Source organism: Bacillus sp. AFS029533, assembly GCF_002585125.1.
In the GTDB taxonomy this organism is placed as follows: Bacteria; Bacillota; Bacilli; order Bacillales; family Bacillaceae_G; genus Gottfriedia; species Gottfriedia luciferensis_B.
In genome coordinates, this window is the sequence record NZ_NUQC01000021.1 from 57,672 (window position 1) to 479,032 (window position 421,361).

Sequence of the window (421,361 nt, forward strand, 5' to 3'; positions counted from 1 at the left end):
ATCGATTAACTTAATTAGTTCTCTAATTTCATGAATTTTCATTCTGTTCACCCCTTAAGACATATAGTCTAATCTTATAACCTAATACTAAACTTTTCAACAAATTATTGTAATTCCTAATTATTTTTAGCTATTTTACAACGAATATTTATATATTATTCCTTACCAAAAATAATTCAATATAAACTATTATAACAGGGAAAACCAAAGACGTAAAAGTGTAGAGGAATTAGGAATAATCCTAAAATTCATATTAATTATTTATATGCTTATTAAAAAAATGAAGAGCCAGTAGTTAATCCCACTGGCAACAGAAGATCTAAACAATGGAAAGCTTTTTATTTTGACTTTTCCATACATAAGGTACTTAGTCGATTTCCATTCCAAGTTGAAAATCACCTCTACCATGCTTCATATATTGTAGAAAATTGGTCAAACTGACAATTGCCTTTTATACAAAATGATAGCCAGTAGAATGACTTCTACTGGCTTTGTCCAAAAAATTATTTAACTTGGAATTTTACAACTACTAATTTTTCACCTAAGACGCTTCTAGTCATTTGAATGATGTCATTTGCTGCTTTTCTGCTTGGTTTTGCAGATGTTACATCGACTTTTACTTCATCATTATCAGAACGAACTAGTGCATCTTTATAGCCAGCTTCTTTAATCATAGTTTCTACATCTGATTCTAATGCAGTTAATTTTTGAAGTTCATTCATATTAGTGAATGCATCACTCTTCTCTTTTGCTGAAGCAGTTGCTGAGTCAACAGTAGCTTTATATTCATCAATTAATTGACTTCTTTGATCTTCTTGTTCCATACGCTGTTTTAAGAATACTTCACTAGTAGAATTTTCTTGAGAAGCAGTTTCTTTACCATTTTGTTTAGAAGTATTTGTTTTAGAATCTGTATTAGAATCTGTCTTCTTAGTATCTTTAGGAGTTGAGTCTAATGAATCTGTATTTGTATTGTTATTCATGTTCATAAAACTTGTTGTTTTTAAATTATCAGGTGTTGTAACATAATAAACTGATAATACAACTACTAAACTTAACATTGTTAATAACCAAATTGTTTGTTTTTTCATTTAACTTTTACCTTCTTCCTCTTATTTTTTTGGTTGTACAGAGACACGATAGCTTGGTACATCAAGTAATCGTGTAACAGCTTCTCGAATCATTTGCTTTACTTCAAGGTTTTCTGCGCCTTTAGCAATAACGAGTACACCTCTAATTCTTGGCATTTCAGTTTCGGCTATAACAGGTTCTTGTTTATCACCGTTATCAATAATGACGACTTGCTCTTCTTGTGATTGATCATCAATATTTCGTTTCCCACCTTGTTTATCTGTTTCCTCAGTTTCTTGAGAACGATTCGTTTTATTTGTTTGATAAACGTTCTTTCCACTACCTTCAAGATTTACTACTACTTTTACATTACTTACACCAGCCATATTATTTAATGTCTCTGTTAGCTGCTGCTCGTATTTTGTTTCATATTCTTCCATTTTGTTTGATGATGATTTTCCACCATCACTTCCAAGAGTCTCAACAGATTTTTCATTATTTTTTGGTGTTCCACTCGTTTGTGTGGAAATAGGTGAAAGCATTGAATTCGTTTTTTGATTTGTATTAGCAAATAGACTGCTTGCAATCATCCAACAAATCCCGAGTCCCAGTAGAGCTAGTACATATTTTCTCGTCAGTTTAAATGGACTTTTTTCTTTGTCAGAAGAGGTTTTGTCATCGCCATTTCCTTTTAGAAAGTCTGCTAATTTTATTGGTGGAATCTTTTTCTTCATTTGTCATTACTCCCCTCCTTCCATCTTGACTTCGATTTGCTTGTCCTCAAGCTCCCATTTATTTGCTAAAAAAGTTTGTAACTCTTGTTGTTTAATTTTTTCATCGTCTGTCTGAACTGGCTGATCGGTATTAATTGATACTTCTTGAACAGGTTCTACATTGCTTGTCTCATCTTTTTTAGGGCCAACGTAAACGATTACTTTGGAAAGGTCCTGGGCTGTTTTGACTGTATTAACTCCATCTTTTACTTGTAAATCCACATTTGTAATGACCTGTTCAAACTCTTTTGTAAAGCTTTTTTCAACGTCCTTTTTCATTTGGACAGCCATTTGTTTTAATATATATGCACGTTCTGCTTCTTGTATTTCATTTTTCTTATTATTTATTTCATTTTTTATTTCGCCATTTGCTTCATACGTTTTTGACTGGTATCCAGCTAGCACTTCTTTTATATTTACTCTGAATAATTGAAAAATTGGTTGGAGCATCATGACAATTAATAATAGACTGGCGACAAATCGGACATATTTTGCTAAGCCGGTATTTGGAATTAACATCATAATGACGGTTGCAACTAATATATAAACGATAATATTTGAAACCCAGTGTATAAAGAATTCCATTTTTTCACCTACCTAAACATGACGACAATGTTTCCTGCCGCTATTATTAAAGTCATACTTAAGAAAAACATTAATGAAACAATTGATAAACAAACAAATAAATAAGTTACACTTTTTCCGATCGTATCAATTGTGCTAATGATATTTTTACTTCCAACTGGTTGTAAAATCGCCGCTGAGAATTTATAAATTAAAGCTAAAACTAATATTTTAATAGCTGGGAATACAACGATTGCTAGTAAAGTAACTAAACCTACTATCCCAACAGTATTTTTTAATAATAAAGACGCACTAATAACTGTATCTGTAACGTCTGCAAAAACTTTACCAACAACCGGAACAAAATTACTTGTTACAAATTTTGCTGTTTTTACTGCTACCCCATCCGAAACTGCAGTCGTCAAACCTTGTACACTTAATACACCTAAAAAAATAGTTAAAAAGATTCCTAGGACACCTACAGCAACATTTCTTATTAAAGAAGCTAGTTTCGTCACCTTTAACTCATCATTTATAATGCTTACAATACTTAAAATTGTAGATACAAGAATTAAAGGTAGTACAAAATACGTCACTAGTAATCCACTTGTATGCATTAAAAAAATTAAAATTGGATGGAAAACGCCAACAGAAATAACACCACCTGATGTTGCAATCAAAGCTAGTAAAATAGGAATTAGTGCTCGTAAAAAATCAATCATAACTGTAATTGCATCTTGGGTGGCCTGCGTTGCAACATAGAAACTATTTAATGCAAACACTACAAGTACTAGAAAAACCACATTATCAGCAATCTTACTGACCGTACTCTTCTCAAATGCATTTTGTAATGATTGGAGTAAAGAGCTAAAAATAACTAACATAATTAAGATCCCTAATATTTTCCCATTACTTAATAACTCAAAAAATATATATTTAGCAAATGCAATAAACCACTCTTGTAATGAAAATTTCTTTTCTCCCTTTATAAATTGGATAAAGTCTCCTTTTTGACTTTCTGGTAAAAAACCACCATATTGATGAACAACTTCATCCCAATATTGTTGAACGTCATCAATTCCTAACTTTTGTATTTGTTCATTTACTATTTCAGCAGGTGGAGGAGCAGCTTGTACAATTCTTGGTACTAAAAAAAAGAGAGTAAAGAAAAGAAGAAAAACTTTCATCCTTTTTGACATAATGTCCTCCTCCCCTTACACTTAAGAAATTTTTGGTAAAAAACTTAAAATTGTTTCAATTAAGGCTGTTAAAATCGGTACTGCAAGAACCAAAATGAGTACTTTGCCCCCTAATTCAATCTTGGAAGCAATTGCCCCTTGGCCTGCATCTTTCGTAATTTGAACTCCAAATTCAGCTATGTATGCGATCCCAATTATTTTTAATAAAGTTTCAACATACACATTTTTAATACTAGCTTGATTTGCTAGTTTTTGAATTTGATCTAATAAGAACTGCACCTTATCTAATAAAAATAAAAACAAAACACAGCTTATAAAAACAGTTATTGCTAAAGTAAAATTATTCATTTTAAATTGATTTAATAGAAGAATGACAAATGTAGCAGCTAAACCAATACCAACAATTTGGATGATTTCCAAAGACTCTCACCCCTAATCTAATGAAATAGAAATACATCCCTAACTTTATTAAATAGATCTCCAGCTTTAGTGATAACTTGAAGAAATACGATAATGAATGCAGTAATAATCGTCCAAGTAGCAAACTCTTCCTGTCCGGCTTTTTTTAAGACCGCATGAATAATTGCAGCAATTACTCCAATCCCAGCAATTTGAAACATCAGCGCATAATTTGTAATCAATTTAAATTCCTCCTACAAGAGTAATATAACGATTAAGATTCCACTCAAAACACCTAGCATTTTAGACATTCGTTCATAACTACCCTGTGAATCGATTGCTTCTTGCTCTTCCCTTTCCAAATGCTTTAATGCTAAAATGATTTGTTTTTGTTGTGAATATTTATCATGCATACCAATTGTCTCACCAAATTGTAATAACACTTGTATGTCAGACTCTTTAATCGAGACAGTTTTTGCATATTTCATTAATGAATTTTCCCAGGCTTCTTTCGCTGAAAATGCACTCGTTTCAAGTTGAATTGCAAAATCCTTTAAACAACTATTAATTGGTCCTTTCAATTGACTCGAAATTCTTCTAAACGCTTCTTGCAGTGGCAATTGACTGTACATTACCTCTGCCTCAAGAGATTGAAGCGCCAATTTCCAGCCCCTTAATTCTTTTGTTCGTTCTGATAATCTACCTGCAAAATAAAATCCAAGCCAGCTTGTTGAAAAAATGATAATAAGTGCTCCAATCCATCTCATCTAAAGCACCGCCCTTGGATGAAATAAACTTGTAAAATCCTTATTTTTAATATCCGTTACAGTACCTGGTGAAGGAAAATTTGAAATTTCAATAAATCGTTCAAATGTCCCATTTTGGAACAAAGGCAAAAGAGAAGGACGTTTTCTAATTTCCTCAAGAGAATAGCCATGGACGGTCACTATTAATTGAACACCGGCAAAAATCGCTTCTAAAATTGCATCGACATCTTCCTTTTTTCCAATTTCGTCTACAAGAATGACATGAGGACTCATCGACCTTACAAGCATCATCATTCCTTCAGCCTTAGGACATGCATCTAATACATCGATTCTTTCACCAAATGTATATTGAGGAACCCCTTTAACTGAACCCGCTATCTCAGATCGTTCGTCAACAATGCCAACCTTCCCAGGTCTTATTCCTCTTATGGCATCGCCTTGACTCACCACTCTAGCAAAATCCCTCAGTAATGTGGTTTTCCCTGCTTGAGGTGGGCCAATCAGCATAGTGTTTTTCCATCTTCCTTCATAAACATACTTTACAAATGGACTAGCTATTCCTACTTTTTCTTTTGCAATACGAAAATTATATGAACTAATATCTCGAATCATTTTAACCATTCCGTTTTCGGTAACAACGCGACCAGCTAACCCGACTCGATGCCCACCTTTAATTGTGATATAGCCTTTTTTCAATTCTTCCTCAATTGTATAAATTGAAAATTGACTTAACTTCCCAAGAATCTGAGCGCCTTCTTCTTCTGTTAGGATATAAGGAATAAAATTTGACTGATTATTAGAAATCACTTCAACCGGACGCCCAATTCTTAACCTTAACTCCTCAACTTGATGTAAGTCTCCATATGAACGCTGTAACTTTTCTTTAATTAATGAAGGCAATACGTTGAAAACCTCTTTCATAAAAGGTCACATCCTATCATTTAAAAACTGCCAACAATATTAAAAACACACCACAAACAACTAAAACTAATCGAATAGGGTCTAATTTAGATGCAACACCTATAATTCCAATAGCCATTGTTGAAATGAGGATAATCGGTCCGACAGTTGCCAAAACACTATTTACTGCTAATGCTTTCTTAATGTCGTTTAAATACAAAATTGTAAAAGCAGCAATCAATTCAACACTTCCACCAAAAACTCTGAGCATTCCCATACTTAGAACTGCTCGATCCATTGAATCAATCCAATCCTTCATAGCTACACACCTTTTTTCATTCGTTTTTATTACTAATATGCTGAACATGTCCATTTCAGAAGACAAACATTAATTCGAAGGCACAAAAAAAGAGAGAAGTCATATAACTTCTCTCTCTCGTTGTTGAAAAACAACCTCTTCAATTAAATTATCATATTTTCGCAAAAGGAGTAGAGTGATGCTGATTTCCACTACAGGATGCTCGCTTTCCATGGGNNAATCCCATAGGAGTCGAGCAGCCCTCCGTTCCAATCAACTTATTCATCGAAAAAAGTCTGCAATAAATTCTAATCAAAAAGCCTTTACTTAGAGTAACCTACTATTGTTTAGGTCAATAAATATCGAACATTAATTAGAACTTATTCTTGAATTTGTTATTCTAAAAATTAGTCCATAGTAATTTTAACTTCTGAAATTCACTACTAGTGATTTTTGAAATTATGAAATAGCTCAAAATATTAACATTTAAAACCATTAATAAATGATCCAAAAAATGATAATTTCATTATAAATAAGTTGAATTTAATGTCCGTTTTCCATATTGACCATTTTATTTTTTAACATTCTGAGAGAGAAGTCGTATAACTTCTCTCTCTCACGCTGTTGAAAGACAAACTTGTCAATTAAATTAAAAATTTCTTTCTTCGTTGTTTAAATAAAAGATTCTAATACTAATTAAAATATAATATAAACAAAAAAGATTATTACCATAATAACTTGCAATACCGCTTTTGCTAATGAGCTACTAATAAAAGAGACAACTGTCGCCCATGCAGATTTTATTGACTCTTTCGTATTCTTCCCTTGTAATTTCTCAGCAATAAAAACAGAAATGAATGGGACGATAATTAAGCCAAAGGGAGGAAAAACAAACGATCCTACGATTACAGCTAAACAACCTACTCTTTCACCAGTTTTTGTACTGCCATATTTTTTTAGAAAGTATTTATTAGCTAGAATATCCGCTAGAAAAATAACAGCTGTAAAAATTAGCATAATAATCCAAAACGACATATTTAAATTACTTTTATTAATACCAAAGTAATAAATTAAAAAGCCCACCCATAATACTGGTACACCTGGAATTATTGGTTTGATTAGCGCAATAAACGCCAATGCAAAACAAATGATAATCAATGTCCAAAGAACAATTGATGTAACCATTTAATCACCCTTACTTATTTAAATTGGTTAATAGAAAAAAAGAGACACTATTTAAATTAGTGCCCCCATTTTTACATTAAATTAAGATTTTGCACGTGAAACGTAGCTAGCTTCAGTTGTGTTAATGATTAATACTTCGCCTTCATTAATGAAGATTGGTACTTGTACTACTAAACCAGTTTCCATTGTAGCTGGTTTTGTAACGTTAGAAGCAGTATCACCTTTAATACCTGGCTCAGTTTCAACTACTTTTAGGTCAACTGTGTTTGGTAATTCAACACCTAAAATTTCACTTTCAAACGTCATGATATAAACTTCCATATTTTCTTTAAGGAATTTTAATTCACGCTCAATATTTGCTTCTGGTAATTCAATTTGCTCATATGACTCATTGTCCATGAATACATGTTGGTTACCATTAGCATATAAATATTGCATTTTACGGTTTTGAATATGAGCTTTCGCTACTTTCTCACCAGCACGGAATGTTTTTTCTTGTACAGCACCTGTACGTAGGTTACGAAGTTTTGAACGTACGAATGCAGCACCTTTACCCGGTTTAACGTGTTGGAAATCCATTACTTGCCAAAGTCCACCGTCAGTTTCAATTGTTAAACCTGTACGAAAATCGTTTACTGAAATCATTAAATATCCTCCTAAAAAATGAAATGGTTCTATAAGTATGTATTGTGTAAAAAAAGAACCATTTCTCTTACCATGAATTTCTTTTACAACTTTATATCATAAAGTAAAATACGCTTTTTGTGTAGTTCTAATTTCTAATCTAATGAAAACTTATAAAATGATTAGATTTTTTGGTGAAGACATTAAGTTTTCGTTACCACCAGTTTTAACGATTAAATCGTCTTCTATACGAACTCCACCTAGATTTGGAATATAAATACCTGGTTCACAAGTTACGATCATATTTGGCTCTAATACTGTATCAGAACGGAATGATACGCCAGGTCCCTCATGTACTTCTAGACCAATACCATGGCCAGTTCCATGTCCATAATATTCTCCATAACCTTTTTCAGTAATATAATCACGTGTTAAAGCATCAGCTTCTTTACCTGTAATACCTGCTTTAATCCCGTTAACACCACGTAATTGAGCTTCAAGAACGATATCATAAATTTTCTTCAAATCAGAATGAGGCTCACCTACAGAAACTGTTCTAGTCATATCTGATACATAACCTTTATAGTATGCTCCAAAATCTAACGTTACAAAATCACCTGTTTCAATTACTTTTTCTGATGCTACACCGTGAGGAAGAGCAGAACGAGTACCAGAAGCAACGATTGTATCAAATGATGATGAAGTAGCACCTAATTTACGCATAAAAAATTCTAACTCATTCGATACTTCTAATTCAGTAACACCTGGACGGATAAATCCTAAAATATGATCAAAAGCAGATTCTGCAATTTTAGCAGCTTCCTTAATGATTGAAATCTCTGCATCCGTTTTAATTAAGCGTAATTTTTCAATTAATCCGCTTACAGGAACTAATTCTGCTTTTACCACTTTGCGGTAAGAACCAAATTCTGTAAACGTAACATGATCTTGCTCAAATCCAAGTTTTGCTACGCCAAATTTCTCTGTTAAAGCTGCAACTTCAGCTGGAATTGAACCTTCATGTTTAACAATCTCATAACCTTCACATTGGCTAGTAGCTTGTTCAATGTAGCGGAAATCAGTAATGAATAAAGCTTTGTCCTGTGTAATTAAAGCAACACCAGCAGAACCTGTAAAGTTCGTCATGTAACGTCTGTTGTATGTACTAGTAACTAATAATGCATCTATTCCTTTTTCTACTAAAGCTTCACGTAACTTTTTAATTTTTTCCATTGTTTTTCTCTCCCCTACTAATCTTTTTTAACGCACTTAAACCTAAATCATATCCATACACACCTAAACCAACGATTTGCCCTACAGTTACTGCAGCTAAAACTGAAGTATGTCTGAACTCTTCTCTTTTATGTATATTTGAAATGTGTACTTCAATAGTTGGTACGGTAATACTTGCAATTGCATCACGAATTGCATAACTATAATGAGTAAATGCGCCAGGATTAAATAGAATCCCATCATAGACATTATTTGCCGCATGCAGCTGATCAATTAGTTCACCTTCATGATTCGATTGAAAGCAATCAATCGTATCCCCATCTTCATGTGCAAGCGATGATAAATGATCCTCAATATCCTTTAATGTAGTTGAACCATAGATAGAAACTTCTCTCTGACCGAGCATATTTAGATTAGGTCCATTCAATAATAAAAACTTAGCCATTTTAAAAGTCTCCACCCATCATTTCGGCATATTTATCCCAAATACACATATCTTGGAATACCCAAGGTTTATTTTATCATAGGCCAGACTATTTTGAATAGCCACGCAAATATGCCTTTTGCTCTTGAAATGCAAAAGAAACAGAATATGCAATAAAAGTTCCGTATAAAATGAATAAACAGATTGTAGTAACTGTCGTATCAGATGAGTAATCCTTAATTGCTTTTAAATCGAATGCTATTTTACCTAGAAGAATAAAAACAATAACCCAAAGGAGCAATCCAAAAAATATACCTGGCAGAACTCCGTTAAATTTTCTACCGATAAAATAAAATACAAATGCAATAATGATTGAAATAATGCCTATTCCAACTATAGAAATTAAGTTTTCAACATAACCATTTGCCCATTTTCCAAGTTTGATTCTTTCTAAAACAAAATTTGGACCAATTTGAGTAAAGTCAAAATAACTAAGAACTAACAAAACTGAAGACCAAAATATGCCACCAAAAAACCCAATACTTACAATCTTATTAAAGTTCTTATTCCCTTTTGAATCACCATCGCCACCTTGGACTAGGTATTCATTTTGGCTTTTACTCTGATTTTGATCTTGGTTTTGATTGTTTTCTTGATCCTGTATACCTTTTTCTTGTTCTTGAACCTGATCTTGATTTTTTTCTTGTTCTTTATCTTTTTCCTGCATTTAACATTTCCCTTTCCATACATTGCTAAATATCTCTGAGTATTATGTCCAACTAAGAAATTTTTAATGTGATTCTGAATTTTTATTAGAAAATTAAAAATATTATGATTATTATTTAGATTTTCCTACTTCTTACTTGCACCATTATTATGCTTACATTTACAATAGATAGTAATAGATAAAAAACAAGTTTAGGTTGGTGCAACATGAGAGAGAAAAATAAAGCAGTTTATGGGGGTCAAGCAATCGTAGAGGGCGTAATGTTTGGTGGCAAAACACATACAGTCTCTGCTATCCGCAGGACAAATGAAGAAATTCAATATTATGAAGAACCGATACATATAAATCGGACAATGCAAAAATTAAAGAAAATTCCTTTTGTCCGTGGTGTAGTCGCGATTATACAAGCAAGTATTAATGGATCTAAGCATTTAAATTACTCAACTGAAAGATATGGAATTGATCCAAAAGATGATGAGAAAATTGCAATTGAGCGTGAAAAACAAAAAGGTACACTTGCAACTTATCTCGGACTTTCATTACTAGCCGTTTTATCATTTATAGTTGGAAAAGTTATTTTTACACTTGTACCGGTACTACTAGCAGCAACATTGAAACCAATATTTGAAACCGATTTTCAACAAGTCGTAATAGAAAGTATCTTAAAACTAGGTTTTTTATTAATTTATATTTACTTAGTTTCATTGACTCCATTTATAAAAAGAGTGTTTATGTATCACGGTGCCGAGCATAAAGTGATTAATGCATATGAAAATAATATTCCTTTAACGATTGAAGGAGTCCAATCACAATCTAGACTACATTATCGTTGTGGAAGTAGCTTTATCCTATTTACTGTAATAGTTGGTATGTTCATATACTTCTTAGTTCCAACTAGCCCACTATGGCTAAGAATTGTCGATCGACTTTTATTAATTCCAGTCGTTATAGGTGTTTCGTTCGAAGTTCTCCAATTAACAAATAAAGTTCGAAATGTTCCTATATTAAGATGGGTAGGTTACCCTGGATTATGGCTTCAATTATTAACAACGAAAGAACCAACTGATGATCAAGTTGAAGTCTCAATCGCTTCATTTAACCGACTTTTAGAAGTGGAAAAAAATAACAAGAATTAATTGACAGAATTTTATAAAAAATATCAACTTATTGGATAAAATGTAATAAACTATAAGAAACAATGTTTTTCTAATACATTATTTACTCTTCACCATAGGAGGTGCTTAAAGTGAATCAAAAAGTGTACACATCAATATTTTATGGAATTATAGCATTAGCACTTTTTGGCTTAATTGCTCAGTTGATAAACGATCCAGCAAAATTATTACAACGATTTTTGTTTATTGGATTAATCCTTTTAATTATTTATTTTATTTATAGAGTTTTTACATCTTCAAACAGTCAAAGAGGCCAACAAGACTCCTATCGTAAGGCTGCAAAACAAACTATAAAAAAATATAACACTCAAAAATCTAGCTCGTTTAAAAAATCGATTAACAAATCAAAGCCCACTTCAAGAAAAAGTACCTCCACTCCTTTGTTAAAAAAACGATCAAAGGATGCAAGTCACTTAACTGTGATTGAGGGTGAAAAGGGCAAAAAGAAAGACCGTGCTTCCTACTAAGCACGGTCTTTTTAATTATTTGAATTCGATTGGGCTTCATTAGACTTTTGAATATCTTTTAATGCTTCGATTCGATTTTTATCTTCTTCAAAGAACTGAACTAGTTCTCCAATTCGATCAATCGCTTCCCAACTCATATGATGTTCCATTCCTTCAACATCTTGATAAATTAAGTTTTCATCTACACCAATAATTCTTAAGAATTGCTCAAGTAATACATGGCGATAGACAAGTCTTTTTCCCATTTTTTTACCTTTTTGTGTTAGGATTAATCCTCTATATTTTTCATAAATTAAGTAATCGTCTTTATCTAGTTTTTGCACCATTTTGGTTACTGACGATGGGTGTACAGATAATGCTTCAGCAATATCAGATACACGAGCATACCCTTTATCTTCAATTAAAAGGTAAATTTGTTCAATATAATCTTCCATACTAGGTGTGGGCATGTTCTTCCTCCAATACACTCATTCAAACTTTATTCCGTCACAATAAGCATCAATAAAATGATACACCACATAAACCAAAAGTGCAATTAACATGAACTCATTTAAATGATAAGAGAACGTCATTCTGTATAAGAGTATGATGAAAATAATAAGAGTGTACCTAAAAAATAGATACACTTCATTATGTAAAATATTGAATTTCTCCATTAGGAAAATACTTTTTTATATAACCCGAAATGGTCTCTTCAATTGAAGCAGCCTCTTCTTTTTGATAAACATATTTTCCAATTCCATATTTGCCCCATTTATATTTCCTTTTCTCTTCATCCATTTCAAGTTTAGTATTAGGATATCTCTGTAAAATCACTTTTTTGGCAGGCTTAGTAAAACGATGCTGTATAAGCTCGAACGTCATATTTTCATTTGCCAATTCACCTAAAGCATCCTTTAATCGAATAAAAAGCTCCTCATAGCCCTCTTCCCAATCTTCATGCATATAAATAGGTGCAACAATAAAACCAAATGGATATCCTGCATATGCTACTTTTTTTGCGGCTTCTATTCTTTCATCAAATGAACCAGTTCCAGGTTCGAAGTTTTTGATAACATACCTAGAATTAATACTGAATCTAAATGTTGTTTTTCCATTATGCTTTGCATCAAGTAAATGGTCTACATGTGGAAATTTCGTTACAAATCGTAAACGACCGTATTCTGTTTCACCAATAAATTCAATCGTTTTCTTAAGAGAATGTGTTAAATAATCTATTCCAACTATATCAGAAGTACACGCAGCCTCAAACCGTGTAATCTCCGGCTCGCGTTCCTTTATATATTTCTGTGCTTGCTCAAAAATATCTTCTAAATTTACATATACCCGTATATAGGGCTTGGAACCAAGTGTTGTTTGTAAGTAACAATAATGACAATGCCCCATACAGCCTGTAGCAAGAGGAATCGCATATTCCGCTGAAGGTTTAGATGTTTCAAACTTTAATGTCTTACGCAACCCAACTACTAAAGTTGACTTAGCGATTCGATATTTTTCCACATCATTTTCACCAGGTAAATTTCGAATTTGATTATGGGATGTTGTTTCTCTTATTTCTAGACCCATCTGCTCAAATTTCTCCTTTAACTCCTTTCCTAACGGATACTCTAAAGCTTGGGGCTCGAAATAAACAAGCTTTGGTATAAAAGGCTTCATATAATCTACTCCTTCTCCACTTTTTTGTTTAGTATTAACTCCAATCATAATTAAATCAGTGGAAAAGGTAGGAAGTTCTCTTGTAGTGCTCGTTTATTTTTACTTGATGCCTAAATTGAACGGTATGAGGGTATTTTATTGCTTGATCTGCAAAAAAAGATGGATTTATTTATAAGGGATTAACTTTTTATTGAATTACGCTACATATCGGCGGTTTCATTAAAATTTTGCGTTCAATATGACTTATATTATAATTAAACCCCGCTAGGATACCCATAGCTGTATTGGTATATTTTTGATTTATTTGCGGTTTTCGTATTTTTATTTGCGGTTTTCGTATTTTTATTTGCGGTTTTCGAATTTTAATTGCACTTTTGCCTTTTTTAATTGCGTTTTTCGAATTTTAATTGCACTTTCGCCTCTTTTAAATTGCACTTCTACATTTCCTCTTTTATTTACACTTCTAATTTATAACCATCTCTCCCCACAAACTCAATACAAAAAAAAGAAAGCCAAAAAGGCTTTCAATAAAAAACTACTTACGTAAGTTCCATTCCTCAGTACCATATTTAGTAGCAGCTAATTCCTGTACTTCCTTCTCCTGAGCCTCTGTTAATTCATAAGGCACCAACTCGATATCTAAGCCAATTTCGAAGCCTTTTTCAAATGCTTCATAAAGGTCAGCCATTGTTTTAGGAGTAGTACTTTCTGCATTGATCCATGTTGCACGATCTAAGAATCGTTTTTTCATTCTTTCTCTTACTGCGTCTGAAGAGAAGATATATAAGTCATATAACATGTCAACATCGATATTTAAAGGAATTGAACCGTGCTGAAGAATTGAGCCCTTTTGTCTCGTTTGAGCACTTCCAGCAATTTTTTTATCATTAACAACTACTTCATACCATGATGGCGCATCAAAACATACAGCACTTGCTGGGTTTTTTAGTTCATTTTTTTCTTCTGCAGTTTTTGGTACAGAAAAAGATGCATCTAAACCAAGTAGCTTGTACCCTTCTAAAATTCCCATTGAAATCACTCGATATGCTTCTGTAACAGATACAGGCATATTAGGGTAGCTTTCTGGAACAATTACGCTATAAGTTAATTCATCATGATGAAGTACGCTTCTTCCACCAGTTTGGCGTCTTACGAAATCACCATTGTATTTTTTTAACGCTTCTAAACTTATTTCTTGGTTTTTTTGGAAATATCCGATTGTTACAGTAGGATTTTCCCATTCATAGAAACGCAGTGTTGGAAGAAAACCTTCTTCACTTTGCCACTTGATTAAGCATTCATCAAGAGCCATATTATAGCTACCTGATTTTACTCCGCTATTAATAAAATTCCACTTTGTCTTTGTCATGTTGAAAATCTCCTCATTTTTCGATAAATTTTTACTTTTTTAATGAAAGTTTCTTGCACAATCCTACTAGAGAATTATAATAAGATAAGTAGGTAATTGAAAGGTGTTGAAAAATTTGAGTCAGTTTTTACCAATAATTTTTGTCGTACTAGGTATCATTGTATACTCAACAGTTATGTATTTCTACCAAAAACGTTTAATTAAAACGTTAACTGAGGAAGAATTTCGTGCTGGCTACCGTAAAGCTCAGCTAATTGACTTACGTGATCAAGAAGATTTTAAGAACGGCCATATATTAGGTGCTCGTAATATTCCGTTCGCACAATTAAAAACGCGTTCAAAAGAAATTCGTAAAGATCAAGCAGTATATTTATATGATCAAATGGGCGTTCGTCCAGGACAAGCTGCACGTATTTTACGTAAACAAGGTGTTACAGAACTTTACCAACTTAAAGGCGGCTACAAACTTTGGTCTGGTAAAATAAAAAAAGGTTTATAATCCACATTTAATTGAAAAAACTACTTCATTTTTGTGAAGTAGTTTTTTGTGTTTTATTCTTTATGAGTTTTTGGTTTAGCGTATTTCTCGCCTTTTGTATCGACCTTTATGGACTCGATGATTACTGGAGTAACTGGTTTTTCCATTGAATCTACTTCAACTGCGTCAATTTTCTTAACAATATCGATTCCTTCTGTCACTTTACCAAATGAAGCATATTGCCCATCTAGATCAGGTGTATCGTTTGCCATTATGAAAAATTGACTTCCTGCACTATTTGGATCACCAGTTCGTGCCATAGATAGAACACCTGTTGTATGTTTTAAGTTGTTTTTAAAGCCGTTTGATGTAAATTCTCCATTAATTGCATATCCTGGACCACCGCCACCAGTTCCCTCAGGGTCGCCACCTTGAATTACGAAGTCTCTAACAACTCGATGGAATGTTAATCCATTATAAAATCCTTTGTTTGCAAGTGTTATAAAATTATCTACTGTATTCGGTGCAATATTAGGATATAATTCAGCTTTAATAACACCGTAATCCTTAACTTTTATTGTTGCTATTGGTAATTTCACATGTTTTTTACCATTTGCAGATTTTTCATTATTGTTACCACATGCTGCTAATAAGCTGATTGTTAATACAAGACAGCTTATTAAAATTGCCCTAATCGATCTTTTTAACATTTTTCCTTCTCCCCCTCTTTCATTTTTTAGTTTACCAAATTTGACCATGTATTTTCTATAGTTTCGAAAAATTGGGAATTTTTACACAGAGCCAGTTAATTCACATAAACAGACAAAAACTGCTATTCAAATATAAAATGAATAACAGTTTCTTTTCATTCATTTATCCAACTCGTTTAGATGGTTCCTCAATTTTATTTTTTGCAAATGGAAACCACCAATTCCATTTTCCAAATAACTGCATTAAGCTAGGAACTAAAACTAAGCGAACGATTGTAGCATCCAAGAAAATGGCTATAGCAATCCCGATTCCCATCTGTTTAACAGGTACCATATCCGTAAAAGCAAATGCTCCTGTAATAACAATCATTATAGATGCCGCTGATGTAATAATACGGCTCGTCGATACTAAGCCTTCTCTTGTTGAATAAGTATTATCTCCCGATTCATAGTATAGCTCTTGCATTCTCGACATTAAAAATACTTCATAGTCCATACTTAAACCAAACACTAATCCAAAGACAAACACTGGCAAAATCAACATAATATCAGATTGAGGCAAGCCAAAATTACCACCTTGGAATAACCAAGTAATGATTCCAAACGTTGCACTTAAAGATAATACATTCATTAAGATCGCTTTGATTGGAATGATAATCGACCTAAATGCAATCATTAATATAACAAAAGTACTAACCATAATCACAAGTAAACCGTATACAATATTATCTGTAATCTCATCAAATAATTCTTGTTCAAATTTCACTTGACCACCGACAGTATAATCAAGCCCTTCAATTTTCCCATTGTATTTATCTTCAAAATCTCTTACCCATTGTTTCCCTTTTTCTGATTTAGGATCAGAATTCAAGAATACTTGAATATAAGTTTTATTCTTTTTAATATAGGCATCAATCGCAGGCTGAATTTTTGATGCGTTTGGAGATTTTAAAGCAGGTAATAATTGTTGAGCATTTAAATTAACAGCATTCAATACACTTTTAACTTCATAAACATTTTTGTCATCTTCAAGCTTTTTTTGTATCCTATCTAATGCGTTTACATTATTTTGTTTTAAAAAATCAGTATTGGATTCTAGTACAATTGAGATCGTTCCATGTGTTTGAGCTTCTGGAAGAAAAGCTTTTTGATATTTTTCATAATTAATTCTCGACGTTGCATCCTTTGGTAATGCATCAATTGTAGGTATATTTAGGTGCACATCCCTAATTGGAATGACGAAAAGACCTAAAATGATTAATGATGTTAGTGCCATGATGATTGGTCTTTTCATAACGAAATTTGCAAATTTTCTCCAAACGGCTTGTTGTTGGTCTTGGCTTCGATTCGCTATTGATTTTAACGTACCTTTATTAATATTTTTACCAAGAGCTGAAAGTACTGCTGGTAATAGAGTTAATGATAAAAATAAACTAACTAAGACCACAACTGCACCACTTATTGCGACACTTCTAAATAGATCAATATTTATGAAGTACAGAGCTGATAATCCAATAAATACACAAATACCAGAAAAAATAATCGCTCTACCTGCAGTTGCAAACGTTATACTAATTGCTTCTTTTACTGATGAATGATTCTGTAATTCAGTCTTATAACGGCTTACGAATAATAAGGCAAAATCAATTGATAACGCTAATCCAATCATCGGTGCTACATTTAAGACAAAGATTGATAAATCAACATGTTTACCTATAAAGAATAAAATTCCAAATGTACTTAAAATACTAATCATACCGATTATAATTGGAATCGCAGATGCTACTAAGCTTCCAAATGCAAAAAATAGAACGATAAACGCAATCGGTACACCAATCATTTCTGCTTTCTTTAAGTCTTCTTGACTAGTTTTATTCATTACATCACTAATGATTGTAAACCCTGTTGTTCCTACCTTTACCGTATCATTTGAAAAAGACTCTACTTTTTTTGCAAATTTATTGTTTAGATCAACAAGTTTATCGTGATCCTTCTCATTGAATAAAAGAGATAAGTAGGCAATATTATCCTTTTTCATCCCCGGATTCAGTAGAGGGTGATGAAATTGTTTTATATTCTTTTCCTTTTGAACTTCCTTCACAATCCGTTCAATATCAGATTGGAATTCGGCGTTAGAGGCACCTTTTTTCCGCTCAAGTATAATGATGAGTGAATCTGGCGATTGTTCAAATTCTTTTTCTAGCACATTCTTAGCTTTTTCATACTCTCCAGGTGTCCTAAAACCATCTCCATCTAAAATGCCAGGTAAATGCTTCGAATAAATACCTAGAATGATTGAAAAGATTGCTAAAATTGCAATAACAATATATCGTAATTGATAAATCGATCTACCCACCTTTTTCCAAGCACTATTTTCACTTACTGTACTTTTCATTCTTCCACTCCTTATTTACATATCCTACCAATATCTTATCAAACTGATGTAAATTCGCCTATTGATTTATATTATTAGTCAGAAAATAGAGAAAGAAAACTCTCTGAGTACAAGTCTTAAGGCTAAGACACAAGGGGTAGTTGCCATCCCGTTGAAATGACTAGCTCAATGACAATTGATTTTTTCTCAATGTGTAAAAAAACGCCCATAATATAAATCAATTGATTTATATTAGAGCGTTAAAATTTTGAAACTATGATTGCAATGATGATGCCAATTAATGCTCCAACAACAACTTCATATGAAGTATGACCTACTAGTTCATTTAATGCTTTATAATTTTTAATTCTTCCATGAAAAAAATCATTTAATAACTTTGCATGTTTACTAACCGCCAATCTTACACCTGAAGCATCATACATAATAATCGTAGCAAAAATTGCTGAGATTGCGAAAGTAACATTTCCAAAACCTTCTGTTAATCCAACACTTAATGCTAATCCAGTAACTGTTGAGGAATGTGAACTTGGCATACCTCCAGAAGCAAAAAACTTAGATATATCAAATTCTTTTTCTTTAAATAAATGGATAATGACCTTTAAAAACTGCGCAATAAACCACGCTATAACAGCTGAAATTAATGGTTCGTTATGAAGTATCGTCAAAAGGACCTCCTTTTAGGTGTAACTAATTGTTATTCCATTATTATCTATCTTAAATAATTGTATATTCATTAATAGCTTATAAGAACAAAATAATTTTTGTTAAATATTAAATTGTAAAACAGAGTTTTACTTTTGTATCAATATTATTAGTTCACTGATTTATTTTATCATAATGGTTTTTACTAATAATTTCCATATATTTGACATATATTGGAGAGCTCCTATCACATAATACAAAATTAAGAAATATATAAATTTTTAATAAATTATCATTTTTGAAATTGACAATCCATATAATTCTGATAGACTTAGTTGTAATTAAATTCTAGGAGGAAGCTCATGAGCCAAACCAACGACTTAAAACCCATCATTGAGGTCGTGGAATCGTTACTTAATGGTTTAAGATTTGGAACAATCACATTAGTCGTTCAAGATGGGAGAATTATTCAAGTAGAAAAGCAAGAAAAAATACGATTAAAGTAAATATGTTCCTGCTGACTAGAAAAACTAGAGGCAGCTCAAGTCTACGTATGAAAAATGTAGATTTGAGCTGCCTTTTCTTTTTAGGATAACTTGGCTTCTTTAGTCAATTGGAGGAAATGAAAATGAGATTTGAAAATTGGAACGAGAAAAATATTCCTGACTTTTCGATTGATAATGAAACAAAAGGTGCACTTGAAGTACTAGAGTGGGCTTACAAAACCTATGGTGATGGCCTAATTTATGCTTGTAGCTTTGGGGTTGAGGGAATCTTATTAATTGATTTAATTTCAAAAGTAAAACCTGATGCAAAGGTTGTTTTCTTAGAGACTGGCCTACATTTCAAGGAAACTTATGAATTAATAGACCGCGTACAAGCTAAATATCCAAGCTTACAAATAGAAAAGAAAACACCTAGTCTGACTTTAGAAGAGCAAGCAAGTATTCATGGAGATGAGTTATGGAAGCGTGAACCAAATAAGTGCTGTAATATTCGCAAAATCTTACCACTTCAAGAAGCTCTAAAAGGGGCTCCAGCCTGGGTGTCAGGCTTAAGAAGGGAACAATCTCCTTCAAGACAAAAAACTGAATTTCTTAATCTAGATAATAAGTTCAGCTCAATTAAAGTTTGTCCCTTAATCCATTGGACTTGGAAGGAAGTTTGGCGATATGTATATTACAAAAATCTCCCATACAATCCATTACACGATATAGGGTACCCAAGTATTGGTTGTGAGGTATGTACATTACCTGCTTCAAATTCTTCGGATAGTCGCTCTGGTCGTTGGTCTGGTTCACAAAAAACTGAATGCGGATTACATGATTAGTTGTCTATATTAGATGCTAAAAAATGAAATTTTATTCTCACTAACTATTAATATAGGAAAATTTAAGGAGTGTTTAGAAATGAGTTTACCCCCTCATGGCGGAGTCTTAATTAATCGATTTAATCCAGAAGTTACGATTAAAGATGGTTTGAAGGAAATTCCATTAGATTTAATTGCGTTAAGTGATCTAGAGTTAATTGGAAATGGAGCTTATAGTCCCCTAACTGGTTATTTAGGCAAGGATGATTATGAGCAAGTCGTTAGCACAATGAGATTAAAAGATGGGACTGTATGGAGTATTCCAATTTCCCTTCCTGTTAGTGGTCAAATAGCTAGCAATCTAAAACTGGGTGAACTAGTTAAACTAACTTGGGAAAATAATGTTTATGGCTTGTTAAAGATTGACGATATTTATACACCTAACAAATTACTTGAGGCACAGTTTGTTTATGGTACTACTGACACAAACCACCCTGGAGTAGCAAAAATGTATTCCCGTGGTGATGTTTATTTAGGTGGAGAAGTAACTGTTATTAGACAAATTAATCGTACTCAATTCACTGAACATTATTTAAGTCCAAAAGAAACGAGAGAAAAATTTGCATCATTAAATTGGAAGAAAATAGTTGGGTTTCAAACACGTAATCCAGTTCATCGTGCCCATGAATATATTCAGAAAACCGCACTTGAAATTGTGGATGGTTTGTTCTTAAACCCATTAGTTGGAGAGACAAAATCGGACGATATTCCTGCAGAAGTCCGAATGAAAAGCTATAAAGTATTACTCCAAAACTATTATCCTACAGATCGTGTATTTTTAGCCGTATTCCCTGCCGCTATGCGATATGCAGGACCAAGAGAAGCTGTGTTCCATTCGATTGTTAGAAAAAATTACGGCTGCACACATTTTATAGTAGGGCGTGATCATGCTGGAGTTGGTAATTATTACGGAACTTATGATGCTCAAAAAATCTTTCAAAAGTTTTCACAAGATGAATTAGGAATCTCTCTCCTATTCTTTGAAAATAGTTTCTATTGCTCAAAATGCGAGAATATGGCATCTACAAAAACATGCCCGCATGGTAGTGAGCATCACGTAACATTATCAGGTACGAAGGTTCGTGAAATGCTAAAAAATGGCGAAGTTCCTCCTTCTGCTTTTAGTAGAAAAGAAGTTGTTGAAGTATTAATAGAAGGTTTAAAAGAACCTGAATCAATTTCTGTAGAATAGGAGAAAAGTTAAATGTCTAAAAATATCGTTTGGCATCAGGCTAGTATTTCAAAAGAAGACCGTCGTCAAAAAAACAATCACCACAGCTGTATTTTATGGTTTACTGGTTTATCTGCTTCAGGTAAATCGACAATTGCTAACGAGATTGCAAAAGCTTTATACCATCTTAATGTTCAACAATACGTATTAGATGGTGATAATATTCGTCACGGCTTAAATAAAGATCTAGGATTCACTGATTTTGACAGAACTGAAAACATAAGACGAATTGGTGAAGTAGCGAAACTCTTTGTTGATAACGGGCAAATTGTCTTAACGGCTTTTATCTCCCCATTTATTGCTGATCGAAATATCGTTCGGTCATTAGTCGAACAAAACGAGTTTATTGAAGTTTACGTAGAATGCTCCGTTGAAACTTGTGAGAGTAGAGATCCGAAAGGACTTTATAAAAAAGCAAAAAATGGTGAAATTCAAAACTTTACGGGCATCAGCTCTCCGTATGAGGCACCAATTAATCCTGAAATTACATTGAATACTGATAAGCAATCTGTACAAGAATGTGTTGAAACAATACTGGAATTTTTAAAGAGTAAAAATTATATTGGGTAAGGTGATGTTCGATGGCATTTGAAAAAATTTGGAAAGACAATCTTAAGTTAAATGAAACTGAAAAAAAGAAACTCGTTAAGGATGGACTTAAAATTTATGATGACATCCCCTACTATGCTGAAAATGGATTTGAATCAATTCCAAAAGATCAATGGGATTTATTCAAGTGGGCTGGATGCTATTTACAAAAACCAAAAGAAGCCGGATATTTTATGATGCGAGTTAATGTTCCGTCTGGCATATTAACACATGAACAGCTTATAACATTAGCAGAAATCGCTCGTGATTATGGTCGAGATGTATATGATATTACAACTCGACAAGCGATCCAATTTCATTGGTTAACAATTGATCAAATACCAGATATTTTCACTCGTTTAGAAAAGGTTGGTCTATCTAGTGCTGGTGCGTGTGGTGATATTACACGTAATATCGTTGGAAATCCACTCGCAGGGATCGATCCAAATGAATTATTTGATACTACACCTATTGTAAAAGAAGTTTATGAATTCTTTCAGTTTAATGAAGAATTCTCTAATCTACCTAGAAAATATAAAATGTCGATTAGTACAAATAAAAATAATGCGTCAAATGCAGAAATTAACTGCATTTCATTTATTCCGGCTATTAAAGAAATTAACGGCAAAGAAACGTCTGGTTTCCATATAAAAGTTGGTGGTGGGCTATCTTCAGCTCCACACTTAGCTCAAGAACTGGATGTATTCTTGTTGCCACATCAAGTGAAAGAAGTTGCAATCGCCGTTACAACAATCTTTAGAGATTATGGCTACCGTGAAAAACGCCATCACTCCCGTTTAAAGTTTTTAGTCGCTGATTGGGGCGTTGAAAAGTTTAAAGAAGTTTTAGAGGGATATACAGGTAAGCTATTAACAAAAGGATCTGGCTTTGAAGAGTCATGGAATGCAGGCTATTTTTATGGGGTTCAACCACAAAAGCAAGAAGGATTAAATTATGTTGGATTAAGTATACCTGTTGGTAGATTGCATTCTAAGGAAGTTTTTGAGTTAGCTAGAATTGTTAAAAAATACGGTAATGGTGAAATACGTAATTGTAATTCACAAAATTTAATTTTGCCAAATATTCCAACTGAAAATATTGATGAATTATTGAAAGAACCAATACTTGAAAAATTCACACCAATACCGCCAAAATTTATTGGTTATTCTGTTGCTTGTACTGGAAGTGAATACTGCAATTTAGCTTTAGTCGAAACGAAGGCTCGTATGAAGGATACAGCTTCTTATTTAGATGAAAAAATCACTTTAGATGTACCTGTTAGAATTCATATGGTTGGCTGCCCTAACTCTTGTGGTCAAAGAGCAATCGCTGATATAGGACTTCAAGGAATTAAGGCACGTAATGAGAAAAAAGAATTAGTAGAGGCTTTTGAAATATATGTAGGTGGTACATTAGCCAACGGTGGTAAATTAAATGAAAAATTAAAAGGGAAGGTTGAGTCCCCTGCCCTACACCTAGTATTAGAAAAATTCTTGCAGCACTTTAGCGAAAATAAACTACCTTCAGAAACATTTTTAGATTATGTATCAAGAGTTGGAATTGAACAATTACAAACCTATTTAACTTCCATTCTTGAAACGGTCAATGCATCTTAAAGAAAGTCGGTGACATATGTTTTTATATCGATTTGAAGCAACAATCGAAAGCCGTATCGTTCCAATTGTAATATTAGCAAATGATGATGAAAAAGCATTTAAACTAGTTGATACAGAACTTGAAAAGTTTTATGTTAAAAAACCGAACGTTAAAGAACTACTGATGTATGAAAAAAAGAAAGTTAGTCAAAGTGGTGGATTTGTTTTAGATTTAGAAGTTTTAAGTAAACGATGATGATGAGGTGTGTGGAATGATTGGAAAAGTTTATTTAGTTGGTGCTGGACCAGGGGATGTTGATCTAATTACAGTTAAAGGACTAAAGTGCATTCAAAATGCAGATGTCATTATATATGACCGACTAGTTAATAAGGAACTATTAGAGTATGCAAAAGAATCCGTCGAGTTAATATACGCTGGTAAACTCCCAAACTACCATGCATTAAAACAAGAAACAATAAATGCTTTCTTAGTAAAGTATGCAAAAAAAGGAAAAAATGTAGTTCGATTAAAAGGTGGAGATCCTTTCATTTTTGGTCGTGGTGGCGAAGAAGCAACTTATCTTGTTGAGCGTGGTGTCTCCTTTGAAATCATTCCTGGCATTACATCAGGTATAGCAGCTCCAGCTTATGCTGGTATCCCTGTCACCCATCGTGATTATAGTAGTTCCTTTGCTTTTGTAACAGGTCATTGCAAAGAAGAGGATACGGTTAAATGGGCCTCTTTAGCAAAAGGCATTGACACACTAGCAATTTATATGGGAGTTAATAACTTACCGTATATTCGTCATCAACTAATTTCAAATGGAAAACATCAAGACACCCCCGTTGCCCTAATTCATTATGGTACGACTGAACAACAGCGAACAATCATTAGTACATTAAAAAATGTAATATCAGATGTTGAAAAAGAAAAAATAACTAATCCTAGCATGATCATCGTAGGAGAAGTAGTTAAATTACACCATCAATTACAATGGTTTGAGACTAACTATAACTCGATCACAGAACATAAAAACATTAATTATTCAAGTCTATAAATTCTCTCTTAAAATGGAATGAGGTGCTTTAGAATGGATGCAATCTTATATGTTTGTCATGGAAGCCGTGTAAAATCGGCTGTCCATTCAGCCATACAATTTGTTAAAAAAGTACAAAAACAAATCGATTGCCCTATTCAAGAAATTAGTTTTATTGAACTCGCAGAACCATCAATTTCAGTAGGATTAGAGAATTGTTTACGTAAAGGAGCAAAATCGGTAACAGTATTGCCGGTTTTACTTCTTTCTGCAAATCATGCCAAAGTGGATATTCCTCTTGAAATCGATAAATTTCAAAAGGAATATCCACATATAAAAATAAAAATTGCCGCTCCTATCGGTATTCACAAAAACATGATTGAATTAATCCAAAAGCGAATTAATGAAAAGGTAAAGCATTTAATCAAGCCAACTAAAATACTACTAGTTGGACGAGGAAGTAGTGATCCATTAACGATAGATGATTTCAATTCAATCGTTAAACATCTTGAAGCAAATTTACAGCATCCTGTTCTCCCCGCTTTTATGGCAGTTTCAAAGCCGTCGATTCACGAAGCTTGGAATCAACTATTGACTGAAAAAAATCATCAAGTAATAATCATTCCGTATTTATTTTTTTCAGGAACTCTTATGAATGAATTAAAAGATAGAATAAAATCGTTACCTCTAGAAATGCAAAGTAACTGGATATTATGTGAAACATTAGGGTATGATGACTTAATTGCATCAATTTTTACTGAAAGAATATTTGAAGCTCAAACAAAGGAATTAGTTACTGCAATAAAATAAAAGCTCTTGTTTCCTCAAATGGAAAACAAGAGCTTTATTTTTCGTTTATTTACTTTCAACTTTAATAAAATTTGTTGGTTCGTAAGTTGGAAGAGTCTGTAAGAATCGATTAATCCTTTTGCTAGCTTCAATTAAATGATTTAATGAAGTTGCATAAGAACATCGAATATACCCTTCACCACAATCTCCAAAAACATTTCCCGGGACGACCGCTACTCTCTCTTTTAATAATAATTGTTCAGCGAACTCCTCTGATGTTAAGCCAGTATTCTGTATTGATGGGAATACATAAAAAGCTCCACCTGGAAGATGACATGATAATCCAATTTCCTGAAGAGATTGCACAAGGAAATTACGACGTTGCATATAACTGCGTCGCATTGCTTCTACATCATGATCTCCATTTCGAAGTGCTTCAACTGCAGCATGCTGTGACATTGTTGGTGCACACATAATTGCATATTGATGAACTTTAAGCATATGGGAAATAATGTCCGAAGGTGCTGCAACAATTCCAAGTCTCCAGCCCGTCATTGCAAATGTTTTAGAAAATCCAGAAATTAAAATTGTATGATCTCGCATTCCTTCGATGTTAGCAAAGCTTGTATATTCACCATCATAAACAAGCTCAGCATAAATTTCATCAGAAATGACAATTAAATTATGTTTTTTAACAAATACGGCTAAATCCTCTAATAATTCTTTTTCTAGTAGAGTACCAGTTGGATTATTAGGATTACAAAGTAAGATCGCCTTTGTTTTCGGTGTAAGTTTCTTTTTCAACGCTTGAAGATTGATTTTAAACTCTTCTTCTCCTGTCGTTGATAAATGAACTGGAACACCACCTGCTAGTGAAACTAAAGGAGCATATGAAACAAAGCATGGATCGATAACGATTACTTCGTCCCCTGGATTTAAAATTGTTCTTAAAGCAATATCAATCCCTTGACTTGCCCCTACAGTTATAATTAATTCGTCTTCTGGACTATAATGCACATCAAATTTCTTAGCAAAATAACGACTTACTTCTTGACGTAATTCTAGCAGTCCAGCATTTGAAGTATATGCTGTATGTCCTGTTTCTAAAGAATAGATACTTGCTTCTCTCACGTTCCAAGGCGTGACAAAATCAGGTTCACCTACCCCAAGTGAAATGACATTATCCATACTAGCTGCTAAATCAAAAAACTTTCGAATCCCTGATGGTTGTAATGTAGTTACTGTATTTGATAAGTTAAATTTACTCATGGCGTGATCACCATACGCTTATCACTTTGTTTTTGACCATATACAATACTATCATGTTTATAACGTTTTAAAATAAAATGGGTAGTCGTTGATAAAATAGATTCTAAAGTCGATAGTTTTTGGGATACAAATGAAGCAATTGATGTCATTGTTTTTCCTTCAACTACAACTGATAAGTCATATGTTCCTGACATTAAATAAACTGATTTAACTTCTGGGTATAAATAGATTTTTTCAGCAATCTCATCAAAGCCTACCCCACGTTTTGGAGCTACTTTTACATCAATCATAGCCGTTATACTTTCTTGAACTGGGACTTTCCCCCAATCAATAAGCGTAATGTATTGAAGAATAATACGATCGTTTTCAAATTTTGTTAAAATATCAGCTACCTCTTCTTCTGTAGCTCCAATCATTTTTGCTATTACGTCATTACTTAAGCGTCCGTTTTGTTCAATACACTGAAGTAATTGTATTTCTTTTTCTGTCATATTCATATACTCCTTATGTATTCCATTTTCTGGAATTACGTTAGATGTTCAATCTTTTCATCTATATTTTAGTAATTTACTTAGATGACACTTTTTGAGAAGAATTCTTCATAAATAACTTGCACTGCTTTTTTCTCATCGAATGATTTTACTCCAAACATCATACTTACTTCTGAAGAACCTTGGTTTATCATTTCAATATTTATTCCCGCATTTGCTAATGCTTTACTCGCTCTTGCAGTAGTACCAACATTATGACGCATCCCCTCGCCTACTAACATGATCAAGGCAAGATCTCTTTCAACGACCACATGGTCTGCATCTAATTCATCATGAATCCGATTAATAATTTGGCATTCTAATTCAACTGGTAATTGATTTTGGCGAATAATAATTGAGATATCGTCGATTCCACTTGGCTGATGCTCATATGAAATCTGATTCTCCTCAAGTATTTGCAATAATTTACGCCCAAATCCTATTTCTCGGTTCATTAAATACTTGCTTATATAAATACTACAAAATCCATTATCACTCGCAATCCCAATTAAAGGACCGTTTGATAACGTACGTTCCTTAACAATTCGTGAACCAGGAGCAGTTGGATTATTCGTATTTTTAATGTTTACTGGAATTCCAGCTTGAAAGGCAGGGATCAATGCTTCGTCATGAAATACGTTAAAGCCTGCATAAGATAACTCCCTCATTTCTCGATAAGTTAATTCTTTTATTTCCTTTGGATTATGAATAATCGCAGGATTTACAGAAAAAACTGCATCAACATCAGTAAAGTTTTCATATAAAGTAGCTTTTACTCCGTTGGCAACAACAGAACCAGTAATATCTGAGCCACTGCGAGAAAATGTAACGATATGTCCTTCTTCTGAATAGCCAAAAAATCCTGGGAAAATAAGAATCCCAGATTTTTTTCTCAATTCAAATAACTTCTCATAGCTTTTCGCTAAAACTTGAGCATGTCCTGGTTCATTTGTAACAAACAAACCTGCTTCTTTTGGATTAATATAACTTGCCTCAAGTTCTTTTAACTGAAAATATGACGCTACTAATCTGGCACAATTATCTTCCCCACATGCCATAACAGCATCCATATATCTTGCAGGGTGATCCTTTTTACTACTTAAAGAAAGTTCGATACCTAGTGAAATTTCATTCGTAATATCCTCAGATAAACCTAATCCATTGGCAATTTCAGAATACCTTTGAATAATTTGATTGAATTCCTTCGAATAATCCTTTCCCTGTAGAGAAAGTTGTGCGCAACTAATTAGTAAATCGGTAACTTTGATATCATCTGGAAATCTTTTACCTGGTGCAGATACAACGATAATTTTACGTTCAACATCTGATGTAACAATCTGAAATACTTTTTCAATTTGTTCCGAAGTGGCTAATGAAGACCCACCAAATTTTACGATTTTCATTTTTATTACCCCTAATTTAGTTAATTTTCAGTTAAAAATAATGTTACAATTATCCTCCTTATGTGAGAAAAAATCAACACCATTTATTAAGTTTTTTGGGGAATTTTAGTATGTTACAAAACGAATTTGATAAAGTTGTGGGTATTTATTCATTCCACTGAAAAGAATGGCCGTAGATTATTTAAGGAGTTTAGGCTTATAAAAGTAAGGAATTAAATGCAGGTAATAAGGAAAGCAAGGGTAAAGGTATATTAAAGACATTATTACCCTTTTGTCCATCCTGTTCTACTTTTGTATTACTGTTGATCAATTTTAATTATTGTATAAAAATGCAATTAAAAATAATATTAAAAATATTTAATAATTAATAAAAAAGAATACGAACAAAAAATAGCGATAATCATAAGAAATCTCCCTATTTTAGTAAATAAGGAGCTTTTTATGATAAATCTAGTAATACAATGAAATTTGTATACTCGTTTTCTATACTTGATACTGATATCGTCCCACCTAAACGATTTGTTATTGACTGAGCGATTGATAAACCAAGTCCATAGCCTTCCGTTTTTTTTGCTCTTGATGGATCAGAACGGTAGAATCGATCAAATACTTTTGGCAAATCTTTGGCAGGAATACCATTGCCACTATTTTTAATAGCAAACTTCACTTGCCGTTTTAATTTAGTAAGTGTTACTTCAATCTGTCCATGTTCATTCGTATATTTAATTGCATTATCAAATAATATAATCATTAACTGCTTAATTTTGTCTGGATCACTTTCTATCATAAGATTCGTTTCAATGGAATGCTTTAATATAATTTTCTTTTCCTTCAATACCGTTTCCATTGATATCATTACTTCATGTAGTTCCTTACTGAGATCAAAATGCTTTAGATTAATTTCATCAATTGCTTCTTCCATTTTAGTTAAAGTTAATAGGCTATTTATTAGTTTTGTCATACGATCGGAGCCAACTTTTATATGATTGAACCATTTTTGCTGATTTTCAATTGTTTCTTCCTTATGTGCCATAAGCACATCATAATTCGCATTAATAATAGCTAAAGGTGTCTTTAATTCATGTGATGCATCTGTTACAAACTGATTTTGCTTTTTCCAAGCTTCAGCAATAGGTTCAATTGCTCGATTTGCAAAATAACGACTAATAAAATAAATAACAAAAAGCGTGATTAGCCCAACACTTATTAATGTTGTTAGAAGTTTAAATAATGCTTTATGAGACTCGGTAACATCTAGAAAATTTATTAAAGTCACTTTATTAATAATTTGTGGTTGTTCATTCATTTGATTAACAATCATTTCTGCTGGTTTGATTACATACTGCCACTTTTTCCCATCCAAAGTGAAAGTTGAAAAGTTTTTTTTATTTTCCAAAGCAATTTCTGTAGCTTTTTTAAATGTCTCCGTAGGCATTGAAATAAATGAGTGACCTTCAATAACATTTCCAGTTGAATCGACTTCTACACTAAAAGACACTGAATCTCCAAGAGAAATTTTTTGTGTTACAATTCCACCTTTACCAATTATATTCGTTATTTCTTTCTTTGTTTCGACCTTACCTTTTATATCATTATTATTTTTCAACTCAGAACCTATTTCTTTATTTTTTATCTCTCTTTGAATCGTAATTAGTTTTTCAGTCTGTGCATCTAGCTTTTTTTTATTTTCATTTTGAATATTGTTGTAAGTCATTATATAGATGATTGTAAAAGCCACAACCATTACTAATGAAATAACCGACATATTAATAAGGAGAAATTTATTTCGAAGTTTCTTAAACATATTTTTCCCCAGCTTTACCAGCTTTACCAGTTTTCAAAAAATAACCTGCACCTCGAACCGTTCCAATGGAAACACTTGATTCAACTTGTCTTAGTTTTTTTCGTAAAAGTGATACTTGTACCTCAACATGACGGTCATCTGTGTCTGTGTCGTAACCCCATAGCTTCTCGATAATTGTTTCTTTTGAACTAATTGCATCTTTTCGGTTAATAAGCATTTCCAATAGTTGAAATTCTTTTAAAGTCAACTTAACTTCATAATCTCCACAGCATAAAACTAACATCTTTTGATTAAGCGAAATATCTTCATATGTAAGAATACCATCTCTTATTAATTCTGTTTTTCGTCGCCCTAATGCTCTTAGTCGAGCTAATAGTTCATCCGTATGGAATGGTTTAGCTAAATAATCATCTGCACCGCTGTCTAAACCTCGTATTTTATCAGTAATATCCCCCTTAGCTGTCAACAAAATGACAGGAGTCTTGATGCCATTATTTCGTAATTCAATTAAAACTTCGATGCCATCTATTTTTGGTAGCATGATATCAAGAATAATAATGTCATATATATTTGAAAGTCCACAATCTAGTCCAAACTCACCATCACTGGCTAAATCAACACTATAGTGATTCTTCCTTAATACTTGTGCTATCGCTTCAGCAATATAAATTTCATCTTCAACCATTAATATTCTCATAATAAACAAACCTCTTTACTTTGGATTCATTTTATCCGAAGCATCTCCAACAAGTGAGCTGTACACTTCTCATTCGTTAGAGATGCTCTAAGTATTTTCTGCTGTGACTAAAATCGTTTATGTCTCAGTTAGATGTCGCTATTCATTAATCAATTTTTTTTTTGACAATAATCGAACCATCTTCATTTTTTTTAATTGTTACTCCATCAGGGGCTTTCTCAGTCCAAGTTTTACCTCCATCTATAGAAAACTTCACTTTTCCATTTTCTTTTTTCGTCATAAACGGTTTTTTCAATTCTGGCTCACCATTAATCCATGTTTTGCCACCGTCTTTTGAGAATTTAGCTATACCATTTTCTTTTTTAACAATCAACTTTTCTTTCATCATAACTGATTTATCGTCTTTTTCTACTATTTTAAAATTATCTGGAGTTTTTTCAATCCATGTCTTTCCACCGTCTTTTGAGAACTTAAGCTTTCCATCTTCTTTCTTTACCATCACACCTCCAGAAGGTGTCGCTTTTGAATCACGAAAAATAAATGATTTTTTTCCATCAACATCTTGAATTACTTTTCCTTTTTCAGGAGCACCTGGAATCCAAGTCTTTCCATCATCCATTGAGTGACTAATTACACCATTTTCATTTTTAACTAACATTTTAGTTCTAATTTTCTCACTTAGTTGAGTAACAGAAACTTGATTATGTTTTGTTTGGGATCCATCATTATTTGCAGCATATGCAGCGCCTGATCCAATACATAGAACTAACGCGCCACAAACCGATGCTGCAACTGCCTTCTTTTTTGTTGTATTTAACAGCTTATAAATTTTTTCTTGCATTTTTATTTCCTCCTAAATTCAAATTTATGTAAGCAGCTGACTTACAATAATAATAGTAGTAAACAGACCTTTAACGAACCTTTAACGGTTATATATTTCTTAAATTTGCTTTTATATTTTGCTAGCTATTGTCTATAGCTTGCTTTTAATACACTGCTCAATACTTTTATTTTCCTTGGGAGTGGATTGATCATCTGTTTTTAAATTTAACTGAAAATTCACACTGAAGTAAAGAAGCTTTAACAATCCTTCCCTATGCTTAGTAAGTAACCTACTAGCAAATTAGGAGGGCGAATATATTGAATTGGAACGCATTGAAAAAAGCAGTTCTTGCTTTTGTTCTTACGACTACATTATCTGCAGGAGTATTTATGGCTTCAAGTAAACCGGCTGCTAGAAACATTCCTCTTAACACCAAGAAAGATAAGAACCGTTTCATTCAAGTACAATTACTTGGCATTAATGATTTTCATGGACAATTAGATACGACTCGAAAATTTAACGGCAGGAATGTTGGCGGGGCAGAATATCTTTCTGCATATTTAAATCAAAAGAAAAAGGAAAACAAAAATACTATTTTAGTTCATGCAGGTGACATGGTTGGTGGAAGTCCTCCGATTTCTTCATTTCTTAAGGATGAACCTACAATTGAAGTATTAAACAAGATGGGTTTTGACTATGGGACTCTAGGAAACCATGAATTCGATCGTGGTGTGGATGAAATGATGAGATTGATTCAAGGAGGTAATGACTCAAAAAATGGTTATTTTACTGGGGCAAATTTCCCGTATTTATGCGCCAACGTAATCGACAATCATACAGGTAAGACCATTCTGCCTCCATACAGTATAAAAAATATTAATGGCGTACCGATTGGATTTATCGGCGTCGTTATAAAAGATACGCCAAAGATTGCACCACCAAATAAAACAGATGGCGTAAAGTTTATTGATGAAGTAAAAGCAATCAATAATTCAGTAAAAACACTTAAAAAACAAGGGGTAAAAACAATCGTAGTGCTGGCACATAATGGTGGAAATCAGTCCAAAGCAAATGAAAATGCGACAGGTGAAATCGTTAGAATGGCAAAAAAAATGGATGATGAAGTTGACGTAATAATCTCTGGACATACCCATACTTACCTTAACAAAGAAGTAGACGGAAAGCTGATTGTTCAATCCTACTCTTATGGAATATCTTTCTCCGACATTCAGTTAACAATTGATCCTAATACGAAAGATATTGTAGACAAAAAGGCAAGTATAAAGATGGTCTATCAAGATGAAATTAAACCAGATCCTGAAATAAAGAAAATGATACAAACTTATGAATCTAAAATTGCCCCAATCGTAAATAAAGTTGTTGGAAAAGCTGCAAATGACATTTTAAGCAAGAAGAATCATAATGGAGAATCTAGTTTAGGAAATATGATTGCAGATTCACAACGACTTGCAATGAACTCTGATTTCGCATTTATGAACTTTAGTGGGATACGTGCTGATCTTCCAAAAGGGGATGTTACTTTGGACGAATTGTTCACGATTCAACCATTTAAAATTAAACTCGTTAAAATGACACTAACTGGTGAACAAATCCGGGAACTTCTCAATCAGCAATGGCAGGAACATGATAGTGTTCGGATACTACAAATATCAGGTTTAAAATATACTTGGGATAACACGAAAGATTCTGGTCAAAAAGTGATTAAGATCATGCGAACAGATGGTACCCCGATTAACCCACAAACTAGTTATACGGTCACTACTAATAGCTATCTTGCAAATGGCGGTGACAATTTCTCTATATTTCTATCAGGTATAAATAAAGTAGAAGGTCCAACAGACTTTGATGCATTTGAAGATTATGTGAAGGAACAAAAGCAACCATTGGTCCAGGCATTTGATGGTCGGATTAATCGGATTAAATAGATTTTTAGAAGGTCCAAAAACTCGGTTTCATTTTGTTAAGATTCTATATAACTATTCGGAAATACGCCATAAAAAAAGTTCCCTTCGATGAGGGAACTTTTTTGATTTATGCTTTAATATAACGTAATACAGGTTTACGAGCTGCTAAAGTTTCGTCAAGACGACTTACAACAGTTGTATGTGGAGCCTCTTGTACGATTTCTGGATTTTCTTCAGCTTCTTTAGCAATTGTAATCATTGCATCGATGAACGCATCTAAAGTTTCTTTCGATTCTGTTTCAGTTGGTTCAATCATGATACACTCTTCCACGTTTAATGGGAAGTAGATTGTTGGTGGGTGGTAGCCAAAGTCTAATAGGCGTTTAGCAATATCTAAAGTACGAACACCTAATTTCTTTTGACGTTTTCCACTTAAAACGAACTCATGCTTACAATGACGATCGAATGGTAGATCGAAATGAGGCTCTAAACGACGCATCATGTAGTTAGCGTTTAATACCGCATCTTCAGTTACTTGTTTTAATCCTTCAGGACCCATTGAACGAATATAAGTATATGCTCTTACATTAATTCCAAAGTTTCCGAAGAAAGGTTTAACACGACCAATTGTTTCTGGACGGTCTGAATTTAATACGTACTTATCTCCAACCTTCTCAACGATTGGTGCTGGTAAGTAAGGAATTAAATCTGCTTTAACTCCAACAGGACCAGAACCAGGACCACCTCCACCGTGAGGACCAGTGAATGTTTTATGAAGATTTAAGTGAACTACGTCAAATCCCATGTCTCCTGGGCGTGCTTTACTTAATACAGCATTTAAGTTTGCTCCATCATAGTAAACTTTACCACCAGCAGCGTGGATGATCTCAGAGATTTCATAAATATCTTCTTCGAAAAGACCTAATGTATTAGGGTTTGTAAGCATTAATGCTGCAACATTTTCATCAACAACACGACGTAAATCATCTAAGTCAACTAAGCCTTTTTCATTTGATTTAACCGTGATTGTTTCGAAACCTGCAACAGTTGCTGATGCTGGGTTTGTACCATGAGCAGAGTCAGGTACGATTACTTTAGTACGGTTGAAGTCACCACGGCTTTCGTGATAAGCACGGATAATCATTAATCCAGTCCACTCACCATGTGCACCTGCAGCTGGTTGTAAAGTCACTTCATCCATTCCAGTAATTTCTTTTAATTCTTGTTGAAGCTCATGCATTAATTCTAATGCACCTTGAACAGTATACTCATCTTGAAGTGGATGAATATGCGCAAAACCTGGAATACGAGCTACAGCTTCGTTAATTTTTGGATTGTATTTCATCGTACATGATCCAAGTGGATAAAACCCTGAATCTAAACCATGATTACGTTTAGATAACGCAGTATAATGGCGCATTAAATCTAATTCAGAAACCTCTGGTAATTCCGCTTTTTCTTTACGGATATAAGCACTTGGGATAACTTCATTAATATCAATTTCTTCTACATCCATTGTAGGAAGACTATATGCAATACGACCTTCTTTACTTATCTCAAAAACTAACGGTTGATCCTTCAGCATGTTGAATCCCCTTTCCGTCTACTAATAATGCTAATTCTTCTACAAATGTATCAATATGTTGTTTAGAACGTAATTCAGTTACTGCGATTAACATATGATTTTCCATAGTAGGTTCAACTTTTGCTAAGTCATAACCACCGATAATTTTCTTAGTAAATAATTGTTTATTGATTTCAAAGACATTTTGTTTTACATCAATTACAAGTTCGTTGAATGCAGCACCTTCAAATACAACCGAGATACCGTTTTCAATTAATTTTTTCTTCATATATTGAGTACGAGAAATGTTCTGCATTGCCATCTCTACAGCACCATTTTTACCAAGAGCTGTCATTGCAACAGAAGCTGCTAATGCATTAAGCGCTTGGTTAGAACAAATATTTGAAGTCGCTTTATCACGACGGATATGTTGCTCGCGAGCTTGAAGTGTTAATACAAATCCACGACGACCTTCTCCATCAACAGTTTGCCCTACTAAACGACCTGGCATTTTACGCATTAATTTAGATGTTGTAGCGAAGTATCCACAGTGAGGTCCACCAAATTGAGTTGGAATACCAAATGTTTGAGCATCACCTGCAACGATATCCGCTCCGAATTCACCTGGAGGAGTTAAAGCTGCTAATGCTAATGGGTTACTTGAAACAACGAATAAACTTTTACCAGTATGTGCAATTGGTTCGATTTCAGCTAATTCTTCTACTTGTCCATAGAAGTTAGGATATTGAACAACAACACATGCTACATTGTCATTCATTTCATTTTTTAATTCTTCGATATCAGTTCTTCCATCTTTAATGCCAATTTCAACTACCTCTAAATGTTGACCTTTTGCATAAGATAAGATAACTTCACGTGATTGTGGATGAACACCTTTTGAAACTAAAATACGTTTTTTACCATTGTGACCTGCTGCTAAAGTAGTTGCCTCTGCTAAAGAAGTACCACCGTCATACATTGACGAGTTTGCCACATCCATACCAGTTAATTCACAAATCATTGTTTGGAATTCAAAGATTGCTTGAAGCTCACCTTGAGAAATCTCAGGTTGATATGGTGTATAAGCAGTATAAAACTCTGAACGGGAAATAACATGATCTACAACTGTTGGTAAATAATGATCATAAACACCAGCACCTAAGAAAGAAACATACTCTCTTAAGTTAGCGTTTTTCTTTGCTAATTCGCTTAACTCCTGAATTAAATCGGTTTCAGATTTTGCCTTTTTAATGTTTAATAAGCCATTAAAACGAACTTTTTCAGGAATATCACTAAATAATTCATCAACTGATGAAACACCTACTACTTTTAACATCTCTTGACGATCTTGCTCTGTCATTGGTAAATAACGATGCATTAAGGTAATCCCCTTTCTCCCCCTAGTTACTTCTTCTCTCTTTTGTAAAATGGTTTTGAAACTACTACTGCTTTTAATTTTTTATTTCGAATTTCAACTTCAAGTTCAGTACCTAAAGCAGAAAATTCAGATTTGATTAATGCAAGTCCAATATTTTTCTTTAATGTTGGAGATTGAGTACCACTTGTTACTTCACCAATTACTTCCCCGTTTACATATACAGGATAGTGAGTTCTCGGAATACCTTTGTCAATCATTTCAATTCCAACAAGTTTACGAGGTACACCTTGCTCTTTTTGATTTTTCAGAACTTCTTTACCGAAGAAATCTTCTTCTTTATTTAATTTCACAGCAAAGCCTATACCAGCTTCTAATGGAGTAATGTCTTTAGTTAGTTCTTGACCATATAATGCTAGAGCTGCTTCGAAACGAAGTGTATCACGAGCACCTAATCCACATGGTTTTAAACCGTCTTCCTTACCTGCTTCTAAAAGTAAAGTCCAAAGCTTAGACGCATCTTCTGCAGCTAAATATAACTCGTATCCATCTTCACCTGTGTAACCTGTGCGTGAAACTAAAACGTTTAGATCACCAATTAATACATTATCTTTGAATGTAAAGTACTTAATATCAGCAACGTTCTCATTCGTTAAACGTTGTAAAATTGCAACAGATTTTGGCCCTTGAAGAGCTAATTGTGCAACTTCATTACTTTTATTAACTACTTTTACATCACCTTCTACATGTGAAATTAACCATGCGAAATCTTTTTCAATATTAGACGCATTTACAACTAATAAATAGTGTTCATCGTTATACTTATAAACTAGTAAGTCGTCTACCGTTCCAGCATTTTCATAGCACATTGCTGTATATAATGCGCCTTCTTCATTTAATTTTGAAATATCATTTGTCATCATTTTTTGTAAATATTTAAGACTATCTTTACCAGTTACTTCAATTTCTCCCATATGAGAAACATCAAATAAACCAGCTGCTGTACGAACAGCTTCGTGTTCTTCTTTAATGCTCGAAAATTGCACAGGTAGCTCCCAGCCACCAAAATCAATTGTTTTACCACCTAATACTTTGTAATCTTCAAACAATGGTGTGCGTAATAAAGTCGTCATGTAGCCATTTCCCCCTTATCTACATGCTAGCATGATGGAAAACTAAATTAATAGTTCGTCCAGCTAACCATTAAATAATTTACATATTTTGTATATTTTCGGAAAAACTAGTAGAAAACAAGAAAATAATATCAAACTATATTAGTTAACTGTTTTTTCTTAACAATAAGAGTTTTTTGTTTAATAAAAGAATAATAAATTTTTACTTTTTTTCTACACTATTATCCTAACATTAAACGACAAGTTTCATCAATATCCAAGTGAAATTTTTTAAAAATAAAATAACGAACGTTATACCAGTTATTTTACTATAACGTTCATGATTATCCAATATAAAAATGAAATAGGTGAGGATTACATGTCAATTGAGATTAAATTCCATACAGAATGGCAGGAAGAGTTCTTAGAGAAGCTTGAAAATGATGGACCATGGTCAAATTGGGAGAATTATAAGCTTGCCTATCATACTTCTACAAAATTAGCAATTCCATCTTTTACAGGTATGATTGCTCCTACTCATTTGCCAAACTTAACTCCATTGCCTCATCAATTAGATGTGGCTACGACTGTAATTGAAAAAATGAATGGAAAAGCAATTTTAGCTGACGAAGTAGGATTAGGTAAGACAGTTGAGGCAGGTTTAATTTTAAAAGAATACATGATTCGTGGTTTAGTTAATAAGGTGCTTATACTAGTTCCAGCATCACTTGTATCACAGTGGACCTTTGAATTAAATACAAAATTCCATATTCCAGCAATCGCACAACAAAAAAAGAATTATGTATGGGATAGTTGTGATGTTGTTGTATCATCAATCGATACTGCAAAAAGAGATCCTCATCGAGAAAAAATATTAAGTATCAACTATGATCTCGTCATTATCGATGAAGCTCACAAACTTAAAAATAATAAAACAAAAAACTATGAGTTTGTACAACATCTTAAAAAGAAATATTGTTTACTGCTTACTGCTACACCAGTTCAAAATAACATAGAAGAAATTTTCCATTTAGTCTCTTTATTAAAACCTGGCCATTTAGGTAATAAATCTAGTTTTGAAGAATATTTTTCTGCTAAGAACCGCTCATTAGAGCATGAAGACTTATTACGAGAACTAATTGGAAAAGTAATGGTCCGAAATCGTAGACAAGATACAGGCATCGAGTGGACAAAGCGAAAGGTAGAAACAGTATTAATTAATTTTAATGAAGAAGAACAAAAGCTTTATGACTTAATCGATGAATGGCAGAAATCACAATATACTGGGGTAACCTCAGCATTCTCCTTTTTAACATTTAAGCGTGAAGCTTGTAGTAGTCGTGAAGCTGTTTATGTATCAATGAAAAAAATGCTTCAAAGATTTGAAAAAGAAAATATTGATATTAACGATCCTTATATCGAGAAAATTTTTCATCAAATTAATCAAATTACATCTAATTCAAAAGCGAATAAAGTAGTTGAACTAATTAAAAAAATAAATGATAAAGTAATTATTTTTACTGAATATCGCGCAACACAGTTGTATTTACAATGGTTATTAAAGCAAAACGGTATTACATCTGTACCATTTCGGGGTGGTTTCAAACGTGGTAAGAAAGATTGGATGAAAGAATTATTTAAAAATCGTGTACAGGTGCTAATAGCAACAGAAGCTGGTGGTGAAGGTATTAACTTACAATTTTGTTCAAATATGATTAATTATGACCTTCCTTGGAATCCGATGAGGCTAGAACAAAGAATAGGACGTATACATCGACTTGGACAAACAGAGGATGTAAGTATCTATAACTTTGCAACTGTTGGCTCAATTGAAGAACACATACTAAGATTACTTTATGAAAAAATCAATTTATTTGAGCGTGTAATTGGTGAACTCGATGATATTCTGACTAGAATTCCTTATAAAGATTTTGAAGCTCATATGAATGAAATATTTATTCATTCTAAAACTGAAGGCGAAATGAAAATTAAAATGGAAAATTTAACGTCCATCATTCAATTACAGCAACATAAACAAGCAGGTGATAGTTATGCAGCAACATGAAATCCATGATTATATCGAATATTTTTTCAGACATAATGATTGTGAAATTCTACAGAAAACACCAACATATTTAGAAATACAATTAACAATTGAGATGGATAAAAAATTAATGAATCGTCCTTTCTATTGGCATTATTTAGAAAAAACAGGCGGTATCCCAAATCCAATGAAGTTAACACTGATTACAGATAGTGATAATGCACCTGAAGATCTTAAAGGTGAACAAATTCATTTTGGGTCGCCCCGCCTTCACCAAATTTTCTCAATCGTTAATGAACTAGGACAGTCAATTAGACTTTATGAAGACACAAAAGCACCTATGGGCCAACAAATTGCATTACACCCTTGGTTAGGTGTTAATTATCAGGTTTCATTTACTTGTGATCATAAAAAAGATTATTTATATTCTTTTGGCATCCATTTAATTTCTGGAAGAATTATTGAAGATTTTCATCCAAAACTTGAAAAAATTCAATTCAACTCTAAAATACCTGATTTTTGCTATTCCATGTCACCTTTGATTAAACCAATAAGTGGTTTAAATCGAATGGAACAATTGCTTCGAAACATAATTGAAAAAGAAGATACGGTATGGGCTGAAGAAGCAAGGAATAGATGGCAACATGATTTAGATTTATTAAATCAATTTTATGAAGCTGATGAAGAAAAACCTGAAAATTATCATGTAGAATTCAATGCGCTTAAAGAACTTTACGAACCAATTATTCATGTTGATGCTATTAATGGTGGGCTTTTTTATCTATCACCTAACACAATGAATAAGTTAAGTTAATGGCATTTAAGTGAAGATTAGGTATTGAGGGAAATCTAAATAAGATTGTTCCTCATTCCTTTTCTTCCTGTTGCAAAAAAATAAAGACTGACTTCTTTAATTGAAATCAGTCTTATTAACTAGATACTTTTCTTTTCTTTGTCTTTTCGATTTTGAACTTTTTTCATTAATAAAGCTAAACTTAATGGTAACATTCCAAACATGTTAGTAGAAAATGGGGCCTTCAACTCTTCTTTTTCTTGTTTTATTGAATCACGTTTCTCTTTTGGTTGATCGATATAATTAATAAATTGTTCTGTCATATATTTTACATAATCATTTGTTTTCAATAGAAATCACCTTACTTTCTTATCACTTATTTCTACTATCTCCTCCTTTTGAATAATTTAAACAGTCAATGATTTCCATGGCAATTTCAATTGGTGTTAAATTATTCGTAGAAATTTCATAATCTGCTTTTTTATATTGTGATTCTCTCTTTTGAAACAGCTCCGTTAGTTCTTCAATCGTCCGATTTACAGCATTTGGTCGGTTAGAATCCAAATGAATTCTTTCGTATATTATTTCAATTGGAGTTTCAAGATAAATTATTTTGCCAGTTTCTTTCATATATCCAATGTTTTCATCACGAAGAATGACTCCACCACCTGTTGAAGTGATCATTTTTTTTGATGGTAAATTTTTTAATACTTGTGTTTCTATATCGCGAAAACCGCTTTCACCAAACTCATTAAACAATTCTGGTATGCTTTTGCCTGTTTGAGAAACTATTTCCTCGTCTAAATCAATAAATTTTTTGTTTACTCTTTTAGCTAATTCCTTTCCCACAGTCGTCTTACCACACCCCATAAATCCTACTAAATAAATTGATTCCATTTCATCCTCCAACTTAATCGATCCAATCCGATACGTGATTTGTACTTTTTTTATATTTAAATTGAACTACATATTTTTTTATTTTTGAATTACTACTAGTTAAAGTTACATGATATACATCATTTGTAACTAAATAAGTATTCAATATAATTTTTGTATTATTATAATACTTTACTGTATTTCCTTGAAGTGGTAAATTACCATGCTTTAAATCGTAAATTGCTTGTGAATGTACACGGTCTAGTTTGTTTTGATATCTCGTATACGAATAAAAGGTATTGAACGAATGAAATATATCTATTTGTATTAGAAAAAAAATTAGTAAAATATTTATCATAAAGATCGTGTAAGGTAAATATACTCCATTTTCACCAAGCATTTTAAATTTAATTAATAAACAATCGAATCGTTTTTTCATAAGTTCCACCATTTAAATCGATTATCTTTACTAGGATTTGCCTTTCGCTTATTTGTTCAAACTTTATATCCCTTATATTCTGAAGTACAATTTCATGACCTAATCCAAGCCTTTGTCGTCGAATAATCGTTGCATATTTTCGATAACTAGTCGAAACTTGATTAAACTCTTCAAAGAGTAGAAGTTCGGAATGAACTGTAAAACTTATACTTTTGTTTGCCTCTTTTTGGACTTCTTTTATAAAATTATCTAATTCTAACCTATTTACGGATTCATAGCTGTAATTTCGTTTAACAAAGCTTTTTATACTTGAAGTAGAGATAGAAATAATCATTAAAAATAAAACAAGTGAAAAAAGTGTTTCTAGTAAAGTAAAGCCTTTTTCATTCTGTAATTTCTTCACATATTTCACTTTCCTTTTTTCGATCAGTCCAAGTAACACAAATCGAATTAAAATTATTTCTAGCGTTTATTTTTATTAAAAATTCTCTACCATTCTTTGTATAGAAACCCTCTTTAAAATCTTCTCTGTTCATAAAATAAAGATGAACCATATCTGTTAATAAGTCATCTGCCATATTGCTAATCGTTATCTTATCTTTTGTTTGTAAAAATAATGACATTGAAGGAACAATCATAATACAAAAAATAATTAGTAAGTTTAAAGAAATAACTGCCTCAATAAATGTAAATCCTTTTTCATTTCCGATCATATTTAAATCGACCACTTCCTAAGTAAAAAGTAACGATATATTCAGCTTTTTTATATTTAATTGAAATCGTTCCTGAGCTAGAGATATTACCGTCGGAGTTAAATCTTAACGGAGGTTTTAAAGTAAGGTTAGTTATACTAATTGATTTGTCAAAATTTCGAACGACTACAGGGGGATTTAGTAAATTATCTTCTATTTCATATTTATTTTGATAAAAGATGATCCTAGTAGGAATTTGTTTTATTATTGCGTTCCTTTGCGCAAGAAAAATATCATTTTGAAGCATTTGAATAAATAATGTTACCTTTTGTTCATCTTCAATCTTCCTAACTTGATTGATCGGTAAAATCAATAACATTATCATTATTGAAAGGACTAATAACATCTCTACAAATGTAAAACCATACGAATTATCCAACCTTTTTTTAAGGTATAGATACTGATCCAGTTGCTTTGTCATACGATAATTCAACTTTATTATTGCATTTATATGATGTTATATAGCCCTGTTCTTTTAAGACTGATAAACTCTCAGGTAATTGTTCATTTTCTAATCGATATGATTCAACACTTGACTGTACCATTTTTTGAAGTGCAGAACATCCTTTCGTTTGAATGGTCTGTTGCTGTTTTCCTAAATTTGGTATCACTAGTAATAAAAGAAGTGAAATGATAAATAAAACAATTAACATTTCAATTAAAGTAAAACCTTTTTCATTCAAAATTAACTCCTCCTAGATATTGTTCATCAATTGAAACATCGGAAACAGGATGGCTATATACAGTGATAGAATGCTTGATGAAATTAGGATTAATATAATCGGTTGAATGATCCTCATCGATCGGTGAAAGTAAGTTTCAATACTCTCCTTTAAATAATCAGCATAATCAGCAAGTTCTTTACTTAGCGTACTATTGTTCATGCCATGTTCAATCACAAATATAATATCTCTATGGAATGCACGTTCATTTTTAAATCCTTCTTGCATTGAAATTCCGTTTAAAATTTGATTGTAGAAAACTACTGCTTTTTCTTTTATAAATGTCCTACTATCATTATTCTGCATTGTTTTTAGTGCATCAACTATAGGAAAACCAGCATGTAATAATATACTTAACTGCATTGAAAATTCATAAGTATTCATTGTAATTAAATAGTTCCTAACTAACGGGATTTGAATTAATTTATTCATCCGCTCGATTGAATTTAATTTATTAATTGCAAATAAGTATCCGTAGGCGGTCAATCCAATTAAGAAAAGAGAAGAGAACATAATTGAAGGTAATCTTTTTATAACTTGTAGATAGATGAAAATAAAAGAGTTCTGATTAGAATTGAATGTTGAAAAAAGCATTTCATATTGAGGAATGATTATATTTCTAAACAAAAACAAAATTAGCAATAATATTGTGATTAAAAAAATAGGATATCCCATGATTTTTCTTATGTAAGCTCTATGTTGAATCTTTTTTGTAAGCATATAACTGCCTTCACCTAGCGCTAAGGACAAATCACCATGCTTTTCTGCATAATATAAGTATACGAGTACATCTTGATGAAGACCAAGTATATTAGCAAAATCGATGAATGATCCTCCTTCCACCAATGCTATTTTAGCTTTATAAATCACTTCTTTTAGGTCATCTGGGAATTGAATCGTTAAGAATTCAATTGCTTGAATTAGAGGATAACCTTTTTGTAAAAGTTCTCCTAAAATTTTTAATAGCTTAGCCTGTTCAATATAAGTTAATTTTCTTTTATTAAAAAATTTACCCATAGATTATACTTCGGCCCAAATGTTTGTTATCAATAAAACCTAATGCATATCCTTTAATGAGCTGACTATTTAAAGTTGATAATTGAACTTCTTCTTGTATCCCTCTAAATTCATTAATAACCGAATTTAGAGCATTACCATAAAGCAATTCATATACCCCTAATCTTCTGTGATTCCGATTTACAAAACAATTTGGTTCACATTCCCCTTCACAAAAACGGCATTTTATTGGAACTAATCTTTGAGAAACAATAGCAACCATTGCCTGAAATAATTCCTCCTTTGGAATTCCAAGTTCTAACATTCGATATAATGCACCTTTTGTGTTATTAGAATGAATTGTCGTTAATACTAAATGACCCGTCAATGCTGCCCGAACGGCAATTTTCGCAGTCTCTTCATCCCTAATCTCTCCTACCATTACGATATCTGGATCAGATCGAAGAATCGCTTTTAATCCAGTTGCATAGGTTAAGCCTGCTTTTTCATTAACTTGGACTTGAAAATATTCATCTGATTTCCTTTCTATCGGATCCTCTAACGTGATGATATTTCTTGCTATGTCTTTTTTAGCTGATTGTAATAAGGAATAAAGCGTTGTTGTTTTCCCGCAGCCTGTTGGACCTGTAAACATCATTAACCCATGTGAATGATGTAATAAAGACAAAAGCTTACGAGTTGTAGATGGGAATAAGGAAAGACTTTCTATTGGAGCGATTTTTTGTTGGGGATGAATACGAATAACCATAGACTCATCAATAATGGTTGGTAAAGTGGCTAAGCGAAGTGATAATAAAATTTCATTAATGTTAACAACCAAAATACCAGTCTGTGGCCGTCTAATTTCTCCTATATCCATACTTCCTAAAAACTTCAAATGCATGATGATCCTCTTGGACTTCTCTTTATTTATTCGTTGAATAAGTTTCAATTCACCATCAACACGAAAAAAAATTTGTACCTCATCCTCTTTTGGTAATAAATGAATATCCGATGCCCCAAAATGGCAAGCTTTTTTTAGAAGTTCTTCGACCATTTTTTCTACTGATACCATTTTTAGTCCCCCTTTCTATACGAGCAATTATATTTTTGTTTTCCTCAGCTGCCAAATCATGAAAATGATGAAATTAATCAAAAATATTAAATTTAGCTAAAATTTATATACAAACTAAAGTTAATTTACCAAAATAACGTACAAGAAAATCAATTATATAAAATAAAATAAAAAGTATGTTTTCAAATCAATGTATAGAAAATCATTAAATAAGAAAAATAATATCAGATAGGGTTAATTTCATTATCTCTAGAATCAATTTAGAATTGTATTAATACATTGTTTACAATTGTAACTTTCTTATTTTATAATAATGAATGGGTAGAAATTTTTTATGGGGGGATTTAGGATGGATCGAATGTTCCGCGTTCTAGGATTCTGGACAGCTATATTTACGGTAATGTTCTTTGTTGGACATATGTCAGCAGCTGCACTTATTTTCGCATGTCAAACAGCATTTTTCGTAGTATTAGGCTATCTAAAGCTTTCTGAGCGTATGTACATCTATATCTTTGGCGCATACTTAACTGTGTTCTTTATTGGATTTACATATTATAGTACTTTCTTATTAGTACCAGGCTTTAGTGAATAATAGAAAAACCAGTCATTTGACTGGTTTTTTTATTTGTATTCATTTAATGAAATCAATTCATTCAACTTAGTAAGGTCGTTTGTTGACATACCTTTTGTTTGTAATAGCCATTGGAAGGAATCGCTTATTCCACCAGGCATAATTAAAGATTGTACGGCTCTATTTTGTTTATATTCACTTGAAAATGGATTTGACTGAGCATGCGGAATAAGCCAATTTAATATACCAAAATCTAAGATTGCATCTCTTTGGTTAGAAAAGTATAGATTTTCGATATGATTCAGTAATCCGAACTTTTTTAATTCATCCCAGTGAATATGAGTTGTAATGTCCATATGGCCTAAATTCTCTAGTATATTTGATTTCATTTCATGCTTATAATAACCGCGCAAACTTCCCTTCATTCGATGGGGTGCATCCCATTCTTCCCTCGTAAAACCATAATCAACAGTTAAAATAATTCCTTTACTAATTTTCGATTGTAAAAGGTTATAAACTTTTTCCATACCAACAGGGATTTCAACTCTTTGACCATTTTTTCCAACAAAATTGTATCTTCTTAGAAAATCACTGATTTCCCGATCTTGTATTTCAACGAGATTTTCTTTCAGATTATTTAGTTCATCAATTATAATTACTACCTCTTGCCATTCGTTTTGATTATATTCAACCACTCGAACAGGTAAAGCATCAAACAATTCATTTGAAAAAACCATTCCATTATTGATTTGCTCGATTTCTACTATATTTGAGAAGTATTTACAATTTAAATGGTTCGTCAATAATTCTTTTTGTAATTTACGATGATATTGGCTTGCATCAATTAGATAGTAATTTAAATTTTGATAAATTTCAGGCTCTTTTTTTTCACAGTACGAAAGAAAGGATGATGCGAATCTGCCATTTCCACCACCAACTTCGATAAAAAAAGGTTCGATTAGGTTATTCTTAACAAACCGACAAAATGATGCTGCAATTACTTCTCCATATACCGAACCTACTGAGCTTGTAGTATAGAAATCACCTTTTCGTCCAATTTTTTCATTTGCCATTTGATAATAACCATTTTCATGATCATAAAGAACTAACAAAATAAATTGTTCGTATGTAATAAAACCTTTTTTGCTGTTATTTATCGCATTCATTATTATGTTTTTCATCATATTACCTTATTATAAAAATGGATTATATCTTTTCTCATCACCAATCGTTGTAGTCTCTCCATGACCACTACATACAACGACATCATCAGGTAAAGAAAGTAACTTACCTTTTATACTTCTAATCAACTGCTCGTGATCCCCACCAGGTAAATCAGTTCGTCCGATGCTTCCTTCAAATAATGCATCACCAGAAAATACTGTCTTTATTTCTTTACAATAAAATGAAACACTTCCTGGAGAATGGCCTGGAGTTTCAAAAATTGAAAATAAGAAAGGACCAATTTCCATTTTACCTTCTTTTTCAATCAAGTGATCTGCTTCCCTTGCAAAAATTGATTGATTTCTCATAAATAATTCAGAACCATTTTTTTGTCCATCTGTTAACCAATCCGCTTCATATTTATGAATATAAACGGGTATATTATATTCATCACGCACATCATCAACAGCCCCAATATGATCAAAATGGGCGTGGGTTAAAAGGATTGCTAATGGCTTTAATTTATTTTCTTCAATAACATTAAAGATTACATGTGCTTCTTCGCCCGGATCAAAAATAACTGCTTCATTCATATCATTACTTAAGATATAACAATTAGTTTGTAATGGACCTAGTGGTAATTGTAAAACATTCATATTCATACCCTGCTTTCTTTTTTAATCTATATAATACTATATCATAATTTTGTTTTAGCACTTAATTTCAAATAGACAATTGTTCATAAAAGTTTTACAATAATAATGATGTGATAGCAAACAGGGGTTGCTTGAAGAAATTTATAGGGGGTTTACAATGGGTACAGTTATTATTTTTATACTAGTAGCTATTCTAAGTGTTCCTGCTTTATTAGGATCATTAAAGAAGAAGAACTTTTTAGCCGTTTTTTGGTCTGCCGCTACATTAGTTTTATTTGGTTGGTTTGCCATTATGACAATTTTACATAACGGTTATCCACCAGCGCACTTATAATATTTATTTATTGTGTAACGGACTATTTTCTACATATAGAAAACATGTTACTAAAATAAAAAAGCTGACAAAATTGTCAGCTTTTTTATTTTGAGACTGATTGGTTTTCTAAATTAAATAAAGACGCTAACAGTATTGGGAAAGTCTCTGAAAAAATGGATTCAAACATAGAGAGTGGCAATGGATTGATTCCTTTACCTAATTCAAGTGTAAATCCTGGTTTCCGAAAATCTTGTATATACCAATCCTTAAAACCTGCATGGCTATCAATTGTTTTTACTGCTTTATAGGGACTAATACTAGAAAAATAATTTGCATAGACTTCCGAGATAGGCGGTTCAAGATTGTCATAGCCCCAATAAAATTCTTTACCTTGAGTATGCAAAGCCAAAATAAGATCAAACTTCCTTTCAATTGCTAAATTACTCATTGCGATTGTTTCTGGTTCAGTTAATGGAGCATCTCCTGGGTAGTCTCTAGGAGAGAATGTTTTTTGTTTCTTTCTTTCTTTTTCAACCTCCCACTGTGCAGGAAATTGATTGTTTAAATCAACCCCTCTTATATTTGCTTTCCATCCAGTAAAACCATCATTTCCTTCGTTAATTTTATGAACAAATTCCATATAATCACTTTGTTCAACAGTTCCATTTATAACTAAATTTACCCCATCGGGATTAACCATAGGGACAATCGACAAAGTATTTTCATTTAATAAAGCTACTAATTCTTTATGAAATGGAGACTCTTCAGTTGTTAAAGTGTTACATATCCAAAAAAGCATTTTCATGATTACACATGTTGTAATCCATTCATTTGCATGAAACGAACCATTCCAATGTACCTTTCTATGTCCATTTCCAATTTGAATCTCATATATAGGCTGATATAAAACGCTGTGTCCAATCGTATTTAAACGAAGAAAAGGAAATTCTTGTACTAGTAAACTAATATCATTTGAAAGTTCATTAAAATCGTATCTTCTTGGATGAAAGGATAAAGGCCGATTGTTTTTATACAAAATTTTCACCTCATCAATTATTTTCTAGTTAATTGTATGTAATTAAAATATAGAAAAGCACTTTCGATTAGGAAGTGCTTTATTTAACGATTTAACAAGTCATATTAAATTATTAAAGCTTCGTGGGTTTCAGGCTCTTGTGGGATTAAGAGCTTGGCTAATAGATGGGAATAAAAGACTTGCAGGACAAATGTGGTAAGGTAGCTACAAAATCTTCGCTACACTTAAAGGTGAGCATCAAGTAGTCGAAAGTAACAAGATCAAGATATTACTTTCTTATATGATAAATTACTTTTTCTGTAAAAAGAAAAAGCACTCCCATTAAGGAAGTGCTTTTCATGTTTATTCAAACTTCGTATCAGCTTTTTTGTATTTAACTTCATAGAAACGAAGTAAATCTTTATAAATAATTGAGTTTGAATACTCAAGTGATTTATTTGCTTTTGCTAAGTCTTCTTTAGGTGGTTTTTGTCCTTTTAATTCTTCACCAGTATTTGGATCATACATCTTCTCACCAGTGTAAATATATTTATCAGTAACAATTGTACCATCACGGAAAACTACAAAGTTTTTGTGTTTAGGAGAGAATATATCATTACCAAAGTTGATAGATGTTTTATTTGGATCTTCACCTAATAAGTTTAAAATTGTCGGTTTAACATCAATTTGACCTGCAACTTTATGAATTGTTTCACCCTTAGTTTGTCCAGGTACGTGGATAAAGAAAGGTACTTTTTGTAATTTAACATGTTCTGCAGGTGTAATATCTTGTCCTAATACTTCACTCATTGCACGGTTATGGTTTTCAGAAATACCATAGTGGTCACCATACATTACAATGATTGTATTATTATATAAACCTTTTGCTTTCATTTCTTCAATGAAATGTTTAATTGATTCATCTAAATAGCGTACTGTTGTTACATAATTATCAACAGTCTGGTCTCCAGTTTTTAAACGTGGAATCATTAAATCCTCATCATTTAATTCGAATGGATAATGGTTAGTTAGTGTAATCATACGGTTGTAGAACGGTTTAGGCTCTGCTACCATTTTATCTACTGCTTGTTCAACGAAATATTTATCTTTTAGTCCCCAGCCAATTGAAGTAGCTGCAGATACTTTAAAGTCAACTTCATTATAATAACGATCGTAACCTAGACTAGGATACATCATGTCACGGTTCCAAAACGATTTATTATTTGAATGCATTACTGAAGTGTAATAATTTTGATCCTGTTTAAGGATTGCTGGTGTTGCAGTAAACGTATTACCACTGTTTGTAAAGTAAACAGCACCACGATCTAATGGGAATAAACTATTATCAATTAAGAATTCAGCATCAGATGTTTTACCTTGTCCAGTTTGGTGGTAAAAATTATCAAAATAATAACTTTCTTTTGTAAATTTATTTAAGAAAGGAGTAATTTCTTGTCCATTAATTTTTCGTCCAATTACGAAATTTTGTAATGATTCTAATGAAACTACTACTACGTTTTTACCTTTATATTTACCATGTAATTGTGCATTCACACCTGTATCGTTAGCACGAATAAAGTTTTCGATTCCTGCTAATTCACTATCATCAGCCATCGCTTTTTGAGCAGATGTTTTTGATTGAATAACCATATCATATAAATGATAATTGTATAATCCTAAGAATTTAACAATGTATTCTCTATCAAAAGAACGTGTTAATAATTGTGGGCGTTCAGTTTCTGCTAATCCAAGGTTAACTAAGAAAATAGCAACCGCTACTAAGAAATAAGCTGTTCTAGCTTTCCCTTTAATGTTCCCAGTAGTAAAGAATTTTTTACCCCAGAAATAATTAACCGCAATTAAGATAAAAATATCAGAAAAAGCTAAGATTGTTTTATAGCTGATCATTGCTTTAACACTTGAACCTAAATCCCCAAAGTTTCGAGTCATAAATAAAACTGGAATCGTTACGAAATCGTCAAAGAATGAATAATAAGCTGTATCAGCTACTAAAATAAAGGACATGATTATAGTAATCCAAATAACCGCTCTATTTCGTTTTGGTCCTTTTGCAAAAAGAGCTATACCTATGAATATTAATAATGAAGATATAGGAGCAATTATTAAGATAAATTCTTGCATTGAATTTTCAATTTCTAAATCAAAATAAAATTGGCTTAGAATAGTTGCTTTAATCCATAAAAGGAATACAGCAAGTAACGGGAATCCAAAGTTTTTAATAAACTTTTTCCACATATTCTGTTCCTCCTCTTTTTTAGACTATTAATCTATTTTATCTATTATAAAACAATGTTTGGCATTTCACATATCTATTTTATTGGCATTTAAATACCAAGAATTTTTAAAATAATTCATACAATTATTAGCTACTAAATGTATGAATCTAAAATTTTATTTGACGTTACCTTAGTTTTTTTTCTAACGTCATTCAATTTATCATAAACTAGTTCCGCCGTCAAATAACTAATTTTTTTTTCAATTCAATACTATAAACATAATAAGGTACTTCAATTAGAAGTACCTTAAATTTAAGTTAAATTTCATTAGTAATAAATTTTTTTACTAAATATGCTGCTCCAATTGCTCCTGCATCGTTCCCTAACTTGGCAATTGAAAGTTTTGTCGAATCTCGTACTGTTGTGAAAGCAAATTCGTCAAAATATTTCTTTAGAGGTTTTAATAACAGTTCACCTGCATTTGATACTCCGCCGCCAATAATGATGTTTTCAGGATTTAACGTATTTCCAACTCCAGCTAATACTAAAGCAAGATATCTCATTACATGATTAACGATTTCTTCTGCAACTTCATCACCATTTGAATAAGCTTCAAAAACATCCTTTGCTGTAATTGGTGAATCATTCGACATTTCTTTTAAAACTGTCTCTTTTGTCGTATTTTGTAATTTCTCGTTTGCTATTCTTGCAATTCCTGTAGCTGAAGAAATTGTTTCTAAGCATCCCGTTTTTCCACAGTTACATAATACTCCATTTTCAAGTTGTACTGTTATATGGCCAATTTCACCCGCAGATCCACTAATGCCATGTGCAACGTCCCCGTTTACAATTACGCCTCCACCGACTCCTGTTCCAAGCGTAACCATTACTACATCTTTTGCTCCATTCCCAGCACCTTTCCACATTTCTCCAACAGCTGCGATATTTGCATCATTATCGACAATTACTGGAATACCTGATTCCTTTTCTAGAATGTCCTTTAAAGGAAAATTAACCCATCCTAAATTTACGGCTGCAAATATAAGTCCATCTTCTAATCGAACCGAACCTGGAGCTCCAATACCAATTCCAGCGATATCTTCCTTTGTTTTATCCATCTGTTTAAGCTTGTCTTCAATTGCAATTGTAATTGTTTTAGGAATATGCTTACCACTATCAGATTTATCTGTTGGTACTTCCCATTTATCGATGAATTCCCCGTTATTTGTTAATAATGCCAATTTAATGCTTGTACCACCTAAATCTACACCAACAATCATTTTAGCCATAATGCCTTCTCCCTCCGCAGTGAAATCGTTTGCAATAAATTCTAAAAAAAACGATTTCTTCAAACCGTTTTATTTTTTATTTCATCCATCTCTTTTTTTAAGATCATGGTAGCAATTTGTAAATCTTTACTTTCAAGTATATTCGCTAAAAATAATTCTTTTAGCTCATCTTGCATTAACATCAAGTCAGCTAATCGATCACCTGTATAAATAAAGGTGCCATAACTCTTTAGAAATTGTTGAATATCATATACGGATTTCATACTTAACTCCTATTATTTTATCTTTCTAAACATGTAATAAGTATAAGTTGGAAACGATTACTCGTCAATGTGAAATACCAAACAAACCATTTATTTTGTAGGCATTTATAATTATTTTTTAGGCTTCATTACTTCTTCTAAAGCTAAATCGTTCTTATATAAATATGTAGCGTATTTTATCCCGAGATATCTTATATGCCATGGTTCATAATTGTATTCAGTAATATCTACTTTGTCCTCTGGATAACGAATGATAAATCCAAATTCATGTGCATGGTCTGCAAGCCAAGTACCTTCTTTCGTTTCTCCAAATCCTTGTTCAAGCTTGTTACCGAAGTTTGGAGATGATACATCTATTGATAAACCAGTTTGATGTTCGCTTGTACCAGGAACTGCACTAAAAGATTGAGTCCAATCTTCACCATGAATTTGTACATAATAATTATATAAGCTTTTTTGTCGATCAAAAGAGCGATATGCGGAAACTGGAGTAAGCTTTATGCCATCTGCTTCAGCTCTTTCAAATAATTTTTCTAAAGCATGAGCTGCCTCTTTCCTCATTAATGTCTTATCTTTATTTACTCCATGTAAAGGAACGACCGGGTAAACTAGATCAGGGGGTTCATACCCATCTGGTAGCTTTCTTTCTTTATTAACTAATACTAAATTAGATGTAGGATTCGTTACAGCTAATAATCCATTCTCGGCTTCGATCGCTGTATCATCGTAATTAGGAAATTTTATCGAAGTTTCTTTAGGCTTTCTTAGATGATTAATAAAAAATTCTTGGTTTCCAAAAAATAGAGCTAGTCCAATAATGAATATTACGATTAATACCCATGCGTACTTACTATTTATTTTTTTCAAAATTACCTCCTTAATTCTTTTTGTTACTTTTACAATATAAAAAGTTGGCATATTTTTCAAATAATCTATACAATAAGACCTCTTTCAAATAGAAAGAGGTCTTGTTGTCTAATTTATAAAACAGGTGCCATTGTTTTTCTTAATGTTTCTACAGAGTTTTTAAACTGACGTTGCTCTAATTCATTTAAATCTAGTTCAACAACTTCTCGAATTCCACCACGATTAATTACTGCTGGAACGCCAATGTATATATCGTGTTCTCCATATTGTCCATCTAAATATGCAGAAACCGTAATAATACTATTTTCATTTTTTAGAATCGCTTTCGTTAATCTAACTAAGCCCATTCCAATTCCATAGTATGTTGCACCTTTTTTCTTTATAATGTGATATGCTGCGTCACGTGTATTTAAAAAGATTTCATCAAGCTCTCTTTGGCTGTATTTTGGATTTTTCTTTAATACATGGTGTACTGGTGAAGTACCAACATTTGTTTTAGACCAAACTGGTAGTTCGCTATCACCATGTTCACCGATAATATAACCATGGATATTTCTTGCGTCAACATTAAAATAATCACCAAGCATATATCTAAAACGTGCAGTATCTAAACTAGTACCAGATCCGATTACTCTTTCTTTTGGCAACCCTGAAAATTTCCAAGTCGCATAAGTTAAAATATCTACTGGATTTGTAGCAATTAAAAAGATACCGTCAAATCCTGAAGCCATAATGTCTCCAACGATTCCTTTAAAGATAGCACAATTTTTTGCAACTAAATCTAAGCGAGTTTCTCCAGGCTTTTGAGCTGCTCCAGCTGTAATGACGACTAGACTTGCATCCTTACAATCACTGTAATCTCCAGCCCAAATTTTTGTTCGAGAATCTACAAAAGGCAGGCAATGACTTAAATCCATTGCGTCCCCTTCCGCTTTATCTTTATTTAAATCAATCATAACTAGTTCTTCGGCAACACCTTTATTTAACATACCAAAAGCATAACTAGCTCCAACTGCTCCTGTTCCGATAAGTGCGACACGATTTATTTCTTTGTGTAACATAATATCCACCTCATTTGTGTAATTAAAGTGTAAGTAACTGGGACTTCTATATTATATATGTATTTTCACTCAAAGTTTGTGAAACTTTTTACAAATTTGTTACAATATTAGTCCAATACAAATTTAAATTTTTTACAACAAGAATCTAATTCTGTCTTTACCTATTTTCAAACAAATCGTGTCGCATTATTCACTTATTAAATCGCTTCTATTATTCTTGATTCCGTTAAAACCAACGGCATCTTAATGTCATGTTTTTCTGTTGGTAAATCATCAATAATTTGAATGTCATAAGCTAAGGCTAAGAGTTGTTTATTATAATCTTCTAAGTAGCGATCATAATAACCACCACCATATCCTAGTCGTTCACCATTTTTTGTATATGCTACTCCAGGAACAATTATTAGATCAATACGTTCTTTTCTTATTTCCTCGCATTTTTCTTCGATCGGCTCTTGTATTCCAAAATAACCTTTCTTTAAATCATCAAATGAATTGATTTTGTAAAAATGCATTTTTCTAGTCTCATGGTTGCATTTAGGGACAACAACTGATTTATTCATTTTCCAACAAGCAGTGATTAAGTACTTAGTATTTATTTCATGCTCCATCGGCATCGTTGTTGCTATTATGTCTGCACTCTTCATTTGTTCAGTATTTAATAATTTATCTATAATTTGTTTCGACTTTTCGTCTCTTTCCGAAACTGAAATATTTTTCAAGTTTTTCATCATAGAATTTCTAATTTCTTTTTTTTCCATAATATTGGCCTCCTTAGGTCAGAATCGAGTTTTCTAAAGTAAGTTTTACTGATATGTATTCTAATTAAAATTATAAGTATTTAAATATAAAAAAAACAGTAGGAAAATTCCTACTGTTTACTTTGTTTCGCGATGAACTGTAACTTTTTTAAGTCTTGGGCAATATTTTTTAAGCTCAAGACGGTCTGGGTTATTACGTTTATTTTTAGTAGTGATGTAGTTACGATCTCCGCATTCTGTACATGCTAATGTAATATTTACGCGCATTTTATTTTCCCTCCTGACATAGTGACATAATCAGACTTGTATATAATAACATTCTTTCGCGATAATTTCCATAGTTTTTATTGATTCAATGTATTTCTTTTGATATTTTTTTTATTGAATTATGTACAAACTTATTCTCATAATTCAGAGTATATTTTTGAAAGACAGCTTGATGATGTAATACACTGCCTGAATCGATTCGAATATTAGAACTAATCGACACATATGGGCCAATTACACAGTTCTCTTCAATCGTAACATCATTTCCAATAATAACGGGAGAAACAATCTTAACATTATTATTTATCGTTACATGCTCACCTAAATAGATTCTCGGTAATATTTGAACAGCAGGAATAGGTAAGTTTAATTTCTCTTCAATCCAATCTACGTTTAGCTTCGCAAATCTTCTAGGTGTTCCATAATCAATCCAGTAACCTTTTAAATGAAAAGCATTTAAATAGATATTATTTTTCAACATTAATGGAATCAGATCATTACTAATGTCAAAATAACGATTTTCTGGAATCAGATATAATAATTCAGGATTTATAATATAAATTCCAGTATTAACTAATTTACTAATTTCACTACCTTCATTCGGCTTTTCTATAAAATCGATTATTTGTCCATTTTTTACTTTTACATTTCCGTATGAACCACACTTTTCAACTTGTTTTACAAACATAGAAAATTTACTTTTACTTTCTAAATGAGTTTTTAATGCATCTCTAATATCACCGTCAAATAAAATATCACCATTCACTAATAGAAAAGGTTCATGAAGAAAATGCTTAGATAGTCTTAAACAACCAGCAGACCCTAAACTTTTTTCTTCTATAATATAATCAATTGAAACATTTTTTAATTTCATTGCATTGATCGTCTCGATTATTGCTTGGGACATATAATGAAGCTGAATAATAAATTCATTAAACCCAAGTCTAGTTAAATGTAATATTAAATGCTCAATTGCCGCTCTATTTGCGATTGGTAATAGTGGCTTAGGAATGTTGTTAGTAATTGGTAAAAGCCTTTGACCGTATCCTCCAGCTAAAATAACAACCTTCATTTATTACCACCTCAATATCTTATACTAGTTAAAGAAGTATGCTTAATATTACATAAATATGACAAAAGGGCATTCAGGTAAATTTTGTCTGAACACCCTTTTATCTTATTTGACTGTTTTATTGATTTAATAAATAATGTTTCCCTTTAACTAAATAATAAATATTCTCTGCAATATTAGTTGCATAATCTGCAATTCTTTCAAGATATCTACAAATAAATGCCATTTGCATGATATTAGATACATGCTCAGGAGAATCTGCAATGCTTGACATCAGTGTTCTAACAGTTGTTCCATATAATTCATCAACAATATCGTCTATTTCACCAATCTCTTTAGCTGCTTGTAAATCCTCTGTACGATATGCTTCTGAAGCTTTTGTTAACATATCTAAGCCAAGTTCATGCATTTTTTCTATATTCTCTAATGGTAAGTTTTCTTGACGACTACGAATACGAATTGTCGATTTTGCAATATTTACTGCGTAATCTGCAACTCGTTCAAGATCATGAGCAATCTTGATAGCAGTTAAATTTCTTCTTAAGTCGACAGCAACTGGTTGTTGTCTTGTAATAATGACTAAAATTAATTCATTTACTTCTTTTTCTAATTTATTGATGCGATCATCTTCGTCAATTACTTCTAAAGCTAGTTCAATATTTTCAGTACGAAATGCCTCCATACTTTTAATGACTGCTTTTTTTGTTTTCTCAGCTAATTCGATAATCATTTCTTGTAATGATTTTAAGTCTGCTTCAAATTGATTTCTCATCTCTTTTCACCTGTTCCCTTCTATTATCCGAATCGTCCCGTAATGTAGTCTTCAGTACGTTTATCTTTAGGTGTTGAGAACAGTTTATTTGTATCTGAGAACTCAACTACTTCACCGCTTAAAAAGAAAGCAGTTTTATCAGAAACACGAGCTGCTTGTTGCATATTATGCGTAACAATAATAATACTAAAATCTTTCTTTAAATCATGAATTAACTCTTCAACTTTTAAAGTTGAAATAGGATCTAGCGCTGATGTTGGCTCATCCATCAAAATAACATCTGGCTCGATTGCTAAACAGCGTGCGATACATAAACGTTGTTGTTGCCCTCCTGATAGACCAAAAGCATTCTCATGTAAACGATCTTTAACCTCATCCCAAATTGCTGCGCCTTTTAAACTTTTTTCAACAATCTGATTTAATGTGGCTTTATCTTTAATACCATGTATTTTTGGTCCATATGCAACGTTTTCCCAAATTGATTTAGGGAATACATTTGGTTTTTGGAATACCATTCCTACGCGTGTTCTTAATTCTTCAACAGGATAGTTTTTATCGAAGATATCTTGTTCGCGGTAAAGAATCTTCCCTTCTGTTCGAACTGAAGGAACTAACTCAACCATACGATTTAACGTTTTTAAGTAAGTCGATTTACCACATCCACTAGGTCCAATAATCGCAGTAACTTCATTCTCATAAATACTTAAATTTATATTTTTTAATGCTTTATCTTGTCCATACCATAAATTTAAATCTTGAGTATCATATACAATTGATTTTTTCACGTTTGTATTTGTCTCTTCAAGGTCATCATTTTTAATAATATTCTCTCTATTTAATGTCATTGTCATAACTTTCGATCCCCTCTCATCCTAAAGGAAGCTTTCTATTTTTGATATATAAAATATTAACTAAACAATAGATAAACTTTATAATCGTTAAAATTCATTAGTACTTACATGAATAATCATATTCTCAAACTATTAAACCTGTTTTAACCGAATGTAAAGATTATGTAAATAAGTTCAGAATGTGAAGGAAGGGTGTAGAAAAGGAGATTTCCAAATAAAAAAGAGAAGGGTTTAATCCCTTCTCTTCTTATTGATTTTTATTTTGAGTGTCTTGGTTATCTTGACTATTTTGATTGTCTTGATTATCTAAAACGTCTTTTGGTTCGTCATTATAAATTGATTGTCTATCTTTTTTCAATTTAAAGTATTCATCCATAATATCTCGACCAATGTATTTATTTACTGGCGCTTGGTCAGTTTGTAACCAAGGAACTACTACTACAAAGGCAATTTCTGGATCGTCATATGGAGCATAACCCATTAATGTTTCATTATAAGTTTTTTGTGGCCCATTGTATTTTTTACGATCTGGACCGTCGTATACAGATTGGGCTGTACCTGTTTTACCGGCTATTTTATAGTCTACCCCTATGAAGTATTTGCGAGCAGTACCACCAGTCTCATTATATACTTTGATCAAACCTTGTTTAACATGATCGATATATGATTGTTTCATATCTATTCGATTTAATACTTTAGGTTTTACTTCTGTTCTAATAACACCATTATCTTCACCTATAGAAGGCTGTCTTATTTCTTTTGCAACATGCGGTTGAATTCTATAACCGCCATTAGCGATTGTAGATACATATTGGGCTAATTGAAGTGGCGTATAAGTATCATACTGCCCAATCGCCATATCTAGAAGGAAACCTGGGCTTTTGTCTACACCTTTAAATCCAATTGCTTCATTTGGTAAATCAATTCCCGTTTTAACACCAAGTCCGAATTGACTGAAACTATTTCGGAATGTATCAAACGCTTTTACATCGATATCTAAAGGCCTATTCTCTACGTAATGTGCATGTCCAATAGCCATTGCCGTTCTGAACATATAAACGTTTGATGAATACTTTAGAGCATCTAAATCATTAATCCATCCGAAGTTTTTATATGACGCTTTTACTGGTGTACCAGCAATTTTAATCGGTGTATCGAATTGCCTTTGACCTGGAGTAATTGCCCCCGTTTGATAACCAGTTAAAAGAGTTGCACCTTTAACTGTTGAACCCATCTCATAAGATGAAGTAAGATTTCCAGTTGCGTAATCGACTACTTTATTTTTTCCTGTCTTTTTATCTTTAACAATTTGCTTTCCTGACATAGCTAAAATTTCACCCGTTTTCGGGTTAATCATCGTAACAAATGCTCTGTCCAAATATCGACCATTTGACGTGGCTTTAGCTTGTAAAAGCCTATCTTTAATTATTTCATCAACCTTACCTTGAAGTTCCATATCAATTGATAGTACTAAATCACTTCCGGGTTCCCCTTCTGTAATCACTTTCGTATCAACAACATTTCCATTTGAATCAATAACATTTTGTGCCTTACCTTTTGTACCACGTAAAACATCTTCATATTGCTTTTCAATATAACTTTTTCCTACACGATCATTACGGTCATAACCACGTGCTAAATAATAATCGACATTCTGAGCAGGTAATCCTTCTTTTTCAGAAGTAATATTACCTAAAATTGTTCGGAACGTATCACCATAAACGTATTTTCTTTCCCAATTAGTCGTTACATCTACACCTGGAAGTTGGTCCAAATGTTCACTAACTGTTGCATATTCTTTTTCAGTAACTCCCTCACTTTTAATTGTTTGTGGAGTTAGTGCATAACCAGCACTCATTTGCTTGTAAATTGCAAGGATCTGTAAGTCATTTGCACTAAGTGAATTGATATCATCTGCTGTAATTTTATCAAGCTGTAAGTTATAGTAAGCTTTATTGTAAGCAGCGTCATCATCTTTATTTTGAGCTTTTAGTGTTTTATCCTCTTCTTTTGATACTAATTTTTTTGCATCTTTAGGATTTGTTAATAACCAATAATCTTTTTTATCTCGTTCAGTTATTTTATTAGTTGGCATTTTTAGATAAGTTTTTAACTTTGTAGCCATTGTTAATAACTCACCTGAAGTTGTCCCTTTTTTTCGTGTATACGTAATTGTACGTAAAGGCGTATTATCTACGACAACCTTTCCGTTACGATCTAAAATTTTCCCCCTTGGTACAGCTTGATCGACGGTCATATTTTCTGTACGCTCTAATTCTAATTTATAGTCTTCACCTTTAACTATTTGTACGACACCTAATCTTAGAATTAAAAATGAAAATAAGACAAACACAAGAAAAAATAGTGTATTCAGTCGGGTTGGTAATGTGATTTTATATTTCTTAGGCTTATTCATTTTTTCTCCTCTTTTTTCTACAATTACTAATTCTACATATTAATATTTTAATGAGTCGGAAAAGGAATCACTGCTAAGTTTTTGACAATTTAGTGACAATACTTAAGCGTGCTTATATTCTAATTTCCTCATCACGAAATAGACCAAAAAGTGTCCTGCACCAAATAAACACATTAATAATGGAATAACTTGTTCTGGTTCGAATAGTGATGTACATACAATGAAAACTGCAATCGAAAACATTCTACCGCTATTTAAATACACTTCACGTATTACGATATATTCCACTCTATATTCCCTGGCCTTATACGATTTTCCTATTATATCATATGTTAAAGATAAGTAAGGTACTAAAATGATTGGATATGCCAAAGAAATTATTGCACCGTAAATGATTAATAAAGGAAACGAAACTTTAAAAGCGATTACAAAAACGGCGCAAAATAGTAAAAAGCCACCAATAAATATAGCTTTCATTCTAAAATTTTCTTTTATAATTCTTGTAACAATATAATAGGTAATAAAGCTAATTAACGATGTAATTAATCCGTATTTCCCTAAAGCAAATTCACTTCCAGTTGATAAGAAAATATAAATTGAAATAACAAACATAAAAATCCCTTCACGAATCCCCTGAAAGAAATTAGCATAAGTTACTTTCCGCCAATTTTCATTTAATTTTCTTTCCTGAATGACACGCTTAATATTGAACTCACTATCAAGTTCCCGTCTAACTAAGAAGCAACTTAAGACCACTGCACATATAAATAAAATAACAGCAGCAAGAAACACAAAATGATAACCTTTATTTCCAATCATTGAAGAAATAATTGCTCCGGCTATAAATGGGCCAAGCATTCCCGTGAACGAATTAATTAGCCCTAAAAAACCATTAAAAAATTGTCTAGTTTCGGGTTCAGTAACTTCAAACGTTAATAAGTTAAACGCCAAATAGTAACATCCATTTCCAATTCCTAAAATCGCTCCAATCAAAATTGTTGCTAATAATGTCTTCGTTTCGAAAAGTAAAACGACTATGTAGAATATTGCCAAAAAAGAAATACCCACCCTTAAAATGACTACTCGATCAATTGTTTTAGCTAATCTGCCTGCTATAACGAATGTAAGGGCTTGAAAAAATGCGATCGAAAATTGGTACGAAGCAATTGGTAAATAATTATTTGATTGCTTCCACAAATAAACATTTACAAATGTGCTAGATAAAGCGGTCGCTAGAGTAAACAATCCACCGACACTTAGTAAAAGAATTAAATCTTTATTTAAATCTACGTCACCTAATAAAAATTTCCACTTACTCATAATAAACTCTCCTTTGTCTCATGAACTAGTTTTCCGAGTAAATGAAAATTTATCCTTTTTTAAACATAAAAAAAAACACTACTTAAATAAATTAAGTAGTGTTCATTTTTTATAAATTATTTAGCAGCTTGGTATAATTCTTCTACTTTTTCCCAGTTAACTACATTCCAGAATGCACCAACGTAGTCAGGGCGTTTGTTTTGGTAGTTTAAGTAGTAAGCATGCTCCCAAACATCTAAACCTAAGATTGGAGTTTTACCTTCCATTAATGGTGAATCTTGGTTAGCTGTGCTAGTCACTTCTAACTCACCATTGTTTACTACTAACCATGCCCAACCAGAACCGAAACGAGTTAATGCAGCTTGAGTGAAAGCAGATTTTAACTCATCTAAGCTACCGAATTTAGCGTTAATTGCTTCAGCAACTTCTCCAACTGGAGTGCCAGTGCCTTCTGGAGTTAATAAAGTCCAGAATAAGCTATGGTTAGCATGTCCACCACCATTGTTACGTACAGCTGTACGGATACCTTCTGGAAGTGCATCTAAGTTTGAAATTAATTCTTCAATTGAAGAAGCAGCTACTTCTTTACCTTCTAAAGCAGCGTTTAAGTTTGTTACATATGTATTGTGGTGACGAGTGTGGTGAATATTCATTGTTTCTTTATCAAAGTGTGGCTCTAATGCATCATAAGCATAAGGTAATTGTGGTAATTCAAATTTTGACATTTTTTATTTCCTCCCAAAGATAATAGTGAATTTCAATTTAAAGTTATCAAATATACTGAAAGATTTCAATAGTAATGCTCAGAAAAGGGAAAGAAAGTAAAAAAGATTAATTTTTGGAAGAAAAATAAATCTGGACCGTAAGCATTAAAATCATCCTTAATTAATTTAAAAACTAAAACGAAAAAAGTCTTCAACATGATAGTTGAAGACTTTTTCACTAATTAAGGAGTAAGAGGGATTCGAACCCCCGCGGGCTGTTACACCCCTGTCGGTTTTCAAGACCGATCCCTTCAGCCGGACTTGGGTATTACTCCATAATAAAATATTGGTAGCGGCGGAGGGAGTCGAACCCACGACCTCACGGGTATGAACCGTACGCTCTAGCCAGCTGAGCTACACCGCCAAAATATATAAATGGCTCCGCAGGTAGGGTTCGAACCTACGACCACTCGGTTAACAGCCGAGTGCTCTACCACTGAGCTACTGCGGAATAATTCTTGTTGTCCTTAAGACAATATTTAATTTACCATGTTTCAAACTAGACGTCAACACTTTTTATTATTTTTTTATTATTAATTTATAATAACTATTTTTTAGTGAAAATAAATTGGTTTAAAGGGGTTTAAAGCCAAGCTTAAATACAATTCTTAAAACCATTGTCTTACTCTTCTTATTTACTCTTATCATTTTAATTAAAGTTTAATATTCAATTACCAAAAAAAGATTATAATATACAAAATAGCCCGAAAGTTACATAATAAATTTCGGGAAGTGAAATAACATTAAATAAGAAAGGATGAGTTTATGAATATATTTAAACAATTTTGGTTTAGTTTATACTCTCCAAAAACAATATCAAGATATAGACTCCAAAAAATCGGTAAAACAATCTTTTTTCTTTTCCTACTTGCAATTTTATATACTCTTCCGGGTTTCTTTTCATTTGAAAAAAACGTGAAGCTTCAGGTGAACAATGTTTCTCATTTGCTTAAAGATAATATCCACTCAATTTCTTTAAACAAAGGAGCTATATCAATTAACGATAATACGCCGTTCGAACGAAATATCGGCGATTATAAATATGCTTTTTATCCAAATGAAACAGTTATTCCTTCAAAATTAAAAAATGAACAATTTACTGTTGTTGTTTTAAAAAATAGAGTAATTATCAAAAATGATAAAGGCGAGCAAGATTTCCCTTACCCTTCATTAAAATCTAAAAAAATAAACAAAGCAGACGTTTCAAATTTTATTAAAAATATAAAAGAAGCTCTTCCAGTATTTTTAATCGCATTATTTTTCTTATTTTATTTAGGATCTTGTATCTTCATATTTATAGTTGCTACATTATTAGCGTTTTTAACAGCTTTATTTAAGTCGACTAAGCACTTACCCTTTAGACAACGCTTTGCAATGGTTTCATATAGCTTAACACTACCGACTGTTATCTATTTATTGCTAGGATTATTGAAAATCAATATACCATTCCAAACATTAATTTTTATTTTAATAACAGTTGTTATGTACACTTTAACAATTAAAAATTTACCAACTAAAAAATAATGTTTACTGAAGTGTGTTTCACACTTCTTTTTTTTTGCTAAAATATTTATTAGTCCAAGCTCCTAATAGGAATATTCGTTGTGGACAAGCATATAGTCTACAAAAGGAGTGATTATTAATGAAAAAAATAGCTTTTTTACTTGGTTCTTTATTGCTTGCATATATAATATTCTTTGATTTACAAGTAGGGACGATCCCAACTAAACATATTGCTACAGTGGCAAAAGCAACAAAATCTGAAACAAAATCTGAAACAAAATCAATCTCACTTCCAAAATATGAAAAAATTCAAGTTAAAAACGGTGACACTGTTTTAGGAATTATCGAAGACCTTAACCCCGATTTTAACCAGCCAATTAGCCAAATTACAAAAGATTTTAGTGCATTAAACAATGGTCTTTCACCTACTAAAATTCAAAGTGGAAAATCATATAAATTCCCAATTTACTCTCCACAAAAATAAAATTTGTGATATATTTCTTTAGAACCAGTTGATAAAATGAGTAATCATGAAGAAAATATGATAATGTAGATTTATACAAAATAGAAATAAAGTTATTTTTGAAGGAGCGAGTTACTCGTGAACGAAATTACACATAGAAGTAAAACACGTGCAGTTAAAGTAGGTAATGTGGTTGTTGGTGGAGCAAATGAAATTTCGATCCAAAGTATGACTACAACAAAAACACACGATGTTGAAGCAACAGTTGCAGAAATTAAACGACTTGAAGAAGCTGGATGTCAGATTGTTCGAGTGGCAGTACCAGACGAAAGAGCTGCAAATGCAATCGCTGATATTAAAAAACAAATTAACATACCACTTGTTGCAGATATACACTTTGATTATAAATTAGCCTTAAAAGCAATTGAAGGCGGAGTAGATAAAATAAGAATTAATCCAGGTAATATCGGTCGTAAAGAAAAGGTTGAAGCAGTAGTAAATGCTGCTAAAGCTAAAGGAATTCCGATTCGTATCGGTGTTAATGCTGGTTCATTAGAAAAACGAATCTTAGAGAAATATGGTTACCCAACTGCTGATGGAATGGTTGAAAGTGCATTACATCATATTAAAATCCTTGAAGATTTAGATTTCCATGACATCATCGTTTCGATGAAAGCATCAGATGTAAACCTAGCAATTGAAGCTTATGAAAAAGCTTCAAAAGCATTCGATTATCCTTTACATTTAGGTATTACTGAATCAGGTACTTTGTTTGCTGGTACTGTTAAGAGTGCCGCTGGTTTAGGTGCGATCATTAGTAAAGGGATCGGAAATACAATGCGTATCTCATTAAGCGCAGATCCAGTTGAAGAAGTAAAAGTTGCAAGAGAATTACTTAAATCTTTCGGTTTATCATCAAATGCTGCGACATTAATTTCATGTCCTACATGTGGTCGAATTGAAATTGACTTAATTAGTATTGCGAATGATGTTGAAGAATACATTTCAACATTAAAAGTACCAATTAAAGTTGCCGTTCTTGGATGTGCAGTAAACGGTCCTGGTGAAGCACGTGAAGCAGATATCGGTATTGCTGGAGCTCGTGGTGAAGGATTACTATTCCGTCACGGGGAAATCGTACGTAAAGTACCAGAAGCAACAATGGTTGAAGAACTAAAACGCGAAATCGACATCATTGCCAAAGAAAAACTAGCTGAACTAGAAGCAGCAAAAGGTTAATAATAACAAAAAGGTTAAGGACATTGCTCCTTAACCTTTTTTATACTTTTCTAATCTTGTCAGATCGAATAATCTTGAGGAATAAATACCTTCAATTCATTTGGACGGACAAATACCCTTTCTCCAAGTTGAATATTTAGCTCGTAAAATAATTCGTTCATGAGTTCAATTTCAACATAATCATTTGTATCCTCTCGTAGAACCTCCACATATACGATTGGTCCTACAGCATGAATATGGGTTACGATTGCACTGATCGACGTTTGATTTGTTTCAAACTTTTCGATTGTAATTTGATGAGGACGAACATAACCGGTAACCTCATTATGTTCTTTATGTTCATGTTCAACTAATTCTGGTAACGGAATTTCTAATCCTCCACTTATTAAGCTTCCTTTATTTATCCTTCCATGAAATAAATTTACTTTGCCAAGAAAATCATAAACAAACGGACTTGCTGGTGTATGGTAAACTTCCTCAGGTGTTCCGATTTGTTCAATCGTCCCGCCATTCATAATGACAACTCGATCTGCAACTTCAAGTGCTTCCTCTTGATCATGCGTTACAAATATACTCGTAATATGAATTTCATCATGGAGTTTACGTAACCACCTTCTTAAATCCTTTCTCACTTTTGCATCCAATGCCCCAAATGGTTCATCTAATAATAATACACTTGGTTCTACAGCCAATGCTCTTGCTAATGCAACACGTTGTCTTTGGCCACCAGATAATTGAGAAGGAAATCGATTTGCAAAGCTTTCTAATTTTACTAAAGATAGTAATTCCATCACTTTCTCATTAATTTTTCTTTTTAAAGGACGTGTAGCTCTTGGTCTAACCTTCAAACCAAAAGCAATATTTTCAAAAACAGTCATGTGCTGAAATAAAGCATAATGCTGGAATACAAACCCTACATTTCTTTCTTTCACTTGCACATTTGCTACATCCTGATCTTCAAAAAATATTTCACCCAAATCTGGATTTTCTAAACCGGCAATGATTCGCAACAATGTTGTTTTACCAGACCCAGATGGACCTAATAAAGCAACTAATTCCCCTTTTTTAATATTTAAATCAATTCCTTTTAAGGCATTTTCATTTTCATAACTTTTCATTACATTTGAAACTTTAATTGACATACAATCCTCTCCTATTGTTTCTCTTCCTTTAGAACTTTCCATTCAATAATATTTTTAATAACTAATGTCAGAATCGCAAAAATGGACATGAGTGACGCAACTGTATATGCTTGTGGAAATTGGTACTCATTATATAAATTTTCAATTTGAAGTGGCATTGTAATTGTTTCGCCGCGAATATGTCCAGATACAACAGATACAGCACCAAATTCTCCAACCGCTCTTGCATTGCATAATATAACGCCATACAAAAGTCCCCATTTAATTTTCGGAAGTGTCACCTTCCAAAAAATATGCCATCCGTTCGCACCCAAAGTTAGCGCAGCCTCTTCTTCAGCACTGCCTGTTGCCTGCATAACCGCAATTAATTCTTTCGCAACAAAAGGCAAAGTGACAAAAATTGTTGCTAAAACAATTCCAGGTGTTGAAAAAATGATTTTCAAATTATGTTCCTTTAACCAACCACCAAAAATCCCATTATTCGGACTAAATAATAGAACAAATAAAAATCCTGCTACAACTGGCGACACTGCAAAAGGTAGTTCAATTAAAGTTACTAATATATTTTTTCCTTTAAAATTAAATTTCGTTGTAGCCCACGCAATCGAAACACCAAAAATTGCATTAAGCGGTAACGTAATAATCGTTACCAAAAACGTCAATTTAATTGCTGCTAACGTCTCATCATTTACAATCGCTTCTTTATAAACTCCAAAACCATCTTGTAAAGCCTTTATAAAAATTGAAACTAATGGAAGAAATAAAAATAACGCTAAAAAAAGTATGACAATACTAATTAACATGATCTGAATCGTATTGCCGTTCAATTTTGCTCTTTTATCAGTATTAGCATTCACTTCTAGTTCTCTCACAATCTTAAATTCTCTTTCCATTCTTAACCCTTACCCCCTTGAACAAAAGCACGATTTGCGTATCTTTGAAAAATACTAATGATCAATAAGAGTAAAAAAGAAGTTACTAATAACACAACAGCAAGTGCGGTTGCACCCGAGTAATCATATTGCTCTAATTTTGTCATAATTAACAAGGGTGTAATTTCAGTCTTCATTGGCATATTTCCCGAAATAAACACGACAGACCCATACTCACCTAAGGATCTTGCGAATGCTAAAGAAAATCCAGTCAATAATGCTGGTAAAATCCCCGGAAAAATTACTTTCCAAAAAATTTGAAAACGGTTTGCACCTAGACTTGCTGCTGCTTCCTCAACATCTTTTTGAAAATTTTCAAGAACAGGTTGAACCATCCTAACTACAAATGGTAACCCGATAAATGTAAGAGCTATAATAATCCCAAGTGGTGTATAAGCTATTTTGAAAGAGAAAAATTTACCAACCCAACCATCAGGAGAATACAATGTAGTTAAAGTAATACCAGCAACTGCAGTCGGTAATGCAAAAGGTAAATCAATGAATGCATCTACAATTCGTTTACCAGGAAAACGATAACGTACAAGCACCCAAGCTACTAATAAACCAAAAACAGCGTTAATAATCGCAGCAATAAAGGCAGTTCCAAAACTTACTTTATAAGACATTAGTACTCTATGTTCACTAACAATTTTTATAAATTTTGACCAACCTATATCGAAAGAATGCAAAAACAGCACCGATACCGGAAGAAAAATAAAAAAACTTATATATAATATTGAAAATCCAAATGTTAATCCAAATCCAGGTAGGATTCTTTTCTGCTTCTTAAACAAATTTTGTCAATCCTCCTTAAAATAAAAATCAAATAAAGAAGACTTGGCTTAAGCTCTAGTAAAACGCCCAATAAAGTCCAATGTCCTCTTTATTTTCCACTTACGTGATTATTGATAAATTTGGTCAAATACTCCACCATCATCAAAATGCTTCGATTGAGCTTTACCCCATCCTCCGAAATCTTTATCAATTGTTAACAGTGGCAGGCTAGGATATTGTTCACTATATTTAGCTAGTATCTCTTTATCTCTTGGACGATAATAATTTTCGGCGATGATCTTTTGACCTTCTTTGCTATAAAGATAAGATAAGTACGCCTTTGCTACTTCTTCGGTTTTCTTTTCCTTCACATTTTTATCTACAACCGCAACAGGTGGCTCAGCTAGAATACTAATCGAAGGATATACAATTTTATATTTCCCCTCACCTAATTCCTTCTCTGAAAGTAATGCTTCATTTTCCCATGCAATTAACACATCTCCAATTCCTTTTTCAACAAATGTAGTTGTTGAACCACGTGCGCCAGTATCTAATACTGGAACGTTTTTATATAATTTCTTCATAAACGCTTTTACTTTTTTCTCATCGCCATTATATTTTTTGTCTGCATAGCCCCAAGCAGCTAAATAATTCCACCTTGCACCACCCGAAGTTTTTGGATTTGGAGTAATGACTTGAACTCCTTTTTTCGTTAAATCATCCCAATCCTTAATATTCTTCGGATTTCCTTTCCTTACTAAAAAAACAATTGTTGATGTATAAGGAGTTGAATTGTATTTAAATTCTTTTTGCCAATTAGGGGATATTAGTTTTGCCTTTTCATTGATCGAATCAATATCATATCCAAGAGCTAGTGTAACTACATCAGCATCTAAACCGTCGATTACTGCTCTAGCTTGCTTTCCAGAACCACCATGAGACTGCTTAATTGTTACAGTTTGGTGATGTTCTTTTTCCCAATATTTACTAAAAGCTTTATTATAATTTTCATATAATTCACGAGTTGGATCATAAGAAACATTTAACAATTCCACTTTTTTATTTGCCGCTTCAGTATTAGTAGCCTCAGATTTATCATCCTTCAAGGTCGCATACAATACTCCCGAAACTGCTAATACAACAACTACCGAACTAATAACCCATTTCTTTGCCCCCACAATAATCTGCCCCTCTCAATTTCAATTTTCCGATTTTTATTTGTACCCACCTCTACACTTCAACACATTAAAATCTCCCCTTTAAGGCACAAATGTAAAGAAAACTCGTCGATTGCCTAGCCTTTTAGGCGAAGGCAGAGACGTAGTTGCACTTATACTTTATTCCTATAATTGGCCACTACGCCGAGTACTCCTCATCGCTGCCAATTTATCCTTTTTAAAGTGCAAAAAGACCCTTAACTAATGAAAATAGTTAAGGGCCTTTGGTCTTCCAATCAGCCATATTGATTTTTTATATAAGCTTAATAATAAACACACTATTCCTATGTGTCAACTATGATTTTAGAAAATTTTAAATTATTTCTCTTATTTTTCACTTTTTATACAATCCTCATTGTATACTCATTATATTTACTATTTACATTAAATTTTATGGAGGATTTCATGCTAATTGAGTCATATTTTAAACACATCCGTTTAAATAAACCCCAAACAATTTCATATTCCTCATTAAAACAAATTCATAAACACCACTTACTTTCAATACCATTTGAAAATATCGATATTATTTCTCAAATACCGCTCTCAATGAATCCTTCTGAAATTATGAAAAAAATAGCAAATGGTAAGCGTGGTGGGATTTGTTTTGAAACGAATTCATTACTTTTTTCAGTTCTACAGGAATTAGGTTTCAATGTATCATTTATTTCAACTAAATTTTGGAATGAAGAAAAACAGTGTTGGAATCCCGAATTTTCACATTTATCAATATTAGTCAAAATTGACGATCAAAACTATCTCGCAGACGTAGGAATTGGTGGCGGTTTTTTAGAACCACTCTTGTTTCGTGACCATTATGAATACTCAGATTCAAATGGATCCTATCGAATGATTAAACAAGACGATTCGAATTTCATACTTCAAAAATTCAGTGAAATTTGGAAGGATTTACTTTTCATTTCAACTATCCCAAAACAACTCCAACAATTCGAAGAACAATTTCTATACTTCCAAACTAGTAATGAAACAATTTTCACCCAATATAAAATCGTCAACTTATTAACGAAAGAAGGAAGAATTTCATTATCAGATCACCAATTAAAAGTAACGAAAAATCATAGAATCTGTCTAACTGAAATAAAAAGTCAAATTGAGTGGCAATCCATTTTTAATAATCTATTTAATCAAAAAGCAGAAATAAAAGGTTAAACGATTTTGCCATACCTGAATATTTACCTTTTACTCCCTTTACTCCTAAAACTTCTAATAAATTAGTTAATTTTGCACAAATTAACTGTAATCGAAGTGAAGGGAGCAAATAAATTGAAAAATCGCGAAAAGCAAAACAGCAATATAAGAGAAAGAAGAGAAGATGAAATAAATAATATAAATCAGAGCCAAAAAAATAACCAACCACTTCCTCAGGCAAAGGATATTGAAGAAATAGAATATTAAATAAAAATAAACCTTCTTTTTTAGAAGGTTTTATTATGTAGACAAAATACTAAAATTTGATTTTCAGACTGATTGCAAGCGCTTGTCTTTCGAGGCGCGAAGCCTGGTGAGGAGCGGAGTTACCTTAAACGGTAATGAGCACCGCAGACAGGCGAAGCAACGAAGAAAGCGAGCGTTTGTCAACAGTCTGAAACCTTCTAATTTAGAAGGTTTACTTTTTGTCATCTCATTTTACTAATCATATGAATCACTTCTTCTACTATATAAGGCACTTCTTCAAAAGCATTTCTAATATGTAATCTCTCCGTTAACTTATGGGCATCTTTTCCGAACGGTCCGATATTTAATACAGGCGCATTTAATTTTTCCATTAAACTAAAAGGTAAATTATAACTATCTCCCCATACAGGTGTGTTCAACTCGAATGCCGTCCATCCGCCAGTCGAATCGCTGTAATTAACATAACTTAAGTCGCTTATTCCATTAAAATAGTGAATACGTTTTACAGGTAAATTAAACTGGTTATTAGCAAGCTCAGAAGAAAATTTAATACACTGCTCTACCAACTCATCTTCAGTAGAATTTATTGCTGGATAGTAAGGTGGCGCAAATAATATGATAATAGCAGGTGCAAGCTCCTGACATTCAATCATTAAATTGTCTGCAATTCTAAAGGACTTCTCACGATCATCCCACTCACTGTGCGAATGAATTTCTTTTTTTAGGTTCAACACATATTCTTCGCCGAGCTTTTTTATTGCATATTGCTGCAAGTCTGTATATTGGATAACTTTTACTTTTCCAATTGGATTTACGTTATGTCTTTTACAAATATTTTCATATTCAAAATTACATTCTTCAGCAGCTTCATGTGCTATTTTTTCGAATAAATTAAAAACCTCAGAAGCATTTCTTTTCATTAAAAACACATTGTATAGCGCACATGAACGAAAAGGTGTTTGAGTCGAATACTCTAACCTCAAGTCCTTCTGCTGTAGTGTAACTGGTAACGGAGTCTTCTCACCAAAATCAGTCTCTTGAAATTCCTCATTCCACTCCATTTTTCTAGTTAAAAAAGATGCAATATATGGAGATGTTATCCCACTTAATGGTTCCCCAGCATGAGTTTCTTTTCCATAAAATAATGCTGCTGGCATTATTTTACCAATTGTACCAGAGTAAATATAATACTTTGGATCTCCTGGTTCTTGTGAGAATACGGGCTCACCATTTAAAAATAACTTAATATTCAAATCATATTCTTCCTGTAGATTGACAAGTGTTGAGACTGCGTCACGCATTCCAGCCGAATTTACCTCTTCATCAGGAACAGTTAATAATAAAAGATTAATTGGCCATTCCTCAATACTAGCTTTCTCAATAAGACTCATATGCATCGCAAGTCCCATTTTCATATCCATCGAACCACGACCAAATATATATTCACCAGAATTCAAATCATTTTGAACTTCTTTCGAAAATTCATTTAGCCGTTCATGAAAAGCATTTGTTAAATCCTCAATTTTTGTAGACAGATGTTCAAGCTCACCATATTCTTCTGTATTTACCGTATCAAAATGACTGATCAGACAAATGGTATCTTTTATATCTGGCCTTTTATACAATGCAGTTAAAAATTTCCGACCTTTATCTGAATCATGTAACTTCAGTTGATGTGGTAGGTCTTTAAAATATTGCAAACCAGATAGCTTGTTAAATAAATTAATTGGAAATTGCCGTTCCCCATCTGTTAACGTTATACTTTTCCAACTAACTAGCTCTGTAAGTAATGTTTTCAAGTTTTCAGGTGAATTCCATAGCATCTTATTCATATCTGTCCCCCATAATCATTCTGTAGTTTAAGTTTCAATATCTCTAAGATTGTTAATAGGTAATTCGATCAATATCTCACCTATTCTAGAAATGTAACTTAATACCTTTTTTTAATAGTAGAAACGATAAAAAATAAAAAACCATCTATTACTAGATGGAAAAAATTAAAAGCAGTATATTGTCAGAGTAGTCCTTAAAACTTAATCTAATTACGAGCGCTTGGCAGGCTGTCTGACGCTTAATATTGAGCACCATTTATATTCCATACAATAAAAGTACACACAAAAATTAGTCCAAATAAGAACATCAATATAAATCCCGATAATTTTGCTAACCCTTTTTCTTCTTTTATAATTGCTATTACACCTGTAATTAAGCTTGCAAAAAGACAAATATAATAAATATAAAATGATAAAACTTTTATTGTATTTAAAGTTTCGATTGTAAATGCAAAAATTGCACTTATTAAACTCCCCAAAACAAAAAAGTATGCTAACTTACCAATTTTTTGGCTAAACTTTATTACGCCATTTGTAATAATTCCAAAACAACTAATTAAGGAAAGCCAAAAAATTCCTTCTAAGATTCTTCTACTAACAATTGGCAATGGCTTAGCAAAATGTCCTATTAATGAAATAAATATGACAAACAATAATATGAAGACATTTCTTCTATATTTTTTGAGCTCCTGCAAACCACTCAGCCTCCTAGGCTATAAGTTTATTAAACATCTTGCCCCAATGCATACTATTCAACAATAGAGACAATTCCCCTCTATTTAACAGATAAATTAATAAAAAAAAAAGAACAAAAGTTCCCGTTTCATGTCGAAAAACTTTTATAAAGCCCACATTGCAAACGTATGTTCTTTATTTTATAATTTAGATATGGATAGAATAGAATATGGTACTGGATAGACAGGCGTTCAGAATATTTGAGTCATATTTCTTTCAAATTAAGGAGTGAAGTGGACATGTCATTAGAATTAATCCCTTATTTAATCATGGATGGAAATGCTCAAGAAGCAATCAATTTTTATGAAAAAGCACTTGATGCAAAGGTATTATTTAGTCAAACTTATGGAGAAGTTGGAGACGATTCAGAAGGAAAAATACCGTCTGATGCTAAGAATTTAATTATGCACGCAACGATCCAAATCGGAAAATCCGTATTAATGCTTTCAGATACTTATCCTGGTTACCCGTTCCAAAGTGGAAACCAAGTAACAATTTGTATTTCCACAAATGAAATTGAAATTTCAAAACGATTTTTTGAAGGCCTTTCAGAAGGTGGCGAAGTAGAATTACCTTTACAAGATACTGGATTTAGCCCATGTTACGGTAAAGTAGTAGACAAATTTGGCGTACTATTCCAAGTATTTACACACCCTGCTGGACAGCAATAATCTTATTATTAATTCCTCACCTATTCTTGAATACATTGCTTGTTTAATTTTACATATTTCTAAACTTCCAGGTACCAAAAAATTAAAATTTTTAGTTAGAAATTTATACATAATTTACAACAAAAAAACGACTCGGCAAAATATGTCTGAGTCGTTTTGATAAATTATATTCTTCTTTGGATATACCTTACAACGTTCGTAACTAATTTTCTTGGCATAAATCGAACAGAATTTGCTAGTATTTTATTCGTCATTCCTGGAATCACAATTGTTTTTCCACCTCTAAATCCCTTATATGCTACTTTAGCAACATCTTTTACATTCCCAACGCCACTTTGGAATAAATTTGATTCATGCATATTAGCACGTTTTCCAAAATTAGTTTCTGTTGCACCAGGACAAACAGCCGTTACATTAACATTTGTTCCTTTCAGTTCATTGGAAAGTGCTTCAGTAAAAGAAAGAACATAAGACTTTGTAGCATAATAAACAGCCATTAATGGTCCGGGTTGAAATGCTGCAGTGGATGCAATATTCATTACTCCACCTTTATTTCTTTCAATCATCCCTTTTAAAAACAGTTTTGTAAGATGTGTAACTGTACGTATATTTAAATCAATCATGTTTAACTCTTCGTCTAAACTTGTAGTTGCAAACTCCCCAAATAATCCAAACCCAGCATTATTCACTAAATAATCAATTTGTATATTTTTAGCATTTAGTTCCTTTTGTAAAGAAACTATTTCCTCTTCCTTAGATAAATCCTTTGAAAATAGTTGAATCTTTACTTTCGACATTGATTCAATTTCACTTTTTACTTTCATTAAATTATCAATCGATCTTGCTACTAAAACTAAATCGAATCCATCTTTTGCAAATAAAATAGCTAATTCTTTACCAATTCCTCCAGATGCCCCTGTAATTAATACGGTCTCGTTTGTCTTCATCATTTTTTCTCCTTACTGTTCACACTTATATTATTTATCGATTAATCCTAATTGAGATTATATGTTTAAACATTTAAACATATTGGATGAAACTTACTATACCTTATAAAAGATAAAAAGACAATCATATATTGCCCTGAGAATGTTAAAATAAGCAAGCATGCTTAACTTATTTCACAAGTTTCTTTTCAATCTGCTCTGTTAAAGCAGATTCTTGATTTTCTTTTGAAACTAAATGGCAGTAGATAACACAATAACTGATTATTTATATTATCTTAAATTAGGAGTGAACTATAATCAATACGATTATAAGAATAACAGGAATTGCTTTATTTATTATAAGTATACAAGTTTTAATTAGGGGTATTGTTCCTAGGTTCAATAGCGATCAGTTTAAATTCAAATTTATTTTATCACTAGTTCCAGATCAGTATGCTTTATTAGCTTATATCATTATCCTCATTATTGGCCTTTTCCTTATAACTATTACAAAAAAATTTGATAATGAGTAAAAGGATTATCAAAGCAAGGTAAAGTTATTGAACTAACTCATTGATTTAGTTATATAAGATATTAGGAGTGAGTTGGAAGAAATGGATATGATAATTAAGGAAATAAATGAACTTTTTCTGACCTTAAATTTTAATAAAATAGTGATTAATGATATAGAAAACTTTGAATTCAATGGCGAGTATTATATGCTAACAAATTCTGGAAGTAACTACTATCTAGAATGTGTGTGCATTATCATTAGAAGAAGCTATGAGGATTTGGAGGCATATTCTTCAAAACTATATTCATTTGATGAATTAAAAGTAAATATTAAGAATGATATTACGAAACTCTTATTCAAATAATGCAATGCATTGGTTAAAGATCACGAGTTGTTCACAGCTCGTTTTTTTATTCAACAAAATGGCAGATTAGTACAATAAGGAATTTGCAAACTTATAGTTAAAAATGGAAAAATATATTAATGTTAGTAGTATCATCTTAGGAAAATCTTCTTAGTGAATATAATAAATTGAGTAACTAAAGGAGAATAAAAATGAAAAAAATTCTTTTGTTTTCAGTAAGTTTTATCATATTATTTGTTGCTTTAAATGTATTCTCAGGTATGCTTTTAACGGTATTTTATCAGCCTGATATAGCTAATCAATGGAGTAATATTTCAAAATTGCCAAATGAGGTTGTTTTTGTGGAAAATTCATCTGTATCTCCATTCATTATTACAATGTTATCGGTTATTATCGCATTTGTTATACAAAACCGTTTTGCTAATGCTAATTAAAATATAATTGAGTTAACTAACTAATGCGATTCTTCAATAACGAAGGAACGTTTAATGAACTACTTCATATGTCCATAAATCATCTTTCATAGTTCTTAATGAAGTAATGAAACTACCTTTTTTCTTTATTTCAGTAGGAGAGATCACGAGTTGCTAACAGCTCGTTTTTTTTATGCAACAAAATGGCAGATTAGTTAAATAAGGATTTCGCTAAAAATAGTAGTTCTTTTTCTTCATGTAATAGGAAAATATCTTCCAATTGATTCATCTTTAGGTTCGTAGAAGGATGTTGTATTGCTTGAGTGGAATGTAACTTTAGAAAATAATTAAAAAAAGGAGATTTATATGAGGAAAATTTTAATGATGTTTTGTTGTACACTACTTTTATTTGGTTGTTCGATGAACTCGAAAACAGAAAGTAAAGCTAGTCAAACTGTTGCAATTGTTGCCGTTACGTCAGTTAACACAATTGTTTATACCTCAAAAGAAAACAGTGACCAATTAAAAGAAATTGAAAAAGGGTTTGACGCAAAAAAGGTGCAATCTGGACAAAACGAAACCCCAACGACTGATTTAACTCTCTCGTTTATCAATGATTCGGGTAAAAAAGTGGAATACAATGTGAACTACAAACAAAATTTAGTAACTGCTTTAGGTGGAAAAGTATACAAACTTGATTCTAAGACAATCCAATCTCTTCAAGAACAGTTTATGAATTAATTATGTTCAACTAACGCAGTGCATTATTTGATAAACGTGATCGACGATTTTGTCGGTCCTTTTTTATTGAACAAAATGGCAGATTAGTTCAATAAGAAAAAGAAAATTTTCACTATGGTATATCATTTCAGGACTAATTAATTGGTATAATCATATAGAATTAATTTTAATTAAAATACAATTTAATAAAGGGGTTCAATATGACTAAAATGAATTTACCGTATGGAGTAACAGGGGGATATTACATGCCTGGAGAGGATCCTGAGCCACCCTCAATAAATAAGTTCGATTTTTATGAAAGATGTAAAAAAATAGCATTAAAAAAACATATACAATATGAGATATTAAGATATTTAGAAGAAGATTGTAATAATTTCTATGCAGTAAAGTTTTTCTTTCTACCCCAACCTATATATGCAGTTGTAAATGCGGCACATCCATTTATAGCATTTTGTCTTGATGATGAATACAGTAAATTTGGAAACTCATTCCCATTGTATTTTATCGACTATGAAGAGTTGGCAGAAGAGTTTTCGGGGTATACAGTTATGAAAGTAATTGAATTGAACAAGCAATTTAATATTGAAGAACATGAGGAGTTAAGAAATATTCGTACTATTAAAGAACAAGTCAAATATTGGAACCCTATAACAATTGGTGATGTAATGTTTAATTATTGGGATTAATCTTGGTATCGCCTTTAAATTTCGTATAAATCAATTTAAATAAAGCTTTTTCTTGTTCAACTAAAGCATGCGTTAGCTTAACAAGCCACAGTAAAAAGTCGGTTCCTTAGCGCACAGGAATTCGACTTTTTTTAGATTGGAATTTACTTAGCGTCTGTTTCCCGTGTTTTGTTGGTAGGACCCGGGTACAGACAACAAGTCGGAAAAATAGTACGTTAAGGCTACAAGCTTTAATATGAAAGGAAAGTACCGTTAACGAGTGTTTTGGAACTAAAAACTAGTTAGTTTAAAATGTACCCAAAATCGCTAGTTTTTAGTTCCTAAACCTATTCCCCAAAAACAAAGTTCCATCAAAACAAATCAAAAACCTTTTTGAAAGTCTTTAGAGAACTCAAAAACAGTCCATTTCCTTCTTAAAATTTGCATAGGATACAAAAATTCCAAAATGATGGCGGCACCACTTCAAGATTTGGAACAACAATACCTGATCCTTGAAATACTATATTATTCTTTTGAGATTTCTGTATCTTTTTTTGAGTATTCATTAAAATTTACATGTTCCATCTGAACAATAATCATCGTGCGACGACTTTAATTTATACTTTTCAACCTTAGCATTCGCGTACTCTTCTTTCCAAACCCGTTGTAATATTTCTAAAAATACTTGGCTAGGTTGTGCTCCAGAGATGGCATATTTATCATTCACTACGAAAAAGGGCAAGCCCTGAATCCCAATTTTTGATCCCTCGGCTCTATCAGCTGCAATATTCTTGCTATATTTATTATTTGCTAAAACATTCAAAGCTTCGTTGGCATCAAGACCTATCTCACTTGTAAGTCGAGCAAGTGTTGCATGGTCACCGATATCTAGTGAATCCGTGAAGTGAGCTTTCATAATACGCTCCATAAACTCCTGCATCTTCCCATTCTTTTTTGCATAATAAGAAAGGAGAAGCGCATCATATGAATTCGTAGGAATCATTGTATCAAATTGATAATCTAACCCAACCTCTTTCGCTTTCTGTATAAATTGATTGTTCAATGCTTTTGCTTTTTCATATGGGATACCATGCTTGGATGATAATACTTGATGGATATCCATTCCTGTATTTTTTTTCGCATATGGATCTAATTGAAAACTACGCAATACGACTTCTACCTCTTCTTTGTGTTTAAACTGTTCTAACCCTATTTCAAATTGACGTTTGCCAATATAATAAAATGGGCAAACATAGTCCGACCATATCTCAATTTTCATTTTGAATGCTCCCTTTTAAGCTGATTTAATTATTATAGACAATGGGCATTCTTCTGATCAATTGGCTTTGTCGAGCAGCAGTATACATGAATTTCGCCACATTTTCCCTAGAGACGGACATTTTACCTGGCTGATCGCCGAATGAATAATCATAAGATTGCCCTTTGTATTTGACATTAGGATTAATAATTCGAACGACTGTCCAATCCAGGTTCGAATGTTTAATAATTCCTTCCAGCTTTTTCATTTCGACATAACCGTTTGGCAAAAAGATCTTGGCCAATATTCCCGGCACCACCGTCGATAAGTTTTTCTTATCGTCTTCAGATTGCAAGGCCGGTGTCGCGAGCGTAATCAACCTTTTTTTATTGAACTTCTTCATCGCTTTGACAATCAGGTCATGTCCATCGGCGACCGGCGTTCCTTTAAGCTTTCGCGACATATCAGACGGAGGTCCTAAGGCGCTGATCACGACATCCGCTTCCTCAACTGCCGTTTCAATGGCTGAAGCGTTCGAGAGTTCCCCCGTTACAAGCCTCAAATTGGAATGATTTAGCTTTATTTTCTCAGGGTTTCTAACATATGCCGTAACGAAATCTCCGTTGTCTAATGCAAATCGCGTTAAAAGTTGACCGATTGCACCGCTTGCACCAAAAATAGTGATGTTCATGGTCTTCTGCCTCCTTGTGTTATGGTGTCTTGAATAAAATCCTTCCATTTCTGTGCCTCGATTAGCGTAGCCGTTTCTCACATCAAAAACGGCTACCTTTTTGGTGATTGATGACGGATTTATACCCGAGATGATTGATTTTTAATCTACCCGATTCATACTTTATCTTCCGTAATAAATTCTTCGACTCGATCTCTTTTGGTGTACATGTCGTACCAAATTTCGGCGATTTTGTCTTGAACTCCCGAATTCGGCTGCATCCAGATTCCGATCGAAATGTGCCCTGCATAAATACCTTTGTCGTTTAATTCACTGTTCAAATTGAAGATATAATTACGAAGACCCGAAACTGCAATTCCGACATTGCCCATCATTGGTACTGGATTGATTGCGGCTCCACCTGTCGTAAATAACAGAGCTCCACTTTGTTTATCCAACATATCCGGAAGCACTTCTCGAATACTCGATATCGCACCTAAAACGTTGAATTGAAATTGGTATAGCGCATTTTCTTCTGTTACATCTAATGCGGTTGTTACTGTATCGATACTTGGAGTTGGACTGTATTCAACCACATCAATAAATCCGTATTTCTCTTTGATCGTTGCGAAAGCTAAACTAATTTGGGCTTTATTTAATATATCAGCTTGAAATGATGCTGCTTCAATGCCTAATTGTTCTAGTTCAATAACCAGTTGGTTCAACTTTTCTTCATTCCGGGCTATAAGCGCTACACGAAATCCGTTTTTTCCGAACTTCTTCGCAATAGACATTCCTAATCCTGGTCCTGCCCCAACAATTACAATATTTTTCATAATATAATTCCCTCCATAACTTCTTAGCTAATTATTTTTTCTAAGAGAGTTCATTTGATACAATAGGTACTACTTTATTTATTAAGAACCAATCGCATTTTCAATCTTTTGGGTATGATTCTGAATGATCACAACAATTTTCTTGATCAAAACCATTCCACAAAAACATGTGTTATTTAAGCAACGCGCGTTGTATAGTTGATGATAAGATGAAAAAGAACTATTAACAACCACCAAAATGGCTAATATGTTGTTTACACAACACTTCTATTGTATTGTCGTTTTTAAACACCATTGTGTAGCCTAAAAAGGAGAAGAAAAAATTGATTATGCCAAAAAAAGATCCGAGAATACTTCGTACTAGACAATTGATTGTAGACTCTTTTATTTCGTTAGCTAGTGAAAAAGATTTCAACAATATAACGGTACGTGATATCACTGAAAAGGCTGCTATTAACCGCGCTACATTTTATGCGCACTTTGACGATAAATTTGATTTATTACATTCCACCATCACCAATACTTTTACAGACAAATTGAAAAAAGGACTAAATGGTCACGAGGGATTCAATGAAGAAGTCATTACAAATATTTTTCTAGCCATGTGTGATCACCATAAAGAGTTAAGCGACTTATGTCCTAAAGGTTATAATTCTTTAGGAACTATTATAGAAAGTAAAATAAAAGAAGAGTTACAAAAGCTAATAGCTGATTTTGTGCTAAAAGGCACTAAAAATACCATTGTATTAGAGGATAAACATTTGGTAACGACCCTATCTACTATACTGAGTTGGAGTATATACGGAGCTACATACTCATGGAATAAGGATGGAAGACCTATTTCACCAGAAGAGCTAGTGACTAAGACCCTACCTATATTTAAAAATGGCATGAGTAAGTATTTCTTTTAATAAAACTTATGTTAAATATCAATTCTTTTTGGGGTTCAGCCGCATGTCCATCAAGGTAACGATAGAGAAAAGATATCCCAAATAAGATCGGGCTGTTTTCCATGAGCTTCAAATAACCAACCAGAATTTTAGGCATACTTAAATAAGCCTTCAGACATTACATTTTTTTCTATGCAATAGTTTGAAGTCTTTGTTTATGCCCATATACTACACCCAGGATGTCAAACACCGTTTTCTTCTCATACCGATGGAACTTGCGCCCATTCTTTTCGATCATTTGAAAATGTCGATGAAAAACTTGTCCGACATCCTGTGTTAAGGGGTGCAGTCTACAGGAAGATTCTTTTTTTGATGCTTCTTAACTAACAAATGCGAAATTAGGTTTTTTCATTAATTCAAAAATACTTATAAGTATTTATCAACAATCACTTTCATATGGTGTAACTCGTGCCCGGCAATGCCATAAGCAATGGTACTTAACGAAACAGGCTTGTTCATTACAGTTCCATTACGATTCCACGCTGCATCATCAATTGTGGAAATAAGGTTTAACGTGTTGGAGCGTACCGTATCTAAACCTGCTAGTAGTTTCTCCCAGGATAATTTGTTGAAGTTTGCCGCAGAAACGTATTGATCTTGATCCATTGCTGGGAGTGGTTCACTTTCATTTCGTGCAATGGCAAGCATTCGATACGACATAACACGTTCCGAGTCTGTCATATGCCCAATCACTTCTTTTAAAGTCCATTTTCCTGGTGCATATGCCTTCCTTGCTGACTCCTCTGATACGCTGCTTAAGAGGGTAATGGTCTTAGTTCGTTGCTTACTAAGTATTTCTATAATATCTCCCTCTGGTACAAGACTAACATACCTATCATTCTCTGGATTTTCAATAGATAATGGTCGTGGACGCACAAGAATCCTCCTTATCGGAATAATTAATTATGGTTCTAGGCAAATTATATTCGTCTGACAAGAAGATATTTCCATTATTTTTGATAACTACTAATACTATCATTTTATTGCTTCTTTATGCTCATATTTGAATAACTTTGTTTTTGTTAGACCTTTAGGAAGGTTAGCCATGTTCATTCGGGATGGTTCAACGGCTAATTATAATGTGTCTAGACTACGGATGGTTCCATCTTGATCCACAGGAAGTATTGTAATTTTTAATGCATAACTAAGTTTTTCTTCTAGACCTTTTAAGCAGACAGTCCTATTAGTCGTCACGATTTTAGAAATAACATTCCTCTTTTTATGAAAGGGACTAAAAGGAGAATTCATGAAATCAGGTACATTTTTCTTAATAATGAAAAATGTACCTGTTTTTTACTTTCTATTTTTTGACTTGAAACAGTCCTGAAGGAAGTTGTGCATCCCAATTTTCTGGGATATCTAAACGTAGAGCATGAGCAACGACGGCAGCAGTATCTATATTTTCTACATCCGACAATACGGTGCCAGGCTTTAGAGACTTTCCTTTAGCAGTCCAGAAAATGGTCTGTTCTTCTGGGGAGGAACCACCATGACCATAACCTTTCCCTCCATGATCCGCTGTGATGATAATTAGAGTATCTTCTATCAGTCCTTCTTCTTCTAAAGTTTGGACAATTTGCCCAACATGCTGATCCGCTTTTTGTAATGCCTCATACCATCTCTGGCTGCCATAGCCATAGTTGTGACCTGCTCCATCCACTTCATCCAAATGAACAAATATATTACGACTGTTTTTACCTTCTGCTTTGATGTAGTCCACTGTTTTTTGTGTCGTATTATTATCGTTCCCACCATTTACTTTATAAGCACCTGCAGAATCTTCAATAATTCCTTTGTTGATTGGAGACCACGTAGTAAAGGAAGCTTGATTAAGCATAGGACGCTCCTGTTTTAGTAGTTTCATATAAGATGGATAAGGATTTTTTTCAGGGTAAGGATTACCTAGATTGTCGTTGTTCAGACCATGTTTTGAAGGTACAACTCCATGGAGCATGGATCCCCAGTTATGCCCGCTAATCGTCGGCATCATTGCTTTTGCTTCATATGTTCCAGCGCCTTCACTCATTAGCGTCTTTATATTTATTGCATTTGCTTGTGGGTCTTTTACCCCGTTTCCTGCTCCATCGATTCCTATGAATACTACTCGCTTGTAAAGAAAATCATTCTTGTAAGGAGCCAGCTTATCTTTTATCATTTGCACATCTAATTTATCCACTTTTTTATCATTGTTAATATCCGCTATTTGTGCATGCTTCCAACGTTTGTCACCTTCACGACTATTTTGGTTTTTCAGAATGAGTTTTAGATCATTATCAGTTAACAACCCATCTCCCGACACGTCAATGGAGTTGGATACATGTACGTTAGCTGTAGCTGTTTTACCACCATCGACCGTTTTGGCTGTAATCGTTGCTTCGCCCGCCTTCACTGCAATAATCGTAGGACGGTTGTTAAGCATTTCGATTTTTGCGACTGATCCATTACTAGAGGTCCATTCCACATCTTTTACCGTCGCATCTGATGGAGAAACCGTTGCTGTCAGTGGCATAGGTGCTCCTGCCTTCAGATTGAGTTCAGTCTGATCCAAAGAAATTGATTCTACTGATGTCGGTTGAAGTGGAGGTGCATTATCATACATGGCGCGGACTTCCGATTCACTCAAAACATTTCGATAGATTTTAAGATTATCCACTGCTGCATTAAGAGTAGAACCATAATTTCCTGTACCATCTTGTCCGATTTTCGTCGTAAATGAGGTATCAAGAGTTCCTTTCATTCCAGAAATATCTATAGAATGAACTAAGCTACCATCTTTATAAAAGCGTGCACTCCCATCACGATCATGCGTTACAACAATGAAATGCCATTGATTATCAGCTACATTTTCCATAATATAATCTTTCCGATCGCTTCCGGATGTCTTGAAGTTCCAATCAAGTTGTTTTGAACTGTTCAACGCTAAATTCCAACCTGTATTGCTTCCAGAATTCCAATTCTTATTTGAAATGATAGCAGGATCTCCTTGAATATTGTCTGCTTTAACCCAGAAGGCAACAGAAAAATCTGTGGTCTCTCCGAAACGTAAATCGTCACGATTGCCCAGGTCCACATATTGTCCTTTTGATGTAAATTTAATTGCTTGATTAATTCGTCCTTGAACATATCCTGGATTGCCTTTGATTTGAGGAGTTATAGTACTTGAAGAGCTATCCTCAACATTGTTGTCAAAATTAATGTCAAGAACTGTTCCCTCACTAGCAAACGCAACGGACGACATACTACTGTTGGATAAAACATTAAATGGGAGATATGTACTTTTTACAGAAAGTGATATCGCCAAAGTTAATGAAGTTCCCACTACTACTTTTTTAAACATGTTAGATTTCATTATTTTTTCCTCCAATTTAAAATAATCTGACATGTCAATTGTAGAGAGGGGATGTAAATATATGAGTAGATTTTTGTAAATCTTTTTAAAATATAGGCAAAAAATCGGCAATACTTTTGTAAATTCTATTAAAATGTAGGCAAAAAAATGGCAATAAAAGCCTGATCTACATATAATTCCTTTGTTATATAGCTATTAATCTACGTCGAAAAAATCAACATGAACGATAAGATAAGAATTGTTACTCTAGAAAAAGTTAAAAAACATACCGAATGAATAGATATTAATTTATATCAATCATTCGGTACGTTTTATAATATTCACTTTTTTCTACCCTGTTCAATTGTTTCCCAAATACATTTTCTAAATCCTAATTACGAGTTCTGTAGGATATTCAAATAGTGGTTTAAATACTGGTAAGACTTATTACTATAAAATTAGATAAGGCCAACTAATCTTTTTTTAAGTTTTCGTTTATTTTATCAAGCTTTGTTTCAACCCTTTGCATTTGAAGCCTATTTTTTCTAATAGAACGAAAAATAAATATAACAAAACTAATAATAGCAACTGGTATTAAAAATACAATCAACTGAAAGATTAAATCTCCTATAGCCATATTTTTATACTCCTTTGTTTTTTAGTGTATTAAATTGTTCTAATTTAAAGTATAAACAAAATTGGAAAATTATGTAATACACTATTTGTTTCTCGAACAAAAAAAAATAGAGAGTACTATTTGTACTCTCTAAAAGTGGATCGAATTCAACTACATTCCGGACAAAGTCCGTATATTTCAAATTTATGACTTTGTACTGTATAACCAGGTAAATCAACAGATAAATTGTCCATAGGGCATCGATAAATACTTTTTGTATTACCACAATCTAAACAAATAAAATGATGATGATGTTCTGAAGACGAACACTTCGATCGGAAACGTTTTTCACCATCTAGTTCTGTAACTTCTACTACATCAACCTCAATAAATGTGGATAAATTACGATAGATTGTATCGAAGCTAAGTCCTTTGTATTTATCTTTTAATGCTTGTTGAATATCTCTTGCAGTTACATATTTATTTTGCCTAAAAATATATTCAAGCATATCATATCGTTTAGGCGTATTTTTGAAGCCTCTTTCTTTTAATAATTTTGATGCATCTGCTAATTTCATTTAATCACTACCTTTGACTCGTTCTTAATTTCTTCAAACCTAAAGTAAAAATAAGAATAAGGATTTGCAGGATCACAATCGTACCACCAGGCGCGAGATTTAAATTATAAGAAAGCAAAATACCTGCAACAACTGAAAACTCTCCGAAAATAATTGAAAAAATAATTGTTTGCTTAAAACCTTTTGAAATTCGTATACTCGCTGCTACTGGCAATGTCATTAGAGAAGATACTAATAAAACACCTACAACTCTCATAGAAATGGACACTACTAAAGCAACTAATAAGATAAACAAATAATGAATCCATTTTGCATTAATTCCTGAAGCAACTGCATATTCTTCATCAAATGATAATAGGAACAATTCTTTATAAAGTACTATGATAGATATTACTACAAAAACAGCTATAATTATGACAGTAATTAAATCTTCTTGTGACACAGCACTAACACTACCGAATAAATAACTAAATAGATCTGTATTAAATCCATTAGCTAATGAAATTAAAATGACACCTAATCCCATTCCTCCTGAAAGAATGATAGGAATTGCTAACTCTTGATAATGTTTATAAACACTTCTTAATTTTTCAATTAAAAATGCTCCTGCAACTGAAAATGTCATACCCATAAATAATGGGCTAATAAAGCCAGATGTAAAGAAATATTTTTCAAGTAAAAGACTTGCTGCAACTCCTGATAAAGTCACGTGACTCAATGCATCAGAAATAAGTGATAATCTTCTAAATACAACAAATACACCTAATAATGGAGCCATAACTCCAATAATCATACCAGTGATTAATGTATTTCTTAGAAAATCATAGTGAAAAAAATCCATCATATTCTATCTCCTCCATCCTCGTGATTGTGAGATAGTACATGCACAGAATGGCCATATAGAAGAGACAAATCCTTCTCAGTAGCATCTTTAAACTTATCTCGACTACCATGGAAGTGTAATCTTTTATTTAAACATGCAACATGTGATACTTTATCAGTAATAATGCCTATGTCATGAGAAACTAATAATAAAGTAATACCAAGCTTATTATTTAAATCGCTAAGTAATTGATAAAAGCTTTCTACATTTTCAGCATCTACCCCAACGGTTGGTTCATCGAGTATTAATAGTTCGGGATTACTTACAAGTGCGCGCGCAATAAAGACACGCTGTTGTTGTCCACCTGAAAGTTCGCCGATATTACGATTTGCAAATTCATACATTCCAACTGATTTTAACGCTTCAGCGACTTTTTGTTTATCCGAATTTTTAAAACCGTTAAACAATCCAATTTTAGAAACAAGACCTAATGATACTACTTCAAAAACCGATGCTGGAAATCCAGAGTTAAAACTATTCGCTTTTTGAGATACATAACCAATCTTATCCCAGTTTTTCATTTTTCGAATATCTGTACCAAATATCTCTATTTTTCCTTCATCTGGTTGCTGGATACCTAATATACATTTTAGTAAAGTTGATTTGCCACTACCATTTGGGCCAACTAGACCTAAAAAGTCTCCTTTTTTTACTAGAAGATTAATGTCTGTTAATACCTTTTGACGGTCATAGCTATAAGACAAATCTTCAATTTTTATGATATCTTGACTCATTTATTAAAACACCTTCATCTATTTAGGAATAATTACGTTTTACTTCAAGTTCTTAGTATAAGAGAATACTTCTTATTTGTAAACAAAGAAAACTCGGCAAAATATATATTCGATTTTCAATTAATTTCATCCTCATCAAAACTTTAAATCCCTTAATTTTCCGATAAATTTTTTAATGTATTTTTAATAAATAAGCCTTATCACTTTGTGATGAAAAATACAATATGTTACAATTAACATATAAATATAGATAAAGAGGTGGTTTTTTGAACGCTATTACACATCGTAAGCTTTCAAACTTTAAGATTATTAGACGGGGGTTTTTTATTACATTAGGTGCTGCTTTGATGGCAGCTTGCTTAAAAGCATTCTTTATTCCAACTGATATCATTGATGGTGGAATCGTAGGTATCTCTTTGATCCTCTCCCATATTACTTCGATTAATCTCGGTATTTTTCTATTCTTGTTAAACTTACCTTTTGTAATAGTAGGTTATAAGCAAATCGGTAAAACATTCGCTATCTCAACTTTATTTGGTATCACTGTCCTTTCAGTATTTACCTCTCTTTTTAAAGACATTCCTCATTTAACTAATGACCCTTTACTAGCTGCATTATTTGGTGGATTAGGTTTAGGAATTGGCGTAGGTTTAGTAATTCGTAATGGTGGCTCACTTGATGGGACTGAAATTATAGGAATACTTTTAACAAAATCATCACCTTTTTCAATTGGTGAGGTTGTTATGGCATTTAATGTATTTATTCTCGGAAGTGCAGGATTTGTATTTGGATGGGATAATGCTATGTATTCATTAATTGCCTATTATGTAGCATTTAAAACAATCGATTTAACAATTGAAGGATTCCAGGATACTAAATCTGTTTGGATCATTAGTGATAATGATAAAGAAATCGGTGATGCATTAAATGCCCGATTAGGTCGAGGAGTTACATATTTTCATGGCGAAGGTGGCTTTATGGGTGAAGATAAAAAAATCATCTTTACAGTCATTTCAAGACTTGAAGAAGCAAAATTAAAATCAATTGTTGAAGACTATGATGAAAATGCCTTTGTAGCAATCGGAAATATAGCTGACGTTAAAGGTGGAAAGTTTAAGAAGAAAGCAATCCACTAATAGTAAACAATTAAGCTTGAATTCTATCGTGAATTCAAGCTTTTCTATTTTAATAGTTTAATTGAGTTGTTCATTTAATTCGCTTTTACAATGCTTTTGTTTTCCAGTAAGAAGATTTACTGCGAATAAGAGCTTATTTTGGTTGCTTCTGAATCTCCATGTGAAATCATAGAAAAGTCAAAGTTTTTTGCACTTCCTCCCACTGCAATACTTATTATTTTTGAAAAATCAATTGAGATTTGTGTCCTGTGCTCATTATTTAGAATAACCTCTCATAAAATTTATTGATGAAATATTTCACCTAAGAGGAGGTTCAGAATGAATATTATCCAAACTCTCATAAATAAAAAGGTAAATAGTATAACACCAAAGGATTTATTAAAATTAAGCCAACAATATCAAGTGTATATTACGCCAGATCAAGCCAATAAAGTGGCTGCAATATTAAACGGGAAAAATTATAATATCTATGACGCTGAACATAAAAAACAAATTCTTTCCCAAATTGCAAATGTTACCTCTAAAGCCACTGCACAACAAATTGATATTATTTTTCAAAAGCTAACTTAAGCTTGGTTAAAATGTTCATTAAAAAGCTTTAATTTATAACTCTACTCATTTCACAAATCATATAATGCTCATACAAAGAATCACCTAACTATTTTAAAACGAAATGAGAGGGATTAATATGGATTTGCATGAGCTACATTATGAAATAATTTATTTAGACAAAGAAACAGATGACGAAGTGAAATTCAAACACATGTTTCATATGGATGATTTAAGCCATAACTTAGCTCTTAATATCGCTAGTAGTTTAATCGAACGTGACAAGGCACATGTGGTCTATATTAAATTATTGCACTTAGACGAACATGATCACGAATTAGTTAGTAATGTTGTCACTGTGAAAAGAATTAAAGAAGGAAAAATAATCGCTTCATATTTGGATAGTAAGTTAAAGAAAGTAGTAGAAATAGAATTATAAAATAAATCGAATGGGCTATCTCTTATGTTGGATTAACTGACATATGGGTGCCCTTTTTTTATTACTGGGGGAGTATCTATACAGCGATTTTTATTTGTAGCTGATAAAACCGCTCTATTTAAAATATAATTAGCAGTTTTTTATTCAATTTAGTAAGAATAAGAGCAAATTTACTAGTTTTTCATTTAAAATTATCTTCTTATATCTGATTTTCATGTCGTAATACCTTAAGGGGTATGGGTAATTTTGGCTTTTATTTGCGATTCTTTGGAATTTAATTGCAGTTTTGCTAAATTTATTTGCGGTTTTCTAAATTTAATTGCAGTTTTACCAATTTTAATTGCGATTATCAGAATTTATTTGCAGTCTACATGCACTATGTCTTAATACGCTCAAAGACACCGTCTTTTTTTAATTAAGGATTTAATAGCCACTCATTATTTAGAATTCAAATCTGTTAAATTGAGCAACGATGAAGTTCGAACGATTAAACTAAGAAAATAAAAAACCAGCCCATTATTTAAAATGAGCTGGTTTCTTTGAATTAAGCTTTCAATAATTCTTGAATTAAGTTTTCATTGAACTCTTGATTGCGTAACATTTCGATTTCTAATTTATATGGTGGTACCTTGTTGTTTTTATCTTCACCAACATATGGAGTTTCTAAAATTTTAGGGATGTCCATTAGTTGTGGATGATGAACAATATAGTTTAATGCTTTAAATCCAATCGATCCAAAGCCAATGTTCTCATGTCGGTCTTTTCGACTTCCCATTGGATTTTTACTATCGTTAATATGAAGTACTTTTATTTTACCGATCCCGATTAATTGATCGAATTGCTGTAAGACACCATCAAAGTCATTAACGATATCATATCCAGCGTCATTAATATGGCATGTATCAAAACAAACTGATAATTTATCGTTGTAGTGTACACCTTCCATAATTCTCGCTATTTCTTCGAATGATTTACCACATTCTGATCCTTTTCCAGCCATTGTTTCAAGCGCAATTTGTACTGGAGTTTCAGCTGTTAATACTTCATTTAAGCCTTGAATAATTCTGTCGATTCCAGCATCTTCACCAGCGCCTACATGAGCACCTGGATGTAATACGATTTGTTTTGCTCCTAATGCTGCGGTACGGTCTATTTCTTTTTGTAAAAATTCAACACCTAATTCATAAGTAGCTGGATTTGTAGTATTTCCAATATTGATAATATATGGTGCATGGACTACTATATCAGCAATTCCATTTTCAGCCATATGTTTTAAACCTGCTTCAATATTTAAATCTTCAATTGCTTTACGACGTGTATTTTGAGGCGCACCTGTATACACCATAAATGTATTAGCACCATAGCTTGCAGCTTCTTCACTAGCGGCTAAAAACATCTTCTTACCGCTCATTGAAACATGAGATCCTATTCGTAACATTCTTTCAGCTCCTACCTTAATTAATCATACTTACCATTTTAACATGAAAATCAATCATGGTTAAATGGTTCGCCTGCTTATAAAATAAAAAGAAAGGAATATTCTTCCTTTCTTTTTTGCAAGCTATCTATCTACTCGTTTTTCTTTTCACTTTATTTTTAAATGATTCTCTTTGTTCATTCAGTTTACGTTTATAGCCAGGTTTAACTTTAGATGGCTTTTTAATCGCCTTACCAGCAACTGCATCAAGATTTCGATCAGTTCTTTTACGTAGCTTACGTTTTGAGCGAGGTCCTAAATCAACCCATTCACCTTTTTTTAGTTCACGATGCTCAAATGTAATTCCACGATCTTGAAGTTTGTCTAATGCTTGTTCGTCTTCTTGATCATAAATTGTAATAGCAGTTCCAGAGAAGTTTGCACGCCCTGTACGACCTACACGGTGGACATAAAAATCTAAATCTGCTGGTAGTTCAATATTTATTACATGACTTACCCCTTCAATATCGATTCCACGGGAAGCTAAGTCAGTGGCAACAATATATTGGAACTCTAAATCTTGAATTTGCTTCATCATTTTTTTACGTTCACGAGGACTTAAATCTCCGTGAATTTGACCAACTTTTAAGCCATATGATGATAATTGAGTAGCAACTTCTTCAGCTTTTTTCTTCGTATTTGTAAAGACAATTGCTAAATATGGCTGAAAACTTAATAAAATATCTTTAGCCATTTTAACTTTGTCTTTATGGCGACTTGGAACAATAATATGTTCAATTTTCTGAGCTGAAAGTTGTTGCGGATTAATATGAATATGTTCAGGATTTTCCATATACTTTTTCAAAAACGGTTTAAGCTTTTCAGGAATTGTCGCTGAAAAAACAAGCATTTGAAGTTTCTTTGGCATTTTTGATGCAACTTGGTCCACATCATGGATAAATCCCATATCTAACATTAAATCCGCTTCATCCACTACTAAATACTTCGTAGTATGAACTAATAATACATTATCATTTACTAAATCTTTAATACGTCCAGTAGTCCCAATTACGATATGTGGCTGTTTTTTTAGTTTTTCAACAGTACGTTTGTAGTCGGTTCCTCCAACGAAGTTTTTTGCAGTTAATTGCTCATCTTCTGGACAACATTCAATGATCGCTTGAACATCATTATAAATTTGAGTCGCTAATTCTCGAGTTGGAGCAGTTATTACTAATTGCACTTGATCTAAAGATGGATCTAATGTATTAATTGTCGGAATTAGATATGCATGAGTCTTTCCTGACCCTGTTTGCGATTGACCGATTACACTACGTCCAGTTTTAACTTGAGGAATGATCTTTTGTTGAATTTCTGTTGGTTCTGTAAAGTGTTTCTTCTCTATCGCTTCCAAAATAAATGGTTTTAATTGAAAATTTTTAAATGAAATTGCCATATAACTCACCTTCTTAATTTAAACTTTCTATGTAATGAGGAATCTATTTCCTCGTACAAAATAGCTACAATTATCTATTATACAATAGATTTGCCCAATAAAGCTAATTCTAATTTTTCTTTCTTCTTTAGTAGCATTTTTATTTTTATTCTGTCCTATACTAACCATTTCAAATTATGTGCATAGCCTAAGTAATAAAGAGTATTTTCGAAAGGAGGTATTAGATTGGGATTACTTGATAAATTTAAGAAAAAAAATAAACAGCCTTTTCCAATGAACGGTCCAAATTTTTATAATAGTTATCAACAGCCTTATCAAAATTTACAAAATCCATACAGTGCAGGACCAAATTTTGATCAGCGATATCCATATCCCCAATCACCGCAACAACCATATATGCAACATCAACAACAGTTTTATCCACCTGTCCAACAAATTGTTGGGCAACAAGGTCATTATCAGCAACCAATTTCATATCAACCGCAGTTAAACGCGCATCAACAATATATAAGCCAAAATAAAATTTTACAACCTGTTCCGTTTCAAAACCAGCCAGTAATGCAGCCACAAGGCGGTAGTAATTATCAGCAACAAGGATCACAGAATCAATACCCAATGACTGGGCAACCACCCGAAAAAGAAGATGATGGCAGTCCAGGCTTTTTCTCGCGATTAATGGGAGGAGACACTTCTATTACAGGTGTCATCGGTGGTATGCAAAAAGCTGTTCAAGCAGCTCAACAAGTCACGCCAATGATTCAACAATACGCTCCTGCTATTAAAAATTTCCCTTCAATCTACAAAATATTTAAAGCAGTAAATACCGACGACCCGGTTGATACAAAAAAAAGTAAAAAAAATGATTCAAATGGAATAATAGATGTTGTGCAAACAGAAGAAACAAAACCAAAAAAACGAAAAAAAGCTCCAATTAAGTCAGAAGTAGTAGAACCATCTAATATTATTGAAGAAACTACATCAAACATAAATCCAAAACCAAAATTGTTTATGTAAATTTTCTTTTTCTTTGTATAGTAGTATCTCCCTCCTTTATAATAAAAAATGAAAACAATATTATAAAGGAGGGGCTACTCCATGAAAGTTATTAAAGTTACCCCACGAGGCTATTGCTACGGAGTTGTAGATGCAATGGTCATTGCTAGAAATGCAGCTAAAGATCCATCACTACCAAGGCCAATTTACATACTTGGTATGATTGTTCATAATAAACATGTTACAGACGCATTTGAAGAAGAAGGCATCATTACTTTAGATGGTCCAAGCAGATTAGATATCTTAGATAAAATTGAAAAAGGGACTGTTATTTTTACGGCTCACGGAGTTTCTCCAGAAGTAAAATCAAAAGCAATTAAAAAAGGGCTAACGACGATCGATGCGACTTGTCCAGATGTAACGAAAACACATGATCTAATTAAAGAACGAATGGCTGAAGGCTATCACTTTATTTATATTGGGAAAAAAGGACATCCGGAACCAGAGGGCGCAGTTGGAATCGCACCTTCTATTGTTCACTTAATTCAAAATAAATCTGATATCGATGCTTTAGATATCCCAACTGATAAAATTATCATTACAAACCAAACAACTATGAGCCAATGGGACGTAGTAGATTTAATTCAATACGCAATTAAAAAGTATCCGACTGCTCATGTTCATAAAGAAATTTGTATGGCAACTCAAGTTCGTCAAGAAGCAATTGCTGATCAAGCAGGCCAAGCAGATCTAACAATTGTTGTAGGTGACCCAATGAGTAATAACTCAAATAGACTTGCACAAGTTTCGCATGAAATTGCAGGAACAAAGGCATTTCGTATTTCAGATATTACTGAACTTCAGTTAAAATGGTTAGAGGGCGTTGAGACTGTAGCAGTTACGTCTGGGGCTTCTACTCCAACACCGATCACTCGTGAAGTTATCGCATTTTTAGAGAAGTATGATCCAAACGATGAAAGCACTTGGAATACAAAATCAGGAGTAGAATTAAGTAAAATATTACCTAAAGTTAGAATTAAAGACTAAAAAATAGGACTTCTGGATTTTTAACCCGGAAGTCCTATTTTTTAATTCGCAAAAAACGTTTAAATAAAAGTAAATGGATCAGTATGGATCGTTGAAGCGATAATTTCGCAAGCCAGGTTTTTTTCTTTTAATTTATGATCTAAAAGACGTTTAACACCTGATTTCATTACTTTTTCGATATTATGACCTGCATCAACTATATTTAAATTTAGCATTTTCCAATCCTGTGCTACGTGGTAATAGATATCACCACTTAAATAAACATCTGCGCCATTTCTTTTTGCATGATAGGCAAACTTATTTCCGTCTCCACCTACAATTGCAACCTTTTTTACTCGATCGCTTAAGTTCCCAACCACTCTTACACCTTGTAAATCTAATTTTTCTTTCACATAATGCGCAAATTCTTCTAATGAAATTTCTTCTTTAAGGCTTCCAATTCTCCCAATCCCGAATGTTTTGCCTTCATTTTCTAATGTGTATGTATCATATGCTACTTCTTCATAAGGATGAGCCTTTTGCATCACTTTAAGAACTTGTTTTAATTTTAATTGTGGAACAACTGTTTCGAGCTTTACCTCATCAACTTCTTCTAATTGACCCTGTTGCCCGATAAATGGTGTTGTTCCCTCTAACGGCATAAATGTCCCTGTTCCATTCGAACTAAAGGTACAATGGCTGTATTGACCAATATGACCCGCTCCAGCATCACAAATTGCATTTAAAACAATTTTAGCATGTGTTTTCGGTACATATACAACTAACTTTATTAATTTTTCTACATATGTAGGAGCGAGAACATTCGTATTTTCTAATTGTAAAGCTTCAGCTAAAAAATCACTCACACCGTTTTCTGCAATATCAACATTTGTATGTGCTGCAAAAACAGCTATATCATGTTTAATACAAAGCTCCACAATTTTACCCGGTTCACTGTCTGTATCAATCTTTTTTAAAGGACGATAAATAATAGGGTGGTGAGCAATAATTAGGTTTGCACCAACTGAAATTGCCTCTTCTACCACCTCTTTTGTGACATCTAATGCAATTAATACCTTTGTCACTTGTTTTGATAATGTACCTATTTGAAGGCCATTTGGATCACCTTCCTCAGCTAAATGCTTAGGGAATAGTTCTTCGAATTGCTGTACTACTTGAAAACCATTTATCGATTTCATGAAAGCACCTCTTTTATCCACTCAAGTTTCTGATCAACTTCTTTCATTTTCTGAACCGATTCCTCTGTTTGTTTTGCTGACTCAAGTTGAGTTAAGATTCTTTCAAAATTATTTTTTTCATGCTCCCATTTCTTCTTAAATGCATCATTTTTGTTTTTTAATAAGTAAGGACCTATAAATAGCTCCATCTCTTTCTTTTCACTGTATGCACTATTCGGATTTGATTTAGAAGCTACTAGTATTTCATAGATTTTTCCATCCTCTTCTAATATATCTTCTTCCACAAGAGAATATCCTTCATAATCAAGCCAATTTCTAATATGATGTGCACCAATATTTGGTTGCAATACTAACGTTTCAACACCTTGAAGTTTTTCTTTGCCTTTTTCTAATATGCTAGAAATTAAAGAACCACCCATTCCAGCTATTGTTATGACATCCACTTCGTTTGGCACTAAAACCTCTAGCCCGTCTCCCATTCTCGCTTCTACGATTCCTTCTAAACCACTTTGACGGATCGTAGAACGTGCTGAATTATATGGACCCTCTGTAATTTCCCCTACAATTGCTGAGGTACATCTTTTATTTAAAACTGCATAACAAGGTAAATAAGCATGATCTGACCCAATATCAGCTAATTTCGTGCCCTCTGGTATGTAATCAAATACTCTTTTTAAACGCTTTGATAAATTTACTTCATTCATAACAAAATCACCATTTCAATTTATTTTTCATAACATCATTTTACACTATAGTAGTCAAGAAACCAAAATGACCTCTTCTTAACGAAGAGGTCATTTTATATGCTTGCTTATTTTTTCTCAGATAACCATTTAGCAACAGCATCCAATTGTGGTCCTTGAAGTAAACCAGCTGGCATTCCGCCTTCTTTACCGTTTTTAAGAATGTCTTTGATTTGATCTTCTGAGTATCTAGAACCTACTTTAGTTAAGTTTGGTCCTACTACCCCTTGTAATTGATCACCATGACAGCTAACACATGTTTGAGCATATATTTCATCTGGCTTAGTTGATGCTGTTTGCGCCGGTTTTTTATCACCGTTAGCAATCTCATCAGCCTGTTTTGCTCCTTTTAATGAAATAATTAGCATGACTGCGATTCCTAGTGCTGCAATTAGAGCAAAAGGAATTAATGGATTTCGTTTCATTATGATCCCCCTTATGTAACCCCTTAAAAAAATAAAATTAATTACTATAACATTATTATTGTATACGATTAAAAACAATAAAAAAAGTATTATATTGGATAAATTTAAAAATTGTTAAACGATTTCAAAATTATATAAACCTTCCTACTATAAAGAATTAAATTCTGTATAGCATATTTGCAAATTATATTTGTATAAACTCACCTCTTGATAAATGAAATAAGTAAGTTTTTTTAAGAAACCATTTAAAACCATCGTCACCCATTAAACTTTTACTTTGATCTTAATTATTTACACAATAATGCTTAAGCAAAAAATTTAACTTATTCTATTAAAAACGCTAATAAATAATTGCTATTACGATATAGGTAATATGTCTTCAAACCATTTATTTTATATTTAGTAGTATTGAACTAATTATAAAAATTATTAAAAAAGTAAAGAAAATGAGTATTTGCAAATTTAAAGACAATTCTGTAAAATAAAGTAAATAGGTATCCAATTGTTTAAAATGATGGAATTCCGACTAGCGTCTCCATAATAATTTATAATAACCATTTTTACTTAAATTATCCTTTGATTCATCTTTAGAATAAATTATTAAAAGATCACCCGTTTTCGTAATACTTAGTATGTAGCATAGCACTACATTTATCTATTTAGTACGGACATTCGATATATTTTGACAAAATTTTTATCATGACATATTTACTAATTAAAACGTTTTCATTTTTAATTTTTTAAATGAAAATAAAAAAGTTTACCCAATAAAGGATAAACTTTTTTAAAACATCCTATTCTAAGAAATCTTTCAGACGTTTGCTGCGGCTTGGATGACGTAATTTACGAAGAGCTTTTGCTTCAATTTGGCGAATACGCTCACGTGTAACTCCAAATACTTTACCAACTTCTTCTAAAGTACGAGTGCGTCCATCATCTAAACCAAAACGCAGGCGTAAAACATTTTCTTCACGATCTGTTAATGTATCAAGAACATCTTCTAATTGCTCTTTTAGCATTTCATAAGCTGCATGCTCAGCTGGTGAAGTTGCTTCAGAATCTTCAATGAAATCACCTAAGTGTGAATCATCTTCTTCACCAATTGGTGTTTCTAATGAAACTGGTTCTTGAGCAATTTTAAGGATTTCTCTAACTTTTTCTGGTGGTAAATCCATTTCTTCTCCAATTTCTTCAGGAGATGGCTCGCGACCTAAATCTTGAAGCAATTGACGTTGAACACGAATTAATTTGTTAATTGTTTCCACCATATGAACTGGAATACGGATCGTTCTTGCTTGGTCAGCAATTGCACGAGTAATCGCTTGACGAATCCACCAAGTAGCATATGTACTAAATTTATAACCTTTACGATAGTCAAACTTTTCAACGGCTTTAATTAATCCCATATTACCTTCTTGAATAAGGTCTAGGAACAGCATACCGCGTCCTACATAACGTTTTGCAATACTTACTACTAATCGTAAGTTCGCTTCCGCTAGGCGTCGTTTCGCTTCTTCATCGCCTTCTTCAATACGTTTCGCTAAATTGATTTCATCTTGTCCAGAAAGTAAATCAACTCGGCCAATTTCTTTAAGGTACATACGTACTGGGTCATTAATTTTTACTCCAGGAGGAACACTTAAATCATTTAAGTCAAATTCTTCTTCCTTCTCTAATTGAGTTCCTCTAGGTTCATCATCAGCGTCACCAACAATATCAATACCTTGTTCACCTAGTTGCTCATAAAATTCTTCAAGTTGATCTGAATCAATTTCAAATCCATTTAAACGATCTGCAATTTCTTCATATGTAATTACACCACGTTTTTTACCATTTTCAATTAATAATGCTTTTACTTGATCAAGTGTTACTTCTGTTTCCGTATCTTTAGAACGAGCCGATTTATCAGCCATCTGTTCCCCTCCTTCGAAAAGTTCGCGAATCATTTAACATATTTCATACTAGATCTTAGCTGTGTGATTTGTTGGAGAATCGTTGCAGCTTTTACAAAATCTCCTTCACGTTCGGCTTTTTTCAGATCTATTTCTTTTTCACGTATACGTTGTTGTTTATCATAGTTGTTTAATGCATCTAAATAATCCTTTAACTCTCGCTCTGTTAGTTCAGGTGCTATCTGTAAATTGACAATTTTTGAAACTACTTCAAGTAACCTTTTTGAAGGAAGGTAATTCATAAATTTACTTATATTAGACTCATTGCCCTCTTCATAATAAGCATAAAGATGGATTATAATCTCGGAATAATCATTATTGTAGAATAGACCCTGATATTGCTGTCTTACTTTTTCAGCCACGTCGCTGCTATTTAACATATGAGCTAAAAGTAATTGTTCCGCTCGAACATGTGCAGGAAGAAGTGTCTTAGTAGTAATATCGCGTTTGATATCAGTTTTTACTTCTGTTACATTAGATATACGATTTGCCTGATTACTATATTGTCCAAATTCCTTCTTAAGTACTTCAATCGAGATAGAAAACTCTTTAGAGAGTTGGTTTAAGTAATAATCTTGTTCGATCAGTTGACTTAGTTTAGCAATTTCTTGTAGCATTTCTTTTATATACTGAAATTTAACAGTTTCATCTAAAAGATTTTTTCCTTTTCGATGATATTGCATTTTAAAACTCATTAATGATACACTAGCTTCAATAATAGAGGTATTAAATTTTTCTGGACCAAATTTTCTTATATATTCATCAGGATCTAAGCCATCAGGCATTTGTGCAACTTTAATTGTAAATCCTTCTTTTTGAAGAACTTTAGCTGCTTTATCAGTTGCGTTAATACCAGCTTGATCTGAATCATAGCAAATAATAATTTGATCAACAGATGTTTTCAAGACTTTCGCTTGATCCTCTGTTAATGAAGTTCCCATGGTTGCAACTGCATCATGGACACCAGCTCTAAACGCAGAAATGACATCTGCAAAACCTTCCATCAAGATTGCCCGATTTTGCTTTCGCATGACATTCTTTGCTTGGTAAAATTGATATAATAATTTTCCTTTATGGAAAATTGAAGATTCAGGACTATTTAAATATTTTGGTGACCCTTCACCCATTATTCTTCCACTGAATGCAACAATTTTTCCTTGATGATTATGAATTGGAAAAATTAATCGATTTCGAAATCGATCATAGTAATTACCATCCCGTTCACTTCGAACAACTAGACCAGCTTTCTCCATGATCGGCATTGGATAGCCACGTTTTTCTAACACCTTAGTAACAGCATCCCAAGAATCTAAAGCAACTCCAAGCTCAAAATGCTTTATTTCCTCTTTAGAAATTCCTCTGTTAAGTAGGTATTCTAATGCCTGTTTACCTTCTGTTGTGTTAACTAATAGATGATGATAGTACTTTTTGACAAACTCATGAGCTTCAAGCATAATGCCTTGTTCAGTAGCTTGTGGATTCTTGACTGTGTCAACTGTATCTGAAGGTAAAGTGATATTTGTCTTTATTGCAAGCTGATGGACAGACTCTTGAAAGTTAAGTCCTTCAAGCTGCATAATGAAAGAAATCGCATTTCCTCCAGCACCGCATCCAAAACAATGAAAAATTTGTTTTTCAGGAGACACAGAAAAAGATGGTGTGCTTTCTCCATGAAAAGGACAAAGTCCAAAATAATTTCTTCCTTGTTTTTTCAGAGGAACATACTCACTTACTACATCAACTATGTCAACTGACTGACGAACCTGTTCGACAAGTTCATCGGGAATTCTGTTTCCCATACTGACAGCTCCATATACTATTTTATTCGATAAAACTCACTGTATTCCTTCATGATTCGACAAAAATATTTCCATATATTTTAACTTAAGTTAATTCACTTTATAAAGTCATATATGAATTAATAATTATCTAAAATGAAGTGCTAAACAGTAGTTCATAAGCATTGCATTCAACTGCTGGTTCTGGTTTTCTTAAAACCCATTTATTTATCGCTTATGATTAATTTCTACACGTCTTTTGTAATTCCTTCAAAACATGTATCGATTTATGTAGTTTTATTTCCATCTTTCAATAAACTAGGAAGCACATATTCATAGTTTATTCGTAAGTATAAAAAGTTAAACCTATTATTAGTTCATTTCATACAATTTTTTATTATAATCTATTTTAATTAAGAAATCTAGCAATAAGTACTAAAGAAATTTATCTTTTACAAACGCTCCTAATTTAGCTAAATTCCTATTTAAAAAAGATGAAAACACATTAGATTACTCTAATGTGTCAGTCTAAATAGATCGATCATCATTTTTAATTTTAAAAAATTATCTAATCTGCTTATTTTGGTAATAGTAATTTAATATTACATTAGCGGATTCTTCAACTGCCTTACTTGAAACATCTACAACTTTACAGCCAATTTGTTTAACAACATTATTGAAGTGTTTTAGTTCTTCTTCAATTCTTGAAATATTAGCATAACTAGCTCCGTCGTGAAGTCCTAATGAAATTAATCTTTCTTTTCGAATATGATTTAACTTTTCTGGAGAAATCATTAGTCCAATACACTTTTCTTTTGGAACTTTAAGTAGTTGTTCTGGTGGATCAACTTCTGGAACTAAAGGCACATTGGCAACTTTAAATCCTTTATGAGCAAGATATTGTGATAAAGGAGTCTTTGATGTTCTTGATACACCGATTAAGACTATATCAGCTTTTTCAATACCTCTTGGGTCTCTTCCATCATCATATTTAACCGCAAATTCAATTGCTTCTATACGTTGGAAATAATCTTCATCTAGTTTGCGAACAACACCAGGTTCATTTCTAGGTTCAAGTTTATGAATCGTTGAAATTTTGTCGATTAATGGACCGATTAAGTCATAAACGATTACACCAGCACTTTGCGATTCTTCTAATAATTTCTTTCTCATATCAGGTTTTACTAATGTAAATACAATAATACCATTATTTTCTTTTGCTACTTGAACTATTTCAATTAATGTTGCATTATCTTCAACGTATGGTACACGTCTAATCTCGAATTTTTCATGAAATTGACTAATAGCCGCCTTTACGACATGCTCTGCTGTTTCACCAACAGAATCTGATACAACATAAACGATTGAATTGCCCATATGTTCACCTCTTAACTTTACTAAAACATATCATTGTTCATTAAGTCTACAATCGCACGAGTAAAATTTGTTTTTGTAAATCGACCAATTACCTCAAGTCCATGCTCACTTTCACGAACAACAGGGACAGCATCAATTTGTTTTTCAATTAAACTCTTAGCTACATTATAAATTGTATCATCTTTATAGCAAATTGTAATGTTTGGCATCCTTGTCATGATAATATCTACGGGTAATGTATGCAAATCTTTATTTCCTATGCTTGCACGGAGTAAATCTTTTCTCGAAAGTACTCCTGTTAAAATCGAATTTTGATCAACAACAAATAACGTTCCTACATCTTCAAGAAACATTGTAACAATTGCATCATACACTGATGAACTTCGATCTACTACAACAGGAATCGCCTGAAATTCCTTTACAGTCAATTTTTTTATTCTGTCAATGACTTGTGCACCGCTTGTTCTTCCTGTGTAATAATATCCTACTCGTGGTCTTGCCTCTAAAAAACCAGTCATTGTAAGAATAGCTAAATCCGGGCGAAGCGTAGCTCTTGTAAGTGCTAGCTTATCAGCTATATGTTCACCTGTAATTGGTCCATTATTTTTTACAATTTCAAGTATTTGAGTTTGTCGCTTTGTCAGTTCGATTTCCCTCACCCCTAACTATCCAATATGTTATACTCTCTAATAAATATTATATACTATTTTTACAATTTAAAAAAGAAAGAAGGAAATAGGTAGCCTATTTCCTTCCTTAGGTTTCTGAATTTTTATTAGTTTTCAGAAAATTATCCATATTTTTTAATTGCTCTAAAAATTTGCGGGACTTTAAATAGATTCCACTATATTCATCATAATAAGAAAATAAAATTTGTTGTAAGTTCTTCTTTGTCGCTTCACTAACCTCAATTTTCCCAAGTCGATTTACATCAAAATGATAAAATAACCTCATTAACTTAACCGATTTTTCAGTAACAGAAAAAGCATATGGATCAGTGTGTTTACAACGCTGACATAAAAACCCACCTTCTTTAACTGAAAAGGCTACAAATATATTTTCATTTGCACTGCATCTACAATTCACACATTGATCAAAAAATGGATGATATCCTAATACAGGTATCATTTTCGTCATAAATAAATAAGTCAAAACTTCAGCGTCTGCACCTTCATTCATGTGCTGAAGTAATTGAAGGACTAATTCAAATAAATACGGATTATTTTTTTTCTCTTCAACCGCTTTATCAGTAAGCTCTACAACAATCGAAGCATACGCAGTTGCAACTAAGTCACTTCTTAATTCACGAAATGAATCAATCAGTTCTCCTTGACTTAAAGTACCTAAGCCAGATCCTTTTTGAATTAAAAACGACCCATATGTAAAGAGTTGTGTAACAGAAGCAAGTCGACTATTTGTCTTCTTTGCTCCTCTTGCCACAACTCCTATCTTACCTAATTCTCTTGTTAAGAGAGTAATAATAACATTTGATTCTCCATAAGCGTTTGCCCGTAATACAATTCCTTCTACACGCTGTAACAATTAACTCACCATCCAATTGGATGAAGGTTAAGTATGTAGGGAATCAATATCAGCTATTTCTTCATCAATGTAACTTTTCTGATCCACATGTTCCTGTTCAAGCTGCTTAAACAATAAATATGTCTCAACATTTCCAGTTTTAGAAAAGACATCCCAGGTAAAATTCAACATTGAGAAACCACCTTTCAAGAATAGCTACAACTCATTGCTCATTACCTATAGCCAATTACTTTCCCTGCTTACTTATAATGTGACCTTCTCTCCCGATTTTCATGTGTATAAAATTTATTAAAATAACAAATAAAAAGCTTGCAAAACCAAGAAAAATATGTTGGGCCTTTTTGAACAAGTGGTAATTTTACTGGACCCCTGATACTAAGCTCAAATTCCTTGATTTTTGCCTATTAATACTCATCCTCACGGAATCCTAAATCTCTTAATTGAGACATACGGTTACGCCAATCTTTTTGAACCTTAACCCATAACTCTAAAAATACTTTTGTATCAAGCAAGTTTTCTATATCTAAACGAGCACGCTTGCCAACCTCTTTTAACATGCTACCTTGCTTACCGATAATGATTCCTTTTTGAGAAGACCTTTCAACGACAATTGTTGCATTCACGTAGATCGCATTTCCTTCTGGTCTTCTTTCAATTTGCTCAATAATAACAGCAATTGAATGTGGAACCTCTTCTCTAGTCAAATGCAATACTTTTTCTCTTATTAATTCTGAAATGATAAATCTTTCAGGATGATCTGTTACTTGATTTGCAGGATAATATTGCGGACCCTCTGGTAAATAAGTTTTAATAACTTTTAATAAACGATCGACATTATTCCCTTGTAATGCTGAGATCGGAACAATTTCAGCAAATTGGTATAAATCTTTGTATTTATTGATTAAATCAAATAACTGATCAGGATGAATTGTATCAATTTTATTAATAACTAAAATAACTGGACTACGACTTCCTTGCAGCTTCTCAATAATGAATTCATCTCCACGACCAAATCCTTCATTGGCATTTACCATAAATAACGTAGCGTCAACATCCTTAATTGAGTCTTGAGCTACCTTTACCATAAAATCACCAAGTTTGTGTTTTGGTTTATGGATTCCTGGCGTATCGATAAAGACAATTTGTGCATCATCTTCTGTAAAAACGCCTTGAATTTTATTACGAGTAGTTTGAGGCTTATCACTCATTATAGCTATTTTTTGACCTATTACTCGATTTAGGAATGTACTTTTCCCTACATTTGGTCTACCTATAATTGAGACAAAACCTGATTTATAACTTTCTTTATTCATTCAAATCCTCCGATGTAAATGCTCCTGGCAATAATTCTTTTACTGATGTTTCTTGGATTGCTCCATTTAAGTTTGCTAAATATACGATTGTATCTGGACCACTAAGTTCAAATAAAACTTGACGGCATGCCCCACAAGGAGCAACAGGTCCCTCGGTATCAGCGACTACTGCTACTGCTGTAAACTCCGTAATGCCTTCTGAATAAGCTTTGAATAATGCAGTACGTTCTGCACAATTCGTTAGACCATATGATGCATTTTCTATATTACAACCACGAATAACTTGACCATCCTTCGTAAGTAATGCTGCACCAACTTGAAATTTCGAGTATGGTACATATGCGTTTACTCTGGCTTTTATCGCTTCATTTATAAGTTGTTGTTTATCCATTTATGTAGCCTCCTATTATAAGCCCGAACACGAAAGTGGGGTCTTATTAACGTAGTATAGTAAAATACGGAAAAAATAGCAAAGCACCTATAATGATTGAAACGATTGCAGCGACTAACACCGCCCCAGCTGCTACATCCTTCGCTTTTTTTGCTAAAGGATGTTTATTAGGTGATGCTAAATCTACAACTGCTTCAATTGAAGAATTAACTAGCTCTAGCGAAATGACAATTGTAATAATAAGCAGAAGGATTAACCAATCTATTCGACTAATATGTAAATAAAACGCAAGGCCGATTGAAATAAGCGCTGCAAATAAGTGGATTTTTATATTTCTTTCATCTTTAATGACTTTAAAAATACCACTAAATGCAAAACCAAAAGAATTAAATAATGGCGCCCTTTTTTTAGAGTCTTTCAAGGCCATATTTTTCTAATATTTCCTTTTGTTTTGTAAACATCACTTTTTCATCAGCTTCATTCATATGATCATAACCAAGTAAATGTAAACATCCGTGAACTGCTAAAAAACCTAATTCACGGCGGAACGAATGACCATACTCTTCAGCCTGTCTTTTAGTAGTAGGAATCGAAATGACAATATCACCTAAAGTACGTGGTAAGTCCACTCCAATGATTTCAATTTCTCCTTCTCCTAATTCTTCCATTGGAAATGAAATAACATCAGTAGCACGGTCTTTCTCTCGATACTCCTTATTAATTTCATGAATTCTTTCATCATCTACAAATGAAACTGCTATTTCAACCTCACCCGTTACACCCTCATATTCAAGTGCGCACTCTAGTAAACCCTTTATATCAGATTGTTGATCATTAGTCACTTCATTTGTTTCATCTATAAAATCAATTTCTAGTTGAACCATTTTCTCACCTTATCTTTCATCTGGATACTGTATTCTTGAATGGAAAGTTCCTTTTAAAGTCTCACACAATGATTTCTCAACAATGTGTAATTCTTTTAAATTTAATTCACACATTGCAAACTGACCATCATTCAAACGATCATGCATAATGGAAGAAACTAATACCTCGATTTTTTCCATATCAGGGTCCTTTAACGAACGAACTGCTGCTTCAACACTATCAGCAATTCCTACAACTGCCGATTCCTTTGAATGAGCTTTTGGACCTGGATATCTAAAATCACTTTCTTTAACATCAGGATTCGTCTCTTTTTCCTTATAATAAAAATACTTTAATAAAGTTGTACCATGATGCTCCGCTGCAATATCAATTATATCTTTTGGCAAATTATATTTTTTTAGTATTTTTACACCATCACTTACATGCCTTAAAATGATATCTTTACTTTGAATCGGTTTAATACGATCATGAGGATTATGACCACCCATTTGATTTTCAATAAAGAATCCTGGATTATTCGTTTTACCAATATCATGATAATATGCTCCTACCCTAGCTAACAAACCATTTGCACCAATCGCTTCACAAGCACCTTCAGCTAAATTTGCAACCATTATACTATGATGGTATGTACCAGGAGCCTCTAATAATATTTTTCTTAATAAAGGATGATTTGGACTACCTAACTCAACAAGTTTAAATGAGGATACCATTCCAAACGAATCTTCTACAAAAGGTAAAATCCCCATCGTAATGACACTTGATAAAACTCCGGAAGTAAGTCCCATTAATAAATAAATCCCAATTTCCACTGATGAATATTGTCCATTTCGTATTAAAATCAAAGAAAACAGAGTAGCAATATTAACAAGCGAAATTAAAAATCCTGCATGGAGAATCATTGAACGCTTATTCTTGACCTCATTTAAAAATAAAACGGCGATTGAACTAAATAAAATATAAATTCCAGTCGAGTAATTAATTGCGCCATTTACATCTTCGTTAAACATTAAACTACCGCAAATAGAGAAAATAATAGAAGAAACCATTAAATATCGATTACCTAATAAAAACTTTATCAATAAAGTTCCAATCGCAACTGGAGCTACATATACAAGGCCAGAAAACTCAACTTTTTGAAACAAGCTTACAATTTTCAAAATTAAGATTGTAAAAATTACAATGCTATAGTATGTAACGATGTATATATTCCCTTTTTCTTTCAATGAAGCCGTTTGCTTCAATACGAAGTACGCCAATACTCCAATTAATAGAATTAATCCAATATACGGTTGAATCGACTGTTTGTTTTTTATTAAGCCAACTAATTTTAATTGATCATATTTTTCCTTTGTAATTGTCTCTCCAGCTTTTACTAAGACTTGTCCTTGTAAAATATAAACACTATCTACACTTTCACTTTCTAGACGTTTTCTCTCTTTTGTCTCCTCTGCATCAAAAAAGTAGTTTGGCACAATCGCAAATTCACCAATTGAGATCATCGCATCCTTTAGTGAAGGATTAACGCTTACATATGATAATTCGTTTCGTAGCTTCCCACGAGATTCTTCGATTTGGTTCGTCGTGATTTCCTCAGACATTACATTGTTAATCGCCGTATTTAACGAAGCTTTCGTAATATTTAACTGTTCTTCTGACGATCTAACTAAAGTGCTAAATACACTATCTTCTAAGTTTTTACGAATATCGTCAGGCAGTTTTTTCTTAACATCACTTGTTTCTTTATCAATTAATGCTTGTCCTGTCGGATTATCACTTTTTGCATTTTCATTTTTCACTTCTGTAACAATATCAAAAATTGAATTTACTATGTCGATCCGTTTTTGTGTATAACTTTCCTCATATTTATATACATCCTCAACTCTTGCTGCAGCCTCAAGTCGCTTTTTAGCCGTAGCTCCTTTGTCCTCAATCGTGATAGGTGAATAAATATTATCATCAGCAATTGATAATAGCTGAATGTCGTATTTTACCGGTCTAACATGACTAACTAAAAGAAGAAAACTTAATAAGCTGAATGCAACAGTACATAGTAATATGACAAGAGTTTGATTCTTAAAACGCTGAATTAAAGCTTGCAAACTATTCATTGTTTCCCCTTTCTAGAAATGCACCTCATCATAAAAATACGAAATGACCCTATCAATGTAGGGTCACTACGAATCATTCTTTTGCTAAATCATAAGCTTGAATAATCTTTTGTACTAGTGGGTGACGAACTACGTCAGTTTGTTCCAAGATTGTCATACCAATACCCTCAACACCTTTAAGTGTATTTTGAGCTGATATTAAACCAGACTTTACTCCTTTAGGTAAATCAACCTGTGAAGGGTCTCCTGTTATAACCATTTTAGAGCCAAATCCTAAACGGGTCAAAAACATCTTCATTTGAGCCATTGTCGTATTTTGAGCTTCATCCAAAATGACAAAGGCATCTTCTAACGTACGTCCCCTCATGTAAGCCAAAGGAGCAATTTCGATTGTTCCTCTTTCAATTAAACGTACAGTATGCTCTTGTCCTAAAACATCGTGCAAGGCATCGTACAATGGTCTTAAATATGGGTCAACCTTTTCCTTTAAATCTCCTGGTAAAAATCCTAAACTTTCTCCAGCTTCCACAGCAGGTCTTGTTAAAATAATTTTACTTACTTTATTATTTTTTAATGCTTGAACAGCCATGACAACTGCAAGATATGTTTTACCTGTACCAGCAGGTCCAATTCCAAATACTAAATCATTTGATTTAATTGCACGAAGATAATGTCTTTGTCCAAAAGTTTTAACTCGAATTGGTTTACCTTTTGAATTCTTAATAATTTCTTCGTCATACAACCTAGCAAATGATGACAGCCTTCCTTCTTTAGCCATCTGAATTGAGTATGTAACATCCCTCGATGTAATACTCACTCCATTTCGAATAACCTCTAAAAGAGCTTGAATGATTTGCTCAACAGTTTTCACATCTTCATTCGTACCTGAAACTTGTACAGATTGACCACGTGACACAATCTTAACATCAAGCAAATTTTCAATTATTTCTAGATGCTTATCGTTTGTACCAAATAAGGCAATTGCTTCGTTTGGATCCTCTAGTTGTTGATTAATCGTTAGTAGTTGTTCTGGCATTACTCAGTCCCCTTGAACAATAGTTTTCGTTTTTGTGATATCTTCTAAAACTTTATAATACATTCTTAAATTAACTTTACCATTGTCTATTGACTCGTGCAAAACTTTTTCTTGTAAAATTTTGGCATCCGGACTTAACTTTTTCATTAATTCCTTCTTACCAATTTGTTTTCCAAGTTGAGCAGCCTGCACTTTAGAGTATGTTCTTACATATTTTTCACTTTCCAGAGTAGTCTTTTTACTGAAAAAAATCGGCAATTTCCATTTTAAAAATTTAAATTGATACGAACTATTTTCATCTTCAAAAGACTTATATTTATTCTTATCAAAACCCCAAAATTTTATTTTATTTTCCTTAGTTCCAATATAATAACTAGTTTTTCTCTCTCCTGTAAGCACCGTAAACGGAGTATCTAAAGGAACACTAATAATTTCCTCTCTCCAAACTTCCCCCATGATTTTGCCCACTGCGGGAACTAAAATAGGATGTTCTTCTGTTCCGATTATTCCAGATACTAATATTTGACCTTTTTTCACAAAGTCATTCTTTACGACAAGAGGTTTCCCTTTTTCAACAAACATACTTGAAATGACAGCTTCTTCACTTGCAATAATATGACGTGGACTTAACGCCTTCTCAGGCTTAGGTATATGCTTTTCAACTACCTCAAAATGAAAGGTAGTCCCATTTAATTGTACACCAATCCAGGTTAATGTCGGATTATCATCTTGGAGCTTTTTCTGGATTGTTTGCATTCTAGGTAAAGTAAATTGAGAAGCTCCAGTCTTAACACCCATCGCAGTTAAATCTTTCCGGAGTTTATATTCCACTTCAGGTGAAGCACCCTTTATATCTATTCGCCAAACCATATTTGAAAGTAAAAATAATACAACTAAAAAGCCAACAACCCCTACAACAAATCCAAAATACTTCCATGCTCGTTTAACTTCAAAAGGCAGCCCTTTCCTGCCAATAAAATAAACCTTATATTCTTTTTTGCGAGGAATATTCTTGATCCGTTTATAATCTTTCAACTCAATTGTAAACGTGATTGAATTTGTTCCACTTTTCTTCACATCACGAAGTGGAATCCCCTTTCGCATACATTCATTTAAAAAACGTTCTGGTCCAAGCCCAATCACTTTTACTTGAACCATCCCCGTAAGTTTTGAAGTCCATTGGTTTTTCATCCTAATCCCCCATGTTCATTAGACTGATCATGGTGTAAGTTCTAGATGCTATTCATTAATAAAATACACATGCTCAATTTCGCCTTCCAACAAAATCTCCTCAGGTAACATCGTCTTCAAAATAAAATCTTTCCCCTTAATCAACAACTGCCCTTGCTTCATTAACAAACGCAATTCATTGTCCGAATACACAAGTAAGCCTCTATGGTTTTCAATATAAATATGTAGTTGACCTAACATCGTAATACGTGGTAATTCCAATAGTACATCTGGTGGTAAGTCCATCTTACTTGACATCCATGTTTTTAAATTATGCGCTAATCTTTTCAAGATAGACTCCTCCCCCTTTCATATCATATTTATGATGAATTTTGAGAAGGTATGATATAAAAAGTAAAAGGTAAAGGAAATTTAAGATGTATAGTTGGATTTTATAAAGGTATGGGTTATTGATTTTTAAATGATGAAGAGGAAGCTGGGTTTTATGGGTACTGACGTCTGTGTTGTACGGAAGATCAATCAATGAATTTAGGGTTCGAATGTCTCTATAATGAGCCCACTTATAATTAATTTTCAGTTATGGCACATAGTAAAAAACCGAGAACAAATAACTATTCTCGGTTTAAATTTATTTGCGTTTTTACATTCTTCTTTGGATTGTAACATCTTGATAAACATCTTGTTTTCCTTGTGAAGTAGCAACCCACCAAAGTACCCCTTGTGTGAGAAAGAAAAGACTCCACATTACTACAAGACCAATTGAAGTTAGATCACTTTTCCCATCACCGTATATCCCTTTGACTGTAACATAAGTGATGAGTACACTTACGATCAAAACTACCAACTTAATAAATATCGGCCTTTTAGCCATAGTTGTTTCCATTTGTGGTGAATGATTTGTTTCTGTTTTGACTAGTTTTTTATTTGATCTAGCATAGTCATGAACCCCTTGCTTGATCTCTTCTTCTAGTCTTTCTTCGTCACCAATTGCCATCTCTCTTGTAATATAGATTAATGTAAATGCAAATGGTACGACAATTATTAACCAACCTAAAGCAAATGCTATTCCACCAAGATCATTGTGTAAATCCCCGAACGGTGTCATTATTCATCTCTCCCTTACCAGTAGATGTTAAACAAATGCATTGTTTATCTGAATTCATCATACCGAATAACTTTAATTTTATATGTGATATAAATCACAAACTTAGTTAAATATTGACTAAAATATTAATAATTTTTTCATTGACTCTTTAGATGGGATTTTTCTGTAAATTGGAATTATACAGATTTTAAAAAGAAGGAAGAAATTTACAACCAAACTGGATATGGAGCTTAATTAAAAGATAAAGTTTACACCTTGACTAAAGAAGGTGAAGCTGTGGGATTGTGGATAAAGAACTAATTAGCGGTTTTATAAGAAATTAGGTTATTTTTTAGTGAACCGTATTGTTTTCGTGAAAATTTAAGCAGATTTATGTGATTTAATGGACTGAAGCATCATTTTGAAGAAGTTAATTGCAGTTTTTGAATTTTTATTTGCACTTTCGATGATTTTAATTGCTGTTTCGGAAATTTTATTTGCACTTTCGAAGATTTTAATTGCAGCTGGTGAAATTTATTTGCACTTTTGAACATTTTAATTGTACTTCCGAAGTACTGCAGTACTCAAAAAAAATAAACGTCTATAAATAGACGTTTATTTTAACAGACTTGCTACAGCTTTATTCACAGAAGAGCCATCAGCTTGTCCTTTTACTTTAGGCATAACTGCACTCATTACTTTCCCCATGTCAGCTTTTGATGTAGCACCGACTTCTGAAATTGTAACACGTACAATTTCAAGAAGTTCCTCTTCAGATAATTGTTGAGGCAAGTATTCTTTTAGAATCAGTAACTCTTGCTTTAATTTATCCACAAGGTCTTGACGACCAGCTTTTTCGAATTCCAGGAGGGAGTCTTTACGTTGTTTCACTTCACGAGTTAAAATTGTTAACTCTTGATCAGCTGACAATGTCACATTATTCCCTAAGCTAATTACTTCATTTTGTAATGACGCTTTCACCATTCGAATAACTGCTAACTTGTCTTTGTTTTTTTCCTTCATCGCTTGTTTCATATCTGAATTCAAACGTTCGAGAAGACTCATAGTAACACCCTCTCTTAGAATTTACGTTTTCTCGCTGCCTCTGATTTTTTCTTACGTTTTACACTTGGCTTTTCATAAAATTCGCGTTTTCTTGCTTCTTGTAGCGTACCAGTTTTAGAAACTGAACGTTTAAAACGACGAAGAGCATCTTCTAAAGATTCGTTTTTACGAACGACTGTTTTAGACATCTTACTTTTCCCTCCCTCCAAGCTACCACTTACAATCAATAAAACACTGTAAAAAAGAAACACTTTTCCACATGTCTTTTACGATTATAATACATAAACTATTGATAGGTCAACAGGTAAATGTCAAGTTTGAAACTTAACACCCTTTGCCATTAAAAGGAATCAATAGCCTTCTGTTGCTACGTTTCCTTGGACAATTGTGATTCCATTACTTGTGCCTATTCGAGTTGCTCCGGCTTTAACCATTTCATTTACACTTGCTAGATCACGTACGCCGCCAGATGCTTTAACTCCAATATCAGGTCCAACTGTTTTTCTCATTAATGCTACATCCTCTACAGTTGCACCACCAGTTGAAAATCCTGTAGATGTTTTAACGAAATCTGCTCCAGCTTTTACAGAAAGCTTAGAAGCCATTTCTTTTTCTTCATTCGTTAAAAGACTTGTTTCAATAATTACTTTTACTAATGCTTTACCTTTTGCTGCATTAACAACTGCTGCTATATCTTGTTCAACAGTGTCATAATCCTGATCTTTTAAAGCTCCGATATTAATCACCATATCGACTTCTCCGGCTCCATTTTCAATTGCATTCTTCGTTTCAAACGCTTTTGTTTCTTTTGTATTGGCACCTAAAGGAAACCCAATTACAGTACAAACTAAAACTTCAGAGCCCTTTAACAAATTTGCACAATGACTGACCCAAGTTGGATTCACACAAACCGAAGCAAAATTATGTTCTTTTGCTTCTTGACATAATTTTTCAATTTGAGATTTAGTTGTTTCAGGTTTTAAAACTGTATGATCAATCAATTTATTGATATTAGTTGTCATTTTGTAGTGCTCCTAACTAATGTTTTTTTCAAAAATACTCTTTTAAAGACACTGAAATATCAGCATTGATTATTATTTGTTTTTTCATTTTAATTATGTGAAACCTGAGCTTAAAATTTAAAAAACTCAGCCAAAAAAATTCAAAGCATCAAATTTATATAGATGCATTTGAATTTTTTTCAACTGTTTTATGAATATCTTTTACTTTAAGCATCATAAAGAATGAAATTGTAATAAAGAAACAACCATACAAGAACATGAACTTGTATCCAATAAAATCCATAATTGCACCTAATAATGGTGGTGATATAATATTAGCAATTGATGAAAACAAATAATATAAACCTGTATATGTTCCAATAAATCCAATCGGTGCCATCTCGGCTAAGAAAGGATAAGAATTAATATTTACTAATGCCCATAAACATCCCATAATCAAAAAGACTATTCGGATGAATAATAAATCCTTTAAGAAAAATAAAACAACAAAACCAATGATAATTCCAAATATACCAATTAATATGCTTCGTTTCTTACCAATTTTTGTTCCTATAAACCCGGCAGGAATGGCAAAGATTAAAAATGCTAATGATATGAAAGCAAATGAAAACGCCGCTGCACTAACTTTTACTCCTAAATAAACTTCCCCATAACGTGTAAAAAAAGTTTCAATTCCATTAAATCCCGTGAACCAACTCAGAATTGCTAATAATAGAAATAATGCACTTTTATTTTGAATTGCTGAACGAAAACCTTCTCTTAATTTTACCTTTTCTTCAGCCTGTTCATAATATAGGACATCTCTTTTTTCTCTAATAAAGAAAAAAAGAATTAGAAAGCTAAATAACATTAAAAATCCTGCCAAGTAAAAAGGAAATCCTTTATTTAGATCCCACAAAATTGAACCTACAAAGAACGCAATTAAAGCACCAATTCCACCCATAAAATTAATGACACTATTCGCCTTGCTTCTTTGTTCAACTCTTGTTAAATCAGGCATAAGTGCTATTACCGGAGAACGAAAAATACTCATACTTAAATTCATAAACACAATAAAAAAGATCAACATAAAAAGTGTTTTATGCACTGGAATTAAAAAGGTAAATAGTGCTGCAAGTGGCATACCGACCATTAAAAATGGCATTCTTCTACCAAATCGTGTATCTAAACGATCACTATACATTCCTACGGCAGGTTGTAAAAATAGTGCAAAATAATTATCAAACGTCATAATAAATCCGATTAAAGCAGATGACTTTAAATAATCGCTTAAAAGTTTTGGCATAAAAGCATTATAGACCGACCAAGTAAGACTGATTGCAAAAAATCCAAATCCTAAAAGCATAATTTTTTTGTAATTTAGTTTAGGCATTCGAATTTCTCTCTTCTGATCTGTCTATAAACATTTTCTAAATGAGTTTGATCTAATGACACAATCATCCCCCCCTTATTCTCAGTATAGTAAGCACACCAATCAAATATTTACCCTTTTTTCAATTTTTATAAAATATTAATTTATTAGGAAAAGTTCATAAAATAGAGGTTGTTTCATAATAAAAGAAGCTTTAAACCGACAAAAAAACCTAGTGTAAACACTAGGCATTTTCTTTCATTATTTTAATAATATAAAACGTACAACCGGCAATAATGCAGCAACAACTACCATTTAAAAATGATAAAAAGTAAATCATTTTTCCTCCAAGATACCTTTTTCCCTTGCAGTTTACATTCTTTCTTCTAAGGCTTTCGCGGTATTACTTGTTACTACTTCCTTCTCATCCTTTAATGTACCAAAAATCCCATCAAAAATAGGTGTCGATACACCATACCAAAAGTTTTCATTTTTGAAATGATGCAGGATATGTAGCTTTTTAATCTGTCGTCCTACTTTCGTTATAGGTTTAATTGGCCTGTGAGCTACATAATGTTTCCATTCGTACACGAGTAACATAAAAACTAAACCTGAACCAAATGCGATTGTTTGAATTAGATCTTTCGATATCAAAAAATAAATTATACAAAGTGATCCTAAATTCGGAATGCTATACCATATCGGTAAAAATAACAATTTCAAATCATCTGGATACGTATGATGATCGTAATGAATTCTTTTCATAAATTTAAGTAATAGTTTATTTTTTGGTGCCTTTATGTGAAAAATGAAACGATGTGTTACGTACTCACTAAACATAAAAAAGATTAATCCTATCATAAAAATTAAGACAGTAAGCCACGAAAAATGAAATCCTATACTATAAATAATTCCAACTAAAAAAAGTACCCCCATTACAATAATATCGAAATGAAGAAAAAAGTCTCGATATAGTCCCTTCATAAAATCCCCCCTCATCTATACCTAAATTATCTTAATACCAAATTTATATTTCAATATTATTTATGTAATTCCTTTTTAAGTTCTAATTGAACTGATTATTAATTTTGAATAAAGCACTGGTCGGTGAGGATAATAAAAACGATAACCAAAAATACGTAAAAGGGAGATTTATATGGAAAAAAGGAGATATTATGTGTCCGTTCAAGCAAAAACAATTGTTCCAAATCAGGGGGACGCACCTTATGAGTTGGAAATCGATGCTACAATCGATGAAAAACATAGACTCGAAAGAATTTTCCATCAGATTGACAGTTATGATGAAGCAGCAGGTATTCAAACTGCTTTCATCATTCCTATCACAAATTGGAGCCAAGAAAACAATGATGGATATGACTATTTTTTAAAACAAGCCTATGCAATGATTTATGAATTAGGTACTGAAGAAACTCGTGCTCATATAAGCCAAATGAAAATATTAAAATAAAAAGAAAGCTCACTGAGCTTTCTTTTTACATGTTGTTGAAAAACAACCTTGNNTAGGAGTCGAGCACCCTTTCGTTCCAATCAACTTATTCATCAAAAAAAGTCTGCCATAAATCCTAATCAAATAGCCTTTACTTAGAGTAATCTAACAGTTGTTTATAGATAGTTTGTAGGTCAATTGAATTCAACATTAATTAAACTAAATTAATCAATTGAATTTGTAAAATTAGCTCATAATTTTTTATCTTCTGAAAAAAACTAGTTCTAGTGTTATTGGCATAATAAATTGTTTAAACATATTAATATATAAAACCATAAAAGATTATCCAAAGAATGATAATTTCATCATTATAAATGTTCATTTTATATCCGTTTTCCCTATTGACCATTTTATATTTCAACATCCTGTAAAGAGATAACATAATGAGCTTTCTTTTTATTTTAAACATCAATTACTTTTGTTTTTGCAATTAAATCATGTAATGTTCTTCGATCAGAAGAAAAAATGAAAAACGGATCAATAAATGCAACACAACCTATAACTAATGAAAAGTATGGTATTTTTATGTATCCTAAAAGGAAAAAAATTTCTCTAATAATCATCGTCTTTAAATTTACTTCTTGACCATCAATCTTAACGATTGCAATATTTAACCAACGCTTTCCGATTGTTTGTCCTTTCCAAACAAATGTAGGGATCAGAATAAAAACTATAATGATACTAATAATGGATAGTAGGGAAGATCCAATATCAAATTTGTCTACTTTATTAGGATTAAAAAATGCTGAAAACTTTGTCATTCCAGTAATTATCGAAATGACGAAAATAAAAAGAAAACTTATAAATCCATCAACCAATATTGCTAATAACCTACTTGATCTACTTGCTAATTTAGAATACGATTCCAATTAAATCTCCACCTTTAGTTTCTAAGATGTTCTTAACGACAGTTTAAATTATACAGAATTTTTAATCGAAAAAATATAAAAGCCTAATAGAAAGTACCTATCAGGCTAATAAATATCGATTAAGCTTTTATATGTAGATTCAATTATACACCTGGTGCATCGACTAGTGTCCAAGTAACAACAGCTTCATGATTTCCTATTGTTGCAGAACCACCAGGAATTTGTAATGTTACATTATTATTTACTGCACCATCATTAACATCAGGATTTGGGCCTAACCATCTTGTTAACCAAGTACCAAGTCCCGTACCAGGTTCAGCTGTAACAACTGAAGATTCAGTTAATCCATCTGTAATTAGTGTAATCGTTTGAGCAGGCGTTGGGGGTGTTCCACTACCTGGTGTTACAACTGAACCATTTTTAAAAGTAAGAACCGCTCCAGGAAGTGTTTCAGTTGTACCGTTTGTAAACTTACTAGCTTTTGCTGTCACTTTCCACCCTGCACCAGTACCTCTTCGATCAGAAACTTGAATAAAAGGCTTTTTAGATGTAGAAGAATAAACCTGTTCACTAGTTGAAACTTCTTTCGAACCAAATTGAACTGAAGAAACAAAATCCAAAGTTAGCGGACCTGTTTCACCTGTAGGTGGATCTGTTGGATCAGTAGGACCAATTGGCTCTAATGGAGTTGATGGGTCGGTTGGATCTACTGGTGTTACTGGACCAGACCCTTCTGTAAAATTAATAGCTGCTTTTGAATTTGCTTGAGACGTAACAGCTGCAAAAGATGTATTTGCCGCTCCTACAAGTGTTGAAAAACTTACTACGCCAATTGCTACAATTTTTGAAACTTTCATTTAATCAAAACCCCTTACAAAAATTTTTCATATAAAGATGCTTTCAAAAAAGGACTTAACATCTCTATAAGTTACACCCAATTATAGTAAACGAAAATACAATTGTCTGTGAATAATTTGTGAAAACATTCACTAAAATTTTACTATTAATTTTACAAATCCCCTAGATATTAGAAATTTAATAGATTAAAAAATATATATTTCGTGAACTTTTTCACGTAATTGTATAAATTTTAATTCAAAATCTCCTATTCCCCGATTTAAATTCACTGCAAAAAAAAGAAGCTTACTTAAATACAAGTAAACTTCCAAGTTAAAATTCCAATGAAAAATTACTAAAATTTTGAATCAGGAAAAATAAAACTATTTCTCCTAACCCGAAAGTACTTGTACGATCTTTCTCTACTTACTTTTAAGTGTTATTTCCCATTCTATACCTGTATCAATTCCGTACTCATCAGTAAATGAGCCTTGATTTACAGCGACTGCCATTTGATCTAGACTGTTTGCATATAAGATTGGTTCTCCAATTGCTACATCGGCAAATGATTTTCCATATTTTACTGCTTCTTTGTATACTTTTCTTCCTTGGTGTGTAATTAATACTTCGACAAAGTCTCCATGAGAAACACCTTGTTTGAGAAATTCTGATCGATCAATATTCGTCCAAATACTACCATAACGAACATCAAGTATATCAATTGTTCCTGTTATCGAATTGTTTTCACTATGACATTCTTTAATTGGTAATTTTATGTAAGAATTTGAATCAACTTCTGGACCAATATTTTCAAAGTCGATTATTCCAGAAGCTAATCTTGCACCTGTAAAAGCAAATATATCTCTCCCATGGAAAGTATAGGATTCACTTGAATTTGGTAGTCTATTAATTTCTTCGTCAATAACTCTTAATTGGTCGATTCCATATATTTTGCCTACATGTGTTAACGTTCCGTTATCAGGTGTTATAATGAAGTGATTCGTATTTGTGCGAGCCACTATACTTCTACGATCTGAACCTACCCCTGGGTCTACAACTGAAACAAATACTGTTCCAACTGGCCAGTAATTCATTGTTTGTACAAGTCGGTAAGAAGCTTCCCAAATATTGTATTGAGGTATATCATGGGTCAAGTCGTAAATCTTAATATCTTGATTTACACTACAAGAAACACCATACATAGCGCTAACTGCTCCATCTAGTAATCCAAAATCTGACTGAAACACTAATGCATTTCCCATCTAAGCACCCCTAATTGTTCGAATATTTAAAATTAAATATAAATTCAATCTATTATTTAGTCAATGATATTATTCGTATTTTATTGAATGAATTTAATTATAGCTTTGCTTTTCTCAATTATTACGTTGGAATTGTATAGTTTTGGTAAATTCTAATTCTTTTAACCTTAATGTCGGTTTCGACGTTGTCCTTAAACTTCAAATAAAAAAGATATAGTTGTTAGATACTATATCTATTAATAACATTAGCATTTAAAAGTATATAGTTATGAAATGTTGGCACGTAAATATATATTATTTCCTTTAGTGTCCCCTAGGTTTATGTAATAATGTATCCTAAATTAAAAAACTTAGATACAATTCGGGGAACTTTTTCGTTTAAGTGGACAGGTGTTAATTTAAAATTTAACTAAACCCTAGACACTTCTATATTAATAGAAATCTTCCTATTAAATGTTTGAGTGGACGAACTTAAAGAAAAGATCATAAGTAGTTCTAAAGGAGTTATTTTTTTATGAACATTTTACGTATACCCCACTCCATCTTTAATTACAAGCCAATAACAACTAAAGTACTTAAAAAAAATAGTTACACATAGGAAAATAGCACCCACTATTTTATCCGATGGAATTTACCTATACTTTAGTAACGCTCCAATTAACTTTAAAAAGGGAATTTAGTCCTCTATCACGAATAGTTATTAGGTGGCGAAATATAGGGAGGCTAACGATTGTACACCTTTATTGAATTACTATGTCTTATAGGAATCCTATTTTTTATTATTAAGGGGATTAACTCTTTCTTTAAAATGAACGGAAAGTCTATAAAGAATTTTATTATTACTGGGGCCCTATTTGTTTTATTTATTTTTACCTCTTTTACAGATCCTTCAAATGAAGCAGAACAAATAGAAGCAACAGAAAAAGACACAACTACTAAGCCATCCAAAATAATTTATAAAATTGAAGACTCTAAGCTAGAAACTGGTCAAAAAGAAAAAACAAAATTATCTAAACCTAAAAACAGCGATAACTTAATTAAATCCTGTAAGAATAGAGTAGGATGTAAATCCAAATCTGATAAAGTACCTATCCAAGAACCAAAAAAAGTGAAAATAGAAAAAGGAACATATAGGATTGTTTTTATGGTATACGGGTTAATGTGATAGATTTTTTCCGTTTTCCTTTTTTTAGTAGTAGTTGTCTTATTTTGAGGTTGTATCCGTGATTTAATATGTAAATGGGGGCTATATGGGAGGTTGTTTTACCTCTCATATAGCCCCCAACTTTATATCGATTCATTTAAAAAAGTGAATTATTTTGGAGTGAAAAGTTGAATTAATTCTGCGCAACTAATTTTCCTTAGTAGATCGAAACTTGCCCAACTACAAACACGATCCTCCCAAGCTACTAAGCAATGATTATCTTTAGTTTCCATAACCGTTCCCACAGCACCATCTAAGCTAAACATAACATAGTTGCCTATCGAGAACATTTTCGATCACCCCAATCTAAATATAATTCCGTGCCCACCTTTCGGATATTCCCATTTAATATTTTGATGAGGACAGCCTATTCTACAACTTCCACATTCATGACATCCCTCATATCCAACATGCATTCGAATATTTTCCCATTTATAAACTTCTGCTGGACAAAAGATCGTACAGATTTTATCGGGACATTTTGTCATACAAATATCGGAATCTAGTACAGTTAAGTGCGATTTTGTATCAGCATTAAAACGAACGAGATACTGCTTTTCTTCGATTGTACTTTCTTTTTTTGTCTCACTCATTTATTTCATCACCTTCCATGCTTTGTATACATCTTTCGCAAGCTTAAGTTTAGCTTTTGCTCCTCCTATATTACTCATGATATTCTTTTGTTTTTCCCATTTAGATTTACCATCTACTGTAAACATTTGGCTGGCAGATTTATTTAATAGCGGAATATATTGCTCGAAATATTGAGGGAATTTTTCAAAATGATGTGTTGCATCTTTATATTTTTTCAAATCCTGTCCTACGAAGCTATTTAGTAATTTATCAGCGTACGGTTTTAAAGCAACATCAGAGTAGTTATCAATCGCTTTTGCTTCGATAATGGTTTCTGCTGCTAATCTTCCAGATGTCATTGCCATATTTGAACCTTCACGATGAATTGCGTTTACTAATTGTGCTGCATCACCAATTACTAATACTCCGTTTCCTACCAATTTAGGAATCGATTTGTACCCACCTTCAGGAATTAAATGAGCAAGGTATTCTTGTGGTTCGCTTCCTTGAATATACGGTCTAATCATCGGATGATTCTTAACGTATTCAAGTAAATCATAAGGTTTCAATTTGTTTTCAATCATTCCTGATAATAATGTACCGACCCCAATACTAAGAGAATCTTTATTGGTATATAAAAATCCTGTGCCAACTATGCCTTTTGTCGCATCTCCAAATAGCTCGATTGCTACCCCTTGGTTACCTTCAAGACCAAATCGATCTTGAATTATTTTACTATCTAGCTTTAATATTTCCATTGTAGCTAAAGCGACTTCATCTGGTCTCCATTCTTTATGGAAACCTAAAGATTTTCCTAAAAGTGAATTTACGCCATCAGCAAGTACTACCACATCGGCATATAAATCACCATCAGGTCGATCTGTTCTTACCCCTACAACCATATCGTTTTCAACAATACACTCCAGAACAACCGTTTCATTGATTAATAATGCACCTTGTTCTACTGCTTTTTGAGCAAACCATTGATCAAACTTTGAGCGAAGAACCGTAAAATTATTATAAGGTTCTTCAGCAAATTCAAGACCTTTATAGCCAAAGGTTGTAGCGGATTGTTTATCAAGCATCATAACTCGCTGCTCTACAATCACACGCTCAATTGGTGCATCCTTCCAAAATTCAGGAATAACGTCCTCCATCATTTTTCGATACAATACACCACCCATAACATTTTTCGAACCTGGATACTCTCCTCTTTCAATAAGGACAACATTAACACCATTTTTTGCGAGCTCGTATGCACATGAAATTCCTGCTGGGCCTGCTCCAACGACAATTACATCAAATTTTTCCGGCATGATCGTGATTTTCCTCCTTTAAAGAAAAACTTTCTTGAAATTGGTTAATCAGCATTGGAACAATTTCAAATGCGTCTCCTACGATGCCATAATGACAAGATTGAAAAATTGCCGCATTCGGGTCTTTATTTATCGCAATAATGAGACCTGAATTTTGCATCCCAACAATATGTTGTATTGCGCCAGATATCCCAATTGCAAAATAAATTTTTGGTGTAACCGTCACGCCAGTCTGACCTACTTGATGATGATGTTCAACCCAACCAGCTTCAACTACATCACGACTTGCTCCAACAGCCGCTCCAATCGATTCAGCAAACAGATGAATCAACTGAAATCCGTCTTTACTACCTAATCCTTTGCCACCAGCTACGATAATATCGGCTTCATCAATGCGAACCTTCTTAGTTGTTGCACGTACAATCTCTAATACTTTTGTACGAATATCTTCTTCTTTTAAATCAATTTCTTCTTCGATCACAACTCCTTCAGCACCAGGAACCGGAGCGAGCGCTTTCATTACTTTTGGACGAACGGTAGCCATTTGAGGTCTATATTTCTTACAAAGAATAGTTGCCATTATATTTCCACCAAATGCAGGACGACTAGCTAATAATAGTCCTGTATCTTCTTCAACATCTAATACTGTTGTATCAGCTGTTAAACCCGTAGGTAAGTCTGTTGCAACTGCACTTGCTAAATCCTTCCCTTTAGAAGTTGCGCCATATAGTAAGATTTCGGGCTTATATTTGTTACAGCATTCAAGTACTGCTTTCATGTAAGATTCAGTACGATAATCCTTAAAAATTGGGTCATCATATACATAAACGATGTCAGCACCGTATTCAAATAACGTAGAGGCTAATGATTTCACATTTTCACCAATTAATAATCCTGCTAGTTCGCAACCACGTTTTTCAGCTAATTCTTTACCAGCTCCAAGCAATTCAAGTGACACGGGTGCAATGACTTTATCGTTTTCTTCAATAAACACCCAAATACCTTTGTACTCTGAGAAATCCATTTATACCCCTCCTTTCACTTCAAATAACTCTTTCTTCTCATTTAAAATCTTCATCAGTTCATTTACTTTTTCTAATGAAGTTCCTTCAAAAACCGTTCCACCTTTAGCCTTTGGTGGAGCCCATACTTTTGATACAATTGTTGGTGAACCTTTTAAACCTAATTGTTTAATATCAATATCTTCTAAATCCTTCACGGCCCAAATGGTCGGGTTATACCTTGCAGCTTTTATCATATTTGTAAGTGATGAATAAGGAACTTCATTGATTTCCTTCTCAACTGCAAATAAACAAGGTAAACTCGTTTTAATTACTTCATGTCCATCTTCTATTTTCCGATGAACAATTGCATACCCTTCATCTTTATTAATTTCTTGAACCTTCTTAACTGATGTTAACGGCGGTATATCTAAACGACGTGCAATACCTGGTCCAACTTGTCCAGTATCACCGTCAATTGTCATCTTTCCACAAATGATTAAATCAATCGCTTGAATTTGTCCTATTTTCTCAATCGCTTTTGTCAAAGCATAACTTGTCGCTAAAGTATCTGCCCCAGCAAATGCACGGTCCGAAATCATATACCCTTCATCTGCACCGATTTCAATACATTTTCTTATAGCTTTAACAGCCGGTGGTGGCCCCATCGTAATAACCGAAACTGTTCCACCGTATTTATTCTTAATTCGAACAGCTTCCTCTACAGCATGAGCATCATACGGATTTAATATTGCTGGAGCACTCGCACGGTCCATCGTATTCGTTTTAGGATTCATCTTAATGATCTTTGTATCAGGCACCTGTTTTATACAAACCACAATATGTAACACTTTTTCACTCTCCCTTTTTCTTCCCGTCTCCCATAGTTAGTAAATGTACATGTTGTTCAAATATATTATTTTTATTGAAAAAATATGATAGAAAGCAACGAAAAAATGAGAAACGAAAAAAAGAGACATTTACAACATAGTAGTTGAAAATCTCTCTTCAGTCTGGTACTCAAATATTTTGTATTTTTATTTTTCATTACCAACTAAAAGTTGGATTGTTATGCCTGATGGGTCCTTTGTAAATGTTACGCCATTATCTACAAAAACAGAAGCGCCCATATTCTTTAAACGATTGACTACCACCGATTTTTCTTCTTCACTTGGATATAACAACGTAAAATTCTTTAATCCTGCACTGCTATCAGAAGATGCAACTCCTCCTGCGCTATGCCAAGTATTTAAACCGATGTGATGATGATAACGTCCAGTTGAAATAAATAAAGCCTGGCTTCCATATTTCGTTACAACATCAAATCCAAGTCCTTCACAATAAAACTTCTCTGTGCTATTTAAATCAGAAACTTGTAAATGGATATGCCCCATAATTGTGCCTTTTGGTAGTCCAGTAAAAGCTTCATTCTCAGCAAGTGCTAAAAGACCCTCTACATCTAATCGTTTACTATCCATAACAACATACTCATTATGCCATTGCCAATTCTCCGATGGACGATCTGCATAAATTTCAATTCCATTCATATCTGGATCCGCTAAATAAATTGCTTCACTCACTAAATGATCCGAACCACCTTGAAGTGGATTTCTAGTTTCAATCATATGCTTAAGCACGATACCTAAATCTTTTCGAGTAGGTACTAATAACGCAAAATGATATAATCCTGTATTTTGCTCATTTTTAGGTGTAACATTGTCTGGCTGCTCTAATCTTATTAAAACATTTACCCCATCCGCAGTTAAGCTAGCATTTGTAGTTGAATGTTCCAAAACTTTTAAACCAATAACCTCTTGATAAAATGCTAATGAACGCTCTAAATTCGCAACTTTTAATTCGACTGTTGGAGCATAAACTTTAGGCTTTTGATGAAAATTCATTTTAATTTACCTCCTCTAGAAAATAGTACAATTAATGTTAACACTAACAGAATGAATGGAGCCATTGCAACACTCAGGCCTTGACCCGCATGTAAATGAGTAAATACAGCACCTACCATAATAATTGCCAATCCGACTGAAGCAAGCTTACCTAATATAATCTTCCAATAACCAACTAATAAACCAATTGCCCCTAACACCTCAAATGAACCAATCGTATACATCATACTTTTTGAATAACCATAAACCTCTTTAAAATCATGTAACATCTGAGTATTGCCACTTAATTTCACAAATCCAGACAGTAGAAATGCAATAATTAATATCCCTTGGATAATTCGGGTAAACCATTTCATTTAAAAATCTCTCCCTTTTTAGTTTTATACTGAACTTAATTTAAGCGCAGTTATTTTTAGAGTTTTATACTATATTTGATTTTATTTCGTTTACTGTTCTTTATTCGAAGACAGTAAAGTATAAAAAAATAGTGTGATTGATATTAAGTGGTTACTTTTTGTAAGTTAGTGATTTAAATACAGTATATGCGATAACTGTTCTCATTTCAAGTGCATTTTATTATTTTGATTAACCAATTTTTCAAAATTAGAATTTTACGCTTGTTGAAATCCTTTGAGAGAAAGAATTTTGTTAAAAAAAATGTATTATCAGTTCACTTTAATTCATTAAAAGAGTCCAATCGATCGTGTATCTGAACAAAAATCACTTCAATTGATACAAAAATTTGATATTTTCTAACGTAAACGATTCTCTTTTATATTTTAATAGCGATTTTGTTATTTTTAATTGCGATTTCCGAAAATTATTTACGATAGCACTATTTTAATTGCGATTGTTGATATTTATTTGCGATGGCTCTATTTTATTTGCGATTCCTGATATTTATTTGCGATGGCTCTATTTTCTTTGCGATTTTTGACATTTAATTGCGTTGGCACAATTTAATTGCGATTCCTGACATTTATTTGCGATAGCACTATTTTCTTTGCGATTCCTGACATTTTATTTGCGATGGCTCTATTTTCTTTGCGATTCCTGATATTTATTTGCGATTCCTGATATTTATTTGCGATTCCTGATATTTATTTGCGATTGCTCTATTTTCTTTGCGATTTCTGAAATTTATTTGCGTTGGCACAATTTAAATGCGATTTCTGAAATTTATTTGCGTTGGCACAATTTAATTGCGATTCCTGATATTTATTTGCGATGGCACTATTTAATTTGCGATGGCTCTATTTAAATACCATTCCAACAAAATAAAAATATCGTACATCCAAATGTACGATATTTTCAAAGTGATTCGATTGTTTTATGACTGGCACGTCTTACAAAATCAGCCAAAGTATAGTTACATAAAAAGCCAAGTAAGTGCTCTTCTGCTTCAATTGCAAAGTCTGAAAATACGTTGTTCATTACACGTCCACTAGTACAGTCAGATGTGGATTCAATTAGTGCGGTTGATAGAGGTTCTGTCATTTGTAGGGCAATGTAGACTTGTTTTAAGGTAATTTCCTCTGGTGACTTAGCTAATAAATAGCCGCCATCTCGTCCCTCTCTTGCTTCTACTATTTTTTCTTTTACGAGGGGAGCCATGATTCTTCTCATAAATGAAACACCTGATCTAATATGTTTTGCGATTGCTTTACTTGGTGTAACCCCTTCTGTTGTTGCTAGTAAAACTAATGCCTGAATAGCAAATCCGAACCACTTAGGTGTAACGGAATTTTTACAACTTGACATCATTTATCACCATCCAGTGATATTATTATCACCCGTTTTTGTTTCCCTTGCAAGTATATAGTAGTTTTTTAGTCTTGTTTAAATTAGTAGATAACGATTTATTGGATGGATCTAGTTGTTTTTAGACAATAAAAAAAGGATAGAAAGTTTGCTTTCCATCCTCATTTTTTATTTAACGAGCATATCCGCCTAGGCTTTGTTCTGCCATTTGAACTAGACGCTTCGTAATTTCTCCACCAACTGAACCGTTAGCGCGTGAAGTTGTGTCTGGTCCTAAGTGCACTCCAAATTCAGAAGCTATTTCGAACTTCATTTGCTCAATTGCTGAACTTGCATTTGGTGAAGCATATTGATTTGAAGATCTTCTGTTTGCCATGTTGTCGACTCCTTTGTCTTTTGGATGCTCTGATGTTGTTTATCAGATTAAAGATAGTATGATTCTAAAAATTTATTCTATACATTTATTTACAAATTTTTTTCTTTTTACCAAAAGTACTTCTTGTTACCATCTGAAGTTTTCGTGTATAAATATTTCCAAGTTCAAAAGCTTGTATTATCTCTTTAGATTTTCTATAATCTTAGCATACTGTATATAATTAAAACACAGTTTATCAAATGAAAACGTCTCGTTATTTCCATATATTGAAAAATGTTTTTTAGGAGGAAAATTTTATGATGAATAATCGTTTCCAAGATAAAGTTGCTAAGAATTTAAGTGAAATACCTTTATCTGTATTAGACTTAGCACCAGTTGTTGAAGGAAGCACTCCTGCTGATGCGTTTAAAAATAGTCTTGATTTAGCACAGCATGCAGAAAAATGGGGATATCACCGTTACTGGTTTGCCGAACATCATAATATGCCAGCAGTTGCAAGTTCAGCTACTTCCGTTGTAATTGGACATATTGCAAGTGGAACATCAACGATTCGTGTTGGTTCAGGAGGCATCATGTTACCAAATCATGCTCCATTAGTCATAGCAGAACAATTTGGTACACTAGAATCACTACACCCAGGTCGTGTTGATCTCGGATTAGGTCGTGCCCCTGGTAGTGATATGTCTACAACTAGAGCATTACGTAGAGATTTACGCAGCCACGAAGACTTCCCTGCTCAATTAGAAGAATTGCGTAATTACTTTAATCCGCCAGGTGGAATAGGCAGTTTAACGGTTCAAGCTGTACCTGGTGAAGGTTTAAATATACCAATTTGGTTATTAGGATCAAGTGGCTTTAGTGCTCAGTTAGCTGCTGAATTAGGTTTACCATTTGCATTTGCAGCGCACTTTGCACCAGACTATACAGTACAAGCAATGCAGCTATATCATAATAACTTTAAACCTTCTGAAGTATTAGATGAACCATATGCAATGATTGGTTTAAATGTTGTCGTTGCTGACACAGATCAAGAAGCAAAAAGACTTTTCACTACACAGCAACAATCATTTTTAAACTTAGTTCGTGGTGGCAAACCAGCTCTTTTAAAACCACCAGTTGATGATATGGATGAAATTTGGAATCCATTTGAAAAAGAAACACTTGAAAATCAAATGAAACTATCTGCTATTGGTACAATCGAAACCGTTACTGAAAAACTACAAACAGTTTTAAATATAACAAAAGCGGATGAGATTATGGTAAATGGTTCTGTTTTCGATCATGCAGCACGATTATATTCATATGAATTATTAAGTAAAGTATCAAAATAATAAAAAAGGAGAGCATTTGATGTTCTCCTTTTTGTTGTTTAGAAGCTTAATCCTGTTCCTTTAAAGCTTCTTGTTCGACTCTTTGTAAAAAATCATGTACTGCTTTTAAATTATTCCCCTTTGGATTAGCTAGTTTTAACATTGCTCGTCCGATAAAATTTACTCCAGCATTCGTGCCTTCATAAATAAATTTTGTATGTGTTTCGTCGATTTTTTCTACTATAAATGTTAGATTCGTTTCAAATGCATTTGCTAAAACAAAATGGATTTGCTTTTTTTTATATGATTCAGTATCTTCGTATGCTAAAGTTTCAACAATATAAGATTCTACACGTTTTCCTTCTCTATAACTTTGCTGATGCTTTGCACCTACTTCGTTTTCGTTTTTTTCGATTAAATTATGCTCTTCAACTTTTGGCATTATTTTCTTAATATTTTTATCTAAAAATAGACTCCATACTTTTGCGATATTTGTATTAATCACAATATCTTCGTTCCATTTAATCATTATTTGTAATCTTCCTTCCTGAAGCAATCATTTTATCTATTTCATTTATTTTTAAAGTTACCCCTTATTTTTCGTTTAACTTTCCTTAAAATCCTTGGAGAACACCACAATTTCAAATATTAGTTCTATTATACCGAATTATGTTTTCATATCATAAAAAAAGCCCTCTCATTTAATGAGAAGGCTCTGATTTTTATTATTTTTCACCTGGAAATACGATTGCTACAATAACTATATCGTTATTGACCCTTTCAAAATAAATTCGAAATTTTTTAATTACGACTCTTGATATTCCTTTATAATTTCCAAATTCTTCAGTATATGCTTTTCCAATGACTTAATTTTTTAATAAATCTTCTGTTTCTAAGACTATTTGTGAAATAAAATCAAATGTTTCTTCTGGAGTAAATCTTATACTTCTAAATTGGGTAAGTTTATTTCGTACATTAGGTAGCCATATAACATTTCTAAAAATCATTAAATGAAATCCTTAGGGGAAATTGATTTTAAAAACTCAGATGTTGACCCCCCTAATCCTTTTTTGTACTCTTCCTGACTTTTCCTAATCATAATCTCTATTTCAGGATTTGCTTCGATGTCTGCTTTAATAGAATTTTCTTCTTCTTGAAGAACAAGTGTGAATCGTCCTTTGCCTGGAACAGAAAACTGAACAACAGAATTCTCACGATTCATATTTGAAATATATCTCATAAGTTCTTCTGAGAATTGAGCTTTTTCCATCCAAATCACCACCAATAAAAGACTTATTATTATATCATAGCATATATCATACAAATAATTGGAATAAACCAATTAATTATATGTTACGAGTTTCAATTATTCTTCCATATTTTCAAAATCAACTTCTATTTATGATCAGAATATTGGATTTCATATCATAAAAAAAGCCCTCTCATTTAATGAGAAGACTCTGATTTTTATTTAATTTACCTTAAGCTTTTTCGGTATTTATATTGGTTCCATTGAAAATGAATATAGCATCCAATACAAAATCCATTGATTGCGATAAACGATGCTAATGCGACCATAATTGAAAACACATAAAATAATACGTTCCAACCAACTAATGCACCAATAAATGCTAGAGATAAGCAGGTTACTGCAATTGTTTGATTAAAATTTTGTTGGCCTTTATCTTCTTGCGGATAGCTCGATGGTTTCTTTTTTAAAAAAAGTTTAGCAAATTTTATGATTGGATGGAAATCAAAAAGTAATCCACTAAGACCACTAATTAAAGGAATAAGTAGTAGCCAGTACTGACCAGTGACCCAAGTCAAAATAACAGAAATAAAGATCGTCCATTGATTTGTACGAACTAAAGGTAATGGAATTGTATTTATTTTTGAATTAGACACACATAAAACCAACCTTCCGTATCGGAATAATTAAGTATAATCATAATATTATTTCAAAAACAATACAATCCATAAATCTGAAAAAAGTAAAATAATAATAAACAAAAGTCTCAGTAAAATATAAATGTTGATATTTGAATTATAAAAGGTTGTCTAAATTGACAACCTTTAGGAACTCTTATTCAACTAAAGCATTGCGTTAATTGCTTAAACCCTTTTCTTTTTCATGACGGAACCCGTCGATTATATATTTTCAAGAAGATCTCTATAATATTGTCGTAAAGTTTCCTTTAAATTAGTAGGCTCTATGATTTTTACTGTTTGTCCTAATCTGGCAAGATATTTAATGATAAAGCCAAGTTCATTTGGCTCATATGTACCAATAATATATGCATTTTCCAACTCGTAGTTTAATTTCATGGATGGATAATGTTCCTGTTCAAATAGTTCTATTCCTGCTTGATTAATCAACCATTTAAATTGTATTGCATTGTCTGACGGCTTCCAAAGCGAATGCGAATTTTGCTTAGTAATTTCTTTTAATTCCTCCAAAGGTTGAATGGTTGTTATTTCAGCCGAAGTGATACGATCACAGCGAAAAACACGGTAAGCGGTTTTATCCATATCATATGCTTGACAATACCAATATCCCTTCATTACGTATATAGCAATCGGATGAATAGTACGAACACTGTTTTGATAGGTTATTTTTAGTACAATATTTTGAACCGCTGCCATTAATAATATTTCTAAATGCATGCTTTCTTTAATTTGTTCAGTATGTTGAAAGGATACGCGATTTTGCATCCTCTCTATATCTTGTTTTTGACATTCCGACAGTACATCTATGAATTTTTCATGAATTGTACGATAGGATACTTGAAAAGGTAAATTTGAAAAACTTTGAAGTGACTGCATTGCAAAGTAAAGCGCCAGGATTTCTTGATTATTAAAATAAATAGGTGGAAGTTTCATTTGATTAAGTAAACGATATCCTCCATAACGACCATATTCTGCATAGATTGGAGCTCCAATTTCTTCTAGTGAAGCTACATCTCTAAGTGCTGTCCTTTTTGAAATCTGAAATTCCTGCATTAAATCTTGAAGTGTAAATTGCTGTTTTTGATTGATGAACCGAAGTATTTGATTTATTCGTTCTGATTTTTTCATAAAAACACCTCTTAATGGTGCCTAGATTTGTCACCTTTAGGCACTACACTAGTAAGTGTAATCAATATTGATGTAGGAAACAATACAGTCCCATTTTTATTGGATTATTAACTTGACCAAAGCTTTAAACAAACATATTACACTAAAATCTAAAGGAGTTGTTTAGTTTGACAGTACAATTGAATTCATTTTTGATGATGGATGGAAATGCAAAAGAAGCTATTGATTTTTACAAGGAATCACTCGATGCAAATCTTTTATTTTGCCAAACATTCGGGGATGCACCAGAAGATCCTAAATCCCCTCTACCAGAAAATTCAAAGGATTTAGTAGCACATGCAATCTTAAAAATCGGCGATACCAATATCATGATTGCTGATATGTTTCCAGGTTTACAATATCGAAACGGGAACAATGTTAATATCTGCATTACTACAAATGAAATAGAGAAAACAAATAAGTTTTACGAATTGTTGAAACAAGAAGGTCAAGTGGTGATGCCACTGAAACAAGTACATTTTAGTCCTGCCTACGCTATAGTAACCGACAAATTTGGTATTACCTTTCAAATTTTCACAGCATTATCAGAAGAGGCTGTAAAAAGAGGTCATCAAAAAGAAAATTGACCGTTTTGAAATTCTGATGAATACCGAGTCCCCTTGATCAATGAAAACAAAAGAACCTTCCATGATAGAAGGTTCTTTTACTATTCCCCAGTTTCAGCAAATTGTTTAATACGAAGTCCAATTTGATCACGAACTCTTTGGAATACTCTCCATTCTTGACCTGCTGGATCATCAAAACCCCAATGAACACGTTTCACATGTGGTGGTGTTACTGGACATACATCATTCGCATGACCACATAAAGTCACGATTAAATCTGCATTGTTTAAGATGGTATGATCGATTACATCTGATGTTTGATTTCTAATATCGATACCAACTTCATCCATTGCTTTAATTGCATTTGGATTCACACCGTGTGCTTCGATCCCAGCTGATAAGACATTCCATTCATTTCCTAAATATTGTTTCCCCCATGCTTCTGCCATTTGGCTGCGGCAGGAGTTTCCAGTACATAAGAAGTAAATTGTTTTTTTATTATCTGCCATGATTATTTCACCTTTGTTTAAAATTATATTGTTGTTTCTTTTGAAAAATATTTTCTTCTCATCCACAACGCTGCGTTAACCAACGCAATCATTACGGGTACTTCAACCAATGGACCAATTACTGCTGCAAATGCCGCTCCTGAATTAATTCCAAACACTCCAACTGCTACTGCAATTGCTAATTCAAAATTATTACTTCCAGCTGTGAAAGCTAAAGTTGTTGAAACTCCATAACTTGCTCCCGATTTCTTCCCTAAGAAGAAAGAAACAAAGAACATAATGATGAAATAGATTAATAACGGAATTGCGATACGAACAACGTCTAAAGGAAGATCTACAATTACTTCTCCCTTCAATGAGAACATCACAACAATTGTAAACAATAATGCAATTAACGTAATTGGACTGATTTTAGGAATAAATTCTTTTTCATACCAATCTCTACCTTTGGCTCTTACAAAAATTAATCTTGTAAATAGTCCTGCTAAAAATGGAATTCCTAAATAGATGAAAACTGATTTTGCCACTTCTGGCATTGTAATATCGATTGACATTCCTTCTAAACCAAAAACTTTTGGTAATACTGTTACGAAGAAATATGCGTAAACAGAGAAAAAGATCATTTGGAAAATGGAGTTAAAGGCTACTAATCCAGCCGCATATTCACGATCTCCATCAGCTAAGTCATTCCATACGATCACCATCGCAATGCATCGTGCTAAACCGATCATGATTAAACCAACCATATACTCTGGATAATCTCTTAAAAAGAAAATTGCTAATAAAAACATTAATACTGGTCCAATTAACCAGTTTTGAATTAATGATAAAAATAATACTTTTACATCTTTAAATACTCTTCCGATCTCTTCATAACGTACTTTTGCCAGTGGCGGATACATCATTAAAATCAAGCCGATAGCTAAAGGTATTGAAGTCGTTCCAACTTGTAATTTGTTTAAGTTATCTACAAATCCAGGTGTTGAAATACCAAGAATTATCCCAATTGCCATTGCTACGAATATCCAAAGCGTTAAATATCTGTCTAAAAATGATAATCGTTTCATTCTCTTCTCCTTTTACACACTAACAGCAAGAATTAACTTTAGATTCAGTGGAAGTTTTACAACAAGACGTGCTCTCTATTTTTTGAACTTCACTATCTGCTTTTGTATAGAAGAATTCCCACTCATTTCCGTCTGGATCTGTTACCCAAAACTTATCTTGTACCGCATAGCAACAAGTTGTATCCATTTCTTCACGAGCAAAGAAACCTTCTTTTTCTAGTCTTTCCTTATGAGTTAAAATTTCTTCAGCTGTTTCAACTTGGAAACCAAAGTGATTTACTTGATTCCCTTCAACTTGATCACGAACGTTTAATGTGAAATTAAGACCTGGATTTTCTAACAGGAATTTCGCATAACCCTCTTTCACTTTAACAGGTACTAATCCAAATACCTTTTGATAAAAGGCGATTGATGCCTCTAAATTTGTCACGTTAACTCCTACATGAACATATTTCATACAGAATCCTCCCTTAATTTATTATATCAAAAAAAGTTGATTTAACGATTAAAAAAATTAGCAACAATTACTGTTACGTTTACCGTTATCTGATTTTCGGAAAATACAACAAAGCTCTTCTGATAGCAAACTGTTAACTTCTGAATCGTTTAAATCGTAATAGCTCCATGTCCCTTTTGTCTCTTTAATGATGAGTCCTGCATCTAGTAAGATTTTCAAATGATAAGAGAGCTTTGATTGTGTCATATCAAACGTTTCCGTTAAATCACATACACATGTACTTCCTCTTTGGCAAAGCTCATACATGATTTCTAGACGCTTTTGATCAGCTAACGCTTTAAATTTCTGCTCATATTTCTGGAAATGTTTTGTCATCTCAGTCATGCGATTACCCCTTAATCAAATTTTCTTGATGAATTAAATATATGTTAGTTTACCAAATAAATGCAAGATATAAATCAAAAAAAGTTGATTTATTTTAAAACTTCTTATGCAACTGAATTGAAAGTTTAATTAAACAAAAAAATCTACAATCCAATTTACAAGCCAAACAAAAAAAACGATCAAGAATGACCGTTTCAGTTTCAATTAATAGGTGCTCCATATTTAACAGGATATAAGCTTCCTTTATAAGCGAAAGATATATTTCCTGTTTCTTCTGATACAACTAGGGCAAGTGCATCGCTTTGTTCGGAAATTCCAACTGCTGCTCGGTGCCTTGTTCCAAGTTTTTTATTATCGTATGTAATTTTAGAAAGTGGAAGTACATTACCTGCTGAAATGATCATGTTATTTTCAACAAGTACTGCTCCGTCATGTAACGGGCTACCTGGATAAAAAATTGATTCTAGCAATGCTGGAGATAGTTTTGCACCGACGTGGATCCCTGAACTCATCAATTCTTCAAGCGAGTCGTCTCTTTTTACAACAATTAATCCGCCATGTTTGCGCTTAGACAAGTGTTGAACTGTGATTGTCAATTCATCAAAGATATCAGTATACGGAGCTAGGTATGAATTTAAATAAAATGAGGCAGCATCCATTTGTAAATCATTAAAGACACGATGAATATTTTCAAATTCCGTTAATATGCCGCATCCTTTATTTTCAATTCTTCCAATCATACCGTCGATTTTTAAATTAAGTTGAGTTAATGTATTTGTTATATTTTTTCTTAAAGTGGGATTTAATTGAGACTCGAATTCATCCATTTCAATTTTTCATCTCGCTTTCGAACCGAATTACCTCCACTTAAGTTTCCCAAAGTTGGCTATGTTATACCAATCATTACCACCTTGTTTTTTTCAATACTAATTGATGGTTCGTAACGAACTTAGTTGATTATCTTGCTGCCCATGCTTCAACTTCTATTTTAATGTCTGGATTTGCTAAAGCTGATACATAAGCATAAGTTGTTGCAGGTGGATTACCAGAATGAAATTGGCTCCAACAGTCTAGAAAGAATTGACGATCGATTTTCTCTGTTAGCCAAAAGTTTAGTTTAAAAAGATTAGTAAGCTCGACTTTCTCACTCTCAAGTATGTTTTTTATGTTCTCAAGTGCATTGACAAATTGACTTTCGATATCATTTGGAAATACTCCTTTTTTGTCGTTTCCTACTTGACCTGATAAAACAACTAGCTCTGCATGTCTTGGAACAATTGTGACATGACTATATTGGCCAACAGGTGCGGCAACAGATTCAGGGTTTACTTTTTTAATTTTCATATTTATTTCCTCCTTTTTTCTTTCAAAAAACCTCAAATGTCTTAAACATTTGAGGTAGTCATTTTTTATGTATACATATTATCTTAATAATTCTATTACTCTCGCTAACCCTGTAGGTGTTATTGAAATATTAAATAATGAAGCAATTTCCTTTTGATCTATATCACTTTTAATCCAAGTTAAACCGTTTATAAATCCTTGCATTTCTAATTCAATTAATGCAGGTTCTACATCATCAATTTCTACTCCTACTTCATTATGAAGCCCTTTTTCAAAATCTGGCTCTTTTTCTTGAAGTTCTTTAAAAATGGCCAATAGCATTAATCCTGCATCTGAAATCTTACTACCCAGAAAGAACACCACCTTTCAGACTATTTATTCGACAAAAGGTGGTAATTTCCTTTTTTTGCTAATTTCTCTACTTATTTAATAACTTATTTGTTTTTTCAACGAGCTTTTGAAGATCTGTCGGCTTTACCTGATTATTATCTAGTTTATATTTTTGTTTAAGTAAAATGATTCGTTTTACACTCTCGTTTATACGTTCTTCTGAAATTGTTTTGTTTTTCACGGCTGTTTCGATTTCTTTATATACAGCTTTTACTTTGTTAGGATCATGGGCAACCATAATGATATCACTTCCAGCTAAAATGGAAGTAACCGCTGCTTTTTCTAAATTATAATTTTTTCCTATTGCATCCATCGTCATATCGTCCGTCATCACTACTCCGTTATACTTTAAATCATCCCTTAACATTGAAGTAATGATCATTTTAGACATTGAAGCAGGGTATTTAGGATCAATTTTTGGTAATAAAATATGTGCAACCATAACAGCATCTGCGTTTTGGTTGATCGCGTCCTTAAACGGTATTAATTCCAATGATTTTAAATCAGTATACGATTTGTTTACAACTGGTAATTCTAAATGGGAATCAACTGAAGTATCACCATGGCCCGGAAAATGCTTTACAACTGGGATGATTTTCTCTGATTGAATCCCTTTCATTGTTTGTATTCCTAAATTACTTACAGTTTTTGGATTATTACTAAATGAACGATCACCAATAACCGGATTTTTAGGATTACTATTTACATCTAAAACAGGCGCAAAGTCCATATTTAAACCAAAAGCTTGTAATTGTTCTCCTAGTATCTGGCCAATTTCAAATGAGAATTGTCCATTATTTTTCTTTCCAATTATTTCATTTGATGGTATCTGACCAAGATTTCCTGGTAAACGAGAAACCCTTCCACCTTCTTGATCAACTCCGAATAAGATCGGTAAATGATTATTTTTATTAGCAGCCTTTATAGTATTTACAAGTTTAACGGTTTGACTGTTATTCGTTAGATTTTCATTGTAAAAAATAAATCCACCAATATGATATTGTTCAACTAGTTCTTTTAAACTATTTGAGTAATTCGGTCCGTAAAAACCTGAGATAATCATTTGACCTATTTTTTCTTGAAGTGTCATCGCATTTAAAAGCTGATCTAGTTTAGTGCCAGTACTAGGAGTAAGCTCGTCAATCATAGATACAGACGTATGATGAAGTGTTGGATTATTATTCTCACTAGTTGGTCTTGGTAAGATAAACTTCAGTTCAATTTGATTTGGAAGTTCATAAACTAAAATAATTTGATCAACTTGTTGATCCTTATAATATTTAATCTTAGATGGCTTTTTTAATTGTTTCATAATATCGTCATAGTGAATTTGTTGTATATTAGAATCATATGATCTTACTTCATAAATTCGATTTTGATGATCATATCCTACTGTAAATCCCTGTTTTTGATAAGTTAAGTACGTACCATTAGCTACCTGATCTTTTTGAGTAGACTCCCCAAACTGCTCCGTTAGCTCCTTTAAAGAAGTATTCCCTACTTGTATATTTTTTTGGTTTGGAATTTCTCCTTGTTTAGCGCTTGAAAGTATATTATTTAAAATTTCTTCGGTTGAAAGTTTACTCGAATGATTAGTCTCCGTTTGATGATTTGTATTTTTATTTGGATTCGATTTTGATGAATCTTGGAAAACTTTATCTTTCACCGCAAAGTAAACACTTGTACAGACAATTAACAATAGTATTATTAAAAAAACAGTTTTTTTGATAATATTCTCCTCCTAAAATATTATTTTTCCCTCTTTACTTACTTATATATCCATTAGTTAAGTGGGCACCTTCTAACGAATAGGTGCATACGATGAGAAAGATTAACGAGGAGGGACTAATTAGCATGACCAATAAAAAATCCCATGAAATAATTCAACCTATAAACTACAAAAATCAAAATATGCATCCAAATCAGAATAATCCTTACTATGATTATCACCAATATTGGTATAACGAATATCAATCATATCCTATTCATCAACAGCATCATTCAATTGACCAATCTGACATTTTTTACCGTCAGCATGCTCAAGCTACTTTCGTTTTAGTTCACGGCTCATGGGTTGATCCATTCTTTTGGCACGGAATAACACGGGAACTACAAAAAATGGGACATATTGTTCACACACCACAGTTGCCTGGGCATGGTACAGATAAAGATAAAAATGTAAATCATGAGATGATTACAAAACAAGTTGTTCACTATATAACGTCTAATAAGCTTAATAATATTATTTTGATCGGTCACAGCTTTGGTGGCACGGTCATTCAAAAAGTCGCTGAGCAGCTTCACAACCGAATTAAACGATTAGTTTTTTGGAATGCTTTTGTTTTAAATGACGGCGAAAGCTTAGCTGATCAATTTACACCACAAGCACAAAAATTCCTTTTAGACTTAGCAAAACAATCTTCTGATAATACAATCAAACTACCATTTCAATACTTCAGGGATGTGTTTGTTAACTTGGCTGATTTACAAACGGCAAGGCAAATTTATAATGCGACAACACCGGAACCAGTAATGCCTCTAGTCGAAAAGCTAGATTTAAAAACGTTTTACCAATTATCTACTCCAAGAAGCTTTATTAATTTACAAGAGGATACAGTAGTACCCGCAGGAGAAAATTCTGGTTGGTACCCTCATATGGCTAGTAGATTAGGAATTTATCGTTTTATACAAGGAAGTGGCGATCATATGTCAACTGCAAAAATATACCCAAGAAGAATGGCACAATTAATTGTAAATGCGTCACGAGACTAAAAATGGACTTTGCTAGTTTATGATTGTATCACTTAATTTCCTTACCTTTAAGTGAAGTGAATTTTCTTAACTTCATTTAAAGGTAATTTAAATTATATTTAATCCTATTAATATATATTTAATATTCTTGTAACATGTAATATACTAATAGTATGAAAAATTATAATATTATATTATTAGGAGACCGAAATGAATAAAATAAAGAAAATCGCAACTATAGCAACTGCAACAACTCTATCAGCAGGTATTCTATTAGGTATGCTACCAACTGAAACACAAGCTGCAACTAATACTAAAGTTGTCCAAGCTCAAAATGATTTAAAAAAACAAGTTAGCTCTTATATTAAAGTTTTGAACAATTTAAAAAGTGAAATCTATTATACAGATCAAGAGGTTTATGATTATTATAAAGAATTACAAACTGATGTTACTTTATTTAATAAGTACGGATATACAGGTAAAGATGCACTAGTGACAAAAACTACTAGCTTTAAAACAAGAATCGATAAAGCACGTAAAGATAATGCAGCAGTAGATATGAAAAAAATAACAGCACAATTTAATACATATATTAAAAAAGTAGATTCAAAAAATGCTAAAACTTACTTTACTACACAAAAAAATAAATTGATGGCAATTAGAAATTACCAAAACCACACATACGATACGATCGAGTCATATGTATACGATATTGAAGACCAAATTCTTACTGAAAATGAAATTTATATTCGTAAGCAGTTACCTGTTGAATATAAAAACTATGAAACTGAAAAGACTTTAGTAAATCAACGCTTTTTTGGAATGACATCTAAAGAACAAGAAATTATTAGCTATGCATATGATGTTCTTGATATGGATTACACAACACATCGTCAAATCGAAAAAGATCTAGACTCTATGTTTGATCAGTATTTTAAAAATGGTTTTGATGAGATCTATGATGTAGAAGATAATGAAAGCTTAGATTATGCACTTCAAAAAAGAGATGTAGCAAAAGCAAAAGTTGCTCTTGTAAATTATACTGCCGTTTATAAAAAATTTAATAATACTTACAATCAATTTGAAGCTGCGGCCGATGTATATAAAACAAATCTAACAGTTAAATTTGCTAATAAAGTAAAAAAAGCGCCATCTACACAACAATAAGATCAGCATCTAAATAAAAACAGTCCTTTGTATGAAAATCATCTTTTCCAAAGGACTGTTTTTTATGTTTAACTTGATTTAATTTTTCTTGTTTCGTTTTTGTTCTACGTGTATTTAAATCTAACGTCGCAAATGAACTTCTACTTAATTCTGGATTTCGTTTACCTTCTCTAACTAGTTTGTCTCGTAATTTTCTTGCTTTTGATTTGCTCATTCTTTCCACCTCTTTTAACTTTATTCTTCTATTATATACAAGCAATCAATGTTTTCCACTACCACTTCGTAATTTATTTTTTTGAAATTGGAATAAAGTGATTAAATAAACCGACCACTTTTATGTCTTTATCTAAAGCCTTAACCTCGTAAACTGAAAAAAAGACATAATCTTTTTTAGTTGTAACCTTACTTATAAGTTTTTCTCCTAGCAAGTCAATTCCAAAATCCAGATATTTATTTTTTGATTCCAATTTAAGTTGATCCTTTGCCCAAGTGACAAACTCTCCCTTTGATGGATTTGTTTGTGCAGAAATAATTAGACAGATTGCTAAAACTCCGATAACAAGTAATTTTTTCATAAAGTCACCTTTTCATTATTTTTACTAATTATATGATAAAGGATATTACTGAATTGTCCAGAAAATATCTTTTTTTATTAATAAAATGTCTAGAAAAAATAAAAAAGGGTCTTAATTGCGACCCCTTAAAGTAAAAACAAGTTCAATTTGAAACTATTTAATTACTGCATTTTTTACAATTTTTGAATCTAAAAATGGAATCACTGAAAAAATTTCATTAATGCCATGTTTTGATATAGCATCTAAAGCCAGTTCATTAAGTAAGTCACCTTCAATAAATGGACAAATTGGTGTTAATGACTTAATCCCGTTTAATTCATAACTCTTTCTTGTGCATTCATTAATTATGTCATTACTAATATATGGTGCCATCGATGCTAGTCCTTTTATACCATTTATTTCAAACTCTTTCTTTGCACATTCATCAATTATTTCGTCACTGATAAATGCTGCCATTGATGTTATATCCTTTATGCCATTTTGCTCAAACTCTTTCTTTGCACACTCATCGATGATTTCATCGCTAATAAATGGTGCCATAGACGTTAATCCTTTTATACCATTTGTTTCAAATTCTTTCTTTGCGCATTCATTAATTACTTCTTCACTAATAAATGGTGCCATTGATGTTAATCCCTTAATACCATTCGTTTCAAACTCTCTCTTTGCGCACTCACTAATTACTTCTTCGCTGATAAATGGTGCCACCCCAGTTAATCCTTTAAGACCATTCGTTTCAAACTCTTTCTTTGCGCATTCATTAATTACTTCTTCGCTAATAAATGGTGCCAAAGTTGTAAATCCTTTTATACCGTTCGTTTCAAACTCTTTCTTCACTAATTCATCAATTAACTCTTGAGATAAAAACGGTGCAACTCGTGATAATTCTTCAATTCCATTGGACTCAAACTCTTTCTTCGCAACTTCATCTATTACATCGTTACTAATATAAGGTGCCATCCGCGATAATTCTTTGATTCCATTGGAAGCAAATTCTTTCTTTGCACATTCATCGATTATATCTTCACTAACAAATGGAGCTAGATCCGCTGTATCAAAAATCGTAAGGTCATTTTCAACGTTTCTAAAAACTAAGTCGGCTTGATCGATATTAAGAATCGGTGCAACATTTAAAAATTCTTCTTTTTCAACTTCTAAATCATTTGAAGAATCAGGATCATCTTTTTCAATTAAATTATTGATCAACTTAACACCTTTTTCATTTCCTAAAATTTCATCAATGCTTACATTAAATATCTCAGCAAGCTCTGGTAATTTTGAAATATCAGGCATTGTCTCTCCACGTTCCCAGTTACTAATAGCTTGAAAGCTAACACCTAATTGATCAGCTAGTTTCATCTGTGTAATTTTCTTTGCCTTTCTTAATTGAGCAATTTGTCTACCTACTTTTTTCATATCAAACATATCTATCACCTCTATTTAAAAGTTAATTTCATTGTATCTAGTTTATTGAATAGTTAAAATCAAGTGTTACTTGAATTGAGGTAAAATGGACTCAAGTAATAATTGAGTTTCTAGAAAGTCAGCAATTTTAGTAAAGTTTTGTAATTAATTTAAAGTGTAGCTTTCTGCCTTGTACTTAATGCTCAATTTATTATAACAATTTTTATAAATATAAGTATTTGAATTTTCAAGTAATAAAAAAAACAACCCAAAATGAGTTGTCTTCATAAAGATTATTTAGATTAATCTTTTGTAGTCCATTCATAAAGTGCTTCAAAATTTAATTTTTCTAACCAATGTCGCTCCGCTAAAATAACTGGGTGAATCAAGATATCCTTCCGATTTGAGTCATCACAAAAATTAAATAATTTATCTTTATAAGGTTCTAGCAGATCTAGAACTTCTTTTATTCGCCATTTAAATCGTTTACTTGAACCCCAGCCTACTATAATAATGTCTGCATTACTAATCGCTAATTTAATCGCTTCATCGTTATGCTCGCCAACTTCGCATTCTTTTCCTTTTAGCTTTGTTGAATCCGGTTCCATTAATGCAAAAAGATTTACTAGTTCTAGCGATCCGAAGTTACCTTTCTTATAATCTATAAAAAAGTTAAGACATCTCGCCAATATATAATCACTCTTTAGATGATTTGCTCGACAAGGATTAAGTAATACAAGCGTAGCTTTCTTTTTTGATTCATCCCAAGTTCTTGTAAGCGAATATCGCATTAATTTATTTTGTTTATCGAAGACCGCCTTCGTATGAATTTGCATTGAATGACAGTTTACAAAATCTTCAAATGACATATACTCACTCTTTTCATCATTAATTAAAACAAAATCAACAAAGTATTATATTCCATCTAATCGTCATTTGTACTATATTATTAATTTAAAATAAATAATCCATACTTTGTATCTAAAAAAAAAGTTAAATTTTAGTAGCTTACTATTTACTAATTCATATTTTCCTAGTACGATAGTGGATAATTTATACAGTTCATATTTGGAAGGGGCTTTTTTATGATTAAGGGAATCATTTTTGATTTGGATGACACATTACTTTGGGACCAAAAAAGTGTTCAAGTTGCATTCACAAATACATGCAAGCTAGCAACAGAAAAATACGGTATTGATCCAGCTGAATTTGAAAATGCCGTTCGTGATGCGGCTAGAAAGCTTTATGAATCATACGATACATACGAATTCACTAAATTAATTGGCATTAATCCATTCGAAGGACTTTGGGGGAATTTTTTAGATGATCATGATCAATTTCCAAAAATGAGGGAAAATTCACCTACCTATCGAAAAAATGCATGGACGCTTGGCTTAAAAGCATTCGGAATAGATGATCCAGAATTTGGTCGTTTATTAGCCGAAACATTCCCTGAAGAACGCAAAGGAAATCCTTTTGTATACGATGAAACATTTGATGTGCTTGATCGATTAAATGGACAATATAAACTACTCTTACTAACAAACGGCTCCCCTGATTTGCAACATACGAAGCTTTCAATTACACCAAAGATAAAAGAATATTTTGATCAAATTCTAATTTCTGGAGACTTCGGAAAAGGTAAACCTGACCCAAGTATTTTTGAACATGCCTTATCATTAATGGAACTATCAAAAGAAGAGGTCATTATGGTCGGAGATAATCTTATGACTGATATTTTAGGCTCAAGCAGAATTGGAATGAAAAACGTATGGATTAATAGGCATAATAAAGAGCGAAATGAAGTTGTACCTACATATGAAATTACTCATTTAGAAGAGCTTTATCCGATTATTGATTCTTTGAATAAGTAGGTTTTGTTTAAAAAATCTAGTGGTCCATTATTATGGGGACTTGCTGGATTTTTTTTATTGATTGGAATTTGGATTAAGTCGTAATTTATTCAAGCAAGTGCAATTAAATTCTCGGTATCGCAATTAAAAATGGCATTTCTGCAATTAAAAGTATGAAAAACGCAATTAAACTAGATATATACCAATACTAGTATCTGTATTTTTGGCCTCTTTTCAACTTAAACTGGTGTCTTTAAATGAATATTTTAGTCTAACCAGTCAATTGAGCCAAAAATCAAATCAAACTTGCAATTTCACAACGACATTATTATAAACTATTACGATTTTGAGTAGATATACCCCCTATTTATGTCAAAAATCTTAAAAATCTTCCCTTTGACCGACTGCTCGTCCAAAAAAATTTTTAAACTAATGATAATGACCGTTTCGGCTTATATGATTCGTTTCATAAAATGTAGTATCAAACTCATGGAGGTTAACTACTATTGTCGGAACAACATGGAATTAGCATATCTAAAAGCACTTCACCAGAGAATAGAAGTCATATTTTAAAAAGAGCTCAGAAATTAATTGGGAAAAAGGTTTTTTTGGAGACTTTTTTATTTAATTATAGAGGAAGATTAGTATCAATTAATGAAGACCATTCATTAAATTTGATCATTTTGGCCTCTGATGAGTTGTTTAGACAAATTAGAATTGATTTAGCGTTGGTGATTGAGATTGGAAAATTATCTTGTAAAAGTGTTTCTTCAAGAAATGAGCAAGGAGATTTTACAAGTGATGAGTCATCGCAGGCGAAGCGACATTATATAACTGTATCTGAAAGAACGTCTCCTCAAACACAAAAAAGGATTAATCGTCTTGCCAAAGATTTTAAGGGTGAGGTAGTCATCGTAAAAACACTAATTTATCATTATGTAGTTTGCATTAATGAAATTCATGATTCATATATAACAGTCCACCAACTAATCGATTTTGATCCGCATTTTGCTATTGAGTTTAGGATTGATAAAAATATTATTTATGAAATTGTTGATTTTCCAAATTAATTTTTTGAGCGAAAATAAAAAGTACTTTCTAAGAAAATTTTAGAAAGTACTTTTTTATCAACTAGCGATTAACATACAGTATTGCTATTAGATTTAATTAATGCTTGTTGTAAATCGGCTACGATATCTTCCCATGCTTCTAACCCAACTGACATGCGTAGCATATTATCTGTTATGCCCATTTTTTCTCGTAACTCTTTTGGAACGACTGCATGTGTCATCGTCGCTGGATGCTGAACTAATGTCTCTGTATCACCTAGACTTACAGCTATTTTTATCATCTCTAAGTGGTTAATAAATTCCTGCGTATCTTTCTTCGTTCCGTCAATTGTAAATGCGAAGACTCCTCCACCTTTTTTCATTTGCTTACTTGCAATAAAATAATTTTGACTTTTAAAATCTCCAGGGTAAAATACTTCCTTTACCATTGGATGTGATTGTAAAAATGAAACGACCTTTTTTGCATTTTCACATTGACGGTCCATTCGAACAGCCAATGTCTTTAATCCTCGAAGCAGGAGCCATGCATCAAATGGTGACATAATTGCTCCTATATCTTTTCGGATGGGAATCATTCGATCAGCTAGCTCTTTTGCTTTACAAACAACAATTCCTGCAACTACATCACCATGACCACTAATATATTTCGTTGCACTATGTAGCACAATGTCACAGCCTTGTGTTAATGGCTTTTGTAAATAAGGTGAACAAAATGTATTATCAACTACGACAGTAATATTATTTTTCTTTGCAACTTCGACAACCATTTCAATATCAATTACTTTCATTGTAGGGTTGATCGGTGTTTCAATAAAGATAACTTTCGTGTTTTCTTGGATTAAGTTTTGAATTTCTTCTTCAGTATCCATTTCACAAAAATTATGTTCAATTCCAAATTTATTCTCTAGCATTTCTAAAAAACCATACGTACATCCATAAATACCCTTTGAACATAAAATATGGTCCCCGGTGCTAATTAAAGAAAAAATTGTAGCAGACACAGCAGCCATTCCAGAACCAAATGCTAACGCTACTTCTCCTTCTTCTAACGCAGCCATTCGTTCTTCCAAAATTTGTACAGTTGGATTTCCTAACCTTGAGTAAATAAAGTCATCTCTTTCACCAGCAAAGGACTGTTCTCCATGTTGTGCAGTAGGAAACGTATAGGTAGACGTATGAAATAATGGAGGAGTTAAACTCCCGTGATACTCACTAGTTTTGTAGCCTTCGTGAATCAACTTTGTATCAAACTGATTTTTCTTCATTTCTAATTAGCCTCCTTAATTAAGTACGTATTGATCAAACGTTAATTAAAGCAAAAAACCAAAATGAAAACCCTTACAAAATATTCACTTAGACTACTTCTAGAAATAGGAAAGCAATACCTTTTAATAGATCCTACTATAGGCAAAATTACACGCTCTTAATTCAATAAAATACTTAAATACAAAATAGAAAGTAGCAAATTGTTCAATTTCATATTGGTTCTTTGTATTTATTAACATTTCTTACCTAACTTTTTTCCTATTACTTTTTTCGTTCGGTTGAATTGTAATGATTAAATCTTCCTCTTTAACTAGGTTGATAATCTTAATTTAAAATGGAAAAAAGTACTTTCTAAAAATCTAAAAAGTACTTTTTTCAGAGTGTTGAAATATAAATTGATCTATAGAAAAAACGAGAAAACTGACATTAAATGAACATTAATTTAATGATGAAATTATCATTTTTGGGGTGATCTATTAATGTTTTTAAATGTTAAGATGGTTGAATAATTTCATGATTCCATTAATCACTAGTAATGAATTTTTTCAGAAGTTAAAAATACGATGGACTAATTTTTAGAAAAACAAATTTAGTTGATTAGTTTAATTAAAGCTCGATATTTATTGACCTATAGGCTGATTAATATACAATAGTTGAGTTACTCTAAGTAAAGGCAATTTGATAATGATTTATTGCAGACTTTTTTNNTTTTTCAACAGCGTGAAAAAAAGTACTTTCTAAAAATCTAGAAAGTACTTTTTTATTTTCAAATTATTCTCATCTCGTTAATCTTCTAACCACTTCAGAATTTCATCAATTCCAATCGCTTCTTCAACTTCTGGAAATTTCTTAATAAAATTTAAATCGGTATCATTTGGTATCAATTCATCAAATTCGTTTGGATCATGGAAGCTCATTGACTACACCTCTTTAGTAAATTTTATTTAATTTCTGTATTGTTAACAAACTTACTTAATAAAATACATATCCAATTTTTAATGAAAAAATTACTTCGATTAACGAATGAATTAATAATAATAATAGTTCGTAGTTTTTTTAATTTTCCCTCTTTTTTTCATAAAAAAACTTGTACAAAATAGTTCAGTGTCTAGAACAAACTCTTGCTTTCGACCATTTAATATTATATCTAATTAATTAGATGTATTTTATGCTCACATTTATCACCGAGTCTATATAACGAAGATTTTCTATAACATTTTATTACTAATTATAAAGTCATCCTTATAATTACTTCTTCTAGCCTTAAATTTAATCTAAAATAAGCACTTTTCAATTCGAAATGTCTTCTCCTAAACTATCCTTTCAACTTATTCCCCCGAATTGATTTTAAAAGTAATACAAGCCATTTTGAAAAATTTCATTTATGTAGATTTCGGTCCAAATAAAGTAGGTGTTATCTCAGATAGAAATAACATCTACTTTTTTATTTACTTTCCAAAACGTCCTTCTTACTTCACCATTCCATTCCTAAGTGCCGTTACGACTACTTGTGTTCGGTCTTCACAGCCAAATTTTTGTAATATACGATGGACATGTGATTTAACAGTACCTTCCGTTATAAATAACTTCTTACCGATTTGGTCATTTCGAAGTCCATAGGCCATTTCCTGGAGGATTTCCTGTTCACGATCAGTTGGTTTTTCGATTAGGATTGATTCACCTTTTTTACTTGGCATTGCAAATCCAGAAACAATCGCTCTAGAAAGTGCATTAGCTGCAAGAGTTGTTTTAAAAATAGCTTCTCCTCGATACGCTGAGCGAATCGCATCAAGCATTTCTTCAACTTCGGCATCTTTTAATAAAAACCCTACAGCTCCTGAGCGAATTCCTTGGTAAATATATTCTTGATCATCAAATGTAGTTAAAATAACAATTTTCGTCGTAGGTAATTGTTTCATTATTTCTTTTGTAGCATCTATTCCTGAAAGATTTGGCATTTGTATATCCATCAGAATGACATGTGGGAGTTTTTCTTTTGCTATCTTGATTGCTTCTATTCCATCAGATGCCTCACCAATTAAGTTCATATCATCTTGTAGATTTATTACATAACTAAACCCTTGCCTAATCATCGTTTGGTCATCAACTAGTAAGACCTTTATTTTTTCATTTGACATATTTTCTCACCCTTCCCTTCGTCACAATGGTATTTTTGCAACGATTTCAAAGCCATGTGGAAAAATAACTGAATACGAAAGACTACCATTCATTTTCTCTAGTCTTTCTCTCATTGATTTTAATCCAAATCCTTGACTAATTTTTTGAACATTTTCTAAATCCCCATTATCCCTAATAGTCATATTGATGACATCAGCTTCCTTTTTCAATACAACATCTAGTTTTGTAGCTTGAGAATGACGTATAACATTTGTAATTGATTCTTGTAAAATTCTAAACAGTATTTTGTAAAAAGTATCGTTCTTATCGTGGAAACGTTGGTAGAATAGCTCCAAATCTACTTAATCGTGAGTTTTACGCATATTACCAAATGAAAAAATATCAGCATCTACTCAAAGAAAACAAAATTATCCAAAGTATGTCCCGAAAAGGTAACTGTTTAGATAATGCAGTTATGGAGAACTTCTTTGGTTTATTAAAGTCTGAATTATTTTATCTTCATGAATTTAAGAGTATCGAAGATTTCATTTTAGAATTAGAAAAGTATATCCACTACTACAATCACAAACGAATTAAGACAAAATTAAAAGGATTGGACCCTGTACAATACAGGGTCCAATCCTCCCTAGCAGCATAATTAAATTACGTGTCGAACTATTTGGGTTCACTTCATACCTTGTGGGTTTCTTTTATGATTAAATACTTAAAGCAAAATCCACAGCACTTTCAGCATGAATTCTTGTTGTATCAAAGACAGGGATACTGCAATTTTCCTGAGAGATTAACATCGTTATTTCAGTACACCCCAAAATAACCGCTTCCGCTCCGTGTTCAATTAACTGATCGATTATGTTTAAATAAACTTGCTTAGATTCTTCTTTTACAATGCCAAGACAAAGTTCTTCATAAATAATATTATGTACTAGTTTTCTTTCAGCCTCATTTGGGACGATAACATCTAAACCAAACTGCTCAATTAATCTTCCTTTATAAAAATCATGCTCCATTGTAAATGCTGTTCCTAACAAAGCAACTTTTTTAATCCCATTATTTACAATTTCTTTAGCAGTTGCATCAGCAATATGTAATAAAGGAATTTTAACTGATTCTTCCACTTCCTTTGCCATCTTATGCATTGTATTCGTACAAATAACAAGACAATCTGCTCCACTTGTCTCTAGCTTTTTAGCAATATCAATCATAATTTTCGTTAACTCATCCCATCGATCCTCAAACTGAAGTGTTTTAATTTCTTGAAAATCGACTGAATACAGTAAGCTTTTTGCGGAATGATGACCGCCAAGCTTTTCTTTCACACGTTCGTTCATAATTTGATAGTACAGTAATGAAGACTCCCAACTCATACCACCAATCAATCCAATTGTTTTCATCATCATTCAACTCCAATTTTCCAAAAATTTTGACCTATTATTATCTCTTAGTTTAACAAGGAAATTTAACGAGAACTATAGAATAGTTTAAGCACATTAAAATAAAGTAGGAGAGACCAAAATGCATGTAGAAAAAGAAAAAATATACCCTAATTGTCCGTTTATTACTAGAATAGTAGAAATTGGTAGCCAAACGAAATCCCAGTTAATCCAGAAACTTCAACAAGCTTCTATCTCAATGAATGAATATGGTGAGATGCTATTAAAAGATGAGCACTTTACAATATCAAAAACAAAGTACAGCCTTCAAACAGTTGAACTAACGGTTGGCGATCTTGGATTTTTAGAAGGAGCTACAACACCTCAAATTTATAAAAAAGCAAAGGAACTAAATTTGCAATTGTGCCCTCTCGAGCTAGGACCTTACTTAAGACTGTCATACTTAGATCAACCAGAAGGTTTTGCAGGGAATTCTGTAAAGCAGCATCAAGCTCCATCCGGTTCTATCACAATTGCATCTGAGGCATTATCTGAAGATGAAGATTTTCCAAAAGGTTTTTACATTAGACGGATAAATGGTGTACTATGGCTTCGAGGATACCGTGCTGATCATCTCCATGTTTGGAACAATGATAATCATTTTATCTTTTGTCAAAAATAGTGTTTAATTTGCTTTTGATAATCGATCAATTGCTTCATGTTCTGTTGATACAAAAAATACATTATTTCCTTTATTACACTCAAAAATGAAATCTTTTAGTGCCTTACTTGTATAACTAGAAAAGTCACCTATAATCCCAAACTTAATATTGTAATTAACGAACTTTTGAAGCACTGCTCCTGCAAGTTTCGTACTAAGATTGAAAAAGTCTTCTGAAATTGCTTCTTTATTAAGTGCTATATGATTACTTCTATAATCATAACTTATTGTCATAATAAGATCTAAAGCACTTTTTTCATCCATAAGAATTACTGAATCAGCATTGGCGATTGCAATTACTTGCCCATTTACTTCTGTTGTTTTAATATTCATCTACTCTTCCCCTTTTCAAAGTTTTTATTATTTCTACTATTTTAAAACAAAGAATATGTAGCGTGAAGCGATACTTTTGTTTTTATTTTTAATAATTAATGATAGATGAACACTAAAATACCATCTATTTTTGTCGGATTGATAAAAATAGATGGTATTAAAATCAAAATCAGGATAACTTTCTTTGAAGACGGGAGACTACCAACATCTTCAAAAAAAGTCATAAACCCTAGCAAAAAATCATTTAACAAATTTGTATAAGAGGTTTAGGACATAAACAGTTTGTCCTTTTCTTCTCCAAAAATTATTAGCCGATTTTTGCTACTATTTGTGCTAATAATGCAATTGCAGCTTGAATAACTGCTTCAAATTGAAGTTCAGTTTGTGTTACTACAATTGTATCAGCTTTTTCAATCAAAACAGATTGTGATTGTAATTGAAGGTTCTCTAAGGACTGAGCAACTTTTTGTAGCTGACTAATTCTTGGATCATCACCAAAAATTAGAATTACAGCTTCAATTGCTGCACTTAGTGAAAGTTGTACTAAAACTAAAGCTTGAGCTTCAGTCTGAGCAACTGTAATGTTGTGTGAATCACGGATTACTAAACGTTGCAATTCTGCTTGTGCATTTTCTATTCTATTAAAAGATCCTTGTCTTTGAGCTACACTAGCTCTAGATACTGGACGCATTGAATTCATAAAATCACCTCCTGAGTTTTAATATAATTTATTCAAAATAATAGAAAGTAGATTGGACAAGTATCCTAGTATAAATATGGAATTTTTAATAGATTTCGATTTTTTAAAAAGCAAAAATTAGAATAAGTGACTTAATATTCAATAGTAAATTTTATTTATAAAAGGAGAGAATTTGACAATAGAGTTAACGTTTCCACCTCATAAAATAAGGTGTTTTGTACACAGACCTACTAAAATTAAAAGTCTTTTTTTAAACCTCAAAGTTCTTTATAGTAATGAGTAGTTAATCATAGATGTAAGTTTCATCTAACTTATTTAAAGAGAGGAATCAATATGAAAATCGATACACCTACTATCCCCAAAGAATTAATAGCAAGAAGTTTTTATGATATTTTTTATGAAGAGGATCCAGAATTAGGAATGTGTGAGGTCTCTGGCTCTGTTTTTGAAAATGAAGTTGTAGATCGAGTATTTTTATATAAAGCCGTTATCAAGAATTGTAAATTTACAAATACAGATTTTAAAAATATCAGTATGACTGATGTATATTTCGAAGACTGTGATTTATCAAATTGTAATATGAGAAATTCTTCCATCCACAAAGTTATCTTTAAAAATTGTAAATTATTAGGTGCAAATTTTACGGAATCTAGCATTGGTAATGTACAATTTGAAAATTCCGTTTTAAATTTGGCACTATTCGGAGAATCAAAACTAGAAAAAGTAATTTTTCGAGACTCTGTTCTAAAAAGTACTGATTTTTATGATTGTAAATTTAAAAAAGTAGATTTTAATAGCTGTAATATTGATGGATCAAATTTTGAACAAACATCTCTCAATGGTATAGATATTAGTAGTTCTACTTTTAATGAATTAACAGTTTCAATTAGTAATTTAAATGGCTGTAAGGTTTCATCAAATCAAGCAGTTCAATTTGCAACATTGATGGGTTTAAAGATTGTAGATTAGAAGTACGATTTAAATCCTGTTAGGAATTGGAGTGGTAAAAACATGGATTCTACAACACCAAACGAAGCGGAGTTAAAAGTGAAAATGTGGCTTAAAGCTGCTATAGCCGCTGGTTATCGTCATTCCGTCGGGCTTAAATCAGATGGTACTGTGACAGCTGTTGGTGATCATAAATATGGCAAACTAGAAGTAAACGATTGGAGCGATATTGTGGCGGTTGCTGCGGGTAACGCTCACACGGGTAATTCTCATACGATTGGGCTTAAATCAGACGGCACTGTTGTGGCTGTAGGATGGAATAAGCATGAACAATGTAATGTAAGCGGCTGGTGTGATATTGTGGCGATTTCGGCTGGTTGGCGTCGTTCTGTCGGGCTTAAATCAGATGGTACGGTCGTAGCTGTAGGTCGAAATAACGATGGTCAGTGCAATGTAAGTGATTGGCACAATATAGTAGCAACAGCGGCAGGTGACTGGCATACTGTTGGACTTAAAGCGGATGGCACAGTTACAACTGTAGGTAATAATCGGTATGGCCAATGTAAAGTGAGTGGATGGCAAGAGATTGTAGCGGTTGGAGCAGGTTATCTCCATACCGTCGGGCTAAAGTCGGACGGCTCAGTTGTCGCTGTGGGATTGAATAAGGATGGTCAATGTGATGTAAGCGAATGGCACGACATGATAGCGATCTCGGCTGGTAGTAATCATACGATCGGACTTAAAGCGGACGGCACAGTTATGGCTACCGGCTTGAAAAGTCATGGCGAATGTAATGTACGTGACTGGTGCGATATTGTAGCGATTTCGGCGGGTTGTACACATACTCTTGGACTTAAATCAGATGGCACAGTTGTAGCTGTAGGCAGTAATGAATTTGGCCAATGTGATGTAAGCAACTGGCACGGTATTCAACTAACTGCAAAATAGTTTTTAAATTACAACAAGCGAAATCTTCTGGAAATAACCCTTCTCCTATGTTGTTAATAATGATATATTTTCTTCTATAAGGTGTAAAAAATAGCCAATTTTCTAAGGGGAGATTTATAAATGAAAAAAACAGCTCTTTTAGTAATTGATGTACAGGCTTTTATGTTCTCGGAATCTAATCCGGTATATAACGGGAAAACATTATTAAATAATCTCAACAAATTGATTGATAAAGCAAGAGCTACAAATACGCCAATATTTTATATCCAACATTCTGAAGAAGGTTCTCCACTTGAATACGGTACACCTGGATGGGAAATTCAGTCAGATATTGCTCCAATTGATGGAGATATCATTATACATAAAACAACACCAGACTCATTTTTCAAGACGAATTTAAAAGAAGAGCTGGCAAAACAGGAAATTAATCATTTAGTCATGGCGGGAATTCAAACGGAAATCTGTGTTGATACAACGACTAGAAACGCCTTTGGAAATGGCTATGAAATTACACTTGTTACGGATGCTCATAGTACATGGGATTCAGATGAGCTTACGGCTGATCAAATTATTAAACACCATAATCAGACTCTGCGCTGGCTAGCTGAGCCTAAAACTACTTCTGAAATTGTATTTTAAAAAGGCAGCTAATAAGCTGCCTTTTTTCTTAACAAACCCTCACTTACTTATTTGCCTCACCCTATCTGCGGTGCTTTTTAAGCCTTAGAGAAATTCACACATCATAATGCAAGCGCTTGCATTCAGTCTGAAAACCTTCTGAAAGGATGCCTTTGTTTTCCTTAAATTTTTAAGTATGCGAAACAATTATTTCACAATCTCCATCTAAAACAAATTCCCCAAATCCAACAGGAATGATGAAGTTTGAGCCTTTTGATAAACTATATTCTTCTCCGCTATGGATCAGTTTTCCATTACCGTTTATTACACTTAAAAGTAGATATTGATCATTATAAGTTAAATAAGCCTTACCAGTAATATCCCATTTATATACGGTGAAAAATTCAGAATCTACGAATGTATTAATCTTTATATTTTCTTTTTCTTCCGTCTTAAATTCCACTTCTGTTTCTTGATGAGGAACTGTTGTTACATCGATTGCTTTATTTAAATGAAGCTCTCTTAAATTTCCTTCATGGTCTTTTCGATCATAATCGTAAACCCGGTAAGTTGTATCAGAGCTTTGTTGAGTTTCTAATACGAGAGTCCCTTCACATAAAGCATGAATCGTTCCACTTGGGACATAGAAAAAATCACCCGGCTTTATTTTTACTCGGCGAAGTAAATCTGACCATTCACCTTCTTTAATTTGTTTAATTAGTTCTTCTTTTGTTTTGGCATTATGGCCAAATATCATATGTGCATCTTCTTTACAGTCAAGTATATACCAGCATTCTGTTTTACCGAGATCACCATTTTCATTCACTTTTGCATAAGAATCTTCCGGATGTACTTGAACAGATAAATCCATATTTGCATCTAATATTTTCGTTAAAAGTGGAAAAACTTCTTCCTTTGGGTGACCAAATAATTCTGGCTGCTTTTTCCACAATTCATTTAATGCAATACCTGTAAATGGACCATTTTCAATAATGGAAGCACCATTAGGATGAGCCGAAATTGCCCAGCATTCACCCGTATTTTCATTCGGTATATTATAGTTAAAATCTGATTTTAAAGCTGTTCCTCCCCAAATTCGTTCTTTAAATACTGGTTTTAAAAATAATGGTTGCATGGTAATTTCCTCCTATAGGCTATTTAAACTAGTGCATTTTTATTTAAAGCATTGTGTGCAAGCATAAGAGCTCCGATGATTCCAGCATTATTACCTAAACCAGGTGGTACAATATACTCATTCAAATCTGGTAAACTAACATAATCGCAAACTAGCTCTTTTAAATATTTGTAAACACTTTCAAAAACTTGCATTTGATTCATTACACCCCCACCAAGAATGATTTTCTTAGGAGAAAGAATTAATATGTATTGCATAAGTGCTTGGGCAATGTAATATCCTTCTAAATCCCAAACCTCTTTTCGATTGATTAGATTTGAACCTATTCCCCCCCATCGCGCTTCAATTGCAGGTCCAGAGGCTAAGCCTTCTAAGCAATCACGATGGTATGGACAGTTCCCTCCAAACTCATCATTCGGATGACGTCTCACTAATATATGTCCCATTTCCGGGTGTGTGATTCCTTGAAGTAAATTGCTATTTACGACAGCTCCAGCTCCTATACCCGTACCAATTGTTATATATAAACAGCTATCTAAGCCTTTTGCTGCACCAAAAGTAGCTTCTCCTAGTGCCGCAGCATTCACATCCGTATTAAAACCAATTGGAACAGAAAAATGCTGACTAATTGCTTGTACGAAAGGAAAACCTTGCCAAGCCATTTTAGGGGTTGATGTAATCGATCCGTAAGTAGCGCTCGCCTCGTTTACATCAATCGGACCAAATGATCCAATACCAATTGCTTTTATGGGATAGTTCTTAAAAAATTCAATAACTTGTGAAATCGTTTCATCTGGCACAGTTGTCGGGAATTGAATACGCCTAATTAAATTGCCATTTTCATCTCCGATAGCACATACAAACTTTGTTCCACCTGCTTCGATTGCACCTAACATTTGCCATTACCTCCAATTAAAATAAACTAATTAAACCTTACATTATTTAAAGTAGTTAGAAGCTCGCCTTACTTTTTTTGTATATAGAAACATTTTTAAAGTTGATTGGTGACTGATTTCACATATTCTATTGAACGAAATATATTTTTTAATCCATATATACTTATGAAAGCTATATAAGAATAAGACTCTTTTCATGTACAAAAAAAGAAGCCCCTCTCCCTCGAGCGACTTCCTTTTTTTGTAAATTTAAAATTAAACTCAAAACGCCTATTTGCATAACATATTTATTAAAATCAAACACTTGTCCATTTCTTTTTGCTTGTCCAATCATAGGATGTGATGTTGAGATGAAATTAAAAGGAAAAGGTGTGTTTATAATGAGTTGTAACTGTAATAATGGAAGAAATAACGAAAGAAATAATGATTGGAATAATAATAGAAATAATGATTGGAATAATGATTGGAATAATAATAGAAATAACAATAGAAATAACAATAGAAATAACGATAGAAACAACGATAGAAACAACGATAGAAACAACGATAGAAACAACGATAGAAACAACAGAAGAGATAGAGAGATTACATTTAATGCGAAAGTTACGGTTAATCAAGAAGAATTCTGTCGTGCAGTAGATCGTTGCGACGATGAAAGACGCGATAATAACGGTCGTCGTAGTGACAGATGGTGGAACTTTTAAGTTCAAAAAAGCAGAAAAAGGTAATTCGTTTTTTTCCTAGTATTATTAATTGATTGAATGATAGGATACTCTTCAATTTCTTTTACGAGAACATCTGTCCCTGACTTTAAATAGGATAGATGTTCTTTTACTTTTCAATAATAATTGCTTAGATATGGTAATTGTCTTTATTTTTGGGGCTGTTACGTATTTAAATATGAGTCCCTTAAGAGTGTGTAATTAGGCATTCTTTTTTAAATCAAAAAAAGCATTTTAATATAAGGCTCTATTATAGTTGATTTTTGACTAAATGATAAAGACCACAAAATATATTTGTGGTCTAACTTTTCTTTATTGAACCAACGACAAAAAACCATCAAAACAGGAAACGACCAAACTCCGCCAAATGAAATCCTTAATTGGCTCATTAGGTGGCAGCAAAAAAATCTACGATATGATCCAGTGACAAAAAAAAGCAATGGCGATGATTATTTATACATTAGTTGGGTTGCGCCATACAGTTCTGATTATGTTGCGTCCAGATTAACACTACCAAATGGACAACGATTAACGTTTTTTGGTAGCCCAAACGCCAATCATGTTTATGATTACAAACCAGCGACGATTAACGCGGAGTATACGTTCCTTATTCAAACAATCGATTTTAATGGCAATGTGTCAAAAGGAACAACGGTTTATTGGGATAATCCATTACCACCGGGGCCTGTGACAAATGTCAACATTAAGGAAACAAATGGGACTGTCAACATTTCATTTAAACCGCCTGTTGATCATGATTACAGTTTCACGGAAATCACGTTACCTAGTGGAAAAAATGTCATCGTCCACAAAGGGACGAATTCGTATTCGTACAAAGGGTCGCTTGTTGTCGGTTTATCTTATAACTTTGTCTTCCGTACATCCGATCCAGTACAAAGCGGAAAAGGCACACACTACTCAAAAGCGATGCCGGTCACAATCAAACCAAAAGCGACAACTGTTAATAAATATAGCTACACAATGTCATCTGCAATGATCAAATCGCTTGCAGATGGAAAAGGAACGAACATAAAATCCCTCTCAAAAGGGGCGAAAATTTATGTGATGAGTACTGGATATGGCGTCAAACATGATTATGTATACGTCAAATATGCTGGAAAATACGTCGGTTATCTACCGAAAGCATCCGTTAAATTTTAAAATAAAGAGAAGGCTACTTTGTTGTAGACCTTCTTTTTTGTTCAATGTTCTGCCATAGACTACCTACTGATCTTTCGATATTCCTGTAAATACACAACTCATCGGAATTACTTTTTCCCAATGATCGGCTGCTTATTGGTCACAGGATTTATGAAAAAATAATAAAATAGGGTTTCCTCTATTTTTATGAAATTATCAACATTAAAGTTTAACAGAGTCTATCTGGTAAATAGAATTAATTGGAAGAAGTAAAAAATCCATTGTTTAGCAAAGGTCGCTCTTGCAAGTATAGAGCTAAATCTGGACAGTTCCCTTCAACAATTTCCTTTGCAATAAGCTTTGAAAGCAGCTGGCTGTAAACCGTCCCGTTATCACCAAATGCGAATAGGAGATAACTATTTGGAAATGCTTCATATTTCCCAATAATCGGAATGCCATCGATTGTGCCTCCATAAAATGCAGCTAAGAAATATTCTGGCTGTACTTTAATAGTTGGAAACATCTTATTAAACTCTTCAATCAGTTTCTTCTTTTTGTGAATCAGTTTACTATCACGATCTTCAGAATACGAAGTATTATCATCAAGTCCGCCAATGATAATCCGGTTATCTCTAGTTGTACGCATAAATAAATATGGACGAGCGGTTTCCCAAATGAGTGTCCTATTATACCATTCGGAAAGATCTTTGACTGGGTGGGTAGTTACCGTATATGTACTTACAAAGGAAGCTTTTTTCTCCTTTTTTATCTCTACTCCTTCATAACCTGCTGCAAAAATAATATATCGTGCTTTGATAGAAAAACCATTCTTTGTAGAAGCTATCATCCTATCTTCTTCTTTATCATAATGTTGACCGTTCATTTCTGTATGTTCAAATATACGGATTCCTTTGCTTGCGGAGTAATCCAGAAGTGCATGGGTGTATCTGAAAGGATTAATTTCTGCATCATTATATGAATAGATAGCGGCATCCCTGCTAAAAGGATATTTCGCTTCAATATCTTCCTTAGTTAAAAAAGTAAGTTCACAGTTTTGCTGTTTTAAAAATTCATATTCCTTTTTAAGACTTTCAACATCAGCCACACAGCTTGCGGAATAGAGCGTATCTCTTCTATTGAATTCACAATTAATGTTTACTTTCTTTGAGGCTGCCTCAATTTCATTTATGGCTTCTTTCAGAAGTTGTAAATGCCTTTTTATGTAACCTTCACCAAAGGTGTTAATCATATCTGTAAACATTTTTTCACCGGAATATTGAAGGAGGGCCGTATTCGTACTAGTACTGCCGCTGCCTATGGTTGATTTTTCAATTACAACCACATCTAAATTAGTATCGGAAAGATAATATGCACATTGTGCCCCTGAGCTTCCACCCCCAATGATTAATACATCACAAGATAGGTCTTCATCCAATGTTGGATATGATGGGGCATCAGGAAATGTAGTAGGCCAATAATAGGTTCCAGAGTGTAGATTCATTCATCTATATCCTCCAATTATTAAAAAGTATAATGTTACTATTTCCAACCTCTTTTTGTGTATGCAAGGAATTCTACTAAAGCACTGTATAATATTAAATAATTGAAACAAATTAATGTCTTACAATATTTATTCCCAATTGAACAATTATGGAGGAAATATGCCATTTTAGTTCAATAAGAAAATCAACAATATATTTTAATAGACCCTAATAAAAAAGAAGCCGCTCCAACAAAAGCGACTTCCTACCCGTTATCATAAAATAGTTAAACTAAACTCTCCAAACGCTTATTTAATCGAATTCTCCAATCCTCAGCTAACTCAGGAACTTCCAATATCGCTTTTATTCCTTCAACATTTTTTGGATCATGGAAATAAATCTCGTTGCAATAAAGAACTGAAACTTTATTTTTTTGAGTTTCGATTAATTCTATTTTCGAATCTTTTCTGATCGTTCCCTCTTTTAGTACACGGCATAAGTAGCCTGTAAATCCAGTTTCTACGATTCTCTTAAGTGCTACATTCGTTCTCCTTGTAATTGTGTCACAAGGTATTCTGCTTTGTGTAACTTGTATAATTGCATCGCCAATTTGGTAGACATCGCCTATGGATACGTCTTTTTCTAACATATTTGTGACTGTAATATTTTCTCCGAATGCTGAAAGTGGTAAATTTAGATTAAACTCTTTTTCCCAAAGTGCGTAGTGTTCATATGGGTACACACATACAGCTCGATCGGGCCCACCGTGATGTTTTAAGTCAGCTACTCCATCACCTTTAAAGCCATCTTTTGATAAGTAAACTTCTTCTATTCCTTCTTTACAAATCCCCGTTATCATTTCTTTGTTTTCGCCGTATTCCATTTTACTCGGTAATCCTACTGCAAGATTAATTAACTCAACTTTATTTGCCATGCCTTCCACCCTCTCATTTTTAAGTTTCTATTTGTAAAACTCGGTTTTATTTTTATGTAAACTAAACTTTTGGAATAAAAAGGAAAAACACCCTACATACAGCATTATATACTAATTTGAGACATTACCAATCTGCAAAATCATTTTTGTTTCAACTGTACGACTAACAGCATAATAAAAGAAATTAAGACCATCGAAAGTACCCATAGCCAAGCCATTTTCATATTTCCAGCATCTATTGCTAAATAAATTGCTGTCGGGACAGTTTGTGTTTTTCCTGGTATGTTTCCTGCAAACATAAGTGTAGCACCGAACTCGCCTAGTACTCTTGCAACGCTTAATATACTTCCTGAGATAATAGCTTTTAATGAAAGTGGAATTGAAATCAAGAAAAAAACATTCCATTCACTTGCTCCGCAAACTCTAGCTGCCTCTTCAATCTCAATGTCTACACTTTGAAATCCAGTTTTTGCGGATTGATACATAAGCGGAAATGCTACAATAATTGATGCAATTACAGCAGCCCACCATGTAAACACAATAGGCTGTTTAACTAACCATTCGATCATTTTTCCAATGAAGCTTTGTCTTCCGAAAATGACTAATAGTAAAAATCCCACAACTGTAGGAGGAAGAACTAAAGGTAACATTAAAATTGTTTCTAGAAGTGTCTTACCTTTAAAGGATTTCATAGAGAGAATTCTTCCAGCTATAGTTCCTAAAATTATAACGAAAAATCCTGCCACGATCGTAACCTTAAGGGAAATCTTAAGGGGAATTAAAAACTCTTCAAACAATTAAATTCCTCATTTCAAAATAAACCATATTTTCCTCTATTTTTTAATCTTCTATGAAATTACCTTTTGACATTTCATTCATCAAGAAATTTAAATAATTTTCTTCATCATAAAGATGGAAATATTGATAATCTTTCAATCTACCCTCTTCAATCTCAAAATGGCTGATCACACAAATAATATTCGTTAATGACCTTAGTAAATTCAGATCATCCTCACTTCTTATTAATACTACTTTTGGATAACTTTCCCTTTTATAACCTTCAATAAAAATGATATCAGTTGAAAAAAAGCGATATAATTCAATTGTTTTCTTTAAGTCCCAATTAATAAAATTTGTTCTTAAGTGCAAGACTCCATCACCTTCAACACTAGAAACGATTGCTCCAGCATCCAAGTGACGACTACTGTCTTTACGTTCTATTTCTAAATCAGGCGCACCGCCATGACCATGATGTTTTATAGTAGCAGCTAATAATCTTTGTTGATTGGCCAATTTAATGAGTTTTTCAGTAAGTGTTGTTTTCCCACTATTTTGATAGCCTACAATTTGCAAAATGGAATAGTTCTTTTTCATCGCTCTCAATTCCTTTTTATTATTTTCCGACAGAAGACTCCCTCTTCAATCGTGTGAGGGGCAAAGCCTAACGATAAGGGGGAGATGAGTGTCGGTTGGCGATAGCCAAAACTTTCCTCTCCATGATACAATAGGAACAAATGTTCTTGAAATGTGAGGTGAGGTGAAAAACAGTGTTAGTCAACAAGGCTTACAAATTCCGTATTTATCCGAATAAGGAACAAGTGGTTCTTATCAATAAAACAATCGGATGTAGTCGTTTTGTATTCAATCGCTTTTTAGCGCAATGGAATTACACATACGAAGAAACAGGCAAAGGATTAACCTACAATACGTGTTCTGCTGAATTACCCCAACTTAAAAAAGAATTAGTATGGCTAAAAGAAGTGGATAGCATTGCCCTTCAATCTTCATTAAAAAACCTTGCTGATTCGTATGCACGATTCTTCAAGAAGCAAAACAAAGCACCACGCTTTAAGTCTAAAAAGAATAGAGTACAATCCTACACGACAAAAGAAACAAACGGAAATATTGCCATTGTAGGCAATAAAATCAAGTTACCAAAACTTGGTCTTGTTCGTTTCGCTAAAAGTCGTGAAATAGAAGGACGTATTTTGAATGCAACCGTTAGACGTAATCCTAGTGGTAAATATTATGTATCCGTTCTTGCAGAAGTAGAAGTACACCCCTTAGAAAAAACAGGCTCTTCTGTTGGTCTTGATCTTGGAACAAAAACCTTTGCTATTCTTTCAGACGGAACAAAATACAAAAATCCAAAATGGCTTCAAACATTAGAAAAAAAGATACTTGATGCACAGCGCGTTCTGTCCAGGCGACAGCAGTTAGCCTTGAAACGAAAATGTAAATTGGATGAAGCGAAAAACTTTCAAAAACAAAAACGTAAAGTAGCTCGCATCCACGAAAAAATCACCAACGCACGAACAGACTACTTGCAAAAAATCTCTACTGAAATTGTCAAAAAACACGATATCATTGGTATTGAAGATTTGCAAGTGTCGAATATGCTAAAGAATAAAACACTAGCTAAGGACATTAGTGAAGTATCTTGGGCAAAATTTCGAACCATGCTGGAGTACAAAGCGAAATGGTATGACAAGCAAGTAATTGCTGTATCGAAAACCTTCGCTAGTTCTCAACTTTGTTCGTGTTGCGGATACAAAAACAAAGACGTTAAGACTAAAAACCTTCGTGAGTGGGATTGCCCTTCCTGTGGCACACAACACGACAGGGATATTAACGCAGGACAAAATCTTAAAGATGAAGCGATAAGACTTCTAACCATAGGGACTATGGGGATAGCCTAATCAATTAGAAGCCAATAGGCTACTGTACTTAGGAATCTCCCACTTCAAACAACCCGTAAGGGTGTTAAGTGGTGAGTAGTTCAATATAAGGAGCCTACTGAAAAAACACCATTAATACAAAAATCAAATTAATCGATTCTTGTATTGATGGTGGAGCAGTTTAGTAAAGTCTTTAAGAAGATATTCTCTAAAAGATTTTTCCTTTAAATTTTCAAACCATTGTTTTATGATAAGAAAAACAGAATTAATTTAAGGGGTATATGTAATGGCTAAAGTCATCCATGAATTTAATGACTATATACGAAAACTGCGTAAAGAATTATTTGGTAAAGGCCCTGAAAGAATCCATACTGTTTTTGTTGAAAATATGGCTGTTTCAACTTTGTATGGAAATCTGACACCTACTGAGCTATTTATCGCTCAAACTTCTGAAGGCCGTGATATTGTACATAATGCTAGAACAAAGATGATTCAAGATGTATATGCGAAAAATCATCCAGTTAAACTAGAAGAAATCGTTGATGCTAAGTTTATCAACCTTTTCTCGGATATGAAAGTTGAAGAAGATATTGCGATTTCAGTTTTTGTCTTTGATAAAAAATTGGAAAACTTAATTGATTAGATCGTAGATGCTTCTAATCAATTAAGCTTAAATTCCAATCTTATTGATGGAAAAAGTCACCGCTTTTACCACCCTTTTTTTGAACTAAAAACGTTTCTTTTATAACCATACTTTTATCAACGGCTTTACACATATCATAAAATGTAAGGCCAGCTACACTTACTGCTGTAAGTGCCTCCATTTCAACTCCAGTTTTTCCGCTGCATTTCACTGTCGCACGAATGATTAAATCATATCCATTAGGTGCCTCTACATATTCAAATGTAAAGTCCGTTCCTAAAAGTGCGATTGGGTGACACATCGGAATAATGTCAGAAGTTTTTTTAGCTCCCATAATTCCAGCGATTTGTGCAACATTTAGTGGATCACCTTTTTTAATTAAACCATTTTGAATTGCTTCATATAATTCCGTTGAGATCGAAATTGTACTTTGTGCAATTGCAACTCTTGTAGTGATGTCTTTATCTGATATATCGACCATTTTAGGTCTTCCTTCTTCGTTCCAATGTGAAAATTCACTCATGGGAGTACCTCCAGGTAAGTCTTAAATTTGATAAATTAAATCCAGTCATTCGGACTGTTTATATTCTTAAAGATGAGATCGTCTCTTGAAAATTGAACAGTCATTACATTTACTTCACTGAATAATAACTGCACTTTTCGATTGTTTTTATCTAAAATCTCTTTCATTTTTCCGATGCAATTTCGATGATAGAGCGCAAATAGTGGTTGAAGTTTATCGGACTGGATTGGAACGATTGCATCAACATTTGTATTTGCTACCCTTTCGATCATGTTTTTTACAAAGTCAGCTGTAATAAAAGGTGTATCGCAGGCCAGGACAAAATACCAGTCATTGTTTGGTCTGTTGGAAAATGCATTGAACATCGCATACAAAGGTCCTTGGTATTCTTTGGCTTCTCCTTCAATGACAAAGTCTAGATCGTTTTTACTAAAATACGGAACTAGTTTTTCGTTTGTTGAAATGATAATCGGTGAAATCGAATTTTCCTTTAAGGCTTCTACACTATATTCATACAATAATTTGTCTTTATACATTTCAAACATTTTTGGTTTACCGTAACGGGATGACTTTCCACCTGCTAAAACGACGCCAGCTATATTCATTGCCTGTTTAATTCTTCCACAAAATGTTGGCATGTCGGTAAAATTAGTTTTGTCATTGCTAGATTTACTGCGTTTTTTGAACCTGGAATTACATAAATCGCTTTATCATGAAAGCTACCTGCGATTGCTCTACTAAACATAGCCTTTGGACCGATTTCTGTATAACTTAATGAACGAAACAGTTCTCCAAATCCTTGCATTTCTTTATCGAGCATTTTTGAAATTGCTTCATATGTAACATCTCTTTTGGTAAAACCAGTACCACCTGTTATGATGATCACTTGAATCGTTTCGTCTTCACTCCATGTTCTAACAATCGAATCGATCAATGCTATATTATCTTTTGTGATTTTATAATCATGGACGATATGTTTTTGCTCTTCTAATAAAGCTTTAATAAGTTTTCCGCTCTCGTCATTTTCAACAGTTCTAGTATCACTAACTGTTAAAACGGCAGCGTTAACAACCGCTTTTTCATTATGTTTATGCATCATTCTACCTACTTTCAAGCTTTATGGAATCCTTCATCCCCCACTTACTGGTGGAATAAATGCGACAGTATCTCCATCATTAACGATTTCTTCATCCGTTACAAACTCTTCATTTATAGCAGTCATAATCTGATTCAGTTGAGGTAAATCATATTTATTCATAAGCCAGTCTTTTAACTCTTTTACGTTTATTCCATTTTTATCAGTCACTGTTAATTCATCAGTTCCCGCTTTCTCTCGTAAATGAGCAAATAATAAAACTTTAATCATTTTGATTCCTCCACACTTGGTTTTCCTTCTTGGTATGATGTATTTTCTAATTGGTCACCAATCCACATCGTCCCATCTTCCCAAAACTCTTTTTTCCAGATCGGAACGATTTGTTTAATTCGTTCGATTGCGTATTCATTTGCTTCGTAAGCCACTTTACGGTGCGGAGAAGAAACTGCAATAACAACGGCAATATCACTAATCTCTAATCTTCCAACTCGATGAGTAATCGCAACAATTGCTTCCGGCCATTTCTGCTTGATTTCATCACCAATTTGAGCAAGTTTTTTTACGGCCATTGATTCATATGCTTGATACTCTAGTGACAAAGTCTTTTTTCCTTTTGTTAACTCTCTAACGGTACCAATAAAAACAGTAATGGCTCCTGCATTTCTACTTTTTACTTTATCTGAAACTTCCTCAACAACAATCGGTGTATCGACAATATTAAATAATGTTTGTTCCAAGTAAATCACTTCACTTTTCTTAAATTAATAGCATTCTATTTATTTACTTATATGCAGGTATGAAATCATGCCAAGGCCATTTACTTCCTTCGTGGTCTTCTAATAATAATAAGTCGACCGGCATACCTTTTTCATATTTTCTCGTTCCTCCAGGTAAAACAATAAAAGTATCTGTATAAGCTAATGAGGATACAGCGCTAGACTTATCAAAACCTGCTGGAATTGCTGTTAATTGACCTTCATGATAAACAATTTTACCTCTTACAAATCTTGTAAAAGGATTTGGCTTTGGAAAGTTTTCGCCTAAAATTGCCCTTACTCTTTTTAAATGTGGTGTTTCGTTAAATAAATAAGATTGGATAATCGGTCTAACAAATAGCTCAAACCCAACAAAACAAGCGGATGGATTTCCAGATAAACCGAATAATAATTTATTTTCAAAATGCGCTACTGTTGTTACACTTCCTGGACGCATGGCAATTTTATTAAATAAAACGGTAGCCCCTAATCTTGCGTAAATATCTGGTAAATAGTCATAATCACCGACAGATACACCACCGGTCGTAATTAGAATATCCACTTGCTCTAACGCATTTTGAACTTCTGAAAAACAAGTATCCAAATCATCGCTAAACTTTCCTAAATATTTTGGAATTGCACCTGCTTTTTGAATTTGAGCAAGAATCATATAGGAATTACTATTGCGAATTTTACCAGGTTCAAGTGGTTCATCTACATCTAGCAGTTCACTCCCTGTCGCAATGACTCCGATGACTGGCTTTTTCGCTACTGGAACTTGACTATACCCAAAAGTAGCAAGTAAAGCGATCACTCCTGGGTTGATTTCAGTTCCTTTTTTAACAAGAATATCGCCTTTATGCGTTTCTTCTCCTTGAAATGAAATATTATCGCCTTTTTGATAAGAGCGTTTAATTTCAATAAAAGTTTTACCATCCGTTTTAATCTCTTTTGCTAATTCAAGCATGACAACGGCCGTGCATCCTTGAGGTATTTGTGCTCCTGTCATAATACGAACGGCCTGTAATGGTTCTACTTCATTTGGAAAAACTGAACCAGCTCCAATTTCACCAACGACTTCAAAGATTATTGGATTTTCATTGCTTGTAAGAATAGTATCTTCAGCTCGAATCGCAAAGCCATCATATGGAGAACGGTCAAAAGCAGGTATATCCTGATCAGCTTTTATGTCATCAGCTAATACTCGTCCATATGCTAAATCGATAGTTACCATTTCTTTAGATCCGTGTTTGGCAAAATCCATCACTTTACGAACTGCTTCTTCGATCGGTAGTGGTACTCGTTTTTCAACCATTCTTTTCATCCTCTCTCTATTAACCTAATAAACGATAATATAGTTTTTTAGCTTCCTGTATATCATGTGTTCCGTGAACAAAAACCCGTCCATCCAAAAAAACAACAAATCGATAATCTTCTATCTGACAAGATATCAAATAAGGGTTCCGTACTACTTGTCCGTGTTGTTTTAGTTGAATTTCTAGTTCATTAAAGTCGTAATTTTTAGTCGTTGAAGGTCTAATTTGAACCGTGTTTCGCCCACAAAGTGTACTTGTTTTCGTTTGATTTTCGAAGGCTAAATAAGGATACGTCCTATTTGTTCCACATGAAGGACAATCGTCTGATTTAAGTTTCGTCACTTTAAAGGAAAAATGTTGATTATTCCATAAATCAAATGTTAGGAATTTTGTATTAACAGCTGAATAATCCTCAACTAATAGTTTTAATACTTCAGCAACCTGGTATGCCGCCACTAATTGTACCGCAGGACTAATAACCCCGGCTGTGTCACATGTCACACCAGGTACTGGTAAACTTTTTAATATACAATTTAAACATGGCGTTTTACTTGGTAGGATCGTACAACACATACCAAAGCTCCCGACACAAGAGCCATAAACCCAAGGAATGTCATATTTCTGGGATAAATCATTTATGATAAAACGAATATCAAAATTATCTGTTGCATCAATCATAATATCAGTGTCCTTCAAATGGACTTCCATATTATCTGCACTTGCATCCATTACTAGTGCATTGATGTTCACATCTGAATTTATTTTTTGGAGACGCTTTTTAGCGGCTATTACTTTCGGCAATTTCTCAAATGCATCTTCTTCAGTATAAAGTTGTTGCCTTTGCAAGTTACTCATTTCAACATAATCTCGGTCAATTAAAGTTAACTTTCCAATTCCAGCTCTAACAAGTGCCTCCGCGCTAGCACTTCCTAACGCGCCTGCCCCAACAATTAAAACATGTTTCTTTCTAATTAATTCTTGTCCATTTTCACCGATTGGGGTAAAAAGCTGCTGACGTGAATAACGTTCTGACATAAGATATCCTCCATTAAGAGCAGGACCTAGCGAAAGAGATAAAAAGTTTTCTCCGGGTATCCTCACCAATTTTTTACTTTTCTTGTTTTCCCTCTATTAAATAAAGCAGCATTAAGAAATCCTCATCATATAAGGAGTTCTGAATGCTGCTTTATTTCTCTGTTAACCGAACAGAGATACCAATCATCACTTTCTAATTTTTAGTTAGAGCATCATACAGAAATTGCATAAACTCCAAACCTTTTATTATTGGTAATGATTAACCACCTATATGGGACATTTCAATTTTATGTGATGATTTATCATTCATTTTTTTCGTATTACTTAATCGTTCATCTGAATAACGATCAGTTCGATTGCTCCATATCGTAAGAATCGTTTCTTTTATTTGTTCATCATCTTGGTTAGACCTTACCAATTCTTTTAGATCATAACCTTTTGTTGCAAATAAACAAGTATATAATTTTCCTTCTGCAGATATACGTGCTCTTGTACAAGTTGAACAAAATGAATCGGTCACTGATGAAATAATGCCTATTTCATCATCACTATCTTTGTAACGATATCGATTCGCAACTTCTCCTACATAATTAGCTTCTGTAAATTCTAAAGGCATGACTTCATTAATCGTATCGATGATTGTTTGTTTTCCTACTACTTCATCGAGCCTCCAGCCGTTATAATTTCCAACATCCATATACTCAATAAAACGAAGAATATGTTTTTTCTCTTTAAAATACTGTGCCATCGGGATTATATCTTGTTCATTTTTACCTTTTTGAACAACCATATTGATTTTAACCTTCATTCCAATATCAGAAGCAGCTTGTATCCCTTCAAGCACAGACTTTACATTTCCTCGATTACCAGTCATATATGAAAATCGTTCTTCATCTAAAGAATCAATACTTACGGTTACTCTTCTTAAACCGGCTTCAAATAAATCTTTTGCAAACTTTTTAAGTAAAGTACCGTTTGTAGTTAAAGCGATATCTTCAACACCATCTATTTTATTTAATCGTTCAATTAGTTTGGGTAAATTTTTACGTAATAAAGGTTCTCCACCAGTAATTCTAATTTTTCTTACCCCTAAAGATACAAAAATACGCGTTAATCTTTCTATTTCATCAAAAGAAAGTATTTTATCTTGTGATAAAAAAGAATAATCCTGACCAAAAATTTCTTCCGGCATACAATAACGGCAACGAAAATTGCAGCGATCGGTAACAGATATACGTAAATCCTGTAAAGGTCGATGATGTTTATCCAATGCAACATTTTTCATAACCATTGCCCCACTTCTTTTTATTTCATAAATGATCTGTTTTTAGTCTCTATTTCACAATACGCTTTGAATGAGTATATACATTAAGTGACTGATTTCGAATAAATCCCACTGTTGTAATACCTAATTCTTCAGCTAATTGAAGAGCTAATTCTGTTGGAGCTGATTTCGTCAATATAACCTCACAACCAATTTTAGCTACTTTTAATAAAATTTCAGAAGATAATCGCCCACTAAAAACAATTATTTTATCTGAAATACGAATATTATTTTTTAGACAATATCCATAGATTTTATCTAATGCATTATGCCTACCAATATCCATTCTATTCAAAACAATCCCATTTAAATCACATAAAGCAGCATTATGAACGCCGCCTGTTTCATGAAACAAAAATGCAGACTGTTGCATCTCGTTCATTAATCGAAAACAATCTTGAAATGATAGTTGAACATTTACTTCTTTCATTTTTTTTGCAGTTAATGCATCATTTACAAAAACAAACCCTTGTCTACTCATTCCACAGCATGATGTAATATATCTTTTACTTTGAATATCTTTATAATATGGATTAATATTCTTTGTTTTTACATGGACAAAGCCTTCTTTTTCTTGGAACCATATGTTTTCAATATCCTCGTATTTTCGGATGACCCCTTCGGATGCTAAAAATCCTACAACCATATCCTCAATGTATTCTGGGGTACTGACCATCGTAACGAATTCTTGTCCATTGATTTTTACTGTGACGGGAAATTCTGTGACAACACTGTCTTCACTATCGTTTGTTTCACCATTTTCAAAGCGGAGAATTCTTCTTCTCACTTCAGTTGGTAGCATCGTTAAAGATTCCCTTCTTCTTGAAATATTTTTCAAATCGTGTTTTTTAGGAAAATATTCATTAAGAGATAAACCTTTCAATTCGTGTTTTGATTAAAAGGTTCATCTCTTATTATTAAACTCTTTTCTATTAAATACAAATTGTTTTTTCTATTATTCTTTTAGACCTTTTCCCATACCTTTTAGAAAGTTAATACCAAAACCAACTGCACGATTTACATCAGGATCTTTTAAAACTTTTACTAAATCAAAAATTCCTACTTTGTCATCCTTTTCCAGATGTTTATTTCCTTCATCGATTCCTTTTGTTACGGAATTAATTAGCTTTGTTGTTGTTTCTGGATCCACACTTGAAAGTGCACCAGCAGCTCCCATAAATTGATTGATGATATTCGTGACTGGCTCGCGGTTCAATTGTCCTAAAGCAATTTTAGTAATTTTCTCTTTAGATTGTAGCATTGAATTTGCAGCTTCAAGGACACCGGTTTCATTTAATTCAGAAACGATGTTTAAAATTTTATTTAAGGAATCTTCATTTTCTGCTAATAGAAGCTTCAAATCCTCAAGTTTCTGCTGGTTTTGCTCTTCTTTAGTTGGTACGTATTTTTGAATCGTCGTGATTGGTTGTGCCATTTTTATTCCCCTTTATTTTGTCGTTAAGTGGACGTATCCTTCTCGTTCCCATTTACGCTGAACCTCAACTCCATTTTGAGGGTTTCTCTTTTTATTACGTGGGTTCGACTTTGGCAACGGACTTTCACCTTCTACACGTAATACTTCCATCCGTACTTTAGTTTGTTTATAAGCTGGTGTATTTGTACGATGATCTTTAGCTGGACCTGTTAAGAAATTGATTGCAGATTCTTTATTTGTTGAATTCATCGGTAAGAACAACTCATTTTTTTGTACTCGATCAGTTACTAGTGCTGGTAATTTCAGCGCTCCATACGGAGATACTAATCGAACTAGTGAGCCATCTTTAATGCCACGTTCATTCGCAAGCTCTGGTGAAACCTCTACAAAAATTTCAGGCACTTTTAATTGAATACCGTATGATTTATTCGTCATATTCCCTTCATGGAAATGCTCAAGCATACGACCATTATTAATTAATAGGTCAAACTCTTCTGCAAACTCAACTGGTTCCATCCAATCAGCTAAAGCAAATCTTGCTTTTTTATCTGGGAAATTAAAACCATCCTCATAAAGAAGTGGCGTACTTGCCCCGTCTAAACTTCCCCAAAGGAAACTATCCCAGCCTTCCATCACTTCGTAGCTAGCTTGAGAGAACAGTGGTGCTAAACTTGCCATTTCAGCGAATATTTCCCCTGGATGTTGATAGTTCCAATTTGCACCTAATCGGTTTGCAATTTCTTGGACAATCCACCAGTCCGCCTTCGATTCACCAAGAGTTGGTAATGCTTGATATAATCTTTGTACTCGGCGCTCAGTATTTGTAAATGTACCTTCTTTTTCAAGTGATGGCGCAGCAGGTAAAATAACATCCGCATATTGCGCTGTTTTTGAGAAGAAGAGATCTTGTACAACAAAGAAGTCCAAATCTGATAAAACTTCATCTACGTGGTTGGCATTACAATCAACAAGCGCCATATCTTCACCAACTAAGTACATAGCTTTCATTTCGCCTTTTTCGATTGATTGAAGCATTTGGATATTATCTAAACCAGGTTTTCCTCCGATTTCAACGCCCCATGCTTTTTCAAACTTCATGCGGGCCGCATCATCCGTTACATGTTGGTAACCAGGAAGCCAACCAGGAAGTGTACCCATATCACAAGCACCTTGTACATTATTGTGACCACGAAGCGGATAAGCGCCAGCACCAGGGCGTCTATAGTTTCCTGTTGCAAGCAATAAGTTCGAAATCGCCGCAGATGTATCAGAACCACCAGTGTTTTGTGTCACGCCCATGCCCCATAAAATACAAGTTCCATCCGCTTCATGAATCATTTCAGCTATTTGAATTAATGTTTCCTTTGAAATGCCAGTTACACTTTCGGCATATTCAAGCGTATATTTCTCAAGTACAACTTTAAAGTCTTCAAAGAAATGAACATTCTCATAGATGAATTTTAAGTCATGCCAGCCTTGATCAATGATATATTTCGTTACAGCCATCAACCATACTTGGTCTGTCCCTTGCTTTGGTCGAATAAAAATGTCAGAGCGCTCTGCCATTTCATTTTTACGAAGATCGGCAACAATCAGTTTTTGTCCATGTAACTTATGTGCTCGCTTAACTCTTGTCGCAAGTACAGGATGACCTTCTGCTGGATTCGCACCGACAATAATAACTAGCCCAGCTTTTGCGATATCCTTTATCGTTCCTGCATCTCCACCCATACCAACTGTACGGAATAATCCATCTGTTGCTGGTGATTGACAGTAACGTGAGCAATTATCAACATTATTTGTTTCAAATACTTGTCTTGCCAACTTCTGAATTAAATAGTTTTCTTCATTCGTAATTTTCGAAGATGAAATAAATCCTACAGATCCTTTTCCATATTCTTGTTTAATGGAACCAAGCTTACTTGCAACTAAATCAAGGGCTTCATTCCAGCTCGCTTCAACAAATACGCCATTTTTTCGAATTAATGGCTTTGTAATTCGTTCTTCTGAGTTTACAAAATCCCAACCAAATTTACCTTTTACACAAGTAGAAATTGCATTAACTGGAGCATCAGAGCTTGGTTGAACTTTTAAGATTTTTCGATCCTTCGTCCAAACCTCGAATGTACAGCCAACACCACAGAAAGTACAAACTGTTTTAGTCTTTTTCGTACGTGTTTCACGCATTGCTGCTTCAACTTCTGAAACTGCAAAAATACCACTATATCCAGGCTCTACTTTTTTTACTAAATCGATCATCGGATCAAGTAACTCGTCGTTTAATCCAGTCATAAAACCGGCTTCACCAAGCATTGACTTTTCCATTAATGCATTACAAGGACAAATTGTTACACATTGTCCACAACTTACACATGAAGAATCATTAATCGAAACACCCTTGTCCCAAATAACACGTGGACGCTCAGCTTCCCAATCAATTGATAATGTCTCATTTACTTGAAGATTTTGACACACTTCCACACACTGTCCACATGCAATACATTGATTTGGATCATATCGATAAAAAGGATGTGTCAAGTCTACTTCACAAGAAGCTACCTTTGGCTGATAAGGATACTTTTGGTGTTCAATGCCCATTTCTTCAACCGTATTATGTAGCTTACAATTTCCATTGTTATTATCACAAACTGTGCAATATAGTAAATGGTTTTCTAATAAACGATCCATTGCTTCAGTTTGAGCTTCCTTTGCTTTAGGTGAAGTCAATAGAATATTCATTCCGCTCATTGCTACAGTTGAACATGAGCGCTTTAGCTCACCATTAATTTCTACAATACAAGTATCACAAGTTTGTATTGGATCGACTTCAGGAACATAACAAATTTGTGGATGACTAATTTCGTTTTGATTGATGATTTGTAAGATTGTAGAACCTTGCTCTGCGATTACTTCTTTCCCGTCAATCGTGATTGTAACCATGTTATTTTTCACGGTTTTCCTCCCCTTTTTTCCATAAAAAAATCCACCATGAAATACACATACCCGATAAATAGGCTTAATGTCTTCATGGTGGAATAGTTTATTAGCAAATCGTACTAACATACCAATCCATTTTTTTGTTTACTATATTGATAGAGTCATAACATCTCCCATACTATGATTCCATCTCAATAAATTAATTATAATCTTAAAATGATCATTTAACAATAGATTCACGATATGAAAGTAAAACGCTTACAAATGTATACTTTATTTATTAACAGTTGATTTTAACTTCTCAGCATTTCGATTCAGTTTTTCTACTGCCTCAACATATTCTTCTTCCAGCTCATCTATAATGTCAGCAATTGAATTGATTTTTGTAATTGCCCCAACACCGTGACCAGCAGACCATATTTCTTTCCAAGCCTTTGCACTGGATTCATTTTTCATTCCATCGAAATCGACTTTATCTTTCTTTTTCAATGTTTCAGGATCAAGGCCAGCTTTCACAATGCTAGGAATTAACATATTCGCTTTAACGCCAGAGAATGCATCAGTTAATACGATATCATCTTGCGTTGCATCAACTAACATTTGACGGTATTCATCATTTGCTAAGCTTTCCTTCGCAACAATGAATCGTGTTCCCATATAAGCTAAATCAGCGCCCGCAGCTTGTGCAGCCAAAATACTCTTACCAGTTGAAATCCCACCTGCTAACACAATAATGCCGTCCCAGAACGTACGAACACTATCAACAAACGCAAATCCATTTAAATTTCCAGCATGACCACCAGCACCTGATGCAACTAAAATTAATCCATCTACACCAGCCTCTGCTGCTTTTTTAGCAAACTTCATATCACTAACATCTGAGAATACTAGTCCACCATAACTATGTACAAGATCAACCACTACTTTTGGAGAACCTAATGAAGTAATAACAAGCTCAGGCTTATGTTTTTTCAACAGCTCAAGTTCTTCCTGTAATCTACTATAAGAGCTATGAACGACCATATTCATTGCCCATGGTGCAATTTTACGCTCCGGCTCATTTGCACGTGCTAAAGCAAGATGATCATTTAATTGCCCCATCCATTGATCAAGTACCTCAATTGGGCGAGCATTCGGTGCTGGAAAAGACCCAATTACACCATTTAAACAGGCTGCCTCTACTAGTTCAGGACCAGAAACTAAAAACATCGGTGCAGAAATAGCTGGCACCCTCAGTTGACTCCACCATTTTTCAGGAATTTGTTTACTCATTTACATGTCCCTCTTTTCTTTGCGGAATATTCAGATTATTAATAATGATACATTAGTAAACTATTATTTTCAACACTGTCTCTGTAAAAATGCTTTTTGAATGCTAAAACAATTAACTACGTTTCAAAAAAATGATATATCGATATACTAAAATGAATAATAAAAAAGGACCTATAGACTTCAATTACACTAATAAATTCTTACATTATCATCAATTTAACGATTATATACTTTTTTAATTTTTCATAAGAAGATAGAAAATTATTATTAGGATTACGTGCGCTCTTAATAAATAAAGTATATTTTTTATACCGACCTGCTAAAGGTAGACTTTGTATGATGTTCTTATTTCGAATTACAATGCTGCAAGTTTAAAAAAAGGTCGTGATAATAGAGTCTGAGTAGCAAATAAAATGCAATTAAATTCTAAGTTTAGAATTTTTCATTTTACATTCACCACCTACATCAGTATTCGGTTTATATGAAACGCCCTATTCTCGGCCGCACATGCATACTTTAGTTGAATAAGAATGTGTCCTAGAGCCCTAGAGCCTTATAAAATAAAAAGGGAGACGCCCATGTATCAGTTAGCCTGACTTATAGAACGCCCCTTATTGATTAGCTTATAAGTATAGATTTGCTCTTATTTAAATGAAACTCCAGCTAATGCAACTCCAATTTTATTTTGTGCTTCAGTAAGAATGCTTGAAGATGACGTATAACCGTTCATCAGTATAGCAAAATACAGATGCTCTCCATCCTTAGTAGTCACATAGCCAGACAATCCACTTACACCAGTCAGAGTACCAGTTTTAGCATGTATATTATTTTCAGCAAGTGTTTGTACCATTCGGTTTTTCAATGTACCATCAACACCAGCAATCGGGAGTGATTGATAATATACATCAAAATAAGGTTCTTTACTCATACCTACAAGTACAGATCCGATTTGACGGGCAGAAAGCATATCATACCTACTTAAACCAGATCCATCTACCATTCTATATGTCGGATCAATACCGAACTTTAGTAAACTATCTTTAACAACTTGGGCACCTGCAGAAGAGCTTCCTTCCCCTTTCTTATCCGCTCCAAGTCGCTTAAGAAGCATCTCTGCATAGAAATTATCACTATTTTTAGTCATATAGCCAAGAATATCACTTAGCGGAGGAGATGATAATTGTGATATTTTCTCGTTTCCATCTGTCACTAGACCAGTCTTTACCTCAGCTCGCTTACTAAGTTTAATGCCTGCTTTTTCCATTTCTTCTTTTATGATCGTACCTGCATACAATGAAGGCTCTTCTACAGCTATCTGTTCATTATTAGGGTGAGCGCCAATTGGTAGGTCACCTTTTAAGTAAATAATGTTCTTACCTCGTTCCTTTTCAATTATAAATGTATTGCTTGAATCAGCTGATACTGTTTTAGATTCATTTATAATTTGTATATACTCGGTTTTAGGTTCTAAATGAAAGGTTACAGGTTTCCCAACTTCACTAGGTTGATAGTTTACTAGTACCGAACTCCTATTTATTGATAGGGCACTTAATTGGGCATTATATCCATATGTTTCATCATCCCATGCCCAACCAGTTCCTAAACGCTGGAAGTCATACTGACTGTCGTCAATTAAAATATTACCAGTGATTTGAGTAATACCCTTTTTCTTTAAATCCTCAACTAGTTTTGCAACCTTTGTACCGTTTTGTTGGCCAGATGGATCTTCTGACTGCAGTGTTGGATCACCATATCCTTTAATAATGACATCCCCGTCTACTTTTCCGTGTTTATTTGGAGGTGCATTAAGATATAGTTCTGTTTTAAACGAATAGTCTGGACCAAGTTCTCTTAGTCCAGTAGCTCCTGTCAAAAGTTTCATATTCGAAGCAGGCGTAAGTAGATCATCTGCTTCTCGTTGATACAGCACTTCTTCTCCACTCTTACGGTCAAGTGAACCAACAATTATTCCAGTCGTTACACCTTTTAAATTTTCTTGATCCAATATGGGATCTATAAGCGTAGAAAGTAAAAAGGTATCAGCAATTGATTGTACTCCTTCACCTGTTTGATTTGGATACTGACTCAGCAGAACTGCAACCGCATCCTGAAATGCCGTGGCTGACGTTGAAGTACGTACGCCATTTAACAAAATTGAAAATGCAAGCTTATCCCCATTCTGATCGGTTACATAACCAGATAAACTATTGACTCCTGTCATAGAACCGGTTTTAGCATGTACATTTTTTTCAGCACTCGTTCCGATCATTCTTGATTTAAGCGTTCCATCAACACCTGCAATTGGTAATGACTGTTCAAATACGTCCTTATATTCTTGTTGAGACACATATTTTAATAATTGTGCCATTTGCTTTGGTGAAATTAAATCCATACGCGATAAACCTGATCCATCAACCTGCCTATAGTTTGTATCGATTTCTGCCTTTTTGAGAAATTCCTCAATAACGTCTGCTCCTGCAGTAAAGCTTCCTTCATTTTTAACAACTACGCCTATTTCTTTCAAAAGCATTTCCGCATAGAAATTGTCACTTTGCTTATTTAACTGAACAATCAATTCACTAAGTGGTTGAGAATTATGTACAAGAATTGGAGTACCTGTTGTGATTTTGGTCTTTTCTATTTTCACTTTTGTCTTTGTTATGTCAATTCCTTCTGTACTCAAAGCATTTTTCCAAACATTGCCCGCAAAAAGTGCAGGGTCGTCTATCGCTACATCTTCAGTATAGGCCGATGATTGTTTACCAATCGTACCACTAATCACAATAGTATTCGTCCCACGAGGTCTATCAATAACAATTTTGTTATTGCTCCCTTCAACAATTTTTGCATTGTTTTGAACGGTTACATATTTATTAATAGGATTCATCTCTAATGAAGGTGTTTCCCCTATGGAATCATCTGGAGTAATAGACAGACTTATCATATTTTCATGCACAGCTAATGCACTGATTTGAGCATTATATCCATATGATTCATCGTCCCACATCCATCCTGCTCCAAGTCGAACGTCGTCATAGTAACTATCATCTACTAATAGATCTCCGCGAATAGATGTAATGCTCTTTTTTGACAGTTCTTTTGCCATATTTCGCATATCTTCTTCTGACAATGATGGATCACCATATCCTTTGACAATTACGTCGCCATGCAGCACTCCTTGTTTGTTAATTTGACCTGTAGTGTATACTTCCGTTTTAAAACGGTAATCTGGCTTAAGTTTATCTAACGCCGCTGCTGCAACAAACAGTTTTAAGTTAGATGCAGGAACAAATGCTTTGTCCGCGTCGTACTCATCCAATATTTCACCAGTTCTAGTGTTATAAACTGCAATTCCTGCATGCATACCAATCGTATTTAAACTTTTTGATAATTTATCGACTAGACTATCAATTTGCGGGATAGTCCTGACTACTGATGTAGTTTCCGTAGACGTCGCATATGCTGGTAGCACAAAAACTTGCATAGCAAGTGCGGAACTTAACAACAATTTGCTACCAATACGTTTCATTTTTTTCATAATACCTCTCCCCTTCTTTTGTGGTACAATTATAAACATTCAAAAAATTCCAAAGATTTCCTGTTTATTTATAAAAATATTATTAGAAATCCAATTGTGAATCTATATTACTTACATTTTAAAGATCTTAAATTATGTTTAGTTCCTATTTGTATTTTTGTATTTTCAAAATAAGCTAAAATAAATAGATAAAAATTTTTACCACTAAACAAATTGTGACAAAGTTCGACCGAAGAAAATTGTAGAATAGTCACATATAAGTAAATAATGTAATATAATTGTAATATTCTAATCTAAATTTCAGTAAACATTGATAGATGGACTACTTGGTTATGGGAGGAATTGTTTTGGAAAGTACTTTAAATGTTAAAGGAAATAATATTCAACGGGGAAGATCATTTAAACGGTCCTTGCCCTGGCATTTTATTTTGATTGGCATCATTATTATTATTACGCTGATCATTGTATTCAGCTATCGAGCTAACCATTTCAATGCTCAAATCAAAGTAAACGGCATAAATTTAGGTGGTCTGAATACTAACGAGGCACTAAAAAAATTACAAACTAGTGAACTTAAAAACATCGTTTATGTGGGCGACCAGAAAATCTTGGATGGAAAAGATACAAAGATGAGCTTTACGGAAAATGATCTGCCGGCTATTAAAAAAATAGTAAAAGACCAACGGACGTTTTTTCCTTCTTCAAAAGAAAAAAATTATTCTTTAATGCCGAGTAAGCGAGATGAAGATCAAATTCACACAATGAAAAAACAGATTGAAGATAAGCTCCTCACTCTTAATAAGAGCTTAAAAGCACCAAAAGATGCGACTGTTCAATTGAAACAAGGTAAAATTATTGTCTCTAAAAGCATTAGCGGTGAGCAATATGATATCGACCGTCTATTAAAAGACTATAATGGACAAGGATATACGAGTATCATCCGTCTAAAACCTGTATACATACAACCAATCAAAGAAGACAATCAAATTGTGAAAAATGAAAAGAAAAAACTTCAAGAACTACTAGGGCGTACAGTTCAATATAAGGTTCAAGATAAAGTTTATTCTTTAAATGCGGCTGAATTAATTCAAAACGCATCAGTGTCAAAAGATATGAAAATTACGATCGACTCTAGTAATCTTAAAAACAAAATTGCTGAAATAAATAATTCTCAATCTACATTAAATAAAAATTTTAAATTTAAGACACATTCAGGATCTGTCATTTCAGTTAAAGGAGAAGGCTATGGCTGGGCATTAGATGCTGAAAAAGAATCATCATTAGTTCAACAGGCTTTTGAAACAGGAAAAAAATCTATCTCTCCTACTCATATTATCGGAAATGGCTGGAACAATGAAGGTTATGGATATAATACGACCACGAACAATGGAATTGGCGATACATATGCTGAAGTCTCGATTGCCGAACAGCGTATTTGGCTTTATAAAAATGGCAAATTGGTTATCACAACGAATGTTGTTACTGGTAAACACATCACCGGTGAAGATACTTCAAAAGGAGTTTGGTATATTCTTTTTAAACGAACACCATCGATCCTTAGGGGCTCACATGTCGGTCTTGGTTCTTATGAAGTTAAGGTCGATTATTGGGCACCATTCACAAACAGCGGACAAGGATTCCACGATGCTAGCTGGAGAAGCAACTGGTCAAGCAATGCCTATCTCACTGCAGGATCTGGTGGCTGCGTTAACACTCCACCTAGTCTAATGAAAACCGTATATGATAATCTCAGCACATATGAGCCAGTAGTCATCTACTAATAAATAGCATAATAAAAACACTGAAACCCTATGTACCGTTTCAGTGTTTTTTTATGTTTAGTCTAAGATCGTTACTTTCACTTGTTTTCTTCCAAAATTAATCGCATCTTGTTTATTTGGAATAAATACATCAATTCGATTTCCCTTGATGGCACCACCAGTATCTCCGGCTATTGCTACTCCATAACCTTCTACATTCACTTTACTTCCAAGTGGGATGACACTTGGATCAACGGAAATGACTTTTGTATTTGGATTCTTTTTTAAGTCAATTCCAGTTGCTGTAATGCCAGAACACCCATTACAAGAAGCTGTATAGGCAGATGCTTCCATTATTATTACTTTTGATCCAGCCGAATCTTTTGTTTTAGATTCGCTTTCTTTTGCTGTTGAAGCGTCAGATTTTGTTACCGGTACACTTTCTTTTACTGCTGGTGCACTTTCTTTGGTTTTTGGTACACTCTCTTTTGTTGTTGGTGCACTTTGCTTTGTTATTGATGCACTTTCCTTTGTTGCTGGTACAATTTCCTTTGTTTTAGTAGCATCTTCTCTTGATGCCGATGCAATCTTTGGAGATTCTTGTACTGACTTCACTGTTGAAGTAGATTTAGAATTTATTGCATTTATATTTGTCATTTTTGATTGAGCTATATTTTTTACGCCTTCAAAAATTACTAGGTTTAATCCTGGTTGAATTAGATCCGTATGTATATTGTTCCATTCTTGAATTTGCGATACTGTTACATCATGATTTTGTGCAATATCCCATAATGTATCACCTTTTTTAACTTCATAATGTTTTTCTGGTGCAATGATTAGTTTATCCCCAGGATGAATTAAGTCTGAAGTAATCCCGTTTAACATTTTAGTATTTTCAACGGTGGCATTATTTGCACGTGATAGATCCCATAAGGTATCCTCTTTTTTCACTTCAACGGTAGCAGCTTGCACATTAGCACTTACAGATACTGAGAGTGCAGCAGCTGCTAAAATGGTTGTAACTTTAACTTTGTTAATCATTTCTTTTTCCCCTCCATGTTCCTTTATTTGCTAATTTTTACTAATCGTAACATAGATTTTTCTCAAAAAAGTAACAGGGAGATGATAAATCATTTCCTTTCATCGCATGTTTATTACAGGTGTTTAACTAAAATTACTGAACAAACAGCAAAAAAACGGGCTTTTTCTCAAACTCTTTTCAAAGTAAATAGCCCATATTACTCGGTATTTAGCCCTTCCTTTTATTCGTTACTGACTATTACAAAATCTGACGAAGGAAATTACATAGATTACAATAGATAAACAATTTCAACAATGTGATTTTTCTTTGAGGGCTCTGTTAGAGTAGATTGCTGATTTTCTTTTCAAGTAAATTGTTGTTTAGTTAAACATGAATATTAAATTAAAAACTAAAAGAGATAAATGAGATGCTTACTCATTTACCTCTTTTTTTAAAATATATGATACATACTTATTTTGATTTAATTGAATTAGCTGGTAATTTATCAAGCTCAAGATGATTTCTCAAACTATTTGTTATTGCATTTACGCTAGTTTGATCCGGCATATAATAGTAAATTCTGTTAATATAATCGTCTTTTCCTTCCAATTTTAATGTCGTGATGTTTTTAGGATTAGCTTCTTTCATGTCATTGAATAAGTATAAGCCTTCAGACAAGCTCATATTTGTTTTGACATTTTCACTAAATACACTTGCATATTTATCTATTTTAAATAATGTTTTCGGAGACTTTAATTTATCGATAATTGCCAGCATAGCTTGTTGTTGACGTTCTTCACGTCCAAAATCACCACGTGGATCACGCTTTCTCATTCGAGCATAGGCTAAAGCTTCTGTTCCATTTAGATGTTGATTTCCTTTTTTGAAGTAAACTTTATAACGTGGTTTAGTATCCGAATATTGCCAAAAATCAAATGGAACATCAACATCAATTCCACCAATCTCATCGACAATATTTTTAAAACCACCAAAATCTACAGTAACATAGTAGTCGATTGGGACATGTAAAAAGTTTTCTACTGTATTTACAGTTGATTGAAGACCACTGTTATATGCACCATTAATTTTAGATTTTCTTTTTTGATCTGGAATTTCCACGTATGTATCACGAGGAATACTCATTTTTTGTATTGTTTTATCTTTGGGATTAACAGTTACTAATATGATAGAATCAGTTCTACCACCTTTCCCCTTTGTTGCGTAGTTTTCAATTCCAAGAAATAAAATGGAAAAAGGTTGAGTATCTTTTATTTCTTGTTTACGCAAACTTGAGTGAAGAAGTTCACCCTGGGTAGCATTCTGTAATTTATAATATGTTCTTATTCCCTTATATCCAATAAATGCGATAAGAATTAGAACAATCAATAGCAATATTTTAAGAGGCTTTCTTTTTGTTTTTCTGATTTTATTACTCTGTTCTTTCATTTGTTTAGCAAGAGCTCCTTTTGAGATATTTGTATGAGGCATTAATTTGAATGATAATATTTATAGCATTGCTTATATGTAGAGAACTGACTAAGAGTTTTTCAGCATTTTTAGTATTTCAGGTAAAAAGATTATTTTATATCCATATTGTTAGCGGCATTAGGGGAATTTATTATATTTAATAGGTAACAAATTTTTTTGCTGGTATTGTTACTCGAACTTTATAGACTAATTCCCCTCGAAACAAGAAAAAGGACCTAAAATAGGTCCCCTGCACAAAATTAAACGCGATACTCATCCGCTCGCCAATTTTTAATATTTTGTTTAATCTCTTTCGAACTCAGTCCTTCATTTACCGCTTTTTCACTTAACGCTACAAATTCTTCATCACTTGCAAATCGTAATGCAATGATTTGCCCCATTGTTAATTGAGGATTTAAAGGTTTTCCAGTTAGTGTAAAATGGCGAAAATTTTCTTCCATTCGAATGACACGGTCTTGTACTTTGTTGGAATATAGTCTTGTTAGAAAAAACGATACAACTAATAAAAGCGAAGTAACTAAAATCAAGACTGCTAACCAAATATGATCACTATTCTTTATTGCGCTGCATAGGTTAACGATTGAACCAATGATTGTGATTAACGCTAATGGTGCTCCAAAAAAGTGGAAAACTGGATGATATCTAACGTGATGATCTAAGCTTTGCGGTTTCATATGTACATCTCTCCTCTAAAATTGTTTTATGTCCCTATTCTAACATTATTATTCTTACTACTTATTTATCATTAAAGAATTTTTATTTACAATAAAAAAATCTAATAAGTCAAAAAGACTTACTAGATATGAATTTATATTATATCCTTTTTTCAGACACAGCCTCGCTTATTACACTATACATATTTTCAACACCTTCATTAGAAGATTCAAAAGTATAAGCATTTTCTTCTAAAATTCCTAGGCTGCTGGCTTCTTTTGCTACATCTATATTTGCTCCCATGAATATAAATTCCCAATTATACTTTTCTTGTTGGTGATGGATAAGTTGTTTCACTTTATTATAGGTAAATTCAACACTCGCATTCTCTAACCCATCAGTAGTAATAACAAAAATCACTTTACCAGGTCTTTCCATCTCGTTACATAAAGACAATCTGTTGCCTACATTTAAAATGGTTTTACCTACTGCATCTAAAAGTGCTGTAGTTCCCCTTACAAAGTACTCTTTATCTGTTAATTTTACTTCACGTGCATCTTTCCCATCCCATAAGACTTCATACTGATCGTCAAAAAGAACTGTTGTTACATTCGTTTCTCCATCAAAACTACTTTGTTTTTTTATAAATGCGTTAAATCCACCGATCGTATCACTTTCAAGCCCAGCCATTGAACCACTTCTATCAATTAAAAATATAATTTCTGTTTTATTATTGTTCATTCTAAATCAGCCCCTTCATTCTTGATGTTATAATAATAACTAAATTAATTAGTAGATAGGTCGCCTTAAAAGAGACATTTTGGAATGGGGAATTTAAAATGCTTAACCAAGAATTTTTGATTGAATTACAACAATATGTAAAACGTCATTTAGATGAAGTAAAAATAGAAGAATTACATTTTAGTAAAAATGAAATTCTTGCTGCTGAGCCTTTAGAAAATCTAGAAATTGAAGCATTTATTAAAAATAAACTGAAACCAACATTTAGAGAGCTTTTATTTAACTTTATTGATCAAAAAAATGTCAGTGATCCATTAATTTATAAAAAGGCAGGAATTGATCGAAAACATTTTTCAAAAATCCGCTCCATTCCTAATTATCTTCCAAAGAAAAATACAATCATTGCTTTATCATTAGCACTTGAACTAGATAAAATTGAAACGAACGAACTCTTAAGTTCTGCTGGCTATACATTATCAGACAGTGATTTAAATGATTTAGTCATAAAATTTTTCTTAGAGAACAACGTTTATGATATTGATTTAGTCAACGAAGCATTGAACCACTTTAATTTAGATCCACTAATAAAATAAAGCAGCAAAATAAATAAAAAAACATCTTAAATCACCTTTTTCTGAAGTGATTAATAGATGTTTTTTATATTTTAGTAACTCACTTGATCTCTTCCATTATGCTTTGATTTGTATAATGCCTGATCAGCTTGTTTTACTAATTTTAAATAATCTTGTTCAGTTTCAGCAATCAATGATGCTACACCAATACTTAATGTAACTAGTTTTTTCTCTGATTGCTCATGTTCAATCTTTAACTTTTTTATATTTTTACATAATCGATTCCCTATTTTAAGTGCATCATTCAGATCAGATTTCGGTAATAAGATTGAGAATTCCTCTCCACCATACCGTGCAACAATACCTGATTCGCTTGTCGTCTCTAATTGCAAACTAGTTGCTACTTTTCTTAAGCATTCATCACCTTTTGGGTGACCATATAAATCGTTATATTTTTTAAAATGATCTACGTCAATCATTAATAATGTCATAGGTATTGATGATTCAAAGGATTTTGAACATCCATTTAAAAGTTGTTTTTCAAAGTATCTACGGTTATATAGTCCAGTTAGACTGTCAACATTTGCGATATTTTCCATTTTCTTTAATTTTACTTCTGTATTGCGTGTTTTATAGGCTATAAAGTAACTTAAGAATAATGCTGGAACAAACATTAGAATCCAAAACCCAATCGTTTGAAGTAATCTTCCTAATACAATGTCACCAATCGGTTTTAGCATCCATTTATCGATTAAGTAAAAACCGATACATCTATACAAAATAATAATTGTAGTCAAAATAAGTATTCTCTTTTTTTCATCCCATTTTTGATAATTCATATAGAATCCCAAAAATAAAACAATCAAAAGCAAAAGAGAATCAATTACATAAACATAATTCAATCCCTTAATAAAATAAAAAGCAATAATATCGAAGAAAAACATTGTCACTAAGGTGATATTCCCAAAAAAGATTGCTGCAATTTCCATTCCAAGAGCTCTAATTTGAATATTTGTTCCATGATCCGTGATAATCGGAAAATTTATTAATACAATCGTTAATAAACTCAATAGAATCCCGATAAAAAATTCTTGAAATTTCGATTTCCCTGCAAACTTTTGTCTTGCTTCCCCCCATAAGATGGAAGAGGTTAAATAAAAAAAACTAATGATGATTGTATGGGTTATGAAAATATTTTTTAAAAGCATAATCCCCTCCAGGAATTATCTTAAAATAAATATGATTATTTATAAATTATTAAAGAAACTGATCTATGGATTAAATTATCTTATACTTAACTTTTCCGTAATATTATTTTAACATACTTACTCAATCGTTTGTATACAATTTTTATACAATGTTCTTAATTAAAAAAGACGTCTATCTGTCTAACAATGACCTTAAGACGTCCTTTTTTAGTTCCATTCACGTTTTAATAGTTCTTCTATTCATTCGAAACATGATCTATTCAACAATTCCTGTATGAAGTATATCTAAATTAACCTTTACTTTAATTTTTGCACTCGAATACTGTTTCTCCCATTTTTTTTCATCAAATTCCCTGTAATGTGCTTCTAATTTTGAGCCGAAACCAATTGGATCAACATTATTTTTTTGAAGGAGTGAAATAAGCTCTTTTGCATCTTTTTCAATATCCCTTTCAATTGCTTTACTTATTTGTTTAATATGTTTAGGAAGTACTATTGGTTTATCACCAGTATATTCTTGAATTCTGGCATTCAACTTCATATGAATTGTAAACTCTGGTTTTCCTTTTTTGATTTTGATATCATATTTACTTTTAGATTTTATATTATCAATTGCTACATAATCTCCATCAATTTTGAACTGATGTAATCCTTGTTTATAATTTTCTTTCATCCCTTTAAAAATGAAAGCATATTTCCAAGGAATAATTGTTATAAGTTTATCTCTTTTGAAAGTTGCAAAGCCATTTAATTTAATCTTATCATCCACTATTTTTAACACAGGTAAATACGGATCCTGCCCTACTTCAAAATATTGATAGACAAACGTTGAGAAATCAGTATAGGGAAAAGGTCCAGTCTCTGAATTGTGTACAAGCATATCGTAAAGATATAAAGCTATGTTTTCATTTTTATACTGTGGTAATGAAAGTAAATCACTTGATTCACCATCAACAATAGCTAATTGTATGATATTCCCAACTGCCGGGTCCCGATTAAACGTATCAACAATTGGGAAAAAACCTTTTTTGGCTAAGTCTAGACTAAATGTAACAACACGCATCTGACCTGCCATTAACCGATACCTCATTTGACTATCTAATCTTTCCCTTACTTTCTTTATTGTTTCTCCACTTGCAGAAGACACTTTAAATTCAATCTGTCCAGTTGGTCGAAACACAGGGAAAACAACAGTCCCTTTCAGTTGTTCTGGTTTTGGAAGGTCGAAACCAGCTGCTTCAATAATATTTAGTTCATTAACATTCGCAGACGGTACAAGTGCACAGCCATTTAAAGTTAATGCAATACAAATAATAAAAAATAGAAGATATTTTTTCATTTTACTTTCCCAGACTTCATTATCATAAATAGGATTGAAAAAAGTGGTATATAAATATAAAAAATGTATAGAGAAATTCTACTTGTATAATCTGTAAATACATTAATTTGATATCGAGTTTCAAGTAATTGACAAACGATAAAACTAATTACACTAATCAATATTAATGTATACTTCTGCTTCCATTTAAAAATTAATTTTAAGCCTCTGCTTGAGCTCCATAATAATAGAGCTAAAATTGAAATAACCTTTATTAAAAAACTGGAAATTAGTATATATTCAAATCTTTCTAAAAATGGAAAATGAATTAATTTAGCTATATAGAGTCTCGCCCAGATTACATGTTCAATTTGTTTTTCACTTAATAGTAAAAAAGTTGTATAAGCCGATAAAGTGAAGATTAAAGTTGAAAAAGCGATTCCCCATTGAGCATACTTTTGAGAAGAATTTCCATTACGAATAAATGGAAAAACCATTAGTAATATTTCAAATCCCGCCATTGTATAGATTGATTTTTTTGCAGACAATAACAAATCTTTAAACGAATGATCAAGAATAGGTAAAATATTATCCATATGAATATATTTATGTGGCAAATGAAATAGCAAAGCCCAAAGCAATGCCGTAAAGATTCCAGATAGAAATGCAATCCCAACTACTACACGAAACCCACCTGATACAATATAGTAGCATAATAATAAAATGATACTCGATAATAGCCACGTTGATATAGACGGAAACATCCAAACTTGAACGATTTCAATATATAATCTTAAAACAGATATTGCTAAAATTAGATAATAGATTAGAATAACTAAACTTAAGATTGATCCAATAATATTGCCAAAAAATTGCTTATGCGCATCAATAATATCTCCTTGTGCCTTTGTTAACATTTTATACATAAACCATACAACTGCGTTAACAAAGAACCCAGCAATTATTACACTGATCCATGCATCATAACCAGCATCTTGTGCGATGAGTCGTTGAAACCCTAAAACACCTACGCCTATTTGTGAGCTTGTAATAATAAAAAATAGGAGATACGGTGAAACTTGTTGTCTTCTATACGATGCCATTAATAAACCTCTCCTTTTTTATTCATCAAAATCACTCGGTGGACCAGGTCTTTTTATATCATTTGTTGATCGAAAAAGTGTAGCTGGTCTTAAATTCGTAGGTCTTTTTTTCTGCTTTGCAAATGGTAATCTGATCCACAAATCATTAAATGCCGTTTTCCTAAACGGATACGATCCAATATAGGGTCTTCCTAAAGAGGTTAATCGAAGCAAATGCGTCATTAAATAGATAAAGCCTATAAAAATCCCTAAAAGCCCAATTAGCTGAGCCATTATGATGACTGGAAACTTTATAAATCGAATTGTATTGTTAAATTTATAGATTGCAGATGTGTAGGATGCAAGTGTACCAAGTCCTACTAAGATTAAGAGAATATTACTCGTAAGCTTAGCTTCTACAACAGCTTGCCCAATTACAATACCACCAACAATACCAAGCGTTTGTCCAATTTTTGATGGTAATCGTAGTCCAGCTTCCTTTACTAACTCGATCGTAAGTTCTAAAAATAACACCTCAAAAATTGGAGGAAATGGTACAGATGCTCTAGATATGACTAATGATTCAAGTAAGCGAGGTGGAATTAGCTCATAATGATAAGTCAAAACTGCAACATAAAAAGGTGTTATAAATATCGAAAGTGCAAAACCGAATATTCTTAGTAAACGGAAAAATGTAGCAAGTTCCCAATTGACATAATAGTCTTCCATCGCGATAAAAGTCTCATCTATTAAAGCAGGAGTCAAAAGAACATTTGGAGAACCGTCAACAACAATGGCGATTTTCCCTTCAGTTAAACCTCCGATTGTACGATCAAGCCTTTCAGTTGGAATCGATTGTGGAAAAATAGAATGCGTGTTATCACCAATCATAGACGAAATAAATGAACTGTCCGGAATATGATCATATTGGATATCTTTTATCCTCTGTGTAACTGTATTAACATTTTCATCATCAGCAATTCCACTTATATAGATAACAGCAACATTCGTCTTTGATAGCTTCCCAACTACCAATTCCTCGACATAAAGATCAGAAATTGGTAATTTATTTCGAATTAAATTGATGTTTACATCCAAATCTTCTACAAATCCAACCTGCGGACCTAAAGTAGTAGCTTCCATTATAGGAGGACCAATCGTTCTGGAAACATTATTCGATATATTAACAAGTAAACAATCAGTTATATTCTCACCATACTGAATTACCATATAACCTTTTAGCAATTTACTTTTGATTTTAGAACTATCTGAAGTAATCGTAAGTTGTTGAACTGGAAGTTGAGACATCAAATCTTCAAGAGTATAATTCTTTGACAAATATGGAAGTATTTGATCATGCATGATCTCAGACCTAATTAATGTTCGGTAAAAATAAATACTATAGTAACTATCATTCTGAAGATCACTTGAAGTTTTAAATTTAATAAAATCATTTGATTTCGATAATTCATCAATCCAATTTTCTTTTGAGGAATCTTTTTTCATACCATCTTTATAAGTTCTCATACCATTCCCCTAATTTGATTTTATTTTATGATTTGAAATGGGGTTGGAAATTATTCTAATTAATGGAAAAAAATACATCGTTTAACTAATTGAACATTTTTAAATTCAGATAATAATCGACCTACTAATACTAAAATACACCTATATTCCTTTATCAAAAATTGAATTATTTTTTTCTATAGCTTATCAATTGGATTTTTAATGTATACTATTAAGGATTAAATAAGAAGATCTTTTATGAATCAGTTAATACATTTATAGTAGGAGAATAAAATGGCAAAAGAGAAAACTTTAGAACAAATTGCATATGAAAAATTAAAAAGTTTGATCCTTTCAGGTGAGTATCAAACTGGTATGCATTTGAAGGAAACTGCACTTGTATCTGAACTACAAATGAGCAGAACACCGATTAGAAGAGCACTTGGAAGGCTTGTATCTGAAGGGTTGTTATCACATAATAACTTTCATGGAACGACTGTTACATATACTCATTTTACTTTACATGAAATTATAAATATGATTGAAATTCAATGGTGCTTTGCTGTATTTTGTGTAGAAAAATCCCAAAGGAAGCATACTCCATTTAATGTCAAACTACTTAGAGAAATGACTGCCTCTATGGAAAAAGCATACAACGGGGATGATGCCTACAATTATCACCGAGCGTTGACAGAGTTTTATAAAACATTTTTACTAAATTCTCAAAATAATTTAATCATCGAAATGCTTGATAATCTATGGAAGAGATTTACTGAAGAAGCATCGTCATCGAATGTATTTAACGTAAGAAAAAATAGAATTCCACATACATTAGATTTATATAATTCTCTTATTGATCGTGTGGAAAAATCTGAATTTGATAAAGCAACTGAAATCTTAACTCAACTGAAAGAAGAAGCATTTATGGATTTAATGTTCTAATATGAATGCAATAAAAACATCTAAAGCTTTTAAGGCTTTAGATGTTTTTTTATTGATTATCGATAATTAACTAATAAAGTTATTTTTGTATACATTTTTTATACTCAAATCAATATAAATCTAACATACCTACTTCAGTATTCTTTAAACACCAGCCTACTTCATATATCATTTGATTCATTCAATTAGATATTTCCCTTTATTACCAAATAATTGAATCAACTATTTTTCTATACTATTTAGTCAATTTTATTGTATACTTTTTGTATAATATTAGTTCTATTGGTTTGTAAGTATAATGAGTGGATTGATAAAAAATTCCACTCTGTTTAGCTGGACATTAAAATAACACTAGAAAGTAGGATGGTGAAATACTTGCCAAATAATATAACACTAGAACAAAAAGCATATGAAGAAATCAAAAAATTTATCATACAAGGGAAATACTCTCCTGGAACATATATAACTGAAGCATCACTTGTAAAGGATTTGAATATGAGTAGAACCCCTATCCGAAGGGCGCTTGTCAAATTGGAATCAAGTGGTTTAGTTAAACATTTTAAAAACCAAGGCTCAATGGTGCAAAATATTCAAATTACATTGATGGATATCGTTAATTTTTTTGAATGTCGATTATTTTTAGGCATTGGAAGCATTGAAAAAGCTAAAAGGAAAATGCTTGATTTTCCAATTAATGAAATGTATGAATGTACTCAGTTATTGAAAAATGCGGTTGCTGATGATGATCATGATTTATATTACTTAGAAGCTAATCGTTATCATAATCTTATTTTACAAACGAGCCAAAATGATTTATTAATGGAAACAATCGGAGCTTTACAAAATAAATTTGAGATTATTGCAAGTAAATATTATTCCTATAGAAGAAGTTCTGTTGAAAATCATATTAAGCAGTATGAAGAATTAACTAAATTTTTTGAAGAAAAAGAGTATGACCAAGCATTGAAACTGTACAATGAAATCATGAAAGAAAAAATACAATCATTATTTTAGAAATAAAAAAACCTTATTCATAAATCAGAATAAGGCTTTTGTTTTTTTATTGATTTTAGTACTTAAAAAAGAACACTCTAACAACTTAAGCTGTTACATCTCGTTTTGAAAATACAACTATTGATAATCCTAGGAAAATAACAAAATAGACTAATAGCATAATTACTGAGAATGTCATTGTCATGCCTTCAACTGGTGGAGTGCCATTAACGTACTGCATTAAGTTTGTATTGGCAAATAAGATAAACTTTGTCCAGTCAAAGAATCCCGACAAAATAACTGTTACTGTATTTCCGACTGTTAATAGTAAAATTGAGATCCCGATCGCAATTGTATTGTTCCTAAATACTGTTGACACCATAAACGCCATCGTAGCAAGCATAAATGTTTCGATAAAACTCATTACGTAAAGCTTTGCAGAATAGACAAGCCTACTTTGCTCTTCAACATGGCCATCGACATATGCTAAATATGAAGTATTCCCACTTCCTGCACCAAAAAGTACTAAACCAAGTAGATTCGAAACTAGAAATAATATAAATAACATAGCAAAACCAAATAGAATACTAGTTAAATACTTTGACATAATTATTTTTTTTCTAGAAAAAGGACGGATTAGTAATAGTTTAATCGTCCCCCAATTAAACTCACTCGCTACTATATTACCAGAAACTATAATCGTAAATAAACTTACTAATATAATTAAACTTGATGAAGTATCCATAAAAGTCCAAACATTCGTCTTCTCATCTGGTGATATATTATGGTCTATTCTATACTCATTAATTGCAATTGATCGTTCTAAAAACTGTCTTTGAGGGTCTTTATTACTTATACCTTTTAATTGTTTTTTATCTTCTGCTGTTTGTACTTGTAATGTTTGCTTCCAATTCTGATCTGCATTTTGCTCTTTTTTATGTTCATAATATTTTACAAAAGCACCAGTAGCACCAACAAGTAAAACAATAAGGGCAACCATTACAATAGTACCTGGTCTTTTAATAATCTTTATCCATTCATTTTGAATCAATTTTAACATATTCTAAGTTCCTTTCTTTTGGAAATTCTAAAGCATCAACAAACTAATGAGACTACTAAAGAGATGTTAAACATTCGTAATTTCTAAGAAACGATCTTCCAATGTTTTTGCATTTGCTTTAAATCCATATACGCGAATGCGATTTTCGACTAATAACTCAATTACATTCGGTACATCTTCTCTCGTTAATTCAATATGTATTTCTCCATCAACTAAATGCGCATTATGTTTAGATAATACTTTAAGTGCAGTTTCATTATTATTCACTTCAATTGAATACGTTTGAACATCTTCAGTTGTAAGCTCTGTTACTGTTTGTACATCTACAAGCTTACCTTGTTGAATAATACCAATTCGATCACACATCATTTCCATTTCTGCTAATAAGTGACTCGATACAATAATGGCCATGCCTTTTTTCTTCGTAAGAAGCTGCAAGTGATCTCTCATTTCTCGGATACCCGCTGGATCAAGTCCATTCGTAGGTTCATCAAGAATTAAAACCTTCGGATCATGCAATAAGCATTGAGCTAAACCAAGACGCTGTCTCATACCAAGAGAATACGTTTTAACTTTTTGACGAATAGCTCCTGTTAAACCAACAAGCTCAACAACTTCATTAATTTTCTCTTTTGTTACATTCTTATCCATTCGAGCATATTGCAGTAAATTATCATAACCACTTAGAAATTTATACAATTCTGGATTCTCTACAATTGCCCCTACATTCTTAATTGCTTCTTCAAAGTTGGACTTAATACTATGACCATTAATGACAACGTCACCTTCAGAGATATTCATCAAACCAACCATCATTCTGATCGTCGTCGTCTTACCAGCTCCATTTGGACCTAAGAATCCAAAAACTTCGCCTTCAAAAATATCAAAGCTTAAATCAGAAACAATCTTCTTCCCTTTTATTTCCTTTGATAAGTTCTTAATTTGTACAATTGCCTTTTTCATTTCGTCCTCCTTATTTCCAATATTTTCTAAATTTCTAATAATATTTTAACAAAACTAATTGAAATGCAAAACGGTCTAAAGTCTGAGTTTGTTAATAAATGACAATTACTGTTACGTAAATATGAAAAATATTACATTTTTCGTTTATTTTGTAATCTTCCCTAGAATTCTTTTTATTTTTTTGCGTTCAAATCTTAGGTAGTTTTACATACTTAATTTTTACTATATTAGGAATTCATATAAGTTCATAAGTACCAAAATAAAAAATAGCCTTATCCCTTTTATTTGGGCTAAGGCTATTTTCTAGGAAATTAACTTTTTGAAATTGGAGCTAAAATTTTATACTTTTTGTGGTTGATTACAGTGTGATCATGATCGTAATAATTACGGTGGTTACGATCATTTCTCATATCAACAATGACAGAGTTTGAAAGAACTTTTGTTACAATACCTTTTACTGAATTGGGCTTGATCTCTTTTACATTATCCTCTTTTGGCATAAATTCGACTTCGTCACCTGGTCTTACATAATATTTATTCATTGTTATGATTGTTTTATTATTTTTGCACATATGTTTATCACCTTTTTATTTACTTTTATTTAATATTACAAAAATATCAGAATATTCAAAAGTGAACTCGATACTAGATTTCACCGTGACGGTGTACCTATAAATCTATGTCGATATAGTTTTAGATAACTAGTTCTTTTTTAGGTGAAGTGAAAAGAGTTTAGCGCGATCATTCCTACTTGATCTCATTGAATTAAATGATGTTTTGTCAGCATGTATATCGCCTTAAAAATAAAAAAAGACTGTAGACAAATTCGATTTTCATCGAGTAGATATTTCAGAATTAGATTCTATGTTTAAAATGGCATTTGGAATAAATCAAACATGGTTAAAAAATAGTGGTGGAACATATGTCTACTCAAAAGTATCAAATCAGATGAAACAAAACCCACCATCTATTGGTGGGTTCGATCATATTATTTAACCAACGTTTACAGTTAGCTTTATTTTTTCTGTAGTCATACCAATTAAATAATAAAATGAAATTAATTTACTGCACGGTTCAATTCTTCACGAAGTCCGTTACTAGCTAATTTATCCATATTTAGAAGCAGCGTTTTAACTTGTACAAAATCAACAGCACTTTCTAGTTCAAAGGTTGCAACTAGATTGTTGTTATTGGTTTTAGAAACTTTCATTTTGTATTTACGTTTACGGAATAGTCGTTCTACCTTTGTTCCACGAGCTACAGAAATTCTGTAGGTGTCATTATTATAGACTGTACCCGCATCAAATCCATTGTATGAAAAATTTGTATAATCCTCAGTAGGTATAGATACATCGATGTCTAGTTCTTTGTTAAGAATAAAATCTTTCAGTAGGTCTAGTTTTGTCATTTTTAATTCTTCCTCCTTAGCCACGGGTGGCTTCTCTTGTAGTCGGAAAGTCAACCTCTGAAATATTAAAGGTCAGAACTCATATAAATAGCTCTTCTTCCTATTCAAATTACCATTTACCTCAAAATGAACTTGAATAAGATTAATTTTATCATAATAGTCCGAAAACATATAATAGTACCTATTTTTTTATAAAGTCATTTCCACCATTAGATAAATCATCTTGGACGGTTGTGAATTCATTTTCACAAAGTATCCAACCTATCTAGTCTATTTGTTGAGCTTTGACTATTTAATATTAATGGATAACGACTATTAATTTTTCTAATTTTTTTATCATAATTAACTGAATCTATATTTTCTTTAGCTGGTCAAGAGTAGCTTTTTTATACAAATCATAATTTGCTTCTTTACTTAAGAACCCTATAATTAATGGATTTTTCAATTTTGTTTTGTACCTTTTCAAAAGCTCTATTTTTTTCTTTAATATTGATCGAAATATTATTCATAATATCACCTCCTCAATACATAAAGTGAATTGATTTTAGTCTAATAAATATTTTTTGCAATAATTTTAGTGCAAAAATCAATATCAAAAAAAGAAAGCCGTTACCTTAAAGGCAACGACTTTTACTATAAATTCAAAAACTATGTATTAATTTATAATAGATTTCTTTCAACTCTTTCAATTATATTTCATATTTAGTTGACCTTGTTAGAGAAGAAATTGAATGAGTTGAAATTATTCCATCTTTATTTACTTTAATACCATGTAAAACTCCACCATATGCAGCAGCCCCATCAGTACAGATCTTCGTTTTACAAGGTGAATACCAAATATCGAATTTCCCTTCAGTTTTGTGAAGAATTGATGTTGGTGTATGACCGAAAATAAATGTCTTATCTGTTTCATTTTTTCCGTAATGGAACTCATCGCGAATCCAGTAAAATTCCTTGTCAGTCGTTTCTTTCCAATCTTCAAGAGTTAGATCGACCCCGGCATGAACAAATACATAATTTTCCCATTCGAAATACAGTGGTCTAGATCTAATAAATTGTAGTTCAGATACAAATTGCTCTTTCATTAATTGCGCTACTTCATTAGGACCTCTTTTATTTGTAATTTCAAATTTAAAAAATGAATTAATTGTTTCTAAACCACCTTGTCCGTAGTAATACGCTTGTTTAAACTCAGGTTGCTCAAGCCAGTCCAATAACATTTGCTCATGATTTCCTAGTATAACAACCGCTCCGTCTTCTTTTTCTAATTGCTGCGCTCTTATCAATACCTCGTATGGATTCTCTCCACGATCAACTAAATCTCCTAGAAGTACTAGCCTTTCATTATCTGGGTTCCATTGTTTAAGTAATGTTTCTAATTCATTTATGCTTCCGTGTATATCTCCAATTGCAAAAACCGTATCCTTATCCATACATCCAACCCCTTCTGTAAACCTATTATTCCCACTAAATTGTTTAAATAATATAAATAGTTTAACAAATGTAAATTACTAAAGTAAGTTATCCGTCTTATAGCCTTTTTACTTAATAAAATTTTATTTAATTGTCCAATTATAGCTAGGATAGTTTCTATAGCACAGGGAATAATGAAAAGGTAAAATTTTGGTAAAGGGGATTTTTGAAATGAGTAATGAGAACAAAGATTTAAATAACAGTGACTTTTTTATTGCAGATTTAACTAATGATGCGAAGAGTAAGATTGAGAATTTGGAAGAGGAATTGGATATTACTTTGGTTGCTTATGATTGTAAGAAGTGAGATTTAGATCATTAGGTAAAACGACTGCTATTAGTTAGTCAGTCGTTTTATTTTGATTGTAGAAATTAAATTATTCACTTTTTACAAAATAAGAGATTAGTCCGTATCTTTCGCTTAGATTTAAGTAAGAAGTTTTTGAAGAGCTTCCACTTTTAGTGCTGGATACCGGCCTGAGAAAGAATACTAACGTAAAGACAATCACTATGAAAGTTAAAAGAAGAACTAACATTACTCTAAATAAATTTCCCATTAATCTCACCTCTTTTTTGAAATTACTAATCTATAACGTTTAAACCTCAACGTATACTAAGTTAATCCAAAGAGAAGTTACTAGAATTAAATTCAAACTTAGACCAATATTTACTTTTTCACTCCATCTTTTATTTGTTGTAATGATTGAAATCATAAAACTTAGTAGGCTTAATAGAATGCTTATACAATTTAAACTTAGAAATATGTTGAAGTTGTTAAATCCGTTGAAGGTGACATTTAAAATGAAAATTGAGTAACTAAAAATAAGATAGTAGAAACTTTTCAAATTTACCCCACCCCCGAAAAAACGTTATCTTTTTTGATTATATTAACATATTAATTTCTGGTAAAATGTTCTAAATTTGAATAATGTATGAAGATGAACTACTTATTAACGTTTGTTCTTTAATTTGTAACAATTACTTATAAACTCTTTTATATTGAATTTGATTGCCCGAGTACTGATCGAAGCTGTAATCCCATATGATGATATTTTAACTCCTGAAAAGTTATTCGTATTTGTAACAAGTAATATAAAAGAAAAAGAACGATATAATAATTATCGTTCCATTAAAAGGTAATGTAAAAATTAAAGGTAAAGATGATAGACATCCAATGAGTAAATTTTAAAAGAATTTAAAGATGCATTAAAGAAAACGAATTATGATTAATGCTCAGCCTCAATTATTGGAGATATTTTTGTTATTTTCTAAGATCTCTTTATTTGATAAAAGATTCATCCAATGCATCTCTCATCAATTTATATGGATATGAGTTCAATTTTACTAATGGAGTCTCATTTAGATCAAGATTCAATTGGAGTAAACTAATTGTTTCCCCCTCCTCAGCCAAGTAATGAATAATATGTTCAGCTTGATAAATCATATCATTCATCTGGGAAATAATACTTCGATCGCTGGTAGCTGTATATTGAGCATCACCTAATTGTTCCATGTAAGAATCAATTTTCTCAATATCGAATTCGTTACCTAGAAAATTCCCCACTATATTTTCCCTTATTAACTCTTCAAAATTTGTAAAATCCTTTTTTAATAGACCATATATAATAAAACAATATCTAGTTACATTATTCATTACTATTACACATTTTTTACGGCCAATTTTAAAGATATTAGCATACCAGCAAAAAAGTTGATTTTCATTTGATAAATCTGGTTTCTCTACTTTTATTTTCATTTCATCTGAAAGCTTTTTTGTTAGTTGAATGTACATGTTTAAGATCCTCGTTTATTAATTATTTTTAGTTATATTCTAACATCGCAACAACTAAATCCAGTATATAAAAGAATTATTTTACTTTATATAAAGGTCTATTTATAAAGCAATTAAACAGTCCTCCTCCCAGTCATTAAAATTCTTAAAAGTTTCATCATAAAAAAAGAGAATCGTAAATGATTCTCTTCTCAAAAAAATATAAATAAGTTAACGCTTAAAGCTTAACGCTCTTGATTGTTGTCCAACCACTATATACTTTAGTAGTTCCAACTGTTCGATACGTTCTTACTTTATAGTAGTAGGTCTTTCCTTTTGTTAAACCGCTATTTGTATAAGAAGTTGAAGTTGTTCTTTTTACTAAACTATATGTTCCAGCACTTGAGGTAGATCTGTAAATTTCATAACCGCTTGCTCCACTCACAGAACTCCATGATACTTTTGAACTAGTTGAATTTACTTTAGCGACATTGAAATTAGTTGGAACTGATGGAATTGGTTTTGCGCTTACTATTGATGAATAATTTCCATAGACCTTCTTACTTCCGACTATTCTGTATGATTTTACTTTGTAATAATAAGTTTTATTTGTTGTAAGCCCTGTATTATTAAAGCTTGTTGAAGTAGTTGTACCAGCAAGTGAATATGTTCCCGTGCTTGTCGTTGAACGGTAAACTTCATATCCACTTGCTCCACTTACAGCTGCCCAGCTCGTTTTTACACTATTGTATGAAGAAGAAGCTGCTTTTGCGGATGTTGGTGTAGACAGGACCGGTTTTGCAGATACTGTCTTACTATAATCACTGTATTGTGTAGGTGTTCCTGTTTTATACGACTTAATCTTATAATAATAAGTTGTACCTGTGTTTAAAGATGTATTAGTATACGAAGTACTTGAAGTAGTTGCTATTTTCGTATACGTACCTGTACTGGAAGTAGAACGATAAATTTCATAACCTGTCACATCATCCGCTTTTGTCCAGCTTAATTTAACGCTATTATATGAACTAGCTGCTGCCTTTACGTTAGTAGGTGAAAGAATAGGCTCCACATAATTTGGATCTGTTGAGAACCATCCGTATATCGTTTGGTCTGCACGAGAGTCATAACCCATCCCGATTCGAATGAGAGGATAGCCAACTGTTTTTTTCACTAAAATACCGTAATAAACTTCAGATTCAGCACCTGGATATAACTCTACATCGAATTCATCTAAACCTTCAAACTGGCCTGAAAATATTGCTGTATCAATTGGGTTAACTTTTTGACCAGACTTCGTATAAAAACTATCGTAACTATAAATTACATCATAAGCGTATAAAGGTTCTTCTGGTCCTGAGACATATTTTAAATTAAAACCCATCACAATCCATTCTTCATCATCTGCAGGTTTCGTATTATACATATTTTCATTCGCCACAATATCATTTGCTTCTTCACCTGTATACATATCGAATAATTGCAATTCTACTTCTTTAGGTGTATCCCACTCATATTCTTGAAGTGAAAAGTTATAATTAAACCATGCACTATATGGCGTGCTACGGTCTCCTATTTCAGCAAAAGCTGATTTTGAATTAAATGAAAACATAATTAAAAATGTTAAAAATAAGTACATAAAACTTCTTTTATTCATGATTTTCCCCCTATTGTCTTTCATTCTATTGCACTACTACATACCTAAACGCTCTACTATTTATACCTCCTAAACTTGATAAATTTATTATATAAAGCAAGGTGTTCAAAAATTTGAACATCAAAAAAGAGAATCAAATGATGATTCTTAGATTATTCACATATGATAATAGTTTCATATTTTACCAAAATAATCCCAAATACTTAAGGAGTTTAATTGATTCAATTATTTAAATTCCAATTAAAATCGTCATAAATAGTCTTATTTAACTTAATTACTTTCAAATTCTATTATTAAAATTTCATTAAACAAGCCTATAGTCTTTCTAATTGTCGAAAAATAAATGTGTATTGAAGCCCATAGTTGTGCCTGATTATTTGTAGTAGCATTAGAGACCTCAGTGTTCTTAATAATAAACAAGGGGTGGTTTGGTGCTTAATAAAAAAATCTTATCATTGGTTACTTTAGGATTATTAGTTTCACCATTGTCTTTAGGAACTGTTAAGGCAGAAGGAAAGGGATACGATTTATCAAAGAAGATGATTGAACATCAGGTTAAAAAACCTCTTCAAAAAGGAATCCTAGATTTTCATACGTTTAATCAGCTTGGAAAAGAAGTAAAATATGCTCGATCCTTTTCAGTAAAAAGCTTTAATAAAACGGGTACTATGAATAAAGATAATGTCACTAGTGCAGATGATGATTTTATTTATGAGACGGAATATAATGATGAGTTTGCTTATGCAGATAATTCATCATATGAGAAAATCTTGATTGGGCAGTTACTTCCTTTGTATGATTTAGATTTACATAAAGTAGTCATACCGACTGATGGAGTTTTATATATAGCTGGGGCAACTAACTCTATTAATATTGATCTTTTATTTGCAGCTGTAGAAAAGGATTTTGTTGAGAGTAATAAGTTAGTATACTTAGGTTCGGAATATGACGATGACGGGACTGAGTACCAAGCGTATCAAGCTAAAGCTGGTACTTATTATATAGGAGTTATGGATTATGATAATGCAGACGATATCGACAATAATACTGAAGATGACTTATATGCTATCGCAACTGGTTTTGAGGACAATGTAGCGCCAAATAAACCGATTGTAAATAAAGTTGATAATAATGACAAAGTTGTGACTGGAAAAGCAGAGGCTGGTTCTACTGTTTCTGTAAAAAAAGGGACTACTGTATTAGGATCTGCTAAAGCTAACTCGTCTGGAAACTATTCGGTTAGTTTAAAAGTCGTTCAAAGTGCAGGAACAAAGCTGACTGTAACCGCTAAAGATGCTGCTGGTAATACTAGTGCAGCAGCAACTACAACAGTTATTGATGTTATAGCCCCAGCTAAGCCTGTTGTAAATAGGGTTGATAATAATGACAAAGTTGTAACAGGAAAAGCAGAGGCTAATTCTACTGTTACTGTTAAAAAAGGGACTAAGGTGTTAGGAACTGCAAAAACTAATTCGTCTGGAATCTATTCGGTTCCATTATCAGCCGTTCAAAGTGCAGGAACAAAACTGACTGTAACCGCTAAAGATGCTGCAGGAAATGTAAGTGTAGCAACAACTGTAACCGTTGTAGATGTTATTGCACCAGGAAAGCCAAAGGTTAATAAAGTAGATGACAACGACTTGAAAGTAACTGGAAAAGCTGAAGCCAACTCAACTGTAACCGTGAAAGTTGGAAGTAAGGTTTTAGGTACTGCTAAAGCTGATTCAAAAGGAAACTTTTCAGTTAAGATTAAAGCCCAGAAAAAAGGTACCACTATTGCTGTAACTTCAAGGGATGCTGCTGGAAATACTAGTCAAGCAACAACTTTAAAAGTTGTAAGACATTAAGATAGGAGTTTGAGCCAAGGATTAAATCCTTGGTTCTTGTTATTTAGTCCTACTTTTTTTAATAAATACTCATCAATACTTCTCCTAAAAGTTTCATAGAATTCATAAAAATAATTAAGTTGTCCATCTTTAAAAATATAGATTACTCTTCTATCTTTCGTTTGATATTCTCTAACTTTAAGACTATTTAAAATTTTAGTTCTAACATTTTTCTCACCTTCGTAATCTAAGTAATTTGATGAATGAATACTTATATTAATTTCATTTGAAAGATGCACTTCAATATGTGGTGAAAGTAAACCATCATCTATTAGATATACATTTTTCACTTCAAATTCAGTAGGAATAAGAATTGTTTGGTTACTATTTAATTTTTTACTTATTTCATTTTTATCTATTTTAATCTTTGTATCTAGGGTTGGTAGGAAAAATAGTATATATAAAAATATTATTAAACCCATCCCTACAATTGAAATAAAATAAAAGAAAATTACCCTTAGCATCATTCACAAACCTCACATCATTTTTAGTAAAAAATAGTTTCACTTTGTGAAAATAGTAACATATTTGAATGTATATTAATTAAAGTAATTTTGAAGTTAATATGAATGTTTTATTAGGAAGCACTCCCTTTTCCACGTAAAACGCATCAAACGAACAGAAGATGATCGCTGGTTTTTACGGATTCGCGATTTTGAAACAGTATTGTTCCAACAGTTACAACGTCACAAGAATGATAATCCCCTAATCTTTTGAAAGATGTATTGTATCCAAGATATAACTCGAGTAAACTGAAATAAGACAGATAGAATTTTCTGAAAACAAGGAGAGACAGCATGAACTACACCTACACCTATGACCAACAAGACGTGATGAGATTTAACCTCGATTTGTACGCGACCAATCGAAAAACAAGCCAGTTCTGGGAGAATCAGATCGCTTCAGCTATAAATTATGTTGCTTTGCTATTTGTGTATGCGTATGTATTCGATGCAAATATCAAAGAAAACCTTATTTGGATTGGCCTTTTCACTTTGGTATATTTTGGTTACCTACCCTTCCATCATAAGTATGTACTAAAACAAAGTGTAAAAAGCTTCGTTAATAACCCACTTAATAAGCAATCGTTCGGGGAAACTACCGTTACGCTCGATGAAAACGGGATCCATGAGATCACACCTGTGGAAGAAACCAAGATCAAATGGGAGAACGTCAATGAAGTACGTGAAGGAGCCGAACATTTCTATTTCTATTATTTAAGTAACCGTTGCATCAGCTTGCCGAAACGAGCAGTAAACGACCAAAACGAGATTTTCGCTTTGATCACGGAAAAAAGCGTGCCGCATCGCAAACTTTGAACCTAATCCATAAACGATTGGAAATTTATCTTTCCTAAGCCTATTTAAAATTTTGTTTATTCCATTAGAAAACATACTGCCGAAATAGACAGTATGTTTTTTTACGTTATGAAAAAAGAGCATCCCCGAAAGATACTCTTTTTAGTAAAAACTTATTGTTGCAAATTCATACTATACAACTTACTCATCTCAATAATTTGTTCCTGAACTTTATCAATCACCGATGGTGGACTTATAACCTGAGCATCTTTACCCCATGTTAAAATCCAAGTAATCAATCCATCACTAATCGCAGCTTTTGTAGTTAATAAGAAATGCTCCTCATCCACTTGTTGAATATCAGCCTTTAAACCAAATCGATCTAGTACTACATTCAATAAGCCTTTTTTAAACTTGATTTTTACATAGTCAGGTTCTCCAGCAAACATATTAAATACTGTACTTAAATATTCATCAACGTTAAAGCGTTCGTCTTGGAATTTCTCTTCTGTTCTCTTAACTTTTCTCATTCGGTCTACGCGGAAATGTCTAAGTTGATCATCAGGTAAACTTCTTGTAATTAAGTAATAGTAGTCGTTTGACCAAATTACTGCGAGGGGCTTTACTGAGTACTCTTTTCCATCATGGCTTAATTCAAATTTTTTCTTAAAATTGTACCGGCCATATTGAAATGTAAGTAATTTTTTCTCAGCGATTGCTTGGTGAATTTGATCAATTGAGAAGTGTATTCGATTGCTTTCACTCTTAATGGCTGTGTCTGGGATAATACCATTGTGAAGCTTTTTGGCTTCGTTTTCACTTGTAAGGTTTTTTAATTTATCGATGATCTTTTTGGTTTCTTGTTTGTTTAAAAATCTTGAAGCTGTAACAGCATCTACTAATAAACGGAGTTCATGTAATTCAAATAGTCTTTCTTGGTGACTATATGTAGTTGCCTTACCATCTGAAGCGTTTTCAATTACATCAAAACCTACATGTTCTAATACCGATATATCTTTTAAAAATGTATTTTTACTATACGAAAAGTCCTCTTCTCCTGCTGCTAATCTCTTTTTGATTTCATCAAAGGTAAACTCACGATCAATATCTGTTTTACTTTCTAGTAGTTTCATTAGTTTATAGAAACGTTCACGGTTTTCCATGGATTCCTCCGTTTATTTAGTAAAATTCATAAGATGTATTTTATATGTAACTTAATCTGATTTTAATTTTAACATATTTAATTGGTAAAAATGATAGTTAAAAAATACTAGTCTATTTTTACTAGAAAAGTACCCTATTGAGTTACTTTTTAGTTGCATACTCAATAGGGTACTTTTTAGGTTGGAAATGCCTTTTTTATTATTTTAAAATTATTCAATCAACGTACGTCCTTATATATTGTAACAAATTCCCTATCGGCTATTATTAAGTCTCTCGGAGTTTTTAAATCAGTTAGTGTAATTTGGCGTTTTTCTCTAATTGGGTAGTCTTCTTCAGAATTCCAAGAAGCGAAAAACTCGATTACACCACTCTCATTTACAGCTTCTCTAATGTATTCGTATAAAATTTTTAAACATTTTTCACCTTCTGGAGTGATTCGTTTCTCTCCTTTAAGTGGTACTTGTGTAGAGACCATACTTACTTGATACTTGTATTTAAAATGTTTAGAGAAACTAAAAAATTTCTTTTCTTCTGGGTCATAATTTCTCTCCATATAGACATGTGTAAAATCTAGTTCATTTTCATAAACATTAGGAGAAATGGCATTTTCACCAAAGGAACCCTCTTTCAATATTATTGGTGAAGAAATGAAATGATACTGTGTCATAAATATCCCCTCTTTTCTAATTAACCGGCCCGCCATAGAAAGCGTGCGATTTTGGAGTACGCATTGCCGGATGATAGTGATAATAATAACCTTTTTTAGGTTTCCCGTTTAATTTATCAACCTCATGTAATGGCTGCCCTGTTGGATTAGCTGAAGCAGCAACACCCTTAGCCTGGTTTTTAGATATAGACCACGTATCTTTATTAGACTTTAACCTCGATACAGCCTCTGATTTTGATAACCCCTTACCAATATATACGCCTCCCGATTTCACGGTAGCTGAAAAGTGACTGTATTTTTTATCTTTTTTAGCTTGAGTTGCTATTACATAAGCTGCCCCACCGACAATAATCATGGCTCCAGTATGGAATAATGCAGTTAGTATAGCTGGTGTCATAACAATCCCTATAGGTATTAAGAATATTAACGATGCCGTACCTAATTCTGTATCATATGAAAACTTTTGTTTGGTATCTACATCTGTAAATATCCCTTTAAAAGAATTTTCATTTAATTGCATATGCGCAAGATCAATTTTATATTTTTTAGATTCTTTTTTTCCTAATTCAGTAACTTCTTCAGAGTTAACAGTAATATAACTTTTCCCAGGTACAATTTCAACCTCAACTTTGTTTACATCCCCTGTAGCATCTTTCAAAGATGTGCTTAGAGAAAGGTTTGAAGAGGTAATATCTAAATCTTCTACAATTATATTTTCATCTTTTAATGTTTGTTGTAAATTTTCTTGAATAGTATTTATAGTTGCTTCTTCAACTTCAGCTGCCTTTACAGACAAATTCGGAAATATTCCTATAATTACTGTAAATACTAGCGAAACAATAAATAGATTTATCATTTTTCTTATCATTATATTTCTCCTTTAATAAATTAATTTATTATGGGTATTCCATTGCCTACTATTTTTTTAGAACCACTAATTACCTTAGAATTTATTTTTAAACAATTATAAATTTTCATTTGTCTTACATTATTTTTAGTGAAATTTTCATAAGATAAATATTCAGCAACTACTCCAGTAATAAATGCTGTAGAAAACGATGCACCAGTATAATATGAATATAATTTTTGGTTATTAGTAGAAAGTATATTTTCTCCTGGGGCAACAAAATCAATTTTACCTATAACTGACTGCTTTAATGGTTTTAATCTCTGATTAATCATCCCTACTGAAATAACTTCTTTATATTTAGCTGGATATGATGCATTTTCACCGTAATTATTACCACTGGCAGCAACAAGAATAATCCCTCGTTCTATAGACCTTTTTACTAATTCTTTTAATTCTGGAAACTCTTTACTAAAACCTAAACTTATATTAATAATGTCAACATCATTTAAAATCGCCCATTCAAATCCTTTTATAAAGTCTTGTTTATAAATCTTTCCGTTATCTCTCATAACTTTAGCTGAATAAATCTCAATATTTTTTCTCACCCCAACAATACCTATATCATTATCATTTGCTGTTAATATCCCAGCTATAGCTGTTCCGTGACCTAGTTTATCTGTATTAGGTAGATTAGTAGCATTAAATTCTTTAATAATTTTTCCCTTAAGATCTGGATGTTCTTTATCAACTCCACTATCTAAAATTGCAACTTTAATAACTTTTTCATTTTTACTAGTTTGACCAATTAATCTGACTCCCCAAGGAGTGACTTGTTTATTCTTTAACTCTTCATTAGTAATAGATAGATCATCCTGATATTGTCTGTAAAATACTATATTTTTTGATATGTACAGGATGATACCTATAAAAACAATACTCCCCAATATCACTAATACCTTTTTCTTAAACAATTTTAAATCACCAGAATTCACTTTAATTTTTACTAGATTATTTTTTTGTTTTTCTTTACAACTATCAATGCGTCTCCTAAAACTAGCAATTACAAATAGACTTAGCTTTTGCTATTTTTTTAGCTTTCCTCAAACTTTTTAGTAAAAATTTGAGTTGATAGAATCTGTTCATTCTCTAGTATTAAACAGCTTCTAGTTACTTTTATAACTTCATAAACAAATATCAAATATCTTTCATTGTGCATTCTCCTTCCTTTAATGAGTAAAAATTTACTAATATGTGAAAATCTTAACATACTAATTTGTAGAAAATTATGGAATTTATGATAAAATAATGAATTTTTTTAGTGAATTTTTACTATTATAATTAATCTTTAAAATCTTATTGTCTCACTACTTTGACGAATTTCTTCCCTTTATATTGCTAGGTAATCCCGTTTATCTACATCGAACAATACTGTTTGTTTCTTTCATGTGTCTAGTACAAAAGTCCTCGTCCAAAAAGACTAAAAACGAAATAAACGTGATATGTAAATGTGAACAAGCATACACATAAAATATTGATTCCCAAAATTCTCCATTTTACATAGTCAATAAAATTGTACAGGAGGTCAAGAATGATTGAATTTAAACATGTAAATAAGTTTTATGGCGATTTCCAAGTCTTGAAAGATATTAATCTCACAATTAATAAGGGTGAAGTTGTTGTTGTGATTGGGCCGTCGGGTTCTGGTAAAAGTACTTTGTTGCGATGTATTAATCATCTGGAAACTATTAATGACGGGACACTTACTGTCAGTGGGATTTCTGTTGGGGATAAAAAAACAGACCTCAATAAGTTAAGGCGCAATATTGGGATGGTTTTTCAGCATTTTTATTTGTATCCGCACAAAACTGTGCTTGAAAATATCACTCTCGCTCCTATGAAAGCACTGGGCCAATCTAGAGAAGAGGCTGATGAAACAGCCAAACATTTTCTTGAAAAGGTAGGAATTTTAGAGAAAGCCAAGTCTTACCCTTCTCAGCTTTCTGGTGGTCAGCAACAACGTGTGGCAATAGCTCGCGGGCTTGCGATGAAACCGGATATTATGCTTTTTGATGAACCTACTTCTGCACTTGATCCTGAAATGATTGGTGAGGTGCTCGATGTTATGAAGACTCTTGCTAAGGAAGGCATGACGATGGTTGTTGTGACTCATGAAATGGGATTTGCCAGAGAAGTTGCCGACCGAATCGTCTTTATGGACGAGGGTCGCATATTAGAAGAAGCAACTCCGGCTGAGTTTTATGAGAATCCGCGTGAAGAACGGGCTCGCTTATTTCTCAGTCGTATATTAAATCATTAATAGGAGGTAATGGAATGTTTTTAAAAAAATTCATGAAAATGGCTTTGGTTTCAACTACGGCCGCCTTAGTTCTTGCAGGTTGTGGTGGTAATGATGATTCGAAAAGCAAAGATGCTCTTGCACGTATTAAGGATGATAAGAAAATCGTATTTGGTGTAAAATATGACACTCGTTTATTTGGATTGAAAAACCCATCAACAGGTAAAGTAGAAGGATTTGATATTGACCTTTCTAAAGCACTTGCTAAAGAAATGTTTGGCGATGATGTTAAACCTGAGTACATAGAGGTTACGTCAAAAACTAGGGTTGGTCTCTTAAATAATGGGAAAGTTGATGCGGTAGTCGCTACAATGACCATTAATGAAGAACGTAAAAAAGAAGTAGATTTTACTGATGTTTACTTTAATGCCGGACAATCTTTACTTGTTAAAAAAGGCAGTAAAGTTCATGGACTTGCTGACTTGAAAAAAGGGACAAAAGTACTTGCTGTTAAAGGGTCTACTTCTGCAGTAAATATTCGTCAGAAAGCTCCTGACACGACTGTACTTGAATTCGAAAACTATGCTGAAGCATTTACAGCCTTAAAAGCTGGTAAAGGTGATGCCCTAACTACTGATGATTCAATCCTTTACGGGATGAAAGAAGAAGATCCTTCATTTGAATTAGTAGGTGGAACTTTTACGCAAGAGCCTTATGGAATTGCTGTTAAAAAAGGCAATAAAGATCTTGTCGATGCGTTAAATAAAGCATTAAAAAGCCTAAAAGATTCAGGTAAATACGATGAAATTAAAAATAAATGGATTAAAAAATAATTATTGATGTTGGGAGCTGCAGGGTCCGTAATTCTACGGGCCTGCTTTTCCTAATAATTAGGAGGAAATCCTTTGATTGATTTCTCGATACTAACAGATCATATGGAGTATTTTTTAGAAGGATTAAGAGTCACCATTTTAACTAGTTTAATTGCATTATTATGTAGCTTTATTTTAGGAACAATCATTGCAGTTATGCGCATTGCTCCAATTAAACCCCTTAACTGGTTAGGTTCGATTTATGTGGAATTTATCCGTAATATCCCAGTACTAGTGGTCGTATTTTTTACTTACTTAGCTGGAAGTTTTAGTGGAATGGTTGCAGGAACAATTGGATTGACCATCTATACAGCAGCCTTCATTTCCGAAGCAATCCGTGCCGGTATCCTCTCTGTTCCAAAAGGACAAATGGAAGCTGCTCGCTCAACTGGATTGACTTACGGACAGGCAATGAGATTGATTATTCTCCCCCAAGCGATAAAAATCGTCATCCCTCCTCTTGGCAACCAATTTCTAAATTTAGTAAAAAATTCATCATTATTAGCAGTCGTAGCTGGTGGAGATTTAATGTATCAAGGCGATCTAATATCTGCAATGACATATGTAACTTTTGATACTTATATTTTTGTAGCTTTATTTTACTTAGTCTTAACGATTCCTTTAAGTATTGGTGTAGGCTATTTAGAAAGACGCTTGGCTAGAAGTAATTAAGGAGGTGGATGAATGGATTTTCTGCAGCCGTTCGCTGATGTATACACACTTGATCATATAAAATTTTTACTAGAAGGATTTTGGGTCACTCTTAAGGTCGCTGCTATTTCAATTGTACTAAGTTTCATTATTGGTGGACTTATAGGTACGCTTAGATATACGAAGATTCCTGTTGTTACTCAATTTCTAACCGCGATTGTTGAAATAATTCGGAACCTGCCTTTGCTACTGATTATATTCTTTACGTATTTTGCCTTACCGGAAATCGGGATTGAAATGAAAATAACAACAGCAGCCATTGCAGCATTGACGGTTTTTGAATCAGCTATGATTTCGGAGATTATTCGAAGTGGCTTAAACTCGATTGAAAAAGGACAGATCGAAGCAGCACGTGCGTCTGGTTTGAATTACACCCAGACATTACGCTACATTGTCTTGCCTCAAGCATTGAGACGAATGGTTCCGCCGCTTGTTAGTCAGTTTATTTCTTTACTTAAAGATACATGTTTAGCTGTTGTTATTGCGTTGCCGGATTTATTGCATAATGGACAGATTATTTATGCGCAGAAGGAATCTTATGTGATCCCTGTTATGGTGATGGTTTCGTTGATGTATTTTGTTGTTAATTATGTTTTATCGTTGGTTGCGCGTAGGTTGGAGATCAAGCAATCTTAGGAAATCCGGTTCTTAAATTGGGCCGGATTTATTTATTTTAAAATGAATATCATTTAGTTATTTAATCAAAATTACATTTTTCCAATTAATACGATTAAAAATGCTCCTAAGCCTACAGATACAAGTAACATTACACTAGAAAATTTATCATGTTTATTTGTTTTTTAACTAAACCAATAACTAAAGTAAATAATGAAAAAAGAAACGAATGAATAATATAAATCGAAATGCTCATAATTTTTCTCCTTGATTTAATACTTAGTTAGAATAATTTGAAATACTTTCTCTTCATATATTATGAAAGTCAATTTTACATTTCTCTCTTTATCAAGATACGATATCGTTTCACCTATTTCTTCAATCGAGTGAATGTAGTTATTACCGTATTTACTTTTAATAGTAGATACATCGGTTCCTACTCCAATCCCTTTATTAGTTTTTAGTTTAGGATCTTCTGTAACAATACTATTAATTTTATTGTTTTTAGTTCCTATATATAGTTTCTTAAATTGATAGTTTATATCATTTTCTACAGGAAGTATTACTACAATATCTGTGTGTTTAACTGTTTTACCATATTTACTTTTTAGATCTTCCAATAGTTCAGGTGTAACTTGTTTATCAATCATAATTTCATTCATTCCTTCATTTTTTAGTGAAGTACTTTCTAGTAGTCTATTTTTTACTAAAATAGAAGTACGCTCAACAATGAAAAAACCCACTAATAGCAATACAATAATTCCAAATAGTACAGTAATATACTTCCAGGGGATCAGTTTAAATAATAGATTCCCTAGAATTAGTAATAAAATTAAAACTAAGACTTTTATTATCATTTTTTTATTCTCCCAAACTTTTACGAAATGTAGGTATTCCATGAGCCTTAACTTAACTACAAGAAAATAGCGAAGGCTTCCTAGATATTATAGAGAAGGCTTCGCATATTTTTTTCACGAACTTTTTAGTGTCCTTTTTAAGCTCTCTCTCCCACATCTTTCAGTTCTTATTTATTCATCTTGTGATAGATGATTTAATGAATCCATTTTTAAGTTTGCTAAACTAATTGGATTTTCACTATTAGCATCTATCAACCATTGATAAACCGGAATCCTATTCATATCATTTTCCCAACTCTGCTCATAAAGTTTTAAAACTTCATTTGCAACAAAAAAATCTACTTTAAGATTTACACTTGGTTTAAACTCAATAAACGTTTCTGCAAGTTCTATTAATGCATCTATTTTTTCCTCACTTATACTTTCAAAAGTATAAATTCTCGCAAAAATAAGATTTCGATCATCATCCCAATCTTTTAAAAATACTGGATGTAAATCTTTAAAATCATTAGGTGTACCTGGACGATTAACATCTTCTAACACCATATAGCCAATTAAACTAGTAACTAATTTTATTTCTTCTCTTATCGCAAAAATCATATGATTTTTACAATTTAATTCTAGTTTAAGTAAATAACAGCTTTTCTCCAAAAGTCTCACTCCTTTTTAGTAATTAATTAAATAATAAGTAAAATTTACTAACTTGTGAAAATGTTAACATATTAAATTCTATTAAACTCACTACAAATGTGATCATAAATTGAAGAATTAAGAAATAAAAAATGCAGTCTTCAAAAATTTGAAGACTGCATAGATACTTTAACATTGTATTGATCACTGTAGACAAACTCGATAAAATAAGGTTTGCCAACATTCTGAGATAGTTAGTTCCTTGAGAACCAACATTTTTTACTTCTGAAACTTATCTTTCACACGCTATTAAATCTTTATCTCGATCCATTTTTTTATTAGCCTCATATAGAGCTTTTGATGCATAAGGTTTATATTTAGTTTTACCGCCTTTATTTTTTACGGACGAACTTTTAGCAACTCCACCTTTATACACTTTGTTTAATTCGGTACAGTTTTTAAATGTTTTCACAGCTGCACTAGCATCATCAGTGGAAATCATTGAATAACTTTGAATAAGTCCAATTGTAAGAATACCAATAACAAGTTTTTTCATTTGTATTAACTCCAATCTATTTTTTTGTAATAAATGCTACCTAATTTAAAGCATTTTTTAGTAAATAAATACAATCAATTAATAGTTTTCAAATCTATAACTTAATCTATTTATAAGTTTAACATAGAAAATCTTGTAATTTTAGTAAAAATGAACCAGATTTACTCAGGGAGTATTTACTGAATTTAATAACTCTAATCAATAACCGAGTAGGTCTTTAGGTTACTAGCAATTAATTAAAATGGTAAAACTTTCATATTTTTGTAATATTTTAGTAAAAAAATACAGATTACTCTCTGCTAATATTATTTTATAGAGATACTTATTGAGAAATTTTTTTATAGATTTATTAAAGGTTTCTCAAGTGGTCATTTTCTCTATTTAAAATCTCAGTGGAAAGGTTAAGGTGGATTCTGTATGAAGAAAAAATTTATTTCCGTAAAGAAAGAATTGTATCTTTTTGTAATCATATTATTGGCATTGGCGATAACATCAATTCCCATTAAATCTAATGCTGAAAATATAGATTCGACAAATACTTTAATTAAAGTATTTTTTAGACAAACTTATAAGGTTGATTGGAACGAGGTTTCTGAAATTGAAAAAAATAATACAATTAACCTAATTTCTAATGGAGATACTGGTTGGAGTTACAATCCAGATGAAGATATTTTTGAGCGTTTTGTTTCACCGGAAAATGTTGAAGTTTCAATAGAAAATAGTGAAGAATCGAAAACTGCAAATAACAAAGGAGAAGTAGTCTTAAATGGTGATGGTAAAAAATTAGTAAACATTTCAGTAGATGGAATAGATGATGATTTGAGCCAAATTGTTGATTTTTCTCAAAATGAAGTAAGCATTATTAAAGAAATGGATATCTCTCAAATGCTAAAAGATTCAGAAAAAGACTTATATACAGAAGAGCCTAGTTCAAATTTAAAAGCAAGAGCTTCTTCTACCAATCCTTATTGGGAAATAGGAGAAACAGGACACTACGGTGATCGTTTACATTGCAATCGTTTTAATGGGCCTTTAGGAAATGGAAAATACTATCCAAATCACTATCCAGTAGCAGCTATAAATTTTATTATGAGTGACTGTGATTACTCACTAGGACGAAGTAAAAGATGTTTAGCTGATTATACATCTAATAAATATTGTGCTGCCAGCCCAAGTACAAAACAGGGAAAATGTTCGACTTATATTGGGCATTATAATAAATTCCATAAACATTAAAAAGGAGAAATTATTATTAAAAAGTACTTAATGCTACTGCTTACTGTTTTACTTTTGATAAGTTTAGTATTTAATATTTGGTTAATAAATACAATAACTCCAAAAACAGTCTTATCTATAGACAATAAGGGAATCATTAATGAACAGGAATTATTAAAATCGTTAGAAAAAAAATATAAATTTCACGAATTAAATTATCAAGCAAATTCTTATATCATAGAAAAAGAAGCACATATAAATAACTTTTCATCTCCAAATAAAACTGAATTAAAAAAGATAAATAAAAAATTCCCCGAAATGAACATAAAAAAATCGAATAAACAACCATATTATGTGTATCATTTATTTAATCTACAAAATAATGATTCTATAATAAAAAAATATTTTAAAGATAAATACCAATTAGAAGATCCAAAAATGTATCAAGTACTAGTTTATCAAACAAGTAATCATAATTTGGCCACAAAATTACAAAAAGAATTAGAATCTGGAAAAAACGCAAAAATTGTTGAAAAAGATCTCAAAATTAATTTTGAAAAAACTAATACTGTTCATTTAGATTTTCTTCCATCAAGTACCTCAAACGATAATTCACATACTTTAGAAATTGATGATTCTAATATTGGCAAGGTGGTTCATCTTATGAATGATGATGGAATGACAATTATATATGTTTCTAAAATTGTGAATTACGCACAAAATCCAAAATTATTTAGAGACATGTATTTTGCTAATAACTACCAAACTATTAAATCTAATTTGATTAATAAACTAAGTTCTAAACATGAAATAATAATCCAATAAAAGAATCATTCATAAGTAATCTCACAGTGATTAACAATAGATAGATATACCTCATGTGAAAGACATATTGTGTTGAGGTGGAAAATGAAAAAATTACTTATATTAATATGTCTAAATAGCTTCTTGATTTTTTGGGGATGTAATAGTGAAAAAAATCTAAAAAGTACATCTTTAAAAACGATTACAATAAATAATATAAAAATATATGAGAATATCGACGATGTAGATCTAAGAGGATATGTAAAAAGTAATCGATTTTCAAGAGGAAGTGCAAAATATTACTTTGAAAATTTAGTAATGGATATTAATAAAAAAAATCAAGTAAATTATTTATTTGGCTTTTATGAGGAAAACAAGGTATTCATAAATGGTAAATCCAATTTAAAATATATTAGTGAAATTACTGATATACTTAAGCATAATTACAAAGAAGCTTGGCAAGATAGAGAACAAGAACTTAAGTATCATAGTTATTATGATAAAAATCAGAAGATAATCTTTAAAGTAGTATTTAGTATTGTAACAAAAGAAATAGTTTGGGTTGAAATTAAATCAACGGGTTAAGCTGAATGATGAAAAAAGGAGATTAACGAATGGTTATTCTCTTTTTAGTGCTCGATTTAACTTAGAACTGGGACTCCTCAGTTTTTGGGATTGGAGTTTGTTTTAGCTTGATCAAAAGTATATTTTACATTAACATTTCTCCTTTTGGGTTGTTGATGATCTGTAGCTATAAACGAAAAATGTGCACAGACTTGGCTGTACACATTTATTATTATATTATTTGATTTCTTATTTTAGAAAATGGGTATTATTGCAAATTAAGGAATACTTGACCTCCAATAAACTCTTCATATCTTAATTGCGCTTTTTCTCCAGTTTTTACTAAATTAGCAATGTAGCCTTCTTTTTCATTTCCTACATACATTTCATAGCTAAAATCAGGATCCGTTGTTCCATAAACATCTCCGCTATAAATATCTCCACTTTCACTTACTACTTTAAAGTTCATGATTCCATCAATATTAAATGCTAAATCTTCAGTAGCTGATTTTACAAATTTAACTTTTACCTTAGTTAATATCCATTCATAACCGTTTGGCGCAGGATCATTAAATTCATTCATACTTTTTAACTTAGCATATGCAGCAGCTCCACGTACTACTTCTTCTACTGTTAAGTCAAACTTTATTGGAAATGAATCTCCATTGTCATTATATAATTTGTCATCTACAGTAGCAGTTTTCTTAAATGGGACTGGATTCGTTCTTGAACCAAGTTTGGATTGTTTTGGTTTTTCTGTTTTTTTAGTTGTTTTTACTTCTTCTTTTTTTGGAGTGTCTTCTTTTACAGTCACATCTTTTGTACTTTGCCCACATGCTGTTAATAACGAAATTGTTAATAAAGTTGTTCCTAATAAACTTACTACCTTTAAATATTTTCTGTTCATTTTTTAACCTCACCTTTAATTTATTTGTTAGTCTAATGAAATTTTGAAATTATTTATCTTTAAGCGAATCTGGGTAAACGATTTTATCAAACTCTTTTTGAGTAGCTTGATCTTTTACTAAAATGGTAACTTTATAATCATTTGGATCTACCCCGTTATAAAGTTGATACATCATTCCAGACATCCCAAATGTAAACGCAGCAAGACCATCCATGCTATTTTCATAGGCTGATTTGTCTACAATCAAAGTAAACTCAGTAAAATCGTTGTTGTAGGTAATATCCTTTAATGAGGTAAAATCTTTACTTTGTTTTGTTTCATTGACAGTTTTAATGATTTGCTCTCTTATACTCTTCATCATTTTCTTGTGTTGAGATTTTGACATTTTGTAGGTTAGAGATCCGTCTGTGTTTTTTATTACTTTGATTCCTTCTTTTTCTGCATCGGCAATGACTTTATTTATGTCATCTCCCTCGAACATTGAAGCTGGTAATGTAAGTTTTACGTTGAATAAACCTTTGTCTACGGCTACTGATTCTCCTTTTGTCTTTGAATCTTTGGTTGTTTGCTTAGCTTGGTTATTTGATGAACAACCGGCTTGTAGGGTAATTAGAAGTGCTAATAATAGGTAAGTGATTTTTTTCATATAAAATCCTCCTTCAGTCTTTTTAGATTAGGGTTTGATTGAATCTGGATTAATCTTAACTGATGGGATGGTCAGAAAATTGAGTGGGTAAATGAAAGTATTGGTTCTATTTGGGGGATTGGGGTTTTTAGTAATAAACATAAAAAACCTGTTCAAATAATTGAACAGGTTAAAGGTTAATGTTATATATTGGCTCTTTTTTATAGAGTTTTTTACTTTATCTTATGACATCCATTAATTTTAATCGTAGTCTTTCATCTTCTCTACTCTCATTTGTTTTTAGTCTAATTATAGGAATATCATATTTATTCAATATTTCATCTTTCATTTTGTCACGCTTTAATTGTGTTGGATTATTTGCATGGAAAGCATAACCATCTACTTCAACAACTAATATTGGCATCTTATCAACTTTATTAAAAATTAGGAAATCAGTATGTGTCAAAATATTCATCGCATATTTTGCTTCTTCATCTGTCAATTTAAATGGGTCTCTAATTAACATCCTTAAAGGCTGGTGCATTACATAACTAAGGTTTTGATATTCAGGCAAACTCAAAATGTCACTTATGACCACATTCATTATATTTTCTGATTTATATTTAGAAACATTCTTAGTCTTTTTCAACGTATCTAGTAATTTATCTGAATAGCTACTATATAGAAGATCGAATACAGAATATATTTTACTCTCAATAACTTCAAAATTATTATATTGAATATATCTTACTAAATCTCCAATATTAGTGCCTTTCCATTCTTCCCCACCGTCTGATGCTACAACAATTAATTTATCGACAGCACGAGAAACTGCTACGTTTATTAAATTTGGGTCGTCTACAAAGTCTTCAGCTTTTACTTTATTAGCTACTGTAGAAAGGATTATTACATCTTTTTCTCTCCCTTGAAATTTATGAACCGTATCCACTTGTATATTGCGACGGCCTGCAACCTTTGAAAGCTCTTCGACCTGCAAACGATATGGTGAAATAATACCTACCGATTGTTTTCCTTCATCAATTTTTTGTTCCGGTATAATTTCATCAAAGATAACCTCAATTTGTCTTTGATTAATCCTCTCTCTCGCATGATTACCTTTTGAAGTTTTGTATAATACCAATGGTTTATTTAAATCCTCTTCATCAGTCATTACAATCAATTCATTATTATAAAATTTTTGATTACAGAACCCAATAATCTTTGGATGGCAGCGATAGTGTTCCTTTAATAGTGTTTTAGGGATATCTTCAAATAATGTAAGGAACGATGACAATAAGCTATTTGTAGTATAATTATAAGCTTCCTCTAATCCATAAGAATTAATTATATTGTTCGTGATCGTAGCTACTTCTTTAGGCACTACATTTGGAAGCTGTTTCGTGTCACCTACTATTACGGCATTTTTAGCTGCTGCAAGTGCAAGCGCCCCAGTAACTATATCAACCTGGGAAGCTTCATCTACAATTATGTAATCAAAAAGATAATTTTTCCCGGTACTATTAAGTAACGAATGAGTTGTACTAAGGATTACTGGATATTCATTAGAAAATTTATCGAAGTTCTTCCAAAGATCCCCTTTTTGAAAAACACTTCTATTACCGCCACTATATTTCATAGCCAACTTAGCTTTAAATAAGTTCATTGACCGTCTACTATATTCTTTCATCTCATGTTCAAAGTTATAGTGTTCAAGTGTTTTAGTTAATGCATTTAATTGAATATTAATCTCATTGATCTTTTTCTCATAAAAATTCTTTTGTAAATATGAGATAGCTTGTTCAGGTGGATAACTATAAATTTTAAAATCATATACTCCATAAATTAATAAGTTAAATAACTTTTCTGTTAAGGTTATTTTTCCTTTGAAAGACTTTTGCTTATATTCAATTAACAATTTTAATATTTTATCTGAATTTAATTTAGATATGGATTTGAAATGATAATTTTCAAAAACAGTTTCTTTATAATACTGAATGAAATACTCATTTTCAGTTCGTATATTTGATAATTCTTGTTTTAAAAGTGCCTGTTTATTTCGATAACTTAGCATCTCATTTAATTTTTTCTGAGATGATATTAGTTCTGTTTTTAATAAGTCAAATTCTTCAATTGGCATTTTCCAGCCGTTCATATTCGGTAATTTACCATTTTGTTCTGCTAAGAATTTCGCTTTATTTTCGTTATTTCCTAAATATGCTGCAATGAAATCAATTTCGTATCTTTGTAACTTTTCTAACACATTTGCAGTTGCAGAATTATTATTCGATACCACTGCGACTGTTTTATCATTCAAAATTGCGTTTGCAATAATATTCAGGATAGTTTGTGTTTTGCCGGTTCCAGGTGGTCCTTCAATTACACTTATTTGATTATTTAATGCTTTCTCAGCTGCATATTTTTGACTTTGATTAAACCCAAAAGGGAAAATAGCATTTATTTCAATATCATTTTTAATTAAGGACTTCTTCTCTAAATATGTTGATAGAACGCTTCGGGGACTAATCACTTCAAGTTTGCTGTATTGATTACTTAAAAAACTTTTATCCCTCTCATCTCTTACACTAATTTGTCCAGCAAGTTTTTTTATATATTCAAAGATGTTTTTTGAACTATTGTTCTTTAAACTAGTTTCTTCCATATAAATCTCTGATTTTTTGTATAACTTTTTATAACCTGATTGAAACTTAAGTTTTATATAATCTCCAAAATCAAGAATCGATATAGCACCGCTGACTGGACTATTATTTTCATAAACAAGCCATTTCTTGGGGTCTAATATTTTAGGATCTTTATACCAACAAACATTTGAAGATTTATATCTATAAGGCTCACTATTGTTTCGAAATCTAACTTCGAATTTGTCTTTTACAAATTCACAAAACTCAACTTCTTCTGTTTTATCCTTGCATTTTATTATGATAAGATCTTTGTCATCGTTCAATTCACTGAATCTCCTCTAACTTAATCAACATAACAAAACTCCCTTGATTGGGAGTCTTTTTATTTTATAATACCCTAATTTTACTCAGGTACATATATCTTTTGTAATGGCAATAATGAACGTGTTTCATTTGGCATTTTTTCAAACCAATAAACTATTAAATTTACTAATTCTTCTAAATCGAGTAATTTAACGTTGTTTTTTCTCGCTACCTCTTTTGCTTGTGATGTAAATCCACCAGTGGACAAGAATAAAGCACTTGCATCAATAGGGTGAGCTCCAAGCAATTGCTGAATTTCTGGTGAGCCAGACGTAGACTTGCGATGTTTTACTTGTACTTTAATAATTGGCTTATCAAATCCAAAAGCATCCTTATGGGCTAATATATCTACACCACCATCAGGACCTTTAGGGCTAACTCGAACATTGTATCCCATGGCTTGTAGTAACCCCGCTAACAAATCTTGCATTTCCCACGGATCTAGTTTATCTACCTTGTCTTGTACCATTGTTAATGCCTTTTGTACAAAATCTTCTTTAATAATCTCTTCTTCTTCTTTGTTGCCATCAGGATCAGATGTTGGGTGAGTTCCCATTATTAAAGCTTCTAACTCATTTCCCCAATCGTCAACTCGAAATACCGTAAGGACAGATCCCAGAGTATTTCTAGCACCTTGTGATAAAATATCCCTCGGTATTCTTTTATCCTCCCATATAACTTCAATAATATTTGGATAATATTTATCTACTACGGTTACATCAAATCTGTGTGCTTTTTTAACGGTACCAATCAAATATTCTCTTTTATCTCTTGCATATGTAATTACACGGTCGCCTTCTTCAATTTCCTTACTAAAACGCCAAACCTGACTTGCCCAGTTTATACGAGCAGCAGGTTTATCTTCATCGTATATTTTATGTGCTTTTTGTATTAATACATTTCTTGATGTAAATAATTTTGGATTGCCCAAATCTGCCCAACCAATTGATACTACATTTTTCTGCTTCCAAATTGGTATTAACTCGTTATTATCCCCTGCACGTACCATCCACCATTTAGTCAAAATATCTCCCCCTAATTAAAACAAGAAATACGAAAATAATATCATTAGCCTTCTACAACATGTTTCAATAGAATTCTATCTTTAAACCCACCACGATCTTCCTTCTTTTGAAGTCGAACATTTTCAATTTCCTCAATAGAAATACCTTTAGTTTCAGCTAAGGCATAAAGAACTTCCAAAATATCGGCAATTTCTCCAACAGTTTCTTCAGGTGTTGCATTATAGAACTCTTCAAGTTCTTCATTTAACTTTTCGTTTAGTTTCTCTATGTATTCTTCTTCATCTAGGACTTCCGTCTCATATGTACTCCCTGATTTGGTAATAACTGCTGGAATTTTATCTCTCACTAATTTGTTATAATATTTTATAGTCATTAAGTACTCTCCTTTTCCAACTAATTAGTATTAATATTTTATAATTTAATTGTAGAATATACTAATTCATCACGTAAAGGAGTTTATTTTTCGAATTTTAAATAAAAGGTTAATAGAAATAATTTTTATTATATTTAAAGTTTACAAACAATAAGAAACTAACAATTTCTTGAGAGGAAGATTGAGTTTGGTCCAATTTTTAAAAGATGATACTTCTGAAGAAAGTCAATTTAGAGCAGTTTTTTTATTTGGGAGAAATGTTGCAACATATAAATTTGCATTAGCTAAATCACTATTACAACTTAGCAAAAAGAATAATGGATTTATATCTTTAGAGGATCTTTCACCAATTTATGTTCAACATATGTTAGAACATGTTCGAAGTGGTAAAAGACAAATAACAAGTTCTAGCTCAAAGTTTATACATGCATGCCAGCTTTATGATTCAGATCAAATTACATGGGAACAGTTACTTACAATTACAGAAAAATTGGGTTTTAATAACGTATTAGATGCATTTCATAACATTCCAACTGGAAATCTTGAAACTTCATTCTTTGAGAAAGTAGTGCAAGGAAATAAACTAGGTATAGTTCTTACAGATGATCTATTTAAATTAGGTGAAAGTATAGAACACGATAATATGTATGAAGAAATAGAGGGAAGATGGAATTTAGTTGAAACAGCATGGAATGAAAGGAATACTTTTTTAGAAGTAAAATTTGATATTGATTTAGAAGAGTTATTTAATATTCGTCCTGTAACTGCTCAAGGTTACATGAATTCTCACAATAGAATATCACTAACTCCTGTACGAAAGCCTTTAAATGGATATCAAAAAGGTAAATGTTTTTACTGTTTTAATTCGATCTCTATTGATAGTAAGAAGCAAAATACTTGTGATATAGATCATTTTATTCCTTTGAGTATTCAATATAATTCTAATTCTGACCTTGATTTGAATGGAGTTTGGAACTTAGTTTTATCTTGTCAAGATTGTAATAGGGGTGAAGTGAATGGTAAATTTGCACGACTTCCTCATAAAGACTTATTGTTAAGATTGCATAAAAGAAATGAATACCTAATCGATAGTAATCATCCTTTAAAGGAAACATTGATAATGAGAACAGGTTCTACATCATCTTCTAGGTGGAAATTTTTAGATACTATTTTTGGTTACGCAACTTCATTTAAAAATCCCGAATGGTCGCCACGAGAGATATATGGTATATCATTTTAAGAAAGTAAAAGCAAAAAAGCAAAAAAGTAAATATAAACTAAATTAGATAATGAGAAAAAAGAGAATCTAAAAAGATTCTCTTTTAAAATGGTACCTCATTTGAATCAGCATAAATAAAGCTTAATAAATCAATTTCATATTCACTATATGCTGAATCTAGGTTATTTCCATTCCAACGACGACCAAAAACCTCTTCAACAAAAATCTCCATGCCACCCTCAGCATACTCTTCAAGTCGTTTTCTAGCATTTTTCGGGAAATTTTCTGAATCAAATGATTCAATATTTCTACCTAATTCATCATCACTTAGAATAATTGAATAAACTGTAGCTTTTTGGCGTGAATTTAAGTAGTTCGTTCTAAATTCTCGTCCGCGTTCATTTATTTTTATTTTTTTATTTTTTTTAAAACCAAGAGTCGCGCACAGGATAAATAGATCTTGATACTTTATTTCATATTTATTATTGAAATGAAAATAAATTTCCTCGTATTTCTTACTAGTGTATAAGAGTGCTTGATCTGATAAAAAGTCCATTATTTACCCCCTAGTTGCCATTGCTTCGTTTAATTCGATTTGAACAATTTCTGAGTGACCAGGCTTAATTTGTTCAAGTTTATACCACATACCAAGCTTCCCAGTACTCTTGAAACGTATTTCTTCAGTTCTTGAAAGTTCTGTATCAGTTAATAATAAAACCCATTGAGATGTAAGGTTAGGGATATTATCGATTAGATGATCCCTGTTGTTACCACTTATACGACCAAATGGTGTGTCCATAAATAATGGAAAGTTAATATCCTCTGATCCACCAGATGCAATTTTCGCAAGAGAAGTGATAAATGAAAGTGCAACTACTTGGCGTTGCCCTTGGGAAATATCCTGTGTAATGTTGATGTTATCCCAACCAATAATATCGATTTCGTATTTTTCATTAATGTTTATTTTTTTAACAAGATTTTTATCTTTTCTATCGATTAATGTTCTAAATATTTCACTTGCTTCAGCTGTCAATTTTGAACGCATTTCATCGCTATATTCCTTAAAAACCTTTTCAAAATGTTCTTTTAAACTATCAATCTTATCAATGATTTTAGAATCAATCCGATTACTTTCATCTTCTCGAAGTAAGCGTGTAAATTCTTTTTCTAGAGCAACTTTAGATTTTTCCTTTTCAGTGATTTGATATTTGACTTTATCAATTTCCCTTTCAAGATCACTTAAGAATGAAATCTTATTATTTAAGGTTGATTCAAGATTTTTAAGGTTTTCTTGCTCTTGTGCTTTTACTCCAATTTCGCCACTATATCTATCAATTTCACGGTTTATTTCTTCTATTTCGTCTTTACAATTTCTAAATTCCTTTAATTTCTTCTCAATGGAAGAAACAATCTCAGATTCTTCTATGGAGTAATCATGGATACTTGAATTAATCAATGATATCAATGGCGTTAGTTCTGAGCGCTTGAAATTATTTTTAAGCAACTCAATATTTTTTAAATAATCTTTGTTTTTGTGAAGGTCATTGCCACAACAAGCACAAATTAGATCATTTAGTGACTTTTCGATAACCTCTATCGGCACTAAATCTTTTTGCTCTACTAAGATTTGATCTAAATAGTTCTTAACTGAAAAATAAGTATCCTTCATCATTAAATGATATCCATTACTTATTAATTCAGATTTCAATTCACTTTTCTTGTCGTTTGCAAGTCTAGTGTGTAAATTCTTTCTGTCATTCTCTACTTCTAACTTTTCTTGAATCTTTTTAACATCCTCATTCTCAGCAAGCTTATTTTTAATTTGTTCAATTTCCTGTGAACAACTAACTTTATTTTCTTCCTTTAAACTAACGATTTCTTCTAGTTTAGTTATATCTGAAGTGATTGTATCAATTTCATTTTGCTTTTTGTTTAAGTTCAGATTATTTGATGAAGCTGTAATGCGTCTATGCTCTGAACCATGTAATCTTTTAAGAAGGTTGATTGCAGCTTCTAGTTTATCAATTTGAAGGAGTTTAACAATCCCAGTTTTTACTTCTTCCTTTACTTTCGCATCAGTCTTTGCTAAAGTTTCTATTTTTTCTGCGTCAAATAGGAAAAAGTCCTTAATATTTTGATCGAGAATATCATTAATCATCATATTTATTTGTTTTTCATCAGTGATTGGATCAGGTGAAAGGTTTCCTTGTTCGTCAGTAATGAACAATTCAACATCCATAATTTTCTCTTTAATTTCTGATCCTGTTTTATAACCTCGTACAAATCTTGTAATCTCGTATTTTTTACCTTTATGATCGAATACAATCTTTACCGATGTATCGACTGGCATATTAAGATTTTCGTCAAGAGCTAAGAAATTTACTAAATGAATCTTTTCTTTGTAATTATCCTGTTGGATATGAGTACTTCCATAAAGACCAAACATTAATGCACGGAATATACCAGTTTTCCCTTTTCCATTTTCACCGAAAATAATTGTTATATTTTCATTTCCACTTGCAAATTCAATTTTTTGTTCACCATAAAACTGACGGAAGTTATTTAAAGAGATTTCAATTAGTCTCACTTTTCTTCCTCCTCTAGTACAATATCTCTTACTTCTTCTCTAATCAATTCTTCAATTGTAGAGTTTGACTTTCTGCCACCCTCTAGCTCTGAAAGAAGTAGCCTTGCAAGATCAGCAAGATCATTTGGAAATTCATTAATTTTATTATCTAAATCTTTATTGATTTTCATTATATCGCCCCTATACTTTGTTGAAATTCTCTATATACTTCCCAAGGTAACTTATCCATTAAATATTCCAATGAATAATTACTCAGTGGTTTTCTAACTATTTCTCTCGCATTATAATTATTAATTGCAAATCTCGAAAATTCAGCGAATCTTGGAATTTCTTTTGATGCAATACTTGTAAATAATTGATCGGTTGCACCTGTTGGAAGAACAATAAAATCGAAAATTTCAGCAACATTTTTTTCAGGGTAAGTCCTTAAGATTCTTCCTCTCCTCTGAATAAATTCCCTGGGATTAGAAGTACTAGCTAAGAAATATGCTGTTTTTGTACTCGGTACATCAACCCCTTCATCTAAACATTTAATCGCAACTAAAATTTGAATTGTACCATCATCAAATGATTTTAAAATGTTCATTCTTTGTTCAAGCTTTACTTTTGAATCAAAACGATGGACCCTATACCCTATTTCAGACAGATTTTTAGTAATTAATTCTACTTCACCTGGTGCACAGTAAACCAACGTATGACTTATCTCGTTGATTTTTTTATTTTTAAAAATTTCAAAAAGCATTTCTTTTTTATTTTCTGCCTTACTTAATATCTGTGCACGTTTTCTATTAATATCACTTATCTCATCCTTGTCTGGTTTGTCTGAGCTATATAAGTGAATTAATCGCCTTGTGAGTTTCTCATACCTCTCAAGCTCATCATCTGTCAAGTCAGTTATAAAAGGTTTATATAAATATTCTGTCAGTGCTCCGTTATCAATTGCTTCCTTCATTCCATACTCATAAACGGTTTCACCAAAAAAATCTTTTATATAGTTTGTTCCATTGTCATCCCACCATCGATCTGGAGTTGCGGATAAACCTAGCTTCGCTTCGATACCGTTGAATTTGTTATTTCTAAGGGAACTGACTCCGAAATAGTGACATTCATCAGCTATTAAAAAGTCTTTTCCCCTAATCTTTTCTATTAAATTATTAAATTCTTCAGAGGCTGCACTTCTATATGTCGTAATTACGACATGTTTCTTGATTATGCCAATATTAAAATCTCTTACATCCGTTTGAAGTCTACTAGTCCATGATTTTTTGTTTCCAAAACAGGTAGTTATATTATCAAAACCAAGCTCGAAACAGTTCTTTTCCCACTGTTCTACTAGATGCGTAAATGGAACGATTATCGTTAAAAATATTCTACCTTTTTCTTTATAAAACTCATTCGCAATGATTAAACTCGTAATTGTTTTCCCGGTTCCAGTAGCCATTTCTAAAATACCGGACCAATTATTATTCTTTACAGCATCAATCGCAGTTTGCTGATATGGTCTTGGTTTAATTTCAGGTTTTAATATTGGTTTTCGCTCCTTTTTTTTGGCTATAATTTTCTCCTTTATTAACTCTGGAAGTTCTATTACAGTTAAACCATTTGTTGTGTTATTCCAAAGCTTTTCAAAATCAGACTCCATATCTTTAATCCTAGTTAAATCAAAATCCTTCCAAAAAACATCTATTTTTTCAAAATTATCTCTAATTCCACCAATTGTTTCATTAGCAGAACCTGAAAATGCAATTCTATTACCAGCATTATCATAAAAAATTCCAAACTTTTCATGATAAAGACTATTATTTTTCGTAAATGCAATTTTTATATCTAGCTTGTTTTCATAAATTAGCCAGGCAAGAATATTTAAAGTATCATCTCGAATACTTTCCTCAGTCATTTCAATTTGCTTAAGTATGCTTTGAGTAACTAAGTCATACTTCGCTTTATAACCTAACCTAATTGCCTCAATATCCTCATTTGATAAATGTGGATTAGCAATTATTCGAATATATCCATCTGAATAAAGAAACTTTTCAAGACCTTTAGCAATGACACTAAGACAACCGCTTGTAAAATAACCAGCAGCCCTATCATATCGAACTGATCTCTCAATTACTTTACTATAAAAGTCAGAATGAATTTGATCGGCATCTGAACGGTATTTATATTTTAAATTCAACCCTTTAAATGTCATCTATACCACCTACCTTAATTTCACATAGCCTAATTCATCAAAGTCAAACTTATCACTTGTTTTGATTTCATGTGGTAGGTTTTTTCTACTATCATTTTCACGAAGTATGCCCTTCTCTACTAGGTATTCAACTATGCTAACTTCATGCATGTTACCTTTATAGTCATTTAATACATGTAGTACTAAATCCTCAAAAGTTTCAAGTTTGCTCTCTTTTTTTACAACAATTATTTTATCGTATCGATAATCACTATAAAATTTCTTTATTTGGCGAAAGCCACAGAGATGTAATACACTCTTTAATAAAAACGGATTCCATCTAAATCCAATTTGCGGAAGTTTTCTGCGGTATCCCTTTAAACCACTTATAGATAAATACTCGTTAGACCCAATTTGTTCTTCAGCATAAGACTTTATTTCATCTAATACGTCGGTATCAATTTTAAACATTCTCGCAGGATATAGAATGTCCATATCTATCTCAATATAAATTTCCAATTCTAAAAGTCTGGATAAAAGATTAGAAGCCATCATCTCTTTATAGCCATGTTCAAATATAAAATCTTTAATTTCCTTTCTAGAAGTTTCCCTATTGAAACTTTCAATAATAACATTTTCAAAGCTTTCAAATTCAGTTCCTTCAACATATAAATAATTAAGGTGTCCTTTAACATTTGGCATAAAGTGTTTAATAAGAGATGTAAGTTTGTTAGATTCATTTATACCTTTATTCTTCAAAAACGCTGAAAGCTTTCTATCAAACATCATTTCATTAAACATGAAGGTTGATGTGTTATAGCCTTTTTCAAAGCTTTTATTAAAGTGGGTTATTATTTCAATTTCTTCTGATTCAGTTATTTTCAAATTTTCTACAAGAATCACATGTTTATTTCCCCAAGGAATTATTTTGTTTGAATGCTGAATTGCTAAATCTACTTTATACATTTGGCCGTCTTCTAATAATAATTCCTTTAAAACTAAACCACCGTGCTTTTTCATAATAGAAATATATCTTTCCTCTTTTGTAGCTCTTGAGGAATCATTTTTATAAATGTTTAACGTATTTCCTTTACCAATTGAAAATTTATCATCTAGATAATAACGAATTAGAGAATATAAATGTAATTTGTTATCTATCTTTAGTTGCTCTAATACCGGTTTGAATTCTTGGAAAATTTCTTCTACATTAATTACTTCTTTTACCAAAAATCTGTTATTTATATATGATTCAATTTTATCAATAATTGATGTATCAAATTCCTCACTATTAAAATAAACAAAAGTAGATTTATCAACAAGTAGAAGATTTTCTGCATCTCTAATACGTGCATCAATTGAACGTACACTTTCTCCAAGATCAAATTCAAGATAGCGTTTTGCTAAAAACCTCAGACGTTCTATACCTTCTTCGTCAATACGAATCGGTTCACTTATATAATTCTTCAATAAATAAGTAAGTACCTCATGTATCGTAAGTTTATGCTGAGAATAAATATCACCAAATTTAGTAAAGTCCCTCGAACTTATTAGATTTTCTATCATTTCAAGCGAAGGGTTATCAATTCCAACTGATTCTAACATTTCCTCAAAATATTGTTTATATTCGTTAAAATTAAACACTTCTGGTAAATCGTTCATGAATTCATTTATCAATTCAAAATCGACCTTATTATCATTAAATAAGAAAAATATATCTAATTCACGAAAATAAGTTAATAAAGGTAAGTCTTGTTTTAATAAATTTATAAAAAATTCATTTTCACTACCTATAATTTTATTGAGTTCATTTCTAGTAATATATTTCTCTGAGTTAGATAATAAACTTATAAGAGTAGTAAATCGATTTCTGTTTAAATAGCCTTCAAACTTATCTAACCCTTTTTTTGCAATCTGTCTGACTCTTTCTCTAGTAACTCCTATTTCAGTACCAACTTCTTCTAAAGTTTTTTCAATTTTATATCTTAACTCAAATATTACAGATTCACGTTCTGATAGTTCAGAAATAAAATTGTCAATTAATTCTTTAGGAAGGAACTGTTTTTTTAACTGGATCGATAAATCAATTAGAAGTCTTTGTTCAATTTCATCATTTAATTCTGAAATTTTTAATCCTTCTATATCTTTTATTTTTAATGTACTATTAATTTCTACCTTATAACCTAATAAAAGTACTAGTTTTTTAATACTAAAATCTTTAATTAGGTCAAAGATTTTACCCGTTTCAAAATATTCAATTTCCAATTCATTAGACTCTGAATAGTCCTGAAGAATATCTAATATATAACTGACACGTGTTTTACCTATACCAGGCATTTTTGAAAATTCTTCTAGATGATTTCCTTGTAGTTGACCTAATGTCTTAAGCCCCTTCGTATTACAATACTCTTTAAATCTATCGAATTTTCTACCAACTAAAAGAGAGTCTATCTCAATATAAGTTGAACTCAGATTGGCTTTATATGAATACCCATTAAAAGCATTCTCCTCAGAATCATCAATATCTATATCTGTATCAATAATTTGATTAATTCGCTGTTTAACCATCTCAACTTTCCCTATACCAATACCTTTTAAATTACTATATGTTTCTATATGTTCTCTCGTAATCTCGTAAATACTCTTAATTTGATATTGCAAACAAAATTTACGAAATGAGAGAAAAACATTTTCTGGAAACAACGTCTCGATTGATCGCGATTGGTTAGTTTTCTCCTCAGGAGATATATCTTCTGAGGACATAGACTTAATTAGTTTCAATTGCTGCTTTATAGCATCAACCTTACCAATCCCAACTCCTCGCATGCTACTGTAATTCTCTAGTACCTTATCTGATATTCCACTTACATATATTATTACATGCATTTTGCAATATCTTCGGAAGCTACTAAAGATATTTGTATAAAAAACTTCATCTATTGTTCTAGATTTTAAATGCTCTGGGGGGAAGCTATCTTCTAGTTCAACCAGATCAGTATTAAGATCATTTGTGTTATTTGCATTAGTTGTATCATCCGAATCATTTGTAGCAGAATAATTAGGATCATTTGAAACCGATATTATAGAATCGGTAGGAAAATATGTTTTTCCCAATTCATGAATTTCAAATCCGGCTTTAATAAACTCATATTCAAGTAACTCAGAATCAAGATACCCATTTATTTTTTTAAAGCCTTCAATTGGAATTTTATGAAAAAAAGTATCTTTGGACACATTAAATCGACGTATAAAACCAGACATCCCTAATTTTTGAAAATCTAGATTTTGATACTGTCCTTTATCCTCCTGTACCCAAAAATATGTGGAGAATGAAATATTTGTTGAAGGAAGGATATTATTTGGTTTTTCAGTGTTACAATAAAATCCCCTTATTGAAAGTTCATCAACTATTTGCATAAATTCCTTCGGATTAATTTTATAAAGTGCTCTTAAATTATCAAGGGATAACCGACCTTCACCTAAATTGGTAGATTCTAGTAATATATGCTTAAATCGTCCCTCTTCCAACTCATTAATATCCAGAATGGAAGGAACTTGAATATAATCTTTCATTGTAACCTCCGCGTAACATTGTTGTAATATATCTATAGTAACTCAACAATTCAATTATAGTCGATAGATATTGTTAATTTTACAACAAAAGTAGTATGTAAAATATACCTTTTATTGTAATTATCATTTAAGCATTTTCACCTAATTTATTACAAATTTTCCTATTTAACTCTTAGTTCTTATTGTAAACCATGGGGTATTCAAAAAATTGAACATGGAAAAAGAGAATCCGTTTAGGATTCTCTTTACAAAAAGTTACTAGTAATAAAAAACATTTTTTTATTTTACTTCATTAAAAATTCAACTGTAGGTATATCTGCTGGTGCCCATGCAAGTTCACTTAATTCGTTTACCTTTTTCCACTCCAGTTTAGCATGCTCACTTGCAACTGGAGTACCAGATGAAATCTCTGCTTCATATGTTAACAGGTTTACAATAATTGCATCATATTCATGCACAACATCTTCAACCAAATTTGAAACTACAATTTCACATCCTAGTTCTTCCTTAATTTCTCGAACTAAAGTCTCCTCAGGCTTCTCACCTTTTTCAATTTTACCACCTGGAAATTCCCATAAGTTTGGTAAACTCATTTCAGATGATCTAAGAGCACATAGAATTTGATTTTCATTGTTTCGAATTACCGCACCAACTACTTTAATTTGTTTTTTCATTTTTACATCCCTTTATTCATTTTATTTAACTCTATTATATTGGAAAGATTATTCAATTTAAATAAAGGAAGTAATTTTTCATATATTAACTTGAAATAAGAGAAAATTACTCTTCCTCATTTTCACCACTAATAATGTAATAGTACAGCTTACTATCTATACTGTTTTCCATGATCATATTCATCTGGACAACTGGAAGTTCTTTTTCATCTTTACCTAACATAACCGATTGTCGAACAGTGTTTTTATCAGGAAGTGCTTTTCCAAGATAGTAGAAATCTCCACCTTCATCATTGTCCTTTTTCACAAAGATATGAATATCAATATTATTTTCTTTAGCATTTATTATTTTTTTAACTTCTTCGGATTCTAAAGAACGATTACTTCTTGTGAACCAATTTAATACTTCTTGATTTACAAATTCATCACCGTAAGCCACACTTGACTCTACTTCTTCATGTTTATGATATGTTACAAATATTGGACAAGTATTATATTTTGTTTTGTAACCATACATTGTTGAGCTTTCGTCATTTGCCCAATTTAATAATCTGCATGCGTCTTTTCTTGTGTATTTTTCATACAGAGTTAGTGGTACATCTGATTGATACTTGGTATTCTTTTCTTTAGATGTTTTTATAACATCCCAAACCATTTTCTTAAAGTGATCATTAACTTGTAAGCTTTCAATAATTGAACCATTAAATCTAAAATTATTATTTTCATCTAAGATTACAATAGGAATTTCACCATATTTACTTTTAAATGATATTGTAAAAAATGACAGATCAAAAATTCTTTTTACAGAATTTATCGATGATTCATCAATCGCACAATTAGTTTCTCGTAAATGATCGATATAATCATTGATCCTTACTAATCCGTCTTTTAAAAGTAATTCCAAAAGAATTATTTCATGCTTACGTTTACCATTTAATACTTCTAAAGAAAGGAATGTTAAAACCTTATCTTCATAATCATTTAAAGATGGAACATCTTCTTTAAGTTTCAATAAAAACTGTTGATAGTTCGAATATTTATTTACGATTACATTTGGATCAATTGAATTATTAGTAATAAAATCATAAAGAAATGGAGTTCTTCCAATTCTATTTTTAAGTTCAACAAATACCTCTCTAAGTTTTTTCAACTCTGTTAAATTACTACTATTTATTGAACTAAATATTAACTTCTTAGCTATTTCTTCAAAGTTAATAGAAGAAACACCTTTAATATAACTTGTATCCTTCATATTTCTTCGAATGCTATCTTTGTTTAGCGATTTGTCTCCTGAAAGTGCGATAGGAATTAAATAATTATTTCGGTAGTTACCTATAAAATCTATTATCGTAACAAAATCTTTTGAACCATGTTTACGTAATCCTCGACCAAGTTGTTGAATGAATATTATGCTGGATTGTGTTTGTCTCAGCATTACTACTTGATTAACACATGGAATATCGATACCTTCATTAAAAATATCAACAGTAATGATATAATCCAAGTTTCCATTCTCTAATAGTTCTACTTTTCTAGCTCTTTCTTCTTGTGAATGATCCCCTGTCAAAGCAAAGGTATGATAACCTTTTTGATTCAAAGCAATTGATAACTTTTCAGCCTCTTCTTTTCTACTACAGAAAATCAGACCTTTTACTTTATCGCCTGAATAAGCATAATACTCGATTTTATCAATTAAATGGTTAACACGTTCATCTGTTACTAACTTTGATAATATTGTAGCATCATCTATTGTTTCTCCATCTAACTCAAGATCAGTCACTCCAAAGTAATGGAAAGGACAAAGCATGTCTTCCTCAAGCGCTTCTTGTAGACGAATTTCATACGCGATGTTGTAATCGAATAGTTCATAAATATTAAAATCATCAGTTCGCTCAGGAGTTGCAGTCATTCCCATTAAAAACTTTGGTTTAAAATAATTGATTACTTTTTGATAAGATTGAGCACCCGCTTTATGAACCTCATCGATTAAAATATAATCAAACTCTTCAGGATCAAATTGTTGTAATGTATCATCCTTAGAAATCGATTGAATTGTAGCAAATAAATATTTAGCATCTTTTTGTTTATTTGTACCTGATAAAATACCAAAATCCTCTTCGATTCCACCAAGTACTTTTATATAATCTGATTTAGCTTTCTGCAAAATTTGCTCACGATGAACGATAAACAACATTCGTTTCGGCATATAACTTCTAACATCAAATGCTGAAAGATAAGTTTTCCCTGTCCCTGTTGCTGAAATAATTAATCCTTTATCTTTCCCAGCCTCACGAACTGCTTGAATTTCTGCAAGTGCTGCTTGTTGCATCTTATTTGGCACAATTTTTAATGCTTCTTCGATTGGATTGGTTTGATATGATACTGGGAAATCTGAGATTCGATCTAATACTTTATTCTCTACTAACTGATTATAAGCAGTTTCATAATTTTCAATCCACGCATAGTTTAATGGTTGCGCTTTTTCCCATACATCTTCAAATTGCTCTTTAAAATGACGAACAATTTCACCATCTTCATGCGAAGTAAGCTTAATATTCCATTCATAATTTACTTTTAATGCATTGGCAGTAATGTTAGAACTTCCAACAATTAGTGAATAGTGAGTGTCATTATTAAAGATATATCCTTTTGAATGGAACCCCTCTAAATTTGTTAATCGGACTTCAACATTTGTAATCTTCATTAACTCTCTAAAAATTTTAGGCTGATTAAAACTTAAATAAGTAGAAGTTAAGATGCGTCCACTTACACCCTTACGCTTTAGGTCAAGAAAATGGGACTTAAGCATGGCAAGTCCACTTTCAGTAATAAATGCTACTGAAAAATAAAAAGACTTACAATTATCAAGTTCTTCTAATAAAGTAGATAATACATTTTCGTTATTCTTGGTATTATTTACTAGTAATTTTGGAGCATAACTTCCATTGTAATTATGTTTTTGATCTATAAACCCCTTGTGTAAAGACTCTTCTAGCTTTTGAATAAAATTCACCGTTCGATCCCCAATCATTACAGTTTTTATTTATTTCTAATTTGGATTTTAACTTAAATGCTTGTTAAATTCTATGAATTTTGGCACTTCATTTAACATTTTCTGTAATTAGAATACAAAAGAACCTACTCAAAAAATTGAGTAGGTTCTTTCTTTATTATTTTTTAAAATCTTCGTTGCAAGTGTAAGTGTTTATCTCAAACCCACGAACTTTTAACAGCTTCTTGTTAGACACAGTCTCTTTATGACTAAATTAACATGTGATGAGAAATTAATTTCGCATAATCTGGAACTTATTTATTTCCATAGAATTTCACACACTCATGATTTAGCCAATACACATAGTCAGATATAACATTTGTTGTTATGTTTGATTGATTAGATGGTTTGTCGCTATCATGTGGCATGAAACAATTCAATACTATTGGATAAAAAAATAAATTAATTTAATGATTGTGGTCTTAAAATTCTGCTTTTTCTTTGCCTCGAGAAATTTTTCAAATATCACTTTTAGCAGTAACACTTTTGTACCTTTTGATAAGTGACTGACGTTTGCCGACTTTTACTTTTTCAGCTAAAAATTTAGAATGTACGTGGTGTTTCGAACAAATCTTTATGGCAACTCTACATGCATTTTGTCCTGACAAAATATTGTGCCAACGCTGTTGTGGCAAGGTATGATCCTAACTGTGGTTTAATCAGCGACCTCTACCCTGTCAAGGTAGATAAGTAAATTGGATTATAACAGTTTAAATATGAAAAGCTTGATTAAATAGGCTTTAATGTAAGCTAATTAGGATTAATCCAGATAGAATTGGTGACAGTATGATATTTTTTGCCACCAACTTGCCACCAGTTTTTATTTTTTGTTTCTTAATATTTTTTTCATCAAACAAGATTTGACTAAAAGACTCTGTTTCTTTGCTTACCTCGTTGCCGTCGTAACCTTTTTGTAGACTTAATTATTTTTATAACTATATTGGAAAATATCTATTATACTTCCGATGGATGAAGGGTATCTAACAACCGTAATTTCATTTCTTGCATAACTGAAATTACTTTTAGTTACTTTGCTTAGTTTACAGTTGTTATGCTTTTATTTGCAACTTTACTAAAACAAGTGGTATGCCTATTGCTGTATACATTTAGATTTACATAATTAGTCGGCTATAGGAATCCTGATTTTTATAATCTGCATATTTATACTTCTAACAAAAATGGAAATGCCGTAACCGCTCAAACGACATTTCCATTATTTCTGTTTATTTAGTGTTTATCATTAAAAAGTTTTTTTAATAATTTGATTGAATTTTTCAAATCACCTTTTTCAAACAAAGGTTCATCAAATTTTGCGCCTTCTTTTCTCATAAAGATGAAGTAATTTAATGCTATAATTACTACTGCTATTAGTGAATAGATGCATGATAATGTTATAAGCTTGGTAAAACCCGAATAAAATCCAATCACCAAGCAACATACTGCAAAAAAAGATACTGTTTGGAAGATTTGCTTATGAGACATTCTAAACCATGTTAATGCAAAAGCATAGAATAAGGCTGTGCTAATAAAGAGAATGACATCAATAACTATAATTACCACCAACCCTTAACAGTAATGTTAACATTAATCTTACCATCATACTTACCATCTAACCAGTCCATTCCAGCAGCTAATAGACCTCCTACTGATGCTAAATCTGAAAACCTTTCTATCTTACCTAATATATTAAATACACCGCTAACAGACGTGGTCAAGAATGACATGCCCACTCTTTTAACGTACTTTATAATAGCTTCTCTAACGTAAACTCTTTGATTGAGTAAAAGTTTCATAGCTTTGGCAAAGCTCATTGCACCTGCTCCAATACCAATTAATGTGAGAGCAATGTCAATAATGTTTGCTACAGTTTTAGTATTAATTTTGAATTTTATAGTGAAATAGCCGCTAGGATCCACATTATTTATCGGATCATTTTCACAATAAGTATACTGATTTTGGCTAGCGGGTCTATCCTCGAATCCCTTAAATCTATCCTTTGTAGTAAAGCGGCCAATCTCAGGATCATAATATCTGCTTTTTAAAAAGTAATATCCAGTTTCTTTGTCATAAACGTAACCGAATTGGCCAGCATACCCATACATACTGTCAATTTCCGCGGTCTTGTCAATTAAGTTCCCCCAAACATCATATTCATATGTTGAAACAACATGGTCCTTTGAGTCTGTTAAGGCAATAACGTCTCCATGACCATTGTATTGGTAGTTGTATACCTTTCCATTCATTGTAACACTAATCGGGCTTCCTTTGTCATCGTACACATAGTACGCTAAAACGTTATCTGACTCATCGATTTCTTTGCTTATTTGCTCACCGTCATAAACGTACTTCGTTACAACACCGTTTACAGTCTTACTAATCCGCTTGTTGTCACCATCATATGCATATTCTAAAACGTCACCATTCGGCTTAATTACCTTGGTTAGCTGATTATTAGAATTATACTCATATGAAGCTGTTCCACTTTTATCCGTTTTAGTTAAAATATTTCCGTTGGCATCGTAACTATACGAAATGGTACTGCCGTCGGGGTATATGATTTTTTTCAATTCATTATTATCGTTATCATACGTATAGACAGTAGTAGATGTTACACCATTTTCTGTATTCGATTCTGATATCCGATTTCCAACCCCATCATAGGTATATTCTGTAATTTTCCCAACAGGGTCCGTAATCTTTGTTAGTCGGTTTTGACCGTCATATTCATATGATGTGATCCCTTTATTATCCGTTGCAGTTATAATTTTACTATTGTCATAGGTATAATGAAAATTAGCAATTGCAACTCCATTAGAATCCAGATTACTGACATCAGTAAGTTCATTTCCTTCATTATAATTGTAATTGATTTTTGCACCATTAGCATAGTTAATGGCTGTTCTATTTTTATTTGCATCATAATTAAATTCAGTAGTCAAGTTGTTGCTATCTTTTATGCTTGTTATATTGCCTTGTGTATACTTATAAGTAAACGATTTTCCATCTACAACTTTTCCGATTAACTGGTTCTCTGCATTATAATTGAATGTTGTTACCGTTCCAGAAGGATCTGTCTGCTTTATTAGATTATTATCCTGGTCATATTCGTAAATGGTCGTACCTGTGGAGTCATCCAAGTTTACTTTATTACCAATAGCATCATAATGATATGAAACCATTTTCCCATCAGGGTTTTTAACCTGAGTTAGTCTATTTAGTTGGTCATAAGTGAAATATGTGACAGTGCCATCCGCTGCAGTTTTACTAAGGACATTGATACTCGTGTCATAGGTTGTCTTTTGTACTTTTTTATCTGGACTTGTTTCAGCAATTACCCTATTTAGTTCATCGTATGTCCATGAAGATACATTACCATTTGCATCTGTTGTTGTCAGCTTGTTTCCAACCTCATCGTAGGTATAGCTGGTAGTCCTTGGATCCATGGTTCTGTCTACCGTAACAGAAAGCATTTTACCCAGGGCATCATAAGTGAAATTTGTTTTATTCCCACTTGCATCGATTTCACTTACTTTGTTGCCTGCCTTGTCGTAAGTCATCTGAGTCTCGTTATTTATAGAGTCTGTTACAGTGAGTAAATTCCCATTAGAATCATAGTTGTACTCAGTAGAATTTCCATTAGCGTCATTCTCCGTACTGACAGTACCATCCGAATTGTAAGTATAGGATTTGGTACCATCTGTAAGTAAATTACCATTTAAATCATAAGAAAAGTTGGTTACATTACCTAATGAGTCGGTTTTTGAAAGGATGTTACTATTTACATCAAAGATGTAAGTGTTTGTATGATTCATAGGGTCAGTTACACTTATCTGATTGCCCATAGAGTCATAAGAAAACTTGGTTACACGGCCTAAGGCATCCGTTTTTGTTAAATTGTTGTTATTAGTATCATATGTGTATGATGTAACATTATTCAGTGCGTCAGTTACAAATTTAATGTTCCAGTTTGCATCATATGCATACTTGGTGATATTTCCCTTTGCATCTGTCTCAGTAAATTCACTATTGGTTCCATCATAGCTATAGGCAGTTTTGTAGTTTAGTGGATCCATAACGGCAGTTAGCTTATTACTGGTATAAGTAAAATTGGTAGTGTTCTCTCTTGCATTTGTAATTGAGAGAAGTTGATGACTTGGATCATAAGTATATGATTCACTGTGATTCAAAGGATCCGTTACTTTTATTAGGTTCCCGTTAGCATCGTAGGTATAGTACCAGTTGCGGCCAATATAGTCCTTTACTGTTGTAAGTTTACCAGTATTTGTATCATAACCAAAGTTTGTAACCCTGTTAGTCGGATCAGCTATACTGATCAACCTATTATTTGTATCAAACTGGTAAACTACTATATTGTCATTTTTATCGAGTTTGGAAATTTTGTTGTTAGTAAGATTAAAAATATACTTAATTCCATTCTTGGATTCGAGTGTAAAGGTGCCATCAGTATTCTTTATGAGAGTGTCGTATTCACCTTTTGGTCTATTGTAACTGCCATATCCATTTTCTGTATAGATATGCTTTGCTCCGTAAGCATCTGTTATCAAAACTGAACCGTCACTGTATAGGCTCAGATCAGGAACTCCGAGTTGCCAACCCCAACCTAAGACACCATTGGTTTTCATTTGACTATTATAGACCCTTGTAAACTCGGTTCCCAAGCCACGACCAGGCAGTTTAATATCTGTATTAGATACAATCAAGTTACCATTTGCCATATTGACTGTACCAATTTGATTTTCGGTTGTTGCTCCATAATCCAGACCAAGACCCTGAGAGAGATTCTGTACTTTAACGTTGATTGAAGTAGAAGCATTGTGCCCCATAGAATCTGAACCTGTTAAGTTTATACTATATTCCCCATCACTTACTTTTGTAGAATCCCAACTCCACGTAGAATTCTTGCCTATTTTTTCGCCAAGTATAATTGAATTATTCGTACCGTATTTGGTGACTGATACATTCATTTTTTCCATATCAGAATTACCAGCTATATTGACTGTACCGCTGACCGTTTCATTTTTACTAGGACTATCGATAGAAGCAGTACCGCTTGCATCTGGGATGACTGTAGAGTAATAAGAATTAGAAAAAATGCTTTCTCCTTTTGCATTGTATGCACTTAGTCTGAAATAATAGGTCTTGCTGTTTGCGTATCCTGTGCCCATTTTGGCATACATTTTCGAAGGATCTATATCTAATTCCATACCCTTCCCATCATTATGAAGATGCAACATTTCCTGATTCGAAAGAGTTCCGCTTGTAATTTCAGATTGTGTTGGCCAAATTCCTTTGTTTTGTGTGGTCCAAGTGCTAACATCCCCCACATCTATAGATTCATAATAACTTCCATTAAAGACCCAAACTTTATAACCCGTGGCATTAGCAACTTTATCCCAATTAAGTGTTACATATCCCGAATTGCTACCTAATTTATTACTATTTGCTAATCCCCTTGGAGCTGGAGGAACTGGCACATCAGGAATAGTAGGCATTAAGGGGTTTGAATAAATAGTTTCACCAATTGAATTATATGCAGATACTCTAATATAATAATTGGTTGTATTTGCGTAAGTTGTTCCTGCTTTGGCATATACTGTGGCTGGGTTTGAAGCTAGTTCAGCACCTAGACTGTCACTAAGATGCAATTGGTATTTTCCAGCTGTGATTTCTGTAGAAGTCGGCCAATATTTTTTTCCTTTAGTTGACCATGAAGTTACATTGCCTACATCTTTAGATTCATAGTAACTTCCATTGAAAATCCATATTTTATATCCAGTTGCACCCGGTATAGGCTTCCAATTAAAGTCAATATAACCAGTGCCGTTTCCGTTATTAAAACTTGTTCCAGTTGGTACGTCAGGCTGAGCTAAATTCGGTATTGTTGGCATAAATTCACTAGAGATACTACTTTCCCCTTGTAAGAATACAGCGCTTACCCTAAACCAATAATTTTTATATGAAGAATAGGTTCCGCCTGAGTTCTTGTAAACACTAGAAGGATCTAATGGTAGTTCTGCACCCAATTTATCCTGGTGTAAGTCATATTTACCTGAATTGATTTCAGAAGAAGTTGGCCATACTTTTTGGCCATTTGTAGACCAGGATGATACATTCCCTACGTTAAAAGACTCGTAAGCAGTTCCATTGAAAATCCAGACCTTATAACCGGTTGCCCCCACTACAGGTTGCCAAGATAAATTCACATAGCCAGTTCCATTTCCATTACTAAAAACCTTTCCTGTCGGTGCCTGAGGCGTTGGAATTGTGTAATCAACTGATAGGTAAGGTTTTAGTGTAGAATTAGTAGTTGAAACAACCTTTTTCCAATAGGTTTGGCCGTTGCCGTTTGTATGGAGTTTAAAACCATAATTTGGTTTGGTTCCATCAACCCAAGCTTTTACTGTACTAGTTACATCAAAATTTGCCCATTGATCACGCATAACATTAACTGATGAAATATTAGTTGAAGCGGGTTTATTATTCCATGTCATTGTTCCAGCAGACCAAGAACTATTGACCGAATCAAGCCATAAACCATTCGCGGTAGTTGCATAATATGAATGTGTCACATAAGCATGAAAATCAGCGTTTGTTATAATCATATTATCCAAGCTTGATAGACTTTGGTTAAGATATCCATAACAAGTACCAGTTGTACCGTCATAATATCCTGTTTTTAATACATATTGACCTTGAGCTGAGTCCCATTTGTCAGTGGAAGTACTGTAATTTACACTAGGGTATGCGCTCATAACAAAAGTATCAGTCATTGTATTAATACTTGTAGATGGATCAATATATACTGGATATACCCTGCTCGGGTCTTTTAACCAATTTTGATCTGCAACTATTGTTAAATTATAACCATCTGTAACTTTTTTTAGATCGTATTTTACATCCTCTGATGTTGCAACTTCTCCAGAATGGTCATCATAATTAGAGTCAGCCATAAATGGCTTTGGTAAATTAAAAACCTTTTCATCTGTACCATTTACATAAAAATCAATAGATTTATCTTTTTGAATTTTTGCTTCAAGATCAGTGGTTATATGAAATTTAAATGTGTTATACCCTTTGTATGACCTTAACACAAGATCTTCTTTGTTATTTTGGTCGAACGTGATATTTCGAAAATCTATATCTGGAAAAACTTTTTTATAAATGACTTCGTGTCCTTTAATTTTAAAATTCGCAGGACCATCAACAGTAGAAACAGTTTTAGATTCTCCTGAAGCCTCAATTAATGAATATCCTACCTCATGTCCGTTAAAATCAAAATTGGCATATTCACCATTTTTCATATGCTTGTTAAATGAAGCAGTTAAAATAGCATTTTCCGTTTTTACTTTAGTCTCATCTGAAGAATCTATTAAGCTTGAAGAAATTTCCTCCCACTCATCTTTTCCTTTAACTTTTTTATTAATAGGCTGAGAGTAGATTTTTTTTGTAAAAGTTCCATCTCCGTTATAAAAAACCTTACTAAAAGCGTCTCTTTCCTTTACAACTTCTCCTATTGGTAGGTCATATATTGCTTTAGGTGCTCCAACTTCTTGGTTTGCACTTTGATCTTGTGCTTTTTGTTGACTTTTCTCTTCTGCCCATCCATTTTGTGGTACACTACAAAAAATTAATAGAAAAACTAGTAACGATGCTAAATTCTTTTTTACTCTTGCCAAAAAATCACCTCTTTTTTAATTTTGATTACGATATAATTTAGAAACTGAATTCACCTCCTTTATTTTATTATTTGATAAAAAACGATTAGTTCTTTATCGAGAACATGTTATTAAATATAAAAATAACCCCGATACTTTTTTTCTACTCTTTAATTATTTTGATTAATTATATTTAGGTATGTAGGGATTATGATTTGGGGGAATTTACTATTCACAATAAATGTTTTTCTCACTTTACAGCCTATTAATTAATAAAAACACCTAAAAAATGGCTTAGTAGAGGGAATCTGTGATTAATTCAACTTGGGGTAAATTATGTAATCAACAGATATTTTTTCTATTTATAAATTAATACAATTATTAACCTCTAAATCTATGATAACTAGTGTAATGCCATCTTCTCCATATCCTTTAAAGCGATTACCTGATCATACAATATAGAGTTGCACCAAAAACTCAAGCTGAATTTTTTTGAGGTTGTTTTTCTAAATTTGTGAATTGAGTATAAGAAACTTTACAAAAAATCTTGATTAAGGACAAAACTTATTATAATAGTTAGTTATTATAAAAACTACTATAGTTTTCCAATAAATACTATTTTTTCCTTTCGGTTTTCTTAATACATTATTAAGGTTTTCTTAATAATTCGCTATATTTATTAATGTTTGATAACCTATACCGTTAATAATTCAAAGCTAATGATTAACTTCATAATTGAATCATTACAAAACTTATCTGAATGAAACAGTGGTCTTACTACTATAATTAGAAGTTCATAATTAAGAATTAACATCTTTATAAAAAGGAGTGGTTAAAATGGCAGAAACAAGAACGTACGGTTATTGTCGTGTATCAACTAAGGACCAAAATATCGAAAAGTACATTAACCAATTAATTCCTTATGGCATTTCAGAAGAATTCATTTATCACGAAAAAATCACTGGTAAATCAAAAGCATGTGAAAGAGAACAACTCAAAGAGTTAATGAAGCATTTACGAAAAGGTGACACGATTGTTATAGAGTCATTAACACGTTTAGGGAGGTCTACAAAAGACTTAATTGAAGTATCTGAAATGTTAGAGGGCAAAGGGGTTCAGCTTAAATCAATAAAAGAAAATATTGATACTACTACTTTAACTGGTAAAGCAATGTTTGGAATGTTAGCTGTAAAGGCACAATTTGAAAGAGATTTAATTAGTGAACGTACTAAGTTTGGTTTAGAAGCGGCAATATCAAGAGGTAAAAAAGGTGGAAGAAAGAAAACAGATGAGGCTGCATTGAAGAAAGCAAAGAAGCTTTACGACGCTAAAACGTTAACAGTAGCAGAAATATGTGAAACGACAGGCGTATCAAGAACGGTCCTATACGACTATTTAAGAGAAAGTAAATAGAATTATGATTTGGTGGGTGAGGTGCTGTATATAGCATTCATCATTTTATAACTTTAGTTAAACGTTTTCAAGTAACAGTCTGGGAAACCCATTTGAGTAATGAAACTTATAAGCCAGAACAACTCGAAATATGGTTTTATGAAGAACTTTTACTAAATTAAATAATGTACTTAGAGTTTTCCTATCATTCATATATATGAATTGTATAATTATGTTTTGGTTGACCTACAAAAGGATCTCAAATAAGAGCTTACAGTCGAGTTTAAGGTATCCTATTATATTTATTTAACACTTTACTATTAATTTTAAAAAGACCAGCTATAAAATAGGTGGTCTTTACTTTGCTGAATCCCAATACTAGAGAAAATTGTAACCACCAACAGTTGCAGAATTAATTGTTGGAGCAACTCTGTCAAATAATTCAACTTCTTTAACGATTAGGTTTAATTTAAGATTGTGGCATCCTATCTTATACCATGTAAAAAGACACTCACATTGAATTCCGTATTAAATAAAATATATATAATAAATCATTTTCGGGAAATCTTTCTTCAGTACATTCTATTGCCAAATCTATTTTTACTTTGTCTTTTTGGTATCGCCTTATTTCTTCTATTATTTACTTGGGTACTCTCTTGACGTTTTATTATTTCAAGCTTCCCTTCAATCATTTGCACTGACAATCCTTTAGATCTTAGATATTTAATACCTCTGTTTACTCTATACAATTTTCTATTTAGATCACTGTTTACTTCTGATATTACATTAGAATCAGTACTAATAGGTTTATTTACTGAACTATGTTCAGCAGAAATTTTTAGGATACCATTTTCCACTGCAACAGCAAGTCCTCTTGTTCGAAAATCACTAATATAACCATTTAATTTTCTAACTTCTTTGCCAGTTCTGTAATTTCGTATAGCTGCAGGTCTTCTATGTCCCTTATAATTTGTAGGTGGTATTATAACCTTTTCATCTACAACCATCTTCCGATAATCATACTCTTTATTCTCAAGAAGGTTTTTAATATCAGTAATGTATTCTTTAATTTTTCTTTCATTAAATATGCTCTCCAAGAAAAGAGAAATTTCTCTCATATCTTTTAATACATTGTCCCCTTCATGTGTTGTTAAGTAATATGTCCATCCAATGTCTGTATACAGGGCGCTTATAGAAAAAAGATTAAAATCTGTTTTTAAAAATTCCTCATGATAAATATTTACCATTAATAAAAAGTCGTAATAACCTTTTTCATTTTCATTCGAGAAGAGTTTTATCAGATAATTGTAAGGTGATGGAAGTTTCGAATTAAAATCAGAAATTTTATTAACTATATATTCGACCGTAGAATCTTTTAATAACTCTTCTGAGTCAATACTTATTATTTTCAAGTTAATTCTCCCCTTTTTGTCAAATTTCAAATGAATAAAGAATTGGTAAATGATCAGAATATATTACTTTGTCAGGTTTTCCTTCTTCATTTAATAAATTTGGTACTTCTTCACCTGCACTTGAAATAATTTTGAATCCGCGATTATTTTCAACTAATTCAGGCCTAATGATCACTTGATCAAGTATATTCCAGTAAGGAAGGTAGGTTCCATATCTTTCTTCAAAAAAATATGTACCGGGAGGTGAAATATCATTTCCTATATTTGAATATCCTTCCCAGGACGGGTTATAAAAATAACGCTTTTTTTCTCCACCAATATCTCTTATACCTGCTAAAGCTGTGTTTTTACACATTGTTGCATGTAATCCAAAAAAGTCAATCATACCCGGTTCATATGGATTCATATTTAAATCTCCAATAACAATCGTTTTATCAATTTTATGTTCTTTTTCGTAATGTTCAATAACTTTTAGTGCTAACATAGCAAAACCCTTCCGAGATTGTTGATCTGACATAGAAGCTATTGAAAATAAATGAACGCCTACAATTAATATTTTTTGTCCATTCAATGTATAAATTAGTGAGGTTGAACGGTCAAATTGACTATATTCACTAAAATCAGTTATCTTCTTCACCATTTCGTGCTTTTGTGTCTCAAAACGATCAAAAATTTTCACCTTACTTTGAGGAGTTGTTCTTAAAGAAAATCCAAGTTTTCCTAACTCTTCTTTATACAGAGGTACATCGGCTTTTTTCAACTCTCCTAACACCAAAAAGTCTAAATCATAAAAATCAGCAATCTTTTTTACGGGGATACTTAAATCCTTATTTAAAACATTCCAGAATAACATTTTATATACTCTGGTAGAATTATCAGCATTTAAAGTAATCCGCTTTTGAGTCCCCTTATTTCTAGTAAGTGTAGTTTTAGTCATAACAGCCTCCCATTATATAATTCTATCTATAAATTAGTAATATCTTTTAATAATTAAGAAGGAAACCAAATACGGCCAGTCCAATCAAGTGCTACTTACCATCGGTTCCTGCTCACCGACTGTGAATTTTAATTTAATCCAACTCCATCCTTATCTGTATTATTTTACCATATACTCATAATTTAATAGTGAAGATTAAATAACTTACATGTCCGTTTGATTATTAATTAATAAATTTTTATTCCATTAATTGATTTTCCTCTATATGTTTTTTGTTTAATTTTTAGCTTTTTCATCACATATTTCTTTCTCTAAAACCAGTGTTCCAGAACTATACTTACAATCAACCCTAAAAAAAATAGACTACTGAAGCAGCCCAAATTTGTTAAAGTAGTCGAGTTAATAAAACTAAACTAGATAACTTATTTTTATAGTTAATAATACTTATAGATTTAGCTTGTTCATAGTCTGTAAGTGTTTTATAAAATATTTGTTCATATTTTGTTTGAAGTTTTTCATCCCACTGTTTCAATTTTCATCCATTTCCCCTTTTTTTTATCAATCCATTGTAGAGTATTAACACTCATAAATGTATTTTATATATTTGGTAAACATTTACATTAATTACATTGGAATTATTATTGTGCATCACATCCATTTAATATTTTATTTTTAATTCTTTCGCACATTTGAACTAATGCATGTATTAAAACTTGCGATCGTTCTTTTGAGTAAAAATCACATTTTGTAATTCTATGAGCAACGTTATTTCTTATATTTTCCGATGAAGTATCACTATTTAATAAGTATTCTAAATAGGTTACGAAATCTTCTGTAAGTACTTCTTTTACTTTGTTATTCTTCAATATAGTAGTTAGATTTACAGTTGTATGTACCAGTGTATCTGTATTTTTAGCCTGAATGTCTGTTCCTTCTATTTCAAAATACAATTGTCTAAGTATAGACTCAAAACTTGGTACAATTACACAAATAAATGATATCCAACGACCACTTGCATAATCAACTAACGCTTCACTTATAAACTTTAATTCGTCTTCAGTTACTAAGGGACATTTTTGAAAACATATAATTAGTTCTTCTATTGAAAAATCCTTAGAATTTTCCAAAGCTGCTAATGCGGGTAAAATAGTTGTAACTTTGTGCATTGAATATGCCAACTCCTTAGCTTTTAATAATGCGTCGTTTCCATTTGAAATTACTTTATTTTGATCAAGGGTAACAACTGATGCAAATTGCATGAAAACTGATTTATTAAATTCAGCCGCAGTTCTATCAATATCTTTTAATATAGGTACTGGCTTATACAATATAACATTCATATTTGTTTCTTCTTCTTTGATGGTTATAAATTTGGATAAATAAGTTATTCTATCCTGAATTTTAATTTCAGAATTTGAAAATAATTCATTAATAAGTCGAATATTTTCATTTATAGCATCATTTATTTCAGTTGATAAAACAAACTCTGTTTCATTCCAATCAGAACTATCAGATTCTAAGCATTTACTAATCATTGATAAACACTTATTTTCCTCTTCACTATCTTTTAGTAATTTGTACATGCTTGCTGCCTTTTGTGCAAAGTGTATTACCCTTATATCTGAATTATCATCCTTTACTTGTTTCATATAAGATTCAGCTAGTCTACGTTGGATCACAAGTCGTTCAACAGGAAAACGTTTAGATTTACTGGAATCTTCGAGTAACTGCTCAATTGGTAGATAATTGCCAATGTTAGCAGATTCTATCAACTGTTCATTTAAGAGTTCAACGAACTCATTTTCCCTCTCTTTATTATTTATAAAAGCAGTTAATCTTATAGCATGTGAAAATATACAATTAGGGTAAAGTTTTAAGTAATTCAATATTGAAGTCCATACATCATCTTTTCTTATGTCCATAGATCCACTAACTTCTAAAAGTGTGTTAATACTTTGGTTAATAAAATATTTATCAACCGCATCTTTAATTATTTCTCTTATGTTGGCTAGAAACCAATCGACGTATCCCTTTGCATGGATATATTTCTTTTTTGAGTTTTTAATTAGAAAAATATAATATCTTACTTTAGTTTTAATAAACGAACATTCTTCTAAACTCTTACTTGCATAATCAATTATGTCTTTGTCTATAGATTGTTCCCTAAAGTCTATTAAATCATTTTGAATAATTAACTCAAAGTCAATATATTTATAGCCAAGGTCGTTAAATTTTGAACCAAAATATGAAAAAACTCCTTCATTCACCAAATATTGTTCCAATTGTTTTTCAAAGTTTAAGAAATTCATATTGTATCCCCAATTTCAAATGTAAAATATTATTAAGTATTCCATTTATGTTTAGTATGGTTTATAGTTTGTAGCCAATTTAATAGTTTTAAAAAATTAAAATTCATTTATATACTATCAAAAATATACCTTTATTAAAATATTATTTAAGTCAGTAAAGTGGATATTCATCGAGAGGAGAATATGGCAATAAATACTATTTGATTTTTGTGATTAAAAAATACCTGAAATACTTTGTAACGAATGATGAATAGTATAAAAAAAGTTTCGGTATAATTGTTTAATTTCTGCTAACTTATTATAGGATAATGCAAAAGCCAACTATTGATAAGTAGTTGGCTTTTGGCTATACATATTATATTTATTTATCTATTTCATTACGATTTTATCTCAACTCATCATTTAAAGGTACAATTATTTCATCAAGTGTCTTTTTCCACTGGCGCTTCATCTCAGGTCCATATTTCAACGGCTTTGCATCTGGATGTACGGCTTTATACTTATCAAATTGCTTGCTATTGATAATTCCACCAATATTCGGAATAGGCTCTGTTCCTAGTTCATATTGAATAGAAGATGTATGCAGTTCTCCTTCATCCACAAACCAAGTATTAGCAAATTTTTCAATTGCTTTATTATAGGATTTAGTGAAAAATCGTCGCTTCACTACAAGAATATCTTCATCAGAATCTATTTCTTTGGTATCAATAGCGTTTAAAATCGCGCGGTACACGTCTTTAACAATTTCTGATTTCTTCAGTTTTTGAAGTGCTTTTTCGATTTCTTCACGGGTATTCTGATTATTGGCTGAGTACGTTCCTAATAGTCGATCAATATAGGTTGAGTCAATATCATAGATCTTAATCGTATTTTCTCCATAGAATTCAATGTTTGAGAAATCAGGACCCGTTCCATCTTGCCCCCCTTCATCTATTAGTGAACCTTTAACCGTGTTGTATAACCCAATATATTTTTCTAAGGTAATCACTTGTTCTTGAAGTGCTATTGATTTTTCTATATCATCGTTGTAATCATCATATGTAACTAAGGCTTCGTATGCATTATTTAGCCCTTGGAAAGCTTTCACAAATTCAATCCTTATTTCAAGTGGTGAGTGCTCGTTAATATCGGTTGGATTTGGAACTAACGTTGTTAGGGCTTTGTGAGCCTTTTTGAAACGTTTCTTCGATTCATCATAAGTTGGATAAACAAGATTAGATTCCTCTTGTGCTTCAGAATATAACTTCGTAGCATCTATTACGTTTAGTTCCATTATCGAAGGTTTCCGGAATGTCACAATCAATCCTTTTGTCTTACCTGGATAGGTACGATTGGTTCGAGAAAAGGCTTGAATCAAATTGGCATAACTTAAATTACGATCCACAAATAACGTTTGGATCGTTGGTGCATCGAATCCAGTCAATAAGCGGTCAACCACAATGACTAAGTCAATTTGTTTTCCAAATTCTTTGAACTCTGCTTTCTTACGGGCTAGGCGATTATTGATATCGCCGTTATACCGTTCAATATCTTCTATCGACCAAGCAGTGTGATAATAATCGTTATAGTCCTTGATAATTTCTTTCATTTCATCTTGAATTTGTTTGGAATTATCTTCGTTTTCTTGGATCGAATAGGTAATGGCAATCCGTGGGAAATCTGAATCTTCAATCATACGCCCTGTTCGAATTGGTTGTCCAGCAAATTCTTTGGTCAACCATTCTGGATCTCTGGTCATTTTCTTGATTGCCTGATAGTAGCGTTTCGCCATATCAATGGAACTTGTTGTTAAAATGGCAGACTTTTGTGGGCGACCATTTTGGAAATCAAATTTGATATAGGCATTATCTGGTCGTAAAATCTTATGAATGACTTTTTGTATGTGATTATCATTTTCGAAAGAAGATGGTTCAAGATATAATTCCTTTTCTATTCCATCCATTTGATCAATAATATCGTTTATTTCATTATCACAAAAATTGGCATAATTTTCATTTTGACGAAGTTGATCAAATATATAGTTATTTAATGATGTTGGTTCAATAGTATCTTCGTGCTCTACTTGGAAACCTAAAACAGCTCCATCATCTAATGCGTTCTTAATGGTATAGGTGTGCAAGACTTCTCCATATTGATCAGAAGTGGTGCGAGCTAATCGACCTTTAGCTTGTTTCTTATTTACATCAAATATCGGTGTACCAGTAAATCCAAACCATGTGGAGTTTGGAAAAAACCCCTTAATTGCTCCCATCCCTTCTGCACTTAACGCACGATGACATTCATCAACGACAAAGACAATATGTTGTGCTAATAATTTCTTAAATCGCTGAGTGCCTTTTTGCTCTTCTAGTTTTTGAGCATGTCGTAGGGCCGCTTCCAATTTTTGACGTGTGGTAATAATAACTGTATTGGAATTGGCATCTGAAAGTAAAGCATTACTTAACTCAGTTGCACTACCGGTTCCGATAATCAAGCTATTAGACTTGGCATTACCAGAAGAAATACCAGTATTAAACTCGGAAGCAAATTTGGTAAATTCAGTGGTAGTTTGATTGTCCAAGTCTTTTCGATCAATCAGCATAATTGTACGATCTACACCTGGTTTACGAGCTAATAACTTTGTAGAAACAAAACTTGTCAACGTTTTTCCTGAACCAGTCGCATGCCAAACATAACCTGATTCATGCTTCATAGCAGATGTAAACAAAGCTTCAATAGCATGAATTTGGTACGGTTTTAACACAATTAATGATTTGTTGTCTTGGTCCTCGCTCACAATCGTATAGTGGGCAACCAAACGGTGGGCATCCGGAATATTTAAGGCTTGTTTGACAAATTCATAGAGATTTTCTACTTTTCGATTATCTGTTGTTCGCCAACTAAAGAGAAATTTTTTATGCATGTCTTTTGGCATCACATTGGCAAAATAGCGAGTCGTTTGTTCATTGGAAATAACAAATAATTGAAGAGTGGAAAAGATATTATTTCTAAACATCCCTTCTTCTGCGTATTTCTTGATTTGATTATATGCTTGGAATACACCATCTTTTGCTCTGACCTGTTTCAATTCAATTTGAACAATTGGTAGCCCATTAATTAAAAGTGTCACGTCGAATCGACGATCACGCCCATCAACATTTGCCCTTTGTTTCGCAATTTGATGAACCACTTCGTATGTTGAAATTCCGCCACCTATGTCTTGATTGGAATACAATACTAACGACATTGACCCTAAGGAAACATCTTCACGTTCAATTGTAATTCGTGAGATTCCATTCTCCCCTTTAAGCCATCTAGCAGCATCAAAGGGTGTCTTTGTTTTCAATAATAGTTCTGTTTTAATATTGTCAAATTCTTTATCAGAAATTGGATGTTCCCCAATTTCTGATAAGTTATTTTGCGTAATCTTTTGACGTAAGTTCTTCCATAGATCTTCTTCTGATTTTAAATCTGGACGATAATTCCACTGATTATGCCCTTCCCCTAGCACTTTAATCAAGCGAAGTTCCACTTCAACTTCATCATTATGTGGTAGCTTTGTCATGTTTCTCCCTCTCTTCTATTTGCTTAAGCAAACATCTTTTGTAGGAATGCTTTTTTCGTTTCTTTCAAGGAATCCAATTCACGTTGACGAAGAGAGATAGTTTCGTCTAATTGTTTGAAAAATTTACCGATTTTACGTTGTTCTGGACTTGATGGTATTAAAGCTCCGATGTTCAAAAAATCAGTCTCATGAATTCTCCATTGACCATAAACAACACCTTGTCTAAATCTCAACATTTTCTTGATGAATTCTTTTCGTTGAATCATCATTCCTATAAAGTCTGATGTTATTCCATCTTTAACATAAAAAATACTGTACACTGGTGAAATCACGGCATTCCCCATATTATTCAATCCAATTGAACCAACATCCAAGTTATTTGAGCTATAAATTAAGTCTCCCTTTTCAGTTTTTTTGTACTTTTTGTTATCAGATTTAACCAAAAACTCTCGGTTGTATCTGTCAGACTTCGGTGTGACTCCTTCGGTTGCTGTAAATGACATCAATTGGTATTCTTCATTTTCAGGCATTTGCTCATTTCTTTCTTCTAATAAATCCCCCAACTTTTGCTTTTCCCAATCCTCAGTAAATCCTGGAAAACGAATTTCCGGAGCAGATTCCCCCTCTTTTGGAAACATTTTTTGTAAGAATCCCTGTTTTGTTTTCTTGAGAGTGATTAGTTCTTGCTGATAAAGAGCGATAGTGCCCTCTAATTGTTTGAAAAAGTTACCGATTTTAGTTTGTTCTTCAATTGAAGGAAACGGAATAGGCATTTCACGAAATAAAGTATCTTTGATAGCAAACCTGTCTGAACGTGCACCTGAATCTCCATTCAACTTCATGAATATATGCCAACTATTGGATGAAAAGTATTTTTCTAAAAATGTTTTCTCAACGTCATGTGTACGGAATACATAATAAAGAGGCGACATTACGCCAGTTCTTCCTAACTTATTTCTGTTAATTGGACCTACTGGAGCGAGATTAGAAATCCTTGGATTGTATACAAAATCATCAGGACCAACGATATAATAACCATCTAAATTCTTTTCGTTTGAAATATCCTTATCAAAAAAATCACGTTGATTGATGATCCCAAACTCAGCTGAATTCGTGAGAGTTTCAGTATAGATATTATTTTTATTCTTCTCAGTTACTTTTTCTGAAATCTCGCCTAACTTACGTTGTTCCCATTCTCCAATAAATCCTGGAAATCGAATTTCAGGTGTATATTTATTTTTCACGATTAAACACCTCTAATGCACCCTTAATCCACGTAGCATTTTGTTGATCAAATTGCAGCGAAGAAATCATTTCATATAGGCTAGATTCTAGTTCCGATTTTTCTTTTCGAAACTCTTGAATTTTTGAGCCAATTGTAGCCATATCAACAACTGCTTCTTCCTCGAAGGTATCCACATATCGAGGGATGTTCAAATTGAAATCATTCTCTTTGATTTCATCAAATGTAGCGACGTGGGCATATTTCTCAACATCTTCTCGCTTCTTGTATGTTTCAACAATCTTATTAATATTTTCTTTGGAAAGTTTATTTTGGTTCTTTCCTTTAAAAAACTCATTACTTGCATCAATAAATAAAACATCACGAGTAGAACGATTTTTCTTCAAGATTATGACTGATGTTGGAATCGATGTCCCAAAGAATAAGTTTGCTGGCATGCCAATTACAGCGTCAATACTGCCATCTTCTAGTAATTTCTTACGAATAACACCTTCTGCAGCTCCACGGAACAGTACCCCATGCGGTAAAACAATTGCCATTGTTCCCGAATCTTTCAAATGATAAAACCCATGTAAAAGAAAAGCAAAGTCTGCTTTTGATTTTGGGGCTAATTTACCGTAACGATTAAAACGAGAATCATCTAAGAAAGTATCATCTGAAGACCAATTTGCAGAGTATGGTGGATTCATAAGGACAGAATCAAAGGTATAAGGCTCATCTGTCGGCCAATCTTTGTTCAATGTATCTCCATTGCGTAAACGCATGTCTTCTTTATCAACACCATGCAAGATCAGATTCATCTTCGCTAGATTATAAGTCGTTGTATTTAGTTCTTGTCCATGATACTTTACACTATCTGGATGTTTAATATAGTTTCGAATATTTAACATCAAGGAACCTGATCCCATGGTTGGGTCAAATACGCTAAACAATTTTTTGTCTTCTTGACCAATTGCGGCAATACGAGCCATCATGTCAGAAACTTCATGAGGTGTATAGAATTCTCCAGCTTTCTTACCAGCTTCTGAGGCAAATTGACCAATCAAATACTCATAGGCATCCCCAATGATATCCCCATTATGTCCCATCACATCAATATCATTTAGTTTCTTCAATACTTCTGTAATGGTAATATTTCGCTGTTGATCATCTGACCCTAGCTTTTTTGATTTCAAATCCACATCATCAAACAATCCATTAAATTGATCATATTTCGTAGACAAATCGATAAAGGCTTTATTCAAGGAATTCAATTGAAACGTGTTTTGTTTAGCTTGATTGGTTAATACATTAAATAAATACTCTAGTTCAATATGATAGCCCAATGTATCCACTAACGTTTCAATCAAATCATTTTTTATATCATCATCTGCTAATGATTCTCTATACAATTGAGTTTGTTTTTCTTGCGTGTTGTATTCTTCATGCGATTCATCTGCTATCTCAACTACTTTTTCTAATAGCTTATCAGATAAGTACTTGTAAAAGATCAATCCTAATAAATAGTTTTTGTATTCTGAAGCATCCATTTTGCTTCGCAAGTTGTCTGCAGCACTAAATAATTTTGAGTTTAATTCAGCCATGTTGCGTTCCTCACTTTTTCTATTATTGGTCTAATTGCTTCAATACTTCTAAATAAAGTTGTTCTTCAAGTTCTAATTGTTTCTTTGCCAAAGCTTGACGTTTTTTCAAAAAGAAATAAGCTTTTCCAATCGTACGTTGTTTATCAATACTTGGTAACTTGATTTCCAACTCCTTCAAAGTCGCCGGAGTTAATTTTGGTACTGTACTCCCTTGCATAGAAATCGCCATTTGCTTTTTCATTGTGTATGATTCATTCAGCGCATAACATAAATAGCTTCTCTCTAATTGATCATTTACAATAATGAGTTTCGCAAAGTTTTGGTTTATAATCTTCCCTTGGTTTAAGTCACTTACTATCCCAGCTTTGGAACTAACAAAGCTGAAAACAACATCTCCTGTACTGCTTAAATAGCCGTCTTTATGAATTGAATTTTCAGTATCAGGAGTTTGTGAGTCTAGAAAAGAGCCATCTAAATCATTCATTAAATCCTCGTACGAATAAGCAACTAAAGTTAGGTCATTTTTCTCGTTACCTCTAGAAAGATTTCTTCCAATTTTAACTGTTATAAAATCTTCTAGTTTCATATCCCGCCCCCCTTTAAAAGTATTTCTTTAAAATTACTTTATTTAGATTACGATTAAATCATATCACCCCGAAAATATCCCGTCAACAATTTATATGTAATTTTTACGAATTACATATAAACTATTAGATTATTATTATGACCCATTATTTCTAGTAAATTTAGAAAAGATGAATAATTTAAGCGTACGTAATCCGTAAAATGTGCATTAGTTTATTGTAGATGTCGATCGTGAATTGTTAGAAGTGAACGGGGTTACTACTGTTAAATAAATAGTTACCTTTTTGGCATTAAATCGCCACTTCTTGAGTACCTTCGTCGTATAACACCGTAATACATAAGGATTCTTCGTATAACGAAAAAAAAGCCGTCCTAATATTGGACGACCTAAAACCCGCTCAATTTGTTATATATTGTAGTGTTTGCCTTCAACCGTTTTAACTTCGCATTTATTTGTGAAGTATACGTAAACTTCGTCCCCTTTTTCGAGGTTCTTGTCACCTTTCGTTACTTGCGACTTTTTAATCGTTAATTCTGATTTATCGCAAAGGGCGTTCTTGTAGTCGAATACCTTGTAACCTTCTGCCGTTACTTCACTGATTGAGTAGCCGTGATTGTCTTTAATATCCGAATCATATGCAACCCCGCTACTTGTTTCCTTGTCACCGTTAGAACACGCCCCTAATGTTAATGCCGTTAAACCTACAATTAATAGTTTCTTCATTTAGTTTCCCCTTTTAATTTGGACACCTTGATTTCGATATGTAATATTATCTATCTTGCGTAATAACAACGTTGTACCCACCGCTTACTTCATCTAGTCGTACATAATCTCCTACCGAAATTGTACCACCGTTTACTTTTTTAACTTTAGACTTTTCAAGTGGTTTTTCTTTCTCTTTCGCACGTGCAACGCTTGCAATCATGTACTTGTCATTATCGACGGCTACAACCATGTATGTACGCTCTCGCTCTTCATTTTCTTTTACGGAATCATTGTCCTCCGTAACAACTATTCTGTATTTGTTGCCTTTTTGGTAAACATCGACGGTGTCGCCGCCGTCTAATACTCCATCAGTTTTACTTTTGAATTCAATCGAAGTTACATCAGATTTTTTAATATCAGTTGGCTTACCGACTTTCAAAAATAGCATATAGTTTCCGTTTTCCATTGGGAATATGCTCGTACCGCCTTTTAATAGTTTTTCTACATTACTTGTTTCTTTCGGTTTATTCTTAGGTTTAGTTGTCGTTTCTTTATCACCGCAAGCAGATAGCATTAAAACCGTTGATATACCTACCGCCGCTAGTACATATTTCTTCATACTTTGTTGTCCCCCTTTACAGATTACTAAGCTAGTATACTAATAACATTCATTAATGAGAACACTCATTCAATAAATTATAGTTGTATTCCCGCTTTAGTAGCCTTCGACGTTAGATAATTTACAAAAGAAGAACACGAAACTAACATTAACTTAGCGTCTTCAAAGTCAACGTTCGGGTCGTCCTTAATGTCATGACGAATACCATTAGCGTCACTTGTGTATCCATAAAGTTGCTTAAATGATTCCTTTAATTTCGGATGTAAATCAATTCGTGATTGTTGTTCAATCATTTCCAATGCTCGTCCAAGTGTCGTTGATGAATTTCCGACAATTGCCTTACAAATTGATTCTACGGCGCTTATAGATTCTTTCATGGAATTTCGATAATCAGGTACTTGTTTATCTGCTAATAACGCTAACGAATTTTGAATGTGGGTTGCCGCATAATGTGTTCTTGAATTTATACGAGTAGCCGCTTCAATAGTTTCAATTTCTTCATCTGAAGTAATACGAAGAATTTCATTATCGACAAACCGATATGCAGACACTTCACGCTCCAATACCTTATTACAGTTTTTTCTAAAAAATGAGGTACTGTAATGATTGGTTTTAGCTACAAACTCTATAAAGCTATATACTTCGTGCCATTCTGCTCGGAAAAAAAAGTATTCTCTAATATCCTCATGGCAATCTCCCCAAAAATAACTTAATTTATCTAAAGGTCTTTTAAAATAGTCTCTCCATATACAATTTATTAAAGCACTTAAAGCTTTGTTTGATTCAACCGAAGCTCCAAAAGAGTGGTTACTCCAAAACGATGAAGATAATACATTCCATAACCCTACTCTTAAATCCTCGTCCATTGATTCAATTTGAATAACTTGTTTAACTTCTTTGTGTCCGTATCTTTCAGAAAATAGCATAAGATGTTTCCCCTTTCGTAATTTAATAAATATTAGGAAATATTTAGTAATTTCATTATATCTTACCCACATTCTAATTTAAATGAATAGTTATACGACAAAAGGACGGCTAAATTACACCGTCCCCTCGTTTTTATCTTCGTAATATCCCATCAACGCAATTAGCGCTTCCTCTAACGTTACATACACGCCAATATGGACGCCTTTATCTCGTACAATCCATTTATTACGGTTCTTATGCCATGTAATGCCTTCAAAGCCCGAAGCGTTCGTTGAACTTGCTTTCACGCCTTGACGGAATGCTAAATTCTTTAATTGCGTACAAACTCGTAGAGTATTTCTTGTATCATTTAACGTTTCGCCGTCTATATGGTCAACAACTTTGCCACCTTCGCTTGAGCTTGCGACACTTACTCCTTACAAATAATTCAGTTAATGAAGTAATAAATAGTCCTCAATTGACTCAAACGATTCAAACATTAGTAACAAAAGCAGTGGAACAAATCTCAAGTGGGAGATGAGCATAAGCTCGTTTCTTTTTTTACACACGATCCATTTTTTAGTTTCATGAAATATTTCTCACCGTCTAATCAAGAAGAATAAACGAACTCCCTTATTCTCTTTGATGGAATACATAACCATTTTCTACTTTCTTTTTGAAATTAGTGAAAAATGAGTCGTCATATAAGACAAAAGTATATTATGAACTTACTAGTTTTCAATGTACTAGAACCATCGATATAGAGCAGCCTTTGTGTACATTTTTCTAGAGAAATGAATAAATCAAAAAGTACACAATATATCACAAATAGAGCTTTTTATCAGTTGAAGGGTTTGTGCACTTACAGCTTTCTAAAATTCTCGTGTACACAAAAAAGAGGTCGTCAAGTCATTTAGACTTAACCTCTGTTACTTGTGTCACGGAATAAAGTAGATTCATACAATAAATATTCATTATCATTCACTGTCTGAATCAGATTTTAAGAATTGTGATCTTTACGTATTCTATTTTGAGTCCGCTTATAATCCAATTGTTAACACATGATTATAGGGAATAAATTGATTAAATATTTAGTGCCATAAACCTTAAGTTTTATAACAATATTGACTTAACTTGATTAATGCCCACATTTATTTCAACTTGCCAATCGTTTACTATAATCTCTTCTAGCACCTTTTCGTTTAAATTAACAATAAACACTTGTTTAATTTCTCCATGAAATTCAAAAACAAAGTTCTCTTCTCTTTCCAATGGATTACAAAAACGTAAAACAATTCTATCTTCTTTCTCAGCCTTCTTCAAAGTACTCAAAACCATATTCGAAGACCTCTCCTTAAAAAAGCTAAACTCCAACGGCGTCTTCACACCAGACTCATTCAACTTCATAGTATCAAAAGGAATCTTATTATAAGCAACAACCGGAGTTAAATACTCCTTAGCAATCCTCCCAACATTCTCTTCCTTATTATAAGTCGCAATCGCAAACTCCAACGACAACTTCCCAATCATCTGAGAATCCGGAGTAGGCAACTTAATCCCAGACGGTCGCCCTGGCCTACGTACCATCTCCTCTTTCCCAAGAAAACCAACACTCCTATACAGAGTGATGGCTATAGTATCAAACTTTTCACCAACAATCTCATATTCTCTCGTACTATTCGTTAATACACTAACTCCATAATCATCATTTAATAAACTAACATAACTCAACATAGGATAAATTGGATCTGGCCTTTCATCCCAATTCTCTTCCTCCCACACATGAATTGCTGAATCTACTACATTACGTTTAATCGAGCCAAATTGATTATCTGATACCGAGAAAGCCGAAGCAATATTCGTTGGAATTAATACTCTTAACCGATGATCCTTCGCTTGATTATCGATATCAAATTCAATCTTAAGTATTCGTTTATGATTTGGAACATTAACTACAATATGAACGTTGACAGCACCATCAAAAATTTGTTCTTTTCGTTTTTCTAAATTAGAAGGAACAGCCAATGTATATTTAATATCAATTGTTACCCCAAATCGATTTTGCTGAATTTTAGTTTCAGCAACAACATAATCATTAAAAATTAACTCCTCATTTTGAAGTGGAGAGTAATCATATTCATCCCCATCATCACCACCATTTTCTAAACGAAGGACATTCGTAAAAATTTGTCTAAGTTGTTTATCAAAAATATTCAATGTTCCATTTGAATTAACAGTAATCCTATAATAATCTGTTTCAATCTCATTAGTAGAATAAGTTATTTTCTTTAAGACCTCATCACTTTCTTCTACAAAATATGTTTTATAACCCATCGATGGGATCGTATCTTTTAATTGAATTGTATATTCAATAAATGGATCATAATTTCCATAATGAACAATTTGGCGATCAATTAATCCAGGGTCAGTAACCCTACTTTCAATAATTTCGAAGTCTATTTCATTTGATTCATGATCAACTAGCTTAAATGATTTTAATTTTGTCATAACACTAGTATTCACGACTTCAGTACGCTCATATGGAAGTAAATTAAAAAGCGTAATCCGATCATGCTCATTAGAAGTTTCCATCGAATCAACTATTTTTCGCTTATAAAAATTAATCAATTGATCAACTTTTTCTTCCGCTAAATTAAAACGATTTAGAATTTCTCTGTGTACTTTATCCGAACAACAACATCCAATACTATCATGTGCGTGATTTTTCATGATTTCTTTCCAAATTAACTCAATTAAACCATGGTGGTACTCAAACCCTAAACGATAGGCGATAGATGCAAGTGGTTCTAAAATATTGGTAATTTTATTTTCAATTCTAGTATTCGCCGCTTTAATATCCATCCTTGTCGAGTAAATACTTCGATGAACACGCATGTACTTTCCATCTAGAAATTCGCCTTTCAACTTATCAAGGTCATTTTGTGTTTCAAGATTTTCAAAAACATTTTCATATTTACTTAAGAAAAAATCTCGCTCTGGATAAAGATTTTGAAGCTTTTCGATGATTGTAAAAATATTCTTTTGAATCGGCATTTGATCATGACCATTAGGTAAGATTATATGGTCACTCGTTGCGCCTCGATCAAGTACAGTGAAATACTTATCAATTCGACTTTGCAGAACTTCTCCATCCTCTGGTAAATACTTACCGATTGCATACCCTAGCGGAAACAATTGAACTAATACCTTTGAACCATCATCTGACTCCCAATAAAATTCAGTTTTGTCTGTACCATGACGTTCAGATGTCCCTCTCCAAAAAATTGAATACTTAATATCAAACCCATTTAAAATCATCGGCATCTGAGCAGATTGTCCAAACGAATCTGGAAGATAACCAATTTTCATCGGTACTCCAAACTCTTCGCAGTCCTTCATTCCATATAATAAATTACGAACAATCGACTCACCACCGACAATCATCTCATCCGTTTGCGTATACCATGGACCAATAATTAATCGCCCTTCTTGAACAAGCTTTTTCACTCGGTCTTTATTTTCTGGTTTTACTGCAAAATAATCTTCTAAAATAGCAGTCTGTCCATCTAACACATAGAAAGGATAATCAGGATTCGTTTCTAACATCTCCATAATTTCTTCCATATTATTAACTAATAGAATTCTAGACTCTTCCGTCGTAAAATACCATTCTCTGTCCCAATGCATATGTGGAACGATATGAACTTTTTTCATTTTGCTCCTCCACTCTTATGCCACATTTTGTTGTGATGCCTTTACTTTTATTTCTTTAACTATTTTTTGTTTTCTTGTCATAATTAATAAATTTGTTGATATAAACGCACCAATTAATGCTGCTCCAAACCAAATGCCTGCAGCTACTATGGCTGGTTTACCTTGAAGTAAAGCTAAAGAGAAAATTCCAGCACCAGGAACATTTAGACCAATATTAGAGTAAGCAACGATCGCTCCTGTGACTGCTGAACCAGCGATTAATGAAGGTATCACTCTTAGGGGATCTTTAATCATAAATGGAATCGCACCTTCTGTTATCCCAGCTAATCCAAGCAACCAAGTTTGTTTTCCAATTTCTTTTTCTTGTTCAGAAAATAAATGTTTACCAATTATCGTTGCTCCAGTGACGGAGAATGCAGAAACCATTTTGACAGAAGCAAATGCTGCGTAAGGTACAATATTCCCACTAGCCATTGCACCGATACAGAATGTGTAAGCAGCCTTATTTACTGGACCACCAAGGTCAAATGAAACCATTGCTCCTAATATTGCTCCAAGTAAAATAGCATTTGCTCCACTCATTCCATCTAGCCAATCAATTAGTCCTTGATTTAACAAAGCTAATGGCTTACCAATTACAAATAGCATGATTGAACCAACTACAAGAGTTCCAATTACAGGATAGAACCAGAAACTAACAAATCCTGCGAAAGTTCCTTTAGGTTTGACCTTAACTTTTAGATACTTTAAGAAATAACCTGCTAGTAATCCTCCAAGCATACCCCCTAAAAATCCACTGCCTATTAAATTTGCCGCGACCCCTGCTGCAAAACCTGGCCCTAATGCTGGTTTATCAGCAATCGAATAGGCCATATATGCCGCTAAAATTGGAATCATGATTTGTCCTAATAAAGAACCACCTAATTGGCGTAATAACCATAACCATGATCCTTCTTCTGCATATACATCTTGAAGACCAAAAGCTTGCGCAATAAAGACAGCCGCCGCTAACGTCATACCTCCCGCTACAATAATAGGGATGATGTGAGAGATTCCTGTTAAAAGAGAATCCTTGACTTCTGTTTTGATAGATTTACGTTCAATCTCATAAACTGACTCTTCACTTTCGACCATTCCTGTTTTAGGTTTATTTTCTACTTTTTGCAATGCTTGTTCTAAAATACCTTTTGCGTTTCGAAGAGGTGAAGCTACAGATGTTTTTACTTTCGGAAGATGTTTGAATCGCTCTTCATCCTTCACTGCAACATCAACCGCAAATACAATCGCATCAGCCTTTTTAATTAAGTCGTATGAATGCCGATCTTCAATTCCATTTGCACCTTGTTTTTCAACAAATACATTAATTCCTAATTCATTACCTGCTTTAGCTAATGCTTCCGCTGCCATATAAGTGTGTGCAATACCAGCTGGGCAAGCTGTAATGGCTAAAACGGTTTTATCTCTATCCTGTGAGATTTTCTGATTAGTAGATTGTAAAGATAAATCAAGACGATCATAAAGTTCTTTATTCGTCCTTGAATGAAGTAGATTATTTTTATACTCTTCATTTGATAGTCTTGTAACCAGTTCAGATAATAGAGTAAGGTGTGTTGTTCCTTCCTCTTCTTTTGGAATCGCTAACAAAATAACTAATTCAACTTGATTTTTTGGATCAACACTTTCCCAAGTACTAATTGGCTTCTCTAGTGTTGCGACTGCAAATGAAGCTTCTTTAACTGCCGAAGATTTTCCATGTGGAATAGCAAGACCACCTTCAAAACCAGTTGGAGATAAAGCTTCTCTTTCCATTACTGCTTTATAAAACTCTTCCTCAGAATGAATTTTCCCTTCTGATGCTAATTTTTTAACTAAAAATTTTATGATCTCTTCTTTAGATGTAAATCCCACTTTAGTTCTGATCAAAGCTTCAGAAGTTAACTTTTTTAACTGCATTTATGTAACCCCTTTCAATTATTAGTGGACTACTTTGACTTCATCATAGCAAAAAAAAAATAAGAAGCTTGATACTTCTCATTTTTACACAGTTTTTAGTGAAATTATATTTTTAAAGTGTATTTATACACATCAATTCGATGCTTTCCAATAAAACTCAGATAAAGCTCTAAGAACTAATAACAAAGGTGTTTTATCTGTAATATTGTATTCATTAAACTTTTTATTAGGAGAATAGCAATACAAATTCAAATCAGCTATTTGTTGTAAAGCATTTTTACTAAAATGTGTAAGTGAAATTATTTTAATTCCCATTTGTTTGGCTAGGTCCGCTACGTCCAATACTTGAGCCGTTTCTCCAGACAATGAAATTAAAAATAGTAAATTATTTTCTTTAGACTCTAGTCTAGAAAGTTCATACAATATATCATGACGATGGAAATAGTACTCAGCTTGTTTACCAACAACTTTAAGATTTTTTATCATCATTTCACAAAATGGCGCAGTATCCCCTACACCAAAGAAAAGCACCCTACGTGCTTCTTGAATTAATTTCGTAGTGAGAGCTAACTTATTTTGATCAATTAATCCAATGCTTTTATGAATGTTAAATGATAGACTATCCTCTTCTGTAAAAACTTCCTGCTTAATAATCTCCTCTTTTAAACTATTCTTCATCTGAGAAAATCCATCAAAACCTAATTTTTTTGTTAATCTCGTAATTGTATTCGGGACAGTAAACAATTGAGCAGCTAAATATTGTATAGAATAGCCAACAACTTCTTCTTTGTTATTCAAAATAAACTCAATAATTTGATCATCAGTATCGTTTAGTTTATATTCAAATTTTTGAATCCTTTCCTCGAAATGTAACATTAAGCATACACCTACTTATTTATGTACTGTTATTAATTTACTAGTATTTAACTTCAAAAAGAGAACAACTATAATATTGTTCTCTTTTACTACTGTTCTTCCTTTTATTTTTGACTCAACAATAAAATAACGTACTCTAAATCGTTTAAATCATATAAAGGTTCAATATAAGCTGTTTGATTTAAACCTAAATTATCAATTTTAGCTTCTTTTACTTTACCTATTTCAATACCTGGTAAATAGATTCCTCCTAGACCAGAGGTAACAATGATTTCTCCAGATTTTAATTTATCATTTACATTGAAAAGAGTCATTTTTAAATAGCCAGTTTTCTCATCTGCCCCTTTAATTAGGCCTTGTAATTGATGATTATTTTTTGGTTGGACTGAAATATATGAAGTATATTTAATTGCGCTTAATAAATCTACTTTTGAGGTATGATTCGAAACTTCGATTACTTTACCCACTAAGCCTTGAGAGGTTATTACATTTGTATTTATTTTTACTCCATCTTTTGATCCCTTATTTATTTCTACAAAGCTGTTCCATGTATCAAAATCTCTTTTTGTAACGATTGCTACTTCAGTTTTGTAGCTTTGACTTTCTTTATTTAGTCTTTCTTTAGTTGTTTTAATTCTTTATTTTCGAGATTGTATTCAGTTATGTTTGCTTTTAAAGATGTTTCATTGCTCATTTTTTTATTTAAGTAATCATTCTCTTTTTTTAATTTAATTAAATCATTAATATTGTTAGTGTAATTTTCGAATGTCTTGCTTTTTGAGAAAAGATACCCACTTGTAAAAAGAGCGACGATTAACACGGTAATGATAATTATTTTTTTCATCGGTTTATCCTTTTCTTATCTAATTTCATGAATTAAAGCAATTTCAACTTAAGAATACCATGAAAAATATCCTAAATAAGAAGGGTAATATGGCTATTTTGTGTTTAAATAATTTTAATAGAATCTGCTGTTTCATCATTCCCAATTGTTACCAAAATTAAGAATTGAAAAATAAAAAGCCAACTGCCGACAGTTGACTTTTGTTCCTATAAGTAATTTAAATAATTGTTCAAATCTAACTCATGAATTATTCATCAAACCCATCAATAATTACTTTGCATTAGCATCCGGTTGATGAATTCCAAAAATATTACCTTCAGTGTCCTTGAAGTATCCTTGCCATGCCATTCCAGGCAGTGCATATTTAGGCATTGCTACTTTGCCACCATTTTCAACAATTTTAGCTTCCGTAACGTCGTAATTTTCTACTCCCATTGTACATGCATATCCATTTAATGGTTGGTTTGCTTCAGGAGGAGCACTTTGGCGTTGCATTAAGGCACCGTTAATTCCCATTTCGTCCTCATTGCCTGTTACTGCCCCAAAGTATGGCATTCCTGCATATTCACTCCAATCTTGAAACGTCCAACCAAATACCTCTCCATAAAACTTCTTTGCACGTTCCATGTTATCAACATGAATTTCGAAATGAACTAATCTTCCCATAGTTTCCTCCTATGTTTTACACGAATTTTCCTTAACTCATCTAGTATGTACACTATAGTTGCTATTTATAATTATATTGGATCTGGAAATAAATTCAATTTCCAAAGAAATATTTCTTTTATCATTCGTTCGACATCTAGTAATTGATATTTTATCTAATCAATTTGTCAACCGTAGGAAGGTCAGCTAGGGCCCATTCAAGTTCTTTTAACTCAGGGATTTCTTTCCATTCGATCTTCGCATGCTCATTAGCTACTGGCTTACCGCTTATAATCTTGGCTTCGTAAGTTATCAAATTTACAATTATATTTGGATACTCATGAATTACATCATGAACTAGTTCGTTTACAGATATTTCACATCCTAATTCTTCTTGTATTTCACGAACCAACGCCTCTTCAGGTTTCTCATTCTTCTCTATTTTTCCACCAGGAAATTCCCAGCTATTTGGCATGCTCATTTCTGGTGAACGTAAGGCACATAGTATTTGGTTTTGATCGTTTCTAATTACAGCACCAACTACTTTAATTTGTTTTTTCATTGTTTTTTAATCCTTTAAATATTTATTATTTGGGAAGTACATTTAGACAGCCTATCCAAAAAATCTTAATACTATTTCTTTTCTAAAATTCGAATTGCTTTTTCAATTTTAGCTAATGTCTTACCCATTCCAAAATCGACTACTTTTGTGTGTGGTTGAGTGGATTTTCTTTTATTTTTTCGTTTTAATCCCATAATGCTCCTCCTGTACAATCTTTTAATACCAATCCTATACAGGAAAAGAAGCATTTATGCATAAGAAAAGCAGAGAATATTATCATCCCCTGCTTAATAATTTACCTTGTATATGTAAGTTTTTCTGCTTTAGCGTTAGCTTTAAGAACATTTCTAAATCCTTCAACAACTGCTACTTGTGTATTTGGTCGTAAGGAGTTCACTGTAGGGGAGTTAGACTTAGATTTTCTTCGCTTAATACCTGCAGATCTACGAAGTTCACTTACTGCTTGTCCACTTATACTTGACATGATAACCCCTCCTGTTTTATTAGATGTGTTCATTCATATCTTATCATAATAATTATAATTATTCATCATCCTCTTCTAAATCAACCATATACCAATCAAAAATATATAACAAGTTTGAAATATAAGAAGCATCAATCCCATCGACCGCTACATCTCCTGCCTCTAATGTCACAATCATACTATAATAATTTCCGAAGTAAGGTATAGAAATTAGTTTTTCCTCTTTTAAAATAATGGTTTCACCATAAGAAAAAGTCTTTATCATATTCTTTTTATCTTCTTCATTTGTTGAAAAGTTTATTGCATGTCTAATACTCATCTTAGTAATCTGGGACCGAATTTTATTTTGCTTATCTTCCTCGCTAATTGGTGAGTCAAATACAAATATAGTGATGGCAATACCGAATGTATCGCTATATAGCTTCAGATATTCCGATAATTGATTAACATACTCTTCACTTGATTGTGGAAGAGGTTTATTCTCAAAGGAAACAACGGTTTCTTGTATGACTTTAGAGAAGTTTTCTGCTTTTTTGGCACTTTTTAAAATCATCTGTTTACTCTCTGTCAAAGCCTCACGAACTTCATCTTCATACTTAAACTCTGCACTCCAAATTTTTAAAATGTTTGGACATAGAAATACAGCTAAATCTATAAAAACTACCAAAGCTGAAATTTCTGTAAGTAACTTCCAATTCTTAAAATCTAGATTACTAGTTATTACTCCAATTGCCATGACTATTAAATACAACGTATAATATGTCCTTCGTATACGACCTAAGTTGTTATGAAAGCTTTTACTATCCATCCAGTAAAAAGCTAAAACAATTAGCAATAAAATAGAAAATCCTCCAAATAAAACTTTCAAGTGAGATACATGAAATAAAAACATTAGTGAAAATATTATACTAAACATCAATACAAGTAATATCACATATATTACCAAGAAGTTAACCTTATATTTACCTATCTGTACTTTCAACTTAACTCCCCCTTATATCTAATATTTTATCAAAGAAAAGGTAGAGTTTGCTTCACAAATAAATAGAAAATTGGAACACTAATTTAACGGATTTATTATGTAAAGAGTTTTACGAACCCGTCGATCGATAATGCCTCACTCCAATTTGCCAAACTAGTAAACAAGGTATAATAAAAATAATCCCTGCTACTGGCGATAACATATATAGATACGCTTTCCCATCCGTTTTATCTAGAATGTACATTAAAGGTAAGTAATTTACACATCCAAAAGGAATAACAAATGTAAAGAATTTAGTTACCCATTTCTGATAGATATTTAATGGATACTGCGCCATCTCTCTTCCACCATCTGTAAAAATATTAACCACTTCAAGACCCTGGATTGTCCAAAAACACATCGTTGCAGCAAGAATAAAGATTCCGGTAAAAATAAAGACCCCGCTAATGATCATTAAAATAATGGTCACTACTTTCATACTGCTCCATTCAATGGAGAGACTATTTAATGCCCAAATCAAAACAATTAAACTCTGAAGCAATCTACCAATTCTAGTAAACTCGAATTTTGAGCCCATAACTTGAACGATCGTACTTCTTGGACGAACAAGTACTCGATCAAAATTACCGCTAGCTACTAGACTAGAGAAAGAGTCAAATCCACGAGCAAAACATTCACTTAATGCAAAAGCCATATGAATAATGGCAAAACAAAGCGCAACCTCATAAAAAGTCCATCCTTTAATTTGTCCAAAACGTTCAAATAAAAAATAAAGACCCGCAAACATCGAGAACGGAATTAAAAACTGGCCAATTGTTAAAAGCCAAAAAGATGTGCGGTATTCCATTTGTGATTTAAAGAGAATAAGAAGATATTTAAAATATAGTGCCATAGCGTCAACCTCCTTGGACCACGACTCTTCGTAAGGCTTTATTAAAAGCAATTCTTCCTAGCCAAACAAGTAAACTTAACCAAATGATTTGTATTACGATACCAATAACTGCTTCATTTTGATGAATATTCCCAGAGTAAACTCTAAACGGGAAATCAGCTGTCCATCGAAACGGAAGGAAATAAGCAACAGTCTGAAGCCAACCCGGCATTAGTGGAATCGGAATTGTTAAACCAGAGAAAAATTCACCAAAAACCCCAAACAGGAGTAAAGAGCCTATAGGTGACATTGTCACAAAAACTGAAATATAAATGAACATTGAAATCGAAACTAGTAGAAATAATCCAAAAATCAGGGCAAGTAAAAATAACACAAAGGTTAAGACACTTGGTGGTAACGTCATTTTATAAGGTTGAGGTAAAAGGAATGCGACAAGTAGAATTGGGAAACACCTTAGAATTGCACTCGACAAGCGTTGGGCTAAAAGTTTTGAATACCAAAATCCATATATTTCGCATGGTCTACAGAGCTCATATGCGATATTCCCAGTTGTAATGAGATCAAAAAGCTCATTATCACGAAACCACAGCATGATGAAAGCTAAAAAGGATTGTTGTAACCATAAGTATGTAATGATTTCTTTTAAAGAAAGTGGTTGAGAATGTACTGTTTGACTATAAAAAGCTTCAAAGATCATGATGTACATGAATCCCCAGAAAAACTGTGTTGCTACCCCCGCCAATGCTGCTGAACGATATTGCATTCCGTTTAATAATCGTAGTTTTAGTACAGAGACATATGGCTTCATATTTGAAACTCCTTGTAGAGACCCACGATAATTTCTTCAATTGGTTGTGCTTCAATCGTCACATCGAGTAGGTCAACCTTACTGGATAAACTGGAAATCACATCAGATATTTTAACTTGTTCAGTATCTAAACTTAAAATTGCCCGTTCAGGAGACCACGAAATCATTGTGGTTCCAGGAATTTTAAATGGATTGGGGTCCTCCCGATAATCTACCGTAATCGTTTTATGAGTCCCAAAATGTTTTCGTAATTCAGTCAAGTTACCATCGAACAATAAACTTCCTTTACCAATTAAAATAACTCGATCAGCTAAAGCTTCAATATCATTCATATCATGCGTCGTAAGAATGACTGTAACACCTTTTTCTTTATTTATCCTTTTAATGAACTCGCGTACAGCAATTTTTGAAACAGCATCTAGCCCAATTGTGGGCTCATCCAAAAATAAAATTTTCGGACTATGTAACAATGATGCTGCGATTTCACAACGCATCCTTTGTCCTAAGCTTAATTGGCGTACAGGTGAATGAATCAGACTTTCTAAATCGAGTGTTTCAATCAGTAGATCAAGATTATCTTGATATTCGTTTTGAGGAATTTTATAAATATCACGGAGAAGCTCAAACGAGTCTATGACAGGTACATCCCACCACAATTGAGACCGTTGCCCAAAAACAACACCGATATGTTTTACATAGGAAGCTCTTTCCTTCCATGGAGTGTATCCCATTATGTTACACGTCCCTCGATCTGGAACCAATATTCCGCTCATTATTTTTATCGTTGTAGATTTCCCCGCGCCATTCGGACCAATATATCCGACGATTTCCCCCGGTTCAATAGTGAAAGAAATATCATTCAACGCTTCAACAATCGTATGCTCACGATAAAAAAGCCCCTTCACTGCCTGCCTAAGTCCTGAAGAACGTTTCGCAACATTGAAGGATTTACTTAAACCATCTACTGTAATCAATTTTTTCGCCTCCTAACATTTTTTGACTGGAAGAAAAATACTATCATCATACTATCGGCACGTCAATATATTTTTTCAGTTTATTCGGTAATTTTAGAAAAATATGTTTTTAAAAGAAAATGGCAACAAAAAAAGAATGAAATCAATTAATCTCATCCTTTTTTAGTAAACTTATTCATAAATTTGTTTGAAGGTTCTCCATCTGACATGGTAACTTACTTGAATTCAGCTGCCATTTCATCTTTAAATCCGAATAAGTAAGTAAAAATAAATCCAGCTACATAAGAGATAAGAACTCCAGTTAGGTATAATAAAATCTGATTTGTGTGAACTAAGAATGATAATGGAAGTCCTGAAACACCGACAGCAATTGTCGCGATATGGTAATGAGCCTGAAATGCTCCTCCGACTCCGGCACCTAAACATGCAGTTAAGAATGGACGTCCTAGCGGGAGCGTTACACCAAAGATTAATGGTTCACCGATTCCAAGCATTCCTGATGGAAGTCCCCCACCGATTGCACGTTTTAAGCTTTTTTTCTTCGTTTTAAAGTATATTGCAAACGCTGCTCCTACTTGACCCGCTCCACCCATAGCAAGAATTGGAAGTAAAGGGTCATCTCCAATTTTGTTGATTAATTCAAGATGAACTGGAGTCAAACCTTGATGGAGCCCAGTAACGACTAGTGGAAGGAATGTTGCCCCAAGTACAAATCCAGCTACAACTCCTCCATAATCAAGAACATTTAGCAAGCCTTTTGTAATTGCATCCGAAACATAACCGCCAACAGGCATAAATACAAGGTATGTAACGATACCTGTAATTAATAACGCTATGGTAGGTGTGAGAATAATATCTAGAGATTGCGGTACAAATTTTCTTACTTGCCTTTCAACTAAAGCGATGAAGATTGCTGCAAAAAGAACTCCGATTAACCCTCCACGACCAGGAAGCAGATTGTGCCCAAACAATGAGATATCTGCAACTCCAGGGTTGATGACAAGAATACCTGCCAAAGCCCCAAGGGCGGGTGATCCACCAAATTCCTTAGCCGCGTTTATTCCGACTAAAATTCCAAGATAAGCAAACAGACCCGATCCGATAACAGTTAAAATAATAGCTAATTTTGAGTCTGCTGCAAGCCATTCCGCTTGAACAATTGCTTTTGTAATACCAGTTATTAATCCTGAAGCTACAAGGGCAGGAATTAACGGAATAAAAATACTTGCGATTCTACGTAAAAAAAGTTTAAAAGGTTTTGCGTTCTTTCTATCAATCTCTGATTTGTTTTTTGAAGCTACCTCATTCAGATCAAAATCAGTGGCCGCCGCAAGCAGTTTATCAAACTCTGCTGCAACTTTATTTACAACACCAGGTCCGAGTATGATTTGAATCGTTTCTTCTTCTACAACTCCTAGAACCCCTTCTGTCTTTTTGATTGCCTCTATGTCTACCTTTGAATGATCTTTCGAAGCTACACGTAATCTTGTCATACAATGAGTGGACGTCGTAATATTTTCTACTCCGCCTAAATGCTCTAATAAATGTTCAGCAATTATTAAGTATTTGCTAATCCCCTTTGCCATCTTCTTAACCCCTTTCAAAATAATCCTACCTCTTAAAATAGTTTGAAATGTTTATGATAATAGTCAGCGTTGATAGATTGATAGTTTTTTAAATCGTCTATCCTCTCCCTTTCCTAAAAATTTACATCCATAGGTTATTTACCATAAACAAAATTTCGATTTTTTTATTACATATTTTGAAATTTTCTTTTAAATTTTACGCTAATGATATCGCTTTTATGACAAGGTATTAAGAGGAAAGAATCCGATGAGTCACTATCAAGTATGATTTAATAAAAAAATAGACGCATCCCATGTTAGTGGAACGCGCCATTAAAGAATTATATCACCTATATTTTCCCTATTTTCTTTGAAATTTCTTCAGCTGCTTTCATTACTTCATCAATCAAAAAGGGAACACGTTCCTGAGTAAAACGAAAACCTGGTACGTTCACACTTAAAGCAGCAAGAACTTTGTTGTTATATCCAGTAATTGGAGCCGCAATAGCCGCCGTATCCTCTGTTTTTTCACTTTGACTTATTGCGTAACCATTTTGTCTGATTTCACCTAGTTGCTGTTTTAAAGTTGATATTGAATCAGGTGAAAGATTAAGCTGATCTAGTACTTGTTGTATTTCATACTCTTTCATATAAGCAAGAATGGTTTTATTGGGAGCACCAATATGTATTGGAATTCGGATACCCAAATTTTCAGCAATTCTAATTTTTAAAGGACTGTCAATTTTATCAATCACAATTCCATCTATTCCACTCTCAATATTTAAGTAGATACTTTCCTCTAAATGGTTCGCCAAACGCTCCATTACTGGTCTTGCAACTAGTCTAAAATCCATTTTATCCAATTGACGAAGGCCAAGTTCCATCCATTTATACCCTAATTTGTAATGCTTCGTTTCAGGTATTTGTACAACAAGTCCATGTTGGATTAAAGCGTTAAGTAATCGGTGAAGCGTACCGAGAGATAGAGATGTTTTTTCCGCTAATTCGGTAATTTGCCAATTACTTTTGGATTCATCCGAATTTAGGATATCGATAATAAGCATAGCTCGGTCAATTGATTGGACCATGATCATAACTCCTATGACTCTTCACTTCTTATCTTGGGGAGTCTGTTCAAAAATCTGGGAAGTTTCCACGTTAGGTGGATTCCCGTTTATTACGTACTGGTAGTATACGTACGTTTCTTTAAAGATGCGTTGACTTAAGTATCTCAGCTCTTCTTGTTTCCTTTCGAACTTGCAATTGAATAATTGTGAGAGTAATTTTTTACATCTATCTTACAAGTTTATCGTCTGTTTTTCCAATTAATTTATAACTTTATTGATTCTAATGATGCATTAGACTTATTTTTTCTTAATTTACGTTTTTTACCACGACTCACATCTAAAGAATCTTCAAGCTTTTTAACTCCAAACGTAATGATTAGTACAAGTGCAAGATAATATAAACCTACGACAATATATGTATTCATTTGTTCAAAGTTAGAGGCAGCCTCACTTAGTCCTGCTCCCCATAAATCTTGCATCCCTACATATGCTACAAGTGAAGAATCTTTTAATCCAATGATAAACTGATTTCCAAGAGCAGGAATCGCCATTTTAAAAGCTTGAGGTAGTACGATTCTTCTCATTGCTAAAGGTTGGGACATCCCAAGAGAACGCGCAGCTTCCAATTGCCCTTTGTCAATTGATTGAATTGAACCACGAAAGATTTCAGCAATATATGCTCCACTATGCACACCTAACGCCAATGCACCTGCCCAAAACTGCGAGAATGTAATAATACTAGAAAGTCCAAAATATAAAATGGCAATTTGAACAATAAGCGGTGTGCCACGAATGACCGTAATATACAGATTAGCAATATAATTGAGTGCTTTAATCCGTGAGAGTCTAAAAAATGCAAATATAAGTCCGATTCCACTTCCCAAAATAGTAGATACGATTGTTAATTTTAACGTTAATAAAGTTGCTACTAAAAACACATGAAATGTATTTAAGAATATATGCATGATGAACCTCACCCCTCATCTTGTCCTAAAAAATCTTAGGCTCTAATTTTACGCTAGTATTCTATTATTATTTTTCTTCAAGAATATTGCGACCAAACCACTTTTGACTAATTTTTTCGTAAGTCCCGTCTTTAATAATTTCATCTAAAGCTTTATTAATTTTCTTCTCAAGTTCTTTATCATCTTTCCTTACAGCAATTGCTTGATTATCGTGAGTTAGTGGTGTGCCAACATCTTTAATCTTAGCCTTTCCTTCTTTAATGACTCTAAAGCCAACCATTTGATCCGTAATAACAGCATCTAGTCTACCTGTTGGAAGATCCATTATAGCCGTTAGATCACTATCATAATCAACTACATTTTCTTTACCAGTATACTTAATCGCTAAATCTTTATAAGGGCTTGCTTTTACAACGCCAATTTTCTTCCCTTTTAAATCCTCAGCAGATTTGATTTCCTTATTATTATCAGCGACAAAAATCTGAGAACCTGAAATATAATATGGATTACTGAAATCAACCACTTTTAATCGTTCATCAGTGATCGTCATACTCCCCAAAATCGCATCATACTTATTGGACACTAATCCTTGAACAATTGTTTCCCATGGGTTCGTTACTGGTACAGCCTTCATTCCCATTTTATCCGAAAGTGCTTTACCGATTTCAACATCAAATCCAGTTAGCTTTCCATCTTCTTTAAAGTTAAATGGTTTATATAACCCACTCATCGCATAATGAAATTCTTTTGAACTCGCTTGATTACTGGTTTTATCTGCTCCACATGCACTTAGAAACATTGTCCCTGCTACCATTGAAGATAATAAAACACCATACCATTTCTTTTTCATTTCTTATACCTCCCATAATTTTTAAAATTATAAAATACTATTAAGAAATTGCTTTGTTCTTTCATTTTGTGGATTTTCAAAAAACTGTTTAGGTGTACCTTCCTCTAAAATTAAACCTTCCTCCATGAATAAAACTCGATCCGCTACACCTCGAGCAAAACCCATTTCGTGAGTGACTACAACCATTGTCATCCCTTCACTCGCTAACTGTTTCATAACTTGAAGAACCTCTCCTACTAGTTCAGGATCTAAGGCTGAAGTAGGCTCATCAAACAGCATTACCCTCGGGTTCATCGCAAGTGCACGTGCAATCGCAACCCTTTGTTTTTGTCCTCCTGATAACATATCTGGATATTCATCAGCCTTATCTGTCAATCCAACCTTGTCCAACAAAACATAAGCAATCTCTTTTGCTTCACTCTTTTTCATTCCCCTAACATGAATGGGAGCTTCAATTATATTTTCTAAAACAGTTTTGTGCGGAAAGAGATTGAAGTGTTGAAAAACCATACCAACCTCCGACCGAATTTTATTCAAATCTGTTTTACTAGGTTGAACCAATTCACCATCAAAATAAATGTCTCCCGAATCATTGATTTCTAAAAAGTTTAAACATCTTAAAAGAGTGCTCTTCCCTGATCCGCTTGCTCCTAATAAAACAACCACTTCTTTTTCTTCAATCTTTAAATCAATTCCTTTTAGTACTTGTAATGGCCCAAATGATTTACTTACACTTTTGATCTGAATCATATTCATCAACCCTCCCATCGAGTAAATAACAACAATTTTTCCACAATGCGGAAACCATTTCTATTTTATCAATATTATACACAATTCCGACTATTCCGTCATTAAGTAATTTTCTTTCTACTATTTCAGTTAACAAAGTAATTATTTTAGTACAATTTTCAGAAGTCAGTCTGTCAAATCTTTCCAATCACCCAAAACTAGGCGAATGCATATATTGTTATCCAATATATGTAACGTAAGGGGGCTATTCTCATGCATGTCGATTTAACTGCCATACATTGGCTTTATGTAGCATTTATAGGTTTAATTATTTTATTTTTAATTCTTAGACGTGACACTAGCCTAGTCTGCCTCGCAGGAATATTTCTTCTTGGCTTGGTAGCTACTGAGTCACTATCTAGTTCAGTCAGTATCTTGTTTTCAAGTTTCATATACGCCATATCCGAATTACTTTCTACTATTTTAGTAATCTCGATTATTGTTTCTATGAGTAAAGCATTAACTGATAGCGGAGTGCATCAGGCGCTCATCAGTCCATTTACAAAGGTGATGAGAAACGCCACACTTGCTTATTGGACGATTGGGATTGTTATGATGGTTGTATCTTGGTTTTTCTGGCCGTCTCCTGCAGTAGCATTAATTGGTGCAGTTTTACTTCCAGTTGCTTTAAGAGTTGGATTACCAGCGTTAGGTGTTGCGATGGCAATGAATTTATTCGGTCATGGTATTGCTCTTTCTAGTGATTACGTAATTCAAGGGGCACCTAAACTAACTGCTGACGCGGCTGGCATTCCGGTTTCGGATGTTTTACATGCAAGTATTCCACTTGTGATCGTAATGGGTGTCGTGACAACTGTGGTTGCTTTTTATTTCTTAAAACGGGATATGAAAAGAGGACTTTTAACAGTCGAATTACCTGAAGAGGATACTAAAGCTGAGGACTATTTACTTTCATCTACTCAACAAAAATGGATGGCCGCTCTTGTTTTCATTTTATTTGCAGTGGATATTTGGGCGATGGTTCATTTCAATTTACAAGGTGGAGATGCAACAGCATTAATCGGGGGTACTGCATTAATCATCCTTTCTTTCCTATCCATGTTGGGGCATAAAAATAAAGGATTTGAAGAGGTAACAAATTATTTAATTCATGGATTCAAATTTGGGTTTAGAGTATTTGGTCCGGTTATTCCAATTGCTGCTTTCTTCTATCTTGGGGATAGTGGATTTACTGCAATTATTGGAGATTACTTGCCAAAAGGATCACATGGGATTGTAAATGATTTAGGGTTTGCTTTGGCGCATTCAGTTCCGGTAAATCCTGGGGTAGCAGGAGTAACTTTAACAACTGTTGGGGCAATTACAGGTTTAGATGGATCTGGATTCTCTGGTATTTCACTTGCTGGTTCTGTTGCTTCATTATTTGCTACGGCGATTGGGCATGGGGTTGCTACTTTAACTGCTATGGGGCAGATTGCGGCGATTTGGGTTGGTGGAGGAACATTGATTCCTTGGGCATTGATTCCTGCTGCGGCTATTTGTAATGTTAGTCCGTTTGAGTTGGCTAGACGGAATTTGTTGCCTGTTTTGATAGGGTTGGTTTTTACTACTGTTGTTGCTATATTTTTGATTTAATAAGACTATGAATTAATTTATACTAACTGAAATAAAGATTATAGTCCTACTAAAATAAATTAGTAGGACTTAATTATACAATGTCTTATAAGCACTAAAATAACTATTAATTATGTTTTATAGGCTTTTGTTTTTGTTTAATTACCATTAATTCAGATTATCATGGTGATGGTAGCGATATACAGCTGTATGATTCAGTTCTGTTGAAAGTTTATCTAGAATAGAATACAATTTTTTAATTACAAGGTTTTCTATCTTGATAGGCTATATCAACATAAGGCTTTATTTGTTCAAAATTCTCTACTAAATTCATATTTATATGGACTTCTTTTATTGCATCCTGATTGTACTTTTTATTACCATTAAATTTACTATCCACTTTTTTTTGTAATTCATTTGCATATACTGCTGATTGTAAATGTAAAATATAAGTTCCATTTTTATATTTACTTGAAGAAAAAAACTTATTCGTTGTGACATTCCGACCTTCAACAACTTTCTTAACGATTTTATAACCAAAACAGTCAGTCACAGGTTTGTTAAAGTGAACATCATTAAATTCTGATAAATACTCATGGATGTTGATAATTGACGCTAACACCTTTGGTCTGTTAGAAAAGTAGGTATAGATAAAGTTCTCCGTTTTCTCATAAGTTAACCCCATATTTTCGCTATATGCTAAAAATTGATTAAGGAGAAAATTGGTGAGATCATTAAAATTATGTTCCTGTTCTATTAAAATTTCATCAAAAAACATATAAATCAACTGCCAAGAACGGTAAATAAAAGCTTTTATTATTTCACCATTAGCAAACTTCTTTACATGACCCCTCAATTGTTGCTTGCCTATCTTCCCATTATCTACCTTAGCCTCTATTAAGATTGTTATATTGTTTAATCTAATCATAGCATCAGGAATCGTATCTTTTTCAATAAAAGTATCTAACCGGTTCTTTTCATTATTCATTTTTTCATCAGTAATTCCAAGAACAAAACCAATTCCAGACTTATCTATTAATTTTGTACCGACTTGAAGACTGTATTCTTTCACCAGTCCCACTTGATTGGTCTCTAGTTCCTCAATCTCTAAAAACCTTCGAATAAACAATTCTGTTAACCTTGTTTCAGAATGGCGAAGCAAATCAACTAATGATTTTGTTACATTATTTTCCTTCTCAGAATACTTATCAAAAATAGTAAAGCTTTTATTCATTGGAACTCTCCTACTAATTTAATGTATTCATTTTGGTTTGGGACAGACATAGAACAAATTTTTACATACTTCTAATAAGGTCAATTATTACCTAACTATATTATGAACTATTATTATAGAATCGTTGATATAAATGGAACAATTAGGTCATGTTTCATTCCTTGAGTGTGCCTTGCAGAATCACTTAATCTTGGGGCAGCAGTAATAACCTTTTTTGTATTTGTATCTAGATAGAACTGCTCGTCAGATTTTATATTATAAATTCTTGACTTATAAAAATTAAGTTTTTTATTTTCACTACCCCAAACATACCATATGAATGGAAAATACTTTTCTTCCGTTCCACAAATAGACATATTCGTATGTACATCTATTTTTTTTATTGCTTGTTTCAGGTTTCTCTCACAAATATAAAATAAATTTAGGATTTGTACGTATGAATTACTTGGAATAGGCTTTTTAGCTTTCTCGAAAGCTTTAACAAATATTGACTTTACATTGATCATAAGTTTATCGTTTTCTAATTGTATTTTTTGAAAGTACGGGGAATTATTATCGTAAGGTTTAGCAGATCCGGGATTTTTGCCAACAACTGCCCCAATACAAATATCTTTATCAGATGGATATAAAATAGGCTTCAAATAAACTCTTGTATTAAATCTACATAAATGATTATTCTTCACTTCAAATTTCGCCCAATAGAGACTCATAGTAATTACCCCCTTTAGCTTATCATTCAATATTTGTAGTTCATTTAAATCATATTACGAAAACTATCACACAACTTATATTATATACTTTGACACTAATTGATTGAGGAATATCAGGAACTTTCCCGAGTAGATATTATTTATTTAATAAAAAAAAGTATACACAAACCCGTGTATACTTAGAAATTATAGAAACATATATAAAAATAAAGATTATAAAAAAACTATTTACTAATTGTAGTAGAAACTAAAGATAATTCTTTTGCATCACTCGGCTTTTCAAAAAGAAAATAAGGATGATTTATATTTTCCCATTCAATTAGCTCAGTTGAGATTTTTGTTTCAAAAAAGTCTTTATAGTCATAAATTAACCTTAATCGCTCTTCAATCATATCCCTTGATATTTTTTTCCCTTTAATAGATCCAAATATAAACTTCATACCATAATGCAAAATTTCTGTAATATCGTGTCCACTACAAATTTCATAATCATTATATTCAGATTTTTTTTCATTCTCAAATAAGATTTCTAAATAATCATTATCTATTTCAGAAAATGAACAATCTATAATATGTTTACACAAGTTACTTAAATTAACCTCAAGGTTTGCATCTAAAAACTTGGTATAATCAATTTCCTTAAAACTTAAGTTAAAATTATTCTTAATAGAAATATATCTCAATAATCCTATAATTCTGGCTGAATTAATAATAATCTTATCTATGGTAGTGTCAGTTCTTTCTAAAAATTTTTCATAATCATCTAAGTCTGCATACATTTTAATATAATCATTTAATGTTACACCTGAAGACATTATCATAGTCTCAATATCATGAGTATCTGTAAGGTAAAGATTTTTAATAAGAGGAACCCTGCCTAGGATTTTATCAAAATCGCAATCAACAATACCTGCAAATCCATTTTGGCTCCTATTATTTAATAATCTAATTGAGTCTTTGACATTATCTTTACCATTACAATCTATATATCGACATTGTTTAACACAAAATATTTTCTGAAAAAATTCTATATCTCCTGCGCCTTCTACTAATACAATAGTCTTGCCTTTATTTGAATTACGCTTAACCTGAAATTCTGAAACAATTCGATTAGGATTTTTTTGTGGGGCATTCATCAATAACTCTCCATATGGTCTAAGCCAACACATATCTCAAAATTACCATTCATAATATCAGGAGAGTGCGTAGCAACTATAAAATCTAAATTAGTCAATTTAGTTATTTTGATCAAATCATCTAAAAAGCTTTGTTGCCATTCCATATGCAGGGAAATTTCAGGCTCATCAATTAAAACTAGAGTATTAGGTCTTGATTCAAATAATAAATTATAATTTAAGACTAATGTGTGTTGTTCACCAGATGAAAGCTGGTTAATATTTTTTAAATATCTACCATTTTTTAATTTTATATTCAATCCATCATTTTTGTTAATTTGTAATTCTTTATCTTTATATCTAGAATTAAGTATATCTAAAAATAATGTAATCCTTCTTTCTAAATCTTCAAAAATTTGGAATTTTTCCTCAGTATCCTTTATATATAAAGCTAATACATTAGCAATATATTCATCTAAATTTTCCGTTAAACTTTTAAAACTATCCTCTTGATTATCTATTAATCCTATTTTTGCAAGTTTCCTTCTATATGCGTCAAGTTCTTCAAGTTTTACATATATGGAATTTACATCAATACTTTTTTTCCCATTTTTCATTTGTGAAACTAGCCTTGTTGGAAAAGTACTATCTAATTTTTGCGAAACTGATGCAAACTCATTTAGTTTATTAGAAATTAACCTTTTAATTTCTTCAGAAATTAAATTAACTGTATAGGACTCATCCTCATCATAGTAGGCTTCATTTCCATAAGAATGTCTTCTCATTTCGTATGAAGAAATTCTCTTATCATGTAATCTATTAGTTTCTATATAATGAATATTCAAGAAACTTTTTATCATTTCTTTATATTGATCATCTAAAATATAATTTATGTTAAAAATGCTTTCATATTCTGTAAGTATTTCATTTAAACCTAATCTTCTATTATAAATAGTGTCAAACCATTCTTTTGGACCAATTCTTCTTAAGAAAGGAAGTCTCCGTGTTATAGAATTTAATGGGGGTAATTCAGTAACTACTCCAACTTTAAACTTTGTAAATACTTCTTTATCTTTAAATTCATATAAAAAGTAATTTTTTTCTTCACTTTCCTCATCATTCAATACTTTCATTACCTTTAGTAAACAATTATCCATAAATGATATATGGATTTCACTAAATGGTATTTCGTACATTTCTTCAAAATCATTTTTAAATAATGCATTAATTAACTTTAACAATTTTGTTTTTCCGCTTCCATTTGGAGCAAAAATCATAGTAATTCTACTTTCTAATGATAAATTAAATGCGTAGTTATACTGGTCTAAAAGACCTTTTACCAAAACTTTAGAAATTCTTTTAATATAAACCACTCCATATCTGTTCACAGAAATTAACTTATTTACCATTTATTGTATAATAGTTCTTTAAAAAAAACACTCCAAATATTGAAAAAATACGCTAACTATTTAGCTAAAATCTTTAACTTATTATTAGTAATTACAGCATATAACTTTAAAATACGAATAGTCCATTCTGCTATGATAGGACTTCAAGGAATTTTTAATAATTAAAGAATTTTCCGTCCTTAAAATTCTATATATTGATTAGGGCATTGACACCTTCTACAAATTCTTCAACAAGATGAAATTCTTCTAGTTTTGCGTCATTCCATATTGATTTTGGTATATGTTCTAGCATAATAATTTGAAAATCTTTATTATATTCAGTTTTTATGTATTTAATATAATCATTTAATAGTTTCATAGCTATGGTAATTTTTTTCTTGTCACCTTTATTTACTTCTTCCCATTTTTTTAACTGCATTTTTTTTATGCCATTATCCTCGCCATAATATGGCCTACTTGGTTGATCCAGTATTAAAAATTGAGGTACATACGGACTGTTTTGTTTGATTATAAATTCATGTAAACCTAAAAATAGACAAAGATGAAGGAATAAATGATTTGAACTACTACCAACAGTTGATGGTGTAGCTGTACCTGGTTTACGAAGTTTTAAACGTTTATTTTTATAATCAAATAATGCTTTGTATTCTGCATAAGTTCCAAGTGCCTCTTTTGATTCTTCTAGATAGTTTTCGACTAATTCTTCTAGTAATTTAATTGCCAGTTCTCGATTTATACTTTCATCTGATAAATCTAAGAGTTCTTCTAGAAGCTCCTGTTTCTTCTCAATTTGGTAATCAAAATTAACTTCACTAGATAAATCTTGATTACTAAAAATAGATAATTCTTTTTTTATTTCACCAATAAATATGTACTTTTCTACATCATTTGTGAATTGTTTATTTTTTTCAGGAAGCAGTGTTAATTTTGACTCGACTGCTTTTAACTCACTCTCAACTTTACTTAACTCGCTATCAATATCTAAATTAATAGGATACTTTTTATCTAGTAAGGTCTTAATCTTATTTAATTCATTTTCAAAATCTAATAATAGTCCCTTAATTTCTGGTGTTTCAATAACTTCATAATAGTTTTCTTTTATATATTTAACCGGTTTTAAACTATCAAAATTCTGTCCTTCTATTTCTTTATATTCTTCATACTGCTTTTTAAAGTTTTTATATGCCTTTATTTTTCTATTTAAAGTAATTCTAGTTCTCTTTAATTCACTAACTTCATTTGTTTCAGTTGAAATTTTCTCACTGTAATTAAAAATAACCTCCTGTAATTGAGTTAAGCATTCTTCTAAATTTAAAGAATTGCTATCTATTAAATTATATTCTTTTGCTTTCTTTACTAATTCAGCTTTATTTTGTTCATATAGAGCTTCTTTACTTTCAAAAAGGGCTTTTTTCTTCTCTAATTTATTTATTTCACTCTCAATATCTTTTATTTTTTCTTTAATTAATATGTTTTCCACTGATTCAATACCTGTAGCAATATCAAATACTCTCTCTAAGGCTTCTCTATACTTCTCTTCATTTTGTTTATCAAAAAAAACATTTTTACTTGTAATAATATCTTCTGATTGGGTATTAAACATAAAGAAGTATCTTAAAGATATTTTACTCCCAGCTGATAGTTTCTTCCCCCCATAAGGAATAACTACATTCTTATTTATTGAAAACTCTTGTTCTAATGTAGACTTACATTCTTTTTCACTCAAGTTTGAGGCAGGAGAATGTGGAATTAATCCTATACCTGAAAAATAATACTCTTTGGATAGTGATTTTGAGTTTTTAAATTTTCTTCTTGCAAGAGTATAGTTTTTATTATTAATACTAAAATTTAGTCCATACCACTTTACATTTTCATTAATTTTTTCATCTGGAATCTCAGTTTTACTCGCGAAAAAGCAATAATCTATTATATCTAAGATTGCAGATTTTCCAGTTCCACTATCTCCGGTTATTACATTTACTTTGTTTGGTAAAAATTCTAATTCTCTAATGGTATCATTTTCTAACCATAATAAAATTTTATTAATTACAAACTTCATAATTTCACCCTCAATTGTAAGTATAAGTTAGCTATATCCTCATCTAATATAGTCGCCAATTTTTCAGCAGATTTTATAATATCCTCTGTCCTCTTTCCTAAATCTTTGTTGGAAAACTGGAATTTATTATCGTATATGTAATATATTATTTCATCTTTTATTCCTATTACCCCGATTTCTCTTAATAGAGTAATAGCATTAAGTGAAATAATTAATAAAGAAATATATCTATCATCAAAATTCACGAAACAAGCTGGTTTTTTCATTACAAACTCTTCCATACTTCTGATTACACTATTTTTCTGTTTTAAGAAATTCAAAGATTGTTTATGAGTAACTATAGGTAGAATTAATGCACATTTTGAAAAAGATGCATTATTTAAGTATTTTAATACTGAAGCAATGGCTATTGCCCCTATTAATTCGTTGTTATATAAATTTCTTGTATTTTCATAATTATTCATCTCGATTACCGTCTCCATATTATTTATATATATCCTCCCAATCGAGCTTCCAACCTATCACTGGGACATCTGATAATAAATAAAATTGACCATTACTAATTTCAATATCAAGTCGATTATCTTCAAAATCAAGAGTTTTTTCCAGAACATTAAAATAACATTCTTGTGCATATTCAATTAAAGTCAATTCATCAATTGATGTCTTGTCACTTTTCCATTTTTTTCTTATTTTTACATGTGCCCTATCAAATAAATTTTTCCAATACCTAATACAATTTTGCTCAAAATTTTGTCTTTGTATAGAAGTTATTTCCCCTTCTTGTTCCCAAAGTTCTAGGTTATTAAATGCTTGAAGCTTATATCCAGTTAATTTCAACAATTCTTCTATATCATCTTCATCTAAAACCTCAATCTCAAGTAATTGTTTAATAAATACTTGACTATATGGATCACCTGAAAAATCAGATATTCTTTTCCTTATTGGCAATTTACTATCACGAGCTTTTTCAAAATAAACTTCTGCTTTTTTTCTAAATTCTTCAAAAGTGATTATTACCTTCTCTCTTTTTTTAATACTTATGTAATTTTGAGTTCGAATATTGCTATCTAATGATTCAAACACATAATCAATCCTATTTTCCTTAACTAATTTTTCTCTTATTTGTCTTTTAATTTTTGAGATTAAATCATCTTCATCCAACTCAAACTCTAACTTTTGAAGAAAAAGACTTAACCAATTATTATTTTGTTTTTTTAGTAGTTCAATATAACCTTTTATAGTTTTGTCTGTTGTTTGAATATATAAATCTTCAAGGTATTCTTTGAAAGTTGCTAAATTTATTTTATTATTTTTAAATGATTGAACATTACCTAAAAACTTGTTTGTTTTATTTGAGGATTTATTTGACACTAAAATAAATTTAGTTTTCTCCATAAATTGCAATTGTTTGTTATTAACATTTCTCCCCTCAAATTTATCATTAATTATATGAATCCAATTGTAGAGAGTCTTCCATAAATCTCCATCAAGTTCTGTTAAATTAACTATTCTCTTATCATTCCTAGTTTGAATAGAATGCTTTAATTGAATTAGAACCTGACTGCCATCTTTTAAATCAAGATGGACATCATCCTTAACCTCAATACCAATTTCCTCTCCATCTTTTAATTTTAGTAATAGAAAAAGAAAATAATAATACTGGTAATCAAATCCAACTGATTTATTATCAGCCGTTGTTTTTTCTTGAAAAGATGCCAAGTTCCTATCCCCCCATTAAAATTACTTTAAAGTTAATATTTCTTATGTTAAATTTTTACATTTTCCGATATAATTGTACAGCTAAACAAATTTACTAAAAATAAAAAGCTTACATTTTTTAATGTAAACTTTTTAAATTTTCATACCAATTAATAATTGTATTATGCAATTACCCTTTTAAATTTTATCTAATATTTTCAAACCTAGCAAAACTCAATTCCCCCCTAAGCCACTTTTTGCAAATCCACACTAATCAAAGTCATGGCAAACATATCCAACTTTTATGTTACGAGGAAATAATTGTGGATAGAATACTTTAAATCCATTGTATCCATCCAGAAGTGATGATCGCAGATCTTTTGGAAGTTCGTTCTTTTATTAAAATCCCAATTTTAATAAAACTCCTTATATTTGCAAGTATACCTAATATTTACTTAATAAATTGTTACCTAATCATCGACATAAATTCATATACTACAAATCTAATTTATGTAAATCTACTACTTGAAAATTGCACTGCAAAGTAAGAAATCAATAAACTAACATTTGCTAGGAGAATTTCTGGAATTCAAGAATGTGTTCTGGGTACTTAGCTTTAAACTCAAGTGCAAATATTAATTTGGTATGAATTTACTATCGATTGTTCGGTTAATAAAACATCAAGTACAATTCCAGTAATTTTTGATACAATTGTACTTTGTACTTTTGGTTACAGAGATACTCATTGCTACAAATTACCTATAGGTATTAGATAAAACAGACTGCTAGACTGGAAAAAATTAATGATTTTTTATCGCTATCATAAGACTTGCAACTACACCATGAATAAATATCAACGAGATTCCAGTTAAGAAAAGTTTCACGAACTACTAATTCTTGTTTAATTTTCTAAATTTGTGCTATAGAATAGGCGTCATGTTACCATTTCTTACTGTATTATCTTCTATATTTTTAGTTAACCTTTAATTTTTATCATAGTATTTAGTTAGCTAAATTTTACTAAATTTCTTTCGTTTTCACTGTTTGTTCACATATTCTTCTATTCCCACACTTATATCTCTCCGAAATAATTATTGAAGTACTAAATTTCAACTAATGGAGGAGATTAAGTTGGTAACATATTGTAAACGAAAAACAAAATCATCTTTAATAGTATTGTGTGTAGTTTTAATACTAACAATGATTATTCAACCAAAACAATCTTTCGCTAATGAAAACGAAGTAAATCAAACTAGTGAAATGATTAACACCTTAGAGAAATATATAAATGCAGAAGATAATCAATTTGAAATAAGTAAAATACCAATTAACGTATATAACGAATTTGGAAAAGAAAATATTGACTATATTTTAAACGGAGTAGCAGATTTAAATTCTTTGGCTCAAAATGGAGAAATAATCATTACGGATAATGAAACAATTTATGAAACTGATGATACTAGTTTTGATGTTCAAGGGGGAGTTAATAAGAGAATTAATACCTGGTGGGGTAGAAAATTATATATGAGTACTGCTTCAGCTAAAACATTCGTTAGAGATAGTACTAGGGTAGCAAATGGTTCAACTGGCATTGCAGTAATTGCAGGATATTTTAGCGTTGGGATGGGTGCAGCCTTATTTGGTTTAAATGCTGCATACTATTACAATTTAGCTAATGATGTAGGCTATAGAAATTCAGGACATAGTCGTGGCATAATACTAAATTGGACATGGGCAGGACCATATTGGACAGAAAAACAATAGAAATGAAGTGATAATTTTGATAAAAATTACTTTTATTTTATTAATGATTTATTTAATATATTGGGCTAATAGTGGTAAGCCAAAACTTTTCAATATATCTAATATATCTATTAAATATATTGTACTATTTGTTTTTTTGTTAATTATTGTTATAAATCTTTCAATGATTATTATATTGTAAATAATATTGTAAAAAGCACATGAATTTAAATGTGCTTTTTTCAAATGAAAGGAATACAATGAAAAAAAATATATCACTTTTTTTGTTTATAATTTTATTATGTAGTTGTAGTACTGGTGCATCTTATATGCAAGATTTCGAGGATATTTGGAAGATCTCTGATGGTAGTACACAAACAATCGCAATAATTGACACTGGTATAACTAACGAAGCCAAATTACTTTATAAAAACAAAATTGTCGATACCTACAACAGTATTAATAATAATAAAAATGTAAGAGACGAACACACGCAGGCCCATGGTACACAAATGGCAAGTATACTTTGTAGTGATGGGCAAAAGAATATCAAAGGCGTTTCTCCAAAGTCTAAAATCATTATTATTAAAGCAATTGGGGCAGAAGGATCGCAAAAAAATACTGATTCCATTATAAAAGCAGTTACATATGCGATAAATAAAAAAGTTCACGTTATAAATATGAGTTTTGGTTCATTTCAAGTTAACGAAAAAATAAAAAAACAGATAAATTTAGCAATAAATAATAACATTACAGTTGTAGCTTCAACGGGAGACTATGGCAATAAAGATAGTCTATTTCCTGCGTCGATGAAGGGAGTTGTTTCTGTTGAAGCCAAAAATGAAAATGGAGAAATATGGGAGAATTCTAACACATCAAAGGAAGATGTATTTGCTATGTATGGAGAAAATATAAAAGTTTTATCTACAAATAATAAGGTTATTAAGATGAATGGAACCTCGTATGCAACTGCAATGGCAAGTGGATATATAGCACTCCTAAGAGATTACTATCAAAAAAATAACATTAGTTTTGATAACGATAAAATTATAAAAGATTTGAAATTATTAAAATCAACTCAAAATAATGATGTAGATTACTTAAAACTCTTTAAAAAATAATCTGCTCCCCTCAACGGCTTAACAACTAATATATATATAATTTTTTAAAATTATTAAATGCCTCTGTACTCAACTGAATACATGGTTTTCCTTATGAACTTTATTAATCTCATAGAACAGTTATTAACCTCTTTCTAAAAAAACGATTACTAAGAGGCTGACTCCATAATGCAATCAGCCTTTTTCTCTTAAATATCCTTCACATTTTTAATTATTAGCTGGATTAGGTGCACTACTTTCAGGTTGCTTCTGTACTTCCTCTGGGCTGAGCGGTTGTTTATCCCCTGGATATGGTTGATCAAAACCTTTTGTTGCGTACCAAACAGAGTGATTCAGCATATTGGCGTTGACTTCATCCGGTGAAGCATGTTTTCCGGTAAATAGGTTCTTGTTTTTGTTAGACCATTCCGTCCATTTTTTTGAAAGTTCTTTTGACTCTGGTGTAACTTGATCTGTATTGGCAAGTGCAGCTGTATTGGCGTTCGGCTGGCCGTTTAAAGTATCAAGCGGTATTTGGTTCGGCTCGAAGTTATATGGTGTAAAGTCTGGCTTGTTTGTAAAGAGCTCACTCATCGGTTCTGCAGCCGCATCATTTTGGTTCATAGCCGGGAGACCAAGAATTTGCTCGATACTTCTTACCATATTTATGACAGTCCAATAATGGCTGTCCGTAATACCTTTTTTCACCCATGGGCTGATTACATGCGCAGGCTGGCGATGACCATCGACATGGTCTAATCCATTCTGTGAATCATCTTGAGTGATGAATATGACAGAATCCTTCCAATAAGGACTATGTGAAATAAGGTCGACGATTTTACCAATAGCAAGATCATTATCAGCAACCATTGCTTGTGGTGTAGGAGAACCTGTTGCATTTCCTGCAGTATGGTCATCCATTACCCACAATGTGTTTAAAGCTGGTAAATCTTTATTTTTGACGTGCTCTTCAAACCGTTGCTTAAATATTTCAAATCGGTATTGATCTGGAATATTCGTATCAAAGGTTGGGAAAGGTTTATAAGTAATCGGCCCGAGAGATGGAATATCGTATGTTGCCGAATAGTTTCCTATTGGTACGTGAAGCTCTCCCTCTTTCTGTCCAGAAAGGATTTGATAATCTTTGTACCAGTCCGTCCATGTACCAAATGGTGCTGATCCGGTGAAACCAGTTGTATCTTCGCCGAAGTTTTCCACAGATATGTTATTTTTTGCTGCTTGATCCCATAAGTGTCCTGTAGGTGCGTACGCCATCGGATCACCAGCCCCTCCAGGGTAGCTTCTAACATTTGCTGAATCTGTTTCTTTATCCTCATAGTCCGTGTTCGTTCCTTGCATTACCCATTGGTGTCCGCTTGCTGATTGAATACCTGAAGTATATACGTTATCAAGGAGCGGGAAGGTACTTGCAAGTTTGTGAATGTTTGGAGTGACTGCTTTTGGGAACTGAGTTAAAGCTGGTTCTCCATTTCCTTTTCCTAGATCTCCTAGAACCTGGTCATAAGTGCGGTTTTCTTTAATGATATAGAATACATGTTTAATTGTTGAAGGCTCACCAACACGCTCAGGCATAGCGACTGGTTTTTTATTATGACGAGGTTTTGCGTTCAGATTCTTTAAACCAAACCAGTTGTTATTGGCAAAGACCTGCTTGGTCCCTTTTGCAAGATCCTCAGTAGAAGGGAATGGGATTAATGAAAGAGAACCAATTTGGGCATATGACGATTTCCCGGTAACCTTAACTCCTTGAATCGTTAAATCACGTGCAGGTCCACGAGAACCAATCCCATCCGCATTAGCAACAATTAGCTTCTTATTTTCAGAATCAACAGCGATATCTACTGGAAACCAGGCTGTCGGCAAAAGTCCTTGCAGTTCAGGAGTCTTTTTAGGTCCCTGCCAATCGTATACTGCAATCGCATTATCGCGGCCAAGGCTGACCATTAATTTGTTATCTACCACTTTTACAGCATTTGGTGCTGAGCCTTTAGCAGCTTTAGGGTATGGTTTAATGTCGATCGTTTGTGCGACCGTATTAGTTTTGGAATCAATAACAGAAATCGTGTCACTATTTGTATTTGCTACAAATATGTATTGGCCAGACTGCGTCATACGTTCAGGCTGCACACCAACTTCGATTGTTTTTATTACTTTATTCGTAGTCAAGTCAATAACAGATACTGATCCTGTCGAAGTTGCTCCTGTTTTAGGATCCACAACCACATTTGTCCCTGAAGAATTTACCGTTGTGTCTCCTTCTTTTGCGGTACGGCCACCCTGGTTCGTTACATAAGCAAAGTTGCCTTTGACTAATACACCTGTAGGCGCATTTTCTACTGCTACTTTCGTTACAGAGCCTGTTTGAGGATCAATAACTCCAAGGCTGTTATCACGGTTTAGGGCAACTAGCAGCTTACCTTCTTGTGTAACCACTAGATCAAGTGGATTAATATTTCCGCCGACAGATGCTTTCGGCAGATTAATACTTTTTTTGACGGTTGGGGTTCCATCTTCACTAACTGACATCACGACTACTTTTCCAGTTGTTCCTGATGAACCTGTTGCATATAGCTGGCTACCATCTGCTGAATAAGCTAATCCCCACATTTGAGAGAGGCCTAACGATAAATCTTGAGTAGTCAATTTTCCTGTCGATAGATCGACAATGTTAATTCCTTTTCCACCGTAATTATTGCGTCCAACAATCGTTGCTGCTGTCTTACCATTTGGATTTACTGCAACCGAAATCGGATTGCCCCCAAATTCAATTTGCTTTCCTGCTGGTGTGATTAGTTGATTGGCTGGTACTAATACGGAGCCGTCTGCCTGAGGACCAACGAGCCTGTTTCCAAAGGCATTATCATTTGCAGCATAGGCACCGGCAGAGCCTAACAGTACAGTACTTAAGGTAATTCCAGCGAGCAATTTCTTCTTGTTTCCTTTTTTCTTCATGATACTTCACTCCTTTCTGAATCTTCTTAAAGAATACGCCTATTCTATTAATCTACTATTCAAGTTTAGTAAATTTATATAAAGGTTATATTTAGTATAGTTAAGTATTAATTAGTAAATTTTTCCTAAAAAAATAGGAGTCTTGGAATAATCACCAACATTAAAGCATTGGTATATCAATATCCGTAGTCCTTGGAATGCTCAATTTCTTATCTAAATAAATTTACATAACTTAAATAAAGTTTAAGTAAATAACATAAATAATTTCTTACTAGGAAATTGAAGGCACCCCTAATCGGGGACGTAGTAAAACAATTTTTGTGGAAAAAGAGTAGATAGATAGGATTTAATACTAAATGAATTCAAGAAGTATGGACCAGAAATGATTGTATGAATCATTTGGACAGCACGTTCTATGTAACTTATAAAAGTATTTCATCAATAGAAAAAAGAACCGTTTTTAAAACGATTCTTTGTTCACAGGATATAATACACTTCTTAAACGGTTAGTTTAAATTTATGAATGATATGATCTAAGCTTTCGTTGGGACTCTGATCATAGTCTTTATGAAGCCATCTATACAAAATAGGAATCATAAATAAGCTCATAAATGTGGAGCTAACTAACCCACCAATCACAACTATACCGAGAGTTTGAGAGATAATGGTGTCAGTTTGAGATGATAAAGCTAAAGGCAGTAGCGTTAATATTGTTGTTAAAGCAGTTGTGAGAATCGGCCTAATTCTAGATAAGGTACCAAGGAATAGAGCTTCATCTAAACTGTGTCCTGCCAACCTATTTCGCTCTATTTTATCTACTAATACAATCCCATTCGTAACCACAATTCCGGTTAACATTAACAGTCCGACTAGGGCGGCCAGATTCCATTCTAACTGGAAGATTAGCATACCAGCGACTGATCCAATGACAGCAAGCGGTATACAAATTAATACTGTTAGAGGTGCCTTCCACCCCCTGAATACAAAGCTGATAATGGAAAGGACGAGCAAAATGGAAAATGATAAAGCAATGGCCATTTCATAGATCATTTCCTTTACTTGCTCAGGAGCTCCTGCAAAAGAGTAATGAACTCCTTCGGGAAGCGGCGTATCCTTCAGTACACTTTTAACTTGTTTGGTTACTTTCCCTACATCTCTAGAGAGAATGTTTCCCGTAATAACAGCGTATGGATGACCATCCTTCTCTTGTATCACAGATGCATCTGTGATGGGAGTTGCAACCACAAGCTGATTTAATTTAAAAGCTCTTCCCTCTTTATTTATAAACGCTTCGTTTCCCATTTGATTTAATAATCGCAGGGCCGGATCTGTATCATTGAAGGCGTTCTTACTATTCTTTAGATGTATAACGATAGGATAAGTATTATGGTTAAGCGAAATCTCGCCTATTGTACCTTCAGCAGTGTCTAACTTGAACCTATTTATTATATCTTCTAAATCCAGGCCATTTTGTTCAATCATCTTTCTATTTAAGGTTAGTTGATATTGAGTAGCGGTTCCTTCTTCATCAGCCAAACCTTGCACGGCAAGGCCTGGTATCAACTTTAGGCGATTTCCAACGGAGACTGATAAATTTTCAAGAGTTTGGCTATCCGCACCACTTAGATTAATTTTTAGTAAAGAGTCATCTCCTGAGATACTCTTGTCAGTTACCGTATAGATTGCTTTACTTTTAAGTGAATCCAACTGCTTTTGTAATTGGCGAGTCATTCTAGTTTTATCTGCATTTTTTGTAATGCTTAGAGACAAGTTGGCTATATTCGGCTGCTGGATCCATCCACCTCCAGTATCAAATACATCATCTGATTGAGGAGTGTAAGAAGAACCGAGGCCGGAAGAAAATGAAGTAACGTTTGAGTTCCCTTTCAACAGTCCTTCAACTCTCCTCACTTCTTCGTCTACTTCACTTAGCGATGTATTTTTGGGTAATTCAATTTGGATGCCAAGCTGCCCTGTATTATTAGTCATAGTCAGGAAATTTACGGGAAGCAAGGCTGAGGCTGCAGCCAAAATAACAAATAAACTTACAGATAGTATACTAAGAAGCTTCTTTCTCTGAAAAATCCAGTCATACATCTTATAAGAACGTTGAGCCAGGAAATCATTCGGTGCCGTGGGTTTCCCCTTCCAGAAAAGATTATATAAAGCAGGAACTACAAGAACTGAAACAACTAAAGAAATAATAAGAGCAATAACAACAGACCATGCAAAACCTGAAAAGGCTGCACCAACAAGACCGCCAACAAGGGCTATTGGAATATATACAGCAACCGTAGTGGCCGTAGATGAAACGATCGCTGGAATCATCTCTTTTACAGCCAGTGTAATGAATGAAAAGCTGTTTAATTCTTTTCCTTCTTTTACTTTTCTGTTGATATTGTCCAAGATCACAATCGAATCATCCACAACCCTTCCCATCGCCACCACAAGGCCGGAAACGGTAAGAATGTTAAGGGAGATTCCTAATATCTTTAGGATACCGGTTGTAGCTAAAAGACAGATTGGTAGAGAGATAACAATCAATAATGTAGACCGGACATTGCGAAAGAAAAGAAATACGCAGATCATGGAAAACAAGCACCCCAATAACCCCTCTTTAACGAGTCCCTCTAAGGAATGGTTCACCTGCTGAGCTTGGTCAAATAGTATGGAAGCTTCTACATCGTTCGTTTTAATCGGTGTTATATCTTGTAGTCGGCTGTGAATGCTTTTCGACAGATTGCTAATATTTGATGAAGGTGTTTTTAAAATATCCAGTACTACACTTGGTGTACCTTTTGTTCTGGTTATGGTCTGAAGATTAACAATCGAATTCGAAATATCCGCCACGTCAGAAAGAGGAATGGTTTTCCCATCTGCACGACTTATAGGCAATTTTTGTAGGTCTGTTTTGTTTAGCCCCCAACCATTCACTTTTATGGGAACTGTCATCTGGCCGTCTGATAAGTTCCCTTCTGTTTCAGTTGTGTGTTGTTGTTTGAGAGAATTATTGACATCGTCCACACTAAAACCGGACTTAATTAAATCGTCCTTGCGAATTGAGATAGCGTATCCAGCGTTACCACCGCCTGACACTTGAATGTCCTTTATTCCAGGTACTGTTTTAAGTCCTTTTACCACTTCTTCTTGTACCGAAGTCCTCAGTATATTTTCGGTAATATTAACATTATTGCTTTTTAGACTGATCGTCATAATAGGAAGCGAATGCGTACTAAGACGGTTAACAAGGGGTTTATCAGATCCTTTTGGCAATGAAATTCCTTCTAACGCTTTATTCACTTGCTGCTCTGCCTTTTCCATATCATACTTCATAGGAAAATTTAGACTGATAAACGAGCCTCCATTAAAAGAATTGGTTTCCACATCCTGAAGATTGTCTACTACTCTGACCGCCTCCTGGATAGGCTTTGTTATATATTCTTTAACCTGATCAGCCTGCAAGCTCTGTGCTTTTACTGTAACCGTAAGTGTAGGATTATTAATTTCAGGTAGATAATCCCTCTGCATTTGAAAGGCAGATATTGCACCCCATACAAGAACGATAACAGTAAGGGTAATAATAAGGCCCGCTCTTCTAATAGAGGCTTGTAGTAAACGATTCATTTTCTCCCGAATCCCTCCTGTCTAAATAAATTATTATGTACGTTTTACTGCACCAACGAAACATGCAAAGCATATTTACTTTTTGAATCGGCAAGAAACCTAATTTGCCCTCGTTTTCAGCGAGTAGATACATGGTAGATGTGAAATTATCGGCATCAGTTCCACCATTTGCATTTAAAAACCCAGCAAGCAAACTTGTGTCTTTTTTATCCCCTTTCTCCTTTTTAATAGATTAATCTCCATCTGTTAATCTACAATTTCAGATTTGTAAAGCTATATAAATTCTTTGTTAATCCTTTTAATTATTTGTCAGATAAATTTACGTTTTTTCAGGATGCCATAAGGTAGAGAAAGCCCTTCAAAACAGCTATCACTGCTCATAAATTGGATTAAAACTTAATGAGTTCCCTTCCAGTACAGATTTAAATCCTTAAGTTCTTCATTCACTTGTCAAAAGAATATCTTGCAATCATAAAGCTGATATTCGGATTCATTACAATCCTTTCGAAGAACAAAAAAAAGCAACTACCACAAGGGTTAGTTGCTTCCTATTTATAAGGTCTACTAATTTATAAGCCTATGATATTTTCTCTTTCATTAAATTCATAATATAACTGTTATCACTTAATCCTGTGGCAAAATTCCAATTTACGTAAAAGTATATAACCTCATTATTTCTTAATGATAGCTTTATAGGTTTCGCTGATTTTAGAAAGAAAAGTCTAGATTGAGTTGTGAATAATGTTGAACTAACAGTTGCATCATTTTCCAATTTCAAATCAAAAATATCGATCCATTTAATAGTTTTCCAACTTTTAAATTCAATTACATCATCATGAATAAATAATTCTCCACAATGTGAAAGTTAATTTTTCACATGAAGTCGAGTCATTAATGATAATTTCTTTTCTTCAATTTCAATGTTAGTTGCGCCATGAAAGTTTAACTTTTTCATCTTCTCAACTCCTAAATACAATATGTAGCGATATTTAATCTATTCACATTGAACTAAAATGCTTAATTATTATACTCAATTGTCTTTTCTATTTGGTCTTCTGTAATTCCAGTTAATCCATACCATGTTGGGGGTGGAAGTAATATTCTTTGTTCATTTCCATCTGAATAATGTATTGACGGTCTTACCACCGTAACTGCATAAGGTGAATTTTGAAAATCTACTTTAATGGGGACTTCATCCTCTTTTTGTTCATTTGGATCAATAACGATCGGTTTAATATTTATTACTTGTTCACCATTCAGTTCTGTATCAAATTTGTTTACAAGAATTTTATTGCTACCGTTATTTTGCAAACTATACATGTAATTATTTTTTTCATCTCTAATGATTGGATAAAAATTCCCTAATTCTAGAGGCTTATCCGAAGTATCTTCAATTACACTTATTTCTAATGCTCCAACATCATATTTTTTAAATCCATTTTTAGTTTGTATTGTTAATTCACTTACTTCTGTTTTACCTTTAGATAGCCCAATTATATGTAGCCCTAAAGTTTTCGCACGGTACTTTCCAATCTTAGCATTTCCATTTACTTCAAAACTCTCAATACTAATTGAATCTTCATTACTGAGATTGATCGAATAAATTTCATTAAACAAGTCTTTCTTATTACTCGAATAAATATAGGTAAAATTTAGTGGTGTATCTTCTCCTACTCCAAGACAATATGACCCTTTAATAGGAAGAAATGTATTTGATATTGGTTTACTTATAATTTCATTAGTTAGGTAAGATTTACTTTTCTTATTAAAAAACGTTATTTGACCTGTCAATAAAACTAGTAGAAAGATTGAGACAATAATTAATAAAATAATAAATAATATTTTTTTGATATTCATGTTTTTACTTAGATAGATCTCCTATTTTTTTAGTAAACGTTTACAAAATTATCTTAACATTATAAACGGTAAAATTTACTAAAACTCATCGTCATTATTGTGAACATTTTCACATATTGTTCAACATCCGCATTTATTTTTTTTGGAACATATAACTATAGAACAAGACTTTAATTCTTTGAATAATGCTTCCATAATATTCAATCTCATTTTTGTAATTTCACTACACATTTTATATCTTCTATAAAATAAAAAAGTACTGATTAATCAGTACTTTCAGCTTAATCATCTAGAACTTTAAAGTTTTTCACTCAAATTATTTAATTTTATTTATTAACAAATATTGATATACAAACAAATAATATAAAACTTAAAATAATATATTGGTAATTTCGTTTAGTTCGAGGCATTATTAAAAAAATTATTAAGTAACTTAATAAAAATAAACATGATACTAATACATTCACGTTACTGTCGATCATAAAACGTCCATTTAACATAAGAAATAAAGACTGCATCCCTGATGAAATAGATAGTATTCTATATAAAGGAAAATCATTCTCATCCTTAAGAAAATCATTCTCATCCATAGTCTTCAATCACTCCTTTTAATCAAGATAATTTTTCATTATTTATATCTTTGATCAAAATTTCTTTATCCAGTTTTGACATATTATCAACCATATTAATGATTCAATTAAAAGGATTTGATTATAAATAGGAAAAGTTTCTGTGAAATCAAAAGAAAAATATTTGCCGAAATTATCCCTACATTGAAATATATTATGTCTTTAATTTTTAATCCCAATAGAAGGGAAAATAATAATGAAAAAATAATAGGTGTAATATATTTATAATCTTGTAAGGTAAAGAATAATTGATTATTAAATAGCAATAAAAGATATGTTATTAGAAATAAAATTTCATTAACTAAGAAAATAGTATTTAAAACTTTTTCTTGATTTTTTTTGTAATCTAAATTGTATGATGTAAATCTGTCTAAAATGAAGTTAAACAAGATATTAATAAAAAGAATTAATATTAGCATGACAAAAAATATAGCAAATATAGTTATTAATATATTTGATTGTGACCAGTGAATATTATAAAAATTCTTTATTTCTATAAATAATAGAAAAATGATCCCGAATAATAGAGAAAAGTTCATAAAAAACATTGGTTTTGAATTTGAATTCATAATACTAATCTCTCAATGTCAGATATACTACTTAATAAATGTTCTTTATGATTTATTATAAACACAAAAGATTCGACATTGAAAATTCTGTCCTTAACCAGTTCGCATGTAGCCATGTCTAAATGCTCAAAAGGTTCATCCAAGAACAAATATTCCCAAGGATAGTCAGTAAATAAAGCTGATATGATTATTTTTTGCTTAGTTCCTTTAGATAAGTCCTTGCAAGAAGTGTGTCGGTTACTCTCTAGTCCAAGTAGTTTTATTAATTCATCAAGTTTTATGAATTGCTTTGGAATTTTCAACATCTTATTAAGGTAAAAAAGTAGAAAATCTTCTAAAAGCATATAAGGTTCGTAAAACGGGGTTGATGGAACAAAAAGAGTTTTACTTTTATTGTAATTTAAGTAGCAATTCCCTTCATTGACCTTGTTTATTCCCAATATAATATTTAATAGTGTAGTTTTTCCTGATCCGTTTTTACCTTGTAACCAGTATTTTTTATTATCTAAAAGGGATAAAGTAAAATCTTTAAAGATATAGTTTTCCTCATTATAGAAAAAATCAATATTTTTTAATTCAATCAAAAAAAACACCTCTCAGTAGCTTCAATTGTTGCAGATATAATTAAAAGAACAATAGAAAAAAAGATTAATTTAATATAATTAGTATAATTTAACTCTTTTTCTATAAAAATATCTCTGAATAAAACCCATGACATATATACCCATATTGTCATAGCATATAATTCAAATAAAAAATGGGGAAAAAATAAAAATAATGTATTTTCAAAATTATATTTTAGTATGTAGATTTTTAATGATCCCACTGAAATATATAAGTCTAATAATAATTTTCCAACTCCTAGTATTGGTATTATATAAAAGATAACAGCCATTAAATTGTTGTAAAATATTTTAAAAACATTTCCTGGTTTGCATGCAATATTCTTATATACTGAAGCAGAATTTATATTAGATGGCACATCCACTAAAATTAAAAATAGAATAAATAAGCAAATTATACATAAAAAATATATATTTAATATTTTAATAAAAATCACCCAATGTAAATTACGTTAAATGCAATAAAACAAAAAAACAATTCCATGAAAAAAAAGTAAAAGAAATAATTTTTTTGTCCTTTAAATGATTCATACATTACTATTTTATATGTAAATAGTAATAAAAGATAAAAAGCAAAGGCATTTACTGCAGTAAAAGTTAAAATGTCTATATGATAAAATCCTTTATTTATTAAAAAAAGAATAATTAAAATATTCATTCCTATAAAAGAATGGAAAGTATTCCTATATAAAATTGTTTTCTTATAAATCTTTATAATAGGAACTCTTAAATATTTGAATTGCATAAACAGTTGTCTGTAGTTAGCATTTGCATATATTAATTCCGAGTAAATAAATAGATTGGTACATAAATAAAGTAATGGAATATTTATCACTGCGTATAAAGGTATACGTTCTAATCCAAACCAATTAAAAGAAACGGATATCAAAAACATACCAAATGCAAATAATAATAAAAATTGTTTTAAAACTTTCATAAAGTTCTTTTGATTATTATTCTTTATATATACAAGGTAAAGTATGTTTAATGTGATAACTAGTAATATAGATACAAGTGAGCTAAAAAAACTAGTTAAAGAAATGTAAGAGAAAACATAGCTTAAAAAAACAAAGATTAGGACAATGATCATCCAAATAAATACCATAATTTTCTCTTTTAAATAAAAAAACAAAAATAAATATCTATCTTCGTAAAACTTATAGATATCATATTTTAAGGTTGAAATAATATTCTTGTTCCCGCTAATCATTGTCACCAATGTAAACAAAAATAGTATATTAATATCCAAGTAGATAAATAAGAAATTAAATCTATTAAATAGATACAATAGCTCAACTGGATAACAAATAATAAGAAAAACACATAGGAATAGTAAAACTATCCCTATGGATTTAACTAATAATTTATTTATTTCAGATTTTATTAACAAGCTATTAAAAATAGTTTTAACCTCTTCAATTTTTAACTTTAAAATAGCTTTTAACATATATCTCTATTTAGCTACTTTTACCAAGTAGTTGCATAACCTTTTCCGTATTTTGAAATTATTTTTTTAGCGGATATAACAAGTGCAGTTGAAATAACTCCATATCCAACAATAATCGCAACTAGGCTAATGATCGTTGTAATAGTACTAAATGTATTAATAATGGTTATAACTTTACCAGCTACTGTAGTCGAGATACCCAAGTTAGCTGCAAGATGTGGCAAAGAAATAGTTAAAATTGAAAGCAATACAGTCATTCCTAATACATAAAAAATTGTTTTTTTATTCATCACTAAAGTCATGATAACGCCCCCTTTTTAATTGGTAGAGTCGAACACCCCTGCTAGTGAAATTGAACCCATATGTAAATGACTATGTTATCAGCTTCACCATTAACATGAGCAAGATCGAAATACATTTCCCATTGCATCTGTTAATGAACCTTGCTTGCCAAAGAGAATGCAGTGGGGTTATTGCTTTGCGGGTGTATGCTATATATACCCCCTACTATAGTTTCCCTACAAAATCAGTTGAAAATTTCTTTAAAATAGAATGACGTAATACTCTAAACTAAATTGGTTAATTATTATACTCAATTGTCTTTTCTATTTGTTCTTCTGGAATTCCCATTCATGTTTTATTTCAGATCATATCTCCTATTATTTTTAGTAAACGTTTACGAGGTTAGCTTAACATCTTAAAAGGTAAATTTTACTAAAACTCATTGTCATTTTTGTGAACAATTTCACACTTCTTTCTACAAATGCGTTTACTCCTATCGAAACCCCATGAAAATTTAACAACTAAGATTCTATTAACATGCATTATTCCTATATTTTTATTTAATCTTCACAGAGGTACTTATAACGGTAAAAATTTATAACGTTTTACTAAAACTTTCACAAAAATTCCACTGAATTCATTCCTGAGATTACTATAATTAAAGACATTATATACTACATAAAGAGGTGATCAATTTGATAGAAAAGGTTTTCTAATCAATTCAAAATATAATAAAGAGGTCACTTAAATGAAAAATATTTTTCTTTTTGCAATCGTTTCACCTATATTATTTTTTCTTTTATCATTAATGCTCGTTTTACTTAATTTTGATGAAATAGGTAACGGAGAACTATGAATAGAAATCCTAAGAAAAAGAAGAAAAGTCTTTTATTAAAATTAAGTTTAATCCTAGTCATACTTATATCAGGTACACTATGTTATGGATTCTATCAATTTAAAAAAGGATTTCAGATAGGTGAAAAGAACACAAATAAACAAACTATAAAATTCAATTCTACAAAAATACCTAATAAAACTAACATCCTATTATTGGGAGAAGATGCTCGTAAAAAAGGTGGAAGCTCTCGAACGGATTCAATTATGATCTTACAATACAATAAAAAACACGAAACAAAGTTAGTTTCAATTATGAGAGATAGTTATGTTACAATTCCGGGATATGGAAAACATAAGATTAATGCAGCCAATTCTTTCGGAGGGGTTGAACTTTTACGCCAGACGATTCAACAAAATTTTGGAATCGAAATTGAATATTTTGCAATAATTGATTTCAAAGGTTTTGAAGAAATAATTGATGAAATTGCCCCAAAGGGAGTAACAATTAATGTAGAAAAACCAATGGAAAGTCATATCGGAGTCAGTCTTCAATCTGGGGTTCAACAATTAAATGGAAAAGAGCTTTTAGGTTATGCAAGATTTAGACATGATGCTAAAGGTGATTTCGATCGAGTTGTTAGACAACAAAAAGTACTGGAAGCTATTAAATCGCAAGTACTTACTATTAAAGGAATTGCAAGTTTGCCTAAAACGTTAGGTGTGATTCAGCCTTACATACAAACCAACATGTCAACAATGGACTTATTAAAAATAAGTTCTGATTACATAGTTAAGGGTAAAGACAAAGATGTAGAGACATTGAGAATTCCTGTAAACAAAGCTTTCACTCCAAAAAGATATGAAAAAGCCGGTGAAGTTTTGGAACTAGATCTTGAAAAAAATAAAGAGGCTTTGGAGTGGTTTTTAAATTAATAAAAGGACGCAAAATGCGTCCTTTTAAGTAAATAAACATTAAAAACTTTTATCTTACTGTCTCCAATTTAGTATAACTCAAATTCTTCCCAAAAAATCCCTTAAGCTCCCCAGCAAATTTCTGAAACACAGGATACTCATTATACATAAAATCATTATGCTTACCATCAATTATATACAACTCTTTAGGCTCCGCTGCCGCCTCAAAAAACTGAATCGACTCATCAACCTGATGTAAAAGATTATCCTTATTACTTTTAAAAGTTTCATAGATTAATTAACTCTATTTCTGCTGCCTTAGTTTTCCACATGTATTTAAGAATAAATCACTCATTCCTGCTCCCTTAGAAGTATTTAACAGTGGCTATCTATAAGTATTTCCAATAAAATTAAAATATCGTTAGAAATGTAAACTTACAACTAGATATCGGAGGAATATTGTGTCAAATTATAAATCTCAATTGAAACGTATCGTCGAAGGATTAAAACATACAGATCCAGCTATTCGACATGATGCAATTTTTGAATTAATTGAACTATCGGAAGTAGACGATCTACAATTTAATTTATTAACTTTAGAATGGTTAGCAAAAGAAGCCGCTTATCCATATCCAACATCATTTAAGGTATGGGATGAACCTAGTTTCCATCTAATTAATTTCATCTCTCATTTCGAAATACCTGAATTAACAGAGGCCTTAATAAAATATTACCCTGAATATAGTAAGGCTGCTAAAGAAGAGGTATTCAGGTACATAACCTCTTTTGACGGAGAAGAATATGAACTAGCAATCTTGGAATTAATTGAACAAGATATTCAAAACAAACAAGTTGTCTTACCATTAGATATTTTATATGCCAACCCTGGCATCATTATTAAACTATTAGAAAAACATTCTCAATTATTTGAAGTGGAAGAATATAAAACTACTTTTTATCGATTGTTGTCATACTGTTTAGATAAAAATTATCTAGACCGTTTCAAAACAAAATACATCGCACCATTGTTATTAGTAGATTATCAAAAGCAAGTAGAGAAATTTCTTCCTTATCAAAATGATTATGATATTAAGTTTGTGTATGGCTCTTGGAAAGAAACCTATTTACAAATCCGTTCAATTATGTCGATCTATCTATCTTTAATGGAGTATTACTTTAATGATGAGATGACATCTTTTATAAAGGAAGCAATGTCATTTACTGACCCGTTTATTCGATCGAACGCAATTATTGCCGCCCTTCAACGAGACATTGACGTACCTGAAGATCTACTGTTGGACTGTGCAACAAATATTGAATCCACAGAATACTTTTATTGGGAAATACTCAGAATTCGAAAAGAACACTTATTCCCTATTAAAGAGAAAAAACAAGAATACTTCGCTAAAAGTCACTTGTTTCTATATATCGTGCAAGAACATGATTTTGTACCTGAAACAATCGAGTTAATTAAACAGCTTGATATTGAAAATTCATATAACCAACCAATCCGTTATTATTTAGCTTCTGTTTCACATGATGATCAAGTGATTCCAGCATGGGTAGGAGCTTATGCTCTTGAGGAAGAAGATGACTCTGTTCATATGTGGGATGGTACTTATTTAGAAGATGGACAGTTCAATGAAAAATCAATCGAAGAACATGTACAACTATTTATGGACAAAAGAGCGAATGAAAAAGAAGAAGATGCTTCAATTGTATACTACGAAGGGAAACCAAAAATAAGTAAATGGTTCTACGCTTGGTATGTCCTACTAGCTTTTAGAGGATATCAAGCATTCTCAACTATGGACCCAGTATACATCACTTTAACATCTTTACTTGCAATTTTAATCGTTTCATATCATATCTATAAAACCAAACTATTAAAAAACAAAATCGAAATCGTTGGCAATGTTGTCCGATATACCGATAAGGATACTCACTCTCAGATTTTATTAGAAGACATAAAAAAAATCACAATTCAAAAATCTAACATGAAAACAAGAATGTTTGATCGACGTTCCAAAGTTGTAGCTATTTACAACAAGCAAAATAAAGTTGCAGTAGAATTCCCATTGGAATGTGTATCTTACGATGAATTTGCGTTTGTAGTAGATGAGTTGACGGATCATTTAAAGGAACAACCTCATATTCAACAACAATAATATAAAAAAAAGGCTGTATCTGCGATTACCCAGTAATCCATGATACAACCTTTTTTATTTTATAACTCAGTTTATGTGTGCTTCTGTGAAATATAGTAACCATTTACCTTCCTTATATACATAATAAAAATCTTCGCCTCGTTTATCATTTTTATTAATTGGCATAATATCGATTTCATATGCTCTATTTTCTCCAAAGACAGTAACTTCATTAAGCATCCAGCCTTGCATTCTACTAATCGGATATATTTCTTCGACTTTTCCTTTTGTTTTCATTCTTTCTTCGTATAAAGTTAGCGAACGCTTCGTTAATTCAGTTTTTGTTTCATTTGTAAAATAGATTATATTTTCAATTGGCTGTAAGTATTAACCGAAAATATTAAATAGATTACTACTAAGGCGATCGTTCTAAGACCTGCTTTAATTGAGTATCCGATTGTTTTTTTAAAGTATTTTCCTATCAATAAAAAATAAAGAAAATAAAGTAAAACTGGAAGCCCAACATAAAATATTGAATTATATAGCCATCCAACGACAAATGATAAAGTTTCAGGTATGCCATAGCAAATAACTACTACCAGGGTTAATAAAAATGGAGCATAGTACAATAATTTTATTTTCATAATTAACCTCTAAAATATGATAATGAAACACGTGTTGTTATAAAAATAATTGTACCATTTTGAATAAAACTTTTATTCCTTCAATAGTAGGGTATTTTATGCAATACTATTCTTCCTTATAGATAAAAAGTGCCAATTATTCGGCTCTGAGTTTGCGTTCTACTAATGTTTTTCATCGCCTAAAACAAAACAGGGAAATCTCAAACGAGACTCCCCTAAAATTACAAACTTAAAACCCAACTCTCATCGTATCAGGATGTGAACCTGCTCGACTATCTTGGTTTAATGAATCAATGTTTTCCATGTCTTCTTGTGTTAATTCAAAGTCAAAAATATTTGCGTTTTCTACGATGCGGTGTTCTTTGATTGATTTTGGAATTGTAACTACATCATGTTGTAAGTCCCATCTTAAGATGACTTGTGCTACTGATTTATTATATTTTTGAGCAATTTTTGTTAAAACTGGCTCTTCTAAAAGCTGACCTTGTTTTAAAGGTGACCATGCTTCCATTTGAATTCCTTCATTTTTACAGAAAGCTAATAGCTCTTTTTGAGTTAAATGTGGATGGAATTCTACTTGGTTAACCATTGGTTTAATTTCGCAATCGCTCATTAAGTCTTGTAAATGGTGAATTTGGAAGTTACTTACATCAATTGCACGGACACGTCCGTCTTTGTATAGTTTTTCAAGTGCCTTCCAAGTATCCTTATATTTGTCAACACCAGGCCAGTGGATGAGATAAAGATCTAAATAATCTAGTCCTAATAAATTCAGACTCGTTTCGAAAGCTTGTAAAGTAGTTTCATAACCTTGGTCTGAATTCCAAACTTTACTTGTTACAAACAATTCTTCGCGAGCAATACCTGATTCTTTAATAGCCTGTCCAACGCCTTCTTCATTTTTGTAGATTGCTGCAGTATCAATGCTGATATAACCATTTCGGATCGCAGCTTTTACAGATTCAACAACTTCTTCTCCTTCTGAAACTTTGAAAACACCTAAGCCTAATCGTGGCATTTTTACTCCATTATGTAATGTTACTGTTTCTTTTAAATTTGTTAGCATCTGAATGACCTCCAATTTTTTTATTTTATACTAGCTGCAAGGATTTTTTGGCAGCACGTTCCTATTCCATATATTGAATTGCATTGTATGTAACTTGATCATAATCTCCATTTTTAGCAGGTGCAATTAATTTGCCTCCTACCCTACTGCTACACTACCATTTCTAATCCATTCTTCCATATTGTTAAAATCTACTCCTATTTAACGTAATAAAAAAGGATATAGTTCTGTTTGTTCAGAATCTAATCCTTGGCTACGATTTATGTAAAAAATGTAAGGCGTGATTAATTAACTAAAAATAGAGATACCGTTACGGGCGTCTCTTTTGCTTAACTTAAACGAAACTCCATTTTTCTATTTTTTGTTGCCATTCCAATAGACTCATAAAAATGGATCGCATTTTGATTACTCTCTGAAACACTTAATTCAATACTATCAACATTCAATTCTTTCGCTAAATTAAGAACAGATTGCATGAGTTTTCTTCCAATTCCCTTTTTCCTACTCGTATCATCAACACATAAACTATTAACAAGTAAGATCTTCCTTGCATTAACAAATGAGTTTTCAGGTATTTCTTCTTCCTTCAAAACTGCCACGCCAACTATTTCAGCACCTAGAGTTGCTACTAGCATATGTTGTTTATCATCTTTTAGTTGGTTATTGAATTCCTCTTCATCTACTGGAGTTGAGTTTTCTTTGTATAGATCTGGTCGTTCAAAAACATGTAAATCGTGTACTTGTCTAAATAATGGTAATAATTTCTCGTAGTCTTTTTGATTGGCATTTCGGATGGAAATCTCCATGCATTTTCACCTCTCTGGTTGTTTTAACTTTGCCGTAATTTATTGACTCGCGATCTTTTTAAAAATAGATCAGTTGAATATACTCCAAACAATTTCTGTCTGATCATCACAGTAAAATCCTTCTAAATTACATGCTTTAACTATTTTTTCTATAGTACGTTTATTTGAACAGAGCATGGAAAAGTTGCTATCCCAATGCGTAGTTAGCAAAATATTATGATCATGCGTGAAAAAATTTATATGACCATTTGGAAATGTTTTATTGGCATCAATTAAGTCATCTATATACTCTAACTTCCGCTCTGTACAAAATTCATCTCCATTCCAAATCCAATCATGACCTGCGTTTTTAATAGCGTTAAGAATTGTATTCATTAAAATCTCTGGGAAGGAACCTTCATTTGGAATAATTAATCGATGTTCCTCACAACACTTTTGAATTACTTCTTCAGTTTCTACATTTTTGTATTTATCTTTTAATCCCGTTATATGAGTCCTTAACCCAATATCTAACTCTTTGTAACTTTTAATTCCTGAAATAGGTAAGAACTGCTTCCAACTTACCACTTCACAATTATTAATAATGTCATTTTTGCCAGGATAATTATCATACTCAAACGAATCATAATCCATCGTTATAGGCTTAATAAAAGGATGATAAAAAATATAAACTTCCTCAAATATCCCTTTATAAAACTCTTTTATCGACATATCAGCAGGAGCACATACTGAATACCTGTGTGGATCTGGTAATACTCTTACATTTTTCATAAATTTCACCTGCTAATTCACTTATCCTTTTAGTAAAAAAATGAATCTCTATATTTTTTCAATATGTTATAAATAAAAGAAAATCTTCTACTATTTAATCTTCAGGATCTTCTTTAAGAATCCAGGGAGTTTCTGCTTCAAAACTTATTTGTAAGACTGGATCAGGTAAACCTTCTGGCAAAAACTCTAATTCCTCTGAGAAACCAAATATAAAGTTCTCAATCTCAATTGTATTCATTTTATTAAAATTAGAATTAGTACATAATTCGCCTTCAATCACTCTTCCAACAAAATAATAATTACCTAAGTATAAACGTCTCGCTCTTATCTCTGTAGGGAATTCTGAAAGATGCGCGGGTTTTACTGGATTAATTCCAAGTTTCTCAAAAAAATCTTTTACAGTTGGCTCAAAATACTATGTAACTTTAAGATAATTTTTACAATATAAGCAGTTACAGACTTCCATTACTTTATTATAAAATTCTCGTGTTCTATCAATATCAACTTCGATTAGCCATTTTCCTATTCTTATCTGGGGCAGCATAATAATCTCCATCCTGCTAATACTTTTCTTTCAGTACAAATATCCCATTTAACTACTTAGTTGTAATGATCATTAAAATAGAAAATATGATTCTCACTATACCTCATTTTTAATTCTTACACACTTGTTGAACTTCAGTTTTAAAAAACATTTTGTATTGGTAAATTTTCGGATTCAAATATCGTGATAATTGACTTAGTTGAAACAGACTTAGGAATATTAAATTTAAGATTTTTTCCGTTGATTAATGTCATTTTAACACTCCCATTATCTTCCCAACCTGAATGAAATGTTGGATGATTGTTTATTTGAATTGACTTTAAACTATTTAGATCAATTTTAAAATTAGATTTTTTAGCTAATAAGGAATCTGGATTAATTTCTATTTCTTTATCCATATTTGCTTCAAAGACTGAACGTTTTTTTGCAAAAACTTTCTTTCTAAAAAAGGAAAATACCAGCCCTAATATAAAATGCTGTTCTTCAACTGCATTTTCTACATAAAATTGTCCACCTAGTTTTACAAAAATAAGACTAGCTCCTTTTACATATACCTTATAATACTTATCTGAGGTAAATATTCTAGGCTTAATTAAATAAATCGGTTTTTCATGCATAAACCTTCCCCTAATCTGGTATGAAATACTATGCTTTTTATTTCATTTGTATTAAAAGTTAAAAAAGTAGCGTTATAGAAACGGTACTAAAATTATCAAAAATAACACCCTTTCTTAATCATTATTATAAAGATTTTATAAATGAAAGGGTGCTTAAAATAAAATTATTAAAATAAAAGATCCGCTGTAGCAGCAAGAAAACTACCCACTACAAAGATTAATTATCCTCAATTACATCCAATATATTAGCCGCCAACTTTAGTCTTATCGGTTTGATAAAACTTTTCCCTGCTCCCCAACCAAAATCAAATATTCCTTCTCCATTACCTGAGGAAATGCACTTAACATACGTAACACCACTAAAGTTGTCAATTGTAACCGTCAAAGTAGCTGTACTATTGTTTCTGAAAAAGAATTTTTGAAAAACTAGAATAACAACTTCTTTCTCATCAGCAACTTTATTATCCTGAAAAATTAAATTAGATTTTAATTCTGAGTCCTCTAAAATAAGTTGATTTGCTTGATTTGGTTTAATATTTACAGTGAATTCTAAGTAATGTTTCATTTTTTACCTTATCCTCCTTTTAATGTGATATATAAGATTACATCCTGAATTAATTTACTTTAATTCTATCAATAATTTCTTTTAATTTTCCAAAGCAAATTATCCTATTTAATTGAAGATACTGCTCAATAATAAAAAAGCCGCTATTCCGCAGCTTTTTTATTATTACACATGAGGTAGTAGATAGGTCCAATTGATCTTTTTAGTTTAAGTCTGAAAGGCGTCAGAGAAACTATTTAGTTTATTAGACCGAAATGATACCTCCTGGTGGGACTGGAATTGATGGTCCAGTTTTTTCAATTTCTGCATCAACAAACAACGCATGGGGGAAAGTCGCCCCTGCATTGTTAAAAGCCAAATCCGGTCCAGTGCCAAATATTCTTCCAGCTATTACTTCCACACTAAGTTTGTTTTTCTTCTCATTCCGGTCAATATCGCCCCAAAATGTAAAACGCCATGTTCCGAAAGCTGGAGGAGATGATGGACCGGTGACAACGATGAGGAGTGTATGCTGAGGGAGAATTTTTACTGTCCAATTACCAAATGCTGGGGATGATATTTCTGGGTTTTGAACACCGGCAGGTACCCCAGGAGCGGAAAATTCTACAACGAAATTAGCTTTAAGCGTTTTTGAACTTGGATTTTTGAAATAGATGTTGATCATATCATTGCTATCTGGCGCTTGGTTATCAACAGGCACATGAAATACACCAGTTGTAATTGCCTTCACTATTTTATCACATCCCATCCTTCATTCTCACCACACTCTTCGGATGAACTTACTTCTAAGAAATTTTCTTCAAAGTTGTTAGTCAATTAATTTCTTCCTTTCTATCAATAATATTAGATTAGGGACATCCATAAATAATATGTAATAAGAGAAAAAACTGCTTGTACACAAATCTATGAAACTACCTTTTTTATAAGAATCCTTTATTAAATATTGAATGTACTCTAATGTAAAAAAAATGCTCCTATTAGGCACTACTTTGGCAATTGAAACGTTAAATCCTGTATAGAACTGGTAGAGTTTGCCCCAAACTAAAATTATTACATAAAAATCAAATCAATTAATGGGGTATTAAGTTGGAAAGATTTTTTCAATTTCATTCAAAATTGGGTCCGTTTCACCTTTTTTCATTAGATCATCTAATAACGATCGGAATTATTTTGATTCTCAGTGTTCTTCTATTTGTCTTTAGAAAACAGATTCAGGACTCGGGGAAAAAACGACTTTTTCGTTTTTCTTTAGCATTTCTCTTATTGGCTTCTGAGATTTTTTTTCATATATGGCTTATATATGAGAATGCTTGGTCACTTAAAACGGGTTTGCCACTTGAACTTAGTGATATTACTGTCATTCTGGGAATTATAATGCTTCTGACAAATAGCTATAGAGTATTTCAATTCATGTATTTTGCCGGTTTAGCCAGTTCCATTCAAGCCATCTTGACACCTGATCTTGGTCATTATTCATTTCCACATTTTCGATATTTCGAGTTTTTTGTTTCGCACGGAGGAGTGGTGCTTGCCTGTTTGATTATGGTGGTAGCCAGCAAATATCGACCGACCATACCATCTCTGTGGGTGACCGTTCTTATTGTTAACCTTTATGCAGCTTGCGTATTTTTCATTAATAAGTCGTTGAAAACTAACTTCATGTATCTCATGAAAAAGCCCGAAAATACTTCCCTATTAGATTATCTAGGTCCTTGGCCATGGTATCTTCTCTCGGCAGAATTGGTAATGATTGTGAGCTTTTACATTTTGTATAGTCCGTTTTGGTTAAAAAGGAAAATGCAAAGAAATCGATAATTAATGTTAGTGATGTCAAAGATAACTACAGATATGGCTACGTATTTGGAATAATAATTGGAGTGAGTCATATCTGCTAGCTACCTAATTTACTTAAGATAACGCTCCCTCTCCAACGGGCTTAATATTATCGAAGTGGATGGACGAGTAACTGAAGGTAAAAGCAATTGGTCATAATAATCTTCATCATACATATCATTCCAAAGTTGAATTCCAAAATATGCTTCAGCAAGATCATCAAGCACGCCACTTGTATGACTAATTGAACCAATTTCTGATCCCCCTATATGTTTCCTGTCAACCTCACTCTTATCTATCATTACATCTTTATTTCCAACTACTTTCCAACTGTAATCATCTAAAGAACACGAGGTTAATGATAAAACTGAAATATAATTGTAATTGTCAGTATCAAATAAGTCAGGAATTTTTCTAAAATTAATATCGAATAGTCCACAAACTGGTTCCGAATAAGAAAGCCATACTACTTGTCCTAAAGCATATGTATTATTGCTAAGTGAAATTAGAAATAAATTTCCGATAGTCCATTTTTGTTTCTTAGGTCTTTTATGCGAAAGTAGTTGTTGCTCTACTTTTCTTATTTCCTCTTTTGATAGCTCAAAATTAATCAGTTTGTTCATTAAAACAACGATTCCTAACATGACCAAAGCATTTGAAGTCCTGATTACTACTTCACTGGATTCTCTATCAAACTCTATTTTCTTATAATCCTTTAAATCCATATTTTCACGTAGAATTTTACGAAAGTATTTAACCGCTTCATAATTTGTTTCCATTTCGAAAAAATCCGCTAAATCTTCTGCAATGTAAAAATATGAAATTGAATGATTTGGTAGAAATACTTCTATTTTTCCTATAGATAGTGAAGAACGACTTTTATTCATATATATCTGCCTTTCAATTAATCAATTGTATTTTATATTATATCTCAACTGCAAAAATAAAAAGCCACAATTACGTAGCTTTGAGTTTCAACATGTTACTTCATAGTAAGTAAAAAAGATTTTTATATCCATTTTGCAAACCAAGCAACATAGTATGCAGCAGGAATAAATAAAAGTTGAGACAAGATTGTACCAAAAAATTTAGAACTTATCATTGTAATCGAATAACTTTTTAAGTAAATATAATCACTTTGTTTTTTCATTACTCTATCTGCTAAAACAGAAGCTTTAGGATCAATAAATAATGTTAGTAAAATTGTAGATATACCATTAACAATTCCAGATGACATCAATGTCGCTTGAACAAGATCTTTCGGTACTAACATTGATGCATAGATTGAAGAAAGAACCGATATTGTGTATATGGATGTAATAATAACATTTACAACAAAAAGACGTTTTGGAATTGTTTTTAATGTAATTCCTTTTAAATATGAAAAACTTGGCATTCTAAAACACTTAACAATATTTTTAAACCCTCTACGATTAAACTGACTAATAAACAACGCAATTATGGAACCACGCTGATTAGATAATAGTATGATAGCTCTTGAAAATATATTTACAAAAGTAGGAAATAGAAGTATTCCAAAAAGTACTCCAATTGTCGTTACCCCAATTAAGATCCTATATTGCTCCTCTATATAAGTTAATTTGTTAACATCAGGTGCTTTAGCAATGAGTTTTGCAGTCATTGGTTGCTGAATCATTGTAGAAAACCTTGAAACGATTACTAGTGTACTAAATAATGATAATGCTGTTGCAATTAGTTTCACTCTTGCACCCGAAATTCTGGTTGAATAAGCCAAAGTTTCAATCATTGTCACAATAAATATAAATACAGATATAATGACCACTTTTCCTGTAATAAGTTCCATAATTAGCTCCTCAATCTTTCTTACTGTCGTAATACATATAATTAATTTTACCTTATTTTACCATTTTCCTCATTATAATTTATAGTTTCTTATGTAATTAAACTGCCATTAACTGAAATAAAAAACGAGGCATTAAACAAAAAAACCAATCCCTTGACTTACAAAGGATTGGTTTTTAGTATCTTGTTAATCTCAATTTTCAATTGAAAACGATAAAATATTCTCTGTTTGGTCGATTATTGCTTCACAGGACAAAATTAAGTCACTTTCTTGATTATCTATCCAAAGTTCAAATTCAATCGCATATCCTGAACCATCATGTACTCATAAAAGTAAATATTCTCATACGCAAAATTAGGTGGAAGGGTTAGCGCACCCCATTGATTTAGTTCTTCTTTAAGATCTTCAATTGTTAGTTCTTCTGATAGTTTCGAATTAATTTTTATAAAATCTTTTTTTACTAACTCACAAATAGTTTCTTTAAGTATAAACTTTAATTTTTCTTTTATAATCATATTTACCAGCACCTCTTAAGAAACTAATTCGCAGTATCATATTGAAATATGCTTCAATTTTTACAAGTTTTCAGGTTCAATAACTATGTAAGTAGTTAATTGTTCAGATTATTAGCTTTAAATCCACTGTTTACCTTCTTTACGAATAAATTTAATATCGTTTTGATAATGTTCAAGATGTCCTTCTTCTATCATCTTTTGAAATGCAATGTCACCTTCACTAGCTCTTCTTGTCATTGTTTTGCATAATCCTTCTAAACGTAACGTAACTATTTCTAAAAAATCTTCTTTAATTTCTTCCCCGTAATTTTCAAAAAACAATCTAATTCGTTGTTTAAGGCGAATAGAATGTTGTGATGAATCATAATTTACTTTCTCTCCTGTTTCAGAAAGATAAAATCTACTTAAAGGAAGACAAGTGTATAGAGTATAAGCTATGTCCCAAATTCTTGGACCTGGTCCAGCCACATCAAAATCGATAATACCAACAGGCCGATCATGATTAAAAATGATGTTGTAAATTGCAAAGTCATTATGGCATAGTACATCATTTTGTTTTGGAGTGTTATCGATTGGTTCCCAGCAATCATCAAAAATAAAGTCACTTACAGCGTCATGGTAAAGGCGGAGCATTTTCGCTATTTCAATTAATACAGTATCCGACCACATATATTCTTTTAAAGGATAGTTACCTGCTTCTCCTTCAATAAATGATAAAATTTCTCGTCCTTTTTCATCTATTCCTAAAAATTTTGGTGCATAATTGAAACCTTTATTCTCTAAGTGCTTTAATAATTTATGAACTTTGAAGCTATCAGCCTTTATTTCCCGTCGAACTGTATCTCCCACACGATGAACGTTGGATACATTCCCACCCGTTAGTATTTCTTCATTTTCATGATTTGACATCTAAATATCCCTCCCTAATATGATTTTTTTACTATATCCCTTTTAATAAAATAAAAATAGAGCCACAAATGTGACTCAAGATCTAAAATTATCCTATAATTTGTATTTTCTTACCTTTCATAACTCTAATAAAGAAAAGTAAATGAAAATATAGATAGACGAAGACCGCTAAGCCTGGTGCAAAAATCACGGGAATTGAAAACAAAATTAATTGAATCAAATAGTCGTATATTTGCTTTTTTGGAGGAGTTCTTTTTAAAACAAAATCGATTATTAGAGTTACAGGTATTCCAATAACCACATATGCAATAAAGAACATTAATGAAATAAACAAATACCCCATACCATTTGCATATGCCAAGTTATGTTCGTTTCGAAATTCTGGAAAAATTATAAAATGAGCAATATCAATTAGTAAGATAGAAACAATAATTGCTAGTAATATTTTTCTCATAATTACCCCCTCCCTTAGTACTTATTATAATAGATTCCTAAATGAGAGAGTGAATTTTTGTACATTGATTTAAACGAAAAATAATTAAATATATTAATTGAAAATAACTAAAATAGCTCAAATAAAAAATCGACTTCTCAGCCGATTTTAGTTAAGATTTTAAAATATTATATGTAAGGCCAATTGCACCAGAATTAAATGTTTTGTTTTCCACAAGTGAGAGGTTGCGTTTATATTCCGAAGCCTTAAACAAAGGTAGACCACTTCCTATAATAACTGGTGAAATAGTAATTTTAATGACATCAATTAAATCAAGTTCCATAAGAGCATGTGCAAACCTAGGGCTTCCTAAAATAATGATATCTCTACCTGGCTGTTTTTTTATATTTTTAATTTCTTCCTCAATATTTTCTTTTACTAATTTTGTATTATTCCATTCAGCTTTTTCAAGTGTAGTAGAAAAAACAACCTTTGATGTCTCTTCTATCCATTTAGCATGTTCAATTTCATATTCTGATGCTTCTGGGTTAGAAGGTACTGATGTCCAATAATTTTCCATCATTTGATATGTTCCTCTTCCCCATAACACTGTGTCTACAGTACTTAAAATTTCTCTAGCATGCTTTTCTAATTCTTCATTGTAAGATACCCATCCAATATCCATTTGACCGTTTGGTCCTTCTACAAAACCATCTAAAGAAGAATGTAAAAATAAAATAACATTTCTCATAAAATCCTCCTATGTACTAAGTTATAGTTATTTTCTTTATTTATGTAAACAAGGAATTTCTAACTGTTTTTATTGTTTAGAAGATAGTTTTCTTCTTAAATCATTTTCTTATATTCTTCACTTGGAAAAAACTAATATCAGGTTTTTCATGTCAAATCTTTGATAATTTCCCCATTTCTAAATTAATCAATACTATCAATCAGACATTAAAAAACAACGACAAAATTGTCGATCATGTTCTTCCTAACTCACCCGATAGTTTTTAAAATTTATTTGATTTTCTCCGCCAACTCTAAAATAATTCCTTCTGGGCCACGAACGTAGCATAACTTATAGCTTTCTTCATATTGCTGTATTTCACTAAATATTTCCGTGCCCTTCTCTTTCAATTTTGCAATAATAGCTTCAATATCTTCAACAGCAAAGCAAATATGTCGGATACCTAGTGTATTTGCAAGAGGTTTCTGTATATCTTTATCATCTGACGGTGTATAAAATTTGACTAGCTCGATCCATGCCTCACCATCTGGCATCCCCATTCCTACACATGCCGTTTTCACATTATTAAGCCCAACTATTCTGTCCAACATTTCTCCATCCAATTCCCATTCCGCTTTCACATCAAGTCCAAGGTCAATAAAAAACGCTTTAGCCTCTGAAAGATCGTTTACGTTTATACTCACATGATCTATTCTATTAATCACCCTATCTCATACCTCCTATGTACCTGTTATTTTCAATATCTGTATTGGTGTAAGGTTTGTTTGAAATTACAATTCGCTTAAAACAGAAAATATCCTTCTCAACAAACCTGCCTCCTTTATCTCAATTAAAAAACCAACTTTTCAGCCGATTGTGTTTTTCAACCAAAGCATTGCGTTAGTTTAATTAGAAATTATATTTAGATTAGAGAATTTATTGAACCTAGATGTAGCTTTAACAGTAATACATGTGATACTTATCGTGATTTTTTATCTGCTTCATCATGTGGATATTTATGAGGGATATTAATTTCCTTATTCATATAAAAAAAGCAGCATTTGCTGTTCTTATCCAAGATGAAGACTACCTTTTTTAATGAAAATTCTTTAATTCACTTTGGAAAATTAAGTTTAAAAGGATGATAATATGCAACTAGATATTGTTTGGAAAGCAATGCTAATTGTTTTTATGGGAACTTTTTTATTAAAAATAGCTGGAAGAAACTCTATTTCCAAATTAACAATCTCTGAAATTGTTTTAATGAGTACAATTGGCCCATTACTAAGTCGTCCAATTGAAAATAAGAGTATTTGGACTAGTTTAGGTGTTGCTTCTATTCTTATTCTGATTGTAATTGTATTTCAGTTTCTAAAAATAAAATATAAATCAATCGAATTATTACTAACTGGTAGATCAATCGTTATTATAGATGATGGAAACTTAAATTTAGAAAACATGAAAAAAATACGACTTACAACTGAAAATTTAATAATGCGTCTACACCAGTTAGGAATAACTTCAATTGAAGATGTAGCATGGGCTACTTTAGAAACTAATGGGCAAATAGGATATAAATTGAAGCCAAACTTACAACCTGCAACTAAACAAGACATTCAAAATTTAGTAAGATTAATTGAAACAAAAATTCCCGAGTCAAAGTGAATTTATTAAATTTTAAGCAAATTTTCACATACGAAAGGCGTGTAACTTAAACAATTAAATTTAAATCTACATATTTTATCATGTAATATTTTCTTTACCCAAAACACTTATTTTTTTAAGGGAAGCTCTTTATCTAGAGTTTCTCTCTTTTTTATTTTTTGCTGAACTAACGCATGTCTTAGTTGGGTAAAAAAAGAGAATCCTCCAGAAAGGGATTCTCTACTTTGGGTTAATTTATATATTGGGCAAAGGCAAACAAGCTTGTAAAAAGAGAGAAACTCACAGAATAAGTTTCTCTAAAAAATAGGTGATATTGGTAAAAAATTAAAACAAGAAATGTAATATTATTATATAGAAATTAATATCAATTGTTTTAGTTATACGCCTTTTTATTTGGAAAATTATGTAAATTTTATTTTAGTTGTATATTGACTTGTTAACGTCGTGCATGTCATGTTCTGTTCTAGTTTACATAAACACTCGTTATCGGCAATAAAAAAGGATTTTCATATAATGAAAATCCTTTTTTATTTATAACTTTCTACTTGAAATCCTAGTGGATAAAAATTACCTTACCTTTTATTATTTGATAGTTAAACTTGTCCAAATTCAACATCAATATATTAATATGTCTAAATGTAAAATCTTGCATATCGCTTTTGTCCCACTCTATTAATTTTTTTATATTATATAATATTTATTTCTAAATTAAATTGAAGATATTAAAGCAAAAAAAAGAGCTACAAAATTAAAATCCTTTTTGCTGCTTATTCAATTACAATGGGAGTACAATAAAAACTTCCATTCACTGTTGTGAATCTGAGGATTCATGTTTGGCTAACGCATGCTTTTGTTGAATTAATATATCGTGGAATCTTTTAAAGAAAATATAAATTTATAGAAGCGAGTGGTGAGATTGAACGCTAATATATTAATGGAATGGGAACAAAAGCACGATGCAAAAAATAGAACTATTAATGGATTTTGGGAATGCTTTAGGAAATGGCGAGAGGAAAAAAAGTAATACTACTTGGATACATTTAAAGGAAAGTTGTACTAAGAATTCATTCAAGTTAAAGAATGGTCTATTGAATTAAAGCATAGTTTTTCAAGGATTGAAGCGTTTGTGTTTTTTACTGTATATATTTATTACTTTGATAAAGAGAATGCCTGCTAAATACTAGCAATTGATCTATGTATTAGTTATATAATTTGATCGATTGTTTTAATTTTAAAATAAACGCGTTTAGACTCTCGTGTTTCATTAAGATAAAGATTTAAAAATTAACATTATCTTATATTTCCTCTTTATAAATTCAATTCGTTTTTGAGACTATGTAACTAGCTTAGTAATCCACTATGAAGCATATAATCAAAACGGTGATTCTGATGGTTACAAAATTATAAAGGAGAAGGCTGTTCTTTCTGGAGGAAATCTTCTTGCATTTATAAGCTATTCTTTTGTTCGAATTGATAAATTCAATGAAAGAGGTGAGTGCAATAAAATCATTTTTAAAACTAATCTCCATTTTGACTTTTGGTTTGGTTTTAGGTGGATGTAGCTCTTTGGCAGTTTATTACAATAATAAAGGATATAAAGAAGAACAACAGGGGAAGTATGACGCGGCGATTTCCCATTTAAACAAGGCAATAAAAAATGATCCTAATTTATGGGAAGCTTATAACAATCGCGGGCTATCGTATAATCACAAAAAAATGTACGATAAAGCAATTGCCGATTATAGTAAGGCGATTGAATTGAATCCGAAAAAATATAAGCCATATAGCAACCGCGGGCTTGCCTACTACAATCAGCATATGTATGATCAGGCCATTGCCGATTACAACAAGGCCATTGAGTTGAATTCAAAAGATTACATTTTATATTACAATCGAGGGCTTGCCTACTACGATCAGCAGATGTATGATCAGGCTATTTCCGATTACAACAAAGCCATTGATTTAAATCCGAAAGATTATTTGTCATATAACAATCGAGGGCTTACTTTTTACGATCAGCAGATGTATGATCAAGCCATTTCTGACTTAAACCAGTCTATAAAATTAAAACCTGATTATGCAACATCATATAGTAATCTTGGGCTTGTCTATCTGGATAAACAAATGTACGATGTGGCTATTTCTGATTTTGATAAAGCTATTGAATTAAATCCGAAACATTATAAGGCCTATAACAATCGCGGGCTTGCCTATTACTATAAACACATGTATGATCAAGCAGTTTCCGATTATAACAAGGCCATTGGCTTGAATGCAAAATTTTACCTGGCCTATAACAACCGGGGGCTTGTCTTTTACAATAAGCAAATGTATAAACAGGCCATTTCTGATTACAACAAAGCCATTGATTTAAATCAAAAAGACTACCTGGTATATGACAACCGGGGGCTTGCTTATTATCATATGCAGATGTTCGATCAGGCCATTTCTGATTACAGCAAGGCCATCGATTTAAATCAAAAAGATTACCTCGTATATAACGACCGCGGGCTTGCCTATCAAAGCAAGCAGATGTATGATCAGGCCATTGCTGATTACACCAATGCCATTGATTTGAACCCGAAAGATTACCAAGTTTTTGACAACCGTGGGTATGCCTATCTCAGTAAGCAGATGTACGATCAAGCCATTGCTGATTTCAACAAGGCGATTGGTTTGAATTCAAAAGATTACCTCGTATATGACGATCGCGGGCTTGCCTATTACTATAAGGAGATGTACGATCAAGCCATTGCCGATTTCAGCAAGTCAATTGAATTAAATCCCCAATTTAAACTTGCATACAGTGATCGCGGAAATGCATACCTTAAAAAAGGCATGAACAAAGAAGCGACACAGGATTTTAATAAAGCAAAGTAATCTTTATTTATTCAATAATAAAAGGAGTAGGAATTTGACCTACTCCTTTACTTTGTTCTCAATTTTTTTGCACTAAACCAAAATAATGTAAAGAAGATATCTATTTCTAAAAATAAATTGTTCAATTGTCCAGTTTTTCATTTTCCTTTCATTATTATGTGTGATTATACAAATGTACTTTAATTCAATAGAAAGGAATTCAATTATGGAGACAAAACAAAAGACAATAAATACTATGCTTAACAAGGTACCAGAAGTTACAATATTTTTCTGGATTATTAAAGTTCTATGTACAACTGTTGGTGAAACATTTGCTGATTTCTTGAATTTTAACGTTGGTTTAGGTTTAGGACTTACAACAGTCCTTATGGGTGTTGCATTTTTTATCTCTTTATTTTTTCAATTCAAGGCAAAGAAATATGTTCCAAGTATTTATTGGATCACTGTTGTACTAATAAGTGTATTCGGTACATTGGTAACTGATAATTTGACTGACGCGATTGGCGTACCTCTTGAAACAAGTACGATTGTATTCTCCGCGCTACTTGCATTAACGTTTCTATTTTGGTTTCTTAGTGAAAAAACACTTTCTATCCATTCAATTTTCACAAGAAAAAGAGAAATATTTTATTGGTTAGCGATTCTTTTTACTTTTGCACTAGGTACTGCTGTTGGGGATTTATATTCTGAACAACTTGGACTAGGGTATTTTAAAACTGGTGTAACAGTTATTGTGATCATACTTTGTGTATTCTTAGCCTGGAAGTTTTTAAAACTTGATGGAATGTTAGGGTTCTGGATTGCATACATTCTTACACGTCCACTTGGAGCATCACTAGGAGATTATTTATCACAACCAAAAGTGAATGGTGGTTTAGGTTTAGGAACAACAAGTACAAGTATCATTTTTCTGGTCGCAATTTTAGGAATCATTGTTTTCCTTGCTGTTTCAAAAATTGATATTTCATTATATATTGAAAAAATAGATGAAAATAAAACTAAAAATAATATAATGACACAAACTATTTTAGCACTGTGTATTTTCTTAGCTGTTGGTATTGGCGGTTATATTAAATTATCATCCAATACTGGTTCTACTGAAACAACATTATCTGGTCAATTAACAGATTTTGCAACAATAGAAAATAAAATGTTGTCGGATGTGAACTCAAAGAATTTTAATTTAGCTAAAAAAGATGCTGACAATTTGGAACATCAATGGGATACTTCAGAGGCTAAACTTAGAAAAATAGATAGTACTTCGTGGACTAAAATTGATGGTACGATTGACGTTGTATTAGCAGCGGCTCGTACATCAACCCCAGATGTAAATAAATGTAAAACGGCAATTAATCATTCTCTTGATGTAATAAACGCTACAAATAAATAAAATAATGATTAAGGAAAAAGCATTTCTTGTATGAGAAATGTTTTTTCTTTTTGTCAAAACGATTGCATATTCAATAACAATAATAATATAATAAAAAACAACAGAAATTTATTGTAAAACGATAAATAATATGTTAAATTCATATTGTCATTATATAAGTGAGGTACTAAATATGAATGGTAAAAGAAGTTCAACTACTTTCTTAAAGGCAATTATTTTTCTCGCTGGAATTGCAGTGCTTGCTTTATGTATATTTTTGGTACCCCATTTTGCGAATTTCGCAGCAAAAATGTATCCAAATATTGCAGCAATGAAATATCTCGTTTTCATCGTTTTGTATGGAGCTGCTGTGCCTTTTTATATTGCTCTTTTTCAGGCTTTCAATCTTTTACGGTACATTGACGACAACACAGCGTTCTCGGAATTATCTGTAAAGGCGTTAAAAAACATAAAGTACTGTGCGGTTGCAATTAGTGTTATCTATGTATTAGGTATGCCACTCTTTCATTTTATAGCGAAGAAAGTTGACCCTCCTATTGGATTTTTAGGACTGATCATCATTTTTGCTTCGTTGGTTATCGCCGTTTTTGCTGCTATCCTCCAACAGCTTCTACAAGAAGCAATTAACATAAAATCAGAAAATGATTTAACGGTCTGAGGTGGATGGTATGGCAATAATTATTAATATCGATGTGATGTTAGCAAAACGAAAAATGAGCGTAACGGAGCTTTCAGAAAAAGTTGGGATTACGATGGCGAATCTCTCCATTTTGAAAAATGGAAAAGCAAAAGCGGTTCGTTTTTCAACATTAGAAGCAATCTGTAAGACATTGGATTGTCAGCCAGGTGATATTTTGGAGTACAAAATCGACGAAGACACTCAATAAAAACATACAAGAAAATTATTTAACTAACTGGAATCAATAGAGAATTTAAGGGATAGCTTAATTGCTATCCCTTCTATACGTTTTTCAATAATGAACATTTACGGATGCTTTATATCTAATACTACTGCCATTTCTTTCCCAAATCGATCGCCTTGATCAATGAATCCTAGACTTGAATATAAATTATGTGCTCCTAGGTTTTCAGGGTGATATCCTACAACAATTCTTTTGGCACTTGTTTGTTTAATCATCTCATCGATCATTAACTGTGTAGCAATTTTGCCAAGTCCTTTTTGTTGAAAATTCTTATCTACCATTATTCTATATATCCAATAGCCATCCAGCTCTTCTTCAATCGTATTAAACATTAAAAATCCTACCGTTTTACCTTCAAAATCAATAGCAAACGGCTTTAGTGAAGGTTCAAATTTCGATTGAGCAATAGAGATTGCATTCGGTTCGATGTGACTCTTTTGTTCCTCAGATACCTCTAGTAGACAGCATTCATACCAATTTTCTGCATTTAGTTCCACAAGTTCTACGTTTCTGTTCTGCATAGTTTCTCCTTTGTTACAATTATTTGAGCCAATTTACTCTAATTCATAATTTTAACAAATTTTTCCAATATTTAATTGAGACGTTTATCCTAATTCATCTATTCTCTTCATTCAAAATAAATGTACATAGTAAACAAAAAAATAACCTCTCATCACTGAGTGGCTATTTCTTTAACAATTTCAATAAATTTTTTACTAATATTAGAAAGCTTTTTGTTTTTTGGATAGATTACCCATAAATCCTTTACAACGTATTCATTATTTTCTTTGTAAGGAATAGATTTTAAGTTTCCATTTAGAATGTACGGATGAAATTTAGCGCCTGACTCATGAGAATATACAAATACATTATATTCTCTAACAGCCTCTGTAAGTATATTCATACTGTTTGTCGTTACTCTTATTTTATTTTTATTTTCTTTAATTAATTTAGAATAATAATAATCAGAATAGATTGAATAGCACGCTGTATCCATTTCTAATACATCAGCTTTTGTTACGTAGTCAAGATGGTAGAGTGGAGAGTTTTTTCCTACAATAACGTGAACACGATCAGTCCGAATGATTTCATAGTTAATATTTTTTTCACTCTTTAGTATCTCTAAATCTTGAGGAAAAAAACAAAAATCATATTCAGTGTGTTTAATTGTTTCCATTATTAATGGTGGATCTTTTTCCTCGATTTCAATCGTTACATTTGGATGATCTTCTTTAATTCTGTTCAATGCTCGAAGAAGTACAGCTGCAAAAGTAGGAGCTGCTACTATTTTCAAATGAATCTTTTTATTATTTTTATAATCATACAACTCTTCATTTAACTTATTGATAATTTCTAACACTTCACTAGCTCTATTTATTAAAATCTTTCCTTCTTCTGTTGGAAATGTCCCTTTTCTTGAACGGTTAAAAATACTTATTCCCATTTCATGCTCTAATTGGGAGATCGATTGACTTAGTCCTGAACTTGTAATATGCAATTTTTCTGCAGCTTTAATGATTGATTTCTCGCTTGCAACTTTCACGATGTATTCCATTTGCTCGAAATTCATAAATTCTCCTCGAATAAGAGTATACACACTTATATTTTCTTTCAATTGAAGTTGTATACATTCTAGCACGAAAAAGTGGGACAATTCAAAAACGAATCATCTGTATACGCCTAAAGTGGGAGAATTCGTCTTCTACTCTTTTTGTTCAACTTTTGCATGCGTACGTTCAACAAAAATTAAAAAGAGAGAAACTCGTTGGTGAAAGAGTTTCTCTAAAATAATTGAATAATAGGTGATATTGGTAAAAAACAAAAACAAGAAAGTAATCTTACTCAATTATTATATAAAAATTAATTTTAATTGTTTTAGTTATACGCCTTTAATATGGAAAAATTTTACATTATTTATACAAATTCTCTTCAATATCTACTTTGATATAAAATTCCTTAAATAACTAAACTGCCATTATGTTGAAAAAAAACTCTTTATAAAAACAATTCCATTTCACTATCTTTTTTAGTAAAGCCCATTTTTTTATATAGTGGCCGTCCATCCTCTGAAGCATGCAGCCAAACTCGCTTAACTCCATTTTTTTTACATTCATAGATACATTTTTCAAGCAATTTTCTAGCTAATCCTTTACCACGAAACTCAGAGACTGTGTACATATTTAGAATATAAGCTTCAATCCCTTGTAAATTCTCTAAATAAGGTGGTCTTTTAAATAAGACCATCCCACTAATACTAACTGGTACTCCGTTATTTACTACCATAAAGGATATAAATTCATTTTTTGAAAGTGCAGTATTCAAATATTCCCTTGTTGAAGTTTCGATCAGTTTGTCCTCTTCATGAGACTTCAGTTCTCCCAGTTCATTTAAAAGCTTCAATCGTAAACTTATTACTTGCTCAATTTGTTCATGAGTTACTTTGATAATATTGAACAATTAGTCACTTCCTTTTTTCTGATTTTCTATAAGTAAGTAAAAATCTCCAAGCATTAATTTGAATGATATCTAGAATTGTATGTGCATCAAAGAAAAATGATTCAATAGGTCGTCAAATATTTAAATCCTTCTAACCAGCTCCCACTAAACTTTCTCAGAAAAATACTTATTCATCTTATATAAAAGGCTTTGTCTAGATATCCCAAGCTTTCTAGATGCTTTTGCATGCTGACCAAGTGAATCATCAAGAGCTTTTAATATGTACTTTCTCTCAATCTGATCTAAAATTTCTGGTAAAGGCAGATCGTTATTCACTGATTCAATTAAATTTTCATTCTTCATTTCACTATTTCTCTTGGAAAGTCCTCAATTACAGGAGTTTCACCGTTACATAAGACGACTGCACTTTCAATTGCAATTTCTAGATTATAAAGTATTACTTTTATATTTGTTATAATATTGATCCATAAAAAAAGATACCTAAATTTGGCATCTAAAATTAAAACCGAACAAATATCCCAGTCTTATCATCAGAATGAGTCTTACTTTTCAACTCTTCCATTTCTAATCCTTTTGAATAATCTTCCAAACCGATTTCCTTGATTAGCTTATATACATGCAGTAATTCAAACTTCGGATGAAATAAACCATCACTGATTAGTAAAACTGACTTTAAATTTTTAGTATCAATAGATCCCAATTGAATATAGTTTCCGACAGCTTCGGTTCCATTTGCAACTGAATAACCATCAACTGTATTAGCCATGCTTCGATTATAAATAAGTTGATTTTTAATAGACTGGTAGTATGATTCATCTGGTAAAATCAGCCCTTTTTTTCTATCCTTTTCACGCCTTTTTTTTGCCCTAATACTAATGTCCTTCACAGTATCTTTAGTCAGAGTTTTAATTTCCCCACTATGGTATTCTGCTAAAATCATACAATCCCCAAGTTGAGCAAAAGATACCTTTTGCTTATCAATTTTTATAATGGCAACGCATGTACACCACCGTTCCTCTGGACGGTTTATATCTATTTTATTTATTTTCATTTCTTCCATCAGTCTTCGATTTGCTAGAATAATTCCTTCAGATAAAGTCATTTCAGCCCTAAAATGATTTTTAAAATACTTCTTAAATAAATTTGAGGCAATATATGCACCATTCATGCCATCAGCATTTTTAAATGGAGTAATTGGTGTTGCTCCATCAAATACCCCATATACATTTATTTCGTTGTTTACTACCATTGCATCCTCGGACACATTTTTTGAAAGAGATATTCTAGCAGTAGTACTAATCTCCATATTTTAATCACCACCAAACAAATGAATTTGCAGGTCTTTAAATTAATATGGAACACAAAAAGGATTATGTACTTTTTCTATTTTAATTCTTAAAAATTTGGCTTTATTATCAAAACTGTGTAGAACCCGCTATTTCCATGTTTGGCAATAGTTTCCAAAATTTAACAAATTTTCATACAAATGAAATATCTCGTTAACAAAAACTGATTATACTTAAACATTGTTGCTTGTAAGACAACCAAATACAAAAAAAGAAGGTGTATCATGAAAAAACGTATTCAATCCAAAAAGCTATTATCATTAGTTGCTGGAAGTGCTCTCGCAATTACATCATTATTTGGCAATTATCAAACAGCATTCGCATGGTCTGACGAGGATGTTCACAATCAAGATCATAGTACACATCATTTCATCGTAAATGGAGGTGTCAAACTTATAGCTGATAATACAAATCCTGCAATCAACAAGCCTACTACACTGCTTAATCAGTTTCGAGATCGTTGGGAACAAGGCTTATACGATGCGGATCACATTAATCCTTTTTATGATACGGGCACATTTATGTCTCACTTTTATGATCCAGACACACAAACAAATTATACGGGAGTTTCTTATCCAACAGCTCGTCAATCAGGAGCGAAGTATTTTAATCTAGCATCGGATTACTATAAAAAAGGCGATTTTTACAATGCATTCTACTACTTGGGAGTGTCTTTACACTATTTTACAGATGTAACCCAGCCTCTACATGCTTCAAATATTTCCAATCTAGATCATAACGCACCCGGCTATCATTCGAAGTTTGAAAATTATGCGGAAAGTATTCAAAGTCAAATGACGGTGCCAAATTCAGGTTTATATAATTGGAATGCTTCGACTGATCCTGAAGCATGGATTCATCAAGCTGCGGTACAAGCAAAATCCGTTTTACCTCAAATTTGGAATGATACGATCATTAATTACTTCTGGCAAGCAGCTTACAGTAATTATTATTCTGCTATGTGGAAAAACGAGGTAAAAAATCCGACTCTTGTTCAGTTAAATCAAGCTGAACGAGAGACTGCTGGATTCATAGATATGTTTTTTCGCGTAAACGGTGTAGAAATGCCTGTGACGGTATATAAGGAAAATGCTTTTGGCGGTGCGTCAGAAATACTTGGATCCGGTAATTATGATTACGATCAGCTTGTAAAAGGGATTGGTAATGATACCATTTCTTCTATCCATATTGCACCAGGCTATCAAGTCACTTTATTTTCCGATGCAAATTATAAAGGAGCGTCGATTGTTCTGACAAATGATGTGAATGATTTAGGCAACTTTAATCATCAAGTATCAAGCTTAAAAATCGTGAAGATCTCTGCAATTTCTAAGTAATCTAAAGGCAACGGAAAAGCTGGAAGTTATAGATGTTCAAATGCAACTAGCACACATTATACATAAGACTATTTAAAGGAATATAAAAAATTATTTAAAAATAGTATAGTCCTATCGGATAAGTCGTCATATAATAGTAAAGGTATTATTTATACGAAAAAAGTGAGGTGGAACATTTTTATGGGTAGTCCCAGTATAGGTGAGTCGGATAATTTACCGACGACATCAGAGGAAGTCATACAATTGAATATCCGAGGAGGATTACATCATAAAAATGTAGTCCAACTTTTATAAGCTTTTGAAGACTTCCTCTAGAAAAGAGGAGGTTGGAAACATGGTACACAACATTTGGAAGCAAATTTATGTTAAAAAACAAGTTGAAAAACCAAAAAAAATTCAAGGGTTTGATATTGATCTAAACCATGAAAACTTATCACGAATTGACCGATTAGTGGATCGTTATGAGTCAGAAATTCTGCAACATTTAAATAGTGATTACACCCAACGAACAAAATTGTCTGAGAGAATCGCAGATAAAATTGCGCAATTTGGTGGTAGTTGGAAATTTATTATTTGGTTTAGTTGTACACTTGCAGTATGGATGATTTGGAATAGCCTATCATTCACAAAAGCTTTTCATTTTGACTCTGCACCTTTTATCTTGTTGAACTTATGTCTATCTTTTATTGCGGCATTTCAAGCACCAGTCATTATGATGAGTCAAAACCGTCAAGCAGCACGCGATAAGCATGAATCCGTTATCGATTTTGCAATAAATTATAAAGCTGAACAAGAGATTGGTGACATGCAAAGTCGTCTAACCAATATTGAAAATCAATTAGCAGAGATTAGAGATTTACTTAAACAAAAAAATTAAAGATATTGATATAAATTGATCACTATATAGTCTTCTTATCCCCTTTATTATAGACAGTCAAAAGGATTGTCCTATTTTATGAAGGGGATTTTTTGAGGAAAAATTGGTCTACATATGAGTGACAGTTCAATATAAGCTTCCTCATTTAGCTAAAAATTAAAAGAACAATTAGCCTCAATTGACTGCTTGTTCTTTCTTAAACAGAAGTGGTGAATACATGATTTTTCAGGTCATAATTAATTATTTTTTCTAATTAGATGCTCGCTTATTCTTGCCTACTGTTGATGCTCAACCTTATTTTGTAAATTTTGTGTAATCTGGCAATCTTTCACAATGAAATTTGATTTATTTTTCCATATTAGTGATATACTTAAATTATTAAATCCCTATTATAGGAGGAATGAAAAATGAACGAACAAGAATTAAAAGAATATCGTACAAATGTCATTTCATCACTAGAGGAAGAAATCGCTCACTACCAAAACTTAATCAAACTAACAAGACATAGCAGACTGAAAGAAAGCCATACATATAATCTTAAGTTCATGCAAGAATTATTAGACGCTGAAAAAGCTGATCAAAATAAATGATTAAGAGGTACCTTCTAAGTGGAAGGTGCCTTTTTTAATTGTGAGAAATAGTTAAGCCGTTTTCAACAAGGACTAAAAATAATCTATTTATTGCTCATAAGGTAGAAGCACCTTCCACAAGGAAGGTGCCTCACTCACTCTTTATTTACTTCAATCCAAAAGCCTTAATAATATCTTGATTAATACTATTACCCGCATCATCCCAAGCACTTGCTCTTAATGATACAGAAGTTGCCTTCTTACGGTTTTCAATTCTAGCTTTCCAGCCATCTTTTTCACGATTTAAATCAACTAGTTCCCAAGTCTTGCCTTCATCATATGAAACTTCTAATGTTGCACCTTTCATTTTACCGTTTCCTGGTGCTCCAGCTACTTGAATAGCTTTCATTTCTAAATCGACCCAACGGCCTGATTTTGCATCACCATTCATGTCAGTTTCTACATTGTAATCAAGCGAGATTAATGGAAGTTCTGTTTGATATTCTTCTTGCTCTTTAGACCAGAATGTCCACTCTGTATGTGTTTTTACAGAATTATCAAAGCGAGCTGGATCGCGCCAAGCATCACTAACTACTTTATACTGAGTATTTGCAGTTGGGTATTCATTAAATGAGTAGATTGCTTGTCCTTTTGCTTCTTTTACTAGTTTTGATCCTTGGTATAGTTTTAATGTTTGTGAACCTGGATAATTAGTTTCTGATCCTGTGCTTCCTACTCCAGAATCAGCCCATGCAGGGATGTTGATGACTAAGTTGTTTCCTGTACGATAAGGTTTCCAGAAGCCATCACCTAAACGAGGACGAGCAACCGGTGAGAACCACTCTTCATCTAATGTTTGTCCTGGTTTGTATGTTGCTTTTGGCTGGCGTACTTCCCAAGCAGCATCTAGCACACTAGCTTGATGATACCAAGAAGTGCCTTTTTGAGCAGAAACCCATTCAGTTCGAACTGATGGTAGATTTAATTTCATTTGATAACCTACTCCATTTGGTCGGTAAGATGGAATATCCCAACGGAATTCACCACCTGCTGTAGGTTGATCAGATTTGTATTCAGCATTAATTTTTACAAGTTCGTTCGCTTTAGGTGAATATGTTACATCATTTGGAATTGCATTGTCATGGTTATCAACAAGATCATAAACGTATTTCGAATTAGGAGTACCTTTTACGTCCAGTGTTACTTTTTTGGACTTCGCAGTCTCAATCAATTTTTTTCCTTCTGTTTGGCTAATTGCTACAACCGCGATTGGAGAATCTGAAAGTGAGTAATCATCATTTTCAACTCCAACATATTCACTAATTTCTTCTGGTCCATCATTTACAGTGATAACTAGTTTTGCACCTGCTGCATATGCTGCTGCAGAACGTTCCATACCAGTTACTTCATCACTTCGATCAACGATTACAGCTTTACCCTTAACGTTTAATCCTTTATAATCGGCTGGAGCCCCTTTACCTACATAAACAGCATCAAAATTGTATTTTCCATCTAGCGGCGTACTTCCTGCTTGTGGGATATCATCTAATTCATTGCCTTTGAAATTAATTGTCATGTATGGTTCAATCAATCTCCATCGAGTGTTGAATGTAAATTTTCCATTTTTAACTTTCTTAGTTGGCTCAGCATACATCTTATCAACTATAGCCGGCATTACATAGATGTCACCAACATTGTTGCCATCAATTTCACGGTAATATTCCATTTTTCTAAAGCTTGCTTCTGTTTTATTTGGTACGTTTGCTGTAATTTCATTCGCTTTACGTGCATCCAATGTAACAGTTTGAGGACCATCTAAATTAATTTCAGGATTTCCTACAAGTGCAACGCCAGCGTGGTCAGTATCAGTATCAACATCCATCATTGACATTGCAGAATATGTTCCTGGTTTTAGACGTAATTCTGTTGTACCGTTAATTGCAATAAACTCTGGAATACCATTTGGACCAAGTAGATTGATATACGCTAATGTAGGATTACCGTCACGTCCAATTGCTTTTAAAGTTAGTGGATATCTTTCCTCTTCTTTAATCATAGCCAAAGCAGTATGCACAACAGTTTTACCATCAACATTTGCAGAAATCTGACCTTGATAACGTTGACCATTAGCAGCTGCATTCGGATCAAGTGTTACATTTACTTTTGCACTACCTTTTGCCGGTACAGTTACCTTGTTCGTTGAAAGTTTAAATAAACCAGCAGGTGCATCAGCATCGCTATTATCAGTAATTTTCGCTGATAGATCTAACGTCACAGCCTTATCACTATCGTTAGTGTAAGTAATTGTTTTCTCTTTCAATCCATCATTATCATGTGGCCAAGCATAGAAACCAAAATCAAGTGAACCTGTCGCACGCAAATCACCAAGAGTCGCTGCTGCAACATCAAGACGTCCAGTTCCACCTTCTAACGGCTTAATATCATCTAATTTTTTAGTTGTACTCATTAATGCATCTTTCAGTTGTGCGCCTGACCAATCAGGGTGACGTTGTGAAAGAATCGCTGCCGCTCCTGCCACGTGTGGCGTAGCCATCGACGTACCACTCATTGAAAGATAAGATCCACTTCCTTGAGTTGAATATTGAGATCGTGCAGCAGTAATATTTACACCTGGTGCTGTTAGATCCGGCTTTAATCCTTCACTTCCAAAACGTGGACCTTGTGATGAGAAGTAAGCAAGATTATCTGATTTATCAACTGCACCAACTGTTAGTGCCGCATCTGCAGCTCCAGGAGAACCGATTCCTTCACGGCCTGTATTACCAGCCGCAATAACGAACAGAGAGCCTGTCTCAGCACTTAAATTATTAACCGCTTGTGACATTGGATCCGTACCATCACTTGACTCATCGCTTCCTAAACTCATGCTTACAATTTTGGCATTATGTGCAGCCCATTCCATACCATCAATAATCCATGAATCAAGACCAAAGCCTTCATTGCTTAACACTTTTCCTACTAGTAGACTTGCTCCTGGTGCTACCCCTTTATATTTTCCACCTGATGCTGCTCCAGTCCCTAGTACAGTAGAGGCAACATGAGTACCATGTGCATGAAAATCACGTACATCTTGGTCAGGAACAAAGCTTTTTGTTTCTTTTATTTGACCAGCTACATCTGGATGCTGTGCATCAATACCCGTGTCAAGAACTGCTACTTTTACGCCACTTCCGTTGTAACCAGCATTCCAAGCAGTAGGTGCCCCAATTTGAGGAACACTTTGCTCAAGCGTTGCCTTAACACGACCATCTAACCAAATTTTTTCAATTCCAGGTGTAACTAATGACTTTGTAGATTTAACAGAATCCGCAGATTTTATATTTTTCTTAACATCTTGCCAGAACTCTTTCGAATCCTTTTTCTCTGCAGAAAGCGCTGCTCCATTTATACTTTCAAGTTCATGTGTTTTCTTTGAAGCTTTTAATGTAGGCTTCACACTTGAGCGAGTTTTTGACTCTGAATACTGTACGATAACAGGTAATGTCTTTTGAGAAGCATCATCATATCCATCCGCTATTAGTGCAGTGATATTGAATAAATCTCGATCTAATGCACCAGAAGCTAAGTAAGGCATCGCTTGTTTTGGAATAACATATGTATCCTTATTAACCGTCATGATATGTGAACCACCATCAGCTTTATCTGCTGGCTCAACACTAATCACACTTTGTCCATCTGCAAACTCTGTTACAGTAACAACATCACCTGTAATAAGGGTAATCACATGCTTCCCTGTACTTGCTTTTGCGTTAATTCCTTGAAGATTCGTTTCTACAGCACTACTATTTGTTAAATTTGAAACATTATTGCTTGTCCCGGCAGCTAACGCTTGAAAAGTCGGAACAGCAATAAGAGCTGTCGTCATCATCGCAGTAACATACTTATTTAACCTAGGCTTTCCTGTCATCTTACACTCCCCTATTCTGATAAAATAAAAAAAGCGACTTCTCATATGAATCTATTAAAATCGATTTTAATCGTTCATATCCAAACCACTTCTTAAAAAGCACTCTACATTATCAAAATATAAAGAATATTCAATTATTGGTCAATTGGGTTATTTAGCTCCTGATTTAACAGCATTTTATTAAAACGCGCTAATTTTTCTAATCGTTTTTAAATGAAATTAACCCACTTATTTTCACAAAATAAATGATTAGTTTTTTACTTTTTAATTTTCAATCTAATTAAATAGACCTATTAAAAATTCGTATAAAAATATCTTTAGAGGAAAAATGTACCTATTCCTTTTTCGCTAAAAATTAGGTTATTTACTATATAAAAGCACTTAACTCTTTGTTATGTTAAGTGCCTCTCCCTTTATTAAGATAATTTGATATAAGTTTTAAAACCTAGGTTATTCATAGATTTTCTAAAAGTTTACATCCTTTTAAAACTAAATCCGGTAGTTATCAAACAAGATAGAAATGCAACAATTGAAACCACTAATCCAATCATCAATCCTAATGATCTCATAAACAGATCTTCACCTGGATAAGAAGGTTCAAGATTTAATAACCAAAATAGAAACAAAATTGATAATAAAATATAAAAACTACTCCCTAAAATACTCATTTTAATTCGGTTTGCGTTTGAACCTTGCCATGCCTTATTCACAATCATCCATAAAAAGAAGCTTCCAAAGACGGCCAAAACCATTACCAATAAGTCGAGAAATGGAATTAGTAGATACGTTAATAGATAAATTAACAGACAAGAAGTAAAAAACAACGTTGCATTCATAATAAACAAGAAAATACCTGACATTAAATGATTTTGAAACCAACTAGTATTTTTCAATTTAAAAACAAGTTTATTATTTTCACCAAGCTTAGATGATACTTTATCCTTACTAAATAGAATTATGGAAACTGCAATAAAAACGAACAATAAAAATAAAGTCAATGACACTTTACCTCCATATTTAATTCTTATTATTACTAATTATAAAATGAAATATATTCCAGTGGAGTAACAATCTATGAAATTTATATGAAAAAAGCTATAAACAAGCGATTAAGCAATTGTTTATAGCTTTTTTATACGATAAATAATTCTTTCACAAAATTATAACATTCATAAATCTTACTCTTTATTAATTCAACTATAATAAAAGATAATCCTAGTTTAGATGTTTTATATAAAAACGAAAGAATCAAAATATGTACGATACTTGAATACTGATAAAAAAATTGAAAAAGTAGAGAAGGACTTAAGACATGCTGATTATATAGAAAATACTTATTACAAGTAATTTTAAATATTAAATAAAAAATGGAATGTAAGATAAACCGATCCTCCTGGTTTTATCTTCATTCCTATAATTTCTGCATTTTATTCTAACCTCAATACTAATCACTCAATATTACTAACCTCCAAAACAATCTCAATCTTCCGCTTCTTCTTCTCAATCATACTGGCAATAAATTCACTAAAATCATCTTTTTGACTTTTTGGGGTTTTATTTGTATCACCACTAATTGCAGCGATTCGATACAGGATCTTTAATTGTTCCATATGCTCATTTAGACTCATATTTGATAAGTCCTCATATTGTTCAATGAGCCTTTTTCTAAAAATAATTTCTAAGTCATCGTTTGTGGCAGTTTCGTTTGAAGTATTTTTTCGAATATAAATTTTATCTGTAAATAATTTATCGGAGCCTCTTTTAGCAATAAACGGGATATACCGATTTTGCTCGGGGATATAAATGATGAAGAAGGTTTTACCACTAAAATATCCATACATTTCATTCTCATCGTAATCAATTTGTTGAAGATGATAAATTAGAATAGAAGGTAAGTAGCCATTTAATTTTCTTTGAAAATCGGTTGGATCCTTTAGCTCTTCTTTAAGGATTCCTACGGGGTGATTATCATCATTTACGCCAAAAATAATTGATCCTCCACCAGAATTTGCCATTGCAATGATTAATTTTGCAATTTGGTCCTCTCTAACGAATGTTTCCTTAAAATCCAATGCATTATTTTCTCCAAAAGATTGTTCAATCAGATTTTTAAGAGAAGCAATATCAAAATTCTTATCTGCATAATTAAATGTATTTAGAAATTCCTGCTTATAAATCGGCCTTTTAACCATTATTCCACCTAGTTTCATATTTTTTAAAATCTAAACTAGATCTGTTATTACATTTAATGTTAGGAAAAAAGAAATGGCACCTAAATATCCTACAATTTTTCTGGTAAAAAATTCAAAAAGCCAAAGCACATAGCCTTGGCCTCTAATATCAATGATCTAAAAATCACTAGGAAATATTCTTCGTTTAAAGTGATATTCAACTGAGCGATTATTAAACAGATTACTATAATTTACTTTAATCTTTTTAACTTCTAGTTGCTTAATTTTCTCTTCTAATGACTTCTTATCCTCATCAGTTAATTTTCCATCCTCTGACAAACTAGAAATTTCATTTAATAATTCCTGAATCTTTTCATCACGAAATTCTTTTTCTTCATTTTGTTGATAAATGGTCATCTTAGTATGAAGAATTGAATTGACCAATTCGTCAGCCCCACCCGAAAGTCTATTTAAGATTAAAAGCTGTTCATTTAATATCTCATTATCTAAATCATAAGGATACCTTAGTTGATGATCTATTTCGCTCCAGCCTTCTTCAAAGATTGTTCTTACTTGAATTTCAGCTAAATAATTCACTTTTGTCATTTGCGACTTAATCACATAATGCCATGATCGATATCCGGCATCATGAACTAAAAACTGAAACTTTTCCTCCTCAATATGCTGTTCGCTTGTCATATCTCCTAAGCGATGGTAAATAGTCGCTTTTTCATGTAAATTCCAATTTTGTCTAATAGTTTTGTCTATATCTGCAGCTTGGTATTTATATAAATGTAATGCTCTTATACCAATTAGATCTGTGATTTCTGATTTATAATTCGAAACATTGATTTCATAAGATGAGTCTGATTTTTTGCCTTTTATCGTCTTTCGAATAATCTTTTCAATTAAATGATCAGGATATTTAATTCTTGATTTCACAGTATGAATTTCAGGATTTTTACGGAGTATTTCTGAAATAAAAGTAGCTACAGTTTCAAGATTCGGAATTTCTGATATGTATTCATTATAAATTTCAATATATTTTGACCAGTCTAAACAGTACTTTTCAAAATCCTGTTCATCGATTTTATATTTTTCAAAGAAATACTTTTGATTCTCTATTAGGCCCATACGTTATCTCCTTCTAATAATTCCATAACCATATCCTACCATATTTCTGGAAGAAACATACTTTTACAGTACAGAAATTGAGTATGACTGTTCTACTTTTTTACTAATCTTATTATTAAATAATCGAACAAACGACCTATTTTGAATATACGTTCGTAAAAAATCTATCTATTTTCTAAAAAAACCACTTACATTAGAATAGATGTTCGTGTATAATAAAAACATCCAAACAAAACAGAACATACAATCTTAAAATTCAAGACAATTAAAGCCTAAGAGAACTTAAAAGTAGAACAAAAAAAGGAGATGTGAAAAATGGAAATTATCATTCTATGTAGTGTCTTATTATCTTGGTGTATTTTAGAGGGTTTTAACAAATTTGTAGTAAATCGTTGAAAGCACTAAAAGAGATTCTTTATATTACTTTAGAAAGGATAAACTCTCTTATTCCCTAAAACTAATTTCAAACAAAAAAGTGCTCTTCTACTTTGAAAAGATAAAAGAGCACTTTTAGAGATTTTTTATTTAGCTATGTATTCCTGCAATTCCTTAAGAAGAATTTCTGCGCCGTATTTACTTACTACAATCTTTCCACTATCAAACGAAAAATTATTTTCATCAATAACTCCTGTTATCATACAAGCATTACTCGAAACAAATTGTTTAAGGATAATCTTTTGTTCCTCAATAAATACTTCAAATGGTTCATATTTATTTAGATTTAACATTTTTCTTAATTCCTTTGGTAAAACAATTCTTCCTAAGTCATCTAGTCTTCGGACAATTCCACTTAGACCGGAATTTTCATCATATTTTGTAAGAATAATCATACCTTCTTCAAAATGAATTTCAAAAGGAGCATTGTTCTCTAAATTCATTGTGTTTCTTAGTTCTTTCGGTAGAACAATTCTTCCAAGATCGTCTAGTTTTCTAATAATTCCAGTTGATTTCATACTTGCAACTCCCCATTTATTTCTATCTCTTTATCTACTCAATATAATTCTCTCTATAGTTACATTGAGTTTAGTTTAATAATACCAAATTATTTTAATTTTCTCTCTACTTATATCGACTCATTTTTACTTATATTAATACAAATTAATAAAAATTTATTGATATTTCTTAATTAACATTCTTTTTCACCCTATCTTATTTAGTATTCGTTAAATTAGGTAAAATTTTTTAAAAGATTCAAAAAGAGATGAGTTAATCAATCGGTAACGAATTACCTTTAATTAACTCATCTCTTAAAATAAATCTTTTATCTTGTATATCCACCGAGACTTTGTTCAGCCATTTGAACTAAACGTTTTGTAATCTCTCCACCTACAGAACCATTTGCACGAGCTGTTGAATCTGGACCTAAATGTACTCCAAATTCTGTTGCAATTTCATACTTCATCTGATCGATTGCAGATTCAGCATTTGGTGAAACATATTGATTTGAAGATCTGTTTGCCATGATATGTAGCCCCTTATAATAAAATTTTCTGATATAAACTATCAGATTGCTGTTAGTATTTCATATTGAATTGAAAATATTCATCATATAAATATTTCTGTAACTATTTGAATGATTCATACGAAATTTTATGGCAAATAGAGTTTTCCTTGATATTTGAAATCTTAATTCATCTGCAAAGATTGTCAGATTATTTCCCAAAAAATAAATTAATTGCTAAATATGATTGAATCAATAGCTAATCACACTTAAACAGAACTCCCATATATTATATTAGTATAATTCCATTTTTCTGAAAGGTAGGTGTAACAAAATGAAAGTAGATGGTATCTTTGAAGGGGGAGGAGTTCGAGGAATCGGGCATGTTGGTGCTATTTGTGCATTAGAAGAAGAAGGATATGAATGGGCACGTTTGGCAGGTACTTCTGCTGGTGCTATTGTTGCTACTCTTCTAGCATGTGGCTATACAGGAAAAGAATTAAAGGAAATTATGGATCATCTAGATTATAAGAAATTTATTACTAAAACATGGTTGCACTTTATTCCTTTAATAGGACTAGGATTAAATCTCTTATTTAAAAATGGGTTATATAAAAATGACTTTGAAGAAGAATGGTTAGAAGCTTTATTATCAAAAAAAGGTGTTCGCTATTTCGATGATTTAGAAGAAGGTAAATTAAAAATCATTATTTCAGATATTAGTAATGGTAAGATGGTCGTTTTACCTGACGATTTACCTGATTACGGCTTAACAGCAAAAGATATAACAATTTCTCAAGCAGTAAGAATGAGTGGTACAATTCCCTTTTTCTTTCAACCAATTAAACTAAAAACTCCTTTTTATAATTATCCAATTTTAATTGTTGATGGCGGAATTCTAAGTAATTTTCCAATTTGGATTTTCGATGATCATCAAGAATGGCCGACTTTCGGTTTTCGCTTAATAGATGAAGAAATTATTGCGAAACCACTGGATGGTCATACCCCAATCTCATTTTATAAATCAATATTTATCACGATGAGACAAGCACACGACATTCGACATCTTACAACTGAAGTAAATGAACGAACAATAAAAATCCCAACTGGTGATATATCAAGTACAGATTTCAATTTAACTAAAAAAGAAAAAGAAGCACTTTTTACAAATGGATACCAAGCCGCAAAAAAATTTCTTGGAACTTGGGATTTTGAAAAGTTTAAACACAACTATCCGCCTGAACCTTACTGTCAAAAGGTGAATAGTCTGTAGTAACTTAAAAAACGCAATCTTTTCTTGATATTCATAGAAAAGATTACGTTTTTGTTTTTCCTTTTCAGTTCCGTTAGATTAACTCATTTAATCCTTACTTTAGCATCCCCCCGAATATATTCAGGATAAAACGCAAGCTTAAGCTTTAATGGATTAACGTAATCTTTAGTAGAAATTGTTATTCCTACTATTTGCTTACCACCATCATGATATTCAGTTGATTCTGCACTAGTTTCAACTTCTTTGCCATTAGCATCAAAAATTGATTCAACCAATGAGTAATGAAATTCTTTTTTTGTATTTAAGGTGAACTTCAAGTCTGATCCTTCTTTTTTTAAGTCAGTTACATAATTTCCTTTTGGCTGTTTAAGAATTTGTTGTTTCTCAGTATCAACTAAAATATAGTCTTCATCCTTATCAACTGCCTGTAGCTTATTAATAACCAAATATAATTCTTTTGGATCTTTAAAGTAATTACTCTGTAAATAGATAATTCGTTCATTATCACTAAGAATATTGGCAGTAGTTCCATTTGTTATTTTAGACCATACTTCACCATTTTGATCAAGAAGTTCAAAATCAGTAAAATCTAATATTTTCTTAGTATTATTTGGATCCATTTTTACTTGTACAGCTACACGAAGAGGATAAACTGTAACTTTTTTAATGGTTATCTTTTGCCCTTCAATCATTACTGTTTTATTTAGTTCGTATATTTGCTTTGTTTTTTCTAGATTTTTTAAAGAGAATGGAATAGAAAATTGCTCTGAAACCTCCTTACTCTTTATCTTTAAATCTAGGTAAAAATCTTTTTGCTCGTTTGTTTTCTGAAAAAGATATTCAATCTTACTAGTATAAGTATTTAACTCGTCTTTTACTGGAAGATCAAATGAAGAAGAATGTTCTGGCAATTCTTCACCATTACTTGGTTTGAGATTCACTTCTTTTAAAGTAAAATTATGTTGTGTCTCTTTTGCATCAATCGTGTAAAAAATTACTATTCCTTGCTCATCAGCAATTACTGAATCAATCGTTACCTTAATTCCGTTTTTCTCTTGAGAAATATTAATTTCTTGAGCATATTTATTTTCTACAGCTGATATTAGACCCTTATCATCACGTATAAGCTTAACGATTTTCTCCATACCTGGAATATTTGTTAAATAATCAGCAAAGGTTGGCGATACACGAATACTTGTAAGAAATCCCAATAGAAGAATAGCAGCTGCAACAATAGACCAAATCTTAGATTTCCGTTTCGGTTTAGTTACCAACTTAGTTACTTTAGCTTTTTGAAGTCCAATTTGTATAGCCTCATCAATTTCATCAATAGGTAATTCGACGTTTTCATATTTTTCTTTCCACTTTTTTAATTCATTTTCTTCTTTTTCAAACACGGCCTTTTTCTCCTTTCTCTTCAAGGATTCCTCTTAATGACCTCAATGCTTTATTCAACCAAGTCTTTACCGTACCTTCTGGGCGATTCCACATAATTGCAATATCTTTGATTTTGACATCGTGAAAATATTTTAAATGTAAAAGCTGTCGCTGTGTATCATCAAGCTGTGACATTGCTTCTTCTATTTCAATATAGTTATAATCTTCGGTCGTACCTAGCTGTGAAATATATTCATCGTCGAAAGTTACTCTATTATTCTTCTTAATATAATCCTGGCAGTAATTAATCATAATCCGAATAAGCCATGTTTTTACATAACTTGGTTCTCTCAATGTTTTTATGTTTTGATAAGCTCTAAAGGTTACTTCTTGAATTGCTTCAATTGCCTCATCTTTATTCTTCAAGTAAGCTAATGCAGTTTTATATAATGATATTTTATGCTCATGCATAATTGACAAAAATGCTTGCTCATCTCCTTTGATAGCCCTTTTCACTAGACTATGATCCTGCAATCTCAATCCCTCCATCTCGATGTTCTATACATTAGACTCCTGAGAGCTAAAAAAGTTTTAATAATTTTTAATTTTCCCCATAAAAAATTCCCTTATAGTAGGCAGTACAGCACGCTTTTTTTAACTGTCTACTATTTTTACTTTAAAAGAACCTTGGTGAAGATTGAATAATTTTTCAAAAATAATATAAGAAGAAGATTGTCAATAGCTTCATAGTTTACTGCATTTTTATAAGTACCAATAGTAGTAAATGAGACAAATGCGACTGGTGAAAAAATGCAAAAAAGTTCACAATACTGACAATGAGTAATGGTGAATTTTACTTTTTAGATGTTAATATAATTTCGTTAACGTTTACTAAAAATTTGGAGATAATTAAAATTCAATTTAAATTTTTGCGTTAACTGATGTAAGAAGTTTCACCAGTCCTATAAAATTTGATAAATATTTAAATTGACTAATTCTATTATATTTATGTCATAGCAATAGCCCATTTGAAACAGGAGGATAATATTTTGAAATTAGCAAGAAATATATTAATTATATATTCTTACATAATGTTTACAGTATTGATTATAGTTGGCCCAGAGTTTCATAAGTATAAATTGTTTGTTCTTTTTTTACAGATATTATTTTTTTGTACAGGCCCCTTATTTTTAATATTTATAGATTGGAAGAAAAAAAGAAATAAAAATAGAGCAAAAATTAACGGTAAGTAGGAGTAAAATGGAATGGAATAGTTGTAGCTTTATCGTCATTTAAACTTCCTGATAAAATCTACTTGTCCTATTGCTAAATGGGCTTTTACCCCGTTACAAAATACCTTCTTCAATGAACTAATTACATTCTATCTAAATTTAAATGATAAAAATAAACCGCAAAATATGTTATTATTATCTTAAAAATCTGATAATTCGACAATAAAGAATTGTATTTCCTTAAACTTACATGAAATAAAGAGGAGATCTAAAAGATGAATAATTCAACTATTTTATTAGTAGATGATGAAAAGGAAATACGGGAGCTAATTAGTATTTACTTAAAAAAGGAAGGTTTTTATATCATTGAAGCTAGTAATGCGATAGAAGCCTTAACAAAAGTTAAAAATTCTAATCCCCATCTTATTGTTTTGGATGTTTTTTTACCGGATCTAGATGGTATAGAGTTATGTAGACAACTAAGAAATCTGACGTCCTCCCCTATCCTTTTTCTTAGTTGTAAAGATTCTGAAATTGATAAAGTAACGGGTTTAAGTGTTGGAGCTGATGATTATATCGGAAAACCTTTTAGTATCCATGAATTAATTGCGAGGATTAAGGCGCATTTAAGAAGAAATCTATACTTATATGGGAATGATCATGTACAAAAGGAAGATAAAGAATTACGTTCAAAATCAGTTTCCCTAAATATCCAAAAACATGAGTGTTATTTCGAAGATAAATTAGTTTCATTAACTTCAAAAGAATTTCAACTACTAAGTTTTTTTATGTCTCACCCTCAGCAGGTGTTTAGCTCTGTACACCTATTAGAGAAGGTCTGGGGTTATGAATCCTTTGCAGATCTCAAAACTGTCATGGTACATATCGGAAAAATAAGGAAAAAACTAGGCGGCGAATCGAAAAATCCTCCAATCATCCAGACCATCCGAGGGGTAGGCTACAAGTTTAATGAAGAAATACAAAAATTCTACTAATCTTTTAAAGAAATTTCTTTCCACTTTTAGAGGAAGAATGCTAGTTACATTTTTATTAATAACAATTACTCCAATCATTATTATTTTTTATTTTGCGATGAATAGTTCTGAGAAAACACTCTCAAATACTGGTGATAAGATCGAAAATATACTTTTAAATTATTCGATATTTCTTCATCAAGAGAATTTAGTTAAACAAGCTGATATCATAAATGAACAATTGAATTCTATTAAAAATCAGGTTCAAATCATTCAAACTGTAGCGGATGATTTGTTTTCAAATCCGATCATTCAAAAGGATTATAAACTTTCCTTAACAAAAGAAAATGAGGGATATTATTGGGAACAAATAAATGGCGATTATTCAAATGCAGGGTGTAAGCGCTAACATAAATCTTTCTAAGAACGTAATTAATAATTTAATGGTATCCAAGTCACTTGAAAGTGTATTTAGAAGATTTTTAAACCAAGATTCAAGAGTTGCAAGTATCTATTATCTTGGACCTCAATCTTATTGGCGGGCATATCCAAATGCAGACGTGAAATCAGAAGTTCAAAATAAATACTTTAATCCAAAGATTGATATAACAAAATTACCATTCTATCCATCTAAAAATTCAATTTCAAAAGATGCAATATGGACGAGACCATTAATTGATTTAACACATCGGAAAAAAGTATTCTCTCTTTCTTTACCAATCTATAAGAATAATAATGAATTTGCAGGAGCATTAGTTACTGATATTACCATTTCACAAGTAGTGAATCACTTTTTAAATTTTCATTTCAAAGAACCTACTGCATATGCAATCTTAGTTGATTCAAATTATGATTTAATTGCAAATCAAAAAAAGGCTGAGAGCGATTTAAAATATCTTACAAAAAATGTAAAACAGAAATTATATAATAGTGAAAAACCTATGTTTATGAACATAAACAAAGAAGAAAAAATCGTTTTAGTATCTACTGTAAAAGAGACAAATTGGAAAATTGCATATGTCATACCTAAAAATGAAATTATTAGTCATGTTCGATATGTAATGGAGAGTCAATTAAAACAATATATTAAATCATTTTCATTTCAATTTATTGTATTAGTATGTCTAGTTATTTCAATATTTGTTATTGTAACGATAGCAATTTGGAAACGTTTTACAAAACCTTTTATTGAATTATTAAAAGGAATCAGCTCTATAAGGGATGAAAAATTTCAAGTTAAACTGAAGGATCAATCATTAGAAGAATTTCAATTACTCAGTCAATCATTTAACTTGATGGCAAATAAAATAAATGAATTAATTTCAAAATACCAAAGTTTAAATTTACAACTCGAAGAAAAAGTTATAGAAAGAACAACTCAATTAAGCATCGTAAATGGAACCTTGCAAGAAACAAATGAGAAATTAAAATCAATGGAACAATCAAGGAAAATTATGTTTGCTAATATTGCGCATGATATTAAAACTCCCCTTACTATCGTTTTAGGGTACATCGATGCGATTGAAGATCGAATGATTGATTCAGAGAAAATTGATGAATATCTTACAAGAATTCAAAAGCATTTACATTCAATTGATCAGCTTGTAAAAAGTGTATCTGAATTAAATAACGTTGAGTTGAATGAGCAAGTATTCCGTTATGAAATGGTTAATTCTAATGAATATTTCATGCAATTTAGTGATGTATTTTCACATGAACAGACTATTCATTTTAAAATTGCGGACGATTTACCATTCATCTTTATGGATCATCAATATATTGAGCGTGCTATTTTGAACCTAATTGAGAATGCGCAAAAATATTCAAACCAAAACAGTCCAATCGAAATCAATGTGTTTGAGGTTAAAGATTTTGTTGTTGTATCTGTTCGAGATTATGGATGGGGTATTGCAGAAGATAATCTACCTTTCATATTCGATCGCTTTTATCGAGTTGATCATGCAAGGAATTCCTCTATTCAAGGAAATGGCGTAGGACTCGCGATTGTTAAAGAAATTGTTAATGCTCACGGTGGCTTTATTGAAGTAAATAGTAAACTAAATGAAGGATCGGAATTTATGATTTATTTACCTGTTAAGAACTTTTGCATGAAATAAACAAGTAAATTCCATCTAGAAATTATACAATTCGAAACAAATTATTGTAGCGATATAGCCATCAAAGATATATCATTATATTGAACGAATGGCTATAAATAAGGTTTTATGATAAGCACATTTTTTGTGCTTTTTTACGTCAATATATTGAAGGAGTGAACAACATTTGAAAAAGCTTGTTAGTATTTGCCTAATTGTTTTTCTGGTGAACATTCTGTTTAGTGGTCTTACGTTTGCAGAAGAAACAAATAGACAAATACCAAATGGTTCCCCAGTTACTGAACAGATAACAGAAGGAACAAAGCACACATATGAAGTTACAACAAATGATGACGGAGAATATTACATCATACTCGATAATACTGTTGGTAAATTCAATCTTTCCCTTAACGATAGTGATGGAAAAACAATTTCCTCTACTTATAGCGGAGGATCGAATTCAATTCTTAATTTAAGAGGTAAACTTCAGAAGGGCACTTATACTATTTTAGTAGAACCGCGCGATTTAAGTGGAACTTCAATTGGCAGCTACCGAATTAAAGCAACTTATGCTTCCGAGTTTACTAGAAATGAAGTTACTTTTGAACCGAATGAAACCATGCTAACAAGTTCAAACCTTAAAAACGGAGAATTTACGAGTTCAACAGCGGATTACTTAGATAGAGATGTCTATCAATTTACAACAGATATAGCTGGAAATGTATATATTTCTATAGATGAAATCGTTGGTGATTTTAATTTTAATCTTTATGATAGTTCCGGAAACTTTGTAGACCATCCACACCAGCCATCACCAAATGGACTTATATATTTCAGCACAAATCTTCCACAAGGGACGTATTATCTTTACGCCGACCCGTACTATACAGGTGGAAAAACTGCATCTTATCGAATAAAGGCATCTTATCCATCTGCATTTACAAGAGACAAATCTACATTTGAACCAAATGATACAGACGAAACAAGTATGCCATTAACATCAAATCAATATTATTCTTCCACTAGTACGAATATGAATGATAGAGATTTTTATCAGTTTACAACAAACAAATATGGTTTTGTACGTGTTGTACTCGACAATACAATGGGACTGTTTTCGATGTGGCTTTATAATAGCAAGGGTGAGCCTTTAGGTACATACGGCTCATACGGTTATACGCAGAAATCAGGTGACAAGATTCACCTCAATCTAAATCTAGATAAAGGGACGTATTTTGTTCATATTGTACCGATTGAACCACCTGGAGTAGATTTACCTGGAACCACTGTTTCTACCTATCGTTTAAGGGCAGACTTTTTTGATAAAACACCAACTATTGAACCAATTTATCATATTGATACACATCTAAAAGGAAATGCAGAGACTGGTACGAAAGTTTATGCTTGGGCTGGAAGTAAAAAACTAGGGGAAGCTGTAGCGAAAGATGGAAAGTATGACATTGCAATACCCGCTCAAAAAGCAGGAACTGGTATTGGAGTATACACGGTAGATGAAATCGGAAATATTAGTACCACAACAAACACGTCTGTAATTGATGCGACTATCAAAGCAGAGTCTAGTTCATATAATAAGATTAAAATCACTTGGAACATGGTTGCAGGTGCCGATGGATATGAAATTTACCGAAGTCCTTCTAGTACCGGAACGTACAGTAAAGTTGGAACAGTTTCAAATGAAAATACAACAACTTTTACAAATAGCTCTGTCACAACAGGGACAACCTATTACTACAAAGTAAGGGCATATCGCACGATAAATGGAACAAAAATCTATACTTCTTTTACAAAAAATACGAGTGGTAAAGCCATTCCAACAACACCTACTACGCTTTGGGTTAAAAAAATAAACACTACGTCAATGACCCTGTTCTGGACAAAAATCGATGGAGCAAGTGGCTATCAAATCTATCGCTCTACATCCAGTAAAGGACCATTTAGTTTGGTGGGTACAACAACTAGCGGGAGCTTAAATAGTTTTAAAAACGTGAAATTGGTAAAAGGAAAAACATACTATTTCAAAGTGATTGCGTATCGCACTGTGAATGGGAAAAAAGTACTTAGTAACCCTAGTTATGCCAGACCTTATAAAAATTAGTGAAAGAAAAGGATGGACGTTTGCACCATTATGCTAAGCACTTTGGACAGTTTTAAATAGAAAATTATTACTATAAGTCATTTCAAAAAGCCGTTTAAATTAGTAACGGCTCTTTTCTTATATTTATTTAAATAACATACGTATAATTTTAAGAGCACCTCTCGTTGTATGGTAACGTACACTTAAGTCAAATTTAGTTGTTTGAGATAAAACACTTTTTTCATGAGTAAAGCATTTAAATGAATGGACACCATGATATGATCCATGTCCACTTGAACCAACTCCTCCAAAAGGTAAATGAGGAGTAGCTAAGTGAAACAATGTATCATTTATACTTCCTCCACCAAATGGTATATTTTCAATTACCTTCTCTTTTACTGATTTATTTTCTGTAAATAAATAAAGCGCTAAAGGTTTCGGATTTTTATTTACTTCAGCAATCACCTCATCTATTGAATCAAACGTTAAGACTGGAAGAATTGGTCCAAATATTTCCTCTTTCATTACAGGATGGTCTTTTAAAACATTTGTCAATATAGTCGGTTCAAACGCCAACGTATTTTCGTTTGTTCTACCGCCAAAAAATACTGTTGGTCCATTCAATAAACTTTTTAACCTTGAGAAATGTCTAACATTAATGATATGTGCATAGTCACTAAAATTTAGTGCATTATTTGTATATAATTTTATGATTTCATCTTTTAAAGCATTTAGAAACTCAATTTCAATTGATTTATGTACATATAGATAATCTGGTGCAACACAGGTTTGACCTGCATTAAAAAATTTGCCCCATGCGATTCTACGAGCAGCTAGCTTAATTTTCGCGCTAGAATCGACGATTGTCGGGCTTTTTCCTCCAAGCTCTAGTGTAACTGGCGTTAAATTTTTACTTGCTGCTTCCATAACAATCTTTCCAACCGGAACACTACCTGTAAAAAATATGTGATCAAATTGTTCATTCAACAAGGCATTACTTACTTCGATTCCTCCTTCGATACAAATTACATATTCATTTGAAAAAGTCTCTTTTATTAATCTAGCAATTAATGCCGAAGAGTTCGGTGAAAGCTCTGAAGGCTTCACGACTGCGGTATTTCCTCCAGCAATCGCACCAATTAGTGGGATAAATGTTAATTGGAATGGATAATTCCAAGGAGAAATAATTAAGTTTACTCCAAAAGGTTCGTGATAAATTTTACAGCTACTTCCAAGGTGAGTAATTGGCGTACGTACAGCTTTTGGTTTCATCCACTTCGCTAAATTTTTTTTCACAAAAGATATTTCATGTGAAATTAGTGCAACATCTCCAAAAAATCCTTCAAATACACTTTTATTTAAATCTTTTTTAACTGCTTCTAAAATAAGATTTTCATTTTCTGAGATTACTTTATATAATTTATCTAATTGTCTAATTCTAAACTGATAAGATTTTGTTACTCCACTTTGAAAAAATTCTCTTTGTGCTGAAATGGCAGAAGTATAATTTGACTTTTTGAGCTCTGCATTCAGTAAATCTTCCAATTTACTTCTCTCCTTTGATTAGCAAATAGATTAAAATAACTGTTGAAATATCAACAGTTATTTTTTATATTTATCAGAATGTATAACATATTTTTGCTAGGTATTAATATTTCCCTCTGTTTTCTCACGTACTGGACGTCGTTTAGGTCTACTTGCTTTTCGAGCTGCCTCTTTTTCTCTTAATTTAGGTAGTATATAGATCGTATAAATTGCCGAGAGTGTAATCACTACGAGTAGGATTATTAATGGTAGTAGATTGATTTCTACACCAACAGTAACACTAGCTATCAAAGCTAAAGTAGAGAATAAAATAATGCCAAAAGGTGCTAATAAACGAGCTGCAAACATCTTAAACGATCGAGTTTGATTTGGTTGCTTGCGTCGTAAGCGAATTACACAATAACAAGATACTGCATAAATCATTGCTTCTAAAACAGCACCTAGTGCAACAATTACTTGCCATTTCCCCGTAATTCCAACGTAGACTGATATGACTAAAGACAATATTGAAAGTGTCCATACTGCAACATATGGAACTGCTTGATTATTTAGCTTTGAAAATGAAGGTGGAAGAACGCCTTCACGTGCGATTGCATACATGAATCTAGATCCTGTAAGAAACCCGCCATTAAACGTGTTAATTGCAGTAATTGATGTGACTGCAACCATAATGTAAATGCCTACTACACCAAGACATTTTTCTGCAAAATAGATTTGAGGATAAGGTGTTTCTAATTGAGCAGGGCTTAGGAAATGTCCCATTCCAACAGTGATTGCTGTAAAAACTATAAAACAGACTATGATCGTTAATAACATTCCATTAGGAATATAAGAGGGTTTTCGAACCTCCTCGGCATTTGTTGTTACCCATTCAAATCCTGCATAACCGAAAATCGCCAGCGCAATTGCCTGAAGTAATCCGACAGTACCGTGTTTTTCAAGTGGATTAAATGGTTGATTTAATTCAAATCCATTTCTTGCAAAACCAATGATGACCACAATTAATGTTACTACTAGAACGATGTATGTACCTACATCTTGCAAACTAGCAGCCATCTTTAAGCCTTTTAAGTTGGTATAAGTTGCAATTCCAAGAATTAGCACGATAAAAACAATCGATAACATAAATCCGCCACCAAAAACAAAATCTAATGTTTTTCCTACTATAAAAGCATCAGCAGCTATAATTAATACAACAGCGAGCATATAGGTGAACGTTATGGTTACAGAGACACGATCGCTCATCGACTTGACCATAAATAATCGAATGGCTGCTGCTGTCGGATATAAACTGTTCAATTCACTAAAACTAGCCCAAGCAACTAGCATGATTATTCCAGTTATTAAAATCGGTATCCAAGCTGAATCACCTGAAACATAGCCAGCAACTCCCGCAGCCACGTTATATTCCAATGCACAAAATACTAATCCTGCTCCAATACTGACAATCGAACTCAGACTTAGCATTCGTCGAAGTTCTTTTTTCATATCAAGCTCCTCCGAGTTCTAAATAAATAAACAACGCCATCGCATCAAGTCGAAGAACATCTTCTTGTGAGCCACGTGTTTGAATTGCACCCTGCATATAATTTGATACAGGATTTTCATCTCCCCAGAAAATATTAGCTAAGTCTTCACTGTTTCCTTTTACGATTAAGTCTGGTATTTCATTTAGGCCAAAATCAATTGAAGTAAATTCACCATTTTGAATGATACAAGTAAATTCTGCAGTTAGATCTGTAGCTTGAATATGGAGAACACAATTCCAATTAGCAAGTGTTCTTTTTACTCTCTCACTCAATCTAGATCGCTCTGTATAATCTTGTAGAGCCTCGTATAATTCCATTTGAGTAGCCATTTAAATTATCTCCTTAATGTTCAAAAAGATTTTAGTATTTAATTACTTTTGACTTTCAAAAACACTAATTACTTCAAGCACTTCACTAGCAGCTCGTTCTCCCGATTCAACGGCTCCATCCATGTAACCATACCATTTTGTTGCAGTTTCAGTTCCTGCCCAATGAATACGCCCGACAGGTTGGCGTATCACATCGCCAAAAGATGTCCAAACTCCTGGAGGCATAAATGCTGCATAACATCCTCGAGAAAATTCCTCATCAGCCCAGTACTGCTCAATATAATCGTTTGGTGTGAGTACTTCATTTCCAAAATAAACACTTAAACACTCTAAAACACCTGTTTGGCGTTCTTCTACTGATTTTTCCCACCAAATTCTAGCGTCTTCACCTTCAATAAAACCAATTAATACGCCAATGTTTCCATCTTCAGGGGAATTATCAAATGTTATTTGAATAGGTCCTTTGTCACTAAGAACTTGACCCGACAAACCATTCTCTCTCCAAAACGGTTTTGAGTACGTTAGTTGTACCTTTATGACTGATCCCATTGGCATCCGACTCATAAGTTGATCTCTTTTGGCTGGTAATTTTGGTGAATATTGAATTCGATTGGCAAGTGTAGGTGGAATCGCAATAATTGCTGCTTTTGCTTTCATACACATATGCTCACTTTTAACAACAATAGCTTCATCATTTTGAATGATTTGTTGAACTGGTGAATTAAGAATTACTCTTTCTCCTAGTTCAGCAGCAACTCGGTTTGAAACTACTTGTGCTCCACCTATTAATCGACTTTCTTGTGCACCTTTTGCAACACTGATGATCTTATCTAAATTTCCACCCGAATGAATATAAAATAAGAAATGTAACAATGAAATTTCTTTTGGTTCACAACATACAATACCCCGAACCATAAGTGTTACCCAATTTCGAACTGGCCCTGAAGGAACGTTTTCTTCTATCCAAGTAGCTGCTGTCATCGAATCCCAAGTCTCTGCAAGTGGTGCCTTCCAAGGAGCATCTATTGGAACTTGCTCTGACATCATACTTAATTGTAAAAGTACTTCGGTTATATCCATTGCTACCTCTTTATCAGCTGTTAGAAATGCACCTGAATATGGAGTAATCTTTCCAGAACGATATTCAAGATGATTTCCCTCATTGTAAGTTTTAAATGTTTTAACACCAACTTCATCAACTAGTGCCATTATTCGGTCCTGAGTTGGTCCAACCCATTGACCACCAAGATCCACATACGTACCGTCCATAGTTTGTTTTGTAGATGTACGGCCACCAACGCGATTTCTTGCTTCAAGTACAACAACATCAACATCTTGAGCTACCAGTTTTCTTGCCGCTGTTAGACCTGCTAGGCCAGCACCAACTATTACAACGTCAACTTCTAATTCCTTCAACCTAATTCCTCCATTCTATTCGTTAATTAAACTTTCGAGGGTGATGAAAGTGCTTTCATGATTTTATTTTAGAATTGCTAGGTAAAATTGAATTCCAATTTAGGTAAACTTCCATTCCAATTTAGGTAAAATAAAGTTAAAATTTCAAAAATCTCATCCTGCTATTTCTCAATAAAACTTAATAAAATAATGTCCCTTTAACGAAAAAAAGATGAACTTTTTAATGTTGATCTTTCATTCTTACACCGACCTTAGAATCCTTTTTTAAATCTGATAAATCTACAATTATATTTATCTTTTAATTTTACAAAATTATATTTTCCCTACCAAAAGAGCAAAAAAAAGACATGAGCCTCATCACTCATGTCCTTCTTTACATCTATAAATCTATCTATTTCTGTTTTTTCGATTACGTAAGAATGCCGGAATATATGAAGTTGAATCTTCCTTCTCATTGTATCGACCATATTCTTGTTGTTCATTATAGCGTCCGTAATTTTGTTGTTCTTTGTAACCATTATTATCTTGTTGTTCTGTGTAACGATTTTGATCTTGTCGTTCTGTGTAACGGTTATAATCTTGCTGTTCATTAAATCGGCCATAATCATTTTGTTCATTATATCGCCCATAATCTTGTTGCTCATTATAGCGATTATGATCTTTTTGTTCATTGTAACGTCCATAATTTTGCTGTTCCGTGTATCGACCTGCGTCTTGTTGATCATTAAAGCGACCGTAATCTTGCTGTTGGTCTACACGATATCTCTGATCTTGTTGGAATCGTTGCTCTCTATTGTATAAGCTAGGTGCTTCTTCTATTGGTCTAGAAGGAGTTCTTACCATTTTCTCTTCTTTATCCGCAAATCCTGTAGCAATTACCGTTACAATAATTTCATCTTTTAAGTTTTCGTCGATTACCGAACCGAAAATCATATTTAATTCTTCGTGAGATGCAGAAGCAACGATATCTGCAGCTTCTTGTACTTCAAACAGACTTAAGTTACGTCCACCTGTAATATTCATAATTACACCATGAGCTCCATTAATAGAAGTTTCAAGTAAAGGAGAATTTAATGCCTTCTGAGCAGCGATTGTAGCGCGATCTTTACCTTTTGCAATACCGATTCCCATAAGGGCTGTCCCTTTATGAGACATGACTGTTTTAACATCCGCAAAGTCAAGATTGATTAATCCTGGTACTGCGATTAAGTCGGATATCCCTTGAACCCCTTGTCGAAGTACATTATCTGCTTCACGGAATGCTTCGAGCATCGGAGTTTTTTTGTCAACAAGCTCCAATAATCGATCGTTTGGAATGATAATTAAAGTATCAACCGCTTCTCTAAGTTCTTTAATTCCACCTTCAGCATTTGTTGCACGCTTTTTACCTTCAAATTTGAAAGGACGAGTTACTACTCCAATTGTTAAAGCACCAAGCTTTCGAGCTATTTTCGCAACTTCAGGTGCTGCACCCGTACCTGTTCCGCCACCCATTCCAGCTGTAACGAAAACCATGTCTGCACCTTTTAGTACTTCCTCAATTTGAGACTTACTTTCTTCTACTGCTCTTTTTCCAATTTCAGGATTTGCACCTGCTCCTAAACCACGCGTCAACGTAGCACCGATTTGCATTGTAATTTCAGCTTTTGATTGTTTCAGTGCTTGCGCATCCGTATTAAAAGCAATGAATTCAACGCCTTCTACTCCGTCTTCAATCATTCGGTTAACGGCGTTATTACCGCCACCACCAACACCTATAACTTTTATTCTTGCAAACTGTTCTATATTTTCAAATTCAAACATGATCATTCCTCCTCGTCATACCGATTACATAATTTCACGTTTTTCAAAGAACCATTCATTATCATTCTAAGATTTATCTTTTTATGTACGTTTTAGTAGATTAGAATTATCCAATTCACTTTAAGACATAGAATTGTCCTAATTCCCCTAACACTACTATACAAGAAAACTACCTGTTATCTATTTGATAATTTTCCCTTAATATACCTTTAACTAAAACATGTATTTTAACATCTTAATGTAATATCTCTATTAACTTCGTAACAAACTTTCATTAAAAAGTTTGTACAATTAATATAATTCTTTCCTTTTTGATTGAATCCTTTAAGAAACTATTGATTTATGAGAAAACACAACTACACTTTATACTTTGTTAAAATATTCACAAACAATACATTTATTCGCACTATGTTATAAGTATAATTTGGTAATATATACATGTATAAGAAATTATTTCCACAACTATTTTAAAAATAAATTTATAAAGGAGAGCGAGTATGAAAAAATTATTTACAAGTTTAATTATTTTAGTTTGTATATTAACAACTTTTTCTATCCCGCTCAAAACGTCTTATGCCTATAATACTTATGGCCACAAACTAGTTAATGGAGTAGGTCATTATGGACAAAACAGACAATATTATTTTCTAGATAGTTCATTAGGTACAGAAAAGCAAAAATTTAAAGATGCTATGAATAAATGGATTTACGGAACAATTACTACACCTATTTCTTTTAGAGAAACAACTACTAAATCATCTTCTGTATTAGATGTATTTAAATTTACTACAAAGGATGATGGAACGGCTGGAATAACATATTTTATGTATGGAAAAAAACACGTTGACGCTTCTAAAACTGATTGGTACTGGGCATATATAGATTTACAAACCGGAACTTATAATAAATTAACGGATTGGCAAAAAAGACTTGTTCATGCCCATGAAATAGGACATGCGTTTGGCTTAAATCACACAAAGGTTTATGGAAATTTAATGCATCCAAATGGGAACCAGTCATCTACCAATATCCCATTAGATGATCAATTTAAAGGTATCAATTTCATTTATAAATAAGGAGGAATTGAATTGAAAAAAAATAGTATTATATTTAGTGTTTTAGTTACTATAGCCTTTAGTTCGTTAATTTACTATTATATTAATAATGAAAAACCAAATAAACAAAACAATACGGCAAATATAATGGAAGAAAATAAAGACTTAATAAAAAGTTCAGATGATAACAAGTCTAATCCTTCAAACTATCCATTAAATAACCAATCAAATAAAATAGAAACCGTAATTGCTAGTGCATCTCTTTTTGGTAACTTTGATCGAGTCGAGGACTTAATGAAAGATTCCGATTTAGTCGTAAAGGGTACTGTAAAATCAGTAGAACCGTATGTCGTAAAAAATAATGCTGGAATTGGTAGACCGTATACTAAATTAACTTTTAAAATCAAACATGTTCTATCAGGAGACAAAAATTTAAAAGGAAAAACAATTTCGATATTAGAATATGGAGGAATAATTTCAAAAAAAGACTTTGGTCTAGATAAAAAGTTCAAAGATTTATCAAATTCAGAGCTACAGGAAAAACTTGAAGTATCGTTAGAAGGTATTCCCAATTCTAAAGCTGGTCAAAATATGGTCGCTTTTTTAGTGGATGATAAAGATGCCATAAATACAGAGTCTAAGTTATATGGGATCAGAGGAGCATACAAGGGCAGATTTACCCAAGACACTAAGACGAAGAAATATAAACGTGGTATACCTAAAAATGTAACTACAGAAGAAGAAGGTACGGAATTGAAAATTAATGATGCTGTTACGGAACTAAATAATCAACTAGAAAGCTAAATAATAATGTTTCATATTAGGAAAAAGGACTTGAAATATAACCAAGTCCTTCTCACTTAAAAGTTTATTTTTCAATTAATTCTGTTTTATTATCATCAGTCCAATTCTGAACACCGTCATCTTCGTCCAATTCGATAATTACGTCCGTTACACCTTTTTCTTTCATGATTTTTTCTTCTAAACGATCTTTTATGTCATCAGCTTGAGCTATAGTTAAATTAGGATCTAATTCAATTTCTATTTCAACATGTAAATCTTCACCCTCTTTGACAACCGTAAGAGCTTGAATATCTTTGACATCTGGATCTTCCATTACGATTTCACCAATCTTGTCTTCCATTTCTTCATCAGATTCACCAATTACACCTGCAGCATTATCAAGAAAAACTTTTCCAACAACAAGGAACATCAAAATACCGATGATGACAGAAGCAACACCTTCCGCTTGATGAAATGGTGTAAAGTAAGCAATGATTACAGCAATCATCGCTAATAATCCACCTAAAGTTGCTACTGTATCTTCTAAGAAAACTAATTTTGTAGCTGGTTTTGCTTTTCCTAAATTAGAAATTGCCTCTGTAACTACGCCAAAACCACTTGTTGTTATTCCTAATTCATGACTAATTTCTTTCATTGCTTTGTAAAGTACAAATGCTTCAAGCACAACCGAAGCACCTAAAATAGTAAGGGTAATAGCCAGTCCTGAAGAGTGGGTTGGATGTACAATATGATGAATTCCTTCGACAATCGTTTCAAACGCCATAATTCCTACAATTAATACTGCTCCAAGTAAAACTAAATTAACTAGTCGACCAAATCCGTTTGGGAACCGATCTGTTGGTGCTTTTTTACTTAAAGCTGAACCGCTAAAAACAAAAAGTTGGTTCGCAGTATCGGCAGCACTATGCATCATCTCAGCAAAAAGTGCAACACTTCCTGTCATGCTAAACCCTATTCCTTTTATTATCGCTATTACAGCGTTAACAATAGCTGCTAATAATGCAGATTTATTACCTTTTTTTAAAAGCTGTAAAAATTCTTTCATTCTATACTCCTCTTCACTAGTATTTTTATATTATGTATTTTTATATTTTTTATTAGCTAACTCAGGGAAAGTTCATTAAATTCGAACTAACAACAGTTTATTTTTTACTTATTTGGAAAGATATGTAATTTAATATTACCATAGGTTTTCGTTATTCTTTTGTATCTTCAACAAAAATATTTCTGTTCGGCTAAAATATTTGACGAGTTGAATAGAAACTCATTTTCTTTAACAAACGAAGGTTCCACTATAGACGAAAAAACAAATAGAAATCCAATAGATAAATCACGATAATTGCCAATGTTATTCCTATTAAGAAAAAAAATATCTTTTTTAAAAGCTTTTTTTTAGTAAAAATTGAAACCCATAAACAAAATAATGCTAATAATAAAATTGGTACCGTTAGTAGCATAATCAACAACTATCTTCACATCCTTTAACTGAGATTCCTATGTCATACTTAAATTTTTTTGAGGTTCAAAAAAAGCTATCTAAAAAGACAGCTTTTAATAATTTATATGCAGTTAATGAAATGTATTAGTTCCATTTCAATTTTTAAAACCATTTTTACTTTTTACTTTCCTTAAAAGATACATGTTCTAATCTCTTTTCCATTAGTTCAGCAATTTGTTTTGACTGTGGATCTTTTTCTTTTTGTAAATTATCAATGATATGATTATAATCCTTTTCGCTTCGGTTCTGGCTCAATTTATATGAAGCCTGAATTTCATTCACCTTAATCTTAAATCCAACAATACCTTTAAGTTCACTTTCTAAAAGGTCTGGAGAAAGTTTATCCAAGAGTACTGGGTTTTCACGATTTTTCTCATATTTTTCTAGCATGATTGTTAGTTCATCTACTAATTCATCTCTTTCTAAAATGCTTGCTTTTCCGTAAACATGCACGGCTTGATAATTCCAAGTTGGAACTTCCTCAACTTCATACCAAGAAGATGAAATATAAGCGTGAGGTCCTTGAAACATAACAAGCACTTCTTCACTATTCTCAAATGTTCTCCATTGTGGATTTCCATATGCAATATGTCCAGTAATATAATAATCTTCACCTTTTTTAGTTATACCTAAAGGTAAATGAGTAGCAATTGGTCTACTCTGTTTTGTTGTGATAATCGTACCAAATGAGTTTTTTTGAACGAAATCCCAAATTTCTTTAGGATTTGTGACTTTATAATATTTTGGAATATACATAATCCAGAATCTCCCCTTGTTTTTTGTTGCAAATGCAATAAAAATATCACTCATTAAATCTAACTCAATTTCGTTGCATTTGCAACAAAATTCCCAAAAGTTCTAATACTTAATTTCTTAAAATTGAAGCTCAGTTAAATAAATGTTTATTTTTAAACTAAAAAAAGTTGTCTAATTAGGCAACTTTTAGAACCCTTATCAAGAATTAATTACAACCACTACCCACTTAACAGAATGAACTTTATCTGCCTTTTCATTTACACTTATTCGTCAACTCGGTTATATGTTTGTTCTAATAATGTTATGGTTTTATCTGTCACCTTTACCGTTAAAATGTTTGATGTCCCTTTTATTTTCAGCTTCACTTGTTTGTCGGTCGACGAGACGATTTTGTAATGTCGTTCCAACGTTTGGTTAAAAGAAGCCATTTTCGTAGTGTACCTCATAAGAACCCCATGCTTTGTTTTTTTGTCTTCTTTAAATTCAATCTGATAATCAACATCTTCATTCGATTTCGTTGTTTTTGTGTGGTAAGACCATTTTCCGAACAGTTTGTCTTCTGCAGCATGATGATTACATGCACTAAGAAAGATAACGAACAAAAAAGGTAGAACGATTTTTTTCACGATAGACCTCCAATAAATAGATTTATGATTTTCTGACGAAGCCTGTTTCCGATTTATACTATAGCCCCGACTACTCTTTTCTACTTAGTGTATATTGATCCATTGCACACTCACCCAATGTTCAACTTTTTATAACACTATGATTTATCTTTTTCGTAACTCTTTTACAATTTGACTTAAATAATAAACTATCATAATCATGCAAATTGATACTACTAAATCCATACCTCTATATCCATCAAATCAGTCTATACCATATTTATTTGTAAATTCATTTTTATTTTATCATTTAACCAAAAAGTATTAATCAATCAAAAGACTCATGGAAATTTAACTAAACTGACATTTTGTTCAATAAAAAACGGGCCACTTTTGTGACCCGTTATCTTCAAGTATCTCACTGCCTTAATCGCATGACATTATTTTATAATAAGTAAAATAATAGCTCTTCAAATGATATTCTACTTTCACTTAGACCTTCTTCATCTTCCGACCCAATCATTTTTATTTCTTTTTCATTTAATACGATGTCTTTAGTCGGATTTTCAATTTTACGTTTGAAAATGGATTTTAATAGGACTATTTGAATCTCAGACATTTCATATTCTTCTTCCCACTCATTTATAGCATTTTCCACATTATCTATTTTTCTTTCTATAAGAAAACCACCATTTTCAATAAAATCCTCATAAGTATCATGCGAGTATACTCCATCAAGATTTCCCCTAAATGCAGTTGTTATAACTGGAACTGTCTTTTCTTCAATCTCATCTAATAAATATAGCGGGGAATTCCGCCTATTTATCTACAAAAGTTAAATTTTTCTTATGTATCTAACCCACCATTCACTATGCTTTTTAGTTAGCTCTTTTTTTTAACGATTGAGCTTAGCTTTCTTTAGATATGTGTCATTTATCTATATATGAAGAAACTGATTTTCATAGAAGTTGAATAAGAAAATCAACAATCTACTTTAGCAGAGCATAAATTGAAATAATTTTTGACAAAAAAAAGAGAAAATCAATCAAGATAGACGATTTTTCTCTTTTCTAGGTAAGTATAAAAATTAATAATTGTAATGCATTCTATTCGATACTAAACCTTATTTTATCAATGATTCATACACAGCAGTCGCCACGGCTTTATATTGTCCTGTAGCAAAGTCATCCCCTACAAATTTGTTCGGATTTATTAGTGGATCAATTACAGGTGAATGTTTTTTATTTGTCAATAAGACAATCCCTAAATTATTATCCGGATCTATAATCGTCAGAGTGCCTACCCAGCCGGTATGTCCAATCGCATTTGGACTTGCATACAATCCAAACGTAGACGACATACTTGGAGAGCCATTTCTTCTCCACCCTAAGCCATAGGTTGGATTTAAATCGGAAGGTGCTGAAAATTGATCAATCGTCTTTTGATCAAATAATTTTACTTTGCCATATCCACCTCCATTTAACATTACTTGCAATAGAACCGCTAAATCGCTTGTCGTAGAGAACAGCCCCGCATGACCAGAAACGCCACCCATAGAGTAGTTGGCCTTCTCATCATGCACTTCTCCCTGTATTGTGTATGTACGAATGTTTGGAAAAGAAATGATACCGTCACGTGAATTCCCCATTAACTCGGTTGCCGCGAAATCTTTCGGTTTGAATCCTTTTTGCAAAGGGTTAAACATAGTGTGTTTTAGACCTAATGGCTTATAAATCGTATTTTCTACATAGTCGTCTAGTCTTTGGCCAGTTATTTTCTCAATGATAAATCCGAGGATCATATAATCGACGTCACTATAAATGTTTTTCGTACCAGGTACGTATTCTAACGGTGTTTCAGCGATTTTTTCAAATGTTTCATTACGGTCTTGTGTATACAAGGAACCTGCTACAGTAGGATTGTGGTATTGCGGATCAGCCGGAAAACCAGCAGTGTGGTGTAAAATATCGATTAAGCGTAGGGTATCCTTCCCTTTAATTATATCAGTTGATTTGTCTTTAAAATTTGGAAAGTATGATTGTATAGTTGAATTCAAGTCTATTTTTCCGGTACTAACAAGATGTTGCAAAGCGAAGTTAACTGCATACATTTTAGTGTTTGATGCCAAATCAAACATTGTATTCGTCTTCATTTTCTGAGGATGTTTCAGTGGTGATAGCCCATCGTATTTTTTCGAGTACCCATAAGCAGTGTTTTTTACAATTTTTCCATCTTTAATAATCATTAGAACTGCACCTGGAAAACCATTGTTTACATCCTGCTGGATCAATTCATCTACTTGTTTTAATTTCTCTGATGAAAATCCAACCTCCTCAGGACGTTTTACTTTGCTCAACACGGGAAAGTTATCACTATGTTTGATTTGTTTCATTCCATTCACCTCTGCCTGGATTGAGGTTTTCTCTACATTTGTTTGAGCATAGCTGACAGAACCTGTTGTAGTAACCAAAGCAAGCGATAGTGTTGACGTTACAATACTACGAGTCAATCGAGCCAATTTAAATCTCCTCCCTTTAAAATAAAATAGCCAAACGATCATAGGCCAAATCGTTGAAATATTCGTTTCATTTTTGAAAATAAAATTCAAAATTACATTTCATATAATTGAAAGAAAATTCCAACTATTTTTAGTATAAAGGCGAGATTCGTAGTTTGTAAAGTTTGATTATTCTTCTACCAAGGGAAAGGATTGTAAATTTCTATCTTTATAATATAAAAAACGGATAGCCAATATAGGCTATCCATTTAAACTAAATTTATGCTTCAACAACATCTACAACATTTGCTTGCTGATAAACTTCTTTTTCGAATTCTCCTGTAGCTTTACTTGTTAGAATACCTGATGTCATTGCGCCACTAACGTTTAGAGCTGTACGGCCCATGTCAATTAGAGGTTCAACTGAGATTAGTAACCCAACAATTGCGATTGGAAGATTCATAACTGATAGTACGATAAGAGCTGCAAAAGTTGCTCCTCCACCGACACCGGCTACACCGAATGAACTGATTGCTACGATTAAAATTAGAGAGATAATAAATGATGCACTTGTTGGATCAACACCAGCTGATGGAGCTACCATTACAGCTAACATTGCAGGGTAGATACCAGCACATCCATTTTGGCCGATTGAAAGTCCAAACGAACCAGCGAAGTTTGCAATTCCTTCTGAAACACCAAAATCTTTTGTTTGTGTTTTGATTGTCATTGGTAATGTTCCAGCACTTGTACGTGATGTAAATGCAAACGATAAAGTTGGTAAGGCTTTTTTCACATATCTTACTGGACTTAGTTTTGCAAATGATAATAATAATAAATGCACAATAAACATTAAGATTAAAGCCACATAAGACGCTATTACAAACTTACCTAATTTTACGATTGCATCATAATCACTTGTTGCTGCTACTTTTGTAATGATTGCTAAGATTCCATAAGGTGTTAAACGAAGAATTAACGATACGACTCTCATCGTTATTGTATAAAGTGTATCAATTATTTTACCAAAAAACTCTGCAGTTTCAGGCTCTTTACGTTTTACCCCTAGGTATGCAATTCCCACAATCGCTGCAAAAATGACAACTGCAATTGTAGATGTTGCACGTGCACCAGTTAAATCTAAAAATGGATTACTTGGAATTAATTCAAGGATTTGTTTTGGAATTGTCATCGCTTCTACAGTTGGCACACGGCCTTGTAATTCTGTAATTCTAGCAGTCTCTGCAGCTCCTGCTGATATTTTAAATCCATCAAGGCCAAAACCTAAAGCGGATCCAATTCCGATAGCTGCTGAAATAGCTGTTGTACCAAGTAGAATCCCAATAACAAGGACACTAATTTTACCGATATTTTTAGTTAACTTTAATTTTGTAAACGCTCCGACAATCGAAACGAATACTAGCGGCATAACAATCATTTGTAATAGTTTTACATAACCGCTACCAACAATGCTAAACCAGTCGATTGTTCCGACTGTAACGTCATTTTCAGTTCCATAGATTAGATGAATAATATAACCAAAAATAAGACCTAAACCTAAACCCGCGAATACACGCTTTGAAAAAGATACATGCTTCTTTTGCATAAAATACAAGCCATACATAAGTACTAATAAGATTACAACATTTACACAGATAAGAAATGTATTCATTTTTCTCCCCCTTTTCTTTTAATAATCTAATTTACGAAAATATTAATACAAGTATTCCTATAAATCAAGTAGGAATTATTAATTATTTGTAAAATTCCTACTTTTTTATCATTTAGGCACAATTTATCTAGAAATCTATTACTACTTAATTAATAACGCTTCACCATATTGATCAAATGCATGTTTAAAATCAAAAGCAGTAGGAGTTGGTCCATTTTGAATGTAATAGTCATATCTTTTAAAGGCCTCTTCCCATGAAACATCGCTTTGCTTCTCTGTCCACCATATAACATATGAAAGGTGCTGTTCTTTATAAGATTCCATCCATTTGCTTCGATCTTTTAATGCTTGCTTATGGTGCCCTGAGTACGTAAAACGATATAAGGATTCTAGATTCTTCCATACTGTTAGTGTAAGTATAGGATAACCATCCCCCTTACTAGCTTCTTCAGGCAGAGAGATTCCATCAGATGAAAACGCGTCAATCATGTGTCCAGATTTTGTAGCCTGACGAAAGACATCATTTCCTACAGAAAAAAATTGTCGAGATGCAGTGTGGTCATATGGGTGTTTTAGCCTACCAACTGTATAGATTGCAACAAAAGCCATAAATAGTCCTCCATAGACAGGTTTTATTAAATTTATATTCCAGTAAGCTTTTATTTCATAACTAATTCTTTTTTTCAATATTTTTATATTTTGTAGAGAATTGGATAAAGTCGGACACTTTGTGGACTTTATTGAATATCGAATTCAGTATTCTGTACACAAAAAAAGACAATCAACTAGGATTTCTCCCATTTGATTGTCTCTAAAAATAAGATTCTAGTTAATTCCTAATTGCGTTTTAACAAGGTCGATTGTTGTACCTTGATATTTCTTAACTGGTTTTGGAGCATCTGTTACGGTTGGGTTTTTCATCATATAGTTTTGCTCAATGAAGGCAAAATCTTTTTCATCCGTAGTACCGTCGAAATTAATATCTGTTGCTCGATTAGCTGTACCCCAGTTTGATTTCATCGCGATTGCATCCTTAACATCAATGACATCATCATTATTGACATCTCCAGCAATTAGACTAATGCCACCAATTAATTTTGCTTCTCCAAGAACACCATTTTCAGTAGTTTTTCCAATCGTAAAGATCGCTTTCGTTGTGAAGTGACCTGGTACAGCCATTTCAACTGTAAATGGTTTATCCGACAATGGAAGATTGAATACTTCAAAAAACGCCTCAGGATGAACAGTTACATTGGTATAAACATTATTTTGATCATCCATTACTTTGATTTTAGCCCCAATTTTTGAGTAATCGTAAGGAGCAATCTGCATTCCTTGTGGTGTAAAGTAACCTTCTGGAATTAATTTTGCAGCCATTTGTGAAAACGTAGGTAATACTCTGAACGACTTCATAAATCCAGGTGCACTTTCTTGTGAACCAGATTTATTTGTAACACTTGCTTTTAGGTCTTGAAGTTCATACCAGCCCTTGTTAAAGTTATCACTCTTAGCTTTTACCTGAATATCAAGAAGTGGTACTTCACCAGAAACTGGCTTTGTTAACTCTACTGTTACTTTCATATGTTTTCCACTTGTTGAATTTGATTCTTCAGTTGTTACTGAGCTAATTTGACTTTTCGTTTGGGAATTTTTCAATACATCCACAATTTCAAAGTTGTACGGAGCATAATCAAATTCAAATGATACTTTATTTGTTTTATTTAAGTTATGTGCAGATAGAGTGGTTGAAACTGTTTCGCCCATTTTAATCGTTTCTTTATTCAAGCTACCTGTTACATATGGACTACCTTTTTTAACAAAAAGCGTTTCATTCATTCTACCAAAATCACCATTTGACGCGGAGTCCATTGCAAATGAGTAATATCTTGTAAAATTAGCGTTTGGATTTAATTTAACTTCACCTTTGTAATTACCATTTTCGTCAACAGTTAACTCTTCTGAAGGTGATGCAACCCAACCATAAGGACCCATGAATGTACCATAATACCCAACAACTGAGTTATATGACTGGTCGATATCAAATCCCATCGTTTTCATATCCTCAATATCTTTATCAAACACTTTTCCTGAAAAAGGAATAGATTGTTGACCATCTTCGTATTCGTAAACTCCGAATGGTAGACTATGTTGAACAGTTGGATTATTTTCTTCGACATAGACTTTCGTTTCGGAAGTAAAGGTCTTTCCTTGGTCATTACGTCCAATAAATTTAATTTTATATAAACCAGGTTTTGCTTGCACATACTTGTAAACTAGCGGACTATTCGGATCGGCAGAGAATGGAATATAGATTCCACCAAAACCGTTCGCTACTCGATACAGAACGTTTTCATCTGCAGCAATTCCATCTAATGTTCCAATAATACCGAGGTCTTCATTCGTTTTAGCATCTGTCAGTACTACGTCAATATAACGCATATGAGACTTCAATTGAAAGAATAGATCTGTGCGTGGTCTCGTAAACGGATGATTGTCATACGTATTACTTGTTAATGCATATGGAAACGCACCTACTTCTTCAATACCCTCTTCTACGAAACGCGCTGCAAACGGAATTTGATATGTTTCATCTGGATTTTGTTTGTTCGTGTATACAATATATCCCTCATAGGTCCCTTTTTCAGCATTTGCCCGAATATCTATAAATACTGCATGTTTCTTTTGTTGACCTGGCTTAACCTTTAACTCTGAATCTACTGTTATTTTTACATTATTAGCCACAGCATCTTTTGATATTCTTGAAGACTGATAAACTACTTTTACATCAAACGTTTTCGTTTCCTTGCTATCATTTCTTAATACTACATTACGATGATCTTCTCTATTTACTCCAGTTGATGTAAATGTGCCGAAGCTAATAGCTCCTGTCGTTTCCTTAATCGTTTTCATTTTATTGCCAATCATTGTATCAGTAGTGTCCAGTACCTCTAAATTGACTCCAGCATGTACTGCTTCATATGCATCTACGCGCCCTGCCCCAACTTCATAAACACTATACTTATCATTTAATGGATCGGCAGTATTCATTAAGTTAGCTTTTACATCTAAAGGTGTATAATCCGGATGTGCCTGTAATATTAATGCAGCAATACCTGCTACATGTGGACTTGCCATTGATGTTCCTGATAAACGAGCATATGCATGTTTATAGTCACCAAGCGATGCACTACCAGCAAAATGTGTTGGCACTGTAGAAAGAATATCTACTCCTGGTGCAGTCACTTCAGGTTTAATATCATACGTTACACGCGCCGGACCACGTGAACTAAACGGAGCAAGTTTGTCACCTTCTGTCTTCACTTGACCCAATTTTTCAAATGAATAGGTAGTATCTCCTGCTTTTACTTTTTGTAATAAATCTAGTCCTTGGGCATTTGTTAATGAGAATGTAGGTATATTCGCAACACCTTCACCTAAATAGTTCGGAACATATCCTTCTTTCGGATCATTATTATAGATAAATAGTGCCGCTGCTCCTTTTAGCTTTGAAAATTTGATTTTATCGTTTAATGTAATGCTACCACGCTGAACCAAAGCAATTTTCCCTTTAACGTCCTTACCATTATAATCTGCCAATGTTCCAAAACCTGTATCTACTACTTGTAAGTTTTGACCAATAAAGTTTTGAATTTGGTCTGTAAAACTCTTAGCGATTAAGCGAATGTCTGCAGCCGTTTTTCCAGTGCTTGTTTGAACTGAACCCTTAAGTTCTTCTATCGTAGTCGGTACACTGCTTGCCCCAACAGCTAATCCTAATGGTGCATTTCCTGGCGTTCCAACCGTATACATACCGTTACCAGCATTTCCGGCTGCTAACACAGCTGTAACACCTGACAATACTGCGTTATTAATTGCAAAGGCAATTGGATTCATTGGATCATTGTAATCAGATCCGAGTGATAGATTGATTACATCCATCCCGTCACTCACAGCTCGATCAATCCCTGCGATGATTGCTTCAGATGAACCTCTTCCGTACGGACCAAGTACACGATACACGTATAAATCGGCACCAGGAGCAATACCTGTAACTGAATATTCAGAGTCAGCTGTACCTTGACCAACAATTGTTCCAGAAACGTGAGTTCCGTGAACGGTGTAATATGTTGCCCCTGCATTAACTTCTAGCTGTTTTGATTTTTTCCAATCGTCATAGGTTGCTTCCATAGGGTCAATATCATTATCGACGAAATCATAGCCACCTTTATAAGCAGCTTTAATATCTGGGTGATTGTAGTCAACTCCTGTATCGATGACCCCTACTTTTACTCCTTTACCTGTATATCCTTCTTCATGAAGCTTGTCCACTCCTAAAAATGGATTCACATCTCCTTCAGGAAAATCACTAGTTTCAGTACTTTCTTGTTCAACAGGAGGATCCACTGTTATTTCTTTACTTTCCCATACAGCTTTAACAACTTTGGATTGCATCAAAGCTTCCACCTTATTAGCGGGAATTTGCATAGATACACCATTAAATGCATGTTTGTATTTTCGCTTAATTGTGTATGGCGTTTTAATTTTATCCTTTTTAAAAATGGATATTATATCCTTTTGGAAGTTCGAATGAGAATCTTCAACTTGTTGATCAGCCTGTGATATGCTTAATGATTTACCTTCAGCTTTCGCAGACATGACCGCAGTTTTAGATGGTAATGTTTTAAACTGAACGATTACCGTAATTTTTTCATCACTGTTCAAATTAACATCCGGGCTGATTTGAAGCCCTGATTGATCGCTCATTTTTAATTGAGTCAAAGCTTTTCTTTGCTCTGGTGTTAGCTTAGATAAAATTGAATCTGTATTCATTGCAGCTTGTACTTTCACTGGTTTAATCCCAGATGACGATACAAAACCTCCAGCTATTAAACTAGTTCCTATAGCAAGTGCAGTAACTGATTTTGTAATGTTTTTTCTCATCTTTTTCTCCCTTTTCCCTTTAAGTAAGTGATCATTAAACGATTAATTTCAGTACAACTTCCTCATCCTTCTCTTCCCTTCAATTAGATAGTCTTACGCGTTTTATTATAAAAAGACTTTACGTAATTTTACTATTTTGAAAATTCCGTCAAATTTATAAAAAAAGTCTAATAATGGAGTTTAATGGTGAGTTAATTTCTAAAAATAGCGGGATAAAAGTGCAATTCACAAAAAAAGCCACAAGGAATAATTACCTTGTGGAGATGCTTCATTTATAAAGTTCTATTAGTTTCCCTAGTTATTTACTTAGTATTTGCAAATATTTTAGCTCATGCTCAGAATTAATTTTATGTCTATAATACCAGTACATCAAAAGACACTTTCCATAACCTTTTGCTATACCTAGTTCTATTGCGGTTTTGATAACATCTAAGATTTCATGTATTCCTTCAGTAACTTTATTTCTTGCACACTGATATAAAGCATGTGCATAACGGAATTTCAAATACATTTGCTGCTTAAATGGCTCTTTACTTTTTGCCATTTCTTCAAAAATATGAAAATATCGATTTAACAAAAGTTCAACGTCTTCAAACCGCCCTAGCTTTACATATACTTCTAAAATTCTAGGTAAACCAACAAACATGTCTTCCCTACCTTCCAACCAGTCAAGATACTCATCAACATATTCATATTGTTCAAATTCCAAGTATGCTATAAATCTGTTTCCTTCAGCTAATTCTCCATAATATTCATTAACCTTTGAATAACGATCTATTATGCACAAAACCTCGTCCAAAGAACCACCTAAACGAAGTAATGCAAAACCTTGATAAAGAAGTGCTCTACCATAATAATCTTCTTCATTGGAAAGTTTCTCCAATGTTTTTGCATAATACATTACCATTTTCCAATTCTGGCGAAGATAACAAGTAGCCATTATCCATAAATAAGTTGATAATTGAAACTCCTTAGTCAATTTCGTTAAATACCTCAAAACAAGTACTTCTGCCTCCCGTCCTTGTTTCGTCGTCCTTACTATGCGATATTTTCTATAATAACTTTTCGCCAATTGAATTGAATTATGATCGGACATACTTTCAATTATGCACTCATAAAGTGGTAATGCCTCCCACTCTTTATTCTCTTCAAACAGCTTTTCGGCAACTAAAAAAATTGTATTTAAATTCTTCTTAAGAATCGCTTTCTGGCTTTCATCTAAAACTTTATTAAAAATAATAGTAAGCTGATCTAAATAACCAAATGAAGCACATTTATATAAAAATTCCATACTTCTTCGTTTATCTAAAATTCTATTTTCATTAAAACATTCTTCAATATAATCTGAATATAAGGTGCCTTCAATCAGATTTAAACCTGAAGTAATAGCATCTAAATTACGTAAAGAAAGAGTTTGTTTATGATTTAAAATTCGGCTAATTTCAGTCAAATGAATACTAGAATTTCTTGCAAGTTGAGTTATATTCCAGTTTCTTTCCTTCATATGATCCATTATTTTATGAAACAATTTTAAATTCACTTTTCTTACCACCTTTCTTTAGTGATTTTGAATTATTTAGTACTTCCATAACTTTAAAATTCTTAAAATTCTAATATATCTATTAGAAATCTCTAATGAAAAACTGTCAAGGTGGCATATGGACTAATCTAGTCCATACACATGACATTAATCACAGATATTTATAGCCAATTTTTGTTTTAAAAACATATAATAATAAAATTAAAACGACTGCCCTTTCAACCGGACAGCCGTTTTCATTCATATTAAACTTTACTAATTAATTGATAAACCTTGTAAATTACCCAAATAAAAATCACTAACCAAATCATTAAAATGAATGATCCGACTATCCAATTTTTAGGTTTACCATTTTTCATCATTTCTTCTGCTTTCATTTCACAGTCGACTATTACATTATCTGGTATCAGCTTTAAAGAGATATAAATACCTATAGGAATGAGAATTACATCGTCTAAATAGCCTAAAACTGGAATAAAATCAGGGATTAAATCAATCGGACTAAAAGCATATGCTACTACACAAACGATGAATAATTTTGCATACCAAGGAACCCGTTCATCCTTGCAAGCAAAATAAAGTGTAAAGATTTGTCGTTTTAAATTCTTCGCCCAAATTTTTAGTTTTTTAAACATTTTATCTCCTAATTAGCGTTTATTTAACTCATTATATCAAAACTTATTTTCCAAAATTGTAAAAAAGTCGCAAAAAACTTTTTAATTTAAAACAAATGTTTTACTACTAAATCTTGGGCAAAAATATAAACAAGCCACCCTATAATGCCAAGTCCGATTGAAGTAACTAAGTGTATTGAATGCTGAAGCGCTACTCCTATAATCAACAACATAATCACCGTACCCGGAATACCAAGTACAACTCCATATGCAAATTTACTTAATGTTTGTACTTGTTCGCCCTGAACATTTAGCCAAATTAGACTTAAAAGACTAACGATAGGTAATGCCGCAATCAAACCACCTTGTGTGGGAAATCGGCGTGCTACTTCAGTAATCACTCCGATAATAATTGCTGAAGTAAATATTTTAATAATCGCGTACATTTTGAGCCCTCTCTTTCATTAAATTAAAGGCTTTCATAATCGTTTCTCTTTCTTCTTCTGTCATCTGTTTAAAGAGAAGCTGTTGAAGCTTTTCCTCATTTAAACTGGAGTTTTGTAACAATACTTCTTTCCCTAAATCAGTAAGCATTAGGATTACTTTTCGTTGATCAATCTTACCACGAGTTTTATAAACATATTGTTTTTCTAGTAATCGCTTAACATGTTCTGAGGCTGTATTGTGAGAGACTTTAATTCCTTCAGAAATATCCTTTATCCCTACTTCAGCTTCTTTATCGATAATTTGTAAAATCCGAACACTTTGGTGCGTAATATTTTCTTTATGCTTATAACGTAAAAGATAGTAAATATCAGTCCATAATTGGTTCAGTTGTTTTATTTCTTTATCCATTTCGAATCTCCTTATATCGTATAATACGATTAGTTCTTATAGACAGATTATATCTTATAATACGATATATGTGAAATAGAAAGTTAGGAGATTTATTACAATAAAAAAAGGGACGTCCCTCTGCCAGTTAACATGACATATGGGGAGTCCCTTTCAAAAACCATTTAAACTACCTTTCTTAAATCGAAATTGGTGGCAATGTAGTTCCTGTTTCAAGCAAGCTTTTTAAGTTACTCAAAATTGCTGGCCAGCCGTTATTTAATCCTTCAAACGTGTCATCACGATCTACTAAATCAGTAGGCTCTAGATTTTCATGTTTCAGCGTTAATCTAACTGTCGACTCTAATTCTTTCAACACAAATGTAACGATAGATGGTTCTTTACGATTCGTGGGATCGTTTGTGTGATTCCAAGTATAAGAGAGTAAGCGATTTGGTTCACATTTTAAAATTGTTCCGTAGTCTGTAACCTCGCCATTTCGTAAATAAGAAACAGTTGATCCTACTTGCCAATCAGATTCAATCGCAGTTCCAAAAAAGTATTTTTCAGTAAATTGAGTGCTTGTTAAAGCTTCCCATAGCTTTTCGGGTGTAGTAGCGATGTATGTAACATAAACAAATTGTGGTTTATTCATTGTTAGAATCCTCCTCAAGTTTTTTTAATTCACTTAATGCATCTAAGCGATTATGTTCGTACTTATTCATCCATCGCTTTGATATTTCGTTAATCGGTACTGGATTAAGATAGTGAAGCTTATTTCGACCATGCCATTCTATTACAACAAGATTTGCTTCTTCTAATATTACCAGGTGTTTAGTTACTGCTTGTCTACTCATTTCAAGAATTTGACACATTTCACTTAATGTTTGTCCGTTATTTATAAATAATTCATCAAGCAATTTTCTACGACTTGAATCGGCAAGTGCTTTAAAAACCTTATCTATTTCATTCGACCTCCCTAATATTTATATATTAAGCAACTAATAAGTTGCATGTCAAGTTCATTAGTTCATTTTTCGTATAATCAGAAATGAAGCAATCCTTGTTATTGCTCTTTTAATTTTTATACCATAAGCTAACCTATTAAATAGCTAATTAACGTAATCAATGTTTCCTATCTTCCAAAAGTTAAATGAAGATGTAATTAGCAGGATTTTCATATATTCGACAAGAATAGTTATTTGAGAATGAATAGGAATAAATAATTACTAATGAGTAGACGATCACTGAAAATAATAAATATAAATATAAATGGACAGCGAGGTAGCAGATGAGTAACACAGTAGGAAACGCTAATGAGATTTTAGAGAGAATTACCGATGGATTCTTTGCGTTAGATGTAAATTGGAATTTTACTTATGTAAACTCAGCAGCTGCCCGTCTACTTTTTCGTAAACGGGATAACTTAGTTGGTAAAAATATATGGAGTGAATTTCCTGAAGCAATAGAGTTAGCGTTTTATAGGCATTATCATAAGGCGATACTTGAACAAAAACCAGATAATTTTGAAGCATATTTTCCCCCACTCAATATGTGGTTTGAAGTGAGAGCGTATCCTTCATTAAGCGGATTAAGTGTATATTTCCAAGATATCTCAGATAGGAAGCAATCACAAACACAAAAAGATGAACATTACAAATCCCTTTTTGAACAAAATCCAGATGCAGTCTATTCTTTTGATTTAAATGGAAATTATCTTAGTGTAAATCCAGTTATGGAAAGAATGTTAGGATATAGTGAATCGGAGTTATTGCAGATGTCATTTGTACCTCTGGTAAGTAAAATAGACTTGGATAGGGCAATGGAACATTATAAAAGAGCTACGGAAGGCATTACCCAAAGATACGAAGTAAAAGCATTGCATAAAAATGGCACTGTTGTCTATTTAAACGTTACAAATATGCCGATTATAGAAAACGGTAAGATAGTTGGAGTTTATGGAATTGCAAAAGATATCACGGATCGTCAATCGGAGCAGGATGAACTACGCAAAACGAAAGAAAGACTAGAATCTTTTGTTCACAACAATGCAGATGCAATATGGGTTATTGATTTAGAAAATCGAGTGCTAGAGATTAATTGTTCATTTGAAACAATGTTTGGTTATTCAGCAAAAAGCATTATAGGGAAGAATTTACCGATTGTTCCCGATTTTCTAAATAACTTTATTCAAGAAGTACATAGTAAAGTAAGGACTGGTGTATCTGTTGTTGGACTAGAAACTATTAGAAAATGTAAGGATGGTAGTCTGATTCATGTTAGTGCAACTCTCTCTCCTATTGTTGATTTGAAAGGAAATGTGATAGGAATCACAGGAATTTGCCGTGATATCACTTCAAGAAAAAAAGCAGAGGAAACCCTCAAAATTAAATCGAAACAACTTGAATCATTTATTGAAAACAATGTAGATGGCATATTAATTTTTAATCAGAATGGTAAAGTAGTCCATTCTAATAAAGCATTTGACAAAATGTTTGGTTGGACAAGAGAAGAGATCCAGGGTGCCCATTTGTATGATTTAGGGTTTATTCCCGACGAAATTATGGCAGAAGTCAAACGATTTGAAGGTAAAGTTAAGCAAGGAATGTTTATTTTCGGAGAAGAAACAATCCGTGTTCGAAAGGATGGGGTAAAGGTAGATGTTATATTATCTGCAGCGCCCATTCACGATGCACAAGGGAATTTGGATGGTTGGTCAGTAACTTTAAGGGATATTACAGAGTGGAAGATGTCTCAAATATTGTTACAAAACACCGAAAAACTTTCTGTTGCTGGTCAATTAGCTGCAGGAATTGCCCATGAAATCCGAAACCCTATCACGGCTATAAAAGGATTCATTTATTTGATGAAGAATGGATTTGGAGATAAAGAAGAATATTTTAAAATTATGTCGTCAGAATGTGAACGAATCGAAGGAATTCTTAGCGAACTACTTATTCTAGCAAAGCCACAAATTAATAAATTGGAACATTCGGATATTCAATTGTTATTAACCCAAATTGTCGATTTATTAAAAACGGAAGCAATTATGAATAATGTTGAAATTATCACTGGGTTTCTAACTGAAGATATTCATATTAATTGTGATGAAAATCAAATGAAACAGGTGTTTATCAACTTTATTAAAAATGCAATTGAAGCTATGAACAAAGGTGGAAAATTAACTATTCAAACCCAAAAAAGGGATGAAGAAAAATTGATGATCCAATTTATTGATGAAGGAGGCGGGATGTCCGAAGAAACGATTAATAAGTTGGGACAACCATTCTATACTACGAAAGAAACAGGTACGGGCTTAGGTTTTATGATTAGTAAAAAAATCATTGATAATCATTTTGGCGAAATCCATATTAAGAGTGAGGTAAACAAAGGTACAACTATAGAAGTTATTCTACCGTTGATTAATGAAACGGCTAATTATTTAACGGAGGATTCTATCAATTGATAGAAATTAACTAATGATAAGCATTAAAAAAGAGAAATTGCCGAAACAATTTCTCTTTTTCCCTTTTATTAACCTGCAAGATCATTCGAAGGTCTAGCAGTTTGTTCTCTTTTCCCTGGTTTAACAAAGATCATGGCTACCATTCCTAATGTTACTGCGATTGATGCTGCGATAAACATTGCACTATATCCGTGTTTTGCTACTAGACTACCTGTTAAAGTAGGTGCAATAATTGTAGCTAGGTTTGCGATGAAATGTGTTACACCACCAAATGTTCCAGCTTTTTTTGGTTCCGTATCTAATACTACTGTCCAATAAATTGAGTTTGGTAAATAGTTAAATGCATTACCAATACACATTAAGATTAGGACTGCTGTAGCACTGTGAACTGTTGGAATCAGCATGAAACAAATTGCTGTAAAGAATAATGAAATAACTGTGAACCAAGATCTAGCAATACGTAAATTTCCTGTTTTTCTAAGAAGTGAATCTGATATTTTCCCGCCAAGTAATCCTGTAAAAATAGCTCCAATCCATGGAATCATCCCAACGATTCCTAGTGATGCTAATGAAAATCCGAATTCATCTTGTAAATATTTTGGCGTCCAAGTAAGTAATAATATATTTACATATAAAAAGGCAAAATAACCAATTGCATTCATTACTAAAGTAGGATTCTTGAAAAAATAATACCACGGTGTAGATTCTTGTTCACTTTTTCCACTAACAGGATTATTCAAACGGATTAACTCAAGTTCTTGTTTTGTGACGTTTGGATTTTCTTCTGGCAGGTTTGTAAATACTTTAGACCAGATAAATGCCCAAATTAAACCAACTACCCCAAGAATAATAAATGTCACTTTCCAACTTGCAACTGATAATAGAGCAACTACGATTGGTGCAGTAATCAGTGCTCCTACTGGTGTACCTACTAAACCAAGGGCAACTGCAAACCCTCTTTCTTTCGGTGAAACCCAGTTAGCCATTGTTTTATTCATTGTTGAGAGCGTAGGTCCTTCTGCAAGTCCAAATAATACTCGGAAAACTGCAAATCCAGCTAAAGCTGATCCACCAAATAAAGTCGCACCTAAATTACCAGCAAATACAGTGCCTAATTCAAAAATTGACCAGGCAGTTGCCGCAAGTAACCACATAAATTTAGGACCTTTTTTGTCGGCGAAAGCCCCACCAAATAATGCTCCGAATATATACCCATACCCAAAGTAACCTAAGATTTCACCCCAACTTATAGGACTTAATCCAAACTCCTTAATGATCTCAGCCTGTGCATACGCTATTGCACCTCGGTCGATATAATTAACGATCGTGATCATAATGATCATAAAAATGATAAAGAATCTATAATTATTTTTCATTAAAGCTAGTTCCTCCTATTAAATTTTAATCAGAAGGGACCCCCATTGATTTATCATTTTCTACTACTTAAACAATCTTTACGCCTTTTTTCAAAACAGATTTCACATGGTTAACGCCGAATAAATATTGTAATTCTTGATAGTTTTTAACATTCCATAATACAATGTCCGCTTGTTTTCCAACTTCAAGTGAGCCGATTTGATCTTGGCGATTAATAGCACACGCAGCATTATATGTTGCTGCTGTTAAGCTTTCAGCCGGAGTAAGTCTCATTGAAATACAAGCTAAGTTCATTACAAGTGGCATGGAAGTTGTTGGCGAAGAACCTGGATTGCAGTCAGTTGAAATAGCTACAGCTACCCCTTCATCTACCATTTTTCTTCCTTTTGCAGCATCTTCACGTAAATAAAGTGCTGTTGCAGGAAGAAGACAAGCAATTGTTCCTGATTCAGCCATTGCAGCAATACCTTCATCAGAAGCTTTTAATAAATGCTCGGCTGAAATAGCACCAACTTTTGCAGCTAATTCCGCTCCGCCATACGGTTCAATTTCATCAGCATGAATTTTTGGAATTAGATCATATTTCTTACCTGCTTCTAAAATTCGCTCTGATTGTTCTGGCGTAAATACACCTTTTTCGCAGAAAACATCATTAAATTCAGCTAGTTTTTCTTCTGCGACGATTGGTAGCATGTCGTTAATTAAGTGATCAACAAATTCATCTTCTCGTCCTTTAAACTCTTTCGGCACTGCATGAGCACCCATAAAAGTAGGAACTAATTCAACTGCATGCATATATTTTAATTTTTTCATCACTCTTAACTGCTTTAGCTCGGTTTCTAAATCCATTCCATAACCGCTCTTACTTTCTACAGTTGTCACACCGTGTGCAATGAATGAATCTAGACGACGCATTGTTTGTGCCATCAATTCTTCTTCAGTCGCTTCACGAGTCATGCGGGCAGTCGCATGAATTCCGCCACCTGCATTCATAATATCCATATATGTTGCACCTTCAAGACGCATTTCAAATTCACGCTCTCGGCTTCCACCATACACAACATGTGTATGTGGATCCACTAGACCAGGAGTAACAAGTTGGTTTGATGCATCAACTACTTCTGCTTCATGAATTTTTTCTGCATAGCGAGTTTGAATTTCTTTTGTTGTACCAACAGCTTGGATAACTCCATCTTCAATCCATAAGCTACCGTCTTCAATTAAACCAAGCTCTGACATTGCTTCCTTTGAGCGAGGTCCTTTCACTTTTGAAGCAAGCGTTGCTAATTGAGCTGCATTTTTAATCCAAATTGGTTTTGTCATTACTTATCAGTCCCTTTATCAAGCATTGGAATATTTACTCCTCTTTCACGAGCAGTTTGTTTAGCTAGCTCATAACCTGCATCTGCATGACGAACTACACCCATTCCAGGGTCAGTTGTTAATACGCGCTCAATACGTGCTTCTGCTTCTTTTGTACCGTCTGCAACAATTACAACACCAGCGTGTAAAGAGTAACCCATTCCTACTCCACCACCGTGGTGAACTGATACCCAAGTAGCTCCACCAACTGCATTAATCATTGCATTTAAGATTGGCCAGTCAGCTACTGCATCTGATCCATCCATCATGCTTTCAGTTTCACGGTTTGGAGATGCTACTGAACCTGAATCTAAGTGGTCACGTCCAATTACGATTGGAGCTTTTAATTCGCCACTTGCAACCATATCATTCAAGATTTTACCGAAACGAGCGCGCTCTCCATAACCTAACCAGCAAATACGAGAAGGTAAACCTTGGAATTGAACTTTTTCCTGAGCCATACGAATCCAATTACATAAATGCTCATTATCAGCAAATTCACGTAAAATAGCTTGGTCAGTTTTGTAAATATCTTCAGGATCACCTGATAATGCTACCCAGCGGAAAGGTCCTTTACCTTCACAGAATTGTGGACGGATATAAGCTGGAACGAATCCTGGGAAATCAAATGCATTTTCTACTCCTTCATCCTTCGCAACTTGACGGATGTTATTACCGTAATCAAATGTCACAGATCCTTTTTCCATCATTTCAAGCATTGCTTTTACATGAGTTGCCATTGAAGCTTTTGAACGAGCAACATAAAGTTCTGGATTTGAAGCTCTTAATTCTGCAGCTTCTTCTAATGACATCCCTGATGGTGTATAACCGTTTAATGGATCATGAGCTGACGTTTGGTCAGTTAATACTTCTGGAATAAAGTTTCTAGCAATCATTTCTGGTAAAATATCAGCAGCATTTCCTACAAGTCCGATTGATAATGCTTTTCCTTCTTTTTTCGCTTCTTCAGCTAGACGTATTGCTTCATCTAATGAATTTGTTTTTACATCCGTATATCTTGTTTCAATACGACGATCGATTCTAGTTTCATCTACATCGATCCCGATACAAACTCCGCCATTCATTGTAACAGCAAGTGGTTGAGCTCCACCCATTCCACCTAGACCAGCAGTAACAGTAATTGTACCTGCAAGTGTGCCATTGAAATGTTGTTTTGCTAATTCAGCAAATGTTTCGTAAGTTCCTTGAACAATACCTTGAGAACCGATATAAATCCAGCTACCTGCTGTCATTTGACCGTACATCATTAAACCTTTTTTATCTAACTCATGGAAAGTATCCCAATTAGCAAAAGCAGGTACTAGATTCGAGTTAGCAATTAAAACACGTGGTGCATCAGTATGAGATTTAAAAATCGCTACTGGTTTACCAGATTGAACTAATAATGTTTCATCGTTTTCTAAATTCTTTAATGAATCAACAATCGCATCGAAGCACTCCCAGTTACGAGCTGCTTTCCCAATTCCACCATATACAACAAGATCTTCTGGACGCTCTGCTACATCTGGATCTAAATTATTCATTAACATACGAAGAACTGCTTCTTGTTGCCAACCTTTTGTATTTAATTCCGTACCTCTATATCTAACTACTTTATCGACTGTAACCGTATTCATAATTTAATACCCCCTTGATGTGATATTTTCAGTCTAACACGAATTTTCCGATATTTTATTATAAAATAGTGATTATTTTATAATTCATTTCACTACCCTTAACTTTAATTTATATTTTTATAAACTATTTCATTTTCTATTAATTAATTAGTCTATTTTAAATGAAAACTATAACTATAAAAAAGGGATAAAATAAGTGATGTTGAATTCATTAATTGATTAATTCGAAAGGTGGTATCGTCATGAAATCAACCGTTTCCCCAATTGCTAATAAAGTTAACTACGTTTTTATCCATGTAAAGGATCTAAAAAAATCAGTTAATTGGTATTGTAAACTCCTTGGTATTACGCTCGATAGTAGCCAGATTGAATCCCCAGTTTTCAACATCCCAGTAACAGGTACTACTGGACTTACATTAGATGATCATAATTTTGATCCTAATTTTAAGTTTGAACCTTCAAAAAATGTGTTATTTAATTTCCACACTGAAAATATAGACGTTGCTTATAACTTTATGAAAAAAAATAATATTACAATCGTAAAAGAAATTGAACGTATTGGAGAATTTGCCTATTTTAACTTTGAAGATTTGGATGGGAATGTGTTAATGATTTGTACTAGTTAATATGGGAGAATGGTAGGAGAAAATCCAAAATTTAAAGCCTGTATGATCGATTATTTTGTAAATCGACGATACAGGCTATTTTTAAGCATTTTTATATAATTTACGGATCATTCTGATTTGGCCACGGTGATTGATTTCGTCCTCAAATACATGAAACCATTTAAAATAATTTGTAGCTTTTGCTCTTCCAAACTCTGTCTGCTCATATAACCACTCATCTGAAAGTGAATTAAATTTTGCATAAGTTTCTTCTCGAACCGAGTTTAAAAGATTAATATAATAGTCTGCATCATTGCCTTTAATCGTCTTTCTAGCATGATCATCTAAATCTAAACCAGGTAACCATTTCACTTCTTCTTCTAAATTTAAATCTCGATTTTCAAATGTATTAAGCTGATACCAATACTCAACTCCTGCCATATGAGTTAATAACATCCCAATGGTATTACCTGTTGGGGTATGCAAATAATCTAACTCCTCCACTGAAATATCTTTAATAGCTTCCAAAGTTGTATATCTTACATAATTCATCATTGAAATTAATGTATTAAAATCTCCTTTTACGCCGTCTTGTTCTCCAACCAATAGTAATTTGTTCCATTCGTACATAGTTGCAACCTCTTTCATTTTCTCTACATAAAATTTGATTTTATAATAATTAATAAATTGAAAAAAGTTAATTATGATGCATCAGCATGAAGTCGATGCTTTTTACAGCAATTACACTGAAATAAATAACCTTGTAAATTACCATCATTTTTCAAATTATCTTTAAACTCTTGAATGGATAATCCATACTCTTCACATAACCTGTTTAGATCAGCCTCTATTTCATTTTCTAAATGCTGAACTTCTTCCCATCCAACATAATCAATAATCGAACAAAAATCTCCACAATGACTAAGCCAATATTCTTGTTGCCACCCTGTATAGCCAGGAGTTCGATAAATCAATTCATCTACAAATTCATCACTGTCAACTTCATCACAAGATTCTAGGTCTTGAAATTCCCCATCATATTTTTGTGCTGCTGAACCATCTGCAATGCACCATGGACAAATACCTTCAACATCTTCCTCTGAGAAAAATGGACCTTCATAAACAAAATTCCGTTTTTGTTCACAAACAGGACAAATTGTCACTTCTTCAACTATGACACCTAATTTTATTGAATTTGGATTGTATTTAAAATTTGGTAGTTTCACTATTTTACCGCTTTTTCTAGTTAATTTAACGCTCTTATGTTTTCACTGTTACATTATACTAATATGACAAAAAAAGACTACTATAGCAATAGTAGTCTTTTAGTGGTATACGTTAGTGTTTTAAACAACATCCTACAATCCTGATCGATAAACTAAAGGAGTACACCCCTCAAGTTGTTTGAACTTTGCATTAAAATATGATTGGTGAGAATAGCCAACTAATCTTGAGATTTCATCTAGTGGTAAGTCTGTTTCATCTAATAATCGTTTTGCTTCTCTAATTCGCACTTCATGGAGCGTCTCTCTAAACGAATGATTTGATTCGGCTGCAAAGCGACGGCTTAGTGTGCTTTTATTAATTCGAAGTGCATCAGCACAATCCGTTAAACTCCATCCTGCATCCCAATAATTCGATTCAATTAGCTCCCTTGTTTTCTCAACTAATGTACGATGACCTTCTTGGGAAGAATCATGACCTTGTAGTAATAGACTTGTTGTAAAATCAAGCAACTCTTGAACAATTTGATAGATGATCGGTCCATGTACAATTTTTTGGAAAATGTCATAATAAGTTCCTTCCCATGATGCATTTTGAAGATTATTTGACTTCATATATCTTCTTATTTGTGCAAGAACACTTGTTAATCGGATTCGGACAATTTCTGGATCTGGGTATGGCTGCTGAAAGGTTAAAAATTCTCGTTCCATCCAGTCTCGAATCGCTTTTGCATCTCTTTTTTCTAGCATTTCAATCCAGTGGCGTTGCTCTAGAGGTGTAAGGAATGGATCCTTCTCTTGATATGGCATTGGTTCGTTTTCAGCCAAAATAATATCATAACCTTCAAAGAAGATTCTTCGTGTTAACTGAAGTGTTTGCTCGAAAATATCTTTTAATGTTTCCTCCCTTGCTCCAACTTTCATGACGATCGCAAGAGGCTCATCCATCATTTCTTTCCAACGAGCAAGAAATGCATTATATTCGTCCTGCAATAACACTTCATCAATTTCATGTACACATAAAATAAAGTCAGACCCTACGAATAAACGATTTTTCCCGGTAAAAGGATTTCGTTCTAATGCTTTATAGACAAGAGGTAGCGTCCCAGAATTTGGTGTCAAAAATGCAACCATCGTAATCGGACCATCATACATTCTTTCATTCAAAAAAAGGTCAGGATAATCTATATTAAATGGGTTTATTTCTTCATTAATGTTTCTAGTAAAGTATCTTTCTTTATTACGAATTTGATAGCGTAATTGTTGTATATGCTTAATTAAATCAGTTGGAGAAAACGGGCGAAACAATACATCCTCTGCTCGATATTGTAATGCAAGATAGGCAGTTTGAAAAATTCGCTCAGATGAAATCCCTAACCAACGAATTGAAAATTTTTGGATTAAATCACCAAATCTTTCACTCTCATTTTTCCAATGATCCATATCAAATATGACCAGGTCAGGCTGCTGCTTTTGAATAGCCTTTTCAAATTCTCCCATCGTTTTCCAAGAAACAAGGTTAATACCAGTAAAGTGCGATTCCACGACCCACCTAATCCCTGAAGCTTCTAACTCATCTTTTGCAACTAAATGAATTTCCATCGTGTTTCACCTTCACTTCTAGCTTTTTTATATCATAATAGCAAATTTATTTTGTTTTTGTAGATTAAAAACGCTTAATTAATCGTTTTTAATGAAATAGTATTTGAAGTGATTGTTAAATCTCAAATTTTCCTTCTAAAAAAAAGCACCTCAAAAGTGTGTAAACTTTTGAGGCACTACTAATGAGTATTATTTCTGATTATACGGTGTAACAGGAGGCATGATATGTACTTTTTTATTTGGATAGATTCTTGCAATCACTGTTGATTGTGATAATCGTTTAATATCTTTGCCAGGTAGCTCCATTGATACACCATTCAGTGCAGTCTTATAAACATGCCTAATCGTATACGGTACATGTTGATCTCCTAGAAGTGTTTTTAATTCTTCCTGAAATTTTGCATGACTTTCTTCTACTTGCTTAGTTGCCTCTTCCAAAGTAAGTTGTTTTCCAGCTGCCTCTGCTTCCTTTACAGCTACCACAGCAGGCTTTGTTTTAAATTCAATAATAATCGAAGTCATTTGATTCGTTGAAAAATCGATTGATGGATCTACAAAAAAAGAAGGGTTCATTGTAACATTCGCCACCTTTGTCTCATCTGAAATTTTAGTTGTATTAAGTGTATTCCCATTACATCCGCTCATGATAAAAAGCATTAAAATAAATAAAATACTTCCTCTATAAAAATTCTTCATATTTACTTACATCCCCTTCAAAAACTGTTTAATAAAAAAAGACAATCTATCAGGATTTTATCCTTTAGAGTGTCCTTTCAAACATTATTTAGCGTAGATAAACAAAGTATACGAGTAACGAACATTTATTACATCCTATAGTTATCATTCAAAAATTCAATATGATAATTAATCGTCCTTAAATATTGTTTTGTTGTATCTTTGGAGAGACTTTTAATCCTCTTTAACATATGAACACTTAATACTTTTTCATTGTTATAAATTCTATATTTTTTTAAAGTTGAAAGTCTATGATTATATTGACTTGCTTTTACTTCATTTAGTTTTTTTACATTTATTAGATAATCTGTAAAGTTCATAATTGCCCCTCCTACTTATATAGAACAACGATTTTTCGTAAAAAGAACTAGTCCTATTATTAAAACCTACTTAGGACTAGTTCTTTGTATCATTCTATTTAGCATGTCTACTAATTATACCTCTAAAGTTTTATTTGTTTTCTTCCACAAGATTCATTGGTACTAGGAGATGGACTCCCCCCTAAGGTGAGCTAGTTATCTTATATTTCACTAATCTAAAGCATATATAAAAACCCCTCTAGCAGACTACTATAGCTATCTACTAGAAGGGTTTGTCTCATTTAATTATTTAATTGATCCCTAACTCTTCCTTAATATCATCAATCGTTTTACCCTTATATTTTTTAACCGGTTTTGGTGCATCCCCAACCGTTGGATTTTGCATTAAGTAATTTTTCTCAAAGAAAGCAAAATCTTTTGCATCAACAATATTATCAAAATTAATATCTGCGCTTCGTTTATTCGTACCCCAATATGTTTGGATGTATAATGCATCCATTAAATCGATTACATTGTCTTTGTTAACATCTCCTGCAATTGGTGTACTAAAGTTTACTTCTGGATTCCAGTGTGCAGTTGGCGTACCTTCGTCATCTAAAAAGCCTACATGGAAAGGCACATACATTGTGAAATGACCGGGTATATCAAGTGAAGCATTCATTTCTTCTAATGTAACTGGTAACTTTTCAATGGATGGTAAACCTAATGAACTAATGACTCCCGGATAGCTTTTTCCGCTTTGATCCTTTACAGAAAGAACCGCTCCAATTTTTGAAGGGTCTACCCTCCACGAATTTCTACCTTCTCTTTTCAATGAATCCGGTATACTAATGCCACCAGATATTTTTGATTTAATTGGTTGGCTCCAAATTGGTGTAATTGTTGAAAACATGGAGATCGTTTGGTTTGTCTCATTTACATAAGACGCTGTTGGTGATTTGAAAGTTGATAGCATATTAAACGTGTCATCTTTTATCCTTAATGTTACTTCTGCAAAAGGTACATCACCTGTTACTTTACTGTCTGTCATTTCTACATTTACTTTTAAAGAACCAGTTGGAACAGAGGTAGTTGTCAGTTTAGCAGTACCAAACTTTTCAATCGCCGGATTCAATTTCACGTCTAAAACCTCTAATTGGCTACTTGTAAATGCAAAACTAGTATCAAGCTTTTTCGCATCTATAAGATTACTAGCCGTTAATGTCACCTTAATATTTTCACCTTGATTTACGATCTTTTTATCTACACTTCCATATACAATTGGAGTGCCTTCCGGAATAAAAGTATAGTATTTATAACGGTCACCGATCGCCGCTGAATTATACCCTGCAAGTTCTACATTAAAGCTTTTCGCACTTATTGGAATATTGTATGTGAAGTTTCCGGTTGCATCCACGTGAAATCCGTTTGAAAATAATGAACTATTATTCTTTTCCATGACGAAATTGCCAGATTGATTGATTGAAATGCCTTGTTTTCTGTATTCATCCTGAGTCATATCAAACACTTTACCTGAAATTGGATAAGACGTCGTACCAGGCTTATACTCGATTACTCCTTCTTCTAAATCTGTTGTAAATTTGGGACCTGTAATATCAATCATTGTATGGTCAATCATCGTAAAAGTTTTACCGTCTCGATTTGTACCAATTATTTTTACTTTATAATGTCCAGGTCCATACGGTACCTTAACCTTTGTAGTTGATATTGGTTGCTTCGGATTTCCAGTGAATGGAAAATAATAGCCTCCAAATACTCCGTCTTGATAATAATCCGTATTTTCATTCATCTGAGATGAATGAATTGTTCCTAAATAGCCAATCTCTTGATCTGTTTCACTGTCTAATAAGACAAAATCAATTGTTTCCATACTCGATCTAGTGTTGAAAACTACTCCTGTTGTGTAATTTAATAAAGGATAGAAATTATTGTAGTCTGAAGTCTGCATCTTATTGTATGTTTCCATTGAATTAAATCCATCTTTTACATAATGAACACCAAATGGAATTTGATAGTTTTCAGTTGAATCAGCATTATTTGTAAATACAATATAGCCTTCGTAAATTCCTTTTTCCGCAGATTTTGGAATGTTTAAATTTAGTTTAATAGATTTTGAACTAATTCCATTTAACTTTACTGATGTTGGACCTGATATCGCTACATTATTTTTTGCAGCATCTTTTGAACCTCTAAGACCTGTTTGGAATTTAGCTTCGATACTAAAGGTTTTTGCTTTTTCACTTCTATTTTTTAATGTAATATTTCGTGCTGAAGTTTGATCTTTATCATTAAAGCTAATTGAACCAAAACTCATTGCACCAGTTAACTCACTAATTGATTTTTCTTTTCCATCAATAATTGTTGGTGTTTTATCAACAACACTAAATTCAACATTTGAATGAATAGCTTCATAAGCATCTACTCTTCCACTACCAATCTCATATACACTGTAATCTTTCGATAAAGGATCAGCCGTATTCATTAGGATTGATTTTAAGTCTGCAGGTTTTAAATCTTTATTTGATTGAAGTAATAATGCTGAAACTCCTGCAACATAAGGAGTTGCCATTGATGTACCAGATAAGCGTTCATAAGCGATTTTATAATCTTCAGGCTTCGTACCGTCTGCTGCTTTATTATTTATATAAAATGGAACAGTTGAAAGAACCGCGACACCAGGTCCAGTAATTTCGGGCTTTATGTCATAATTCACTCTTGAGGGACCTCTTGAGCTAAATACTGCTAATTCATCATCTGGTGTTTTAACTTTCGTGAAATCACCAAATGTGAAATCAGTATTACCAGATTTCATCGCTGTTGAGATAGCCAATCCGTCTTCATATGAAACTGAAAAACTAGGAATTGAATTGACAGATTCACCTAAATACGCTTGGATAAGTCCTTCTGCTTTATTCACTTCATTATTATAAATAATAACGCCAGCTGCGCCTTTACTTTTTGCTAGTTTAATTTTATCGACGAATGCTGTTTCCCCACGGGAGATAAAAGCTATTTTTCCGTTTACATTTTTACCATTATAATCTGCTACTTTTCCAAGCCCGACATCTACTAATTTAAACGTTTTTCCTTTTAATGAATTTAAGTCATCTGTATAATTTCTTGCCATTTCTCTTACAGTATAATTTTTACCATTTTGTAGTCCAGCAAACTGAAACATATTAATCGCTGTTGATGAAGCTCCAACAGTTAATGCTAAAGCTGATGAACCTGGAGATCCAAGCGTATACATTTGATCTCCACTATTCCCTGCAGCTACTACAGCAGTTACACCGCTTAAAACTGCATTATTTACAGCCACTGATGTAGCATAAAGAGGATCATTAATTGACGCTCCTAAAGACATATTAATGATATCCATACCATCTGCCACAGCTTTGTCTAACGCAGCAATAATATTAGCAGTTATTCCACTACCATATGGTCCTAACACTCGATAAGCATAAAGATCTGCTTCCGGTGCAGCACCCAGTGTTTTATACTCACTATTAGCAACACCACGACCACCAATAATTCCAGCAACGTGCGTACCGTGTTCAGTATAATATGTATTTGATCCAGCAAGCTCTGGTTGACCTGATTTTTTCCAATCCGCATATGTAGTTTCCATCGGGTCGCTATCATTATTAACGAAATCATAACCACCTTTATATGCATCTTTTAAATCAGGGTGATTATAATCAATTCCAGTATCAAGAATTCCGATTTTGATTCCTTTTCCTGTAAAACCTTCTGCATGCAAGCGATCTAAGCCATCATATGGAGAATAATTTGCTACATTAAACTCATCAGCCTTTAACTGTTCATTATTTTCTGCCTGTTTAGGTGGATCAATTGAAAACTTTTCATTCTTCCAAACAGCTTTAACCGCTTTTAATTTTAAAAGGTTTTTAATTTGATTGGCCGGTATGCTCATCGCTACACCATTGAAAGCATGCTTGTATGAGCGATTAATTTTAAAATTTACTTTTGATTTTTTTTCATCAACTAAAATCTTACTTACATCTTCTTGGAAATTCTCATGGTCCTGTTCAACTAGTTTAGAAGCTTCAGACTGCGATAATTGTTGACCTTCTGCACTTGCTTCTATTTGTGCAACTTTTGCCGGTTTATTGGCAAACTCAACGATTACACTTGTTTGTTCATTGGAATTTAAATCTATATCCGATATTTGCAGACCTTTCGACTCATTTGTTGATAGCTCATTTAAAGCTGCCCTTTGCGTTGGTGTTAATTTCGCAAGAATATCTTCTGCTTTTGAATAACTTTCAGCTTTTGAAACATGATTTACATTTCCTAAAGAGGCAAAAATCAAACTTGATGATAGCGCTACGACACCCATACCTTTTAGAAAATTTCCTTTATATAAATTACTCCCCATCCTCTTCCTCCTATTTTCCGACTACGTAATCAATTATTCTGAAAATTCAATCGGAGGTCAAACGGGTTATTTTAATGCTGTAACATCAACACTTTTAAAAAAACTGACTACTTTCGACTATTTTCGATACAAAAATGAGGAAGAATTTGTGTAAATTTGGAGAAAAAGTCGTTGAAAAAAAAAAAAAATCCTATTGAAATTTCAATAGGATTTTAATAAATAGCCTAATTTAAACCAAAAACAAATTAGCTTTATTTATAAAACTTTAATTTAATTGATTCATCGTCACAGAAAAGATATAGCTTTGATACTTATCACAGCCTTCATACTTAAATCTCTTTCCGTCTTTTGTATACGCTCTACCATCTTCTTGAAAACCTAAATCGTGTAAAACGTCTTTAATTGAACCATTTTCGTAATCTTTTCCAACCTGGAATTCGATACTCAAGTAACTCACCCTTTTACTAGTTTTTATTATTTATTTTGGTAATTTTAGGGTGATTTTATACTTAGTTGGACAATTACTAATTTTTCGGAGTTCAGTGAATTTCTTATTTCTAGAATAATATCATCATAATCTCTTTCGATACGAGGCCAACTAGTCGGTTAAAAATGATAAATGAATACTAAAACTAGGAAAGCAGAAATTCTTTACCTTTTCTGCTTTTTTTGTATTTCCGTCCTAACTTCAAACTAAAACAGAAAACAATTATTTACTAATATAATAATTTTAATACTTTTTCTCTCCATAGAGTCCAATTTTTTGAGTTAATTTTAACCAAAATCATACATATTCTTAATAAAATTCGATTTTTTATTTACCATTTTTTAACTAAAATTGATACTTTTTAACTATTTTAAAGATTCTGAATTATTTTTTCTTCGATATTTCCGCTTATTTTTCCCTCACAAAATGCAAAATTTGCCGAATTTTGTAGTTTGATAAACCAGTTTTTCAGATGATACGATGAATTCCTCAATACCACATTGTTAACCAAGGGGAGGAATTTTTAATGAACAAAAAAGTTTTAGCGGTTGGATTATCGGTAGGTTTGGCGGCAAGTAGTTTATCAGTAACTAATACATATGCTGCACCAAAAAATGTATTATCAAATTACAAGTACAACAAATCAGTGGGATCTCCTGAATTCGTTTCTGGACAACTGACAAAACCATCAGCTAAAAATGCTGAAGGCGTTGTAAAAGCTTATGTAAATGCTAACAAAGATAAGTTCAAACTAGGATCGAAGTCTGCAGATGATTCGTTCATTGTTCAGTCTAGTAAAAAAGATACTTACGGTACTGCTCTTCACCTACAACAAGTTTATAACGGTGTTCCTGTATGGGGATCAACTCAAACGGCAGTAGTTGGAGATAATGGAGTTCTAACTGTTTTCTCTGGTACAGTTATTCCAAACTTAGATACTAAAAAAGGGTTAAAATCTACTAAAAAAGTTAACGCTAATAAATCGATCAAAATCGCAGAAGCAGACCTTGGATATACCCCTGACTATGAAAAAGACCCTACAGCTCAACTAGTAGTTTATACAAATGGTGATAATGCAACTTATGCTTATCTAGTAAACTTAAACTTCCTTTCTCCAAAACCTGGAAACTATAATTATTTCATTGAAGCTTCAACTGGTAAAATTTTAAATAGCTACAATAGTATTGATACAATGGATAGCATCCATGCTGCTAGTAAATCAGCTGGATCATCAGTTGCTAAACCATCAGTTACTGGTACAAATGTAACTGCAACAGGTAAAGGTGTACTTGGTGATACAAAAACATTAAATATGACTCAATCTGGTTCAACTTATTATTTACAAGACAATACTAGAGGAAACGGTATTTTCACATATAATGGAGCTAATCGTACAACTCTTCCTGGAACGCTTTTATCAAGCACTGACACACTACTAAATAGCACAGCTGAAGCTGCGGCAGTTGATGCACATTATTATGCTGGAAAAACATACGACTACTATAAAACTGTTTTTGGACGTAATTCATTTGATGGTAATGGTGCTGCTTTAAAATCAACTGTCCATTATAGCCGTAGTTATAACAATGCATTTTGGAACGGTTCTCAAATGGTTTATGGTGATGGTGATGGAACAACATTTACTTACTTATCAGGTGGACTTGACGTAGTAGCGCATGAGTTAACTCACGCTGTTACAGAAAGAAGCTCTAACTTAATCTATCAAAATGAATCTGGTGCATTAAACGAAGCTATTTCGGATATTTTTGGAACTGTTATTGAGTTCTATAATAATAACAATCCAGATTACGAGATTGGTGAGGATATCTACACACCAGGTATTGCTGGTGACTCACTTCGTTCAATGAGTGACCCAACTAAATACGGTGATCCAGATCACTACTCAAAACGTTACACTGGAACTTCTGATAATGGAGGCGTTCATACAAATAGTAGTATCATCAATAAAGCTGCTTACTTAATTGCAGTAGGTGGAACTCATTACGGTGTATCTGTAACAGGCATCGGTAATGATAAACTAGCTAAAATTTTCTATCGTGCAAATACAGTTTACTTAACTTCTTCAGCAACATTTAGTCAAGCTCGTGCAGCACTTGTACAATCTGCTGCTGACTTATATGGTGCAAGCTCTGCTGAGGTAACAACTGTTAATAATGCATTTGATGCAGTTGGTGTAAAATAATTTCAATTTACATTTTGAGTTAAATAAAAAGCCGATTTCCATAATAGAAGGAAATCGGTTTTTATAATTTATAGCAGTAGTAGATTAGAGACCTAACTCTTCCTTAACAATCTCTAATGTTTTCATTTTATATTTACTTTTTGGTTTTGGTGCATTTTGCACTGAAGGATTTTGCATTAAGTAGTTTTTTTCTACAAATGCAAAGTCTTTTGCATCTACTTTACCATCCATATTAATATCTGCACTTCGTTTGTTTGTTCCCCAGTATGTTTGAATATATAGTGCATCCATTACGTCAATTACGTCGTCTCCATTTACATCTCCACCAAGTAATAATGGAAGATTAATCTTTTTAAATTGACCAGTTAATTCACCTTTTTCATTTAACATACCAATATTAAAATCATAAAGACTTCTAAAATGTCCAGGAACTTTAACAGTTAATCGTAACGGTTGATCAGTAAGGGCTAAATGTAAAGCTTCAATTTTTCCAAACTTATTAAAAATTTGGTCATACTTATTTCCCGTAGAATCTTGGACCGACACTTCCGCTCCTACTAAACTGTAATCTCTCTTACTATCAAATGCTCCACTACTAGTTAATAAACCTTCAGCATATAAAATAGATTTCATTTTCGAATATGTTGGAACTAAATCAACATATGGTGAATTTGTAATAAGAGAAGTTGTTTTTCCTGATCGGTTTACATATGAGCTAGATGCATAAATAAGACTACTATCTGGTCTGATTTCAAAGTTATAATCTTTTACTTTATACGTAACTTCTGCTAGTGGGATATCTCCGTTTAAAGTTTGCGTATTATTATCAGAAGCTTCTACAGTCACACTATTACCTACAGTTTTAGTAAACTTTATCTCTCCAAGTTTACTAGAGTCTGGATGAAGTGCAATATCCTCAATCGATAAAAAGTCTGATGGAACGCTTAAATTTACCGTACCTTTCTTAAAATCGACAGCATTTTTTAAAACGATTTTTGCTTTAACAAGATCATCCGGTTTCGCCGTATCTTTATCTACAACCGCTGTCAAATATGGTGTACCTTTTTTCAAGATTTTAATTGTTTTAGGAATGACACTACCGTTTCCGGCAGAATCGGTAACTACTAATTTTACAATCTTTACCCCCAAGCCTATTGGTACATCATATTTAAACGTACCATCCTTATTAACAGGTATTTCAACAGGAATATCTCCTTGTGCTATATCGTAGACCTTGTTAGCAGATTGATCAATTTTCATTCCAGCTGCTTTATAATCCTCTATATCCTGGTCGAACACTGAGCCAGTTATGGTAACAGATTTTTGTCCTTCCTCATATTCAATTATATCCCCTACTGGACCATCAATTGTATATTTAGGCTTTCTGTTATCAATAATTAAATTACGGTATGTTATGAACTGTTTACCAGTGTCGGATGTTGCAAGCATTTTGATCTTATAAAAACCTTCACCCAACACAACGCTTGTAGAACTTATACCGTTCGGAGATGTTTTATCAAAAGGATAATACGTACCATTAAAGAGACTTATATTAACTAAATCACCTTCATTTAAGCTAAATCCATTCACTGTTCCAAGAAAACCTATTTCCTGATTTGTCATTCCATCTTCCAAAATGAAATCAATATTTCTACTATTTGATTTCATTTGAACCTGAGCAGTTATCGCCTTAATTGTGTTAGGACTTGAATATGAATCTCTATAATGGTCTTCGGATAACCCAGTTGATGATGGTTCAAAAACTGCTATTCCTTCTTCAACAACATGTACTGCAAAAGGTACTTTATATGTTTCTTTTTGATCTTTCTGATTTGTATAGATGATAAATCCCTCATAATTACCTTTTTCTGCAGTTTTCGGTATGAAGATTGAAGCATTGGTATTTTTTTGTGAATTTGCAGGTAGCTTAATGGTCGGTTCGATAGAGAGCTTTACTCCATTTTTGTCGGCATCTTTAGATCCTCTTAGTCCTGTTTGAAATTTAACTGCTACATCAAATGTTTTTGCCTCACTACCTATATTTTTAATTACAACTTTACGTTCTTCGTTAACATCTTCACTTAGATCGACTGAACCAAAGCTAAGAGCACCCGTTTCATCTTTAATTGATTTTTCTTTTCCATTTTTTAAAATTGGTGTTTCATTTTGAACTTTCACTTCAATGGATGAATGCACCGCTTTATAAATATCTACTCGACCTGCACCTGATTCAAACACGCTATAATCCTTACTTAATGGAGTAGCTGTATTCATTAGAATCGCTTTGACATCACTTGGCTCTATGTTTGGTTTTGCTTGGAGTAAAAGTGCCGCCATCCCTGCAACATTTGGTGTTGCCATGGATGTACCTGAGAGACGTTCATACGCATACTTATAATCATTTGGCGTATTTTTATTGATCATATAAGCTGGCACTGTAGAAAAAACGCTTACACCTGGGGCTGTAACTTCTGGTTTTATATCGTAAGTAACTCGAGCTGGTCCACGTGAACTAAAATCCGCTAACTCATCTGCTTTCGTTTGAATTTGTCCAAGTTCATTAAAAGTAAATTTACTTGTTGTATTAATCTTTGATTTCAATGCTAAACCTTGCGCGTTCGTTAAGGTGAAAGTTGGAATATAATCTAATCCATCACCTAAATAAGCAGGTATTAGTCCCTCATCTGGATTATTATTAAAAAGTAATGCAGCTACTGCACCGTTTTGTTTTGCAAATTTAACTTTATCTCCTAAAGTAATATTATTCCCGCGACTAATTAATGCAATTTTCCCCTTTACATCTTTATTCTTATAATCCGACTGTGCACCATAACCTACTTCAATTATTGAATAGGATTGGCCATTTAATTGCTCAACATGATCTGTATATCCTTTTGCCATTTCTTGCAAGTCAGTTGAAATTGAGTCAGTACCTGTTTGTAGTACACTCTTATATGTATGTAAATTATTTGGTTCATTACTTGCGCCTACAGTTAAAGCAAGTGCTGCAGTACCTGGAGAACCTAATGTGTACATATCATTTCCGCTGTTTCCTGCAGCGATAACTGCTGTAACCCCGCTGAGTACTGCTTGATTAATTGCAATACTTGTGGAATACAGAGGATTATTTATTCCTGCACCTAAAGATAAATTAATGACATCCATCCCATCTGCTACAGCTTGATCAATCCCTGCCAAAACACTAGAATCTGTACCAGAACCATAATGCCCTAATACACGGTATGCATGTAACTCAACATCTGGTGCAATACCTTTCATTTTAATATCCCCGTCATTTTTTCCTTGACCAGCGATGATTCCTGCGACATGCGTACCATGTTCAGTATAATACGATGCTCCTGTAGCCCAGTAAAATTCGGCAAAACCGGATTTTTTCCAATCTTCGTATGTTGTTTCCATCGGATCATTGTCATTATCAATAAAATCGTATCCACCTTTATATACATCCTTTAAATCTGGATGATTATAGTCGATACCTGTATCAATTACTCCTACTTTAACTCCCTTTCCAGTAATACCTTCCTGATGAAGCTTATCTACTCCTAGAAAAGAAAGGGCTGATTCATTGCTTGATCCTCCAGCTTGTAATCCTTCTTGAGTATTATCTACATCTGCATGTACCTCTTCATTACTCCAAACTGCTTTAACAGCTTTTGATTTTAGTAGATTTTTTATTTGATTTGCTGGAAGACTCATTGAAACACCATTAAAAGCATGCTTAAATGAACGATTTACTTTGTAATTTACACTTTTATGATTTTCTTCGGTTAATACTTGTCCTAAATCTTTTGAAAAAGTTGCATGGTCTTGATCAACAAGGTTTGATGCCTCGTTCTTTGTGAGCTGTTTACCATTTAAAGAAGATTCAAGCTGAGCGACTTTTGCAGGTTTATTATTAAATTCGACAATAACGCTCGTTTGAGTAGTAGAATCTAAATCAATATCTTGATTAACTTGTAGCCCTGTCTCATTACTTGTTGAAAGCTGATGAAGTGCTGCTCTTTGAGCTGATGATAAATTTGCAAGCATATCTTCTACTTTCGAGTATGTTGCAGCTTTTGATGAGATTGTTACATGACTTAAGGAGCCAACAATAAAACCAGACGATAATGCTAACACTGAAAAACTTTTGACAAACTTACTTCTAGAAAAATGTTTTCCCATTCTCTACCTCCTAAAATTCAGAAACAAAAATCACTTTTATTATTAATTATTCTGAATATTCGGTCAATCGGGTTATTTATCCCTTATCAAATCAACATCTAAAAGATTTTCGACGTAATCTATCAAGAAATTTATCAAAAGTTGATTAACTTTAATTCTTTTTTGCCCCGAGGAGAAAACAAAGTGCAAAAAAAGAGACTTCAAAAACATTGAAATCTCATTTGCATTCAAATTGATTCTTATTTATTTTTGAACTCACGGTTGTATTTGAGAAACTTTCGTACCATTCAAGAAATTGAGTAGTTCATTAAATGTATTTTGAGCGGCTTTCGTATTCATTTGGAACTGGTATTCATGACCTAGTTTTCCTTCTGATTTACTATAAAAGACTTGTTTAACACCTGTTCTTTTTTCTAGTAATGTTGCAAATTTTTTACCTTGTGATTCAAAGGAACCTGTATTTCCGTCAGTTATAAATGTTGAAACAAATCTTTCTGGTACATTTCTTAAAAGGGAAGATTCCTTTGTCATCTTTTCATCTTCCCAGTTGTATTTTCCAAAATAAGCCCAGCCAACTCGCTTAAATACAAATTTCATCAACGTTGATGAAGCGTGCGTCTGAACTTCTTTCAGATCATAAGGACCACAAAGAAGTATTGCCCCACGTATTGTATTTGGATCGACGCTTTGACCTATTTTAGCTGTATTGGAGTAGTTTTTATTCATTTGAATACTTACAAATTGTGCTGTAAGCTGAGCTCCAGCTGAATCTCCAGCAATATAAATATTGTTTAAATCCAGTCCATATTTACCAGCGTTTTTTTTAATAAATCGGTACGCTTGATCAATTTGTTGTAAAGGTATTGGATAAGCAACACTCGGAGCTAAGGGGTAATTTATATTCACTACATTATACCCATGACTTGCTATATATGTAGCATATTTCCGTACATCATTTTTATCTCCCGCTACAAAAGCACCACCATGAATCCAAAAAATGGTTGGAACGTATTTCAGATCACCTTTATACTTAATCAAATCAAAAGTACTGCTTTTATATTTTGTTGAGTACTCAATATCAGTATCCATACTTGTTTTTTGTTTTGCTATGCCATAATCAGCTGCCTCTACTTCAATTCCACCGGCAAAAGACTTTTTCAAAAACCACGTTACAGGTCTTGGGGATAGAAATATCGATCCAACACTAATTATGATCAATATAAGTAAACAAATTCCAATTATTTTAAAAGTGCGCTTCATATTTATCCTCCTGATAAAAGAGTTAACTGAAGCTTATTATTCGATTTTCCAAAATTATCATACATGAAGACAGTATTTAAGCCAGTTATCAATATTCAAGTCGAGCTTACAAAGCATTTCAAACTTTTCAAGGTTAATCTAATTTCTTTCACGTATTAGATTAATAACATTTTCTTAAGAGCATTATAAATGCCATGTTCATTGCAGCTATCTGTGATTAAATTAGCTTTCTCTTTAACCGCTGTTTCAGCATTTCCCATTGCAACACCAATTCCTGAAAGCTCCATTAGTTCGATGTCGTTCATTCCATCACCGAAGAAAACAATATCTTCTTGCTTAAATCCATTTTCCTTAGCAATTTTCAAAATTGTTTTTGCCTTCGATCCTTCTTTAGGGATGACATCTGAGCCAAATTGGTGCCAACTCACATATCGGAATTCGTTAATATCATATTTGTGAAGATCTTCATTCTTGCAAAACAGCATAGCTTGAATAATCGAATTTTCTTTCCAATACATCTCATCAAAGTCAGGGATAATTAAACCTAGACTTTCATAGGCCGTAGTGAGCGACTCTCCAGGTTCTTCAAAATGTCTTTTTACCCCTTTCAATGTTTGGAACACAATCTGATCATTGTTTTCAATCGCAATTTCAATTAGTTTCAAAATAGATTCTTTTGAAAATATTTCCTCATGAGCTATTTCATGACGGACAAACCCTACAGATCCATTGCATAAAACATAAGTATCAATTTCGAGTTCGTCGACGATCGATATTGCAGAAGTGTAGTCTCTTCCTGTCGCGATTACGATTTCATGGCCATTTTCTTTTAGAGAAACCAAAGCTTGTTTCGTACTGTCTAGAAACTTCATTTCAGTCGTAAGTAATGTTCCATCTATGTCAAAAACAATAAATTTTTCCCGCATTTTCTTTCCCCACATTTTCTCTATTTTTTATCTTTGATTTACATTAAACAGAATCTCTTTCAATAATTTGATAAGGTATTTTTACTTTGTCTCTAGATTTCTTTATTACAAGGCTACAAGCTTGTTCACCAACTTTCGTTAATTGATGATCCACTGTAGAAATTCCCATACCGATCCCAATTGGTTGATTTGCTTGACCTATGATTGCTAAATCAGTAGGGATTTTTAATTGTTGCGACTTTGCGTATAAATACATTCCACCAGCCACTTCATCCCCATTTGCATAAATAGCTGTTGGCTTTTTGTGTAAATGCATAAATTTCTTTGCTGCTTCATATCCGTCTTCTAAGCAATGACATTCTGATAGATGGTATTCAGGTTGAAGTTCACCAAATATTTCAATATAAGCATCAATCAATTGCTTCGTGCTATTACTTTCTAACCTAGCAGATGTGAATGCTACCACATCATGTCCTTTGTTTTTTAATAATTGAAAGGCATCTAGATAAGACGAATAGCGGTCCAAATAGGAACAGCCAATCTCTTTGTGTTGGGTATATTCACAAGCAACGATTGAACCATATTTGCTAAATGGAATGATTGTTTCCCAATCATTTGCTCGTGACGTGATAATGATGCCATCATACAGCTTGCTTTTTAATTTATGCAAATACTCGACTTCTTTTTCTTTACGATAATTTGAAGGAAGTACCGTTATCAAAAAATCTTTCTCTAATGCCTTGTTCAGTATACCGTTTAAAATTTGATCAAACGCTGGATTGTTGTTATATGGGAGAATAACACCTATTGCTCTTGTTTCTCCTCGAATTAAATCAATTGCATTTTTATTTGGCGTATAATTCATTTCTTCAATGGCTTTAAGAACAGCCTCTCGTTTATCATTAGCAACATACTTATAATTGTTTAGTACCCTAGAAACAGTCGAAACGGATACACCTGCTAATCTTGCAATATCGTTAATATTTGTCATCTTACACCGCCAACATAGTATAAATTTTAAGGAATTTTACATATTTAAATTCAATTTCTTAAAACCATTCATATAAGGTTTCTTCCTCTGTATGTCATATTTCGTAAACCTGTGTTCTCCTACAAAGAGAATAGAATGTTCAATATCTTCCTCAAACTAGAAAGATTTTTTACTATTTTATAGTTTACTGCTTACAATATATAACCTTTTATAAGTTAAAAACAAATCTTCAAAGATTTCCAATAACCCTGTATTGTCAAACAATGAATATCCATTGTGATAATAGTTAACCTATTAAGTTCATCTTTTTTCACATCTCGTAGAAAATCGGCTTACTTTCAATCTAATTTATGAAATGGATTTCAAGTCAAGACAAAAATTAAATTAAATTTCAAGTATGCTACAATAAAGCAAATTAAGGTTTTCATCACTCGATTTATTGAACAAATAGCCATTAGAAATATAGGGAAAAAGACAATTAAAAAAAGTTGAGATCATTTGTTTTATTGATTCCAACTTTTTTGTTTATATTAACTATTTTGGTTGCGTTTCATTGCCTGCTTTTCCAAATACTTGTACATTTTTTTCATATTTTCTGGTGCGTCCAATAGGTCTTTTACAATCATTTCAATAATACTGACTCTTTCGGAACATTCAATTTCAGCTTGGTTTATTGCCTGTTCAAGCTCTCCATAAGTATGAACAATAGCAGTAAACGCATTGCCTCCAAAAGCTTCAGCTAGCTTAGTGTAAGACCACCTAGGGATTTTGTTGTATGTTTGATTTTTCGTATTAACATTTAAATATTTTTCGATTGTATAACCGTCATTGTTTAAGACGAAAATTATCGGTTTACAGCCGTAATAGAGCATGGAGCTGATTTCTTGTGCAGTTAGCTGTAGTGAGCCATCACCAGTAAACAGCAACACCCGACGCTCTGGGGCTGCAATACAGGCACCAAACGTCGAAGGGGTTGCATATCCGATGGATCCCCAGCCTCCTTGCCCAATATATGTAATATTACTAGGCAATCTCACTTCCGCCATACCATTGTATAATGTACCAATCTCAACAATCATAATGTCGTCCATTTTCAGCATCCGTTGAAAAACTGGATAATAGTCGGCCGCTTTAAGTGGTTCATCATTACTTACATTGGATTGATCGTATGGAAATGACACTTTTCCTGGTAAGCCTTGACCTTTATACCCCACTTTTTGTATCGCCTGAAGCATGTCAGTAGCTAGAACGTTCTGGTATACCGCCTCAGCAATCTTCACTAGATCCGATTGGATATTAATGGTCACCATTGAATTCAGTTTTGCGGTAAAATTCGCTGTGTTGGTGTCCGCGGGTACCAAGCCAATCGCAATGATACAGTCTCCATTTTCTACCCTATTTTGAACTTCAGAACAGCCAAACGAGCCTAAGTACATACCGATATAATTAGGATGGGTTTCATCAAATGCGCCTTTACCGAACATCATGGATGCAACAGGTATATTCATCGCATCTGCCAATTGCAGAACTGCAGCCTGAAGGCCAAAACGTATCGTTTTTACATCTACTAGGATAACTGGCCGCTTTGCACATTCTAGTAGCTGACGGACATGATCTGTCGCAGCTTGAAGAGATTTTATGTTTGATGTTTTTTGTTGTGGTGTTGGCTCTATCTTGTCCATAATCGGCTGATCGACTAAATCATCGGCCACAACAAGGTAAACAGGTTGTTTCTTTTCTTTTGCAATTCGAATAGCAGCAGGAATTTCAATCATGGCATTTTCAGGTGTGAGTACAGCACTATAGGCTGTTATCTGTTTATACATATTGCGGAATACATTGAAATCCCCATCCATTAGAGTGTGATGCATCAGCTTGTGCTCTTTTTGATCTTTCTCTTTTGGTGAACCAACAATGTGGATTATTGGAACGTGTTCACTATAGGCGCCAGCTATTGGATTGCATGCATTCAACTCCCCAACACCAAACGTTGTAATAAGAGCAGAAATCCCCTTGATTCTTGCATAACCATCCGAAGCGTAACCCGCGTTTAGTTCGTTCCGTCCTTCTATAAACTGGATTCCGTTATATCGCTCCAACGTATCAAGTAATGAAAAATTATAGTCCCCTGCGACGCCAAAAATTTCAGTAATCCCTTCTTGCTTTAGGCAATCAAACAAAAACCGCCCAACTGTTTTTTGTGCCATACTAGCATGTGTGTCGGGACTGACTGTATTCTTTTTATCCATTACACACCCACTCCTTTTCCAATATCAATAGCTTGTTCAGTTTTTTAGTACCCTTTTTATTCGTACCCTATCATAGAACAGGCTATACAATTGTTGGGAATAAGGAAAAAATCAATATAAAGCACCAAAAGGACAAATCCGAATTAACGAATTTGCCCGTTTTTACTTCATAAAAAAAAAATACTGCTGAACTAATGTTGTTGAATTGTATTTTTCAACATATTATACATATTTGTAACATGTTCATCTACTTGATCTCGCGACATACGAAGTCGTTCAACTGAAGTTCCATATCCGATTTCTTGTTTCCCTTCTTTTAATTCCATGAAAATCCCATCTGCAAATTCATCTAAAGGTTCACCGTGAGTATGCAATCCTGCACCGCCTAAATCAGTATTAACTGCCGGAGGAGCAACTTCAATTACTTCCACAGATGATTCGGAAAGTTGGTGACGTAAACTCATAGTAAATGAATGGATTGCTGCTTTTGTTGCTGAATAGATTGGCGCAATGACCAATGGAGTAAAAGCTAATCCCGATGAAACATTAATGATCGTTGCCGCTTCTTTTGTAGCAAAATATGGAGCAAACAGCATAGACAAATGGATTGGTGCTTCAATATTAGTTATGATTTCATTATTAAAATATTTCCAATCGTTCTTGGCATCTGATTTTAAAATATTAAAACGTTGTTGAATCCCTGCATTATTTACTAGCACATTTACTTCTGGATAGTTCTTTGTTACCCACTCAAACAATGATACGCGTTCTGGTTCAGAGCTCAAGTCACTCACATGTGTAATAAGATCGGGAAATTTTTCTTTAGCATTTTCAAGTACATTTTCACGTCGCCCAGTCACTATGACTTTATTTCCTGATTTAATAAAGCGTTCTGCAAAAGCTTATCCAATACCAGTACTACCACCTGTAATAAGGATTGTGTTACCTGAAAGTTTCATGTTAATTCCTCATTTCTATTTTTTTCTATATGTTACTAACTAAGCCAATCTCTATTAATAATTTGATCTTAAGGTTGCTTCTGTACTTGAGCAATATTTCATTAGAAGCCCCAATCAATAATCGATCAATGTCAACATGATTATCATACGACTTAAACTATGGTTTAAGTCAACTAAAGAAAAAAATAAGATCGACTAGTTTGTCGATCAAACGCATGTATTTGAAGAGTTCGAGTTTATTCTAACTCTCTACTAATCGCTCTACCTGCTTGTCTACCTGAAAATAAACAACCACCTAAAAATGTTCCTTCCATTGCACGATAACCATGTACACCACCGCCGCCGAATCCAGCAACTTCACCTGCTGCATATAGTCCAGGTATTGCATCACCTGAAGAATTTAATACATTCCCATCTAAATTTGTTTGAAGTCCACCAAGTGTTTTACGACTTACAATATTTAAACGAACAGCAATTAACGGACCATTTTTTGGGTCTAAAATTTTATGAGGAGACGCAACACGAATTAATTTATCACCAATATAATTTCGTGCTCCTCTTAAGGCAGTGATTTGTAAGTCTTTTGTAAATTTATTATCCATTTCACGATCACGTGCAATCAGTTGACGCTCGATTACATCATAGTTTAGTAAATTTTCCCCGGTTATTTTATTCATGCCTTCAACAAGCTCTTTTAACGTGTCTGCAACAACAAAGTCCTCTCCTTTTTCCATAAAAGCTTTTACAGGTGCTGGTATTCCTGAAGTTGCCCGTTTCATCACTTGTTTTATGCTTTTTCCAGTTAAATCAGGATTTTGTTCTGAACCTGAAAGTGCAAACTCTTTTTGTATAATTTTTTTCGTTAAAATAAACCAGGAGTAATCATAACCAGTTTGTTGAATGGCTTGTAATGTACCTAACGTATCAAAACCAGGAAAATTAGGTGCAGGAAAGCGCTGTCCACGTGCATCTAACCAAATTGATGATGGTCCCGGAAGAATACGGATTCCATGATTGCTCCATACAGGATTCCAATTTTTTATGCCTTCAGTATAGTGCCACATTCGATCACGATTAACAATTCGACCACCAGCTTTTTCAGTAATGGCAAGCATTCGACCATCAACATGTGCCGGTACACCAGATATCATTCTTTTTGGCGGAGTGCCTAATCGACTTGGCCAATTTTGGCGTATTAAATCAACGTTCGCACCAATACCGCCACTTGATACTAAAACCGCCTTTGCCCCATATTGAAAGTCACCAATTACTTCTCGAGAACTATCTTCTCCTCGCTCTGAATTACTTGGTTCTAATAAAGAACCACTTACTCCGACTACAGTTCCATCTTGTGTTAGTAGTTGATCTACACGATGTCGGGATCTGAATTCTACTAAACCTTTTTTCATATGCTCGCGAACTCTTCGTTCGAAAGGCGCAACAATTCCAGGACCTGTACCCCATACTACGTGAAATCGGGGCACTGAATTCCCATGTCCTTCTGCAAGATATCCCCCACGTTCAGCCCAACCGACGATTGGAAAAAATCTCACCCCCATGTCATAAAGCCATTGCCTCTTCTCTCCTGATGCAAACTCGACATATGCCTCTGCCCATTTCTTTCCCCAATAATCCTCATCATCTTCTCGATCAAATCCTGCTGTTCCAAGCCAATCCTGCCAAGCTAATTCCCTCGAATCTTTAATACCTAATCTACGTTGCTCTGGAGAATCTACTAAAAATAACCCACCAAATGACCACCAAGCTTGACCACCTATTGATGCTTTCGGTTCCTGGTCTAGTAATAATACACTTTTCCCAGCATCAGCTATCTCAGCAGTTGCAACTAAACCAGCCAATCCTGCTCCAACAACAATCACATCGAATTTCTCCATTCAACTTCTCCCTCCTTTTAAGCCTTTTAATCTATCAAATTATAAATTTATCTACAAAATAGTTTTCTAAATTTTCAGTTATCAAATAAATAATACAGCAAATAGCAAGAGAATAAAAGCAAAGAAGGTCCAAACCACTTTTGAACCTTCCTCCATATTTCAATGCTTTTGTTGAACAGTCCTAATGTACGTTTTTCTTTTTAAATCTTCCACCACGTACTTCTGCAATATCTGAAATTGCTAAAAAGGCACTTTCGTCAATGTCATCGACAATTGTTTTTAATTCTGCTTCTTCTAATCGAGTGATAACACAATAGATAACCTTTGTCGTTTCACCTGAGTATGCACCTGCTCCATTTATATAGGTAACACCACGGCCCATTTTAAAAAGAATTGCTTCTCCAATATCTTCACTTTTGTCACTAATGATCCATGCTGATTTTGATTGTTCTAATCCTTCTACTACGATGTCAATTGTTTTAAATGCGACTAAATATGCAATTATTGAGTACATTGCTCGATCCCAAGAAAAGATGAATCCAGCAGCTCCTAAAATAAATAAGTTGAAAACCATAATGATTTCACCAACGGAAAAAGGAATCTTGCTATTAATAATGATCGCTAGAATCTCAATCCCGTCTAGTGCTCCACCAAATCGAATGGCTAATCCTACTCCAACACCTACGACCATTCCTCCAAAAATTGTTGCTAGTAGAATATCTTCCGTAAAAGCAGAGATATGGTGAAACCTGCTTGTTAAATAAGAAAGAACAGTGATGCCAAGAATCGTCGAAATCGCGAATGTTTTCCCTATTTGCTTATAACCTAAATAAAAAAATGGTAGGTTTAATACAAAAAGAAATACGCCAAGTGGAAGCCCTGTAAGATGGGAAACCATAATCGAAATACCTGTTATTCCACCATCAATAACATCATTTGGAACTAAAAATATTTCAAGACCTGTCGCTACAAGTAAGGAACCAACTAACATTGCGATTGTTCTTTGTAAAATCTTCATTTTATGAGATTTCCCGTTTGTTGAATGTACTACTTCTGCCATCTCAAATACCGTCCTAACTGTTTTGTAAAATTTTTCTATATTTAATATTTGCTCTTATGCTCAATTTATACTAATTAAGTTCATTCACTGGACATTCACAATTTGTTCAAATATAATTAGCTAGACAACTATTTTAATTAGCTAGCTAACTAATTTTCCAAGGAGACTTTTTTATGCGCAAAAAGCAGCCTTTCTTTTTTTTATTAAATCAAACTACACGTCAGTTTTCGAAATCATTTAATGAGCATCTTGTTCCTACTGGATTGTATTTGGCACAATGGTCTGTTATTCACTATATCCATTTACATGGACCATGTACTCAACGAACAATTTGTTCGAATTTGAATATTGAGCCACCTACCCTTACACGAACACTACGTAGGATGGAAGTTTTAGACTTAATTGTTCGCAAAGAAGGAACAGATAAAAGAGAAAAAATGATTCATCTAACTGATAAAGCTATAAATCAATATGATAGTTGGAAAGAGCAAATCATCTCATTTGAGAATGATGTTATTAAAGATATACCCGATGAAGAGCTTGATATTGCACTTCAAGTTTTTCAAAAAATGATGAACAATATGAAAGCGTCGGAGGTTACTAAACAGGGGGAATAAGTTTGAAAAACGAGCGTTTATGGACAAAGGATTTTCTAAGTGTAAGCTTAAGTGGATTTTTTGTGTTTTTAGTATTTTATACGTTGATGGCGACATTACCGATTTTTGTGATTGATAATTTAGGCCAAGAAGATAGTAAAGTTGGTCTTGTAGTAACATCCTTTCTGATTGCCTCAGTTGCAATTCGTCCATTTGCAGGGATCTGGCTTGATACAATTGGTCGCAGAAAAATACTAATCATTTCATTAGTTTTCTTTACATTAACAACTTTTTTATATCCTTTTATCAATAATTTTGCATTATTACTTTTATTGCGTTTTGCACAAGGGATTGCATTTGGTCTAGGAACAACTGCAACAGGTACAATAGTCGCTGAAATAGTTCCTATATCACGTAGGGGCGAAGGTATGAGTTATTATAGCTCATCAATGATCCTTGCAATGGTATTTGGTCCTTATCTTGGTATTAATTTAATGAATCATTTTACCTTCCATATTTTGTTTTTTGTTTGTGGTTTCTTCGCAATTATTTCACTTATTTTCGGACTATTCATTGCGATTCCTAAACAAACATTAAAAGCAAAAACTCGAATTAAACCATCACAATTAATTGAGCGTTCAGCATTACCAATCTCAATTACTTCAGCAATTATCTCTTTTGGTTACAGTGGTATCATTTCATTTATCACATTATACGCAAAAAAATTAGGATTTGTAGATGTTGCTAGTTTCTTTTTTATTGTTTATGCAGTTTTCATTTTAGGATCAAGACCTTTCACTGGTAAACTATTTGATCGTAAAGGAGCTAACATAATTGTATATCCTGGGATCATCTTATTTACAATTGGTCTAGTTGTCTTGAGCTTCTCAACTGTACCAACAATCTTTTTATTTTCCGCTGCATTAATCGGTCTAGGCTATGGCTCAATCGTACCTAGTTTTCAAACATTAGCGATTAACACTGCTGCCCCTGCTAAAAAGGGAATGGCGACAGCAACATTTTTTATGTTTTTTGATGTCGGTATGGGAATTGGCTCTTACGTACTTGGAGTTGTATCTGCGAAAACATCATTCCATATTATGTATGTCATAACTGCAATTGCTGTATTGTCAACGACTGTCATTTACTATTTATTGCATGATCGTAAACAAAGAAAAGCAATAGATCTTGAAAATGCAGCCGCCTAAACTTAAAACCCACCAAAATTTTTTTGGTGGGTTTTGTTTTGTTCACTTACATCGTTATTCCTTTATCTATAACAATAATCTTAACTTTTACTTTTATATTCGATTTTTGATATGTATCAAGCCAATGATTCTCATTTTTTTTCCAATCAGCGTACTGAAATGAGTGAGCAAGTATACCAAAACCAACTGGATCAACTTTATCTTTTTGAAAAGATTGGATTAGATTATTTAATTCTTTTTGCAATTTTTTTTCTATCGCTTTTTTTAAGATAGCTTCCGATGAATTCGTTAATCCTATTGGAGATTCTGTAAACATAATCGGCAATGTCAAATTCACATTAAAGCTATAATGACCATTAGAATATTTTTTATCGATTTTTCGTTTTACATCTTTAATATAAAAACTAGTTTCTTCATCTGTAAAGACATCATCTACATCTTTTTTAAATTTTTTAAGATCCAATGCAATTACTAATTGTCCCTCTAAATGATCTTTTAAAATTTTTAACAGTTGTGTTTCATTCATTGATAAGGTTCGATTATACAAATTATTGTTAGTTAATAAAGTTGTCCCATTGACTACTAAATGCTCTCCTTGTATTGCTAGTTCAGGTGCAAAAGGTGTAATCCCCTTCTCAAAATACATTCGATGAAACTGTCGTATAGTCGTTCTAAAGGCAACATTTCGAAAATCAGCAGTTTGTATTAATTGAGGAATATAGATCGGTAACTCAGGTTTATCCTTTGGTTTTAAATCAAAAACATCGGCAAGTGGACCATCTACAAAAATAAGATCTGCATTTAATCGAAATTTGGGATCTCGAAAAAACATATCCATGATTGAAAACCAATTTTTATGTTCAAGTACTCTTGACCCTATTAAGATTGCTTGAATTTTACCTCCACCAGTAACACCACTAGCACGCGTATCAAAATAATTTCTAGATTCTTTAATCGATAGAGTTTGAACGTTAAAATGTTCAGTTTTCGCTTGTGTTTCTCCACTAAAGACTGGACTTGCCATAAATACTTCTACTTTATTTTCATCGTTCACATCGATTCCTAAAATCATCGATAATGTGACATCTTCTATATTTATTTTCCCTCTGCAACCCGAAACGCCGATTATTAAAAAAATACTAAGCAAACATACTTGAAAATATTTCAATTGATTTTCACCTTACTTAAATTATTTTTTATTAAACCGCCGATCAATAACAGGATAGGGATACCGATCGTGATGTATCTTCCAGAAATCATTAAAACGTGTAAATGATTAGTTGTATTTGTAAATGTCGGAACTTGAATAAATGTAAGGATGATAATGAGGATAAAAAGAATAATAATGACAATAGGTAATAATCTAAATTTAAATAACTCTGATAACCCATTCATACCAGCCCAAATAAACGTAACCCATGATTTCGATATTATCATTAAAAATAATGAGAATAAAATGAAATCTAACCTCTCAACATATTGAAATTCGATTACACTTAAAATATCGATTACTGGCTCAAATGTCATTTTAATTTCATAAGGACTATAAATAACAAAACAAATAATTGTTACAAAAACGTAGGTAAAAGTTGTTAAAGCATTTCCAATAATAACGCATTTTACAGCCTTTTCTTTCGACTTTAAATATGGATAATAAACTAGGATTAATTCGATGCCTAGAAATGAAGTCGTCGTTAATGGAATCGTCTTTAAAATCGGCATCCAGCCATCCTTAATAATTGGTAAAATAAAATTTATATCAGCATCTTTAAGTGTGAATAACAGCATGAATAAGGTAAAACAAGCAATTGGAAAAATTGCTTCTATATATTTTGCAATTAAATGAACTCCCCCACTTATTAGCTGATAAGTTGGAAAAAGAAATAGCACTAATAAAATATAAGTTCTAGTTTCTTGAAGTATGTAGGATTGAATATATAAAATCGCTCTAACTAATGCAAGATATCCTCCATATAGAAAATAAATTGCTTGTAACAAAACTACGATTGATCCAATAATTTTTCCTAGATAAAAAGTAAAAAAACCTATGTAGTTTAAATTAGGAGCCTTCTCTCTAAATTTAACAAATACAATACTAATTAAAGTAGAAAGTATTCCCCCAAAAAGAATTGCAATCCAACTGCTAGTACCTCCTTTTAGAGCTAGTTCTCTAGGAAGTGACAACATTCCAATCCCTACTTGAATACCAAAAATCATTAAAATAAATTGAAATTGTGTAATTTTTGACTTCGTAATTATCATGAAAGAATCCCTTCTAACATTCATTCTTCATTACGTTTATTTTGTTTTTTCCAAAGATAGTTTAAAGGTACTCTTATGATTGTATCTTTAAATGCATCACGATTGATTGGAGAAAATGGCAATGTATAAGGTTTGTTATAGCTAGTTAAGCTCAAACCATGGATCATGAGAATCATTGTACTTACAATCAAACCGATTAAACCAAATAATGAAGCCATAATCATAATTGGAAATCGAATGACTCGTAAACTAGATGCCATTTCATAGTTTGGAATAATAAATGATGAAATAGCCGTTAAAGCTACGACGATTACCATAATATTACTAACGATTCCTGCTTGTACCGCTGCTTGCCCGATTACAATCCCACCTACAATGCCAACTGTTGTACTAATAGGTGCTGGTAGTCTAATCGCTGCTTCTCTTAACATTTCTAAGGTGATCTCCATAACAATGGCTTCAAATAAAGGATCAAATGGAACCTTTGCCCTAGATTCCCCGATTGATAATAGTAATTTTAAAGGAACGATCTCATAATTAAATGAAATAATTGCAATATAGATTCCCGGCAAAAAGATTGTTAAAAAGAATGCAATTACTCTAAGTATACGATTAAATGAAGCCACCATCGCTCTTGCTGAATAATCATCAATCGTTTTAAAAAATATTGCAAAATTAATCGGTAAAATAATAACCTCAGAAGATCGGTCTACGATTAAAACTACTTTTCCTTCAAGTAATGTCGTAGCTGCAACATCCGGTCTTTCTGTTGTAAAATATTGAGGAAAAGGAGAAAATGGGTTTCTTTCTATTAATTGCGCTAAGTGGTTTGCATTTATTATAGAATCAAGTTTTATCTTTGAAATATCTTGTTCTACACCAGATAGTAAATCTTCATCTACTAATCCATCGATATACGCAATTGCTACCGTACTTTTATTTTCATTCCCAATTTCAACTTCCTTAACTTGAAAATCTCGACTTTTAATAAATCTTCGAAGTAAAGTAATATTACCTTGAACAGTTTCAATAAAGGATATTTTTGTGCCCCTTAAGGAATTATCAATACTTGGAGGCGTATAAGCTCTTTGTGGCAATTTTCCACAAGAATATACAAATGCGACTGGATCGCCTTCTACTAGAAGAATACTGTTACCATTCAATATTGCTGTTTCAATATCTAAAATTTGATTAGTCCGAATCGTATTATTCGTTATGAATAATTCTATATCTTCAGTATACGAACTTACTGTATTAATAAATTGACCTATTTTTTGTTCATCAACTAAACTAGACAAATAACAAATTATAGCCTGTTTATCTTTAACAACTATATCTTTTTTTACTAAGTCAGAGGTCGGGAACACTCGCTGAATAATATTAAAGTTTTCTATTAAATTTCCTTCAGTATGAAGAACGGAAGAGCGTAAATTATATTTTCTTAAACGCTTCTTTTGTTGATTAGAATAATCCACTTAATCTTCCATCCTTTCATAAATTTCCAGATTACTTTCAGCTAATCAGTTTTATCAAAAATCACCTATTTTATACTTGAAAGGCTAGTTAGGAGATAGTTGGATTTAACGGAGAACTTTCGATACAATGAACTATAAATAGTTTTGATGGAGGACCAAATATGGCAATCTTGGCTAATGCAAAATTTAAAGAATATAAAACGTTAATCTCTTCTTTATCTCCTTCACTTGAAACTAGTACATTAAAAAGTGAAAAATTTTTAGTAGATAAAGATGAAAAGAAAAATTTAGAAATTTATTATGCACCTTTTGAGTACATTAATGAGCGAGCTAAAGTCATCATAGTTGGGATTACTCCCGGCTTACATCAAATGAAACAATCTTATTCTACTGTCATTAGCCTTAAAGACGAAGTGATGGATGACGAAGAAATTTTACATGAAGTTAAAAAGAATTCTAGCTTCGAAGGACCGATGCGAAAAAATTTAATTGCTATGTTAGATGAATTGGAATTACATCATTATCTTGGATTAAATTCAACTAGCGAACTTTTTAGTACGGCTAGTCATTTAGTACAAACGACCTCTGTCATTAAATACCCAGTTTTTTATAAAGGGAAAAACTATAATGGTTCAACCCCGAATATTTTAAGAACCGATCTACTTAAAAAGTATATTGTTAATACATTTGCTGCGGAAATCATAAGACTAGAAAGTCCCCTCATTATCCCGTTAGGAGTTAATGTTTCAAAAGTTCTAACCTATCTAACAACGAATGATTATTTAAACTCGGACGCCATTTTATACGGATTCCCCCATACATCTGGCGGGAATGGACATCGACATAAACAATTTGCGGAAAATAAAGAAGATATGAAAAGAAAAATTAAATTATACTTTGAGAATTAGTAAAGGAGAATCAAAATGATTTTACATATTATTGGAAACAAAGACTGGCAAAATGCAAATAATTCAGGTGAATATGCACCTGATAGTTTAAACAACGAAGGCTTTATCCATTGTTCAACCCTCAAGCAAACTGTTGAAATCGCAAACTTATTCTTTAAAGGTGCAACTGATTTAAAAATACTTTGTATTAATGAGGAAAAAACAAAATCAAAAATCGTATATGAAGATACTGAAAACTTTGGCCAATTATTTCCTCATATTTATGGACCATTGAATTTAGATGCTATTTTTAAAGTTGTTGATCTTCACGCTGACGAAAATGGGCAATTTATTTTACCTGATGAATTAGAAGAATAAGAGAATAAACAAAAACTCAGTTTCACCTAGTGAACTGAGTTTTTTAGCTTTACTCATCATCTCTCAACAAATCACTTAAAAACTTTTCCCTGTTTTGTAAAAAATATTTAGTAATTTGATAGTGATCTGTATTCTCATAATCAATTCTAGAAATTTCTCCATGATCAAAGCTTAAAATATCTGCATTTGGATAACCAAGAAGAATTGGAGAATGCGTTGCAATAATGAACTGTGAATTTTCATTTTCAACTAAATCATGAATTATTTTTAAAAATGATAACTGCCTAGCTGGAGACAACGCTGCCTCAGGCTCATCTAACAAATAGATTGCCGTTTCATTAAAGCGATTTAAAAACAGGGACAAAAATGATTCCCCATGTGATTGATTATGGAGAGACTGTCCTCCGTAGCTGTCATATTTTTCATTATTTGGATCCTCTAATTCATCTAAGTAAGTAGCAAAATTGTAAAATGACTCCGCTCTTAGGAAAAATCCATTCGAAATTTTCGGCAACCAAGAAAGTCTAATGTAATTTCCAAGTTGTGACTCAGATGCAAAAACTTCATAATTATTATTACGGCCTCCGCCTGCTGTATTAAAATCACATTTATCAGCAATTGCTTCCAATAAAGTAGACTTTCCAGAACCATTTTCACCTACAAAAAAGGTAACATTACTTTTTATGTTCAATTCATCAAATGATTTAATTGAAGGAATTGAAAACGGATATTGGCTAAAAAAATTAATATCATCGCGCAAAAGTGTAATTTTTTTTAAAAACATTTTCATCACCTATGAAGATTATACAGTAATTACGATCCTTATCTAAAAATTTATTGTGGGGAAGTACAACATATTATTGTCTTGAACAGTAATTGAGCTTTCTTAGCTACGTTTTTTATTATAGTTGGGATAATTCATCCAACATTAACGGAATTTATGAATTTTTTATTTGATTTTGTAAGAATTAGAGCATCTTTACATTGAAAGTGTCTACAATCGTTCAACTTTCAGGTCTAAATACCCTAACCAGTATAGGTAATTATTAAGTTTATTTGCGATTCTCTTAAATTTAATTGCAGTTTTGCTATTTTTATTTGCGATTCTCTAAATTTAATTGCAGTTTTGCTATTTTTATTTGCGATTTTCAGATTTTATTTGCAGTACGCTGTTTATTTGCACAGAATGGCTCCTTATTTGCGGTACTCTAAGACTTATTTGCAGCTCAAGCTGTTTTGTCATCACTCTTTTTTATTTGAGATTCTTTAATATTATTTTTTTCCAATAAAATAAAAAAGGAGGGTTCTCCTAAGTAGTCAGACAATTAGGATTCCCTCGTTTTTTATGAAGGTCAGGTCAAAACACGGAACTAAGAGCATCCTTATAAATCACAATCGCTCTTACTACGTGAAAAATAGCTACTAGAATAATAGTTACTTCATAAGCAGATACTTTAACTAAATCGAATTTTTTGCGGAGTACAAATTTCCGAAAAAGTGCTGGGAATCCTTCATTCAGTTTTAAACAAATAATATAGAATACTAGAATGACAAAGTATAGGAAGAACCCCATGTCAGCATACTTCCAGTTGACTAAATGAGCAAATAAACTACATAACCAAATTATTAATACATTAACAAGACAAGCTAGAATCCAATTGGAGAAAGAGGATGTCGTATAGATCGTTTTCATCAAGATCACTTCTCCTTTAAATCATCTGTAGTCAATTTTTACGCGTGTAGTCGTTCTTTTATGCGTGTATTAATGACTTTAAATTATGTTTTTTATATAAAGTTTTGATGAAGTTATTCCACATAATTGTGCTGACTTTTAATTCATTTCTCATGTTAAAATGAGATTATACTTACAAGAAAAGGGATGAACTACTATTAATCTACAAGAAAAAGTAAAAAATCTGCCGTTATCCCCTGGCGTTTATTTAATGAAAGATTCAAAAGGTCAAATCCTTTATGTCGGAAAAGCAAAAAGCTTAAAAAAACGCGTTCAATCTTATTTTCAAAATTCAAAGGGACATTCACCAAAAGTGAAAAAACTGGTAACCCATTTAAAGGATTTTGACTATTTATTGACTGATACAGAATTCGATGCTTTCATGCTAGAATGTCATTTAATAAAAGAAATTAAACCAATGTATAATCGTATGATGAAAAGTCCACAATCTTTTATTTACTTAGTCATCAACTTAAATAAAAAAGTTCCTTCTTTTGAGATTAGCTACGAGCCTATTGAAAGTGAAAATGTATTAATATTTGGTCCTTTTACAAGTAGAAGTACTATTGAAAGAGCAGTTACCGGCATTAAGGAATGCTTTAAAATTAATTGTGGCCATCTGGCAGTTAAGAATAGCGCATGTTTAAATTATTCATTAGGGACATGTAATGGAGTTTGTCTAGGTGGATCAGCGCTTGAAGAGTACAATATGATAATTGATAAAGTTATTCGATTTCTTAATCGTACCGACATGAGTCTGCTTGAAGAAATGGAAAAGCTTATGTTATCAGCATCTGAACAATTTGATTTTGAGGCTGCAGCAAAATACAGGGATTGGATTGAAATGGTTAAGTCTTTAATAAATAAAGAAAAACTAATCGAATTTACTGAAAAAAATCATAATATTATTACAATTGAACAATTAGAAAACAACAAATTTAAGTATTTTCTGATCCATAGGACACAAATATTGCATTGTGAATTGGTAGAAATTGAAGACGATTCATTTGATCAGTTAATTAAGCAAATATATTCAAATTCACTTGATTACTTCAAATATAATAATAACCAATCTTCTATAGATGTAAGCCGCGATGAAATCGACGAAGCTCAAATTATTTACAGCTATTTAAATAGTATGAATTGTAAGCATCTAATTGTTCCAAAAAGATGGCTTAGTCATACAAGTACTAAATTTACAAAAGAGCTTCAAAAATTAGTTAATTTCTCTTAATAAAATAGGCCCGAGGATATTTTCCTCGAGCCATTTTTTATCCTTTTACCTTCTCAAACTGATTCCAGTTAATCGACTTCTCTAATAAAATTGAAAGAATTACCCCCATAATCAGTCCATTTGTTAAAAATGGTTGAACAATCATAGGTAAATTTCCAAAAGTACCAGGAGCAATATTCATTAAGCTTACCCCAACTAAAACCGGGGCTGCCAGTCTAAAAATTGTATCTGATGTAAATACTTTTCCATTTGTACTACTAAATGCTGTTCCAAACAATTGAAGATATGCAACAAATAATACTGCATTTCCAACTGTTACAGGCATAGTTGCTAAAAATGAAATTAATGGCGGAAGTACGCCAATTATTGCTAGCAGTGCTCCCCCATAGATAAATGGTTTTCTTTCATATATTTGAGTACTTTGCAAAAATCCAAGCGATGATGTAAATGGAGTGTATGGAACAATTCCAAATAATGCAGCAATAATTGTGAAGCTGCCTGTGAAAAATAGTGAAAAACGATATTGTTTTGTACTCGCTTTTTCTTTTAATAAATCAGACGCAGCTTTAATTGATGCAAATGTATTACTTAAATTCATAATTCCTGCAAAAAATGAAATCGCAATGATACCTATTTCTAAATTTGGTGCTCCTAAAGGGAATAAAGAAAAATGCGCACTTGCTGCCCCTACTTCTTTTGCATCTGATCCAAATAAAATCGAGTAGAATAACCACCCTACGATAATGCCAATTAATATTGAAAAATTGCTAATAATACGAGAACCTTTTAATTTTAAAATACTAACAAATAATACGATGCATAAAGAAAGTATACTAACCGCTATACTGATTTCACCTTTACTTGTAATTCCAAGCATTCCTTTAAAAAATACAAATATGAGCTGAAATGAAAGTAAAAATAAATAAACTGTCATAACCATTGGGGTAAAGATTTTTTGAAGAAATGAAATCAAATTGAATGCAGATAAAAGTAAAGTAACAATACCTGCTGCAATAAATCCTGTTGCCATTCCTCCTCCTATTTCTGTATAACTTAACCCAAAAGCAGAAGCTGATAATCCTAAATTCAGCATAACGCCCCATAATAAACCAGAATGCCCCTCCATGACCGGATATTTATGACCAAGCCATCCTTGTAAAACGGATGCAATACCAGTAAAGATGAGTGAACTTCTGATTGTACTTTCAATAACATCTGAAGGCAAATGAAATGCAGCTCCTATTGATATGGGAACTACAATCGTATTCGCAAAAATAAAAAATAGCCATTGAACCGATGAAAAAAGAGTAGTAGAAACTCTCACGTTTTTCATAGTTTCCTCCTCCTCTTGCTTAAAAATTCTTTGTGTCTTTTATATAGACTGGGTCTTTAGTCGCCTTTCTCCATTTTAATGAAGTTGAAAGAAAAACACCAATAATAATGAGTGCTCCACCTAAAAGTTGAGATGAAGTAATATTATTTTTTAAAATAATCAATCCAACTAGCATTGCAACAAAAGGTTCTAAGTTAAGAAAAATAGCCGCTTTTGATGCTCCGACAATTTGAATTTGATGATTCCAAATTAAAGTACAAATTCCATGCATAACAATCGCTGTTACAATTAATAGGATCCAAGGCATCGCTTCCTTACTCAAAGCCACGGTCGTTTCTGAAAAAAGCGCAATCGGTAATAAACCTCCAAAACCAATAAAATTCGAGTAAAGCGTAATTGTGGTGGATTCATAGTTTACCGTAAGCTTCTTAATCATAATAATCGAGATTGAAAACGTGAGCATAGTTTGAAAAATCCAAATCAAGCCAATTGTAATTTGAAGCTTTTGTCCGTTTGTAATGACAAAAAACACACCTATAAAAGCTATAATTGAACCTAATACAAAACCTTTTGTTAGTCTTTCCTTTAAAAATATTGAAGCTAAAAAAGATGTAGTAAGAGGAGCAAGCGCAAGTATTAATGCAGAAGTTGTAGGATGGGTTGTTTCTAAAGCGGAATAAAATGACCATTGATTAATACAAGTACCAATTAACCCAAGTAAAATAATCATAAACCAATCTTTTGTCTTAATCTTTTTCCACTTTTTCTTCATTAATGCATAGAAAGCCATAAAGAGTAATATAAAGCACAATCTTAACGCTGACAATAACACTGGTGGAAATTCTTTTACTAGTATTGAACCAAAAATAAAATTACTTCCCCAACAGATTACACAGAAAAGTAATAATAGATAAGAACGAACCATTTTACAGCCTGCTTTCTCAATTATTTTAAAGAAAACTCTTCGCCTAACCTTCCTTTAGGGAAAATAGAGTCATAATTGTACGTATACTTAATTCCTAAAATTGGCTACGCCATTCTAAATTTATCCTTTCTTAATGTGAAAAAATGAAAAAGGAAATCTAGAAAATTCTAGAGATCCTTTTTCTTCTATTATTTAGGCTTTTTACAAAGCTTTGTTCCTATTTTTCCGAACTGGATAGGTAGTTTAAAGTCTATGTTTGGATGTTTATTTTCCTTGGGGAGGCTTTTTTTGGCATCCTTTTTTATTCTTAGCTAAGTGGGTTTAGCGGAAGCCCACTTAGCATTTTCCTATCGAATTCTTTCTAATTGCTCTATTTATTTACGAATCAGTCTTTCTTCACTTAAGGAACCACTAACGATCTTCCCATTATAAATTACTGCTTTTCGATTTGAGCGTCTAGCAACTGCCTCTGCCGAACAGCTTGCTTCAACTAAAACTAGATTTGCAGAATCACCTATTTTTGGCCATACTTGATTTCCTTCTATATCTAAAGGAGTTTTTCCACCTGTAATATATTTTAATGTTTGCGCTAGTGATACTTCATCAATCCATCTAAAGCGTTCAGCTAGTCTTCCCGCTCTTTCAAGGATATCTCCTGTTCCGAGTGGAGACCAAACATCAAAAATATTATCATTCCCCACAGCTACCTCGACTCCGCGTTCATTTAGTAAATCAACTGGAGGCATTTGTCTATTAATAGGTACACTTGTAACAATCGAAATTCCTGCGTCTCTAAAGCTGTTTGCTAGTTCAAATGCTTCTTCTCTTGGAACATCACCTATTCCAAATGCATGGCTGATAGCTACTCTGCCTTCCCAGCCTGCTTGCTTAGTAAATTCTACTATACGCTTCATCGTAAATGTTCCTAAATGACCTGGATCATGTAAATGTATATCAATATCTGCATCAGCTTCAACTGCTAAATTATAAAGCTGATATAATGACTCTTCAATATTTTGGTCTACAACAGCAGGATCTACTGAGCCAACAATTCCTGCTCCATTTCTTAATGCTTCTCTCACATAATTGAATGCATTTGATCTTAATAAACCATGCTGAGCAAATGCTACAACTTCTGAGCTAAGTCGATTCGAATAATTAGTTAAGGCTTGTTCGACTTGCACTAAATTTCTTATTCCAACCTCTGGGTAAATATCTACATGCGTTCTTACATGTGTAGAGCCTGAAGCTAAAAGGATTTCAAGTAAAGCTTCTGCTCGCTCCTTCGTACTTGAAGCAATTGTTGGTAATACCATTTTTTCATTTTCAAATCGATCAATTACACTAGAAGTTGGCGTACAAGCCCTCCATACATCTCCCATTAAAGTTTTATCAAGATGTACATGCTTTTCAATAAAAGAAGGTAAAACTAGTAATCCGTCTGCATCTTGAACTGTAAATTCACTAGTAATATCCGTTTCTTCTTTTGTTATTCGAGTGATTTTTCCATTTTCTATAAAAAGATGAAATAATTCAGTAGCAGTACCGATCACTTTTCCATCTTCTTTTTCAAACCCAATTTCTAATCGAGCATTTTTTAACCAATAGCTAGATTTCATGAATTTCACCCCTTCTTGTAATCAATACTTTATTTCAAAACTGATTCATAACTTTAGTTCACCATAAACAATATTTCCATTAGCAATAACAGCAGCACGTTTTGCACGTCTTGCTACAGCCTCAGCAGAACATGATGCATCTACTAAAACCATGTTTGCGTCATCTCCTACATTTGGCCATAATTGGTTACCCTTTTCATCAAGAGTCCTTACCCTACCCGTAATAAATTGCAATGTTTGAGATAGTCCGTATTCATCTTTCCAATTATATCTCTCAGCTAATCTTCCTGCTTTTTCTAACATATCTCCTGTTCCATGTGGAGACCAAGAATCATAGAAACCATCACAACCTAAAGCAACTTGTACACCTTTTGAATGTAGTAAATCAACAGGAGGCATTACTCTATTAATCGGAACAGTCGACATAATTGATACGCCTAAGCTTGCTAGTTTGCTAGCCATTTCAACTGATTCATTCTGCGGTACGTCACCAAGCGCAAATGCATGACTTACTGCTACGCGATTATACCAACCAGCTTGTTCAATAAATGAAACTAGTTTTTGTATTGTATAAAAACCAAGATGGCCTGGGTCATGAATATGAATATCTATATCAGCATCAAACTGTACTGCTAGATCAACCATTTCAAATAATGAAAGTTCAATATTTTGATCAATACCACCAGGATCTAATCCTCCGACAATCGTTGCTCCCTCTCGCATTGCTGTTTTCATAAATGATTTGCTATTTGTGCGAAGTAATCCATGCTGAGGAAAGGCTACTATTTCATGGGTCATTTTATCTTTATACGTATAAAGTGCTTTTTGAATTTCTTCTAAATTTTTCAAGCCAATATACGGATCAATATTAACATGTGATCGTACATGGGTTGCGCCACCTTTTAATAATAGATGAAGCATTTGTTCAGCACGATGTTGACCTGTTTCAGCTAGTTCAACAAGTTCAGTTGCTTCTAAATTTAATCTCTCTACTAAATTTGCAGCAGGAATACAAGCCTTCCATGGAAGTCCAAGATAGGTCTTATCTAAATGATTATGCATTTCTTTAAAAGCAGGTAAAGCCAGTAAATTTTTTGCGTCCTGAACTGGTAGATCTGTTTGTAATGGAAAATTCGCCAATTGTAATTGTTCAATTTTGCCATCATTAATTCGTAAATTGTAAAGAGTAGTCTCAGTACGTTCAATTTTTCCATCTTCAAATACAAATCCGCTATCAAGTTTTACATTTTTAAGCCAATATGATTGATTCATCTCATCACTCTCTTTAATAAAACTTAAACTGTTGTTGATTCAAGATTTGAAATTGAACCACTTACAACATTACCTTTAAATATAACTGCAGCTCGTTTTGCTCGTCTCGCAACTGCTTCAGCTGAGCAAGTAGCCTCTACAAGTACGATATTTGCTTCATCTCCAATATTTGGCCATGCTCTTTCACCTTCATTATTTAAAGGGGTTACCCCGCCTGTAATAAATCCAAGACTATTAGCAAGTGTTTTTTCTTCAATATATCTAAATCTTTCAGCAAGTCGTCCAACTTTTTCAAGATTATCTCCAATTCCAAATGGCGTCCAATGATCTGTAATGCTGTCATTACCTAGTTCAACTTTTACGCCTTTTTCACTTAGTAAAGGAATTGGAATTGTTCTAAAAATTGGAACCGTAGAAGTAATTGAAATGCCTAAATCAGCAAATCTCTCAGCAATCGCAGTAGCATCTGGAACAGAAAGATCTGCTAAACCACTTGCATGACTTACTGTAACTCTTCCTTGCCAACCTGCTTTTTCAGTTAATGTTGCTAATCTTTGCATTGTAAATAATCCAAGATGATCTGGATCATGTAAATGAACATCGATATCAGAATTTGATTCAACTGCTATCTCCATAATCGTCTCAAGAGAACGTTCGATGTTTTCATCGATTGAAGCTGGATCAACACCACCTACTAGATTTGCTCCATATTTCATCGCTTCTCTTACTAGTTCGACAGAGTGACTTCTTAATAGTCCGTGTTGCGGAAATGCAACAATTTCATGTGTTAATTTATCTTTATATCCTTCTAAAGCTTGCAGCGTTGCTTCTAAGTTTTTTAACCCGATGACTGGATCAATATTACAATGTGTACGAATGTGAGTCGTACCGTAACTTAATAATAGATCTAGCATTTTTTCTGCTCTTTCTTTAGCAGTTGGTAATAATTTTGGTAATAAAATTTGCTCTTCTTCAATACGTGTTTTTACACCATTTGTTGCTGGCATACACGCTTTCCATGGTCCACCATAATAAGTTTTATCAATATGAATATGCATTTCTTTAAATGAAGGAACCATTAGAAGGCCTTGCACATCATATTGAGGCAATTGATCTGTAATTAAATCACTAACTAATTGAATAGATGCAATTTTTCCATTTTCAATTTTAACATTGTACTTTCCAGTTGCAGTTCCGTTGATAACTTCATTGTCATTATAAGTAAAACCATTTTCCAGACTCACATTTGTTAACCAATACGATTTTGACAATATACTCACCCTTCCATCCCACATTAAATTTTGATTCTATTTTAATTATAAGTCTGTTTGAAATATTTTGATTTTAGTATATTTACATATTTTTAAGGTATTTTTACTACTTGTCGATGTCATCAATAAAAAAGTAAACCTTTTGAGTGTTGGGGTAAAACAAGTTAATGTTAGTTGATTTCCATTTCAGGATGTTCGCTTTCCATGGGGCGAGATTCTTAGCCTCCTCGGCAAGCCTGCGGGGGCTCAGCCC

At 32.5% G+C, this 421,361-nt stretch carries 397 protein-coding genes, 3 tRNA genes and 4 pseudogenes (1 of these 404 only partly in view); 96 read left to right on the forward strand and 308 right to left on the reverse strand.

Annotated elements, in window-relative coordinates:
* From accB to COE53_RS11340, 15 genes are all read right to left on the reverse strand, one after another.
* Nucleotides 1-42: the start of an acetyl-CoA carboxylase biotin carboxyl carrier protein gene (gene accB / locus COE53_RS11270; protein WP_069034076.1), read on the reverse strand. 444 nt of this gene lie to the left of the window's left edge; 42 of the gene's 486 nt are visible here — the first part of the coding sequence; its start codon is at nt 40-42; its stop codon lies off the left edge, out of view.
* 461 nt (nt 43-503) lie between these two features.
* Complete coding sequence (locus tag COE53_RS11275) at nt 504-1,091, reverse strand: SpoIIIAH-like family protein (protein WP_069034077.1); 588 nt, start codon at nt 1,089-1,091, stop codon at nt 504-506.
* A 21-nt stretch (nt 1,092-1,112) separates the two neighbouring features.
* Nucleotides 1,113-1,805, reverse strand: a complete 693-nt coding sequence (gene spoIIIAG, locus COE53_RS11280) for a stage III sporulation protein AG (RefSeq protein WP_091024398.1) — start codon at nt 1,803-1,805, stop codon at nt 1,113-1,115.
* A gap of 6 nt (nt 1,806-1,811) precedes the next feature.
* On the reverse strand, nt 1,812-2,429 hold the full coding sequence (spoIIIAF, locus tag COE53_RS11285) for a stage III sporulation protein AF (RefSeq protein ID WP_069034079.1): 618 nt from the start codon (nt 2,427-2,429) through the stop codon (nt 1,812-1,814).
* Nucleotides 2,430-2,437: 8 nt separating this feature from the next.
* A complete protein-coding gene (spoIIIAE, locus tag COE53_RS11290) occupies nt 2,438-3,607 on the reverse strand; it encodes a stage III sporulation protein AE (RefSeq protein WP_069034080.1) in 1,170 nt (389 codons plus the stop codon).
* 21 nt (nt 3,608-3,628) lie between these two features.
* On the reverse strand, nt 3,629-4,018 hold the full coding sequence (gene spoIIIAD / locus COE53_RS11295) for a stage III sporulation protein AD (protein WP_069034314.1): 390 nt from the start codon (nt 4,016-4,018) through the stop codon (nt 3,629-3,631).
* 26 nt (nt 4,019-4,044) lie between these two features.
* Entirely contained in the window at nt 4,045-4,248 is a 204-nt protein-coding gene (gene spoIIIAC / locus COE53_RS11300) for a stage III sporulation protein AC (RefSeq protein WP_088072847.1), read from the reverse strand.
* A gap of 12 nt (nt 4,249-4,260) precedes the next feature.
* Nucleotides 4,261-4,773 carry a stage III sporulation protein SpoIIIAB gene (gene spoIIIAB / locus COE53_RS11305; RefSeq protein WP_069034081.1) on the reverse strand — a complete coding sequence of 171 codons (513 nt, stop codon included), beginning with the start codon at nt 4,771-4,773 and terminating at the stop codon, nt 4,261-4,263.
* Nucleotides 4,774-5,694, reverse strand: a complete 921-nt coding sequence (spoIIIAA, locus tag COE53_RS11310) for a stage III sporulation protein AA (RefSeq protein ID WP_069034082.1) — start codon at nt 5,692-5,694, stop codon at nt 4,774-4,776. It abuts the gene before it with no gap.
* Nucleotides 5,695-5,710: 16 nt separating this feature from the next.
* Nucleotides 5,711-5,992 carry a YqhV family protein gene (locus tag COE53_RS11315; protein WP_025672203.1) on the reverse strand — a complete coding sequence of 94 codons (282 nt, stop codon included), beginning with the start codon at nt 5,990-5,992 and terminating at the stop codon, nt 5,711-5,713.
* Between the two features lie 675 nt (nt 5,993-6,667).
* Nucleotides 6,668-7,156 carry a DUF456 domain-containing protein gene (locus COE53_RS11320; protein WP_069034083.1) on the reverse strand — a complete coding sequence of 163 codons (489 nt, stop codon included), beginning with the start codon at nt 7,154-7,156 and terminating at the stop codon, nt 6,668-6,670.
* Nucleotides 7,157-7,237: 81 nt separating this feature from the next.
* Complete coding sequence (gene efp / locus COE53_RS11325; RefSeq protein ID WP_069034084.1) at nt 7,238-7,801, reverse strand: elongation factor P; 564 nt, start codon at nt 7,799-7,801, stop codon at nt 7,238-7,240.
* 150 nt (nt 7,802-7,951) lie between these two features.
* Nucleotides 7,952-9,013 (reverse strand): M24 family metallopeptidase, encoded by a 1,062-nt coding sequence (locus COE53_RS11330; protein ID WP_069034085.1) that lies wholly within the window; start codon nt 9,011-9,013, stop codon nt 7,952-7,954.
* Nucleotides 9,000-9,458: a type II 3-dehydroquinate dehydratase gene (gene aroQ, locus COE53_RS11335; RefSeq protein WP_069034086.1), complete on the reverse strand. Its 459-nt coding sequence runs from the start codon at nt 9,456-9,458 to the stop codon at nt 9,000-9,002. The genes COE53_RS11330 and aroQ overlap by 14 nt, the downstream gene beginning before the upstream one ends.
* Nucleotides 9,459-9,546: 88 nt before the next feature.
* Nucleotides 9,547-10,164, reverse strand: a complete 618-nt coding sequence (locus COE53_RS11340; protein WP_084006912.1) for a YqhR family membrane protein — start codon at nt 10,162-10,164, stop codon at nt 9,547-9,549.
* A gap of 206 nt (nt 10,165-10,370) precedes the next feature.
* Between COE53_RS11340 and COE53_RS11345 the strand changes: the two genes are divergently transcribed.
* Nucleotides 10,371-11,300 carry a DUF1385 domain-containing protein gene (locus COE53_RS11345; protein ID WP_069034087.1) on the forward strand — a complete coding sequence of 310 codons (930 nt, stop codon included), beginning with the start codon at nt 10,371-10,373 and terminating at the stop codon, nt 11,298-11,300.
* A 110-nt stretch (nt 11,301-11,410) separates the two neighbouring features.
* Nucleotides 11,411-11,806, forward strand: coding sequence for an SA1362 family protein (locus COE53_RS11350; protein ID WP_069034088.1), 396 nt, complete (start codon nt 11,411-11,413; stop codon nt 11,804-11,806).
* Nucleotides 11,807-11,817: 11 nt separating this feature from the next.
* On the opposite strand, the gene mntR is transcribed toward COE53_RS11350, so the two are convergent.
* From mntR to COE53_RS11365, 3 genes are all read right to left on the reverse strand, one after another.
* Nucleotides 11,818-12,255, reverse strand: a complete 438-nt coding sequence (mntR, locus tag COE53_RS11355) for a transcriptional regulator MntR (RefSeq protein ID WP_069034089.1) — start codon at nt 12,253-12,255, stop codon at nt 11,818-11,820.
* Nucleotides 12,256-12,436: 181 nt separating this feature from the next.
* Nucleotides 12,437-13,462, reverse strand: a complete 1,026-nt coding sequence (gene splB, locus COE53_RS11360) for a spore photoproduct lyase (RefSeq protein ID WP_069034316.1) — start codon at nt 13,460-13,462, stop codon at nt 12,437-12,439.
* Nucleotides 13,463-13,997: 535 nt separating this feature from the next.
* Nucleotides 13,998-14,831: a lipoate--protein ligase family protein gene (locus COE53_RS11365; RefSeq protein ID WP_069034090.1), complete on the reverse strand. Its 834-nt coding sequence runs from the start codon at nt 14,829-14,831 to the stop codon at nt 13,998-14,000.
* Nucleotides 14,832-15,006: 175 nt separating this feature from the next.
* On the opposite strand from COE53_RS11365, the gene COE53_RS11370 reads away from it, so the two are divergent.
* Nucleotides 15,007-15,330, forward strand: a complete 324-nt coding sequence (locus tag COE53_RS11370; RefSeq protein WP_084006937.1) for a rhodanese-like domain-containing protein — start codon at nt 15,007-15,009, stop codon at nt 15,328-15,330.
* A gap of 53 nt (nt 15,331-15,383) precedes the next feature.
* Here COE53_RS11370 and COE53_RS11375 read toward each other — a convergent pair whose 3' ends face one another.
* The 3 genes from COE53_RS11375 to COE53_RS11385 form a co-directional block, all read right to left on the reverse strand.
* A complete protein-coding gene (locus tag COE53_RS11375; RefSeq protein WP_069034092.1) occupies nt 15,384-16,019 on the reverse strand; it encodes a peptidylprolyl isomerase in 636 nt (211 codons plus the stop codon).
* 163 nt (nt 16,020-16,182) lie between these two features.
* Nucleotides 16,183-18,414, reverse strand: coding sequence for an MMPL family transporter (locus tag COE53_RS11380; RefSeq protein ID WP_069034093.1), 2,232 nt, complete (start codon nt 18,412-18,414; stop codon nt 16,183-16,185).
* Nucleotides 18,415-18,653: 239 nt separating this feature from the next.
* Nucleotides 18,654-19,079 carry a divergent PAP2 family protein gene (locus tag COE53_RS11385; protein WP_069034094.1) on the reverse strand — a complete coding sequence of 142 codons (426 nt, stop codon included), beginning with the start codon at nt 19,077-19,079 and terminating at the stop codon, nt 18,654-18,656.
* A gap of 339 nt (nt 19,080-19,418) precedes the next feature.
* On the opposite strand from COE53_RS11385, the gene COE53_RS11390 reads away from it, so the two are divergent.
* The 8 genes from COE53_RS11390 to COE53_RS11425 all read left to right on the forward strand — a co-directional run bounded on the left by COE53_RS11390 (nt 19,419) and on the right by COE53_RS11425 (nt 25,686).
* Entirely contained in the window at nt 19,419-19,562 is a 144-nt protein-coding gene (locus COE53_RS11390) for a YezD family protein (RefSeq protein WP_056475111.1), read from the forward strand.
* 122 nt (nt 19,563-19,684) lie between these two features.
* Complete coding sequence (locus COE53_RS11395; RefSeq protein WP_069034095.1) at nt 19,685-20,386, forward strand: phosphoadenylyl-sulfate reductase; 702 nt, start codon at nt 19,685-19,687, stop codon at nt 20,384-20,386.
* A gap of 79 nt (nt 20,387-20,465) precedes the next feature.
* Nucleotides 20,466-21,617, forward strand: a complete 1,152-nt coding sequence (gene sat / locus COE53_RS11400; RefSeq protein ID WP_069034096.1) for a sulfate adenylyltransferase — start codon at nt 20,466-20,468, stop codon at nt 21,615-21,617.
* Nucleotides 21,618-21,629: 12 nt separating this feature from the next.
* Nucleotides 21,630-22,226 (forward strand): adenylyl-sulfate kinase, encoded by a 597-nt coding sequence (gene cysC / locus COE53_RS11405; protein WP_069034097.1) that lies wholly within the window; start codon nt 21,630-21,632, stop codon nt 22,224-22,226.
* Nucleotides 22,227-22,237: 11 nt separating this feature from the next.
* Complete coding sequence (locus COE53_RS11410; protein WP_069034098.1) at nt 22,238-23,860, forward strand: nitrite/sulfite reductase; 1,623 nt, start codon at nt 22,238-22,240, stop codon at nt 23,858-23,860.
* Nucleotides 23,861-23,876: 16 nt separating this feature from the next.
* Nucleotides 23,877-24,095, forward strand: coding sequence for a DUF3906 family protein (locus tag COE53_RS11415; RefSeq protein ID WP_069034099.1), 219 nt, complete (start codon nt 23,877-23,879; stop codon nt 24,093-24,095).
* A 16-nt stretch (nt 24,096-24,111) separates the two neighbouring features.
* Nucleotides 24,112-24,897, forward strand: a complete 786-nt coding sequence (gene cobA, locus COE53_RS11420) for a uroporphyrinogen-III C-methyltransferase (RefSeq protein ID WP_069034100.1) — start codon at nt 24,112-24,114, stop codon at nt 24,895-24,897.
* 33 nt (nt 24,898-24,930) lie between these two features.
* Complete coding sequence (locus COE53_RS11425) at nt 24,931-25,686, forward strand: sirohydrochlorin chelatase (RefSeq protein WP_069034101.1); 756 nt, start codon at nt 24,931-24,933, stop codon at nt 25,684-25,686.
* Nucleotides 25,687-25,731: 45 nt separating this feature from the next.
* Here the strand turns inward: COE53_RS11425 and COE53_RS11430 are convergent, their stop codons facing one another.
* The 6 genes from COE53_RS11430 to COE53_RS11455 form a co-directional block, all read right to left on the reverse strand.
* Nucleotides 25,732-26,934 carry an aminotransferase gene (locus COE53_RS11430; protein ID WP_069034102.1) on the reverse strand — a complete coding sequence of 401 codons (1,203 nt, stop codon included), beginning with the start codon at nt 26,932-26,934 and terminating at the stop codon, nt 25,732-25,734.
* Complete coding sequence (locus COE53_RS11435; RefSeq protein WP_175403500.1) at nt 26,931-27,431, reverse strand: Lrp/AsnC family transcriptional regulator; 501 nt, start codon at nt 27,429-27,431, stop codon at nt 26,931-26,933. The genes COE53_RS11430 and COE53_RS11435 overlap by 4 nt, the downstream gene beginning before the upstream one ends.
* A 74-nt stretch (nt 27,432-27,505) precedes the next feature.
* Nucleotides 27,506-28,867, reverse strand: a complete 1,362-nt coding sequence (locus COE53_RS11440) for an aspartate kinase (protein ID WP_069034103.1) — start codon at nt 28,865-28,867, stop codon at nt 27,506-27,508.
* Between the two features lie 439 nt (nt 28,868-29,306).
* Nucleotides 29,307-30,671 (reverse strand): sensor histidine kinase, encoded by a 1,365-nt coding sequence (locus COE53_RS11445; protein WP_069034104.1) that lies wholly within the window; start codon nt 30,669-30,671, stop codon nt 29,307-29,309.
* On the reverse strand, nt 30,664-31,368 hold the full coding sequence (locus COE53_RS11450; RefSeq protein WP_069034105.1) for a response regulator transcription factor: 705 nt from the start codon (nt 31,366-31,368) through the stop codon (nt 30,664-30,666). Before COE53_RS11450 ends, COE53_RS11445 begins: the two co-directional genes overlap by 8 nt.
* Nucleotides 31,369-31,513: 145 nt before the next feature.
* The gene (locus COE53_RS11455; protein WP_098948060.1) at nt 31,514-32,209 is read right to left on the reverse strand and encodes a sialidase family protein; all 696 of its coding nucleotides are present in this window, start codon (nt 32,207-32,209) and stop codon (nt 31,514-31,516) included.
* A gap of 371 nt (nt 32,210-32,580) precedes the next feature.
* Here COE53_RS11455 and COE53_RS11460 point away from each other — a divergent pair, with 371 nt between their 5' ends.
* A complete protein-coding gene (locus COE53_RS11460) occupies nt 32,581-34,137 on the forward strand; it encodes a bifunctional metallophosphatase/5'-nucleotidase (RefSeq protein WP_084006939.1) in 1,557 nt (518 codons plus the stop codon).
* Between the two features lie 106 nt (nt 34,138-34,243).
* Here the strand turns inward: COE53_RS11460 and gcvPB are convergent, their stop codons facing one another.
* From gcvPB to gcvT, 3 genes are read right to left on the reverse strand one after another with little or no spacing between them, the layout of a single operon-like run.
* Nucleotides 34,244-35,701: an aminomethyl-transferring glycine dehydrogenase subunit GcvPB gene (gcvPB, locus tag COE53_RS11465; RefSeq protein WP_069034108.1), complete on the reverse strand. Its 1,458-nt coding sequence runs from the start codon at nt 35,699-35,701 to the stop codon at nt 34,244-34,246.
* The gene (gene gcvPA / locus COE53_RS11470) at nt 35,673-37,058 is read right to left on the reverse strand and encodes an aminomethyl-transferring glycine dehydrogenase subunit GcvPA (RefSeq protein WP_069034109.1); all 1,386 of its coding nucleotides are present in this window, start codon (nt 37,056-37,058) and stop codon (nt 35,673-35,675) included. The genes gcvPB and gcvPA overlap by 29 nt, the downstream gene beginning before the upstream one ends.
* Nucleotides 37,059-37,084: 26 nt before the next feature.
* A complete protein-coding gene (gene gcvT, locus COE53_RS11475; protein ID WP_069034110.1) occupies nt 37,085-38,188 on the reverse strand; it encodes a glycine cleavage system aminomethyltransferase GcvT in 1,104 nt (367 codons plus the stop codon).
* Nucleotides 38,189-38,546: 358 nt separating this feature from the next.
* On the opposite strand from gcvT, the gene COE53_RS11480 reads away from it, so the two are divergent.
* Entirely contained in the window at nt 38,547-40,232 is a 1,686-nt protein-coding gene (locus tag COE53_RS11480; protein WP_069034111.1) for a DEAD/DEAH box helicase, read from the forward strand.
* Nucleotides 40,219-41,025, forward strand: a complete 807-nt coding sequence (locus COE53_RS11485) for a YqhG family protein (protein WP_069034112.1) — start codon at nt 40,219-40,221, stop codon at nt 41,023-41,025. Before COE53_RS11480 ends, COE53_RS11485 begins: the two co-directional genes overlap by 14 nt.
* Before the next feature lie 119 nt (nt 41,026-41,144).
* Here COE53_RS11485 and COE53_RS11490 read toward each other — a convergent pair whose 3' ends face one another.
* Genes COE53_RS11490 through comGA form a run of 9 tightly spaced genes read right to left on the reverse strand, consistent with a single transcriptional unit; the run spans nt 41,145 to nt 45,864 of the window.
* Complete coding sequence (locus COE53_RS11490; protein ID WP_069034113.1) at nt 41,145-41,354, reverse strand: YqzE family protein; 210 nt, start codon at nt 41,352-41,354, stop codon at nt 41,145-41,147.
* Between the two features lie 22 nt (nt 41,355-41,376).
* Nucleotides 41,377-41,901, reverse strand: coding sequence for a shikimate kinase (locus tag COE53_RS11495; RefSeq protein WP_069034114.1), 525 nt, complete (start codon nt 41,899-41,901; stop codon nt 41,377-41,379).
* 13 nt (nt 41,902-41,914) lie between these two features.
* Nucleotides 41,915-42,319: a hypothetical protein gene (locus COE53_RS11500; protein WP_069034115.1), complete on the reverse strand. Its 405-nt coding sequence runs from the start codon at nt 42,317-42,319 to the stop codon at nt 41,915-41,917.
* Nucleotides 42,288-42,722, reverse strand: coding sequence for a competence type IV pilus minor pilin ComGF (comGF, locus tag COE53_RS11505; RefSeq protein ID WP_091024418.1), 435 nt, complete (start codon nt 42,720-42,722; stop codon nt 42,288-42,290). Before comGF ends, COE53_RS11500 begins: the two co-directional genes overlap by 32 nt.
* Complete coding sequence (locus COE53_RS11510; RefSeq protein ID WP_069034117.1) at nt 42,703-43,032, reverse strand: pilus assembly FimT family protein; 330 nt, start codon at nt 43,030-43,032, stop codon at nt 42,703-42,705. Before COE53_RS11510 ends, comGF begins: the two co-directional genes overlap by 20 nt.
* On the reverse strand, nt 43,019-43,492 hold the full coding sequence (gene comGD, locus COE53_RS11515) for a competence type IV pilus minor pilin ComGD (RefSeq protein WP_069034118.1): 474 nt from the start codon (nt 43,490-43,492) through the stop codon (nt 43,019-43,021). The genes COE53_RS11510 and comGD overlap by 14 nt, the downstream gene beginning before the upstream one ends.
* Complete coding sequence (gene comGC, locus COE53_RS11520; RefSeq protein WP_084006914.1) at nt 43,458-43,754, reverse strand: competence type IV pilus major pilin ComGC; 297 nt, start codon at nt 43,752-43,754, stop codon at nt 43,458-43,460. The genes comGD and comGC overlap by 35 nt, the downstream gene beginning before the upstream one ends.
* Nucleotides 43,755-43,766: 12 nt before the next feature.
* The gene (gene comGB / locus COE53_RS11525; protein WP_069034120.1) at nt 43,767-44,810 is read right to left on the reverse strand and encodes a competence type IV pilus assembly protein ComGB; all 1,044 of its coding nucleotides are present in this window, start codon (nt 44,808-44,810) and stop codon (nt 43,767-43,769) included.
* Nucleotides 44,803-45,864 carry a competence type IV pilus ATPase ComGA gene (gene comGA / locus COE53_RS11530; protein WP_069034121.1) on the reverse strand — a complete coding sequence of 354 codons (1,062 nt, stop codon included), beginning with the start codon at nt 45,862-45,864 and terminating at the stop codon, nt 44,803-44,805. The genes comGB and comGA overlap by 8 nt, the downstream gene beginning before the upstream one ends.
* 349 nt (nt 45,865-46,213) lie before the next feature.
* Here comGA and COE53_RS11535 point away from each other — a divergent pair, with 349 nt between their 5' ends.
* Nucleotides 46,214-46,456 (forward strand): DUF2626 domain-containing protein, encoded by a 243-nt coding sequence (locus tag COE53_RS11535; protein WP_056475051.1) that lies wholly within the window; start codon nt 46,214-46,216, stop codon nt 46,454-46,456.
* Nucleotides 46,457-46,485: 29 nt separating this feature from the next.
* Here the strand turns inward: COE53_RS11535 and COE53_RS11540 are convergent, their stop codons facing one another.
* A complete protein-coding gene (locus tag COE53_RS11540) occupies nt 46,486-47,616 on the reverse strand; it encodes an SAM-dependent methyltransferase (protein ID WP_069034122.1) in 1,131 nt (376 codons plus the stop codon).
* 12 nt (nt 47,617-47,628) lie between these two features.
* A complete protein-coding gene (locus tag COE53_RS11545; protein WP_069034123.1) occupies nt 47,629-48,255 on the reverse strand; it encodes an MBL fold metallo-hydrolase in 627 nt (208 codons plus the stop codon).
* Between the two features lie 157 nt (nt 48,256-48,412).
* On the opposite strand from COE53_RS11545, the gene COE53_RS11550 reads away from it, so the two are divergent.
* Nucleotides 48,413-48,589, forward strand: coding sequence for a DUF2759 domain-containing protein (locus COE53_RS11550; RefSeq protein WP_069034124.1), 177 nt, complete (start codon nt 48,413-48,415; stop codon nt 48,587-48,589).
* Between the two features lie 85 nt (nt 48,590-48,674).
* Here COE53_RS11550 and COE53_RS11555 read toward each other — a convergent pair whose 3' ends face one another.
* From COE53_RS11555 to COE53_RS11635, 17 genes are all read right to left on the reverse strand, one after another.
* Nucleotides 48,675-49,607 carry a M14 family metallopeptidase gene (locus COE53_RS11555; RefSeq protein WP_069034125.1) on the reverse strand — a complete coding sequence of 311 codons (933 nt, stop codon included), beginning with the start codon at nt 49,605-49,607 and terminating at the stop codon, nt 48,675-48,677.
* 342 nt (nt 49,608-49,949) lie between these two features.
* A complete protein-coding gene (locus COE53_RS11560; protein ID WP_069034126.1) occupies nt 49,950-51,842 on the reverse strand; it encodes an LTA synthase family protein in 1,893 nt (630 codons plus the stop codon).
* 298 nt (nt 51,843-52,140) lie between these two features.
* Nucleotides 52,141-53,115, reverse strand: coding sequence for an ROK family glucokinase (locus COE53_RS11565; RefSeq protein WP_091024441.1), 975 nt, complete (start codon nt 53,113-53,115; stop codon nt 52,141-52,143).
* Between the two features lie 56 nt (nt 53,116-53,171).
* Entirely contained in the window at nt 53,172-53,375 is a 204-nt protein-coding gene (locus COE53_RS11570) for a YqgQ family protein (RefSeq protein WP_069034128.1), read from the reverse strand.
* A gap of 111 nt (nt 53,376-53,486) precedes the next feature.
* A complete protein-coding gene (locus tag COE53_RS11575) occupies nt 53,487-54,242 on the reverse strand; it encodes a M15 family metallopeptidase (RefSeq protein ID WP_069034129.1) in 756 nt (251 codons plus the stop codon).
* Between the two features lie 113 nt (nt 54,243-54,355).
* A complete protein-coding gene (locus COE53_RS11580; RefSeq protein WP_069034130.1) occupies nt 54,356-55,303 on the reverse strand; it encodes an L-lactate dehydrogenase in 948 nt (315 codons plus the stop codon).
* Between the two features lie 197 nt (nt 55,304-55,500).
* Entirely contained in the window at nt 55,501-56,064 is a 564-nt protein-coding gene (locus COE53_RS11585) for a 5-formyltetrahydrofolate cyclo-ligase (protein WP_069034131.1), read from the reverse strand.
* A gap of 117 nt (nt 56,065-56,181) precedes the next feature.
* A complete protein-coding gene (gene rpmG, locus COE53_RS11590; protein WP_056475024.1) occupies nt 56,182-56,331 on the reverse strand; it encodes a 50S ribosomal protein L33 in 150 nt (49 codons plus the stop codon).
* A gap of 85 nt (nt 56,332-56,416) precedes the next feature.
* On the reverse strand, nt 56,417-57,403 hold the full coding sequence (locus COE53_RS11595) for a nucleotidyltransferase family protein (protein WP_069034132.1): 987 nt from the start codon (nt 57,401-57,403) through the stop codon (nt 56,417-56,419).
* 118 nt (nt 57,404-57,521) lie between these two features.
* On the reverse strand, nt 57,522-58,175 hold the full coding sequence (phoU, locus tag COE53_RS11600; protein WP_069034133.1) for a phosphate signaling complex protein PhoU: 654 nt from the start codon (nt 58,173-58,175) through the stop codon (nt 57,522-57,524).
* A 23-nt stretch (nt 58,176-58,198) separates the two neighbouring features.
* Entirely contained in the window at nt 58,199-59,020 is an 822-nt protein-coding gene (gene pstB, locus COE53_RS11605) for a phosphate ABC transporter ATP-binding protein PstB (protein WP_069034317.1), read from the reverse strand.
* A gap of 253 nt (nt 59,021-59,273) precedes the next feature.
* Nucleotides 59,274-61,442 (reverse strand): peptidoglycan D,D-transpeptidase FtsI family protein, encoded by a 2,169-nt coding sequence (locus COE53_RS11610; RefSeq protein WP_069034134.1) that lies wholly within the window; start codon nt 61,440-61,442, stop codon nt 59,274-59,276.
* A 102-nt stretch (nt 61,443-61,544) separates the two neighbouring features.
* A complete protein-coding gene (locus COE53_RS11615) occupies nt 61,545-62,762 on the reverse strand; it encodes an MFS transporter (protein WP_069034135.1) in 1,218 nt (405 codons plus the stop codon).
* 116 nt (nt 62,763-62,878) lie between these two features.
* Complete coding sequence (locus COE53_RS11620) at nt 62,879-63,487, reverse strand: superoxide dismutase (RefSeq protein ID WP_069034136.1); 609 nt, start codon at nt 63,485-63,487, stop codon at nt 62,879-62,881.
* Nucleotides 63,488-63,711: 224 nt separating this feature from the next.
* A tRNA-Ser gene (locus tag COE53_RS11625) sits at nt 63,712-63,801 on the reverse strand.
* Between the two features lie 12 nt (nt 63,802-63,813).
* A tRNA-Met gene (locus COE53_RS11630) sits at nt 63,814-63,890 on the reverse strand.
* 12 nt (nt 63,891-63,902) lie between these two features.
* Nucleotides 63,903-63,977: transfer RNA gene (locus COE53_RS11635), tRNA-Asn, on the reverse strand.
* 314 nt (nt 63,978-64,291) lie between these two features.
* Here COE53_RS11635 and COE53_RS11640 point away from each other — a divergent pair.
* The 3 genes from COE53_RS11640 (at nt 64,292) to ispG (ending at nt 66,731) form a co-directional block, all read left to right on the forward strand.
* Nucleotides 64,292-65,050 carry a DUF1189 domain-containing protein gene (locus COE53_RS11640; protein WP_091024431.1) on the forward strand — a complete coding sequence of 253 codons (759 nt, stop codon included), beginning with the start codon at nt 64,292-64,294 and terminating at the stop codon, nt 65,048-65,050.
* A gap of 118 nt (nt 65,051-65,168) precedes the next feature.
* Nucleotides 65,169-65,513, forward strand: a complete 345-nt coding sequence (locus COE53_RS11645; RefSeq protein WP_091024432.1) for a hypothetical protein — start codon at nt 65,169-65,171, stop codon at nt 65,511-65,513.
* A gap of 117 nt (nt 65,514-65,630) precedes the next feature.
* Nucleotides 65,631-66,731 (forward strand): flavodoxin-dependent (E)-4-hydroxy-3-methylbut-2-enyl-diphosphate synthase, encoded by a 1,101-nt coding sequence (ispG, locus tag COE53_RS11650; protein ID WP_056475001.1) that lies wholly within the window; start codon nt 65,631-65,633, stop codon nt 66,729-66,731.
* 59 nt (nt 66,732-66,790) lie between these two features.
* Here the strand turns inward: ispG and COE53_RS11655 are convergent, their stop codons facing one another.
* The 4 genes from COE53_RS11655 to COE53_RS11670 form a co-directional block, all read right to left on the reverse strand.
* A complete protein-coding gene (locus tag COE53_RS11655; RefSeq protein WP_098948061.1) occupies nt 66,791-67,873 on the reverse strand; it encodes a sulfate/molybdate ABC transporter ATP-binding protein in 1,083 nt (360 codons plus the stop codon).
* 11 nt (nt 67,874-67,884) lie between these two features.
* Entirely contained in the window at nt 67,885-68,766 is an 882-nt protein-coding gene (gene cysW, locus COE53_RS11660; protein ID WP_069034140.1) for a sulfate ABC transporter permease subunit CysW, read from the reverse strand.
* A gap of 2 nt (nt 68,767-68,768) precedes the next feature.
* Nucleotides 68,769-69,599: a sulfate ABC transporter permease subunit CysT gene (cysT, locus tag COE53_RS11665; protein ID WP_069034141.1), complete on the reverse strand. Its 831-nt coding sequence runs from the start codon at nt 69,597-69,599 to the stop codon at nt 68,769-68,771.
* Nucleotides 69,600-69,707: 108 nt separating this feature from the next.
* Entirely contained in the window at nt 69,708-70,760 is a 1,053-nt protein-coding gene (locus COE53_RS11670) for a sulfate ABC transporter substrate-binding protein (protein ID WP_098948062.1), read from the reverse strand.
* Nucleotides 70,761-71,201: 441 nt separating this feature from the next.
* Between COE53_RS11670 and COE53_RS11675 the strand changes: the two genes are divergently transcribed.
* Both COE53_RS11675 and COE53_RS24335 read left to right on the forward strand, forming a co-directional pair.
* A complete protein-coding gene (locus COE53_RS11675) occupies nt 71,202-71,966 on the forward strand; it encodes an arylamine N-acetyltransferase family protein (RefSeq protein ID WP_180242413.1) in 765 nt (254 codons plus the stop codon).
* A 114-nt stretch (nt 71,967-72,080) separates the two neighbouring features.
* On the forward strand, nt 72,081-72,212 hold the full coding sequence (locus COE53_RS24335; protein ID WP_286143856.1) for a hypothetical protein: 132 nt from the start codon (nt 72,081-72,083) through the stop codon (nt 72,210-72,212).
* A gap of 221 nt (nt 72,213-72,433) precedes the next feature.
* Here COE53_RS24335 and COE53_RS11680 read toward each other — a convergent pair whose 3' ends face one another.
* Nucleotides 72,434-74,044, reverse strand: coding sequence for a M20/M25/M40 family metallo-hydrolase (locus COE53_RS11680; protein WP_069034144.1), 1,611 nt, complete (start codon nt 74,042-74,044; stop codon nt 72,434-72,436).
* A gap of 239 nt (nt 74,045-74,283) precedes the next feature.
* Nucleotides 74,284-74,739, reverse strand: a complete 456-nt coding sequence (locus tag COE53_RS11685; protein ID WP_069034145.1) for a hypothetical protein — start codon at nt 74,737-74,739, stop codon at nt 74,284-74,286.
* Between the two features lie 279 nt (nt 74,740-75,018).
* On the opposite strand from COE53_RS11685, the gene COE53_RS11690 reads away from it, so the two are divergent.
* The gene (locus COE53_RS11690; protein WP_069034146.1) at nt 75,019-75,450 is read left to right on the forward strand and encodes a VOC family protein; all 432 of its coding nucleotides are present in this window, start codon (nt 75,019-75,021) and stop codon (nt 75,448-75,450) included.
* A gap of 164 nt (nt 75,451-75,614) precedes the next feature.
* Here the strand turns inward: COE53_RS11690 and COE53_RS11695 are convergent, their stop codons facing one another.
* Nucleotides 75,615-76,397, reverse strand: a complete 783-nt coding sequence (locus COE53_RS11695; RefSeq protein WP_217493001.1) for an SDR family NAD(P)-dependent oxidoreductase — start codon at nt 76,395-76,397, stop codon at nt 75,615-75,617.
* Nucleotides 76,398-77,445: 1,048 nt separating this feature from the next.
* On the opposite strand from COE53_RS11695, the gene COE53_RS11705 reads away from it, so the two are divergent.
* The 3 genes from COE53_RS11705 to COE53_RS11715 all read left to right on the forward strand — a co-directional run bounded on the left by COE53_RS11705 (nt 77,446) and on the right by COE53_RS11715 (nt 79,094).
* On the forward strand, nt 77,446-77,688 hold the full coding sequence (locus COE53_RS11705; protein WP_069034148.1) for a hypothetical protein: 243 nt from the start codon (nt 77,446-77,448) through the stop codon (nt 77,686-77,688).
* 345 nt (nt 77,689-78,033) lie between these two features.
* On the forward strand, nt 78,034-78,408 hold the full coding sequence (locus COE53_RS11710; protein ID WP_069034149.1) for a hypothetical protein: 375 nt from the start codon (nt 78,034-78,036) through the stop codon (nt 78,406-78,408).
* A gap of 200 nt (nt 78,409-78,608) precedes the next feature.
* On the forward strand, nt 78,609-79,094 hold the full coding sequence (locus tag COE53_RS11715; protein WP_139116359.1) for a hypothetical protein: 486 nt from the start codon (nt 78,609-78,611) through the stop codon (nt 79,092-79,094).
* A 544-nt stretch (nt 79,095-79,638) separates the two neighbouring features.
* Here COE53_RS11715 and COE53_RS11720 read toward each other — a convergent pair.
* The 3 genes from COE53_RS11720 to COE53_RS11730 all read right to left on the reverse strand — a co-directional run bounded on the left by COE53_RS11720 (nt 79,639) and on the right by COE53_RS11730 (nt 81,837).
* Entirely contained in the window at nt 79,639-80,352 is a 714-nt protein-coding gene (locus COE53_RS11720; RefSeq protein WP_098948065.1) for a DsbA family oxidoreductase, read from the reverse strand.
* A 25-nt stretch (nt 80,353-80,377) separates the two neighbouring features.
* Nucleotides 80,378-81,022 (reverse strand): NAD(P)-dependent oxidoreductase, encoded by a 645-nt coding sequence (locus COE53_RS11725; RefSeq protein WP_069034152.1) that lies wholly within the window; start codon nt 81,020-81,022, stop codon nt 80,378-80,380.
* A gap of 155 nt (nt 81,023-81,177) precedes the next feature.
* Nucleotides 81,178-81,837: an SDR family NAD(P)-dependent oxidoreductase gene (locus COE53_RS11730; protein WP_069034153.1), complete on the reverse strand. Its 660-nt coding sequence runs from the start codon at nt 81,835-81,837 to the stop codon at nt 81,178-81,180.
* A gap of 329 nt (nt 81,838-82,166) precedes the next feature.
* Between COE53_RS11730 and COE53_RS11735 the strand changes: the two genes are divergently transcribed.
* Nucleotides 82,167-82,748 carry a TetR/AcrR family transcriptional regulator gene (locus tag COE53_RS11735; RefSeq protein WP_069034318.1) on the forward strand — a complete coding sequence of 194 codons (582 nt, stop codon included), beginning with the start codon at nt 82,167-82,169 and terminating at the stop codon, nt 82,746-82,748.
* A 169-nt stretch (nt 82,749-82,917) separates the two neighbouring features.
* On the opposite strand, the pseudogene COE53_RS24340 reads toward COE53_RS11735, so the two are convergent.
* The 7 genes and pseudogenes from COE53_RS24340 to COE53_RS11770 form a co-directional block, all read right to left on the reverse strand.
* A pseudogene (locus tag COE53_RS24340) lies at nt 82,918-83,064 on the reverse strand (IS4 family transposase); the annotation flags it as partial.
* Between the two features lie 89 nt (nt 83,065-83,153).
* Nucleotides 83,154-83,663, reverse strand: coding sequence for a DinB family protein (locus tag COE53_RS11745; protein WP_069034154.1), 510 nt, complete (start codon nt 83,661-83,663; stop codon nt 83,154-83,156).
* 424 nt (nt 83,664-84,087) lie between these two features.
* Nucleotides 84,088-86,136, reverse strand: coding sequence for a LamG-like jellyroll fold domain-containing protein (locus COE53_RS11750; RefSeq protein ID WP_098948066.1), 2,049 nt, complete (start codon nt 86,134-86,136; stop codon nt 84,088-84,090).
* A gap of 451 nt (nt 86,137-86,587) precedes the next feature.
* Nucleotides 86,588-86,752 carry a DUF4083 family protein gene (locus COE53_RS11755; RefSeq protein WP_084006918.1) on the reverse strand — a complete coding sequence of 55 codons (165 nt, stop codon included), beginning with the start codon at nt 86,750-86,752 and terminating at the stop codon, nt 86,588-86,590.
* Between the two features lie 146 nt (nt 86,753-86,898).
* Entirely contained in the window at nt 86,899-87,309 is a 411-nt protein-coding gene (locus tag COE53_RS11760; protein ID WP_069034156.1) for a Fur family transcriptional regulator, read from the reverse strand.
* A gap of 7 nt (nt 87,310-87,316) precedes the next feature.
* Nucleotides 87,317-88,153, reverse strand: a complete 837-nt coding sequence (locus COE53_RS11765) for a metal ABC transporter permease (RefSeq protein ID WP_069034157.1) — start codon at nt 88,151-88,153, stop codon at nt 87,317-87,319.
* Nucleotides 88,150-88,926: a metal ABC transporter ATP-binding protein gene (locus COE53_RS11770; protein ID WP_069034158.1), complete on the reverse strand. Its 777-nt coding sequence runs from the start codon at nt 88,924-88,926 to the stop codon at nt 88,150-88,152. Before COE53_RS11770 ends, COE53_RS11765 begins: the two co-directional genes overlap by 4 nt.
* A 266-nt stretch (nt 88,927-89,192) precedes the next feature.
* Here COE53_RS11770 and COE53_RS11775 point away from each other — a divergent pair, with 266 nt between their 5' ends.
* From COE53_RS11775 to COE53_RS11785, 3 genes are all read left to right on the forward strand, one after another.
* Nucleotides 89,193-90,062 carry a YitT family protein gene (locus COE53_RS11775; protein WP_069034159.1) on the forward strand — a complete coding sequence of 290 codons (870 nt, stop codon included), beginning with the start codon at nt 89,193-89,195 and terminating at the stop codon, nt 90,060-90,062.
* 318 nt (nt 90,063-90,380) lie between these two features.
* Nucleotides 90,381-90,632: a DUF2624 family protein gene (locus COE53_RS11780; RefSeq protein ID WP_069034160.1), complete on the forward strand. Its 252-nt coding sequence runs from the start codon at nt 90,381-90,383 to the stop codon at nt 90,630-90,632.
* Nucleotides 90,633-90,750: 118 nt separating this feature from the next.
* Nucleotides 90,751-91,050, forward strand: coding sequence for a hypothetical protein (locus COE53_RS11785; protein ID WP_069034161.1), 300 nt, complete (start codon nt 90,751-90,753; stop codon nt 91,048-91,050).
* A 544-nt stretch (nt 91,051-91,594) separates the two neighbouring features.
* On the opposite strand, the gene COE53_RS11790 is transcribed toward COE53_RS11785, so the two are convergent.
* Nucleotides 91,595-92,488, reverse strand: a complete 894-nt coding sequence (locus COE53_RS11790) for a deoxyribonuclease IV (protein ID WP_069034162.1) — start codon at nt 92,486-92,488, stop codon at nt 91,595-91,597.
* A gap of 127 nt (nt 92,489-92,615) precedes the next feature.
* The gene (locus COE53_RS11795) at nt 92,616-93,923 is read right to left on the reverse strand and encodes a DEAD/DEAH box helicase (protein ID WP_069034163.1); all 1,308 of its coding nucleotides are present in this window, start codon (nt 93,921-93,923) and stop codon (nt 92,616-92,618) included.
* Between the two features lie 225 nt (nt 93,924-94,148).
* Here COE53_RS11795 and vrrA point away from each other — a divergent pair, with 225 nt between their 5' ends.
* Nucleotides 94,149-94,937: a VrrA/YqfQ family protein gene (gene vrrA / locus COE53_RS11800; protein ID WP_069034164.1), complete on the forward strand. Its 789-nt coding sequence runs from the start codon at nt 94,149-94,151 to the stop codon at nt 94,935-94,937.
* A gap of 81 nt (nt 94,938-95,018) precedes the next feature.
* Complete coding sequence (locus COE53_RS11805; protein WP_098948067.1) at nt 95,019-95,963, forward strand: 4-hydroxy-3-methylbut-2-enyl diphosphate reductase; 945 nt, start codon at nt 95,019-95,021, stop codon at nt 95,961-95,963.
* A gap of 59 nt (nt 95,964-96,022) precedes the next feature.
* Here COE53_RS11805 and COE53_RS11810 read toward each other — a convergent pair whose 3' ends face one another.
* The 18 genes from COE53_RS11810 to COE53_RS11895 form a co-directional block, all read right to left on the reverse strand.
* Entirely contained in the window at nt 96,023-97,141 is a 1,119-nt protein-coding gene (locus COE53_RS11810) for a Nif3-like dinuclear metal center hexameric protein (protein WP_098948068.1), read from the reverse strand.
* Nucleotides 97,138-97,845 (reverse strand): tRNA (adenine(22)-N(1))-methyltransferase, encoded by a 708-nt coding sequence (locus COE53_RS11815; RefSeq protein WP_069034167.1) that lies wholly within the window; start codon nt 97,843-97,845, stop codon nt 97,138-97,140. The genes COE53_RS11810 and COE53_RS11815 overlap by 4 nt, the downstream gene beginning before the upstream one ends.
* 107 nt (nt 97,846-97,952) lie before the next feature.
* On the reverse strand, nt 97,953-98,309 hold the full coding sequence (gene cccA, locus COE53_RS11820) for a cytochrome c550 (RefSeq protein ID WP_056474948.1): 357 nt from the start codon (nt 98,307-98,309) through the stop codon (nt 97,953-97,955).
* A gap of 794 nt (nt 98,310-99,103) precedes the next feature.
* Complete coding sequence (rpoD, locus tag COE53_RS11825) at nt 99,104-100,222, reverse strand: RNA polymerase sigma factor RpoD (protein ID WP_069034168.1); 1,119 nt, start codon at nt 100,220-100,222, stop codon at nt 99,104-99,106.
* Between the two features lie 29 nt (nt 100,223-100,251).
* Nucleotides 100,252-102,060: a DNA primase gene (gene dnaG / locus COE53_RS11830; protein ID WP_098948069.1), complete on the reverse strand. Its 1,809-nt coding sequence runs from the start codon at nt 102,058-102,060 to the stop codon at nt 100,252-100,254.
* Nucleotides 102,061-102,603: 543 nt separating this feature from the next.
* Nucleotides 102,604-103,416: a pyruvate, water dikinase regulatory protein gene (locus tag COE53_RS11835; protein WP_069034170.1), complete on the reverse strand. Its 813-nt coding sequence runs from the start codon at nt 103,414-103,416 to the stop codon at nt 102,604-102,606.
* Between the two features lie 20 nt (nt 103,417-103,436).
* On the reverse strand, nt 103,437-104,075 hold the full coding sequence (gene ccpN, locus COE53_RS11840) for a transcriptional regulator CcpN (RefSeq protein WP_069034171.1): 639 nt from the start codon (nt 104,073-104,075) through the stop codon (nt 103,437-103,439).
* A gap of 97 nt (nt 104,076-104,172) precedes the next feature.
* Complete coding sequence (gene recO / locus COE53_RS11845) at nt 104,173-104,958, reverse strand: DNA repair protein RecO (protein WP_097974253.1); 786 nt, start codon at nt 104,956-104,958, stop codon at nt 104,173-104,175.
* Nucleotides 104,959-104,985: 27 nt separating this feature from the next.
* On the reverse strand, nt 104,986-105,129 hold the full coding sequence (locus tag COE53_RS11850; RefSeq protein ID WP_069034173.1) for a YqzL family protein: 144 nt from the start codon (nt 105,127-105,129) through the stop codon (nt 104,986-104,988).
* Between the two features lie 233 nt (nt 105,130-105,362).
* A complete protein-coding gene (gene era, locus COE53_RS11855; protein WP_069034174.1) occupies nt 105,363-106,271 on the reverse strand; it encodes a GTPase Era in 909 nt (302 codons plus the stop codon).
* The gene (locus COE53_RS11860; RefSeq protein ID WP_025671606.1) at nt 106,264-106,662 is read right to left on the reverse strand and encodes a cytidine deaminase; all 399 of its coding nucleotides are present in this window, start codon (nt 106,660-106,662) and stop codon (nt 106,264-106,266) included. Before COE53_RS11860 ends, era begins: the two co-directional genes overlap by 8 nt.
* A gap of 46 nt (nt 106,663-106,708) precedes the next feature.
* Nucleotides 106,709-107,089, reverse strand: a complete 381-nt coding sequence (locus COE53_RS11865) for a diacylglycerol kinase family protein (protein ID WP_069034175.1) — start codon at nt 107,087-107,089, stop codon at nt 106,709-106,711.
* On the reverse strand, nt 107,070-107,546 hold the full coding sequence (gene ybeY, locus COE53_RS11870; protein WP_098948070.1) for an rRNA maturation RNase YbeY: 477 nt from the start codon (nt 107,544-107,546) through the stop codon (nt 107,070-107,072). The genes COE53_RS11865 and ybeY overlap by 20 nt, the downstream gene beginning before the upstream one ends.
* A gap of 9 nt (nt 107,547-107,555) precedes the next feature.
* Complete coding sequence (locus COE53_RS11875; RefSeq protein WP_069034176.1) at nt 107,556-109,658, reverse strand: HD family phosphohydrolase; 2,103 nt, start codon at nt 109,656-109,658, stop codon at nt 107,556-107,558.
* Nucleotides 109,659-109,731: 73 nt separating this feature from the next.
* Complete coding sequence (locus tag COE53_RS11880) at nt 109,732-110,694, reverse strand: PhoH family protein (protein WP_098948071.1); 963 nt, start codon at nt 110,692-110,694, stop codon at nt 109,732-109,734.
* Nucleotides 110,695-110,697: 3 nt separating this feature from the next.
* On the reverse strand, nt 110,698-111,885 hold the full coding sequence (gene yqfD, locus COE53_RS11885) for a sporulation protein YqfD (RefSeq protein WP_091022349.1): 1,188 nt from the start codon (nt 111,883-111,885) through the stop codon (nt 110,698-110,700).
* 48 nt (nt 111,886-111,933) lie between these two features.
* Nucleotides 111,934-112,182 carry a sporulation protein YqfC gene (gene yqfC / locus COE53_RS11890; RefSeq protein WP_091022830.1) on the reverse strand — a complete coding sequence of 83 codons (249 nt, stop codon included), beginning with the start codon at nt 112,180-112,182 and terminating at the stop codon, nt 111,934-111,936.
* Nucleotides 112,183-112,525: 343 nt separating this feature from the next.
* Nucleotides 112,526-112,990 (reverse strand): hypothetical protein, encoded by a 465-nt coding sequence (locus COE53_RS11895; protein ID WP_098948072.1) that lies wholly within the window; start codon nt 112,988-112,990, stop codon nt 112,526-112,528.
* 400 nt (nt 112,991-113,390) lie between these two features.
* On the opposite strand from COE53_RS11895, the gene COE53_RS24345 reads away from it, so the two are divergent.
* Nucleotides 113,391-113,519 (forward strand): hypothetical protein, encoded by a 129-nt coding sequence (locus COE53_RS24345; RefSeq protein ID WP_286162567.1) that lies wholly within the window; start codon nt 113,391-113,393, stop codon nt 113,517-113,519.
* Between the two features lie 65 nt (nt 113,520-113,584).
* Here COE53_RS24345 and COE53_RS11900 read toward each other — a convergent pair whose 3' ends face one another.
* The 5 genes from COE53_RS11900 to COE53_RS11920 form a co-directional block, all read right to left on the reverse strand.
* Complete coding sequence (locus COE53_RS11900) at nt 113,585-114,034, reverse strand: GatB/YqeY domain-containing protein (RefSeq protein WP_069034181.1); 450 nt, start codon at nt 114,032-114,034, stop codon at nt 113,585-113,587.
* Between the two features lie 14 nt (nt 114,035-114,048).
* The gene (rpsU, locus tag COE53_RS11905; RefSeq protein WP_003152957.1) at nt 114,049-114,222 is read right to left on the reverse strand and encodes a 30S ribosomal protein S21; all 174 of its coding nucleotides are present in this window, start codon (nt 114,220-114,222) and stop codon (nt 114,049-114,051) included.
* A 162-nt stretch (nt 114,223-114,384) separates the two neighbouring features.
* Nucleotides 114,385-115,056 (reverse strand): deoxyribose-phosphate aldolase, encoded by a 672-nt coding sequence (gene deoC, locus COE53_RS11910; RefSeq protein WP_025569238.1) that lies wholly within the window; start codon nt 115,054-115,056, stop codon nt 114,385-114,387.
* Nucleotides 115,057-115,210: 154 nt separating this feature from the next.
* Complete coding sequence (locus COE53_RS11915) at nt 115,211-116,428, reverse strand: MFS transporter (RefSeq protein ID WP_025569240.1); 1,218 nt, start codon at nt 116,426-116,428, stop codon at nt 115,211-115,213.
* A gap of 351 nt (nt 116,429-116,779) precedes the next feature.
* The gene (locus COE53_RS11920; RefSeq protein ID WP_098948073.1) at nt 116,780-117,391 is read right to left on the reverse strand and encodes a sterol desaturase family protein; all 612 of its coding nucleotides are present in this window, start codon (nt 117,389-117,391) and stop codon (nt 116,780-116,782) included.
* Between the two features lie 172 nt (nt 117,392-117,563).
* Between COE53_RS11920 and COE53_RS11925 the strand changes: the two genes are divergently transcribed.
* Nucleotides 117,564-117,875 (forward strand): hypothetical protein, encoded by a 312-nt coding sequence (locus tag COE53_RS11925; protein WP_025568175.1) that lies wholly within the window; start codon nt 117,564-117,566, stop codon nt 117,873-117,875.
* A 440-nt stretch (nt 117,876-118,315) separates the two neighbouring features.
* Here the strand turns inward: COE53_RS11925 and COE53_RS11930 are convergent, their stop codons facing one another.
* The 3 genes from COE53_RS11930 to COE53_RS11940 form a co-directional block, all read right to left on the reverse strand.
* Nucleotides 118,316-118,783 carry an RDD family protein gene (locus COE53_RS11930; RefSeq protein WP_098948074.1) on the reverse strand — a complete coding sequence of 156 codons (468 nt, stop codon included), beginning with the start codon at nt 118,781-118,783 and terminating at the stop codon, nt 118,316-118,318.
* Between the two features lie 143 nt (nt 118,784-118,926).
* A complete protein-coding gene (locus COE53_RS11935; RefSeq protein ID WP_098948075.1) occupies nt 118,927-119,640 on the reverse strand; it encodes a WxL domain-containing protein in 714 nt (237 codons plus the stop codon).
* A gap of 402 nt (nt 119,641-120,042) precedes the next feature.
* Entirely contained in the window at nt 120,043-120,882 is an 840-nt protein-coding gene (locus COE53_RS11940) for an SAM hydrolase/SAM-dependent halogenase family protein (RefSeq protein WP_069034186.1), read from the reverse strand.
* Nucleotides 120,883-121,612: 730 nt separating this feature from the next.
* On the opposite strand from COE53_RS11940, the gene COE53_RS11945 reads away from it, so the two are divergent.
* The gene (locus COE53_RS11945; RefSeq protein ID WP_098948076.1) at nt 121,613-122,047 is read left to right on the forward strand and encodes a hypothetical protein; all 435 of its coding nucleotides are present in this window, start codon (nt 121,613-121,615) and stop codon (nt 122,045-122,047) included.
* A 149-nt stretch (nt 122,048-122,196) separates the two neighbouring features.
* On the opposite strand, the gene COE53_RS11950 is transcribed toward COE53_RS11945, so the two are convergent.
* The 9 genes from COE53_RS11950 to COE53_RS11990 all read right to left on the reverse strand — a co-directional run bounded on the left by COE53_RS11950 (nt 122,197) and on the right by COE53_RS11990 (nt 129,014).
* The gene (locus COE53_RS11950; protein ID WP_025568179.1) at nt 122,197-122,376 is read right to left on the reverse strand and encodes a tudor domain-containing protein; all 180 of its coding nucleotides are present in this window, start codon (nt 122,374-122,376) and stop codon (nt 122,197-122,199) included.
* A 6-nt stretch (nt 122,377-122,382) separates the two neighbouring features.
* Nucleotides 122,383-122,679, reverse strand: a complete 297-nt coding sequence (locus COE53_RS11955) for a ferredoxin family protein (protein ID WP_025568180.1) — start codon at nt 122,677-122,679, stop codon at nt 122,383-122,385.
* Nucleotides 122,680-123,975, reverse strand: coding sequence for an FAD-dependent oxidoreductase (locus COE53_RS11960; protein WP_025568181.1), 1,296 nt, complete (start codon nt 123,973-123,975; stop codon nt 122,680-122,682).
* The gene (locus tag COE53_RS11965; protein WP_025568182.1) at nt 123,959-124,999 is read right to left on the reverse strand and encodes an electron transfer flavoprotein subunit alpha/FixB family protein; all 1,041 of its coding nucleotides are present in this window, start codon (nt 124,997-124,999) and stop codon (nt 123,959-123,961) included. Before COE53_RS11965 ends, COE53_RS11960 begins: the two co-directional genes overlap by 17 nt.
* Entirely contained in the window at nt 125,000-125,827 is an 828-nt protein-coding gene (locus tag COE53_RS11970; RefSeq protein WP_025568183.1) for an electron transfer flavoprotein subunit beta/FixA family protein, read from the reverse strand.
* A gap of 186 nt (nt 125,828-126,013) precedes the next feature.
* The gene (locus COE53_RS11975; RefSeq protein WP_098948077.1) at nt 126,014-126,877 is read right to left on the reverse strand and encodes a VOC family protein; all 864 of its coding nucleotides are present in this window, start codon (nt 126,875-126,877) and stop codon (nt 126,014-126,016) included.
* Nucleotides 126,874-127,233: a DoxX family protein gene (locus COE53_RS11980; RefSeq protein ID WP_069034189.1), complete on the reverse strand. Its 360-nt coding sequence runs from the start codon at nt 127,231-127,233 to the stop codon at nt 126,874-126,876. The genes COE53_RS11975 and COE53_RS11980 overlap by 4 nt, the downstream gene beginning before the upstream one ends.
* Nucleotides 127,234-128,188: 955 nt before the next feature.
* A complete protein-coding gene (locus COE53_RS11985; RefSeq protein WP_025568186.1) occupies nt 128,189-128,638 on the reverse strand; it encodes an RrF2 family transcriptional regulator in 450 nt (149 codons plus the stop codon).
* A 172-nt stretch (nt 128,639-128,810) separates the two neighbouring features.
* The gene (locus tag COE53_RS11990) at nt 128,811-129,014 is read right to left on the reverse strand and encodes an alpha/beta-type small acid-soluble spore protein (RefSeq protein WP_098428898.1); all 204 of its coding nucleotides are present in this window, start codon (nt 129,012-129,014) and stop codon (nt 128,811-128,813) included.
* Between the two features lie 296 nt (nt 129,015-129,310).
* Here COE53_RS11990 and COE53_RS11995 point away from each other — a divergent pair, with 296 nt between their 5' ends.
* Nucleotides 129,311-130,345: an LLM class flavin-dependent oxidoreductase gene (locus COE53_RS11995; RefSeq protein ID WP_025568188.1), complete on the forward strand. Its 1,035-nt coding sequence runs from the start codon at nt 129,311-129,313 to the stop codon at nt 130,343-130,345.
* Between the two features lie 46 nt (nt 130,346-130,391).
* Here COE53_RS11995 and COE53_RS12000 read toward each other — a convergent pair whose 3' ends face one another.
* From COE53_RS12000 to COE53_RS12020, 4 genes are all read right to left on the reverse strand, one after another.
* Nucleotides 130,392-130,853 (reverse strand): SRPBCC family protein, encoded by a 462-nt coding sequence (locus COE53_RS12000; protein WP_098948078.1) that lies wholly within the window; start codon nt 130,851-130,853, stop codon nt 130,392-130,394.
* Between the two features lie 477 nt (nt 130,854-131,330).
* On the reverse strand, nt 131,331-131,594 hold the full coding sequence (locus COE53_RS12010) for a hypothetical protein (RefSeq protein ID WP_098948079.1): 264 nt from the start codon (nt 131,592-131,594) through the stop codon (nt 131,331-131,333).
* 206 nt (nt 131,595-131,800) lie between these two features.
* Nucleotides 131,801-132,229: a DUF4395 domain-containing protein gene (locus COE53_RS12015; RefSeq protein ID WP_098948080.1), complete on the reverse strand. Its 429-nt coding sequence runs from the start codon at nt 132,227-132,229 to the stop codon at nt 131,801-131,803.
* Between the two features lie 243 nt (nt 132,230-132,472).
* Nucleotides 132,473-133,399 (reverse strand): helix-turn-helix transcriptional regulator, encoded by a 927-nt coding sequence (locus COE53_RS12020; RefSeq protein WP_098948081.1) that lies wholly within the window; start codon nt 133,397-133,399, stop codon nt 132,473-132,475.
* 167 nt (nt 133,400-133,566) lie between these two features.
* Here COE53_RS12020 and COE53_RS12025 point away from each other — a divergent pair, with 167 nt between their 5' ends.
* Entirely contained in the window at nt 133,567-134,025 is a 459-nt protein-coding gene (locus tag COE53_RS12025; protein WP_098948082.1) for a VOC family protein, read from the forward strand.
* An 80-nt stretch (nt 134,026-134,105) separates the two neighbouring features.
* On the opposite strand, the gene arsC is transcribed toward COE53_RS12025, so the two are convergent.
* The 8 genes from arsC to nagZ all read right to left on the reverse strand — a co-directional run bounded on the left by arsC (nt 134,106) and on the right by nagZ (nt 139,821).
* The gene (arsC, locus tag COE53_RS12030; protein ID WP_098948083.1) at nt 134,106-134,513 is read right to left on the reverse strand and encodes an arsenate reductase (thioredoxin); all 408 of its coding nucleotides are present in this window, start codon (nt 134,511-134,513) and stop codon (nt 134,106-134,108) included.
* Between the two features lie 23 nt (nt 134,514-134,536).
* Nucleotides 134,537-135,580, reverse strand: a complete 1,044-nt coding sequence (gene arsB, locus COE53_RS12035) for an ACR3 family arsenite efflux transporter (RefSeq protein WP_098948084.1) — start codon at nt 135,578-135,580, stop codon at nt 134,537-134,539.
* Between the two features lie 19 nt (nt 135,581-135,599).
* On the reverse strand, nt 135,600-136,037 hold the full coding sequence (locus COE53_RS12040; RefSeq protein ID WP_069034197.1) for an ArsI/CadI family heavy metal resistance metalloenzyme: 438 nt from the start codon (nt 136,035-136,037) through the stop codon (nt 135,600-135,602).
* A gap of 57 nt (nt 136,038-136,094) precedes the next feature.
* Nucleotides 136,095-136,412 carry an ArsR/SmtB family transcription factor gene (locus tag COE53_RS12045; RefSeq protein ID WP_098948229.1) on the reverse strand — a complete coding sequence of 106 codons (318 nt, stop codon included), beginning with the start codon at nt 136,410-136,412 and terminating at the stop codon, nt 136,095-136,097.
* Nucleotides 136,413-136,621: 209 nt separating this feature from the next.
* Nucleotides 136,622-137,248, reverse strand: a complete 627-nt coding sequence (gene cdaS, locus COE53_RS12050) for a sporulation-specific diadenylate cyclase CdaS (RefSeq protein ID WP_025568198.1) — start codon at nt 137,246-137,248, stop codon at nt 136,622-136,624.
* Nucleotides 137,249-137,378: 130 nt separating this feature from the next.
* Nucleotides 137,379-137,765 (reverse strand): RidA family protein, encoded by a 387-nt coding sequence (locus tag COE53_RS12055; RefSeq protein ID WP_098948085.1) that lies wholly within the window; start codon nt 137,763-137,765, stop codon nt 137,379-137,381.
* Nucleotides 137,766-137,843: 78 nt separating this feature from the next.
* On the reverse strand, nt 137,844-138,080 hold the full coding sequence (locus COE53_RS12060) for a hypothetical protein (RefSeq protein WP_049813506.1): 237 nt from the start codon (nt 138,078-138,080) through the stop codon (nt 137,844-137,846).
* A 103-nt stretch (nt 138,081-138,183) separates the two neighbouring features.
* Nucleotides 138,184-139,821 carry a beta-N-acetylhexosaminidase gene (gene nagZ, locus COE53_RS12065; RefSeq protein WP_142350407.1) on the reverse strand — a complete coding sequence of 546 codons (1,638 nt, stop codon included), beginning with the start codon at nt 139,819-139,821 and terminating at the stop codon, nt 138,184-138,186.
* A 188-nt stretch (nt 139,822-140,009) separates the two neighbouring features.
* Here nagZ and COE53_RS12070 point away from each other — a divergent pair, with 188 nt between their 5' ends.
* Entirely contained in the window at nt 140,010-140,927 is a 918-nt protein-coding gene (locus tag COE53_RS12070) for an alpha/beta hydrolase (protein WP_286162568.1), read from the forward strand.
* 189 nt (nt 140,928-141,116) lie between these two features.
* Nucleotides 141,117-142,073, forward strand: coding sequence for a hypothetical protein (locus COE53_RS12075; RefSeq protein WP_025568203.1), 957 nt, complete (start codon nt 141,117-141,119; stop codon nt 142,071-142,073).
* On the opposite strand, the gene COE53_RS12080 is transcribed toward COE53_RS12075, so the two are convergent.
* From COE53_RS12080 to COE53_RS12095, 4 genes are all read right to left on the reverse strand, one after another.
* Nucleotides 142,060-142,287, reverse strand: a complete 228-nt coding sequence (locus tag COE53_RS12080; RefSeq protein ID WP_098948087.1) for a hypothetical protein — start codon at nt 142,285-142,287, stop codon at nt 142,060-142,062. The genes COE53_RS12075 and COE53_RS12080 overlap by 14 nt on opposite strands.
* A gap of 73 nt (nt 142,288-142,360) precedes the next feature.
* The gene (locus tag COE53_RS12085; RefSeq protein WP_025568205.1) at nt 142,361-142,648 is read right to left on the reverse strand and encodes a hypothetical protein; all 288 of its coding nucleotides are present in this window, start codon (nt 142,646-142,648) and stop codon (nt 142,361-142,363) included.
* A gap of 153 nt (nt 142,649-142,801) precedes the next feature.
* Complete coding sequence (locus COE53_RS12090) at nt 142,802-144,073, reverse strand: helix-turn-helix domain-containing protein (protein ID WP_098948088.1); 1,272 nt, start codon at nt 144,071-144,073, stop codon at nt 142,802-142,804.
* A 281-nt stretch (nt 144,074-144,354) separates the two neighbouring features.
* On the reverse strand, nt 144,355-144,921 hold the full coding sequence (locus COE53_RS12095; protein ID WP_025568207.1) for a DUF1643 domain-containing protein: 567 nt from the start codon (nt 144,919-144,921) through the stop codon (nt 144,355-144,357).
* Between the two features lie 216 nt (nt 144,922-145,137).
* Between COE53_RS12095 and COE53_RS12100 the strand changes: the two genes are divergently transcribed.
* Both COE53_RS12100 and COE53_RS12105 read left to right on the forward strand, forming a co-directional pair.
* Complete coding sequence (locus tag COE53_RS12100; protein WP_069034202.1) at nt 145,138-145,926, forward strand: HAD family hydrolase; 789 nt, start codon at nt 145,138-145,140, stop codon at nt 145,924-145,926.
* A 485-nt stretch (nt 145,927-146,411) separates the two neighbouring features.
* Nucleotides 146,412-146,975: a hypothetical protein gene (locus tag COE53_RS12105; protein WP_098948089.1), complete on the forward strand. Its 564-nt coding sequence runs from the start codon at nt 146,412-146,414 to the stop codon at nt 146,973-146,975.
* Nucleotides 146,976-147,043: 68 nt separating this feature from the next.
* On the opposite strand, the gene megL is transcribed toward COE53_RS12105, so the two are convergent.
* The 4 genes from megL to COE53_RS12120 form a co-directional block, all read right to left on the reverse strand.
* The gene (megL, locus tag COE53_RS12110) at nt 147,044-148,240 is read right to left on the reverse strand and encodes a methionine gamma-lyase (protein WP_069034204.1); all 1,197 of its coding nucleotides are present in this window, start codon (nt 148,238-148,240) and stop codon (nt 147,044-147,046) included.
* 786 nt (nt 148,241-149,026) lie between these two features.
* A complete protein-coding gene (locus COE53_RS24350) occupies nt 149,027-149,158 on the reverse strand; it encodes a hypothetical protein (protein ID WP_282439847.1) in 132 nt (43 codons plus the stop codon).
* A 552-nt stretch (nt 149,159-149,710) separates the two neighbouring features.
* Entirely contained in the window at nt 149,711-150,379 is a 669-nt protein-coding gene (locus COE53_RS12115; protein ID WP_069034205.1) for a response regulator transcription factor, read from the reverse strand.
* Nucleotides 150,380-150,400: 21 nt separating this feature from the next.
* Entirely contained in the window at nt 150,401-150,715 is a 315-nt protein-coding gene (locus COE53_RS12120) for a sensor histidine kinase (RefSeq protein ID WP_069034206.1), read from the reverse strand.
* Here COE53_RS12120 and COE53_RS12125 point away from each other — a divergent pair.
* Nucleotides 150,670-151,017, forward strand: a pseudogene (locus COE53_RS12125) (IS3 family transposase); the annotation flags it as partial. The gene COE53_RS12120 and the pseudogene COE53_RS12125 sit on opposite strands and share 46 nt — an antisense overlap.
* Nucleotides 151,018-151,075: 58 nt before the next feature.
* On the opposite strand, the gene COE53_RS12130 reads toward COE53_RS12125, so the two are convergent.
* The gene (locus COE53_RS12130; protein ID WP_069034321.1) at nt 151,076-151,771 is read right to left on the reverse strand and encodes an aspartate/glutamate racemase family protein; all 696 of its coding nucleotides are present in this window, start codon (nt 151,769-151,771) and stop codon (nt 151,076-151,078) included.
* A 121-nt stretch (nt 151,772-151,892) separates the two neighbouring features.
* Between COE53_RS12130 and COE53_RS12135 the strand changes: the two genes are divergently transcribed.
* On the forward strand, nt 151,893-152,432 hold the full coding sequence (locus COE53_RS12135; RefSeq protein WP_069034207.1) for a helicase: 540 nt from the start codon (nt 151,893-151,895) through the stop codon (nt 152,430-152,432).
* Nucleotides 152,433-152,435: 3 nt separating this feature from the next.
* Here COE53_RS12135 and COE53_RS12140 read toward each other — a convergent pair whose 3' ends face one another.
* Together COE53_RS12140 and COE53_RS12145 are read right to left on the reverse strand one after the other, a co-directional pair.
* On the reverse strand, nt 152,436-152,804 hold the full coding sequence (locus COE53_RS12140) for a DUF4180 domain-containing protein (protein WP_069034208.1): 369 nt from the start codon (nt 152,802-152,804) through the stop codon (nt 152,436-152,438).
* A 307-nt stretch (nt 152,805-153,111) separates the two neighbouring features.
* Complete coding sequence (locus COE53_RS12145; protein WP_025568217.1) at nt 153,112-153,504, reverse strand: spore coat protein; 393 nt, start codon at nt 153,502-153,504, stop codon at nt 153,112-153,114.
* Between the two features lie 333 nt (nt 153,505-153,837).
* Here COE53_RS12145 and COE53_RS12150 point away from each other — a divergent pair, with 333 nt between their 5' ends.
* The 3 genes from COE53_RS12150 to COE53_RS12160 all read left to right on the forward strand — a co-directional run bounded on the left by COE53_RS12150 (nt 153,838) and on the right by COE53_RS12160 (nt 156,039).
* The gene (locus tag COE53_RS12150) at nt 153,838-154,473 is read left to right on the forward strand and encodes a pentapeptide repeat-containing protein (RefSeq protein ID WP_098948090.1); all 636 of its coding nucleotides are present in this window, start codon (nt 153,838-153,840) and stop codon (nt 154,471-154,473) included.
* Between the two features lie 42 nt (nt 154,474-154,515).
* The gene (locus COE53_RS12155) at nt 154,516-155,400 is read left to right on the forward strand and encodes an RCC1 domain-containing protein (RefSeq protein WP_069034210.1); all 885 of its coding nucleotides are present in this window, start codon (nt 154,516-154,518) and stop codon (nt 155,398-155,400) included.
* Between the two features lie 120 nt (nt 155,401-155,520).
* Nucleotides 155,521-156,039, forward strand: a complete 519-nt coding sequence (locus COE53_RS12160) for a cysteine hydrolase family protein (RefSeq protein WP_069034211.1) — start codon at nt 155,521-155,523, stop codon at nt 156,037-156,039.
* A gap of 169 nt (nt 156,040-156,208) precedes the next feature.
* Here the strand turns inward: COE53_RS12160 and manA are convergent, their stop codons facing one another.
* Nucleotides 156,209-157,153, reverse strand: coding sequence for a mannose-6-phosphate isomerase, class I (gene manA, locus COE53_RS12165; RefSeq protein ID WP_098948091.1), 945 nt, complete (start codon nt 157,151-157,153; stop codon nt 156,209-156,211).
* A 23-nt stretch (nt 157,154-157,176) separates the two neighbouring features.
* Nucleotides 157,177-158,049 (reverse strand): ROK family protein, encoded by an 873-nt coding sequence (locus tag COE53_RS12170; protein ID WP_098948092.1) that lies wholly within the window; start codon nt 158,047-158,049, stop codon nt 157,177-157,179.
* A gap of 350 nt (nt 158,050-158,399) precedes the next feature.
* On the opposite strand from COE53_RS12170, the gene COE53_RS23965 reads away from it, so the two are divergent.
* Both COE53_RS23965 and COE53_RS12180 read left to right on the forward strand, forming a co-directional pair.
* Nucleotides 158,400-158,753: a hypothetical protein gene (locus COE53_RS23965; RefSeq protein WP_180242414.1), complete on the forward strand. Its 354-nt coding sequence runs from the start codon at nt 158,400-158,402 to the stop codon at nt 158,751-158,753.
* Between the two features lie 441 nt (nt 158,754-159,194).
* Nucleotides 159,195-159,932, forward strand: coding sequence for a hypothetical protein (locus COE53_RS12180; protein ID WP_098948093.1), 738 nt, complete (start codon nt 159,195-159,197; stop codon nt 159,930-159,932).
* Between the two features lie 235 nt (nt 159,933-160,167).
* Here COE53_RS12180 and COE53_RS12185 read toward each other — a convergent pair whose 3' ends face one another.
* The 4 genes from COE53_RS12185 to mobB form a co-directional block, all read right to left on the reverse strand.
* Entirely contained in the window at nt 160,168-161,412 is a 1,245-nt protein-coding gene (locus COE53_RS12185) for an NAD(P)/FAD-dependent oxidoreductase (RefSeq protein ID WP_098948094.1), read from the reverse strand.
* Nucleotides 161,413-161,678: 266 nt separating this feature from the next.
* Nucleotides 161,679-162,326, reverse strand: a complete 648-nt coding sequence (locus COE53_RS12190) for an MOSC domain-containing protein (protein ID WP_098948095.1) — start codon at nt 162,324-162,326, stop codon at nt 161,679-161,681.
* A 140-nt stretch (nt 162,327-162,466) separates the two neighbouring features.
* A complete protein-coding gene (gene modB, locus COE53_RS12195; protein ID WP_025568234.1) occupies nt 162,467-163,123 on the reverse strand; it encodes a molybdate ABC transporter permease subunit in 657 nt (218 codons plus the stop codon).
* Nucleotides 163,124-163,166: 43 nt separating this feature from the next.
* Nucleotides 163,167-163,700, reverse strand: a complete 534-nt coding sequence (gene mobB, locus COE53_RS12200) for a molybdopterin-guanine dinucleotide biosynthesis protein B (protein WP_098948096.1) — start codon at nt 163,698-163,700, stop codon at nt 163,167-163,169.
* A 173-nt stretch (nt 163,701-163,873) separates the two neighbouring features.
* Here mobB and tnpB point away from each other — a divergent pair, with 173 nt between their 5' ends.
* Nucleotides 163,874-165,025 carry an IS200/IS605 family element RNA-guided endonuclease TnpB gene (tnpB, locus tag COE53_RS12205; protein ID WP_098948097.1) on the forward strand — a complete coding sequence of 384 codons (1,152 nt, stop codon included), beginning with the start codon at nt 163,874-163,876 and terminating at the stop codon, nt 165,023-165,025.
* 265 nt (nt 165,026-165,290) lie between these two features.
* Complete coding sequence (locus COE53_RS12210) at nt 165,291-165,647, forward strand: Na-translocating system protein MpsC family protein (protein WP_025568236.1); 357 nt, start codon at nt 165,291-165,293, stop codon at nt 165,645-165,647.
* Between the two features lie 40 nt (nt 165,648-165,687).
* On the opposite strand, the gene moaC is transcribed toward COE53_RS12210, so the two are convergent.
* From moaC to dacB, 13 genes are all read right to left on the reverse strand, one after another.
* The gene (moaC, locus tag COE53_RS12215; protein ID WP_098948098.1) at nt 165,688-166,170 is read right to left on the reverse strand and encodes a cyclic pyranopterin monophosphate synthase MoaC; all 483 of its coding nucleotides are present in this window, start codon (nt 166,168-166,170) and stop codon (nt 165,688-165,690) included.
* 35 nt (nt 166,171-166,205) lie between these two features.
* Nucleotides 166,206-166,775, reverse strand: coding sequence for a molybdenum cofactor guanylyltransferase (locus COE53_RS12220; protein ID WP_098948099.1), 570 nt, complete (start codon nt 166,773-166,775; stop codon nt 166,206-166,208).
* Nucleotides 166,772-167,266: a MogA/MoaB family molybdenum cofactor biosynthesis protein gene (locus COE53_RS12225; protein ID WP_098948100.1), complete on the reverse strand. Its 495-nt coding sequence runs from the start codon at nt 167,264-167,266 to the stop codon at nt 166,772-166,774. Before COE53_RS12225 ends, COE53_RS12220 begins: the two co-directional genes overlap by 4 nt.
* Before the next feature lie 33 nt (nt 167,267-167,299).
* The gene (gene moaD / locus COE53_RS12230; protein WP_069034224.1) at nt 167,300-167,536 is read right to left on the reverse strand and encodes a molybdopterin converting factor subunit 1; all 237 of its coding nucleotides are present in this window, start codon (nt 167,534-167,536) and stop codon (nt 167,300-167,302) included.
* Nucleotides 167,533-168,003, reverse strand: coding sequence for a molybdenum cofactor biosynthesis protein MoaE (locus COE53_RS12235; RefSeq protein ID WP_025568241.1), 471 nt, complete (start codon nt 168,001-168,003; stop codon nt 167,533-167,535). The genes moaD and COE53_RS12235 overlap by 4 nt, the downstream gene beginning before the upstream one ends.
* Before the next feature lie 43 nt (nt 168,004-168,046).
* Nucleotides 168,047-169,336 carry a molybdopterin molybdotransferase MoeA gene (locus COE53_RS12240; RefSeq protein WP_098948101.1) on the reverse strand — a complete coding sequence of 430 codons (1,290 nt, stop codon included), beginning with the start codon at nt 169,334-169,336 and terminating at the stop codon, nt 168,047-168,049.
* A 19-nt stretch (nt 169,337-169,355) separates the two neighbouring features.
* Nucleotides 169,356-170,372, reverse strand: coding sequence for a MoeB/ThiF family adenylyltransferase (locus COE53_RS12245; protein ID WP_098948102.1), 1,017 nt, complete (start codon nt 170,370-170,372; stop codon nt 169,356-169,358).
* Between the two features lie 259 nt (nt 170,373-170,631).
* On the reverse strand, nt 170,632-171,657 hold the full coding sequence (gene moaA / locus COE53_RS12250) for a GTP 3',8-cyclase MoaA (protein ID WP_098948103.1): 1,026 nt from the start codon (nt 171,655-171,657) through the stop codon (nt 170,632-170,634).
* Nucleotides 171,658-171,706: 49 nt separating this feature from the next.
* Nucleotides 171,707-172,498, reverse strand: coding sequence for a formate dehydrogenase accessory sulfurtransferase FdhD (gene fdhD, locus COE53_RS12255; protein WP_098948104.1), 792 nt, complete (start codon nt 172,496-172,498; stop codon nt 171,707-171,709).
* Nucleotides 172,499-172,651: 153 nt separating this feature from the next.
* Nucleotides 172,652-173,131 carry a helical membrane plugin domain-containing protein gene (locus COE53_RS12260; protein WP_098948105.1) on the reverse strand — a complete coding sequence of 160 codons (480 nt, stop codon included), beginning with the start codon at nt 173,129-173,131 and terminating at the stop codon, nt 172,652-172,654.
* Nucleotides 173,132-173,143: 12 nt separating this feature from the next.
* Nucleotides 173,144-176,071: a formate dehydrogenase subunit alpha gene (gene fdhF / locus COE53_RS12265; protein ID WP_142350410.1), complete on the reverse strand. Its 2,928-nt coding sequence runs from the start codon at nt 176,069-176,071 to the stop codon at nt 173,144-173,146.
* A 270-nt stretch (nt 176,072-176,341) separates the two neighbouring features.
* Nucleotides 176,342-177,340, reverse strand: a complete 999-nt coding sequence (locus tag COE53_RS12270; protein WP_098948107.1) for an NAD(P)H-dependent flavin oxidoreductase — start codon at nt 177,338-177,340, stop codon at nt 176,342-176,344.
* A gap of 643 nt (nt 177,341-177,983) precedes the next feature.
* Nucleotides 177,984-180,878, reverse strand: a complete 2,895-nt coding sequence (gene dacB, locus COE53_RS12275) for a D-alanyl-D-alanine carboxypeptidase/D-alanyl-D-alanine endopeptidase (RefSeq protein WP_098948108.1) — start codon at nt 180,876-180,878, stop codon at nt 177,984-177,986.
* A gap of 332 nt (nt 180,879-181,210) precedes the next feature.
* Between dacB and COE53_RS12280 the strand changes: the two genes are divergently transcribed.
* Complete coding sequence (locus COE53_RS12280; RefSeq protein ID WP_069034232.1) at nt 181,211-182,659, forward strand: L,D-transpeptidase family protein; 1,449 nt, start codon at nt 181,211-181,213, stop codon at nt 182,657-182,659.
* A gap of 57 nt (nt 182,660-182,716) precedes the next feature.
* On the opposite strand, the gene COE53_RS12285 is transcribed toward COE53_RS12280, so the two are convergent.
* The 4 genes from COE53_RS12285 to COE53_RS12300 form a co-directional block, all read right to left on the reverse strand.
* Nucleotides 182,717-183,679, reverse strand: coding sequence for a 3D domain-containing protein (locus COE53_RS12285; protein WP_098948109.1), 963 nt, complete (start codon nt 183,677-183,679; stop codon nt 182,717-182,719).
* Between the two features lie 451 nt (nt 183,680-184,130).
* The gene (locus tag COE53_RS12290) at nt 184,131-185,105 is read right to left on the reverse strand and encodes an LCP family protein (RefSeq protein WP_286162569.1); all 975 of its coding nucleotides are present in this window, start codon (nt 185,103-185,105) and stop codon (nt 184,131-184,133) included.
* A gap of 281 nt (nt 185,106-185,386) precedes the next feature.
* Entirely contained in the window at nt 185,387-185,821 is a 435-nt protein-coding gene (locus tag COE53_RS12295) for a DUF6526 family protein (RefSeq protein WP_091022422.1), read from the reverse strand.
* 139 nt (nt 185,822-185,960) lie between these two features.
* Entirely contained in the window at nt 185,961-186,542 is a 582-nt protein-coding gene (locus tag COE53_RS12300) for a vWA domain-containing protein (protein ID WP_098948111.1), read from the reverse strand.
* Between the two features lie 98 nt (nt 186,543-186,640).
* Between COE53_RS12300 and COE53_RS12305 the strand changes: the two genes are divergently transcribed.
* Nucleotides 186,641-187,135 (forward strand): hypothetical protein, encoded by a 495-nt coding sequence (locus tag COE53_RS12305; protein WP_098948112.1) that lies wholly within the window; start codon nt 186,641-186,643, stop codon nt 187,133-187,135.
* Nucleotides 187,136-187,206: 71 nt separating this feature from the next.
* Here COE53_RS12305 and COE53_RS12310 read toward each other — a convergent pair whose 3' ends face one another.
* The 4 genes from COE53_RS12310 to COE53_RS12325 form a co-directional block, all read right to left on the reverse strand.
* On the reverse strand, nt 187,207-188,322 hold the full coding sequence (locus tag COE53_RS12310) for a GGDEF domain-containing protein (RefSeq protein WP_098948113.1): 1,116 nt from the start codon (nt 188,320-188,322) through the stop codon (nt 187,207-187,209).
* Between the two features lie 256 nt (nt 188,323-188,578).
* Entirely contained in the window at nt 188,579-189,661 is a 1,083-nt protein-coding gene (locus COE53_RS12315; protein WP_069034239.1) for a Ger(x)C family spore germination protein, read from the reverse strand.
* A complete protein-coding gene (locus COE53_RS12320; RefSeq protein WP_098948114.1) occupies nt 189,658-190,743 on the reverse strand; it encodes a GerAB/ArcD/ProY family transporter in 1,086 nt (361 codons plus the stop codon). The genes COE53_RS12315 and COE53_RS12320 overlap by 4 nt, the downstream gene beginning before the upstream one ends.
* Before the next feature lie 18 nt (nt 190,744-190,761).
* The gene (locus tag COE53_RS12325; protein ID WP_098948115.1) at nt 190,762-192,249 is read right to left on the reverse strand and encodes a spore germination protein; all 1,488 of its coding nucleotides are present in this window, start codon (nt 192,247-192,249) and stop codon (nt 190,762-190,764) included.
* A 273-nt stretch (nt 192,250-192,522) separates the two neighbouring features.
* On the opposite strand from COE53_RS12325, the gene COE53_RS12330 reads away from it, so the two are divergent.
* Entirely contained in the window at nt 192,523-193,170 is a 648-nt protein-coding gene (locus COE53_RS12330; RefSeq protein ID WP_069034241.1) for a GntR family transcriptional regulator, read from the forward strand.
* A gap of 375 nt (nt 193,171-193,545) precedes the next feature.
* A complete protein-coding gene (locus COE53_RS12335; protein WP_180242415.1) occupies nt 193,546-194,184 on the forward strand; it encodes a GntR family transcriptional regulator in 639 nt (212 codons plus the stop codon).
* 85 nt (nt 194,185-194,269) lie between these two features.
* Here the strand turns inward: COE53_RS12335 and COE53_RS12340 are convergent, their stop codons facing one another.
* From COE53_RS12340 to COE53_RS12350, 3 genes are all read right to left on the reverse strand, one after another.
* Nucleotides 194,270-195,223: an ABC transporter permease gene (locus COE53_RS12340; RefSeq protein WP_069034243.1), complete on the reverse strand. Its 954-nt coding sequence runs from the start codon at nt 195,221-195,223 to the stop codon at nt 194,270-194,272.
* A gap of 66 nt (nt 195,224-195,289) precedes the next feature.
* A complete protein-coding gene (locus tag COE53_RS12345; protein ID WP_098948117.1) occupies nt 195,290-196,186 on the reverse strand; it encodes an ABC transporter ATP-binding protein in 897 nt (298 codons plus the stop codon).
* Between the two features lie 311 nt (nt 196,187-196,497).
* Nucleotides 196,498-196,758: a DUF2187 family protein gene (locus COE53_RS12350; RefSeq protein ID WP_069034245.1), complete on the reverse strand. Its 261-nt coding sequence runs from the start codon at nt 196,756-196,758 to the stop codon at nt 196,498-196,500.
* Nucleotides 196,759-197,050: 292 nt separating this feature from the next.
* Here COE53_RS12350 and COE53_RS24355 point away from each other — a divergent pair, with 292 nt between their 5' ends.
* A complete protein-coding gene (locus COE53_RS24355) occupies nt 197,051-197,182 on the forward strand; it encodes a hypothetical protein (protein WP_286143714.1) in 132 nt (43 codons plus the stop codon).
* Nucleotides 197,183-197,243: 61 nt separating this feature from the next.
* Here COE53_RS24355 and COE53_RS12355 read toward each other — a convergent pair whose 3' ends face one another.
* Together COE53_RS12355 and COE53_RS12360 are read right to left on the reverse strand one after the other, a co-directional pair.
* A complete protein-coding gene (locus COE53_RS12355) occupies nt 197,244-197,594 on the reverse strand; it encodes a hypothetical protein (RefSeq protein ID WP_069034246.1) in 351 nt (116 codons plus the stop codon).
* Between the two features lie 689 nt (nt 197,595-198,283).
* Entirely contained in the window at nt 198,284-199,027 is a 744-nt protein-coding gene (locus COE53_RS12360; RefSeq protein ID WP_098948118.1) for a metallophosphoesterase, read from the reverse strand.
* A 211-nt stretch (nt 199,028-199,238) separates the two neighbouring features.
* On the opposite strand from COE53_RS12360, the gene COE53_RS24360 reads away from it, so the two are divergent.
* A complete protein-coding gene (locus tag COE53_RS24360; protein ID WP_286133442.1) occupies nt 199,239-199,373 on the forward strand; it encodes a hypothetical protein in 135 nt (44 codons plus the stop codon).
* 972 nt (nt 199,374-200,345) lie between these two features.
* On the opposite strand, the gene COE53_RS12365 is transcribed toward COE53_RS24360, so the two are convergent.
* Together COE53_RS12365 and COE53_RS12370 are read right to left on the reverse strand one after the other, a co-directional pair.
* Nucleotides 200,346-200,858, reverse strand: a complete 513-nt coding sequence (locus tag COE53_RS12365) for a DUF6933 domain-containing protein (protein ID WP_098948119.1) — start codon at nt 200,856-200,858, stop codon at nt 200,346-200,348.
* A 217-nt stretch (nt 200,859-201,075) separates the two neighbouring features.
* Complete coding sequence (locus COE53_RS12370; protein WP_180242416.1) at nt 201,076-202,494, reverse strand: fibronectin type III domain-containing protein; 1,419 nt, start codon at nt 202,492-202,494, stop codon at nt 201,076-201,078.
* Between the two features lie 431 nt (nt 202,495-202,925).
* Here COE53_RS12370 and COE53_RS12375 point away from each other — a divergent pair, with 431 nt between their 5' ends.
* A complete protein-coding gene (locus COE53_RS12375; protein ID WP_180242417.1) occupies nt 202,926-204,341 on the forward strand; it encodes an Ig-like domain-containing protein in 1,416 nt (471 codons plus the stop codon).
* Here COE53_RS12375 and COE53_RS12380 read toward each other — a convergent pair.
* A complete protein-coding gene (locus tag COE53_RS12380) occupies nt 204,338-204,847 on the reverse strand; it encodes a hypothetical protein (protein WP_098948121.1) in 510 nt (169 codons plus the stop codon). The two genes, COE53_RS12375 and COE53_RS12380, sit on opposite strands and share 4 nt — an antisense overlap.
* Before the next feature lie 330 nt (nt 204,848-205,177).
* On the opposite strand from COE53_RS12380, the gene COE53_RS12385 reads away from it, so the two are divergent.
* Nucleotides 205,178-205,699, forward strand: a complete 522-nt coding sequence (locus COE53_RS12385; RefSeq protein ID WP_069034252.1) for a YcxB family protein — start codon at nt 205,178-205,180, stop codon at nt 205,697-205,699.
* Between the two features lie 152 nt (nt 205,700-205,851).
* Here the strand turns inward: COE53_RS12385 and COE53_RS12390 are convergent, their stop codons facing one another.
* The 4 genes from COE53_RS12390 to COE53_RS12405 form a co-directional block, all read right to left on the reverse strand.
* Nucleotides 205,852-206,841, reverse strand: coding sequence for a helix-turn-helix transcriptional regulator (locus COE53_RS12390; protein WP_098948122.1), 990 nt, complete (start codon nt 206,839-206,841; stop codon nt 205,852-205,854).
* 218 nt (nt 206,842-207,059) lie between these two features.
* Nucleotides 207,060-207,509 (reverse strand): hypothetical protein, encoded by a 450-nt coding sequence (locus tag COE53_RS12395; protein WP_069034254.1) that lies wholly within the window; start codon nt 207,507-207,509, stop codon nt 207,060-207,062.
* Between the two features lie 16 nt (nt 207,510-207,525).
* On the reverse strand, nt 207,526-208,377 hold the full coding sequence (locus COE53_RS12400) for an SAR2788 family putative toxin (RefSeq protein WP_098948123.1): 852 nt from the start codon (nt 208,375-208,377) through the stop codon (nt 207,526-207,528).
* A 20-nt stretch (nt 208,378-208,397) separates the two neighbouring features.
* Nucleotides 208,398-209,330 (reverse strand): S8 family serine peptidase, encoded by a 933-nt coding sequence (locus tag COE53_RS12405; RefSeq protein WP_180242418.1) that lies wholly within the window; start codon nt 209,328-209,330, stop codon nt 208,398-208,400.
* Nucleotides 209,331-209,947: 617 nt separating this feature from the next.
* Here COE53_RS12405 and COE53_RS12410 point away from each other — a divergent pair.
* The 4 genes from COE53_RS12410 to COE53_RS12425 all read left to right on the forward strand — a co-directional run bounded on the left by COE53_RS12410 (nt 209,948) and on the right by COE53_RS12425 (nt 212,874).
* Nucleotides 209,948-210,676: an amino acid ABC transporter ATP-binding protein gene (locus COE53_RS12410; protein ID WP_098948125.1), complete on the forward strand. Its 729-nt coding sequence runs from the start codon at nt 209,948-209,950 to the stop codon at nt 210,674-210,676.
* A 14-nt stretch (nt 210,677-210,690) separates the two neighbouring features.
* Nucleotides 210,691-211,488: a transporter substrate-binding domain-containing protein gene (locus COE53_RS12415; protein ID WP_098948126.1), complete on the forward strand. Its 798-nt coding sequence runs from the start codon at nt 210,691-210,693 to the stop codon at nt 211,486-211,488.
* Nucleotides 211,489-211,560: 72 nt separating this feature from the next.
* Nucleotides 211,561-212,199: an amino acid ABC transporter permease gene (locus tag COE53_RS12420; RefSeq protein WP_098948127.1), complete on the forward strand. Its 639-nt coding sequence runs from the start codon at nt 211,561-211,563 to the stop codon at nt 212,197-212,199.
* A gap of 12 nt (nt 212,200-212,211) precedes the next feature.
* Nucleotides 212,212-212,874 carry an amino acid ABC transporter permease gene (locus tag COE53_RS12425; RefSeq protein ID WP_098948128.1) on the forward strand — a complete coding sequence of 221 codons (663 nt, stop codon included), beginning with the start codon at nt 212,212-212,214 and terminating at the stop codon, nt 212,872-212,874.
* 251 nt (nt 212,875-213,125) lie between these two features.
* Here the strand turns inward: COE53_RS12425 and COE53_RS12430 are convergent, their stop codons facing one another.
* The 3 genes from COE53_RS12430 to COE53_RS12440 form a co-directional block, all read right to left on the reverse strand.
* Nucleotides 213,126-213,710, reverse strand: a complete 585-nt coding sequence (locus COE53_RS12430; protein ID WP_098948129.1) for a hypothetical protein — start codon at nt 213,708-213,710, stop codon at nt 213,126-213,128.
* A gap of 171 nt (nt 213,711-213,881) precedes the next feature.
* On the reverse strand, nt 213,882-214,361 hold the full coding sequence (locus tag COE53_RS12435; protein WP_098948130.1) for a hypothetical protein: 480 nt from the start codon (nt 214,359-214,361) through the stop codon (nt 213,882-213,884).
* 271 nt (nt 214,362-214,632) lie between these two features.
* Nucleotides 214,633-214,896, reverse strand: coding sequence for an excalibur calcium-binding domain-containing protein (locus COE53_RS12440; RefSeq protein WP_098948131.1), 264 nt, complete (start codon nt 214,894-214,896; stop codon nt 214,633-214,635).
* Nucleotides 214,897-215,313: 417 nt separating this feature from the next.
* On the opposite strand from COE53_RS12440, the gene COE53_RS12445 reads away from it, so the two are divergent.
* From COE53_RS12445 to COE53_RS12455, 3 genes are all read left to right on the forward strand, one after another.
* Entirely contained in the window at nt 215,314-216,132 is an 819-nt protein-coding gene (locus COE53_RS12445) for a hypothetical protein (protein ID WP_098948132.1), read from the forward strand.
* 30 nt (nt 216,133-216,162) lie between these two features.
* On the forward strand, nt 216,163-216,936 hold the full coding sequence (locus COE53_RS12450) for a hypothetical protein (protein WP_098948133.1): 774 nt from the start codon (nt 216,163-216,165) through the stop codon (nt 216,934-216,936).
* Nucleotides 216,937-217,020: 84 nt separating this feature from the next.
* The gene (locus tag COE53_RS12455; RefSeq protein WP_098948134.1) at nt 217,021-217,500 is read left to right on the forward strand and encodes a hypothetical protein; all 480 of its coding nucleotides are present in this window, start codon (nt 217,021-217,023) and stop codon (nt 217,498-217,500) included.
* Nucleotides 217,501-217,747: 247 nt separating this feature from the next.
* Here the strand turns inward: COE53_RS12455 and COE53_RS12460 are convergent, their stop codons facing one another.
* From COE53_RS12460 to COE53_RS12480, 5 genes are all read right to left on the reverse strand, one after another.
* The gene (locus COE53_RS12460) at nt 217,748-218,386 is read right to left on the reverse strand and encodes a hypothetical protein (protein WP_098948135.1); all 639 of its coding nucleotides are present in this window, start codon (nt 218,384-218,386) and stop codon (nt 217,748-217,750) included.
* 49 nt (nt 218,387-218,435) lie between these two features.
* Nucleotides 218,436-219,032, reverse strand: coding sequence for a hypothetical protein (locus COE53_RS12465; protein ID WP_098948136.1), 597 nt, complete (start codon nt 219,030-219,032; stop codon nt 218,436-218,438).
* Between the two features lie 217 nt (nt 219,033-219,249).
* Complete coding sequence (locus tag COE53_RS12470; protein ID WP_098948137.1) at nt 219,250-221,973, reverse strand: AAA domain-containing protein; 2,724 nt, start codon at nt 221,971-221,973, stop codon at nt 219,250-219,252.
* 80 nt (nt 221,974-222,053) lie between these two features.
* Complete coding sequence (locus COE53_RS12475; protein WP_098948138.1) at nt 222,054-223,037, reverse strand: restriction endonuclease; 984 nt, start codon at nt 223,035-223,037, stop codon at nt 222,054-222,056.
* A gap of 44 nt (nt 223,038-223,081) precedes the next feature.
* A complete protein-coding gene (locus COE53_RS12480) occupies nt 223,082-223,411 on the reverse strand; it encodes a pyrophosphohydrolase domain-containing protein (protein ID WP_483295431.1) in 330 nt (109 codons plus the stop codon).
* Between the two features lie 187 nt (nt 223,412-223,598).
* On the opposite strand from COE53_RS12480, the gene COE53_RS12485 reads away from it, so the two are divergent.
* Nucleotides 223,599-224,651 carry an HNH endonuclease family protein gene (locus tag COE53_RS12485; protein ID WP_098948139.1) on the forward strand — a complete coding sequence of 351 codons (1,053 nt, stop codon included), beginning with the start codon at nt 223,599-223,601 and terminating at the stop codon, nt 224,649-224,651.
* A gap of 82 nt (nt 224,652-224,733) precedes the next feature.
* Here COE53_RS12485 and COE53_RS12490 read toward each other — a convergent pair whose 3' ends face one another.
* The 8 genes from COE53_RS12490 to COE53_RS12525 form a co-directional block, all read right to left on the reverse strand.
* Nucleotides 224,734-225,186, reverse strand: a complete 453-nt coding sequence (locus COE53_RS12490) for a hypothetical protein (protein WP_098948140.1) — start codon at nt 225,184-225,186, stop codon at nt 224,734-224,736.
* 3 nt (nt 225,187-225,189) lie between these two features.
* The gene (locus tag COE53_RS12495; RefSeq protein ID WP_098948141.1) at nt 225,190-227,217 is read right to left on the reverse strand and encodes an AAA family ATPase; all 2,028 of its coding nucleotides are present in this window, start codon (nt 227,215-227,217) and stop codon (nt 225,190-225,192) included.
* The gene (locus COE53_RS23970) at nt 227,214-227,387 is read right to left on the reverse strand and encodes a hypothetical protein (protein ID WP_180242419.1); all 174 of its coding nucleotides are present in this window, start codon (nt 227,385-227,387) and stop codon (nt 227,214-227,216) included. The genes COE53_RS12495 and COE53_RS23970 overlap by 4 nt, the downstream gene beginning before the upstream one ends.
* Entirely contained in the window at nt 227,387-229,411 is a 2,025-nt protein-coding gene (locus COE53_RS12500) for a DEAD/DEAH box helicase family protein (protein ID WP_098948142.1), read from the reverse strand. Before COE53_RS12500 ends, COE53_RS23970 begins: the two co-directional genes overlap by 1 nt.
* Before the next feature lie 9 nt (nt 229,412-229,420).
* On the reverse strand, nt 229,421-232,960 hold the full coding sequence (locus tag COE53_RS12505) for a sigma factor-like helix-turn-helix DNA-binding protein (protein ID WP_218962884.1): 3,540 nt from the start codon (nt 232,958-232,960) through the stop codon (nt 229,421-229,423).
* 284 nt (nt 232,961-233,244) lie between these two features.
* Complete coding sequence (locus COE53_RS12510) at nt 233,245-233,634, reverse strand: (deoxy)nucleoside triphosphate pyrophosphohydrolase (protein ID WP_098948143.1); 390 nt, start codon at nt 233,632-233,634, stop codon at nt 233,245-233,247.
* A 106-nt stretch (nt 233,635-233,740) separates the two neighbouring features.
* On the reverse strand, nt 233,741-236,665 hold the full coding sequence (locus COE53_RS12515) for a DEAD/DEAH box helicase (protein WP_098948144.1): 2,925 nt from the start codon (nt 236,663-236,665) through the stop codon (nt 233,741-233,743).
* A 1,574-nt stretch (nt 236,666-238,239) separates the two neighbouring features.
* Entirely contained in the window at nt 238,240-244,383 is a 6,144-nt protein-coding gene (locus tag COE53_RS12525; RefSeq protein ID WP_098948146.1) for a DNRLRE domain-containing protein, read from the reverse strand.
* A gap of 816 nt (nt 244,384-245,199) precedes the next feature.
* Here COE53_RS12525 and COE53_RS12530 point away from each other — a divergent pair.
* On the forward strand, nt 245,200-245,775 hold the full coding sequence (locus COE53_RS12530; protein WP_098948147.1) for a recombinase family protein: 576 nt from the start codon (nt 245,200-245,202) through the stop codon (nt 245,773-245,775).
* A 551-nt stretch (nt 245,776-246,326) separates the two neighbouring features.
* Here the strand turns inward: COE53_RS12530 and COE53_RS12535 are convergent.
* The 29 genes from COE53_RS12535 to COE53_RS12665 all read right to left on the reverse strand — a co-directional run bounded on the left by COE53_RS12535 (nt 246,327) and on the right by COE53_RS12665 (nt 277,529).
* A complete protein-coding gene (locus COE53_RS12535) occupies nt 246,327-247,166 on the reverse strand; it encodes a hypothetical protein (RefSeq protein ID WP_098948148.1) in 840 nt (279 codons plus the stop codon).
* A 19-nt stretch (nt 247,167-247,185) separates the two neighbouring features.
* Nucleotides 247,186-248,103: a hypothetical protein gene (locus COE53_RS12540; RefSeq protein ID WP_098948149.1), complete on the reverse strand. Its 918-nt coding sequence runs from the start codon at nt 248,101-248,103 to the stop codon at nt 247,186-247,188.
* A 385-nt stretch (nt 248,104-248,488) separates the two neighbouring features.
* Nucleotides 248,489-248,635, reverse strand: a complete 147-nt coding sequence (locus COE53_RS23975) for a hypothetical protein (RefSeq protein ID WP_180242420.1) — start codon at nt 248,633-248,635, stop codon at nt 248,489-248,491.
* Between the two features lie 106 nt (nt 248,636-248,741).
* Nucleotides 248,742-250,412 carry a DUF4209 domain-containing protein gene (locus COE53_RS12545; protein WP_098948150.1) on the reverse strand — a complete coding sequence of 557 codons (1,671 nt, stop codon included), beginning with the start codon at nt 250,410-250,412 and terminating at the stop codon, nt 248,742-248,744.
* 385 nt (nt 250,413-250,797) lie between these two features.
* A complete protein-coding gene (locus tag COE53_RS12550; RefSeq protein WP_098948151.1) occupies nt 250,798-253,956 on the reverse strand; it encodes a type I restriction endonuclease subunit R in 3,159 nt (1,052 codons plus the stop codon).
* A 23-nt stretch (nt 253,957-253,979) separates the two neighbouring features.
* A complete protein-coding gene (locus COE53_RS12555) occupies nt 253,980-255,200 on the reverse strand; it encodes a restriction endonuclease subunit S (protein WP_098948152.1) in 1,221 nt (406 codons plus the stop codon).
* Entirely contained in the window at nt 255,190-256,782 is a 1,593-nt protein-coding gene (locus COE53_RS12560) for a type I restriction-modification system subunit M (RefSeq protein WP_098948153.1), read from the reverse strand. Before COE53_RS12560 ends, COE53_RS12555 begins: the two co-directional genes overlap by 11 nt.
* 22 nt (nt 256,783-256,804) lie before the next feature.
* A complete protein-coding gene (locus COE53_RS12565) occupies nt 256,805-257,368 on the reverse strand; it encodes a restriction endonuclease subunit S (protein ID WP_098948154.1) in 564 nt (187 codons plus the stop codon).
* Between the two features lie 405 nt (nt 257,369-257,773).
* Complete coding sequence (locus COE53_RS12570) at nt 257,774-258,091, reverse strand: hypothetical protein (protein ID WP_098948155.1); 318 nt, start codon at nt 258,089-258,091, stop codon at nt 257,774-257,776.
* A gap of 46 nt (nt 258,092-258,137) precedes the next feature.
* On the reverse strand, nt 258,138-258,692 hold the full coding sequence (locus tag COE53_RS12575; protein WP_098948156.1) for a hypothetical protein: 555 nt from the start codon (nt 258,690-258,692) through the stop codon (nt 258,138-258,140).
* A 77-nt stretch (nt 258,693-258,769) separates the two neighbouring features.
* The gene (locus COE53_RS12580) at nt 258,770-259,618 is read right to left on the reverse strand and encodes an AbiJ-NTD4 domain-containing protein (protein ID WP_098948157.1); all 849 of its coding nucleotides are present in this window, start codon (nt 259,616-259,618) and stop codon (nt 258,770-258,772) included.
* A 1,093-nt stretch (nt 259,619-260,711) separates the two neighbouring features.
* Entirely contained in the window at nt 260,712-263,312 is a 2,601-nt protein-coding gene (gene mngB, locus COE53_RS12585) for a mannosylglycerate hydrolase (protein WP_098948158.1), read from the reverse strand.
* A 15-nt stretch (nt 263,313-263,327) separates the two neighbouring features.
* On the reverse strand, nt 263,328-265,265 hold the full coding sequence (mngA, locus tag COE53_RS12590; RefSeq protein WP_098948159.1) for a PTS 2-O-a-mannosyl-D-glycerate transporter subunit IIABC: 1,938 nt from the start codon (nt 265,263-265,265) through the stop codon (nt 263,328-263,330).
* Between the two features lie 132 nt (nt 265,266-265,397).
* Nucleotides 265,398-266,141, reverse strand: coding sequence for a MurR/RpiR family transcriptional regulator (locus COE53_RS12595; RefSeq protein ID WP_098948160.1), 744 nt, complete (start codon nt 266,139-266,141; stop codon nt 265,398-265,400).
* Between the two features lie 104 nt (nt 266,142-266,245).
* Entirely contained in the window at nt 266,246-266,776 is a 531-nt protein-coding gene (mreC, locus tag COE53_RS12600; protein WP_098948161.1) for a rod shape-determining protein MreC, read from the reverse strand.
* The gene (locus COE53_RS12605; RefSeq protein ID WP_098948162.1) at nt 266,752-266,985 is read right to left on the reverse strand and encodes a hypothetical protein; all 234 of its coding nucleotides are present in this window, start codon (nt 266,983-266,985) and stop codon (nt 266,752-266,754) included. Before COE53_RS12605 ends, mreC begins: the two co-directional genes overlap by 25 nt.
* A gap of 270 nt (nt 266,986-267,255) precedes the next feature.
* Nucleotides 267,256-267,651, reverse strand: a complete 396-nt coding sequence (locus COE53_RS12610; protein ID WP_091022497.1) for a VOC family protein — start codon at nt 267,649-267,651, stop codon at nt 267,256-267,258.
* A 151-nt stretch (nt 267,652-267,802) separates the two neighbouring features.
* Nucleotides 267,803-268,192: an 8-oxo-dGTP diphosphatase MutT gene (gene mutT, locus COE53_RS12615; RefSeq protein WP_098948163.1), complete on the reverse strand. Its 390-nt coding sequence runs from the start codon at nt 268,190-268,192 to the stop codon at nt 267,803-267,805.
* A gap of 71 nt (nt 268,193-268,263) precedes the next feature.
* On the reverse strand, nt 268,264-268,386 hold the full coding sequence (locus tag COE53_RS24365; RefSeq protein ID WP_286143721.1) for a hypothetical protein: 123 nt from the start codon (nt 268,384-268,386) through the stop codon (nt 268,264-268,266).
* Nucleotides 268,387-268,487: 101 nt separating this feature from the next.
* Nucleotides 268,488-268,676, reverse strand: coding sequence for a hypothetical protein (locus COE53_RS12620; RefSeq protein WP_098948164.1), 189 nt, complete (start codon nt 268,674-268,676; stop codon nt 268,488-268,490).
* 58 nt (nt 268,677-268,734) lie between these two features.
* Nucleotides 268,735-269,658, reverse strand: coding sequence for a type II toxin-antitoxin system SpoIISA family toxin (locus tag COE53_RS12625; RefSeq protein WP_098948165.1), 924 nt, complete (start codon nt 269,656-269,658; stop codon nt 268,735-268,737).
* A gap of 109 nt (nt 269,659-269,767) precedes the next feature.
* Complete coding sequence (locus COE53_RS12630) at nt 269,768-270,550, reverse strand: ABC transporter permease (RefSeq protein ID WP_098948166.1); 783 nt, start codon at nt 270,548-270,550, stop codon at nt 269,768-269,770.
* Nucleotides 270,551-270,554: 4 nt separating this feature from the next.
* Nucleotides 270,555-271,358, reverse strand: coding sequence for an ABC transporter permease (locus COE53_RS12635; RefSeq protein ID WP_098948167.1), 804 nt, complete (start codon nt 271,356-271,358; stop codon nt 270,555-270,557).
* Nucleotides 271,355-272,332: an ABC transporter ATP-binding protein gene (locus COE53_RS12640; protein ID WP_098948168.1), complete on the reverse strand. Its 978-nt coding sequence runs from the start codon at nt 272,330-272,332 to the stop codon at nt 271,355-271,357. Before COE53_RS12640 ends, COE53_RS12635 begins: the two co-directional genes overlap by 4 nt.
* A 215-nt stretch (nt 272,333-272,547) precedes the next feature.
* Nucleotides 272,548-273,918, reverse strand: a complete 1,371-nt coding sequence (locus COE53_RS12645; RefSeq protein WP_098948169.1) for a PTS transporter subunit EIIC — start codon at nt 273,916-273,918, stop codon at nt 272,548-272,550.
* A gap of 329 nt (nt 273,919-274,247) precedes the next feature.
* Complete coding sequence (locus COE53_RS12650) at nt 274,248-274,985, reverse strand: IclR family transcriptional regulator (protein WP_098948170.1); 738 nt, start codon at nt 274,983-274,985, stop codon at nt 274,248-274,250.
* A 242-nt stretch (nt 274,986-275,227) separates the two neighbouring features.
* Nucleotides 275,228-275,929, reverse strand: coding sequence for an amino acid ABC transporter permease (locus COE53_RS12655; protein ID WP_069034298.1), 702 nt, complete (start codon nt 275,927-275,929; stop codon nt 275,228-275,230).
* 67 nt (nt 275,930-275,996) lie between these two features.
* Nucleotides 275,997-276,779, reverse strand: a complete 783-nt coding sequence (locus tag COE53_RS12660) for an ABC transporter substrate-binding protein (protein WP_069034299.1) — start codon at nt 276,777-276,779, stop codon at nt 275,997-275,999.
* Nucleotides 276,780-276,806: 27 nt separating this feature from the next.
* The gene (locus COE53_RS12665; RefSeq protein WP_098948171.1) at nt 276,807-277,529 is read right to left on the reverse strand and encodes an amino acid ABC transporter ATP-binding protein; all 723 of its coding nucleotides are present in this window, start codon (nt 277,527-277,529) and stop codon (nt 276,807-276,809) included.
* Between the two features lie 252 nt (nt 277,530-277,781).
* On the opposite strand from COE53_RS12665, the gene COE53_RS12675 reads away from it, so the two are divergent.
* Nucleotides 277,782-279,164 carry a hypothetical protein gene (locus COE53_RS12675; RefSeq protein WP_098948173.1) on the forward strand — a complete coding sequence of 461 codons (1,383 nt, stop codon included), beginning with the start codon at nt 277,782-277,784 and terminating at the stop codon, nt 279,162-279,164.
* 235 nt (nt 279,165-279,399) lie between these two features.
* Here the strand turns inward: COE53_RS12675 and COE53_RS12680 are convergent, their stop codons facing one another.
* From COE53_RS12680 to COE53_RS12710, 7 genes are all read right to left on the reverse strand, one after another.
* A complete protein-coding gene (locus COE53_RS12680; protein ID WP_098948174.1) occupies nt 279,400-280,377 on the reverse strand; it encodes a hypothetical protein in 978 nt (325 codons plus the stop codon).
* Between the two features lie 113 nt (nt 280,378-280,490).
* Nucleotides 280,491-281,087, reverse strand: a complete 597-nt coding sequence (locus COE53_RS12685; protein WP_098948175.1) for a hypothetical protein — start codon at nt 281,085-281,087, stop codon at nt 280,491-280,493.
* Between the two features lie 224 nt (nt 281,088-281,311).
* Entirely contained in the window at nt 281,312-282,223 is a 912-nt protein-coding gene (locus tag COE53_RS12690; protein WP_180242422.1) for a DUF4435 domain-containing protein, read from the reverse strand.
* Nucleotides 282,223-283,590, reverse strand: a complete 1,368-nt coding sequence (locus COE53_RS12695) for an AAA family ATPase (protein WP_180242423.1) — start codon at nt 283,588-283,590, stop codon at nt 282,223-282,225. Before COE53_RS12695 ends, COE53_RS12690 begins: the two co-directional genes overlap by 1 nt.
* Nucleotides 283,591-283,798: 208 nt before the next feature.
* Nucleotides 283,799-285,670, reverse strand: a complete 1,872-nt coding sequence (locus tag COE53_RS12700; protein WP_098948178.1) for a DUF3732 domain-containing protein — start codon at nt 285,668-285,670, stop codon at nt 283,799-283,801.
* Nucleotides 285,667-286,134 (reverse strand): three component ABC system middle component, encoded by a 468-nt coding sequence (locus COE53_RS12705; protein ID WP_142350408.1) that lies wholly within the window; start codon nt 286,132-286,134, stop codon nt 285,667-285,669. Before COE53_RS12705 ends, COE53_RS12700 begins: the two co-directional genes overlap by 4 nt.
* A gap of 19 nt (nt 286,135-286,153) precedes the next feature.
* The gene (locus tag COE53_RS12710) at nt 286,154-287,392 is read right to left on the reverse strand and encodes a hypothetical protein (protein ID WP_098948180.1); all 1,239 of its coding nucleotides are present in this window, start codon (nt 287,390-287,392) and stop codon (nt 286,154-286,156) included.
* Nucleotides 287,393-288,502: 1,110 nt separating this feature from the next.
* On the opposite strand from COE53_RS12710, the gene COE53_RS12715 reads away from it, so the two are divergent.
* Both COE53_RS12715 and COE53_RS12720 read left to right on the forward strand, forming a co-directional pair.
* Nucleotides 288,503-289,135 (forward strand): hypothetical protein, encoded by a 633-nt coding sequence (locus tag COE53_RS12715; protein WP_098948181.1) that lies wholly within the window; start codon nt 288,503-288,505, stop codon nt 289,133-289,135.
* Between the two features lie 308 nt (nt 289,136-289,443).
* Nucleotides 289,444-290,235 carry a S8 family peptidase gene (locus COE53_RS12720; RefSeq protein ID WP_180242424.1) on the forward strand — a complete coding sequence of 264 codons (792 nt, stop codon included), beginning with the start codon at nt 289,444-289,446 and terminating at the stop codon, nt 290,233-290,235.
* Between the two features lie 207 nt (nt 290,236-290,442).
* Here the strand turns inward: COE53_RS12720 and COE53_RS12725 are convergent, their stop codons facing one another.
* The 5 genes from COE53_RS12725 to COE53_RS12770 form a co-directional block, all read right to left on the reverse strand.
* Entirely contained in the window at nt 290,443-293,187 is a 2,745-nt protein-coding gene (locus COE53_RS12725; RefSeq protein WP_286162570.1) for a bifunctional YncE family protein/alkaline phosphatase family protein, read from the reverse strand.
* Between the two features lie 498 nt (nt 293,188-293,685).
* Nucleotides 293,686-296,811, reverse strand: a complete 3,126-nt coding sequence (locus tag COE53_RS12730) for an efflux RND transporter permease subunit (RefSeq protein ID WP_098948184.1) — start codon at nt 296,809-296,811, stop codon at nt 293,686-293,688.
* A gap of 1,017 nt (nt 296,812-297,828) precedes the next feature.
* The gene (locus COE53_RS12740) at nt 297,829-298,668 is read right to left on the reverse strand and encodes a hypothetical protein (protein ID WP_098948186.1); all 840 of its coding nucleotides are present in this window, start codon (nt 298,666-298,668) and stop codon (nt 297,829-297,831) included.
* 1,194 nt (nt 298,669-299,862) lie between these two features.
* Nucleotides 299,863-300,450 carry an ATP-binding cassette domain-containing protein gene (locus COE53_RS12755; RefSeq protein WP_180242425.1) on the reverse strand — a complete coding sequence of 196 codons (588 nt, stop codon included), beginning with the start codon at nt 300,448-300,450 and terminating at the stop codon, nt 299,863-299,865.
* Between the two features lie 1,506 nt (nt 300,451-301,956).
* Entirely contained in the window at nt 301,957-302,238 is a 282-nt protein-coding gene (locus COE53_RS12770; RefSeq protein ID WP_286162571.1) for an uberolysin/carnocyclin family circular bacteriocin, read from the reverse strand.
* A gap of 832 nt (nt 302,239-303,070) precedes the next feature.
* On the opposite strand from COE53_RS12770, the gene COE53_RS12775 reads away from it, so the two are divergent.
* Together COE53_RS12775 and COE53_RS12780 are read left to right on the forward strand one after the other, a co-directional pair.
* A complete protein-coding gene (locus COE53_RS12775; RefSeq protein ID WP_098948192.1) occupies nt 303,071-303,988 on the forward strand; it encodes an LCP family protein in 918 nt (305 codons plus the stop codon).
* Nucleotides 303,989-304,428: 440 nt separating this feature from the next.
* A complete protein-coding gene (locus tag COE53_RS12780) occupies nt 304,429-306,135 on the forward strand; it encodes a hypothetical protein (RefSeq protein ID WP_098948193.1) in 1,707 nt (568 codons plus the stop codon).
* A 66-nt stretch (nt 306,136-306,201) separates the two neighbouring features.
* Here COE53_RS12780 and COE53_RS12785 read toward each other — a convergent pair whose 3' ends face one another.
* From COE53_RS12785 to COE53_RS12825, 9 genes are all read right to left on the reverse strand, one after another.
* Nucleotides 306,202-306,411, reverse strand: coding sequence for a hypothetical protein (locus COE53_RS12785; protein ID WP_098948194.1), 210 nt, complete (start codon nt 306,409-306,411; stop codon nt 306,202-306,204).
* Between the two features lie 65 nt (nt 306,412-306,476).
* Nucleotides 306,477-306,758: a hypothetical protein gene (locus tag COE53_RS12790; protein ID WP_098948195.1), complete on the reverse strand. Its 282-nt coding sequence runs from the start codon at nt 306,756-306,758 to the stop codon at nt 306,477-306,479.
* A 229-nt stretch (nt 306,759-306,987) separates the two neighbouring features.
* Entirely contained in the window at nt 306,988-307,824 is an 837-nt protein-coding gene (locus COE53_RS12795) for an aldo/keto reductase (protein ID WP_098948196.1), read from the reverse strand.
* 329 nt (nt 307,825-308,153) lie between these two features.
* Nucleotides 308,154-308,630, reverse strand: coding sequence for a GNAT family N-acetyltransferase (locus tag COE53_RS12800; protein WP_098948197.1), 477 nt, complete (start codon nt 308,628-308,630; stop codon nt 308,154-308,156).
* A gap of 69 nt (nt 308,631-308,699) precedes the next feature.
* Nucleotides 308,700-309,401: a DUF2711 family protein gene (locus tag COE53_RS12805; protein WP_098948198.1), complete on the reverse strand. Its 702-nt coding sequence runs from the start codon at nt 309,399-309,401 to the stop codon at nt 308,700-308,702.
* Nucleotides 309,402-309,495: 94 nt separating this feature from the next.
* Complete coding sequence (locus tag COE53_RS12810) at nt 309,496-309,681, reverse strand: hypothetical protein (RefSeq protein ID WP_098948199.1); 186 nt, start codon at nt 309,679-309,681, stop codon at nt 309,496-309,498.
* A 404-nt stretch (nt 309,682-310,085) separates the two neighbouring features.
* The gene (locus tag COE53_RS12815; RefSeq protein ID WP_098948200.1) at nt 310,086-310,562 is read right to left on the reverse strand and encodes a hypothetical protein; all 477 of its coding nucleotides are present in this window, start codon (nt 310,560-310,562) and stop codon (nt 310,086-310,088) included.
* Between the two features lie 217 nt (nt 310,563-310,779).
* A complete protein-coding gene (locus COE53_RS12820) occupies nt 310,780-311,127 on the reverse strand; it encodes a DUF6054 family protein (protein WP_098948201.1) in 348 nt (115 codons plus the stop codon).
* A gap of 244 nt (nt 311,128-311,371) precedes the next feature.
* On the reverse strand, nt 311,372-311,875 hold the full coding sequence (locus COE53_RS12825; protein WP_098948202.1) for a hypothetical protein: 504 nt from the start codon (nt 311,873-311,875) through the stop codon (nt 311,372-311,374).
* Nucleotides 311,876-312,213: 338 nt separating this feature from the next.
* Here COE53_RS12825 and COE53_RS12830 point away from each other — a divergent pair, with 338 nt between their 5' ends.
* Nucleotides 312,214-312,942: a YwaF family protein gene (locus COE53_RS12830; protein WP_098948203.1), complete on the forward strand. Its 729-nt coding sequence runs from the start codon at nt 312,214-312,216 to the stop codon at nt 312,940-312,942.
* An 89-nt stretch (nt 312,943-313,031) separates the two neighbouring features.
* Here the strand turns inward: COE53_RS12830 and COE53_RS12835 are convergent, their stop codons facing one another.
* From COE53_RS12835 to COE53_RS12865, 8 genes are all read right to left on the reverse strand, one after another.
* Nucleotides 313,032-313,847, reverse strand: a complete 816-nt coding sequence (locus tag COE53_RS12835; RefSeq protein WP_098948204.1) for a hypothetical protein — start codon at nt 313,845-313,847, stop codon at nt 313,032-313,034.
* A 122-nt stretch (nt 313,848-313,969) separates the two neighbouring features.
* Nucleotides 313,970-314,785, reverse strand: a complete 816-nt coding sequence (locus COE53_RS12840; RefSeq protein ID WP_098948205.1) for a lipid II flippase Amj family protein — start codon at nt 314,783-314,785, stop codon at nt 313,970-313,972.
* A gap of 192 nt (nt 314,786-314,977) precedes the next feature.
* Complete coding sequence (locus COE53_RS24570) at nt 314,978-315,085, reverse strand: hypothetical protein (protein ID WP_483295432.1); 108 nt, start codon at nt 315,083-315,085, stop codon at nt 314,978-314,980.
* On the reverse strand, nt 315,064-315,300 hold the full coding sequence (locus COE53_RS12845; RefSeq protein ID WP_098948206.1) for a hypothetical protein: 237 nt from the start codon (nt 315,298-315,300) through the stop codon (nt 315,064-315,066). Before COE53_RS12845 ends, COE53_RS24570 begins: the two co-directional genes overlap by 22 nt.
* Before the next feature lie 117 nt (nt 315,301-315,417).
* Entirely contained in the window at nt 315,418-316,209 is a 792-nt protein-coding gene (locus tag COE53_RS12850) for a phosphotransferase (protein ID WP_098948207.1), read from the reverse strand.
* A gap of 88 nt (nt 316,210-316,297) precedes the next feature.
* Nucleotides 316,298-316,663, reverse strand: a complete 366-nt coding sequence (locus COE53_RS12855; RefSeq protein ID WP_098948208.1) for a hypothetical protein — start codon at nt 316,661-316,663, stop codon at nt 316,298-316,300.
* Between the two features lie 151 nt (nt 316,664-316,814).
* The gene (locus tag COE53_RS12860) at nt 316,815-317,393 is read right to left on the reverse strand and encodes a dihydrofolate reductase family protein (RefSeq protein WP_098948209.1); all 579 of its coding nucleotides are present in this window, start codon (nt 317,391-317,393) and stop codon (nt 316,815-316,817) included.
* 269 nt (nt 317,394-317,662) lie between these two features.
* Nucleotides 317,663-318,076: a VOC family protein gene (locus COE53_RS12865; protein WP_254664630.1), complete on the reverse strand. Its 414-nt coding sequence runs from the start codon at nt 318,074-318,076 to the stop codon at nt 317,663-317,665.
* Between the two features lie 445 nt (nt 318,077-318,521).
* Between COE53_RS12865 and COE53_RS12870 the strand changes: the two genes are divergently transcribed.
* The 5 genes from COE53_RS12870 to COE53_RS12890 all read left to right on the forward strand — a co-directional run bounded on the left by COE53_RS12870 (nt 318,522) and on the right by COE53_RS12890 (nt 324,194).
* Nucleotides 318,522-319,037 carry a DUF421 domain-containing protein gene (locus tag COE53_RS12870; protein ID WP_069035022.1) on the forward strand — a complete coding sequence of 172 codons (516 nt, stop codon included), beginning with the start codon at nt 318,522-318,524 and terminating at the stop codon, nt 319,035-319,037.
* Nucleotides 319,038-320,519: 1,482 nt separating this feature from the next.
* Nucleotides 320,520-321,917 (forward strand): tetratricopeptide repeat protein, encoded by a 1,398-nt coding sequence (locus COE53_RS12875; RefSeq protein ID WP_139116377.1) that lies wholly within the window; start codon nt 320,520-320,522, stop codon nt 321,915-321,917.
* Nucleotides 321,918-322,122: 205 nt separating this feature from the next.
* On the forward strand, nt 322,123-323,307 hold the full coding sequence (locus COE53_RS12880; RefSeq protein WP_025568716.1) for a COG4705 family protein: 1,185 nt from the start codon (nt 322,123-322,125) through the stop codon (nt 323,305-323,307).
* Nucleotides 323,308-323,479: 172 nt separating this feature from the next.
* On the forward strand, nt 323,480-323,965 hold the full coding sequence (locus COE53_RS12885; RefSeq protein WP_069035024.1) for a DUF2975 domain-containing protein: 486 nt from the start codon (nt 323,480-323,482) through the stop codon (nt 323,963-323,965).
* 10 nt (nt 323,966-323,975) lie between these two features.
* Complete coding sequence (locus tag COE53_RS12890; RefSeq protein ID WP_025568714.1) at nt 323,976-324,194, forward strand: helix-turn-helix domain-containing protein; 219 nt, start codon at nt 323,976-323,978, stop codon at nt 324,192-324,194.
* Between the two features lie 98 nt (nt 324,195-324,292).
* Here the strand turns inward: COE53_RS12890 and COE53_RS12895 are convergent, their stop codons facing one another.
* The 5 genes from COE53_RS12895 to COE53_RS12915 all read right to left on the reverse strand — a co-directional run bounded on the left by COE53_RS12895 (nt 324,293) and on the right by COE53_RS12915 (nt 327,993).
* Nucleotides 324,293-324,751 carry a GNAT family N-acetyltransferase gene (locus tag COE53_RS12895; protein WP_069035025.1) on the reverse strand — a complete coding sequence of 153 codons (459 nt, stop codon included), beginning with the start codon at nt 324,749-324,751 and terminating at the stop codon, nt 324,293-324,295.
* Between the two features lie 152 nt (nt 324,752-324,903).
* Nucleotides 324,904-325,800 carry a LysR family transcriptional regulator gene (locus tag COE53_RS12900; protein WP_069035026.1) on the reverse strand — a complete coding sequence of 299 codons (897 nt, stop codon included), beginning with the start codon at nt 325,798-325,800 and terminating at the stop codon, nt 324,904-324,906.
* A 425-nt stretch (nt 325,801-326,225) separates the two neighbouring features.
* Nucleotides 326,226-326,687 carry a GNAT family N-acetyltransferase gene (locus tag COE53_RS12905; RefSeq protein WP_025568711.1) on the reverse strand — a complete coding sequence of 154 codons (462 nt, stop codon included), beginning with the start codon at nt 326,685-326,687 and terminating at the stop codon, nt 326,226-326,228.
* 144 nt (nt 326,688-326,831) lie between these two features.
* The gene (locus COE53_RS12910) at nt 326,832-327,029 is read right to left on the reverse strand and encodes a helix-turn-helix domain-containing protein (protein ID WP_025568710.1); all 198 of its coding nucleotides are present in this window, start codon (nt 327,027-327,029) and stop codon (nt 326,832-326,834) included.
* A gap of 157 nt (nt 327,030-327,186) precedes the next feature.
* Nucleotides 327,187-327,993 (reverse strand): protein phosphatase 2C domain-containing protein, encoded by an 807-nt coding sequence (locus COE53_RS12915; protein WP_069035027.1) that lies wholly within the window; start codon nt 327,991-327,993, stop codon nt 327,187-327,189.
* Between the two features lie 264 nt (nt 327,994-328,257).
* Here COE53_RS12915 and COE53_RS12920 point away from each other — a divergent pair, with 264 nt between their 5' ends.
* The 3 genes from COE53_RS12920 to COE53_RS12930 all read left to right on the forward strand — a co-directional run bounded on the left by COE53_RS12920 (nt 328,258) and on the right by COE53_RS12930 (nt 330,837).
* A complete protein-coding gene (locus COE53_RS12920; protein WP_098948210.1) occupies nt 328,258-329,370 on the forward strand; it encodes a zinc dependent phospholipase C family protein in 1,113 nt (370 codons plus the stop codon).
* A gap of 334 nt (nt 329,371-329,704) precedes the next feature.
* The gene (locus COE53_RS12925) at nt 329,705-330,247 is read left to right on the forward strand and encodes a DUF1003 domain-containing protein (RefSeq protein ID WP_025568706.1); all 543 of its coding nucleotides are present in this window, start codon (nt 329,705-329,707) and stop codon (nt 330,245-330,247) included.
* A gap of 407 nt (nt 330,248-330,654) precedes the next feature.
* The gene (locus tag COE53_RS12930; protein ID WP_025568705.1) at nt 330,655-330,837 is read left to right on the forward strand and encodes a hypothetical protein; all 183 of its coding nucleotides are present in this window, start codon (nt 330,655-330,657) and stop codon (nt 330,835-330,837) included.
* 145 nt (nt 330,838-330,982) lie between these two features.
* On the opposite strand, the gene COE53_RS12935 is transcribed toward COE53_RS12930, so the two are convergent.
* The 6 genes from COE53_RS12935 to COE53_RS12960 form a co-directional block, all read right to left on the reverse strand.
* Nucleotides 330,983-334,744: a S8 family serine peptidase gene (locus COE53_RS12935; protein ID WP_098948211.1), complete on the reverse strand. Its 3,762-nt coding sequence runs from the start codon at nt 334,742-334,744 to the stop codon at nt 330,983-330,985.
* A 473-nt stretch (nt 334,745-335,217) separates the two neighbouring features.
* Nucleotides 335,218-335,748, reverse strand: a complete 531-nt coding sequence (locus COE53_RS12940; protein WP_069035034.1) for a hypothetical protein — start codon at nt 335,746-335,748, stop codon at nt 335,218-335,220.
* 444 nt (nt 335,749-336,192) lie between these two features.
* On the reverse strand, nt 336,193-336,936 hold the full coding sequence (locus COE53_RS12945; RefSeq protein ID WP_069035035.1) for an AlbA family DNA-binding domain-containing protein: 744 nt from the start codon (nt 336,934-336,936) through the stop codon (nt 336,193-336,195).
* Nucleotides 336,937-337,092: 156 nt separating this feature from the next.
* Entirely contained in the window at nt 337,093-338,049 is a 957-nt protein-coding gene (locus COE53_RS12950; protein WP_069035036.1) for a nucleotidyltransferase family protein, read from the reverse strand.
* Nucleotides 338,050-338,570: 521 nt separating this feature from the next.
* Nucleotides 338,571-339,002 (reverse strand): AbrB/MazE/SpoVT family DNA-binding domain-containing protein, encoded by a 432-nt coding sequence (locus COE53_RS12955; RefSeq protein WP_254664631.1) that lies wholly within the window; start codon nt 339,000-339,002, stop codon nt 338,571-338,573.
* A 308-nt stretch (nt 339,003-339,310) separates the two neighbouring features.
* Nucleotides 339,311-339,511, reverse strand: a complete 201-nt coding sequence (locus tag COE53_RS12960) for an alpha/beta-type small acid-soluble spore protein (protein WP_025568698.1) — start codon at nt 339,509-339,511, stop codon at nt 339,311-339,313.
* Nucleotides 339,512-339,824: 313 nt separating this feature from the next.
* On the opposite strand from COE53_RS12960, the gene COE53_RS12965 reads away from it, so the two are divergent.
* Nucleotides 339,825-340,763, forward strand: a complete 939-nt coding sequence (locus tag COE53_RS12965) for a patatin-like phospholipase family protein (RefSeq protein WP_098948213.1) — start codon at nt 339,825-339,827, stop codon at nt 340,761-340,763.
* Between the two features lie 83 nt (nt 340,764-340,846).
* Here COE53_RS12965 and COE53_RS12970 read toward each other — a convergent pair whose 3' ends face one another.
* Together COE53_RS12970 and COE53_RS12975 are read right to left on the reverse strand one after the other, a co-directional pair.
* Entirely contained in the window at nt 340,847-342,160 is a 1,314-nt protein-coding gene (locus tag COE53_RS12970) for a DUF4179 domain-containing protein (protein ID WP_069035038.1), read from the reverse strand.
* Nucleotides 342,153-342,674 (reverse strand): sigma-70 family RNA polymerase sigma factor, encoded by a 522-nt coding sequence (locus tag COE53_RS12975; RefSeq protein WP_069035039.1) that lies wholly within the window; start codon nt 342,672-342,674, stop codon nt 342,153-342,155. The genes COE53_RS12970 and COE53_RS12975 overlap by 8 nt, the downstream gene beginning before the upstream one ends.
* Before the next feature lie 515 nt (nt 342,675-343,189).
* Between COE53_RS12975 and COE53_RS12980 the strand changes: the two genes are divergently transcribed.
* The 5 genes from COE53_RS12980 (at nt 343,190) to COE53_RS13000 (ending at nt 348,558) form a co-directional block, all read left to right on the forward strand.
* Nucleotides 343,190-343,393 carry a hypothetical protein gene (locus COE53_RS12980; RefSeq protein ID WP_098948214.1) on the forward strand — a complete coding sequence of 68 codons (204 nt, stop codon included), beginning with the start codon at nt 343,190-343,192 and terminating at the stop codon, nt 343,391-343,393.
* Between the two features lie 254 nt (nt 343,394-343,647).
* The gene (locus tag COE53_RS12985; protein WP_098948215.1) at nt 343,648-344,367 is read left to right on the forward strand and encodes a response regulator transcription factor; all 720 of its coding nucleotides are present in this window, start codon (nt 343,648-343,650) and stop codon (nt 344,365-344,367) included.
* A gap of 37 nt (nt 344,368-344,404) precedes the next feature.
* Nucleotides 344,405-344,755 (forward strand): hypothetical protein, encoded by a 351-nt coding sequence (locus COE53_RS12990; protein WP_142350409.1) that lies wholly within the window; start codon nt 344,405-344,407, stop codon nt 344,753-344,755.
* The gene (locus COE53_RS12995; RefSeq protein WP_098948217.1) at nt 344,721-346,463 is read left to right on the forward strand and encodes a sensor histidine kinase; all 1,743 of its coding nucleotides are present in this window, start codon (nt 344,721-344,723) and stop codon (nt 346,461-346,463) included. Before COE53_RS12990 ends, COE53_RS12995 begins: the two co-directional genes overlap by 35 nt.
* 166 nt (nt 346,464-346,629) lie before the next feature.
* Nucleotides 346,630-348,558 carry a pre-peptidase C-terminal domain-containing protein gene (locus tag COE53_RS13000; protein WP_098948218.1) on the forward strand — a complete coding sequence of 643 codons (1,929 nt, stop codon included), beginning with the start codon at nt 346,630-346,632 and terminating at the stop codon, nt 348,556-348,558.
* Nucleotides 348,559-348,681: 123 nt separating this feature from the next.
* Here the strand turns inward: COE53_RS13000 and COE53_RS13005 are convergent, their stop codons facing one another.
* The 5 genes and pseudogenes from COE53_RS13005 to ftsZ all read right to left on the reverse strand — a co-directional run.
* Entirely contained in the window at nt 348,682-350,082 is a 1,401-nt protein-coding gene (locus tag COE53_RS13005; protein WP_286162572.1) for an aldehyde dehydrogenase, read from the reverse strand.
* 96 nt (nt 350,083-350,178) lie between these two features.
* Nucleotides 350,179-351,570, reverse strand: a complete 1,392-nt coding sequence (locus COE53_RS13010) for an APC family permease (protein ID WP_098948219.1) — start codon at nt 351,568-351,570, stop codon at nt 350,179-350,181.
* 1 nt (nt 351,571) lies between these two features.
* A complete protein-coding gene (locus COE53_RS13015) occupies nt 351,572-351,940 on the reverse strand; it encodes an SCP2 sterol-binding domain-containing protein (protein WP_098948220.1) in 369 nt (122 codons plus the stop codon).
* A gap of 42 nt (nt 351,941-351,982) precedes the next feature.
* The gene (locus COE53_RS13020; protein WP_180242426.1) at nt 351,983-353,356 is read right to left on the reverse strand and encodes a flavin monoamine oxidase family protein; all 1,374 of its coding nucleotides are present in this window, start codon (nt 353,354-353,356) and stop codon (nt 351,983-351,985) included.
* A gap of 819 nt (nt 353,357-354,175) precedes the next feature.
* Nucleotides 354,176-355,159: pseudogene (gene ftsZ, locus COE53_RS13025) on the reverse strand (cell division protein FtsZ); the annotation flags it as partial.
* A gap of 497 nt (nt 355,160-355,656) precedes the next feature.
* Here ftsZ and COE53_RS13030 point away from each other — a divergent pair.
* Both COE53_RS13030 and COE53_RS13035 read left to right on the forward strand, forming a co-directional pair.
* Nucleotides 355,657-356,235: a matrixin family metalloprotease gene (locus COE53_RS13030; protein WP_069035041.1), complete on the forward strand. Its 579-nt coding sequence runs from the start codon at nt 355,657-355,659 to the stop codon at nt 356,233-356,235.
* Nucleotides 356,236-356,247: 12 nt separating this feature from the next.
* Entirely contained in the window at nt 356,248-357,018 is a 771-nt protein-coding gene (locus tag COE53_RS13035; protein ID WP_069035042.1) for a hypothetical protein, read from the forward strand.
* 64 nt (nt 357,019-357,082) lie between these two features.
* On the opposite strand, the gene COE53_RS13040 is transcribed toward COE53_RS13035, so the two are convergent.
* From COE53_RS13040 to COE53_RS13105, 14 genes are all read right to left on the reverse strand, one after another.
* Nucleotides 357,083-358,063 carry a cation diffusion facilitator family transporter gene (locus COE53_RS13040; RefSeq protein WP_091022562.1) on the reverse strand — a complete coding sequence of 327 codons (981 nt, stop codon included), beginning with the start codon at nt 358,061-358,063 and terminating at the stop codon, nt 357,083-357,085.
* 567 nt (nt 358,064-358,630) lie between these two features.
* Nucleotides 358,631-359,272 carry an FMN-binding negative transcriptional regulator gene (locus COE53_RS13045; RefSeq protein WP_069035044.1) on the reverse strand — a complete coding sequence of 214 codons (642 nt, stop codon included), beginning with the start codon at nt 359,270-359,272 and terminating at the stop codon, nt 358,631-358,633.
* A gap of 263 nt (nt 359,273-359,535) precedes the next feature.
* Nucleotides 359,536-359,898: a lipoprotein gene (locus COE53_RS13050; protein WP_069035045.1), complete on the reverse strand. Its 363-nt coding sequence runs from the start codon at nt 359,896-359,898 to the stop codon at nt 359,536-359,538.
* Nucleotides 359,899-360,322: 424 nt separating this feature from the next.
* Nucleotides 360,323-360,496 carry a hypothetical protein gene (locus COE53_RS23985; RefSeq protein ID WP_175403529.1) on the reverse strand — a complete coding sequence of 58 codons (174 nt, stop codon included), beginning with the start codon at nt 360,494-360,496 and terminating at the stop codon, nt 360,323-360,325.
* A gap of 504 nt (nt 360,497-361,000) precedes the next feature.
* A complete protein-coding gene (pbp4b, locus tag COE53_RS13060) occupies nt 361,001-362,269 on the reverse strand; it encodes a penicillin binding protein PBP4B (protein ID WP_286143739.1) in 1,269 nt (422 codons plus the stop codon).
* A gap of 385 nt (nt 362,270-362,654) precedes the next feature.
* Complete coding sequence (locus COE53_RS13065; RefSeq protein WP_091022567.1) at nt 362,655-364,046, reverse strand: L-cystine transporter; 1,392 nt, start codon at nt 364,044-364,046, stop codon at nt 362,655-362,657.
* A 141-nt stretch (nt 364,047-364,187) separates the two neighbouring features.
* The gene (locus COE53_RS13070; RefSeq protein WP_091022569.1) at nt 364,188-364,655 is read right to left on the reverse strand and encodes a DUF3291 domain-containing protein; all 468 of its coding nucleotides are present in this window, start codon (nt 364,653-364,655) and stop codon (nt 364,188-364,190) included.
* A gap of 216 nt (nt 364,656-364,871) precedes the next feature.
* Nucleotides 364,872-368,987, reverse strand: a complete 4,116-nt coding sequence (locus COE53_RS13075; RefSeq protein WP_091022571.1) for a S8 family serine peptidase — start codon at nt 368,985-368,987, stop codon at nt 364,872-364,874.
* 298 nt (nt 368,988-369,285) lie between these two features.
* Nucleotides 369,286-370,527, reverse strand: a complete 1,242-nt coding sequence (locus tag COE53_RS13080; RefSeq protein WP_091022573.1) for a helix-turn-helix domain-containing protein — start codon at nt 370,525-370,527, stop codon at nt 369,286-369,288.
* A gap of 245 nt (nt 370,528-370,772) precedes the next feature.
* Nucleotides 370,773-371,162, reverse strand: a complete 390-nt coding sequence (locus COE53_RS13085) for a YkvA family protein (protein WP_098948222.1) — start codon at nt 371,160-371,162, stop codon at nt 370,773-370,775.
* Between the two features lie 86 nt (nt 371,163-371,248).
* A complete protein-coding gene (locus tag COE53_RS13090) occupies nt 371,249-371,587 on the reverse strand; it encodes a DUF3147 family protein (protein ID WP_069035050.1) in 339 nt (112 codons plus the stop codon).
* Nucleotides 371,571-371,996, reverse strand: coding sequence for a MarR family winged helix-turn-helix transcriptional regulator (locus tag COE53_RS13095; protein WP_091022577.1), 426 nt, complete (start codon nt 371,994-371,996; stop codon nt 371,571-371,573). The genes COE53_RS13090 and COE53_RS13095 overlap by 17 nt, the downstream gene beginning before the upstream one ends.
* A gap of 178 nt (nt 371,997-372,174) precedes the next feature.
* A complete protein-coding gene (locus COE53_RS13100) occupies nt 372,175-372,630 on the reverse strand; it encodes an SRPBCC family protein (protein ID WP_069035052.1) in 456 nt (151 codons plus the stop codon).
* Nucleotides 372,623-372,961, reverse strand: a complete 339-nt coding sequence (locus COE53_RS13105; protein ID WP_069035053.1) for an ArsR/SmtB family transcription factor — start codon at nt 372,959-372,961, stop codon at nt 372,623-372,625. Before COE53_RS13105 ends, COE53_RS13100 begins: the two co-directional genes overlap by 8 nt.
* A gap of 305 nt (nt 372,962-373,266) precedes the next feature.
* On the opposite strand from COE53_RS13105, the gene COE53_RS13110 reads away from it, so the two are divergent.
* A complete protein-coding gene (locus COE53_RS13110; RefSeq protein ID WP_091022582.1) occupies nt 373,267-375,441 on the forward strand; it encodes a PAS domain-containing sensor histidine kinase in 2,175 nt (724 codons plus the stop codon).
* 68 nt (nt 375,442-375,509) lie between these two features.
* On the opposite strand, the gene COE53_RS13115 is transcribed toward COE53_RS13110, so the two are convergent.
* The 3 genes from COE53_RS13115 to hutU form a co-directional block, all read right to left on the reverse strand.
* A complete protein-coding gene (locus tag COE53_RS13115) occupies nt 375,510-376,817 on the reverse strand; it encodes an MFS transporter (RefSeq protein ID WP_091022584.1) in 1,308 nt (435 codons plus the stop codon).
* A 67-nt stretch (nt 376,818-376,884) separates the two neighbouring features.
* On the reverse strand, nt 376,885-378,141 hold the full coding sequence (gene hutI / locus COE53_RS13120; RefSeq protein WP_091022586.1) for an imidazolonepropionase: 1,257 nt from the start codon (nt 378,139-378,141) through the stop codon (nt 376,885-376,887).
* The gene (gene hutU, locus COE53_RS13125) at nt 378,141-379,817 is read right to left on the reverse strand and encodes a urocanate hydratase (RefSeq protein ID WP_069035057.1); all 1,677 of its coding nucleotides are present in this window, start codon (nt 379,815-379,817) and stop codon (nt 378,141-378,143) included. The genes hutI and hutU overlap by 1 nt, the downstream gene beginning before the upstream one ends.
* A 242-nt stretch (nt 379,818-380,059) precedes the next feature.
* Between hutU and COE53_RS13130 the strand changes: the two genes are divergently transcribed.
* A complete protein-coding gene (locus tag COE53_RS13130; protein WP_091022588.1) occupies nt 380,060-380,443 on the forward strand; it encodes a VOC family protein in 384 nt (127 codons plus the stop codon).
* A gap of 81 nt (nt 380,444-380,524) precedes the next feature.
* On the opposite strand, the gene COE53_RS13135 is transcribed toward COE53_RS13130, so the two are convergent.
* The 7 genes from COE53_RS13135 to COE53_RS13165 all read right to left on the reverse strand — a co-directional run bounded on the left by COE53_RS13135 (nt 380,525) and on the right by COE53_RS13165 (nt 389,149).
* Nucleotides 380,525-381,052 (reverse strand): DinB family protein, encoded by a 528-nt coding sequence (locus tag COE53_RS13135; protein ID WP_091022590.1) that lies wholly within the window; start codon nt 381,050-381,052, stop codon nt 380,525-380,527.
* Between the two features lie 71 nt (nt 381,053-381,123).
* Entirely contained in the window at nt 381,124-381,648 is a 525-nt protein-coding gene (locus tag COE53_RS13140) for a CbrC family protein (RefSeq protein ID WP_091022592.1), read from the reverse strand.
* 132 nt (nt 381,649-381,780) lie between these two features.
* Entirely contained in the window at nt 381,781-383,247 is a 1,467-nt protein-coding gene (locus COE53_RS13145) for a response regulator transcription factor (protein WP_091022594.1), read from the reverse strand.
* Between the two features lie 189 nt (nt 383,248-383,436).
* The gene (locus COE53_RS13150; protein WP_254664633.1) at nt 383,437-383,943 is read right to left on the reverse strand and encodes a protease inhibitor I9 family protein; all 507 of its coding nucleotides are present in this window, start codon (nt 383,941-383,943) and stop codon (nt 383,437-383,439) included.
* Between the two features lie 128 nt (nt 383,944-384,071).
* Nucleotides 384,072-384,302, reverse strand: coding sequence for a hypothetical protein (locus tag COE53_RS13155; RefSeq protein ID WP_069035062.1), 231 nt, complete (start codon nt 384,300-384,302; stop codon nt 384,072-384,074).
* Nucleotides 384,303-384,591: 289 nt separating this feature from the next.
* Nucleotides 384,592-388,701 (reverse strand): S8 family serine peptidase, encoded by a 4,110-nt coding sequence (locus COE53_RS13160; RefSeq protein ID WP_098948223.1) that lies wholly within the window; start codon nt 388,699-388,701, stop codon nt 384,592-384,594.
* Nucleotides 388,702-388,966: 265 nt separating this feature from the next.
* Nucleotides 388,967-389,149, reverse strand: a complete 183-nt coding sequence (locus COE53_RS13165) for a hypothetical protein (protein ID WP_069035064.1) — start codon at nt 389,147-389,149, stop codon at nt 388,967-388,969.
* A gap of 565 nt (nt 389,150-389,714) precedes the next feature.
* Here COE53_RS13165 and COE53_RS13170 point away from each other — a divergent pair.
* On the forward strand, nt 389,715-391,391 hold the full coding sequence (locus tag COE53_RS13170; protein WP_069035065.1) for a M4 family metallopeptidase: 1,677 nt from the start codon (nt 389,715-389,717) through the stop codon (nt 391,389-391,391).
* Nucleotides 391,392-391,475: 84 nt separating this feature from the next.
* On the opposite strand, the gene COE53_RS13175 is transcribed toward COE53_RS13170, so the two are convergent.
* From COE53_RS13175 to COE53_RS13210, 8 genes and pseudogenes are all read right to left on the reverse strand, one after another.
* Nucleotides 391,476-395,576: a S8 family serine peptidase gene (locus COE53_RS13175; RefSeq protein ID WP_091022598.1), complete on the reverse strand. Its 4,101-nt coding sequence runs from the start codon at nt 395,574-395,576 to the stop codon at nt 391,476-391,478.
* A gap of 255 nt (nt 395,577-395,831) precedes the next feature.
* Nucleotides 395,832-396,836 carry an alpha/beta hydrolase gene (locus COE53_RS13180; protein WP_091022600.1) on the reverse strand — a complete coding sequence of 335 codons (1,005 nt, stop codon included), beginning with the start codon at nt 396,834-396,836 and terminating at the stop codon, nt 395,832-395,834.
* 155 nt (nt 396,837-396,991) lie between these two features.
* Entirely contained in the window at nt 396,992-397,762 is a 771-nt protein-coding gene (locus tag COE53_RS13185; RefSeq protein WP_091022603.1) for a Cof-type HAD-IIB family hydrolase, read from the reverse strand.
* A gap of 43 nt (nt 397,763-397,805) precedes the next feature.
* Nucleotides 397,806-398,753: a LacI family DNA-binding transcriptional regulator gene (locus COE53_RS13190; protein ID WP_069035069.1), complete on the reverse strand. Its 948-nt coding sequence runs from the start codon at nt 398,751-398,753 to the stop codon at nt 397,806-397,808.
* A gap of 530 nt (nt 398,754-399,283) precedes the next feature.
* Nucleotides 399,284-401,002: an alpha-keto acid decarboxylase family protein gene (locus tag COE53_RS13195; protein WP_098948224.1), complete on the reverse strand. Its 1,719-nt coding sequence runs from the start codon at nt 401,000-401,002 to the stop codon at nt 399,284-399,286.
* Between the two features lie 191 nt (nt 401,003-401,193).
* Nucleotides 401,194-401,961 (reverse strand): annotated as a pseudogene (locus tag COE53_RS13200) (SDR family oxidoreductase).
* A 236-nt stretch (nt 401,962-402,197) separates the two neighbouring features.
* Nucleotides 402,198-403,856: an FAD-binding dehydrogenase gene (locus COE53_RS13205; protein WP_025568494.1), complete on the reverse strand. Its 1,659-nt coding sequence runs from the start codon at nt 403,854-403,856 to the stop codon at nt 402,198-402,200.
* A gap of 181 nt (nt 403,857-404,037) precedes the next feature.
* The gene (locus tag COE53_RS13210) at nt 404,038-404,916 is read right to left on the reverse strand and encodes a YitT family protein (RefSeq protein ID WP_025568495.1); all 879 of its coding nucleotides are present in this window, start codon (nt 404,914-404,916) and stop codon (nt 404,038-404,040) included.
* Nucleotides 404,917-405,089: 173 nt separating this feature from the next.
* Between COE53_RS13210 and COE53_RS13215 the strand changes: the two genes are divergently transcribed.
* Both COE53_RS13215 and COE53_RS13220 read left to right on the forward strand, forming a co-directional pair.
* Nucleotides 405,090-405,533, forward strand: a complete 444-nt coding sequence (locus COE53_RS13215; RefSeq protein WP_025568496.1) for a MarR family winged helix-turn-helix transcriptional regulator — start codon at nt 405,090-405,092, stop codon at nt 405,531-405,533.
* 2 nt (nt 405,534-405,535) lie between these two features.
* Nucleotides 405,536-406,720 carry an MFS transporter gene (locus COE53_RS13220; protein WP_025568497.1) on the forward strand — a complete coding sequence of 395 codons (1,185 nt, stop codon included), beginning with the start codon at nt 405,536-405,538 and terminating at the stop codon, nt 406,718-406,720.
* Nucleotides 406,721-406,766: 46 nt separating this feature from the next.
* On the opposite strand, the gene COE53_RS13225 is transcribed toward COE53_RS13220, so the two are convergent.
* The 3 genes from COE53_RS13225 to COE53_RS13235 are packed head-to-tail and all read right to left on the reverse strand — an operon-like array spanning nt 406,767 to nt 410,457.
* Complete coding sequence (locus COE53_RS13225) at nt 406,767-407,888, reverse strand: Ger(x)C family spore germination protein (protein WP_025568498.1); 1,122 nt, start codon at nt 407,886-407,888, stop codon at nt 406,767-406,769.
* Nucleotides 407,885-408,982: a GerAB/ArcD/ProY family transporter gene (locus COE53_RS13230; protein WP_025568499.1), complete on the reverse strand. Its 1,098-nt coding sequence runs from the start codon at nt 408,980-408,982 to the stop codon at nt 407,885-407,887. Before COE53_RS13230 ends, COE53_RS13225 begins: the two co-directional genes overlap by 4 nt.
* Before the next feature lie 20 nt (nt 408,983-409,002).
* Nucleotides 409,003-410,457, reverse strand: a complete 1,455-nt coding sequence (locus COE53_RS13235) for a spore germination protein (RefSeq protein WP_084007005.1) — start codon at nt 410,455-410,457, stop codon at nt 409,003-409,005.
* 161 nt (nt 410,458-410,618) lie between these two features.
* Between COE53_RS13235 and COE53_RS13240 the strand changes: the two genes are divergently transcribed.
* Both COE53_RS13240 and COE53_RS13245 read left to right on the forward strand, forming a co-directional pair.
* Nucleotides 410,619-411,365, forward strand: a complete 747-nt coding sequence (locus tag COE53_RS13240) for a hypothetical protein (protein ID WP_084007006.1) — start codon at nt 410,619-410,621, stop codon at nt 411,363-411,365.
* Between the two features lie 15 nt (nt 411,366-411,380).
* A complete protein-coding gene (locus tag COE53_RS13245) occupies nt 411,381-411,722 on the forward strand; it encodes a DUF952 domain-containing protein (RefSeq protein ID WP_084007007.1) in 342 nt (113 codons plus the stop codon).
* Nucleotides 411,723-411,771: 49 nt separating this feature from the next.
* Here COE53_RS13245 and COE53_RS13250 read toward each other — a convergent pair whose 3' ends face one another.
* Together COE53_RS13250 and COE53_RS13255 are read right to left on the reverse strand one after the other, a co-directional pair.
* Entirely contained in the window at nt 411,772-412,506 is a 735-nt protein-coding gene (locus COE53_RS13250; RefSeq protein ID WP_069035076.1) for an AAA family ATPase, read from the reverse strand.
* Between the two features lie 573 nt (nt 412,507-413,079).
* The gene (locus COE53_RS13255; protein ID WP_139116378.1) at nt 413,080-413,418 is read right to left on the reverse strand and encodes a hypothetical protein; all 339 of its coding nucleotides are present in this window, start codon (nt 413,416-413,418) and stop codon (nt 413,080-413,082) included.
* 220 nt (nt 413,419-413,638) lie between these two features.
* Between COE53_RS13255 and COE53_RS13260 the strand changes: the two genes are divergently transcribed.
* The gene (locus COE53_RS13260) at nt 413,639-414,688 is read left to right on the forward strand and encodes a GIY-YIG nuclease family protein (protein WP_353616543.1); all 1,050 of its coding nucleotides are present in this window, start codon (nt 413,639-413,641) and stop codon (nt 414,686-414,688) included.
* Between the two features lie 37 nt (nt 414,689-414,725).
* On the opposite strand, the gene COE53_RS13265 is transcribed toward COE53_RS13260, so the two are convergent.
* The 5 genes from COE53_RS13265 to COE53_RS13285 form a co-directional block, all read right to left on the reverse strand.
* Nucleotides 414,726-416,021 (reverse strand): uracil/xanthine transporter, encoded by a 1,296-nt coding sequence (locus COE53_RS13265; RefSeq protein ID WP_025568503.1) that lies wholly within the window; start codon nt 416,019-416,021, stop codon nt 414,726-414,728.
* A gap of 19 nt (nt 416,022-416,040) precedes the next feature.
* Entirely contained in the window at nt 416,041-416,946 is a 906-nt protein-coding gene (locus tag COE53_RS13270) for a DMT family transporter (protein WP_098948225.1), read from the reverse strand.
* 374 nt (nt 416,947-417,320) lie between these two features.
* Nucleotides 417,321-418,565 (reverse strand): amidohydrolase, encoded by a 1,245-nt coding sequence (locus tag COE53_RS13275; protein WP_025568505.1) that lies wholly within the window; start codon nt 418,563-418,565, stop codon nt 417,321-417,323.
* A gap of 45 nt (nt 418,566-418,610) precedes the next feature.
* Nucleotides 418,611-419,837 carry an amidohydrolase gene (locus COE53_RS13280; protein ID WP_098948226.1) on the reverse strand — a complete coding sequence of 409 codons (1,227 nt, stop codon included), beginning with the start codon at nt 419,835-419,837 and terminating at the stop codon, nt 418,611-418,613.
* A 23-nt stretch (nt 419,838-419,860) separates the two neighbouring features.
* Nucleotides 419,861-421,132 carry an amidohydrolase family protein gene (locus COE53_RS13285; protein WP_439097797.1) on the reverse strand — a complete coding sequence of 424 codons (1,272 nt, stop codon included), beginning with the start codon at nt 421,130-421,132 and terminating at the stop codon, nt 419,861-419,863.
* Nucleotides 421,133-421,361 lie beyond the last annotated feature (229 nt).

Coding starts and splice junctions, on each gene's coding strand:
- COE53_RS11680 (WP_069034144.1), bottom strand. CDS start 74,044: ATGAATAAGATGCTATGGAATTCACCTGAAAACTTGAAAACATTACTT.
- COE53_RS12515 (WP_098948144.1), bottom strand. CDS start 236,665: ATGATTGGGGATCGAACGGTGAATTTTATTCAAAAGCTAGAAGAGTCT.
- COE53_RS11895 (WP_098948072.1), bottom strand. CDS start 112,990: ATGACACCGTTCGGGGATTTACACAATGATCTTGGTGGAATAGCATTT.
- hutU (WP_069035057.1), bottom strand. CDS start 379,817: ATGAATACGGTTACAGTCGATAAAGTAGTTAGATATAGAGGTACGGAA.
- COE53_RS11760 (WP_069034156.1), bottom strand. CDS start 87,309: ATGAAATTAGCAGATGCATCAAAATTATTAAAAGAAAGAGGCTTCAAA.
- COE53_RS11275 (WP_069034077.1), bottom strand. CDS start 1,091: ATGAAAAAACAAACAATTTGGTTATTAACAATGTTAAGTTTAGTAGTT.
- COE53_RS12045 (WP_098948229.1), bottom strand. CDS start 136,412: ATGACAAAACATTTCCAGAAATATGAGCAGAAATTTAAAGCGTTAGCT.
- COE53_RS13210 (WP_025568495.1), bottom strand. CDS start 404,916: ATGGCAGAAGTAGTACATTCAACAAACGGGAAATCTCATAAAATGAAG.
- COE53_RS11785 (WP_069034161.1), top strand. CDS start 90,751: ATGGATTTGCATGAGCTACATTATGAAATAATTTATTTAGACAAAGAA.
- COE53_RS12100 (WP_069034202.1), top strand. CDS start 145,138: ATGATTAAGGGAATCATTTTTGATTTGGATGACACATTACTTTGGGAC.
- comGD (WP_069034118.1), bottom strand. CDS start 43,492: ATGACAAAGCAACTGGATCAGTATCTATACCTTAAAAAAAGGTTGGAT.
- COE53_RS12220 (WP_098948099.1), bottom strand. CDS start 166,775: ATGAATATAGCTGGCGTCGTTTTAGCAGGTGGAAAGTCATCCCGTTAC.
- COE53_RS12365 (WP_098948119.1), bottom strand. CDS start 200,858: ATGTACATTCAACTAACAAAAAAGCTTTCAGATGAAATGAAAATAAAA.
- COE53_RS13095 (WP_091022577.1), bottom strand. CDS start 371,996: ATGGATAAAGAAATAAAACAACTGAACCAATTATGGACTGATATTTAC.
- COE53_RS11755 (WP_084006918.1), bottom strand. CDS start 86,752: ATGGCTATAGGAGATTTAATCTTTCAGTTGATTGTATTTTTAATACCA.
- COE53_RS11770 (WP_069034158.1), bottom strand. CDS start 88,926: ATGAGTCAAGATATCATAAAAATTGAAGATTTGTCTTATAGCTATGAC.
- moaD (WP_069034224.1), bottom strand. CDS start 167,536: ATGATTAAAGTTTTATTATTTGCTCATTTACGAGAGAAAGCGGGAACT.
- spoIIIAF (WP_069034079.1), bottom strand. CDS start 2,429: ATGGAATTCTTTATACACTGGGTTTCAAATATTATCGTTTATATATTA.
- mutT (WP_098948163.1), bottom strand. CDS start 268,192: ATGAAAAAACAAATTAAAGTAGTTGGTGCTGTAATTAGAAACGATCAA.
- COE53_RS12890 (WP_025568714.1), top strand. CDS start 323,976: ATGGCAATAATTATTAATATCGATGTGATGTTAGCAAAACGAAAAATG.
- COE53_RS23985 (WP_175403529.1), bottom strand. CDS start 360,496: ATGTCTGAGATTCAAATAGTCCTATTAAAATCCATTTTCAAACGTAAA.
- COE53_RS11920 (WP_098948073.1), bottom strand. CDS start 117,391: ATGAAGGGACTATATCGAGACTTTTTTCTTCATTTCGATATTATTGTA.
- COE53_RS12390 (WP_098948122.1), bottom strand. CDS start 206,841: ATGGAAAACCGTGAACGTTTCTATAAACTAATGAAACTACTAGAAAGT.
- COE53_RS11805 (WP_098948067.1), top strand. CDS start 95,019: ATGAAAGTTATTAAAGTTACCCCACGAGGCTATTGCTACGGAGTTGTA.
- COE53_RS12280 (WP_069034232.1), top strand. CDS start 181,211: ATGGGAGGAATTGTTTTGGAAAGTACTTTAAATGTTAAAGGAAATAAT.
- COE53_RS11550 (WP_069034124.1), top strand. CDS start 48,413: ATGGGTACAGTTATTATTTTTATACTAGTAGCTATTCTAAGTGTTCCT.
- COE53_RS12240 (WP_098948101.1), bottom strand. CDS start 169,336: ATGGTTGAAAAACGAGTACCACTACCGATCGAAGAAGCAGTTCGTAAA.
- COE53_RS11725 (WP_069034152.1), bottom strand. CDS start 81,022: ATGAACATCACTATTTTTGGTGCAAGCGGTGCAATCGGTCAACTTTTA.
- COE53_RS12845 (WP_098948206.1), bottom strand. CDS start 315,300: ATGATTATAAAAGAAAAATTAAAGTTTATACTTAAAGAAACTATTTGT.
- COE53_RS24355 (WP_286143714.1), top strand. CDS start 197,051: ATGTTTAAAATGGCATTTGGAATAAATCAAACATGGTTAAAAAATAGT.
- COE53_RS11410 (WP_069034098.1), top strand. CDS start 22,238: ATGGCATTTGAAAAAATTTGGAAAGACAATCTTAAGTTAAATGAAACT.
- COE53_RS13045 (WP_069035044.1), bottom strand. CDS start 359,272: ATGTATATTCCAAAATATTATAAAGTCACAAATCCTAAAGAAATTTGG.
- megL (WP_069034204.1), bottom strand. CDS start 148,240: ATGAAGAAAAATCAGTTTGATACAAAGTTGATTCACGAAGGCTACAAA.
- COE53_RS12895 (WP_069035025.1), bottom strand. CDS start 324,751: ATGCAGAACAGAAACGTAGAACTTGTGGAACTAAATGCAGAAAATTGG.
- COE53_RS13030 (WP_069035041.1), top strand. CDS start 355,657: ATGAAAAAATTATTTACAAGTTTAATTATTTTAGTTTGTATATTAACA.
- spoIIIAG (WP_091024398.1), bottom strand. CDS start 1,805: ATGAAGAAAAAGATTCCACCAATAAAATTAGCAGACTTTCTAAAAGGA.
- COE53_RS12740 (WP_098948186.1), bottom strand. CDS start 298,668: ATGAATATCAAAAAAATATTATTTATTATTTTATTAATTATTGTCTCA.
- dnaG (WP_098948069.1), bottom strand. CDS start 102,060: ATGGGAAACAGAATTCCCGATGAACTTGTCGAACAGGTTCGTCAGTCA.
- COE53_RS12480 (WP_483295431.1), bottom strand. CDS start 223,411: ATGACTATAAAATATTATAACAAATTAGTGAGAGATAAAATTCCAGCA.
- COE53_RS12880 (WP_025568716.1), top strand. CDS start 322,123: ATGGAGACAAAACAAAAGACAATAAATACTATGCTTAACAAGGTACCA.
- aroQ (WP_069034086.1), bottom strand. CDS start 9,458: ATGGCTAAGTTTTTATTATTGAATGGACCTAATCTAAATATGCTCGGT.
- COE53_RS12820 (WP_098948201.1), bottom strand. CDS start 311,127: ATGAAACATTACTTAGAATTCACTGTAAATATTAAACCAAATCAAGCA.
- COE53_RS13155 (WP_069035062.1), bottom strand. CDS start 384,302: ATGAACTTTACAGATTATCTAATAAATGTAAAAAAACTAAATGAAGTA.
- COE53_RS11940 (WP_069034186.1), bottom strand. CDS start 120,882: ATGGGAAATGCATTAGTGTTTCAGTCAGATTTTGGATTACTAGATGGA.
- COE53_RS12315 (WP_069034239.1), bottom strand. CDS start 189,661: ATGAAAAAATATCTTCTATTTTTTATTATTTGTATTGCATTAACTTTA.
- COE53_RS11365 (WP_069034090.1), bottom strand. CDS start 14,831: ATGACAAAGACAAAGTGGAATTTTATTAATAGCGGAGTAAAATCAGGT.
- COE53_RS11545 (WP_069034123.1), bottom strand. CDS start 48,255: ATGAATGTTTTACAATTACCACTAGGTCCATTACAAACTAATTGTTAT.
- COE53_RS11780 (WP_069034160.1), top strand. CDS start 90,381: ATGAATATTATCCAAACTCTCATAAATAAAAAGGTAAATAGTATAACA.
- COE53_RS12960 (WP_025568698.1), bottom strand. CDS start 339,511: ATGGCAAACAGATCTTCAAATCAATATGTTTCACCAAATGCTGAATCT.
- COE53_RS12705 (WP_142350408.1), bottom strand. CDS start 286,134: ATGAATAATTATGAAAATACAAGAAATTTATATAACAACGAATTAATA.
- COE53_RS12450 (WP_098948133.1), top strand. CDS start 216,163: ATGCTACTGCTTACTGTTTTACTTTTGATAAGTTTAGTATTTAATATT.
- COE53_RS12860 (WP_098948209.1), bottom strand. CDS start 317,393: ATGAGAAATGTTATTTTATTTTTACATTCTTCTTTAGATGGTTTTGTA.
- COE53_RS11510 (WP_069034117.1), bottom strand. CDS start 43,032: ATGATCGGAAATGAAAAAGGATTTACATTTATTGAGGCAGTTATTTCT.
- COE53_RS12545 (WP_098948150.1), bottom strand. CDS start 250,412: ATGAATTTCTTAAACTTTGAAAAACAATTGGAACAATATTTGGTGAAT.
- mntR (WP_069034089.1), bottom strand. CDS start 12,255: ATGCCCACACCTAGTATGGAAGATTATATTGAACAAATTTACCTTTTA.
- COE53_RS12775 (WP_098948192.1), top strand. CDS start 303,071: ATGAATAGAAATCCTAAGAAAAAGAAGAAAAGTCTTTTATTAAAATTA.
- COE53_RS13175 (WP_091022598.1), bottom strand. CDS start 395,576: ATGGGAAAACATTTTTCTAGAAGTAAGTTTGTCAAAAGTTTTTCAGTG.
- COE53_RS11960 (WP_025568181.1), bottom strand. CDS start 123,975: ATGCCGGAAAAATTTGATGTAATTGTCGTTGGAGCAGGCCCAGCAGGA.
- phoU (WP_069034133.1), bottom strand. CDS start 58,175: ATGAGAAATCAATTTGAAGCAGACTTAAAATCATTACAAGAAATGATT.
- COE53_RS12665 (WP_098948171.1), bottom strand. CDS start 277,529: ATGATTCAGATCAAAAGTGTAAGTAAATCATTTGGGCCATTACAAGTA.
- COE53_RS12350 (WP_069034245.1), bottom strand. CDS start 196,758: ATGTGCAAAAATAATAAAACAATCATAACAATGAATAAATATTATGTA.
- COE53_RS12840 (WP_098948205.1), bottom strand. CDS start 314,785: ATGGAACTTATTACAGGAAAAGTGGTCATTATATCTGTATTTATATTT.
- COE53_RS12650 (WP_098948170.1), bottom strand. CDS start 274,985: ATGGTCCAATCAATTGACCGAGCTATGCTTATTATCGATATCCTAAAT.
- COE53_RS12325 (WP_098948115.1), bottom strand. CDS start 192,249: ATGAGAACTTATAAAGATGGTATGAAAAAAGATTCCTCAAAAGAAAAT.
- COE53_RS12580 (WP_098948157.1), bottom strand. CDS start 259,618: ATGCTATTTTCTGAAAGATACGGACACAAAGAAGTTAAACAAGTTATT.
- COE53_RS11580 (WP_069034130.1), bottom strand. CDS start 55,303: ATGTTACACAAAGAAATAAATCGTGTCGCACTTATCGGAACAGGAGCA.
- COE53_RS13180 (WP_091022600.1), bottom strand. CDS start 396,836: ATGAAGCGCACTTTTAAAATAATTGGAATTTGTTTACTTATATTGATC.
- COE53_RS12565 (WP_098948154.1), bottom strand. CDS start 257,368: ATGAAACTAGAAGATTTTATAACAGTTAAAATTGGAAGAAATCTTTCT.
- COE53_RS12090 (WP_098948088.1), bottom strand. CDS start 144,073: ATGTTTGATATGAAAAAAGTAGGTAGACAAATTGCTCAATTAAGAAAG.
- fdhF (WP_142350410.1), bottom strand. CDS start 176,071: ATGGTTACAATCACGATTGACGGGAAAGAAGTAATCGCAGAGCAAGGT.
- cysW (WP_069034140.1), bottom strand. CDS start 68,766: ATGGAAAGAGAATTTAAGATTGTGAGAGAACTAGAAGTGAATGCTAAT.
- COE53_RS12055 (WP_098948085.1), bottom strand. CDS start 137,765: ATGAAAATTAAAAAAGTAAACCCTGAATCTGTTGCCGCACCTGTTGGC.
- COE53_RS11455 (WP_098948060.1), bottom strand. CDS start 32,209: ATGCAAGAAAAAATTTATAAGCTGTTAAATACAACAAAAAAGAAGGCA.
- COE53_RS13205 (WP_025568494.1), bottom strand. CDS start 403,856: ATGGAGAAATTCGATGTGATTGTTGTTGGAGCAGGATTGGCTGGTTTA.
- rpoD (WP_069034168.1), bottom strand. CDS start 100,222: ATGGCTGATAAATCGGCTCGTTCTAAAGATACGGAAACAGAAGTAACA.
- COE53_RS12080 (WP_098948087.1), bottom strand. CDS start 142,287: ATGAGCAAATCAAAAGCAAGAAAATTACGAGACAAACTAGTTAGAGAA.
- spoIIIAE (WP_069034080.1), bottom strand. CDS start 3,607: ATGTCAAAAAGGATGAAAGTTTTTCTTCTTTTCTTTACTCTCTTTTTT.
- COE53_RS11850 (WP_069034173.1), bottom strand. CDS start 105,129: ATGTTGAATTTTACCTGGGATGTCTTTTCTAAAACTGGAAATGTTGAG.
- COE53_RS12815 (WP_098948200.1), bottom strand. CDS start 310,562: ATGCATGAAAAACCGATTTATTTAATTAAGCCTAGAATATTTACCTCA.
- COE53_RS13250 (WP_069035076.1), bottom strand. CDS start 412,506: ATGTTTTTAAAAAAAATTACACTTTTGCGCGATGATATTAATTTTTTT.
- COE53_RS12850 (WP_098948207.1), bottom strand. CDS start 316,209: ATGTCAAATCATGAAAATGAAGAAATACTAACGGGTGGGAATGTATCC.
- COE53_RS13130 (WP_091022588.1), top strand. CDS start 380,060: ATGAAATCAACCGTTTCCCCAATTGCTAATAAAGTTAACTACGTTTTT.
- pstB (WP_069034317.1), bottom strand. CDS start 59,020: ATGACATTAAATAGAGAGAATATTATTAAAAATGATGACCTTGAAGAG.
- COE53_RS13285 (WP_439097797.1), bottom strand. CDS start 421,132: ATGTGGGATGGAAGGGTGAGTATATTGTCAAAATCGTATTGGTTAACA.
- comGA (WP_069034121.1), bottom strand. CDS start 45,864: ATGGTATCAGTAGAAAAAATGGTCGAAGAACTTCTAAAAAAAGCTTGC.
- COE53_RS12725 (WP_286162570.1), bottom strand. CDS start 293,187: ATGAAGAAAAAAGGAAACAAGAAGAAATTGCTCGCTGGAATTACCTTA.
- COE53_RS13065 (WP_091022567.1), bottom strand. CDS start 364,046: ATGAATACATTTCTTATCTGTGTAAATGTTGTAATCTTATTAGTACTT.
- COE53_RS12010 (WP_098948079.1), bottom strand. CDS start 131,594: ATGGAAAAAGCTCAATTCTCAGAAGAACTTATGAGATATATTTCAAAT.
- COE53_RS11790 (WP_069034162.1), bottom strand. CDS start 92,488: ATGTTACGAATAGGATCTCATGTTTCAATGAGCGGTAAGAAGATGTTT.
- COE53_RS12000 (WP_098948078.1), bottom strand. CDS start 130,853: ATGATTAAATGGAACGAAGATATTGTGATTAATACAAATATCGCAAAA.
- COE53_RS12675 (WP_098948173.1), top strand. CDS start 277,782: ATGCATGTCGATTTAACTGCCATACATTGGCTTTATGTAGCATTTATA.
- COE53_RS11485 (WP_069034112.1), top strand. CDS start 40,219: ATGCAGCAACATGAAATCCATGATTATATCGAATATTTTTTCAGACAT.
- COE53_RS12945 (WP_069035035.1), bottom strand. CDS start 336,936: ATGGTTAAAAGGCCGATTTATAAGCAGGAATTTCTAAATACATTTAAT.
- COE53_RS12190 (WP_098948095.1), bottom strand. CDS start 162,326: ATGGCAAATAAAGTTGAGTTAATTAATCTTGCAGTAGGATTACCGAGT.
- COE53_RS13085 (WP_098948222.1), bottom strand. CDS start 371,162: ATGTTTAAAAAACTAAAAATTTGGGCGAAGAATTTAAAACGACAAATC.
- COE53_RS12310 (WP_098948113.1), bottom strand. CDS start 188,322: ATGCTTTTAAAAAATATTTTCATAACCCATACAATCATCATTAGTTTT.
- COE53_RS11915 (WP_025569240.1), bottom strand. CDS start 116,428: ATGCCTAAACTAAATTACAAAAAAATTATGCTTTTAGGATTTGGATTT.
- COE53_RS12995 (WP_098948217.1), top strand. CDS start 344,721: ATGGCGATTATTCAAATGCAGGGTGTAAGCGCTAACATAAATCTTTCT.
- COE53_RS12885 (WP_069035024.1), top strand. CDS start 323,480: ATGAATGGTAAAAGAAGTTCAACTACTTTCTTAAAGGCAATTATTTTT.
- COE53_RS13110 (WP_091022582.1), top strand. CDS start 373,267: ATGAGTAACACAGTAGGAAACGCTAATGAGATTTTAGAGAGAATTACC.
- COE53_RS11810 (WP_098948068.1), bottom strand. CDS start 97,141: ATGAAATCGATAAATGGTTTTCAAGTAGTACAGCAATTCGAAGAACTA.
- sat (WP_069034096.1), top strand. CDS start 20,466: ATGAGTTTACCCCCTCATGGCGGAGTCTTAATTAATCGATTTAATCCA.
- era (WP_069034174.1), bottom strand. CDS start 106,271: ATGAATAAAGAAAGTTATAAATCAGGTTTTGTCTCAATTATAGGTAGA.
- deoC (WP_025569238.1), bottom strand. CDS start 115,056: ATGACAACTAATATCAATAAATTGATTGATCATACAGTTTTAAAACCT.
- cysC (WP_069034097.1), top strand. CDS start 21,630: ATGTCTAAAAATATCGTTTGGCATCAGGCTAGTATTTCAAAAGAAGAC.
- COE53_RS12925 (WP_025568706.1), top strand. CDS start 329,705: ATGGTACACAACATTTGGAAGCAAATTTATGTTAAAAAACAAGTTGAA.
- COE53_RS13145 (WP_091022594.1), bottom strand. CDS start 383,247: ATGGAAATTCATTTAGTTGCAAAAGATGAGTTAGAAGCTTCAGGGATT.
- COE53_RS11415 (WP_069034099.1), top strand. CDS start 23,877: ATGTTTTTATATCGATTTGAAGCAACAATCGAAAGCCGTATCGTTCCA.
- COE53_RS12655 (WP_069034298.1), bottom strand. CDS start 275,929: ATGCATATATTCTTAAATACATTTCATGTGTTTTTAGTAGCAACTTTA.
- rpmG (WP_056475024.1), bottom strand. CDS start 56,331: ATGCGCGTAAATATTACATTAGCATGTACAGAATGCGGAGATCGTAAC.
- COE53_RS11690 (WP_069034146.1), top strand. CDS start 75,019: ATGTCATTAGAATTAATCCCTTATTTAATCATGGATGGAAATGCTCAA.
- rpsU (WP_003152957.1), bottom strand. CDS start 114,222: ATGTCTAAAACAGTCGTTCGTAAAAACGAATCTTTAGAAGATGCTCTT.
- mobB (WP_098948096.1), bottom strand. CDS start 163,700: ATGAAAAAGAACTATTCCATTTTGCAAATTGTAGGCTATCAAAATAGT.
- COE53_RS11935 (WP_098948075.1), bottom strand. CDS start 119,640: ATGAAAGTTTCAAAAATTGTAGCAATTGGCGTAGTAAGTTTTTCAACA.
- COE53_RS12135 (WP_069034207.1), top strand. CDS start 151,893: ATGCATGTAGAAAAAGAAAAAATATACCCTAATTGTCCGTTTATTACT.
- COE53_RS12320 (WP_098948114.1), bottom strand. CDS start 190,743: ATGGCATCGTATAGAAGACAACAAGTTTCACCGTATCTCCTATTTTTT.
- COE53_RS12770 (WP_286162571.1), bottom strand. CDS start 302,238: ATGACTTTAGTGATGAATAAAAAAACAATTTTTTATGTATTAGGAATG.
- COE53_RS11925 (WP_025568175.1), top strand. CDS start 117,564: ATGGAAAAAAGGAGATATTATGTGTCCGTTCAAGCAAAAACAATTGTT.
- COE53_RS11880 (WP_098948071.1), bottom strand. CDS start 110,694: ATGCCAGAACAACTACTAACGATTAATCAACAACTAGAGGATCCAAAC.
- COE53_RS13265 (WP_025568503.1), bottom strand. CDS start 416,021: ATGAAAAACGTGAGAGTTTCTACTACTCTTTTTTCATCGGTTCAATGG.
- arsC (WP_098948083.1), bottom strand. CDS start 134,513: ATGGCAGATAATAAAAAAACAATTTACTTCTTATGTACTGGAAACTCC.
- COE53_RS12290 (WP_286162569.1), bottom strand. CDS start 185,105: ATGAAAGAACAGAGTAATAAAATCAGAAAAACAAAAAGAAAGCCTCTT.
- COE53_RS11735 (WP_069034318.1), top strand. CDS start 82,167: ATGCCAAAAAAAGATCCGAGAATACTTCGTACTAGACAATTGATTGTA.
- COE53_RS13135 (WP_091022590.1), bottom strand. CDS start 381,052: ATGTACGAATGGAACAAATTACTATTGGTTGGAGAACAAGACGGCGTA.
- COE53_RS12720 (WP_180242424.1), top strand. CDS start 289,444: ATGCAAGATTTCGAGGATATTTGGAAGATCTCTGATGGTAGTACACAA.
- COE53_RS12400 (WP_098948123.1), bottom strand. CDS start 208,377: ATGATAAGAAAAATGATAAATCTATTTATTGTTTCGCTAGTATTTACA.
- COE53_RS11380 (WP_069034093.1), bottom strand. CDS start 18,414: ATGAAAAGTACAGTAAGTGAAAATAGTGCTTGGAAAAAGGTGGGTAGA.
- COE53_RS12575 (WP_098948156.1), bottom strand. CDS start 258,692: ATGAAGAAATATGTACTAGCGGCGGTAGGTATATCAACGGTTTTAATG.
- COE53_RS12345 (WP_098948117.1), bottom strand. CDS start 196,186: ATGAAAAAGGCAATTGTACAAATTAAGAACTTATCAAAGGAAATAAAA.
- COE53_RS13015 (WP_098948220.1), bottom strand. CDS start 351,940: ATGGCTACTCAAATGGAATTATACGAGGCTCTACAAGATTATACAGAG.
- mngA (WP_098948159.1), bottom strand. CDS start 265,265: ATGCAGTTAAAAAAGTTAACTTCTGAAGCTTTGATCAGAACTAAAGTG.
- COE53_RS13100 (WP_069035052.1), bottom strand. CDS start 372,630: ATGAATAAACCACAATTTGTTTATGTTACATACATCGCTACTACACCC.
- arsB (WP_098948084.1), bottom strand. CDS start 135,580: ATGAAACGATTATCATTTTTAGACAGATATTTAACGCTTTGGATATTC.
- gcvPA (WP_069034109.1), bottom strand. CDS start 37,058: ATGCATCGTTATTTACCAATGACAGAGCAAGATCGTCAAGAGATGTTA.
- COE53_RS11435 (WP_175403500.1), bottom strand. CDS start 27,431: ATGAATATGACAGAAAAAGAAATACAATTACTTCAGTGTATTGAACAA.
- COE53_RS11340 (WP_084006912.1), bottom strand. CDS start 10,164: ATGCAGGAAAAAGATAAAGAACAAGAAAAAAATCAAGATCAGGTTCAA.
- splB (WP_069034316.1), bottom strand. CDS start 13,462: ATGAAGCCTTTTATACCAAAGCTTGTTTATTTCGAGCCCCAAGCTTTA.
- COE53_RS12570 (WP_098948155.1), bottom strand. CDS start 258,091: ATGAAGAAACTATTAATTGTAGGTTTAACGGCATTAACATTAGGGGCG.
- yqfC (WP_091022830.1), bottom strand. CDS start 112,182: ATGTCAAGTAAGATGGACTTACCACCAGATGTACTATTGGAATTACCA.
- COE53_RS11615 (WP_069034135.1), bottom strand. CDS start 62,762: ATGAGTAAGTGGAAATTTTTATTAGGTGACGTAGATTTAAATAAAGAT.
- COE53_RS11720 (WP_098948065.1), bottom strand. CDS start 80,352: ATGAAAATTGAGATATGGTCGGACTATGTTTGCCCATTTTATTATATT.
- COE53_RS11765 (WP_069034157.1), bottom strand. CDS start 88,153: ATGATGGATTTTTTTCACTATGATTTTCTAAGAAATACATTAATCACT.
- COE53_RS11620 (WP_069034136.1), bottom strand. CDS start 63,487: ATGTCAAAATTTGAATTACCACAATTACCTTATGCTTATGATGCATTA.
- COE53_RS11860 (WP_025671606.1), bottom strand. CDS start 106,662: ATGGATAAACAACAACTTATAAATGAAGCGATAAAAGCCAGAGTAAAC.
- efp (WP_069034084.1), bottom strand. CDS start 7,801: ATGATTTCAGTAAACGATTTTCGTACAGGTTTAACAATTGAAACTGAC.
- COE53_RS12385 (WP_069034252.1), top strand. CDS start 205,178: ATGAACTACACCTACACCTATGACCAACAAGACGTGATGAGATTTAAC.
- manA (WP_098948091.1), bottom strand. CDS start 157,153: ATGCAACCATTATTTTTAAAACCAGTATTTAAAGAACGAATTTGGGGA.
- COE53_RS13245 (WP_084007007.1), top strand. CDS start 411,381: ATGATTTTACATATTATTGGAAACAAAGACTGGCAAAATGCAAATAAT.
- COE53_RS12210 (WP_025568236.1), top strand. CDS start 165,291: ATGGCTAAAGTCATCCATGAATTTAATGACTATATACGAAAACTGCGT.
- COE53_RS12225 (WP_098948100.1), bottom strand. CDS start 167,266: ATGCATAAACATAATGAAAAAGCGGTTGTTAACGCTGCCGTTTTAACA.
- COE53_RS12040 (WP_069034197.1), bottom strand. CDS start 136,037: ATGAAATATGTTCATGTAGGAGTTAACGTGACAAATTTAGAGGCATCA.
- COE53_RS12115 (WP_069034205.1), bottom strand. CDS start 150,379: ATGTCAAATGAAAAAATAAAGGTCTTACTAGTTGATGACCAAACGATG.
- COE53_RS12490 (WP_098948140.1), bottom strand. CDS start 225,186: ATGGACTTTTTATCAGATCAAGCACTCTTATACACTAGTAAGAAATAC.
- COE53_RS11495 (WP_069034114.1), bottom strand. CDS start 41,901: ATGGAATCAATTTATTTAGTAGGATTTATGGGGTGTGGTAAGACGACT.
- COE53_RS11395 (WP_069034095.1), top strand. CDS start 19,685: ATGAGATTTGAAAATTGGAACGAGAAAAATATTCCTGACTTTTCGATT.
- COE53_RS12260 (WP_098948105.1), bottom strand. CDS start 173,131: ATGGCACAACCAATCACGACGATTCAAAAATACGTACCAACTAAAGAA.
- COE53_RS12140 (WP_069034208.1), bottom strand. CDS start 152,804: ATGAATATTAAAACAACAGAAGTAAATGGGCAAGTAATTGCAATCGCC.
- COE53_RS12020 (WP_098948081.1), bottom strand. CDS start 133,399: ATGAAAAAATCAGAACGAATAAATCAAATACTTCGGTTCATCAATCAA.
- COE53_RS11900 (WP_069034181.1), bottom strand. CDS start 114,034: ATGAGTCTTCTCGAACGTTTGAATTCAGATATGAAACAAGCGATGAAG.
- COE53_RS11985 (WP_025568186.1), bottom strand. CDS start 128,638: ATGTCAAGTTGTAAAAATTCCGTTACACCTAAGTGGTTCGGATTTGCT.
- COE53_RS12185 (WP_098948094.1), bottom strand. CDS start 161,412: ATGAATCTACACTCTGGAACCTATTATTGGCCTACTACATTTCCTGAT.
- COE53_RS11980 (WP_069034189.1), bottom strand. CDS start 127,233: ATGAAATGGTTTACCCGAATTATCCAAGGGATATTAATTATTGCATTT.
- yqfD (WP_091022349.1), bottom strand. CDS start 111,885: ATGAAAAACCAATGGACTTCAAAACTTACGGGGATGGTTCAAGTAAAA.
- COE53_RS11815 (WP_069034167.1), bottom strand. CDS start 97,845: ATGAATGAAGTAAATTTATCAAAGCGTTTAAAAAGAGTATTTGATTAC.
- COE53_RS12070 (WP_286162568.1), top strand. CDS start 140,010: ATGACCAATAAAAAATCCCATGAAATAATTCAACCTATAAACTACAAA.
- COE53_RS11315 (WP_025672203.1), bottom strand. CDS start 5,992: ATGAAGGATTGGATTGATTCAATGGATCGAGCAGTTCTAAGTATGGGA.
- COE53_RS12295 (WP_091022422.1), bottom strand. CDS start 185,821: ATGAAACCGCAAAGCTTAGATCATCACGTTAGATATCATCCAGTTTTC.
- COE53_RS11645 (WP_091024432.1), top strand. CDS start 65,169: ATGAAAAAAATAGCTTTTTTACTTGGTTCTTTATTGCTTGCATATATA.
- COE53_RS12935 (WP_098948211.1), bottom strand. CDS start 334,744: ATGACAGGAAAGCCTAGGTTAAATAAGTATGTTACTGCGATGATGACG.
- COE53_RS12785 (WP_098948194.1), bottom strand. CDS start 306,411: ATGAAAACAAAAGGAAAAGTCGAAGAAATATATCCGATTAGTAGAATG.
- COE53_RS11440 (WP_069034103.1), bottom strand. CDS start 28,867: ATGAAAATCGTAAAATTTGGTGGGTCTTCATTAGCCACTTCGGAACAA.
- COE53_RS12915 (WP_069035027.1), bottom strand. CDS start 327,993: ATGGAGATTAGTACTACTGCTAGAATATCTCTTTCAAAAAATGTGTCC.
- COE53_RS13160 (WP_098948223.1), bottom strand. CDS start 388,701: ATGGGGAGTAATTTATATAAAGGAAATTTTCTAAAAGGTATGGGTGTC.
- COE53_RS12150 (WP_098948090.1), top strand. CDS start 153,838: ATGAAAATCGATACACCTACTATCCCCAAAGAATTAATAGCAAGAAGT.
- moaA (WP_098948103.1), bottom strand. CDS start 171,657: ATGAAAAATGTTGCATTGGATAAACATCATCGACCTTTACAGGATTTA.
- cdaS (WP_025568198.1), bottom strand. CDS start 137,248: ATGGATGAATTCGAGTCTCAATTAAATCCCACTTTAAGAAAAAATATA.
- COE53_RS12630 (WP_098948166.1), bottom strand. CDS start 270,550: ATGGCACTATATTTTAAATATCTTCTTATTCTCTTTAAATCACAAATG.
- COE53_RS11865 (WP_069034175.1), bottom strand. CDS start 107,089: ATGGCCTTGAAAGACTCTAAAAAAAGGGCGCCATTATTTAATTCTTTT.
- COE53_RS11480 (WP_069034111.1), top strand. CDS start 38,547: ATGTCAATTGAGATTAAATTCCATACAGAATGGCAGGAAGAGTTCTTA.
- COE53_RS12920 (WP_098948210.1), top strand. CDS start 328,258: ATGAAAAAACGTATTCAATCCAAAAAGCTATTATCATTAGTTGCTGGA.
- COE53_RS12990 (WP_142350409.1), top strand. CDS start 344,405: ATGCTAGTTACATTTTTATTAATAACAATTACTCCAATCATTATTATT.
- COE53_RS11535 (WP_056475051.1), top strand. CDS start 46,214: ATGGATCGAATGTTCCGCGTTCTAGGATTCTGGACAGCTATATTTACG.
- COE53_RS12800 (WP_098948197.1), bottom strand. CDS start 308,630: ATGGAGATTTCCATCCGAAATGCCAATCAAAAAGACTACGAGAAATTA.
- COE53_RS13070 (WP_091022569.1), bottom strand. CDS start 364,655: ATGGCTTTTGTTGCAATCTATACAGTTGGTAGGCTAAAACACCCATAT.
- COE53_RS11695 (WP_217493001.1), bottom strand. CDS start 76,397: ATGAAGACAAACGAGACCGTATTAATTACAGGGGCATCTGGAGGAATT.
- COE53_RS12415 (WP_098948126.1), top strand. CDS start 210,691: ATGTTTTTAAAAAAATTCATGAAAATGGCTTTGGTTTCAACTACGGCC.
- COE53_RS23970 (WP_180242419.1), bottom strand. CDS start 227,387: ATGAAAATCAATAAAGATTTAGATAATAAAATTAATGAATTTCCAAAT.
- COE53_RS12595 (WP_098948160.1), bottom strand. CDS start 266,141: ATGTTACATTTCGAGGAAAGGATTCAAAAATTTGAATATAAACTAAAC.
- COE53_RS11425 (WP_069034101.1), top strand. CDS start 24,931: ATGGATGCAATCTTATATGTTTGTCATGGAAGCCGTGTAAAATCGGCT.
- COE53_RS11375 (WP_069034092.1), bottom strand. CDS start 16,019: ATGTTAAAAAGATCGATTAGGGCAATTTTAATAAGCTGTCTTGTATTA.
- COE53_RS12540 (WP_098948149.1), bottom strand. CDS start 248,103: ATGACTAAAACTACACTTACTAGAAATAAGGGGACTCAAAAGCGGATT.
- COE53_RS12680 (WP_098948174.1), bottom strand. CDS start 280,377: ATGAATAAAAGCTTTACTATTTTTGATAAGTATTCTGAGAAGGAAAAT.
- COE53_RS13275 (WP_025568505.1), bottom strand. CDS start 418,565: ATGAAATCTAGCTATTGGTTAAAAAATGCTCGATTAGAAATTGGGTTT.
- COE53_RS12610 (WP_091022497.1), bottom strand. CDS start 267,651: ATGGGAAGATTAGTTCATTTCGAAATTCATGTTGATAACATGGAACGT.
- COE53_RS13240 (WP_084007006.1), top strand. CDS start 410,619: ATGGCAATCTTGGCTAATGCAAAATTTAAAGAATATAAAACGTTAATC.
- COE53_RS12835 (WP_098948204.1), bottom strand. CDS start 313,847: ATGAATAAAAGTCGTTCTTCACTATCTATAGGAAAAATAGAAGTATTT.
- COE53_RS11500 (WP_069034115.1), bottom strand. CDS start 42,319: ATGAAAAAACGATTCGATTGTTTATTAATTAAATTTAAAATGCTTGGT.
- COE53_RS12965 (WP_098948213.1), top strand. CDS start 339,825: ATGAAAGTAGATGGTATCTTTGAAGGGGGAGGAGTTCGAGGAATCGGG.
- COE53_RS12330 (WP_069034241.1), top strand. CDS start 192,523: ATGGCAAAAGAGAAAACTTTAGAACAAATTGCATATGAAAAATTAAAA.
- COE53_RS11655 (WP_098948061.1), bottom strand. CDS start 67,873: ATGTCAATTAAAGTTTCAAATGTAATGAAAAGTTATGAAAATGAAAAT.
- fdhD (WP_098948104.1), bottom strand. CDS start 172,498: ATGCTACCAACTGAAGTGAGAAGAAGAATTCTCCGCTTTGAAAATGGT.
- COE53_RS11370 (WP_084006937.1), top strand. CDS start 15,007: ATGTATTTCTACCAAAAACGTTTAATTAAAACGTTAACTGAGGAAGAA.
- COE53_RS12305 (WP_098948112.1), top strand. CDS start 186,641: ATGCTTAACCAAGAATTTTTGATTGAATTACAACAATATGTAAAACGT.
- COE53_RS12910 (WP_025568710.1), bottom strand. CDS start 327,029: ATGAAGAATGAAAATTTAATTGAATCAGTGAATAACGATCTGCCTTTA.
- COE53_RS12685 (WP_098948175.1), bottom strand. CDS start 281,087: ATGAGTCTCTATTGGGCGAAATTTGAAGTGAAGAATAATCATTTATGT.
- COE53_RS11835 (WP_069034170.1), bottom strand. CDS start 103,416: ATGGGCAATTCAATCGTTTATGTTGTATCAGATTCTGTTGGTGAAACA.
- COE53_RS11560 (WP_069034126.1), bottom strand. CDS start 51,842: ATGTGGAAAAAGTTTATTAAAAACTTTGGATTCCCGTTACTTGCTGTA.
- COE53_RS12530 (WP_098948147.1), top strand. CDS start 245,200: ATGGCAGAAACAAGAACGTACGGTTATTGTCGTGTATCAACTAAGGAC.
- COE53_RS12160 (WP_069034211.1), top strand. CDS start 155,521: ATGAAAAAAACAGCTCTTTTAGTAATTGATGTACAGGCTTTTATGTTC.
- COE53_RS12455 (WP_098948134.1), top strand. CDS start 217,021: ATGAAAAAATTACTTATATTAATATGTCTAAATAGCTTCTTGATTTTT.
- COE53_RS11345 (WP_069034087.1), top strand. CDS start 10,371: ATGAGAGAGAAAAATAAAGCAGTTTATGGGGGTCAAGCAATCGTAGAG.
- cccA (WP_056474948.1), bottom strand. CDS start 98,309: ATGAAACGAAATCCATTAATTCCTTTTGCTCTAATTGCAGCACTAGGA.
- COE53_RS11710 (WP_069034149.1), top strand. CDS start 78,034: ATGAGGAAAATTTTAATGATGTTTTGTTGTACACTACTTTTATTTGGT.
- COE53_RS13075 (WP_091022571.1), bottom strand. CDS start 368,987: ATGAGAAAAAACATTACAAAATCAGTTACTGCACTTGCTATAGGAACT.
- COE53_RS24365 (WP_286143721.1), bottom strand. CDS start 268,386: ATGGGATTAAAACGAAAAAATAAAAGAAAATCCACTCAACCACACACA.
- COE53_RS11795 (WP_069034163.1), bottom strand. CDS start 93,923: ATGGCAATTTCATTTAAAAATTTTCAATTAAAACCATTTATTTTGGAA.
- COE53_RS12370 (WP_180242416.1), bottom strand. CDS start 202,494: ATGAATAAAAGAAGTTTTATGTACTTATTTTTAACATTTTTAATTATG.
- COE53_RS13230 (WP_025568499.1), bottom strand. CDS start 408,982: ATGATAATTACGAAGTCAAAAATTACACAATTTCAATTTATTTTAATG.
- COE53_RS12690 (WP_180242422.1), bottom strand. CDS start 282,223: ATGAATGCCCCACAAAAAAATCCTAATCGAATTGTTTCAGAATTTCAG.
- COE53_RS12395 (WP_069034254.1), bottom strand. CDS start 207,509: ATGACACAGTATCATTTCATTTCTTCACCAATAATATTGAAAGAGGGT.
- COE53_RS12430 (WP_098948129.1), bottom strand. CDS start 213,710: ATGATAATAAAAGTCTTAGTTTTAATTTTATTACTAATTCTAGGGAAT.
- COE53_RS24350 (WP_282439847.1), bottom strand. CDS start 149,158: ATGAGCTTCCATGATCCAAACGAATTTGATGAATTGATACCAAATGAT.
- COE53_RS12425 (WP_098948128.1), top strand. CDS start 212,212: ATGGATTTTCTGCAGCCGTTCGCTGATGTATACACACTTGATCATATA.
- COE53_RS12985 (WP_098948215.1), top strand. CDS start 343,648: ATGAATAATTCAACTATTTTATTAGTAGATGATGAAAAGGAAATACGG.
- COE53_RS13185 (WP_091022603.1), bottom strand. CDS start 397,762: ATGCGGGAAAAATTTATTGTTTTTGACATAGATGGAACATTACTTACG.
- COE53_RS12300 (WP_098948111.1), bottom strand. CDS start 186,542: ATGAACAATAATAAAACAGAAATTATATTTTTAATTGATAGAAGTGGT.
- hutI (WP_091022586.1), bottom strand. CDS start 378,141: ATGACAAAACCAATTTGGATTAAAAATGCAGCTCAATTAGCAACGCTT.
- ybeY (WP_098948070.1), bottom strand. CDS start 107,546: ATGGTTCAACTAGAAATTGATTTTATAGATGAAACAAATGAAGTGACT.
- COE53_RS12550 (WP_098948151.1), bottom strand. CDS start 253,956: ATGACAAAGCTACCACATAATGATGAAGTTGAAGTGGAACTTCGCTTG.
- COE53_RS11320 (WP_069034083.1), bottom strand. CDS start 7,156: ATGGTTACATCAATTGTTCTTTGGACATTGATTATCATTTGTTTTGCA.
- COE53_RS12825 (WP_098948202.1), bottom strand. CDS start 311,875: ATGGGATGTGATAAAATAGTGAAGGCAATTACAACTGGTGTATTTCAT.
- COE53_RS13190 (WP_069035069.1), bottom strand. CDS start 398,753: ATGACAAATATTAACGATATTGCAAGATTAGCAGGTGTATCCGTTTCG.
- COE53_RS12510 (WP_098948143.1), bottom strand. CDS start 233,634: ATGAAAAAACAAATTAAAGTAGTTGGTGCGGTAATTCGAAACAATGAA.
- COE53_RS11640 (WP_091024431.1), top strand. CDS start 64,292: ATGAATATATTTAAACAATTTTGGTTTAGTTTATACTCTCCAAAAACA.
- COE53_RS11715 (WP_139116359.1), top strand. CDS start 78,609: ATGACTAAAATGAATTTACCGTATGGAGTAACAGGGGGATATTACATG.
- COE53_RS12500 (WP_098948142.1), bottom strand. CDS start 229,411: ATGACATTTAAAGGGTTGAATTTAAAATATAAATACCGTTCAGATGCC.
- COE53_RS12635 (WP_098948167.1), bottom strand. CDS start 271,358: ATGAAGCCATATGTCTCTGTACTAAAACTACGATTATTAAACGGAATG.
- COE53_RS11965 (WP_025568182.1), bottom strand. CDS start 124,999: ATGGATTTCTCAGAGTACAAAGGTATTTGGGTGTTTATTGAAGAAAAC.
- COE53_RS12855 (WP_098948208.1), bottom strand. CDS start 316,663: ATGAGAAAAATATTACTAGCAATTATTGTTTCTATCTTACTAATTGAT.
- COE53_RS11330 (WP_069034085.1), bottom strand. CDS start 9,013: ATGGAAAAAATTAAAAAGTTACGTGAAGCTTTAGTAGAAAAAGGAATA.
- COE53_RS13150 (WP_254664633.1), bottom strand. CDS start 383,943: ATGAAGAATTTTTATAGAGGAAGTATTTTATTTATTTTAATGCTTTTT.
- COE53_RS12075 (WP_025568203.1), top strand. CDS start 141,117: ATGAATAAAATAAAGAAAATCGCAACTATAGCAACTGCAACAACTCTA.
- COE53_RS13280 (WP_098948226.1), bottom strand. CDS start 419,837: ATGAATCAATCATATTGGCTTAAAAATGTAAAACTTGATAGCGGATTT.
- COE53_RS12465 (WP_098948136.1), bottom strand. CDS start 219,032: ATGAAAAAAATCACTTACCTATTATTAGCACTTCTAATTACCCTACAA.
- COE53_RS12270 (WP_098948107.1), bottom strand. CDS start 177,340: ATGAGTAAACAAATTCCTGAAAAATGGTGGAGTCAACTGAGGGTGCCA.
- COE53_RS12950 (WP_069035036.1), bottom strand. CDS start 338,049: ATGGGCCTAATAGAGAATCAAAAGTATTTCTTTGAAAAATATAAAATC.
- COE53_RS12130 (WP_069034321.1), bottom strand. CDS start 151,771: ATGAAAACAATTGGATTGATTGGTGGTATGAGTTGGGAGTCTTCATTA.
- comGB (WP_069034120.1), bottom strand. CDS start 44,810: ATGGGTAAATTTTTTAATAAAAGAAAATTAACTTATATTGAACAGGCT.
- COE53_RS11540 (WP_069034122.1), bottom strand. CDS start 47,616: ATGAAAAACATAATAATGAATGCGATAAATAACAGCAAAAAAGGTTTT.
- COE53_RS11705 (WP_069034148.1), top strand. CDS start 77,446: ATGAAAAAAATTCTTTTGTTTTCAGTAAGTTTTATCATATTATTTGTT.
- COE53_RS11975 (WP_098948077.1), bottom strand. CDS start 126,877: ATGAATTTTCATCAAAAGCCTAAAGTTTATGCTCCAACAGTCGAATTA.
- gcvPB (WP_069034108.1), bottom strand. CDS start 35,701: ATGCTGAAGGATCAACCGTTAGTTTTTGAGATAAGTAAAGAAGGTCGT.
- COE53_RS12355 (WP_069034246.1), bottom strand. CDS start 197,594: ATGACAAAACTAGACCTACTGAAAGATTTTATTCTTAACAAAGAACTA.
- COE53_RS12805 (WP_098948198.1), bottom strand. CDS start 309,401: ATGAAAAATGTAAGAGTATTACCAGATCCACACAGGTATTCAGTATGT.
- COE53_RS12605 (WP_098948162.1), bottom strand. CDS start 266,985: ATGAAAAAAATAATTATCATTACCGTGTTAATCGTCGCTCTTTTTACA.
- COE53_RS23965 (WP_180242414.1), top strand. CDS start 158,400: ATGAAATTAAAAGGAAAAGGTGTGTTTATAATGAGTTGTAACTGTAAT.
- COE53_RS11730 (WP_069034153.1), bottom strand. CDS start 81,837: ATGAAAAATATTGTAATTGTTGGGGCAGGACCAGGATTAGGAATGTCT.
- COE53_RS12875 (WP_139116377.1), top strand. CDS start 320,520: ATGAAAGAGGTGAGTGCAATAAAATCATTTTTAAAACTAATCTCCATT.
- pbp4b (WP_286143739.1), bottom strand. CDS start 362,269: ATGAAACAAATCAAACATAGTGATAACTTTCCCGTGTTGAGCAAAGTA.
- COE53_RS12460 (WP_098948135.1), bottom strand. CDS start 218,386: ATGAACAGAAAATATTTAAAGGTAGTAAGTTTATTAGGAACAACTTTA.
- COE53_RS12245 (WP_098948102.1), bottom strand. CDS start 170,372: ATGTCAGAACGTTATTCACGTCAGCAGCTTTTTACCCCAATCGGTGAA.
- COE53_RS12620 (WP_098948164.1), bottom strand. CDS start 268,676: ATGTCAAGTATAAGTGGACAAGCAGTAAGTGAACTTCGTAGATCTGCA.
- COE53_RS11390 (WP_056475111.1), top strand. CDS start 19,419: ATGAGCCAAACCAACGACTTAAAACCCATCATTGAGGTCGTGGAATCG.
- COE53_RS11430 (WP_069034102.1), bottom strand. CDS start 26,934: ATGAGTAAATTTAACTTATCAAATACAGTAACTACATTACAACCATCA.
- COE53_RS12170 (WP_098948092.1), bottom strand. CDS start 158,049: ATGTTAGGTGCAATCGAAGCAGGTGGAACAAAGTTTGTATGTGCTATC.
- COE53_RS12795 (WP_098948196.1), bottom strand. CDS start 307,824: ATGCTAACAAATTTAAAAGAAACAGTAACATTACATAATGGAGTAAAA.
- gcvT (WP_069034110.1), bottom strand. CDS start 38,188: ATGACGACTTTATTACGCACACCATTGTTTGAAGATTACAAAGTATTA.
- COE53_RS11460 (WP_084006939.1), top strand. CDS start 32,581: ATGGCTTCAAGTAAACCGGCTGCTAGAAACATTCCTCTTAACACCAAG.
- COE53_RS11675 (WP_180242413.1), top strand. CDS start 71,202: ATGCTAATTGAGTCATATTTTAAACACATCCGTTTAAATAAACCCCAA.
- COE53_RS11610 (WP_069034134.1), bottom strand. CDS start 61,442: ATGAATAAGCCTAAGAAATATAAAATCACATTACCAACCCGACTGAAT.
- COE53_RS11750 (WP_098948066.1), bottom strand. CDS start 86,136: ATGAAATCTAACATGTTTAAAAAAGTAGTAGTGGGAACTTCATTAACT.
- COE53_RS12790 (WP_098948195.1), bottom strand. CDS start 306,758: ATGAAAATAAAATTATTGTACTATGCTCCATTTTTATTAACCCTGGTA.
- COE53_RS12505 (WP_218962884.1), bottom strand. CDS start 232,960: ATGAAAGATTATATTCAAGTTCCTTCCATTCTGGATATTAATGAGTTG.
- COE53_RS12145 (WP_025568217.1), bottom strand. CDS start 153,504: ATGAATTCAATGCGTCCAGTATCTAGAGCTAGTGTAGCTCAAAGACAA.
- spoIIIAA (WP_069034082.1), bottom strand. CDS start 5,694: ATGAAAGAGGTTTTCAACGTATTGCCTTCATTAATTAAAGAAAAGTTA.
- COE53_RS11570 (WP_069034128.1), bottom strand. CDS start 53,375: ATGAAATCCGTATATGATATTCAACAATTTCTAAAGAGTTATGGCACC.
- COE53_RS11995 (WP_025568188.1), top strand. CDS start 129,311: ATGATGAATAATCGTTTCCAAGATAAAGTTGCTAAGAATTTAAGTGAA.
- COE53_RS11950 (WP_025568179.1), bottom strand. CDS start 122,376: ATGTTCTCGATAGGCAACTATGTTATGTTTAGCTTAGATGGTGCTGTG.
- COE53_RS13010 (WP_098948219.1), bottom strand. CDS start 351,570: ATGAAAAAAGAACTTCGACGAATGCTAAGTCTGAGTTCGATTGTCAGT.
- COE53_RS11595 (WP_069034132.1), bottom strand. CDS start 57,403: ATGAAGGTTGTTATTTTAGCTGGAGGATACGGTCAAAGGCTTTTACCA.
- spoIIIAB (WP_069034081.1), bottom strand. CDS start 4,773: ATGAGATGGATTGGAGCACTTATTATCATTTTTTCAACAAGCTGGCTT.
- COE53_RS12340 (WP_069034243.1), bottom strand. CDS start 195,223: ATGTTAAAATTGATTCAAAATGAATGGATAAAGATTATTAAAAGACCA.
- COE53_RS12560 (WP_098948153.1), bottom strand. CDS start 256,782: ATGGCTGAATTAAACTCAAAATTATTTAGTGCTGCAGACAACTTGCGA.
- COE53_RS11445 (WP_069034104.1), bottom strand. CDS start 30,671: ATGTTTAAGAAACTTCGAAATAAATTTCTCCTTATTAATATGTCGGTT.
- cobA (WP_069034100.1), top strand. CDS start 24,112: ATGATTGGAAAAGTTTATTTAGTTGGTGCTGGACCAGGGGATGTTGAT.
- COE53_RS13270 (WP_098948225.1), bottom strand. CDS start 416,946: ATGGTTCGTTCTTATCTATTATTACTTTTCTGTGTAATCTGTTGGGGA.
- mngB (WP_098948158.1), bottom strand. CDS start 263,312: ATGAAAAAAGTTCATATCGTTCCACATATGCATTGGGACAGAGAATGG.
- dacB (WP_098948108.1), bottom strand. CDS start 180,878: ATGAAAAAAATGAAACGTATTGGTAGCAAATTGTTGTTAAGTTCCGCA.
- COE53_RS12660 (WP_069034299.1), bottom strand. CDS start 276,779: ATGAAAAAGAAATGGTATGGTGTTTTATTATCTTCAATGGTAGCAGGG.
- COE53_RS12870 (WP_069035022.1), top strand. CDS start 318,522: ATGCAACTAGATATTGTTTGGAAAGCAATGCTAATTGTTTTTATGGGA.
- COE53_RS11450 (WP_069034105.1), bottom strand. CDS start 31,368: ATGAGAATATTAATGGTTGAAGATGAAATTTATATTGCTGAAGCGATA.
- COE53_RS13195 (WP_098948224.1), bottom strand. CDS start 401,002: ATGGATAAAAAGAATACAGTCAGTCCCGACACACATGCTAGTATGGCA.
- COE53_RS13170 (WP_069035065.1), top strand. CDS start 389,715: ATGAACAAAAAAGTTTTAGCGGTTGGATTATCGGTAGGTTTGGCGGCA.
- COE53_RS12410 (WP_098948125.1), top strand. CDS start 209,948: ATGATTGAATTTAAACATGTAAATAAGTTTTATGGCGATTTCCAAGTC.
- COE53_RS13040 (WP_091022562.1), bottom strand. CDS start 358,063: ATGAAAGAATTTTTACAGCTTTTAAAAAAAGGTAATAAATCTGCATTA.
- COE53_RS12360 (WP_098948118.1), bottom strand. CDS start 199,027: ATGGATAAGGATACGGTTTTTGCAATTGGAGATATACACGGAAGCATA.
- COE53_RS13090 (WP_069035050.1), bottom strand. CDS start 371,587: ATGTACGCGATTATTAAAATATTTACTTCAGCAATTATTATCGGAGTG.
- COE53_RS12085 (WP_025568205.1), bottom strand. CDS start 142,648: ATGAAAAAATTACTTGTTATCGGAGTTTTAGCAATCTGTCTAATTATT.
- COE53_RS12900 (WP_069035026.1), bottom strand. CDS start 325,800: ATGAATTTCGAGCAAATGGAATACATCGTGAAAGTTGCAAGCGAGAAA.
- COE53_RS11955 (WP_025568180.1), bottom strand. CDS start 122,679: ATGAGTGAGACAAAAAAAGAAAGTACAATCGAAGAAAAGCAGTATCTC.
- COE53_RS12955 (WP_254664631.1), bottom strand. CDS start 339,002: ATGAAATCAACTGGAATTATTAGAAAACTAGACGATCTTGGAAGAATT.
- COE53_RS11990 (WP_098428898.1), bottom strand. CDS start 129,014: ATGGCAAACAGAAGATCTTCAAATCAATATGCTTCACCAAATGCAAGT.
- COE53_RS12730 (WP_098948184.1), bottom strand. CDS start 296,811: ATGAATCGTTTACTACAAGCCTCTATTAGAAGAGCGGGCCTTATTATT.
- COE53_RS11585 (WP_069034131.1), bottom strand. CDS start 56,064: ATGGAAAAAAAAGAAATTAGAAATTCTATGATGAAAAACTTGAAAAAT.
- moaC (WP_098948098.1), bottom strand. CDS start 166,170: ATGAGTGAATTTTCACATTGGAACGAAGAAGGAAGACCTAAAATGGTC.
- COE53_RS13215 (WP_025568496.1), top strand. CDS start 405,090: ATGCGCAAAAAGCAGCCTTTCTTTTTTTTATTAAATCAAACTACACGT.
- COE53_RS12645 (WP_098948169.1), bottom strand. CDS start 273,918: ATGGCAAAGGGGATTAGCAAATACTTAATAATTGCTGAACATTTATTA.
- COE53_RS13115 (WP_091022584.1), bottom strand. CDS start 376,817: ATGAAAAATAATTATAGATTCTTTATCATTTTTATGATCATTATGATC.
- COE53_RS12155 (WP_069034210.1), top strand. CDS start 154,516: ATGGATTCTACAACACCAAACGAAGCGGAGTTAAAAGTGAAAATGTGG.
- COE53_RS24360 (WP_286133442.1), top strand. CDS start 199,239: ATGAGTAATGAGAACAAAGATTTAAATAACAGTGACTTTTTTATTGCA.
- COE53_RS12445 (WP_098948132.1), top strand. CDS start 215,314: ATGAAGAAAAAATTTATTTCCGTAAAGAAAGAATTGTATCTTTTTGTA.
- COE53_RS12095 (WP_025568207.1), bottom strand. CDS start 144,921: ATGTCATTTGAAGATTTTGTAAACTGTCATTCAATGCAAATTCATACG.
- COE53_RS12700 (WP_098948178.1), bottom strand. CDS start 285,670: ATGAAGTTTGTAATTAATAAAATTTTATTATGGTTAGAAAATGATACC.
- COE53_RS11875 (WP_069034176.1), bottom strand. CDS start 109,658: ATGAATAGTTTGCAAGCTTTAATTCAGCGTTTTAAGAATCAAACTCTT.
- COE53_RS12380 (WP_098948121.1), bottom strand. CDS start 204,847: ATGATGCTAAGGGTAATTTTCTTTTATTTTATTTCAATTGTAGGGATG.
- COE53_RS12440 (WP_098948131.1), bottom strand. CDS start 214,896: ATGAAAAAACTTGTTATTGGTATTCTTACAATTGGACTTATTCAAAGT.
- COE53_RS12930 (WP_025568705.1), top strand. CDS start 330,655: ATGAACGAACAAGAATTAAAAGAATATCGTACAAATGTCATTTCATCA.
- COE53_RS12285 (WP_098948109.1), bottom strand. CDS start 183,679: ATGATTAACAAAGTTAAAGTTACAACCATTTTAGCAGCTGCTGCACTC.